Origin of the sequence: Streptomyces sp. NBC_00878 (assembly GCF_026341515.1) — a bacterium.
GTDB lineage: Bacteria > Actinomycetota > Actinomycetes > Streptomycetales > Streptomycetaceae > Streptomyces.
Map to the genome: position 1 here is coordinate 7,846,053 of NZ_JAPEOK010000001.1, position 461,373 is coordinate 8,307,425.

Sequence of the window (461,373 nt, forward strand, 5' to 3'; positions counted from 1 at the left end):
CGATCGCCCCCTCGTCGACCAGGGCCTTCAGACGCCGGATCAGCGGGTTGCAGTACATCCACATGGCCTCCATCAGGAAGCTCCCGCGCTCCTTCGCGAGGCCGACCAACTCCTCCGCCTCGCGCGCGTTCAGCGTGAACGCCTTCTCGCACAGCACGTTCCGCCCCGCATCGAGACAGAGCCCGGCCGCCGCCCGGTGCGCCGAGTGCGGAGTCGCGACGTACACCACATCCACGTCCTCGTCCGTCGCGAGGGCCTCCCAGTCGCCGTACGCCCGGGATATCCCGAACCGCTCCGCGAACGCCTTCGCCGACTCCTCGGTGCGCGACGCCACCGCGACGACCTCGGCGTCCGGCAGATCGATCAGATCCGCCGTGAACGCCGCGGCGATCCCGCCGGTCGCCAGCACACCCCACCGCACGCGTTCTCCCGCCATCCCCAACCCCTCGCTCCATGAGCACGATCACCGAGCCGGGGCCCCGAACGTGGCCGACGACTCGGACGCGATGGTCTCGACCACCTGTACGAGCTGAGAGCATAGGTGCCGTATTCCACAAAAAGGGAGGGGCACATGTCCGAGCGTGGCCGCACCACGCGGGACCAGGACGGCCCGGAGGGGCACATACCGAGCGCGGCCGTCGCCGAGGCCGTAACCGAGACGGTCAACGAAGAGACCGCGACCGGCGCCGCCGCGACCGCCGACGCGGTGCCGCCGGTGCCGCTGCCCGTACCGCCGCCGACGGCCCGCCGTTCCGTGGGGCTCCTCGTCACCCTCGTCCTCGGCGGCCTCACCGCCGTACCGCCGCTGTCCATGGACATGTACCTCCCGGCGCTCCCGGAGGTCACCGACGCACTGCACGCGTCCGCGGCCACCGTGCAGCTGACGCTCACCTCGTGCCTCGCCGGGATGGCGCTCGGGCAACTGGTCGTCGGCCCGATGAGCGACAAGTGGGGGCGCAGACGGCCGCTGATCGCCGGGCTGCTCGTCTACATCGTCGCCACCGCCGTGTGCGCGTTCGCGCCCACCATCGAACTCCTCGTCGCCTTCCGGCTGCTCCAGGGCCTCGCGGGCGCCGCCGGAATCGTGATCGCCCGGGCCGTCGTACGCGACCTCTACGACGGCGTCGACATGGCCCGCTTCTTCTCCACGCTCATGCTCATCTCCGGGGTCGCGCCGATCATCGCGCCGCTCATCGGCGGACAGGTACTGCGGATCACCGACTGGCGAGGCGTCTTCTACATCCTCACCGCCGTCGGTGTCGTACTGACCGTCGTCGTCTGGCGGATGCTGCCCGAGACGCTCGCGCCCGAGCACCGCCACAGCGGCGGCACCGTCGAAGCGCTGCGCACCATGCGGGGACTGCTCGCCGACCGCGTCTTCACCGGCTACATGCTCACCGGCGGCTTCGCGTTCGCGGCGCTCTTCGCGTACATCTCGGCCTCGCCGTTCGTGGTCCAGGAGATCTACGGCGCCTCCCCGCAGACGTACAGCATCCTCTTCGGCGTCAACTCCATCGGCCTCGTGGCCGTCGGCCAGATCAACGGCAAACTGCTCGTCGGCCGGGTCAGCCTCGACAAGGTCCTCTCCGTCGGCCTCGCGATCATCACCACCGCCTCGGCCGCGCTGCTGCTGATGGCGAGCGGGGTCTTCGGCGAGGTCGGCCTCGTCCCGATCGCCGTCGGCCTGTTCGTCCTCATGTCCGCGATGACCCTGTGCATGCCCAACACCAACGCGCTCGCCCTCATGCGCACCCGGCACGCCGCGGGCTCCGCCTCCGCGCTGCTCGGTACGTCCTCCTTCCTCGTCGGCGCGCTCGCCACACCCCTGGTCGGCATCGCAGGTGAGCACACCGCGGTCCCGATGGCCGTCGTCCAACTGGCGTGTTCACTGGTGGCCGTCGGCTGCTTCGTGGGACTGTGCCGTCCCTGGCGGATACAGGCGGACGCGAAGGGAGTGGCGAGCTGAGCGCACCGCGACTGCGCCCCGGCACACCGGAACGAGCCGGGCTGGACCCCGGCGAACTGGACCGTCTCGTACGGGAGTTCCGGCGGCTCACCGACGGGGACCGGCCCTGGGCCGCGGGCGCCGTACTGGTCGCCGGACGCGGACCCGTGATCGCCGTCGAGGAGGCGGTGGGGTGGGCCGTGCGGTACGCCGCCTACGACGAGGCGACCGACACGGGTGTGGAGCTGGCGCGCGAGGCCCGCGTCCCGATGACCGCGGACACCGTCTTCGACCTGGCGTCCCTCACGAAGCTCTTCACGACCGTGGCCGCGGCGCAGCAGCTGGAGCGCGGCACACTCGGCGTCGACGCGCGGGTCGGAGCGTATCTGCCGGACTTCGTCGCGGCCGTCGAGTACGGGATCACCGTGCGGCACCTGCTCACCCACACCTCCGGGCTGCGGCCCGAACTCCCGCTGTACGACTGCCGGGACAGCAGGGCGCGGCTCGCCCTGCTGCGGGCCGAGCGGCCGCTGACTCCGCCGGGCGAGGTGTACGGCTACTCGGACCTCAACATGCTGCTCCTCCAGCACGTTCTGGAACGGATCACCCGGAGCCCGCTGGACGTCCTCGTCCGGGACGGCATCACCCGGCCGCTCGGGATGACGGCCACCGCGTTCGGACCCTGCCCGGGCGCGGCCGCGACCGAGGACCAGCGACGGCCCTGGGCCAAGGCGGACCGGGGGATGCTGCGGGGCGAGGTCCACGACGAGAACGCCTGGGCGCTCGGCGGCGTCGCCGGTCACGCCGGCCTCTTCTCGACGGCGGGCGATCTGGCGGTCTTCTGCCGCACGCTGCTGGCGGGCGGTTCCTACGGCACCGCCCGCATCCTCGGCCCCGACCACGTCGAACTCCTCCTCTCACCGCCCGGCCTCGGCTTCGCCCTCGACCAGCCCTGGTTCATGGGCGACCTCGCCGGCCACGGCGCCGCGGGCCACACGGGCTTCACGGGTACGTCACTGGTGCTGGACCCGTCGACGGACACGTTCCTGGTACTCCTGGCGAACACGGTCCACCCGCGCCGCAGGCCCCCGGACAACGGCCCCCGGGCGAGGGCGGGGACGTGGCTGGCGCGGGCGGTACGGGGGGTGGCGTGAGCGGGGCGTGTCATGGTGAGCGGGGCTCTGATTTGTGAGCGGCGCTCCGGCCGGAGAGCAGTGCTCTGACATGTGAGCGGCGCTCTGGGCCGTGATCAGTGTTCTCGATGGTCGGCACCGCGCTGGTTCGTGAGCGATGTTCTGACGCGTGAGCAGCGCTCCGGGTTGTGGTCAGTGCTCTCGACAGGCGGTGCCGCGTGCATTTGTGAGCAGTGCTCCCGTGCGTGATCACTGCTCTCTTCTGTGAGCGCTGCTCACCCGGCTCACTCCGGCGCCCCTCGTAGAATTCCCCCGTGACCGCCCCAGTTTCCCGACTCTCCCCAGCTGAGACCCTGCGCGTGGCCCTGGCGGGGCTGCTCGACGGGCTGCCGCCGAAAGCGGCCGCGCAGGCCGTCGAGCGGCTGATCGCGAACTATCGGGGGATCACCCCGACCGACGCCCCGATCCTGCGCGACCGCGCGGACGTGGCCGCGTACGCCGCGTACCGGATGCCCGCGACCTTCGAGGCGGTGCGGGCCGCGCTCGACGCCTTCGCGGACGTCGTGCCGGAATGGGCGCCGGGCAGTCAGGTGGACATCGGCGGCGGGACGGGCGCGGCGACCTGGGCCGTGAACGCCACCTGGCCCGAGGAGCGGCCGGTGACCGTGCTCGACTGGGCCGAACCCGCACTCGCCCTCGGCCGTGAACTCGCCTCGCGGAACCCGTTGTTGAAGTCGGCCGAGTGGCACCGCTCTCGTATCGGAGCGGCGCTCACTATCGAGAGCACTGATCTCGTCACGGTGTCGTACGTCCTCGGCGAGCTCACCGAGCAGGCCCGCTCAGCCGTCGTGGACGCCGCCGCGACCGCCGCCCAGGCCGTCGTGATCATCGAGCCCGGCACACCGGACGGATACGCCCGCGTCATCGAGGCCCGCGACCGGCTCATCGGCGCCGGCTTCCGCATCGCCGCCCCCTGCCCGCACAGCGCCGCCTGCCCGATCGTCCCCGGCGAGGACTGGTGTCACTTCTCGGCCCGGGTCAGCCGTTCCTCGCTGCACCGGCAGGTCAAGGGCGGCTCACTGGCGTACGAGGACGAGAAGTTCAGCTACGTCGCCGCCGCCCGCTTCCCAGCGACCTCCATCTCGACCTCGACTTCCGCCCCCGTCCCCGCCCCGTCCCGGGTCGTACGGCGGCCGCAGGTCCGTAAGGGGCAGGTGCTCCTCGACCTGTGCGAGGCCGAGGAGCAGTTGCGCCGCTCGACCGTGACGAAGCGCCACGGCCTCCTCTACAAAGCGGCCCGCGACGCGGACTGGGGCGACGCCTGGCCGCCGACGGCCCTCGCCGAACCCGCTGAGCCTTCCGGGCCCGCCGGGTCCTCGGACTAAGGCTTGTCCCGCCTTGGCCGCAGTGTCGCCCGGGCCGGGCACGGGGAACGGGCTGAGCTGCTGTTGCAGCTCGGAGTAGTGGCGGTGGCGGGGCTGCCGAATCTGAGGCTGCCCGGGTGGTCGGCTGAGACGCGGGTGGTCGGTCGAGAGCTGAGCGGGACCGGCCGCGCCCGGTGCGGCAGCAGGGCCCCGGTACGGCAGCGGAGCCCCGATACGGCAGCGGAGCCCCGATACGGCAGCAGGGCCCGGACCGCTCGTCGCGGTCCGGGCCCTGCCCCGTGCGGTGCCCCCCTGCGGCGGCGGTGCGTCAGCTCTGTGCGGTGTCGTCGCCCGCCTGCCCGGCACCCTCGGCTGCGCCTGCCTTCTCGCGCATCTTGCGCACCAGCTCCGCCTTCTGGTCGGCTGCACTCTGGCGGTCGAGGTTGCGGTACGGACCGTTGTTCTGCCGTTCGGCGCGGGACAGCTTCTTGCGCTGGCCGCCGCCCATGCCCACGGGGTTGTTGATGTTCTTGCTCACGGTCACGGGTTCTCCCGGTAGTGAAGTGAAGTGATCTACGGATTCATCGGTGGGGGACGGGCGGCGACGTCGAAGGACGTCAGCAGGGGCCCGTCACGCTCTCACTCGTAAATCGGCGTCTGGAAGAACATGGCAAAGACGTTACCCGGTTCCGTCGGCCCCGCACACCAACCTTTTCGCCGCCCCGGCATCGGCCGGGCCTTCGGCGAGCGTCTGGGGTCAACTGATTCTGTCGCTGTTCAGGACGTCTCGCCGGTCGGGTCCTCCCGCGCGTCCCGTGCGTCGAGGGCCGTCTCTTCCCGGGTCGCGTTCTCCCGGGTCGCGTCCTCCCGGGTCGAGTCCGCCTGCGTCGCGTTCTCCCGGGCCGTACGGCTTTCCTGGAGCTTGCGCAGCAGTTCCCGTTTCTGGGCCTGTGGGTCGAGTCCCGCGCCGACGGGCTTGCCTCGGCCGCCGCCGCGCAGCGCCTTGCGGCCCAGGTTGCTGCGGGTGCCGCCGACTCCGAGCATGTTTCCGGATCCACCTCGGCTCACGACAGGTCTCCTCTCGCTCTGCGACTCACCTTGTGTATCGCCTTGTGTATCGCCTTGCGTAACGAGACGGTTCGTCTCGAATATGTCTCATCACTGTCCGGCGAGACGTACCGTCTTGTCAACCTGATAAATTCGACGCATGGCCCAAAAGTCCGCCCAGCCCCCGCAGAAGTCCGCCCCCGACTCCAGTCGCCGCAGCGAGAAGTCCCGCCGCGCGATCTACGACGCCGCCCTCGCCCTCGTGTCCGAGATCGGTTACCCCAAGACCACCATCGAGGGCATCGCCGCACGCGCGGGCGTCGGCAAGCAGACGATCTACCGGTGGTGGTCGTCGAAGGCCGACGTCCTGCTGGAGGCGTTCATCGATCTGAGCGCCCAGGCGGCGGAGGCGGCCGCCCGGCCGGAGGTCATCGGGGAGCAGGCGATGTACGAGATCCCCGATACCGGCGATCTGGAAGCCGACCTCAAGCTCGTGCTGAGGGCCACGGTCGACGAACTGCTCGACCCCAAGTTCGAGGCCCCGTCACGGGCTCTGGCCGCCGAGGGCGTCGTCAACGAAGAGGTCGGCCGGGAGTTCGTCGGCAAACTCCTCGAACCCCAGCTCCAGTTGTACGTGAAGCGCCTGCGGTCCGCCCAGGAACAGGGCGCTGTGCGCGCCGACATCGACCCGCGCATCGCCCTGGAACTCTTCGTCTCGCCGCTCGCCCAGCGCTGGCTCCAGTACACGGGCCCCATCACGTACGAGTACACGGACAAGCTCGTCGAGTACGCCCTCCACGGCCTCGCCCCGCGCTGACCCGTCGCCCGCCGATCCCCCACCCGCCCGTGACAGTTGTCGGCGCAGTCCGTGTGACCATGTCGACACCGGGGGTGGGCAAATCGCCTCAAAGCATGCAATGGCACTCGATCGATGGCCCGGTCGGGCATCGTCCCACCTACCCCGGATGTGGGCTCCGGCCCCCCAGAGCGCAGGATGGTGGGACCATAGGGCATGCTGACCGCACGATAGCGAGGCGAGGGGATCGATGAGCGCAGAGATGGGCCGCCACTCGGGCGGGCAGGGCAGGATCTCCCAGTGGCTGCGCGGTCGCAGACGTCCCTCGGCGGCCGACGCCGCGGACGAGGCCACGGGCCGTGAGGAACTGCTGCTTGCCGCCGCCGGAGCCGGGCTGCCGCTCGCGCCCGCCGCCCACCCCTCCGCGTACCGATGTTCCTGTGACCGTGTCGGGTGTCCCACCCCCGCGCGGCACCCCGTGTCCTTCGCCTGGCAGACGCAGTCCACCACCGACCGGGCACAGATCGAGCGGTGGGCCCGGCATCAGCCGCTGGCCAACTTCATCACCGCGACCGGCATGGTGCATGACGTGCTGGACGTTCCGTTGGAGGCCGGGCAGGAGGCGCTGGAGCGGTTGCTCGCCCTCGGGGTCGAGGTCGGGCCCGTCGCGGTGTCCGGGGGTGACCGGATGCTCTTCTTCACCGCCACTCGCGGTACGCCCGAGGACGAGGACGAGTGGTGGCCCTGCGAGTTGGACTGTCATCCCGAGACGATGGACGAGCATCCCGGGCTGCGGTGGCACTGCCGTGGGTCGTATGTGCTGGTGCCTCCGGCGCGGTTGCCGGGGGAGTTGGCGGTGGAGTGGGTGCGGGGGCCGGAGCATGGGCTGCCGGATCCTTTGTCGTTGCTTGAGGTGCTTACCGATGAGTGTGCTCGGTATGCGGGGGAAGAGCGGGACCATGTTGCGGCGTGGCCCCTTCGGGGCTGACGTCCCCCGTACCGCCCGGGGCTGACGCCCCGACCCGCCCTCGCTGATTGCTTTGTCCGCAGGCTGTCTGTGGCTGGTCGCGCAGTTCCCCGCGCCCCTAAAAGCGTCCCCTTCGGGCCGCCCCTGCTCGGTCTACTCGCCCTTCGCCGCCGTCAAGCCCTGGATTCTGCCCAGGAATTCCACCTGTTGGTTTGTCGCGGTCCTCGGAGGGTCCAGTACTGCCTGGTTGGAGATGGATTCCAGGGTGAGGGACTGGTTCGGGTCGCCTGTCATCAGGGCTTTGACGTCGGCGTTGGTGACGTTGATGGGGACGCCCTGGGCCGCTGTCTGCTTCTGGAAGTGGCGGGTGGTGAAGAAGACCAGGGCGCCGCCGTCGGTGGTGCGCAGGCCCACCGGGGCGTAGTCGCCCGAGGTCACGGGCTCGTCGATGTACTGCTGGGCGAGGCCCGGACGGCTCGCGTTCTTCGTGCGGTCGGCGCGCCACTTCGTGGTGTGCGTGCCCGCAGCGAAAGTGACGCCGCCGTCCTTGAGGTAGGTCGCGTAGTCCTGGGGGAGGTTCCTGGGCGCGACCGCCAGGTCCGCCGCGGTCGCCCTGACCGGCTCCGCCCAGCCGTCCTTGTCCTTCTTGAAGTCCGGTACCTCGTCGGCGGCGACGATCGTCAGATACGAGACCTGCCACACGTCGTTCGCATCGCCCCGGGTGAACACCAGCAGCCAACGGTCCTCGCCACGGCCCTTGTTGGCCTTCGACTCGGTGACGAACCAGCGCGGCCAGCCCGCCTTCGCCGGGATCGTGAACTCGGTGTCGGTCAGCTTCAGCGGTACGTAGCTCGGGTTGCCGCCCGGCTGGTTCGTACTGCCGGCCTTCAGCTTCGCGCCGTCGATGTCACCGAGCGCGCCGGTGACCCGGTCGGCGTCCAGGGAAGGGTTGTTGGCGCCGTTGGCCTCGTTGTAGGCGGCGGTGAAGTCCTCCAGCGCACGGGCGGCCTCGGGCTTCGTGGCCCCGGGGAGGACCTCCCGTTCCCCGTGCACCACCACGCACCCGCTCGCCGTCACCGACAGCACGGTCACCGACGCCGCCGTCAGCGCGCTCCGGCCGAGCCTGCGAGGCCTACGAGGGCCGTGATCCCTGCTCATCGGTACCGTCACCTTCCCCTTCCCGGAGGGGAACCCTACCGGGGCCGGCAAGCACGCGGACGGCGGGATCACGTACCGCGCCCGCACTGTGATCTATCGCGCCCCGCGATGCCCCAATCATCCCCCCAACGTCCGTCTCAGGCCTCTTCCCAACGTCCGTCTCAGACCTCTTCGCGCACCGGTGCCGCCGCCTTCGCCCTGTCCTTGTGCGGCCGCGAAGGCGCCAGGAAGAAGGCGAGGGTCGGTACCAAGTACAGGGACCACACGACGACTTGGAGAACCGTCGGATCCGGCTGGAAGTTGAAGATGCCCTTGAGAAGCGTGCCGTACCAGCTGTCCGGCGGGATCGTCTCGCTGATGTCGAAGGCCTTGTTCGTCAGACCCGGCAGGAAGTCCGCCTCCTGGAGGTCGTGGAAGCCGTACGCGAGGACACCCGCGGCCACGACGACCAGCATGACGCCGGTCCAGGTGAAGAACTTCGCGAGGTTGATGCGCAGGGCGCCCCGGTAGAAGAGGTGGCCGAGCACGACCGCGGTCGCGATGCCCAGCAGGACGCCGATCAGCGGGCCTTCGGTGCCGTCGCTGGACGCGCGTACGGACGTCCAGACGAACAGGGACGTCTCCAGGCCCTCGCGTCCCACGGCCAGGAACGCGGTCGCGACCAGCGCGCCCGTGCCCATCCGCAGCGCCGCGTCGAGCTTGCCGTGCAGGTCGGCCTTCAGGTGGCGGGCCGTACGCCGCATCCAGAAGACCATCCATGTGACCAGGCCGACCGCGATGATCGACAACGAGCCGCCGAGCGCCTCCTGCGCCTCGAACGTCAGCTCCTGGGAGCCGAATTCGAGCGCGCAGCCGAAGCCGAGGGAGAGTCCCACCGCGACGCCGATGCCGATCCAGATCGGCTTCAGGGCGTCCCGCCGTTCCGTCTTCACCAGGTACGCGATGAGGATGCAGACGACGAGGCTGGCTTCCAGGCCCTCGCGCAGGCCGATCAGATAGTTCGCGAACACGGCCTACGCCTCCTTGGAGTTCGCGGAGCTCTTCGGGTCCTTCGAGTCCTTCGGGTCTTTGAGGCCCTTGGAATCCTTCGAGTCCGTCGAGAACAGCGCCCGGCCCCACCAGTCGTCCTTGTCGCGGACGCCCGGCGGGACCGCGAAGACCGCCGAACCCACGTGCTGGATGTACTCGTTGAGCGCGTCGGCCGCCAGGCTCCGCTGTACCGGGATGAAGCCCTTGCGCACGTCCCGCTGGTACGCGAGGAAGAACAGCCCCGCGTCCAGGCGGCCGAGCCCGTCCGTGCCGTCCGTGAAGGAGTAGCCGCGGCGCAGGAGCGTGGCCCCGGCGTTGGTGTCGGGGTGCGCGAGCCGTACGTGCGCGTCGGGCTTCATCGCCTTGAGGAACGGCTTGTCCCGCTCCTTCGCCTTCCCGACCGGAGCACCCTCGCCCTTGTCACGGCCGAAGATGTCCTCCTGCTCCTGGAGGGAAGTGCGGTCCCAGGTCTCGATGTTCATGCGGATGCGCCGGGCCACGAGGTACGAGCCGCCGACCATCCACGCCGGGCCGTCCTTCTCCTCGACCCACACGAACTTCTTCAGCCGGTCCGTCTCCGTACCCGCGATGTTGCGGGTGCCGTCCTTGAAGCCCATGAGATTGCGAGGGGTCTGGGCCTCCGGAGTCGTCGACGACGTCTTGCCGAAGCCCAGTTGGGACCAGCGGATGACGACCTTGCCGAAGCCGATGCGAGCGAGGTTGCGGATCGCGTGCACCGCGACCTGCGGGTCGTCCGCGCACGCCTGGACGCACAGATCGCCGCCGCTGCGGTTCCGGTCGAGGTTGTCGCCCGCGAACTTCGGCAGCTCCACGAGAGCTTCCGGCCGTTCGTCGGCGAGGTCGAACTTCCCGAACAGCGACGGCCCGAAGCCGATCGTCAGGGTCAGCCGCGACGGCTTGAGGCCCAGGGCCTCCCCGGTGTCGTCCGGCGGCGCCTCCGCCAGACCCCCGTAGGCGCCCTCGCCGACCGCGCGCCCGCCAGCCATCCGCCGCGCGGCCTCCGTCCAGTCCTTCAGCAGCTGGACGAACGCTGCCCGGTCCGTCGTCTTCACGTCGAACGCGGCGAAGTGCAGCCGGTCCTGCACCGGGGTGGCGATGCCCGCCTGGTTCGTGCCGTGGAAGGCGACCGCGGCGCCCGCAGCGGCGGCGGTCGGCTCCGCGTCGTCGCCGCTACGGGCCATCGCCACCGCACCGCCGGCCGCGGCGGCCCCGAGCGCGAGCCCGGCACCGCCCCAGCCGATCAGTGAACGCCGGGACGGGGTACGGGAGTCGGCGTCCCGCGTCCCGCCGCCGGGCTCCGCGGCTTCCGCCGTGCCCGTTGTCGTATCCGTCGTATCCGTCGTATCCGTCGTGTTCGTCGTGTTCGTGGTGTTCGTGGTGTCCGTCATGGTGCCAGGGCCCCTCTTACGTCACGTCCTACTTCACGACGGCGGCGGCGAGCTTGGACAGCGGCTCCGCGAGCGCGTTCACCGCGTCGGAGAGCTCCTTGCGATCGGCCTTGCCGACCTTGTCGTACGAGGTGAACTCGTAGGAGCTCGTGTCCTCGCGGTACTTGTCGAGCAGCGTGTTCAGCGCCGCGAACTGCGTGTCGAGTTCCTTGGTCAGCGCCGCGTCGTTCTCGGAGGCGACCGACTTCAGCAGTTCGTACGACTTCTCGGCGCCCTCGACGTTCGCCTTGAAGTCGACGAGGTCGGTGTGCGAGTAGCGCTCCTCCTCGCCGGTGACCTTGCCGGTGGCGACCTCGTCGAGGAGTTCCTTGGCGCCGTTGGCCATCGAGGTCGGGGTGATCTCGGCCTTGCCGACCCGCTTCTGCCAGTCGGTCAGGTCGGTGATCAGCTGGTCGGCGAGTTCCGTGTCGCGGGCGGTGAGCTTCTTGTCCTTCCAGAGCGAGCGCTCCAGGCGGTGCCAGCCGGTCCAGTCCTTCTCCAGGTCCTGGCCCTCCTCCAGACCGTCCTCGCGCAGGTCGACCTTCGGGTCGATGTCACCGAAGGACTCGGCGACCGGCTCGGTCCGCTCCCAGCCGATGCGCGAGTCGGCGTACGTCTTCTTCGCGGCCTCGATGTCGCCGTCCTTGACCGCCTGCGCGAAGACCTTCGCCTTGGGCACGGTCTCGTCGGCCTGCTCCTGCGCGTACTCGCGGTAGGCGGCGACGGCCGAGTCCAGGCGCGGGTCGCGCTTGGCGACCTTGCCGGTGCCGGTGGCGGTGACGTCCTGGCGTATGCCCTTGCCCTTCATGCCCGGCTTGCAGGCGATCCGGTATTCACCCGCCTTCACCTCGGCGGTGACCTTCTGGCTGGTGCCGGGGCCGATGTTCTCGCGCTCGGTGACGATCCGGTCGTCCGGGAAGAGGAGGTAGACCTCGGTGACCTTGGAGCCCTTGTTCTCGACGTCGATCTGGATGTGCCCGGAGGGGAACTCCGTCTTCGACACCTCGCACTTGGAGTCCGTGGCGGTCACCTTGACGACGTGGTCGTCGCCCGCGGCGTCGCTCTTCTCGGTGCAGCCCGTGACAGCGGCCAGCGCCGCCGCGGTCGCGGCGGCGGTGACGGCGGAGAGTCGGACGGCTCGCATACAGGCTCCAAGAGGTTCACAGGAGAGACATGGGGGAGGCACAGGTCCTCGGTGAGGCTGCCCTAACTTATCTGAGGCTTACCTGACTGAAAGCCGCCCGTCCAGTGATTCAGCTCTCATTGGCGACGTAAGGGCACGGCCGGATCACGGTGGCTCAATCCATCCCCCACGAAACGGTCAAAGATCGGTCAAGAACCCCTCACGGGAGCCACCAGGACCTCGCCGGTGCGCGGATGCGGGAACACCTCGACCGGCTGCTGGTAGACGTCCGAAAGTAGTCGGTCGGTGAAGACTTCGGCCGGCCGGCCGTCGGCCACCGCACGCCCGGCGCGCAGGATCACCACCCGGTGCGCGTAGGCCGCCGCGAGTCCCAGATCGTGCAACACCACGACCACCGCGTCCCCGGCGTGCGCCCTTGCGCGGCAGACCCGGAGCACCAGTTCCTGATGGTGCAGGTCCAGGGCGGCGGTCGGTTCGTCGAGCAGCACCAGCCGGGTGCGCTGGGCGAGCACCCGGGCGAGCGCCACCCGGGCCCGCTCACCGCCGCTGAGCGCCGAGAAGGACCGGCCCGCGAAGTCGGTGACCTCGGTCGCCGCCATGGCCGCGGCCACCGCCGAGTCGTCCTCATCCTCCTCGGGCCGTCCGGCCCAGGGTGCCCGGCCCATCCGTACGACCTCCTCGACCGCGAACGGGAAGGAGAGCGCGGCGGACTGGGGGAGTACCGCCCGGCGCAGGGCCAGTTCCCGCGCCGACCAGTCGGACGCCGGGCGACCGTGGACGCGTACGACTCCTGCGGCGGCCGGGAGATCGGCGGCGAGCGCGCCCAACAGGGTGGACTTTCCCGCCCCGTTGGGCCCGACGAGGGCCAGCACCTCGCCCGCGCGGGCCACGACGTCCACGCCGGACAGCACCTCGCGCGCGCCGAGCCGGACGTGCAGGGCCTCGGCCTCGGCGAGTACGTCGCCGGGCTGTACGGGGCCGGGAGGCGCGGGCCTCGTACCGGGCGGCCTGAGCCACCCCACGCCCAACCTCATACCCACCCCAGTACCCACCCTCATACCCAACCCAGTACCCACCCTCATGCCCAACCCCCCTGCCTGCGACGGGTCCTGCGCAGCAGCCAGAAGAAGAACGGGCTGCCGAAGAGCGCGGTGAGCACCCCGAGCGGCAGCTCGGCGGGCTCCACGACGGTGCGGGCCGCGAGGTCGCCCGCGAGCAGGACCGCCGCACCGCCCAGCGCGCTGCCGGGAATGAGGAAACGATGGCCGGGGCCCGCCGCCATACGCAGCAGATGCGGGACCACGAGCCCCACGAAGCCGATGACGCCGGACACGCTCACGGCCGCGGCCGTCAGCAGCGCGACGACCAGGACCAGGACGATCCGCAGCCGCTCGACGTCCACGCCCAGATGCCGGGCAGGCCGCTCACCCAGGGACAACAGGTCCAACTTCCGTGCGTAGAAGGGCGCCACGGCCAGACCGGCCACCGCGCACGGCAGCACCGCGAGCACCTTCGGCCAGGTGGCCTGCGAGAGCGAGCCGAGCTGCCAGAAGGTGATCTGGTTCACCGCGGCGGTGTCCGCGAGGAAGATGAACAGACCGATCAGCGCGCCCGCGAAGGCGTTCACCGCGATACCGGTGAGGATCAGCGTCACGACCTCCGTACGGCCGCCCGAGCGGGACATCGAGTACACCAGCAGGGCCGTGCCGAGGCCTGCCACGAAGGCGAAGGCGGGGAGGGTCCAGTTCCCCAGGAAGTTCAGACCGAGCGAGATCGCGGCGACCGCGCCGACCGCCGCGCCCAACGAGACGCCGATGACGCTCGGTTCGGCGAGCGGATTGCCGAACACGCCCTGCATCAGCGCGCCCGCGCAGCCCAGCGAGGCGCCGACCAGCAGCGCGAGCACGATGCGCGGGAAGCGGACGTTCCAGAGCACGGACTCGGGGACGCGGGCGAGTTCGGTGCCGCCGAGTCCGGCGCGGTGAGCGAAGGACGACAGGACGTCACCGGGGGAGATCTCGTACGCGCCGAGCCCGGCGGAGGCCAGGGTGAGCAGGCCGAGGAGAACGGCCAGGCCGACGGTGAGCAGCCAGGGGGTGCCGCGACGGGGTCTGGCGGGGAGTTCGCCGGCGACCGCCGTCGCCCCGGTTTCGGCTACCGCCTCCCCGGTCCCGGCCGCCGTCTCGCCGGTCCCGGCTTCCGCCTCCCTGGTCCCGGCTTCCGCCTCTCCGTTCCCGGCCGCCGTGGCGTGGTCCTCGGGTGCGGCGCCCTTGTCGGTCACGGTCACTTGGCATCCTCGTACAACTGGTTGACCAGGGACTTCAGTACCTGGTCCGTGCGGGGCCCGTAGTTGAGGAGGACGCCGTCCTCGATCGAGACGACCCGGCGCTCCATTCCGGCGGGGGTCTGGGCGACACCGGGGATCTCGACGAGACCGTCCACGCCGCCGACGGATTCGAGGCCCTTGGACATGACGAGGATCGCGTCCGGAGCGGCCTGGGCGAGGGCCTCCGTGGTGATCGTGGTGAAGTCCTTCTCCAGGCCCGACTCGGCGCCGGCGTCGACGGCTCCCGCCGCTTCGAGCAGCGAGGTGGCTCCGGAGCCCTTGCCGCCGATCAGATAGACCGAGGCAGTGCCACGGAGGTAGAGGAAGGCGACGCGCGGCTTGTCGGTCTGCTTAGGAACGTCCGCGCGCACGGCGGCGAGCCGCTCCTCGGAGCGCCGGGTGAGTTCCTTCCCGGCGGCCGGTACGCCGAGGGCGCGGGCCACCGCCTCGATGCGCGGGCCCACGTCGTCGAGGCCCTTCGCCGGGTCGACCACGAGGACGGGGACGCCCGCGTCACGGATCTGGCCCATCGCCTCGTCGGGCCCGGTGGTGGTCTCGGCGAGAACGAGGTCGGGCTTGAGCGACAGGACGCTCTCCGCGGAGACGTCGTGGTTGCGGGTGACCACCGGCAGCTTTTCCGCCTGCGCGAAGGTGGCGGTGATGTCACGGGCGACGACCCGGTCGCCGAGCCCGAGCGTGAAGACGATCTCGCTGAGGCTCCCGGAGAGCGGCACGATCCGCCGGGCGGCGCTGACGGTGACGTCCCGGCCGTCGGACGAGCGCACGGTGACCGGGAGTTGGGGGGTCGGGGCGTCCGCCAGAGGCTCGACGCGGTCGGCGGCGGTCGTGCTCCTGCCGCCCGGCTCCTTCTCGGCCGAGCCGCCGTCGTCGGAGGCGCAGCCAGTGGTCACCGTGAGTGCGAGCACCGCCAGCAGTGCACCTGCCACTCGTGTACGCATGCGTCGCACGGTCGCGTAATCCCTTTCGGTCGGATCGGTCTGCGGTTCCTCGGTGGGACGGGGTGCCCCGTCCCACCAGGGGCGCGGGGCTGTATCGATATGCGGCTCCGCCGCAGGGCGCGACCGGCCCCCACGGTCCGCAGCCAACAAACGACCCGCAGTCCCCCTCTTCTGTCTCATCCGACGCTTCCCGCATCGACAGACATAGCTTAGGTTAGCCTTACCTTTCTCGCCAGAACCGCCCCGGATCCGGCCAGATCCCGCCCGTCCCGGAGGACCCGAATGCCCTCGCGCCCGCCCCTACGCACCTACGTGACCCTGCTCTGCGCAGCAGTACTCGTGGCACTGCTCCCGGCCGGTCAGGCCCAGGCGGCCAGCCGAACCGTGCAGGGCGGCCGCCTGGACTGGGGCATCAAATCCTCCTTCCAGAGCTACGTCACCGGCCCGATAGCGAACGGCAGTTTCTCCCTCACCGGCGGCGCCGCCACGGTCGGCGGCAGCCAGTTCCGCTTCCACTCGGCGACCGGGACGTACGACGGAACGTCGGGCGCCTTCAACGCGGGCTTCTCCGGCGGTGTCCACTTCCGCGGACACAAGACGGACGACGGCTCCTACCAGCTCGACCTCACGATCAGCCGCCCCACCGTCCGCCTCGCCGGCAACGGCGGCACCCTCTACGTCGACATCGTCAGCAAGGCCAAGGACACCGGGACGGTCACGACGTCCTCGCAGGTGCCCTTCGCCTCCCTCTCCCTGGGCGGCGTCAACATGAAGGGCGGCGGCAACGCGGTCCAGTTGAACAACCTGCCCGCCACCCTGACCGCCCAGGGCGCCAAGTCCTTCGCCGGGTACTACACGGCGGGCACCGCCCTCGACCCGGTCAGCCTCTCGGCGGACGTCAAGGCCGCGGCTGCCGCCGAACCGTCGCGCACGCCGTCCCCCTCCCCGTCCAAGTCCAAGGCGAAGAAGGAGACTTCCGGCCGGATCGAGGACGGCGCCGTCGACTGGGGCGTGCGCCGGACCTTCCGCGAGTACGTCACCGGGGCCATCGCCAAGGGCGAGTGGAAGCTCACCGACGGTGCCGAGGACGGCGGGGCGCTCTTCCGCTTCCCGAAGGGCTCGGGCACGTACGACGAGAAGAAGCGGACCCTCGACGCGGCCTTCGCCGGAGCCGTCCGCTTCACCGGCGAGCAGGGCCTCGACCTCACCCTCGGCGCACTCCGGGCCAAGGTCACGGACGACGGCAAGGGGACGCTCTACGCGGACGTCACCAGCGCGGGCGGTACGGGCGGCACGGCCAAGGCCAACGGCACGGCCAAGGCCAACCGCACGGCCAAGAAGGTCCCCCTGGTCACCTTCACGGCCAAGGATTTCAAGCCCAAGGACGGCCTCGCCCAGCTGATCGAGGCACCCACGAAGCTCACGGCCGACGGCGCCAAGGCCTTCGGCGGCATGTACAAGGCGGGCACGGAGATGGACCCGGTCTCCCTCGCCGTCGCCCTGACCGACAGGGCCGAACTGCCCGCCCTGCCCGACCTGGGCAGCGCGGAGTCGGCCACTCCGGAAGCCGCGGCCGCCGAACCGAAGACGGCCGAGCCCAGGACCGAGGCCACCGCGAGCGATTCGGACGTCCCCGTTCTGCCGATCGGCCTCGCGGCAGCCGCCCTGATCGCGGTGGCCGCCGCCTTCGTGATCATCCGCAGGCGTCAGGCGCAACCGGCCGCCCACGCCCCCGAAGAGAACTGAACTTCCCAGCGCGGTCCGCCAGTTGAGCGGACTCCCACACGACTTCCACACACTGAACCAAGGAGACCCACGACCATGGCCGCCAACCGCCGCCGCCCCATGACTCCAGGGCGTGTCGCCCTCGCCGCAGCCTGTGCGACCGCCGTCACGCTCGGCGCCACCGCGCTCGCCGCGACGTCCGCGTCCGCCGCCGAAGTACCGCTCAAGGGCTACGAGTTCACCTGGGGCATCAAGCAGTCGTACCGCACGTACGTGACCGGGATGGCGGCCGGCAGCTTCACGCCCGAGGGCGGCGCCACGCAGGCCAAGGACAACGGCGCGTTCACCTTTGTCAACGGCACCGGGACCTATGACTCCGAGGCCCACACCGTGGCGCTCGGCTTCGAGGGCAGCCTGAAGATCGTCTCCAAGCTGCACGGCTTCGAACTCGCCCTGTCCGACGTGAAGTTCGACAGCAAGGCCGCGAGAGTCACCGCCGACGTCACGAGGAGCGGTACGACCCAGCAGGACGTGCCGCTCGCCGAGGTCACCGTCACCCGCACGATGACGGACATGGAGACCAAGCTGACGAAGGAGGCGGGTGACGTCTTCGGCAGCGCCAGCTACACGGGCGCGGCCGGCGACCCCCTGACGGTGGTGGAGAAGAAGACCGAGTCGCCGTCCCCGTCGCCCTCGGGTTCGACGACCCCGTCGCCCACCCCTTCCACGACACCGTCCACCACGCCCTCGGGCACCCCGTCCACCACCCCGTCACAGACCACGAGCCCGACGCCCTCGGGCACCGAGGCCCCCGCCAAGGGCGACATCGCCGACGGCACCCTCGGCTGGGGCGTCAAGCAGTCCTTCCGTACGTACGTGGTGGACGGTGTGGCCAAGGGCAGGATCACCGTCTCCGGCGGCGCGGCGCAGGCATCCGGCAACGGGATCTTCACCTTCCCCGACGCCACCGGGACGTACGACACGGACGCCGACACCCTCAAGGCCGCCTTCAAGGGCTCGGTCAACTTCAAGGGCCATGAGACGAACGGCACTTACGGCCTCGACCTCACCCTCAGCGACCTCAAGGCGGAGGTCGACGGCGGCTCCGGCAAGCTGACCGCCGACGTCGAGAGCCTCGGCAAGAAGTCCGCCGACGTGACCCTCGCCGAGCTCAAGCCCAAGTCCGCCGACCTGACGGCCAAGAACGACGTCATCACCCTCGACGACGTCACCACCACCCTCACCAAGGCGGGCGCGGAGGCCTTCGGCGGCTTCTACCAGGCCGGCGCCGAACTCGACCCGGTCGACCTCTCGGTGGCCGTGTCCGAGGACGCCGAACTCCCGGACCCGGACCCGACGTCGTCCAACGGCACGACGGGCGGCACGACGGGCGGCACGACCGGCGGAACCACCGGTGGGACCACCGGCGGCGCGGGCACGACCGGCTCCACCACGGGCGGTGTGACGGGCGGCCTCGCCTCCACCGGCTCCGACGTCCCCGTCGGCGCCCTGGGCGCGGCGGCCGCGGCGACGGTCGCCGCGGGCGCGGGCGTGGTGTTCGCGGTACGCCGCCGCCGCACGACGGACGCGCCCCAGGCCTGACCGGCCCCCGACACATCCGGCCGCCGCCCCCACCATCAGGGGCCGGCGGCCGGATGCGTACGCACCCCTCCCGTGGTGCTTGAATGCCCGTGTGACTGATTTCGACGTGCTGCGAGTCTTCTGCGGACCGCGCGGTGAGTACGGCAACGATCTCGGGGTCGTACGGGACGGTTCCGTACTGCCGGAGCGGGACGAACGGCAGGCGTTCGCGGCCAAACTCGGTTTCAGCGAGACGGTGTTCGTGGACGACCCCGAGCGCGGCGTCATCGACATCTACACGCCCAGCGTGCGGCTGCCCTTCGCCGGATACCCCTGCGTCGGCGCGGCCTGGCTGCTGGACGTGCCCGAACTCGTCACGCCCGCGGGCGTGGTGGGCACCCGCCTCGACGGCGAGTTCAGCTGGATCGAGGCCCGCCCGGAGTGGCCGGAGCCGCGCACACTCCGCCGCTACGACACGGCGGCCGAGGTCGACGCGCTGGAGGTGCCCCCGCCCGGGGAGTGGCTCTACGCCTGGGCCTGGGAGGACGAGGCGGCCGGCCGCATCCGCGCCCGAGGCTTCCCCGGCCGCGGCGACGGCATAGACGAGGACGAGGCCACAGGCGCCGCCGCCCTCCAACTCACAGCACAACTGGGCCGTGCCCTGAACATCGTCCAGGGCACGGGTTCACAAATCCTCACGGCCCCCCAGCCGGAGGGCTGGGTAGAGGTGGGCGGCAGGGTGTTCTTGGAACGCTGAGAGGCTGGGTTTTTCGGAGGGGCTGAGCGCCAGCTTTTTGTCTTTAGGGGCGCGGGGAACTGCGCGACAAGCCCCCACCGGCCCGCACCCGACAAACAACCAACCCAGCGGAGCGCTCACGCACTCAGGCGGAACTCCTCACTCAAAGCAACAAAGACTGCGATGTTGAGCGCGAACGCCCGCTTGCACTCAGCAATGATCCGCTGCTTCTCCAGATCATCGGCAAGCACACCGTCAAGCACCTCGCGATAACTCCGCTTGAACGCCGCGGGGTTGCCGATGTCCTCGAAGACATAGAACCGCACCCCGTCACCCTTGCGCGTGAAGCCCCACGTCTTCTCCGCCTTGCTCCGGACGACCTGTCCGCCGGAGAGGTCGCCGAGGTAGCGGGTGTAGTGATGCGCGACGTACCCACCGGGCCACGTCCGCGCGCACTCCGTGATCCGCGCCGTGTACTCCTCCGTGGCGGGCAGCGCGGTGACGTCCTCGCGCCATCCCGGGCCCCGCAGATGCGCGAGGTCCTGCTCCAGAGCGGCCACGCGCATCAGCTCGGGGCGGAGGAACGGTTCTGCCACCGGGTCGCCGGTCAGCTCTCGCGCGCCTTCCTCAAGAGCCCGGTAGACGAACCACAGCTGCTCGGTGTAGCGCGTGTACGCGTCCACGCCGAGCCTGCCGCCCAGCAACTCGCTCATGAACGTCGAGTCGTGCGCCTCCGCGTGCTGCTCGTGCGACGCGGCGCGTATGAGTGTCGAGAACGGTGTACTCGACGAGTTCATGGAGACCTCCGGGGCCGAAGGGGGACGAGAGCCGGGCCCATCTTGTATGGTTAGGCTTACCTAAGTCAACAGGTTTCCCGACGCCCTGTCGGTAAAATCGTACCCCGGATCCCGGCTCATCCACAGAGAAAAGCCGCCCCTCTGTCCGAGTGGGCGGCTTGGCATGGAAAAGGGCGGTTACGGCAGCGTCAGCACCTCGGCGCCACTGTCCGTGACGACCAGCGTGTGCTCGAACTGGGCGGTCCGCTTGCGGTCCTTCGTCACGACGGTCCACCCGTCGTCCCACATGTCGTACTCGTGCGTACCCAGCGTCAGCATCGGCTCGATCGTGAACGTCATCCCCGGCTGGATCACGGTCGTCGCGTGCGGGCTGTCGTAGTGCGGGATGATCAGCCCCGAGTGGAACGACGAGTTGATGCCGTGCCCGGTGAAGTCCCGTACGACCCCGTACCCGAACCGTTTCGCGTACGACTCGATGACCCGCCCGATGATGTTGATCTGCCGGCCGGGCTTGACGGCCTTGATGGCACGGTCGAGGGACTCGCGGGTCCGCTCGACGAGCAGCCGCGACTCCTCGTCCACGTCGCCGACGAGATACGTGGCGTTGTTGTCGCCGTGCACGCCCCCGATGTACGCCGTCACGTCGAGGTTGATGATGTCGCCGTCCCGCAGGACCGTGGAGTCCGGGATGCCGTGACAGATGACCTCGTTCACGGAGGTGCACAGGGACTTCGGGAAGGCGCGATAGCCGAGCGTGGACGGGTAGGCGCCGTGGTCGCACATGTAGTCGTGGGCGACGCGGTCCAGTTCGTCCGTGGTGACACCGGGCGCGATGAGCTTCGCGGCCTCCGCCATCGCCCGCGCGGCGATCCGGCCCGCGACCCGCATCGCCTCGACGGTCTCCGGGGTCTGGACCTCCGGTCCGGTGTACGGCGTGGGGGCGGGCTTGCCCACGTACTCGGGACGCCTGATGTTTCCCGGCACGGGACGGGTGGGAGAAAGCTCCCCTGGTACGAGCAGCGACTGGCCAGACATGCCAGCGAGTCTAACCAGCGGGTGTGGGGGACGATGTCACTGGCGAAAGGAGCCTCAGCCATGGCCCTGTTCAAGAAGCGGACCGCCGGGAAGCCGGGCGAGTGGTACTACTGCCTGGAGCACAAGAAGGTCGAAGAGGGCCCCGACTGCCCGGGCAAGGACCGCTTCGGCCCGTACGCGACCCGCGGCGAGGCGGAGCATGCGATGGAGATCGCTCGAGAGCGGAACCTCGAATGGGAGAACGACCCCCGCTGGCATGACTCCGCTGCGCGGGGCTCCGAAGACGACTAGTCGCCGGTTGTGACCTGCGGGCCCGTCGTGGCTGGTCGCGCAGTTCCCCGCGCCCCTAAAAGATGAAAGGCATGGGGCGCAGCCCCGCCTTTCAGGGGCGCGGGGAACTGCGCGACCAACCCCCACCGGCCCGCACACGCTTCACGCACCGGCAGTCGCCCCTTCCCGCGTCTTCTTCAACCGCACCGCATGCTCATTCGTCCGCACGTCGTACGTCATGAGCTTCGGAAGGCACAACGCAAGCGCCCCCACCGCGCCCACGCACAGCACACCCCCGGCCCACACAGACCCCCGCACACTCATCCACGCGGCCATCCCGCCGGCCCGTACCTGTCCCAGCTGCGGCCCCACCGAGTACGACAGCAGCTCGATGCCCGCCAGCCGCCCCCGCAGCTCGTCCGGGATCGTCTGGTTCCACATCGCCGCGCGGAAGATCCCGCTGACCATGTCGAAACACCCGCCCAGCGTCAGGAACAGCAGCACCAGCCACACGTCGTGAACGGCACCCGCGGCCACCATCGCCAGCCCCCAGAACGCCGCCGCCAGCACCACCATCCGCCCGTGCCGGTGCACCCGGGAGGTCCACCCGCTCGTCAGGCTCACCAGCAGCGACCCGGCGGGCAGGGCCGCGTACATCAGGCCGAGCGACCACTCCGCGTCCAGCTCGTCCGCCAGGAAGGGCAGCACGGCCAGCGGAAACGCGAAGAACATGGCGGCCAGGTCGATCGCGTACGTACCCAGCAGTTCCTTGCGGCTCCACGCGTACTGCGCCCCCTCCAGGATCGACCGCAACGACGGCTTCGCGGCCTCATGGGCGGCGGGAGAGGCCGCGAGGCCCACCGCGAGCACGACCGACACCACGAAGGTCGCGAGGTCCGCCGCATAGGCCCAGCCGAGCCCGGCGTACGCCACGACGAGCCCGGCCACCGCCGGACCCGCGACGCCGCCGACCGTCCACCGCAACGAGTTGAGCGCGGCTGCCGCGGGCAGGTGCTCGTGCCGGACGATGCGCGGCGTGAGCGCGTCCAGGGCGGGTCGCTGTACCGCGACGAGCGCGGAGGAGAGCGCGGCGACGGCGTACAACGGCCACACCAGCGGCTCCGGCAGCAACGCGTTGACCAGGAGCACGGCGCTCAGCAGCCCCTGCCCCACCTCCGTCCAGACGATCAGCTTCCGCTTGTCCAGGGCATCGGCGAGCGCCCCGCCGTACAGCCCGAACACGATCAGCGGGACGAGTTCCACCGCGCCGATCGCGCCGACGGCCACCGCGGAACCGGTCAGCTCCTTCATCTGCACCGGCAGCGCGACGAAGGTCAGGAAGCTGCCGAAGTTGGTGACGAGCCCGGCCACCCACAGCCGCCGGAAGTCGGCGGAGGTCCGCCACGGCGCCAGATCGGGCAGCAGCGCGCGCAGGCGCGAGGCAGCCGGGCCGGATGCACCGTCGGGGGCGGCATCGGGGGCAGGGGTGGAGGTGTCGCGATCGGGTTCCGTCACGAGGGGCCATGGTCCGGCGCGGCCCCCGACGAGGACAAACGCTTTTTCGACCGCCGAGAACCTTCAGGCCACCGGCGCGTACGTGACCGGCGCACTGCTGGCACGTACGACACCGGCGCACGACCGGCGCGTACGTGACCGGCGCACGACCGGCGCGTACCTCACCGGCGCACGACCGTGCGTGCCTCACCAGCGCGTCGGCGGCGGTGACGTCAACTGGTCCGCCAGCCACGACAGCCGGTCCCGGAACCGCCGCCTTCCCCGGGGCGCGGGCAGCGAGTTCTCCCCGGCCGCCGCGCTGACCAGGTGCTGCACGGTGTCGAGATCGAGTTCGAGGGCGAGGTCCGGTGCCGACGGCACAGCGAGCGCCTCGTGCGCCATCGCGTGCAGCTCGCGGTCGCCGGAGTCCAGCGCGAGGACCGTCGCCCCGGCCCGGCGTGCGTCGTGGACCCGTTCGAGGAGCAGGGCGCCGGGTGAGTCCGGGGCCACTACGAGGAGCGTCTCGCCCCGCCTGGCCGCCTCGATCCGGCCGAGTCCGACGGCCAGTTGGGCCGGGTCCCCGGGCCGCGCCCCGTGCCGTACGAGCGTCGGGGTCAGTTCCGGCGTGCCCGACCAGGCGGCCTCGTCCACCAGATGCGCGGCCAGGTGCCACGGCTCGTACTCCGCCGTCCCCACCAGCAGCAGCCCGCCCCCGTGCGGCAGTACGGAGGACCGCAGCGCTCCCGCGAACCTCCGGGTGGCAGCCGGCCACTCGGTCCCGGCGAGCACTTCGCGCAACAGGGCGACGCGCACAGCATCCATGCGCCCGCATCCTGCCGTAACCGGCCACTCGACAGGCGGAGTTCACCATGAATTCGCCCAAGGTGGGAAGAGTGTCCGTCCCCGTCGTGAAGAGAGGGCTCCATGACCACTGCTGAGGCATCAGTGCCGTTCCGGGCGGGAAAGGAGGGCTACGCGAGCTTCCGTATCCCGGCCGTCGTCGCCACCGGCGGGGGTACCGGCAGCGGCACCCTGCTGGCCTTCTGCGAGGGCCGGGTCGGCTCCCGAGACGACTTCGGGAACATCGACATCGTGCTGAAGCGCTCCACGGACGGCGGTCTGACCTGGGGCCCGCTCCTGGTCGCCGCCAAGAACGGCGACGCGCTCTCCGGAAACCCGGCCCCGGTCGTCCTCGACACCGGCCGCGTCCTGCTCGTCCACGTCCGCAACGCCGCCCTCGCCACCGAGGACAGCATCCGCCGCGGCAAGGTGGCCGCCGTCGACGGACGCCGCGTCTGGGTCCAGCACAGCGACGACGAGGGCCTCACCTGGTCGAGCCCGAAGGAGATCACGAAGCAGACGAAGAAGGACACCTGGCGGTGGTACGCCACCACCCCGGGCCACGCTCTCCAACTGAGCACCGGCCGGGTCGTCGTCCCCGCCAACCACTCCCTCCCGCCGGCCGGCAAGGACACCGGCACCGAGGGCAAGTACAACGGCGGGCACTGTCTGCTGAGCGACGACCGCGGCGAGACCTGGCGCATCGGGTACGTCGATGACAACACCGACAACTACATCAACGTGAACGAGAGCACCGCCACCGAACTCCCCGACGGCCGCGTCTACTTCAACACCCGCACCGACTCCACCGCCCCCGGCACCCGCGCCGACGCGTACTCGAAGGACGGCGGCCAGACCCTGGTCAAGCCCTTCCGGCCGCAGGCCGGCCTCACCGGACCCGTCGTCGAGGGCAGCGTGCTCCAGCTCCGCGACCCGGACGTCCTGCTGTACTCGGGCCCCGCCGACCCGGGCTTCCGGGCCGTGATGACGATCCGCGCCAGCACCGACGACGGCCTCACCTGGCGGTCGGCGCACACCGTGGACGGGCTGCCCGCCGGGTACTCCGATCTCGTCCGCGTCGACGCCGACACCGTCGGACTCCTCTACGAGACGGGCGACTTCGGCGCGTACGAGACGATCACCTTCCGCAGGGTGCCCGTGACGGGGCTCACCTGAGCGCGGCGGGCGGGAAGCACGCACGTAAAGTCGGCCCATGACCTCTACCGACAGTGCACAGACCCCTGCCGAGACTCCCGCGAAAGCCCCCGCGAAGGACCCCTGGGACCTTCCCGACGTGTCCGGGCTCGTCGTCGGCGTACTCGGCGGCACCGGTCCGCAGGGCAAGGGCCTCGCCTACCGGCTGGCGCGGGCCGGCCAGAAGGTGATCATCGGATCGCGGGCCGCGGAGCGCGCACAGGCCGCCGCCGACGAACTCGGCCACGGAGTCGAGGGCGCCGACAACGCCGAGACCGCGCGCCGCAGCGACATCGTGATCGTCGCCGTGCCGTGGGACGGACACGGCAAGACGCTGGAGTCGCTGCGCGAGGAACTGGCCGGCAAGCTCGTCGTCGACTGCGTCAACCCGCTCGGCTTCGACAAGAAGGGCGCGTACGCGCTGAAGCCCGAGGAGGGCAGCGCCGCCGAGCAGGCCGCCGCCCTGCTGCCGGACTCGCGCGTCACGGCCGCCTTCCACCACCTCTCCGCGGTCCTCCTCCAGGACCCGGAGATCGCGGAGATCGACACCGACGTGATGGTCCTCGGCGAGGAGCGCGCGGACGTCGAGATCGTCCAGGCGCTGGCCGGCCGCGTCCCCGGCATGCGCGGCATCTTCTCCGGGCGCCTGCGCAACGCCCACCAGGTCGAGTCACTGGTGGCGAACCTGATCTCGGTGAACCGGCGGTACAAGGCCCACGCGGGTCTGCGTGTGACCGACGTATAGGCGTGCGGCGGGCCGGGTGTGCGGCGGGCACCGGACGGAGTGCGGCGCGTGCGGGCCGGGTGTGCTGCGCGTGCGGGACGGAGTGTGGTGCGTGCGGGCGGGGCGCGGACGTGGGGGACACTGGACGAAGCAGTGTCCCCCCGACGGGACCGGCCGCGACGGCAGCAACGCCGGCTATGACAGCAACGCCAGGACCGACAAGGAGCCGCACCCATGTCCCGACTCGCCCTCTACGCCCTCGTCGTCTGCCTGCTGGCCACCGCCGCGGCCGTCGTCTCCTTCGTCCAGGGCAGCTGGCTGGGGGTCGTGTGGGTGCTGCTCGCGGGTCTTTCGTCCAACATGACCTGGTACTACCTGCGCCGGGACCGGGCGCGCCGCCGGACGCCGTCCGTCACGGGCTGACCGAGCAGAACTCGTTGGTGTCCGTCCAGAAGCGGTAGAGGTTCTGCCCGCAGTCCGTCCGGAACTCGTCGATGTCCAGGCTGCGCAGGAGCGCGTCGATCACGTCGAAGAACACACCGTTCACCGCCGGGATCCACAGGATGGCGATCACCAGGAGCAGCCCGAAGGGCGCGAGGGGCTCCACCTGGCGGCGGATCTTGTACGACAGCCAGGGCTCGATCATGCCGTAGCCGTCCAGGCCCGGCACCGGCAGGAAGTTCAGCAGCGCGGCCGTGACCTGGAGCAGCGCGAGGAACGCGAGCGCGAACTGGAAGTCCGCCGGTACGCCGTCCAGCGCGTCCAGCCAGAACGGGGCCGTGCAGACCACCGCGAACAGCACGTTCGTCAGCGGGCCCGCCGCCGAGATCAGGCTGTGCTTCCAGCGGCCCTGGATCCGGCTCCGCTCGATCCAGACCGCGCCGCCCGGCAGACCGATACCGCCCATCATCACGAAGATGACGGGCAGCACGATGCTCAGCAGCGCGTGGGTGTATTTGAGAGGGTTGAGGGTCAAATACCCTTTCGCGCCGATCGAGATGTCGCCGCTGTGCAGGGCCGTGCGCGCGTGCGCGTACTCGTGCAGACAGAGTGAGACGATCCAGGCCGCCGTCACGAACAGGAAGACGGCGATACCGGGCTGCTCGGCGAAGCCTGTCCAGGTGGCCCATCCGGTCACCGCGGTGACGGCCACGATCCCGAGGAAGACGGGGCTGATCCGCCGGTCGCTGTGCCGGGTGGTGGCGGTGGTCATGGGGTCGGGCTCCCTGGGGTTCGCTCAGCGGGGTTCATGCTGTTGGGCGTGCCCGACCGTACCGGGCGTATGCGGAAAACGTCTCGCGATCGGCTGTGAGTTCCGGAGAGGGTGGACCCATGAGGTCGTGGCAAGTGATTTTCGAAGGCCGGCGGACGGAGCACGGAGACGGGCACGGAGACGGAGACGGGCACGGGCACGGGGACGGGGGCGGGGGCGGGGGCGGGGGCGGGGACGAGCCGCACGCCGTCGACGGCCGCCCCGAGCGGTTCGGCGCGCATGAACGCCCGACTCCGGCCGCGGCACCCCGTCCCCCGGTCCCGACTAGGGCCCTTCTGATGGATCTCCGCGGCGTCGCGGCGTCTGGCACGCACGCTCGCCGCGTTGCCGAAACGCCCACGTGGCTCCGCCACGAGGGCGCTCCGGCGCCTTGCGATCGCACGCACCAGACGCCGCTCCTTCCTCCACGGAGATCCATCAGAAGGGCCCTAGTCGGGACCGGCGTCCTCGGCGTGCCCGAGATACCGGGCGCCACTCCGCCGGAACCCCGCGACCCGTGCTGAGACCACCGGAGACAATGGACCCCGTGCGCTACCGCATACTCGGCACCACCCAGGCACTCCACCGCGACGGCACCGCCGTCCCGGTCGGCGGGGCACGGCTGCGTGCCCTGCTGACCGTGCTCGCCCTGCGGCCGGGGCGGACCGTGCCCGCGGCCGTCCTCGTCGACGAGGTATGGGGCGCCGGCCCGCCCGCCGACGCCGCGGGCGCTCTGCAGGCCCTGGTGGGCCGGCTCCGCAGGGCCCTCGGCGCGGACGCGATCGGCTCCGCGGAAGGCGGCTACCGGCTGTGCGCGGCGGTCGACGACATCGACCTGTACCGCTTCGAGCGGCTCGCGGGGGAGGGCACCCGCGCACTCGCCGACGGCGACCCCGGCAAGGCCGCCGTCGTCCTCGACGACGCCCTCGCGCTCTGGCGCGGGCCCGCCCTCGCCGACCTCCCGGACCGCACCGCCGAGTCGTCCCGCTGGGAGACCCGCCGCCTCGACGCCCGCCGCGCCCGCCTCACCGCGGCCCTCGCCCTCGGCAGGGCCGAACAGTCCCTGCCCGACCTCACCGCCCTCTGCGACGCCCACCCCCTCGACGAGCCCCTCCAACTCCTGCGCCTGCGCGCCCTGCGCGACGCGGGCCGCACCGCGGAGGCACTGGCGGGCTACGAGTCCCTGCGACAACTCCTGGCCGACCGCCTCGGCACCGACCCGGGACCCGAACTGCGGTCGCTGCACGGGGAGTTGCTGCGCGGGGAGGCCAGGGGAACCGGGGAGGCCGGTGACCGCGGGCACCACGGCCATCGCGGACACAACGGCCACTGGCAGACGCCGTACGGCCACACGCCCGGGCCCACCTCCTTGTCCGGGCCCACCTCCTCGTCCGGGCCCGTTCCCTCGTCCGGGCCCGTTCCCACGCCCGGGCCCGCTCCCGCGTCCGGTAGTCGCGACCGTGCCGCGCCCCTCGGGAACCTCCGCGCCCGGCTCACCTCCTTCGTCGGCCGGGACACCGACCTGGAGACCATCCGCGGGGACCTCGCGGCCGCCCGGCTCGTCACCCTGCTCGGGCCCGGCGGGGCGGGCAAGACCCGGCTGTCGCAGGAGGCGGGCGAGAGCGTCGCCGCGGCCCTGCCCGACGGGGTGTGGCTGGCCGAGCTCGCGCCCGTCGACGACCCCGAAGCCGTGCCCGAGGCCGTGCTCACCGCCGTCGGCGCGCGCGAGACCGTGCTGTACGGCGCCGGCGCCGAGGCCATCCGGGCAGCGGGCAGCGACCGGCACGACGACCCCGTGGACCGGCTCGCCGAGCACTGCGGCAAGCGCCGCATGCTGCTCGTCCTCGACAACTGCGAGCACGTCGTCGACGCCGCCGCCCGCCTCGTCGAGCAGCTTCTCGCACGCTGCCCCGGACTGACGGTGCTCGCCACGAGCCGTGAACCCCTCGGCGTACCGGGGGAGTTGCTCCGGCCCGTGGAGCCGCTGCCCGAGCCGAGCGCGCTGCGGCTGCTCGCCGACCGCGGGGCCGCCGCCCGGCCCGGGTTCCGGGTCGAGGACGACCCCGCGGCGTGCGCCGAGATCTGCCGCCGGCTCGACGGGCTGCCGCTGGCCATCGAGCTGGCCGCCGCCCGGCTGCGGATGTTGACACCGCGTCAGATCGCCGACCGGCTCGACGACCGCTTCCGGCTGCTCACCTCCGGCAGTCGTACCCTCCTGCCCCGCCAGCAGACCCTGCGGGCGGTCGTCGACTGGTCCTGGGACCTCCTCGACGAGGACGAACGGGAGGTCCTGAGCCGGCTGTCGGTGTTCGCCGGCGGCTGCGACCTCGCGGCGGCCGAGGCGGTGTGCGGCCCGGTCGCGCTGGAGGCGCTGGGCTCGCTCGTCGACAAGTCCCTGGTGGTGGCGGCCCCTTCGGGCGCCGGCGGCATGCGCTACCGGCTCCTCGAAACCGTCGCCGAGTACGCGGGCGCCCGCCTCGACGAGGCAGGCCGACGGCGTGCCACCGAGCGCGCGCATCTGACGTACTACCGCGAACTCGCCCGTACCACCGACCCGTTGCTGCGCGGCCCCGGCCAACTCGCCGCCATCGAGCTGCTGGAGCGCGAGTACGAGAACCTGCGCACCGCCCTGCGGCACGCCCTCGCCGAGCGAGACGAACAGGAAGCCCTCAGCCTCGCCCTGTCGCTGGTCGGGTACTGGCAGATGAGGGACGTGCGCATCGAGGCGCGCAACTGGTGTGCCGAGGTCATGGCCCTGGGCCCCGACCCCTTCACCGCCCCTCTGCGCCGCGCCGCCCCGGTCCGGGAGCGCTGCACAGACGTCCCGCCCCCGCTGACCGGCGAACTCCTGGCCGAGGCCCGGCGCGGCGTCCACCTCGCCCATCTCGCCTGCATGGACACCGAGTTGGAGGCCTGGGAGTCACCGCGGGCCAAGGAGAAACTGCGCCTGATCGGTGAGGTCTACGAGCCCGGCTTGCCGCAGACCTGCCGGTCCCCGGGCATGCTCTGGTTCTACGCCGTGATACTGACCGGCAACGTGGACCGGCTGCCCACGATCCTCGACGCCTGCGTCCACACCTGCCGTACCACCCCCGGCATGGAGTGGGAGCTCGCCGCCACGCTCCAGATGCGTGCCAACCTCCTTGCCAACCGCAGCGACTGGGCCGGGGACGCCTCTCGTGACGCCGACGAGTCGCTGGAGATCTTCGCCCGCCTCGGCGACGTCTGGGGCACCGCCGAGGCGCTGTCCGCGCGCGGCGAGGCCCGGGAGCGGGTCGGCGAGTACGCGCTCGCCGCCAAGGACTACGCGGCGGCCACCGAGCAGGCCGAACGGCTGGGCGCCCGCGGCCAGGTGGCGGTGTTGCAGGCCCGGCTCGGCAGCGCGCTCATCGAGGCGGGCGAGGCCGAGCGGGGCGAGCGGCTGCTGCGCGAGGTGATCGAGCGCCGGGACGGCTCGGGCAACGAGGCCATGCCCGCCGCCCGGATGTTCCTCGCGGGCCGACTCGCCACCACCGGCCGGGTCGACGAGGCGCGCGAGCAACTGGTGGTGCTGCGTGAGGAGTTCAGGGCCTCCCACTTCATGATCTTCGATGCCTTCATCCTCGGCGGGGAGGCCTGGCTGGAGGCGGTCGCCGGCGACTACGAGCTCTCCCTGGACAAGATCCGGCAGGCACTCGTGCGGGCCGCCGACCCGCTGTCCAAGGCCATGGCCCCGCACATGGGTCCCCTGTACCTGGCCCTCGCCGCGATCAGCCTCGCCGAGGTCGACGGCGGCCGCCGGGCCCGCGACGGCGCCCGCTGCCTCGGGGCCTCCGTGGCGAAGCTGCTGCCGGGCCACTGCACGACGTCCACGGAGCGCGAGGTGTACGAGCGGGGCGAGCGGCACACCCGCGCGGTACTCGGCGACGCGGCGTACGAGGCCGCGTACGCGGAGGGCGGCGGCCTCTCCCTGGAGGAGGCCACCGCCCTGGTGTGCGGACCCTGACACGCACGGCCTTGGCCCGGGGTCAGCCGGGCCAAGGCCCCTCAAGCCCCCCAGGCACTGGGGAGTCAGCTCTTCGTACGGAACTTGTGGATCGCGACCGGCGCCATCACCGCCGTGATCGCCACCGACCAGCCCAGCGTCACCCACAGGTCGTGCGCGACCGGGCCGCCCACCATCAGCCCGCGGGCCGCGTCCGCGAGCGTGGACAGCGGGTTGTAGTCGGTGAACGCCTGCAGCCAGCCGGGCATCGACGCCGTCGGCGCGAAGATCGACGAGCCGAACTGCAGCGGGAACAGCACCAGGAAGCCCATCGCCTGGACGGACTGCGCGTTCTTGAGGATCACGCCCAGGGTGAGGAACACCCACATGATCGACGAGGCGAACACCGCGGCCAGCCCCACGGCCGCGAACAGACCGGGCCAGCTGTTGATGTCGAACCCGACCAGGACGGCGACGATCATCAGCACGGTCGTCGCGAACAGCATCCGCACCAGCTCCACGGAGACCTTCGCGAACAGCACCGAGCCGCGCCCGATCGGCAGGGACCGGAAACGGTCCATGACTCCGCTGTTGAAGTCCTGGCTGAAGCCGGTGCCGACGCCCTGGGACAGCGTCATGCTCATCATCGCGATCATGCCGGGGATCACGTACTGCACGTACCCGTCCTGGCCGCCGCCCAGGGCCTGCCCGATCGAGCCGCCGAAGACGAACACGAACAGCAGGGTGAAGACGACCGGCATCAGCAGCGCGTCGAACATCGACTCGGGGTCCTGCCGGATCCACAGCAGGTTGCGACGGACGAGGGCGCCGGTGTGGCGCAGATGACCGCGCAACGGGATACGGCCGTCCGCCTTGAGGTCGGCTTTGACGTCGGTCTTGGCGTCGGGGGCGGAAAGAGTGGTGGCGCTCATACGGCGACCTCCTCGCGGTCGGGGGCGGGCGTCACGTCCAGCGGGGCACTGGCGCGGTGGCCGGTGAGGGACAGGAACACCTCGTCCAGGCTGGGCAGTTCGGTGGTGATGGAGGAGAGCGTGATGCCCCGCGCGATGACCGCGCCGACCACGGCGGTCAGCTGCTCGTCGCTGAGGATCGGGACCAGGACGGCACCGCGCTCGGTGTCCACGGTGGAGGCGGCGAGCCCGGTGATGCCCAGCTCGTCGAGCGCGGCGGCGAGGGGCCGCAGCTGCAGCGGATCGACCGGGCGGACCCGCAGGGTGCGGCCGCCGACCTTCGCCTTCAGCTCCTCGATGGCGCCGCCCGCGATGACCTTGCCGTGGTCCACGACGGTCAGCTCGGAGGCGAGCTGCTCGGCCTCCTCCATGTACTGGGTGGTGAGCAGGACGGTGACCCCCTCGCCGACCATGCGCTTGATCTCGGTCCACACCTCGTTGCGGGTGCGCGGGTCGAGGCCGGTGGTCGGCTCGTCGAGGAACAGCACGGCGGGCTGCCCGATCATCGACGCGGCCAGGTCCAGCCGCCGCCGCATTCCCCCGGAGTACGTGCTCGCCGGACGCTTGGCGGCGTCGGTGAGCGAGAAGCGCTCCAGCAGTTCGTCGGCGCGGGCCCGGGCGTTCTTGCGCGGCAGGTCGAGGAGCCGGCCGATCATGTAGAGGTTCTCCCAGCCCGGGAGCTTCTCGTCGACGGAGGCGTACTGCCCGGTGAGACCTATCACCCGGCGCAACTGCCGCGGCTGCCGTACGACGTCGTAGCCGACGACGGTCGCCTGCCCGGCGTCGGGGGAGAGGAGGGTGGACAGGATCCGTACGAGGGTGGTCTTGCCGGCCCCGTTCGGCCCGAGCACACCCATCACGGTGCCCTCACGCACGTCCAGGTCCACGCCGTCCAGTGCCTTGGTCTCGCCGTAGTGCTTGACCAGCCCCCGTACGGAGACGGCGGCGTTTCCGCCGCTGGGGTTCTTGTCGATTCGCGTCATGCCGCCAAGGTGCCACCCGCCACCGACAAACCACCGACACGCTGCCGACAGCACCGACAGCACCGACAGACTCCCGACGAACACCGCAACCATCAGAGCACCGCAACCATCAGAGCACCGCAACCATCAATTGAGGAACCACGACGGCGAGCAACCACGTCCGCGAGAGCGGCGCCGGTTCAGGCGCAAAAAGAGGCAGCCCGCCGACGGGGGAAGATCGGCGGGCTGCCTGGTGCCACAGTGGACTAGTGGACGGAGTGCTCCTCCAGAGGGAACGTTCCGCCGACGACGTCGTCGGCGAAGGCCTTCGCCGCGTCGCCCATGACCTCACGCAGATTGGCGTACTGCTTCACGAACCGAGGCATCTTGCCGCCGGTCAGCCCCAGCATGTCCGTCCACACCAGAACCTGTGCGTCCGTGTCGGGCCCTGCCCCGATCCCGACCGTCGGAATGTGCAGGACCCGCGTCACCTCGGCCGCCAGCTCCGCCGGCACCAGCTCCAGCACCACCGCGAACGCCCCCGCGTCCTGCACGGCCTTGGCGTCCCGCAGCAGCTGCTGGGCGGCTTCCTCGCCGCGGCCCTGGACGCGGTACCCCATCGAGTTCACGGACTGGGGGGTGAGGCCGATGTGCGCCATCACCGGGATGCCGGACTCCACGAGCAGCTCGATCTGGCGGTGCGACCGCTCGCCGCCCTCCAGCTTCACCGCCCCGACCCCGGCCTCCTTCACCAGTCGCGTGGCCGAGCGCAGGGCCTGCACCGGTCCCTCCTGGTACGACCCGAAGGGGAGGTCGCCGACGATCAGGGCGCGCGAGGTGCCCCGTACGACGGCGGCCGAGAGCATGGTCATCTCGTCGAGGGTGACGGGTACGGTCGTCTCGTACCCGAGGTGGCAGTTGCCCGCCGAGTCGCCGACGAGCATGACCGGGATACCGGCCTCGTCGAAGACGGACGCGGTCATCGCGTCGTACGCCGTGAGCATCGGCCACTTCTCGCCGCGCTCCTTGGCGGTGGTGATGTCGCGGACGGTGATGCGACGTGTGCCCTTGCCGCCGTACAGCGCCCTACCGCTGCTGTCGGTGGTCTTCTGGGCAGCCGAAAGCTGCGTCATCGCAACGGCTCCTTCTGTCATCTCGAGGCGCCCTGACGGCGTCCCCGGATCCTCTCCATGGTGGCACCTCGTGCCAGGGAACGGCTAGGGCCTGTCCGGCGGATCACGTCGGAGGATAATCACGGCGCCTGGTAGGCACGGCTGAGCGGGGTCTGGTGCGTGCAGCTGCAAGGCGGAGGAGGGAGTCGACGCGGAGCGTCGGCGAGTGACGACAACGCGGCAGATGGGCGTGCCAGACCCCGCGTCTCCGGCGTGATCCGTCGGACAGGCCCTAGGGGGCACTCGCCCTGCAGGGCTCCCCACTTTCTCGTAAGGTCTCGGTAAAGGGTTTACAATACGAGACGGTCTCGTATCGAATCTCTCTTAGGCTCTTCTCCATGACAACTCCCGCCGTTCCCGCCTCCCGCATACCGGAAGCCGTGCACCGGCGCCGCTGGGCGATCCTCGGTGTCCTGATGCTGAGCCTGCTGATCGTCGTCCTGGACAACTCGATCCTGAACGTCGCGATCAAGACCATCTCGACACCCGCTCCGACCGGCCTGGGGGCCACCCAGAGCGAACTCGAATGGGCCATCAACGCCTACACCCTCGTCTTCGCCGGTCTGCTCTTCTCCGCGGGCCTCCTCGGTGACCGGCTCGGGCGCAAGAAGGTCCTGCTCGGCGGACTCGTCGTCTTCGGTGTCGGCTCGGCGCTCGCGGCCTTCTCCGGCACACCGGTCCAGCTCATCGCGTTCCGCGCGGTGATGGGCCTCGGCGCCGCCTTTGTGATGCCGGCCACCCTCGCCGTCCTGATGAACGTCTTCGAGCGCGACGAACAGCCGAAGGCCATCGGCATCTGGGCGGGCGGCGTCGGCCTCGCCATCGCCATCGGGCCGATCACCGGCGGCGTACTCCTCGACCACTTCTGGTGGGGGTCCGTCTTCCTGATCAACGTGCCGATCGTCCTCATCGCGCTGGCCCTGATGGTCTGGCTCGTCCCCGACTCGCGCGACCCGAAGCCGGGCCGGATCGACCCGGTGGGCGTGGTGCTCTCCGTCATCGGGCTCGTCCTGCTCGTCTACGGCATCATCAAGGGCGGCCAGCTCGCCGACTTCACGGACCCCACGGTCCTCGCGACCATCGGCGCCGGACTCGCCGTACTCGTCGGCTTCGTGGTGTTCGAGAAGCGCAGCAGCCACCCGTCGATCGACGTCACGTACTTCAAGGACAAGGTCTTCTCGGCGGCGATCAGCGCCATCGCGCTCGTGTTCTTCGCGCTGATGGGCGTCACCTTCTTCGCCGTCTTCTACACCCAGAGCGTGCGCGGCTACTCGCCGCTGCAGACCGGCCTGCTGATGCTGCCGCTGGCCGTCGCGCAGCTCGTCTTCGCGCCGCGCGCCCGGCTGGTCGTGGACCGCTTCGGCAACAAGGCCACCACCACCGGCGGCATGCTCCTGATCGCCGCCATGCTGGCCGCGTTCGCCACGCTGGAGGCGGACACGCCGATCTGGATCCTGGAGGTCATCTTCTTCCTGATGGGCACCGGCATGGCGCACATCATGACGCCCACCAGCGTCGTGATCATGCAGGCCCTGCCCCGCGAGAAGGCCGGCTCCGCCTCCGCGCTCAGCAACACGTTCCGCCAGGTCGGCGGCGCCCTCGGCATCGCCGTACTCGGCTCGGTCCTGTCCGCCGCGTACCGCTCGGGCATCGAGGACAAGCTGCCCGCCGCCGCCCGGCACACCGCGGGCGAGTCGATCGAGGCGACGCTCGGCTTCGCGGCGAAGCTCGGCCCGCAGGGTGACGCCCTCGTCGGGCCGGCCCACGACGCCTTCCTGCACGCGATGCATGTCACCGCCCTGTGCGGCGCGGGCGTCGCCGTCGTCGGCGCGGTGGTCGTGGGTCTGTTCCTGCCGGGCCGTACGCCGGCCCCGGACGAGCGGGAGACGGAGTTGGTGAGCGCGGACCAATGAGCTAGGGCCAATTGAGCTCGGGCTGATGGAACTCGGGCTGATTGAACTCGGACCACTGAGCGCGGGCGTTGAGCCGTACGGCGGGATTCGGCCCATCTGGGACGGCGGTGATCCAGCGTCTCGTACAGCGGAGACAATCGACGGGGCGACCGGCCCGAGCGCGGGCCGGTGGAACAGCGGTACGGAAGGGCGGAGCGAGGACGTGGGCGTCGCGGAGCGGGAGGCGGGGGCGGCAGGTGAGGGCGGGGCCGCCAGGGGGCGCCCACGCAGCGAGGCGGTGGAGCGCGCGATCATCGAGGGCGTCATGAGGCTGCTGGAGGAGGGCGTCCCGCTCGCGGACATCTCCATCGAGCGGATCGCCCGTATCGCCGGTGTGGGAAAGGCCACCATCTACCGGCGGTGGAGGGGCCGCGAGGAGCTCTTCTGCGACGTCCTGCGCACCGCGGAACAGCCCGACCCCGAGTTGCCCGGTGTCTCCATGCGCGAGGACCTGATCATCCTGCTCGAATCACTGCGTCAACGCGGCCTGGCCAACCGCTCGTCGGTGATCCTGCACAACGTTCACGCGCAGATGAAGAGCAGCCCCAAGCTGTGGAAGGTGTACCACTCGGCCGTCATCGAACCGCGCCGCCGGATGACCCTCGACGTGCTGCGCCGCGGCCGGCGGAACGGCGAGATCCGCGCGGACATCGACCTCGAACTGATCAACGACATCTTCACCGGCCCCATGCTCGTACGCTCCGTCGTCCGCCCGGACGCCGAACTGGAGGAGGGCCTGTCCGAACTGATCGTCGATACGGTCCTGGAGGGGCTGCGGCCCGGCCGCCCCTGAGGTGCAGCTGAGCCATGGCTGAGCTGCGGTGTGTCGGTGGTTCCCGACTTGAGAGCGCCCAACGGCCCAGGGAATGTGAGCGGTTCGTCACAGAAAAGCTTCGTCATGCGCACAAACGGAACTCCCCACCTCGGCTCGCTCGTCCTCGTGCCCATACGGCCGTCATGCGACGGCGAGAGTGAACGCGATCATCCCCTAGGGTCGTACCCGCGGGGATGGTGGCACGGCAGTTGGTGAGGCGACGCGTATGGCGCAGGCGTACATGACGGAGACGGGCAGTGACGGCCAGGGGCCCGAACGCAGAGGATCCCGGCTTCGGCGCCTGCTCACCTCCCTCCGCAGAGACCGGGGCATCTGGCGGCGCGGCATCATCCTCGCCGTGTGCGCCGTCCTGCTCGCCCTGGTCATGGGGCTGCACACGCAGATCCCGAACACCATCGGCAACCTCGGCAGCCTCACGGACACGTTCCTGCCCTGGGGAGCCATCCTCATCGCGGTGCTGCTCGTCCTCGCGCTGGTCCGCAGGTCCGCGACCGCGCTGATCGCTGTTCTGCTGCCGGCGATCGTCTGGCTCAACCTCTTCGGCGAACTGCTCACCGACCGGACCGGCAGCGGCGGAAACCTGACGGTCGCCACGCACAACGTCAACGCCGACAACCCGGACCCGGCCGGCACGGCCCGCGATGTGGCCGCGTCCGGCGCCGACGTGCTGGCCCTGGAGGAGCTGACGGACTCGGCGGTCCCGGTGTACGAGAAGGCCCTCGCCGCCGGGTTCAAGTACCACTCCGTGCAGGGCACCGTCGGCCTGTGGAGCAAGTACCCGCTGAGCGCGATCAGCCCCGTCGGTATCGAGCTCGGCTGGACGCGCGCGATGCGGGCGACGATCACCGCGCCCGAGGGGAAGCTCGCGGTCTACGTGGCCCATCTCCCGTCCGTACGGGTGAAGTTGGAGGCCGGGTTCACGGCGCGGCAGCGCGACAAGAGCGCCAACGCGCTCGGCGAGGCCATCGCCGACGAGAAGCTCCCGCAGGTCGCTCTGCTCGGCGACCTGAACGGCACGATGAACGACCGCGCGCTGACCGCCGTCACCTCGCAGCTGCGCTCCACGCAGGGTGCGGCGGGCAGCGGCTTCGGGTTCAGCTGGCCGGCGTCGTTCCCGATGGCGCGCATCGACCAGATCCTGGTCAGGGGCGTCGAGCCGGTCACCTCCTGGACCCTCCCGGAGACGGGCAGTGACCATCTTCCGATCGCCGCCCGCGTGAAGCTGTCGGCAACCGACTCGTAACCGTTCCTAGAGACTGAGTGGGAGTGAGTCCTGTTGCCAGGACTGTTGCTCAGCCGTGTGCCCCGAACGGTGTTGGGCACGCTGGTCTCCCGCGTTCGCTCCACGGTCCGGCGGCGCGCATCTGGTGCGTGGTCCGGGTGGGTGGGGGGCGGGTTTCCTCGCGCCGTCGGATATCCGGTCGGGCCTGGGCGGTCCGATGCCCCGCACCATCACTCTGGTGGTGCGGGGGCGGTGCCGTCCGTCGCCGGATCGGATGCCCGAGGGCGCGTCGCCCGATCGCGATGCTCGCTGCATCGTGCCGGGAAATCTTGCGAGTCGGTGTGGTGAGGGGTTTCTGCCAGTGCTGGGCACCCCAGCGGGAGGTGTACGCCGGGTCGACCGCGACGACGGCGATGTCCTGCTCGGCCGCCATCGAGACGAGCCGGGCCTTGAGTTTGGCGGTGGGGAAGCGGGAGAGCAGGCGGCGGAAGCGTTTGTTGCGGCCATGCCTCTCCCGGCTTGTGCCGTCGGTGAAGTCGAGGTCCTCGATAGCGATCGCGGCGGCCCCGCAACGGTGGGTGTAGTGCAGCAGACGACTCAGCGCGTGCCGGAGTTGCGCGTCCCGGTGTTCCGACGTGCCGGTCAGGTCGTAGAAGAAGCGCTGTGGTGCGCCGACCGGGTTGCCGTGCACGTCGAGGCGCCAGGCGGCGAGGTGGTCGTCGTTCATGTCCACCCCCACCACACCTTGGGCGAGGGCCGCCTCCAGCGGCAGCACCGGGGCGGCGGCGCGCTGCCAGGACGCACTGATATACCAGCGTTCGCGTGCCGTGTCGTGGTGGATGCGGTAGGCCACCGCCCGGTTCGCGGTGATCCGGTCACGCCACTCCTGGCCCCGGTGCTGGAACCGTACGGTCGCGTCCAGTACATACCGTCCGTGCGGTGCGTTGGCAAGGTGGGCCAGCGGGGCAGGGAGCTTGAGGGAGAGCTGTCCGGTGTCGGTGATGCGGATGGTTTCGTTGCCGAAGCGTTTGCCGGACTCTCCGTCGGCGGCCAGGAACATCCGCTCCGCCTGCCACTGCTCCCGCCACTCCTGCTCACTCAGCCCGGCCGCCGCCAGGTGGTGGCGGGCGTGGGCGAGGCGCTTGCCGCCACGCACTACATGCACCCGGCCCGCCGCCCAGTCGCGCTCCACCACCGCCAGCCGGTCCTTCAATGCCTGCAGGCGGCGGGACTTGGCATGCCACTCGCCCCGGGAGCCATAGCCGCGCACCAGCCCCTCGCGCTTGTTCGCCCTGGCGCCCAGCGGCCGGGCCAGCCGCGCCTCAACCGTGACGATCTGCCCCCGCAGCCAGCCCAGATACGCGGCCTGCCCGCGCCGCGCCAGCGCCCACTGATCGTGGGTGGCCTTGGTGATACTGCCCGCCCACCGCGCCGACGACTTCCCCGTCAGCGCCCGCTTGCGCACCGCCCACCCAGCCGCATCGTGCGACAAACCCTGCCGGGACCGCTCCGCGAGATCACCCGCGGCCAGCGACCCGAGGAAGACACCGACCTCGGCCAGCACCGCCGCATCCGACTCGCTCACCCGCAGCCGGTCCCGGACAGCCACTCCGGCGGGACCGGGCACCACGAACGACACCGCCAACTCCCGCAGGCCACCCACCCGTTCACCCCCGCCCGGCCGAAGATCCCCGTCACCGCAGTCAACGAGCCCCATCCGCAAAGGTCACCCATTCGACCCAAGAACCTCCGTTCCCCTCCCGAGAACGGCAGCCCACAACACACCCATGACCGAGGAGACCCTCCCGGCACGCAGCAGACAACCGCATCCAGCCCCAGCGCTCACTCACACTCCCCAGAAGCCACTCCTGCTCAGTAAACCGGCAGCAGCTCCCAATCCCTGGGAATACTGGGCCTGGGATGCTTTGTTCCGTGCGTGAACATAACGTGTACGGAATCCGGCTCACCCTGTGAAAGGCCCTCTCATGCCCCTGGCCCTGCTCGCCCTCGCCGTGGGCGCCTTTGGCATCGGCACCACCGAGTTCGTGATGATGGGCCTGCTGCCCGATGTCGCGGACGACCTGAACATCTCGATACCCACCGCGGGACATCTGGTCTCGGCGTACGCGATCGGGGTCGTCATCGGCGCCCCGCTGCTCGCGGCCGTGACCGCGCGGATGTCCCGGCGCAAGGTTCTGATCGGTCTCATGGTGCTGTTCGTCATGGGCAACGCGCTCTCGGCGCTGGCGCCCGACTACTCGTGGCTGGTCGCCGCGCGCTTCCTGAGCGGGCTGCCGCACGGCGCGTTCTTCGGTGTGGGTGCCGTTGTCGCTACCGGCCTGGTCCCTGCGGAGCGTAAGGCGCGTGCGGTCTCGCTGATGTTCCTCGGTCTGACCATCGCGAATATCGCGGGTGTGCCTGCGGCGACGTTGGTGGGCCAGAGCTTTGGGTGGCGTGCCACGTTCCTGGGCGTGAGTGTGATCGGCCTGGCGGCCATTGCGTCTCTGGCGCTGGTGCTGCCTCGCGACCACGCGCAGGCCCCGGTCGTTGGGCTGCGCGGCGAGCTGGCGGCGCTCAGGTCGCTTCCTGTGTGGCTGGCGCTCGGTACGACGGTTGCGGGCTTCGGTGCGCTGTTCTCGGCGTACAGCTACATCACGCCGATGCTCACGGACGCCGCTGGGTACGCCGACTCCAGCGTGACGCTGTTGCTGGCGCTGTTCGGTGTGGGCGCGACGATCGGGAACCTGGTGGGCGGGCGGTTGGCCGACCGGTCGATGCGGGGGACGTTGTTCGGCGGGCTTGTGTCGCTGGTGGGTGTGCTGGTGCTCTTCCCGGTGCTGATGAGTACGGGGTGGAGTGCGGCGCTGGCTGTGGTGCTGCTTGGTACGGCTTCGTTCGTGACCAGTTCGCCGCTGCTGCTGATGGTGCTGGAGAAGGCGTCGTCGGCGCCGTCGTTGGCGTCCTCGGCGAACCAGGCGGCGTTCAACTTGGCCAACGCTGGTGGCGCCTGGGTCGGCGGCCTGGCTCTGGCGGGTGGCTTCGGTGTTACGTCTCCGGCTCTTGCGGGGGCGGGGCTTGGGGTGCTGGGGCTGGGTGTGGCGCTGGTCGCGTATGGCGTGGATCGGCGTCGGGTGGCGGTTCGTGGGGGGCGGGTTGTGGCTGGGTATGTTCCGGGGCATGCGGAGGTGCCGGTTCACCGCTGAACTGCTGCGGTGGTTGTCGGGTGCGGGTGGGTGGGGGCTGGTCGCGCCGTTCCTCGCGCCCCTGGGGTTGGTGGTGGGGCGGGGCCGCGCCGGGACATCCGAGCTTGCTCTGAAGGAAGTCGGGTGGGCCGGGATGCGCGGCGCTCGGACGTCCCGGCACGTCCCCTCACGTCCGGGGAGTGGCTGCTGGTCCGGTGGGGGTGTGGTCTCCAGGGGCGCGGGGAACTGCGCGACCGGACCCCGTTCGCCGTCAGTCGACCGACGTGCGAAACCAACCCCTCGCGAAGTCGTCCTGACGACAGACCTCGCCTCCACGCGCATGTACGTGAGCGAAGCGCTGGAGCGTCCGGGCCTGGTTCCGGTGGCCCACTCCGCGCACGCCGCGAGCAGCGCGGTCGCTCTGTGCGGCATCCTCGTCTGCATGGTGGCATTCACCCTCACCGCACGCCGGTACGCGCCCCTCGCCCGCTTCGGCCCCGCCCTCGTGGCACTCGAACTGGCCGTCTCGCTCGGGCATACCACGACCCCCGGGGTACTTCTTGCTTCCCGAGACGTTCGCCCATGACCTTCGTACGTCTCTCCGGAGTCCCTCATCACATCCGCGTCGACGGGAACGGGCCCGTCTGCGTCCTCAGCGTCGGTCTGGGGATGGCGTGGTTCGACTGGGATCCCGTCGTTCCACTTCTCGCCCCCTACCGCACCGTCGTCCGCTTCGACCGGCCCGGGCTCGGGCTCAGTGGCCACACGCGCGCGTGGCCCACGCTCGCCGGTGAGGCGGAGCGCATCGCGCGCGTGCTCGACGCCGTCGGGGGCGGTGCGCCCGCGACCGTGGTGGGGCACTCGCTCGCCGGGTTTCACTGCGAGGCATTTGCCCGGTTGTTTCCGGAGCGGACGGCGGGGCTTGTGCTCGTCGACTCCAGTGTTGAAGAGGTGCCGCTGGGCAGGAGGACTCCCGAGTTCGCGGACGCTTGCACGCGCGCGTGCGGCACGTTGCTGTCCGTCGCGGGTGTGCCGCGCCTTCTGGGGCCCTTCCTGCGGCGCGCCGCGGTTCGCGTCGGGCGGCACAGTGGTGGTGATCCGGCCCCGGACGACCTTGTCCGTCGTGCCTACTCCACCAGCCGTTTTCTGCACGCCGTCCTCGCCGAGAACGCTCGCTATCGGGACCAGGCCGTCGAACTGGCCGCCCTGAGGGGACGGGTTCCGCTCCACGCGCCCGTGACCGTGCTTGCCGCGTACGAGGGTGGCTCTCGGCGGTGGCTCGACCGGCAGCGCGTACTCGCGGAGGGGCTTGGTGGGGTGTTGCGTGTGTCCGCGCCCGCCGGTCATCTTGTGATGCTCGACCGGCCCCAGGACGTCGCGGACGCGATTCTGGAGACGCCCGTGCGCCCGTCCCTCGCCGATGGGGACGAGGGGCGGGCGCAGGACACATAGAGCGGGCGTCAGCGGTGGTATGACGTCACATAGCCGGGGGCCGGTGAACCCACCCCGGTGACGTCGTCGTATCCCCGTACCGCCTTCAGCGAGCTGTCCTTGCCGAGGCTGCGGACGGAGGTAAGGAGGCCCTCCGACGCGTCGAACGCGTTGACGAAGTCGACGCGCGCCACCGCTAGGTCGCGGCCCGTCGGGTGGTCCGTGACGTCGTGGTAGAGCCCTGAGCCGTACCGGTCGTAGATCGCCGGGTTGGCGAAACCGATCGGGTGGCCGCCGCGCGCCTGCTGGGCGAGTGCCTGGATGCCCGCGATGACCGGCGAGGCTAGCGAGGTGCCGCCCAGGCGGTACTCGTCGTACTTCTGCGTTCCGTCCGGGAAGGTCTGCGTCTGGCCGACCAGGAACCCGGTGTTGGGGTCGGCTATCGCGGCGATGTCCGGCACCGTTCGCATGGCTTTTTGGCCGCGGGCCTTCGCGAGCGCGGAGGGGACCACATCTCGTTGGTAGAACGGCTGCTTCACCGTTGCGCTGGTGCCGCCGCCCGCGCCGGAGGTGTACGCGCCCGGGAAGTCCGTCCAGGTCTTGCCGTCGTCCGAGAGATTGGCCTTGAACGTGCCCCAGCCGGTCTCCCACTTGTACGTGTCGCCCTTGCCGACGGCCAGCGAGGTGCCGCCCACCGTCGTCACCCACGCCGAGTTGGCCGGGGTGTCGACCTGCTTCGTACCGGTGTTCGCGACCTCGTCGCCGTTGTCGCCGGACGAGAAGTAGAAGCCGATGCCCTCGATCGCGCCCAGCTGGAAGACCTGGTCGTAGGCGGCGGCGAGGTCCGGCGTCTGGTTGGCCTCGATGTCGCCCCACGAGTTGGAGACGATGTCGGCCAGGTGCCCGTCGACGATCTTGCCGAGCGAGTCGAGCAGATCGTCGTCGTAGCAGGACTCGGCGCCCACGTAGACGATGTTCGACGCGGGCGCGACGGCGTGCACGGCCTCGACGTCGAGGGTCTCCTCGCCGTACCAGCCCGCCGCCCCGCACTCCTCGGTCCGCGTGTACTGGGTCGGCAGCACCTGGGTCAACTGCCCGCCGCCGTACGCCGCGTCACCGTTCCTCGCCGCGTACGTGGCCGCGTCCGCCGCGATGGTCGGCGAGGCGTACGCGTCCGTGATCGCCACGGTCACGCCCTTGCCGGTCGCCCCGCCCGCCCCGTACGCGGCCCGCAGCTGCTTGCCCGTGTAGCCCTTCACGGCGTACGGGATCTTCGTGCCGTATGCCTCCGGGAGCGTCGTCGCGGTCTTCGAGCCGTAGTACGAGGAGAACGGACCGGCGTTGTGGAACACGGCGTCCGGCGGCGGCAGTGTGTCGGCGTGGTTCGCCTTGTGCGGGGCGTTGTCCAGGCCGGTGACCGTGAGGACGGCGCCGTTCAGGGCGGCGGGCGCCGAGGCGGTCTTGGAGGGTGCCCGGTATGTCTTCTTGCCCTTGGTGTAGTTGTGCAGCTGGGTGCCGAACGCCTTCTCCGCGTCGGCCACTTCGCCCGTCACCGAGAGGTAGTGGCGTGTGGTGTCGGTGACGGTCAGGCCCGCCGACTTCAACCAGGCGGTCACGTGGGCCACTTGGGACTTCGTGGCGCCGAAGCGGGCCTCGGCCTGCGCCGCGCTCAGGTACTTCCCGTACGAGGGTGACGACGGGTCGGAGACGGCCTTGGCGTAGGCGCTCAGGCCCGCCGCGTCCCGGCCGGCGAGATAGACGCGGGCCGAGACCCGGGAGCCGTTCGCCGTGGCTCCCTTGTCCGCCTGGGCGGTGGCCCAGAGGGGCTTGGTGCCCTGGAGTGTTTCCCGGCCCGCCGGGTCGGAGGCGTGGGCCGCGGGTATGCCTAGCGCCAGCGCGCCGGCAAGCAGAGGCAGTGTCGCCGCCATGCTCACACCGGCGCGTACCGCGGCACGGTTGGATCTCATGGAGAACCCCCTAATGGATCTCTGGATGGGGGTCACTCTTGCGATGAACCGTTCATGCCAGGGGAATGGCCGGGGCATGGCTGGGCCAAGAAGCGCCCAAGGAACCGTATCCGCGAGGGATTTGGGGCGCGATGCCCGAGATGGATGGGTCGCGCCCCGGGAGGAGAGATGCCTGGGCTCGCGGGGAGTCTCTCCGCCGGGCGGAGAGATGCCTGGGCTCGCGGGGGAGTCTCTCCGCCGGGCTCAGTGCCTCAGCCCAGTGGCTTCGCCCGGGCTCAGCTCTGCGGCTTCGCGCCGCGCTTCTTCAGCAGGTCGGTGATGAGCTGCATCTCCGACTCCTGGGCCTGGACCATCCCCTGCGCGAGCCGTCGCTCGACGCCGACCTCGCACCGCTTCACACAGCCCTCGGCCATGTGCACCCCGCCCATGTGGTGCGCGTACATGAGTTGCAGATAGCGGATCTCGGCGGCCTTGCCGTTCAGCTTGCCCAGCGACTCCATCTCGGCGGTCGTCGCCATGCCCGGCATCAGCGAGCCGTCCCCGGCGGACGGCATGCCGCTCATGTCCATCCAGGCCATGGGCTCGTCGGCCGACACCTTGGGCAGCTCCCACAGGTCCAGCCAGCCGAGCAGCATGCCGCGCTGGTTGGCCTGCGTCTGCGCGATGTCGTACGCGAGACGGCGTACCTCTTCGTCCTTGGTGTGGTCGCGCACGGTGTACGACATCTCGACGGCCTGCTGGTGGTGCACGGCCATGTCCCGCGCGAAGCCCGCGTCCGCGGAGTCGGCGGCCGGGGCCTTCATACCGGAGTCGTCGCCGTCGGCGACCGCGAACGTGATCGCCCCGGCCGCCACGACCACGGCCGCGGCGACTGAGGAGATCCAGCCGGCGAACTTCATCCTCGTCACTTCGACAGGCCGTTGGTGCAGGCGGCACCCGGCTCGGGTGTCTGCTTGCCCTGGACGTACGTCTCGAAGAACTTGGCGGCGTTCGGATCGCTCGCACTCGTCACCGTGCGCTGGTGGCCCCACGCGGAGAGCATGATCGGGTCCTTCTGGTCCTCGACCGGGCTCATCAGCGTGTACGGCGTCTTCTTGACCTTCGCCGCGAGCGCCTTCACGTCGGCGTCCGACGCCTTGCTGTTGTACGTCACCCAGACCGCGCCGTGCTCCAGCGAGTGCACCGCGTTCTCGTTCTTGATCGCATCGGTGTAGACATCGCCGTTGCAGTTCATCCACACCTGGTTGTGGTCACCGCCGACCGGGGGCTCCATCGGGTACTTCACGTCCTTGGTGACGTGGTTCTGCGTGAGCTTCGTGCTCCACGTCTTCACCCCGTCCTTGCCCGTCGTGAACTTCCCCGACGTGGACTTCGAGTCGCTCGCCGCGCTGTCCTTGTCGTCGGACTCCGACTTGATGAGGTACGCACCACCGGCGACGAGACCGGCGACGACGAGCACGCTGGCGCCGATCGTGAGGATCCGGTTGCGGCGCTCCCGGGCCTGCTCGGCGCGCCGCATCTCCTCTATCCGCGCCTTGCGCGACTTGGACTCTGTCTTCTTGGCGGAACCCATGGGGTGGTCCTTCTGGGGAAAAGTTGAATATGGGGTGTGCGCGAAGCGCTCGTTCAGGGTGGCGGTGGGTGGCGGGCGGGCAAGTGGTCAGTTGATCGTAGTGGGGGAGAAGGGGGGATACGCAGGGAGGCCGGGGGAATGGCCAAATGGTCGGGGGCCGGTGATGATCTGAACCAGGGGCGCGGGCTGTTCACGCGGGTGATATGCGGCTTTTGTTGCCCCTCGCCCCGGCTTACATGTGCGGCACGTAGCGGGCAAGATGGGCGGCAGAGCAGTACACCTGCCGTACGTCAGGCGTTCAGGCGGAGATCGGCCGGGCGATCTGGGTCCGCAACGCGCATGAAATGCTGTTGTGGTGTGATGCGCAGGTGCCCGACCGCCTCCCAGGGACGGGAGCAGGCGGCCTGACCAGCAAGATTGGGTGGAAGCGGAAGATGGACAAGCAGCAGGAGTTCGTGCTCCGTACGTTGGAAGAGCGCGACATCCGTTTCGTACGCCTGTGGTTCACGGACGTGCTGGGCTTCCTCAAATCCGTGGCCGTGGCCCCGGCCGAGCTGGAGCAGGCCTTCGACGAGGGCATCGGCTTCGACGGGTCGGCCATCGAGGGCTTCGCCCGCGTCTACGAGTCCGACATGATCGCCAAGCCGGATCCGTCGACCTTCCAGGTCCTCCCGTGGCGCGCGGAGGCCCCCGGCACGGCCCGGATGTTCTGCGACATCCTCATGCCGGACGGCTCGCCGTCCTTCGCGGACCCGAGGTACGTGCTGAAGCGGGCCCTGGCCAAGGCCTCCGACCTGGGCTTCACCTTCTACACCCACCCGGAGATCGAGTTCTTCCTGCTGAAGGACAAGCCGGTCGACGGTACGCGCCCGACCCCGGCCGACAACTCCGGCTACTTCGATCACACCCCGCAGAACGTCGGCATGGACTTCCGCCGCCAGGCGATCACCATGCTGGAGTCGATGGGCATCTCGGTCGAGTTCTCCCACCACGAGGGTGCTCCGGGCCAGCAGGAGATCGACCTGCGCTACGCCGACGCGCTCTCGACGGCGGACAACATCATGACGTTCCGCCTGGTCATGAAGCAGGTGGCGCTGGAGCAGGGTGTCCAGGCGACCTTCATGCCGAAGCCGTTCTCGGAACACCCGGGCAGTGGCATGCACACGCACCTCTCGCTGTTCGAGGGCGACCGCAACGCCTTCTACGAGTCGGGCTCCGAGTACCAGCTCTCCAAGGTCGGCCGCTCCTTCATCGCGGGCCTGCTGAAGCACGCGGCGGAGATCGCGGCGGTGACGAATCAGTGGGTCAACTCCTACAAGCGCATCTGGGGCGGCTCCGAGCGCACCGCGGGCGCCGGTGGCGAGGCCCCCTCGTACATCTGCTGGGGCCACAACAACCGCTCGGCCCTGGTCCGCGTCCCGATGTACAAGCCCGGCAAGACGGGCTCGGCACGGGTGGAGGTCCGCTCCATCGACTCGGGCGCGAACCCGTACCTGGCGTACGCGATGCTCCTCGCCGCCGGCCTCAAGGGCATCGAGGAGGGCTACGAGCTCCCGCCGGGCGCCGAGGACGACGTCTGGGCCCTCTCCGACGCCGAACGCCGCGCGATGGGCATCGAGCCCCTCCCCCAGAACCTCGGCGAGGCCCTGTCCCTGATGGAACGCAGCGACCTGGTAGCCGAAACCCTCGGCGAACACGTCTTCGACTTCTTCCTCCGCAACAAGCGGCAGGAGTGGGAGGAGTACCGCAGCGAGGTGACCGCCTTCGAGCTGCGGAAGAACCTGCCTGTGCTGTAGGCGGGGGCTGGCGCCACGACCCTCCTGGACGGACTCGCAGTCGTGAACTGCGGGTCCGTCTCTGTCTCATGCGCTGTGTGCACTGTGGAGGGCTGGTCCGGAACCGGGGCCGCGCGTGCGGCTTGCCTACAGATCGTCGGGAAGGATCCGGAAGGCGGGGTGTGAGGTGAGCGGACGGACGGCTCGGAAGTCCTTCCGGTCCAGAGTGAGGACGGCGTCCGTGGCGTACTCGCGGGCCAGGACGGTGATGACCGAGTCGGTAAGGTCCAGCGCGAGGTCCCGGTACCGGCGCTGCACGAGCCGTGCGTCCGCGAGGACATCCGCACTGGCGTCACCGAGGACGTAGCGCCCGGTCCGCGCTTGTGCGATGAGTTGGTCCATGACCTGCCCGGCGGCGTCCTTGTGGAACCTGCCGCTGACCAGGTGGTCGAGTTCGGCCAGTACGAGTTGAGGGATGACGAGCAGGCCCGCGGTGTCCATGACGTGGCGGGCCACTTCGTGTTCGGGGCAGCTGCGGTCGACGGAGGCGATGATGCCCGAGGTGTCGGCGATGGCGATCACCTATGAGGTCCGACTCCAGTCGCCGAAACCGGTGTCCCGCAGTATGTCGTCGGCCCGCTCCGCGAAGGTGGGGTCTCCGCTGTCGAGGACGGGGAGGCCCGCGGGTTCGTCCCACACGCGATTGCGTGCGATCGCGAGGCGGACGCCCTCGCGGATCAGCTCGGCCTCGCTGACTCCTTTGCGGGAGGCGGTGGCCTTGAGGTCGCGGAGGTCTTCGTCCTCAAGGTAGACCGTCGTTCGTTTCAGGCTCATGGGTCGTATGGTACGCCTGCCATACGTCGAGGGTCGTGCGTACGGACAGGTCCTGCGTACGGACAGCCTGGCCCGCACGTTGGGGGGATGGCCCTGGCGTGCATTGGTGTCCATGGCGGCGGCGATCTCGCACCGATCAAGGTCGCCGCCACCCGTCTCCGAATCAGCGGATGAGGCCCTCCGTCACCGCGTCTGCTCGGCCAGTTCCGTCATCAGTTTGTGGAGGGGCTTCGTGGCGCGCTCGCGGAATTCCTGGATGGCCCAGCCGTTGCCGTCGGGGTCCGTGAAGTGCATGAACGTGCCGCCGTCCTGGGGTGCGTACTGGACGGGCTCGCTGATCTCCAGGCCCCGGGCCCTCAGCTCCTCGTACGCCGCCTTGGCGTCCGCGACGACCAGCTGCAGGCCGTGGTACGTGCCCGGCTTCGGGGTTCCCGTCGGGATGGGCACCCCCTCGGCGAGCGCGATCGAACAACCGGAACCGGGGGGCGTCAGCTGGACCACGCGGGCGCCCGGCATCACCTCGGTGTCGAGGTCGACGTGGAAGCCGACCTTGTCCTGGTAGAAGGCCTTCGCCCGGTCGAGGTCGGAGACCGGCAGCGTGATCACTTCTAGGGCCATGTCCATGGAACGACTCCTTTGTCGTACGCGTTGTCGCAGGTGCTCGTCGTGGCTCGTCGTGGCTCGTCGTGAGGTCGTACGTCAGGCGAAACGCCAGCGCGTCTGGCTGAAAGGCTCTCCCTTACCGAAGCCGAAAACGGTCCCGGGCGCCACCGAGAAGACGAGGGCCTTTCCGGCGCCGTGGTGGAAGTGGCCGTCGCCGACCTCGAAGTGCCAGAAACTGCCGTACTTGCGCTCCCACGCGTCGGCCAGCGCGCGCAGCCTGTCGTCGTCGGACACCCGGACCGCATCGCCTTCCACCACGAGGTCGTACCCCTTGTTCCAGGTGTTGGTGCCTGTGGTCAGTACGACGTGAGGGTTCAGGGCGAGGTTGCGCGCCTTGCGCTCCTCGGGGCCGGTGCAGAAGTGCAGCGCGCCCTCCGACCACACCGTGGGCAGCGGTGTGACGTGGGGCCGGCCGTCGGGGCGTACCGTCGAGATCCAGAACAGCTCGGCCTCGGCGAGCAGGGCCTCGGCCTCGGACCAGGGGCGTGCGGTGGCGGTCTCGTCGCTGTAGTGGGCGTTCAGCTCGGCCCGTGGTTCCATGACTCTCTCCTCCTGGACCTGGCGGATGATGGTGACTCGCGGATGCGATGGCTGGTGATCTCTTGTGGTGAATTCTTACTGGGGCAGACCTTGACCGGCCACGGAACTCATCGGTCGGCCGTCCGCTCAGGCGCTTCTCGAAGGCTCTCCGGTTAGGCTCAGGGCCGTACGACCTTGATCCCGTGGGAGGACTGGAGGCCGGGATGATGGCGCCGGGGCGCAGGAGCAGTACCTTCACGCGGCTGCTGCGGCACGGTTTCACCGATCCGTCGGCCGCCGAGCGGCTCCTGGAGAGCCCCGAGCTCGCCTCGATACGGAACGATCCGGTGCTGCTCGACGCGCTCGGGGCCACCGCCGATCCCGACCTGGCACTGCTTGGGCTTGTACGGCTCGCCGAGGCGCAGGACGGGCGCACGGCCCAGCGCGAGCTGCTCGACACACTGATCGCGGCCAAGCCGTTGCGCGACCGGCTGCTCGGGGTGCTCGGCGCGTCCGCCGCGCTCGGCGATCACCTCGCGCGGCATCCGCTCGACTGGCAGGTTCTCGTGATGTACGAGCCGCAGGACCTGCACCCGGGCACCGCGGAATTCGAGCGCGGGCTCGCCGAGGCCTCCGATCCCGTGGGGCTGAGGATCGCCTACCGGCGGTGTCTGCTGTCCATCGCCGCGCGTGACGTGTGCGGGACCACCGATGTCGCGCAGACCGCCGCCGAGCTCGCCGATCTCGCGACCGCCACGCTGCGGGCCGCGCTCGCCATCGCCCGGTCGGCCGCGCCCGAGGACGCCGCGCTGTGCCGGCTCGCGGTGATCGCCATGGGCAAGTGCGGGGGACACGAGCTCAACTACGTCTCCGACGTCGATGTCATCTTCGTCGGGGAGGCTGTCGAGGGGGCCGACGAGGGGAAGGCGCTGAGGGCTGCGACTCGGCTGGCCTCGCATTTGATGCGGATCTGTTCCGAGACCACGGTCGAGGGGTCCATCTGGCCCGTTGACGCCAATCTTCGGCCCGAGGGGCGGAACGGGCCGCTCGTTCGGACCTTGTCCAGTCATCTCGCCTACTACCAGCGGTGGGCCAAGACCTGGGAGTTTCAGGCTCTGCTGAAGGCCCGGCCCGTTGCCGGAGACCTTGATCTGGGGGAGACCTACGTCACCACGCTCGCGCCGCTCGTCTGGCAGGCGGCCGAGCGGGACAACTTCGTCGCCGATGTGCAGAAGATGCGGCGGAGGGTGGTCGAGAACATCCCCGTCGCCGAGATCGAGCGCGAGCTGAAGCTCGGGCCGGGCGGTCTGCGGGACGTCGAATTCGCCGTGCAGCTGCTGCAGTTGGTGCACGGGCGGGCCGACACGACCTTGCGCAGCGGGACCACGCTGGACGCCCTGAAGGCGCTGGCCGCGGGCGGGTACGTCGGGCGTGCCGATGCCGTGCAGCTCGCGGACGCCTATCGGTTTCTGCGGTCCATGGAGCACCGCATACAGCTCTTCCGGCTGCGGCGTACGCATCTCGTGCCCGAGGACGAGGCCGATCTGCGGCGCATCGGGCGGTCGTTGGGGCTGCGCACCGAGCCCGTCGCCGAGCTGAACCGGGAGTGGAAGCGGCACGCCTCCGTGGTGCGGCGGCTGCACGAGAAGATCTTCTACCGGCCGTTGCTGGACGCCGTCGCCCAACTCGCGCCCGGCGAGAGCCGGTTGAGTCCGGACGCGGCGCGGGAGCGGCTGGTCGCGCTGGGATACGCCGACCCTGCCGCCGCGTTGCGGCATCTGGAGGCGCTCGCCTCCGGGGTGTCCCGGAAGGCCGCCATCCAGCGGACCCTGTTGCCTGTTCTGTTGGGGTGGTTCGCGGATTCCGCTGATCCTGATGCCGGGTTGTTCAACTTTCGCAAGGTGTCCGACGCGCTGGGCAGAACCCCTTGGTATCTGCGGCTGTTGAGGGACGAAGGGGCCGCCGCCGAGAATCTCGCCCGGGTGCTGTCCGCCGGGCGGCTGGCGCCCGATCTGCTCATGCGGGCGCCCGAGGCCGTGGCGCTGCTCGGGGACGGGGACGGCGGTGGCGGCGGGCTCGAACCTCGCAGCCGGGCCCATCTGGAGCAGGAGATCCTCGCGGCGGTCGGGCGGGCCGACGGCGGTGAGGCCGCGGTCACCGCCGCGCGTGGCGTGCGGCGGCGGGAGCTGTTCCGTACGGCCGCCGTCGACATCGTGAACTCCTACGGGACCGAGGAGACGCCGGCCAACGCCGACCAGGGTGCGCTGGTGGACCTGGTGGGAGGGGCCGTCTCGGATCTGACGGCGGCGACGCTCGCGGGTGCGTTGCGGGCTGTGGTGCGGGAGGGGTGGGGGGACACCCTGCCCACCCGGTTCGCGGTGATCGGGATGGGGCGCTTTGGGGGGCACGAGCTCGGGTACGGGTCCGATGCGGATGTGCTGTTCGTGCATGAGCCCCGGGAGGGCGTTGGGGAGCAGGAGGCGTCTCGGGCCGCTAATTCTGTTGTCTCTGAAATGCGCCGGTTGTTGCAGGTGCCCAGCTCTGATCCGCCGTTGCTCGTCGATGCGGATCTGCGGCCCGAAGGGAAGTCCGGGCCGCTCGTGCGGACGTTGAACTCGTACGAGGCGTATTACCGCCGGTGGTCTCTCGTGTGGGAGGCGCATGCGTTGCTGCGGGCCGAAGTCGTCGCCGGGGACGAGGAGTTGGGGCGGCGGTTCATCGAGCTGGTTGATCCGTTGCGGTATCCGGCGGAGGGTCTTGGCGAGGATGCCGTACGGGAGATCCGGCGGCTGAAGGCCCGGATGGAGACCGAGCGGATGCCCCGCGGGGCCGATCCGACGTTGCACGCCAAGCTGGGGCGGGGCGGGCTGTCCGATGTGGAGTGGACTGTTCAGCTGCTTCAGCTGCGGCACGGGTGGGCGGAGCCGGGGCTGCGGACCACTCGTACGCGGGAGGCTCTCGCGGCTGCGTGTGCCGCGGGGTTGATCTCCGGTGAGGATGCTTCGACGCTGGATGAGGCGTGGGTGCTTGCCACTCGGGTGCGGAATGCCGTGATGCTGGTGCGGGGGCGGGCCGGGGATACGTTCCCTTCCGATGGGCGGGAACTTGCTGCCGTGGGGCGGTACTTGGGGTATGGGCCGGGGCATGTGGGGGACATGCTCGATGACTATCGGCGGGCTACTCGGCGGGCTCGGGGTGTTGTGGAGGAGTTGTTCTACGGGGCGGGCGGCTGAGCGGTCGCGGTAGCGGGGGGTTGTTCTTGCGGGGGCGTGTACCGGGGTGCGTTGTACGGGTGCGGGTGTGTGGGGGCTTGGCGCGCCGTTCCCCGCGCCCCTGATGTGGGTCCGGTCGTCGTGGATTCTGCGGGTTGTCGTCGTGCGCCTGCTCGGCGGGACCGGTCGGTGCCGCGGCGGGGTGTCCGTCCTCGGTCTGGCGCGACTGCGTGAGTTTGATGAGTACCCGGTGCGGACGCGCCATCCGCTGCGGGCGGACACCCCGCCACGGCCCCTTCGGTCGGGACGGCGGGTGCGGGGCATTGCCACCCCGGTCAGTGCCACTGCCATGTCTGCCCAGGGCGACGGAGACGGCCGGGGGCAGGTGGCCGGCCTACGCCTTCGTCGGTAGCAGTGATCGTCTCGGTGTCGTTGCCGGGACCAGTTGCGGTAGTGCGTACGGCAGTGATCCGTACCAGATTCTTGCCACCATGTAGCCGAAGGCCAGGCAGATCATGCCGCCCACCGCGTCCAGCCAGAAGTGGTTGGCCGTGGCAACGATGACCACCAGGGTCGCCGTGGGGTAGAGCATGCCGAGTACGCGGACCCACGGTACCGAGGCCAGGGCGAAGATCGTCAGGCCGCACCAGAGGGACCAGCCGATGTGCATGGAGGGCATCGCGGCGTACTGGTTCGACATGTTCTTCAGGTCGCCCGAGGCCATCGAGCCCCAGGTCTGGTGGACCACGACGGTGTCGATGAAGTTCTGGCCGTTCATCAGGCGGGGCGGGGCCAGCGGATACAGGTAGTAACCGACCAGGGCCACACCGGTGGTGGCGAAGAGGACCATGCGCGTTGCCGCGTAACGGCCCGGGTGGCTACGGTAGAGCCACACCAGGACACCCAGCGTCACCACGAAGTGCAGTGTCGCGTAGTAGTAGTTCATGCCGACGATCAGCCAAGCCACCGAGTTCACGGTGTGGTTGACGGACTCCTCGACGGCGATGCCGAGGTGCTGTTCCACACTCCAGAGCCAGTCGGCGTTCTTCAGTGCCTGTGACTTCTGCTCGGGGACCGCGTTGCGGATCAGTGAGTATGTCCAGTAACTCACCGCGATCAGCAGGATCTCGAACCAGAGCCGGGGGCGGCGAGGCGTGCGCAAGCGGCGCAGGAGGCGTTGTCCCACGCGGTCGTTCGTCTCGTCCGCGACGGGCTGTGGAGTGACCTGTTCCTGGTCTTCCAGTGTCGTCACGGTGCTCTCACCCATAGGGACAGAGTCTGCCAGATGAGCCCTTCCTCACCGATCATCCCTCGGGTGGGTCCTTGGCGCACGTTCTCCACCCGCGGGTAGGCGGGGGCTCCTACTTACGCACGATTTCGGTCCCCAGGAGCCGAAGCCGTCGAGCCCCTCACCACCAGTTCCGGCATGAACACGAACTCGCTGTGGGGCGCCGGTGTCCCGCCGATCTCCTCCAGCAACGTGCGCACCGCCGCCTGGCCCATGGCCGGGACCGGCTTGCGGATGGTTGTGAGGGGCGGATCCGTGAACGCGATCAAGGGGGAGTCGTCGAAGCCGACCACGGAGACGTCGTCGGGGACTTCGAGGCCGCGCTGCCGGGCGGCCCGTATGGCGCCGAGCGCCATCATGTCGCTCGCGCAGACGATGGCCGTGCAGCCGCGGTCGATGAGCGCCGCGGTGGCCGCCTGGCCGCCCTCCAGCGTGTACAGCGAGTGCTGGACCAGTCGCTCTTCGATGTCGATGGCGGCCAGGCCCAGCAGGTCCTGCATCGTGCGGACGAAGCCCTCGATCTTTCGCTGGACCGGTACGAACCGCTTCGGGCCCAGGGCGAGCCCGATGTTGGTGTGACCGAGCGAGACGAGGTGGGTGACCGCCAGCGCCATCGCCGCCCGGTCGTCCGGCGAGATGAAGGGCGCCTGCACCTTCGGGGAGAAACCGTCGACGAGCACGAACGGCACACCCTGGCCGCGCAGTTGCTCGTACCGCTGCATGTCCGCGGAGGTGTCCGCGTGCAGTCCGGAGACGAAGATGATGCCGGCGACGCCCCGGTCGACCAGCATCTCGGTCAGCTCGTCCTCGGTGGAGCCGCCCGGTGTCTGGGTCGCGAGGACCGGGGTGTAGCCCTGCCGGGTCAGCGCCTGGCCGATCACCTGGGCCAGGGCCGGGAATATCGGGTTCTCCAGCTCCGGGGTTATGAGTCCGACGAGTCCCTCGCTGCGCTGTCGCAGGCGGACCGGGCGCTCGTAGCCCAGTACGTCGAGCGCGGCCAGTACGGACTGGCGGGTGGTCGCGGCGACGCCCGGTTTTCCGTTCAGGACGCGGCTGACGGTCGCTTCGCTCACGCCCGCCTGGGCTGCGATGTCGGCAAGCCGTGTGGTCACAGGGTTGGACTGTACCGGCCGGGTCTCGCCTTGCCCACCGAACGAACGCCGGGCGCGGGCACCTGATCGGCCCGCTCGGGGCTGCTGCGTCATCGCGTTCCCTCGTGATTCTGGTTGGCGTTCCGGGCTGTGTCCGTCGCGTACGCGCTGTGTGCGCCCGCGGGAAATGGGGTGTTCCTGCAAGGTGCCGACGGGGCGATGATCCCTGTGACCGACGGGTATGGCAAGAGTTTGCAGGACCTTGCAGGCTGCCCCTTGCCCGGTGGGGGCTTGTGGTGTGGGGGTGGGGGATGGCTGGGGGAGGTCACGGCGGTGTAACTGTGCAGTGGTCTTGCAGTTTTTTGCTGCAAGGTCTTTCGCGTTGCTTGCATCGCTGTTACGTTCACGTCGCCCGGCGGCGGCAACGGCGCGGTCGGCAAGTCGACAGGAACGGCGGACGGGGCCGATTTCTGTGAGCACACGGGCTTAAACCCTCAAGGAGAACTCATGCGGCGTGGCATAGCGGCCACCGCACTGGTGGCGTCCCTCGCCCTCGCGGCGACGGCCTGCGGCGGCGACAGCGACAGTGGCGAGGCGGACGGCCCGGTCACCATCACATGGTGGGACACGTCCAACGCCACCAACGAGGCACCGGTGTACAAGGCCCTCGCGAAGGAATTCGAGCAGGCCAACCCGGACATCAAGGTCACGTACGTCAACGTGCCGTTCGACCAGGCGCAGAACAAGTTCGACACCGCCGCCGGTTCCAAGGGCGCCCCGGACATCCTGCGCTCGGAGGTCGGCTGGACCCCCGCTTTCGCCAAGAAGGGCTTCTTCCTGCCGCTCGACGGCACCGAAGCCCTCGCGGACCAGGCCAAGTTCCAGCCCAGCCTCATCGAGCAGGCCAAGTACGACGGCAAGACGTACGGCGTGCCGCTGGTCACCGACACCCTCGCGCTGGTCTACAACAAGGCTCTCTTCGAGAAGGCCGGCATCGACAAGGCGCCCGCCACCTGGGCCGACCTCAAGACCGACGCCGCCACCATCAAGGCGAAGACCGGCGTCGACGGCTACTGGGGCTCCACCCAGGCCTACTACGCGCAGTCCTTCCTCTACGGCGAGGGCACCGACACTGTCGATGCCGAGGGCAAGAAGATCACCGTCGCCTCCCCCGAGGCCAAGAAGGCCTACGGCACCTGGCAGGGCCTCTTCGACGGCAAGGGCCTGCACAAGGCCGACACCACCGCCGACGCGTACGCCCACATCCAGGACGCCTTCGTCAGCGGCAAGGTCGCCGCGATCGTCCAGGGCCCCTGGGAGATCACGAACTTCTACAAGGGCTCGGCCTTCAAGGACAAGGCCAACCTCGGCATCGCCACCGTCCCGGCCGGCTCCAGCGGCAAGGCGGGCGCCCCGACCGGCGGCCACAACCTCTCCGTGTACGCGGGCTCGGACAAGGCCCACCAGGAGGCCTCGCTGAAGTTCCTGAAGTTCATGACCTCGGCCAAGTCCCAGGAGACGATCGCCCTCAAGAACTCCACGCTGCCGACGCGCGACGACGCCTACACCACCGAGGTCAAGGCCGACCCGGGCATCGCCGGCTACCAGGGCGTGCTCTCCGCCGCCCAGCCGCGTCCGGCACTGCCCGAGTACAGCTCGCTGTGGGGCCCGCTCGACACCGAACTGCCCAAGATCGCCGGTGGCAAGGAATCGCTGGACAAGGGCCTGAGCACCGCGGAGACCGCGATCGCCAAGCTGGTCCCGGACTTCAGCAAGTGACCTGTGTGGCCGTCGGATCCGCCGGGCCCCGTGAGACAGGGGTCAGGGGGGACGGATCCGACGGCCACCGGCCGTGTCTCCCGAACGTGCGCCCAACCGCTGATTTTCCAGAAGGTGTCGAACCATGACAGTCGTCATCGACCGCGCGACCGGCAAGCGCCGCGGTGACCGGGCCCCACGCCCCGGTCGGCTCCAGCGCCTGAAGCACTCGTACCAGAAGTACTGGTACGCGTACGCGATGATCGCCCCGGTGATCGTCGTGCTCGGTGTGCTGGTGCTCTATCCGCTGGTGCGGGGCATCTACCTGACGTTCACCGACGCCAACAGCCTCAACTCGGCCCGCACGATCGGCGTCAACCACATCGACGCCACCTACGAGTTCATCGGCCTGGACAACTACGCCGACATCCTGTGGGGACCGACCGCGTACGACCGTTTCTGGTCGCACTTCATCTGGACGATCGTGTGGACGGCTCTGTGTGTGCTGCTCCACTACGCCATCGGCCTCGGGCTTGCGCTGCTGCTCAACCAGAAGCTGCGGGGTCGCACGTTCTACCGGCTCATTCTTGTGCTGCCGTGGGCCGTGCCGACCTTCGTCACTGTTTTCGGCTGGCGCTTCATGCTGGCCGACGGTGGTGTCATCAACTCCATGCTGGACGCGGTGCATCTGCCCTCGCCGCTGTGGCTGGAGGACACCTTCTGGCAGCGGTTCGCCGCGATCATGGTCAACACCTGGTGCGGTGTGCCGTTCATGATGGTCTCGCTGCTCGGCGGACTTCAGTCCATCGACGGCGCCCTGTACGAGGCCGCCGAGATGGACGGTGCGGGCGCCTGGCAGCGCTTCCGGCACGTCACCCTGCCGGGGCTGCGATCGGTCAGCTCCACCGTCGTCCTGCTGGGCGTCATCTGGACGTTCAACCAGTTCGCCATCATCTTCCTGCTCTTCGGCGACACCGCGCCGGACGCGCAGATCCTCGTCACCTGGGCCTATTACCTGGGCTTCGGCCAGCAGCCGCGCGACTACGCGCAGTCCGCCGCGTACGGCGTGCTGCTGCTCTCCATCCTGATCGTCTTCACCTCCGTCTACCGCCGCTGGCTGGCCCGCGATGAGCAGCAGCTCGCGATCTGAGGCAGGAGTCCCCATGAGCACCACGACAGTCAAGACCCCCGCCCCGGCGGACAAGGTCCCCGCGGACACCGCCCCGGCGGGCAAGGGGCCGCGGCGCGGCGGGCGCGGCCTCGCCGGGTCCCTGACCTCGCACGGCATCCTCACCGTCGCGAGCCTGATCGCGCTCTTCCCGATCGCCTGGCTCATCTACCTGTCCCTCGGCCCGGACAAGGACGACTACCTGCACCCCGGGGACATCCTCGGCAAGATGACGCTCGACAACTACGCGTTCGTACTCCAGCACACGCCGTTCTTCGACTGGCTGAAGAGCACGCTCATCGTGTCGCTCGGTACGACCGTCATCGGCGTGATGGTGGCGGCCACGACGGGTTACGCGGTCTCCCGCATGCGCTTCCCCGGCTACAAGAAGTTCATGTGGGTCCTGCTCGTCACCCAGATGTTCCCGGTCGCCGTACTGATGGTCCCGATGTACGAGATCCTCTCCGAACTCCAGCTCATCGATGAGTACCTGGGTCTGATCCTCGTCAACTGCTCGACGGCCGTGCCGTACTGCGCCTGGCTGCTCAAGGGATACTTCGACACCATCCCCTTCGAGATCGACGAGGCCGGACGCGTCGACGGGCTCTCGCCCTTCGGTACGTTCGCACGGCTGATCCTGCCGCTCGCCAAGCCGGGGCTGGCCGTTGCCGCCTTCTACAGTTTCATCACCGCGTTCGGCGAGGTCGCCTTCGCCTCGACGTTCATGCTGTCCGACACGAAGTACACGTTCGCCGTCGGTCTGCAGAGCTTCGTCAGCGAGCACGACGCGCAGCGCAACCTCATGGCCGCCACCGCGGTGTTGGTGGCCATCCCGGTCTCCGCCTTCTTCTACCTTGTACAGAAGAACCTGGTGACCGGGCTTACCGCGGGCGGTACGAAGGGTTAGCCGTTCGCGGCGAGCCATGAGGTCGTCGGTCGTCCGGCGGCCCGTCGTGGCTGGTCGCGCAGTTCCCCGCGCCCCTTTCGGGGCGCGGGTGGCGGTCGCGGTGTCCATCCGACCCCGCTGACATCGCGGCCGCCTCGTCAGTAGTCCCACAAACGAAGAAGACACCCGCCGCTACGGCGACTCCATGACCGAACACTTCCCCCACTCTCGACTGCGCTCGAGCGGGGGCACCCCCATCGCCTCAAGGATGTTATGAGCCAGCACTCGGCCGACCCGGCCCCGGCCTCCGCCCTCGTCACCGTCGCCGACCGTCGCGACTGGTGGCGCGACGCGGTGATCTACCAGGTCTATCCGCGCAGCTTCGCCGACAGCAACGGCGACGGCATGGGCGACCTGGAGGGCGTACGTTCCCGACTCCCGTATCTGCGCGACCTCGGCGTGGACGCCGTGTGGCTCAGCCCCTTCTACGCTTCGCCGCAGGCCGACGCCGGCTACGACGTGGCCGATTACCGGGCTGTCGACCCCATGTTCGGCAACCTGCTCGACGCCGACGCGCTGATCCGGGACGCCCATGATCTCGCCCTGCGGGTCATCGTCGACCTCGTGCCCAACCACTCCTCGGACCAGCACGAGTGGTTCAAGCGGGCCCTCGCGGAGGGGCCGGGTTCGCCTCTTCGGGAGCGCTATCACTTCCGGGCGGGGAAGGGCGCGGACGGTGAACTGCCGCCCAACGACTGGGAGTCCATCTTCGGCGGCCCCGCCTGGACGCGGGTGACCGAGCCGGACGGCACCCCCGGCGAGTGGTATCTGCACCTCTTCGCGCCCGAGCAGCCCGACTTCAACTGGGACCACCCGGCCGTCGGCGACGAGTTCCGCTCGATCCTGCGGTTCTGGCTCGACATGGGCGTCGACGGCTTCCGTATCGACGTGGCCCACGGGCTGGTCAAGGCGGACGGGCTGCCCGATCTGGGTACGCACGACCAGGTGAAGCTGCTGGGCAACGATGTCATGCCGTTCTTCGACCAGGACGGCGTCCACGAGGTCTACCGGGCCTGGCGGATCGTCCTCGACGAGTACGCGGGCGAGAGGATTTTCGTCGCCGAGGCGTGGACTCCGACCATCGAGCGCACCGCCAACTACGTTCGGCCCGACGAGCTGCACCAGGCCTTCAACTTCCAGTATCTGAGCACCCATTGGGACGCCGGAGAGCTGCGCTCCTGTGTCGACCGGACCCTTGACGCGATGCGCCCCGTGGGCGCGCCCGCCACCTGGGTGCTGTCCAACCACGACGTGACCCGGCACGCCACCCGGTTCGCCAACCCGGCCGGGCTCGGCACCCAGATCCGTACCGCCGGAGACCGCCGACTGGGCCTGCGCCGGGCCCGTGCGGCCACGCTGCTGATGCTCGCGCTGCCCGGGTCCGCGTACCTGTACCAGGGCGAGGAGCTGGGCCTGCCCGACGTCGTCGACCTGCCCGACGAGGTGCGCCAGGACCCCGCTTACTTCCGGGGCGCGGGCCAGGACGGGTTCCGCGACGGGTGCCGGGTGCCGATCCCGTGGACCCGGGACGGCTCGTCGTACGGCTTCGGCAGCGGGGGCAGCTGGCTGCCCCAGCCGTCCGGCTGGGGCGAGTTGAGCATCGAGGCGCAGACCGGGGTGGCGGGTTCGACGCTCGAGCTGTACCGGTCCGCGCTCGCCGTCCGGAGCGAGCACGCCGACCTCGGCGCGGGCGACCGCGTCGAGTGGCTGAGGGCACCCGAGGGTGTTCTCGCCTTCCGGCGTGGGGCGTTCGTCTGCACCACCAACACCGGCGCCGAGGCGGTGACCGTCCCGGCGCACGGGCGCGTGCTGCTCACGAGCGGCGACGCGAGTGGCGAGGTGACCGTGACGGACGACGGCGAGGCGAAGCTGCCCGCCGACACCACAGCGTGGTGGACCGCTGACTGATCGTCCATCAGTCGTCCATCAACCGAGAGGTTCTGCAAGAACTTTCCGGAATTTTCAGAAGCCCGTCTTCCGCTCTGGGAGGCGGGCTTCTACTATCTGGCGCACCGCATGGCCGTTGAATCTTGCAGCAAGAACCTTCAACGGCACGCCCTTCACACGCCCTTCGTACGCCCTTCAACGGAGAAGGACCCCCCACATGGCCAAGAGAGCTCTTTCCGGCGCGCTCGCCCTCGCGGCAGCCGCGCTCGTCGTCCCCGCGAGCACCACGGGCACCGCGTACGCCTCCCCGCCCGGCACCAAGGACGTCACCGCCGTCCTCTTCGAGTGGACCTTCGCCTCGGTCGCCAAGGAGTGCACCAACCGCCTGGGCCCGGCCGGTTACGGATACGTCCAGGTCTCGCCGCCCGCCGAGCACATACAGGGCTCGCAGTGGTGGACCTCGTACCAGCCGGTCAGCTACAAGATCGCCGGGCGGCTCGGTGACCGTACGGCCTTCCAGAGCATGGTCAGCACCTGTCACGCGGCGGGTGTGAAGGTGGTCGCCGACTCGGTGATCAACCACATGTCGGCGGGCAGCGGCACGGGTACCGGCGGCTCCTCGTACACGAAGTACGACTACCCGGGGCTGTACTCGTCCTTCGACTTCGACGACTGCACGGCGACGATCAGCGACTACACGAACCGCGGCAACGTCCAGAACTGCGAACTTGTCGGGCTCGCCGACCTGGACACCGGCGAGGAGTACGTGCGCGGGGCCATCGCGACGTACCTGAACGACCTGCTCTCGCTGGGTGTCGACGGCTTCCGCATCGACGCGGCCAAGCACATCCCGGCCGCCGACCTCGCCAACATCAAGGGCCGGCTGAGCAATTCGTCCGCGTACTGGAAGCAGGAGGCCATCTACGGTACGGGCGAGGCCGTCCAGCCCAGCGAGTACACGGGCAGCGGCGATGTCCAGGAGTTCCGGTACGCGTTCGATCTCAAGCGGGTCTTCAACAACGAGAACCTCGCCTACCTGAAGAACTACGGCGAGGGCTGGGGCTATATGAGCAGCGGGGTCTCGGGCGTCTTCGTCGACAACCACGACACCGAGCGCAACGGCAGCACCCTCAACTACAAGGACGGCGCGAACTACACGCTGGCCAACGTCTTCATGCTGGCCTGGCCCTACGGGGCGCCCGACATCAACTCCGGCTACGAGTTCTCCTCGACGGACGCGGGTCCGCCCAACGGCGGTACGGTCAAAGCCTGTTGGCAGGACGGCTGGAAGTGCCAGCACGCCTGGCCGGAGATCCAGTCGATGGTCGCGTTCCGCAACGCGACGCGCGGCGAGTCCGTCACCAACTGGTGGGACAACGGGGGCGACGCCATCGCCTTCGGCCGGGGCGCCAAGGGCTTCGTGGCCATCAACCACGAGTCGTCCGCGCTGACCCGCACCTATCAGACCTCGCTCGCGGCGGGCACGTACTGCGATGTCCAGAGCAACACGACCATGACGGTCAACAGCTCGGGTCAACTCACGGCGACGCTGGGCACGAACACTGCCCTGGCGGTCTACTCGGGCAAGTCGAGCTGCTGAGCACGGACCGCGTCAGTTGCTGAGGGACCGTGCACGTCAGCTGACGTGCGACGACGACAGGAGACGGTCGATCTCGGCCTTCTTGTAGTAGTCGGTGCCACCGACGGTGATGTGCTTGCGCGGGGCGTTCCCGCGGCGCAGCAGGGTCCTGACCCGCTCGCGCCGCTGCTCGGGGGTCCCGCTGTGGCCGGCCCGCTCAAGGAGTCCCGCGATGGCGCTGCGGGGGATGAGCAGATGGCAGCCCATCACCTGCTCGGCGGCCCGGGCGAGGTAGGCCCGTGCCACGGCGGGGGCGACTCCCAGCTCTTCGGCGAGAGTCGCCGTCGTCAGGTCCTCCGGTCCGGCCAGTGCCGACTTCAGCCGTGCGACGACTTCCGGGATACGCCCTTCCTCGCGACGTGCCGCGTATCCCGGACGCTCGGTGTCGTACCAGAGGAACCACTCGGACACGGCCGCCGCGTCGCGCCCGCGCCCGGCAGCCCGGGGGAACGGCCTGGCCGGGTGGTTCTCGTACGACTTCGCCAGGTTGCTGACGGCCCCGGGGGTCACCCCGCGCCGCCGGGCGATGTCGACCCACCCCCACTGCTCGCCGGGGGCATGACTCAACCGCCGAGGCTCTTCGGCCAGGCGCGGACCGGTCCACGGCACGGTGGTGCCGTCCCTGGGTCCGAAGAGGCGTTTGCGGGCCAGGGTCGCGGCGGCCTCGCGCTCGATGAGCTGGGTGTTGTGCGGGCCCGTCCGGGTCTCGGACGGGGCCAGGGGGCCTGCGGCCAGCCAGTTGCGGACGGTCTTCTCCGTGACTCCCGCCAGCTCCCGCATCTGCCTGCGGGTGATCCAGGCGTCCCCCAGTGCGGCGAGCCGCTGCTCGAACTGTTCTCGTGTCGTAGCCATCTAGTTCATCGTCGCGTATCGCGCGTCGCGTGATGCGGGCCGCCCCCCAGGTGTGGCGGACGCTACTCGTCGTACGGCCGCATGACCGTGAGCATGCTCAGCAGGACCGAGTGGATCCGGCTCGCGAGTTCGGCGGGGACCTCGACGGCCGTGGCGTTGGCGCCGTCCCGCTCGGCGAGGGTGATGAGGGCGCCGCCGGAGGTGTCCAACCCGCCCTGGTGGCTCGGTAGTTGGGCCAGTTCCTTGATCAGCCGGGCCACCGACCCCGCGGTGACCTCCTGTTCCGGTGCGGGCAGCGGGCGGTGGCCGTCGTGGCGCAGCCCCGCCTCGGTGAGATAGCGGGCGACATGCTTGGCCATCAGGTCGATGCCGGGCTCACCGGTCGCGGCCTCGGGATCACGGTCCTGCGGAGCCGACTGGTAGACGACCCTGCTCCTGCCGCCGGGGCCCGTGTGCCGGACCTGCCAGTCGCTGACCTGCGTCAGCTGAGGGGGAAGCGACCCGGGAGCACCGATGACGAGCCGGGTGCCGTCGGCGAGGTAGGCGCAGATCAGATGACGGCCTCCGCCGGTGGCCACGACCGCCGGGTCGAGTCCGATGCTTCGCAGCGCGTCCAGAACCGGTCCGTACGGTGGCTCGCACCGTCGGTTGGAGTGCGCGTAGCCGACAACCTCCCCGACCACGGGCCCGGGGTCGGCCGTCCACTCCAGATACCCGCACTCGTTGGTACGGGTGCCGAGGAACGTACGGCGCTGCCAGAACAGACGGGGCTCGCTCCCGCTCCGGCTGGGGCCCAGGATCAACTGGTCCCGGGTGCCGGGCAGGTTGACGACGATCTGGCCCTCCCCGGTCAGCGTGGCGTCCAGCGCGTGGGCCTTCAAGGCGTCGACCAGTGCAGACAGTTCTATCAAGGGCATTCCTTCCGCGCACACCTAATTGCATAGGTAAATCTATTGAACGTTTCAATGTTCGACCGTGCGTATCCAGTTCGGCCTGTAGGACGGGTAATTGGAGTGGTCGGTTCCAAGCCGCCCCTGTGAATTACCGTCAAGGATGCTGATGAAATCTCTTTCTTCTCCTTGCAGGCATCTTGCTGCAACCCTTGCGTCGGCGATACGGTCTCGCCGGGGTCGGACCCGACTGAGCCGTAATCGCAAGGAGTTCCCGCCTGTGATACCGAGATGGCCGGCGCCCCCGGCGCGCCGCACCGCCCACGCCGGACGGGTCGCGGCCGTCGCCGTGGCCGCCCTCGCCGCGGCGCTCGTCCAGCCCCTCGCCGCGCGCGCCGCGGCCCCGCCCGCGCCCCCGTCGGACGCGGCCCTGGCCAGGACGCCCGCCCGCAACGACCTCACCCGTGAGCAGTTCTACTTCGTCCTGCCGGACCGTTTCGCCAACGGCGACGCGTCGAACGACAAGGGCGGCCTCACCGGCTCCCGCCTCGACACCGGGTACGACCCGACCGACAAGGGCTTCTACCAGGGCGGCGACCTCAAGGGCCTGACGAAGAAGCTCGACTACATCAAGGACCTCGGCACCACCGCCATCTGGATGGCGCCGATCTTCAAGAACCAGCCCGTGCAGGGCACCGGCACGGACGCCTCGGCCGGCTACCACGGCTACTGGATCACCGACTTCACCCAGGTCGACCCGCACTTCGGCACGAACGCGGATCTGGAGCGGCTGATCGACAAGGCCCACGACAAGGGCATGAAGGTCTTCTTCGACGTCATCACCAACCACACGGCCGACGTCGTCGACTACGAGGAGAAGTCCTACGGGTACCTCTCCAAGGGCGCCTTCCCGTATCTGACGAAGGACGGCGAGCCCTTCGACGACGCCGATTACGCCGACGGGACAGCCGGTGAGGCGGACTTCCCGTCCGTGGGCTCCGGCTCCTTCCCGCGTACGCCCGTCGTGGCCGACGCGAAGAAGAACGTCAAGGTGCCGTCGTGGCTCAACGACACGTCGATGTACCACAACCGCGGCGACTCGACCTTCGCCGGAGAGAACTCCACATACGGCGATTTCGGCGGCCTCGACGATCTGTGGACCGAGCGTCCCGAGGTCGTCAGCGGTATGGAGAAGATCTACCAGCGGTGGGTCAGGGACTACGACATCGACGGCTTCCGGATCGACACCGTGAAGCACGTCAACACGGAGTTCTGGACCCAGTGGGCCACCGCCCTCGACACGTACGCGGCCGAGCGGGGGCGTGACGACTTCTTCATGTTCGGCGAGGTGTACTCGGCCGACACGTCGATCACCTCGCCGTACGTCACCCAGGGCCGCCTCGACTCCACGCTGGACTTCCCCTTCCAGGACGCGGCACGGGCGTACGCCTCCCAGGGTGGCAGTGCGAAGCGGCTCGCCTCGGTCTTCGGGGACGACTACAAGTACACGACGGACAAGGCCAACGCGTACGAGCAGGTCACCTTCCTCGGCAACCACGACATGGGCCGCATCGGCACCTTCCTCAAGCAGGACAACCCGGGGGCGTCCGACGCCGAGTTGGTGAAGAAGGACCGGCTCGCGAACGAGCTGATGTTCCTCGGCCGCGGCAACCCGGTCGTCTACTACGGCGACGAGCAGGGCTTCACGGGCGCGGGCGGCGACAAGGACGCCCGCCAGACCATGTTCGCGTCGAAGACGGCCGACTACCTGGACGACGACCAGCTGGGCACCGACCGCACGCACGCCGAGGACGCGTACGACACGAGTGCACCGCTCTACCAGCAGATCAGTGCTCTCGCCAAGCTCCGCAAGGCCAACCCGGCCCTCGCGGACGGCGTCCAGACGGAGCGGTACGCGGCCGACGGCGCCGGTGTCTACGCCTTCTCCCGGACCGACGCGAAGACCGGCATCGAGTACGTCGTCGCCGTGAACAACGCCGACACGGCGAAGGAGGCGACCTTCGCTACCGGTTCGGCGGACATGACGTTCCGCGGGATCTACGGCACGGACGGCACCGGCGGTACTGATGGCGCGGACGAGTCCCTCAAGAGCGGCTCCGACACAAAGGTCACCGTCACCGTCCCGGCCGGTTCCTCGGTCGTGTTCAAGGCGACGGGCAGGCTCTCACCGCCTGCCGCCAAGCCGACTCTCACGCTGAAGGCCCCTGCCGAGGGCGCCACCGGCACCGTGGAGATCTCCGCGGATGATGGGGGCACCTCCCGCTCGAGCGAAGCCGAGAGTGGGGGAGGCGGACAGCTCAACCGCGTCGTCCTCGCCGCCCAGGTCGGCAACGGCAGGTGGAAGACGCTCGGCTCCGCCGACCACGCCCCCTACCGGGTCACCCAGGTCGTCGGCAAGGACGTACCGGCCGGAACAGCCTTGCGCTACAAGGCGGTTGTGATCGACTCCGCCGGACGTACGGCGAGTGCGACGGCTGCCTCCACCACCGGCACCCCGCCCGCCGAAGAGGTCCCCACCGCCTCCTCGCGCGAGTACGCGGTCGTCCACTACAAGCGCGAGGACGGCGACTACACCGACTGGCGGCTGTACGCCTGGGGCGACATCGCCGACGGCGAGGGCACCACCTGGCCCGAGGGCCACGACTTCATCGGCCGGGACGCGTATGGGGCCTTCGCCTACGTGAAACTGAAGCCCGGCGCGTCGAACGTGAGCTTCCTCGTCATCGACAAGGACGGCGACAAGGACGTCTCCGCCGACCGCACGATCGACGTCACCAAGACCGGCGAGGTCTGGGTCGAGCAGGGCAAGGAGGCCGTACGCACGGAGAGGCCGGCCGCCGACTATCCGGCGCCGGACAAGACCAAGGCCGTGCTCCACTACCAGCGGGCCGACGGGAACTACGCCGGCTGGGGTCTGCACACCTGGACCGGAGCCGCTGACCCCACGGACTGGTCGAAGCCCCTGGAGCCGGTGAAGACTGACGCTTATGGCGCTGTCTTCGAGGTGCCGCTCACCGAGGGTGCCACCAGCCTCAGTTACATCATCCACAAGGGCGACGAGAAGGACCTGCCCGCCGATCAGTCGCTCGACCTCACGGCGAACGGCCATGAGGTGTGGCTGTTGAACGGCCAGGAGAAGTACCTCCTGCCGCAGCCCGCGGGCAGCGCCGCCGCGCTCGACCTGACCACCTCCAAGGCGGTCTGGATCGACCGGAACACCGTCGCCTGGAACGGCAACGAGGCCGCCGCGTCGACCCAGTTGCTGTCCTCGCGTGACGGGTCCGTCAAGGCCGAGGACGGCACCCTCACGAGCGACGACGAGCGCTGGCTACGGCTCGACAAGGCCACGCTCACCGACGCCCAGAAGGCGAAGTTCCCGCACCTCAAGGACTACCAGGCCTGGTCCGTCGACCCGCGCGACCGTGATCGCGGCCGGATGCGTGAGGCGCTGCGCGGCCAGCTCGTCGCCTCCCAACGAGCCGCCAATGGTGCCGTGTTGGCGGCCACGGGCGTACAGATCGCGGGCGTGCTCGACGACCTGTACGGCGATGCGACGAAGGCGGACCTCGGGCCGACGTTCGACAAGGGACGCCCGACGCTCGCCCTTTGGGCGCCCACCGCGCAGGACGTGAAGCTGGAGATCGGCGACAGGGGCGCCTCGCCGAAGACCGTGCCGATGAAGCGTGACGCAAGCTCGGGCGTCTGGTCCGTCACCGGCCCCAAGTCCTGGCAGAACAAGGCCTATCGGTACGTCGTGAAGGTGTGGGCGCCCAGCGTCCGCGAGGTCGTCACCAACAAGGTCACCGACCCCTACTCGGTCGCCCTCACCGCGGACTCCGAGCGCAGTCTCGTCGTCGACCTGGGCGACAAGTCCCTTGCCCCGAGCGGCTGGTCGGGGCTGCGGAAGCCCAAGGCCGTCCCGCTGAAGGACGCGCAGATCCAGGAGCTGCACGTCCGGGACTTCTCCGTCGACGACAAGACCGTCCCCGCGAAGGACAAGGGCACCTATCTCGCCTTCACCGACAAGGGCAGCGCGGGCTCTCGGCACCTCAAGAAGCTTGCGGATTCCGGGACTTCGTACGTCCATCTCCTGCCCGTCTTCGACATCGCCACCATCCCGGAGAAGAAGGCGGACCAGGCGACCGTCGACTGCGACCTCTCCTCCTACGCCGCCGACTCGGAGAAGCAGCAGGAGTGCGTGGCGAAGGTGGCGGCGAAGGACGCGTACAACTGGGGCTACGACCCGTACCACTTCACGGTGCCGGAGGGTTCGTACGCCACCGACCCCGACGGGACGGGCCGTACGGTCGAGTTCCGGAAGATGGTCAAGTCGCTGAACGAGGACGGTCTGCGGGTCGTCATGGACGTGGTCTACAACCACACCACCGCGAGCGGCCAGGCAGGCACGAGCGTGCTCGACAAGGTGGTCCCCGGCTACTACCAGCGCCTCCTCGTCGACGGCAGCGTCGCCACCTCCACGTGCTGTGCCAACACGGCACCCGAGAACGCCATGATGGGCAAGCTGGTGGTCGACTCGATCGTCACCTGGGCCAGGGAGTACAAGGTCGACGGCTTCCGCTTCGACCTGATGGGCCACCATCCGAAGGCCAACATCCTGGCGGTCAGGAAGGCCCTCGACGCGCTCACCGTCGAGAAGGACGGCGTCGACGGGAAGAAGATCATCCTGTACGGGGAGGGCTGGAACTTCGGCGAGATCGCGGACGACGCCCGCTTCGTCCAGGCCACCCAGAAGAACATGGCCGGGACCGGCATCGCCACCTTCTCCGACCGGGCCCGTGACGCCGTGCGCGGCGGCGGCCCGTTCGACGAGGACCCGGGCGTCCAGGGCTTCGCCTCCGGCCTCTACACCGACCCCAACTCCTCGACGGGCAACGGCACTTCGGACGATCAGAAGGCCCGACTCCTGCACTACCAGGACCTGATCAAGGTCGGGCTGTCCGGCAACCTCGCCACGTACGCCTTCACCGACACGAGCGGCAAGGAGGTCGAAGGCTCCGAGGTCGACTACAACGGGGCGCCCGCCGGATACGCGGACGCTCCCGGCGACGCCCTCGCGTACGTGGACGCGCACGACAACGAGTCGCTGTTCGACGCGCTCGCGTTCAAGCTGCCGAAGGGCACCCCGGCCGCCGACCGGGCCCGGATGCAGGTCCTCGCGATGGCCACGGCCGCGCTCTCGCAGGGCCCGGCGCTGTCCCAGGCGGGTACCGACCTGCTGCGTTCCAAGTCGCTCGACCGCAACTCGTACGACAGCGGTGACTGGTTCAACGCGATCCACTGGGACTGCCGCGACGGCAACGGCTTCGGACGCGGGCTGCCGATGGCGGCCGACAACGAGTCCAAGTGGCCTTACGCCAAGCCCCTGTTGACGTCCGCGGGCCTCACGGTGGGCTGTCCGCAGATCGAGGGCGCCTCCGCCGCGTACCGGGATCTGCTGAGGATCCGTACGAGCGAGAGCGTCTTCGGGCTCGGCAGCGCCGCGCAGGTGCAGTCGAAGCTGTCCTTCCCGCTGTCCGGCGAGGACGAGACGCCCGGGGTGATCACCATGCGACTCGGTGATCTCGTCGTGGTGTTCAACGCGACCCCCGAGAGGCGGGAGCAGCGGGTCGCCTCCCTGGCCGGGGCGGCGTACACCCTGCACCCGGTGCAGCGGACGGGAGCGGACGCCACCGTGAAGTCCTCTTCGTACGATCCGGAATCGGGCAGTTTCGCCGTTCCGGGACGCAGCGTGGCCGTATTCACCCGGACCGCCTGACTAGGCATTATTTTGGTGGGGCGGAACCCGAACCCTGTTCCGCCCCACCACCGTGCCTCGGGGGCCGCGCAGATGGACGGCAACGCCAACAGGACGCGCACCACCGTGCTGATCGTCGACGACGTGCCGGCCAGTCGCTACGCCCTGGGGGCGGTGCTCCGCCGCGCCGGCCACCGGATCGTCCCCGTGGCCACCGCGGTCGAGGCGCTCGCCGAACTCGACGTACGGCTGCGCGCGGGTTCCCTGCCCGATGTGGCCCTCATCGATGTCGGTCTGCCGGACATGAGCGGCTTCGAACTGTGCCGTCGGCTCAAGGCGCAGCCGCCCATGGCCACGCTGCCCGTCGTCCACTTCTCCGCCGCGGCCGTGGCACCCGACGACCGGTGCGAGGGCCTGGACACGGGCGGCGAGGCGTATCTGACGGTGCCCGCCGAACCCGAGGAGATCCGTGCCGTCGTACGGGCCGCGGTGCGCGCCGCCCAGATGCGCTCCGGCGCCGAGACGCTCGTCCGCCGGCTGACACTGCTGTCCGGGACGATCGTCACCGTGCAGGCCGCGCGCAACCTCACGGAACTCGCCGACGCGTCCGCCGAGGGCGCCGCCCGGCTCACCGGCGGCCCGGCCGTCGTCTTCGTCCTCGGCCCGGACGGCGAGCTGTACTACAGCACGTCCAAGGGCCGGAGCGTCTTCGCCCTGCCGGACGGCCAGGCGCAGGAGGCCGTCGTCCGGCTGATCAGAGAGATCAGCCAGGGGCGGTCCGGGGTGTTCCGCACCGTCGTGCCCGCGCCCCTGTGGCCGATGGGCTTCTTCCGGTCCGGCACCCGGGACGACGCCCGTCTCGTCCTCACCCTGACCCAGGACGGCAAGGCACCGGTGTGTTTCGCGACGCCCCTGCGTGCGCCGCGGCCCGGTGAACCCGAGGACGCCGATCTGGTCGGCCGCCTCGCCCAGGCCACCGCGCTCGCCGCCGAACCCCTGCTGATGTATCAGGTCGAGCGCCATGTCGCCCTCACCCTCCAGCACAGCTTCCTGCCCCAGCCGCACCGGCTGCCCGACCTGCCCGGCGTCGATGTGGTGGTGCGTTACGTGCCCGCGTCCCGGCAGACCGAGATCGGCGGCGACTTCTACGCCGCGCTGCGCACCGACGACGGGGTGCTCACCGCGGTCGGGGACGTCGTCGGGCACTCGCTGGACGCGGCCACCGTCATGGTCGAGATGCGGCACGCCCTGCGCGCCTACTGCGTCGACGAATCCGATCCGGCGGTACTCGCCGATCGGCTCGACCGGATGCTGCAGCGCTACCACCCCGAGGTGACGGCCACCGTGTGTCTGGTGCTGGTCGACCCGGGCACCGGGCGCACCCGGATAGCCAACGCCGGCCACATCCCGCCGCTGATCGTCCGCGACTCGGGCAACGCCGAGTACGCCAAGGCCGCCGGGCCGCTGCTCGGGCTCGGTCTCGGCCTGCCCCGGCAGCCGCCCGTCGAGCTGTTCCTCGACCCCACGGACCGCCTCCTCATGGTCACCGACGGTCTCATCGAGACCCGCGGTACGGATCTGGCGGTCTCCATGGAGCAACTCCGTACGGCCGCGGCCGAGGCGCCGCCCGGAGTGTCCGCCCTGTGCGACACGCTCCTGGAGCGGTTCGGCAGGGAACGGGAGGACGACATCGCACTGCTCGCGCTCCGGCTGGAGCCTTAGGGTGAGCCTGTCGACCCAGAGCAATAGGAGTACCCGTGCCGCAGATCACCGTTGACTACTCGACGTCGCTCGCCGACGCGTTTGACCGGCAGGGGTTCGCCGGCGCGCTGCATGCGGTGGTGGTGGAGACGGCTGCCGCGAAGGTTGAGGCGTGCAAGACGCGGTTCCGGCCCGCGGAGGATGTTGTCGTGGGGGCTGAGGTGACCGGGCATGCGCTGGTGCACGTGGGCCTCGCGCTGTTGGCGGGGCGGGCAGATGAGACCAAGGTGCTGTTGACCGAGCGGGTGCTTGAGCTTGTGCGGGCGTATGTGAAACCGGTTGATGGTGTGGCGTTGCATGCGTCCGCGGAGGTGCGGGATCTTGATGCGTCGTACCAGAAGTTCGTGGACTGACATCCGGTTCGGTTCGCGCCCCTGAAGGGGCGCCCCCGCCTACGACGCCAGTGAGACCAAGCGGCCCATCAAGTCCGTGAACGGGCCCTCCGCTGGTTCGTTTGCCAGCATGTGGCGTAGGAGGTCGGCCATTTCGGGGTCGTAGGCCGCGCTCACTGCCGTGAGGGCCGCGAAGTCGTGGACGAGTTGGGCCTCCAGTTCCGCGCGCGGGATCCGGCGGCCGTCCAGCCAGATCAGGGCGGTCGACTCGGCCAGGGAGATCCACGAGCGGATGACCAACTCGAGGCGCGCGGGCGGCCGTTCGATCCGCAGATGGGCCAGGATCTGGAGGTACGCGGCCTGCCGTACGCCGTCGACGAGGGCGTTCGTGTTGCTGGAGCCGACCGCCGGGCCGCCGCGCATCAGGGCCGAGAAACCCGGCCCGTGCTCGTCGACGAAGTCGAAGTACCGCCGCATGACGCGCAGCAGCCGCGCGCCCAGCGGGCCCTCCTGAGGCTCGACGAAACGTTCCGTCAGATCGTCCGAGGCGCGCTTCAACGCGGCCTCGTACAGGCTGAGTTTGCCGGGGAAGTAGTGGTAGACCAGCGGCCGCGAGATGCCCGCCGCGGACGCTATCTCGTCGATGGAGACGTCGTTCGGCGAGCGTCGGCTGAACAGGTCGAGGGCGACGCCGATCAACTGCTGCCGCCGCTCCTCGACACCCATTCTGCGGCGTACCCCGGTTGTCATACGAACACCTTACCGATCGGATCCGGCCGGGAATGGGCCGGTCCAGTACGGTGTTCGCCCGTCTCAGCGCAGCCCGCCGATCGTCCTTCCGTTGGCCAGAGCCCCCTTGAGGCTTGCCTGCGCGCCCTGTTGGGCCCGTACGGCAAGGAGATTCCCCCGGGCGGAACCGTTGACTCCGCCCGTCGCACGGATCGACGCGGTGTCCCCGCTTCCGGCGGCGAGGAGATACCAGCCACCCGTACCGGACTTCCACAGCACGCCCGCCAGAACGTAGGAGTCCTTCGCCCCGCAGGCGGCCACGTTCTGCGCCTTCGCCACGACCGCGCCGTACGGCTGGCCCTGGGCGTGGAACTGGGCCAGCACCCGGGTGCCGCCGCCGCGCCAGGTGTCCGCGCGGGTGCACAGCCAGTTCGCGGTGCCGCTCGCGTCGGGCAGCGGCTGCCGGGCGTACTGCCAGGCGTTGACCGAGCGCACGCCCTCGCCGCGGACCGCCGCGAGGGAGCAGGCGAGCGGGGCCCAGGTCGCCGCCGACGCCTCGCGGGGCTGCCCGGGGCGGCCCGCGGTGAGGTGGGCCGGGGTCAGCTCACCGAGGTCGGTCGTCAGCCGGGTACCCGAACGGTCCGTGAACTCCAGCGCGTTCCACGAACGGCACTCGCCGGTCTGCTGGGCGGGGCTGGCGAACGGCTCGGTCACCCCGTCCGCCGACCGGCCGAGACGCGTCGCACCGGAAGAGTCGGGGGCACCTGATGCGCCTGCCGCGGACTTCAGCAGGTCGCGCACCGTCGCCGTACGCACCCACGGTGCCGTCAGATAGCGGACGTTGCCGTCGGCGCGGCCGAGGACCACCGCGTTCGCCTCCGCCCCCGTGGCGTTGTCGACCCGGGCGAAGTCCAGGGCGGCGCCCCGCGTGCCGTCCTTCGGCTCGGCGTAGCGCGCGATGCGCAGTCCGTCGTAGAGCAGCACGACCCGGCTCTGGTCGACCTCGCCCGCGTACAGCAGCTGCGGCGGTCCCGGCGGCGCGCCCGCCGGGGTGCCGGGGGTCGCCGAGACCTGTACGGACTCGCCGGGGCGCGCCCAGACGGCGAGTGCGCGGCGCAGCAGCGCCTTGTCGCCGGTGAGGGGGCCGCGCGCGGGCCACACGGAGAAGTCGGTGCGCGTGGACGACTCCCACGCCGCCGCCGGAACCAGCGTCAACTTGCCGGGATCCAGGGCGGCTTGGGCCGAGGGGTTCTGCGCGTACGAGGGGGCCGCCGCGCCGTCGGGGCCCCAGCCGTCGCCGGGCAGTCCTAGGAGCGCCCCGCACACCGCGGCAGCGGCGGCAGCGGCGAGCGCCGCCTTCATGTGCTGGCGGCGGCGCATCAGGTCCGGCGGCCGGGCCTGCAGCGAGCACGGGTCGAACTCGGGGGACATCAGCAGCCCGTACTCGGCCTCCATGCCGTCGGCCTCCGCGAGTGCGTCGGCCGGGTCCTCCTCGCCCGCCGCGGCCAGCACTCTGCGTACGTCCGCGTCGGCCAGCCGCTCCAGGCCGCGCAGGACGTAGGCGGCCCGGGCCGGGGCCGACAGGGCCGACAGCCGCTGGTCCAGGGCGAGTTCGTCGGCGCCGCCCGAACGCGGGAAGAGCCGCAGGCCCCACACCTGGGGGAGCAGCGGTGGCAGCTGCGCGCGCTTCGGCCAGGCCCTGAACGTCAGCGGGCGGCCGGCCTCCAGCGCCGTACGCAGCACCCGCAGGCGTACGTACGCGTAACCCGGATCGCCGGCGCGGCCCTCGGCGGTCTGCTGGGCCGGGACGAACGAGGCGTCGCCGGACGTGCGGCCGTGGGGCAGGGCGCGCTGGGTGAGCGCGTGCGCGGTGAGGACCCGGCGGTTGCGGCCGAGGCTCGGCGGCAGCACCAGATAGGCGAGCCGGACGAGCCGGGGGTAGTGCTCGACGAGCGCGGCCTCGGCCTGCTCGACGTCGACGACCGGTCCGGGGCGGGGATTCGGGGCGGGGCGCGGGGCGACATCCTGTGACTGCACGTTCAGCAGAACGAGCGAATCCGTGGTTGGTCACCTGGACTGCCCCGAGTCCGCGGGGAGTTATGCCTCCGGTTCGACGAGCTGGCGCGCGTAGTTCGCCGTGGAGCGCTGATAGCGCGGCAGATGAGGGGCCAGGGCGCCCAGGGCGAGCGAGAGCCCCTCGCGCTCGCGGCCCAGGCTCGCCAGGCACAGGGCGAGGGTGGCGCGTACGGCGTCGTCCAACTCGTCGGAGGGCGCGTCGAGTTCGGGTGTCAGGAGCTTGACGCCCTCCTCCGGCCGGCCGATGTTCCGCAGCGAGCTGGAGAGCTGGATCTTCGTGCGCCGGCCGCGGTAGCCGTCGAGCCCGCGCGCCAGCGCCTCCTGGTACAGCGGCACGGCCCGGTCCGAGTGGCCCGTCGAGTCCCAGGCACAGGCCCGCTCGAACGGGCCGACCGGGCTCTCGGCGGGCAACTCGGCGACCAGGGCGTCGATCACCGCGCGGAAGTCGGCCGCCTGCGCCTCGGCGTAGTCGTCGAAGGTGGCCCAGGCGGCCGTCACGCGCTCTTCCCAGTCAGCGTCGATGTCAGCGTCGATCGTGGTCATGAGCCCAGCCTCGCACGGGTGTGCCCGCGAACGGCATCGGTTTACGCACGCATCGACAGCCCTGGTGGTGGACGGCGGCCGGTGTGGTGTCTGTAGTGGCGTCCGTCACTGCGATGCGACCGAGGTGGAACTGTTCCGTATGTTCGGGCAGGTGCCGATTGAGCGCCGAGCGTGCGGGAGCCGTATCGAAGGAGGAGCCCCCGCCGGGGCTCTCAGCGGCGTGGGCCGGAACTCGCCCGTCCCTGGGAGGGTTCCGAGGCCGATGGCACCGGCTGGTGCGCACGGACCCGGCGCGTTCACGTCGCCGGAACGGACCCGGAGGTACGTACGAATGCGTTTGACGAGGAAGAGGATCGCGGTCGGTACGGCCGGGGCGGTCACGGCACTGCTCGCGGTGACCGGCTGCGGCTCCGAGGACAGCGGGGAGAAGGTCCCCGCCACCGCGAGCGGGAGCCTGGAGCACATCGCGAGCGAGGCGGGCTGCAAGCCCGACATGCAGACGGACGCGGACACCATCCGGCAGGCCATCTGCAAGACCTCCGGCGGCAAGTACATCCTCGCGACGTTCGCCACCGACCGCGGTCAGCGTGAGTGGCTGAACGGGGCGAAGGACTACGGCGGCTACTACCTCGTCGGCCGCAAGTGGGTCGCCGTCGGCGAGAAGAAGACGGTCACGGCGCTGCGCGGCCAGCTCGGCGGGATCATGGAGGAAGGGTCCGAGCACATGAACCCCGGTGGCAGTCACAACAAGAACCCCAGCAGCAGCAGTAGTCACGACAGTGGTGGTCACACCAGCTGACCGCGCGGGTTCGGTCGGGAGCAAGCGAAAGCCGGCGGTGGGGAATCCCACCGCCGGCTTCCTACTGCTCATCGCTTACTGCGTTGTTACTGGCACTGCTGGCCGCTGTTGATGCAGTCGACCACCTGGTTCATCGTGTTCTCGTCGAAGAAGTTGATGAAGTCGTTGTGGTCGGTGATCGCCTTGTGCAGCTGGTCCGGGAAGCCGTCCACCGCGAACGGGTTCACGACTTGTCCGTTCTCGATCTGAGGAGCCGGAACATCGTAGACCAGACGGGCCTGGAGCTGGGGGATGGCCTGGAAGCCGTTGGCGCAGGTTCCGTCCGCCTGCACGAAGGCCACGTGCGTGCGGTGGTTGGCGCTGTCGATGTTCTGGCCGTCCCAGCAGCTCTGGAAGAAGGACGTCCGCACCACGGAACTGCCCTCGGGGCAGATCGGGTACTTGTCCGTCAGCTGCCGGTCCTCGAAGCCGGTGCAGCTCCAGTTGGTGTTGGCGTTGGCGAGGCCGTTGGTGAAGGCCTTGGCGTCACCGGTGATGATGCGCAGAGCCTGCGGCATCGCGACGACATCGCTCGCCTTGTTGCCGACGAACTTCAGCTGAGCCTCGCTGGCTTCGAGGATCTTGCCGATGTTGCCTTCCGCACCACCACCGAGGTCGTTCGCGTCGAACTCGTCCGTACCGTCCTGCAGGCGCAGCACCGGCCAGTAGTACGACGACTTGTCGCCCTGGTTCTCGCAGGTGGTGTCGGCCTGGAGGAACTGCTCGTCGCTGGTGAAGGCGTTGTTGTCCTGGTTGCCGACGTAGTCGTGCGTGTGCTGCGCGCCGTTGTCGACACCCGGAGCGACGATGACGTTGTCCGAGTTGTGGTTGTCGTTCGCGTTGGTGCCGCAGCTCGTGGTGAACGTGCCCGTCGAACCGGAGTCCCCGTTCGCGGCGAGCCCGTTCGGGCCCACGCCCTTCGGACCGCCGTTGGGCTGGACCTGGGTGATGTCCTGGAAGTCGTCCGCCGCCGGACCGTTGCCTTCCTGGCCCTGGCCCTGGTCCTGGCCCTGGTCCTGACCCTGGCCGTTGTCCTGACCCTGGTCCTGACCCTGGTCCTGGCCTTGATCCTGGCCCTGGTCATTGGCCTGGTCCTGACCCTGACCCTCGGCGGGCTGGTCGGCCGCCACGCCCTCACACTCGGCGAGTTGGTCGGCGCCCTGTCCCTGCGGCGTCTTGCCGCCCTTGCGCTTGATGCTGTTGTTGATCCGGTCGATCGTGGCAGTCCGCTTGGACTTCAGCGGGCTGAGAATGGCGTTGTTGACGTAGCTGGCGTCCCCCGCCTGGGCCTGGCGCGTGTCGGCGAGGCGCTTGTAGGCCTCGGTGACCTGCTGGTCCAGCCGCGCCAGCTCCTTGTCGACGCCGGCGCGGGCGCCCTTCGGCACGTCGGTCAGCTGCTGGCCGACGTCCGGACATTTGATCGTCGCCACTCCGGCGGCCGTCGTCTGCGCGTTCTGCGTCGAGTTCTTGTTGTTCTCGTGCGCAGAGGCGTAGATGTTGGCCGCCAGCAAGCCGCCGCCACCCAGCGCGAGAGCCGCCGATGCGGCAATCGCCCGGTTGGCGAGCGTGGAGCGGCGTTTACGGTTCGTGCGTCCCATGGAACTCCTCTGGCTTCCTTGCGGGGGCATTGAGGCGCCCGACAGGAGGTGAAGCGGCGCCATTCAATACGGAGGGGGTTCCTGAGGTGTTCAGCGGTCCGAGAAATTGATGAGAGTTCAGTGACGCAATCCCGGCGCAAGGGGCCCAGAAGCCCCTGAAACAACGGCAGTTGAGCGGGAATTATTGAATATCATTCAGCGAAAACGGAACGCCGGACCCGTCTCCTGACAGGTCTAGGGACGACCCCCGCCGATCTTTCTGGACCCTTGTTCGGGACCTTTTCAGCGGTCCTGGTCCAATTCAGCGGTCCTGGTCCAAATAGGCGAGAACGGCCAGGACGCGACGGTTGTCGTCGTCCGAGACCTCAAGTCCCAGCTTCGCGAAGATGTTGGACGTGTGCTTGGCGATCGCCCGCTCCGTGACCACCAGTTGGCCCGCGATCGCCGCATTCGACCTGCCCTGCGCCATCAGTTCACAAACCTCCAGCTCGCGCGGAGTCAGCCGGCCCAGCGGCTGGTCGTCCGCCTGGCGCCGCGACAGCAGCTGCTGGATGACCTGCGGATCCATCGCCGTACCGCCCGCCGCGACCCGCCGCACGGCGTCGACGAACTGCTCGGCGTCGAACACCCGGTCCTTCAGCAGATAGCCGACCCCGCCGGCCCCGTCGGCGAGCAACTCGCGCGCGTACAACTGCTCCACGTGCTGCGAGAGCACCAGCACCGGCAGTCCGGGTCTGGCCCGGCGGGCCGCCAGCGCGCACTGCAGCCCCTCGTCCGTGTGCGAGGGCGGCAGGCGTACGTCGACCACGGCGACGTCCGGTGCCAACTCGGCCAGTGCCCGGGTGAGTTCGGGCCCCGTCTCGACGGCCGCGGCGATCTCGAAGTCGTACGCCTCCAGTAGCCGGACCAGTCCGTCGCGCAGCAGGAACAGGTCTTCGGCTAGGACAACTCGCAAGGGATCTCCATGGTCACCATGGTGGGGCCGCCCGCGGGACTGCTGACGGCCAGGACGCCGTCGAATGTACCGAGTCGCCGCTCGACTCCGGAGAGCCCCGAACCCCCGCCGATCGTGGCGCCGCCGCTGCCGTCGTCGGTGACGGCGATCCGCAGCAGGCCGCCCCGCTCCGGGACGTGGTGCACGTCGACCCAGATGCGGTCGGCGCCCGAGTGCTTGACGGCGTTCGTGAGGACCTCGCTGACGGCGAAGTACGCGGCGGACTCCACCGGCGCCCCGAGCCGGGCGCGCAGCTCCACCGCCACCTCCGTACTGATCGGCAGCCGCAGCGCCAACGCCCGTACGGCGTCGCCGAGTCCGCGCTCCGCGAGGACCGGCGGGTGGATGCCGCGGACCAGGTCCCGCAGTTCGGTGAGCGCGTCGGCGGAGGACTGCCGGGCCTGTGCGAGCAACTGCTTGGCCTTCGCCGGATCCTTCTCGATCAGCGCCTCGACCGTGCCGAGATCCATGCCCATCGCGACCAGCCGGGCCTGCGCCCCGTCGTGCAGGTCCCGTTCGATCCGGCGCAGTTCGGCCGCCGAGGTGTCCACGGCGTCGCGCCGGGTCTCGGTGAGGACGCGGACCCGCTCGGCGAGCTCGCCCCGGCCGGACCCGAGGACGGAGCGGGCCAGCAGGAAGTGGACGCGCAGCAGCAGCGGAGCCGTGTAGACGCCGGTGACCAGCAGGGCGGCGCCCAGCGCGGCCGCGCCGAGGGCGCTGAGCTGCCCGCTGATCGGCACGAACCCGTACCACCAGCCCACCCGAGTGCCGTCCGTGAAGACCCGCCACAGCCCGGCGCCCAGCGCGAACCCCTCGAAGGGATAGACGAGCAGCGCGGCGGGCAGCAGCGCCGTGACCGTACCCGCGATCATGTCGACCGGCAGCCACAGCAGATCCCGCCAGGTCGCCGGATCGCGAAGCATCCCGAAGCACCGCTCCCACGGATTGGCGTCCTTCGGGACCGGCCGATACGCGAGCGGGATCCGCACACCGCACCACTGGGCCGCCACCAGGCGCCGCCAGTTCGCGAACCCGCGTACGGCCGCCAGCACCCAGGGCGTCGTGACGATGCCGATGCCCAGCGGTACGAGGACGATCGACACGGCGGACAGGACGAAGAGGGTGAGCGACCCGGCCAGCGCCACGACGGCCAGCGGCAGCGCCCGCACTCCGGCGAGCGCGGCGGTACGTGCCCGCCCGCCGAGGGCCTTGTCGTCCCCGGTGTCCCCGTTGTCCCCGCTCGTGTTCATGCCCCCAGTCTCGCCGAGGCCGGTCGCCTCGGTCACGGGGGCCGGGCCACCCGACGGGGGTGGTGCCAGCGACACCCCCGCCGCGCTCAGCCGCCCAGGACCTTCGCCTCCACGGAGGGGTCGAGCCCGACCACCGGGCGGTCGGGGCGCTGGGGAGCGGTCCCGCCGATGCTCTGGAGCCAGCTCCAGGTGTCGGCCACCGTCTCGACGACCGGTCGGCACCGGAGCCCGTCCCGTACCGCCCGGGACACATCCGCCCGATGCAGCGCGCCGTACGACTCCGACCCCGGCGGCACCCACACCGGCAACTCCAGCCACGGCTCGATCCCGGCCGCGAGAACGACGTCGGGGTCGGTCCACCGAAGCTCGGCAGGGCCGCCCGCGCGCCGGCCGCCCACGGGGTCCCCAGCGACCTGGCCGCGCGCGGCGCCTTCCGTGACTTGGCCGCGCGCTGTGCCTCCCGCGACCGGGTCGCCCGCGGTGCCTCCGGTGACCTGGACGCACGCGTCGAGCAGTGCCCCCATCGTCGCGTGGCCCGACGGGCTGATGACGTTGTACGGCCCGGCCGCACCCGTCTCCGCCGCCCCGAGCGTCCACTCGGCCAGATCGCGGACGTCGACGTACTGGAGCGGGAGGTCACGGGGGCCGGGTGCGAGGACGGGCCCGCCGCGTGCCATCCGGCCGAGCCACCACGGCAGGCGCCCGATGTTCTCGTACGGGCCGAGGATCAGCCCGGCCCGTACGAGGAGCGAGCGCTCCGCCCCGAAGGCTTCGAGCACGGCCAGTTCGCCGCCCCGCTTGTCGCGCGCGTAGTCGGTCTGTTCGGCGTCCGGGGAGGCGTCCGCCACCGGCGGGCTGTCCTCGTCGTATCCCGCCGGCGGCGGCCAGGCGTACACGGAACAGCTCGACACGTACACGTATCGCCGGGCGCGGTGCGCCAGCAGCCGAGCCGCGTCCCGGACCACCCGCGGGGCCGCGGACCAGGTGTCGACGACGACGTCCCACTCCTCGTCGGTCCCGGCCAGCGCCGCGAGCCCGTCGGGCGCGGTCCGGTCGCCGTGCAGGGACCGTACGCCCGCCGGAGGTTCGTGGCGTCCCCGGTGGAAGACGGTCACGTCCCAGCCGCGGGCGAGCGCCGCCTCCACGACGGCCCGGCCCACGAACTCCGTACCACCCAGCGTCAGAAGTCTCATACGAGTGACTCTGCCCGGCGGCCCCGCGCGACGGAACGGCAATCTGCCGACAGACGAACCGCGGCGCCGCGGGGTGAATCCGCAACTGGTCCGGGGGCCGGGATCAACTCCCGGTCGGCGGCGTGTACTTGTACCCCACGCGCCGCACCGTCTGGATCGCGTTCCGGTGCTCCGCGCCGAGCTTGCGGCGCAGCCGGGCGACGTGGACGTCCACGGTCCGGCCGTCGCCCACGTGTCCGTAGCCCCACACCGTGGTGACCAGCTGATCGCGGCTGTGCACCTGGTGCGGATGCGCCACCAGGTGCGAGAGCAGCTCGAACTCCAGATACGTGAGGTCCAGCGGCTGCCCGCCGACTTCGGCCGTACGCCGCGCGGTGTCGACGCGTACGAGGGAGTCGTCGTCGGAGTCCCCGGAGCCCCGGAAGTCCCCGAGCTCCGCCCGGCCCGTCTCACGCAGCGCGTCCGGTACGGCGACCGGCAGGAGAGACGGCTGGTCGGCCGGTACGAGGACCAGGTATCCGATCATCGGCGGCCGGCCCGGCAGCGTGGGCAGGGTGTGCGGGGGAGCGGGCAGCCAGGTGGCGCCCGGCGGGAGGAGGTCGGTGACGTCGACCACCTCGTCCCGGTCGACGGCACGCAGCCTGTGGCGCGCCGAGCCCGTGGCAGGCACGGGGGAGGGGACCGCGGACGGGCCGGTGGCAACGGACGAGAAGGTGCGGGTGTTCGCCATGAGAGGTCAGCTCTTTCGCGCGAGAGGTCGTCGGAGGACGTACGTCGTGCGCGCTGGCCGAAGGCCGGAATGTACGGCTTTAGAGGGCCCGCGCGTTCGTCGCGCGACAACACACCCGGTCGAAGTCGTGATGCTGACGGGAAGGCCAGAAGGGCTCAAGGTCATGAAGACCCGTAGCGGTGAACTTCTGGAAGCCGGTCATGCCCTCATTGAAGCAGAGACATGCCTCCAAGAGCAGCCTCCTCTCACAGGCCGGACAGCCTCAACCCCTGACCGAACGCGGAAGGGGCGCCCACCATCAGTGGGCGCCCCTTCCGAAGAACACAGCCGAATCAGACCTGCCCGGCCTTCTCGAGGGCAGAGCAGCACGTGTCGACGATCAGCCGCGTCACCACGTACGGGTCGACGTTGGCGTTGGGACGACGGTCCTCGATGTACCCCTTGCCGTCCTTCTCGACCTGCCAGGGGATCCGCACCGAGGCACCACGGTTGGACACACCGTAGGAGTACTCGTTCCACGGGGCGGTCTCGTGCAGACCCGTCAGCCGGTCGTCGATGCCGGCGCCGTAGTTCTTGACGTGGTCGAGCGGCTTGGAGCCCTCGCCCAGCGACTCGCACGCGGTGATGATCGCGTCGTAGCCCTCGCGCATCGCCTTCGTGGAGAAGTTGGTGTGCGCACCGGCGCCGTTCCAGTCGCCCTTCACCGGCTTCGGGTCCAGCGTCGCGGAGACGTCGAAGTCCTCGGCGGTGCGGTAGAGCAGCCAGCGGGCCACCCACAGGTGGTCCGAGACCTCCAGCGGGGAGACCGGGCCGACCTGGAACTCCCACTGGCCGGGCATGACCTCGGCGTTGATGCCGGAGATGGCGAGACCGGCCTTGAGACAGTTGTCCAGGTGGGCCTCGACGATCTCACGGCCGAAGATCTCGTCGGCGCCGACGCCGCAGTAGTAGCCGCCCTGCGGGGCCGGGAAGCCGCCGACGGGGAAGCCGAGCGGGCGCTCGCCGTCGAAGAAGGTGTACTCCTGCTCGATGCCGAAGATCGGCTCCTGCGCGGCGAACTTGTCCGAGACCTCGGTGAGCGCGGCACGGGTGTTGGACTCGTGCGGCGTCATGTCGATGTTGAGGACCTCGCACATGACGAGCACGTCGTCGCCGCCGCGGATCGGGTCCGGGAAGACGGCGACCGGCTTGAGCACGCGGTCGGAGGCGTGACCTTCGGCCTGGTTCGTGGACGACCCGTCGAAGCCCCAGATCGGCAGCTCCGCACCCTTGGCGTCGTCGGCCATTATCTTCGTCTTCGAACGGAGCTTGGCCGTCGGCTCGGTGCCGTCGATCCAGATGTACTCAGCCTTGAAGGTCACGGGCCACATCCTTCGGGGTGTGTCTGTGCGCGCAATGCGGGTGCTGCGGCGCTGCCTCACTGGGGCGCCGCGGGGATGCCCCGCAGCCTGTCAACAGGCCATTTCCCGATCATTGCTCGAAAGTGAACCCCGTGTTACCTGGCGCCTCTGTGTTGCGGCTCACTCGCTGAGAGCGTTCGCGGGCCGCCTGCCCGCCTCCCGAACGGCGGATTCCGCGCTGTGGTCGGCAGGCCCGCGGATTCCTCGTATGCGATGGGTTTCGTTCGAGCGGGAGGGCCCCACAACGCGCAATGGGCGGCGGCCGAAGCCGCCACCCTGTTGCTGCACGCCGACGATGACTGTTCCGTCAGCCGACCTTCTCGATGAGGGCTCAGCCCACCTTCTCGATGAGGGCCCTGCGGATCAGGAACTTGCCGGGCTCGCGGACCTGCTCGAACGCCGCGTTGTTCAGGAGCGCGCAGCTGCCGGAGACCGAAGTGACCTCCACGGTCGTGGACTTGTTGTTGTCCAGGTTCGTGACCTTCAGCTTCGTACCGGCCGGGAACTGGTTGCTGGACGCCGCCGGAGCGCCGCCCTCACCGGAGAGGGTGACGGTGGATCCGTTGCAGACCTGCTGGCCATTGGCAACGTTGCCACCGCCCGTGTCACCACCGGCGTTACCCGCTGCGGGCGCGCTCGGCGAAGGCGCTTCGGCGGCCGGCGGGGTCGACGCGGCGGGTGCTTCCGCCTGCGGCGCGCCTGCCTGCGAGGACTCACCGACCTCGCAGCCGGAGGCCTTCTGCTGCACCTTGATCTGGGCGATCACCGCTTCCCGGTTGGCGATCCTCGCCGCGGACTGGGCGTCGGGGGCGGTGCGCTGCCCCTCAATGAACTTCTCGTTGTTGCCGAGCGCGGTGGCCAGCCCGTCACAGACCACCGAGGACCCGGTGGGGGCCGCGTTCGAGGTGGCGGCGAAGGCGAAGGCTCCACCGCCGGCTACCGCCGCGGCGGTCACCAGCAGCGCGATCTTCTTCTTCGGGCTGAGAGTTCTTCCGCGTGACATGAACGGCTCCTTATCCCCGGCCGCTCCTGGCGGCGACCGTACGCCGCTATGTACGAGGTACCGAACGGACTTGCTCAACGGCTCACAGGATTCACTTAAGTAACGTGGATCACACGCGAGTTGGGGAACCCCAGGCCCTCGTCATGCATCCGCCCCGGCATGCGCCCGCCATCTAACGTCCCAAGGCGTCCCGCACGGCCTCATCCGTACGGGCCACGACGGCGGTTCCGTCCTCCGCGGTGATGATCGGGCGCTGGATGAGCCGAGGACGCTCCGCCAGAGCCTTGACCCACCGCGCCCGTGAACCGGCGTCCCGGGCCCACTCCTTCATCCCCAGTTCCTTCGCCTCGGCTTCCTGGGTCCGGGTGATGTCCCAGGGCTCCAGCCCCAGCCGGTCCAGGACCTCCCGGATCTCGGCCTCGCTCGGCACGTCCTCCAGATAGCGCCGAACCGTGTACGTGGCCCCCTCCTCGTCCAGCAGCTTGAGGGCGCCGCGGCACTTCGAACAGGCCGGATTGATCCAGATCTCCATACCGCACAAGGTACGCGAAGCGCCGTGCCGGACACCGGTCCCGGCTCGGCCCGAAACCCTTCTGGCCAGGGCCTTGACCACCCGCACCTGATCGCATGCCGACCGGCGGCGGCCAGGCGCTACCGGCAGCGGCCAAGGGTTAAAGTGCCGAGGTCGAAAGGGAGACGCGCATGAACGGGGATGGGCCTCCGCTGCCGGATCCGGCCGGACATCCGCTGCCGGGTGCTGCCGGACATCCGCTGTCGGGTCCGGCCGGACATCCGGTCGGACGCGATCACGACCTCGGACTGATCCGGGAGTTGGTCGACGAGGCCATGGTCTCCGGCGGGGCACTGCTGCTGTCCGGGGATCCCGGTGTCGGCAAGACGGTGTTGCTGGACGCCGCGGCCGAACAGGCTCACGGCGCGGGCATGCGGGTCGTGCGAGCCGCCGGGGTGGAGTTCGAGAGCACCATCACTTTCGCGGGGCTCCATCAGGTCCTCCAGCCGCTGCTGCCCGGACTCGATCGGCTGACCGACCCGCACCGCACCGCCCTGAGTGTCGCGCTGGGCCTGGACCAGGGCGCGCCTTCCGATCAACTGCTGGTGTCGAACGCGGCGTTGACCCTGCTCGTCCAGGCCGCCGTGGAGCGGCCGTTGCTGGTGATCGTCGACGATCTTCCGTGGCTGGATCGCGCCAGCGCCGTGGTGCTGGGCTTCGTCGCCCGCCGCCTGGGCGGCAGCCGGGTCGGCTTCCTCGGCGCGTTCCGGTCGGACGAAGGCAGCTTCTTCGAAGGCGGCGGGCTGCCCCATCACCACGTACAGCCTCTCGATACGACCGCGGCGGCGGCGTTGATCCAAGCTCGTTCCCCTTCCCTGGCCCCTCGCGTGCGCGAGCGTCTGCTGGCGGAGGCGCAGGGCAACCCGCTGGCCCTGCTGGAACTGCCCCTCGCTCTCAGTGCCCCGCAACGCTCCGGATCCGGCGTGCCCGACCTGCTGCCGCTGAGCCGCCGCCTCCAGGCCGTGTTCGCGTCCCGGGTCGAGGCGCTGCCCGCCGCGACCCGGCTGTTCCTCCTTTACGCGGTCCTGGACGGCACCGGCGATCTGCACGTCCTTGCGTCGGCCGGTTTCGAGCGGACCGGGATGGAAGACCTGGCGATCGCGGAGCGGGCCGGACTCGTGTACGTGGACGAGGGCACCGGCCGACTGGCGTTCCGCCATCCCCTGACGCGCTCCGCCGTCGTGGAGCTCTCCACCAGCGGCCTGCGCCGCGAGGTACACCGTGCCCTGGCCGAGCAGCGGGCCGACCGGCCCGAGCGACGCGCCTGGCACCTCGCCCACGCCACGGTCGAGCCCACCGAGGAAGTCGCGGTCCTCCTTGAGGAGTTGGCGCGCGACAACGTACGGCGTGGCGACGCGGGCGGTGCCATCGCCGCGCTGCTGCGCGCCGCGGAGCTGAGTCCGCGCGGCTACGAACGCAGTCGCCGGATCGCCGAGGCCGCCTACCTCGGCGCGGATCTGACCGGTGATCTGCGTGATGTGCCCCGACTGCTCGAAGAGGCCCGGCTGGCCGACGGCGGCCGGGCCGGCCCGCTGGTCGCCGCGGTCGCGGCGGCGCACCACATCCTCCTCAGTGGTGAGGGCGACCTGGACACCGCCCACCGGCTGCTCGTCGGCGCGATCGAGATGCAGCACCAGCCGTACGACGCGACCGACGCCACCATGAACGACGCGCTGTACACCCTCGCCTGGCTGTGCCAGAACAGCCAGCGTCCGGAGCTGTGGGAACCGCTGCACCGGGCGCTCAGCCTGCTGAAACCGGAGATCCCGGACCAGCTGGCCCTGACCCTCAGCACCATGGCCGACCCGGCTCGGACGGCACCGCCCGCGCTCGGGAGGCTCGATCAGGTCATCACCTCCCTCGACCAGGATGCCGACCCCGTCCGAGTCGTCAGGACCGCCATGGCATCCCTGTACGTGGACCGGCTGCCGGGGTGCAGGACGGCGTTGCGGCGCGTGCTCCGCGACGGGCGGGACAACCTCATGCTCACCGTGGAGATCCAGGGACTGGTCTACCTGGGCAGAGACCAGTTCGCGGCAGGTGAGTGGGACGAGCTGGAGACGCAGGCGGCCCAGGGCCGGGACCTGGGTGAAGCCCACAGCTACCAGCTGCTGTCGACGGAGTTCCTGTACCAACGGGCACTGGTGGCCGCCGCGCGCGGTGACGAAAAGGCCACCAGGGCACTGACGGACGAGATGACCCTGTGGGCGACACCGCGCGGTGTGAGTTCGTACCTCTCGTGCGCCTCGCACGCCAGGGCGCTCGCCGCGCTCGGCCGCGGCCGCTTCGAGGACGCCTACCGGCACGCGTGCGCCATCAGCCGCGCGGGTGAGCTCGCCTCGCACGTTCCTCCTGCCCTGTTCGTCATCATGGATCTGGTCGAGGCCGCGGTCAGAACGGGCCGGGTCGAGGAGGCGGCGGCTCATGCCGCGGCGGCACGCGAGGCCGGTATCGCCGCGATCTCGCCACGGCTCGCCATGCTCGTGAACGCGTCGGCGGCGATCGCCGCAGTGGACCACCCCGACGCGATCGAGCTGTTCGAGGAGGCGCTCGCCGAACCCGGCACCGAACGCTGGCCCTTCGAACGCGCCCGGGTCCAACTCGCGTACGGCGAACGTCTCCGCCGGGCGAAATCCACCACGGAAGCGCGCACCCGTCTCGGCGACGCGATCGACACCTTCGAGAGACTCGGCGCCCTCCCCTGGGCAGCCCGCGCAGGCAACGAACTGCGGGCGACCGGCCTGTCCCTCGGGGCCGCCGCCGTCACCGGGCCGGCGTCACTGACGCCACAGCAACGGGAGATCGCCATGCTCGCGGCGGCCGGCCTCACCAACAAACAGATCGCCGAACGCCTCTTCCTCTCCCCACGCACCGTCGCCGCGCACCTGCGCCAGCTCTTCCCCAAACTTGGCGTGGCCTCCCGAGCCGCCCTGCGCGACGCATTGGCGGACACGCCTCCCGAGTAGCCCCGGTCGTCACATGCCCGCCCGCCGGGCGGCGGGCGGCGCCTGGCACGCACTCTCGGCCGCTCAGTGGCTCGGCCGGCGGCGATGACTTTTCGCCGCCGGTCCGGCGTGCCTCCGCCGTACCCGTCGATGGCTCTGTTCGAATTTACGCCGTCTCACGCACCTCTCGAAAACCATGGGTGACACGGCGCCAACTCCCTTGTCCACCTGGGCTTTTCTTGGATGTCCTGGACTCACTGGATGTCAGTGGCGGCCGGTAAACTGTAAGCAGTGTTCGAGGGTGCCGCCGGAGAGGCCGGACGGTTCCCTGACCGCGACAGGAGGATGCCTGTGCCCGCTGCCGCACTCAGCCCGCTGCCCACTCAGTCCACATCCAAGAGGGCGGTCCTGCTCGACCTGCCGTACGAGCCGATCGAGAAGCGTCCGCTGCCACCGGGACGCCCCCGCGATTGGTACATCACGCACAACCGCCGCCTGAAGGCGATGCGGCTCGCGATCGCCCTCCTCGACTCGGGTGTGTACGTACCGAACCAGGCCCGCAACGAGAAGATCCGCAGCACGGCCGAACTCATCGGCGTCCACCCGCCGTCGGACACCACGTGCCACATGGTCCGAGCCCTGATGAGGTACGCCCGCTGAGGCCCGCACCCGGTGCGCCGCCCGCTTGTCGGAGCAGGCGGCGCACCGGGTTTGTTCGGCTTCAGGAGTTCTGTGAGCGTTCGCGCTCGAAGCCTGGCGTTATTCGTTTCCGCCGGAGAGGCATCACCCGGCATCCTGAGGGCTACTCTCAACGCACCGACGGACAGGCGCCCTTCCCCCAGCGCCGCGTCGGACATCTCAAGGTCCCACCACTCACGCACAAGGAGACCCATCATGGGTACCTTGATCATTTTGGCGATCCTCGCTCTGGTCGTCCTCGGTTTCAACAACCCCGTCTGGTGGCTCGCCGGGGCCGCCCTGCTCTACCTGCACTTCCGTTACGGCCGCGCGGGCCAGGGGTCGACGGGCTCCGCACCGCCCCGCGGCTCCTCGGGTTCGGGCGGCTCGTCGGGTGGGTCGCTGCGCGGCGACAACGACTACCGCGCGTACCGCGAACGCCGTGACCAGCAGGCCAGGTGGGAGCGCCGCTACCGCCGCGAACGCCCCTGGATGACCCGCCAGAAGGGAAACTAGCCCGACGAGGATCCAGCCCGACCAGGAACCGGCCCGGCGGGGAAGCAGTCCGGTGGGGAACCAGTCGGGCGAGGAACCAGCCCGACCAGGAACCAGCCCGACAAGGAACCAGTCCGGTGAGGAACCAGTCCGGGAGCTGCTAGCCCAGGCCCGGGGCGCCCCAGATCGGGAACCAGCGGCTCAGATCCCGCTCGATCCGCAGATCGTCGGTGAGCGCGGCCTTGATCTGCAGTTCCAGCGCGTTGTCGCGCCGCAGGCCCGTACCGGCCAGCGGCGCGAAGGGATAGAACGTGCCGCGTTTGTAGAGATAGACGATCCCGAGCCGCCGTTGGTCAGAGCCCTGGAAGCTCGCCACCGAGCAGAGCAGCTGCGGCCCGAAGCCGCTGCCCTCCAGTGCGCTGTTGACCGCGTGCAGATCACTCACCAGTGCGGGCAGATCGTCGGGCTCCCGCCGCGAGACCAGCCACGAGTATCCGTACTCGTCCCGGCTGACCTCCACCGGCGGGCCACCGCGCTCCGCGTCCGCGTCCAGCAGCTCCTGGACCTCCTGACGCGCCTCGGTGAACGCCCCGCCCTCCACGGTCGCGAAGCACACCGCGCCCGTCCCGGTCGGGGTGAACCCGGCGGCCGCCTGCAAGGTGATGGCGGCCGACGGCAGGGCGAAGAGCTGGTCGAGGTCGGGCGCGACCGGTTTGCTGCGCCCCAGCAGGATGTCCAGGAGCCGCATGTTCAGTCGGCCTTCCCCGGGGTCGCCGCCTCACCCAGCTCCGCCGAGATACGTGCCAGTTGTTCGAGCCGCTGCTCCAGGCTCGGGTGGGTGGAGAAGTACTTCGCCACGCCAGGTTCGGCGCCGAGGGCGGGGGTGAAGTAGAAGGCGTTGAAGGCCTGGGCCGTCCGCAGGTCCTTGGTCGGGATCCTGGCGATGTCCCCGGTGACCTTGGTCAGCGCGGACGCCAGCGCCGAGGGCCGCCCGGTGAGCTGGGCCGCGGCCCGGTCGGCGGCCAGCTCGCGGTACCGGGACAGCGCCCGGATCAGCAGGAAACTGATCGCGTACACGGCCGCCGAGACCGTCATGACGGCCATGAACACCAGGGCCGTGTTCTGATCCCTGCGCCCGCCGCCCAGAAGCTGCGAGTAGAAGGCGAACCGGACGATCAGCCCGGCGATCACCCCGAGGAAGGAAGCGACGGTGATCACCGCGACGTCCTTGTGCGCCACGTGCGACAGCTCGTGCGCCAGTACACCTTCGAGCTCATCGGGTTCGAGCCGCCGTAGCAGCCCGGTGGTCACACAGAGCACCGCGTGATCGGGGTTCCGCCCGGTCGCGAAGGCGTTGGGCATATCCATATCGGAGACGGCGACGAGCGGCTTCGGCATGTCGGCGACGGCACACAGCCGGTCGACCACCCCGTGCAGCCGCGGATACTCCTCCCGCTCCACGATCCGCCCACGCATGGCGAACAGTGCGATCCGGTCCGAGAACCAGTACTGCGCGCCGAGCAGCGCCGCGGCGACGACCACGACCAGTACCCAGGACTTCAGCAGCACGATCAGCGCGGCCACGAACACCACGTACAGCAGTCCGAGCAGGAACAGCGTGGTTCCCATTCGTACGGTCAGCCGCGGGTCGGCCTGGAAGCGGCTCTGCATAGCGATCACCTCGAAATCGGGCACTCGTCCCGATTCCAGTGTGCACCCACGCATTTCCACGAACAGATCTCGATCAGCCCTCCACCAGGCAAAGAACGACAAAGCCCTGTCACTGCCCGAGGGGCGGTGACAGGGCGTCGTCGTCAGCCGTGCGGCGCGCCGGCCGTGAGGCCTACGCGTACGTGACGGCCGTGGGGTCGATCACACGTCGTAGTAGAGCTCGAACTCGTGCGGGTGCGGACGCAGCTGCAGCGGGGCGATCTCGTTCGTGCGCTTGTAGTCGATCCACGTCTCGATCAGGTCGGACGTGAAGACGTCGCCCTGGAGGAGGAACTCGTGGTCCCGCTCCAGCGAGTCGAGGACCGCCGGGAGCGAGGTCGGGACCTGGGCGACACCCGCGTGCTCCTCGGGGGCCAGCTCGTAGAGGTCCTTGTCGATCGGCTCGGCCGGCTCGACCTTGTTCTTGATGCCGTCGAGGCCCGCGAGCAGCAGCGCCGAGAAGGCGAGGTACGGGTTGCCGGAGGAGTCGGGCGCGCGGAACTCGACGCGCTTGGCCTTCGGGTTCGAGCCCGTGATCGGGATACGCATGGCCGCGGAGCGGTTGCGCTGCGAGTAGACCAGGTTGATCGGCGCCTCGAAGCCCGGGACCAGGCGGTGGTACGAGTTCACCGTCGGGTTGGTGAAGGCCAGCAGCGACGGGGCGTGCTTGAGGATGCCGCCGATGTAGTAGCGGGCGGTGTCCGACAGGCCCGCGTAACCGGCCTCGTCGTAGAACAGCGGGTCGCCGTTCGCCCACAGCGACTGGTGGACGTGCATGCCCGAGCCGTTGTCACCGAAGATCGGCTTCGGCATGAAGGTCGCGGTCTTGCCGTTGCGCCAGGCGACGTTCTTCACGATGTACTTGAAGAGCTGGAGGTCGTCGGCCGCGGCGAGCAGCGTGTTGAACTTGTAGTTGATCTCGGCCTGGCCGGCGGTGCCCACCTCGTGGTGCTGGCGCTCGACGTTCAGCCCGGACTTGTTCAGCTCCAGGGAGATCTCGGCGCGCAGGTCGGCGAAGTGGTCGACCGGCGGGGTCGGGAAGTAACCGCCCTTGTAGCGGACCTTGTAGCCGCGGTTGTCCTCCAGCGCGCCGGTGTTCCAGGCGCCCGCCTCGGAGTCGACGTGGTAGAACGACTCGTTCGAGGTGGTCTGGAACCGCACGCTGTCGAACACGTAGAACTCGGCCTCGGGGCCGAAGTACGCGGTGTCGGCGATACCGGTCGACGCGAGGTACGCCTCCGCCTTCTTCGCCACGTTGCGCGGGTCACGGGAGTACTGCTCGCCCGTGATCGGGTCGTGGATGAAGAAGTTGATGTTGACCGTCTTGTCGCGGCGGAACGGGTCGACGCGCGCGGTGGTCAGGTCGGCGCGGAGCGCCATGTCGGACTCGTGGATGGCCTGGAAGCCGCGGATCGAGGAGCCGTCGAAGGCCAGTTCCTCGGTCGGGTCGAAGGCCTCTGCCGGCACCGTGAAGTGCTGCATCACACCAGGCAGGTCGCAGAAGCGGACGTCGACGAACTTGACGTCCTCGTCCGCGATGAACTTCTTGGCCTCGTCGGCGTTCTGGAACATCCAGCTCCTCCTACTCCCGACCATGTCCGACCGGGGTGGTAGTTCGTTCGTGCGGCCAGTGCGGTGGCACACGCTGAACCCGACCTTAGGGACGGGTGATTTCTCAAGCATGACCCATTTGTTTCGACCAAGTTAACCGGACCCGATCCGGAACACCCCACCTGTACGCATGCAAAAACGGGCGCAGTACCGTTGACGGGTGGACAACAGGCAAGCAATCGGATCGTGGCTCTCCGGCCCCCGCGCGGCCGCGGAGGAAGCCGGTGCCGACTTCGGATACCGCGGCGAGCAGCTGGGCCTGCCCGAGTCGGGCCCCGGCTCGATCGCCCGCCCGGGCAGGCGCCTCGGCGCCCTGGCCGTCGACTGGGGCCTGTGCCTCTTGATCGCATACGGCCTGATCACCGACGGCTACGGCCAGGCGACCGGAAACTGGGCGCTGGCCGTCTTCTTCGTCGTGAGCGTCCTGACCGTCGGCACGATCGGCTTCACCCCGGGCAAGCGCCTGTTCGGCCTCCGCGTCGTCGCCCTGGACACCGGCACGGTCAACCCGCTCCGCGTCCTCGTGCGCACGGCCCTCCTGTGCGTCGCCCTCCCGGCGCTGATCTGGGACCGCGACGGCAGGGGGCTGCACGACCGCCTGGCCCGCACGGTCGAGATCAGGACCTGAGGATTCCGTACGACGATCTGTCGGTTCCGTAGGGCGACCGGACAGGTCCTGACGGCGATCGGACAGTTCCCTACGACGATGGGGGCGCCCGGAGTGATCCGGGCGCCCCCATCGTCGTACGCGCAGTGTGTCTTCGTCGTACGGGAGTGTGTCAGCGCATTTTCGGGCCGCCGCGCGGCATCCGCATGCCCTTGGGCATCGGGCCCTTCGGGAGGGGCATGTTGGACATCAGGTCGCCAAGGGCCCGCAGCCGGTCGTTGGTCGCGGTGACCTGGGGGCCGGTCAGGACGCGGGGCAGCTTCAGCATCGTCGTCCGGAGCTTCTTGAGCTCGACCTGACCCTCGCCCGTGCCGACGAGGATGTCGTGCACCGGCACGTCCGCGACGATGCGGGCCATCTTCTTCTTCTCGGCCGCCACCAGGCTCTTCACCCGGTTCGGGTTGCCCTCGGCGACCAGCACGATGCCGGCCTTGCCGACGGCCCGGTGGACCACGTCCTGGCTGCGGTTCATCGCCACCGCCGGGGTGGTCGTCCAGCCGCGCCCGACATTGTCGAGCACCGCGGCGGCCGCGCCCGGCTGGCCCTCCATCTGCCCGAACGCCGCCCGCTCGGCCCGGCGTCCGAAGACGATCGCCATCGCGAGGAAGGCGAGCAGGAAGCCGAGAATGCCCAGATAGACCGGGTGGCCGATCAAGAAGCCGATCGCGAGGAAGACACCAAGGGTGACGATTCCGACAGCCGCGAGTACAAGACCGATCTTTGAGTCGGCCTTGCGGGTCATCTTGTAAGTCAGGGCGATCTGCTTGAGTCGCCCGGGGTTCGCAGCGTCCGCTGCGGGTTCCTTCCTCGCCATGCCGAGAAGTCTACGTGGCGTGGGAAGCGCCGACGACGGCGGTGCCGGGTCGGCCCTCGCCGACCGGCTTCCGGTGCCGTACTTCGGCGACTTGGCGACGCGGGCGCGATGACTCGGCGACGCGACGCCTCAGCAATCCAGCGACTCAGGGGCGAGCGATGAAGCTCTGCTCCAGGACGCGCTGTGCCTCGACCCGGTCCTTGGCGCGACGGCGGTCCTCCAGGACGGAGGTCCAGGCGTTGCGGCGAGCGGTGCGCTGGCCGCTGCTCATGAGCAGTGACTCGACGGCACGGAGTGCATCGGTGAACGACGGGATCGCGGTGGCGCGTACGGGCGCGGCCTGCATGATGGAGGTTCCCCCTCGGGATCGGCGGCTCTGGCTAGGGCTCTACGTGGCGTAAGACCAGGGTCACTGAATGGTGTTACCAGGGCGTGACCGACCGGTCAAACGCCAATGAAACCTTGATGCGTGGGCCGAAAACGCCGACGCGGCCCTGATGGGGCCCCCATCTGCGGGGACGGTCAGGACCGCGTCGTATCGGCCACTACCGGCGGGTAGTCGCTTGTGCTCAGATTCACACGCTCGGGGTGGCACTGCGTGCCATCGCGCAGGTCGCGCGACGTGCCGAGCGACCCCCCTCTCGCCTCGTCTCAGACGGCCTGCGAGGCGACGTACGAGCCACGCTTCTCGATCGCCATCTGGTACAGGCGGCCCGCGCGGTACGAGGAGCGGACCAGCGGGCCCGACATGACTCCGGAGAAGCCGATCTGGTCGGCCTCGTCCTTCAGTTCGACGAACTCGTGCGGCTTCACCCAGCGCTCCACGGGGTGGTGGCGCACGGACGGCCGCAGGTACTGCGTGATGGTGACGAGCTCGCAGCCCGCCTCGTGCAGCTGGCGCAGGGCCTCGCTGACCTCCTCGCGGGTCTCGCCCATGCCGAGGATCAGGTTCGACTTGGTGACGAGCCCGTAGTCGCGGGCGGCCGTGATGACCTTCAGTGAACGCTCGTAGCGGAAGCCCGGGCGGATGCGCTTGAAGATGCGGGGGACCGTCTCGACGTTGTGCGCGAAGACCTCCGGCCGGGAGGAGAAGACCTCGGCCAGCTGTTCGGGGACGGCGTTGAAGTCGGGGGCGAGGAGTTCGACCTTGGTGGGGCCGCTCTCGCGGTTCGCCGTCTGTGCGTGGATCTGGCGCACGGTCTCGGCGTACAGCCAGGCGCCGCCGTCCTCGAGGTCGTCGCGGGCGACGCCTGTGATGGTCGCGTAGTTGAGATCCATGGTGACCACGGACTCGCCCACGCGGCGCGGTTCGTCGCGGTCCAGGGCCTCCGGCTTGCCCGTGTCGATCTGGCAGAAGTCGCAGCGCCTCGTGCACTGGTCACCGCCGATGAGGAAGGTCGCCTCGCGGTCCTCCCAGCACTCGTAGATGTTGGGGCAGCCGGCTTCCTGGCAGACGGTGTGCAGGCCCTCGCTCTTCACGAGGTTCTGCATTTTCGTGTACTCGGGGCCCATTTTCGCCCGGGTCTTGATCCACTCGGGCTTGCGCTCGATGGGGGTCTGGGCGTTCCGGACCTCCAGGCGCAGCATCTTGCGTCCGTCGGGTGCGACTGCGGACACATCGGCTCCCTGTAGCTTCGATTCTTCGGCGTACACCAGGGTACGCCCGTTCGCTTCTCGGCCCCCGGGGTGGGCAACCTTCGGGAACGGGGGTGCATTCCCGGGGGGTTTTCTCGCCCCCGCTGAATTTCAGCCTCTCCGGCGTTTGAGGAGCGGGGGTTCGGGGGCGGAGCCCCCGAGGAAGTGACGGGATCGGGTAGGGGCGGAGGGGGCGGAAAAAGGGCCCCTACGCCACCACCCGCGCCCTCAACTCCGCGTTCGCTAGAACATCCCGCAGATGCCGCTCAGCCACCGGCAGGACCTCCGCGATGGTGAGGTCGCGGCCCAACTCGTGGGCCAGCGACGTGACGCCGGCGTCACGGATCCCGCAAGGGATGATCTTGTCGAAGCTGGATGTGTCCGGGTTCACGTTCAGGGCGAAGCCATGCATCGTGACGCCCTTGGCGACCCGGATACCCATGGCACAGATCTTGCGGTCCTCACGCCGCTGCCCCGCATTGGACGGCGCGTACTCGGGCCCGTTCAACCGTGGATCGAACTCCTCGTCCGCCAGCCGCGGATCGAAGTCGAGCGAGAGCCCGCCGAGAGACCCGCCGAGAGGCGGCCGCTCGGCCACCGGGTCACCGAGGACCCAGACGCCGGCCCGCCCCTCCACCCGGCTCGTCTCGACACCGAACTCCGCGCAGACCCGGATCATCGCGTCTTCGAGACGGCGGAGATGCGCGACGACGTCCACCGGCCGCGGCAGCTTCTGGATCGGGTAGCCGACCAGCTGCCCCGGACCGTGCCAGGTGATCTTGCCGCCACGGTCCACGTCGACGACGGGCGTGCCGTCGAGGGGCCGCTCGCTGTCCGCGGTGCGCCGCCCCGCCGTGTAGACCGGCGGGTGTTCCAGGAGCAGGCACGTGTCGGGGATCTCGTCCTCGAAACGGGCGGCGTGGACGCGGCGCTGCTCGTCCCAGGCCTCCTGGTACTCGACGGCGTCCGCACCGAAACCCATGCGGGTGAACCGCAGCTCACTCACGGCAAGCGCCTCCCTGAATGTGTTGTAAGGCTCGTACCAGCCCCACGCCACTGTACGTCCGGTCCGGCCTCGTCAGCCCTGGGGGCAATCCTCACACGATCGGATGAATGCGCGGAGAAGTCTGTGATCGCACGCTTACGGACCGCTACATTCGCGCCGTTCACGAGGCTTTCAAGGGCTGCTCAAGGCACGGCGGCCGACCTCGCCCGGGCCTGTTCGTGCAGGCCCCCAGCCCGGAAGGCAGGAGTTCGCACCGCAGATGACGGAACGACCCGCGCAGCGCACCCCCAACCGTCAGCTCGCCGCACTAATCGCAGAAGCGGGGTTCTCCAACGCGGGGCTGGCCCGCCGAGTGGACCAGCTCGGCCTCGAACACGGGCTCGATCTCAGATACGACAAGACATCCGTGACCCGCTGGCTGCGCGGCCAGCAGCCCAGGGGCACCACACCCGCGCTGATCGCCGAGGTCTTCACCCGCCGCCTCGGCCGCCGGCTCAGCGCGCAGGATCTCGGACTCGACGCGTGCGCCCCCGTGTACGCCGGGCTCGAATTCGCGGCCACCCCCGAGGAGGCAGTCGACATCGTCGGCGGGCTGTGGCGCAAGGACTCCGGAAGCCATGCGGAGCTCCGCAAGATCGCGTTCACCCCGGCCGGGCTCGTCGTGCCCAGCCGGGACTGGCTGATCGGCCGGGCCGACGACCGGGTGGGCCGCGGCGACCCCGGTGCCGTACGGATCCCCGTACAGGGCCGCCCCGCCGTGCCCCGGCAGCGCACGCAGACCGAGCGCGGTCCCGGGCAGCGGGTGACCGCGGGCGACATCGCGGCGCTGCGCTCGGTCGGGGAACTCTTCCGCGCGCTCGACAACGCGTACGGCGGAGGGCATGCCCGACAGGCCCTCGTGCGGTACCTGGAGCACGAACTGGAGCCGATGCTGCGCGGCACGTACGGGGAGCAGACGGGGCGCCGCCTGTTCGCCGCCGCCTCCGATCTGACCCGGCTGGCGGGCTGGACCTCGTACGACATCGCCGCGCACGGGCTGGCCCAGCGGTACTTCGTCCAGGCGCTGCGGCTCTCGCAGGCGGCGGGGGACCGGGCGTACGGCTCGTACGTGCTCGTGACGATGAGTCGACAAGCCGTCTATCTGGGGCACGGCCGGGAGGCGGTGCAGCTGGCCCGGGTCGCCCAGCAGGGCGTGGGCTCGTCGGCGCCGCCCGTCGTCCAGGCGCTGCTGTACGCGGTCGAGGCGCGGGGGCACGGCGTTCTCGGAGAGGTACGCGCGGCCACGGCCTCGCTGGTACGGGCCGAGCGGGCCCTGGAGACCTCCCGGCCCGGCGACGAAGTGCCGTACTGGGCACGGTTCTTCGACGAGGCGCAGCTCGCCGACGAGTTCGGACACTGCCACCGAGACCTCCAGCAGTACCGCGCGGCCGCCCAGCACGCCGAGCGCTCCCTGCAGTTGCGCGCGCCCGGCTACGCCCGCAGCCGTCTCTTCTGCCGGGTCGTCCTGGCCTCGGCCCGGCTCGGACTCGGCGAACTCGACCAGGCCTGCCAGTTGGGTGCCGAGGCGGCGGCCCAGGCTTCGGAGATGCGGTCGGTGCGGGCGTTGGAGTACGTGCGGGACTTCGAGCGGCGGTTGGAGCCGTACAAGGACGCGCCGCCGGTCAGGGGGTATCGCGACAAGGTCGCTGCGCTCGGCTGAACGGCATCACCGGAGGGGTTGTCTTGACGCTGCGGGCCGGTTGTGGCTGGTCGCGCCCGCGCGGCGGAGCCGCAAATTGATACAGTCCCGCGCCCCTTTGGGGCGCGTGGATGGGGAGGAGGTCCTGCCCCGTGGCGGGACCTCCACCCCTTGGCACTCGCACGCCTAGGCGGCGGTCGAGGCCGCTAATGGGGCCGCCGTGGGCGCCGCGTTGACACCGAGGTCCCTCAGGAGGGCTGTCGCCGCCCGGTGGCCCGAGTGCAGGGCGCCCTGGACCGTACTGGTGTCGCGGTGGTCGCCGCAGACGTACAGCCCGGCGAGGAGGCGGACCGGGCGCCGCAGGTCGTGCGGGGGCGGCATCGCGGGAACGGCGTCGCGGGTGTGGTGGACCGCGAGCAGCTCCCAGCGGTGTGTGGCGGTGCCGTAGAGCGCGGCCAGGTGGGCGCGGACGGCCAGGTCCGTGTCCGCGGGCGGCGCGCCGAGGATCGTGGACGAGATCAGGGCACGGCCCACGGGGGCGCGGGACGGGTCGACCTGGCTGAGGACCGCGGTGTGGGCCACCGGCCCGCGGCGGTCCGCGTCCAGGAGCAGCGCAGGCTCCGTCAGGGGCGCCTCGTCGGCCGTGTGGTGCACCACGGTGACCGGGTGGAACGACGGCACCCGCAGGCCCGGCAGCAGCTCGGCGGCGGCGCGGGCGCCGGTCGCCACCAGGATGGCCCGGCAACGGAGTTGGCCGTGGTCCGCCGTCGTCACCGAGGTCGTGGACACGGACGTGACCCGCACCCCGGTGCGGACCGTCCCGGGCGGCAGCGTTCCCGCGAGCAGCTCGGGCAGCGCGTCGGCGCCGCCCTCCGGGACACACAGCCGGCCGGAGGCGAAGGCGCGCAGCGCGAGGTCCGCGCAGCGGCTGGACGTCGTCAGATCCGGGTCGCAGAGCAGCGCGGCCAGCAGCGGGCGCAGAAAGCCCTCGACCGTACGGGCGGGCATGCCGCGGGCCGCGAGCGCGCGCCCCGCCGGTCGCTCGGGCCGGGCCAGCAGCCGTTCCACGGGGACGGTCGCGATCCGTCCGAGGGCCGCGGCGAGCCGGGCCTGGTCGAGGGTCCCGCCGAGCGGCGGGAACGTGCGTGACACGGGCGGGACGGCGGCCGCCGGTATCTGCCGGGCCCGGCGAGGGGGGCTCACCAAGGCGCGTGCCGCGTCGAGTGCGCCCCGTGCGCCCCCGGCGCCGGCGGGCTCGCCCGCACGGTGGACGCGGCCGTCGGCGTGGACGAGCACGCCAGGGGCGAACGGCCGCAGGGCGAGGGCGTCGAGGCCCGGGGTCGTCCGGAGCTCGGGATACGACGTGGAGAGGAGCCGACCGACGCGGTCGAGACGGAAACCGTCGATCTTCTCGGTCGTCATACGACCACCCACGTAAGGGGCGGCCTCCAGGACCACGGTCGTTACACCTGCGCTGTTCAGCCGATGGGCGGCGGCGAGTCCGGAGACTCCGGCCCCCACGATGACGACGTCCGCCTGATACGCGGGCTCAAGCACGTGCCCCTCCCCGAGGTCGCGTGACTGCTGGGGACGTGATGCCCCCAACGGGCTCCAGGAATACCCGAGTTCGGGACGAGGGTAGGGCCGCGAACGGCCGGTGGAACTCGCGCATGAACAGGGCACGGTCGCACACGGGTCGCATGGAGGGGGCGGGCCCGCGTCCCTTCCATGGGTGCGGGCTGTATCGATATGCGGCTCTGCCGCGCGGCGCGCCCAGCTCCCACCGGCCCGCAGATTGATAAACCGCAGCCAGGCCGAGCGCTAGCGAACCGCCCTGATCGCCTCCTCGATCCCCGGAAACGCAAAAGTGAACCCCGACTCCAAGAGCCGGACCGGACGCACCCGTTGGCTGCCCAGGACCTCCTGGGCCATCTCACCGAGCACGAGCTTCAGCACGGGCGCGGGCACCGCGAAGAGCGTGGGCCGGTGCAGTACGCGCCCCATCGCGGCCGTGATCTCCCGGTTGGTGAGTGGCTCCGGAGCCGTCAGGTTGAAGGGACCGGACAGCGACTCGGAGTCGAGCAGATACCGCAGCGCGGCCACGTGGTCGTGCAGCGCGATGTAGCTCCAGTACTGCCGCCCGTTGCCCATCCGCCCGCCGAGACCCGCCTTGAAGAGGGGGAAGAGCCGCCCCCAGGCGCCGCCCTTCGCGGCCACCACCAGGCCGGTGCGCGCCAAGACGGTCCGTACGCCCGCCTCCTGCGCGGGAGCCGCCGCCTCCTCCCACTCGACGCACACCGAGGGCAGGAACCCGCCCGCGGGCGGCGCGCTCTCGTCCACCGCCCGCTCACCGGTGTCTCCGTAGATCCCCATCGCGCTGCCGTTCAGGAAGACCCGTGGCGGCCGGTCGAGCGAGGCGACGGCCTCCGCCAGCGTGGCCGTGCCGAGCACCCGGCTGTCCCGGATCTTCCGCTTGTACGCGTCCGTCCAGCGGCGGTCGCCGATCCCGGCGCCCGCGAGGTTCACCACGGCGTCGCAGCCGACGAGCCCCGCCGCGTCGACGTACTGCCGTTCGGGGTCCCACTCGACCTCGTCCTTCGCCCGGGGCGTACGGCGCACCAGCCGCACCACCTCGTGCCCGTCGGCGGTCAGCGAGCGCACCAGGGCGCTGCCGATGAGACCGGACGCGCCGGCCACGGCGATTCGGGAAGCATCCATGGCTCCATCCTCTGCCAACCGCCCCGGCACCAGGGCGCCGAGGGTGCCCGAAATCTCGGACAGTACCTCGCACGGCGGTCGTAAAGTGACTGCATGCCAGAGCCATCCATACGCACCGCCCGACGCGACGACGAAGAGGCGCTGGGCCGTCTCGACCGCGCGACCTGGTCCTACCAGCACGCCGTCAAGCCCCGGGACCAGCCGCCGTACGAGCCGTTCTTCAACGAGCGCTTCGGCCCCCGCGACCATCTGGTGGCGGAGCTGGACGGGCACATCGTCGGCTTTGTGCGGATCGGATTCCCCACCCCGCTCGTCTCGAACGCGCACGTACGGCAGATCCTGGGCCTCGCCGTCGCCGTCGAGGCGCGCGGCAACGGCGTGGGCCGGGCTCTGATCCGCGCGGTCCTCGCGGAGGCCCGCCGCCAGGGTGCGCTCCGGATCACCCTGCGCGTCCTCGGCCACAACACCCCGGCCCGCAAGCTGTACGAGTCCGAGGGCTTCGTGATCGAGGGGATCCAGCCGGGGGAGTTCTACCTGGACGGGGAGTACGTGGACGACGTCCTCATGGGGCGCAGCCTCTGAGAGTGCAGCCTTTGAGAGCGCAGCTTTTGAGGGCTCGGCCTCTGAGTGCGACGGGAGCGCGGTGCCGAGTCGCCGATCCGCCTGCGGATCAGCTCTTCTGAGGCTCCGTCAGTAACCGCATCCCGCCCGTCAGTTCCCGCAGACAGCGCACCGCGAGCTCCGCGGGAGAGCCGGGGCCCTCGACGTCCGCGTCCGACTCGGCCCAGGTCTCCAGGGCGACCCGGATCGCGTCCGTGGCGGCCGCGGCGGCGAGGCGGATCTCCAGCGGGTCGGCGTCGTCGCCCGCCAGCCGGGCCAGCAGGGGGACGAGCTTGTCCTCGGACTCCTGGTTCACGCGGTACCAGACCGCGCGCAGCGCCGGATCCTCGGCGGCCGCCCGCAGCAGACCCCGGGTCCAGCGCAGGCCCTCCGCCTTGGCCTCGTGCGGGACGGTCAGCGACGCGGTGACGGCCGACTCCAGCGCCCGGGGGAGTGCGGTACCCGGCTCGGCCGCCGCCAGCCGCTCGCGCCAGTGGTCGCCGCCGATCGCGAGGAGGGGGCCGACGGCGTCCTGCTTGCTGCGGAAGTAGCGGTAGAAGGTGCGCAGGCCGACACCGGCGCGTACGGCGATCTCCTCGGCCGTGGTGCCGTCGGGACCGCGCTCGGTGAAGAGCTCGGCGGCGGCGCGGGCGATGTCGAACTGGGTTGCCGCCTTGCGGCGCTCGGTCAGCGACGGGGTCCTGGCCGCTGCGGACGACTTGGTGCTCACGCGGGGAAGCGTACGCCCGACGGCAGACGGGACCGCGTCTTGCCCGGACGGCAGAGCGGGCGGGCTGGACGGCACAGCGGACCGCCCGGGCGGTAGAGCGGACCAGCCGGGCGGTAGAGCGGGCCAGCCGGGCGGTAGAGCGGGCCAGCCGGGCGGAGGTTCGGTCGGTCGGGCCTGGGTGGTCCGCCCGCTTTCGAGCCGTGCCAGCCGAGCCGAGCCGAGCAGTGTCGTGCCGGCTGAGCCCAGTCGGGCCGGGCCCAGCCGGGCTGAGCCGGACCGGGTTCTACGCCATGGACTGCTACCACCTGGTCGGTGAGGACAAGCTCGCGCGCACGCTCGCCGAAGAGGTGCTGAGGGTAGGAACGGACTTCGACGGCACCGACCGCTCGCCGATGCGTAACGCTGAAGCTCGCGTCACGCTGGGCGTCACGGCTGCACGCGAGGGCGACCTGGAGGAGGCGTTGATTATGGGTGCGCGTGCTCTTGAGGGCGACCGCCAATCGGTGCCGTCGCTCATCATGACCAGCCGGGAACTCGCTGCCGAAATGCGGCGCCTCTACGCCGCGGAACCTGCGGCGCAGGACCACCTCAATCGACTCCGCACCCTGGCGGGGGGAGAAGCCCGGTTTCCTGCCGCGGTGACGGAGCATCTGCTTGGCGTGGTGGTCAACTGGCCCTCGGCGTGGCCTGACCGATGAGTTTTGCGCGCCGTGCTGGTCTGTACGCCGAATACCGACTCACGGGAGGCTGACGCCATGCGGAAACTGACCTTCGCCATGAACATGAGCCTGGATGGCTACATCGCCGCGCCCGGCGACGATCTCGGCTGGAGTGTGCCGAGCGACGAGCTGTTCCAGTGGTGGTCCGACCGGGTGGACGCGACGGGCCTGGCGCTGTACGGGCGCAAGCTGTGGGAGACGATGAGCTCCCACTGGCCGACCGCCGACAAGCAGCCGGATGCCACACCGGCGGCGATCGAGTACGCCGGCCGCTGGCGGGACATGCCGAAGGTGGTGTTCTCCTCTTCGACCATCACGGTCGACTGGAACACCCGTCTGGTCACCGGCGACGCGGTCACCGAGATCACCAGGCTCAAGGCCGACGACGGCGGCCCCATGGACATCGCCGGTGCCACACTCGCCGCGGCGGCCATGCGGGCCGGGCTGATCGACGAGTACGCGATCGCCACCCATCCGGTCCTGGTGGGCGGCGGCACGCCGTTCTTCACAGCCCTGGACAACTGGGTGAACCTGAGCCTGGTGGAGACCCGGACGTTTCCCGACGGCGTGTTGATGACCAGGTACGAGACCAGACGCTGACCGCGCGACCGGCGTCCGGGGTCATGCCACGTCGGAAGGTCGGTCGCCCTGCCTGATCACAGCTCTGAGCAGCATCAAATGCAGCGTCACCGCAACTTCCCGGGGCCAAACAGGGGGCCAAACGTCACAGCCGCGATCGGACGGTCCTGGACCGTAATGGACAGTGTCGGAGCCGAATAGGCAGGCCAGCGACCCTTGAGGCAAGGCTTAGGCCCCCGTGATCGCGTTGTTCCGGGTAGTGCCGTGCCGTGCCGTGCCGTGCCGTGCCGTGCCGTGCCGAACGGGCTGAGCCGAGCCGGGTCGGGCCAGGTCGACCCCGGATCAGGACGTGATGAGGTCGCCCGTGTCCACCGGGGACTCGGCCTTCGCCGCGCGCTGGGCGTCGTTCGCCACCTCGTCGGCCGTCAGGACGTAACCAGTTTCGTTGTCGCTCGTGGAGCGGGCGAAGACGACGCCGTAGACCTTGCCGGTGGTGGTCAGGAGGGGGCCGCCGGAGTTGCCGGGGCGGACCGTGGAGCGGATCGAGTAGATCTCGCGGGTGACCGGGTCGGAGCCGTAGATGTTCTGGCCCCGCGCGTTGATCTTGTTCGCGACGGTGGCCGCCTGGAGGTCGAGGCCGCCGTCCTGCGGGTAGCCCGCGACCACCGCCGCGTCGCCGCGGGTCGCGCTGGTGTCGAAGGCCAGCACGGGCGCCTCCAGACCCGGCACGTCGAGCACGGCCACGTCCTTCTGCGGGTCGAAGAGGACGACCTTCGCCTCGTACGCCCTCCCCGTGCCGCCCACCCGTACGGTCGGGTCGTCGATGCCCGCCACCACGTGGGCGTTGGTCATCACGCGCTCCCGCGCGTACACGAAACCGCTGCCCTCACGGCCCTGGGTGCCCACCGCGCCCTCGACCTTCACGGTGGAGCGCTGCGCGGCCCGCGTGGCCGCCGCGGTGACGCTGTCCCCGGACGGCTTCGCGACGCTGGCCGCCGGCTCGTTCTCGAAGGGGTTGAAGACCTGCGGAAAGCCCGCCTCGGTGAGCGCCGAGGTGGCCCGGGAGAACCAGGCCGGCGTGGCATCCGGCATCGCGTCCTGCACCGCGCCGAGCAGCGCGGAGTTACGGATCGACGAGGTGACCACGGGCGAGGCGGACGCGCCCAGGACGCTCGCGGCGACCCACGCCACCAGCATCACGGCGACCGCGTTGGCCGCGGCGCCGCCCACTCCGTCGACCGTGCGCAAGGGGCCCCGGTCCAGTTCGCGGCGGAGTTTCACCGCCAGCCGGCCCGCCAGCTCGTGGCCCGCGGCGGCGGGCAGCAGCACCGTGAGCACCGCCGTGACCGTCGCCGCCGTGGTCCCCGCCTCCACCAGGTCCATCACCCAGGGCAGCACCCACACGCCGATCACGGCGCCGCCCACGAAGCCGGCCAGGGAGACACAGCCCGCGACGAGCCCGCGCCGGTAACCGGACGCCGCATAGCCGAGGATCACCAGCAACAGCAGGATGTCGAGCAGGTCCACGGAGCTCCCTTTCTCTTGGGTCTCCTAGTACGTGCCGGGAGGGCCCAGTGATCAGGTACGCGCACGTGGAAACCGGCCAACCGGAACGCGTGCGTGGACCTGTAGAAACGTCTCGGACCGGGACGTTGGTTCCACCGGGTGGCACACCACACATCGCGGACGGCTTCAGTGTCCCGGAGAGTGGATCTCATGTGCGCCGATCGAACCCCTCCTCCACGCCGCGAACGGGGCGTGTCGTGGGGGATTCGCGCACGGTGGCGAAGGGGGCTCCGGCGTTCCGGGCCCGACGCCGGCGTCACCGTTGACGCCAACATCGACGCCGACATCGACGCCGACGCCGACATCGACGCCGACGCCGACATCGACGGTGACGCCGACATGGACGGTGATGCCGGCGTCGACATGGACGGTGATGCCGGCGTCGACATGGACGGTGATGCCGGCGTCGACATGGACGGTGATGCCGGCGTCGACATGGACGGTGACAGCGGGCCGCGTCCGTCGGTCGTGGACCGCATACCCCGGCCCGCGCGCATCGCCCTCGCCTGTGCTCCCGGCCTGATGGCCGTCGTCGGGCTGGTCCTGTGCACCATGGAGGTCGACCGGACGCCGGGGGAGTCCAGGCGTCCCGTCGCGGCGCGGGCCGCCGCGGGGCAGGCCACCCGGCCCGCCATCGTGCCGAGGGAACGCTGGCTGGCCGACGCCGCCTACACCCGGCCGCCGACCCGGTACGCCAACCGCGTGTCCGCCGTGTTCGTGCACCACACCGACTCCCCGAACGGTTACGACTGCGCCGACGTGCCCCGGATCATCCGCTACCTGTACGCGGGACAGGCCGGAGGCCGGCACTGGGACGACATCGGCTACAACTTCCTCGTCGACCGCTGCGGCACGATCTACGAGGGCCGGGCGGGCGGCACCGACCGCGCCGTCGTCGGCGCGCACACGCAGGGCTTCAACGTGGGCACGACGGGCATCGCGGCGATAGGGACGTTCACGGCGGGCGTGCCGGTGCCGAAGGCCATGACCGACGCCATCGCGGCCGTCGCCGCCTGGAAACTCGGCCTCGTGGGCATCGACCCGCGCGCGGAGGTACAACTCGTCTCCACCAACAGCCTGAGCAAGTACGCGGCCGGCACCCGCGGGACCTTCACCGCCGTCTCCGGCCACACCGACGGCTACTGGACCGCCTGCCCGGGCGCCGCCCTGATGGCCAGGCTGCCCGAGATCAGAGAGCACGCGGCCCGTCTCCAGGGCAGGCGGTAGGGCCTGTCGTCCAACTCCCCACTGTCCCGCGAGCTCCCGTCACGTCTCACAGGTACGCCACAGCCGACTCACGGATCACCCCGAGCCACGCCTTCTAGCGTCGAGGTACGCACTGACCGGAGGGGTGGGGATCATGAGCAGTCTGAGCAGTCGCAAGGAGCAGCGGACCCAGGGGGCGTCGCGGTGGGCGCGGGCGGTACGCGGCCCGTGGACCGTGGCCTGTGTGGTGGCCGCCGTCGTGGTGGGGCCGTCCGCCGTCACCGCGTCCGCGCTGGACCGGGCGAACGCGGCGCCGCCGCTCAGCGCGCGGAAGGAGAGCCCGCCCGCTGCCGCCGCCTGGCCCGCCGCCGTGGTCGCCCCCGTGCACCAGATCCGCACGGCCGGTCCGCGCGGCGCCTCCTGGTGACACGGACCGGTGATGCGAACCGGTGACACGGACCGGTGACGCGGACTGGTGACGCGTACCGGCCGTTTGGACTGGGCGTATGGACTGGCCGTACGGACAGCTGGTGGGACCGCGCGTCAGTCCGCGAACCGGTCCCACAGCCGCGGCAGACGCTCCGCCAGCAGCGTCTGGTTCTCCAGGTTCAGCGCGGTGCCCAGCGGTTCGGGCGGCGCGGCCGGAATCCCGAGGTCCGGGGCGACCGTACCGGTGAGCTGCTCGTACGCCTCGTCCGCCGCGTAGCCCAGTTCCTCACCGTCCCCGTCGACCTCGTCGTCGAAGTCCACGAGGAGGTCGGCCAGCTTGTCGGGATCGTGCACGGCACCCTCGTACACCTCCCGGCCCTGGCCGATCAGCCAGCAGCGGAAGAAGTCGAAGGCGTCGTCGCTGGCCCCGTCGAGCAGGATCCAGGCCGCGCCCCACAGGTCCCACATGTACGCGCGGTTGTAGCGGGCCTCGAAGTGACGGGCGAAGTCCAGGACCATCTCGGGGTCCAACCGGACGAGCCGCTCCACAAGCAGGTCGGCCTGCTCCTCGGGGTCGCCCTCGGCGGCCTCGCGGGTCGCGTCCACCAGCTCCCAGAACTCCGTCTCGTCCATCACGGGACAAGCATCGGGCCTCGACCCGGCCCGCGCACCCGGGGACAGGCAGATCGTTATGCGCGCACATGCCCGCGGAAAGTCCGACAGCAGATGTCGGCATTCGGCGGGATGCTCGCACCATGGAGACGACAGCACAGAACACAGCCCAGAAGCCCGGCCGACAACTCGAAGGAAAGGTCGCCCTGGTCGCGGGCGCCACCCGCGGCGCCGGACGGGCCATGGCGGTGGAACTGGGCCGCGCCGGAGCCACGGTGTACGTGACCGGACGCACGACCCGCGACCACGTCAGCGAGGTCGGCCGGACCACCGAGACCATCGAGGAGACGGCCGAACTGGTCGACGCGGCGGCGGGCACCCCCGGGCGGGGCATCGCCGTACCGACGGACCACCTGGAACCCGAACAGGTCCGGACCCTCGTCGACCGTATCGACCGCGAACAGGGCCGCCTCGACATCCTCGTCAACGACATGTGGGGCGGCGACGTCTTCCTCGACTGGTCGGCGGAGAAGCAGCCCGACATGTGGGACATGGACCTCGACAAGGGGCTGCGGATCATGCGTCTCGGCATCGAGTCGCACATCGTCACCAGCCACACCGCGCTGCCGCTCCTCGTCCGCAATCCCGGCGGGCTGCTCGTCGAGGTCACCGACGGCACCGAGGAGTACAACCGCCGCTACCGCAAACCCTTCTTCTACGACCTCGCCAAGACGACCCCCCTCCGCATGGCCCAGGACCTCGGGGAGGAGCTCAAGGAGCGCGGCTGCACTGCCGTCTGCCTCACCCCGGGCTGGCTGCGCTCCGAGACGATGCTCGACACCGCCTTCAAGGTCACCGAGGAGAACTGGCGGGACGCCTGCGCGTACGTCCCGCACTTCGCGATCTCCGAGACGCCCACCTACGTCGGGCGGGCCCTGGTCGCCCTCGCCGCCGACCCCGACGCGGCCCGCTGGAACGGCCAGTCGCTGTCCAGCGGCGGCCTCGCCCAGGAGTACGGCTTCACGGACGTCGACGGCTCGGCGCCCGACGCCTGGCGCTACATGATCGAGGTGGAGTCGCAGGGCAAGCCGGCGGACGTCACGGGCTACCGGTAGCCCCGGCGCCGCCTCCCCAGTCGCGTGTGTCGTAGTACGCCGCCGTCCGGGCCGTCGCCTCGGCGAAGCGCTCACGGAGCCCGGACGGTTCCAGGACCTCCACCTCGGGGCCGAGGGAGAGGAGCTGGGTGTACGCGACGTCGTACGACTCGACCGGCAGCGTGAGAGTCACCCGGCCCGCGTCGTCGGGCGGGCCGGCCACGGCCAGGGCCTCCTGCGCGGAGCGCGCATCGACGGTGTGTCTCAGCCGCAGCGTGCCCGCCTCGGTGAGCCGCACCACGACCGTCGCCCGCAGGATCGAGCGTGCGAACTGCGCCGCCCGTTCCGCCCAGAAGCCCGGCAGGTCGAACTCCTCGTCGCGACCGAAGCGTTCCTCGCCGGGCTCGACCGACGTGAACCGGTCGATGCGGTAGACGCGGAAGGACCCGGCATCGGTGACACGGGCGCACACATACCAGACGCCCGCCTTGAGGACGAGCCCGTACGGCTCCAACTCGCGCTCCACGTCGGCCTCCTGGCGCCGGTAGCGCGCGGTGATCCGACGGTCGTCCCACACCGCCTCCGCGACCGCGGGCAGCAACTCGGGCGTCTTCGGGTCGGCGAACCACGCGGGGGCGTCCAGCAGGAAGCGCTGGGCCGCGGTGCGGGAGGCGTCCTTGAGGGAGGGGAGAAGGGCCGCCGACACCTTCAGCCGGGCGGCGGAGGCGGCGTCTTCAAGACCCATCTCCCGCAGGGCTCCCGGTACTCCGGAGAGGAACAGCGCCTCGGCCTCGCTCCGGGCGAGCCCCGTCAGTCGGGTCCGGTACCCGCCGATCAACCGGTATCCACCGGCCCGCCCCCGGTCCGCGTACACCGGGACCCCCGCCTCCGACAGGGCCTGCGCGTCCCGGGTGATCGTCCGCTCGGACACCTCCAACTCCCGAGCGAGCTCGGCGGCGGTCATGGAGGGCCGGGACTGGAGCAGCAACACCATCTTGATCAGCCGGGCAGCGCGCATGTCTTCATGATGCCGGGTGGGTTGGTGCGGGTCGGTGGGGGCTGGTCGCGCAGTTCCCCGCGCCCCTGAAAGCGGGGCTGCGCCCCTGGCTTTCATCTTTTAGGGGCGCGGGGCTGTGACATTTGCGGCTCCGCCGCGATGGGGGTCCCCCCGCTCATGGGGGTCCCCCCGCTCGAGCGAAGCCGAGAGCGGGGGAGAAGCCGAGAGTGGGGGAGCGACCAGCCACAGCTCACCGGCAGCCGAACTACAACCCGTACCTCTCCCGCGCCTCCTTCACCGCGGAAGCCGGCACCTCACCCCGCCGCGCGAGCTGCGCCAACGCCGCCACGACGATCGACTGCGCGTCGACACCGAAGTGGCGGCGAGCGGCCTCACGGGTGTCGGACAGACCGAACCCGTCCGCGCCGAGCGACGTGTAGTCCTGCTCCACCCACTGCGCGATCTGGTCGGGCACCTGCCGCATGTAGTCGGAGACGGCGAGGACGGGCCCTTCGGCACCGTGCAGCGCCTGCCGTACGAACGGCACCCGGTCCTCGCCGCGCAGCAGCGCCGCGTCGGCCTCCAGGGCGTCCCGCCGCAGCTCCGTCCAGGACGTGGCGGACCAGACGTCCGCGGCCACGCCCCACTCCTCGGCGAGCAGCCGCTGCGCCTCCAGGACCCAGTGGATCGCCGTACCCGAACCGAGCAGCTGGATGCGCGCGGCGTTGGCGGCGCTCACGTTCAGCCCGGCCGACTCCGCCGTGTTGAAGCGGTAGAGGCCCTTGACGATGCCCTCGTCGATACCGAGACCCGTCGGCTTCGCGGGCTGCGGGATCGGCTCGTTGTAGACGGTGAGGTAGTAGAAGACGTTCTGGTCCTCGCCGGGCGCCGCCTCGCCGTACATCCGGCGCAGCCCGTCCTTGACGATCGTCGCGACCTCGTACGCGAACGCCGGGTCGTAGGAGAGGGCCGCCGGGTTCGTCGCCGCGATGACCGGCGAGTGCCCGTCCGCGTGCTGGAGGCCCTCGCCCGTCAGCGTCGTACGGCCCGCCGTGGCGCCGATGAGGAAGCCGCGGCCGAGCTGGTCGCCGAGCTGCCACATCTGGTCGGCCGTGCGCTGCCAGCCGAACATCGAGTAGAAGATGTAGAACGGGATCATCACCTCGCCGTGCGTGGCGTACGCGGTGGACGCGGCGATGAAGTCGGCCATCGAACCGGCCTCGGTGATCCCCTCGTTGAGGATCTGGCCGTCCTCGGCCTCCTTGTAGTACATCAGCTGGTCGCGGTCGACCGGCTCGTACGTCTGGCCCTTCGGCGAGTAGATGCCGAGGGACGGGAAGAGGCTCTCCATACCGAAGGTGCGCGCCTCGTCGGGGACGATCGGCACCCAGCGCTTCCCGGACTGCTTGTCGCGGACCAGGTCCTTGACCAGGCGTACGAAGGCCATGGTCGTCGCCACGTTCTGCGAGCCGGAGCCCTTGTCGAACGAGGTGAACGTCTTGTCGGCGGGGGCGGGGAGGGGAGTCAGCGTGTGCGTACGGCGAGCGGGGGCCGGGCCGCCGAGGGCCGCGCGGCGCTCCTGGAGGTAGCGGACCTCGGGGGAGTCGGCGCCCGGGTGGCCGTAGGGGACCACACCGTCGACGAAGTCGCTGTCCTTGATGGGCAGTTCGAGCAGGTCACGCATCTGCTTGAACTCGTCCGTCGACAGCTTCTTCATCTGGTGGTTGGCGTTCTTCGACGCGAAGCCCTGGCCCAGAGTGTGGCCCTTGACCGTCTGCGCCAGGATCACCGTCGGCGCACCCTTGAACTCCACGGCCGCCTTGTACGCGGCGTACACCTTGCGCGCCTCGTGGCCTCCGCGGGAGAGGTGGAAGCACTCCAGGATCTTGTCGTCGCTCAACAGCTTCGCCAGCTCGACGAGCGCCGGGTCGGAGCCGAAGAAGTCCTGGCGGATGTAGGCGGCGTCACGGGTCTGGTACGTCTGCACCTGCGCGTCCGGTACCTCACGGAGGCGGCGGACGAGGGCGCCGGTGGTGTCGAGCCGGAACAGCTCGTCCCAGGCGTTGCCCCACAGCGACTTGATGACGTTCCAGCCGGCGCCGCGGAACTGGGCCTCAAGCTCCTGCACGATCTTGAAGTTCGCGCGGACCGGGCCGTCGAGGCGCTGGAGGTTGCAGTTGATGACGAAGGTGAGGTTGTCGAGACCCTCGCGGGAGGCGAGTGAGAGGGCCGCCGTCGACTCCGGCTCGTCCATCTCGCCGTCGCCGAGGAACGCCCAGACGTGCGACTGCGATACGTCCTTGATGCCGCGGTTGGTCAGATAGCGGTTGAAGCGCGCCTGGTAGATGGCCGACAGCGGGCCGAGGCCCATCGAGACCGTCGGGAACTCCCAGAGCCAGGGCAGGCGCCGCGGGTGCGGGTAGGAGGGCAGGCCGTTGCCGCCCGATTCCTGACGGAAGTTGTCCAGGTGCTGCTCGGACAGCCGGCCGTCGAGGAAGGCGCGGGCGTAGATGCCGGGGGAGGCGTGGCCCTGGATGTAGAGCTGGTCGCCGGATCCGTCGGCTTCCTTGCCCTTGAAGAAGTGGTTGAAGCCGGTCTCGTAGAGCCAGGCCGCGGAGGCGAAGGTGGCGATGTGGCCGCCGACGCCGTGTTTCGCGCCCCGGGTCACCATCGCGGCCGCGTTCCAGCGGTTCCACGCGGTGATCCGGCGCTCCATCGCCTCGTCACCGGGCGCGGACGGCTCGGCGGCGGTCGGGATGGTGTTGACGTAGTCCGTCTCCAGCAGCTTGGGCAGCGCGAGGCCGTTGCCCTCGGCGCGTTCCAGTGTGCGGCGCATCAGGTACGCGGCACGGTGCGGCCCGGCCGCCTTGGTGACGGCGTCCAGGGAGGCCTGCCATTCGGCGGTCTCCTCCGGGTCGCGGTCCGGGAGCTGGTCGAGCTCGCTCGGCTGGATTGCGGTGGGGTCGGTCATTGCGCCGCCTTCCGGATGCGGAGGGGGGTTCCCTCGTCGGTAAGGGGTTTCGGGGGTGCCCTTGGTCTTTGGCAGGACAGGGCGGCAGGCTCTGGTGGGAGCCCGCGGTGACTGTAACTCGCTGATCGATGATCGATCAAAGGGTTCCCGGGCAAAAACTCTTGATCACGAGAAAGTAGGCACGGGGTGCCTTGACGGCAGGCACCAGGTGCCTTGTTTTCGCAGGTGAGGGTGCGTATGAGCAGGGTGTCGCTCTGCTGCTCGGAGTCGCTGGGGCTCGCTTGCCCAAGGTCAGGAGGGCCTGCTTGGCCACGACCAGGAGGGCTCGTTCGCGGTCAGGAAGGCTCGCTGCCCGTCCTTGGCGCGCAGCCCAGTACGTGTGCCTTCACCAGTTCCGCGATCAGCGGGTCCCGGCGGCGGAACGCCTCCACCAGGGCCTCGTGCTCCTCCGCGTACGACTGCTGGACCGTGCCCAGCCAGCGGATCGACAGGGCCGTGAAGACCTCGATGCCGAGGCCCTCCCAGGTGTGCAGCAGCACGGAGTTGCCCGCGGCGCGCACCAGCTCGCGGTGGAAGGCCACCGTGTGGCGGACCTGGCCGGTGCCGTCGGCCTTGCGGTCGGCCTCGTACAGGGCGGTGACGTGCGGTTCCAGTGCCGAGCAGTCGGCCGCGAGCCGCTCGGCGGCCAGCTCGGCCGCGATGGCCTCCAGACCGGCCCGTACGGGGTAGCTCTCCTCCAGGTCCGCCGCGGTGAGATTGCGTACGCGTACGCCCTTGTTGGGGGCCGACTCGATCAGGCGCAGCGACTCCAGCTCGCGCAGGGCCTCCCGCACGGGCGTCTGGCTGACCTCCAGCTCGGTGGCGATCCGGCGCTCCACGATCCGCTCGCCCGGCTTCCAGCGGCCGCTCACGATCCCCTCCACGATGTGCTCGCGGATCTGTTCGCGGAGCGAGTGGACGACGGGCGCGGTCATTGAAGCTCCTTGGGTAGGGGCGCTCCGGCCCCGAGGGCGTTGACTTCTAGACAATAAGGCCGGGTTCGGCGTGGGGAGTGGTGCCGGGGGTGCTTTCGTGCAGGTGAGACGAGACTTACATGCGGTGGCGGTGTGCTGGGTTGCGCCGTGGGGCTGGTGGTTGTTCGCAGGCTGCCGGCCGTCCGTGGCTGGTCGCGCCCCGATGGGGGTCCCCCCGCTCGAGCGAAGCCGAGAGTGGGGGAGGAGCCGCAAATGTCACGGCCCCGCGCCCCTGAAAGCGGGGCTGCGCCCCTGCTTTTGTCGGCCCGCAGCCTGGCCGCAACGCAAAGGTGCCCCCGCCCGGAGAACCGGGCAGGGGCACCTCGTCGTGCGGTGTGGCGGCGGTGGAGCCTACAGGCCGAGCTCGACCTCGAACTCGCCCGCCTCCAGGATCGCCTTGACCGCCGTCAGGTAGCGGGCGGCGTCGGCGCCGTCCACCAGGCGGTGGTCGTAGGAGAGCGTCAGGTAGGTCATGTCGCGGATGCCGATGACCGTACCCTCCTCCGTCTCGATGACGGCCGGACGCTTGACCGTGGCACCGATGCCCAGGATCGCGACCTGGTTCGGCGGCACGATGATCGTGTCGAAGAGCGCGCCGCGCGAGCCGGTGTTCGAGATGGTGAAGGTCGCGCCGGACAGCTCGTCCGGCGTGATCTTGTTGGCCCGGACCTTGCCCGCCAGGTCGGCGGTGGCCTTGGCGATGCCGGCGATGTTCAGGTCGCCCGCGTGCTTGATGACCGGGGTCATCAGGCCCTTCTCGGAGTCCACCGCGATACCGACGTTCTCGGTGTCGAAGTAGGTGATCGTGCCCTCTTCGACGTTGATCCGGGCGTTGACGGCCGGGTGGGCCTTCAGCGCCTGGGCCGCCGCCTTCACGAAGAACGGCATCGGGGAGAGCTTGACGCCCTCGCGGGCCGCGAAGGAGTCCTTCGCCTTCCCGCGCAGCTTCATCAGGCGGGTGACGTCGACCTCGACGACCGAGGACAGCTGGGCCTGCTCGTGCAGGGCCTTGACCATGTTGTCGCCGATGACCTTGCGGATGCGGGGCATCTTGACGGTCTGGCCGCGGAGGGGAGAGGCCTCCAGGGCCGGCGCCTTCTTGGCGGTGCTCGGGGCTGCCGCGGCCGGAGCCGGAGCGGCCGCGGCGGCCTTCGCCGCCTCGGCGGCGGCGAGGACGTCCTGCTTGCGGATACGACCGCCGACGCCGGTGCCCTTGACGGCGGCCAGGTCGACGCCGTTCTCGGCGGCGAGCTTGCGCACCAGCGGGGTCACGTACGCGCCGTCGTCACCGGAGGTCGCGGCGGGAGCCGGGGCCGGGGTGACGGGAGCGGCCGCGACCGGCGCGGGAGCAGCCGGGGCAGGCTTCGGAGCGGGAGCGGCGGGCTGGACCGGAGCCGGTGCGGCTGCGGCCGGAGCGGCCGGAGCAGCGGGCGCCGGGGCCGGGGCCGCGGGAGCTGCCGGGGCCGGAGCCGGAGCAGCGGCGGCGGGGGCCGGGGCTGCCGGAGCCGGTGCGGCGGCCGGAGCCGCGCCCGGGGCGCCGATGACGGCGAGCTTCGCGCCGACCTCGGCGGTCTCGTCCTCGGCGACCACGATCTCCAGCAGTACGCCGGCGACCGGCGCGGGGATCTCGGTGTCGACCTTGTCCGTGGAGACCTCGAGCAGCGGCTCGTCCTCCGCGACCTCCTCGCCGACCTCCTTGAGCCACCGGGTGACGGTGCCCTCGGTGACCGACTCGCCCAGTGCGGGCAGCACGACGTCGGTACCGGAGGCGCCACCGGCAGGGGCGGCGGGGGCGGGCGCGGGCTCGGCGGCGGGCGCCGGAGCCGCGGGGGCCTCGGCGACCGGAGCCGGGGCGGGCTCGGCGACCGGGGCCGGAGCCTCGGCGGCGGCCGGGGCAGGGGCGGCGACGGGCGCGCCCGTGCCGTCGTCGATGACGGCCAGTTCGGCGCCGACCTCGACGGTCTCGTCCTCGGCGACCTTGATGGAGGCGAGCACACCGGCGGCAGGGGAGGGGATCTCGGTGTCGACCTTGTCGGTGGACACCTCGAGCAGCGGCTCGTCGGCCTCGACGTGCTCGCCCTCGGCCTTCAGCCAGCGGGTGACAGTGCCCTCGGTGACGCTCTCGCCGAGCGCCGGAAGGGTTACGGAAACCGCCATGGTTTCGGTTGCTCCTTACGAATTGCGGAAGTCTGTGTCGTCGCGGCGATGTGTTTCGACCGAGGGTCGGTCAGTCGTGCGAGTGCAGCGGCTTGCCGGCCAGGGCCAGGTGGGCCTCGCCCATCGCTTCGTTCTGGGTCGGGTGGGCGTGGATGAGCTGCGCGACCTCGGCGGGCAGCGCCTCCCAGTTGTAGATCAGCTGGGCCTCGCCCACCTGCTCGCCCATGCGGTCGCCGACCATGTGGACGCCGACCACGGCACCGTCCTTGACCTGGACGAGCTTGATCTCGCCCGCGGTCTTGAGGATCTTGCTCTTGCCGTTGCCCGCGAGGTTGTACTTCAGAGCGACGACCTTGTCCGCACCGTAGATCTCCTTGGCCTTGGCCTCGGTGATCCCCACGGAGGCGACCTCGGGGTGGCAGTACGTCACCCGCGGCACGCCGTCGTAGTCGATCGGAACGGTCTTCAGACCGGCGAGACGCTCCGCCACCAGGATGCCCTCGGCGAAGCCGACGTGCGCGAGCTGGAGCGTCGGGACCAGGTCACCGACCGCCGAGATGGTCGGTACGTTCGTGCGCATGTACTCGTCGACGAGGACGTAGCCGCGGTCCATCGCGACGCCCTGCTCCTCGTAGCCGAGACCGGCGGAGACCGGGCCGCGGCCGATGGCGACCAGGAGGATCTCGGCCTCGAAGGTCTTGCCGTCGGCGAGGGTCACGCGCACGCCGTCCTGCGTGTACTCGGCCTTCTCGAAGAACGTGCCGAGGTTGAACTTGATGCCGCGCTTGCGGAAGGCGCGCTCAAGAAGCTTGGAGCTGTTGTCGTCCTCGACCGGGACGAGGTGCTTGAGGCCCTCGATGACCGTGACGTCGGTGCCGAAGGACTTCCACGCGGAGGCGAACTCGACGCCGATGACGCCGCCGCCCAGCACGATCGCGGACTGCGGGACGCGGTCCAGCTTCAGCGCGTGGTCCGAGGAGACGATGCGGTCGCCGTCGATGTCCAGGCCCGGCAGCGACTTCGGCACGGAGCCGGTCGCCAGGAGCACGTGGCGGCCCTGGATGCGCTGGCCGTTGACGTCCACGGTGGTCGGGGACGACAGACGGCCCTCGCCCTCGATGTACGTCACCTTGCGCGAGGCCACCAGGCCCTGCAGGCCCTTGTAGAGGCCGCTGATCACGTCGTCCTTGTACTTGTGGACGGCGTTGATGTCGATGCCCTGGAACGTTGTCAGGACACCGTACTGGTCCGCCTCGCGTGCCTGGTCGGCGATCTCGCCGGCGTGCAGCAGGGCCTTGGTGGGAATGCAGCCGTTGTGCAGGCAGGTGCCGCCGAGCTTGTTCTTCTCGATCAGGGCGACGTCCAGGCCCAGCTGCGCTCCGCGCAGGGCCGCGGCGTAGCCGCCGCTACCACCGCCGAGGATCACTAGGTCGAAAACGGTGCTGGCGTCGTTCGCCACGTCACGTCCTCCATGCATGTGCGCCGTACGCCGGTCTTCAGTGACCGGGCGGCGGCTGGTGTCCGGCCGCTCTTTCTTCGGCCCTGTGGTGGGCCCTGTCCTGCCGAGAACCCATCTTCGCACTTGTCGACGGCAGGCGGGACGCCGGGCCGGGCTGTGAGACGTCTGATCGATCACACGGCCGGACCGGCGCCCCTTCGGGGGCGCGAGGCTGCATCGATATGCGGCTCCGCCGCGATGGGGGTCCCCCCGCTCATGGGGGTCCCCCCGCTCGAGCGAAGCCGAGAGTGGGGGAGAAGCCGAGAGTGGGGGAGCGATCGGCCCCCACCGGCCCCCACCGGCCCGCACCCGCCGTCCGACGGTCCGAACCGAGTCAGTGGGCGAACCTCAGCCCAAATCACCCGCGGCCGTGATCTCCGCCAGCCGCACCAGAGTCCGTACGGCAGACCCCGTCCCGCCCTTGGGCGTGTAGCCGAACGGCCCCTGCTCATTGAAGGCGGGCCCCGCGATGTCGAGGTGCGCCCACGTGATCCCCTCGCCCACGAACTCCTTGAGGAAGAGTCCGGCGACCAGGCCGCCGCCGTACCGCTCGCCCATGTTGGCGATGTCGGCGGTCGGGGAGTCCATCCCCTTCTTCAGGTGCTCCGGCAGCGGCATCGGCCAGGCGGCCTCGCCGACCTCCTCGGCGGCCTCGTGCACCGCCGTACGGAACGCGTCGTCGTTCGCCATGACGCCGAACGTCCGGTTCCCGAGGGCGAGCATCATCGCCCCGGTCAGCGTCGCGACGTCGACGATCGCGTCCGGGGTCTCCTCGGAGGCCTTGGCGAGCGCGTCGGCGAGGACGAGCCGGCCCTCGGCGTCGGTGTTGAGGACCTCGACGGTCTTGCCGCTGTACATGCGCAGCACGTCGCCGGGGCGGGTGGCGGAACCGGAGGGCATGTTCTCGGCCAGCGCGAGCCAGCCGGTCACGTTGACATCGAGGCCCAGCCGCGAGGCGGCGACGACCGCGGCGAACACGGCGGCGGCGCCGCTCATGTCGCACTTCATCGTCTCGTTGTGCCCGGCGGGCTTCAGCGAGATGCCGCCCGAGTCGTAGGTGATGCCCTTGCCGACGAAGGCGAGGTGCTTCTTCGCCTTGGAGGAGGTGTACGACAGCTTCACCAGGCGGGGCGCGGACTCGGAGCCGGCGCCGACGCCGAGGATGCCGCCGTACCCGCCCTTCTCCAGGGCCTTCTCGTCGAGCACCTGCACCTTGATGCCGTGCTCCTTGGCCGCGGCCTGCGCGACGGCCGCGAAGGCCTCGGGGTTGAGGTCGTTCGGCGGGGTGTTGACGAGGTCACGGGCGCGGTTCAGCTCCTCGGACACGGCGGTGGCACGCTCGATCGCCGCCTTGAACGCCTTGTCGCGGGGCTTGCCGCCGAGCAGCGTGGCCTCGACGAGCGGGGCCTTGCCGTTCTTGGCGTCCTTCCCGCCGTCGGTCTTGGCGGTCTCCTTGTACGCGTCGAAGGAGTACGCGCCGAGCAGCGCGCCCTCGCCGACGGCGCCCGCGTCGGCGGCGTCCTCGATCGGCAGGGCGAACGCGGCCTTCTTCGTACCGGCGAGGGCGCGCGCGGCGGCACCGGCCGCGCGGCGCAGGGTCTCCCCGGAGAAGGAACCGTCCTTCGCGGGCAGCGCACCGAGACCGACCGCCAGCACGAGCGGTGCCTTGAAACCGGACGGTGCCGGCAGCTTCGTCACCTCGCCCTCGCCGCCCGAGGCGCCGAGGGTCTCCAGAACGCCGGCGAGCCTGCCGTCGTACGCCTTGTCCACGGCCTCGGCGCCCGGTGCCACGACCAGGTCCCCGGACTTGGGCCCGGTGCCCTTGGCGACACCGACGACGATGGCGTCGACCCGCAGGCCGGGCGCCGCGGCGGTGCTGAGAGTGAGAGCAGTCACGGTGGTGAAATCTCGCTTCCATAGAGTTGCTGTGGCCGTCGGGGGTGAGGGCGGCCGGGGCGGTGGAGTACCGGGCACGAGCCTACGCGCGGTCGCGTGTTTCACTCATTCCAGCGGGGATTCATCCCCGCTTGGCCGCCTGGCCACTTCTCACCCCTCACTCCTGTGACCTGAGCCACACTCCTTGTATTTGCGGTGGGTAAACGGTTCATCGCTTTGCATCATTTCCACGGAACCTCCTCGAATCGACCGTGAGGGGGATCCGGTGGGGGAGGGGCGAACATGGCGCAGAGAGCGCCCAGATGGAGAAACGCGGCCGCTGTCATGGCGGCCGCCGGTCTGCTGGCCCTGGGGCTGGGAACCCCCGGGGCGTCGGCGGCGGAAGAGCCGCGCATCGATCTGAGGGTGCTCGTCGTCGACAACGGCGACAGCCCCGTGGAAGCCGTCACGGAGGAGCTGAAGACCACCGGCGTCCCGTATACGACCGTCGACCTGAACGACTCGGGGCGCCCGACGATCAACGAGGCGTTCCTGAGCGACACGGTGGACGGCACGCCGCGTGCCAAGTACCAGGGCGTCGTACTGCCCAACGAGGCGCCGTTCGGGGCGGGTTCGGCCGAGCAGACCGCCCTTGAGGCGTACGAGCGGACCTTCGGCATCCCCCAGGTCGACGCCTACACCTGGGCGCACCCCGGGGTCGGCCTCGACTACACGAACGCGGGCGGCTGGGCCGGCACGCTCGACGGCCGTGAGGCGGCGGTCACCGCGGCGGGCGGGGCGGGGTATTTCGGCTATCTCGACGGGCCGCTGACGTTCGAGGACAACTCGGCTTCCGTCCAGGAGAGTTACGGCTTCGTGGCCCGGCCGCGCGAGGGCTTCACCAGCTACGTGGACATGGCCGTGCCCGGCGGGACGGGCCGCGGCAGCCTGGTCGGCGAGTACGCGCACGACGGGCGCCGCGAACTCGTCGTGACCTTCGCGTACAACCACTACCAGCAGCAGTTCCGCGTTCTTGCCCGTGGCATTGTCGAATGGCTGACTCAGGGCGTACACCTGGGTCAGAACAGGAACTATTTTTCTGTCCATGTCGATGATGTGTTCGCACCCGACAGCCGCTGGGACACCGAACGCAACTGCACACCCGGCGACTTCGACTGCGTGGGCGGTGACGGTGAGGGAACCACGCCGATCCGTATGACCGCGGCCGACGCGGTGTACGCCGCCCAGTGGCAGCGGGACAGCGGCTTCACCCTCGACATGGTCTACAACGCCGGAGCGGGCGAGGAGTGGAAGAGCGAGAACGGCAACGTGGACGCGCTGGCCGACCAACTCCTCGCGGACAAGGGCGAGTACCGCTGGGTCAACCACACCTACACGCACCCCTTCCTCGGCTGCGTCCAGGACACCAGCACCGTGCCGTGGAGCTGTGCGAAGAACACCGACGGCTCGACCCAGTACGTGAGCCGCGCCGACATCTCGGCGGAGATCCGCGACAACAACCTGTGGGCGGCGAGCCACGGACTGCCCGTCGACACCAGCGAGTTGGTGACCGGCGAGCACTCCGGCCTCAAGAGCCTGCCGCAGCAGCCGGACGACAACCCGAACCTCGCCGGCGCCCTCGCGGACAACGGAGCCGAGTGGACCGCCTCCGACAACTCCCGTGAACCGCAGCAGCGTTCGGTGGGCGGCGCCCTGACAGTGCCCCGCTACCCGATGAACGTGTACTACAACACCGGCACGGCCGAGGAGATGGCCGACGAGTACAACTGGATCTACACCTCGACGGCCGACGGCGGCAGCGGCATCTGCGAGAACAACCCGACCTCGACCTGCCTCGACGAGCCGCTGGACGGGGCGACCGGCTACGCGTCGTACATCGTCCCGCAGGAGGCGCGCACCGCCCTCGGCCACGCCGTGGGCAACGACCCGCGCCCGCACTACGTGCACCAGTCCAACCTGGCCGAGGACCGGCTGTTCTACCCGGTCGTGGACAAGGTGCTCGCCGACTACCGCGCGCTCTACGCCGACAACGCACCGCTGGAGAACCCGCGGCAGAGCGCCATCGGCACCGAGCTGAAGAATCGTGCCGCCTGGCAGCAGTCCGTCGCCGACGGTGAGGTCACGGCGTACCGCGTCGGCACCACCGTCACTGTCACCGCACCGTCCGGGACCCGGATCCCGGTCACCGCACCGGAAGGAACGCTCAAGCAACTCCTGCTCGGCACCACCGCGTTCGGGACGCCCTACGCGGGGGAGCGCTCGGCCTGGACCACGCCGGACGCTCTGCAGACCGCCCTCACCCTGAAACTGCCCGCATAACGGAGAGCAGCGCCACAGCACGACGCGCGTCCCGGCCAAGACCGGCCGGGGCGCGCCACCGAGCCGTAAGAAATGTTCCAGGGGGGAACACGCATGATGAGCACAGGCCGTCATGTCACCATGCTCACGGAGGGCACGTATCCACTGGTCCACGGCGGGGTCAGCACCTGGTGCGACCAACTCGTGAAGGGGATGCCCGAAGTCGAGTTCAACGTCGTCTCACTGTCCGGCAACGGCCGCGAACCCGTGACCTGGGAGCTGCCGAACAACGTCTACCAGCACACGTCCGTACCGCTGTGGGGCACGCTGCAGGGATCCCGGCGCGCACCGCGCGGCCCCGCCCGCCGCCGCTTCATCGACACCTATGAGCGGTTCCTGCTGTCGTTCCTCGACCCCGAGGCGCACTGCGACTTCGGCGAGGCGTTCTACGAACTGGCCCAACTCGCGCGTGACGGACGGCTGTCGGCCGCCCTGCGCACCGAGGCCGCCCTGCGCTCGCTGATGTGGATCTGGACCATGCCGCATCTGCCGACCGCCCGGGCCCGCCCCACCGTGCACGACGCGCTGACGGCGACCGACCTGCTGGAGCACGCGCTGCGCCCGCTGAGCGTCCGGCTGCCCGAGGACTCCGTCTCGCACGCCACCGGCAGCGGCCTGGCCACGCTCCCGGCCCTGGCCGCACGGCAGTTGGACGGCATCCCGTTCCTGCTCACCGAGCACGGCATCTATCTGCGTGAGCGCTACCTCGGCTACCGCAGCGACGCACAGCGCTGGCCCGTCAAGGCCCTGATGCTCGGCTTCTACCGCGAGCTCAACACCCTCGGCTACCAGACGGCCGACCTGATCACCCCGTGCAACCAGTACAACCGCCGCTGGGAGGAGCGCGGCGGCGCCGACCCCGACAAGATCCGTACCGTCTACAACGGCGTCGACCCCGCCGCCTTCCCGCACGCCGGACCCGAACCGGACGTCCCCACGCTCACCTGGTGCGGTCGCGTCGACCCCATCAAGGACCTCGAGACGCTGCTACGCGCGTACGGCATGGTGCGCGCCGAACTCCCCGAGACCAGGCTGCGGTTGTTCGGCCCGGTACCGCCCGGCGGCGAGGCGTACAAGACCAGGCTGGAGAAGCTCGGCGCCGAGCTGGGCGTCACGGACGGGCTCACCTTCGAGGGCCGGATCAGCGAGGTGTGGCGGGCCTACGCGGCCGGGCACGTCGTGATGCTCTCCTCCATCTCCGAGGGCTTCCCCTTCTCGATCATCGAGGCCATGTCCTGCGGCCGGACCACGGTCTCCACCGACGTGGGCGGCGTCAGCGAGGCGGTCGGCGACACCGGGCTCGTGGTGCCGCCGCGCGAGCCCGAGAAGATGGCCGCGGCCGCGCTCGTCCTGCTGAAGGACGACGAACGCCGCCTGGAACTGGGCCAGTTGTCCCGCCAGCGCGTCATCGAGCGCTTCACGCTGCGCCGCTCCGTGGACGCTTTCCGGACGATCTACCAGGAGCTCGCGGGCCTGCCCGAGGTGTACGAGCCCACGCTGGAGACCGTCGCCGACTGGACCCTCGAACTGCGCGACCCCTGGTACCAGGCCGTCGCGACGGACGGGACCGGCTGGTGAGCGGATCGATCCGAATGCCGCCCGGCTCGCGGCCCGACATGCTCCCCTATGTGCCGCGCCAGCGCCGTCCCAGCTGGGCGGAACCCGACCCGGTGGACGAACTCGCCACGCGACTGGAGGAGTTCATAGCCGCCGCCGTCCACCCGGACGAGATAGCCGCGATCCTGGAGTCCGACGGCATGTCGGACGACCAGATACGCGAGAAGTACGGCTGCAAGGACTCCTTCTCGCTCGCCGAGGAGCTGTACGAGCGCGTCGAGCGCCGCCACCCCGAACCCTCGGGACCGGCCCACGACCCGTGGCAAATCGGCCTGCTGGGCTGCCTGTTGAGAGGCGTCGTCTTCGCGCTGCCCGGCCTCGGCTACGTCCTCGGGGCGCCCCTCCTCGCGGGCCCGCAGGACGGCTTCGGGCTCCCCGCCGGTACGGTCCCGCTGCTGGCCGGCGCCCTGTGCGGCTGGGCCTGGAACCAAGGCCTCGCCTATCGGGCGTACTCCTGGCTGGGGTTGGGCGACAAGGGGGCCGCCCGCCGCTCGCTCCTCGTCGGGGCACCCGTGGGCGCACTGCTCGGCTCGCTCGTCGCCCTGGCCGTCGCCCCCGGTCACCTCGGCGCGGTCGCCTTCGCCGCGGGCCAGTCCTGCTACCTCGCGGCGGCCACCGTACTCCTGGTCATGGCCCGTGAACGGGCCCTGCTCGCCGCGCTGTTGCCCATGGCGGCCGGTGCCGTACTGGCCATGGCCCAGTCGGTCCCGGAGGCCGCGAGACTGGGCCTGCTGCTCGGCTCGCTCGGTATCGTCGGCGCCCTCGCCGCCATCGAAGTCGCCCCGGCCGTACGGCAGTCGGGAGACGGGACGCGGATCGGCTGGTCCGCCGGGCTCGCGGCGCTGCTGCCCTTCGGCGGCACCCAGGACACCAAACGGCCGCGCAGCGCGTCGCCCGGGCTCGCCGACGCCCTGCCGTACGCCTTCTTCGGCCTCGGCAGCGGCGTCCTCGTCGTGTACGTGGCGCTCGGCGACGTCCTGGCCGACGGCTCGACGAGCGCCGCGGTCGCCGCCCCCGCCGCGGTGGCGCTCACGCTGAGCATGGGGCCGGCCGAGTGGCTGCTCTATCGCTTCCGCAGCGGAAGCCTCGCCGGACTGCGCTCCAGCAGTACGTCACGCGACTTCTGGCGGACCACCGCGGTCACGCTCGTCAAATGCCTCAGCGGCTACTTGGCCGCGCTGTTCCTGCTCAGCCTCGCCACGGCCGCGCTGTGGCCGCACGCGCCCGGCCTGAGCGGTGTCCGCCTGACCGCCCTGCTGCTCCTCGGGGTCGTCCTCTGGACCGGCCTGCTGCTCCAGTCGTTCGGCGCCGTCCTGAGTGCCGCGGTGATCTGCTGCGCGGCGGGGCTCGCCCAGACCGGGGCGCTGCTCGTGGACGGGGTGAGCCCGCACCTGGTCGGCCTCTTCGTCTACGGCGCGGCGGCCGGCGTACTGGCGACCCTGGTCTGCTGGCAACTGGGAAGGGCGACCGCCCACAGATGAGCACCCTCCTCGTCCCGTACTACGAGCACCCGTCCGTCCGCCCCTCGGAGTGGGAGGCGATCGTGGCGGCGGCACCCCGCCTCTACGGGGTCGTACTGAACCCGGCCAGCGGCCCCGGCGACCGCCCCGACCCGGCCTTCGCCGAGATCGCCGAGCGGCTGCGAGGGAGGGACGTCCGGGTGCTCGGCTACACCGACACCGACTACGGCCGCAGGTCTCGCGCGGAGGTCGTCCAGGACCTCACGCGGTACCGCGACTGGTACGGCACGGACGGCGCGTTCTTCGACCAAGTCACGTCAGGGCTGGGCGACTTCGGCCACTACCAGCGGCTCGCCTCGTCGGCCTGGGGCGCGGGCTGCACCACCATCGCCCTCAACCACGGGGCGCCGCCACACCCCGCGTACGCCCGCCTGGCCGACGTCCTGGTCACCTTCGAGGGAACCTGGGACGCGTACCGCAGCTTCCGCCCGGCCCCCTTCACGGCAGGCCGCACGCGCCAGTGCCACCTGGTCCACGGCGTCCCACCGGGCGCCCCCGTGGGCGACCTGGCCCGCACCCGGGGCGCCACGATCCACTGCGCGGTCCCGGGCGAGGGGGCGCACCCGTGGGGCACGCTGCCGTGTGCCTTGCAGGCGGGCTGAGCTTTCTTTTGCCTGCGGGCTGGTGGGGGCTGGTCGCGCCCACGCGGCGGAGCCGCAAATCGGTACAGCCCCGCGCCCCTGAAAGACGGGCTGCGCCCGCTTTCAGGGGCGGGCGGGGCAGTGGGCATGGGGCGCGCGGAGCGGTGCGCTTTTCGGGCGGGCGGGACCGTGGGCTTTTAGGGGCGCGGGGAACTGCGCGACCAGCCCCCACCGGGCCGCACTGTGAAGACAACCCCCGGCCCCCCTCACCCAAGGGCCAGCACCACCAGCGTCGCGGTAGCGGCAGTTTCGGCCAAGGCTCCGAAGATGTCCCCGGTGATCCCGCCGAAGCGGCGGACGCTGTGTCGAAGCAGCAGCTCGGCGCAGCCGCACGCCGTAACCACGGCGAGCACGGCGAGCACGCCGTGGACAGGACCGTACGCCCCGAAGCCCGCCCCCGCCGCGAGCGCGGTGACGCCGACCGTCACCAGAACCGCCCCCCGCAGGGGCACCGTGCCGGCCACCGCCGCCCCCAACCCCTCCGGCCGAGCCGGCGGCACGCCCACCCTCGCGGCCAGTGTGAGCGCGAGCCGGGCCGCGACCGCCGATACGACGGTCGCCAACGCACCCCGCCCCCAAGAGCCGCCGTAGGCCTCCGAGAGCGCCGCCACCTGGCCGAACAGCACGAACACGAGGGTGATGACACCGAACGGCCCGATGTCCGACCGCTTCATGATGCGCAACGCGTCCTCGGCGGGCTTGCCGCTGCCCAGCCCGTCCGCGGTGTCGGCGAGCCCGTCGAGATGGAGGCCGCGCGTCAGCACCGCGGGCACCGCCGCCCCCGCCACGGCCGCGAGCAGCGGACCCGCGCCGAGGACCAGCAGGAACAGGCCGACCGCCGCGGCGGCCAGACCCACCACCAGCCCGGCGACGGGCGCGCACAGCATCCCGGCCCGCGCGGCCTCGCGGTCCCACCGCGTCACCTCGACCGGCAGCACGGTGAGCGTGCCGAAGGCGAAACGGAGGCCGTCGGGCCAGGAGGCCGGGGTGGTTTCCGGCGGGGGCTTGGACACCGGCGCAGATTACCCGGCGGCCCGAGAGCCCCTGTGAGCCGCCCACGGCAGCCATGGACAAAGTGGATAAAGTGCGCGCATGGGTCACTGGTGGACACGGAACATCACCGAACCGGGAAAGCTGCCGCTCCTGCTGGCGCTCGCCTCCTTCGTACTGACCTTTTTGATCACCCGGACCGTCGTCCGGATGATCCGCGCGGGCAAGGGCCCCTTCGGCAACGTCGAGGCGGGCGGCGTCCACATCCACCACGTGGTCCCCGGCGTCGTCCTGACCGTGATCGGCGGCTTCGGCGCGGTGGCCAGCGGCCGGCACGGCTTCGGCTCGGCCGTGTTCGCCGTGGTGTTCGGCATCGGCGCGGGTCTCGTCCTCGACGAGTTCGCGCTGATCCTGCACCTCGACGACGTCTACTGGAGCGAGGAGGGCCGCAAGAGCGTCGAGGTCGTGGTGCTCACCGCGGCCCTGGTGGGCCTGATGCTCAGCGGTTTCCTGCCGTTCGGCGTCAACGACCTCTCGGAGGACGAACTGCAGGACCGCGCGGGCGTGATGGTGAGCATCGCCGTGAACTTCCTCATCTCGCTGCTGGCCCTGAGCAAGGGCAAGACACGTATGGCGATCTTCGGCGTGATCGTTCCGCTCGTCGCCCTGGTCGGCGCGATCCGCCTCGCCCGCCCCGGCTCCCCGTGGGCCAAGCGCTTCTACCGCAACCGGCACCGCGCCCGGGCCAAGTCCCGGCTGCGGGCCTACCACCACGACCGCCGCTGGGCGGGCCCCCGCCGCAGGATTCAGGACTGGATCGGCGGCAAACCGGATCCGGAACCCGTCCGGTCCCTGCCCGGCGGCCGGTGACGGAGTCCGGAGATCGCGCACAGCACCAGCACGGCCGCGATCGCGGCCAGATGCTCCTTGCCCGCCAGGTTCTCCTTGAACAGCACCTCGACCACCATGGCCGCGACGACGACCCCCACGGTGACGTACGCGCGATACCGCAGGCCGAGGAAGACCGCGAGCCCGACCACGGCCGCCGACGGCCCGGTGTCCACGACCCACGCGTCCGAGGCGGGCAGCCCCAGCGGGCCGTGCGGGCCGAGCGCGACGCCCACGCGCGCGTAGAGCGTGCCGGCCAGCGTGGCGACGTACGCGACGACGAGCGTGCGCCACCAGCCCAGGCAGATCTCGGCGATCCCGAACACGATCAGTATCTGCGCGAGCGCGCCCCACACGGGCAGGTCCAGGGCCGGTACGAAGAGGGAGAGCGGGGTGCGCAGAAGGGCGAGCCAGAGCGCGTCCTCGGCGCGGACGGCACCGATGTCCTGGACGAACCGGTAGCCCCAGGGCTGGTTCTGCACGAACTGCATGACCGTCGTCAGACACACCCCGGCGACGGTCATGGGGACCGCCCGCCACCGCCTCACGACGAGGCCCGCACGCACGGTCGCGTACAGCGGCCCCCATTCGGCGCGGGCGAACCGGGCCGGTCGGGCCAGGCGGGCGGGGGTGGTCATGGGCGGGCGACCACGAGCTCGTACGAGCTCATGTGCCCTATGTTCCGATCCCTGATCTGTCTCATCCACGCGTACTCATCTGTGTGACTCCAGGTGCTTGCGGTGCAGCCATTTCGGCAGGCCCGGCGCCTCCAGGAACCCCTCCGCGCGGGCCGCGGCGAGGCCGATGCGCGGTAGGTCACCGCTCTTCTCGAAGAGCAGGAACCGGGGTTCCCAGATGGGCCGGTACTTGGCGTTGGCGCGGTACAGCGACTCGATCTGCCACCAGCGCGAGAAGAAGCTGAGGAGTGACCTCCACAGCCGCAGTACCGGGCCCGCGCCGAGACGCGCCCCACGTTCGAAGACGGAACGGAACATGGCGAAGTTGAGCGAGACCTGCGTGATCCCGATCTCGGGGGCCCGCTGGAGGAGCTCGATGACCATGAACTCCATCAGCCCGTTCTCGGAGTCCCGGTCCCGCCGCATGAGGTCGAGCGAGAGCCCGTGCGGCCCCCAGGGCACGAAGGAGAGCACCGCCCTCAACTCGCCCTCCCCATAGGTGCATTCGAGCATCACGCACCGCCCGTCACCCGGATCCCCGAGCCGCCCGAGCGCCATGCTGAAGCCCCGCTCGGTCGCCCCGTCCCGCCAGTCGTCGGCACGCTTCAGGAGGTACGCCATCTCGTCGGCCGGGATGTCCTCGTGGCGCCGGACGCGGACCTGGTAGCCCGCGCGCTGGACGCGGTTGTAGGCCTGGCGGACGGTCCGCATGGCCCGCCCCTCCAGCGTGAACTCGGCCGTCTCGACGATCGCCTCGTCTCCCAGCTCCAGCGCGTCGAGGCCGTGGCGCGCGTAGATGGTCCCCGCCTCCTCGCTCGCGCCCATCACCGCCGGAATCCAGCCATGTACGCGCGCCTCGGCGAGCCAGGGGCCGATGGCGCCGGGCCACGCCTCGGGATCGCCGATGGGGTCGCCGGAGGCCAGCGAGACACCGCTCACGACGCGGTAGACGACGGCTGCCTTGCCGGTCGGGGACCACACCACGCTCTTCTCGCGGCGCAGCGCGAAGTAGCCGAGGGAGTCGCGGTCGCCGTTCTTGTCGAGCAGCGCGCGCAGCCGCCGCTCGTCGTCCTCGGTGAGCGGGTCGACGGCGCGGCGGGAACGGAAGGCCGCGTAGAACACGGCGAGGACCAGCAGGGTGCTGAGGACGTTGATGGCGACGTTCACCCAGTTGGGAGTGGTGACGCCGGGGAAGTGGGAGTCGTCGGCGGCGACCGAGATCAGCCGCAGGGTGCCGTAGCGCCAGCGGTCCGGGAACGTCGAGGGGTGCGCGTCGTGCGCGTTGTTCGTGACGGTCACCAGGAGTGCGGCGAGCAGTGAGCAGAGCAGCAGTCCGCCGACCGCGACGGCGGCCGCCAGCTTCGGGTTCGAGCGGTCGCCCTTCGCGTAGAACTCGCGCCGGCCGATGACGAGGGATGCCACGAAGGCGGCCGTGAGGGCGAGGGAGATCCAGTTCTGCGGGTACTGGCGGATCTCCGGGAAGGCCATCGCGAAGGCGAACAGCAGGAGGAAGAGCCCGCTGAGTACGAGGTTGAGGATCCAGGCCGCTCGTTTGCGACGGCGCATCGTGATCGCCAGGAACATCGTGAACGCACCCGACGCGAAGCCTGCCGTCAGGAGATACGGGGTGAAGTAGTCCTCGGTGTTGTGGCGGCGCACGTCCTGGCCGAGGGAGACCCATGCGGCGCTCAGGAAGTTGAGGAACGTGACGACGCGGAGGTACCACACGGCGAACGCGGTGGCGCGCCGCGAGGCGGGGGTGGTTGGGCGGGCGCCGTCGCCGGTGCGGGCGGGGGCCCGCGCTGGCTCCGGGGCCGGGTTGTGCACGACGGCAATTCGGGCGGGTCCCATGAAAAGTGATGATATGGGGCGTTTTTACGTATGGGCGCCTATGGGGAGGGGCGGTTCTGTTGGGCGGCGAGTGCGGGTGGGTGGGGGCTGGTCGCGCAGTTCCCCGCGCCCCTGAAAAGCAGGGGGCTGCGCCCCGCAGACAAAAGACATGGGGCGCAGCCCCGTCTTTCAGGGGCGCGGGGCTGTGTCTATTTGCGGCTCCGCCGCGGGGCGCGACCAGCCCCCACCCACCCGCACCCGACGAACTACCCCCAGGCCGCTATTCCTTCTCGGGGTCCTCAGAGTCCTCGGTGCCCTCCGGGATCTCCGCCGCCAACGCGGCAGCCGCCTGCACCAGTGGCAAGGCGAGCAACGCCCCCGCCCCCTCCCCGACCGTCACCCCGTGATCGAGCAGAGGCTCGAGCGCCATCCGGTCGAACGCCTTCGCCTGCGCCGGCTCGCCGCTGGTCTGGCCCGCCAGCCACCAGTCCGGCGCCCGGAAGGCAACCCGCTGCCCGACCAGCGCACACGCGGCCGAGACGACCCCGTCAAGGATCACCGGCGTCTTCCGCGCCGCACTCTGCAACAGGAACCCGGTGATCGCGGCCAGGTCGGCCCCGCCCACGGTCGCGAGCAGCTGAAGCTGATCGCCGAGCACGGGCCGAGCGCGACGCAGCGCGTCGCGAACCGCCGCACACTTGCGCATCCAGGCGAGGTCGTCGATCGCCCGCCCGCCACGCCCGGTGACAACCGACGCATCGGTGCCGCACAGCGCGGCGATCAGCACGGCCGCGGCCGTGGTCCCCCCGACGCTCACGTCCCCGAGCACGACGAGATCGGTCCCGGAGTCCGCCTCCTCGTCCGCGACGGCGACCCCCGCGCGGAACGCGGCCTCCGCCTCCTCCAGGGACAGCGCGTCCTCCACGTCGATCCGCCCGGACCCACGCCGCACCCGATGCCGTACGACCTCGTCGGGCAGGCTCTCCGGCTCGCAGTCGAGTGCCATGTCCACCACCCGCACGGGCACCCCGAGCCGCCGGGCCAGCACGGCGGCGGGGCTCACGCCGTCCAGCACGGCACGCACCAGCTCGTCCGCGCTTCCCGCGGGCCGCGCCGACACCCCCAGTTCGGCGACCCCGTGGTCACCCGCGAACAGCACCACACGCGGACGCTCGATCGCCCGCACCGGCACGGCGGCCTGCGCCGCCGCCAGCCACTCACCGAGTTCGTCGAGGCGCCCCAGGGACCCGGGCGGCACGACCTGCCGCTCCCGGCGCGCCTCGGCGTCACGCCGTACGCCACCGTCGGGGCGCTCGATCAGATCGGTGAAGTCGTCGAGATTAAGCGAGCTCATTCGCCGAACAGTACCGGCAGTGATCGGGCCGGTCTCCTGACGGTCGGTCAGTGCGCTTCACAGGGTCGTTGCATCGAAGATCGCTATCCCATACGTTCCGGTTTGCAGTGGATTGTCATACCGGTTTGTATCGACCGGTAGTAGCTCATATCAGCCTCTACAGGGTCGTACCGCGTCGGACCGGCAGGAGCAGACAGACCATGCCCCCCACACCCGCCACATCACCCACGCCCGCCACACCGCCCGCACAGCCCGCGCCTCCCGTACAGCAGACCGTCGCCCGGCGCCGCGCCGCGTACCTCAGCGAACTCGCCCAGGGCACCGACCACTTCCACGAGCCCCGCCGGCCCGACTGCCCCTGGTGCGGCTCCCCGCGGCTGCGCACCCGCCTGCGCACCCCGGACCTGCTCCAGCACAAGCCCGGCACCTTCGTCGTCGACGAGTGCGAGGACTGCGCCCACGCCTTCCAGAACCCCCGCCTCACCGCCCAGGGCCTCGCCTTCTACTACCGGGACTTCTACGAGGGCCACGAGAGCCGGCAGAGCCACGAGAACTTCGCCGAGCGGCGCCTGCACGCCCGGGCGCGACGCAGACGCCACGAGGCCGCCGCCCGCGCCATGCTCCCGTTCCCCGAGCCCGAGAGCTGGCTGGACGTCGGCACCGGCCACGGCCACTTCCCGGCGGCGGCCAAGGAGTTGTACACCTACACGTCCTTCGACGGGCTCGACCCCACCTCGCGCGTCGAGAAGGCGCGGACGGCGGGCCGCGTCGAGGAGGCGCACCACGGACGGCTGCCCGACCTCGTCGACCGGCTGCGCGCCCGCTACGACGTGGTCAGCATGTTCCACCATCTGGAGCACAGCCCCGACCCGCGCGAGGAACTGCGCGCCGCGCTCGCCGTGCTGCGCCCCGGCGGGCACCTGCTCGTCGAAGTCCCGGACCCGGACTGCGCGTTCGGCGCGCTGCTCGGCAAGTGGTGGGTGTCGTACTGCCAGCCGCAGCACCTCCACCTCATGCCGCTGCGCAACCTGCTCGACGAACTGGACGAACTCGGCTGCTCGGTCGTCTCCACCGACCGCCGCGAACCGCACATCCCGTACGACCTGACGGGCGCCCTCGCCCTCGCGATCGGCAACCGGCTGCCCGGCGGTGACGAGCCCTGGCGCCCCGTCCCGCCGACCGACCTCCAGCGCACCCTCCGTACGGCCCTGACCCGGGCCACCGCCCCGCTGCTCGCCTCGGCCCAGGTCCTGGACCATGCCCTGGCCCCGCTCCTGCGCCGCACCCGCTTCTCGAACGCGTACCGGATCATCGCCCGCAAGACGACGAAGAGGCCCTCCCCCTAGGCCTCCCGAAAAGGTTCCCTTACCCCCTGTCGCCCTTCAGTCTCTGTCGCCTCTGTCGCCCTTCAGGGTGAGGGCCTGGCCCGCCACCACCAGCAGCACGTGCTCGCACTCGGTCGCGAACGCCGCGTTGAGGCGGCCGAGTTCGTCGCGGTAGCGACGGCCGGAGGGGGTGGCGGGGACGATGCCGGAGCCGACCTCGTTCGAGACGGCGACCACCGTGCGGCGGGTCTCGCGGACGGCGGCCGTCAGCTCCTCGATCCGGGCCCGCAGCGCGCGTTCGCCGCCGCCGGCCCACTCGTCGTCGTCCCACGCGTTCACCGAGTCCATCGCGTCCGTCAGCCACAACGACAGACAGTCGACGAGCAGCGGCGCCCCGTCGTCCTTCAGCAGGGGCACGAGGTCACAGGTCTCGGTGGTACGCCACGAACCGGGCCGCCGCTCCCGGTGGGCGTGCACGCGGGCGGCCCACTCGCCGTCCCCGTTCCGCGTCCCGCCGGTGGCCACGTACAGCACATCGGGAAAGGCCTCCAGCCTCCGCTCGGCCTCCACCGACTTCCCGGACCGCGCCCCGCCGAGCACCAGAGTCCGCCGGGGCACGTCGGGCACGTCCTCGTACACCCCCACGGTCAGCGTCGTACCGTCCGGCACGGCCCGTGCCCCCGCCGCCGCGAGCCGCCGCCGCAGCTCCCGGCCCGGCGGCACATCGTGGTCGAGGTGCACCGCGATCACGTCCGTGGTCGGCCCGACGGCTCCCGCCATCCGCAGCCGGGCCAGCGCGTCCGGCCGCCCGACGACATCGGCGAGCACCATGTCGTACGTCCCGGACGTCCCGGCCGCCGCCTCGTCCAGCCCCGCGGGCGCCGCGCCCGGCGGCAGGTACAGCAGCCGCTGCCCGTCGGGTCCCGTCACCGCGTACCCGGTCCCCGGCGCGTCCATCGGCACCGCCCGCACCCGATGCCCCGTCAGCAGCGCGAGCTCCCGCCCGTCGGGCACCCGCCCCGGCTGCGGCAGCCCGGCCGGCACCTCCACCGCGGGCCCGTCGTGCGGATGCGACAACAACACCTGCCGCACCCCACCCAACGAATGCCCGGCCCGAGCCGCGGCAAAGGCCGCCCCCGGCGTCAGGTCCAGCAACAGGGCCCCGTCAACCAACAGAGCGGCAGCCGCCCGAGCATCCACACCAAGCGCCACCGCACAAGCGGCACAGGCACAGTCGGGGCGGGGCAGCCCCGAGGGCCCACCGGTACCAAGCAAAGTAACTTCCACGGATCCAATTTTTCCGCGTCGCTCCGGGTCCTGCGCGTCAGGGGACACGATGCCCCGCCTTTCTTTCAGGGGCGCGGGGCTGTGACATTCGCGGCTCCGCCGCGATGGGGGTCCCCCCGCTCATGGGGGTCCCCCCGCTCGAGCGAAGCCGAGAGTGGGGGAGAAGCCGAGAGTGGGGGAGCGACAAGCCCCCACCAACCCGCAGACAGCACACAACGGTTCACGACCTGCACCTTTGAACACCGCACAACCAGCGGAGCGCCTAGGCTTCAGGGCGAGAGCCCGATCTTGCTGGGAACTTTGGGAGGCTGACATGGCGGCATGGACGTGGCGGTTCGAGAAGACCGACGGGACGGAAGTCCAGCCCGCGGTCCAGCCCGAGGAGTTCACCACCCAGGGCGACGCGGAGTCCTGGCTCGGCGAACACTGGAAGGCGCTGTCCGAAGGGGGAGCGGACCAGGTCCGGATCTTCGAGGACGCCACGGAGATCTACGGCCCGATGAGCCTGCACGCCGAGGCTACCTAGGCCCGTAGCCCATACGTGTGAGGGCCGCTGTCGTAACGAACGACAGCGGCCCTTCCACTGCCTTCCACTGCCTTCCGCCGCCCTCCGCGGGGCCTCAGCCCCGTACGCCGCACAGGTGAAGCAGGGCCGCCACCCGGCGGTACGGATCCGTGCGCCCGGCCCGCTCCTCGGCGGCCAGCAGCGTCTCCACGTCGTCCGGGACGGCCGCGTCGTCCGCGGCGGTGTCCGTGAAGACCCGCACCCCGTACCAGGCGTGCAAGGGTGCCCCGATCCCGGCGAGTGTGCCGGTGAGCGCGTCGAGCCGGTCGGCCCGTACGTCGAGCCCGAGCCGGTTCGTGTACGTGGTGCTGTCGAAGGACGTCAGCGTGTTCGCCCAGTCGCCGGCCAGCCCGGGCCGCATGGCCAGCGCGTCGGCGTTCCGTACGAGCAGGGACAGCAGTCCGCCGGGGGCCAGCATCCGGCCAAGTCCGGCGAGCAGGGGGTCGGGCTCCTGGACGTACATCAGCACGCCGTGGCACAGCACCACGTCGAAGGCGCCCGGCAGGAAGTGGACGCCGGTGTCCCGTCCGTCGCTCTCGACGAGCCGCACCCGGCTCCGGATCCCCTCCGGCTCGGCGGCGAGGGCCTCACGCGCGACGTCGATCATCCTGGCGTCCTGCTCGACCCCGGTGACCTGATGGCCGGCCCGGGCCAGTCGCAGCGCCTGCGTGCCCTGGCCCATGCCCACGTCGAGCACGCGCAGCCGCTGCCCGACCGGGAACCGGCCGGCTATCTGCTCGTCGAGCTGCCGGGCGACCAGCTCCTGCCGTACGACGTCACGCAGGCTGCCCAGCTTGCTCAGCCAGGCCTCGGCGGCGCCCCCTGCGAAGGATGCCGCGCTCAGGGCCGCTCTCCGCGCTTGACCTGCGGCTTCGGCAGCCGGAGGCGACGCATCTGGAGGCTGCGCATCAGCGCGTAGGCGACCGCGCCGCGCTTGGGCACGTCCGGGAAGCGCGCGGCCAGCTGCTTCTTCAGGCGGATCGCGATGCCGATCGAGTCGACCACGATCATCACGATCACGAAGAGCCACAGCAGCAGTGCCACGTTCTGCAGCTGGGCGATCCGGACCATGCTCAGTACGAGGATGATCACGGCCAGTGGCAGGAAGAACTCGGCGATGCAGAAGCGCGAGTCGATGAAGTCGCGCGCGAACTTCCGCACGGGACCCTTGTCCCGGGCGGGTAGATAGCGCTCGTCACCACTGGCCAGCGCTTCGCGCTGCTTGGCCATGCTGGTACGGCGCTCGTCGCGCTGCCGCTTGGCGGCCTCCTTGCGCGTCGTCGGCGTATTGGCCACGCTGCGGCGCTGGGACTGGGCCTCACTGCGCTTGGGCGTGGGCCGACCCTTGGGGGCCTGCGGGTCACGGGGCTGATTGGAGTCGGTCACCGGCGCCTTGTCGGCGTGGGCCTTCTCATCCTTGGCACGGCTACGGAACACAAAACCCAAGGGTACGGGGTGCAGAGGCATGGACGTCCGCCCAGGGGGGAACGATCCGGCAACACCGGTCGTCTCTAGGGGGCAGAGGAGCCTGAAAAAGGGGTGGCCGCCCACGGTTTTCCCGGCCGACCCCGGGGAGAACCCCGGGGGACACCTACTCCCTACGCCGGAGCAAGATCCTTCGTAGTCGTCCTTGGGGATGAGCGCATCGGTCCCCGAACAGTGCGGTAATGGATGCAGGGCCCGTACTGTGGGTTCTGTTGCAGTCGCTGGAGCTGAAGTCCGTCAGAAGGGGGCGCGCGAAGCCCATGAGCGGTGTCATGAAGCGTATGGGGATGATCTTCCGCGCGAAGGCGAACAAGGCCCTTGACCGGGCCGAGGACCCGCGCGAAACCCTCGACTACTCGTACCAGAAGCAGCTGGAGCTGCTGCAGAAAGTGCGCCGGGGTGTCGCCGACGTGGCGACCTCCCGCAAGCGCCTGGAGCTGCAGCTGAACCAGCTCCAGAGCCAGTCCTCCAAGCTGGAGGACCAGGGCCGCAAGGCGCTCGCGCTCGGCCGGGAGGACCTGGCCCGTGAGGCGCTGTCGCGCCGTGCCGCGCTCCAGCAGCAGGTCACCGACCTGGAGACGCAGCACCAGACCCTCCAGGGCGAGGAGGAGAAGCTCACCCTCGCGGCGCAGCGGCTCCAGGCCAAGGTCGACGCCTTCCGGACCAAGAAGGAAACGATCAAGGCGACGTACACGGCCGCCCAGGCGCAGACCCGGATCGGGGAGGCCTTCTCCGGCATCTCCGAGGAGATGGGCGACGTCGGCATGGCCATCCAGCGCGCCGAGGACAAGACCGCGCAGCTCCAGGCGCGCGCCGGTGCCATCGACGAGCTGCTCGCCTCCGGCGCCCTCGACGACTCCTCCGGGCTCGCCAAGGACGACATCCAGACCGAGCTCGACCGGCTCTCCGGCGGCACGGACGTGGAGCTGGAGCTCCAGCGCATGAAGGCCGAGCTGGCCGGCGGGTCCTCCTCCCAGCAGGCGATCGAGGGCGGCAAGGGTCAGACTCAGTCCCAGCAGCAGCCGAAGGACACTCCGCGCTTCGACAAGCAGTAGGCCGGAGGCAGTAGCCGCAGGCAGTGGTCCCACGCCGAGGAGGGCGTCATGATCGTACGGATCATGGGGGAGGGACAGGTGAGGCTGGACGACGGCCACCTCACCGAACTGAACAAGCTGGACGACGAGCTCCTGGCGGAGATGGAGTCCGGTGACGAGGAGGGCTTCCGGCGCACGCTGGGGGCGCTCCTCGACGCGGTCCGCCACCTTGGCACGCCACTCCCTGACGCCGCCCTCGAACCCTCCGAGCTGATCCTCCCGTCCCCGGACGCGACGCTCACCGAGGTCCGGGAGATGCTGAACGACGACGGCTTGATCCCGGGCTGACTGTCTTTAGGGGCGCGGGGAACCGCGCGACCAGCCACACCCAACCCGCACCCGACGACCCGCCAGACGGGGTCTGGGGCGGAGCCCCAGATGGATGGGACGGGTAAGGGCGGCGGGGGCGAAAACCCTGGCCGCGCCCCGATTCCCGTCGGCACCAGTTCCGCCCCCTGCAAGGGCCCCGTACCGTAAACAGGTGTGAGCACACTGGAGCGAGCCCGGAACCGCCTGCGGGCATACCCGCTGCTGGTGGACGGCGCCCTCGCGGCCGCAGTCCTCGCCTGCATGCTCGTCGGCTCGTTCGCGGACCCGAACGGCCGACACGGCGGCCCGGACTGGGGCGCCCGCACCCCCGACATCCCCAGCCTCGCGCTCATGCTGCTGGCCGCCACGGCCCTGGTCTTCCGCCGCCGCCACCCCCTGAGGGTCCTCGCCGCGACGAGCGCCCTGTCCGCCGTGGAGTTCGTGACGGGCGACCCCAGGGCCCCCGTCGCGATGTCAGCCGTCGTCGCCCTCTACACGGTGGCGTCGGCGACCGACCGGCCCACCACCTGGCGCGTGGGCCTGCTCACCATGACCGTGCTGACAGGGATCGCCATGCTCGCCGGCCCCCTGCCCTGGTACGCACAGGAGAACCTCGGCATCTTCGCCTGGACCGGCATGGCCGCCGCCGCGGGCGACGCGGTCCGCAGCCGCCGCGCCTTCGTACACGCCATACGCGAACGAGCCGAGCGCGCCGAGCGCACACGCGAGGAGGAGGCCCGCCGCCGCGTCGCCGAGGAACGCCTCCGGATCGCCCGCGACCTGCACGACGTCGTCGCCCACCACATCGCACTCGTCAACGTGCAGGCCGGAGTGGCCGCGCACGTCATGGACAAGCGTCCGGACCAGGCCAAGGAAGCCCTCGCCCACGTCCGCGAGGCCAGCCGCTCCGCGCTCAACGAACTCCGGGCGACCGTGGGCCTGTTGAGGCAGTCCGGCGACCCCGAGGCGCCCACCGAACCCGCCCCGGGCCTGCACCGCCTCGAAGAGCTCGTCGGTACCTTCCGCAGCGCGGGCCTGCCCGTGGAAGTGGCCCGCACCGACCACGGCACCGCCCTCCCCGCGGCCGTCGACCTGGCCGCGTACCGCGTCATCCAGGAAGCCCTCACCAATGTGCGCAAGCACGCGGGCCCGGACGCGAGGGCCGAGGTCAGCGTCGTACGCGTGGGGCCGAACGTGGAGATCACCGTCCTCGACAACGGGCCGGGCGACGACGCCGAGGCCCGGCTGGAGGAGAACGGCGGCCACGGGCTTCTCGGTATGCGCGAGCGGGTCACGGCCCTGAACGGCGTCTGCACCGCCGGACCCCGATACGGAGGCGGCTTCCGGGTCCATGCGATCCTGCCGGTCAAGAGCCGCACCGGAAGCGCCGCGTCCACAGTGGCGTCCGCATCAGCGGCATCCACGCCAGCGGCATCCACGCCAGCGGCATCCACGCCAGCGGCATCCGCACCGGCGGCAGCGGCCACCGCATCAACCACCGCATCGCCCACCGCATCGCCCACCGCATCGCCCACCGCATCGCCCAAGGCACCCACGGGGGACCCCGCATGACCATCCGCGTCCTGCTCGCCGACGATCAGGCACTGCTGCGCAGCGCGTTCCGCGTCCTGGTCGACTCCGAGCCCGACATGGAGGTCGTCGGAGAAGCCTCGGACGGGGCGGAGGCGGTGCGCCTGGCCCGCGAGGAACGGGCCGACATCGTGCTCATGGACATCCGCATGCCCGGCACCGACGGTCTCGCCGCGACCCGGCTCATCAGCGCCGACCCGGGCCTCGCCCACGTACGCGTCGTCATGCTGACGACCTTCGAGGTCGACGAGTACGTGGTGCAGTCGCTGCGCGCCGGAGCCTCCGGGTTCCTCGGCAAGGGCTCCGAGCCGGACGAACTGCTCAACGCGATCCGGATCGCGGCGGGCGGCGAGGCGCTGTTGTCGCCGGCCGCCACCAAGGGGCTGATCGCGAAGTTCCTCGCGCAGGGGGACGGCGACGACGACCGGGACCCCGCTCGCGCCGAACGCCTCGAAGCGCTGACCGTCCGGGAGCGCGAGGTCCTCGTCCAGGTCGCCGGCGGCCACTCGAACGACGAGATCGCCGAGCGCCTCGCGGTCAGCCCGCTCACGGTGAAGACTCACGTCAACCGGGCCATGGCCAAGCTGGGCGCCCGCGACCGGGCCCAACTGGTGGTTATCGCGTACGAGTCGGGACTGGTACGCCCAAGGGTGGAGTGAGCTCCACCCGCGCATACTGCGGTCGCGGTATGCGCGGCGTAAGGAAACGGGACCTGGGGGCGAGGGGACGGCCTCACCCATGGCTCAGAGTGATAGGCAGACGCTCACATGAGCCCATTCTGCCGCTCCGCAGCCTCAAGCCACAGAAGAGAGACTCGTCACCCATGTCCTGGCTGTCCCGCTTCAGCCTCGCCCAACGTGCCCTCATCGGCCTGATGTCGATCATCGCCCTGGCCTTCGGGGCGATAGCCATCCCGCAGCTCAAGCAACAGCTGCTGCCCACCATCGAATTACCCATGGTGTCGGTCCTGGCGCCGTACCAGGGCGCGTCCCCCGACGTGGTCGAGAAGCAGGTCGTCGAGCCCCTTGAGGACACCCTCGAAGCAGTCGACGGGATCTCGGGCCTCACCTCCACGGCCAGCGAGGGCAACGCCCTCGTCATGGTCTCCTTCGACTACGGCAACAACGCCGACCGGATCGTCGCCGACGTCCAGCAGGCCGTGAGCCGCGCCCGTACGCAGCTCCCGGACACCGTGGACCCGCAGGTCGTCGCCGGCTCCACCGACGACATCCCGACCGTGGTCCTCGCCGTCACCTCCGACAAGGACCAGCAGGCCCTCTCGGACCAGCTTGACCGCACGGTCGTGCCCGGGCTGAAGGACATCGACGGCGTCGGCCAGGTCACCGTCGACGGCGTGCGGGACCTGGAGGTCGCGGTCACGCCCGACGACGCGAAGCTGGCGAAGGCGGGGCTGACCACGGCCGCGCTCGGCCAGGCCCTCCAGGCGGGCGGCGCGACCGTCCCGGCCGGCTCCTTCGACGAGGACGGCAGCAACCGCACGGTCCAGGTCGGCGGCGGCTTCACCGCGCTGAAGCAGATCGAGGACCTGATGGTCACGGGCGAGGGCGGCAAGAAGCCCGTACGCCTCGGTGCCGTCGCCACCGTCGAGGAGAAGCCCGCCCGGACGGAGTCCATCACGCGGACGAACGGCAGGCCCAGCCTCGCGGTCGCCGTCACCATGGACCACGACGGCAGCGCGGTCGCGGTCTCCGACGCGGTCCAGGACAAGCTGCCCGGCATGCGCAAGGACCTCGGCTCCGGCGCCACGCTCACGGTCGTCAGCGACCAGGGCCCGGCCGTCTCCAAGTCCATCAAGGGCCTGACCACCGAAGGCGCGCTCGGTCTGCTCTTCGCGGTCCTGGTCATCCTGGTCTTCCTGGCGTCGATCCGCTCGACGCTGGTCACCGCGGTCTCCATCCCGCTCTCGGTCGTCCTCGCGCTCATCGTGCTGTGGACCCGCGACGAGTCGCTCAACATCCTGACGCTGGGCGCCCTGACCATCGCCATCGGCCGGGTCGTCGACGACTCGATCGTGGTCCTGGAGAACATCAAGCGTCACCTCGGCTACGGCGAGGAGCGCCAGGAGGCGATCCTCAAGGCCGTACGCGAGGTCGCGGGCGCGGTCACCTCCTCGACGCTCACCACGGTCGCGGTGTTCCTGCCCATCGGTCTGACCGGCGGCATGGTCGGCGAGCTCTTCGGCTCGTTCTCCCTGACCGTCACGGCGGCCCTGCTGGCCTCGCTGCTCGTCTCGCTGACGGTCGTACCGGTGCTCTCGTACTGGTTCCTGCGTGCCCCCAAGGACGTGCGCGGCGTCGACCCGGACGAGGCGCGCCGCAAGGCCGAGGAGAAGGAGGCGCGCAGCCGCCTCCAGCGCTTCTACGTTCCCGTCCTGCGCTTCGCCACCCGCCGCCGCCTCACCAGCGTGGCGATCGCGGCGGCCGTCCTCATCGGTACGTTCGGCATGGCGCCCCTGCTGAAGACGAACTTCTTCGACCAGGGCGAGCAGGAAATCCTCACGGTCAAGCAGGAGTTGAAGCCCGGCACCAGCCTGGCGGCGACCGACGCCGAGACCAAGAAGATCGAGAAGATGCTCGACGGCGTCAAGGGCGTCGAGGACTACCAGGTCACGGTCGGTTCCTCCGGCTTCATGGCCGCGTTCGGCGGGGGCACGGACACCAACCAGGCCTCCTACACCGTCAAGGTGGACGGCTCGGCCTCCTTCGACGACGTCCAGGACCGCATCGAGGAGGGGCTCGGCAAGCTCTCCGGGATCGGTACGACGACGGTCGCGGCCGGTGACGGCTTCGGCAGCCAGGACCTGAGCGTCGTGGTGAAGGCCGCCGACGCCGACGTACTGCGCAAGGCCTCGGAGGAGGTACGGGACGCGGTCGCCGGGCTCGACGACGTCACCGACGTGACGAGCGACCTCGCCCAGTCCGTGCCGCGGATCTCGGTCAAGGCCAACGACAAGGCCGCCGCGGCCGGGTTCAACGACACGACCCTCGGCGCTGCCGTCACCCAGGCGGTGCGCGGCACCACCAGCGGCAAGGCGATCCTGGACGACACCGAGCGCGATGTCGTCATCAAGTCGGCGAAGCCGGCCGAGACGCTGTCCGAGCTGAGGAACCTCAGCCTCGGGTCCGTGAAGCTCGGCGACATCGCCACGGTCCAGCTGGTCGACGGTCCGGTCTCGATGACCCGCATCGACGGCCGGCGCGCGGCCACCATCACGGCGAAGCCGACCGGTGACAACACGGGCGCGGTCAGCTCCGACCTCACGGCGAAGCTCGACGCGCTCAAGCTGCCGGCCGGTGCCACGGCCGACATCGGCGGTGTCTCGCAGGACCAGGAGGACTCGTTCGCGTCCCTCGGTCTGGCGATGCTCGCGGCGATCGCGCTCGTCTTCATGCTGCTGGTCGCGACCTTCCGGTCGCTGATCCAGCCGCTGATCCTGCTCGTCTCGATCCCGTTCGCGGCGACGGGTGCCATCGGCCTGCTGGTCGTCACCGGTACGCCGTTGGGTGTGCCGTCGATGATCGGCATGCTGATGCTCATCGGCATCGTCGTGACCAACGCGATCGTGCTGATCGACCTGATCAACCAGTACCGCAAGCAGGGTTACGGCGTCGTCGAGGCCGTGGTGGAAGGCGGCCGGCACCGGCTCCGCCCGATCCTCATGACGGCGCTGGCCACCATCTTCGCCCTGCTGCCCATGGCGCTGGGCGTCACCGGCGAGGGCGGCTTCATCGCCAAGCCGCTGGCGGTGGTGGTGATCGGCGGTCTGATCACGTCGACGCTGCTGACCCTGCTCCTGGTGCCGACGCTCTACGCGATGGTCGAACTCCGCAAGGAGCGCCGCGCGAAGAAGAAGGCCGCGAAGCGGGCGAAGAAGGCCGAGGCCTCCGACTCCGATTCCGATTCCGATTCGGACAAGCCGGAGCCCGTGGGGGTGTAGGTGGGGCGGGGGCTCCGCCCCCGAACCCCCGTTGCGCAGTTCCCCGCGCCCCCAATTGGGGGCGCGGGGAACTGCGCAGTCTTTTAGGGGCGCGGGGCTGTATCGATATGCTGCTCCACCGCGATGGGGGTCCCCCCGCTCGAGCGAAGCCGAGAGTGGGGGAGAAGCCGAGAGTGGGGGAGCGACCAGCCACGACGAACCCGCAGACGAAGCCCAGCCCTTCCGGCGGAGCCCTACGGCAGCGCCAGCATCCGCTCAAGCGCCAGTCTCGCGAACTGCTCCGTCTCCCGGTCCACCTCGATGCGGTTGACGAGGTTGCCCTCGGCCAGGGACTCCAGGGTCCAGACCAGGTGGGGGAGGTCGATGCGGTTCATGGTCGAGCAGAAGCAGACCGTCTTGTCGAGGAAGACGACCTCCTTGTCCTCGCTCGCGAAACGGTTCGCCAGCCGCCGTACAAGGTTCAGCTCCGTGCCGATCGCCCACTTGGAACCGGCCGGAGCCGCCTCCAGGGCCTTGATGATGTACTCCGTGGAACCCACGTGGTCCGCCGCCTCGACGACCTCGTGCTTGCACTCGGGGTGCACCAGGACGTTGACACCGGGGATCCGGGCGCGCACGTCGTTGACCGAGTCGAGCGAGAAGCGGCCGTGCACCGAGCAGTGGCCCCGCCACAGGATCATCTTGGCGTCCCGGAGCTGCTCGGCCGTGAGCCCGCCGTTCGGCTTGTGGGGGTTGTAGAGGACGCAGTCCTCCAGCGTCATCCCCATGTCACGGACCGCGGTGTTGCGCCCGAGGTGCTGGTCGGGGAGGAACAGCACCTTCGACCCCTGCTCGAAGGCCCACTCCAGGGCCCGCTGAGCATTCGACGACGTGCAGATCGTGCCTCCGTGCTTGCCCGTGAACGCCTTGATGTCCGCGGACGAGTTCATGTACGAGACGGGCACGACCTGCTCGGCTATCCCGGCCTCGGTCAGCACGTCCCAGCACTCGGCGACCTGCTCGGCGGTGGCCATGTCGGCCATCGAGCAGCCGGCGGCCAGGTCGGGCAGGACCACCTTCTGGTCGTCGGAGGTCAGGATGTCCGCCGACTCGGCCATGAAGTGCACACCGCAGAACACGATGTACTCGGCCTCGGGACGCGCGGCGGCGTCCTTGGCGAGCTTGAAGGAGTCCCCCGTGACATCCGCGAACTGGATGACCTCGTCGCGCTGGTAGTGGTGGCCGAGCACGAAGACCTTGTCCCCGAGCTTCTCCTTGGCCGCGCGGGCGCGCTCGACCAGGTCCGGGTCGGACGGCGAGGGCAGGTCACCGGGACAGTCGACGCCGCGCTCGCTCCTCGGGTCGGCCTCACGGCCGAGGAGCAGCAGGGCGAGGGGCGTCGGCTGTACGTCGAGTTCCTGGGTCTGGGCGGTGGTCACGACACGCACCCTTTCTGTTCTGCGGCCCGCTTGGATCGACCGGCTGGAACGATCAAGCAGAACAAGCCTTTTCGTCGAAATGACGTTATCTATCATAACCGCTTCATGTCAGTTTGACGACGGCCATAACGTCTATGTGACGTGAATCCCGTGGGGTGGCCGGTGGGGTTGGCCGGGCAGTTGTCCACAGGACGTTTTCCGGTTCCAACCGGGTGTGCGAGCATGAAGAGAGAAGCCAAGACACACGCTCGGCCCGGAATGAATCCGCGGCCCCGCCGGTTGCAACCGTCGGCAAGCAGTCTCCGTACAACCCGGGAGAGAAGCAGATGTCCGTATCGGACGAGACCACCACCGTGAGCGACGGCATCCTCCTGTCGGACGCCGCCGCGGCCAAGGTCCAGGGCCTGCTGGAGCAGGAAGGCCGCGACGACCTGGCGCTGCGCGTCGCCGTTCAGCCCGGCGGCTGCTCCGGCCTGCGGTACCAGCTCTTCTTCGACGAGCGCTCCCTCGACGGCGATGTCGTCAAGGAGTTCGGCAGCGTGAAGGTCGTCACCGACCGCATGAGCGCTCCGTACCTGGGCGGAGCCTCCATCGACTTCGTGGACACCATCGAGAAGCAGGGCTTCACGATCGACAACCCGAACGCGACGGGTTCCTGCGCCTGCGGCGACTCGTTCAGCTAAGCCCCGCTGCTTGCGGTTGACCGATGACGGCCGGGTCCGTCGTCCCGAACGACACCGAAAGGCGGCGCCCCCTCCAACAGGGCGCCGCCTTTCGCGTACCGGTGGGTGCGCGTCCTCCGCGTACCGACAACCCGTGGCCGGGTGTGTCCTCGGCCACCTGGCCCCGGTGGTTACCTGGCCTCGGTGGTCATTGGGCCCCGGTCGCGTCCGGCAGGTCCTTCTCCAGCGGTACCGCCTTGCCGCCCGAGTCGACGATCTTCCGGTCCCCGAGCGGTTCCTTGAGCTCGACCTTCTCGTGGAAGACCTTGGCGATCAGGATGCAGACCTGGTCCTTCTTCGACGTCTCGGTCACCCGGACCGTCACCTTGCCGCCGGACTCCGCCGCCGAGGCCTTGTAGTCACTGCACACCCCGCCCGTGAACCGCACGGTCAGCTTCTTGCCGTCCGCGCTGTAGCCCTCGACGCGGACGTCCTGGGTCACGGTCTCCGGCGCCCCCGTCGTGCCGCCACCGGGCTCGCTCGTCCGCGGGCTCGGAGCCACCGTCGGGTCGTCGCTCGGGCTGCCGCCCGGAGGCTTCGGCGCGGTCAGATACCGCGGGTCGACCGCGGGATGCGTGACGGTGAAGCTGTCGCCCGCCCCCGAGGGCCGTACCTCGAAGAGCCACGACGGCACCAGCGCCTGCCGCCCGTCCACGAAGTGCGTGGCCAGACCGAACAAGGCGTCCTCGACGACGACCGGCGCGGGCTTCGGCGCCACGGTCGACGTCTCGCAGGGCTTCTCGTCCTTGTCCTTCAGCGGTACGGGACTCGCGCAGCCGCCGACGCCCACCCGCCCGCTGCCCGTCCCGGAGCCGTTCAGCAGGGCGAGCGTCTTCTCGGCACTGATGACGGGGTACGTGTCCCCCTTCACCGGTGTCTTCAACTGGCCGCTGCCGCCGACCACTTGGCCGTCCGGGCCGATCTGCAGGCCGGTCGACCAGCCGTACGTCGGCAGCCCGCCCACCTTCGGGTCCGCGTTCACCACGCGTACGGCGTCCATGAGCTGGCTCGCGTCGAGCTTGGCGTCGTCCTGGCCGACCGTCTTGAGCACGGGCGCGGCGGCCTTCTTGGCCGCGTCCACGCTCACCGGTTCGACCTCGGAGTCCTTGGCGCTCCCCGTCTCGGTCCCGGTCCCGCTCGCGCACACCGTGGCGCTCTTGCAGTTGTCGGTGCCGGGCACGAAGCGGCTGAACGTCCAGGTGCCGGGCGCCTTCTTGGTCACCCGCAGGCCCGGCCCGGAACCGTCCTTCGTGGCTCCGACGATCCAGGCCTCGCCCTCCGCCTTCGGTGTGCCCTCCACCTCCAGGGCCTTGGCCAGCTTCGCCACCTCGGCCGCGGTGACCTCGCCCTTCGCGCGGTGGACGGCCGCGGAGGAGGGGCCGTCGGGGAGTTCGCCCTCGGCACGGTAGGTCACGCCGCTCGGGTCGGGCTCGCCGGGCGCGATGCCGGGCGTACCGTCGGTGCCGTTCCCGCCACCCTTGGTGTATCCGTCCAGGGCGAGCGGCGGCGGAGTACCGTCACCGCCCGGCGTCCCGGAGCCGTCCTTGCCTCCACCGCCGTGGGACGCGGTGGTGGCGAAGAACGCCCCGCCGCCCCCGACGAGCAGCACGGCGGCCGCGACCGAGGCGACGACCACCGGCGAATGCCGCCCGCGCGGCTTGTCCTCGTCGGCGGCTCCGGCCGCGTCGTTGTCGGGTCGCTCGGTGTCCACCGCATCGCTCCTTCTGCCGCACCGCTGTCCCCTCAGCCCCGCCCCGGACCGGGCCGGGGCGCAGAGGGTCGTATCCTGCCTCCCCTTTACGGGGGACAGCGATGGGACGCGGCGGGGGAGCGCACGGTTCCCTCCGGGGGGAGCGGGCTGAAATCCGCGGGCCGTCCGTGGCTGGTCGCGCCCGCGATGGGGGAGGAGCCGCACAATGTCAGAGCCCCACGCTCCTTCGGGGGCGCGAACTAGTCGCCGTAGTCCGACATCGCGTCCAGGAGGCGGGCGGACGCCGGCGGCACCGTCACGCCGTGGATGAGCGACGGGGAGATGGGGAGGGCGGTGATCCTGGCGGGAGCCGACCAGTGCGGAACCATGCGCGCGCAGTCGCCCCGCAACTCCGCGAGACCGCCTTCGAGGTCGAGCGACGGGCCGCCATGGATCTTGAGATTCGTCATAACGGAACCGTAGGCACCGGATGCCCTACGAAAAAAGCCCTACTATTGGGTAGTTTTGGCTGCTTCGAAGTAACGGGGTCGAACCGATAGCGTTAGATGTCAATCCCCCTCCTCGCAGGAGCGTGTCCTAGCCGTGCGTATCGCAGTCTCGGGCTCCATCGCCACCGATCACCTCATGACCTTCCCCGGCCGCTTCGCCGACCAGCTGGTCGCGGATCAGCTGCACACGGTCTCCCTCTCCTTCCTCGTCGACAACCTGGACGTACGCCGGGGAGGTGTGGGAGCGAACATCGCCTTCGGCATGGGCCAGCTCGGCTCCTCGCCCATCCTGGTCGGGGCGGCGGGCTCCGACTTCGACGAGTACCGGGCCTGGCTGGACCGGCACGGCGTCGACACCGCGTCCGTACGGATCTCCGAGGTGCTGCACACCGCGCGCTTCGTCTGCACCACGGACGCCGACCACAACCAGATCGGCTCCTTCTATACCGGCGCCATGAGCGAGGCCCGCCTCATCGAGCTCAAGGCCGTCGCCGACCGTGTGGGCGGACTCGACCTGGTCCTGATCGGCGCGGACGACCCCGAGGGGATGCTCCGGCACACCGAGGAGTGCCGGACCCGCTCGATCCCCTTCGCCGCCGACTTCTCCCAGCAGATCGCGCGCATGAACGGCGACGAGATCCGTCTGCTCCTCGACGGGGCGACGTACCTCTTCTCGAACGAGTACGAGAAGGGGCTCATCGAGTCCAAGACCGGCTGGAGCGATGCGGAGATCCTCGCCAAGGTCGGGCACCGGGTGACGACCCTCGGGGCTCGCGGGGTGCGGATCGAGAGTGTGGACGGGGATCCGATCGAGGTCGGTGTGCCGGAGGAGACGGCGAAGGTCGACCCCACCGGGGTCGGGGACGCCTTCCGGGCGGGCTTCCTGTCGGGACTGGCCTGGGGGGTCTCGCACGAGCGGGCCGCACAGGTCGGGTGCATGCTCGCGACGCTCGTCATCGAGACGAAGGGCACGCAGGAGTACCAGTTGAAGCGGTCGCACTTCTTGGACCGGTTCACGAAGGCGTACGGGCATGACGCCGCGACGGAGGTCCAAGGGCACCTGGCTTAGTGCTGGTGCCCTTTCGACCGGGGCGCTTCGGTTCGTTTGTGTCCGCGGGTGCGTGGGGGCTGGTCGCGCCCACGCGGCCGAGCCGCACATGGATGCAGCCCCGCGCCCCTAAAAGCAAGGGGTGCACCCTCTTACAAGGGGTGCACCCCCTTACATCGTGATGCGGCGGACCACGTATGCCGTTCCGCCCTCTGCCGGTTCCTCGCCCACGTACTCCTGGCCCCGCATCTCGCACCACGCCGGGATGTCCAGGCGGGCCGCCTCGTCGTCGGAGAGGACGCGGACCGTGCCGCCGACCGGGACGTCGGTGATCACCTTGGCGAGTTCGATCACCGGGATCGGGCAGCGCTTGCCGAGGGTGTCCACGACGAGGGAGGCGGGGGAGCCGTCCTCGACGGTCACCTTGGGGGCGGTCGTGGGGGCGCCCAGCTTCTCGCGAACCGCCGCGACCGTGCGGGGCAGCACGTCCAGGAAGCGGTCCACGTCCTTTGCCGGGGTGCCGAGGGGGAGGGACACCCTGACGTTGCCCTCGCTCAGTACGCCCATCGCCTTCAGGACATGGCTCGGAGTCAGCGTGCTGCTCGTACAGGACGATCCGGACGACACCGAGAAACCCTCACGGTCCAGCTCGTGCAGCAGTGTCTCTCCGTCGACATAGAGACAGGAGAAGGTGAGGAGATGGGGGAGCCGGCGCACCGGGTCGCCCACCACCTCCACGTCCGGGACGAGTTCCGGCACCCGCGCGCGGATCCGGTCCGTCAGCTCCCGCAGCCGGGCCGACTCGGCGGCGGCCTCCGCCCGTACGGCCCGCAGGGAGGCCGCCGCGGCGACGATCCCGGGGATGTTCTCGAAGCCGGGAGCCCGCCCCGACTCCCGTTCGTCGGCCGGGCCTTGAGGGGCGTACCGCACTCCCTTGCGTACGGCGAGCAGCCCGACCCCGGCGGGCCCGCCCCACTTGTGGGCGCTGCCGGTCAGCAGTGACCAGCCGCCCTCGACCGGCCCCCAGGCCAGCGACTGTGCCGCGTCCACCAGAAGCGGCACGCCCGCCGCACGGCACGCCTCGGCGACGGCGGCCACCGGCTGCTCCGTACCCACCTCGTGGTTGGCGGACTGGAGGCAGGCGAGCGCGGTGTCGGGGCGCAGGGTCTCGGCGTACACGCCTGGGGAGACCGCACCCGTGCGCAGAACGGGCACTTCGGACACCGTGCCGCCCTGGTTCCGGTGGACCTCTGCGGAATGGAGCACCGAAGAATGTTCGACCGCGGACACGATCAGGTGGCGTCCGACGCGGTGGCGTCCCGCGAGCGCGCCGGCGATTCCGGTGTGGACCGCCCGTGTGCCGGAGGTGGTGAACACCAGCTCGTCCGGACGGCAGCCGATCGCCTCGGCGGCGGCCTCGCGGGCGGCGTCCAGGAGGAGCCGCGCCCGCCGTCCCTCCCGGTAGAGGCGGGCCGGGTCGGCCCAGCCCTCGTCCAGGGAGGCCTGGAGGGCCTGGCGGGCCACGGGGTGGAGGGGGGCGGAGGATGCGGCGTCGAAGTAGGACACGACCTCACGCTATGCGGTCTGGGCGGGTACGGGAGCATGGGGCTTGATCGTCGGGTGCGGGCCGGTGGGGGCCGGGCGCGCAGTTCCCCGCGCCCCTAAAGGCACTGGTGCGGAGCCGCAAAAGATGAAAGACAGGGGCGCGGGGAACTGCGCGATCAGCCCCCACCGGCCCGCACTCGCCGACGAACAGAACCCCCGAGTTCACAGGCGCCCCGCGACGGGCCGTCACATACGTCCCGGAGCCCCGCATTCCACCCCATCGGGGTGGGGGGCGGCGCGTTGGGGACCCTCCCCGCGCGACCCCAAAAAGCGTCCAGTAGGGTTTGGTCCGCATAAACATCCAAACCCCTGCCCGACGCAGGGCGGCGACCGACCAGCGAGAAGGCCGCAGCCAACAGCGCGGGCGAGACTCTCGGGAAGGCGCTACGTGAGTCCCAACGGCTCCGACCTCCCCCACGCCCTGGGGGGCGCGGGCGGTACCCCCACGCCGCGGCGCCCGATGCGGCGGAAGCTGCTGCAGGCGATGACTGCGGGCCTGGTCCTGGCGACCGCCACCGGTTGCACATACGAGGACTTCCCGCGCCTTGGTATGCCCACCCCGACCACGGAAGAGGCTCCGCGGATCCTCTCCCTGTGGCAGGGCTCGTGGGCGGCAGCGCTCGCCACGGGCGTGCTGGTCTGGGCCCTGATCCTGTGGAGTGCGTTCTTCCACCGGCGCAGCCGCACCAAGGTCGAAGTTCCTCCGCAGACCCGGTACAACATGCCCATCGAGGCGCTGTACACGGTGGTCCCGCTCATCATCGTCTCGGTGCTCTTCTACTTCACGGCCCGCGATGAGACGAAGCTCCTCAGTCTCGACGAGAAGCCCGACGTCACGGTCAACGTGGTCGGCTTCCAGTGGAGCTGGGGCTTCAACTACATCGCGGACGTCGACGGCTCGACCGGTGACGCGGCGACCGACAAGAACCTGGACGCGATTCCGAACAGGTTCAAGGAGCAGTTCCCGGCGAACGCCGGCGGTGTCTACGACGTCGGTACGCCCGCCACGAAGAACCTGCAGACGGGCAACCCCGGTCCGACCCTCTGGCTCCCCAAGGGCAAGACGGTCCGCTTCATCCTCACTTCGCGTGACGTCATCCACTCCTTCTGGGTGGTGCCGTTCCTCATGAAGCAGGACGTCATCCCGGGACACACCAACTCCTTCCAGGTGACTCCCAACAAGGAGGGCACCTTCCTGGGCAAGTGCGCCGAACTCTGCGGCGTCGACCACTCCCGGATGCTCTTCAACGTGAAGGTCGTCTCTCCCGAGCGCTACGAGGCCCACCTCAAGGAGCTCGCCGAGAAGGGTCAGACCGGTTACGTCCCGGCCGGCATCGAGCAGACGGACCACGAGAAGAACCGGGAGACGAACAACCTGTGAGCATCCTCAACGAACCTCAGGGTGCCGCCGCGGCCGAAGACTCGTACGAGAACGAGCTACCGGTACGGCGTAAGCAGCCCGGCAATGTCGTGGTCAAGTGGCTCACCACCACGGACCACAAGACGATCGGTACGTTGTACCTGGTCACGTCGTTCGCGTTCTTCGTCATCGGCGGCGTGATGGCACTGCTGATGCGCGCCGAACTGGCCCGTCCCGGCAACCAGCTCATGTCGAACGAGCAGTTCAACCAGGCGTTCACGATGCACGGCACGATCATGCTGCTGATGTTCGCGACGCCGCTGTTCGCCGGCTTCACCAACTGGATCATGCCGCTGCAGATCGGCGCGCCCGACGTGGCGTTCCCGCGGCTGAACATGTTCGCCTACTGGCTGTACCTGTTCGGCTCGCTGATCGCGGTGGGCGGTTTCCTCACCCCGCAGGGTGCGGCCGACTTCGGCTGGTTCGCCTACTCCCCGCTGTCGGACGCGGTCCGCTCGCCGGGCATCGGCGCCGACATGTGGATCATGGGTCTGGCGTTCTCCGGCTTCGGCACCATCCTGGGCGCGGTCAACTTCATCACCACCATCATCTGCATGCGCGCGCCGGGCATGACGATGTTCCGCATGCCGATCTTCGTGTGGAACGTGCTGCTCACTGCGGTCCTCGTCCTGCTGGCCTTCCCCGTGCTCGCCGCCGCGCTGTTCGCGCTGGAGGCGGATCGGAAATTCGGGGCACACATCTTCGATGCCGCAAATGGTGGTGCCTTGCTGTGGCAGCACCTCTTCTGGTTCTTCGGGCATCCAGAGGTGTACATCATCGCCCTGCCGTTCTTCGGGATCATCTCCGAGGTCATCCCGGTCTTCTCCCGCAAGCCGATGTTCGGCTACATGGGCCTGATCGGCGCGACGATCGCCATCGCCGGCCTGTCGGTGACGGTGTGGGCGCACCACATGTACGTCACCGGCGGTGTGCTGCTGCCGTTCTTCTCCTTCATGACGTTCCTCATCGCCGTGCCGACGGGCGTGAAGTTCTTCAACTGGATCGGCACGATGTGGAAGGGGTCCCTGTCGTTCGAGACCCCGATGCTGTGGGCGACCGGCTTCCTGATCACCTTCACGTTCGGTGGTCTGACCGGTGTCATCCTGGCCTCGCCGCCGATGGACTTCCATGTGTCGGACTCGTACTTCGTCGTGGCGCACTTCCACTACGTGGTGTTCGGCACGGTGGTGTTCGCGATGTTCTCCGGCTTCCACTTCTGGTGGCCGAAGTTCACCGGCAAGATGCTCGACGAACGCCTCGGCAAGATCACCTTCTGGACGCTGTTCATCGGCTTCCACGGCACCTTCCTCGTCCAGCACTGGCTGGGCGCCGAGGGCATGCCCCGTCGTTACGCGGACTACCTCGCGGCCGACGGCTTCACCGCCCTGAACACGATCTCGACGATCAGCTCGTTCGTGCTCGGCCTGTCGCTCCTTCCCTTCATGTACAACGTGTGGAAGACGGCCAAGTACGGCAAGAAGGTCGAGGTCGACGACCCGTGGGGCTACGGCCGCTCGCTGGAGTGGGCGACCTCCTGCCCGCCGCCGCGGCACAACTTCCTCACGCTGCCCCGGATCCGTTCCGAATCCCCGGCCTTCGACCTGCACCACCCGGAGATCGCCGCTCTCGACCAGCTCGAGAACGCTGGACACGGGGACACCAATAAAGCCGTCCTCGCTGGTGGCAAGGAGGCCGGCAAGTGAAGGTCCAAGGCAAGATGTTCCTCTGGCTGGCGTTCTTCGTGCTGGCCATGGCGATCGTCTACGGCGTGTGGTCCAAGGAGCCCGCCGGAACCACGGCGCTCTTCCTGGGCTTCGGCCTGTGCGTCATGATCGGCTACTACCTGGCCTTCACGGCCCGTCGTGTCGACGTGGGCGCCCAGGACAACAAGGAGGCCGACGTCGCCGACGACGCCGGTGAGGTCGGTTTCTTCAGCCCGCACAGCTGGCAGCCGCTCTCCCTCGGCATCGGCGGAGCGCTCGCCTTCATGGGCGTGATCTTCGGCTGGTGGCTGCTCTACTTCTCGGCCCCGATCATCATGATCGGCCTGTGGGGCTGGGTCTTCGAGTACTACCGCGGAGAAAGCCAGAACCAGTAACACGCGCACAGACGCGGAAGCCCGGACACTCCGTCAGGAGGTCCGGGCTTCCCTCTTTTGCCACGTCTTCCGTCCCTCACACGGCCTAATCGCCGCGCCGGGTGCCGACAACGGTTCCTACGTTGAGGTCATGAGCCACTCACCGAGAACCCGCACCGTCGTCAGCTGCACTGTGCTGTTGGTCGCCATAGGCGTCGGCGTCACGGCCTGTGGCTCCGACGGCCACCCTCTCTCGGCCAAGCCCTACGACGCGGCGGACGACATCTCCTTCAACGTCTCCGCGGACGACGGCAAGAAGGCCGACCCCGACAAGCCGCTGGAGATCACCGCGGACGACTCCGACGGCCGCATCACCGACGTGACGGCCACGGACGCCGCAGGACGCTTCGTGGCGGGCGAACTGTCCGCCGACGGGGCCCGCTGGCACAGCACCTCGCCGCTCGCCGCGGGCGCCCGCTACACGGTCCGTGTGAGCACGGAGGACGAGGACGGCGCCCCCGGCCGCAAGGTCCTCGACTTCGACACCAGCAAGCCCACCACGAAGAAGCGGCTGAACGTGAAGTTCGGGCCCGAGAAGGGTACGTACGGCGTCGGCCAGCCCGTCACCGCCGAGCTCAGCGCCCCGGTCAAGGACAAGGCCGCGCGTGCCGTCGTCGAGCGGGCCCTCAAGGTCGACTCACAGCCCGCCATGGAGGGCGCCTGGCACTGGGTGGACGACAAGAAGCTGCACTACCGCCCCAAGGAGTACTGGCCCGCCCACGCCACCATCCGGGCGCACAGCAACCTCGCGGGCATCAAGATCGCCGAACGCCTCTGGGGAGGCAAGGCCAAGCCCCTGAAGCTCACCACGGGCGACCGCGTCGAGGCCATAACGGACGCCGCCTCGCACTCGATGACGGTCTACAAGAACGGTGAGACGATCAACACGATCCCCGTCACCACCGGCAAGCCCGGCTTCGAGACCCGCAACGGCGTCAAGGTCGTCCTGGGCAAGGAGTACTTCGTACGCATGCGCGGCACGAGCATCGGCATAGCCGAGGGCAGCGCGGACTCGTACGACCTGCCCGTGTACTACGCCACGCGGGTCACCTGGAGCGGCGAGTACGTGCACGCCGCTCCCTGGTCCACCGGCTCCCAGGGAAGCGCCAACGTCAGCCACGGCTGCACGGGCATGAGCACCGAAAACGCCGCCTGGTTCTACGAGAACTTCCGCGCCGGCGACATCGTCAAGGTCGTCAACTCGGACGGCGACACGATGGCCCCGTTCGGCAACGGCTTCGGCGACTGGAACCTCGACTGGAAGAAATGGCGCACGGGCAGCGCCCTGGTAGCCGACGCTCCGGACGGCCCGGGCCCGGACGCCCAACTGAGACTGCGCCCAGAGTCCGTGTAGGGCCTGCACCGGGTCCTTTAGGGGCGCGGGGCTGTGACATTTTGCGGCTCCGCCGCGGGGGCGCGACCAGCCACAACGCACCCGCACCCGCCGAACCACAGGACCGACCGAGCTCCCAGGCGTCAGGCGCTGAGCAAACGCTTCCTGCGGAGCAGCCCCGCCAGGGCAGAGGCAAACTCCACCGGCTCGACCGGCAGGGTCACCGCGGCGTCAGCCCGGCTCCACGTGGCCAGCCACGCGTCCTGAGGCCGCCCGATCAGCAACAGCACCGGCGGACAGTCGAAGATCTCGTCCTTGATCTGCCGGCAGATACCCATCCCGCCCGAGGGAACGGCCTCACCGTCGAGCACGCACACATCGATGCCACCGCGGTCCAGTTCCTTGATCACGGCGGCATGCGTCGCGCACTCGATGAACTCGACCTGAGGCACGTCCGTGGCCGGCCTCCGGCCGGTCGCCAGCCGCACCTGCTCGCGGGTGTTGGAGTCGTCGCTGTAGACCAGCACCGTTGCGGTCGGCTGCATTCTTCCTCCGGGACGTCAGCGTCGTAGAGACAGAGACGGACAAGGTCCGCTGCCGCGGATGCTACTCCCTCGATCACCTGGCCAACACCGGTTCGGACAGGGCTTCGATGGGCCATACGGGCTGGACACACCCTACGGACGTCCCGAACAGCACCCCCCGGAGTGAGGGCGGGATAAGCGACCGACATAATGTCGGTCGTGGCGACAGCAACGACAGTAGAAACCGGGCACGCGCACCCGTCGGTCAATCGGCCGAACCTCACCAGCGTCGGAACCATCATCTGGCTGAGTTCCGAGCTGATGTTCTTCGCGGCCCTCTTCGCGATGTACTTCACCCTGCGATCGGTGACCGGGCCGGATCACTGGAAGGAGATGGCGGACCTTCTCAACTTCCCGTTCTCCGCGACGAACACCACGATCCTGGTGCTCTCCTCACTGACCTGCCAGCTCGGTGTGTTCGCCGCCGAGCGAGGGGACGTGAAGAAGCTCCGGATGTGGTTCATTGTCACCTTCGTCATGGGTGCGATCTTCGTCGGAGGACAGATCTTCGAGTACACCGAGCTGGTCAAGAAGGACGGGCTCTCGCTCTCCTCCGACCCGTACGGCTCGGTGTTCTACCTGACCACCGGCTTCCACGGCCTGCACGTGACGGGTGGTCTCATCGCCTTCCTGCTGGTCCTCGGGCGCACCTACGCCGCCCGCAGGTTCACGCACGAGCAGGCGACCGCCGCCATCGTCGTGTCCTACTACTGGCACTTCGTCGATGTCGTCTGGATCGGCCTCTTCGCCACGATCTACATGATCAAGTAGCCGGGCCCGTTCCCGAGCACATTCCAGAAGCATCGACGCAGAAGATCCTGACACCGGGGTAATCCGTGAAAAAGCTCTCCGCACGACGACGCCATCCGCTGGCGGCGCTCGTCGTCCTACTCCTCGCGCTGGCATGCACCGGGGGGCTGTATACCGCGTTCGCGCCCGCGGACGAGGCGCAGGCCGGTACAACCGCCCAGTCCCTAGCCATCGACGAGGGCCAGAAGCTCTACGCCGTCGGCTGCGCCAGCTGCCACGGCACCGGCGGTCAGGGTTCCACTGACGGTCCGAGTCTCGTCGGCGTGGGCGCCGCGGCCGTCGACTTCCAGGTCGGCACCGGCCGCATGCCGGCCCAGCAGCCGGGCGCGCAGGTTCCGAAGAAGAAGGTCATCTACTCGCAGGCCGAGATCGACCAGCTCGCGGCGTTCGTCGCCTCGCTGGGTGCCGGTCCGACGGTGCCGACCGAGGAGCAGTACAACCCCGAGGGCGCGGACATCGCCAAGGGCGGTGAGCTCTTCCGTACCAACTGCGCGCAGTGCCACAACTTCACCGGCAAGGGTGGCGCGCTGACGAACGGCAAGTACGCCCCGACGCTGGAGGATGTCGACCCGAAGCACCTCTACGAGGCCATGCAGACCGGCCCGCAGAACATGCCGTCCTTCCCCGACACCACGCTGACGGAGAAGAACAAGAAGGACATCATCGCGTACCTCGACGCGGTCAACAGCGACGACTCGGAGAGCCCCGGTGGTCTGGAGCTGGGCGGCCTCGGGCCGGTCAGTGAAGGCCTCTTCGGCTGGATCTTCGGTCTCGGCGGACTGATCGCCGTCGCCGTGTGGGTCGCCGCCCGGACCGCAAAGGCCAAGAAGTCATGAGTAGCCAAGACATTCCAGAAGAGAACCTGCCCGCCGAGCGGGCCGACGACGAGCACGCGCACGGCGCCGTGAGTGTCGCGGACGAGAAACACCCGTTCGCGGACCCCGGTCTGCCGCCGCACGAGCACCGGGTCCAGGACATCGACGAGCGGGCCGCCAAGCGCTCCGAGCGCACGGTCGCCCTGCTGTTCACGCTGTCGATGCTGGCCACGGTCGGCTTCATCGCGTCGTTCGTGACGATCCCGGCCGACGAGATCGTCTACATCTTCCCGCTGGGCCACATCAGCGGACTGAACTTCGCCCTGGGCATGACGCTCGGTCTGGCGCTGTTCTGCATCGGCGCGGGCGCGGTCCACTGGGCCCGCACCCTGATGTCCGACGAGGAGATGACCGACGAGCGCCACGCCATCGCGGCGGAGCCCGAGGTCAAGGCCAAGGTGCTGGCCGACTTCAAGCAGGGCGCCAAGGAGTCCGCGCTCGGTCGCCGCAAGCTGATCCGCAACACGATGTTCGGCGCGCTGACCCTGTTCCCGCTGTCCGGCATCGTCCTGCTGCGCGACCTCGGTCCGCTGCCGGAGGACAAGCTGCGGCACACGTTGTGGTCCCGGGGCAAGCTGCTCGTCAACATGAACACGAACGAGCCGCTGCGTCCGTCCGACGTCGTGGTCGGGTCGCTCACCTTCGCCAAGCCCGAGGGCCTGGAGGAGGACGACCACGATTTCCAGAACGAGATCGCCAAGGCGGCCCTGATGATCATCCGGCTGCAGCCGGACGACATCAAGGACAAGCAAGAGCTCGAGTGGTCCGTCGACGGCATCGTGGCGTACTCGAAGATCTGCACCCACGTCGGTTGCCCGATTTCCCTGTACGAGCAGCAGACGCACCACGCCCTCTGCCCCTGCCACCAGTCCACCTTCGACCTCTCCGACGGTGCCCGAGTGATCTTCGGCCCGGCCGGTCACCCCCTGCCGCAGCTGCAGATCGGTGTGAACGACGAGGGCTACCTTGAGGCGCTCAGCGACTTCGAAGAGCCCGTCGGTCCTGCTTTCTGGGAGCGCGGATGAGCACTACGACCACCTCCGACTCTCGCTCGCGAGAGAAGGCGCCGGGCGGCGAGAAGATCGCCGACTGGGCCGACGGCCGGCTGGGGATCTACTCCCTGGCCAAGGCCAACATGCGCAAGATCTTCCCGGACCACTGGTCCTTCATGCTGGGTGAGATCTGCCTCTACAGCTTCATCATCATCATCCTCACGGGTGTGTACCTGACGCTGTTCTTCCACCCCTCGATGAACGAGATCGAGTACCACGGAAGCTACGTCCCGATGCAGGGGCAGCTGATGTCGGAGGCGTTCGCCTCCACGCTGGACATCAGCTTCGACGTCCGCGGCGGTCTGCTCATCCGGCAGATCCACCACTGGGCGGCCATCGTTTTCCTGGCCGGCATGTTCGTGCACATGATGCGCGTCTTCTTCACCGGCGCGTTCCGCAAGCCGCGTGAGATCAACTGGATGTTCGGCTTCCTGCTGTTCGTCCTCGGCATGTTCACCGGCTTCACCGGCTACTCGCTCCCGGACGACCTGCTCTCCGGCACCGGCGTCCGTTTCACCCAGGGTGCGATCCTGGCCACGCCGATCGTCGGCACGTACGTCTCGTTCTTCCTGTTCGGCGGGGAGTTCCCGGGCGGCGACTTCGTCTCGCGGTTCTACTCGATCCACATTCTGCTGCTGCCCGGCATCATGCTGGGCCTGGTGGTCGGCCACCTGATCCTGGTCTTCTACCACAAGCACACGCAGTTCGCGGGCCCCGGAAAGACCAACAAGAACGTCGTCGGCATGCCGCTGCTGCCGGTCTACATGGCCAAGGCCGGAGGCTTCTTCTTCCTGGTCTTCGGTTTCATCGCGATGCTGTCCGCGGTCGCGTCCATCAACCCGATCTGGGTGCTCGGGCCGTACCGGCCGGACCAGGTGTCCACGGGCGCCCAGCCCGACTGGTACATGGGCTTCGCCGAGGGCCTGATCCGAGCGATGCCGGGCTGGGAGATCAACCTCTGGGGTCACACACTGGTCCTCGGTGTGTTCATCCCGCTGGTGCTCTTCGGGCTCTTCCTCGGGATCATCGCGATGTACCCGTTCATCGAGTCCTGGATCACCGGGGACAAGCGCGAGCACCACATCCTGGACCGGCCGCGCAACGCCCCGACCCGTACGGCCTTCGGTGTCGCCTGGGTGACCGCCTACATGATCATGCTGATCGGCGGTGGCAACGACATCGTCGCGACGCACTTCCATCTGTCGATCAACTCGGTCACCTGGTTCGTCCGGATCGGGTTCTTCGTCGGACCGGTGCTCGCGTTCGTCGCCACCAAGCGGATCTGTCTCGGCCTCCAGCGCCGCGACAAGGACAAGGTGCTGCACGGCCGCGAGTCGGGCATCATCAAGCGCCTGCCGCACGGTGAGTTCGTCGAGATCCACGAGCCGCTCAGCCAGGAGGCGCTGCACACCCTCACGGCGCACGAGCAGTACGAGCCGGCCGCGATCGGCCCGGCGGTCGACGAGAACGGTGTCGAGCGCAAGGTGAAGGGCCCGCAGAAGTTGCGGGCGAAGCTCAGCAACGCGTACTTCGGCGAGGACAACCAGATCCCGAAGCCGACCGCTGAGGAGTACAAGGAGATCACGAGCGGCCACGGCCACCACTGATCTTCGACCTGTTCGCCACGGCAGGAGCCCCGTCCATTGCCCCGACGGGGCTCTTTGCCGTCCCCGGGGCTGGATAGGGTGGACCTGTTCCCGTACGAGCCACGAACTACGGGCGAAACCCACATCCCACAGGCGTCCCCATCGCGGGACGGACGACCCAGGAGCGGCATATGAGCGCTGTGACCCCCGCTGGAGGCGACACCGCGGCGGTCCGTTCCTGGCCCGCCCTGCTGAACGGCCTGCTGGACGGGCGCGACCTGAGCGCCGCCGACACCGCCTGGGCGATGGACCTGATCATGCGGGGCGAGGCGACCGACGCGCAGATCGCCGGGTTCGTGGTGGCGCTGCGGGCCAAGGGCGAGACCGTCGAGGAGATCACCGGGTTCGTCCAGGCGATGTACGAGCACGCGAACGTGATCGAGGTGCCCGGGGAGACCGTCGACATCGTCGGTACGGGTGGGGACGGGGCGAAGACCGTCAACATCTCCACCATGTCGGCGATCGTCATCGCGGGTACGGGCGCCAAGGTCGTCAAGCACGGCAACCGGGCCGCCTCCTCGGCCTCCGGGGCGTCCGACGTGCTGGAGAAGCTCGGGGTCAATCTGGAGCTGCCGACGCATCGGGTGGCAGCGGTCGCCGAGGCGGCCGGGATCACCTTCTGCTTCGCGGCGAAGTTCCATCCGGCGATGCGTCATGCGGGCGCCGCGCGTGGGCAGTTGGGGATCCGGACGGTGTTCAACGCGCTCGGTCCGCTGACCAATCCGGCGCGGGTGAAGGCGCAGGCCGTCGGGTGCGCCGACCCGCGGATGGCGCCGATCATGGCCGGTGTCTTCGCCGAGCGCGGCAACTCGTCGCTGGTCTTCCGCGGCGACGACGGGCTCGACGAGCTGACCACCACGGCCACGTCCCGGGTGTGGGTCGTACGGGACGGGAAGGTGCGCGAGGAGTCCTTCGATCCGCGTGACGTCGGGATCGAGCTGGTGCCGGTGGAGGCGCTGCGCGGGGCTGACGCCTCGTACAACGCGGATGTGGCCCGGCGGCTGCTGAACGGGGAGACCGGGCCCGTGCGGGACGCCGTGCTGCTGAACTCGGCGGCGGCGCTGGTGGCTCTGTCGCCCGGGGACGGGCCGCTCGCGGACCAGCTGGGGGCGGGGATGGTGAAGGCCGCGGCCGCGATCGACTCGGGGGCGGCGAAGGCGACGTTGGAGCGGTGGGTGGCGGCGACCAACGCGTAGCGGTTGCGGCGGGGGCTTTCTTCGCCCCCGCCGCCCCTATCCAGTCCCGTCACTTCTCGGGGGCTTCGCCCCCGAACTCCCCTTGCGCAGTTCCCCGCGCCCCTGAACCCGACCCCCGCCGTCCCGGTATCCGGACGGCGGGGTTGCGTCTGGATGATCGTGTGGCAAGATGCTGGCAGGTCATGAGCGACAGCCATCAGGCCCCGGCCGGCTGTCCGGCAACCCTCCGTCCGTGGCGGGGTGCCCCGGGTGAAGACCAGGTCGTAGGCAGTGAGGTCTACGGCAAGCGCGGACCCCTCGCCCTCTTTTGAGTGGACACAGCCCAGGGGTCCTGGTCGTTCGAGGGAGCCTTCTGTGAGCCAGCGAATGCGATAGGGCGTCGAGCCCCGCCTCCGCACACCCCTTTTCACCTTCACCCACGCTTGAGCCGTACCCAGTCGTACCCGCTCGCGTGGTGTTCCCGCCTGCCTCACAGGAGTTCGCCATGTCTGTTTCCACCGCTGCCGCCGCCGACCGGTCCGTCTGCCGTGACACCTCCGGCTCCCTGCCCGTGCTGGGACGGGACGTCACCGTCCCGCTCGTCACCGGCGGTGAGGTCACCTACGCCGCGCTCGACTACGCCGCCAGCGCCCCGGCCCTCCAGCGGGTGTGGGACGACGTGGCCGCGTACGCCCCGTACTACGGGAGCGTGCACCGGGGGGCCGGTTACCTCTCCCAGCTGTCCACCGACCTCTTCGAGAACGCCCGCCGCACCGTCGAGGAGTTCCTCGACTGCCGGGACGGTGACCAGGTCGTCTTCACCCGGTCCACCACCGACTCGCTCAACCTCCTCGCCGCGGCGCTCCCCGCCGACTGCCAGGTCTTCGTCTTCGAGACCGAGCATCACGCCTCCCTGCTGCCGTGGCGGGACGCCCGCGTCACCTACCTCAACGCCCCGCGCACCCCGGGCGAGGCCGTCGCGACGCTGGAGCGGGCGCTCGCCGAGCGGGATCCCCACGGGCCGGCGCTCGTGTGCGTCACCGGCGCGTCGAACGTCACCGGCGAGCTGTGGCCCGTACGGGAACTCGCCGCCGCCGCACACACGCACGGCGCCCGGATCGTGCTCGACGCCGCCCAGCTCGCGCCCCACCACCCCGTGTCCGTACGGGAGTTGGACGTCGACTGGGTCGCCTTCTCCGGTCACAAGCTGTACGCGCCCTTCGGCTCGGGTGTCCTCGCCGGACGTGCCGACTGGCTGACCGCGGCCGAGCCGTACCTCGCGGGCGGGGGCGCCTCGCGGAAGGTCTCGCGGCGGGTGGACGGCGGCGTCGACGTCGAGTGGCACGAGGGCGCCGCACGGCACGAGGCCGGGTCGCCCAACGTCATCGGCGCCTACTCCATCGCCTCCGCCTGCAAGGCCCTCACCGAGGCCGGCTTCGACACGCTGGTCGCCCGCGAGCAGCACCTGATCGACACAGTACGGACCGGTCTCGCCGAGGTGCCCGAGGTGCGCGTCCTCTCCCTCTTCGGCGCCGACGCGCCCCGCGTCGGCGTCATCTCCTTCGTCGTCGAGGGCTGGAACAGCTCGCACTTCGCCGCCGCGCTCTCCGCCGAGTACGGCATCGGGGTGCGGGACGGTCTGTTCTGCGCGCACCCGCTCGTGCGCACGCTGCTCGGCAGCGACCCGCAGTCCCAGGGCGAGTGCGGTGCCCCCGAGGCGGCGCCCGGCGAGAAGTCGCTCAACGCCATTCGGGTCAGCTTCGGGGCGGGGACGCCGGACGAGCACGTCGAGCGGTTCGTCCGGGCCGTCAAGGAACTGGTCCGGGACGGCGCGAAGTGGAACTACCGCACGGTGGAAGGGCGTTGCGTCCCGGCCGTGTGACCGGCAGGTCGGACGCGGCGTACGCCCAGGTCGAGGGCGGCACGGATCAGCTCGCCGACGACGTCCCCGGCGCCCGCGAGCGGCCCCGTCAGCTCCTCGTCGGGATCGGCGTACTGCCGTTCCAGGAAGACCCTGAGCAGCCGTGCCGGGTCCGTGAACGGCGGCCCGGTCTCCGGTTCCACCCCCCGTTCCTCGAAGTTCGCGAACTCGCCCGCCTCCTGGGCGAGCAGACCGCTGACGTCATCGTCGTCACTGACCGGAGGCCGCGACACGACCTCGTCACTCGGCGTCGGCGCGGGTGTCGTGGCCGCGGGTGTCGTGGGCGTCGCCGAGGGCGACCCGCTTCCAGCTCCACCGTGGGCGGCGCCTTCGGAGCCTCCGGACTGTCGGTCAGGGCGTAACCGGTGGCGGCGATCCCCAGCGGAATCACCACGACGGCGGCGAGCGCCGCCATCCGGTGAGAGAAAACCATGGGGGGATCCTGTACGCGGTACAGGGCGGCCAGGACGAGCGCCGGATGAAGAACCCTTCATCCGGGGTTCGACGACGCAGCACGGCCGAGCTAGTTGTCCAGCCCGATGGCGAACGCGGCCTCAAGATCATGCTGGGAGTACGTACGGAACGCCACATGCGTGTCCGTCCCCTGCACCCCCGGAATCTTGCTGATCATCCCGGGAATCACATCGGCCAGATCGTCATGGGCCTTCACCCGGACCATGGCGATCAAGTCATACGTACCGGTAACGGAAAAAACCTCGCTGACACTGTCCAGCGCGGCGATCGACTCCGCGATCTCGGGGATCCGGTCCACGCTGGTCTTGATGAGCACGATCGCGGTGATCACGGCTGGTTTTCTCCCTCGGTGGCCATGGCTGGGTTTTCACCTTACTCAGCCTCGCGCCCGGGAGTCTTTTCGGCCGGGGGTCCGGGGGTTGTCCCCCGGGAGAACACAGCAGCCGTACGCCCATAGCGCACCCACGCGTACAGGAACCCCGCCGAGAACCCCAGCAAATGCGCCAGGTACGCCACCGCCGGCCCGTGGGTCGCGCGGCTCGCCGCCATCCACTGGAGGGACACCCAGAAGGGCAGGACCACCCAGGCCGGGAATCGCAGCGGCAGGAAGAAGAGGAACGGAAAGAGACTGGTCACCCGGGCTTTGGGGAACAGGTAGAGGAACGCGCCGAGGACTGCGGAGATCGCCCCGGAAGCGCCGACCAGCGTCTGCGCGGAGTCCGAGTGGGCCGCCGCGTAGCCGAACAGGGCGAGATAGCCGCAGCCCACATAGAAGAGGGCGAACTCGAAGTGGCCCATCCTCTCCTCGGCCATCGCCCCGAAGACATAGAGGAAAAGCATGTTCCCCAGCAGATGCAGCCAGCTGCCGTGCACGAAGAGGGCGGTGGCCGGGGTGGCGGCGGCCCGCAGCGTCCACTCGAACAGTTCGACGGGCACCACACCCCAGCGCTCGAAGTAGGCCCGCTGCGCGGAAAGGAGCTGGTCACCGGTGCCGTACGTGGGGCTGAGGCCCGAGAGCGGACCGATCACGAAGATCAGGCAGCACAGGGCGATCAGTCCGTAGGTCACCGGAGCGGACTGACTCCGGACCGCCTTGCCGACGGTCGTACCCCAGTTGCCGATCATGGAACAGAGCATGACGTAACGGGACCGAAGCGCACAGAGCGCCTCGCCGCTCCCGGTGGACGGGCGTCGAGTACCCGCCAGGCCGTAGGGTTACGAGCCACACGCTCCAGGGAAGCTGGTGCGGCATGGAGACTCAGGAAAGAGAGCGACTGCCACGATGACGGTTCCCCTGCCGACCGCCGAGACCCGGTGGCGCTGCACGCTCTGCGGCAACCTCACGCGCTTCGACGTGACCCGTTCGTCGAAGGTCGTCGAGTACGTGCACCTGGACCTGGCCGGGGAGCCGAAGATCGAGGAGCGCGAGGTGGTCAGTGAGACCATCGAGTCAGTGCGCTGTCGCTGGTGCAACGCGATGGATCAGGTGGAACTGGTGGACAGGCCGGGCGCCGGCTCCTGACAGGAGCGGGCCCCGCACGGACGATGGGGTGAAGGATGGTGGAGACCGCAGGTGGGGAGCCGGACGACGGCGCCGCCGAGGTGCTCGACCGTCCGCTGCCCGACGGCGTGCGGCGCAGGGTCGTACAGATCGTCTCGGACGGCTTCGGCGGGCTGACCGTGGCCGAATTGCCTACGCAACTGCGGCAGTACGCCCGGTTCGCCCCCAATCGTCGCGCCAAGTTCGCGGGCAACGCGATGGCGGCGGCGCTGGAGACGGATCCGCTCTTCAGGCAGCGCATCGCCGAGAAGCTCAGAGAGGCCCAGTCGGAGCTGACCGGAGCCCTCGACTCCGGCTCGCCGCCCCCGGCCGCGGACCCGCTGGACGTGGCGGCCGCGGCCTATGTGCTGCGGCCCCCGGGCTGGGTGAAACTCGTGACCGCCGCGGGCGAGGAGGCCCTGCGGGCGGACGCCGAGCGCGCCGACGAGGAGACCCGGGCCGAGCTGGACCGGCTGCGCGAGGAGCTCGCCGAGGCGCGCGGCCAGACCCGTGTCGAGACGGAGCGGCTGCGGGCGGAGCTGGAGTCGGCGAAGAAGGAAGCCGAATCGCTTCACCGCAAGCTGCGCGGTGCCCTCAGTGACGTCAAACGCGGCGAGGCGGCCCTGCGCAAGCTGCGGGGCGAGATGGAGTCCGTCCGCGGTGAGGGGCAGGGCCAGGTGTCCGCGGCCGAGAGCGAGACCCGGCGGCTCAAGGCAAGGCTGAGCGAGGTCGAGGCCACCCTGGAGGCCACCCGCCGCGCGGCTCGTGAGGGGCGCAGCGTCGAGGACATGCGCGTACGGCTGCTCCTTGACACCGTGCTCGACGCGGCCCAGGGGCTGCGGCGCGAACTCGCCCTGCCGCCCGTGTCGGTGCGGCCCGCGGAGACCGTGGACGCGGTCGAACCGGGACGGATGACGCCCAAGGACATCGCGGCCCGCGCGCTGTCCGAAAACGATCCGGCGATCCTCGACCAGTTGCTCGCGCTGCCGCAGGCGCATCTGGTCGTCGACGGCTACAACGTCACCAAGACCGGCTATCCCCAGATGCCCCTGGAGAAACAGCGGCTCAGGCTCCTCGGGCAGCTCTCGCAGCTCGCCGCGCAGACCGGCGCCGAGGTCACCTGTGTCTTCGACGGGGCGGAGCTGGCCGCCCCGGTGCTGCTCGCGCCGCCGCGCGGGGTGCGGGTGCTCTTCTCCAAGCCGGGCGTCACCGCCGACGAGGTGATCCGCCAGCTGGTGCGCGCCGAGCCGCCGGGGCGGCCCGTCATCGTCGTCTCCACCGACCGTGAGGTGGCCGACGGCGTGGCGAAGGCGGGGGCGCGGCCGGTGGCCTCCGCGGTGCTCCTGAAGCGTTTCTCGCGCGGCTGAGCGAGCGGGTTCCGAGCGACCGGCCGAGCGGGTTTCACGCGGCTCCGCAAGGGAATTTCGCACGGTCGACCTTCTGATGGTGTACGTCACCTACGTAACAGACGCCCCAAGCGCAACACATGAGCATCTTGCCCCAATTGGCGAGACCTTCACGCAACGTAGCGTCAAGCACGCATTACTGCATGTGAGTTGCGTGTAAATAATGCGGTCGGTGACGGAGTTTTTTCCGATGAGGATTTGAACTGATCACAGGAACATCACTAGGGTCGGGCGTCGAACCTCCGCTCGGGTGATCACTCATTGGGAGTGACGGTGGAGGGGCACCGCCAACCGGTGTTCTCGGTGGGCGGCTGAGGTAATGAAGGAGCTCGCCTCCGTGGCGTCCCACCGTCGACCGAAGCAGCCGAGCCGCACCCGCGTGACCGTGCTCACCACCGCCGCCGCTGCCGCCGTGGCCCTCAGCTCGCAGGCGGCCAACGCCGCGCCCAGCGAGAAGCCGACCAAGAACGAGGTCAAGGCCAAGGTCGACAAGCTCTACGAAGAGGTCGAGCGCGCCACCGACAAGGCCAACGGGGCCGAGGAGAAGCAGGAGAAGCTCGAAAAGGAGATCGACACTCTCCAGGACCAGGTCGCACGCGGCCAGGACGAGCTCAACACCATGCGCGACAGCCTCGGTCTGATGGCCAGCTCCCAGTACCGGACGGGTGCCATCGACCCCTCCGTCCAGCTCTTCCTCTCCTCCGACCCGGACGACTACCTCGACAAGGCGTCCACGATCGACCAGTTGAGCGCTCAGCAGGTCGAGGCGCTGAAGAAGGTCCAGGAGAAGCAGCGGACCCTCGCCCAGCAGCGTGAGGAAGCCGCGGGCAAGCTCAAGGACCTCTCCGAGACCCGCGAGACCCTGGGTGAGAAGAAGAAGGAAGTCCAGACCAAGCTCGCCGCCGCGCGCAAGCTCCTCAACACCCTGACCGCCAAGGAGCAGGCGGCCCTGAACGCCGCGGACCAGCGCGCCAGCCGCGACGCCGGAGGCCGCATCGAGCTCGGCAACGAGGTGCCCGCCTCCGAGCGCGGTGCAGCCGCCCTCGCCGCCGCGAAGACCCAGATGGGCAAGCCGTACGTCTCCGGCGGCAGCGGCCCCAACTCGTACGACTGCTCCGGTCTGACGCAGTGGGCTTACGGCCAGGCCGGTGTGTCGATATCCCGGACCACGTACACGCAGCAGAACGACGGCGTGAAGATCGGCCGCGACCAGCTCAAGCCCGGCGACCTCGTCTTCTTCAACAGCCTCGGCCACGTCGGCCTGTACGCGGGCAACGGCGTCCTCCTGCACTCCCCGAAGCCGGGCGCCGTCGTCCGTCTTGAGTCGATGAGCACGATCGGCACCTTCCAGTTCGGCGTCCGCGTCTGACCCCTCGTCGGGCGGTGAGGTTGATCGCCACGCCGCCCGAACGGGCTAATTCCCGCAACTTCCGCTGACCCCACGCCCCGCTGATGACCTGCGTCTGAGGCGGGGCGTCGCGTTGTGTACCCGTATGGGTCTTTGGCCCTTGCGTAGTCGCACGGCTACTGTCTGCCGCGTTTCCCCCAACTCCGGGGGTCCGTCAGCGGAAGGGAGTGCGGCTTCCTGTGGGGTCCCATCGCCGCCATGTACCGTCCGGCTTCGACCGGGGCGCCCGAGGCGCCACCCTGTGCGTACTGACCGCCGCGGCAGCGGCCCTCGGCGTCCCGCCGGCCGGCGCCGCGCCGCAGGACGACACCCATGCCGAGGTGGACCGGCTGTACGAGGAGGCCGAGCACGCCACCGAGTCGTACAACAAGGCCGACGAGCGCGCCGACACCCTGCGCGACCAGGTCGACAAGGCGCAGGACCGGATCGCCAGACAGCAGGACCGCATCAACACCATGCGGGACGCGCTCGGTTCGCTCGCCGGGGCCCAGTACCGCTCCGGCGGACTCGATCCCTCGCTGGCGCTGATGTTCTCCGACGACCCGGACGACTACCTCGACAAGGCGGCCGTCCTCGACCGGATCAGCTCCCGGCAGGCCGGGGAGCTCAAGGAACTGCAGGGCGCCATGCGTGACCTCTCCCAGGAGCGCGAGGAGGCGACCCGCAAGCTCACCGAGCTGGACAGGAGCCGCAAGGCCGTCGCCCAGCACAAGCGCACCGTCGAGCAGAAGCTGTCCAAGGCGCGGCAGTTGCTCAACGCGATGCCGGACGCCGACCGCGCCGCCTACGACCGGACCTCCCGCTCGGGCCGCGTCCCCGACCTCACCGGTGCCGTCCCGTCCTCCGGCCGCGCGGCGGCCGCCGTCGCCGCGGCCCGCTCGGCCGTCGGCCGCCCGTACGTCTGGGGCGCCAACGGACCCACCGGGTTCGACTGTTCGGGCCTCACCCAGTGGTCGTACGCGCAGGCCGGTGTCGGTCTGCCGCGCACCTCGCAGGCCCAGGCGCACACCGGAAGGCAGGTGTCGCTCTCCCAGGCGCAGCCCGGTGACATCGTCACCTACCGGGGCGACGCCAGCCATGTCGGGATGTACGTGGGCAACGGCCAGGTGATCCACGCGCCCTACCCGGGCGCCCCGGTGCGCTACGACCCGGTGGGCATGATGCCCGTCAACACCGTGACGCGCCCCTGACCCCACGGGCCGGGCGCCGTACGATCAGGACTCGTGGCTGGTCGTGGGCGTGCGCCGAGGTGGATGGTGGGAGTGCTGCTGGCCGGCCTCGTCGGCCCGGCCGGTCTGGTCGGCTGTGGCGGGAGCTCGGGGACCGACAGCGCCGCCTCCGACGTCCGGCGCGTGCTCGACCGACGGGCGGCGGCGGTGCGCGGCGGCAGCGAGGGGGAGTTCGTGGCGACGGAGGCACCGGCCACCGTCGCCATCGGTGAACGGGCCGCCGCGCGCACCGAGTTCAGGAACCTGCGGGCGGTCCCGCTCACCGAGTGGTCGTACCGCGTGACCGGCTTCCACCGCTCCGGCGACCGCGCCACGGCCGACGCGGAGCTCCGCTACCGCATAGCGGGCTACGACAAGGCCCCCGTCGTCACCGCCCGCACGCTGGGCCTCGCGCGGGCCGACGGACGCTGGTACGTGACCGCCGACCGGCCCGCCAAGGACGTCGGCCAGCAGTTGTGGGAGCAGGGGGCCGTCCTGGCCGTACGCGGCGAGCGCAGCCTCGTCCTGGGCGTCGGGCAGCCGCGCGCCGCGCTGCGCGGCTACGCGGAGCTGGCCGACCGCGCGGTGCCCGCGGTGCGGGAGGCGTGGGGCGAGGACTGGTCGCGGCGGGTCGTCGTCCTCGTACCGAAGTCGCTGGAGGGGATGGCGGGGCTGCTCGGGGCGCCCGCGTCGGGGTACCGGGGGATCGCCGCGGTCACCACGGGCGAGGCGGGAGGATCCGTGAAGGCGCCCGCCGACCGGATCATCGTCAACCCCGACGCGTACGGGGTGCTCGGCGCCTTCGGGCGGCAGGTCGTCCTCACTCACGAGACGACCCATGTCGCGACCCGCGCTTCGACCTCCGCGGCCACCCCGCTGTGGCTCTCCGAGGGGTACGCGGACTGGGTCGGCTACCGCGGCACCGGCCGTACGGCGACGCAGGCCGCGCCGGAGCTGGCGCGGGCGGTGGCCGAGGGGCGGGTGCCGGCCGCGCTGCCGGGCGACGGGGACTTCGGGTTCGGCGGGGACGCCGGTTCGCTGGCGCGGGCCTATGAAGGTGGGTGGCTGGCCTGCCGGTTGATCGCCGAGCGGTGGGGCGAGGTGCGGCTGGGGGAGTTCTACCGGGCCGTGGGGGAGCGGGAGAAGCGGGCCGGGGCCGTGGAGGCGGGGATGAGGGAGGTCCTGGGTACGTCGCTGGAGGAGTTCACGGGGTTGTGGCGGGCGTATGTGCGGGATCGGCTTGGGTGACTGGTGACTGGTGCGGGCCGGTGGGGGCTGGTCGCGCAGTTCCCCGCGCCCCTGAAGGCGCGCGGTTCCCCGGGCCCCTTGAGACGCGTGGTTCCCCGTGCCCCTGAAGGGGCGCCCCTGTTGTCGCCGACCTTTTGGTCAGGAGGTCAGCGTCTCCTGGGTGCGGGCCGTCTGAGCGGGCACCCCGGGCAGGGGCGGGTACGACACCGTGTCGCGCCAGAGCAGGGTGCCTGCGGTGACGGACGCGGCCACCAGCAGGCCGTTGCGGATCACGAGCAGCGTGATGCCGAGGCCGTCACTGCCGACGACGTTGGCGAAATAGATGGGGAATTCCAGGACCGTGAAGAAGCACGCCGTCAGGACCATCCCGGCCGGCAGCCCCATCCGGCTGCCGCGGAAGACCAGACACACGGCGGCCGTCCCGACCAGCCACACCATGTACTGCGGGCTGATGACCCGGCTGGTCGTCGTGAACAGGAGTACCGCCACGAACGAGGCGTCCGCGAGCGTGTGCGCCAGGAAGCGCGTCGCCAGCAGCCGCCACATCAGGAGCCAGCCGAACGCGAGCGACGTCAGCAGCAGGGCCACCGTGCTCACCAGGTCGACGTACGGGCCGAGGAACTCCACCGAACCGTAGTTGAGCAGCACCTGGCCCTCCCAGCCGTGGTGCCGGGCGATGTGGAAGACCAGGGAACCGAGGGACTCGACCTCGGTGCCCCGGTCGCGCTGGTAGGTCAGGAACGCGAACGCGCCGGGCATCGACACCGCGAACAGCAGCGCGAGCCCCCCGGCCGTCGTCGCCGCCGCGCCCCACGCCTTCCGCTTCGCCGTGCCCACGAGCAGCAGCGCGGGCCACACCTTCAGCAGCGCGGCGAACGCGGCGAGCGCGCCCATCGCGCGCGGATGCCGCGCCCCCGCGAGGATCGCGGCCACGACGACGGCCGTCACCATCACGTCGTACCGGGAGTACACCGTCGGCCCGAGCAGCGGCACGCCCACCACCCACACCCAGACGCCGGCCAGCGACTTGCCGGGACGCCGGCCCGCGTACAACAGCAGTCCGAAGGCGACCAGGTCGGCGAGGAAGGCGAGGACGAAGAACGCCGACGTGTAGGCGAGGAAGGGCAGCAGCGCGGGGGAGAGGATCGCGAGCGCGGCGGCGGGCGGGTACTGCCAGGTCACGTCGCCCAGCGGGAAGGTGCCGGTGCTCAGGACCTCGTACCAGCTGCGGTAGATCACCGCGACGTCGCTCGTGACGTCGGGACCGGGGAAGATCCACACCCTGAAGACGAAGAGCAGCAGCATCAGCCTGGTCAGGCCCCAGGCCCCCACCAGCAGAAACGAGAACCTCTCCCCGCTCGCTCCCGTCATGCCCACCTGTCCTCTTCCGTACGGATCCTGTGTGCGGCCATGATTCCCCGCGCGGCTGTGGGAGAGCCATGAAGCGGGGCCGTGCGGAGGTGCGAGGTGCCCGTTCGGTGCTGCCGTGCTTTCGGTACTGTCGACCGCGATGCACAAGACCCTGATCGTGACCAACGACTTCCCGCCGAGGCCGGGCGGCATCCAGGCCTTCCTGCACAACATGGCGTTGCGCCTGGACCCCGAACGGCTCGTCGTCTACGCCTCCACATGGCAGCGGGGCAGGGAGGGAATCGAGGCGACGGCAGCCTTCGACGCCGAACAGCCCTTCGCCATCGTACGCGACCGAACAACCATGCTGCTGCCCACTCCGAGGGTCTCCCGGCGGGCCGTGGGGCTGCTCAGGGAGCACGGTTGCACATCGGTCTGGTTCGGTGCCGCGGCGCCCCTCGGGCTGCTGGCACCCGCGCTGCGCAAGGCGGGCGCGGAGCGCCTCGTGGCCACGACGCACGGGCATGAGGCGGGGTGGGCACAACTGCCGGGCTCACGCGGGCTGCTGCGCAGGGTCGGCGAGTCGACGGACACGATCACGTACCTCGGCGAGTACACGCGCTCGCGGATCGCCGCCGCGCTGACGCCGGAGGCGGCCGCGCGGATGGCCCAACTGCCGCCGGGCGTCGACGAGAAGACCTTCCACCCCGGCTCGGGCGGCGACGCGGTCCGCGCGCGGCTCGGCCTGACGGACCGTCCGGTCGTCGTCTGCGTCTCCCGCCTCGTCCCGCGCAAGGGCCAGGACACGCTGATCCTCGCCATGCCGCGCATCCTGGCGAGAGAGCCCGAGGCGGTGCTGCTGATCGTCGGCGGCGGGCCGTACGAGAAGGACCTGCGCGCACTCGCGCGCGAGGCCGGCGTCGCCGACTCCGTACGCTTCACCGGAGCCGTCCCCTGGTCCGAACTCCCCGCCCACTACGGCGCCGGCGACGTCTTCGCCATGCCCTGCCGCACCCGGCGCGGCGGCCTCGACGTCGAGGGCCTCGGCATCGTCTACCTGGAGGCCTCCGCGACCGGCCTGCCCGTCGTCGCCGGCGACTCCGGCGGGGCGCCCGACGCGGTTCTCGACGGTGAGACCGGCTGGGTGGTGCGGGGGGGCTCGCCGGAGGCGGCGGCCGACCGCATCACCGCGCTCCTGGCCGACGAGGAGCTCCGTCGGCGGATGGGGGAGCGGGGTCGGGAGTGGGTCGAGGAGAAGTGGCGCTGGGATTTGCTGGCGGAGCGGCTGAAGGAGCTGCTGTAGGGGGGAGGGGGCGGCGGCGGAAGGTTGTCGGGTGGGTGCGGGCCGGTGGGGGCTGGTCGCGCCCCGCGGCGGAGCCGCAAATGTCACAGCCCCGCGCCCCTGAAAAGACGGTGGGTGCAGCCCCGGCCCCTTTAGGGGCGCGGGGAACTGCGCGACCAGCCACAACGCACCCGCACCGTCACTATCACCATCGCCATAACCGCGCCACAAGGCGTCCCCGGTGGGGGCTCAGCCCCGATAGATGGCCTCGATCTCGTCCGCGTAGTCCTTCGCCACCACATTGCGCTTGAGCTTCAGGGACGGCGTGAGGTGGCCGGAGTCCTCGCTGAACTGGGAGGCGAGAACACGGAACTTCCGCACCGATTCCGCCTTCGACACCGCGGCGTTGCCGTCGTCGACAGCGCTCTGGATCGCCGCGAGCAGATCCGGATCCTGACCGAGCGACGCCGCGGTGGAACCCGCCGGCTTGCCGTGCTCGTCGGCCCAGCGCCCCAGGAACTCCTCGTCGACGGTGATCAGCGCGCCGATGAACGGCCGCCCGTCGCCCACCACCATGCACTCCGCGACCAGCGCGTGCGCGCGGATCCGGTCCTCGATCACGGCCGGGGCGACGTTCTTGCCGCCCGCGGTGACGATGATCTCCTTCTTGCGGCCGGTGATCCGCAGATAGCCGTCCTCGTCGAGCGTGCCGATGTCCCCGGTGTGGAACCAGCCGTCGGCCAGCGCCTCGGCGGTCGCGGCCTCGTTGTTCCAGTACTCCTTGAACAGGTGCTCGCCGTGCAGCAGCACCTCGCCGTCGTCCGCGATGCGGATCACGGAACCGGGCAGCGGCTGGCCGACCGTGCCGATCTTCGTCCGGTCCCAGGGGTTGAAGGCGGTGGCCGCACAGGACTCGGTGAGGCCGTAGCCCTCCAGGACCGTGAAGCCGATACCGCGGAAGAAGTGGCCCAGGCGCTCGCCCAGCGGGGCGCCGCCCGAGATCGCGTACTCGCCCTTGCCGCCGAGCACCGCGCGCAGCTTGCTGTAGACGAGCTTGTCGAACGTCAGGTGCTTGAGCCGCAGGCCGATCGACGGGCCCGACGGGGTGTCCAGCGCGCGGCTGTACGCGATCGCCGTGTCCGCCGCCTTGTCGAAGATCTTGCCCTTGCCGTCCGCCTGCGCCTTGGCTCGCGCCGAGTTGTAGACCTTCTCGAAGACGCGCGGCACACCGAGGATCAACGTCGGCCGGAACGAGGCCAGTTCGTCGGTGAGGTTCTTGATGTCCGGGACCATGCCCAGCTTGATCGGCGCCATCATCGGCGCGACCTGTACGAGCCGCCCGAAGACGTGCGCGAGCGGCAGGAAGAGGAGCACCGAACACTCGCCCGTACGGAACAGCGGGCGCAGCCGCTCCACGATGTTGCCGCACTCGGCGAAGAAGGCGCGGTGGGTCAGCACGCAGCCCTTGGGGCGTCCGGTCGTGCCGCTCGTGTAGACGATGGTCGCCGGGTCGTCGGCCTTGGCGAACGAGCTGCGCTCCTGGACGACGGCGTCCGTGACGTCCTCGCCGGCCCGGCCCAGCTCGTCGACACCGCCGCCCTCGATCTGCCAGACGTGCTTGAGGTGGGGCAGCCGGTCGCGCACGGACTCAACAGCGGCCGCGTGAGCGTCCAGCTCCACGACGACCGCGGTCGCGCCCGAGTCGCCGAGGATCCACTGCACCTGCTCCGGCGAGCTGGTCTCGTACACCGGCACGGTGACCGCGCCCGCGCTCCAGATCGCGAAGTCCAGGAGCGTCCACTCGTAGCGCGTACGCGACATCAGGCCGACCCGGTCGCCAGGCGCCACGCCCGAGGCGATCAGGCCCTTGGCGGCGGCCTGTACCTCGGCGAGGAAGGCGGTGGCCGTGACATCCGTCCAAGTGCCGCCGACCTTGCGGGCAATGACCGCGACGTCCGGGTGCAGCGTCGCGTTTCTGTGGACGATGTCGGTCAGATTGCCGTCCGCAGGGACCTCGTACAAAGCCGGAAGGCTGAACTCGCGCAAGACTGCTGCTCCTCATAGGGCGCCGACGCCACGACTTCGTGTGATGCGACGGAGCGGTCCAAGGCTCGGGCAAATGCTCGGGGACGGGATGCCGAAACCCTGAGCATGACTGGACTGCCCGGACGTTACCCGCCGGTACTGCTTCTTCGACAGGGGGGTCGGTCGAGATGTTCCCCGCGTCACACGCGTTGGTGTTCCACTTGGTGTTCCTCTTGGTGCTTCTTCGCGCAGGGTAGTCCACCACGTTACTGACTGGCAGGTAACCGCAGGTCCGCCCGCGCCTACTCACGTTTGCTCCACAGGCTTACCCTTGATCGCCATGGCAGGCACACATGGTGGTAACGGCGGCGACTCGCGCGGCGAGAACCGCGAGACTCCACGGACCAGGGTCCACGTCGTGAGCGACGTGCACGGCAACGTCCGTGACCTGGCCAGAGCCGGTGACGGCGCGGACGCCCTGATCTGTCTCGGCGATCTGGTGCTCTTCATCGACTACGCCGACCACTCGCGCGGCATCTTCCCCGACCTTTTCGGCACCGAGAACACGGACCGCATCGTCGAACTCCGCACCGCCCGCCACTACGAGGAGGCCCGGGCGTTCGGCGCGCGGCTGTGGGCGGGCGTGGACCGCGGACCCGCCATCGAGAAGGCCGTACGCAAGCAGTACGCCGAACTGTTCGCGGCGTTCCCCACTCCGACGTACGCCACCTACGGCAACGTCGACGTGCCGCCTCTGTGGTCGGAGTACGCCGGGTCCGGCACCACCGTGCTCGACGGCGAGCGCGTCGAGATCGGCGGCCGGGTCTTCGGCTTCGTCGGCGGGGGCCTGCGTACGCCCATGCGGACGCCGTACGAGATCAGCGACGAGGAGTACGCGGCGAAGATCGAGGCCCTCGGCGAGGTCGACGTGCTGTGCACGCACATCCCGCCGGAGGTCCCCGAGCTCGTCTACGACACGGTGGCGCGGCGCTTCGAGCGGGGGAGCCGGGCACTGCTCGACGCGATCCGGCGCACCCGGCCGCGGTACTCGCTCTTCGGCCACGTCCACCAACCGCTCGTGCGGCGGATGCGGGTGGGCGCCACGGAGTGCGTGAACGTCGGGCACTTCGCCGGAACGGGGAAGCCGTGGGTGCTGGAGTGGTGAGGGCCGGCGGCGCCCGCGGGCCCGGGGCTCGCCGCCCGTCCGCCGCGCGGTAGCCTTCACGCTGCATACACAGGCAAGAAGCGTTCGTACCTCGAAGAACACCCCGAACACCCCTTTGTCCGGACCGCATCTGGAGGAGCCACGGCGATGGCGGAACACACCAGCTCGAGCATCACGATCGAGGCGGCACCGGCCGACGTCATGGCGGTGATCGCGGACTTCGCCCGCTACCCGGACTGGACGGGAGAGGTGAAGGAGGCGGAGGTGCTCGCCAAGGACGAGCAGGGCCGCGCCGAGCAGGTACGCCTCGTCATGGACGCGGGCGCCATCAAGGACGACCAGACCCTGGGCTACACCTGGACCGGCGACCACGAGGTCTCCTGGACCCTGGTCAAGTCCCAGATGCTCCGCTCCCTCGACGGCTCGTACATCCTCAAGCCCGCGGGCACCGGTGCCACCCAGGTCACCTACCAGCTCACCGTCGACGTCAAGATCCCGATGCTGGGCATGATCAAGCGCAAGGCGGAGAAGGTCATCATCGACCGGGCGCTGGCGGGCCTGAAGAAGAGGGTGGAGTCGGGCGAGAAGTAACCCACTCACCCAGCCTGTCCGGCGTTTGAGGACGAGCGCGTTCAGCGCGATGCGGGGGTCTGGGGGCGGAGCCCCCAGAAAGGGACGATGGGGTCCACCCGCTCATGGGGGTCCCCCCCGCTCGAGCGAAGCCGAGAGTGGGGGAGAAGCCGAGAGTGGGGGAGGGCAGGGGCGGTGGGGGCGAAACCCTCTCCGCTCAGCCCGCCGGCCAGGCACAGGTACCGTTGACCTACATGCGCACCATCCTGATCACCGGCCCCGGCGGCTCCGGCCGCACCACCGTCGCCGCGGCCACCGCCCTGGAAGCCGCCCGCCAGGGCACCCGCACCCTCCTGCTCACCGCCGACCGCACCGACACCCTCGGCCCCATCCTCGGCACCCCCACCGGCGGTACCCCCACCGAAGCCGCCCCCCGCCTCACCACCTGGCGACCGGACGCGACCGAGGACTTCCGCACGGACCTCCTCGCCTTCCAGGACCGCGCCGCCACCGCCCTCGACCTCCTGGGCGCCACCCGCCTGGACGGCGAGGAACTCACCCCCCTCCCCGGCGCCGAGGAACTCACCTTCCTCCGCGCCCTGCGCGACGCGGCCACGGCGGCAGACACGTACGACCTTCTGGTCGTCGACCTGCCGCCCACCCCGCGGGCACTCGCCCTCCTCGCACTCCCCGAACAGCTGCGCCGCTACCTCCGCCGCCTGCTCCCCGCGGAGCGCCAGGCCGCCCGCGCGCTGCGCCCGGTCCTCGGCCGTCTCGCCGGCGTCCCGATGCCCGGGGAGTGGCTGTACGAGACGGCGGCCCGCTGGGACGTCGAACTGGCCGCCGCCCAGCTGGCCGTCGAGGACCCGGCCACGACCGTACGGCTGGTCGCGGAGCCGGGCCCGGCCGGCACCGACGCCGTACGCGACGCCGCCACCGGCCTCGCCCTGCGCGGCCTGCGCACCGACGCCCTGATCGCCAACCGCGTCCTGCCCGACACGTCCCCCGACACCTGGCTGGCCACCCTCGCCGTCCAGCAGCGCAAGGCGATCGACGAGTGGAGTGACGAGTGGGGGCAGACGTACGACGTACGCGAGATCCCCCACCTGGGCCGGGACCCGCGCGGCACCGAGGACCTCGCCGCGCTGCCCGTGCCCGCGCCGGGCGACGCCCCGGGACCGGTCGAGTGGCCCGTCGCCGACCACCTCGCCGACGACGGCGTGCTGGTCTGGCACATCCCACTCCCCGGCGCGATACGCGAGGAACTCGACCTCGTACGCCGGGGCGACGAACTCGTCGTCACCGCCGGGCAGTTCCGCCGGATCGTCCCGCTCCCCTCCGCCCTGCGCCGCTGCACCGTGGACGGTGCCTCCCTGCGCGAGGGCGAACTGCGCGTCCGGTTCGCACCGGACCCGGACCTGTGGCCGCGGGGGAAGTGACCGAGTCCCGATCCGTGGCGGCGGGGAAGGTGACCGAGTCCCGGTCCGTGGCCGCGGGGAAGGTGACCGAGTCCCGATCCGTGGCGGCGGAGACAGTGAACGGCATACCCCCGTTCGGGTAACGTCGAGAGACACAGAACCCATGCTTGGAGTCCGCCATGAGCGATGAGCGCCCCACGTCCGACGCCGACGCCGCGGAGGACGCGCTCGACGAGGTGCGCGCGACCGACGCCGATGCCTGGGCGAAGGCGTGCGCCGAGGACCTCGCCGCGGAGAAGGCCCGCCGCCGCAACCAGTACGGCCAGCCGCCCGGCTCGGCCGCCGAGGAACTGCGCAAACTCGTCGACAGCGTCGCCGACAAGCTGTCCGGGCTGCAGTCGCCACTGCTCGGCGCGGTCGCGGGCGGCGCCGCCCAGCAGATGGTCAACCAGGTGGTGCAGCAGGCCAAGGCCGCCGTCGAGCCCGTCATCGAGCGCAACCCCGACGTCTTCGACCACCTGGCCGCCGCCGGCTCCGAACTGCTCGCCGCGTACCGCTCCGCCGTCGAGGCTCAGGAGCGTCGCTGGACCACCCGAGACACCGCCCCGAACCCCCGCGACGAGGGCACCGGTCCCGGTGAACACATCGACCTCGACTGAAGCCGCTCGGGTACGGTTGGCCGTAGCGGGGCTCGACCGAAACTGAGGGATTCATGGGACTCACCATCGGCGTCGATATCGGCGGCACGAAGATCGCGGCCGGCGTGGTCGACGAGGAAGGCAACATCCTCTCGACCTTCAAGGTGCCGACTCCGACGACGCCGCAGGCCATCGTGGACGCGATCGCCGCGGCCGTAGAGGGCGCCCGGGCGGGGCACGAGATCGTCGGCGTGGGCATCGGTGCCGCCGGGTACGTCAACCGCCAGCGCTCGACGGTCTATTTCGCGCCGAACATCGACTGGCGGCAGGAGCCCCTGAAGGACGAGGTGGAGGCCCGCGTGGGCCTGCCGGTCGTCGTCGAGAACGACGCGAACGCGGCGGCGTGGGGCGAGTACAAGTTCGGCGCGGGCAAGGGCCACCGCAACGTCATCTGCATCACGCTGGGCACCGGCCTCGGCGGCGGCATCATCATCGGCAACAAGCTGCGCCGCGGACACTTCGGCGTGGCCGCCGAGTTCGGCCACATCCGGATGGTCCCGGACGGCCTGCTGTGCGGCTGCGGCTCCCAGGGCTGCTGGGAGCAGTACGCGTCCGGCCGCGCCCTCGTCAGATACGCGAAGCAGCGCGCCAACGCGACCCCCGAGAACGCGGAGATCCTGCTGTCGCTCGGCGACGGCTCCCCCGACGGCATAGAGGGCAAGCACATCTCGATGGCCGCGCGCCAGGGCGACCCGGTGGCCGTCGACTCCTATCGTGAGCTGGCCCGCTGGGCCGGCGCCGGTCTGGCCGACCTGGCCTCGCTCTTCGACCCCTCCGCGTTCATCGTCGGCGGCGGCCTCTCGGACGAGGGCGAGCTGGTCCTCGACCCGATCCGCAAGTCGTACAAGCGCTGGCTCGTGGGCGGCAACTGGCGCCCGGTCGCGGAGGTCATCGCCGCGCAGCTGGGGAACGAGGCGGGGCTGGTGGGCGCGGCCGACCTGGCTCGCGAGCCCGACCCGATCATGTAGTGCACCCAGCCCATGACTGCCCGCCTTTCCCTCCGGGGGGCGGGCGGTTTTGTTTCCGGGGGGTGTGGGCTGTCTGCGGGGGCGTGGGGGCTGGTCGCGCAGTTCCCCGCGCCCCTTAAAAGCGGGGGCTAGGCCCTATCGTCAAATTCCCGTCGTCGCCCGGAGGGCGGCCTCGCGGCGTCAGGTGCGTGCTCTGGGGGTCCCCCCGGCCGGAGGCTGGGGGAGTGCCGGGCACAGGCCCTCGTACTGGACGTACGTGGGTCTGTGCCCGGTGCGGCGAGTGGGGGCACCTCCCACGCCCTTAAGGCAGTGGGGGAGCGTGCATGGCGTCGCGAGGCAGACGGGAATTTGACGACAGGGCCTAGCGCCCCCAAAGACAGCGGGCAGGGGCGCACCCCCGGCTTTTTGTCTTTAGGGGCGCGGGGAACTGCGCGACAAGCCCCCACCGGCCCGCGGTAATGCAACGACCCGACACCCCCCGCCCGATATCTTGATCGACATGCCGACCAGCCCTTCCGCCAGTCCGCTACCAGCGCCCCGTACGGAACCCGACGGCTCGGCCGTCATCCGGGTCCTCAGCTACAACATCCGCTCCATGCGAGACGACACCACCGCACTCGCCCGAGTGATCACGGCCTGCGACCCGGACCTCGTCCTGGTCCAGGAAGCCCCCCGTTTCTTCCGCTGGCGCAAGAAACTGGCCCGCCTCGCGGCCGCCTCCGGCCAGGTGATCCTCTCCGGCGGCGCCACCGCATCGGGCCCCGCCCTCCTCTGCTCCCTGCGGGCCACGGTCGAACGGACCGAGGACGTACTCCTCCCCCTCACCCCGGGCCTGCACAGACGTGGCTTCGCCACAGCCGTCGTCCGGTTCGGCGGAGCCGCCCGCCTCGGCGTACTCAGCTGTCATCTCTCCCTCCAGAAGGACGAGCGCCTCGCGCAGGGCGGCATGCTGCTGGATCGCCTCGCCGCCCTGGGCACCCGGTACGCCGTCGTGGGCGGCGACCTCAACGAACGCCCGAAGGGCCGTACCTTCGGACGCCTCGCCGCAGAGCTCCAGGACTGCTGGACGGTGGCCCCCTGGGGCGCGGAGTACACCTCGACGCCCACCGACCCCCACCAGCGCATCGATGCGCTCTTCGCCACGGAGGGCGTGGAGGTCCTGGGCTGCGGCGTACCGCTCGGCCACCCCGGGGTGACGGTGGCAGACCTGCGGGCAGCCACCGACCACCTGCCGGTCCTGGCGGCCCTCCGGGTGCCCGCTTCCCACCGGCCGTAGGCGGTCAAGGGCGGTCATGGGTGGCCATGGGTGGCCATGGGCGAGGGCCCGCTCGGAGTGTCTCCGGACGGGCCCTCGTACCTCATACGCCTGAGAAGAACAGCCCTCAGACCACCGCGCCGCGCCCCGGGTCGTCCTCGTCCTCGTCGTCTCCGCGCATCCGCCCGACCAGCGTGGCGAAGCCGCCGAGGAAGCCGCCGATGCCGAGGGTGGCGAGCCACCAGGTCATGTCCCAGCCGAGCAGTACGGCGAGGAGGAGCAGGATGGGCCCGCCGATCACGGCCAGCCAGGCGAACTTGGCCGTCGCGTCCGCGGCGGGCAGCGGGGGAGGCTCGGGCGGCACGAAGTGGCCCTCGTCGTCCTCGTCGAAGTCCTCCTCGACCGGTTCGGGCATCGCGTAGTCCCGTGGGCCCGCGACGCCGGGTGCGAAGGCGATCGAACTGCCGAGCGGCTTCTCGGCGGGGGGCTCGCCCTCCGCGTCGGAGCCAGTGGAGTCGGCGGAACCAGTGGAGTCCGTGGCCTCCGCGGACTCCGTGGCGTCCGTACCGCCTTTCGTGTCCTTGGAATCCTTGGAGCCCCTGGAACCCTTGGAGTCCCTGGGGCTTCTGGCGGTCTTCGTGCCGGAGTCACCCGTGTCGTCCGAGTCGTTCGTCTCGGGCTCCAGGAGTGCCAGGTCCTCGATCGACTTGAAGGGTTTGGCGCCGGGCGGGTCGGGCGGTTCCTCGCCGTACCCCGCGACGATCGCGTCCCACGCCGCGGCCTCGTCGAACGACGGGCCCTGCTCCTCGCCGGACGGCGCGTCCTTCTCCTCGGGCTCGCGGTCCGCGTCGTGCTCAGCCACCAGTGGCCGTCCCTTCCTGCTGACCCACCTGACCCGCGCCGGTCTCCTTGCCGGCGCCGGGTGCGAGCCGGGAGACGAAGGCGAAGCTCTCCTCGAAGATCCGGTCCGCGTCGTGGTCCAACGTCGCGACGTGGTAGCTCTGTTCCAGGAGTATCTCCGTGACATCGGTGGACGACACCCGGCTGAGGATGCGGGCTGAGTCGGCGGGCGGCACGACATGGTCCTGCGGGCTGTGCAGGAGCAGCATCGGCTGCGTCACCTGCGGGAGCTCGCCGTCGACCAGCCGGTAGAAGTTGCGCATCGAGTGAGCCGCGTGCAGGGGCACCTTGTCGTAGCCGATCTCGATACCGCCGTCCTTGGCGATGTCGCTGGTGATGCCCTTCACCGTCCTGACGAAGTGACGGATCACCGGGAGGGCGTACGCCGCCAGGCCGTGCACCTTGTTCGCCGGGTTGACGACCACGATGCCGCTGATCTCGTCGCCGTGCTTCGCGGCGAGCCGCAGTGCGAGGGCGCCGCCCATGGAGAGGCCGAATACGAAGACCTGGGAGCAGCGCTCACGCAGGGCGCGCAGCTCACGGTCCACCTCCGCGTACCAATCCTGCCAGCCGGTGAGCTGCATGTCCTCCCAGCGCGTGCCGTGCCCGGGGAGCAGGGGCAGCGCGACGGTCAGACCGCGCTCGGCGAGATACTCCGCCCAAGGGCGCAGCGACTGCGGGGAACCGGTGAACCCGTGGCAGAGAAGAACGCCGACCTCTCCGCCCTCGTGGCGGAACGGCTCGGCTCCAGGCAGGACCGGCACCTTCGGTCTCCTTGTTCATTGAAGAGGTTCATTGAAGAGGGACGGTTCATGGATGAAAGACGCTCTGGGATGAAGGGACTGCTCATGAAGCGGGAAGAACGACTGCTCATGAAGAGGGACGGCTGTTCATCGAGAACTGTTCATTCGTGAGAGCTGTTCGGCCCGGGGCGACGCGACGATCACCCCGAAGCTTCGAGGCGTACTTCACCGTACGCGACCGCACTGACACCGACCAGGGCCGTCGGGTCCTTTGACGGTGCTCCGGGTTAAGGTCTGACCGAGAGGCACAGGAGGCACGCAGTTGATCTACGGCGCATTGAAGGTTTCCGTCGGAGTGCCTCTGAAGCTTGCTTTCCGACCCTGGGTGGAAGGCCTCGAGAACATTCCCGCCGAGGGCCCGGCCATCCTGGCGAGCAATCACCTGTCGTTCTCGGACTCTTTCTTCCTGCCCGCGGTCCTGGACCGCAAGGTCACGTTCATCGCGAAGGCCGAGTACTTCACGACCCCCGGCTTCAAGGGCCGGATGACGGCCGCCTTCTTCAAGAGCGTCGGCCAGCTGCCGGTGGACCGTTCCGGAGCGCGCGGCGCGGGCGAGGCGGCCATCAAGAGCGGCATGGGGGTCATGGAGCGCGGCGAGCTGTTCGGCATCTACCCCGAGGGCACACGGTCGCCGGACGGCCGCCTCTACCGGGGCAGGCCCGGCGGCCTCGCGCGCCTGGCGCTCGCCTCCGGAGCGCCCGTCATCCCGATCGCCATGATCGACACCGAGAAGATCCAGCCGCCGGGGAAGGTGATGCCCAAGCTGATGCGCCCGGGCATCCGCATCGGCGGGCCGCTGGACTTCAGCCGCTACAACGGCATGGAGCACGACCGCTTCGTCCTGCGCGCGCTGACCGACGAGGTCATGTACGAGATCATGAAGCTCTCCGGACAGGAGTACGTCGACATCTACGCGACGGCCGCCAAGCGGCAGATCGCGGACGAGGCGAAGGCACAGAAGCAGGCGCAGAAGGAAGCCCAGAAGGAATCTCAGCAAGAGACCCAGAGGGAAGCCCAGAAGGAAGCCGGGCAGGCGCAGGAGCGGACCGACGCGGACGAGACGGGCGAGACGGATCGGTCCAACTCCTAGACGAGTCGGCGGGGGATGGGGTAGTGGGGGACATGGCCAAGCGCGAGAGAGTCATGAGGATGTCGGTCGAGCAGCCCCTGTGGCGTGCGCTCACCGCGTACCGGGTCCTGACCATGTTCTATGCGATCGGCCTCTTCGCCACGCACTACGGCGACTTCATCCGCCCCGAAGTGGCCATCGGCTACTACCTGGTGCTCATCGCGTGGACCTTCGCCACCCTGCCCAGGATCGCGAACGCGGCGAGCTGCACCAAGCGCTTCCTCGCCGTCGACCTGACCATCGCGCTCGCCGGCATCCTGCTCACGCCGATCGCGGACTCCCACGACCGGATCGTGGGCGGTGGCCCGACCCTCCCGTCGATATGGACCGCGGGTTCCGTGCTGGCGTTCGCGATCAAGGGCGGCTGGCGCTGGGCGGCCTTCGCCTCGGCGCTCGTCGGCGTCGCCAACGTCGTCCAGCGCGGCGCGTTCAGCCAGGACACCCTCCACAACGTGCTGCTCGTCTGGGTCGCCTCCATCGCCATCGGATACGTCGTCGAGGTCGCCCGCGCCTCTGAGCGCACCCTCGCCCGCGCCCTGGAGATCGAGGCCACGACACGCGAGCGGGAACGGCTCGCCCGCGACATCCACGACGGCGTCCTCCAGGTGCTGGCCATGGTGCAGCGCCGCGGTTCCGCACTCGGCGGCGACGCCGCGGACCTGGGCCGCCTCGCGGGCGAGCAGGAGGTGGCGCTGCGCACGCTGGTCTCGGCCGGGCTCGTACCGGTGTCACGTGTGTCGGAGGACGAGGCCGAGGGCGCCCTGGTGCGCGCGGTGGACGAGCCGGACCCGGACGACGGCTCCGGCGGCCCCTGCGATCTGCGCTCGCTGCTCGCCCCGTACGCCACCGCGCAGGTGACCTTCTCCGCGCCGGGCACCCCGGTGCCGCTCGCCCCGGCCGCCGCGAAGGAGCTGGCCGCCGCCGTCGGGGCCGCCCTCGACAATGTCCACCGGCACGCGGGCGCGGACGCCCGCGCGTGGATCCTGGTCGAGGACGAGCCGGACGAGGTGATCGTGACCGTACGGGACGACGGTCCCGGCATCCCCGAGGGGCGGCTCGCCCAGGCCGAGGGGGAGGGGCGCCTCGGCGTGGCCCTGTCGATCCGTGGACGGCTGCGTGAGATCGGCGGCACGGCCGAGCTGATCTCGGTGCCCGGCCAGGGCACCGAGGTCGAACTGAAGGTCCCGAAGACGGACATGACGAACGTGACGAGCGCGAAGGACCCGAAGGGTCCACGGGGGAAGGCGGAGCGGCGATGACAAGGACGACGGGAAAGCCGACAGGAAAGCCGACGGGGAAGACCACGGAGGCCATGGCGAAGGCAGGGCAGGCCGGCGATGAGTGACGGAAAGGGCCCGATCAAGGTCATGGTGGTCGACGATCACCCCATGTGGCGCGACGCGGTCGCCCGTGACCTGGCCGAGTCCGGGTTCGACGTGGTCGCCACGGCGGGCGACGGCGAGCAGGCGGTGCGCCGTGCGCAGGCCGTCGCCCCCGACGTTCTCGTCCTCGACCTGAACCTGCCGGCCAAGCCCGGTGTGCAGGTCTGCAAGGAGCTGGTCGGGGCCAATCCCGCCCTGCGCGTCCTGGTCCTCTCCGCGAGCGGCGAGCACGCGGACGTGCTGGAGGCGGTCAAGTCCGGGGCCACCGGCTATCTGCTCAAGTCGGCGTCCACGGAGGAACTGATCGACGCGGTGCGCCGCACGGCCGTCGGCGACCCCGTCTTCACGCCCGGGCTCGCGGGCCTGGTCCTCGGCGAGTACCGCAGACTCGCCTCCGACCCCGGGCCCGCCACGGGCAGCGACGAGCCCAGGGCCCCGCAGCTCACCGACCGTGAGACCGAGGTACTCCGGCTGGTCGCCAAGGGCCTGAGCTACAAGCAGATCGCCGAGCGCCTGGTGATCTCCCACCGCACGGTCCAGAACCACGTGCAGAACACCCTGGGCAAGCTCCAGCTCCACAACCGCGTGGAGCTGGTGCGCTATGCCATAGAGCGGGGCCTCGACGACGCGTAAACCGTCCGTGTCCCACCAACGAGTGAAGACGCGTGATCAACACGCGCACAATTCACCGGAATTGACCTTCCGCCCCCTGCTGAAGTGACCTGGATCACTATTAGCGTGGGTCCCATCAGCCAACCGCGGCGAAGGGACTTTTCCATGCGGGTCGGAGTACTGACCGGAGGCGGCGACTGCCCCGGGCTCAACGCCGTCATCCGGGGCATCGTCCGCAAGGGCGTGCAGATGTACGGCTATGACTTCACCGGCTTCCGAGACGGCTGGAGGGGACCGTTGGAGGCCGACACCGTCCGGCTCGACATTCCCGCCGTGCGCGGCATCCTGCCCCGCGGCGGCACCATCCTCGGCTCCTCGCGCACCAACCCCCTCAAGGTGGAGAACGGCATCCGCCGGATCAAGGAGAACCTCGCCGAGCTGGAGGTCGACGCCCTGATCGCGATCGGCGGTGAAGACACGCTGGGCGTCGCGGCGCGCCTCACCGACGAGTACGGCGTGCCGGTCGTCGGCGTTCCGAAGACGATCGACAACGACCTCTCCGCCACCGACTACACCTTCGGCTTCGACACCGCCGTGAACATCGCGACCGAGGCGATCGACCGGCTGCACACCACCGCCGAGTCGCACATGCGGGTGCTGGTCTGCGAGGTCATGGGCCGCCACGCGGGCTGGATCGCCCTCCACTCGGGCCTCGCGGGCGGCGCGAACGTCATCCTCATCCCCGAGCAGCGCTTCGACGTCGAGCAGGTCTGCGCGTGGGTGACCTCACGCTTCAAGGCCTCGTACGCGCCGATCGTGGTCGTCGCCGAGGGGGCGATGCCCAAGGACGGCGACATGGTCCTCAAGGACGGCTCGCTCGACTCCTACGGGCACGTCCGCCTCTCCGGCGTGGGCGAGTGGCTGGCCAAGGAGATCGAGCGCCGGACGGGCAAGGAGGCCCGTACGACGGTCCTCGGACACGTCCAGCGCGGTGGCACTCCCAGCGCCTTCGACCGCTGGCTCGCCACCCGCTTCGGCCTGCACGCCATCGAGGCCGTCCGGGACGGCGACTTCGGCAAGATGGTCGCTCTGCACGGCACCGACATCGTCCGCGTCCCCATCGCCGAGGCCACGGCCCGCCTCAAGACGGTGGACCCCAGCCTCTATGAGGAGGTCGGAGTTTTCTTCGGCTGACCCGAGCTTTTCTCGCCCCCGCCGCCCCTACCCTCCCCCACTCTCGGCTTCTCCCCCACTCTCGGCTTCGCTCGAGCGGGGGGACCCCCATGAGCGGGGGGACCCCCCCACCGTCCCTGCCTCGGGGGCGCTGCCCCCGAACCCCCGCTCCTCAAACGCCGGAGGGCTGACGAGTAGCCCGTCCGGCGTTTGAGGACGAGGTCGTTCAGGCCGACAGCGGGGGGCTGGGGGCGCAGCCCCCAGAAGGGACGATGGGGGTCCCCCCGCTCGAGCGAAGCCGGGAGTGGGGGAGGGTAGGGGCGTCGGGGGCGAAGACCCTCGTGCCCGCCCCTGCCCGCACCTGTCCCACCAGTTCCCGTACGACGTCCACGCCGCGCAGCGTCAGCACCGACTCCGGGTGGAACTGGACCCCGGCGAAGCCGGCCCCGCGCAGCGCGTGCACCTCGCCCACCCCACTGCGGCTGACCTCGACCCCATGCGCCGCCAGTTCCACCGCCGCCTCCTCGTCGCACCGCGCCACGAAGCTGTTGTAGAAGCCGACGGTCTCCGTCCGCCCGAAGAGGCCGATGTCCGTCTGGGCACCCTGGTAGGGGACTTCCTTCCGGACGATCTCCAGGCCCAGCTCCGCCGCGATCAGCTCATGCCCGAGGCAGACCCCCAGCACGCCGTGCCGGTGGCTCCGGATCACCTCCGCGGTCAGGCCGCGCAGAAAGGCCATCTTCGGGTCAGTCATGTCCGAGGGGTCGCCCGGACCGGGCCCGAGCACCAGCGGACCCTCGTGCGCGAGCACCGTCTCCCGCAGTCCCGGCTCGTCGTACCGCCGGACGGTCACCTCAAGCCCCGACGAGCACAGCAGATGCGCGAGCATCGCCGTGAACGTGTCCTCCCCGTCCACCACGAGCGCATGGCCCTCCAGTTCGGCCGACCGCTCCTGCATCCGCAGCCAGAACGGCGCCAGCGCGGCCCGCCGCCCATCGAGTGCCGCCCGCACCCGGGGGTCGTCCGCGAGGTCTGCCCGTACCTTCTCCGCGCCGGGCCGTCCGGGGCGTACCCCCAGCGCGGCCAGCACCCCGGCCGCCTTCGCATGCGTCTCGGCGACCTCGCTCGCCGGATCCGACCCGCGTACGAGCGTCGCGCCGACCGGGACCCGCAGCCGCCCGCCCGCGTCGATGTCGGCGGTCCTGATGAGGATGGGGGAGTCGAGGGTCTGGGCCCCGCCGGAATCGCGCCCGATCAGCGCCAGTGCCCCCGCGTAGTACCCGCGCCCGCCGACCTCGTGCCGCTCGATGACCCGGCAGGCGTTCTGCACCGGCGACCCGGTGACCGTCGCCGCGAACATGGTCTCCTTCAGCACCTCGCGGACGTCGAGCGACGACTTGCCCCGCAACTCGTACTCGGTGTGCGCGAGATGGGCCATCTCCTTCAGTCGCGGCCCGATCACGACGCCGCCCATGTCGCCGACCGTGCACATCATCTTGAGCTCCTCGTCGACGACCATCGAGAGCTCCTCGATCTCCTTGCCGTCGGCCAGGAACTCCAGCAGGTCCTCGGGCGTCGGCCCCTCGGCGGGGTAGCGGTACGTCCCGCTGATCGGGTTCATGACGACCGTCCCGCCGGACATCCGGACGTGCACCTCCGGGCTTGCCCCGACCAGCGTCCGCTCTCCGGTGTGCACGACGAACGTCCAGTACGCCCCGCGCTCACCGACCAGCAGCCGCCGGAAGAGAGCCAGCGCGTCGGCCCGTCCGAACCCCGGGATCTCCCCCTCGTACGTCCGCCGGATGACGAAGTTCGCGCCCTCGCCCCGCCCGATCTCCTCGCGCAGCACCCGCCCGACGATCTCCGCGTACGCCTCGTCCGCGACGTCGAAGCCACCGCCCTCGACCCGCACTTCGTGCACGGGCAGCTCGGACAGGGCCTGCTCCAGGGGGAGTTCGTACGACTCCTGAGGGGTGAGCACGGCCAGCGGGGTGCCGTCGTCGCGGACGTCGAAGCCGCGCTCGCGGATCTGGCGGTACGGGATGAGGGCAAGTCCCTCGGGGATGTCGGCCAGCCGTTCGTACTCGGTGACCGGGCCGAGCAGCAGCTCGACGGTGTCGCTCTTGTCGGCGGAGCGGCCCGGCGTGCGGCGGCGCAGCAGGGCGAACGGGCGGGGATCGTCCAGCAGGTCGACCAGGTTCATGGGTCGTGCTCCTTCTCCGTGGGATTCGGTGGAGAGGAACGGCCCGGTCGCGGAAACACCGAAGGCCGCCCCTCGGGCGGCCTTCGCGAAGTCTTGCGTACGCGCAGTCAGTGGGCCGCCGGATGAGCGGTCCACCACCAGTTCTGGATCGAGTTCTGGATCGAGTGCGCGAACATGCGCCGCACCCTACCCCATGCGAAACCCTGTGTGACGGCGTACATACGGCGTACACGTCGGGGCTTTCGATCGAGCGCGGTCTGTCTCAATTGATGAGCATGGAGATGGACGCCCGACATGACCCCGTAATGTTGATGTCGTGACCGTGAACGCTAAGTCCAGCGCGAGCGCTGGCAACACCTGGCGAGACCTGCCCGCGGCGCAGCAGCCCGAGTACCCCGATGCCGAGGCTCTGCGCGATGTGATCGCGGACCTCGAGTCGTATCCGCCGCTCGTCTTCGCCGGCGAGTGCGACCAGCTGCGCGCCCGGCTGGGAGCCGTCGCCAAGGGCGAGGCGTTCCTGCTCCAGGGCGGCGACTGCGCCGAGGCCTTCGACGCCGTGTCGGCCGACCACATCCGCAACAAGCTCAAGACCCTGCTCCAGATGGGTGCCGTCCTCACGTACGCGGCGTCCGTGCCCGTCGTGAAGGTCGGCCGCATCGCCGGCCAGTACTCCAAGCCCCGCTCCAAGGGGACCGAGACCCGTGACGGCGTGACCCTGCCGACCTACCGCGGCGACTCGGTCAACGGCTTCGACTTCAACGAGAAGTCCAGGATCCCGGACCCCGAGCGCCTGAAGCGGATGTACAACGCCTCCGCCTCCACGCTCAACCTCGTCCGAGCCTTCACCACCGGCGGCTACGCGGATCTGCGCCAGGTGCACGCCTGGAACCAGGACTTCGTGCGGACCTCGCCGTCCGGGCAGCGCTACGAGCAGCTGGCGCGCGAGATCGACCAGGCGCTCAACTTCATGCACGCCTGCGGGGCAGACCCGGAGGAGTTCAAGACCGTCGAGTTCTACGCCTCCCACGAGGCGCTGCTCCTCGACTACGAATCGGCGCTGACCAGGGTCGACTCCCGTACGGGCCGTCTGTACGACGTGTCGGGCCACATGGTGTGGATCGGTGAGCGCACCCGTCAGCTGGACGGCGCGCACATCGAGTTCGCCTCGAAGATCCGCAACCCGATCGGGATCAAGCTGGGCCCGACCACGACGGCCGAGGACGCGCTGCAGTACATCGAGCGCCTCGATCCGGACCGTGAGCCCGGCCGGCTGACCTTCATCGTCCGCATGGGCGCCGACAAGGTCCGCGACAAGCTCCCCGAGCTGGTCGAGAAGGTCACCGCCTCGGGCGCGACCGTCGCCTGGATCACCGACCCGATGCACGGCAACACGTACGAGGCGGCCTCCGGCCACAAGACCCGCCGCTTCGACGACGTGCTCGACGAGGTCAAGGGCTTCTTCGAGGTCCACAAGGGCCTGGGCACGCACCCGGGCGGCATCCACGTCGAGCTCACCGGTGACGACGTCACCGAGTGCGTGGGCGGCGGCGACGAGATCTTCGTCGACGACCTGCACCAGCGCTACGAGACGGCCTGCGACCCGCGCCTGAACCGCAGCCAGTCCCTGGACCTGGCGTTCCTGGTGGCGGAGATGTACCGGGACCAGTAGCAGATCAGCAGCCGTTTCGGTTGTTACCAGCGCATGTGGTGGGGCGCGGATCACATACGATCCGCGCCCCACCACACTTTTGCGGCTCCGAGTCTACGGGTAAGGTTAGGTTTGCCTCACCGATTATCGGGATGGCGCGACGACCCAACGAATCCCGTCGGGAGGTGAACCGCGTGTACGTCTGCAACTGCTTCGGGGTGACCGAGGCGCAGGTGAAGAAGCACGCGGAGGGCGGTGCCTGCACCCCCCGGCAGATAGCGTCGGCCTGCAAGGCGGGCACCGACTGTGGTTCGTGCGTACGACGCATTCAGGCGCTGCTGGGCAGGGACGCGTGCCCCCGGCGCGAGCTGGCCGACCAGGGCATGCCCGTGCTCGCCGAGGTGGAAGAGCTGGAAGAGGCCGCCTGAGCCGACTCGCCGCCCGGCCGACTCCGCTCAGCTGTCCGGCTGCTCGATGAGCTGTGCGATGTAGAGCGCCTCGCCGAGCTTCTCCACCAGTTCGAGCTGGGTGTCCAGATAGTCGATGTGGTGCTCCTCGTCCTCGAGGATCGACTCGAAGATGTTCGCGGACGTGATGTCGCCCTTGGTCCGCATCACCTCGATACCGCGCTTGAGCCGGTCGATCGCCTCGACCTCGACCTGTCGGTCCGCCTGGAACATCTCGGTGACCGTCTGCCCGACCCGGACATGGAACAGCCGCTGGTAGTTCGGCAGGCCTTCGAGGAAGAGGATCCGGTCGGTGAGTACCTCCGCGTGCTTCATCTCGTCGAAGGACTCGTGCCGCGTGTACTTCGCGAGCTTCGTCCAGCCGAAGTTCTCCTGCATCTTCGCGTGCAGGAAGTACTGATTGATCGCGGTGAGCTCGCCGGTCAGCTGCTCGTTGAGGAATTCGATGACCTCGGGATCGCCCTGCATCGCAGAGGCTCCTTCCGAACGGGGGGAACTGGCTGGTTGCGCCGCATGATTGCACCGGTGTCGAAGATCGTCCAGTAAGTGCATGCTCAGTAAGTTAGTGCTTGCTTAGTTCTGTTTGGGGTGGTTTGTCGGGGCCGGTGGGTACCTGGTCATGTCCACCGTCCCGGGTCTGTCAGGATGGAGTCATGGGTCAGCCGGTGGGTCGTGAATCTGGAGAAGCAGCGCAGTCGGAGCTTCCGCCGGGGCAGCGACTACAGCGGGGCTGGCCGGTCACGCACTACGGCCCCGTACCGAAGTTCCGCCCCGAGCGCTGGGAGTTCAGGGTCTTCGGCGCCACCGCCGACAGCGAGAAGCACTGCTGGACCCACGACGAGTTCACCGCCCTGCCGTACGCCACGGTCGTGGCCGATCTGCACTGCGTCACCAAGTTCAGCATGATCGGCGCGGAGTGGGGCGGCATCCCCGCTCGTACGATCCTGGAGATCGCGCCGCCCGCACCCACCGTCACCCATGTGATGGTCTGGGCGGAGTACGGCTTCAGTGCGAATCTGCGCCTCGACGACTTCGCGTCCGAGCGCGCCATCTTCGCCACCCACAAGGACGGCGAACTGCTCACCGCGGAACACGGCTTCCCGCTCCGCCTCGTCGTCCCGCATCTGTACGCGTGGAAGGGCCCCAAGTGGGTCCGCGGTGTCGAGTACATGACCGCCGACCGTCGCGGTTTCTGGGAGGAGCGCGGCTACCACAACGTCGGCGACCCCTGGAGTGAGCAGCGCTACTCGTACCAGGAGAAGCCGGGGGACGGTCCCGAGCTCTGAGCCTCGGCCCGCCCTGAGTCCGCTGAGCCCCTTCTCAGCCGTCCCGGAGCTTCTTCAGCCGCTCCACGTCCGCCGCGTGTCCTTCCTTGCCGCCGGGTGTCTCGATGATCAGCGGTACGCCCTCGGTGGCGGGGTGGGTCATCAGTGCGCGGAACGGATCCTCGCCGATGTGCCCCGCGCCGATGTTCTCGTGCCGGTCCTTGTGGGCGCCGACCACGTCCTTGGAGTCGTTGGCATGGATCAGTTTCAGCCGGCCCTCGCCGACCGTGTCCACCAGCAGGTCGAGCGTCTGGTGCATCCCGCTGGGCCCGGTGAGGTCGTGGCCCGCCGCGAAGATGTGGCAGGTGTCCAGGCAGATGCCCAGCTTCGGGTGGGCGTCGAGCGCCTCGAAGTACGGCCCGAAGTCCCATGTCCGTGAGCAGAGTGAAGCGCCCTGTCCGGCGGTCGACTCCAGCAGGAGGAACGGGTCGTCGTCGTGGGTCAGCTCGTCGAGCACCGGCAGCAGGTACTCGCGCACCTGCCGGAGCGCGACCGAGCGCTCCCGGCCGCCGGTCGCCGAGCCCGTGTGCACGACGACGCCCAGCGCCCCGATCGCCCGCCCGCGACGCAGCGAGTGCCGCAGCGACTCCACCGACTTCTCCGCGGTCGCCTCGGTGTGCGAGCCGAAGTTGATCAGGTACGGCGCGTGGACGTACGCGGGGATCGACCGTTCGGCGCACGCCGTGCGGAACTCCTCGTCCTGGAGCGGGTTTCCGGGCGGTGTCGCCCAGCCGCGCGGGTTGGCGACGAAGACCTGGACGGTCTCGGCGGCCAGCTCGCGCGCGTACGAGAGGCCGACGGAGGCGAGGCCTCCGGCGACGGGGACATGGCCGCCGACGGGGTTGCGGGACTGCTGAGTGCTCACCCCTTCAGGGTGTCACGCGGTCCCGGTCACCCGGTCGGCGGCCATGTCCCCGTGTGCCTGTGTGCCCTGCGTATCTGTGGCCCGTGTGCCGTTGTGCCCGTCCGTGTCTGTCAGCGGATCTCGATGGTGATCGTCGATCCCTCGGGCGCCGTGTCGCCGCCGTCCACCGACTGGCCCTCGACCGTGTCGCCGAAGAGACCGAGCAGACCGCGGTCCTCCTCGACCTTGAAACCGGCCGCTTCCAGCTCCTGCTTCGCGTCGTCGACGCTGTCGCCCACGACGTCCGGGACCTCGATCATCTCCGGGCCCTTGGACACCGTCAGCGTGACGGTGTCGCCCCCGGCCGCCTGGCGCTCGGGGTCCGGCGACTGCTTGGCGACCTGGCCGGCCTCGTACTCGGACGAGACCTGCTCGGCAGCCACCTCGACCGTCAGGCCGGCGTCCTCCAGCTCCCGCTTCGCGTCGGCGAGGTCGTCGCCGACGACGTCGGGCACGTCCACCGGGCGGCCCTTGCTGATGGTGAGCGCGATCGCCGAACCGCCGCGGCGCTCGGTGCCTGCCCCCGGCTCGGTACCGACCACGAAGCCCACCGGAACGTCGTCGCTGAAGGACTTGGTGACCATGCCCGCCTCCAGGCCCTCGCTCTTCAGGCGCTCCTTGGCCTTGTCCAGCGAGTAACCCCCGAGGTCCGGCACGCGCACGATCTCCGGGCCCTTGGAGACCGTCAGCGTCACGGAGTCGTTGTCCCGGATCCGGGCGCCGGGCTTCGGGTCGCTGCTGATGACCCTGCCGGGCTTGACGGTGTCGCTGTTCGCGCGCTTGACCGGCTTCACTTCGAGCCCGGCGTCCTCGAGCCGCTGCTTGGCCACCGCCTCGGTCTGGTCGAGCACCGCCGGGACCTTGGTGAACTGGCCGGAGTTGATGTACCAGACACCCGCGCCGAGGCCGAGGGCCAGCAGCACCACGGCGACGATCGCCAGCACGCCGCGGCGCGGTGTCGCGGTACGGCCGCCGCGTCCGCGGCGCGGTGTCGCGGTACGGCCGCCGCGTCCGCGGCGCGGCGGGTCCGGCGGCGGGGACGGCAGGAAGCTCGTGCGGTGCAGCTCGGCGTCGTCGCCGTTCACCGGGAGCGGGCGCGGCACCGACAGCGCGAGCGGGATCACGCTCGTACGGTCGTCGGTGTTCTGGTGGTCCGTGGCGAGAGCCTGCGGCGGCACGGCGTCCAGCTGGTCGGTGCTCAGCCCGCTCCGCGCGTCCCGGACCTGCGCGAGGAGCGCCACCGCGTCGTACGGACGGATCTCGGGATTGCGCGCGGTGGCCGAGGTGACCAGCTCGTCGAGTTCGTAGGCCAGGCCGGGCACGCTCGCCGACGGCTGGGGCACGTCCTCGTGGAGGTGCTTGTAGAGCACCACGGCGGGCGAGTCCCCCAGGTGCGGCCGGTCGCCGGTCAACATCTCGAAGAGGAGGATGCCACAGGCGTACACATCGACCCGGGGATCGGTCGTGCCGTGTTCAATCTGCTCCGGCGCGAGATACGACACCGTGCCGAGCAGGGCCCCCGTCGTGCTGGTGACCGTGTCCACGGCCCGTACGAGACCGAAGTCCGCCACCTTCACCCGGCCGTCGTCCCCTATCAGGACGTTCTCCGGCTTCATGTCGCGGTGCACGAACCCGGCGCGGTGCGCGGCGCCGAGCGCGGCGAGGACCGGCTCCAGGATGTCGAGCGCGGCCCGCGGCTGCAGCGCCCCGCGCTCGCGCAGCACGTCGCGCAGGGTGCAGCCGGCCACGTACTCCATCGCCAGATAGACGTAGCCGCCGTCCGCGCCCTGGTCGAAGACCTGCACCACGTTCGGGTGCGCGAGCCGGGCCACCGACTTCGCCTCGCGGATGAAGCGGTCCACGAACGTGGCGTCCGCGGCCAGGCCCGGGTGCATCACCTTGAGCGCGAGCACCCGGTCCAGACGGGTGTCGACGGCCCGGTAGACCGTGGCCATCCCGCCGACGGCGATGCGCGCGTCGACGCGATAGCGGCCGTCGAGCACGTGCCCGACGAGCGGGTCCTGAAGCGTCGTATCCACGCAGGTGAGTGTACGAGCCGCCACTGTCAACGCCGCCCGTACGGGCGATTCCGGGGCGCTACTGCAGCCGAGCTGTGACGCACGTCGCACGACGGCGACCGCGGCGCGGCGGCCGTATTCGGACAGGCGTTCAGGCCAAGCATCAGAAAGCGGGCCTTTCCGGGTCCAAGCGGGCGACGCCCTCCACAGGGGACGACGCCTCGGCGAAGTGGCGGCGCGGAATGCGCCCCGCGCGGTACGCGAGCCGGCCCGCCTCCACCGCGTGCCGCATGCCCTCGGCCATGAGCACCGGCTCCTGCGCCCGTGTCACGGCCGAGGCGAGCATCACACCCGCGCACCCCAGCTCCATGGCGAGCGCGGCGTCCGACGCCGTACCGGCACCCGCGTCCAGGATCACCGGCACGCGCGCGTGCTCCACGATCAGCTGGAAGTTGTGCGGGTTGCGGATGCCGAGCCCGGACCCGATCGGCGACCCGAGCGGCATGACCGCGGCGCAGCCCACGTCCTCCAGTCTGCGGGCGAGCACCGGGTCGTCGTTCGTGTACGGGAGGACCGTGAAGCCGTCGTCGACCAGGGTCTCGGCGGCGTCGAGCAGTTCGATCGGGTCGGGCAGCAGCGTGCGCTCGTCGGCGATGACCTCCAGCTTGACGAGGTCCGTACCGAGCGCCTCACGCGCGAGACGGGCCGTCAGAACGGCCTCCCCGGCGGTGAAACAGCCCGCGGTGTTCGGCAGCACGCGGATGCCCAGCCGGTCGAGCACGGACAGCACCGAGCCGTGCGCCTTCGGGCTCACGCGGCGCATCGCGACCGTCGTCAGCTCGGTGCCGGACGCGACGAGCGAGCGCTCCAGGACGTCGAGGCTGGGCGCGCCGCCGGTACCCATGATCAGACGGGACGTGAAGGACGTACCGCCGAGGACGAAGGGGTCGTCGGCCATGGGTCAGCCTCCTTGGACGGCGGTGAGGACTTCGACGCGGTCTCCCTCGGAGAGGAGGGTCTTCGACCACTGCGCGCGCGGGACGACGGTTTCGTTGAGGGCGGCGGCGACACCGGAGGGGGCCGCCGTGAGCGCGGCGACGAGGGTGTCGAGGGCGGTGTCCGCGGCCAGCTGCCGCCGCTCCCCGTTGACGAAGACGCTCATGCTCGTACGCGCTGCTCCGACGCTCATGCGGGCTGCTCCGAGAGCGCGGCGGTGCCGAACCGCCTGGGCGTGAACGGGCGGGCCTCGTCCGGGAGTTCACCGGTGGTCAGGGCGTGCGCCATGGCGTCCCCGGTGACGGGCGTGAGCAGCACACCGTTGCGGAAGTGGCCGGTCGCAAGGAGCAGCCCCGGGAGCTCGGTCGGGCCGAGCAGAGGCGCGTTGTCGGGGGAGCCCGGGCGCAGTCCGGCCCGCGTCTCGGTGAGCGGCAGTTCGGTGATGCCGGGGACGAGTTCGTGGGCGTCCCGCAGCAGCTCGTACACGCCGCCCGCGGTCACCGTGGTGTCCCAGCCCAGCTCCTCGCTGGTCGCGCCGACGACCAGTTCGCCGCTCTCCCGCGGCACCAGGTAGATGTGGCTGCCGCGGACGACGGCACGCACGCTGCGGCTCAGGAAGGGCGCGTACCGCTTCGGGATCGCCAGCCGCAGCACCTGTCCCTTCACGGGGCGCACCGGTGGCAGCACGTCGCCGGGGACGCCCGCGAGGCGTCCGCTGAGACTGCCCGCGGCGAGGACGACCTGGCCCGCCGAAAGCGCGGTGCCGTCCGTCGTCACGACGCCGACGGCCCGGTCCCGTACGACGGTCAGGCGGTCGGCCCACGTCCAGTGGAAGGTCACCCCGGCCCGCTCGCAGGCCGTGACCAGGGCCGCGGCGAGCCGCCGCGGATCGACCTGGTGGTCGCTGTCGACCCGCAGTCCGCCGCGCACGCCCGGCGCGAGCATCGGCTCCAGACGCCGGCACTCACGGCCGCTGAGCCACTCCGACTCCAGGCCCGACCGGCGTTGCAGGGCGTGCACTTCGCGCAGATGGGCACGGTCGTCGGCGTCGAGCGCGACGGCCAGCGCGCCGCACTGCCGGTATCCGATGTCCTGGCCGGTCGCCTCGGTCAGCTCGGCCGCGAAGGCCGGATAGCGGCGCGCCGAGGCCAGATTGAGGCCGAGCAGCGTCTGCTCGCCGTAGTGGAGTTCGGTGACGGCGGCCAGCATCCCGGCCGCGACCTGCGCGGCGCCGCCGCCGGGTTCGGGATCCACGAGCGCGGTCGTGAACCCGCGCTGCGCGGCCCGCCAGGCCGTGACGAGGCCGATGATGCCGCCCCCGACGACCAGGACGTCCGAGGTACGCGATGCCTCGGGTGAGGTGCGCGATGCAACGGGCGTATCGGATGCGTCGGGTGTCTCCGGTGTACGCGACATGGGCGTCCAGCCCCTCCCTTCGCCGGCATGACCCGGATCAGGTTCGTACGGTCGGAGGCCGTCCCAGCCTCCCTCTCAGCCCGGTGCGTCCGGACTCCCGCGAGTGCTTTACGTTGGCCACCCTAGCCCTTCGCCCCGACAGCCTGTAAGGGAGCCCTCACGCATGGCCCGCTCGCTCGACGGCCTCGTCCTCTCACCGGTCGCCGACCAGGCCCCGGGCCAGGTGGGGACGTGCACCCGCTTCGCGTACCACGAGAAGGACGGCGAGATCTGGGCCGAGTACGCGGGCGGCGACGTCGTACGCGGCCACCTGGTGGGCACGCGCGAGGACGACCGGCTCGACTTCCGGTACGTCCAGCTGAAGGCGGACGGCACCACGTCGTCGGGGCACTGCGTCTCCCTGGTCGTCGACCTCGCCGACGGGCGGGTACGCCTGGAGGAGACCTGGGAGTGGGAGTCCCAGGAGGGCAGCGGGACGAGTGTGGTCGAAGAGGTCACCGACGCCTGACGCTGTGCAACAGCTCACTGATCGTGCCCCCTGACCGACGATTTCGCGAGTGTCTATGGTGATCAGGTGAGTGAGCAGACGCAGGGGCGGACGCAGGGACAGGGCCCGGCGGCGCGACGCGGCGCCGTGATCGTCGGTGCGGGCATGGCGGGCGTCCAGACGGCCGTCGCCCTGCGGGAACGGGGCTTCACCGGAAGCGTGACGCTGATCGGCGCGGAGCCCCACCAGCCGTACGACCGGCCCCCGCTGTCCAAGGCCGTCCTGCTCGGAAAGGCCGAGGGCTCCGCCTTCGACGTCGACTTCGAGGCCCTCGACGTGGAGCTCCGCCTGGGGCTCGAAGTGACCGGCGTACGCCCCGCGCGGCACGAGCTCGACACCGGCGACGGTCCGGTTCCGTACGACGTCCTGGTCGTCGCCACGGGAGCGGAACCGATCCAACTGCCGGGCGCCGAGGGCGTACCCGGCGTCCATCTGCTGCGCACGCTGGACGACGCCGAGCGGCTGCGCCCCGTCCTCGCCCGGCAGCACGACATCGTCGTGGTGGGCGCGGGCTGGATCGGCGCGGAGTTCGCCACGGCGGCGCGCGAGGCGGGCTGCGCGGTGACCGTCGTCGAGGCCGCCGACCGGCCGCTCGCGGGCGCGCTGCCCGACGACGTGGCCGCTCCCATGGCCGCCTGGTACGCGGACAGCGGGACGGTGCTGCGCACCCACGCGCGCGTGCAGCGCGTCGAGCCGGGTGCGGTGGTCCTCGACGACGGCTCGCGGCTGCCCGCGGACGCCGTCGTCGTCGGCATCGGGGCCCGGCCCGCCACGGCCTGGCTGGCCGGCTCCGGGATCGACCTCGGCGCCCATCGCGAGGTCGTCGCGGACGACCGCCTGCGCACCTCCGTACCGGACGTCTACGCGGTCGGCGACTGTGCCTCGTTCCCGTCGGGCCGCTACGGAGAGCGCCTGCTGGTCCACCACTGGGACAACGCCCTCCAGGGCCCGCGCACGGTCGCCGCGAACATCGTCGGCGAGACGTCCGCCGTGTACGACCCCGTGCCGTACTTCTGGTCCGAACAGTTCGGCCGCTTCGTCCAGTACGCGGGCCATCACGCGTCCGCCGACAGCACGGTCCGGCGTGGCGACCCGGCCGGACCGTCCTGGTCGGTGTGCTGGCTCCGCGAGGACCGCCTGGTCGCGATCCTGGCCGTGGGGAGGCCGCGGGATCTGGCGCAGGGGAAGCGGCTGATCGAGGCGGGCACGCCGATGGACTCCGGGCTCCTCGCGGATCCCGCACTGCCGCTCAAGGGCGCGACGGCCTGAGCGCTCAGCCTCGGCGCTCCGCTGGAAGGCCGTCCGATGGCTGCGGGCCGTCCGTGGCTGGTCGCAAAGTTCCCCGCGCCCCTGAAGGGCGCGGCCCTGTGTGAGGGGCCGTGGGGCCGCGGGCGTGACACGGTCGCACCGGCCTGGGTACCGAGTGTCAGTCCGAGATGGCAGGCTTGTGTTCGTGACCGAGATTGACGTAAAGATCGATGCTCTCGTCCCCGCCTGGCTCACCCTCCCCGACATCGCCGAACAGCTCGGCGTCGAGGTGACCCGCGTCCGGCAGCTGGTCAAGGAAGGCCAGCTCATCGCCGTACGCCGTGGTGAGAACCGCGCGCTGCACGTTCCCGCCGCCTTCATCGACGGGACCGAACAGAAGGTCGTCAAGGGCCTGTCCGGCACCTTGACGCTCCTGCGGGACGACGGCTTCACCGACGAAGAGATGCTCGAGTGGCTCTTCACGCCCGACGAGAGCCTGCCCGGCACCCCCGCGCAGGCCCTGAGCGAGAATCGCGGCACGGAGGTGAAGCGCCGCGCCCAGGCGCTCGCCGTCTGACCTGATCACGCCGTCCGGCGTACGGGCCGCGCTCCCTTACGGCCCGTACGCCACCGACTATGGTCCGTAGCCACCGGCCACGGCCCGTACGTCACGACCGACACGGGGGACCCACGCATGCCCGCATCCACCGCACGCGACCGGCTCGCCGATGCCCGGGTCTACCTCTGTACGGACGCGCGCAAGCGCCAGGGCGACCTCGCCGCCTTCCTGGACGAGGTCCTGGCGAACGGCGTGGACATCGTGCAGCTGCGGGACAAGGGCATGGAGGCGGCCGAGGAGCTGGAGCACCTCGCCGTCCTCGCGGACGCCTGCCGCAGGCACGGCACGCTGCTCGCGGTGAACGACCGGGCGGACGTCGCCCACGCCATCGGCGCCGACGTGCTGCACCTGGGCCAGGGCGACCTTCCGGTACCGGCCGCCCGGGCGATCCTCGGCGCCGACGTCCTGATCGGCCGCTCCACGCACGCGGAGCCGGAGGCCGCTGCCGCTGCCGTCCAGGAGGGCGTGGACTACTTCTGCACCGGCCCCTGCTGGCCGACCCCCACCAAGCCCGGCCGCCACGCGCCGGGCCTCGACCTGGTCCGGTACACGGCCGCGCTTGCCACGGACCGTCCCTGGTTCGCCATCGGCGGCATCGACCTCGGCAACCTCGACGAGGTGGTCGAAGCGGGCGCCCGCCGCGTCGTCGTCGTACGGGCGATCACGGAGGCCGACGACCCTGGCGCGGCGGCGGCGGAGTTCGCGAAGCGTCTGCGTCACGCGTAGGCGTCCGAGGGATGGACAACAAATCGACAAACCGGGCAAATTCTCAAGATCCGGTTGGGAGACCGTCGACCCCTGACTAACCTGCGGGTATGGCCCTTGGATCTGCGTCCACCAGGACTGACCGCGCGCGCACTGTGCGTGACATGCTCGCTACCGGCAAGGCGACGTACTCGTTCGAGTTCTCCGCGCCGAAAACCCCGAAGGGCGAGCGGAACCTGTGGAACGCGCTCCGTCGGGTCGAGGCCGTGGCCCCCGACTTCGTGTCGGTGACGTACGGCGCGGGCGGTTCGACCCGGGCGGGCACGGTCAAGGAGACCCAGCAGATCGTCGCCGACACGACCCTGACCCCGGTCGCCCACCTCACCGCGGTCAACCACTCCATCGCGGAACTGCGCAACATCATCGGCCAGTTCGCGGACGCCGGGATCCGGAACATGCTCGCGGTGCGCGGCGACCCGCCCGGTGACCCGATGGCCGACTGGGTGGCGCACCCCGAGGGCCTGACGTACGCGGCCGAACTCGTCCGGCTCATCAAGGAGTCCGGCGACTTCTGTGTGGGCGTCGCGGCGTTTCCCGAGATGCACCCGCGCTCGGCCGACTGGGACCGAGACGTCGCCCACTTTGTCGACAAGTGCCGGGCCGGCGCGGACTACGCGATCACGCAGATGTTCTTCCAGCCGGAGTCGTATCTACGGCTGCGCGACCGGGTCGACGCGGCGGGCTGCGCGACCCCGGTCATCCCCGAGGTCATGCCGGTCACCAGCGTGAAGATGCTGGAACGGCTGCCCAAGCTCAGCAACGCCTCGTTCCCTGACGCCCTGAAAGAGCGGATCCTCACAGCCAAAGACGATCCGGCGGCTGTACGCTCCATTGGCATTGAGTTCGCTACGGAGTTCTGCGCGAGGCTGCTGGCCGAGGGAATCCCCGGATTGCATTTCATTACGCTGAACAACTCCACCGCGACGCTGGAAATCTACGAGAACCTGGGCCTGCATCACCCACAGCAGGCCTAGACCGGTCGCATAGTCGTACGCAACACTGCGTAGCGGCCACCTGGGAGAGGGGCGTACATGGGCTGGACGGTCCTCTACATCGCGTTCGGCATCGTCGCGCTGTGGCTGCTCGGTGAGGTGCTGCTGCAGTACAAGGCGCGGCTGCGCTGGCGGCTGCTGGCCTTCGCGGGCTTCCTCGGTGTGGTCATCGGTGTCCTGATTCCGTCCGTGGTGGTCATCGGCCTGGGTGCCGCGGCCTTCGCCGTCGGGCAGACGTACGTCACGCTGTCGTTCCGCAGCGGCTTCGCGGCCGGCTGGGCCGTCAGCGGCCTCGGCGGCGGACGCGAGGGCGCCAGCAAGCGCCGCCGCGGCGAGGAGCGCAAGGACCCGACGCTGGAAGTCACCGACCTCCAGGCCGCGGAAAGCGACAGCGGAACGTATCCTCGCCAGGACTTCGCCCAGGACGACGCCTTCGGGCGGGACGACTCGGTCTTCGGCCAGCGTCCCCAGACCGCCGCGGAGTCGACCTCCGTCTACGAGCCGCAGCCCATTCCGGACGACACGGGTCAGTACGGCGTCTACAGCGACACGGCCTACGCCGCCGCCACCGACCAGGCGTACGCGGCCGCCGCCCAGGCGCAGGGCCAGGGGCAGGCGCAGGCCCAGGACCCGCTCGGCCAGAACTACGGCTACGACGGCTACTCCGGCTACGACCAGCAGCAGTACGGCTACGACACCGGGCAGCAGCAGTACGCCGCCTACTCCGACCCGTACGTCGGCACGCAGGCCTATGACGCCGCGTCGTACGGCCAGCCCTACGACGCCTCGCAGCAGCAGTACGCGCAGCAGGGCTACACCCAGGACCCGTACGCCACCAACGGCGGCTACGCCAGTGAGACCCCGGCCGGCGGTGTCTGGGTGCCGCAGCAGCGCAACACCGAGGACCCGTACGGCGGCGAACTCCCGCCGGAGCAGCAGTATCCGTACGACGGCAACGGAAACGGGAACAACGGCACCAACGGGAGCAACGGACAGCAGCAGGGCGGCGGGTACGACGAGCAGTATCGATTCTGAGTGAGCCGATACTGACCGGGGTTCGACGCGCCCCGGTCGCCCCGTCACTCACTGCGAGCCCTGGAAGTCCGGCCCCTCCACGATGAGTCCGGCGACCAGCGCGCCGGACATGCCCGCGTGCGGCAGCCCGCCGCCGGGGTGCGCCCAGCCGCCGACCGTGAACAGGCCCGGTATGCGCGTGCTGTTGGCGGGCCGCAGCAGTGTGCCGTCCGCACCGGCCAGCGCGGGAGCGGGCACGGCGCCCTCCTTGGCACCGGTCTCCCGCTCCGTGTCCACCGGGGTGCGGACCTCGCGCCACAGCACGCGCTCGCGCAGACCAGGCACCGCCCGCCCGGCGGCTGAGACCATACGGTCGGCGAAGGCGTCCGCGGCACCGGCCGCTGTCCAGTCGTAGTGAGCCAAGGACGGCACCGTCGCCGTGAGCACCACGGACTCGTGGTCGTCGTCCGGGCGCAGCAGCGGATCGTCCGGCCGGTCCACCCACACGGTGGGCCGCGTCGCCGCCCACACGGTGGGCCGTGTCGCCGGCCTGCCGATCTCGAAGACGGTCCTCTCGTCGGCCCGGTCCGTGGTGTGCACGACCGTGCGGTGTACGGCGCCCGGCTCGCGCGGGCCGCGCAGGGCGAGGCAGACGACGGCCTTTCCACAGGCCAGGGACCCGGAGCGCGGCTCGGGCCCGTCGCCCTCGTACAGGTCCTCGCGACTCGTCAGGTCCGCCAGGAGTTCCGGCGGGCCGCCCACGACGAAGTCGGCCTCGGCGACGGTCCCGTCGCGCAGCTCCACGCCGGCCGCCCGGCCGTCCTTCTCCGCGACCGAGACGACCTCCGCGTCGAAGACGAACTCCACCCGGCGGGCCGCACACCGCTCGTACACGGCGCGCGCCAACTCCCGGATCCCGCCGCGCACATACCAGGCGCCGAAGGCGTGCTCCATGTAGGGCAGGACCGCCGCGCTCGCCGGGGCGGTGTCCGGGTCGAGGCCGTACGCGAGCGCGTGGCTCTCCAGGAGGGCGGTGAGACGGGGATCGGCCAGCTCCCACGCGCCGACCTCCGCGAGGGTCCGTGCCGTGCGGGTGCGCAGCAGCCGGCGCTGCCGCAGTGCGGGGTAGGGCTCGCGCTCGCCCAGTACCTGCCAGTTGGGCCACAGCGGCTCTTCCAGGAGGGGGCGGCGTGTCCGGTCCCAGGCCTCGCGGGCCCGGATCAGGAAGTCGCCCCAGCGCTCGCCCGCGCCTGCCCCGAGGGCCTCGCCCAGGGCCGAGACGACGCCCGCGCGGGAGGCGTTCGGCAGCGAGACCTCCGTGCCGTCCGCGAAGACGTGCCGCGCCGCCGGGTCGACCTGGACCAGGTCGACGCATGCCTCCAGGGGCTCCTTGCCCGTCTTGATGAACAAGTCGCGGTAGACCGCGGGCAGCTGGAGCAGCCCCGGGCCGGTGTCGAAGGCGAAGCCGTCGCGCTCGAAGCGGCCCACCGCCCCGCCGTACGTCGCCGCGCGCTCGTACACCACCACCCGGTGGCCCGCGACGGCCAGCCGGGCAGCGGTCGCCATCGCGCCCATCCCGGCGCCGATCACCGCGATTCGTGCCATGCCACGGACTGTATCGGCCGCCACTGACAACCGGTCTCCGGCTCTGTGCGGCAGCGGCTCGCCGGGCGGTCGGCCGAGGCGGCGCGGCGGGCGCTGAGGGGCGGCTGGGGTCGGCCAGGAGCTACCCGTGGCCTGGGAGTCGGGCCCCGGGCCCGGGAGTCGGCCGAGGTCGGCCAGGGGGCCTGGCAGGTCCTGTCAGGTCCTGCCAGGGCCTGACTGGGCCTGACTGGGCCTGACTGGGGCGGTCGGAGGTCAGCCCGGTGGTCGGCTCACCACTCCCGTGAGCCGTTTCTCCTCGCGGCGCTGGGCCCTGCGGCGCAGGAACCGTCTGATCCGCGAGACCAGGAAGTAGAGCACCACCAGACCGGCCAGCAGCAGGACGCCCGCGATGATCGCCGCGGCCTCCGGGTTGAACATCGCGAAGGTGATGATCCCGGCGACTCCGAGATCCTCGGCGGTGCTCATCACGAAGTTGCTGAACGGCTCCGGCGACGTGTTGATCGCCATCCGCGTCCCGGCCTTGATGGCGTGGCTCGCCAGCGCCGACGAGCCGCCGATCGCGCCGGCCACCAGATCGGGCAGCGAACCGCTCTGCCCGGCCAGCAGGGCCGCGACGACGGCCCCGGACACCGGGCGGATCACGGTGTGGACGGTGTCCCACACCGAATCCACGTACGGGATCTTGTCGGCGACGGCCTCGCAGGCGAACAGGACGCCCGCCGCTATGAGGACCTCAGGGCGCTGCAGCGACTCGGGCACTTCGTCGGTCAGCCCGGTCGCGCCGAATATGCCGAGGAGCAGCACCACCGCGTACGCGTTGACGCCGCTGGCCCAGCCGCTGGTGAAGACGAGGGGGAGTACGGACACGGACGCGATCGTAACCAGTCGGCAACGGCGCGTCCTGGGCATGAGTGCGGACGACTGAGTATCCGTACCTAGTGAGTGAGTTGAGTACGCGCGCGGATGGGTGCCGACCTGCGCGAACGGGAGAGTGGAGGCACGGAAGGGGGCGCGGCTCCGGAACCGCCGACACGGGGCGGCGGAACGGTGCAGCGCCCTTGTCCGCTCCTTCCGCCGGCAACTCGGCGGGAGTGAGCCACGGGGGGACCCGGGGGAGACCGGAACGGGGGAACCAACGGGGGAGTACGGGGAAACACGGGGGAGCACAAAAGGGGCGCCGATCCGGCGTGGCCCGCGGGGGACGCGGCCACTTCGGACCGGCGCTTCACTTGTGCCCGATCACTTGTGCCCGATCACTTGTGCCTGATCACTTGTTTCCGAGCCGGTCCCCGCCGACCCTTCCCTGGAGCAGCCGGGACAGCGCCGCGTGAACGTCGTCCAGGGAGCGCTCCGACTGGAACGCCTGCCAGTCCAGGGCCGCCACCAGCACCATGCCGACCAGCGCCGACGCCGTGAGCGGGGTGTCGATCTCGTCGCTCAGCTCGCCGTTCGCGATCCCGGCGCGCAGGACGTCCTCGACGACCGCGACGGCCTCCTGACGGACCACCATCAGGGTGGACTGCCAGGCCCGGTTGGTGCGCCACAGCTCCGCCACGTACAGCTGCGTGAAGGCCGGGTAGCGGTCGATGAAGACGAGGCCCGCCCGGATCATCGCGTCCAGCGCGTCGACCTTGCTGCCGCCCTCCCGGTCGGTCCTCTCCGCCGCCTCCCGCAGGGAGGCGGTGAGGAGTCCCACTCCGTGCCGGAGCAGCTCTTCGAAGAGGACGGATTTGCTCGCGAAGTTGTAGTAGACCGTGCCCTTGGCCACTCCGGCACGGTCGGCGATCTCGTCCACCGTCGTGGCCGAGAAGCCCTGTTCCGCGATGAGCGTCACCGCCGCCTCGTAGAGCTTCTGCCGGGTCGCCTGTCTCCGGCCGCCACCGCTGTCCACCGTCCTGCTGCTTTCCATGGCCCCGATTGTCACAGGCTCAGCTCCGGGTGCAGTCGGTCGAGGGTCCAAACCTGCCGCTGCCGGGCGGACACCGCGGTGAGCGCGAGGGCGCCCGCCGTGAAGGCGGCGAGGACGGCGCACGCCTGCCAGACAGGCCCCAGGCCGCCGCCCGTGATGAGCCTCCTGAGGGCGTCGACGACGTAACTCATCGGCATGAAGGGGTGGATCGCGTTGAAGAAACCCGGGCTGGTCTGCACGGGGTACGTACCGCCCGCCGACGTCAGCTGCAGCATCAGGAAGGCGAGGACGAGGATCCGGCCGGCCGCTCCGAAGCGTGCGTTCAGCCACTGCACGATCGCCGCGAAGCAGGCCGTCACCAGGAACAGGAAACCCACCGTCCCGGCCGCCCGCGCCATCTCCAGACCGATTCCCCAGTGCAGTACGGACATCAGCGCGACCGTCTGGAGTGCCCCCAGAGCGGCCACCGGAAGCCAGCCCGCCACCGCGATGCGCCAGGCGGAGGAGCCCGCCGCGAGCGCGCGCCGGTTGAGCGGCGGGATCAGCATGTAGGCCACCATCGCGCCCACCCACAGGGAGAGCGGGATGAAGTACGGCGCGAAACCGGTGCCGTAGTTGGGCGCCTTGTGCAGGTCCTTCGAGGCGAGCTGTACGGGGTCGGCCATGACCTCCGTGCGCCGGTCGCGGTCTTTCTTGTCGTAGTCGGGGATCTGCCCCGCGCCGTCGTGCAGTCCGCCGGCGAGCTGTCCCGAGCCGTCGACGAGCTTGTACATGCCCCCTTCGAGGTCGCCCGCGCCCGCCCTGAGGTCGCCGACACCGGTGTCCAGGTCGGCCGCGCCGGACTTGGCCGTGCCGAGCCCCGTGTGCAGCGTCGTCGCCCCCTTGGCGACCTTTCCGGCCCCCTTGTTGAGCTCGTTGATCCTGGACACGGTCGTGGCGAGGTCCTCGGAGAGGTGCGGCGAGCGGTCGGCCAGCGCCTGGGCCTGCTTCTCCAGGGCGGCCAGGTGCCGGTCGAGCGTGTCCAGGTCGCCGTCCTGGCCGGCCACCAGCGTGCTGACGTCGTCGGCGGCCTTCGCCACGTCGGCGGCGGCCGCCTTCGCCTTCTTGAGTTCCGGGCAGGCCGCGTCGGGCAACGGCAGGCTCACACAGCGCGCCTTGTAGACGCCGTTCAGCGTGTCGGACGCCGTGTGGGCGCTCTTGGCGGCGGTCGGGGCCGCCTTCACCAGCGTGTCCAGGTTGCGGCGGATGGCCGAGGCGGAGTCCGCGACGAGCTGGGCCGTGTCGCCGATCTCCTTCTCGTTGCCCTTCAGGAAGGGCCCCACCTTGTCCGCGACGCCGTTGACCTTGTCCGCGAGCGCCTGCGTCCCCTCCGAGACCTGCCGCGAACCGTCCTCCAGGTCGCCCGCGCCCCGGTCGAGCTTCCTCAGCCCGGCGGAGAGCCTGCCGCTGCCCGCCTCCGCGTCCTTCAGGCCGTCCGCGAGGTCCTTCGAGCCCTTCTTGGCCTTCCCGATGCCGCCCGTGAGCGTGTCGGCCCCCTCGGCGGCCTTCTCGGTCTTTCCGTGGAGGTCGGAGAACGAGACGAAGATCTTGTCCAGGAACGACCGCGACGCCTTGGTCGAGGCGGCCGACCGCACCTCCGCGAAGACCGTCCGCGAGATCTGCCCGACGACATAGTTGTTCGCGTCGTTCGTACGCACCTGGAGAGCGCCCGTCTCCGGAGAGTCGCCCGAACTGGAGGCGATCTGCTCGCTGAAGTCGGACGGCATGGTCAGCGACAGGTAGTACCTGCCGTTCTCGACCCCGTCGCGTGCCTCGGCGGCGCTCACCTCGTGCCACTCGAAGGTCTTGCTCTCGCGCAGCCCCTTGGTGATCTCGTCGCCCATCACGATCTTCTTGACGGCCTTCTTGCCGGCCGTGGTAGCCCCCTCGTCGTCGTTCACGAGCGCCACGGGGATACGGTCGAGACGGCCGTACGGGTCCCAGAACGACCACAAGTAGAGGGCGCCGTACAGCAGGGGCAGCAGCAGGAGCGCGACCAGGGCCGCGCGCGGGAGCCTTCCCCTGCCGAAGCGCCTGAGTTCAAGCGCGGCCAGCTTCGGCGAGCGCATCCGCCGCCTCCTTGTCCTCGTGGTCGTGCCGGTCCTGCCGGTCCTTCTGGAGGTTCTGGACGTTCTGGGCTTCTCGTTCGGCCGGTCCGTCGGTGGGCCTCGTGGACACCACGACCGCGTCCTCGGGGGCCTCGCTGCACACCGCCACGACCGTGGTCCCGGTCTCGGTCAGGGAGCGCAACAGCGCCCAGACCTCGGCCCGTTCCGCCTCCGAGAGCTTCAGGTCGGTGTCGTCGATGCCCAGCAGCCGGGGGCGGCCGATCAGGGCGAGCGCGACGGAGAGACGCAGCGCTTCTACGCGTTCCAGGTCGCGCACCGCGGTCCGGGAACCCTTGGGCAGGGCCTCCCGGTCGAGCCCGGCGGCGGCCAGTGCGCCGTCGACGCGCAGTCGCGCCTCCGTCACCCGCTCCGCGCGGGGCCGTAGCAGCCCGCGCACGGAGCCGCCGAACCGCCGCTGGAGCAGGGCCCGTTCCCGCAGGTGCTCGGCGACGGACAGGGCGGGCTCCAGGTCGGTGACACCGGGCACGTGGGCCAGTGCGCTGAACCGGCGGACGGCCGCCATCCGCTTCGGCAACTCCGACTGACCGATCCGCGCGTACCCCTCAGTGGGCTTCATCCGCCCGGTGAGCGCGAGCAGCAGACACGTACGACCCGAGCCCGACGGACCCGCGATCGCGATCAGCGAGCCGGGCTCCGCGTCGACGCCGATTCCGCGGAACGCCCAACCGCGGGGCCCCTTGAGCCCCAAGTCCTCGGCCCTTACGCCGAGTCCGTGCGGACCGTCCACAACTTCCCCCGTCCTCCGAGTCCTTGAGCCGACCGGACTTTTGAACTGACTGGTCAGTGCAAAAGCTATCTCGAACCTGCGATCGAAGCAAAGGCCCAGGTCAGAACGGATTGTCAGTGGCATACCTCACGATGGGCACATACGGCACCTCCCGTCGGGATGTGCCGTCACACAGACGACAGGAGGTTCGTCATGGCCACCTACCACGCAGCCGCCGCCCGTCGGCGACACGCCACCGGCCCTGCCCCCTCACTGACCGGCCCGGCGAGCGACGTGCACCCCGTGCTCCGCCGGGCCACGGCCCCGCCCGCCGCCCTCGACCTGCTCGCCCAGGCCCGCGCCGGACTCGACGAGGCCGCTCTGCACGAAGCGCCGAACGATCGGTATGCGACCGCCCACCTCGCCGCCCTGCGCACCGCCGCCGCGGTACTCGCCGCCCGAGGACGGCCGGAGACCAGCGCGAGGCGCCGGGCCAAGATCCGGAGTGCCTGGGAAGTGCTCCCCGAGATAGCGCCCGAACTCGCCGAGTGGAGCGCGCTGTTCGCCGCCGGTGCCAGCCGTCGCGCCCGTGCGGAGGCCGGCATCCAAGGTGCGGCCAGCACCCGCGACGCCGACGACCTCCTGCGCGACGTGGCGATGTTCCTCCGCCTCGTCGAGCGCATGCTGGTGCTCCAGCCCGTCCTGCCGCAGCCACGGCAGGAAAGCGAGCAGAGGGCGCCGGACACGCAGGACGTGCGGGACGTGCCGGATGTACCGGACGCGGGATGAGCGGTGCCTTGGTCCTCTCCGGCCGGCCGTGTTGCCCGCGGTCGCCGGAGACGGCCTGCGGGGCCTGTGGCGGCTTGCAGAGGCCTGGGGGCGACGTGACGGCGTGCCCGCCGCTGCGGGTCGGGCGGGCGGGGGCGTCAGGGACGGCCCGGGCCGTCCCTGGGGCTCGCGTCCAGTGCGGCTCTCGTCCGGCATCGCTGTCGTCCGGCATGGCGGTTGTCCAAGATGACTGTCCGCCGTGGAGGCGATGCAGCCGATGCGGGCAATGCCGGCGGTGCGATCGGTGGGGTCGGTGCCGGGCAAGTCCGCAAGTCCGCCGGTTGGCCCGGCAGCGCGGGGCCGAGGGCGGGACCGCGTCCGGCGCGCGAGACGGAGGGCCGGTGACGGGGCGGGAGGCAATAGGGTTGGGGACGCCTGCATCTCCCCGGCGCCGGACAGGGCGGGGGAGGTATCCCCATCCCACCGCCGTACGCAAGGGCGGCGCCGTGCCGAGGAGTCAACTGCCGTGTCGGACCCGATGCGCCCGCCCGTCTCCCACCACCGCCCTCAACCGACGTCGCTGCGCTCCGACCCCTCTCGCCCCCGCGCTTCTCTCCGTACCGCCGTGGTCTGGGACGTCCTCAAGGACGCCCTCGACCGACGGGTCAAGGCCACGGGCCGGGAGTCGCTGGACGTCCTCGACACAGGAGGCGGCAGCGGCAACTTCGCGGTGCCCGTCGCCCGCCTCGGCCACCGCGTCACCGTCGTGGACCCCAGCCCGAACGCGCTGTTCGCGTTGGAGCGCCGGGCCGCCGAGGCCGGTGTCGCCGACCGCGTCCAGGGCGTCCAGGGCGACGCCCACGGCCTCTTCGACGTCGTCGAGCGCGGCGGCTACGACGTGGTCCTCTGCCACGGCGTACTCGAATACGTGGACGACCCGGCCGAGGGGATCCGCAACGTGGTCGGGGCGCTGCGCCCCGAGGGCGTGCTCAGCCTGCTCGCCGCCGGGATCGGCGGCGCGGTGCTCGCCCGCGCCCTCGCCGGCCACTTCACGGAGGCCCGCCAGGCCCTCAGTGACCCGGACGGCCGCTGGGGCGAGGGTGATCCCGTACCCCGGCGCTTCACAGCCGACCAACTCACCGATCTCGTCGAGCGCGCGGGCCTCGGTGTCGGTGCCGTGCACGGCGTACGGGTCTTCGCGGACCTGGTCCCCGGCGTCCTCGTGGACACCGAGCCGGGGGCCCTGGACGCCCTGCTCAAGCTGGAGGCCGCGGCTGCCGAACTCGCCGCCTTCCACTCCGTGGCGACGCAGCTCCATGTGCTCGGTGAGACGCGGGAGCCCACCGAGGCTTGAGCCGTCTCCCGTGAGGGAGCTGTGAAGGCGCGCCGCTGATCAGGGGCGCGACGGCAGATGGAGTACGCCACAGGCCACCCGATCGGGCTCGCGGAGCCGTATGATCGAGGGAGACCGTTCGGCATGACGGGCCGCTTGCTGGGGAATCTACGCCTCAGCGGATCGGAGCGCCATGGCGGGTTCCGGTTGGCGAATTGGCGCAGAGGGGCGGGTTTCACGGGGGCGATTCCCTGCCTATCCTGAAGGGGACCCCCGGTCGCCCCGGCGACTGCACGATGAGGAGGACGCCGTGCCGCTCTCGGAGCACGAGCAGCGAATGCTCGAGCAGATGGAGCGAGCGCTGTACGCCGAAGATCCCAAGTTCGCGACAGCGCTTGAGGGAAGCGGGCTGCGTACGTATACCCGGCGACGGGTCTACCAGGCGGTCGCGGGCTTCCTGGTGGGTATCGCGCTCCTCATGGCCGGAATGGTCGCAGTACAGATCTGGTTGAGCGTGGTGGGTTTTCTCGTCATGCTGGGCTGTGCGGTGCTCGCCGTCACCGGTTGGCGCAAGGCCCCCAAGCCGGGCGAACAGCCCGCCGCGGGTGCGCCAGGTGCTCCGCAGACCCGCCATCAGGGTCGGCAGCGGCGCTCCATGATGGATCGCATCGAACAGCGCTGGCAGAAGCGCCGTGACGAACAAGGCGGCCAATAGCCTCCGGGCCCGGCCGACAAACGTACGCACGTAAGGGGTGACCACCACGAGGTGGCCGCCCCTTCAGCGTGCCCGGCCGCGTCTTCGCCCTGATCCGCCGGAGAGGCTCCAGGACTGACTCAGGGCCCGGACTCCGCTCACTGGGCCAGGGCTCGGGCTCCAGTCCCTCAGCCCCTCAGTCACTCAGTCACTCAGTCACTGAGCCAGGAACCCGGCCCTCGCCCCGCTCGCCGAGCCTGGAACGGAAGCCGCACAGGGAAGCCGGAAGCAGCGAAGCCGGAAGCCGGGAAGCCGGAAGCCGGGAAGCCAGAAGGGGGCGCCCACCCGACCCGGGCAGGCGTCCCCTTCCTGCTTCCTACCTCCGGCTTCCCGAGCCGGGCGGCCTCAGCCGCTGCTCTGCCCGGACGGGCGTCCCGACGGTCCCGACGGGCGGCGCAGGGCCGCCGTCAAGCGGGCCGTGGCCCGGGACTTCAGCGCGATCCAGCCGTCGGACATCGCCCACGCCACCCGTACGGCCGAGCGCGGTGCGAAGAGCGCGCGCAGGCGCGTGCCGCGGTTGACCGTGGCGTGCAGGCCAGCGGTCATGCGGCGTACGTCATCGGCGAAACCCGCGGTCGGCCGCGGACGTGGCGCGTACAGGACCTGCTCCACCGCGTCGGCGATCCGGTGGACCGAGGCCGCGGCCTCCGGATCGAGGTGCCCGATGCGGACGATCCGTGCAGCCGCCTTGCGGGGCGTCTGGGAGTCGTCCGGCGCGATACCGAAGTCCCACGCCGTATCGGTCACCTCGTGCCAGGCCGCCAGGGTGGCTGCCGCGGCGTCCTCCTCGGTGCGCCCGTGCGAGCCGAGCCGCACGGACCTGGCCCGCATCCGCCACAGCATCGGCAGCAGCGGCACCGCGAGCACAGCGAGTCCGGCCAGGGCGAACCCGAGGATCATGAACCACGGCGGTCCGTCGTCCGTCGCTCCGAACGCGGCCTGCGGAGACTCGCTGCCGCAGGGCTGCTCCAGCTTCTTCTCGGCCGCCGTGCAGCTCTCGCTGGTCGACGGCTCGGTGGACGGCGCCGCGGACGAGGAGCGCGAGGGGAGGTCCGGGTCGGGGACCGTGGCGCCCGGCGTGTCCGTGCGGGTGTACTCCGGAACCGAGCCCCGGTTCGGGGTCGGCTCGAAGCGGGTCCAGCCCACGCCCTCGAAGTACAGCTCGGGCCAGGCGTGCGCGTCCCGCAGCCCCACCGAGTTCGTACCGTCGGCCTGCGGCGAGCCCGGTGTGAAGCCCACCGCGACGCGGGCGGGGATGCCCAGCGTGCGGGCCATCGAGGCCATCGCGAAGGAGAAGTGGACGCAGAAGCCCTCCTTGTCCCTCAGGAACCGCGCTATCGCCTGGGACCCGCTGCCGACCTGCACCTCCGTGTCGTAGGTGAAGCCGCCCTCCAGCGCGAACCAGTCCTGGAGTTTCACCGCGCGCTCGTAGTTGTTGGCCGCGCCGTCCGTGACCTCGCGTGCCGTCTTCGACACCACCGGAGGCAGCGACCCGGGCACCTTGGTGAACTCGCGCTTCAACGCCGCGGGCGCCTCCGGCGCGTTGGCCAGCTGCTCCGCGGTCGGCTGCACGATCAGGCTCTTGACCGTGTACTCAATGCCGCGCGTGGTCTGCCCGTGGTCGCCGACGAGCGTGCGGCCGATGGGCTCGTAGCGCCACTTGCCGCCGAGCCCCACCGCACTGGCGGGGTAGGGCATGGGCAGCCAGTCCTGCGCGTACCAGTCCGCCGCGGAGATCCTCGTCTGGATCTCGGTGCGCTGGACGTCGTCACCGAGGCCCGGCGGCGTCGGGAACGACCCCGGAACGTCCTGGACATGGCGCTTGGCCGGCTTCCACGCCGTGCCGTCGAACTCGTCGAGCGAGACGATCCGCAGGTAGAGGTCCTGCGTGTCCTCGGAGTTGGTGCGGTACGACATGACCTGGCGGTCCTCGTCCACGTTCAGACTGTCGCGGAGCGAGACCAGCGGGTTCACCGCGGAGATCGTGCCGCCACTGCCGGAGCCCGTGCCGACGCCGGCCCCGGTGCCGTCCAACAGCCCGCCGTCGAGCGCGGGCAGGGCGAGCGGCACCACCAGGGCGATACCGAGCGCGACGGCGCCGATGCGCCGCCCCGTGCGGATCGGCGCGACCGCGCCCGGCGAGGAATCCACGCCCGGAGTCCGCGGGCCGCCGCCGAAGACCCGGCCCCACTGCGAGAGCCGGTCACGTCCCTCGGCCAGCAGCAGCACCAGATAGCCGACCGCCGCCAGCAGGAACCACAGCCAGCCGGCGCCACCGCCCTCCGAGAGGCCCGCGGCGACCGAGTACAGCGCGAGCAGCGGCAGTCCGGCCGGGGCCGCGCTGCGGAACGTCACCGCGAGCGCGTCCACCGCGAGCCCGATCAGCACGACTCCGCCGACCAGCATCAGCCGGATACCGGGCGACAGCGGCGCCGGGATCGAGTACCGCCCGACGTCGTCACCGCCGGCCTGCAGCAGCTCCCCGAAGTGCCGGAACGCCTCCGGACCCGGCACGAGCCCGAAAATGGCCTGCTCGCGGGCGAAGAACAGCGTCAGCAGCGTCAGGGTCACGAGCGCCTGTACGGCGACCGTCACCGCCCGTGCCAGCGGCACCCGCCGGGTCGCCGCGCCCACCCCGGTCTGCACCGCGAGCAGGAACGCCGCCTGAAGGACCCAGGTCGCCGGACTGACCAGCGGCAGCAGCGCGGTGGCCGACATCAGGGTCGCCGCCGCGGCGCACAGCGCGAGTCGCGCGCGCCCGCTCATGAGCCACCGCCTCCTGCCGTACTGCCCGTCGACGCGGCCCCGTTGCGCTGCCGGTCCGCCTCCCGCCACAGGTCGGCCAGGCTCGTGCCCGGCTGGACGGCAAGGGCGGTCCAGCCCGCCTCGCGCAGCATTCGAAGCCGCTCCTCGCTCTGTTCGTCGGCGGCGCCGTGCACCCACACCTCACTGTCCAGCAGGAAGGCCACGGCCCCGCCGCTGCGCTGGCGCATCTTGGCGAGCACCGTCGCCTGCTCCTCGTCCAGGTCGCCGAGGAAGGCCACCAACAGCCCCTCGTTCCCACCCCGCAGCACGTCGTAAGCCCGTGACAGGCCCGTACCGTCGGAGTGGTCGATCACCGCGAGGGTGTCCATCATCAGCCCGGCGGCGTCCGCGGACTCCTGGCTGGCTCCGGCGAATCCGTCGGCGCCCTCACCGGGCACCGAGGTGCCGGTGTCGGTCAGCAGCCGGACCGAAAAGCCCCGCTCCAGCATGTGCACCAGGGTGGACGCCGTGCCCGACACCGCCCATTCGAAGGCCGAGTCGGGGCCCGCGCCGTCGAAGGCGATGCCCCGGGTGTCGAGGAGCACCGTGCAGCGGGACCGCTGCGGCTGCTCCTCGCGGCGCACCATCAACTCGCCGTAGCGCGCGGTCAGACGCCAGTGGACCCGGCGCAGATCGTCGCCGTAGCGGTACCCGCGAGGTATCACGTCGTCCTCGCCGGCCAGGGCCAGCGAGCGCTGCCGCCCCTCCCCGTACCCCTTCGCCTCGCCCGTCAGCCGCACCGGAGGCAGCGCCTCCACGCGCGGGACGACCGTCAGGGTGTCGTACGTCGAGAAGGAGCGGGTCAGTTCGCACATCCCGAACGGGTCGCTGAGCCGCAGCTGCAAGGGGCCCAGCGGGTAGCGGCCGCGCAGGTCCGAGCGCACGCGGTAGGACACCTCGCGCCGGCCGCCCGCCTCGACCCGGTCCAGTACGAACCGGGGCCGGGGCCCCAGCACGTACGGCACCCGGTCCTGGAGCATCAGCAGACCGGTGGGCAGCCGCGAGACGTTGTCCATCCGCAGATGGACCCGGGCCTCGGACCCCGAGGGCACCCGCCCTGGAGAGAGCCGGCGGCTGCCGGCGACCCGGTAACGCGTGCGGTACAGCACCGTCGCGCAGACCAGCGGCAGCACGGCCAGCAGCAGCCCGACCCGGAGCAGATCGCTCTGCCCCAGGACGTACGCGCAGATGGCGGCCGCGATGCCGGCGGCCAGGAAGGACCGCCCGCGCGTGGTGAGACCGGCGAGTGCCGTACGCAGCCCGCCCTTGTCCTCCTCGGCCTGCGCCGTCGGCATCCCCCCGGTGGTCATCACAGCCTCCGGGGCGGCTGCTGGCCGAAGGCGGACGAACCCCGGCCCATTCCCAGACCGCTCGGCGACTGGGGCGCCGCGGGCACGGCCGTGCGCTGGAGGATCTCCAGGACGACCTGCTCGGCCGTACGACGGTTCAGCTGTGCCTGGGCCGTGGGCAGCAGCCGGTGGGCCAGGACCGCCACCGCGAGGGCCTGGACGTCGTCCGGCAGCGCGTAGTCCCGGCCGCTGAGAGCGGCGGACGCCTTCGCCGCGCGCAACAGATGCAGCGTGGCACGCGGCGAGGCGCCGAGTCTCAGGTCCGGGTGGCTGCGGGTGGCGGCGACCAGGTCCACGGCGTACCGCCGCACCGGGTCGGCGACGTGGACCGTGCGGACCGCGTCGATGAGCTTCACGATCTCGTGCGCGTGCGCCACCGGCTGGAGGTCGTCCAGCGGGGACACACCGCCGTGGACGTCCAGCATCTGCAGCTCGGCCTCCGCGCTGGGATAGCCGATGGAGACCCGGGCCATGAAGCGGTCGCGCTGCGCCTCCGGCAGCGGGTAGGTGCCCTCCATCTCGACCGGGTTCTGCGTCGCCACCACCATGAACGGGCTGGGCAGCTCGTAGGTCGTGCCGTCGATGGTGACCTGGCGCTCCTCCATGGATTCCAGGAGCGCGGACTGTGTCTTGGGCGACGCGCGGTTGATCTCGTCGCCGATCACGATCTGCGCGAAGATCGCGCCCGGTTTGAACTCGAAATCCCTGTTCTGCTGATCCCAGATGGACACGCCTGTGATGTCCGAGGGCAGCAGGTCGGGCGTGAACTGAATACGCCGCACTGAGCAGTCGATGGACCGCGCCAGTGCTTTGGCCAGCATGGTCTTGCCCACGCCGGGGACATCTTCGATCAGAAGATGCCCCTCCGCGAGCAGTACGGTCAGCGAAAGCCGCACGACCTCAGGCTTGCCCTCGATCACTTCCTCCACCGAACTGCGGATTCTCTCCACAGTGGCGGTCAGATCTGTAAGGCTCGCTCGATCGTCATAGGTCGTCACCCGGCCCTCCTCGGCCCGTTCTTTCCCGGGCCGACGCTCTGCGATGCGGACCGGCCCACCCCGAAACACGGGCACCACGCGAGTCGTTCCGCGTGACGCCACACCCGCATTCTTGTTGCCGTTACCGGTTCGTGTCACTCGCCTGTGGATAACTGGCCGCGATATGTCTCTTCCTGCGGCCTTTGGCCGGGTCCAACTGGCGTCAGGTGGGGTCTATCTCACGCAGCAGGCCCGTCTTCACATCGAACACGAAACCACGTACGTCGCCCGTGTGCAGAAGGAATGGAGAGGTGCGCACCCGCTGCATGGACTGCCGCACGTCCTGTTCGACGTCCCGGAAGGCCTCCACCGCCCAGGCGGGGCGCTGGCCGACCTCCATCTCCAGCTCGTGCCGGAAGTCCTCGGTGAGGGACTCCAGGCCGCAACCGGTGTGATGGATCAGCACCACGCTGCGGGTGCCGAGGGCGCGCTGGCTGATGGTGAGGGAGCGGATCACGTCGTCGGTGACCACGCCGCCCGCGTTGCGGATGGTGTGGCAGTCGCCGAGCTCCAGGCCCAGCGCGTCGTGCAGGTCGAGGCGGGCGTCCATGCAGGCCACGACGGCGACCTGGAGGACGGGGCGGGCGTCCATGCCGGGGTCGGTGAACGCGGCGGCGTACCGTTCGTTGGCTTCGACGAGACGGTCGGTGACGGTGCCGTCGTCGGATATGGCGCCTTCGGAGTCTGTGGGAACGGATGCGGAGGTCGTCATATCCATGACGGTAGTGGTCACACGCCGTTCGGGCCTGCTGTGAGAGGGGACAAAGAACATCAATGAGCGTTGTTGTGAGGTAACCCACAAGGGTGGATCAACTGCACCCGTATGGGTGGAAAATCCCGGTTTGCCGCTTCATCCCGGGCGTGAGCCGCGACGCGCAGGCCGGTTCATTGACCGCGAGACACCGTGGACTAAAGTGACGCGAAGCGGGAGGCGGTTGCTCTCCCTGCTGGACTGCTATCCCCCGGAGGACCGGTGACATGCCGGGATCTCCCCACGTGCGCGGCGCGTACGTACGGCTCGGCCTCCTCCCGCTCCCGGTCGGCTGACGCTTCCGGCGCCGGCAGTCCCTCCCCTTCACGGAGCGGGCGGGGACCCGGCGGTGCGTACCGGCGCGCCGGACCTGAGAGGGCCCAGATTCAATGGGGCGCGAAGCGCATTCGAACAAGGGTGGTGGTGGGCGACGGGAGGGACAGACTCGACATGTCCCGGTGATGCTCCAGCGGTGCCTGGACATGTTGGCGCCCGCACTGGAGCGCCCCGGAGCGGTCGTCGTGGACTGCACTCTCGGCCTCGGCGGCCACAGTGAGGCCCTGCTCGCCCGGTTCCCCGAGGTCCGCCTCGTCGCCCTCGACCGCGACAAGGAGGCGCTGCGTCTCTCCGGAGACCGGCTCGCCCCGTTCGGTGACCGGGCCACCCTGGTGCACGCGGTCTACGACGAACTCCCCGACGTGCTCGACCGCCTGGACCTCCCGCGCGTCCAGGGCGTCCTCTTCGACCTCGGCGTCTCCTCCATGCAGCTCGACGAGGCCGACCGCGGCTTCGCGTACGCCCAGGACGCCCCCCTCGACATGCGCATGGACCAGTCGGCGGGCATGAGCGCGGCCGAGGTCCTCAACACCTACCCGCCGGGCGAGCTCGTACGGATCCTCAGGGCGTACGGCGAGGAGAAGCAGGCCAAGCGGATCGTGTCCGCGGTCGTGCGCGAGCGCGAGAAGGAGCCCTTCAGCAGCAGCGCGCGGCTCGTCGAGCTGATCCGCGACGCCCTGCCGCAGGCCGCAAAGCGCACCGGCGGCAACCCCGCCAAGCGCACCTTCCAGGCCCTGCGTATCGAGGTCAACGGCGAACTCACCGTCCTGGAGAGGGCGATCCCCGCCGCCGTGAAGACGCTCGCCGTCGGCGGCCGGATCGCCGTGCTGTCCTACCACTCCCTGGAGGACCGGCTGGTCAAGCAGGTGTTCGCCGCGGGAGCCGCCAACACCGCACCGCCCGGACTGCCGGTCGTCCCCGAGCGCTACCAGCCCCGGCTCAAGCTGCTGACGCGAGGTGCCGAACTCCCCTCCGAGGAAGAGGTCGCCGAGAACCGGCGGGCCGCCCCGGCGCGGCTGCGAGGGGCGCAGCGCATCAGGGAGGACGCCGAGTGACGGAAGGGTGTGTGAGTTGGACAACCGAACTCACTGGACGCGTGGGTCGCAAGGCCGGCCCCCTCGGTCGAAAGCCCCAGCTCACCGGGAGGGTGAGTGAGTAGGAAACCCGAACTGAAGGGAAGGGCGGCCCGACTCGCGCGACTCTTCCCGTCGGGCCCCGGACAGGCCGCCCGTACACCCTTCGTACTCCTGGTCGTGCTCTTGCTCGGCGGCGGCCTGATCGGACTCCTGGTGCTGAACTCCGCGCTCAGCGCGGGGGCGTTCCAGCTCGACGACCTCCAGAGGGACACCAAGAGCCTCACCGACGAGGAGCAGGCGCTCCAGCGGGACGTGGACGCCTACTCCGCCCCCGACGCCCTCCAGCGCCGCGCCCGCGAGCTGGGCATGGTGCCCGGCGGCGACCCGGCCTTCCTCAACCCCGACGGCAGCGTCCGCGGCGTCCCCAGCGCGGCCGCCGAGCAGTCGTCCGTGTCCGTCCCGGTGATCCGCCCGCCCGACGTGCTCCTCCCCGCGTCGGCTCCGACGCCCACCGAGACCCAGGCGGCCGGCGGGCCCGGTACACCCGCCGAGCCCTCGACGCCCGCCGAGGCCCAGCCGCCCACAGAGCCCGCCGCGCCCGCCGCGCCCACCACGACGCCGGGGCAGGTCACGGAGCCGTCCCCGCAGCCCACGCAGCCCGCTACGAATCCCGGCAGGTGACGGAAGTGTCCGACAGGGAACCCCCGCGCCGCCGGGTGCCCCCGCCCGCCCGGCCCGTACGTCCCGGCGGCCAGCGGCAGCCGGGGCCGGGCGCCCGGCCCGTCCGCCGTCCGGCCTCGTCCGGGGCTCAGGGCCCGCGCGTCATCCGCCTCGGCAGCCCCCGTCCGCGGCTGCGCATGGTCAGCCTCGCCCTGTCCCTCGTACTGCTCGCCTTCGTCGTCCGGCTCCTCCAGGTGCAGGCGGTCGACGCGAGCGAGTACACGGCCAAGGCCGAGAAGAACCGGTACCTCAGCCGCACCCTGGCCGCCGAGCGCGGCGGGATCACCGACCGCAACGGCGTCGACCTCGCGATCAGCGTGGACGCCAACGACATCACCGCCGACCCCACGCTGTTCACGCGGAAGGCGACGAAGACCGACGACGCCCCCGAGCAGGCCGCCGCCCTGCTCGGCCCGATCCTCGACAAGGACCCCGAAGAACTCGCCGAGAAGCTCCGCACCAAGAACACCCGGTACGTCCTGCTCGCCCGGCGCCAGACCCCCCAGGTCTGGACGCAGATCAAGGACCTGAAGAGCACGCTCGCCGACAAGGCGGGCGAGGGCGGGACGGCGAACATCCTGGCGGGCGTCCTCCAGGAGCCCAGCACCAAGCGGGTCTATCCGAACGGCGACCTCGGCGCCGGAATACTGGGCTGGGTCAACGCCGACGGCAAGGGCGGCGGCGGCATCGAGCAGCAGCTCAACAACGACCTGTCGGGCAAGGACGGCGAGATCCGCTACGCCCAGTCCGGCGGCCGTCAGGTACCGACCGCGGGCTCCACCGAGAAGCCCGCCGTGGCCGGTTCCGAGGTCGAGCTGACCATCGACCGCGACATCCAGTGGGCCGCCCAGAACGCCATCACCGAGCAGGTGAAGGAGTCCAAGGCGGACCGCGGGTACGTCATAGTGCAGGACAACAGGACCGGCGAGATCCTCGCCATGGCGAACTCGCCCGGCTTCGATCCGAACGACCTCTCCGAGGCCGACGGGAACGCCCTGCACAACTGGGGCCTCGAAGACGCCTACGAGCCCGGCTCGACCGCCAAGGTCATGTCGATGGCCGCCGTCCTGGAGGAGAACGCCGCCACGCCGACGACGCACGTGACCGTGCCGAACCGGCTGGCCCGCGGCGACCGGCTCTTCCGTGACGACATCGACCACCGGACCTGGTACCTGACGCTCAACGGCGTGCTCGCCAAGTCCAGCAACATCGGCACCATCCTGGCGACCGGCCAGCTGGGCAAGACGCAGCAGGAGGCCAACCAGGTCCTCTACTCGTATCTGCGCAGGTTCGGCATCGGCGGCTACACCGGGCTCGGCTTCCCCGGCGAGACCAAGGGCATCCTCGCGCCCGCCGACCAGTGGTCGACCTCCCAGCAGTACACGATTCCTTTCGGCCAGGGCGTGTCGATCAACGCGATGCAGGCGGCCTCCGTCTACTCGACGATCGCCAACGGCGGCGTACGCGTCGAACCGACACTGGTCCGCGGCACGAAGGGCCCCGACGGGAGCTTCACCCCGGCGGCCAAGCCCAAGAAGACAAGAGTCGTCAGCGAGAAAACGGCGAAGACCCTGGCACAGATGCTGGAGTCTGTCGTGGACGACCGGGAGGGTACGGGCGCCAAGGCGCGCATTCCCGGCTACCGCGTCGCGGGCAAGACGGGCACGGCCAACCGTGTGGATCCGGCCACCGGCCACTACCGCGGTTATACCTCCTCCTTCGCCGGATTCGCGCCCGCGGACAACCCCCGGGTCACCGTCTACTGCGCGATCCAGAACGCCACCAAGGGAAGCTACTTCGGCGGCCAGATCTGCGGGCCCGTCTACAAGGAGGTCCTGGAGTTCGCCCTGAAAACCCTCCAGGTGCCGCCCACCGGGGCCCCGGCCGCCAGGCTTCCCGTCACCTTCACACCATGAACCACCATGGATCAGCCCGAATCGGCCCAAATCGGCCCGAACAACTCTGAACCAGCCTGAATCAGCGCCGGCCAGGCACTGATCCGCACCGACCGGAACCCCCTGCTCCAGCACCCGTGATCACCGACCAGGAACAGCTCGTGACAACGACCACGCCCGACCCCGGGAACCACGGTTCGCCGCACACCACGCCGCGCCCCTCGCTTCGCTCCGGCGGGGGTGTGCCCGGTACGCTCACCGCCGTGCCACACGCTGATCAGTCCCAAACCACCCAGAAGGGCGTTCCTGTGACGTATCCGGGGCCGCCGCGACCGGCTCAGAACTCCGCCACACCCCTCGCGGAGCTCGTGGCGGCAGTCGCCGATCAGTTGGCGGCCCCGGCGCCGCAGGGGGCGCAGAGCGCCACCGAGGTCACGGGCATCACCCATGACTCGCGCGCCGTGCGCCCCGGCGACCTGTACGCCGCGCTGCCCGGTGCCCGGATGCACGGCGCCGACTTCGTGACGCAGGCGGCCGGCCTCGGCGCCGTCGCCGTGCTGACCGATCCGACGGGCGCCGAGCGCGCGGCGGCCACCGGTCTGCCGGTCCTCGTCGTCGACGACCCGCGTGGACGGATGGGCGAGCTGGCCGCCTCGATCTACGGACACCCCGGCCGCGACCTGCTCCAGATCGGCATCACCGGCACGTCCGGCAAGACCACGACGGCGTACCTCGTCGAGGGCGGTCTGAAGACGGTCCGCAACACCGGCCTGATCGGCACGGTGGAGATGCGCATCGGCGACGAGCGCATCAAGTCGGAGCGCACGACGCCCGAAGCCACCGACCTCCAGGCGCTGTTCGCCGTCATGCGCGAGCGCGGCGTCGACGCGGTCGCCATGGAGGTCTCCAGCCACGCGCTGGTCCTCGGCCGCGTCGACGGCTGTGTCTTCGACGTCGCGGTCTTCAACAACCTCAGCCCGGAACACATGGAGTTCCACTCCGACATGGAGGACTACTTCCGGGCCAAGGCGCAGCTGTTCACGCCGAAACGCAGTCGGCTCGGCGTGGTCAACCTCGACGACGAGTACGGACGCAGGCTCACCGAGGAAGCCACGGTCCCCGTGGTGACCTTCTCCGCGGAGGGCCACCCGGACGCCGACTGGCGCGCCGAGGAGGTCCAGGTCGGCCCGATGGACTCGGTCTTCGTCGCGGTCGGCCCCAAGGGCGAGCGCATCACCGCCAAGTCGCCGCTCGCCGGCCCCTTCAACGTCGCCAACACGCTCGCCGCGATCGTCTCCCTCGCCGCCGCCGGGCTCGACCCGCAGACCGCCGCGGACGGCATCGCCGCCGTACCGGGCGTGCCGGGCCGGCTGGAGCGGGTGGACGTCGGCCAGCCGTACCTCGCGGTCGTCGACTACGCCCACAAGACGGACGCCGTCGAATCGGTGCTGCGCGCCCTGCGCAAGGTCACCGAGGGCAGGCTGCACATCGTGCTCGGCTGCGGCGGCGACCGGGACAAGACCAAGCGGATGCCCATGGGCGCCGCCGCGGCGCGGCTCGCCGACACCGCCGTACTGACATCGGACAACCCCCGCTCGGAAGACCCCCTCTCGATCCTCGCCACGATGCTCGCGGGCGCCGCCGAAGTACCGGCGCACGAGCGCGGAGAGGTCCAGGTCTTCGAGGACCGGGCCGCCGCGATCGCCGCGGCCGTCGCCCGCGCGCAGCCGGGCGACACGGTGCTGGTCGCGGGCAAGGGCCACGAGCAGGGCCAGGACATCGCCGGAGTGGTCCGTCCCTTCGACGACCGCCAGGTGCTTCGCGAAGCTATCCAGAAGACCCAGGGATGAACTTGTGATCGCCCTCTCTCTCGCCGAGATCGCAGCAGCTGTCGGCGGGCAGACGTACGACATACCGGATCCGGCGGTACAGGTAACCGGACCGGTCGTTATCGACTCCCGCCAGGTGAAGGACGGCGGCCTGTTCGCAGCCTTCGTCGGGGAACGTGTGGACGGCCACGACTACGCGCAGCGGGCCGTCGAGGCGGGCGCGGTCGCCGTGTTGGCGCAGCGCCCCGTAGGCGTGCCCGCGATCGTCGTGGACGACGTGCAGACGGCCCTCGGCGCCCTCGCGCGCTCCGTCGTGGAGCGGACGGGGGCGACCCTCGTCGCGCTCACCGGCTCGGCGGGCAAGACGAGCACCAAGGACCTGATCGCCCAGGTGCTGAACCGCAAGGCACCCACCGTGTGGCCGGAAGGCAACCTCAACAACGAGATCGGCCTCCCGGTGACCGCCCTGCGGGTCACCGAGGAGACGCGGTTCCTCGTCCTGGAGATGGGCGCCCGCCGCATCGGCCACATCCGCTACCTCACGGATCTGACGCCCCCGAAGGTCGGCGTCGTCCTGAACGTCGGCACCGCCCACATCGGCGAGTTCGGCGGCCGCGAACAAATCGCCCAGGCCAAGGGTGAGTTGGTGGAGTGCCTGCCCCCGGCGGACGAAGGCGGCATCGCGGTCCTGAACGCCGACGATCCTCTCGTACGGGCCATGACCTCGCGCACGAAAGCACGCGTGATCCTCTTCGGAGAGTCCGGCGAAGCGGACGTACGGGCCGAGAACGTACGGCTCACCGGGAGCGGACAGCCTTCGTTCAGTCTCCACACACCCTCCGGGTGCAGCGACGTGACCATGCGCCTGTACGGTGAGCACCACGTGTCGAACGCGCTCGCCGCGGCCGCCGTCGCCCATGAGCTGGGCATGTCCGCAGACGAGATCGCCACCGCGCTCTCCGAGGCGGACGCCCTCTCCCGCTGGCGGATGGAGGTCACCGAGCGCCCGGACGGCGTGACGGTCGTCAACGACGCCTACAACGCGAACCCCGAGTCCATGCGAGCCGCCCTGCGCGCGCTCGTGGCCATGGGCAAGGGGCGGCGGACCTGGGCGGTGCTCGGTCAGATGGCCGAGCTCGGGGACGAGGCGCTCGCCGAGCACGACGCGCTCGGACGGCTCGCCGTCCGGCTCAACGTCAGCAAGCTCGTCGCGGTCGGGGGCAGGGAAGCGTCCTGGCTGCAACTGGGCGCATATAACGAGGGTTCGTGGGGTGAGGAGTCGGTGCACGTGTCCGACGCACAGGCGGCGATCGACCTGTTGCGCAGTCAACTGCGCCCGGGAGACGTCGTACTCGTGAAGGCGTCAAGGGCGGTCGGCCTGGAGCGCATCGCGCAGGCGCTGGTCGAGGGCACCGAGGGTGAGGTTGCCGTCTGATGAATCAGATCCTCTTCGCGGGAGTCATCGGCCTCTTCCTGACCCTCATCGGCACCCCGCTGCTGATTAAGCTGCTGGCCAGCAAGGGCTACGGCCAGTACATCCGTGACGACGGCCCGCGCGAGCACCACGCCAAGCGCGGTACGCCGACGATGGGCGGTATCGCCTTCATCCTGGCCACGCTCCTGGCGTACTTCTTCAGCAAGGTGATCACCGGCAAACCGCCGACGTTCTCCGGAGTGCTGGTGCTCGGCCTGATGACGGGCATGGGCCTGGTCGGCTTCCTCGACGACTACATCAAGATCGTCAAGCGGCGGTCGCTCGGTCTGCGGGCCAAGGCGAAGATGGCCGGGCAGCTGATCGTCGGTATCTCCTTCGCGGTGCTCTCGCTGCAGTTCGCGGACAACCTCAACAACACCCCGGCCTCCACCAGGCTCTCCTTCGTGCAGGACTTCGGCTGGTCCATCGGCCCGGTGCTGTTCGTGGTCTGGGCGCTGTTCATGATCCTCGCGATGTCGAACGGCGTGAACCTGACGGACGGTCTGGACGGCCTCGCCACCGGTGCCTCCGTGATGGTCTTCGGCGCCTACACGTTCATCGGCGTCTGGCAGTTCCAGGAGTCCTGCGCCAACGCGCAGACCCTCGCCAACCCGGCCGCCTGCTACGAGGTACGGGATCCACTGGACCTCGCCGTCGTCGCCGCTGCCCTGATGGGCGCCTGCTTCGGCTTCCTGTGGTGGAACACCTCGCCCGCCAAGATCTTCATGGGCGACACCGGTTCGCTGGCCCTCGGCGGCGCGCTCGCCGGACTCGCGATCTGCTCCCGCACCGAGCTGCTGGTCGCGCTGCTCGGCGGCCTCTTCGTCCTCATCACCATGTCGGTCGTGATCCAGGTCGGCTCGTTCCGCCTCACCGGCAAGCGCGTCTTCCGGATGGCACCCCTCCAGCACCACTTCGAACTCAAGGGGTGGTCCGAGGTCCTTGTGGTGGTCCGCTTCTGGATCATCCAGGGCATGTGCGTGATCGTCGGACTCGGCCTCTTCTACGCGGGATGGGCAGCCGAGAAGTGACGACCGCGTCCGACTGGCAGGGCATGAACATCACCGTCGCCGGTCTCGGCGTGAGCGGCATCAGCGCCGCCCGCGCCCTGGCCGGCCTCGGCGCGTCGGTCACCGTCGTCGACGGGGGCTCCTCCGAGGCGCACCGGGAGAAGGCCGCAGCCCTTGAGGAGCACGGCATTTCGGTACGCCTCGCGGACGCCGAGACGCTTCCCGAGGGCACCGACCTGGTGGTCACCTCACCGGGCTGGAAGCCGGGCAGTCCCCTCTTCCTGGCCGCCGCCGAGGCGGGCGTGGACGTCGTCGGCGACGTGGAGATCGCCTGGCGTCTGCGCGGCCCCGATGCCGCCCCCTGGCTCGCCGTCACGGGCACCAACGGCAAGACCACCACGACGCAGATGCTCGCCTCGATCCTCGGCGCCGCGGGCCTTCGTACGGCCGCCGTGGGCAACATCGGCACTCCGATCATCGACGTGGTCCAGGAGAGCGACGAGGCGTACCGCGATCTCGACGTACTGGCCGTCGAGCTGTCCAGCTACCAGCTCCACTGGGCGCCCTCCGTGCGCCCCCACTCCGCCGTCGTCCTGAACCTCGCCCCGGACCACCTCGACTGGCACGGCTCGATGGAGGCCTACGCCGCCGACAAGGGCCGCGTCTACGAGGGCAATCGGGTCGCCTGCGTCTACAACGTCGCCGACAAGGCCACCGAGGACCTGGTGCGCGGGGCGGACGTCGAGGAGGGCTGCCGGGCCGTCGGCTTCACGCTCGGCACCCCGGGCCCGTCCCAACTCGGCGTCGTGGACGGCATCCTGGTCGACCGCGCCTTCGTCGAGGACCGGCACAAGAAGGCCCAGGAACTCGCGGAGATCGCGGACGTCCATCCGCCCGCCCCGCACAACATCGCCAACGCCCTTGCGGCGGCGGCCCTGGCCCGCGCCTTCGGAGTGCCCGCCGCGGCCGTACGGGACGGACTGCGGGCCTTCAGGCCCGACGCCCACCGCATCCAGCACGTGGCCGACGTGGACGGGGTCGCCTACATCGACGACTCCAAGGCCACCAACACGCATGCGGCGGAAGCCTCGTTGGCGGCGTACGAGTCGATCGTGTGGATCGCGGGCGGGCTCGCCAAGGGCGCGACCTTCGACGAACTGGTCGCCAAGTCGGCAAAGCGACTGCGGGGCGTCGTCCTGTTCGGCGCCGACCGGGCCCTCATCAGGGAAGCGCTCGCGCGACACGCGCCGGAGGTACCGGTCGTCGACCTCGACCGGACCGACACTGGGGCGATGCTCGCGGCTGTCCGGGAGGCGACGCGGCTCGCCCGCGCCGGCGATACGGTGCTCATGGCTCCGGCCTGTGCCTCCATGGACATGTTCGCCAACTACAACCAGCGCGGCGACCTGTTCGCGGAGGCGGTCCGCGAACTCGGCGCCGCGAGCGCCTGACGGCGGATCCGAGCCGCTCCAGAGCGCTCGGAACCCTTGGGAGGGACGCGTGACGCCATCGTGGTCGGTGCTTCGCATGCGGCTTACGGCCGGTGGCGGTCCGCCACCGCCCCGCGGAGAGCCCCGGCACGGCCTCGGAGGTGCCGCCGATGTCCAGTAGCCGCACCGGGCGCCCTCCCGTCCAGCGGGCCGCCCGGCGGCCCCCCGGCGCCCGCCCCCCTCGCGACAACGCCGTACGCCGCCTCTACACGCGTGTACGCCGTGCCTGGGACCGGCCGCTGACCGCCTACTACCTGATCCTCGGCGGCAGCCTGCTGATCACCGCGCTCGGTCTGGTGATGGTGTACTCGGCCTCGCAGATCACCGCGCTCCAGCTGTCACTGCCCGGGTCGTACTTCTTCCGCAAGCAGTTCCTCGCGGCCGTGCTCGGCAGTCTGCTGCTGCTCGCCGCCTCCCGGATGCCGTCCAAGCTGCACCGGGCGCTGGCGTACCCGATGCTGCTCGGCTCGGTCTTCCTGATGATCCTCGTCCAGGTGCCGGGGATAGGAGTCGCGGTCAACGGCAACCAGAACTGGATCTCGGTCGGCGGCCCCTTCCAGCTCCAGCCCAGCGAGTTCGGCAAACTCGCCCTCGTCCTGTGGGGAGCGGATCTGCTCGCCCGCAAACAGGACAAGCGGCTGCTGACCCAGTGGAAGCACATGCTGGTGCCGCTCGTTCCGGTGGCCTTCATGCTGCTCGGGCTGATCATGCTCGGCGGAGACATGGGCACGGCGATCATCCTCACCGCCATCCTCTTCGGGCTGCTGTGGCTCGCGGGGGCGCCCACGCGGCTCTTCGGGGGCGTCCTCGCCATCGCCCTGACCATCGGCTTCATCCTCATCAAGACCAGCCCGAACCGCATGGCCCGCCTCTCCTGCCTCGGCGCGACAGAGCCCCAGTCGGGCCCCGTCGACTGCTGGCAGGCCGTGCACGGCATCTACGCCCTCGCCTCCGGCGGGCTCTTCGGCTCGGGCCTCGGGGCCAGTGTGGAGAAATGGGGTCAACTGCCCGAAGCCCACACGGACTTCATCTTCGCCATCACCGGTGAGGAACTGGGCCTCGCGGGGACGCTGTCGGTGCTCGCCCTCTTCGCGGCTCTAGGCTATGCGGGTATCCGCGTGGCCGGACGCACGGAGGACCCCTTCGTGAGGTATGCCGCGGGAGGCGTGACAACCTGGATCACGGCTCAGGCCGTGATCAACATCGGTGCGGTGCTCGGCCTGCTGCCGATCGCCGGCGTCCCGCTCCCGCTGTTCTCCTACGGGGGTTCCGCCCTGCTTCCGACCATGTTCGCCGTCGGACTCCTGATCGCCTTCGCGCGTGAGGATCCCGCCGCGCGGGCGGCACTTGCGATGCGGCAACCCCGCTTTGGCAGAAAGCGGGCTGCGGTGAGAGGCTCCGCAGGGGCCGCGGGGCCTCGGAGATGGAACACGATGCGACGGCGCGCCGCGGCGCGTTCGTCCGGAGAGCGGTGAATTTCGGTGCATGTCGTACTCGCCGGTGGGGGGACCGCCGGCCACATCGAGCCCGCGCTCGCCCTCGCGGACGCCCTGCGCAGGCAGGACCCGACCGTGGGTATCACGGCTTTGGGCACGGAGCGCGGACTCGAGACCCGACTCGTACCCGAGCGAGGCTATGAACTCGCGCTGATCCCCGCGGTACCGCTGCCGCGCAAACCCACCCCCGAGCTGATGACCGTCCCCGGACGGCTGCGCGGCACGATCAAGGCGGCCGAGCAGATCCTGGAGCGCACCAAGGCCGACGTGGTCGTCGGCTTCGGCGGCTACGTGGCCCTGCCCGGGTACCTCGCGGCCAAGCGCCTCGGCGTCCCGATCGTCGTCCACGAGGCCAACGCCAGGCCGGGCCTCGCCAACAAGATCGGCTCGCGGTACGCGGCCCAGGTGGCCGTCTCCACCCCGGACAGCAAGCTCCGCAACGCCCGCTACATCGGCATCCCGCTGCGCCGCTCGATCGCCACGCTCGACCGGGCCTCCGTACGCCCCCAGGCCCGCGCCGCGTTCGGGCTCGACCCCGCCCTGCCGACGCTGCTCGTCTCCGGCGGCTCGCAGGGTGCCCGGCGCCTCAACGAGGTGATCCAGCAGGCCGCCCCGTACCTCCAGCAGGCCGGGATCCAGATCCTGCACGCTGTCGGCCCGAAGCACGAAATGCCGCAGGTGCACCAGATGCCGGGAATGCCCCCGTACATCCCACTACCGTACGTGGACCGGATGGACCTCGCGTACGCCGCGGCCGACATGATGCTCTGCCGCGCGGGCGCGATGACCGTCGCCGAACTCTCCGCCGTCGGGCTGCCCGCCGTCTACGTCCCGCTGCCCATCGGCAACGGCGAACAGCGGCTCAACGCCCAGCCGGTGATCAAGGCCGGCGGCGGACTGCTGATCGACGACGCGGATCTGACGGCGCAGTGGGTGCAGAGCAACGTCCTGCCCGTGCTCGCCGACCCGCACCGGCTGTTCGAGATGTCCCGCGCCGCCTCCGAGTTCGGCCGCCGGGACGCCGACGAGCTGCTCGTCCGGATGGTGTACGAGGCGATCGCGTCACGCCGTTAGCGCGTGACAGAAGGCAGGGGAGCGTGGCCGGACCGACCACCGCCGAACGCGGCGAACGGCAGCACCAGGATTCCGGCCCGCCCCGGCCGCCTCTCATCAAGAGGCTCCCGAAGCCTCGTAGGCTCATCATCTCGGTCGTCTGCCTCGCCCTGCTCGGCGCGGGCTCTCTCTGGGTGCTGTACGGCTCGCAGTGGTTCCGCGTCGAGCGCGTATCGGCCTCGGGGACGCGGGTTCTGACGGACGGGCAGGTCGTCGAGGCGGCCGACGTTCCGGTCGGATCGCCGTTGATTTCAGTCGACACCGATGTGATTGAGGCAAGACTGCGCCGGAAATTGCCCCGAATTGACTCGGTTGACGTCGTCCGTTCCTGGCCCCATGGAATCGGACTGAAAGTGACCGAACGCACTCCGGTGCTCATTGCCGAAAAGGGCGGAAAGTTCGTCGAAGTGGACGCCAAGGGCGTGCGATATGCCACGGTTTCGCGCGCCCCGAAGGGGGTGCCCGCACTGGAAATTACGGTGTCACCCTCCGTCGGCCTGCGCCGCTTCGGTACCGACCGGCTGGCGCGTGAGGCGGTGCGCGTCGCGGGTTCCCTTCCGGCCGCGGTCGCGCGTGACACCTGGGTCGTCAAGGTCCGTTCATACGATTCCATCTCGCTGGAGTTGAGCGGCGGCCGGACCGTCCTGTGGGGAAGTGGCGAGAAGAGCGGGGTCAAGGCCCGTACGCTCAGTGCTCTCATGAAAGCCGCTCCCGAGGCGCGGTACTTCGATGTCAGCGTTCCCACCGCCCCTGCGTCATCAGCGAGTTGACGCACATCTGCGCAGGCCAGCACCCTGGTTGGGCAGCCCTATGGCTGATCACATAGGGTGAAAAGAAAAACGGGAGGTTCGGCGTGTTCGTTGAACGTGCGCCACTTGTCGACTTAGTGTCCTGTTCGGAAGAGTCCAAGGAACAGACACACTGGTAACCCTAAACTTCAGCGTTAGGGTTCGGGTCGGCGTTCGGACCGTCCCATTCGGCATCAGTCGTCGGATCGCGAGCGTGCGAGGCGGCGACACGTAACTCGAGGCGAGAGGCCTTCGACGTGGCAGCACCGCAGAACTACCTCGCAGTCATCAAAGTCATCGGTGTCGGCGGCGGTGGTGTCAATGCCATCAACCGGATGATCGAGGTCGGTCTCAAGGGTGTCGAGTTCATCGCCATCAACACTGACGCCCAGGCGCTGTTGATGAGCGACGCCGACGTCAAGCTCGACGTCGGCCGCGAACTCACCCGCGGACTCGGCGCCGGAGCCAATCCGGCCGTGGGCCGCAAGGCCGCCGAAGACCATCGCGAGGAGATCGAGGAGGTCCTCAAGGGGGCCGACATGGTCTTCGTGACAGCCGGCGAAGGCGGCGGCACCGGCACCGGCGGCGCACCCGTCGTGGCCAACATCGCCCGCTCGCTCGGCGCCCTCACCATCGGTGTGGTCACGCGACCGTTCACCTTCGAGGGACGGCGCCGCGCCAACCAGGCCGAGGACGGCATCGCGGAACTCCGCGAAGAGGTCGACACCCTCATCGTCATCCCGAACGACCGGCTGCTGTCCATCTCGGACCGTCAGGTCTCGGTCCTCGACGCCTTCAAGTCGGCGGACCAGGTCCTGCTCTCCGGTGTTCAGGGCATCACCGACCTCATCACCACGCCCGGTCTGATCAACCTCGACTTCGCCGACGTCAAGTCCGTGATGTCCGAGGCGGGTTCGGCGCTCATGGGCATCGGCTCGGCCCGCGGCGACGACCGCGCGGTGGCCGCGGCCGAGATGGCGATCTCCTCGCCGCTCCTCGAAGCGTCCATCGACGGCGCCCGCGGCGTGCTGCTCTCCATCTCCGGCGGCTCCGACCTCGGTCTGTTCGAGATCAACGAAGCCGCCCAGCTGGTGAGCGAGGCCGCGCACCCCGAGGCCAACATCATCTTCGGCGCGGTCATCGACGACGCGCTCGGCGACGAGGTCCGGGTCACCGTCATCGCGGCCGGCTTCGACGGCGGACAGCCCCCGTCCAAGCGGGACACCGTCCTCGGCGCGTCCTCCGCCAAGCGTGACGAGCCCGTACCGGCCCGGTCGGGCGACAGCCGCCCGTCCTACGGCTCGCTCGGCAGCGTCACGCCGAAGGAGGTCCAGGAGCCCACTCAGGAGCCGGTGAGCAACGAACTGCCGTCGGTCTCCCCGCCGGTCCCGCCGTCGCGTACGTACTCCGACAGCGCGGCCGAAGAGCTGGACGTGCCGGACTTCCTCAAGTGATACGACAGCACGAGACCGTGAGCGGCGCGCACTTCGCCTTCACCGACCGGTGGGGCGGGGTGAGCGCCGTTCCGTACGAGGAGCTCAATCTCGGCGGAGCGGTCGGTGACGACCCCGCTGCCGTACTGACCAATCGACTGTGGGCCGCCAAGTCCCTGGGGCTCGACGCGAGTCGGGTGGTCTGGATGAACCAGGTGCACGGCAGCGATGTCGCCGAGGTCGACGGGCCGTGGACCGACTCCCGGTCCACCCCGCCGGTCGACGGCCTGGTGACCGTCACCCGGGGCCTCGCCCTCGCTGTGCTCACCGCCGACTGCGTCCCGGTCCTGCTGGCCGACCCGGTCGCCGGAGTGGTCGCCGCGGCCCACGCGGGCCGGCCCGGCATGGTCGCCGGGATCGTGCCCGAGGCCGTCGACGCGATGGAGTCGCTGGGCGCGGACCCCGCGCGCATCGTCGCCCGCACCGGGCCCGCGGTCTGCGGCCGTTGCTACGAGGTGCCGGAAGCGATGCGCGCCGAAGTGGCCGCCGTCGAGCCTGCGGCGTACGCCGAGACGAGTTGGGGCACGCCGGCGCTCGATGTGGCCGCGGGCGTGCACGCGCAACTGGAACGGCTCGGAGTGCGCGACCGGGAGCAGTCGCCGGTGTGCACCCTCGAATCGACGGACCACTTCTCCTACCGGCGCGACCGCACCACAGGGCGGCTCGCGGGTTATGTCTGGCTGGACTGATAGGGCATGACGGACCGTAAGGCTCAACTCGCCGGAAATCTGGCCACAGTGGAAGAGCGCATCGCGGCGGCGTGCACGGCCGCCGGGCGCAAGCGCGAAGAGGTGACCCTGATCGTGGTCACCAAAACCTACCCCGCGAGCGATGTGCGGATCCTGTCCGAACTCGGGGTGCGCCATGTCGCCGAGAACCGGGACCAGGACGCGGCACCCAAAGCACTGGAATGTTCGGATCTGCCCCTCTCGTGGCATTTTGTCGGCCAGTTGCAGACCAACAAAGTGCGTTCCGTGGTCGGTTACGCCGATGTCGTGCAGTCGGTCGACCGGGCCCGGCTCGTCACCTCCCTGTCGAAGGAGGCGGTGCTGCAGGGGCGCGAGGTGGGGTGTCTCATCCAGGTCGCACTGGACGCGGACGAGAGCGGCAGGGGGGAGCGGGGAGGTGTGGGAGTCGGCGGAATCGAAGAGTTGGGCGACCTCGTCGCGGGCGCTCCGGGACTACGGCTCGACGGACTGATGACCGTCGCTCCGCTCACCGGACCGTACGCGGGGCGCGAACTGGCGGCGTTCGAGCGCCTGATGGATTTGTCGACTGACCTGCGCAGCGCCCATCCGGCTGCGAACATGGTCTCGGCAGGGATGAGTGCGGACCTCGAACAGGCCGTGGGAGCCGGAGCGACACATGTGCGCGTCGGTACTGCGGTACTCGGAGTCCGCCCCAGGCTCGGGTAACGTCGCCAAGAAGTCGGACCACAGCAGAAAATATGGTCATTACCGCCGAAGGGCGGGCATAACGACCTCGTGGATCGCGGGCACTTGGCAACAGTCAGCCGATCCACCACAGAGCGGAGGACTCAGAGCATGGCCGGCGCGATGCGCAAGATGGCGGTCTACCTCGGCCTCGTGGAGGACGATGGGTACGACGGCAGGGGTTTTGACCCCGACGACGACTTCGAGCCCGAGCTTGACCCGGAGCCCGAGCGGGACCGCCGGCGGCACGAGCCGCCGCATCAATCACACCAGTCGCATCAGTCCCAACGGGACGAATCGGTACGAGTGGTGCAGCCGCCTGTGCAGCGCGATCCTGTGTCACATTCCGCTTCGCTCACTGCGGAATCGGGGCGTCCCGCGCGAATCGCCCCCGTGGCGTCCATCACACAAGAACGTCAAAGCCTGGAGAAGAACGCACCGGTGATCATGCCCAAGGTCGTGTCGGAACGAGAGCCGTACCGGATCACCACACTGCACCCCCGGACCTACAACGAGGCCCGTACCATCGGGGAACACTTCCGTGAGGGCACGCCGGTGATCATGAATCTGACCGAGATGGATGACACGGACGCGAAGCGACTTGTCGACTTTGCGGCCGGTTTGGTGTTTGGTCTTCACGGAAGCATCGAGCGGGTGACGCAGAAGGTGTTCCTGTTGTCGCCTGCTAACGTCGATGTCACGGCGGAGGACAAGGCTCGCATCGCAGAGGGCGGGTTCTTCAACCAGAGCTGAGACGCAGGACCGGACGAGGCACGAAAACAGGGGAGAGGGAAGCACGGATCATGAGCGTGGTTGCGCAGGTTCTCTACATCGCGCTGATGTGTTTCCTCATCGTGCTGATCTTCCGGTTGGTCATGGACTACGTCTTCCAGTTCGCCCGCTCATGGCAACCCGGCAAGGCGATGGTGGTCGTTCTGGAGGCCACCTACACTGTCACTGATCCACCGCTCAAGCTTCTGCGGCGGTTCATCCCGCCGCTGCGTCTCGGGGGCGTGGCGCTCGACCTGTCCTTCTTCGTACTGATGATCATCGTCTACATCCTGATCTCCGTTGTGAGCCGGCTGTGAACGATACGGTCTTGCCGAACGCCGACGATGCCGACGACTACGTTGAGGTGAAGAGATGCCGTTGACCCCCGAGGACGTGCGGAACAAGCAGTTCACGACCGTCCGCCTCCGAGAAGGCTATGACGAGGACGAGGTCGATGCCTTCCTCGATGAGGTCGAAGCCGAACTGACTCGCCTGCTCCGCGAGAACGAGGACCTGCGCGCCAAGCTGGCCGCCGCCACACGCGCCGCCGCGCAGAACCAGCAGCAGGGCATGCGCAAGCCGCCCGAACAGGACCAGCAGGGCCCGCCGCAGGGCATGCGCGGTCCCGGTGCTCCCGTACCCGCCGGCATATCGGGCCCGCCGCAGCAGCAGATGGGCGGCCCGATGGGTGGCCCGCCCCAGCTGCCGAGCGGTGCGCCGCAGCTGCCCGCGGGCCCCAGCGCCCAGGGTCAGCAGGGTCCCGGCCAGATGGGCCAGGGTCCGATGGGTCAGGGTCCGATGGGCCAGGGCCAGATGGGTCAGGGCCCCATGGGCCAGGGCCAGATGGGCCAGGGTCCGGGCCCGATGCAGGGTCAGATGCAGCAGCAGATGCCTCAGCAGATGGGCGGCCCGATGGGCGGTCCCATGGGTGGCCCGATGGGCGGTCACGGTGGCCCGCAGATGGGTCAGCCCGGTCAGGGCCCCGGCGGCGACAGTGCCGCCCGCGTGCTCTCGCTGGCTCAGCAGACCGCCGACCAGGCGATCGCCGAGGCCCGTTCCGAGGCCAACAAGATCGTCGGCGAGGCCCGCAGCCGCGCCGAGGGTCTGGAGCGCGACGCCCGTGCCAAGGCCGACGCTCTTGAGCGGGACGCGCAGGAGAAGCACCGCGTGGCGATGGGCTCCCTGGAGTCCGCCCGCGCCACGCTGGAGCGCAAGGTCGAGGACCTGCGCGGCTTCGAGCGCGAGTACCGCACGCGTCTGAAGTCCTACCTGGAGTCGCAGCTGCGTCAGTTGGAGACCCAGGCCGACGACTCGCTGGCCCCGCCGCGTGCGCCGGCCGCCGCGTCCCTTCCGTCGTCGCCGAGCCCGTCCATGGCTCCGGCCGGGGCGAGCATGCCGTCCTACGGCGGCAACCCGATGGGTGGTCCGGCTCCGGCCGCTCCGTCCTACGGCGGCCAGCAGCAGATGTCGCCGGCCATGACCCAGCCGATGGCTCCGGTCCGGCCGCAGGGCCCCTCGCCCATGCAGCAGGCGCCCTCGCCGATGCGCGGCTTCCTGATCGACGAGGACGACAACTGACGGCCTCCGGTACGCCTTAGGCGTCGGCAGCGTTCAGGGTGGAGCCCCGGATATTCCGGGGCTCCACCCTTTTGCGTCGGCGGGTGCGGCCCCGCCGAGTGCGCGTGTGTGTGTTCGGGAGGGTGCGCATCTGTGCGCGGGCACGCAACGCCGAAGGCCCGGTCCCACCAAGATCTTTGGCGGGACCGGGCCTTCGAGGCCGCTGCTACGCCTTGCGAAGGCGGAACGTCAGTGACAGGGACTCGTCCGTGAACGGCGTGCCGTACGTGTCGTCCGCCTCACCCTGCCCGAAGTCCGTGGCGAGGACCTCGTCGGCGATCAGGGCGGAGTGCTCGGTGAGCGCCGCGATCACCTTCGGGTCCGTGGACGTCCAGCGCAGGGCGATCCGGTCGGCCACGTCGAGGCCGCTGTTCTTGCGGGCCTCCTGGATCAGCCGGATCGCGTCACGGGCCAGGCCGGCCTGGCGCAGCTCCTCGGTGATCTCCAGGTCGAGGGCGACGGTGGCCCCGGAGTCCGAGGCGACGGACCAGCCCTCGCGCGGGGTCTCCGTGATGATCACCTCGTCCGGGGCGAGCGTGACGGTCTCGCCGTCGACCTCCACCGACGCCGTGCCCTCGCGCAGGGCGAGGGACAGCGCGGCCGCGTCGGCCTCGGCGACGGCCTTGGCCACCGCCTGGACGCCCTTGCCGAACCGCTTGCCCAGCGCGCGGAAGTTGGCCTTGGCGGTCGTGTCTACCAGCGAGCCGCCCACTTCGGAGAGCGAGGCCAGCGCGCTCACGTTCAGCTCCTCCGTGATCTGCGCGTGCAGTTCACGGTCGAGGGACCCGAATCCGGTGGCGGCGACCAGCGCGCGGGACAGCGGCTGGCGCGTCTTCACCCCCGACTCCGCGCGCGTGGCACGGCCCAGCTCCACGAGACGGCGTACGAGCACCATCTGCTTCGACAGCTCCGGGTCGATGACGGACAGGTCCGCCTCCGGCCAGGACGTCAGGTGTACGGACTCGGGGGCGCCCGGGGCCACGGGCACCACCAGGTCCTGCCAGACCCGCTCGGTGATGAACGGGGTCAGCGGGGCCATCAGGCGCGTGACCGTCTCGACGACCTCGTGCAGGGTGCGCAGTGCCGCCTTGTCGCCCTGCCAGAAGCGGCGGCGCGAGCGGCGTACGTACCAGTTGGACAGGTCGTCGACGAACGCCGAGAGGAGCTTGCCGGCGCGCTGGGTGTCGTAGGCCTCCAGCGCCTGCGTCACCTGGTCGGTGAGCGCGTGGAGTTCGGACAGGAGCCAGCGGTCCAGGACCGGGCGGTCCGCCGGGGCCGGGTCGGCCTCGCTGGGCGCCCAGTTGGACGTGCGCGCGTACAGGGCCTGGAAGGCGACCGTGTTCCAGTACGTGAGGAGCGTCTTGCGGACGACCTCCTGGATCGTGCCGTGGCCGACGCGACGGGCCGCCCAGGGAGAGCCGCCGGCCGCCATGAACCAGCGGACGGCGTCGGCGCCGTGCCGGTCCATCAACGGGATCGGGTCCAGGGTGTTGCCCAGGTGCTTGGACATCTTGCGGCCGTCCTCGGCGAGGATGTGGCCGAGGCACACGACGTTCTCGTACGACGACTTGTCGAAGACGAGCGTGCCGACCGCCATCAGTGTGTAGAACCAGCCGCGGGTCTGGTCGATGGCCTCGCTGATGAACTGCGCCGGATAGCGGGACTCGAAGAGTTCCTTGTTCTTGTGCGGGTAGCCCCACTGCGCGAACGGCATCGAACCCGAGTCGTACCAGGCGTCGATGACCTCCGGCACGCGCGTGGCCGTCTTCTCGCACTGGGGGCACGCGAAGGTGACCTCGTCGATGAAGGGGCGGTGCGGGTCGAGGTCCGACTGGTCCGTGCCCGTCAGCTCCGTGAGCTCGGTGCGGGAGCCGACGACCGTGAGGTGGTCGTCCTCGCAGCGCCAGATCGGCAGCGGGGTGCCCCAGTAGCGGTTGCGGGACAGGGCCCAGTCGATGTTGTTGTTCAGCCAGTCGCCGTACCGGCCGCTCTTGACCGAGTCCGGGTACCAGTTGGTCTTCTCGTTCTCCTGGAGGAGGCGGCCCTTGATGGCCGTGGTGCGGATGTACCAGGACGGCTGCGCGTAGTAGAGGAGCGCGGTGTGGCAGCGCCAGCAGTGCGGGTAGCTGTGCTCGTACGGGATGTGCTTGAAGAGCAGGCCGCGCTGCTGGAGGTCCTCGGTGAGCTTCTCGTCAGCCTTCTTGAAGAAGACGCCGCCGACCAGGGGGACGTCCTCCTCGAACGTGCCGTCGGGGCGGACCGGGTTCACCACCGGCAGGCCGTACTCGCGGCAGACCTTGAGGTCGTCCTCGCCGAAGGCGGGGGACTGGTGGACCAGACCCGTGCCGTCCTCGGTCGTCACGTACTCCGCGTTCACCACGTAGTGGGCGGGCTCGTTCTTCGGGAACTCGACCAGCTCGAACGGACGTTGGTACGTCCAGCGCTCCATCTCGGCGCCCGTGAAGGACTGGCCGGTGGTCTCCCAGCCCTCGCCGAGTGCCTTCTCTACGAGCGGCTCGGCGACGACGAGCCGCTCCTCGCCGTTCGTCGCGACGACGTAGGTGACCTCGGGGTGGGCGGCGACCGCGGTGTTGGACACCAGGGTCCACGGGGTCGTCGTCCACACCAGGAGCGCGGCCTCGCCCGCGAGCGGACCGGAGGTGAGCGGGAAACGGACGAACACCGAGGGGTCCACGACCGTCTCGTAGCCCTGCGCCAGCTCGTGGTCGGAGAGGCCCGTGCCGCAGCGCGGGCACCAGGGGGCGACGCGGTGGTCCTGGACCAGCAGACCCTTGTTGAAGATCTCCTTGAGCGACCACCACACGGACTCGATGTACTCGGGGTCCATCGTGCGGTACGGGTCGTTCAGGTCGGTCCAGTAACCCATGCGGGTCGTGAGCTCTTCGAAGGCGTCGGTGTGGCGGGTCACGGACTCGCGGCACTTGGCGTTGAACTCGGCGATGCCGTACGCCTCGATGTCCTTCTTGCCGTTGAAGCCGAGCTCCTTCTCGACCGCCAGCTCCACGGGGAGGCCGTGGCAGTCCCAGCCGGCCTTGCGGGCCACGTGGTAGCCGCGCATGGTGCGGAAGCGCGGGAAGACGTCCTTGAAGACGCGCGCCTCGATGTGGTGGGCACCGGGCATGCCGTTGGCCGTGGGGGGGCCTTCGTAGAACACCCACTCCGGGCGGCCCTCGGACTGCTCCAGGGTCTTGGCGAAGATCTTCTGCTCGCGCCAGAAGTCGAGCACGGCGTGCTCGAGGGCGGACAGGTCGACCTGGGCCGGCACCTGGCGGTACTGCGGCTGTGTACTCGGCTGCGTATTCAACGAGCTTCCTCCGGCGGACTTTCTGCCTTCCGTCCGGAGGGACGAGAGCTGTGTTGTCATCTACGCCGTGTGCGGCGCGCTCCCGCGGTACCACCCTCCTTGGCTCTCCGTCGCTTCCTGCGCGCCGGTGAGCCCCCTCATTGGGGTCGCGATGCCGGGTCTACCGGCCGCTGCCTTTCGTGCCTCTCGGCTGCGGCTTTCTTCCGGCGGCTCCGGGGTGATCTTCACGTCGCGCTTGCCCCCGGGCTCGCACCGTCCCCGGATCGCTCTTGGCTGCGTACGCCGCTACTCGTCCCCATCCACGCTTCTCGCTCCGCCCAGTGTACGGCGCCGGGCGGACAGCGGCCGACCGGATTTCCCGGGCCCGCGGGGACGGGGTGGCGGGGCGCGGGAGAGGCGTGCGGACTGACCCGAATGGCGAGGCGGTGGTGTTCGGATCCTGGGACGGCCGACTCGGCGGATTACCCGGCGGGGAGCTGGGCACAACGCTTGAAGGCTCGCCGCGCGGTACCCGCGGGGAGGGCGAATCGGGCGGCGTGCCCCGTTGCCGCGGGACGCAAGTCGATTTATCGTCCCAGCACGATTCGCGTGCAAGATCACAATATGTGAAGGGGCCGCGGCCATGGTGGCGAAAAAGACCGCCGTACAGCAGTCGGCGTCCGGCAGATCCATGGGGGCGGCCGACGACGCCGGGGCGGCGGCCAAGGATGTGAGCGGCAAGAAGAGCACGCGGGGGGCCGTGAAGGGCACGGCGAAGAAGGCGGCGGGCGCCACCAAGAAGACGACCGGTGCCACAGCAGCCGACGCCAAGGCGGCCGGTGTGAAGAGGGCCGGTGTGAAGACGGCCGCCTCCAAGAGGGTCCCTTCCAAGGCGGCCGGGGCCACGAAGGCCGCCGCCAAAACGGCGGGGGCCACCAAGGCCGTATCGAAGACGACCGGGGCGAAAGCGAGCACTACGAAGAGGGGCACGGCAAAGGCGGCTGCCGGGAAGGGGGCGGCCGAGGGGGCGTCGGCTGCTACGAAGACGTCCGCCACGAAGACGTCCGCTGGGAGGGCGCCCGCGACGAAAGCGTCCGCTGCGAAAGCGGCTGCTACGAAGGCGTCCGCTGCGAAAACGGGCGCTACGAAGGCAACCGCTTCCAAGAAGGCCCCTACGAAGACGACTGCTACGAAACAGGCCGCTTCCAAGAAGGCTCCTGCGAAGACGGCCGCCGCGAGGACTGGCGCCACGAAGAAGGCCGCGGCTACGAAGAAGGCCGTCGCGAAGGGGGCGGGTGAGGTGGGTGTCTCCGCCGCGAAGCCCGCCCGGAAGACGGGCAGGAAGGGCACGCGTACGGCCAAGAAGGCGGTCGCTACCGCGGCCGAGGGTGCGGCCGAGGCCGCGAAGACGACGGGAGCCACGACGGTGGTTGCGAAGAAGACTCCTGGCACGGCCACGGCGGCGAAGAAGACCACCGCGGTCCCCAAGGCGCGGGTCGCCGCGGCGGAGCCCGGCGAGCTCGCGGTACGCCCCGGTGAGGACCCCTGGACCCCGGAGGAGGTGGCGGAGGCACGCGCGGGGCTGCTGTCGGAGGCCCTGCGGCTGCGCGCCGAGATCACGCACTCCGCGGAGTCCCTGGCGGGCCTGATGCGCGACTCCGGGGACGGCGCGGGCGACGATCAGGCGGACACCGGCACCAAGAACATCACGCGCGAGAGCGAGATGGCGCTCGCGGCCAACGCCCGGGACATGCTGGAGCAGGACGAGCGCGCCCTCGAACGCCTGGACGCGGGCACGTACGGGCTCTGCGAGAGCTGTGGCAACCCCATCGGGAAGGCACGCATGCAGGCCTTCCCGCGCGCCACCCTGTGCGTGGAGTGCAAGCAGAAGCAGGAGCGGCGCTACTGATCGGCCACTGATCCATTACCGATCGGCCCGGCGTGCCTCCTGAGCACCTGGGCGCGGCAGGCCGTGCCGTACCCTCGTCCTCAGTCAGGCACCTAGGTTGAGGGACTCACGTGGCAGAGGCGGAGCGGATCATCGGTACGCCGGATTTCCCGGAGGCGGCTGGCGCCGAGCCGGAGCAGACCGACCAGAGCGCGGCGGCGGGCCGGCGGTCCGATGCCGAGGGGGCGCAGGACCCGGCCGTGAGCTCCGACTCCGGTTCCCGCTCCGGATCGGACTCCGGTTCGGACTCCGGATCGGACTCTGGTTCCGACTCTGGTTCCGAAGAGGCGGCGGCAGCTTCCGAGCGGCCCAGGGGCCGGCGCCGGATCGCCGTGCTGTTCACGGTCGCCGCCCTGGCGTACGCGCTGGACCTGATCAGCAAGATGATCGTGGTCGCGAAGCTGGAGCACCACGAGCCGATCGAGATCATCGGGGACTGGCTGAGGTTCGAGGCGATCCGCAACGCGGGCGCGGCCTTCGGCTTCGGTGAGGCCTTCACCATCATTTTCACGGTGATCGCCGCGGCCGTGATCGTGGTCATCGCCAGGCTGGCCCGCAAGCTCTACAGCCTGCCCTGGGCCATCGCGCTCGGCCTGCTGCTCGGCGGTGCGCTCGGCAACCTCACCGACCGGATCTTCCGCTCGCCGGGCGTCTTCGAGGGCGCGGTCGTCGACTTCATCGCGCCCAAGCACTTCGCGGTCTTCAACCTCGCCGACTCCGCGATCGTCTGCGGCGGCATCCTGATCGTGCTGCTGTCCTTCCGCGGGCTCGACCCGGACGGCACCGTCCACAAGGACTGACGGCCGGCCCGCGAGGACCGGGGCGGGCCCACGGGGCTGTCGGCGGGCACTGTTGTTCGGGCTCTGGTCAGGTGGTGTCGGACCTGTCCGGCATACTCGACGGGTGAGCACCAGTCCCGAGATCCGTAACCTGCCCGTGCCCGACGGCCTGGAGGGCGAGCGCGTCGACGCCGCCATCTCCCGCATGTTCGGCTTCTCCCGCACGAAGGCCGCCGAGCTTGCCGCGGCGGGGAAGGTCACGGTCGACGGCTCGGTGGTCGGCAAGTCCGAGCGGGTCCACGGCGGCGCCTGGCTGGAGGTCGAGATGCCGCAGGCACCCGCGCCCGTGCAGATCGTCGCCGAGCCCGTCGAGGGCATGGAGATCGTGCACGACGACGATGACGTGGTCGTGATCGTCAAGCCGGTCGGTGTCGCCGCGCATCCCAGCCCCGGCTGGTCGGGGCCGACCGTGATCGGAGGCCTCGCCGCCGCCGGATACCGGATCTCGACCTCGGGCGCCTCGGAGCGCCAGGGCATCGTGCACCGCCTGGACGTGGGCACCTCGGGCCTGATGGTGGTCGCCAAGTCGGAGTACGCGTACACGTCGCTGAAGCGCCAGTTCAAGGAGCGCACGGTCGACAAGCGCTACCACGCGCTCGTCCAGGGCCACCCGGATCCGACCAGCGGCACCATCGACGCCCCCATCGGGCGGCACCCGAACCACGACTACAAGTGGGCGGTCACGGCCGAGGGCAAGCCCTCCGTGACGCACTACGACCTGGTCGAGGCGTTCCGCGCGGCCTCGCTGCTCGACATCAAGCTGGAGACCGGGCGCACACACCAGATCCGCGTCCACATGTCGGCCCACCGGCACCCCTGCGTCGGCGACCTGACGTACGGCGCGGACCCGACGCTCGCCAAGCGGCTCGGGCTCACCCGGCAGTGGCTGCAGGCCGTGAAGCTCGGCTTCGAGCACCCCGGGGACGGCCAGTGGGTCGAGTTCGAGAGCGGTTACGCCGAGGACCTGCAGCAGGCGCTGGACCGCGTCCGGGAGGAAAGCTACGCATGAGCCCGTCGTCCTACGTGGTGCGCGTGGCCGAGGACCCCGCCGACCGTGAGGCCTGCTTCACGGTGCGCAAGGAGGTCTTCGTCGTCGAGCAGGGAGTCCCGCAGGACCTGGAGTACGACGCGTACGACACCGATGCCATGCATGTGGTCGCCGTGCGCGAGGACGGGCTGCCGCTCGGCGCGGGGCGGCTGCTGTACGGCGAGGTGGCGGCCGCCAGGACCGGCGGTGAGCCCGGTGTCGGGGACCTGGGGCGGCTCGCCGTCGTCAAGGCCGCGCGCGGGCTCGGTGTCGGGGTCGCGCTGGTGCGGGGCATCGAGGACGCGGCCCGCGCGCGTGGGCTGACGGCGGTGGACCTGCACGCGCAGACGCATGCGCTCGGTTTTTATGAGCGGCTGGGGTATGTGGCTTACGGGCCGGAGTTTCTCGATGCGGGGATTGCGCATCGGGCGATGCGGCGGGGGCTTTAGGGCGGTTGGGTTCCTGTTGTGGGTTCTCGCTGCGGGCCGGTGGGGGCTTGTCGCGCAGTTCCCCGCGCCCCTTTGGGGCGCCCTCGTCCAGCCACGCTCTCGTGAATCCCGCTGATTCAGCCCCGGCCCGTCCTCGGCGGTTCCACGGCTCGGCCTCGGGTTGTTCTCTGGGGGCGGCCGTCGTTGGCGTTCGGTTGGGAGCTCGGTGGGAGGACCGCGTCGGCCGTGTTGACGCGCGGCAGCGCGTAGGGGTGGTGGGCGGTCAGCCAGCGGATCATCTGTTCGCGGACGGTGACGCGGACCGTCCAGATGTCGTCCGCGTCCTTCGCGGTGACCAGCGCGCGTACCTCGATGGTGCTGGGGGTCGCGTCGGTGACGGCGAGGCCGTAGTCGCGGCCGTCCCAGGCGGGGCACTCGCGGAGGATGTCGCGGAGCTTGTCCCGCATCTCCTCGACGGGCGCGCTGTGGTCCAGGTGGAAGAAGACGGTGCCGGTCATCTGCACGCCGCCGCGGGACCAGTTCTCGAACGGCTGGGACGTGAAGTACGAGACCGGCATGGTGATCCGGCGCTCGTCCCAGGTGCGGACGGTCAGGAAGGTCAGGGTGATCTCGTCGACCGTGCCCCATTCGCCGTCCACCACGACCGTGTCGCCGATGCGCACCATGTCGCCGAAGGCGATCTGCAGCCCCGCGAACATGTTGCTGAGCGTGGACTGCGCGGCCACACCGGCGACGATGCCGAGGATGCCGGCCGAGGCGAGCAGGGAGGCGCCGGCCGCGCGCATCGCGGGGAACGTCAGCAGCATCGCGGCGACCGCGACCACGCCGACGATCGCCGACACCACCCGCTGGATCAGCGTCACCTGCGTACGGACCCGGCGGACCCTGGCCGGGTCGCGGTGGGTGTTGGCGAAGCGGGAGTACGAGGAGTCGACGACCGCCGTCGCGATACGCACCACCAGCCAGGCCGTGGAGCCGATGAGGACCAGCGTCAGGGCCTGGCCGATCCCGGCGGAGTGGTCGACGGCGATCTCGGCCTGGTCGTACGACCCTCTCAGCAGCGCCGTGCACAACACGACCTGCAGTGGCAGGCGGCAACGGCGCAGCAGGCCCCACAGGGGGACCCCCTGGTGGCGCTGGTCGGCACGTTTCAGCAGCAGGTCGGCGATCCAGCCGACGATCAGCGTCAGTACGAGCGAGCCGCCGACGACGATCAGCGGGCGCAGCACGTTCTCCATGCCCTTGACCGTAACCGGCCGGGGGCCGTCATGAACATGTGGTCTCGCCCCAGCTGCCCGTAGTCCGTCACCCGGTCCCGCCCAGCCCCGGCGTTGTCAGTCGTGGCTGGCACCATGGGCTCATGAACATCATGCTCTTCCATTCGACCTACGGGCTGCGGCCAGCGGTGCGCGACGCGGCGCACCGGCTGCGCGCAGCGGGACACGAGGTGTGGACGCCCGATCTCTTCGAGGGGCGCATCTTCGAGACCGTCGAGGAGGGCAGGGACTTCAAGGACGAGCTCGGCAAGGAGGAGCTGCTGAAGCGCGCGATCCTGGCCGCGGCTCCGTACTCGGAGCGGGGGCTCGTGTACGCGGGGTTCTCGCTCGGCGCGGCGACCGCCCAGACCCTGGCGCTCGGCGACGACAAGGCCCGCGGACTGCTGCTCCTGCACGGCACGTCCGACATCGCGGAGACCGCCACGGTGGACGAACTGCCGGTCCAGCTGCACGTCGCGGAGCCGGACGCCTTCGAGCCCGACGACTGGCTGAGCGCCTGGTATCTCCAGATGGGGAGGGCGGGGGCCGACGTGGAGATCTACAGATACGCGGGAGCCGGGCACCTCTACACCGACCCCGGTCTGCCGGACTACGACAAGGAGGCCGCCGAGGCCACCTGGCGGGTGGCGCTCGGCTTCCTCGACAGCCTGTAGAGCGGCTGTATTCCGGCTGTAGCCCGGCGGCAACTGGCTCCGTCCCGTCGGCGCGGGATCACCGGGTCGTACACCCGCTCGGACCGGGTCGTACACCCGCTCAGACTGGCTCGTACACCTGCTCAGACCGGGTCGTACACCCGCTCCACCTTCTGCGTGCCGCTGCGCGTGCGGTACGAACGGGCCCAGGACGTCGTCGCGTTCGCGGACGTGCGGTCGGACAGGACGTAGTAGTCCATCTGCGCCCGCTCGGCGGTGAGGTCCAGGACGCCGTAGCCGTGGCGGTCGGTGTCGACCCACTGGACGTGCCGGTTGGCGGCCCGGATCAGCGGTGAGGCGAGGGCGGAGACCGTGCCCTGCGGGACCTTGACGAGGTCGTCGAGGTTGTCGGAGGTGACCGACGTGACGACGAACTCGGTGGCGGCGGAGGCCGACAGCGGATACGTACCGGCGTTGTACGGCACGTCGTTGGCCCAGGCCATGTGGATGTCGCCGGTGAGGAAGACCGTGTTGCGGATCGCGTTGTCCCCCAGGTGCGCGAGCAGTTCGCGGCGGTCGTCGGTGTAGCCGTCCCACTGGTCGGTGTTGAGGGCCAGGCCCTCCTTGGGCAGGCCGAGCAGTTCGGCGAGCGGTTTCAGGAGCTCGGCGGAGAGCGAGCCGAGGGCGAACGGCGCGATCATGACGGAGTTGCCGACCAGCCGCCAGCTGGTGTCGGAGGACTTCAGGCCCGTCTTCAGCCAGTCCAGCTGGGCCCGGCCGGTGAGCGTACGGTTCGGGTCGTCCACCGAGCCGTTGCCGACCTTCACCTGCTGCGAGCGGTACGAGCGCAGGTCGAGCAGCGAGAGGTCGGCCAGCCTGCCGAAGCGCAGCCGCCGGTAGGTGGTCCCCTCGATCGCGGGCCGGACCGGCATCCACTCGAAGTAGGCCTGCTTGGCGGCCGACTGGCGTGCGGACCAGGTGCCCTCCGCGCCCTCGGTGTGGTTCTCGGCACCGCCCGACCAGGTGTCGTTGGCGAACTCGTGGTCGTCCCAGATCGCGATGACCGGGGCTGCTCCGTGCAGGGCCTGAAGGTCCGGGTCGGTCTTGTAACGGCCGTGCCGGGTGCGGTAGTCGGCGAGGGTGACGATCTCGTGCGCGGGAGCGTGCGGGCGTACGACGGTGTCGCGCGTCCCGTACTCGCCGGTGCCGTATTCGTAGATGTAGTCGCCCAGGTGCAGCCAGGCGTCCAGGTCGCCGCGCGCGGCCAGGTGCCGGTACGCGGAGAAGTAGCCCGCCTCCCAGTTGGCGCAGGACACCACGCCGAAGCGCATCCCCGCTACGGCCGCGTCGTGGGCGGGGGCGGTGCGGGTGCGGGCGGCCGGTGAGTCGGTGCCGCCGCTGGAGAAGCGGAACCAGTAGGCCGTGGCGGGCTTCAGGCCGCGGATGTCGGCCTTGACGGTGTGGTCGGAGGCGGCGGTCGCGGTGGTGGAGCCCTTGGCGACGATGTTCGTGAACGCCTTGTCCGTGGCCACGGTCCAGCCGACCTCGATGTCGGGGCCGAGCCCGGAGCCGGGTACCGCCTCGGGTGTGGGCGTCACCCGGGTCCACAGCAGGACGCCGTCCGGCAGCGGGTCACCGGAGGCGATGCCGTGCAGGAAGGCGGGGGCCGCGGCGGCGCGGGCCGGCAGCGCGGCGGCCAGCGGGGCCCCGAGCACGGCGGTCGCGGCGGCCGCCTTGACGACCGTACGGCGGCGCGGGGCGGGGGAGTTGGGGCCGGAGTGGGATCTGATGCGACTGGTCACGGCCGACCAGATTACTGACGGGTAGCGCTTTCGGTAAGGCAGAAGACGTGAAAGGCGGGCGAACCGGGAAGAGTTCGCCCGCCCTTTTGCCGTGCGTTACTTGTGCTACTCGCGTTACTCGCGTGATGGGCGCTACTTGGTGACGCCCGCGTCCTTGAGCGCCTTCTCCCAGTCGGCGACGGTGCTCGGGTTCTTGACCACCTTGTCGTTGATCTTGATGGTCGGCGTCGAGTCGACACCATCGGCGTCGTCGAAGGACTTGCTCATCTTCATCGCCCAGGCGTCGTACGTGCCCTTCTCGACGGCGTCCTGGAACTTCTTGTTGTTCTTCAGCGCGTCCACCGTGTTCGCCACCTTGATCAGGTAGCTGTCCTTGGCGAGGTCGTCGGTCGACTCCTCCGGGTGGTACTTCGTCGAGTACAGCGCGGTCTTGTACTGCAGGAACGCCTCGGTGCTGATGTTCAGCGCGGCGCCGAGCGCGCTCACCCCGTTCTTCGAACCCTCGCCGCCGAGGTTGCCGTCGAGGAACGTGCCGAGCGTGAAGGACAGCTTGTAGTCGCCGTCCGCCATGCCCTTGTTGACGGTCTCGCCGACGGTCTGCTCGAAGGAGGCGCAGGCCGGGCAGCGCGGGTCTTCGTAGAGGTGGATCGTGTTCTTGGTCTTGGAGTCGCCGATGACGACGGTCGTGCCGTTCGTGCCACTGGTGTTGGCGGGAGCGACGACCTTCGCGTCGGCGGCCGCGTCCCACTTCGAGGGCTCGTTGTTCTGTACGACGGCGTAGCCGATGCCGCCGGCTATCGCGAGAACCGCGACGATCGAACCGGCGACGATGACCTGCCGCCTGACCTTGTCGCGCTTGGCCTGACGCTCGCGCTCGACGCGCAGCCGCTCGCGGGCCGCCGCCTTCGAGGCCTGGCTGTTCCTCTTGCTCATGATGGTGTTCTCCGTGGTGATGGCAGGTGTAGGGGGACTGGCGTGCTCAGGCGAAAGCGGCCGAGCACGGCGGTCCACGCCGTCCCAGGGAGTGCGCGAAGAGGCGCGTACGCGTGGCGGCGACCCGGCGCGTGGGGCGCAGCAGCCGGCGTACGGGAGTGCGGTGCACGGTCACCGCGGCGACCGCGATCAGCAGCGGCCGGAAGGTGGCCGCGGCCACCGCGGCCAGGAGCTGGGCCAGGGCCCGCTCACCGCGGCGCAGCCAGGCGGCCGCGAGCAGACCCACGCCGACGTGCGCGCCGAGCAGCAGCCAGGCGGCGCGCGGGTCGGCGTTCGCGAGCAGGGTCGCGGCGGGCGGGGTGTCGCCGCCGGTGACCCGCGCCAGCGGGGTGCCGAACTCCCCGCCGCACAGGACGTCGAAGCCGACCGAGCGCAACGGGCCCGTGACCGGGCCGCCCGCCTTGCCGTAGCAGGCGTGCTGGCCCGTGGTGAACAGTGTGTCGGCCGCCAGCTCCAGCGGGATCAGCAGGGCGGCGATCCGCCCGAAGCCGCGCTCGCGGCCCGCCAGCGCGTACGCGACGACGAAGACGGCGGCCGCGAGCGCGGCCACGGTGGTCAGCGGTAGCGGGACCCGGGACAGCAGCACGTGCGACGCGGTGCTGAGCGTCACGACGAGTGCCGTGAACAGCGCCGCGCGCACGGCTCTGAGCTGGGTCCCGGATATGTCCATAACGGAGGAGAGTGTCCCACGTACTCCTGTAAGAGGTCCCTAAAGGGTTCCTGTGCGTTGTGCGATGCCCACGGACCTGGAAGGCCTACAGACCTGGAATGCCTACAGGCCCGGAATTCGGCCGTTACGGAACAGGTCCACGAAGATCTGGTGGTCCGCACGCGCGCGTGCGCCGTATTCATGCGCGAAGTCGACAAGAAGGTCGCCGAAGTTGTCCTCGTCGCCCGCGATCGCCGCGTCGATGGCGCGCTCCGTGGAGAACGGCACCAGCTCCGAGTGGCCGCTCTCGTCGTCCGCCGCCGCGTGCATCGTGGCGGTGGACCGGCCGAGGTCCGCGACGACCGCCGCGATCTCCTCCGGGTCGTCGATGTCGCCCCAGTCCAGGTCCACCGCGTACGGCGAGACCTCGGCGACGAGCTGGCCCGCGCCGTCCAGCTCGGTCCAGCCCAGCCACGGGTCCGCGTGCGCCTGGAGGGCGCGCTGGGAGATCACCGTGCGGTGGCCCTCGTGCTGGAAGTACTCACGGATCGAGGAGTCCGTGATGTGCCGGGAGACGGCCGGGGTCTGGGCCTGCTTGATGTAGATCACCACATCGTTCTCCAGGGCGTCGGTGGCGCCCTCCAGAAGGATGTTGTACGAGGGCAGCCCCGCCGAGCCGATGCCGATACCGCGGCGGCCCACGACGTCCTTCACGCGGTACGAGTCGGGGCGGGAGAGGGACGCCTCCGGCAGCGTCTCCAGGTAGCCGTCGAAGGCGGCCAGCACCTTGTAGCGCGTGGCCGCGTCCAGCTCGATGGAGCCGCCGCCCGGCGCGAAGCGGCGCTCGAAGTCGCGGATCTCGGTCATCGAGTCGAGCAGCCCGAAGCGGGTCAGCGAGCGGGCGTCACGCAGCGCGTCCAGGAGCGGGCCCTGCGCGGTGTCCAGCGTGAAGGGCGGCACCTCGTCGCTCTTGGCGCCCGTCGCGAGGGCGTGGATCCGCTCGCGGTAGGCGGCCGCGTACGTCCGGACGAGATCGGAGATCTGCCCGTCGCTCAGCGCCTTCGCGTAGCCGATCAGGGCCACGGAGGCCGCGAGGCGCTTGAGGTCCCAGGTGAAGGGGCCGACATACGCCTCGTCGAAGTCGTTCACGTTGAAGATCAGGCGGCCCTGGGCGTCCATGTACGTGCCGAAGTTCTCCGCGTGCAGGTCGCCGTGGATCCACACGCGCGAGGTGCGCTCGTCCAGGTACGGTCCGCCCCGCTTCTCCTGCTCCAGGTCGTGGTAAAAGAGCCCCGCCGTGCCGCGGTAGAAGGCGAACGCCGAGGCCGCCATCTTCCGGAACTTCACGCGGAACGCGGCCGGGTCGGCGGCCAGCAGTTCGCCGAAGGCGGTGTCGAATACGGCGAGGATCTGTTCGCCGCGTTGCTCGGCGCTGAGCTGCGGAACCGACATCGCTGGGTGCCTCCTGGTGCAGGTGGTGCATGACGTGTGGGACGGAAAGGGCAGTCCGCCGGAACGGATGTCTCCGTCATCTTCCAACGGACGAAGGTATCCGGGAGTGCCCGTTTTCCCCGTATGAAGGTACGGGGGAGACCGCTCCGAGTGTCAGTGCTCCGGCATAGACTTCGTCGCTGTCCCCCAGACTGTCCGCAGCCTGTTGGGAAGCTCGTCGACGCCAGTTCTTCTTGGAGGCCGAAGCCGTGTCAAAGCCGCCGTTCACGCACCTGCACGTCCATACCCAGTACTCGTTGCTGGACGGTGCCGCGCGGCTGAAGGACATGTTCAACGCGTGCAATGAGATGGGCATGACGCACATCGCGATGTCGGACCACGGCAACCTGCACGGGGCGTACGACTTCTTCCACACGGCGAAGAAGGCGGGGGTGACGCCGATCATCGGGATCGAGGCGTATGTCGCCCCGGAGTCGCGGCGGAACAAGCGGAAGATCCAGTGGGGTCAGCCGCACCAGAAGCGGGACGACGTGTCCGGTTCGGGTGGTTACACGCACAAGACGATCTGGGCGGCGAACAGGACCGGTCTGCACAACCTTTTCCGGCTGTCCTCGGACGCGTACGCGGAGGGCTGGCTGCAGAAGTGGCCGCGGATGGACAAGGAGACCATCTCCCAGTGGTCGGAGGGGCTGATTGCCTCCACGGGTTGTCCGTCGGGTGAGTTGCAGACGCGGTTGCGTCTGGGCCAGTTCGACGAGGCGGTGAAGGCGGCCTCGGAGTACCAGGACATTTTCGGCAAGGACCGGTATTTCCTGGAGTTGATGGATCACGGGATCGACATCGAGCGGCGGGTCCGTGACGATCTGCTGCGGGTGGGCAAGAAGCTGGGCATCCCGCCGCTGGTGACGAACGACTCGCACTACACGTACGCGCACGAGGCGACCGCGCACGACGCGTTGCTGTGCATCCAGACGGGCAAGAACCTCTCGGACCCGGACCGTTTCCGCTTCGACGGGACCGGTTATTACCTGAAGTCCACGGACGAGATGTACGCGGTGGACTCTTCGGAGGCCTGGCAGGAGGGGTGTGCGAACACCCTGTTGGTGGCCGAGCAGATCGACACGTCCGGCATGTTCGAGGCGAAGAACCTCATGCCGAAGTTCGAGATCCCCGACGGCTTCACCGAAGTCACCTGGTTCCAGGAGGAGGTCCGCCTCGGGATGGAGCGCCGCTTCCCCGGCGGCGTCCCCGACGACCGCCAGAAGCAGGCGGAGTACGAGATGGACGTCATCATCCAGATGGGGTTCCCGGGGTACTTCCTCGTGGTCGCCGACTTCATCATGTGGGCCAAGAAGCAGGGCATCGCGGTCGGCCCGGGCCGTGGTTCCGCGGCCGGCTCGATCGTCGCGTACGCCATGGGCATCACCGACCTCGACCCGATCCCGCACGGCCTGATCTTCGAGCGGTTCCTGAACCCCGAGCGTGTCTCCATGCCCGACGTCGACATCGACTTCGACGAGCGTAGGCGCGTCGAGGTGATCAGGTATGTGACGGAGAAGTACGGCGCCGACAAGGTCGCCATGATCGGCACGTACGGAAAGATCAAGGCGAAGAACGCCATCAAGGACTCCGCGCGCGTGCTGGGTTATCCGTACGCGATGGGTGACCGGCTCACCAAGGCCATGCCCGCCGACGTCCTCGGCAAGGGCATCGACCTGAACGGCATCACGGACCCCAAGCACCCGCGTTACAGCGAGGCGGGCGAGATCCGGGGGATGTACGAGAACGAGCCGGACGTGAAGAAGGTCATCGACACCGCGAAGGGTGTCGAGGGGCTGGTCCGGCAGATGGGTGTGCACGCGGCCGGCGTGATCATGTCCAGTGAGCCCATCGTCGACCACGCCCCGATCTGGGTGCGGCACACCGACGGCGTGACCATCACGCAGTGGGACTACCCGCAGTGCGAGTCGCTCGGCCTGCTGAAGATGGACTTCCTCGGCCTGCGCAACCTCACGATCATGGACGACGCCATCAAGATGGTGAAGGCCAACAAGGGCATCGACCTGGAGATGCTCGCCCTCCCGCTGGACGACCCCAAGACCTTCGAACTGCTCTGCCGCGGTGACACCCTCGGTGTCTTCCAGTTCGACGGCGGCCCGATGCGCTCGCTGCTCCGCCAGATGCAGCCCGACAACTTCGAGGACATCTCCGCCGTCTCGGCCCTCTACCGGCCGGGCCCGATGGGCATGAACTCGCACATCAACTACGCGGAGCGCAAGAACAAGCGCCAGGAGATCACCCCGATCCACAAGGAGCTCGAGGAGCCGCTGGAGGAGGTCCTGGCGGTCACCTACGGCCTGATCGTGTACCAGGAGCAGGTGCAGAAGGCCGCCCAGATCATCGCCGGGTACTCGCTCGGCGAGGCCGACATCCTCCGCCGCGTGATGGGCAAGAAGAAGCCCGACGAACTGGCCAAGAACTTCGTCCTCTTCCAGAAGGGCGCCCGGGACAAGGGCTACAGCGACGAGGCGATCCAGGGCCTGTGGGACGTGCTGGTCCCCTTCGCCGGCTACGCCTTCAACAAGGCGCACTCCGCCGCGTACGGACTGGTGTCGTACTGGACGGCGTATCTGAAGGCGAATTACCCGGCCGAGTACATGGCCGCGCTGCTCACCTCGGTCAAGGACGACAAGGACAAGTCGGCGGTCTATCTGAACGAGTGCCGGCGCATGCGCATCAAGGTGCTGCCGCCGAACGTCAACGAGTCCGAGCAGAACTTCGCCGCTCAGGGCGACGACGTGATCCTGTTCGGCCTCTCCGCCGTCCGCAACGTCGGTACGAACGTGGTGGAGTCGATCATCCGCAGCCGTAAGGCCAAAGGGAAGTACGCCTCCTTCCCGGACTATCTCGACAAGGTCGAGGCGGTCGCCTGCAACAAGCGGACCACGGAGTCGCTGATCAAGGCGGGTGCGTTCGACACGATGGGGCACACCCGCAAGGGGCTGACCGCGCACTTCGAGCCGATGATCGACAACGTGGTGGCGGTCAAGCGCAAGGAGGCCGAGGGGCAGTTCGACCTGTTCGGCGGGATGGGCGAGGAGGACAACACCGAGCCCGGCTTCGGACTCGACGTGGAGTTCACCACCGACGAGTGGGACAAGGCCTATCTGCTCGCCCAGGAGCGGGAGATGCTCGGTCTGTACGTCTCCGACCACCCGCTGTTCGGTCTGGAGCACGTGCTGTCCGACAAGGCGGACGCGGGCATCAACCAGCTCACCGGCGGCGAGCACGCCGACGGCGCGGTCGTCACCATCGGCGGCATCATCTCCGGGCTCCAGCGCAAGATGACCAAGCAGGGCAACGCCTGGGCGATCGCCACCGTCGAGGACCTCGCGGGCTCGATCGAGTGCATGTTCTTCCCGGCCACCTACCAGTTGGTGTCGACCCAACTCGTCGAGGACACGGTGGTGTTCGTCAAGGGACGCCTCGACAAGCGCGAGGACGTGCCCCGCCTCGTCGCGATGGAACTCCAGGTCCCGGACGTGTCGAACGCGGGCACCAACGCGCCCGTGATCCTCACCATCCCGGCGCTGAAGGTCACCCCGCCCATGATCAGCCGGCTCGGCGAGATCCTCAGCCACCACAGGGGCGAGAGCGAGGTGCGGATCAGGCTCCAGGGCCCGAGCAAGACCACGGTGCTGCGGCTCGACCGGCACCGGGTGAAGCCGGACCCCGCACTGTTCGGTGACTTGAAAGTGCTGCTCGGACCGTCCTGCCTGGCGGGGTGAACCGGACACCGAGGTGCGAGAGGGGCGCATCCGTGACGGATGCGCCCCTCGTCGCGTACAGGGCTTCAGCAGCCCTCAACCAGCTTCACGCGGGCCTCAGTTGTGGCCGAAGCGCTTCTGGTGCTTGCGGGCAACATGGGCGGGGCTGCCCTCGGCCTGCGACATCGGCGACTGCTGCGCCTCCGCCGAGGACCGGTCTGCCTGCTCCTGCGCACGCTCTGCCTGCGAGGAGCGGTCCTGCTGCCCGCCCTGCTTGCGGTTCTTGTTCTTGGCCATGGTGATCTGCCTCCTACGGGGGATCTCGGGGCCAGGGCCGGGACCAGACTCACATACAAGGATAAGGGGCGCATTTCGGAGAATTACCGTGCGTAATAAGCCCTGTCGGTGAGTGATATCCCGATCCGCCACGCCGAAGATCGAGTTCCGGCCGTTAACCTCCGCAGGGTCGGGCAGACTCGAAGGAAGCCCGAAGCAAACCTCCCGGAAAGAGGGTGGATCGCGTGGACCGCTGCATTGTCCTGGTGGACGCCGGGTACCTGCTCGGGGCTGCTGCCAGTCTTCTCGCCGGGGATTCCTCCCGCTCCCGGATCACCGTCGACCACGCCGCCCTCATCCAGGGCCTGCGCGAGCGCGCCGAGTCCGACACGGAACGGCCCCTGTTGCGCATCTACTGGTTCGACGGCGCCCCCGACCGCGTACCGCAGCCCGAGCACCGCCGCCTGCGGGTGATGCCGCGGGTCACGGTGCGCCTCGGTGCGCTGACCCGCAGCGACGGGCGCTGGGCACAGAAGGGCGTGGACGCCGCCATGCACGCCGAGCTCACGGAGCTGGCGCGCAACCGGGCCTGCTCCGACGTGGTGCTCGTGACCGGTGACGGGGATCTGCTGCCCGGCATGATGGCCGCGAAGGAGCACGGGGTCGCCGTGCATCTGTGGGCCGTGCAGGCGGCGGACGGCGACTACAACCAGTCCGAGGACCTTGTCGCCGAGGCCGACGAGCGGCGTGTTCTCGACCGCGCGTGGATCACCAAGGCCGTGCATGCCAAGGATCTCGGCGGGGTCTGCGCGCCGCCGCCCGCGCCGCGGCCCGAGATCGCGGCGATCCTCTCCGCGCCGCTGCCCGAGTCCGCGCCGGCCTCCGCGGGTGAGCGGGCCGCGCGGGAGGCCGAGCACGCGCAGGCCGCGCCCGGTGAGAACGGCACGGAGGAGCGGGTGCCGGCCGCCAAGGGTGGCGTCCCGACGCCGAAGGATCTGGCCGCCTTGCGCGCGCCCGGGGCGCATCCGCACCCGCATCCACATGCGCAGCCCGCGAACGCGACGCTTCGGTGGTCCTCCGACAAGGGGTGGGTCGACCGGCCCGGTACCGCCGCGGAGTCCGCCGAGGCCGCGCTGTTGCCGACGCTCGCGCAGCTCACGTCGGCGGAGCAGAGGTGGGCCGATCGTGAGGAGGACATCACGACGGTGGGCGGGGATCCGTACGAGGTGGGGCAGGTGTTCGCGCGGCGGTGGATGGGGCGGCTGTCGGACCAGACCCAGCTGCAGAAGCTGTCGACGATGTATCCGCGGGTGCCGCATCGCATTGACGGGGAGCTGTTGCGGTATGCGGCCCGGTTCGGGCTGCTTGCCCATAAGGACGATCAGATCGATGAGCATGATCGGTATGCGATTCGGGCGGGGTTCTGGCGGGAAATCGACGTACGGACCGCTGCCGAGCATGCTCCCGCAGGGGAGTAGGGGGTTGGCTGAGGTTGGCTTGCCGCCGCGGCCGGAAGGGTTGTGTGTTGGGTGCGGGTTGTGGGGGCTTGTCGCGCCCACGCGGCGGAGCCGCATATGTCACAGCCCCGCGCCCCTTTAGGGGCGCAGCCCTGCGCCCCTAAAGGGGCGTATGCCCGCCCCGGGCGTCGTCGGGGCGTCGGGACCCCGTACCCTCAGTCCTCGTGAGTACGCGCACCGCACAGGGAGTCCGGAACGGGCACGGTGGGGATGTCGTGTGCGCGGTACGGGATCTGACGAAGACCTATCCGGCGGTGCGCGGGCGGCGCGGAGTGCCCGGGACGCCCGAGGTGCGGGCCACCGACGGGGTACGGATCGACATCCGGCGCGGGGAGATCTTCGGGCTGCTCGGGCCGAACGGAGCAGGCAAGACCACCCTCGTACGGCAGCTGACGGGGCTGATGCGGCCCGACCGCGGCAGCGTCGAGATCCTCGGGCACGACATCGTGGCCCACCCCGAGCGGGCGGCGCGGATCCTCGCGTACCTCGGACAGGAGTCCACCGCGCTCGACGAGCTGACCGTGTCGCTCGCCGCGGAGACCACCGGGCGGCTGCGCGGGCTCGACGTACGTACCGCGCGGGCCGAGCGGGACACGGTCCTGGAGGAGCTGGGGCTCACCGCGCTCGCCTCGCGCCCGCTCAAGAAGCTGTCCGGCGGGCAGCGGCGGCTCGCCTGCTTCGCCACCACGCTCGTCGGCGCGCGGCCGTTCCTCGTCCTCGACGAGCCGACCACCGGCATGGACCCCGTCGCCCGCCGCGCCGTCTGGGCCGCCGTCGACCGGCGCCGGGCCGAGCACGCCACGACGGTCCTCCTGGTCACCCACAACGTCATCGAGGCGGAGACGGTCCTCGACCGAGTCGCCGTCCTGGACACGGGCCGTGTCATCGCCTGCGACACCCCCTCCGGGCTGAAGGAGCAGGTCGCCGGCGAGGTGCGCCTCGAACTCGTCTGGCGCGAGCGCGCGCCCCTCGACGTGCCCGAAGTCGCCGCTCTGCGCGACCGGGCCGTAGAGTCGGGCCGTCGCTGGTCGCTGCGGCTCGCCCCCGAGGAGGCCCGCGCGGCCGTTGCGGCCGTCACCGGCGGCGCCGCCTTCGCGGCCCTGGACGACTTCACGCTCGCCACCCCGAGCCTGGAAGACGTGTACCTGGCGCTGGGCGGCAGCGCCGGAAACGTACGGGGGTTGGTCAAGGCATGAGCGTGCGGGCCTCCACAGCCGTACGGAACAGGTACAGGACGACAGCCGAAGCGAACAGGAGCCGCTCGACGTGAGTGTCGTACCCGCCGAGGTCCTGCCCGGCGCAGCCCGCGCGAACGGGAACTCGGTTGTGGACGCCGAGGACGGAACCCGTGCCGCGGCCGGACTCGGGCCGCGCGCGAGGCTGTGGCCGGCGCTGGCCGCCGTCTACCGGGCGCAGCTCTCCCGGGCCCGGGTGGCCAGGATCCCGCTGCTGTTCGTGGCGACCTTCCAGTCCATCGGGATCATGGTCCTGATGCGCGGGGTCGTGGACGGCGGCGGCGAGGCGCGCTCCGTGGTGGCCGGCTCGTCGGTCCTCGTGGTCGCGTTCGTGGCGCTCAACCTGCTCGCCCAGTACTTCGGCCAGCTGCGCGCCAGCGGCGGCCTCGACCACTACGCGACGCTGCCCGTGCCGCCCGCCGCCGTCGTGCTGGGCGCCGCCGCCGCGTACGCCTCCTTCACCGTGCCCGGGACCTTCGTCACCGCCGTGGTCGGCTGCGTGCTCTTCGGGCTGCCGCTCACGCACCTGTGGATCCTCATCGCCGTCATCCCGCTCGCGGGCGCGGCGCTCGCCGGACTCGGAGCGGCGCTCGGACTGCTCGCCCCGCGGCCCGAACTGGCCACGCTGCTCGGTCAGTTGGGCATGTCCGCCGCTCTGCTGCTCGGGGTGCTGCCGCCGGACCGGCTGCCGACGGTCGTCCAGTACGCGCGTGACCTGCTGCCTTCCACGTACGGCGTCGAGGCCTTCGAGCTGACCTTCGCGGCGGACCCGGACTGGGGTGTCGTCCTGATCGACCTCGCCGTGTGCGCGGGCGTCGGTGTCGCCTCGCTGGCCGTCGCCACCTGGGCCTACCGTCGGGCTGCCGTCCGGTGACGCGACTGACAGCCAGGCCTGGCACGATGTGAGAGTGACCGCACCGCTGACTCCGCCACCTCCGCCGAATCACCAGCCTCCGCACCATGCCTGGCAGGCGCCGCCCCCCGGGTACGCGCTCGGTCATCAGGAGGACGGTCCCGGGATGAAGACCGAACTGCGAGAGGCCGCCGTCATCACGGTCGCGACCGCGCTCGGCGGGGTACTGCTCGGACTGCTGTGGTGCTGGCTGGCACCGCGTGTGCCGCTGTTCTCGGACGGCTCGGCGGTCTATCCCCGGGACCTGGAGGGGGAGCAGTCCATCGGAGTGGACGGCACCTTCACCCTGCTCGCGCTCGGCTTCGGCCTGGTCACCGCGGTGGTTGTCTTCCTCGTACGGCGTCGTGGCGGCATCCCGCTGATCGTCGCGCTCACCGTCGGCGGCATCCTCGCCTCGCTGATCGCCTGGCGCCTCGGCATCTGGCTCGGCCCCACCGAGGACGTGGTCGCCCACGCCAAGGAGGCGGGCAAGGGTGTCACCTTCGACGCCCCGCTGGTGCTCAACGCCAAGGGCGCCCTGCTCGCCTGGTCCTTCTCGGCCCTCCTGGTCCACCTGGGCCTGACGGCCCTGTTCGCCCCGAGGGACCCGGACCCGTACGACCAGCCCCAGCTTCCCGATGGCAACCCGCAGTCCTGACGGCCCCGGGTACGAAACGCTTCCTGGGGAGCGCCTACGCGGGCCGGTGTCCGTGGTTCGACCGGCCCTTCTTGACCCGCCACTTCCGCTTGCGCGTCTTCTTCGACATGCCCTCGGTGCTTAACCGAAAACCGGCCCCCCGTCGAGGGGTCACGCACGCCCGACGGGCGCCAGAACCGCTCCGGTCAGCTTCGCCAGGTCCTTCGGGGCCAGCTCCACCTCCAGGCCGCGGCGGCCCGCCGAGACACAGATCGTGGCGTGGGCGTCGGCCGAGGCGTCCACCACTGTGGTGAGCCGTTTGCGCTGGCCGAGTGGCGAGATTCCGCCACGGACGTAACCCGTGGTGCGCTCCGCCAGAGCGGGATCCGCCATCGCCGCGCGCTTGCCGCCGACCGCCGCAGCGAGCGCCTTCAGGTCCAGTGAGCCCGCCACCGGGACCACGGCGACCGTCAGCGTGCCGTCGACGTCCGCCACCAGGGTCTTGAAGACCCGGTCCGGAGAGACGCCCATCGCCTCGGCCGCCTCCTCGCCGTACGAGGGATGCGACGGATCGTGCTCGTAGGCGTGGACCGTGAACTCGACGCCCGCCGCGGTGAGCGCCACGGTCGCAGGCGTCCCGCCCGACTGCTGCTTCTTCGACTTCTTCGCCATGGGCCCGCATCATCCCAGACAGCCGAAACGCGGCCGCCCCCGCCCGAAACGGTGTCCGGGCGGGGGCGGCAGGCGACGGTCCTTGATCAGAGGCCGACCTTGGTCATAGGCCGACCTTGGTCAGCAGGTCGCCCACGGGGTCTCGAAGGTCCCCTGCCCGGAGACCTTGATCAGGCCCTTCCAGTCCACGTCGCACCGGTAGCTCATGTTCCAGGTGTTGACGGCCCGCTCATTGAGGCTGATGCTCTTCGTCCCGCCGTAGGTGGTGGTGCCTGCGGTGGTGGTGCGGTACCCGAGTTGCGCGCTGATCGTCGAGCCGCCGGTCTTCGTGTAGAAGACCTCGACGCGGCTGGGGCTCGTGTTCAGGGAGATGCAGAGCTGCCCGTTGCTCAGGCTCGTGCATTCGACCCGGTCCTGGATCGCCGCGTCCGTGGCCTCGGACGCGTGAGCGGGTGCGATCAAAAGCGTCGAACCGGCCGCCATACAGGCGGCGACGGTCAGTATGCTCCGACGGCTCATCCGGTTGTTCCCCCAACGCTGTGGTCATGTCCATGATCATGACCGTGGAGAGATGAGCATAAGTTTGATGATCGCGAGTTCTCCATGGGTTTTTGGCCATCCCAATTGGCTGATTCCGTCCCCGCTGCCTCAGTTGAGATTCGTCGGCCCCCGCGTCAGCTCCGACGCGGGCAGCGATGGCAGGTTGCGGATGATCGCGGTCTCCGCCCGCAGCAGCGTCAGCTCCTCGCGAAGCCGGGACGCCGTGTCCGGGGCCTGGAGCAGCCGCTGCTTCGCCGGTACGTCGAGCATCGCCGCCGCCGCGACCAGGTACGAGACGACGGCCGGTTCGTCCGGCAGCTCGGCTCCGGTCGACAGGGACCGTTCCCGTGCCCCCGCGAGCCGCTTCTGGTACTGCCGGAAGGCCCTCAGTACCCCCTCGGCCAGCGCGCCGGCCTCCTCGCCGGGGTCTTCCTCCAGCTCCTCCAGTTCGGCCGTCAGGAAGGCCCCGGAGGCGTCCACGGAGAGCAGCCGCACCCGGGTCGTACCGGTGGCCAGTACCTCGAAGCTGCCGTCGGCCCGCTCCCGGATGGTGGCCGCGTCGGCGATGCATCCCACCTCGTGGAACGCCTTCACCGGGTCGTCGCCGAAGCCGGCCGCGGGCCCGCGCTGCGGCAGCGCGGTCGGGTCCGGCATACCGGGGGCCGTGGACGCGACCTCGTGGCCGTCGCGGATGGCGACGACGGCGAACCGGCGCGGATCGTCCTCAGGAGTCTTCAGCAACTCGCGCATCATGGCGCGATAGCGCTCCTCGAAGATGTTCAGAGGGAGCACGAGCCCGGGGAACAGCACCGAGTTCAGGGGGAAGAGGGGGAGCCGGACGGTGGTCACGACGAGAGCCTAATGGTCATCGGAAGGCGTGCGTCCGTCGCGCTCACTCCGTGGATACGGAACATCCGCGTTGCGTAGTTTCAGAGGCATGCCCGAGGCCACCTCGATCCGTATCCCGTCGCGCAGTTCGAGGAACTGGCCGAGGGGGTCGTCCGAGATGCGGTCCCATGGGAACGAGGTGGCGTGCGGCCCGACGCGGTGCAGCTCGGACAGTGCGTCCTGCCAGCGTTCGAGGCGGATCAGTACGTAGATGAGCAGGTTGCGGACCTCCGCGGGCCACGGGTCGGCGGTCGGATACTCCCCGGACACCGCGATCGCGAGGTCGGCCGCGGCGTCGAGGCGTTCGCGCCGCACGGCCGGTCCGCCGCCCTCGGTCAGGTACGCGAAGGCCGCGCGCACCGGCAGGGCCTGGACGAGGGAGCCGGGCAGCGCGTCCTGTGCGGCCCGCTCGGCGAAGTCGAAGCACTCGCGGTGCGAGCCGTACCAGGCGGCGGACAGGTACTGGAGGGCGGCCACATGGCAGCCGTAGTGGTGCGGGGAGCGGCGTACGGCCTCGGCCCACAAGCACTCGAACGCGGTGTGCGGGGTGTTCGTGCCCCGGGCGTGGTCGAGCGCGATGCGCCACGGCACCGGGTCGCGCGGGTCGCCCTCGGCGGCGGCCGAGATCAGCGGACCGACCTGGCGCAGCAGCTCGGCGCGGGCCGGTGACTCCCAGCTCCGGCACACCGCGAGCTCGGCCTTGACCAGCAGCGCGTCCGGGTCGTGCGGGGCGGCGGAGCACCAGTCGTCGAACCACTCGCTCCGGGAGCGCGCGAAGGCGGCCAGACGGGTCGCGTACCGGTCCCGGCTCTCCCACTCGGCGGCATCCCGGGTGGTGGCCAGCAGCTTCGCGGCGGACGCGTACTCGCCGCGGCCGGCGGCGACCAGCGCGGGTCCGAGCCGCTCGTCGGGCGCGTCGAGCAGTACCTCGTCGTCGGCGGGCAGACCGGCGGCGAGGCGCGAAGTGTTCCGTGCCATCCGTGCCGTACGGAGGAACGCGCGCAGCAGTGCCATGGTGCTGTCCATTGAAAACCCGCAGGTCGGACGCGTGCCAGAGGTGCACGGTGACGCTTTTGTAACCCTGATTTGGTTGTGTACGGAATGGTCAAGGCCGGGTAAAAGGTGACTGATGTTCAGGTGTCCGGCGGCTGTGTGCGACCTGGGAGGCAGCGCTGCTCAGCCCGTGTCCATTCCCTGTGCAGCCTCTGCTCATCCCCTGCGCAGCAGCCGTGTCGCGCCTGCCGCCACCGTCGTGGCGAGGATCCAGCCCAGCAGGATCACCGCAGCGGACAGCCACTGCCAGCCGCCGCGCAGCTGCCAGAAGCCGACCTGGCCGAGATCGATGACCGGGAGCAGCAGGTCCAGGGCGAACAGCGACGGGTTCCACGGCGGATGTTCGCCGCTCTTGAGCGGCGGATGATCGGCGTGTGCGAAGGCTATGGAGGTCGCCGCCCACAGCACGGCCATCCACAGGGCCGCCCGCCCCGGCCGGTACCCGTAGGCGACCGTCCAGTCCTGCGCGTACCCCCAGAGCTTGGCCGCGATCGGCAGGTTCTCGCGTCGGTGGCGCTGCTTGGCGAGCAGCACCTCGCGGGCGTCCTCGTCCTCGCCGCCGTTGCGCAGCACGGTGGCCAGCCGCTCGTACGGCTCCGGGTTGTACTCGGGAGTCGCCGCGGCCACCCACTCCAGGCGCCGGGCCAGCGGGAACGGGCCGCGCGGTACGAGGTACTCGTACTGGAAGCCGCCCATCTGCAGCTGGCCCGCGCCCGGCCAACTGGTCGCCTGGTCCATCAGGTTGACCACCTTCGCGCCGTTCAGCACGACCCGGCCGCGCTGCGGGCGCTCGCCGAGGAAGCGCAGCTCGGGCACCTGGACGCGGCGCAGTGAGAGCTCCTGGTCGTCCCGCAGGATGAAGCGGGCCTGCTCGAAGTCCACCGCGTCGCCGAACCGGCCGTCGTCGAGCCGGATCCCGCCCTCGCACTCGAACCGCTGTATCCGGGTGCCGCGCGCCGGTGTCCGGCCGCTGGTCTGCACGGGGTCGCCGATGCCCGCCGGGGTCAGGTACAGCGTGCGCTCGACGGTCAGCTGCGGTGCGTTCAGCGCGCGGCGGCCCCCGTACGGATTCGCCAGCCGGCTGCCGCGCAGGCTGAGCGAGACGCCGACCTTCGCGCCGCGCAGGCTCAACTCGCCGTGCGACTCCAGCATCTCGGCCTGGAGGTCCTGCCCGACGGTCATCCCGTCGCCGATGAGGGAGCGGCCGCGCCGGTCCCGGTAGATCACCGCCTGGTTGAGCAGCAGGTCCGTGCCGATGTGGGCGTCGGTGAGGCGCACGCCGTTGTGGAAGCGGCAGCGCGGCAGATGCAGATCGCCCTCGGTGTGCACCCGGGCCGCCTCCAGCCGGGGCACCGCGCAGTCCACCAGGCGCACGGTCGTGAACCGCGCCTCCGGCAGCAGGACCTCCTTCTCGAACCGGCAGCCCTTGATCTCGACGTACGGCTCGATCGTGCCGCCCGCGAGGTCGAGCACGTCGATGATCTGGACGCCGGTCAGCTTGAGGGAGGCGACGCGGCCGTCGAGCGCGGGCGGTCCGTCCAGCAGCAGCCAGGCCACTATCCGGGCCCGCACACTGCGCTCGGGGCCCCAGGGATGGCCGCCGTGCGGATCGTCGACGGTCCTGTCCCCGGCACGCAGGTCGTACAGGCTGCCGTTGCGGAACGCCTGCCACATCCCGGCCTCGGCGCCGGTCAGGTCGTCGGGCACTTCTCCGGCACGGACGCCGGCCCCCTGGGTCACGGTCTTCCCTTTCTCCCCCGCTACTCGCGGGTTTCGTACAGTCGTTCCTGTGATGCCCGCTGGGTGACTGCCTGAACGCTAGTGGTGAAGGTGATCTTCCGGAACCCGTGCCAGGAACGAAATCGGGCCACGTGTGGACCGGTGATCCACGGTCCGTATCAGCGATTGATACAGCCGTCCGGCGCCCGATCCCCGTCTGAGAGAATTGTCTGCGTGCTGCAACATTTCGCTATGGCCCGAATCGATCTGCGCGGCGACGCCCTCCCCGAGGGCTCCGCCCTGCGCGACCTGCTGCCCCGAGCCGACTTCGACGTATCGGCCGCACTGGAGAAGGTGCGTCCGATCTGCGAGGCCGTGCATCATCGGGGCGACGCGGCGCTGATCGACTACGCGGAGAAGTTCGACGGCGTACGCCTGGAGTCCGTGCGCGTCCCGGCGCGGGCGCTCTCTCAGGCGCTGGAGCAGCTCGATCCGGCCGTCCGCGCGGCCCTGGAGGAGTCGATCCGCCGCGCCCGTATCGTCCACCGCGAGCAGCGCCGCACCACGCACACCACCCAGGTCGTGCCCGGCGGTTCGGTCACCGAGAAGTGGGTGCCCGTCGACCGGGTCGGGCTGTACGCGCCCGGCGGCCGGTCCGTCTACCCGTCGTCCGTGATCATGAACGTGGTTCCGGCGCAGGAGGCGGGCGTCGAGTCGATCGCGCTGGCCTCGCCCGCCCAGTCCGAGTTCGGGGGCCTGCCGCACCCGACGATCCTGGCCGCCTGCGCGCTGCTCGGGATCGACGAGGTGTACGCGGCCGGTGGCGCTACCGCCGTCGCGATGTTCGCGTACGGCACCGAGTCCTGCCCGCCCGCCAACATGGTCACGGGCCCGGGCAACATCTGGGTCGCCGCCGCCAAGCGCTACTTCGCGGGAAGGATCGGCATCGACGCCGAGGCCGGTCCGACCGAGATCGCGATCCTCGCCGACGAGAGCGCCGACCCGGTGCACGTCGCGTCCGACCTGATCAGCCAGGCCGAGCACGACCCGCTGGCCGCCGCCGTCCTGGTCACCGACTCGGTCGCGCTGGCCGACGCGGTGGAGAAGGAGCTGGAGCCGCAGGTCGCGGCCACCAAGCACATCGAGGACCGGATCGTCCCGGCGCTGAGCGGCAGGCAGTCCGCGATCGTGCTGGTGGACGGCGTGGACGAGGGCCTGCGGGTCGTCAACGCGTACGGTGCCGAGCACCTGGAAATCCAGACGGCCGACGCGAGCGCGGTCGCGGACCGCGTACGCAACGCCGGCGCGGTCTTCGTCGGCCCCTGGGCGCCCGTCTCGCTGGGCGACTACGCGGCCGGCTCCAACCACGTGCTCCCGACCGGCGGCTGCGCCTGCCACTCCTCGGGTCTGTCGGTCCAGTCCTTCCTGCGCGGGATCCACATCGTCGACTACACGCGCGACGCCCTCGCGGAGGTGGCGCACCACGTGGTGGCGCTCGCCGAGGCCGAGGACCTCCCTGCCCACGGTGCCGCCGTCAAGGCAAGGTTCGACTGGAAGGTACCCAGCAAGTGACCGGCATCGACGACCTCCCCGTACGCGACGAGCTGCGCGGCAAGTCCCCGTACGGCGCGCCCCAACTCGACGTCCCCGTACGGCTGAACACGAACGAGAACCCCTACCCGCTGCCCGAGCCGCTCGTCGAGCGGATCGCCGAGCGGGTGCGCGAGGCCGCCCGGAACCTCAACCGCTACCCCGACCGGGACGCGGTCGAGCTGCGCACCGAGCTGGCCAAGTACCTGACGAAGACCGGCAAGTACACGGTCGGCCTCCCGAACGTGTGGGCGGCCAACGGCTCGAACGAGGTCATCCAGCAGCTGTTGCAGACCTTCGGCGGGCCCGGCCGCACGGCGATCGGCTTCGAGCCCTCGTACTCGATGCACGGCCTGATCTCGCGCGGCACCGGCACCGGATGGATCTCCGGCCCGCGCAACGAGGACTTCACGATCGACGCCGCGGCCGCTGAGAAGGCGATCGCCGAGAACAAGCCCGACGTCGTCTTCATCACCACCCCCAACAACCCCACGGGCAACGCGGTTCCGCCCGAGACGGTCCTCGCGCTGTACGAGGCCGCGCAGGCGGCCAAGCCGTCCATGGTCGTCGTCGACGAGGCGTACATCGAGTTCAGCCACGGCGACTCGCTGCTGCCACTGCTCGAAGGTCGGCCGAATCTCGTCGTCTCGCGGACCATGTCGAAGGCGTTCGGCGCGGCCGGGCTGCGCCTCGGCTATCTCGCCGCGCACCCGGCGGTCGTGGACGCCGTACAGCTCGTACGGCTGCCGTACCACCTGTCGGCCGTCACCCAGGCGACCGCGCTGGCCGCCCTGGAGCACACCGACACCCTGCTCGGATACGTCGAGCAGCTGAAGACCGAGCGGGACCGGCTGGTCCTCGAACTGCGGGCGATCGGCTTCGACGTGGCCGACTCCGACGCGAACTTCGTCCAGTTCGGGCGGTTCGACGGCGAGAACGGCTCCCACGAGGCCTGGCAGAAGATCCTCGACCGGGGCGTCCTGGTCCGGGACAACGGCGTACCGGGGTGGCTGCGGGTCAGCGCCGGAACCCCCGCCGAAAACGACGCGTTCCTCGACGCGGTACGTGAACTGAAGAAGGAGCAGAGCGCATGAGCCGCGTAGGAAGAGTCGAGCGGGTGACCAAGGAGACGTCGGTCCTCGTCGAGATCGATCTCGACGGATCCGGCAAGGTCGACGTGTCGACAGGAGTCGGCTTCTACGACCACATGCTCGACCAGCTCGGCCGCCACGGTCTGTTCGACCTGACCGTGAAGACCGAGGGCGACCTGCACATCGACTCGCACCACACCATCGAGGACTCCGCCCTCGCGCTCGGCGCCGCCTTCAAGCAGGCCCTCGGCGACAAGGTGGGGATTTATCGATTCGGGAACTGCACCGTTCCCCTGGACGAGTCGCTCGCCCAGGTCACCGTCGACCTCTCCGGCCGCCCGTACCTCGTGCACACCGAGCCCGAGAAGATGGCGCCGATGATCGGCGAGTACGACACGACGATGACCCGGCACATCTTCGAGTCCTTCGTCGCGCAGGCCCAGATCGCGCTGCACGTGCACGTGCCGTACGGGCGCAACGCGCACCACATCGTGGAGTGCCAGTTCAAGGCGCTGGCCCGGGCCCTGCGGTACGCCTCCGAGCGTGACCCGCGCGCGGCGGGCATCCTGCCGTCCACGAAGGGTGCCCTGTAAAGCCATGAGCGGCCTGTCCACCGTACTGATCGTCGTCGGGCTCTTCCTGCTCGGCGGCGTCTACTCCTTCGTCAAGCAGCAGATGCCGAAGAGTCTCATCGTGCTGCTGTCGATCGGCGCCGGCATGTGTCTGGTCGCGGGCGTCCTGAGGCTGGAGGTGTGGAATTGAGCTCCCCTTCGAAACGAGTAGTCGTCTTTGACTACGGCTTCGGGAACGTGCGCTCGGCGGAACGTGCCCTCGCGCGCGCGGGTGCCGACGTCGAGATAACGCGTGACTTCGACAAGGCCATGAACGCGGACGGCCTGCTGGTGCCCGGCGTGGGCGCCTTCGCCGCATGCATGAAGGGGCTGAAGGAGGCGCGCGGCGACTGGATCGTCGGCCGTCGTCTCGCCGGTGGCCGTCCGGTCATGGGCATCTGCGTCGGTATGCAGATCCTCTTCGCACGCGGCATCGAGCACGGCGTCGAGACCGAGGGCCTCGACGAGTGGCCCGGCTCGGTCGAGCCGCTGCAGGCCGACATCGTGCCCCACATGGGCTGGAACACCGTCGAATCACCGGCGGGCTCGCAGCTCTTCGCGGGCCTCGAGGCCGACGCGCGCTTCTACTTCGTGCACTCGTACGCCGTGCACGACTGGAACCTGGAAGTCGGCAACCCGGCGATGCGCGCGCCCCTCGTCACCTGGTCGACGCACGGCAAGCCCTTCGTCGCGGCCGTCGAGAACGGCGCTCTGTGGGCCACGCAGTTCCACCCCGAGAAGTCCGGCGACGCCGGAGCGCAGCTGCTCACCAACTGGATCGGAACCCTGTAGACCATGGCCAAGCTCGAACTCCTCCCCGCCGTCGACGTCCGTGCCGGCCAGGCGGTCCGCCTCGTCCACGGCGAGTCCGGTACGGAGACCTCGTACGGCTCTCCTCTGGAGGCGGCCCTCGCCTGGCAGCGGGCGGGTGCCGAGTGGCTGCACCTCGTGGACCTGGACGCCGCGTTCGGCACGGGCGACAACCGTGCGCTGATCGGCGAGGTCACGAAGGCGATGGACATCAAGGTGGAGCTGTCCGGCGGCATCCGTGACGACGCCACGCTCGCCGCGGCCTTGGCCACCGGCTGCACCCGGGTGAACCTCGGCACGGCCGCCCTGGAGACGCCCGAGTGGGTCGCCAAGGTCATCGCCGAGCACGGCGACAAGATCGCGGTCGGTCTCGACGTACGCGGCACGACGCTGCGCGGTCGCGGCTGGACGCGCGACGGCGGCGACCTCTACGAGACGCTGGAGCGGCTCAACAAGGAGGGCTGCGCGCGGTACGTCGTCACGGACATCGCGAAGGACGGCACGCTCCAGGGCCCGAACCTGGAGCTCCTGAAGAACGTGTGCGCGGCGACCGACCGCCCGGTGGTGGCGTCCGGCGGGGTCTCGTCGCTTGACGACCTGCGTGCCATCGCCGAGCTCGTGCCCCTGGGTGTCGAGGGCTCGATCGTCGGGAAGGCCCTGTACGCGAAGGCGTTCACCCTGGAAGAGGCCCTGGAGGCGGTGGCCAAGTGAGTGACCTGCGACGCGTCACGACCGGAGCTCCCTGGGAGGATGCCTTCGGGTACTCCCGCGCGGTGGAGCTGCCGAACGGCCTGGTGCTGGTCTCTGGCTGCACGTCGATAGTGGACGGCGAGATCGCGGGAGGCGGCCCGTACGAGCAGGCGATCAACGCGTTCAACGTCGCGCTGGCGGCACTGAAGCAGCTGGACCTCGGCCGCGAGGACGTCGTACGGACGCGCATGTACCTCACCCATGCCCGCGATGTGGAGGACGTCGGACGCGCTCACAAGGAGCTGTTCGACTCCGTCCGGCCCGCGGCATCCATGATCATCGTCTCCGGTTTCGTGGACCCCAGCCTGGTGGTCGAGGTCGAGGTGGAGGCGTACCGAGAGGCACCCGAGTCATGACCCTGGCCGTACGAGTCATCCCCTGCCTGGACGTCGACAACGGCCGGGTCGTCAAGGGCGTCAACTTCCAGAACCTGCGCGACGCGGGCGACCCCGTCGAGATGGCCAAGGTGTACGACGCCGAGGGCGCCGACGAGTTGACGTTCCTGGACATCACGGCGTCCTCCGGCAACCGCGAGACCACGTACGACGTGGTGCGCCGCACCGCCGAGCAGGTCTTCATCCCGCTGACGGTGGGAGGCGGCGTCCGCACGGCCGAGGACGTCGACAAACTGCTGCGCGCGGGCGCGGACAAGGTCGGCGTCAACACGGCCGCGATCGCCCGCCCCGACCTGATCCGCGAGATCGCGGAGCGGTTCGGACGGCAGGTGCTGGTGTTGTCGGTGGACGCGCGGCGGACTCCCGAGGGCACCTTCGAGGTCACGACCCACGGCGGCCGCAAGGGCACCGGCATCGACGCGGTCGAGTGGGCGCACCGGGCGGCCGAGCTGGGCGCGGGCGAGATCCTGCTCAACTCGATGGACGCCGACGGCACGAAGGACGGCTACGACATCGAGATGATCGAGGCCGTACGAAAGCACGTCACGGTGCCGGTCATCGCCTCCGGCGGCGCGGGCCGACTGGCCGACTTCCCCCCGGCCGTCGCCGCGGGCGCGGACGCCGTACTGGCCGCGTCGGTCTTCCACTTCGGCGACCTGCGGATCGGAGAGGTGAAGCAGGCGTTGCGGGAGGCGGGGCATCCCGTGCGCTAGTTCGATGCCTCGCCTTTGGTGGTGAACGCGGTAGTTGTCATGGTTCCAGTGTGTTTACGCTGCTTGTATGCCTGGAATCACGATCGATTTCACTGAGGAAGAACTGGCCGAGCTGCGCGCCGAGGCCAAGGAGCAGGGCGTCTCGATCAAGCGGCTGGCGCACGACATCCTGACCGAGGGTGTCGTGCGCAGACGGCAGAGGCAGCGGTTCGTGGAGGGCGCCTCGAAGAAGGCTCGGGGGATCATGGCGGACTTCGACGAGCGCTTCCCGGAGGGACTGCGGTGACCCTTTACGTCGACACCGACTGGGTCCTCAGTATCCAGGTCAACGTCTCGCCGCAGAACACTCCCATCCGGGACTGGGGCGCACTGTCCGTCATGGTGGAGCGCCACAGGTACGAGCGCATCGCGGGCGAGCCCTACTACGAGGAGATCGCCTCGCGGGCGGCGACCTTCCTGCATACCGCCCTGAGACTGCGGCCGTTCAGCGACTACAACGCCTCGATCGGTGTGGCGTGCGCCTGGGAGTACATGGAGCAGTCCGGGATGCCGTTCGAGCTGCCGTACGGAGAGGTCGCGAAACTCATCGCCGACATCCGCAGCGACGAGGCCGGGATGACGGAAACCGCCCTGCTGCTGCGCACCTGGGCCGAGTGACACCGGTCTCGATCGACCGACACTGACCTCGGTCCACGGGTGCACGGGAAAAGTTGCGCAATTTATATTGCGCAACTTTTCTTTCGTATCTACGGTGGTGTCATGAGTGGCACGGAGAACCTCCCGATCACGGATCTGGGCACCCTCAAGGCCCTGGCCCACCCCCTGCGGATGCAGTTGTACCGAGGGCTGTGCGTGGCCCGGACCGCCACTGCCTCCCAGCTTGCCGAGCAGGTCGACGAAGCGGTCTCACTGGTCAGCTACCACCTGCGCAAGCTGGCCGAGCACGGGCTGATCGAGGCGGCCGAGCCGCAGAGCGGCGACGCCCGCGAGCGCTGGTGGCAGCCCTCGTCGCAGGGCGTGAGCATCAGGGACAAGGACTTCCGGGACGCACCCGAGAGGGCGTCCGCGCATTTGGCCGCCACCAGGCTCTTCCACGAGCAGCGGGCCGACATGTACCGCCGCTACCTCGACGAACGCCCCACATGGGGCTCCGAGTGGAACTCCGCCGCACCGGACAACGAGTCGCTGCTGCGGCTGACCTCGGCCGAACTGGCCGAACTCGGCGAGGAGTTGCTCGCCCTAGCCAGGAAGTACGACGAGAAGGGCCGCGCCGCCGAGGCGGCCGGCGCGACCGAGGGGCGCGAGAACGTCGCGCTGCATGTGTACGGATTCCCGTTCCGCACCTGAGAGTTCGCGGCCCGCACCGCAGCCTCCGCAGCCTTGAGAGGGCACACGCGTATGTCCACCGCGCTCATACCCCCTGCCCCGGCCCCCGCCTCCGGCCGACCGGCCCACCGTGACCCCAACGTCCTGCGCTGGCTCGGTGCCTACACCGCGTCCATGGTCGGCGACAACGTCTACTACCTCGCGCTGACCTGGGCCGCCGTGCAGGCGGGTACGCCCGCGCAGGCCGGGCTCGTGGCGGCCGTGAGTGCGGTGCCGCGCGCCCTGCTGATGCTCGGCGGGGGAGTGCTGGCCGACCGGTTCGGGCCCAGGCGAGTCGTCATCGGCAGTGACGCCGTGCGGTGCGCGGCCGTGCTCGCCGTGGCCGCGCTGCTCTTCGCCACCACCCCCGGGCTGTGGCCGCTGGCCCTGCTCGCCCTGGTCTTCGGCACCGTCGACGCCGTCTTCCTGCCCGCGGTGGGCGCCCTGCCGGCCCGCATCACCGGCCGCGGCCAGCTCACCCGCGTCCAGGGCATGCGCGGCCTCGCCATCCGCTTCGCCAACGTCGTGGGCGCGCCGCTCGGCGGTCTGGGCATCGCGCTGGGCGGGCCGGCCGCGGCCTTCGGACTGGCCGGGCTGCTGATCGCCGTGTCGGTGCCCCTGCTGGTCTCCCTACGGGTCGCCGACCTTCCCGGGGACGACAGGACCGCCGAGCGTCCCACTGCCTGGAGCGACCTCCGCAACGGACTGCGCTACATCCGCGGCCACCGCGTCCTCGCCCCGCTGATCGTAGCCATCGCCCTCGGGGACCTCGGCTTCGTCGGCCCGCTCAACGTGGGGCTGACCCTGCTCGCCGACGAGCGCGGCTGGGGCGCCTCCGGGGTGGGCTGGGTGCTCGCCGGGTTCGGCGTGGGCGCGGGCGCCGCCGCGCTGCTGCTCGCCGTACGCGGGAGCCTTCCGCACGCCGGACGCGTCATGGCGGTGACGATCCTGACGGGCTCGGTCGCGGTCGGCGCCCTGGCCTACGTGCCGAACGTCGTCGCGGCGGCGGGCGTCGCCGTCCTCATCGGCCTGCTCACGGGCCTCAGCGGCGCCCTGTGCGGCGCACTGCTGCAGACCCGGACCGACCCCGCCTACCTGGGCAGGGTCAGCTCCGTGGCCGGCTTCGTCAACCTCGGCCTCGCCCCGCTCAGCATGCCGCTGTCCGCCGCCGCGATCGGCGCGTGGGGCACGGGCCCGGTCTTCGTCGTCAGCGCGGCCGTGTGCGGCCTCGGCGGGGTGCTCGGGCTGTGCGTACGAGACCTCCGCCGGGCCGAACTTCCGAGGTAGCCGGACTCCTGAGGCGGCTGTTCAGATGCCCAGCTGCTTCGCCTCGTGCAGCTTCGCGATCGCGTCCTTGTCGCCCTCCAGTTCCACGTCCGCGGCGTTCTGGCGGCCGTGGACGAACATGACGAGTTCGGAGGGTTCGCCCGTGACCGTGACGACCGGTGTGCCCCGGTGGGCGACCGCCGTCTGGCCGTTCGGGCGGCGGAGCACCAGGCCGGTGGGGGCGCCGCGGCCCATGAGGCGGGCCCCGCGCTCCAGACGGGACCACAGGGCGTCCTGGAAGACGGAGTCGAGCTCGCGGGGAGTCCAGTCGGGCTGGGCGCGGCGTACGTCCTCGGTGTGGACGTAGAACTCGATCGCGTTCGACGCCTCGTCGATCTGCTTGAGGGAGAAGGGCGAGAAGCGCGGCGGACCCGTACGGATCAGCTGGATCAGCTCCTCGTACGGCTTCTCGGTGAACTCCGTCATCACCCGTTCGAGGCGTGGCGCGAGTTGCTTGATCAGGATGCCGCCGGCGGCATCCGGGCGGCGCTCGCGCACCACCACGTGCGCGGCGAGATCACGGGTGTTCCAGCCCTCGCACAGAGTGGGGGCGTCCGGGCCCTCCGTCTCCAGCAGGTCGGCGAGGAGAAGTCGTTCACGCTTGGCATGGGTCGACATGTCTGCCAGCCTACGACTGCCTCCGGGGTCCGCCCAGTGGACAAGTGCACAGGGGTGTTGGAACGGCGCGGCACAATGGTCGTCATGACCAGCACGCCCCCGCCCAGCAGGCCCAGCGGCCTGGATCCCGAGATCGCCGCACGCCTCAGGCGCAGCGCCGACGGGCTCGTCCCCGCCATCGCCCAGCAGTACGACACCGGTGAGGTGCTCATGCTCGGCTGGATGGATGACGAGGCACTGCATCGCACGCTGACGACCGGCCGGTGCACGTACTGGTCGCGCAGCCGCCAGGAGTACTGGGTCAAGGGCGACACGTCCGGTCACTTCCAGTGGGTCAGGTCCGTCGCCCTGGACTGCGACGCCGACACCGTGCTGGTCAAGGTCGACCAGGTCGGCGCCGCCTGCCACACCGGCGACCGCACCTGTTTCGACGCCGACGTGCTCCTCAAGGACGCCGAGGGCAGCGAGGACGGCGCGGGCGCCGCGGACACCGAGGACGCCGATTCCGGCGTACCGGCCGTGGATCAGTAAGGTCAGCCGCCATGGACCTCGAGACCTTCCGCAAGCTGGCCACCGACCGGCGTGTCATCCCCGTCAGCCGCAAGCTCCTCGCGGACGGCGACACGCCCGTCGCGCTCTACCGCAAGCTCGCCGCCGAGCGCCCCGGCACCTTCCTCCTGGAGTCCGCGGAGAACGGCCGCTCCTGGTCCCGCTACTCCTTCGTGGGCGTCCGCTCGGCCGCCACCCTCACCGAGCGCGACGGCCAGGCCCACTGGCTCGGCACCCCGCCCGTCGGCGTCCCCGTCGACGGCGACCCCCTCGCGGCCCTGCGCGCCACCATCGAGGCCCTCCACACACCCCGCGACCTCGCGTACGGCCGTGGCTCGTCTGGACTGCCGCCCTTCACCGGCGGCATGGTCGGCTACCTCGGCTACGACATCGTGCGCCGCCTGGAGAAGATCGGCCCCGGCGAGCGCGACGACCTGAAGCTGCCCGAGCTCACCATGCTGCTCACCAGTGACCTCGCGGTCATGGACCACTGGGACGGCTCGGTCCTGCTGATCGCCAACGCGATCAACCACAACGACCTCGACACGGGCGTCGACGAGGCGTACACCGACGCGGTCGCCCGCCTCGACGCCATGGAGGCGGACCTCTCGCGGGCCGTCTCCCAGCCCCCGGCCGCGCTCCCGCCGTCCGAGCTTCCGGAGTACACCGCACTGTGGGGCGGCCCCGACTACCAGCTCGCCGTCGACGACATCAAGGAGCGCATCCGGGCCGGCGAAGCCTTCCAGGTCGTCCCCTCCCAGCGCTTCGAAACGCCGTGCACGGCAAGCGCGTTGGACGTGTACCGAGTACTGCGGGCCACCAACCCGTCCCCGTACATGTACCTCTTCCGCTTCGACGGATTCGACGTCGTCGGCTCCTCCCCTGAGGCCCTGGTCAAGGTCGAGGACGGGCAGGCGATGGTGCACCCCATCGCGGGCACCCGGCCGCGCGGCGCCACCGTCCAGGAGGACCAGGCCCTCGCCGACGAGCTGATGGCCGACCCCAAGGAGCGCGCCGAGCACCTCATGCTCGTCGACCTCGGGCGCAACGACCTGGGGCGGGTCTGCCGGCCCGGCTCCGTCGAGGTCGTCGACTTCATGTCCATCGAGCGCTACTCGCACGTCATGCACATCGTGTCCACGGTCACGGGCCGGGTGGCCGAAGGGCGTACGGCCTTCGACGTACTGACCGCCTGCTTCCCCGCCGGCACCCTCTCCGGCGCCCCCAAGCCCCGCGCGATGCAGATCATCGACGAGCTGGAGCCGAGCCGCCGCGGCCTGTACGGCGGCTGCGTCGGCTATCTCGACTTCGCGGGCGACTCCGACACCGCCATCGCCATCCGCACGGCCCTGCTGCGCAGCGGCACGGCGTACGTGCAGGCCGGCGCCGGAGTCGTCGCCGACTCGGACCCCGTCGCCGAGGACACCGAGTGCCGCAACAAGGCGGCGGCGGTCCTGCGCGCGGTCCACACGGCGAACCGCCTCGGACAGCAGCCCTGACACTCGGCCGGCAGTCCGGACACAGCGGCCGCCCGGCAGGAGGCCGAACCGGCCGTGACGTACGGCGGACAGTGGGACGCGGGTCACGCGAACCCCGGGTGACGGTTCGCCCGGGGTTCAGGCGATAGTGGAGTACGTGACTGCCGTACCGCACCCCCGATCCGCCGCTCCCGGACCCGCCCGGTCCGGCCGCCGAAGCCTTGCCCTCGCCCTGCTGTTCGGCGCGCTGGGCGCGGCCGTCGTGCTGCTCTCCTCGCGGCAGGACTGGTCGAAGGGCACCGCGACGGTGGCGGGCGGCGACTTCCCGCTGAGCGCCAGCGGCGGCGACGTCACGGGCGTGCCCGCGTCCCTCGCCATAGTCGGCCTCGCCGCGCTCGTCGCCGTCTTCGCCGTCCGCCATGCCGGCCGTTTCCTGGTCGCCGGGCTCCTCGCGCTCTCCGGAGCGGGCACGATCGCCTCGGCGCTGCTCGGCGCCTCCGACAGTTCCGCGCTCGACGAGAAGGCCGCCCAGGCCTCCGGCGACAGCGCGGCGACCGTGGGCGCCATGACCCATACCGCGTGGCCGTACGTGGCCGCGGCGGGGGGACTGCTGCTCCTCCTCGCGGGCCTCCTCGCCCTGCGCTACGGACGGCTCTGGCCGACCATGTCGGGCCGCTACGAGCGCGACGGCACGCCCCGGCCACGCAGAACCAGGCCCCCGGCCGACCCCGACCGCCCCGAGGAGATCTGGAAGGCCCTGGACCGGGGCGAGGACCCCACAGGGGCGTGAGCGCTCCGCGGGGTTCCGTCGAGAGCGCCGTTTTGACCGTGCGGGTCCGCTGTGGCTGGTCGCGCAGTTCCCCGCGCCCCTGTCGGGGCGCGGGCCTCCGCGGGACCTGACAGAGCTCCTCGGTACCCCCGCTCAGGGCGTCCGCGCGCGTGCGGGACAATGGAGCCGCGAGCGTTCGGCTCACACACGCGTAGAGCAACACGTAGAGCAACACAGAGCATGAGGAGCTAAGTCATGGCGGGCAGCAACCACGGTCACACTCCGGCCGCCTGGACCGGTGTCACCATCGCGATCATCGGGTTCTGCGTCTCCGGTGCCTTCATGGTGATGGCCAACCCGCTGGGCTTCTGGGCCGGTCTGGTCGTCGTGGCCCTCGGTGGCGTCGTCGGCATGGCCATGAGCGCGGCGGGCCTCGGCAAGCCGAAGGCCGCCGCCCCCCGGACCCACCAGGTGGCGTCCGCGTCGGCCGAAGGCTGATCTTCACGAGAGTGTGGGAGGCGGGGCCGGCCCGAGCGCCGGGTCCGTCTCTTTCGTGTACAGCCGTGTTCGTGTCCGGGCGTGCGCCCACGCGTACAGGCGTGCACTCCCGCGTAGAGGCGTGTCTTTCGCGTACGAGCCTGTGTGCGGTGTTCACCTCGGCGCGGCAGAATGCGTCGGGTGAACGCCGAAACCCAGAGGGTGACGCCCGCTCCCGGACCCGTACCGCACGGACCCGTACCGCACGGATCCGTGCCGCATGGGTCCGTACCGCGGCGGCTCGTCGTGCCCGGCGGGATCCTCGTGGCCGTCGTCGGCGCCTTCGCGTACGTGGGAGCCGTCGATCCGAACGAACCCGGGCACTACCCCGCCTGTCCGCTGCTCCAGTACGCCGGCGTGTACTGCCCCGGCTGCGGCGGACTGCGCAGCGCGCACGCCGTCGCGCACGGGGACCTCGTGGCGGCGCTCGGGGCGAACGCGATCGCCGTCCTGGGGTATCTGGTGTTCGCCGTGGTGTGGACCGTCTGGGTGGTCCGCTCCGTCCAGGGGCGACCGCTGCGCCTCGATCCGAAGCCGTCCCTGCTGTGGGGACTCGGCGCGTTGGCGCTGGTCTTCACGGTTGTCCGGAACCTGCCGTTCGGTGGCTGGCTGCATCCTTGATCAATCGGTGAACGTCCAGGTAGTGGGACCGGCGTCAACCGGATGCGAGCGCTAAGCCTTCCTCCGGATACCATCGCAGTGACCATCGGTTTCGTCTGATGCGAGACGGACCCGGGTCAACCGCAGAACCGCTTCAACTGTCAACCGTCAGGGAAGGGGGCCGCTCGCGTGAGTGTGCTCGACGAGATCATCGACGGAGTCCGTGCCGACCTCGCGGAGCGGCAGGCGCGCGTCAGCCTCGACGAGCTCAAGGAGCGCGCCGCGAAGGCTCCGGCAGCCAAGGACGGTGTCGCGGCCCTGCGCGGCGACGGCGTCAAGGTCATCTGCGAGGTCAAGCGCTCCAGCCCGTCCAAGGGCGCGCTCGCCGCGATCGCCGACCCCGCGGGGCTCGCCGCCGACTACGAGGCGGGCGGCGCGGCCGTCATCTCCGTCCTCACCGAGCAGCGCCGCTTCGGCGGTTCGCTGGCCGACCTGGAGGCCGTGCGGGCCCGGGTCGACATCCCGGTGCTGCGCAAGGACTTCATCGTCACCTCGTACCAGCTGTGGGAGGCCCGGGCGTACGGCGCGGACCTCGCGCTGCTCATCGTGGCCGCCCTCGACCAGCCCGCCCTGGAGTCCCTCATCGAGCGGGCCGAGTCCATCGGGCTCACGCCGCTCGTCGAGGTCCACGACGAGGACGAGGTCGAGCGGGCGGTGGACGCCGGTGCGAAGGTCATCGGTGTCAACGCGCGCAACCTCAAGGACCTCAAGGTCGACCGCGGCACCTTCGACCGCGTCGCACCCGAGATCCCCGCGCACATCGTGAAGATCGCCGAGTCCGGCGTCCGCGGACCGCACGACCTCATCGCGTACGCCAATGCCGGCGCCGACGCCGTACTGGTGGGCGAGTCCCTGGTCACCGGCCGGGACCCCAAGACGGCCGTCTCCGACCTGGTCGCCGCGGGCGCGCACCCCGCGCTGCGGCACGGACGGGGCTGACACTCCGGATGGACACCGACCGTTCCCTCGCCATCGCCGACCGCCAGGGCCTTCGCCCCGACGGCGGCCCGGCGTGCGTACGGTCGGCCGCCGCGGGCCCTTCGGCGGCCCGCGACCCCTACGCCCGGCTCGCCCGCGGCTGCCGTCCGCGCGGCTGCCGGGCCCCCGCGCGCCGCGTCCATGGGCGCCGCGTGCGGTACGTCATCGGGGACGAGCCAGGCCAGGTGAACGGGATGCGATGGCGTCGGCGCGTCCGCGCCACCGCCGACGGTGGGCTCCGCCCCGTTTCCTGACGGGGGCGTTGCCCGGTTCGGCATCGCCGATCATCACTCATCACCGGTGATCACTGCCGGTCACCGCCGTGGGGCCCGAACTCCCGCCGTCGCGGCGGCGAGTGGTACGCCTCCACCTGAGCGAACCGGCGGCGGTCGTGGCGCACACGTGACCGTCCATCCGACCTGTTGACCGGGGCCACGCCCCTGCGAGGTAACCGCATGCCCAGCGAGTTCTTCATTCCCGACCCTGACGGTCAGGTCCCCAGCGCCGAGGGGTACTTCGGCGCGTTCGGCGGCAAGTTCATCCCGGAGGCGCTCGTCGCCGCCGTGGACGAGGTCGCCGTGGAGTACGACAAGGCGAAGTCCGACCCCGAGTTCGCCCGGGAGCTGGACGACCTGCTCGTCCACTACACCGGCCGCCCCAGCTCCCTCACCGAGGTGCGGCGCTTCGCCGAACACGCCGGTGGCGCCCGGGTGTTCCTCAAGCGCGAGGACCTGAACCACACCGGATCACACAAGATCAACAACGTGCTCGGGCAGGCCCTGCTCACCAAGCGCATGGGCAAGACCCGGGTCATCGCCGAGACCGGCGCGGGCCAGCACGGCGTCGCCACGGCCACCGCCTGCGCGCTGTTCGGGCTCGAATGCACCATCTACATGGGCGAGATCGACACCCGGCGCCAGGCCCTGAACGTGGCCCGGATGCGCATGCTCGGCGCCGAGGTCATCGCCGTGAAGTCCGGCAGCCGGACGCTGAAGGACGCCATCAACGAGGCCTTCCGCGACTGGGTCGCCAACGTCGACCACACCCACTACCTCTTCGGGACCGTCGCCGGACCCCACCCCTTCCCGGCCATGGTCCGCGACTTCCACCGCGTCATCGGCGTCGAGGCCAGGCGGCAGATCCTGGAGCGCGCGGGCCGTCTCCCCGACGCGGCCGTCGCCTGCGTCGGCGGCGGGTCCAACGCCATCGGCCTCTTCCACGCCTTCATCCCGGACGCGGACGTACGCCTCATCGGCTGCGAGCCCGCCGGACACGGCATCGAGACCGGCGAGCACGCCGCCACGCTGACGGCCGGCGAGCCGGGCATCCTGCACGGCTCGCGGTCGTACGTCCTCCAGGACGAGGAGGGCCAGATCACCGAGCCGTACTCGATCTCGGCCGGACTCGACTACCCGGGCATCGGCCCCGAGCACTCGTACCTCAAGGACAGCGGACGCGGTGAGTACCGCGCCGTCACCGACGACGCGGCGATGCAGGCCCTGCGCCTGCTCTCCCGTACCGAGGGCATCATCCCGGCCATCGAGAGCGCGCACGCGCTCGCGGGCGCGCTGGAGGTCGGCAGGGAACTGGGCCCTGACGGGCTGATCATCGTCAACCTGTCCGGGCGCGGCGACAAGGACATGGACACGGCCGCCCGCTACTTCGGCCTGTACGACGAGGGCGCCGACGCCGTCGTCGAGGCGGACGCCGACAACGACAACGCCGAGATCGAGGGGGACGCCAAGTGAGCGGCAACATCGAGCTGTTGAGCGACACCCTTGCCGGTGCGAAGGCGGAGGGGCGGTCCGCGCTCATCGCGTACCTGCCGGCCGGGTTCCCGACCGTCGACGGCGGGATCGCGGCCATCAAGGCCGTCTTCGACGGCGGCGCGGACGTCGTCGAGGTCGGTCTGCCGCACAGCGACCCCGTCCTCGACGGACCGGTCATCCAGACCGCCGACGACATCGCCCTGCGCGGCGGCGTCAAGATCGCGGACGTGATGCGCACGGTCCGCGAGGCGTACGAGGCGACCGGCAAGCCCGTCCTCGTCATGACGTACTGGAACCCCATCGACCGCTACGGCGTCGAGCGCTTCACCGCCGAACTGGCCGAGGCGGGCGGCGCGGGCTGCATCCTGCCCGACCTGCCCGTGCAGGAGTCCGCACTGTGGAGGGAGCAGGCCGAGAAGCACGGCCTCGCGACCGTCTTCGTCGTCGCCCCCAGCAGTCAGGACGCCCGGCTCGCCGAGATCACCAAGGCGGGCTCCGGCTTCGTGTACGCGGCCTCGCTGATGGGTGTCACCGGCACGCGTGAGTCCGTGGGCGCGCAGGCTCAGGACCTGGTGCGGCGCACCAAGGCCACCACCGACCTGCCGGTCTGTGTCGGCCTCGGCGTCTCGAACGCCGAGCAGGCCGCCGAGGTCGCCGGCTTCGCCGACGGCGTCATCGTCGGCTCGGCCTTCGTGAAGCGGATGCTGGACGCCCCGGACGAGGCCGCGGGCCTGGACGCCGTACGCGCCCTCGCCGCCGACCTCGCGAAGGGCGTGCGCGGCACGGCGTGACCAATTGTCCGTTGCGTACAGCTGTTCACGTACGTAACGGACAATCCGCTCACTCGAACGGGTGGACCTGGGGTCGGGGAGGCGCGGTGCGCCTCCCCGGTTCGTTCTGCGGGATGTGAGCGAGAAGAACCGTGAGGAAAAGCGCACCGCCCGCGAGCGGCTGGCGGAAGAGCGAGCGAAGCAGAAGACGGCGGAGAAGCGCCGACGTGTGCTGATCGTGGGCGGTGCCGTCGTCTGCGTGCTGGCACTGGCCGCGATCGGCGGTGTGCTGGCCGCGAACGCAGGCAAGGACAAGACCGATACGGCGGGCCCGGTGACGGCCCCCTCGGGGGCGAACGGCGACGACAGCCTCGTCATCCCCGTCGGCAAGGAGAGCGCCAAGTCGACCCTCACCGTGTGGGAGGACTTCCGCTGCCCGGCCTGCAAGAGCTTCGAGGACGCCTACCGCTCGACGATCCACGAGCTGACGGACGCCGGACAGTTGAAGGCGGAGTACCACCTCGCGACCCTGATCGACGGGAACATGGGCGGGAGCGGCTCCCTGCGCGCGGCCAACGCCGCGGCGTGCGCCCAGGACGCCGGAAAGTTCGCCGCGTACCACGACGTGCTGTTCGAGAACCAGCCCGCCGAGACGGACGACGCGTACGCGAAGAACAGCAAGCTGATCGAGCTGGCCGGCAAGGTCGACGGGCTCGACACCGACACGTTCAAGAAGTGCGTCGACGACGGCACGCACGACAGCTGGGTCGCCAAGTCCCACCAGGCCTTCCAGGGCGGCGGGTTCAGCGGCACACCGACGGTCCTGCTGAACGGCAAGAACATCTACCAGGACCGGACGATGACCCCGGCGAAGCTGAAGCAGCTGGTGCAGCAGGCCGACAAGGCATGAGCCCCGGGGGGATCGCGGGGTGTGGGTCCGAGGGGGGATCGCGGGGTGTGGGTCCGAGGGGGGATCGCGGGGTGTGGGTCCGAGGGGTGAGTCCGGTGGCCCGTTTTCTGGGTGTCACATCCGACCCAGGGGTCCCGTGGGCCCCGTAGGTCCCGCCGGTCTCGTTATGGAGCCGTAGCCCGGGCGGGTTGTCGTACTCGCCGCCCGGCAAGGTAGCGTCGACTCCGCCATGGAAATTGCCTACATCCCCAGCCCGGCGAGCGGTGTGCGCCACCTCGGCCCCATTCCGCTGCGCGGCTACGCGTTCTGCATCATCATCGGCGTCTTCGTAGCCGTCTGGCTCGGCAACAAGCGGTGGGTCGCGCGCGGGGGCCGACCAGGCACCGTGGCGGACATCGCCGTGTGGGCCGTGCCGTTCGGTCTCGTCGGCGGGCGGCTGTACCACGTCATCACCGACTACCAGCTGTACTTCAGCGAGGGTCAGGACTGGGTCGACGCCTTCAAGATCTGGGAGGGCGGCCTCGGTATCTGGGGCGCCATCGCGCTCGGCGCGGTGGGTGCCTGGATCGGCTGCCGTCGACGTGGGATCCCGCTCCCGGCGTGGGCCGACGCCCTCGCGCCCGGCATCGCCCTCGCGCAGGCCATCGGCCGCTGGGGCAACTGGTTCAACCAGGAGCTGTACGGGCGGGAGACGGACCTCCCCTGGGCCCTGCACATCACGTCCTCGACGGACGGCCGGGTGCCGGGCTACTACCACCCGACGTTCCTGTACGAGTCGTTGTGGTGCATCGGTGTCGCGGTGCTCGTCATCTGGGCCGACCGGCGCTTCAAGCTCGGCCACGGCCGTGCCTTCGCCGTGTACGTCGCCGCGTACTGCACGGGCCGCTTCTGGATCGAGTCCATGCGTGTCGACGAGGCCCACCACTTCCTGGGGCTGCGCCTCAACGAGTGGACCTCGATCGTCGTCTTCCTCCTCGCCGTGCTCTATTTCGTGCTGTCGGCCAGGCTCCGTCCGGGGCGTGAAGAGGTCGTCGAGCCGGACGCGCCCGACGGCCCGGACGAGCCGAAGACGTCGGGGAAGTCGGAGAAGTCGGAGAAGTCGGAGAAGACCGACGCATCGGAGGCGTCGGACTCGGCAGACGCGTCCGACACCGCGGATACGTCGGACTCGGGGTCGGACACAGGGTCGGACCCGGCGTCGGACAAGTCCAAGTCCGAGGAGGCCGGGCCGACCGACCTCTCGAAGTCCGCGAAGTCGAAGTCCGCGAAGCCTGCCGAGTCCTCCGATTCCTCGAAGCCCTCATCCTCCGAGGACTCCGATTCCGCGGAGTCCGCCAACGGCTCGGACGCTGACGCGGAGGCCGAGTCGGCCAAGAAGGGCTGACCCGGCCCCGGCTTCCGGCGTCGTCAGAGAACCGCGGTCAGCAGTGAGACCGCGGATTCCTGACGCGCGATGTCCGCGCTGTCGAACGGCCCGGACCAGTCCAGCCCGTACTGGTTCTGGCTGTTGCGGTTGTACGTGTAGGCCGAGTGGGCCTGGGCGCGGAGGTACCGCCGGTACGGATGGCCGGGCAGCACCTCGTCCAGTTCCGCGAGGTTGCGGGCGAAGATCCCCTTGAACGACGCCTGGTCGGAGTTGCAGTCGCCCCGGGGCTCGCACGGCTCGGTCAGGATCCCGCCGGGGGACAGTTCCGGGCTCTTGACGACCGCGTCGGCGATCTTCCGCGCGGAGGTGAGCAGCCGTCGGTCACCCGTGGCCTTGTACAGCTCGGCGAGTCCGCCGAGGATCACTCCCTGGTTGTACGTCCAGGTCGTTCCGCCGTTGTTGGCGCAGCCGCCGCCCTGGGTGTTCAGACCGTCGTTGACCAGGTGCTCGCGGTTGATCATCCCGCTCTTCTCGAACCAGTGCCACGCCTTGAGGGCGCGCGCGAGATAGACCCTGTCGCCGGGTACGCGGTTGTGCAGCGCGGCCAGGAGCTGGATGTAGAGCTCGGCGCTGATCGCGTTCTTGTACGTCTTGCCCGGGATGTCCCACCAGATGCCGCCGCCGCAGGTGTCGTCCCAGTACTCGTGCAGGTACGCCTCGTCGATCCTGGCGATGCCGAGATACTTCTTGTCGCGGGTCAGGTCGTACATGCGGGTCATGGCCAGGGCCCACCAGCCGGTGTCGTCGGTCGAGTCGGCCCGGAACTCGCCGTCGCCCTCCGGCCACCAGGGCAGCGGCTGTCGCTGGATCTCGATGGTGTTCTCGGCCTGTCGCAGGTAGGCCCGCGAGCCGGTCTTCGCCATGTAGTCGAGCAGTGCCTGGAGCGCGTTGCCCGACTGCCACCAGGGCGAATCCGGGTCCCAGCGGCCGGTCTCCTCGTCGTAGAAGCCCATCATCGCGCCGACGGCCGCGGTCGCCTTGCCGCGAGGGGTCACCGTGCCTCCCTTGGGGTACGGCTGGGCGGGGGCCGCCTGGGCAGGGGCTGCTTGGGCGGGCACCGTCACCGCCGTCAGGCACAGGATCAGACCGCAGGCGACGCCGCCCGCACCTCTCCACGTTCTTCGTATCAGTTCGCGCATTGCGGTAACTCCTTGCAGTGGGGCCCTGTTTCAGGCGGTGATCACCTGTCCGCCTGCCTGACGGCAGAGGTCGAGTGTCCGGGGATCGGCGCCCGCGCTCGTGACGAGTACGTCGATGTCGGCGAGCGAGCACACCCGCAGGCTGCCGGTGCCGGGGAACTTGGACTCGCCGGCGACCAGCACCACCCGGGGTGCGGATTCGACCAGCGCCTGCTTGATCGGTGCCTCGACGGCCATGTCGTCCACCACATGGCCGTTGGCGCGTACACCGGTGCAGCTCAGGAAGACCAGGTCCGCGCTGACCTGGCGCAGGGCGTTCTCGGCGAGCGCCCCGACGAGGGACTGGTAGTTGCGGCGCAGGACACCGCCGAGGACGACGAGCCGTACGGAGTCGTCGTCGCGCAGTTCGTCGAGCACGGCGAGGTTGCTGGTGATGACCGTGACCGGACGGCCGCGCAGCCGCCGGGCGATGAGCGGGGTGGTGGTGCCGATGTCCAGGACGACCACGGTGTCGTCGGCCACCAACTCGGCGGCCCGCTCGGCCATCGCCTCCTTCACCGCCCGGTCGTGGGCGGCCGAGACGTCGAACGGCTCCTCCACGGCGGGGGAGTCGGCCGCCGTGCGCGGAGACAGGGCGGCGCCCCCGTAGGTGCGGACCAGTTCGCCGTGCCGGTCCAGCTCGATCAGGTCCCGGCGGATCGTCGACTCGCTCACCTGGAGCCGTTCGGCGAGTTCGCGCACCGAGGCGACCCCTGTCGACCGGAGCGATTCGACGATCTTCGCGTGGCGCTTGCTCGATATCACGCGAGGAAAGTAGCAGCGGATGAGCGACTTCAGTCATGAATTCACAGACGTGTCTTGGAATTTGATTGAAGTCAGTCATCTGACTGCGCGAGTGTGCGCATGGTTGGTGGGTGGTCGTGGTGGTCGTGGGGTCGGCGGGTCGGCGGGAGTCAGTGGGGGCGGCGGGCGAGGGCGAGTGTGCGGTGTGCGCCCGCGACGATCGCCGCGTCCACGAAGCGCCCGTCGGGCAGTGCGAGGGCGCCGGTCTCGGTGCCGGCCGCCTTCACGAGTTCCTCGGCCGCCTCGATCTCCCGGGCCGACGGCAGATACGCGCGCTCGATGACCGGGAGCTGCCGCGGATGAATCGCCGCCCGCCCCAGAAAGCCGAGCGACCGGCCGTGCGCGCACGACGCGGCGAGCCCGGCGAGATCCCGTACGTCCGGATGCACGGACTGGGGCGGAGCGGGCAGCCCCGCCGCCCGTGCGGCACAGACGACCCGGCTTCGTGCCCAGTCTAGGCCCTTGTCCGCCACCCCCAGTTCGGCACGCAGATCGGCCTCGCCGAGCCCGATGCCGAGCAGAGCGGGGTGCGCGGTGGCGATCGTGTAGGCGTGCTCGACGGCGAGGGCCGACTCCAGGAGGGCGTACAGGGGGAGGTGGGGTGCGCCTTCCGCCGTACGTACGACCTCGGCGGGGGACATGACCTTGGGCAGGCGCACGCCCGAGAGGGCCGGGAGTGCGGCGAGGGCCCGGAGGTCCGCCCTCGACTCCGGGCTGTCCGGGGCGTTGACGCGTACGTGCACCGGGACCGGGGGCGGGGACGGCTCAGAGAGGAGGTCGGCGGTGGCGGCGCGGGCGTACTCCTTGCGGTCGGGGGCGACCGCGTCCTCCAGGTCGACGACGACCACGTCGGCGCCCGCGACCAGGGCCTTCGCGACGACATCGGGGCGGTCGCCGGGTACGTACAGCCAGGTGAGGGGGAACGGGCAGGTGGCTCCCGTGGTCACAGCGCGCCCTCCGATCTGAGCGTGCTGATCTCGGCCTCCGTCAGGCCGAGTTCGGTGAGGACGGTGTCCGTGTCGGCGCCGTGCGGGCGGCCCGCCCAGCGGATTCCGCCAGGGGTGTCGGTGAGGCGGAACAGGACGTTCTGCATGCGCAGCGGGCCCAGTTCGGGGTCGTCGACGGTCGTCACCGTGTCGAGGGCCTGGTACTGAGGGTCCGTCATGACGTCGCGTACGTCCTGGATGGGGGCCACCGCCGCCTCCGCCTTCTCGAACGCCGCGATGACCTCCTCGCGGGTGTGCTGGGCGATCCAGGTGCCGACCGCCTCGTCGAGGACGTCGGTGTGGCGGGCCCGCTCCGCGCCGGTGGTGAACCAGGGTTCGGCGGTCAGGTCCGGGCGGCCGACCAGGCGCATCACGCGTTCGGCGATCGACTGGGCCGAGGTCGAGACGGCGACCCAACTGCCGTCGGCGGTGCGGTAGGTGTTGCGGGGCGCGTTGTTCTGGGAGCGGTTGCCCGTGCGGGGCTGGACATGGCCCAACTGGTCGTACCAGAGCGGCTGCGGGCCGAGGACCGTGAGGATCGGCTCGATGATCGCCATGTCCACCACCTGCCCACGGCCGGTGCGGTCGCGGGCCGCGAGGGCCGTCATCACCGCGTACGCCGTGGCCAGGCCCGCGATCGAGTCGGCGAGGCCGAAGGGCGGGAGGGTCGGCGGGGCGTCCGGTTCGCCGGTGATCGCGGCGAAACCGCTCATCGCCTCGGCGAGCGTCCCGAAGCCGGGGCGGTGCGCGTACGGGCCGAACTGGCCGAAGGCGGTGACGCGGGCCAGGACCAGGCGGGGGTTCGCCGCCGACAGTTCCTCCCAGCCGAGGTCCCACTTCTCCAGCGTGCCGGGGCGGAAGTTCTCGATGATCACGTCGGTGGAGGCGGCGAGGCGGAGGAGGGTGGCCCGGCCGCCGTTCGTGGAGAGGTCCAGCGTCATCGTGCGTTTGTTGCGGCCGAGGAGCTTCCACCACAAGCCGATGCCGTTCTTCGACGGGCCGTGGCCGCGGGACGGGTCCGGTTTGCGGGGGTGCTCGACCTTGATGACCTCCGCGCCGAAGTCGCCGAGCATGGTGGCCGCGAGGGGGCCGGCGAAGAGGGTGGCGAGGTCGAGGACGCGGAGGCCGGTGAGGGGGGTGGTGTGGGGAGTGGTTTGGGGGGCGGTGACGGGGGCGGCCGGTGCGGTCACGGCGGGGTGTGTCATGGGTGAGGGATCTCCCGGGGTGGGTCGACTGGCTTTGCGGACCGACTAGTTGAGGGCCGGCTCGTTGTAAGTCAGCTGGTCGCAGGTCAGTTGGGCGAGGGTGTCGAAGCCGACGCCGTTGAAGTCGGCGACCGAGGTGGCGAGGCGGTTCTTGAGCGGGGCCGTCCAGCGGTCGGGGAGCGCGGCGGGGCTGCCGGCGAGGAGGCCCGCGATGCTGCCCGCTGTCGCGCCGTTCGAGTCCGTGTCCCAACCGCCCGACACGGCACGGCAGATGGAGGCCGTGAAGTCGCCGTCCGCGTGGGTGAGGGCGGCTGCGAGCAGGGCCGTGTTGGGGATGGCGTGGACCCAGTGGTACGTGGCGTGGGCGGTGTGCAGTTCGTCGACGACCGTGTCGAAGTCCCGGTGTTCCCGGGCCAGTTGGATCGCGTGGCGGATGGCTCGGGCGAGGCGGGAGTCGGGTGGGACGACCGTGAGACCGGTGCGCAGGCAGGCGTGGATGTCGCTCGTGCCGGTGGCCGCCTCGGCGATGGTGGCCGCCGTGAACATCGCCGCGTAGACGCCGTTGGCGGTGTGGGTGAGGGTGGCGTCCGTGTGGGCCTGTTCCGCGGCGGCCGCCGGGGCGCCCGGGTTGGTCCAGCCGTGGGCGTCCGCGCGGATCAGGGCGCCGATCCATTCGCGGAACGGGTTGCGGTGGTGGGCGGTGTGCGGGGGCTCGATGCCGTCGAGGAGGTTGCGGTAGGCGATGCGTTCCGCGGTGAATGTGCGGCCTGCGGGGAGTTCGTCCAGCCAGAGGCGGGCTACGTCGGTGGTGGTGAAGTGCTTGCCGTGGCGCTGGAGGAGCAGGAGGTTCAGGAGGGGGTAGTTGAGGTCGTCGTCCTCTGGCATGCCGTTGATGTTCTCGGCGAGGGAGGTGGGGGCGGAGCGGCGGTTCCAGGGGTGGGTGGTTTTGAGGGTGGTGGGGAGGCCGCGTTCTGTGAACCAGGTGGTGAGGGGCCAGTTGCCGGTGGCTTGGGCCAGGGCTCTGATGCCGGCCAGGGGGAGTTTTTCCACTGGCTTTCCCAGGAGGCAGCCTGCGGCTCTGCCCAGCCAGGCGGCTTCCAGGCGGGGGTGGAGTGTGGCGGGGGTCAGGGCGGGGTTTTCTTCCCCAGACCCACCCCTTCCCGAAGGTGGGGGCGCTGCCCCCAGGCCCCCGGAGCTTCGGCTGAGGTCCGCTGTGCCCAGTCGTTCCGCCCAAGCGGAACGACTGGGCACAGCGGTAGCGGGGCGGGAGTCATCAGTTGCTGTTGGCCAGTTGGGGCAGAGAGACCGGATTCTGGGCAGCTCCGTTGGCTCCTTGCCCTCCAACCTGCTTGGTAGGGCTGCCAGTTCGTCCAGCAGTTTCTGGGCCAGGGCTCGTAGGTACGGGGGCGTGGGGGGATCCGAGGCGCCTGCTCGGGAAGGTGGCTTCGAGCCTCCCGCCGATTGCCAGCGGGCCGCGATGGCCGAGGGATCGCGGCCGTCCTGGCCTGCCTGGTGGAGTTCGTGGCCCAGGAGGTCCTCCGGTTGGACCCAGGTCAGGCGCAGGGGGGTCATGACAGCTCCGCGTACGCCGTCTCGTGGGTGCGGCGGCGGTCGATGTCGCGGGTGAAGATCTCGCGGGTCACCTCTGTGAGTGTTGTCGCGGGGGCCTGTAGGTCCAGGCGGCTGGACTCCGCGACCGTCTTGGCCCAGTCGGGCGGGATCTCCGCACCGAGGGCGCCCGCGAGAGCGCCGGACATCGTGGCGATCGAGTCGCAGTCGCGGCCGTAGTTCACCGAGCCCAGGACCGCGTGCCGGTAGTCGCCGCGGGAGATCAGCAACATGGCGAGGGCGACCGGGAGTTCCTCGATGGAGTGGATGCGGGAGGGGCGGCGGGCGCCCAGGGACGGGGCGCGGTAGTCGGGGCCTACCGTGTCGTAGGGAGCTACTGCCTCGCGCAGGGGGCGTAGTGCCGACTCGAAGTCCGCGTAGCGCGATGCCGTGTCGCAGACCGTCTCGATGGCCGCCCGTGTGCCGTCCTTCGCCACGGAAAGACAGGCGTCGACGACCGAGTCCGGGGTCGCGCCCGGCGTGCAGGCCGCCGCCACCCCCGCCGCGAAGACGCCCGCGGCCTCCCGTCCGTACGACGACTGATGGGCGCCCGCGATGTCGAGGGCCTCGGCGTACGCGCCCGCCGGGTTGGCCGCGTTGACCAGGCCGACCGGGGCCATGTACATCGCGGCACCGCAGTTGACGATGTTGCCGGTGCCGGCCTCGCGGGGGTCGATGTGGCCGTAGTGGATCCTTGCCACCAGCCACTTCTCCGCCAGGAAGATCCGGTGGAGGGGGAGTGCCTCGGACTCCAGTTCCGGGATCCAGCGCGGTGTTGTCATCAGGTCGGGGACCAGGTGGTCGGCGACGGCGTACGCGTCCAGGTGGTCGCGGACCTTCGCGTACACCCGTACCAGTGCGTGGGTCATCAAGGTGTCGTCGGTGACGTGGCCGTCGCCCTTGTGGTACGGGGCGATGGGGCGGGCCGTGCGCCAGTCGTCGCCGTTCCAGGGGCCGACGATGCCGTGGACCCCGCCGCCGTGGCGTTCGGCGATCTGCTCGGGGGAGTAGCCCTCGACGGGGCCGCCGAGGGCGTCGCCGACGGCGGCTCCCACGAGACTGCGGGTGATCCGTTCTTCCAGGGTTGCGGGCGTGATGGGCGTCATGTCCGAATCATCCCCCGGAGAGGGCCAGTTCCGTGGCTGCCAGGAGTTCGGCGAGTTCCACCAGATCCGTGCCCGTCAGACGGGGGAGCGCGCAGCCCGAGAGCGTGCGGCACGCGTCGCGCCAGGAGGCCGGGATCGCCGTGCCGCCGCCGATCGCGCCGGTCAGCGCGCCGACGAGGGCGGGGGCCGAGTCCGCGACCCGCGACAGACACGCCGCCGCGGGAACCGCCTCGGCGATCCGGCCGTGCGAGGCGACGGCGAGCGCGAGGGCCACCGGGACGGTCTCGGCGGCGGCGATGCCGTAGCTGTAGACGTGGTCGACGATCTGGTGTTCCAGGAGGGGGACGAGGCCGAAGGCGCCATCGCCGTTGCGGACTGCTTCGCGGGCGAGACCCAGCGCGTGGCGGGCGTTGCGGCCGATTTCCGTGGCCTCCGGGAGTTCGGCGATCGCCGCCGCCGCGCAGGTGTCGGCGTCCGCGCCGGTCAGTGCGAGCGAGAGCGCCGCGGCCATCGCGCGGGCGCCGTGCACCCCGTCGCCGTCCTGGGTGTAGCGGGCGTCGAACTCGGCCAGTTCCGCCGCGAGTCGGGGGTCCCCGGCGTGGGCCACAGCCAGCACACAGGCTCGTACGCAGGCCGCGTCGTCGAAGTAGTGGGGGTTGTCGTGGCCGGTGGCGGGCGGGCGCAGGCCGGTGGCGAGGTTGCCGAGACCGGCCCGTACGGAGATGCGGGCGCGCAGGGGGAGTACGGCCGACTCGACCTCGGGGGCGCGGTCGGCCGCCGCGGCGACCTCGCTGGCCACGGCGTTCCAGGAGAGGTCGATGGCCGCGCGCATACGGCGTTCTCGGCTCAGGTCGCCGAGTGCACCGGGGTCGGTGGCGCGCAGGACCGCCTCCGCCGCGAACGCCGCCCATTCGGCGTCGTCCGAGGGGCCGAGCCTGAGGGGTTCCGGGGGTTGGTTCAGGGCGATGGGGACGGGGAGGGTCGTCGTCGCGTTCTGCTCGGCGAAGGTGTCCAGTTCGCGAGTGAGGCGTCTTGTCCACTCGGGCATGCGGGCGGCTCGGTGCCTGGCGGCGGGCCAGCCTGCGGCGTCGCCTGCGGCTAGGCCCAGCAGAAGGCCCTCGATTCGCCGTTGGGCTTTGGGGTGGTGGGGGGACTGCGGGTTGGCTGTGGCTGAGCGTGCAGTTCCCCGCGCCCCTGAGGCGGGCGCCCCTGAAGGGGCGCCCGCCTCGGAGCCGTTGAGTAGTTCGGGTTTCACAGGGTTACCTCGTCCGGGGTCAGGAGGTCCGCCACGTCCAGGACGTGGTGGCCGCGCATGGAAGGGAGGCAGCTGCCTTTCGCCGGGCCGATTGCCGCCGCCCAGGCCGAGGGGATCGACGAGGCGCCCTTCGTCGCGCCGGCCAGGGCGCCCGCCACCGCTGCCGTGGTGTCGGCGTCGCGGCCCATGTTCACCGCCGTGAGGACCGCTTCCGTGAAGTCGCCGTCGGCCGCCGCGTACGCGCCGAAGGCCAGGGCGACGGCCTCGGGGGCGAGGTCGGTCCAGGGGTAACCGCCGATGACGACGGCGGAGCGGACGGCACGTTCGCCGCGGTGGGCGCAGGCGACGGCCCGGCGCAGGGAACGGGCCGTCCAGGAGTCGTCGGGGATGACGGCGAGGGCCGAGGCGACCACCACGAACGTCGGGGCGCCCGCCATCGCCGCGGCCACACCCGCCGCTACCGCCTGGCCGCCGTAGATGCCCTCGCCGTCGTGGCTCACCGAACCGTCGATCGCCACGAGGCGGGCCGCCTCGGCGGGGCGGCCCGCCGCGAAGACGCCGAAGGGGGCCGCCCGCATGGCGAGGCCGTCGCTCCAGGCGTGCCGGTGCTGGGCGGAGATCGGGGCGGCCAGGCCCCGCCGGAGGTTCTCCAGCGTGCCCCGCTCGCTGAAGCCGGCGCCCCGGAACGGACCCTCGTCCAGGTCGGCGATCCACTGGTGCCAGGCCGCCTCCACATGCCGGGCCGTGAGTGCCGAACCGTGCCGGGCCAGGAGCAGCCCGGAGAAGATCGCGTACTCCGTGTCGTCCGTGCCGGCCGGATTCTCGGCCACGTACCCCGTGATACGGCCCCAGCGTGCGCGGATCTCGGACGGCTTCATGTTCTCGGCGGGCGCCCCCAGCGCGTCCCCGACGGCGAGTCCCAGCAGCGCGCCGCGCGCCCGATCGCGGAGATCGGCGGCGTCCCCGGGCGCGGGGACCGAGGGAACGCAGGCAATCGAAGCCATGACGGTGCCTCTCCATCGCGGGGTCCCGGAAGGTCTGAGGGACCCTTTGCGCATCTGTCCCCACCTAGTGGTTCGGCGGAGCCTCACGTGCAGCAGCGTCACCCGGTCGACATCTGTGCAAGCCCCCCTACGGATGAGCATCGGAGGGCGAACGCCCAGGTAAGTACGGCCTTCCTTGCTGGCAGGTGCGAAATTTCAGGCGTAGATTGGGTGTTCTCAAAGAATAGAATTAGTCCAAGTAAGCGGTCCAAGCTAGTGGAGATCTGGGCATGGCGATCATCGAGACCGGGGCCGCGCTGCACGAGGCGCACCGCGACAACCACACCCACCGGGACGTCAACGGCGGTTGGCTGCGCCCTGCCGTCTTCGGCGCGATGGACGGTCTGGTCTCCAATCTGGCGTTGATGACAGGTGTGGCGGGCGGGGCCGTGTCCCCTCGGGTGGTCGTCGTCACCGGGCTCGCGGGACTCGCCGCCGGCGCCTTCTCCATGGCGGCAGGCGAGTACACCTCCGTCGCCTCGCAGCGTGAACTCGTCGAGGCCGAACTCGACGTCGAGCGGCGGGAGTTGAAGAAGTATCCGGTGGACGAGGAGCGTGAGCTCGCCGAGCTGTACCAGGCTCGGGGTGTCGAGTCCGGTCTGGCTCGCGAAGTCGCCCGGCAGTTGTCCGAGGATCCCGAGCAGGCCCTGGAGATACATGCCCGGGAGGAGCTGGGCATCGATCCCGGCGATCTGCCCTCGCCCGCCGTCGCCGCCGTGTCGAGCTTCGGCTCGTTCGCCCTGGGCGCCCTGCTCCCCGTACTTCCTTACCTGCTGGGCGCGACCGCTCTGTGGCCCGCCGTCCTGCTCGCGCTCCTCGGGCTCTTCGTGTGTGGCGCGGTCGTGGCCAGGGTGACCGCGACGTCCTGGTGGTACGGCGGACTGCGGCAGCTCGCGCTGGGCGGCGCCGCGGCCGGTGTGACGTACGCCCTGGGCAGTCTGTTCGGTGCGGCCGTAGGATGACCCCCGCACCGTTCGAGTCGAGCAGCTATGCAAGGGACTGCATAAGTAGTCGTTACTCGGCGGTTTCGAGTGCTTAACCACTGGGCATGAGCCGTAAGCGCTGCGGGCAATGACGCCCGCTCCACATTTGAAGCGCCGGGCGACGTTGCCTGTCGCGATCGGGCCGACGGTCACTGATCTGTCCGAAAAGGTCCCCTTAATCCAGCCGCCACGAGCGGCCCTCCGCCGCGACCCGTGGCGTCCGCATGCTGGAACGCGCTATCCCGTTCCCGGGAACGGTTCCATCATGTAACCTGCACGAAATTTTGCACCTTTCGCAGAGGGCCAACGTCGTCCCTCGGCACTTGCATATGCCACGACGACGACGGGAGAGCCGATGCGTACGCCGCGCCAGCCGTCCCAGCACTCCACAAATGGCCAGAACTGGTCGTTCATGGATGCTCGCCCTGCCGCGCAGGGGATGTACGACCCGCGCAACGAGCATGACGCCTGCGGCGTCGGCTTTGTGGCGACCCTCACCGGTGAGGCGAGCCACGCGCTGGTCGAGCAGGCGCTGACCGTGCTCCGGAACCTGGAGCATCGCGGCGCGACCGGCTCGGAACCCGACTCCGGTGACGGCGCCGGCATCCTCTCTCAGGTTCCCGACGCCTTCTTCCGTGAGGTGGCCGGATTCGAACTGCCCGAGGCGGGCTCGTACGCGGTCGGTGTCGCCTTCCTTCCGGAGGACACCGCCGACGAGGCCGTCTCACGGATTGAGACGATCGCCGCCGACGAGGGCCTGACGGTCCTCGGCTGGCGTGAGGTCCCGGTCGCCCCCGAACTCCTCGGCGCCACCGCCCGCTCGACGATGCCGCTCTTCCGTCAGGTCTTCGTGACGGACGGAATCAGCCAGGGCATCGATCTCGACCGCAGGGCGTTCGTGCTGCGCAAGCGCGCCGAGCGCGAGGCCGACGTGTACTTCCCGTCGCTCTCCGCCCGGACCATCGTCTACAAGGGCATGCTGACCACCGGCCAGCTGGAGCCCTTCTTCCCGGACCTGTCCGACCGCCGCTTCGCCTCCGCGATCGCGCTCGTGCACTCCCGGTTCTCCACGAACACCTTCCCGAGCTGGCCGCTCGCCCACCCGTACCGCTTCGTCGCGCACAACGGCGAGATCAACACGGTCAAGGGCAACCGCAACTGGATGGTGGCCCGCGAGTCGCAGCTCGTCTCGGACCTCTTCGGCGACCAGGACAAGCTCGACCGCGTCTTCCCGATCTGTACGCCCGAGGCGTCCGACTCCGCGTCCTTCGACGAGGTGCTCGAACTCCTGCACCTGGGCGGCCGTTCGCTCCCGCACTCCGTGCTCATGATGATCCCGGAGGCGTGGGAGAACCACGACTCCATGGACCCGGCCCGACGCGCCTTCTACCAGTTCCACGCCACGATGATGGAGCCCTGGGACGGCCCGGCCTGCGTCACCTTCACCGACGGCTCCCAGGTCGGCGCGGTCCTCGACCGCAACGGCCTGCGCCCCGGCCGCTACTGGGTCACCGACGAGGGCCTCGTCGTCCTCGGCTCCGAGGTCGGCGTCCTCGACATCGACCCCGCGAAGGTCGTCCGCAAGGGCCGCCTGCAGCCCGGCAAGATGTTCCTCGTCGACACCGCCGAGCACCGCATCATCGAGGACGACGAGATCAAGGCCGACCTCGCCGCCGAGAACCCGTACGCGGAGTGGCTGGAAGCCGGCGAGATCGAGCTCTCCGACCTGCCCGAGCGCGAGCACATCGTGCACACGCACGCCTCCGTCACCCGTCGCCAGCAGACCTTCGGCTACACCGAGGAAGAACTGCGCGTCATCGTCGCGCCGATGGCCAAGACCGGCGGCGAGCCGCTCGGCTCCATGGGCACGGACTCGCCGATCGCGGCCCTGTCCGAGCGCCCGCGGCTGCTCTTCGACTACTTCACCCAGCTGTTCGCGCAGGTCACCAACCCGCCGCTGGACGCCATCCGCGAGGAGCTCGTCACCTCGCTGCGCTCCTCCCTCGGCCCCGCGGGCAACCTGCTGGAGCCGACCGCCGCGTCCTGTCGCAGCGTCACCCTGCCCTTCCCGGTGATCGACAACGACGAGCTGGCCAAGCTCATACACATCAACGCCGACGGCGACATGCCCGGCATGAAGGCCGCGACACTCTCCGGCCTGTACCGGGTCTCCGGCGGCGGCGACTCGCTCGCCGCGCGCATCGAGGAGATCTGCACCGAGGCCGACGCCGCCATCGAGAACGGCGCCCGGCTGATCGTCCTCTCGGACCGGCACTCCGACGCCGAGCACGCGCCGATCCCCTCGCTGCTGCTCACCGCGGCCGTCCACCACCACCTCATCCGCACCAAGCAGCGCACCCAGGTGGGCCTGCTGGTAGAGGCCGGCGACGTCCGCGAGGTCCACCACGTGGCCCTCCTCATCGGCTTCGGCGCCGCGGCCGTCAACCCGTACCTGGCGATGGAATCCGTCGAGGACCTGGTCAGGGCCGGAACGTTCCTCCCCGGCATCGAGCCCGAGCAGGCCATCCGCAACCTGATCTACGCGCTCGGCAAGGGCGTCCTCAAGGTCATGTCCAAGATGGGCATCTCGACCGTCGCCTCCTACCGCGGTGCCCAGGTCTTCGAGGCCGTCGGCCTCGACCGGACCTTCGTCGACACGTACTTCAGCGGCACGGCCACCAAGATCGGCGGCGTCGGCATCGACGTCATCGCCAAGGAGGTCGCCGCCCGCCACGCGAAGGCGTACCCGGCCAGCGGCATCGCGCCCGCGCACCGCGCCCTCGACATCGGCGGCGAGTACCAGTGGCGCCGCGAGGGCGAGCCTCACCTGTTCGACCCGGAGACGGTCTTCCGCCTCCAGCACTCGACGCGCACCCGCCGCTACGACATCTTCAAGAAGTACACGGACCGCGTGAACGAGCAGTCCGAGCGCCTGATGACGCTCCGCGGGCTGTTCGGCCTCAAGTCGGACCGTGAGCCGATCTCCATCGACGAGGTCGAGTCCGCCGAGGAGATCGTCAAGCGCTTCTCCACCGGCGCCATGTCGTACGGCTCCATCTCGAAGGAAGCCCACGAGACGCTCGCCATCGCCATGAACCAGCTGGGCGGCAAGTCCAACACCGGTGAGGGCGGCGAGGACGCGGACCGCCTGTACGACCCGGCGCGCCGGTCGAGCATCAAGCAGGTCGCGTCCGGCCGCTTCGGTGTCACGTCCGAGTACCTCGTCAACGCGGACGACATCCAGATCAAGATGGCGCAGGGCGCCAAGCCCGGCGAGGGCGGCCAGCTGCCCGGCCACAAGGTCTACCCGTGGGTCGCCAAGACCCGGCACAGCACCCCGGGCGTGGGCCTCATCTCCCCGCCCCCGCACCACGACATCTACTCCATCGAGGACCTCGCCCAGCTGATCCACGACCTGAAGAACGCGAACCCGCAGGCGCGGATTCACGTGAAGCTGGTGTCGGAGGTCGGCGTCGGCACGGTCGCCGCGGGTGTCTCCAAGGCACACGCGGACGTCGTCCTCATCTCCGGCCACGACGGCGGTACGGGCGCCTCCCCGCTCACCTCGCTGAAGCACGCGGGCGGCCCCTGGGAGCTCGGCCTCGCCGAGACCCAGCAGACGCTGCTGCTCAACGGCCTGCGCGACCGCATCGTCGTACAGACCGACGGCCAGCTGAAGACCGGCCGTGACGTCGTCATCGCCGCGCTGCTCGGCGCCGAGGAGTTCGGTTTCGCGACCGCGCCGCTCGTCGTCTCCGGCTGCGTCATGATGCGCGTCTGCCACCTGGACACCTGCCCGGTCGGCATCGCCACGCAGAACCCGGTGCTGCGCGACCGGTACGCCGGCAAGGCCGAGTACGTCGTGAACTTCTTCCAGTTCATCGCCGAGGAGGTCCGCGAGATCCTCGCCGAGCTCGGCTTCCGCACCATCCAGGAAGCCGTCGGCCACGCCGAGCACCTCGACGTGGAGCGCGCGGTCACCCACTGGAAGGCGCAGGGCCTCGACCTGAGCCCGCTGTTCTACGTGCCGGAGCTGCCCGAGGGCACCCCGCTCCACCAGGTCATCGAGCAGGACCACGGCCTGGAGAAGGCGCTCGACAACGAGCTGATCAAGCTCGCCGCCGACGCGCTGGCCGCGGACTCCGCGACCGGTGCGCAGCCGGTGCGCGCGCAGGTCGCGATCCGCAACATCAACCGCACGGTCGGCACCATGCTCGGTCACGAGGTGACGAAGAAGTTCGGCGGTGCGGGCCTGCCCGACGACACCATCGACATCACCTTCACCGGGTCGGCCGGCCAGTCCTTCGGCGCCTTCCTGCCGCGCGGTGTGACGCTGCGCCTGGAGGGCGACGCCAACGACTACGTCGGCAAGGGCCTCTCCGGCGGCCGGGTGATCGTCCGTCCCGACCGGGGCGCCGACCACCTCGCCGAGTTCTCGACGATCGCGGGCAACACCATCGCGTACGGCGCGACCGGCGGCGAGCTGTTCCTGCGGGGCCGTACCGGCGAGCGGTTCTGCGTCCGCAACTCCGGCGCGACGGTGGTCTCCGAGGGCGTGGGCGACCACGGCTGCGAGTACATGACCGGCGGTCACGCGGTCGTGCTCGGCGAGACGGGCCGCAACTTCGCGGCCGGTATGTCGGGCGGCATCGCGTACGTCATCGACCTGAACCGCGACAACGTCAACGTCGGCAACCTCGGCGCGGTCGAGGAGCTCGACGACACCGACAAGCAGTGGCTGCACGACGTCGTGCGCCGGCACGCGGAGGAGACCGCCTCCACGGTCGCCGAGAAGCTCCTCGCCGACTGGCCCGTGTCGGTGGACCGCTTCAGCAAGATCATCCCCAGTACGTACAAGGCAGTGCTCGCCGCCAAGGACGCCGCCGAGCGAGCCGGTCTCACGGAGACCGAGATCACCGAGAAGATGATGGAGGCGGCGACCAATGGCTGATCCCAAGGGCTTTCTGAACCACGGCCGCGAGGTCGCCAGGACCCGTCCGGTGGACGTGCGTCTCAAGGACTGGAACGAGGTCTACGTTCCGGGCTCGCTGCTCCCCATCATCAGCGAGCAGGCCAGCCGTTGCATGGACTGCGGCATCCCGTTCTGCCACAACGGCTGCCCGCTCGGGAACCTCATCCCCGAGTGGAACGACTACGCGTACCGCGAGGACTGGTCCGCCGCCTCCGAGCGCCTGCATGCCACGAACAACTTCCCGGAGTTCACGGGCCGCCTGTGCCCCGCCCCGTGCGAGTCGGCGTGCGTCCTCGGCATCAACCAGCCCGCCGTGACCATCAAGAACGTCGAGGTCTCGATCATCGACAAGGCGTGGGACAGCGGCGACGTCGCGGCCCAGGCCCCCGAGCGGCTCTCCGGCAAGACGGTCGCGGTCATCGGCTCGGGCCCGGCCGGCCTCGCCGCCGCCCAGCAGCTCACCCGGGCGGGCCACACCGTGGCGGTCTACGAGCGCGCGGACCGCGTCGGCGGTCTCCTGCGCTACGGCATCCCCGAGTTCAAGATGGAGAAGCGGCACATCAACCGCCGTATCGAGCAGATGCGCGCGGAGGGCACCCGCTTCCGTACGGGCATCGAGATCGGCCGCGACCTCAAGGCGACGGACCTGCGCAAGCGGTACGACGCCGTGGTCATCGCGGCCGGCGCGACCGTCTCCCGCGACCTGCCGGTCCCCGGGCGCGAGCTGAACGGCATCCACTTCGCGATGGAGTACCTGCCGCTCGCCAACAAGGTGCAGGAGGGCGACTTCGTGGCCCCGCCGATCACCGCCGAGGGCAAGCACGTGGTGGTCATCGGCGGCGGCGACACCGGCGCGGACTGCGTCGGCACGGCCCACCGCCAGGGCGCGGCCTCCGTCACCCAGCTGGAGATCATGCCCCGCCCGGGCGAGGAGCGGCCGACGGGCCAGCCGTGGCCGACGTTCCCGATGCTGTACAAGGTCACCTCCGCGCACGAGGAGGGCGGCGAGCGGGTCTACTCCGTCTCCACCACCCACTTCGAGGGCGACGAGGACGGCAACGTGCAGTGGCTGCACCTGGTCGAGGTCGAGTTCGTGGACGGCAAGCTGACCCAGCAGCCCGGCACGGAGCGCAAGATCCCCGCCCAACTGGTGACGCTCGCGATGGGCTTCACGGGTACGGACGTCGAGAACGGCCTGGTCTCCCAGTTCGGCCTGGAGCTGGACGCCCGCGGCAACATCGCCCGCGACGCCGACTTCGCGACGAACGTCCCCGGCGTGTACGTCGCCGGTGACGCCGGCCGTGGCCAGTCGCTGATCGTCTGGGCGATCGCGGAAGGGCGCTCGGCGGCTCGCGGAGTGGACCGCTTCCTGACGGGCGAGAGCGACCTACCGGCCCCGATCCGCCCGACGGACCGGTCCCTGATGGTCTGACGCTCCCTTTCCATAGACGTCCCGTACAACGGTGTACGGAACTGAGCGCGGCGCCTGCCTTTGTCCCCGACCGGACGTGGTGGGCGCCGTGGTGCGTTCCGGGTTCCGCGGGCCCCTTGTCTCGGCTACTTGCCGGGCGCAGCCCAGGTGACGATCACGGCGGCCGCGACGGCGAGAACCCCCGTGAGGGCAAGCCACCGTGACCACTCGACGAGTACCCAGATGCGCCGGGTGCGCTCTGCCTCGTAGTCCAGGAGGCGGTTCGGCTCGCCGTAGAACTCGTCGCCGGGGCGCCCGTGCACGGCGACCACACCGAGCCAAGAGGCGACGATCAGCGTCAGAAATCCGGTGACGAGGAGCGACACGACCGCCCAGCGCGGGCCGGCGTCCAGCTTGCTCAGATCCTCCTGCCCCTTGAGCACGAAGACGGCGGTGAGCAGACCGGTGAGCGAGGCCACGAAGTTGCGGTAGCCCTCGGCCTGGTGGAGTGCGGCCGCCAGTTGTCGTCCGGAGCCGAACATCTCCTCGATGCGGCGGTCGGCATCGTCCAGTTCGGCACGTGTGTATGTCATTGCGAGGCACCGTCCAGCCAGGAGGCGATGGTGATACGAGCGCCGCAGCCGACCTGAACACCTTCAGGACGATCTGTATGCAGGGAAGTGCACTGGCACAGCGTGCTGAAGGGCTGAGGGCCGGGACTCTTGCGACGGCCGAGGAAACCGCCTTTGGACTGGGTGTATTGGCCGGTCGTGTAGCGCTTGGTCATCACACAGCCGCACTCCGGGCAGGCGCCGGTCGCTTCGTGCAGCTCCTTGCCGTCCGAGACACCGTGCGTCCACTGGAAGGCGGCCGGGGTGGTGTGATGCGGGTCCGCGTTGTACGGATTGAGAGGGCTCAACTGGCTTCCTGGCCTTCCTCGGGCGGGAGTTGGAGCCGGAAGAGAGCGGAGTACCGCCCCAGGCGCTCGCGCACCTCGGCTTCGGGCAGGTCCGTCTCTTCCGCGCAGAGGGCGATGTGGTCCGCCGTGACGGTTCCGGACAGAGCTGGCGTCCGCCCGGTCAGCTGCTCGGTGAGGATGACCACGTCGTACCACGTGGGAGTCATATCGGCTTCGTGCCGTGTGGGTTCGCTGACCTCGACGTTCAGGCCGAGACAGCGGAAGGGGGCGTATCGGTCGTACGTCCGCTTCAGCGTCCACCCGAAACGGCCTGCCACCAGGACCAGTTCGAGAGGGCCGAGTGTGCCGGGGCCCAGCAGCCCGGGATCGAAGGCGGCGAGGTCGAAGCGGTTGGGCTCGAAGTCGGTGAGGGCCTCGGCGTCGGGGCCGGTGAAGTCGCCGGGCAGGGGTGGGGCGCCGATGGCGGTGAAGCGGGAGAGGCTGTGGACCGATTGGGAAAGCGTGCCGCCGGAGTCGTCGGCATGTTCAAGGAGATCCTGGATCGTCAGGCTACGGAATTCGGGCGCTTCCCCGGTGCCCGTTCGTCCATCGAGAAGCGCATGCCGGTCGTAGGCGCCGCAATGCAGCGAACGGGCCTCCGCCGTCATGTCGGGAAGGTGCAGAGGCAGGTGTTTCTCCGCGGCTTCCAGCCGGTCCAGGACTTCGCCCAGGGTGCCGGTTCCGCTGCGTACGAGCGACAGGCAGAAGGCGCTGGACACGGGAGCCGTATCCAGCGCGGAACCCGTGTATCCGTACGTGACGCTGTCGAGAGGCGGAGCCGTCGCCTGCCGGATCAGTGACTCGTGATCCCAGGACGGGTCGGTCGTCAGGAGACCACAGGCGTCAAGTGCCGTCACCGCCTCCCGGAATTCCGCGATAGCTCGTGGCGTCTGCTTCGAGTATTGGTAGAGATAGGCGTTGATCAGTTCCCAGGGCCCGAACGCCTTCCTTGGTTTCCGCCATTGCTCCACGACACGGACGACCCAGTACGGCGGGGTCCAGGCGGCGGCTTCCGCGGGGACGGCGGGAGCGCGGATCGCGGTGACGGCGGATGCCTCGGCGAAGAGTCGTGCCGCCTCACCCAGCGATATCTCGCGGCGTGATGAGGCGAGCAGCACCTGCCGGAGGGTCAGACGCTTGTCCACCCACGGATTCCCGACATCGGTCCTGACCATCAGGAGCAGGTGCTCGGCCGCTGTCAGAGAGCCGCGGTCCCCTGGCGCCGCCTCGGCTTCTTCCCATACGGAGAAGCCGAGGGGAGCGAGCCGACGGACGCGGGCCAGCAGTTCCGCGGCGTCCAGTGAAGAGTCGACGAAACTGGTTTCCACACGGCCCTTGAGATGCGTGATTGACATCGCACCGTTGTGCCATCTCGTTGACGGGAGCCATTCGGAACCCTTGTCGCCGGCCAGCACGCGCGCTTCCTCGTAGGTGAATCGCTCAGCGGCGAGGGATTCGCCCAGCTCCGGGAGCGGAGGGAGCCCGGGGTCGAGTTCTTGGAGCCGGCCCAGCAGAGGCAGACACTCGCCCAGAGGGAGGTTGTACTCGTCGGAGATGAGCAGCAAGGGTGCGTGCGCCGCGACGCGATCGCCGGCAGACCGGAGCAGGTCGCGATAGGCAATGTAGAGATCGGCTGCGGCGGGCGGGAGTTCGAGAGCGAGCTGGGAGCGGATGTCGGTGACCGAGGGGACGTACACACCCGTGATGGCATACCGGCGCAGTGCCTTGACCGCGGCTCTCACGGGGAGCCTCGCCAGAGCCGCGGCCTTCAGCACGGGAGCCCATGCCCATTCCGGGGACGGGGTGTCGACGAAGAGCAGAGAGTCAAGCCCCGTCGCCACGGGATATTCGGGTGGTGAGAACTCGTGGTCGGCGAGTGGAGCATGCTCCAGCCTTGCCATCCGCCACTGCCGGAACAGGTTGTTCTCGTACGCGCGGTCCTTTCCCAGCAACGTCATGTCGTGTGCATCGGAGACAATCCGGTGATCCATTGGCAGACAGCCCGTCGGCCCCAACTGCATTCGTCCGCGCAGCAGGCGGACGTCATTGCCGGCCGGTTCCAGGGTCGCCGTCACTCCCGCGGGCAGGGCGTCGAGGACCGCCACGGCCAAGGGCGGCCCCTCCTGGGCGAGCTGCCACAGCCGCCGTAGCGACACTTCTTTCCACTGGGCTGCGGCCTTGGGCGCCGCAGCGAGCACTTCCTTCTGCACGGCGTCCTCGTCGTACGACAGGAGGTCGTTGCGGTCCACACTCGGTACCGGCCGGTGCCGTTCCCGGAGATTGACGACGCATCCGTATGCGCGGGGAGCGTCCTCGATCACCACTCCGTCGAGGAGCAGCTGCCCTTCGCCCTGGACGAGCCACACGTCGGTGCCGTCCGCGTGGACCGCCGGGCCGCGCCAGTTCGCCACGGCCTTCAGCCTGCCAGGTTTCCACTCCCGGCTCCGGACCTCCCGTTCCGGTTCGTCCTGTGCGTACTCCACCGCCGTTACCGCGTAGTCGCTCACCCACAACTGCGACTGGAGGGTCTCCACGAGGGACGGCGGCTGTTCTTCCTTGGCCAGTGCGAGGTAAAGCCGGACCCGGGTGCCGCCTTGGGCGGGTACGCCCTTGCCCGGGGTGATGCTCAGCAGGCCCGAACCGGATTGGATGTCGGCGCGCGAAGCCTGGTCGAGGGACTCCCGCAGACCGTAGCGGTCGACCGGGGCGGTGACGACCACGACCTCCTCGGCGAGCATGAAGTAGCTGAAAACACCGATGCCGAAACGGGAGTTGAGCGCGATCGGCTTGAGACCGGCACGCCGCCACTCGCGTCGTTCCTGCATGAACTCGGGGTCCTGCTCATAACGCTTTCCCGCGCGGGCGAACATCGAGGTGAGCTTGGCGCGGCTCATCCCCGTGCCGTTGTCCTCACACTGGATGTAAAGACGCCCCTTCTCGTCCCAGCCCTGTGTGAAGGCGATCTTGCCCTCCCAGCCTTCTGTGCCCTCGCCCTGGGACCGGCCGTACTGGTCGCGCATGTCCCTCAGCCGACAGGCGTCGAGCGCGTTCTGGTACAGCTCGCGGACGGCCAACATCTTGTCGCCGTACAGCTGCGCGCCCATCAGCAGGGGCCGGATCTCGTCCTCGGCGAGGCGGAAGCGTTCCAGCGGGACTGTGTACTGCCCCGATTCGGGCACCAGCTGGCCCGCGGTGACGCGCTCGGGAAGACCGCGCAACAATGACGGCGGACTGGAGCGCTGCTCCCGCCAGCGGCTGCGGATCGCGGCCACCGCGGCGTTGGCCCGGCCCGCGAGTTCCTCGACGGCCGCGTGCAGCGCGGGATGCGGGCAGTGGAAGCGGACATCCAGGCCGTACCGGTCCGCGGTGAGGTCGCCGACAACCGCGAAGTCGAACTCCTCGGACAGCGCGTCGACCACCGTCTGCGGATCGAGCCGTTCGTGCGCTCCGAGGTGGTTGACGAGCACGCTGGACATCCGGCGCGGATCGGCCGACAGCAGCCCCGCCGTCCACAGCAGCTGAGCGAGCTCCTGGCCGCGCCACTTTCCACCCGGAACCGGGTCGTATCTGCTCCAGCTGTCGCTGTCGGAGTCGTTGATGCGGGGGCGGTCACCCGGTTCCACGGTCAAGTGGCCCAATACCTGGCGGATTTGGCGGTCGATGAGCCGCAGCGACTGCTCCGACGCCCGCCCGGGCGGCAGTGGCTCGGCGGAGCGGGCGATCACCCGGGCCAGCCCGGACATGAGGATGTTGACGGACTCGTATCCCCCGGTGCGCTCCCACAGGGGGTCCCAGTCCGCGATGAAGCGATGGCGCAGCCAGTGCTCGGCGGCCTCGGCCTGCGGAGCGAGACCGCGTGCCCGCAGGGTCTCCAGGGTGCCCTGCACCTGTTTGTGGGCCCGGCGCACGTCTTCGACAGCGGCAACGACCAGCTTTCCGTGTTCGTCGAGGTGCTCGTCGGGCTTGGCCTCGTCCGGCCGACGCCGGTCCAGGACCTGCCGCAGATCCTCCAGGGCGACGGCGGTGATGTCCTCGTACACCAGTGGTGCGGCGAGCAGTACCGCTGTCTCGGCCGGAGACAGAAGCGCCTGCAGTTCCTTGAGCCGGGCACGCTCGACGAGACCGACGAGCCTGCGCTCGAACCGAGCCGGATACGTCGGATCCCGCCATGGATTGCTCTTGTGGGCGCCCGCACCTCGAAGGTTTCGCCCGACTCGCTCCACCAGTTCTGTGAGGCCGGCCTTGACGCGGGCGTGCACCGCGTCGCCGCCCGAAGTGTGCTCCCACAGTGCGGATTTCGTGACCATCTCGGCCCACGGGAGCGGCTCCTTGAACCCCTTGCACAGCTCAAGGGTGTCCACGAGCCGCCCGTGTGGGGCGAGATGCTTGACGGTGGGCGGATCGACCTGTTCGTCACCGGCCAGCCGGCGCATCTCCTGCTCGGTGTGCCGCATGATGTCACCGAACGTCGTCGGCGGACTGTCGGGCGCCAACGCCTGTGCCAGCCCCTGGGCGAACCAGCTGCCGTTCTCCCGGTCGGCGTACGCACGCTGTCCGGGGCCGCAGCTGTAGAGCCACACCACGTCCTGAGCAGGTGCCCGTACCCCTGTCGAGACCTCCTCACCCGGCAGGAGGTCCGCCGTCCGGCACGTGTCCAGGCAGATGACGGCGGTGACCCCCTTCTTCAGGCCGCGTAGTTGCAGTCCCACCGGGTCGGCCCCGAGCAGCGAGTCGGTGAGAAGCGTGGGGGTCCCGTCGGCGCGTGGGTCGCCCGGCTGTGCGTCCGCCGCCAGCAGGAAGTCACGGCCACCCAGCGTGACCCCGTGGCAGGAAACGTAGACGAAGGCGGTGTCGCCCGGTTCGCACGAGACGAAGAAGCGGTGCAGTTCGCCTTTGAGCCCGTTCTGGCCCAGTTTGAGTTCGGAGACGCGGCCCGCGTGGTGCTCGGTGATCGCGTACCCGGACAGCTCCAGAGCCGCCGACAAGAGCCCGACGTCGCGCTCCGCGCACTCCAGCGTGGCGAACTCCTTGTTGAGCAACGGGTCGTCGGACAGGAACGGAGTCGCTGTCACACCGATCAGCAGCGCCCGCCGCCGTCCTTGGAACTCACCGTGCATCGTGTCCCCGGACCTCACTCGGTACCCCCTCGCCGACCGGCGCTGATCAGCGACATGATTCCAGAAGTGGCCCGCTTCCGCGGTGGGTTGGTGTCCGCTACGTCACCCGGTACGGCTGGCCGTAGACCTTCCACTCCAGTGGGGGCTCCAAGTCGAGTTTGCCGTCGTACAGGAAACGGCGTTGGGCCGTGTCGATACGGGTCGTGTCGCGTTTCTCGGACTTCATCGTGGCGCGGCGGGTGTCGAGGAAGATGTCGAGGTACTTCTTCTCGGAACCACCCTCCGCAGGAGTGTCGGCCTCGGACATGGCCCGCTCGCGGATGCCGTGGAAGCCGGGGTCGCCGGGGCCGTGCATGACCATGGCGTCGTAGTAGATGAACTGGCCGAGGGCGCCCAGGCCGTCACGCTTGGCGAGGCGGACCGCCGGGTCGAAGTAGACCCGGTCGCGTTGGGAGTCCTGGATGCGCTTGAAGGCATCCTTCTGTGCCTCCTCCTTCCACGCGGCGGTGAAACCGGGGTCCAGGCCCTCGTGGGAGTCGGAGCCGTCGACGGAGCGGAGGGCCGGGAGGTACGGCTCCAGGGCGTTGTCCGGATGGGACTCGGTGTACAGCTCGACCAGTGTGAGCAGGTCGTGCGTGCCCGTGGTGAAGCCGATGATCCCGGCCGTGTAGCCACGGCCGTCGCCTATGTCCTCGATGTAGTCGTACTGGGCGCGCCAGTCGAGACTGGAGTTCTCGGCGCTGGACACGATCCGCTGGGCCAGTTCCTTCTTCTCCGGGCTGTCCAGGTCGCCGGCCGACCCGGAGGAGGTCGAGGGGGAGGAGGCCGACGGGGACGTGGTCCGGGCGTCGGAGCGGCCGTCTTCGCCACTCTGGTCGTTCTGGTCCGGTACGGCGAAGTACACCGCCACCGCGACGACAGGGACGGTGACGAACAGCAGACGGCCAGCGCGTTTCATCGGGGACCTCCGGGGAAACCCCCGGCTTCGGCCGGGGGAGGAATCGGACTCCTGCGGAGCAGGGCAGGCGGCTGCAATCCGCCCTCAGGGCGGACCGCGGTGCTCTGACCGCAGATTTGTTCTTTACCTGGACTCGCACTAGTTTGTGAGGCGTGACCACTCACGTGAAGCGGGCGTTCAAGTACCGCTGCTATCCGACAGATGCGCAGGCAGCCGAGCTGTCGCGCACCTTCGGATGCGTGAGGAAGGTCTACAACATGGCGCTCGCCGCCCGCACCGAGGCGTGGACGCGGCAGGAGCGGGTCAACTACAACGCCACCTCCGCGATGCTGACGACATGGAAGAAGACCGAGGAACTTGCGTACCTCAATGAGGTCTCCTCGGTGCCGCTCCAACAGACACTTCGGCACTTGCAGACGGCGTTCACCAACTTCTTCGGCAAGCGGGCCAAGTACCCCCGCTTCAAGTCGCGGAAGAAGTCCCGCAAGTCTGCCGAGTACACGACCAGCGGTTTCCGTTTCCGTGACGGCCAGCTGACGCTGGCGAAGATGGCCGAACCTCTGGACATCCGGTGGTCGCGCCACCTCCCCGAGGGGGTGAAGCCGTCCACGGTGACCGTGTCCCAGGACGCGGCAGGGCGCTGGTTCGTGTCCATGCTGTGCGAGGACCCGATCGTTGCCCCGCTCCCCGCCGCGGATTCGGCGGTCGGGGTGGACGCGGGCCTCGACCACCTTCTCACCCTGTCGACGGGCGAGAAGATCTCCAACCCGGGACATGAACGCAAGGACCGTGCCCGCCTGGCGAAGGCGCAGCGGAATCTCGCGAAGAAGACCAAGGGTTCCGCGAACCGGGCGAAGGCCCGGCTGAAGGTCGCGAAGGTCCACGCCCGGATCGCCGATCGCAGGCGCGACCACCTGCACAAGGCAACTACTCGTCTCGTTCGTGAAAACCAAACGATCGTGATCGAGGACCTGACCGTACAGAACATGGTCCAGAACCGCAGTCTCGCCCGCGCCATCTCGGATGCGGCCTGGCGGGAGATGCGGAACATGCTGGAGTATAAGTGCGACTGGTACGGGCGGGATCTGGTGGTCGTGGACCGCTTCTTCCCCTCGTCCAAACTGTGCTCCTCCTGCGGCGCTCTCCAGGAGAAGATGCCGCTGCATGTCCGGACATGGATATGCGACTGCGGCACCACCCATGACCGGGACGTGAACGCAGCGAAGAATCTTCTGGCGCTCGGGCTGAGCGTGTCTGTCTGTGGAGCCGGTGTAAGACCTCAACGGAGTACTCCGGGCGGGCAGTCGGCGATGAAGCAGAAACCCTCACGGCGCGAGCTGTGAGAATCCCCCTCGTTCACGAGGGGGAGAAGTCAAGTGCCAAAGAGTACGGTTCGTTCGGCCCGAGGCGCCGTCCCGCATCGGGTTGAGAAACCGTGGGCGTCGGGGGATGACCTGTGAGCGCGGAGGAACTGGCGCTGCTGCGGGCGGAGTTGGGCGGTCCTGCCGGAAAGCTTCGGCCCGGGCAGGCGCGCCTCGATCGAGGCGATCTACCCCCGCAGTCACCTGATGTGGGCGGCCTGCCCGCACCTGGCCAGCGCCCACTGATCGGGGGTGGCCTTGGCGATACTGCCCGCCCGGCGCGCCGACGACTTACCCATCAGCGCTCGCTTGCGCACTGCCCACCCGGCCGCATCGTGTGCCAGGTACTCACTCACACTCACACTCACCACAAGTCATTACCACTCAGTACATCCGCAGTAGTTCACAACCCCTTTGGCTTCGCAGAACCCCGTGCCACCCTGAACTGAGCCTATGGGGAGGGCCACGTATGGACGCGCGGAGCAGCGGGCGAGCGGCACAGACGGGCAAGGGCGAGAAGGTGGCCGACTGGGCCGACGGACGGCTCGGTGTCTACTCGCTGGCCAAGACCCAGATGCGCAAGGTGTTCCCGGACCACTGGTCCTTCATGCTGGGCGAGGTCTGCCTCTACAGCTTCCTCATCCTCATCCTCACCGGCGTCTACCTCACCCTCTTCTTCGAGCCCAGCGCCGCCGAGGTCGTCTACAACGGCTCGTACGAACCCCTCAACGGCATCATCATGACCAGGGCGTACGAATCCACCGTCGACATCAGCTTCGACGTGCGCGGCGGTCTGCTGATCCGGCAGATCCACCACTGGGCCGCGGTCGTGTTCGTCGCCGGAATGCTCGTGCACATGATGCGCGTGTTCTTCACGGGCGCGTTCCGCAAACCGCGCGAGCTGAACTGGCTGTTCGGCTGGACGCTGCTGTTCCTCGGCATCATCACCGGCCTGACCGGCTACTCGCTCCCCGACGACCTGCTCTCCGGCACCGGCCTCCGCTTCGCACAGGGCGCCATCCTGTCCGTGCCGATCGTCGGCACGTATCTCGCGTTCTTCCTCTTCGGAGGAGAGTTCCCGGGACACGACATCATCTCCAGGCTGTACCCGATCCACGTCCTCCTGCTGCCCGGGATCATGCTCGGCCTGGTCGTCGCCCATCTGATCCTGGTCTTCTACCACAAGCACACCCAGTACCCCGGGCCCGGCCACGACCAGAAGTCCGTGGTGGGCATGCCGTTCATGCCGGTCTACATGGCCAAGGCCGGCGGCTTCTTCTTCCTGGTCTTCGGCGTGCTGTCGATGATGGGCGCGATCGCGACGATCAACCCCGTGTGGGCCTTCGGGCCCTATCGTGCGGACCTGGTCACCACCGGCGCACAGCCCGACTGGTATCTCGGCTTCTCCGAAGGGCTGATCCGGGTGATGCCGGGATGGGAGATCAACGCCTGGGGCCACACCCTGCAGCTGGGCGTCTTCATCCCCTTCTCCCTCTTCCCGCTGATCATGCTGGCGATCGGCGTCTACCCGTTCATCGAGGCGTGGATCACCGGCGACAAACGCGAGCACCACATCCTGGACCGGCCCCGCAACGTCCCCACGCGCACCGCGCTCGGCGTCGCCTGGCTGAGTCTGTACGGAGTACTGCTGATCGGCGGCGGCAACGACATCGTGGCCACGCATCTGCATCTGTCGATCAACTCGATCACCTGGTTCGTACGGATCGCGTTCTTCCTGGTGCCGGTGCTCGCCTTCGTCATCACCAAGCGCGTCTGTCTGGGGCTCCAGCGCGGCGACCGCGACAAGGTGTTGCACGGCAGGGAGTCCGGCGTCATCAAGCGGCTGCCGGACGGCGAGTTCGTCGAGGTGCACGAACCCCTCACCCAGGCCCAGCGGTTCACCCTCACCCAGCACGAGCAGGACCCGCCCTACGACGTCGGCCCGCTCGTCGACGCGAACGGCGTCGAGCGGAAGGTCAAACCCTCCCAGCGGCTGCGGGCGCGGCTCGCCCGCGCCATGTACGGACAGAACGCGCACATCCCCAAGCCGACCGTCGAGGAGTACCGCGAACTCACCAGCAGCGACGATCACCATCACCACTGAGAGCGCCGCTACTTGTACGTGTTGTACGTGAGCACCAGCTCCCGGCACTCCCCGGGCGTGCCCCAAGCCGTGCGCAGCGCACGGGCCTTGGCCAGCCACAGGGAGAGGTCGTACTCCGCCGTGTAGCCGATCGCACCGTGCAGTTGCAGGGCGGTACGGGCGGTCGTGTACGCCGCCTCGCACGCCGTGACCTTGGCGGCGGCCACATCGGCCGGGGCCATGGACAGCGCGGCGCCGAAGAGCAACGGGCGCGCGAACTCCAACGCCACCTTCGCGTCGGCCAGTCGGTGCTTCACCGCCTGGAACGAGCCCACGGGCACACCGAACTGGCTGCGCTGCTTGACGTACGCCACCGTCCTGTCGAGCAGGGCCAGCCCCACACCGAGCGCCTGCGCGGCGGTCGCGAGCCTGGCCCAGGTGAGGGCGTGGGCGGTGGTCGCGGTGGCTTGGGGGCCGGTCGCGAGGAGTTCGCTGCCCGCCTTCTCCAGCCTGGTGAGGCGGCGGGCCGGATCCATGGACGTACGGACCGGCCCGTGCCCCTGCCCGTACCCCTGGGCCAGCCTCAACTCGCCGCCTTCGACTGCGAGATGGATCGTCGCCGCGTCTCCGTCCAGCGCGTACGAGCCGTCCAGGGCCACCGTCGCGATCGTCTCCCCGGACGCCAGTCCCGGCAGGAACCTCTTCGCCAGTCCCGGTTCCGTCAGCAGCGCGGCCGCCGTCACCGTCTCCACCAGCGGCCCCGGTACCGCGTGCCGCCCCAACTCCACGAAGGCGACTGCCAGTTCGACGGGCAGCGGACCGACACCCTGGTACGCCTCGGGAACCGCCAGCGCGAACACCCCCGCGTCGGCGATACGGGACCACAGGGCCAGCCCGGCCGTATGATCACCGGCGCCCCACGAGCGTACGGCCGACGGGGTGTCCGCCGCCGTCAGCAGGGCGTCCAACGAGTGGGCGAAGGCGCGCTGTTCGTCGTCCAGGAGGAAACGCATCAGCGGCGTCCCTTCGGCAGGCCCAGGAGGCGCTCGGCGATGATGTCGCGCTGGATCTCGTTCGTGCCCGCGTAGATGGGACCGGCGAGCGAGAACACGTATCCCTCGGTCCAGTCGCCGCCCTCGTCGTCAGCGGAGGCTGTCAACTCACCGTCTCCGCCCAGGAGATCGAGCGCCGTCTCGTGCAGCGCTATGTCGTACTCCGACCAGAAGACCTTGTTCAGGCTGGACTCCGGGCCGAGGGGCTCGCCGTCGAGGAAACGGGAGGCGCTCGCGTACGTGAAGAGCTGGTACGCGCGGGCGCCGATCACCGCGTCCGCCACCCGGTCGCGGGTGAACGGGTCCCGGCCGCGCCCCCGCCAGAGCGTGGCCAGACGGTCGGCCGACGCCAGGAAGCGGCCGGGGGAGCGGAGCGTCAGACCGCGCTCGTTGCCCGCTGTCGACATGGCGACCCGCCAGCCCTGGCCGGGCTCGCCGATCACGTCCGCGTCGGGTACGAACACGTCGTCCAGGAAGAGTTCGGCGAAGGCCGGCTTCCCGTCCAGGCGGCCGATGGGGCGGACGGTCACGCCCGGCGCGCGGAGGTCGAACATCAGGTAGGTGAGGCCCTGATGGGGCTTCGGGGTGTCCGGCTCACTGCGGAACAGGCCGAACGCGCGGTCGGCGAACGCGGCCCGCGACGACCACGTCTTCTGCCCGCTCAACAGCCAGCCGCCGTCCGTACGCACCGCCCTGGACCTGAGCGAGGCAAGGTCGGACCCGGCCTCGGGCTCGGACCACGCCTGCGCCCAGACGACCTCGCCGGACGCCATCGGCGGCAGGATCCGGGCCCGCTGCTCCTCCGTGCCGTGGTCGAAGAGGGTCGGCGCGAGGAGGTTGACGCCGTTCTGGCCGACCCGGCCCGGTGCGCCCGCCGCGTAGTACTCCTCCTCGAAGACCAGCCACCGTACGAGCCCGGAGTCCCGTCCGCCGTACGCGGTCGGCCAGGACACCACCGACCACCGGTCCGCGGCGAGTTCGGCCTCCCACGCGCGGTGGGCCGCGAAGCCCTCCTCGGTCTCCAGGGAGGGCAGCGGCGGCGACGGGACGTGCGCGTGCAGCCAGGCGCGCGCCTCGGCGCGGAAGGCGTCCTGGTCGGCCGTGAAGTCGAGGTCCATCAGCGGCGATCCTTCCCTAACAAGTGTTTGGTAGGTTAGCGTGGGTCCATGACAGACGTCGAGGGTCCGGCGTACGTGCCCGGGCACGGGCTGCTGAAGGGGCGTACGGCCGTCGTCACCGCCGCCGCGGGCGCGGGGATCGGCGGGGCCACGGCCCGCCGCTTCCTGGAGGAGGGCGCGCGCGTACTGATCAGCGACGCGCACGCGCGACGGCTGAAGGAGTACGAGGCCGAGCTGGCCGCGGAGTTCGACGGGGTGGCGGCGCTCGCGTGCGACGTCACCGACGAGGCCCAGGTGCGGGCCCTCTTCGACGCGGCCCTGCGGCAGCACGGGCGGCTCGACATCGTCGTCAACAACGCCGGTCTCGGCGGGACTTCGGACCTGGTCGACATGAGCGACGAGCAGTGGTCCCGGGTGCTCGACGTGACGCTGAACGGCACCTTCCGGTGCATGCGCGCGGCTCTGCGTGCCTTCCGGGAGGCCGGGCATGGTGACGAGGGCGGGCACGGCGGTGTGATCGTCAACAACGCCTCCGTCGTCGGCTGGCGCGCCCAGGCCGGACAGGCGCACTACGCGGCGGCGAAGGCGGGGGTCATGGCGCTGACCCGGTGCGCGGCGCTGGAGGCGGCCGGGTTCGGGGTCCGGGTCAACGCCGTCTCGCCGAGCCTCGCCATGCATCCGCACCTGGTGAAGGTGACGACCCCCGAACTGCTGGAGGAGCTGACGGCCCGCGAGGCCTTCGGGCGGTACGCCGAACCGTGGGAGGTGGCCAACGTGATCGTGTTCCTGGCGTCCGGCTACTCCTCGTACATGACGGGCGAGATCGTCTCCGTCAGCAGCCAACGTGCGTAGGCCGTCGGCGGCCGGCACCCCTGGGACCACAATGGAACCGTGCCTACCAAGAAGAAGCCCCAGGTGACCGCCTCGCCCGAGCGGCGCCGTGAACTCCTCGGCACCGCCGCCGAGGTCTTCGCCGAGCAGGGCTACAACGCCACCACCGTCCGCAAGATCGCGGACCACGCGGGCATGCTCGCGGGCAGCCTCTACTACCACTTCGACTCCAAGGAATCGATGCTGGAGGAGATCCTGCGGACCTTCCTGGACGAGCTGTGGGACGGGTACGACACCGTCCTGGAGGCCGAGCTCGGCCCGCGCGAGACGCTGGAGGCCCTGGTCACCGAGTCCTTCCGGGAGATCGACCGGCACCGCGCGGCCGTCGCGATCTACCAGAAGGAGTCCAAGCGTCTCGTCGCGCAGGAGCGGTTCGCGTTCCTCGCCGAGTCGCAGCGCAAGTTCGAGAAGGCGTGGCTGTCCACGCTGGAGCGGGGAGTGGCCGGAGAGGTCTTCCGGGACGACCTCGACATCCGGCTCACCTACCGGTTCGTACGCGACACCGTGTGGGTCGCCGCGTCCTGGTACCGGCCCGGCGGACAGCACAGCCCGGAGGAGATCGCCCGGCAGTACCTGTCGATGGTCCTCGACGGAATCGCCGTACGTACGTAACCCACTGACCCCACTGACCCCAGCTGAACTCACTGACCCCGCTGAACCCATTGGACCCACTGAGGAGCCCGAGGAGTCGTCATGGCCGAGGCCTACATCGTCGAAGCGGTCCGTACGCCCGTGGGGCGCCGGAAGGGCGGCCTCGGCGGGGTCCATCCCGCCGACCTGGGCGCGCATGTGCTGAAGGCTCTGGTCGCACGGTCCGGTGTCGACCCGGCCGCCGTCGAGGACGTCGTCTTCGGGTGCCTGGACGCAGTGGGGCCGCAGGCCGGTGACATCGCGCGGACGTGCTGGCTGGCGGCCGGGCTGCCCGAGGAGGTGCCCGGGGTGACGATCGACCGGCAGTGCGGGTCCTCGCAGCAGGCCGTGCACTTCGCCGCGCAGGGCGTCCTGTCCGGCACCCAGGACCTGGTGGTCGCGGGCGGCGTCCAGAACATGACGCGGATCCCCATCGCCTTCGCCTCGCGCCAGGCCGCGGAGCCGCTGGGGCTCACTGAGGGTCCGTTCGCGGGGAGCGAGGGGTGGCGGGCGCGGTACGGGGACCGGCCCGTCAACCAGTTCTACGGCGCGGAGCTGATCGCCGAGAAGTGGGGGATCAGCCGGCGGGACCAGGAGGAGTTCGCGCTGCGGTCGCATCAGCGGGCGATCCGGGCGATCGACGAGGGACGGTTCGAGCGGGAGGTCGTGCCGTTCGGGGATGTCACGGTCGACGAGGGGCCGCGGCGGGACACCTCGCTGGAGAGGATGGCCGGGCTGAAGCCGGTCGTGGAGGGCGGCACCATCACCGCCGCCTGCTCCTCCCAGGTGTCGGACGGCGCGGCCGCGATGCTGCTCGCCTCCGAGCGGGCTGTGCGCGAGCACGGGCTCACGCCCCGGGCGCGGGTTCATCATCTGTCCGTGCGGGGGGAGGATCCGATACGGATGCTGTCGGCGCCGATTCCGGCCACCGCGTATGCCTTGAAGAAGACCGGGATGTCCATCGGGGAGATCGACCTCGTCGAGATCAACGAGGCCTTCGCGCCGGTGGTGCTCGCGTGGTTGAAGGAGACCGGGGCGGATCCGGACAGGGTCAACGTCAATGGGGGTGCGATTGCGTTGGGGCATCCGCTGGGGGCGACCGGGGTGAAGCTGATGACCACGTTGCTGCATGAACTGGAGCGGACAGGTGGGCGGTTCGGGTTGCAGACGATGTGTGAGGGCGGGGGTCAGGCGAACGTGACGATTGTTGAGCGGCTTTAGGTTGATCAGGTTGTTCGTTCGTGTGCGGGCAGTGGGGGCTTGTCGAGCAGTTCCCCGCGCCCCTGAGGGGGCGCCATCGTTGCCGTGACCTTCACCAGTGCATCGCGTGCCTCGGCCATCGTCCTTTCCACCAGCTCCGCGCATGAGGGAAGGTCCTCGATCAGACCCGCCACCTGACCCGACGCCATCACCCCCAGGTCCGTGCGGCCCTCGACCATCGATGCTCGCAGGAGCATGGGGGTGTTCGCGGCCAGGAGGACCTGGCTCCACGACAGGTTCTTGCCGTGCTTCATCGCCAGGCCGTCGCGGATCAGCTGGGGCCAGGTGAGGCCCGAGAGTCTGCGGAAGCCGGCGGCCCGGCGGACCGCCCGGGTCAGGGTTCTCGTACGGCCCGCCTCCTCAAGGGAGGTGACCAGGTCGGTGCGGAGCATGCGGTGGGGGAGGCCGTCCACGGCTGTCGTCACCGTCACGTCCTTCACCGTGGCCGCGAGGTACTCCGCCTTCACCGCGTCCGGGACCGTGGAGTCGGAGGTGAGCAGGAAACGGGTGCCCATGGCGATGCCCGCCGCGCCGTACGCGAGTGCCGCGACCAGGCCCCGGCCGTCGAAGAAGCCGCCCGCCGCGACCACCGGTATGTCGACCGCGTCCACGACCTGGGGGAGGAGAACGGTGGTCGCCACCTCGCCGGTGTGGCCGCCGCCCTCCCCGCCCTGCACGATCACCGCGTCCGCACCCCAGGCCGCGACCTTCTCGGCATGGCGACGGGCCCCGATGGAGGGGATGACGACGACCCCCGCGTCCTTGAGCTCGGCGATCAGCTCGCGGGAGGGGGCGAGCGCGAAGGAGGCGACCTTCACGTCCTCCTCGACGATCAGGCGGACGCGGTCGCGTGCGTCCCCCGCGTCCGCGCGCAGGTTCACACCGAACGGCGCGTCCGTGCGGGACCTGACCTCGCGCACGGCTTCCCGCAGCTGGTCGAGCGTCATCGTCGCCGACGCCAGGATGCCCAGTGCTCCCGCGTTCGCCGAGGCGGAGACCAGGCGCGGGCCCGCCACCCAGCCCATCCCGGTCTGCACGATCGGGTGCCGGACACCGACCAGCTTCGTGAGCGCCGTCTCCATCAGCCCGGCACCTCACGGTCGCGCAGCCCCTGTGGGTCGGGGACTTCACGGTCGCGCAGCCCCTGCGGGTCGATGACCTCGCGGATCAACTCCAGCTCCGCCGCGGTGGGTTCGCGGGTGTACGGGACCTCGTCGGGAATCGTCGGCTCGAACCGGGTCGCCGCCAGGACCTCCTCCACCGTCACCCCCGGATGCAGGGAGGCGAGGCGCATCGACCGGTCCGGGGTCGCGAAGTCGAACACTCCCAGGTTCGACACGACCCGGGGGATGCGGTGGTAGCGGGCCGCCGTGGGACCGGCCGCCGCGGCGCTGTCGTACCCCACCCCGCAGATCATGTCGACCTTCTCGACGAAGACCCGCGTCGAGTGCTTGGGCACCCAGTAACTCACCGGGTTGTTCAGGGTGTTGACGGGCGCGCCCCGCACCCCGAGCAACTGCCGGGCGGGCCGCTCCCAGTCGCCGATGCACGAGATGTTCTGGTTGCCGAAGCGGTCTATCTGGCTCGCGCCCATCATCACGTGCCGACGTCCGCCGGTGACCATCGTGAGATGCCTGCGGTACGGAAGCCAGCCTTCGGGTGTGCCGTCCGGGCCGACCAGCATCGCCTCGCCGTCGGTGAGCAGGAGCTCCGGTGCGAAGGTCCGCCGGGCGAGCCGGGCGCCGACGGATGGCACGGCACCCATCGGGCTGGCGAGCACCTCGCCGTTGTCCCGCCAGGCCTCGGCACAGGCGATCACGCAGTACTCGGCGCGGGTGGGCGGGAGAAGCGGCGTACGGGTGGGCGGGACGAGTGGGGTGCGGGCGGGTGGGAGGAGGGGAGGGCGGGTCGCGTCCGTCATCGTCGCTCCTCGTGCCAGGCCTGTACGGCCGACTGGTAGGCCTTCTCGTCCCCGTACAGGAACCGCTCGGTGAACTCCGGCCACGGCGTCGTCGCGTACAGCTTCTGGAAGGGCTCGTCGCGGTCGTGGTCGGGGACGCAGGAGGTGGGGTGTGTGCCGCTCGGCGTCTCGACGACTCCCGTGACCGAGTGCCGGTTGACGAGGAGGGTCTGCGGCACCGCGTCGTCGAAACGGTCCACCAGCCGCTCGCAGGAGACGTACGCATCGTCCGCGGCCTCGCAGAAGAGGTCGTCGAAGTACGGATCCGGGCCCAGATACTGGCCGTTGCCCGACCGGTCCGCGCGGTTGACGTGGACCAGCGCCGCGTCCATACGCAGGGCGGGCATGGCGACGAAGGTCTCCCGGATCCCGGTCGATGGGTCCTCGTACGGTGAAGTGACCGTCCGCAGACCGGGGTTGACCCGCATCACGTCCGAGCCGAGGCCGGCCCGGACCGGCAGGAAGGGCAGCCGGTTCGCGGCGGCGTGCAGCCCCCACATGAACATCGCCTCGTCGACCTCCATCAGCTCGAAGGCCCCGCTCTGACGGGCCGCACGGAAATGCGGCTCCAGAGGGATCGAGTCGAGCGTCACGAAGGCCGCGACGAGCTTGCGGATCCGCCCCGCGGCGGCGAGCATCCCGACGTCCGGGCCGCCGTACGACACGATCGTGAGGTCGGTGATCTGGGAGCGGAGCAGCGCTCTCACCAGGGCCATCGGTTTGCGGCGCGAGCCCCATCCGCCGATGCCGAGGGTCATCCCGCTCCGGAGCCGGGAGGCGACCTCGTCGGCCGTCATCGTCTTGTCACTCACCTGCGCCCCCTCCTTTCTGATCCCTGCCGACTTCCTGATTCCTTCCGGCTTCCCGATCCCCTTCGGCTTCCTGATTCCTTCCGGCTTCCCGATCCCCTTCGGCTTCCCGATTCCCTTCGGCTTCCCGATTCCCTTCGGCTTCCCGATTCCTTTCGGCCTCCTGATTCCCTTCGGCTTCCTGGTTTCTTCCGACTTCCTGATTCCTTCCGAACGTGTCCCGGACCCGGTCGCCCACCCCCGCGAGGTTTGCCTCGAACGTGAAGCCCTGCTCGAAGCGGTAGCTGCGGCGTACGTCGACGGGGTCGATGCCGTTGATCGCGGCCTTGGCCAGCCGGATCAGCTGTCCGTCCTTGCTCGCGATCTGACCGGCCAACTCCATTGCCGCGGCACGCAGTTCGTCGCGCGGCACGACCCGCCACACCGACCCGTACCGGTGCAGCTCGGCAGCCGTCGCCGAACGCGACGTGTAGTACAGCGCGCGCATCAGGTGCTGCGGCACCAGCCGGGCCAGGTGGGTGGCCGCGCCCAGGGCACCCCGGTCCAGCTCGGGCAGGCCGAAGGTCGCGTCCTCGCTCGCCACGATCGCGTCCGCGTTGCCCACCAGGCCTATGCCGCCGCCCAGACAGAAGCCGTGCACCTCCGCCACCACGGGCACCTCGCACTCGTACACCGCGGCGAAGGCGTCGGCGCAGCCGCGGTTGGCGCCGAGCAGGGCGCTGCCGCCCTGGGTCTGTATCTCCTTGATGTCCACGCCCGCGTTGAACCCCCGCCCCTCGGCGGCCAGCACCACACAGCGGACCTCGGCGTCGCGGCCCGCCGCGCGCAGGGCGTCGGCCAGCTCGAACCAGCCGCGCACCGGCAGCGCGTTCACGGGCGGGAAGTCGACCGTGACGACGGAAATCCCCTTTTCCGGGGACGAGGTGGAGACACCCATCAGCTCATCAGCTACCTTTCGACCAAACATTTGTTAGGTGCGCCAGTGGTGAAGGTAACAGCGAACACCGACGAGTGGGAGGCCCTGTGGACAAGCCGTCGGACAGGTCGTCGGACGAGCCGTCAGGCAGGCCGCCGGAAGGGCCGCCGGAAGGGCCGTCGGACGAGAGGTCCGGTAGACGGCTCGTGGTGGTCACGGGCGGTACCCGGGGCGTGGGCGCCGGGATCGCGCGTGCGTTCGTGGAGGCGGGCGCCGAGGTCGTCGTCTGTGCGCGCAGACCGCCCGAAGTGCCGGTCGAGGGCGTCGAGTTCGTCCCCCTCGACCTGCGGGACCCACCGGCCGTGCGCGCCTTCTTCGACGGGTTGCCCCGCGTCGACGTCCTGGTCAACAACGCGGGCGGCGCCCCCCACCGGCTGCTCGCGGAGACGGACGCCGAGCGGCACGCGCGCGTGATCGAGCTCAACCTCGTCGCACCGCTGACGGCGTCCCTGGCGGCGTACGAGCAGTTGAGGCGTGCGCGGGGCTCCGTCGTGATGATCGGCAGCGTCAGCGGGACACGGCCCTCGCCCGGCTCGGCGGCCTACGGGGCGGCCAAGGCGGGCCTGGAGAACCTGGCGCGCTCGATGGCCGTGGAGTGGGCGCCGGACGTGCGGGTGAACACCCTCGTCGTCGGGATGGTCCGCACCGAGCTGTCCCACCTCTACTACGGGGACGAGGACGGTATCGCGGCCGTCTTCCGCACCGTCCCCATGGGGCGGCTCGCCGAGCCCCTGGACGTCGGCAGGGCGGCCGTCTTCCTCGCGTCGGACGCCGCCGCGTACGTCACCGGGGCCGGTCTCCTCGTGCACGGCGGGGGCGAGCGGCCTGCCTTCCTGGACGCGGCGAACGTCAACAAGGAGAAGGCCAGCGAGCAGAGGGCCAGCGAGGAGAAGGCCAGCGAGGAGAAGGCCAGCGAGGCGAAGGTCAACGAGCAGAAGGCCAGCGAGGAGAAGGTCAACGAGCAGAAGGTCAACGAGGAAAAAGAGGGAGGAGAGACGGGATGACTGCAGGCACCGGAATCTGCGACGGGCGGGTCGTGATCGTCACGGGCGCGGGACGCGGGCTCGGACGGGCGCACGCGCTCGCCTTCGCGGCGGAGGGGGCACGCCTCGTCGTCAACGACCTGGGCGTCGGGCTCGACGGTTCGCCCGGCCCCGACAGCCCGGCCCGGCAGGTCGTCGAGGAGATCACGGCGGCGGGCGGCGAGGCGGTGGCCCACGGCGGGGACATCGCCACGACCGAGGGCGCCGCGTCCCTCGTACGTACGGCGGTGGACGCCTTCGGGCGGCTCGACACGCTCGTCAACAACGCCGGGTTCCTGCGCGACCGGATGCTCGTGAACCTCGACGAGGACGACTGGGACGCCGTCATGCGCGTCCATCTGAAGGGCCACTTCCTGCCGCTGAAGCACGCTGCCGCACACTGGCGGGCGGAGGCGAAGGCGGGGCGTGCGCCGCGGGCGCGGGTCGTCAACACCAGTTCCGGAGCGGGCCTGTTGGGGTCCGTCGGGCAGGGGAACTACAGCGCCGCCAAGGCCGGGATCGTGGGGCTGACACTGGTGGCCGCCGCCGAGATGGGGCGCTACGGAGTACAGGTCAACGCCATCGCGCCGGCCGCGCGGACCCGGATGACCGAGGGCACCTTCGCCGAGACGATGACGGCACCCGACAGCGGGTTCGACGCGATGGCGCCCGGGAACGTGTCGCCGCTCGTCGTCTGGCTCGGCTCCGCCGCGAGCGCCGGCGTCACCGGCCGGGTCTTCGAGACCGAGGGCGGCCGCATCACGGTCATGGAGGGCTGGCGGCCCGGCCCGAGCGCCGACAAGGGGGCGCGATGGACCCCCGCCGAGGCCGGGGACACCGCACTCAAACTCCTCGCGGAGGCGGCGACGCCCCAGCCGGTGTACGGAGCGCGGTAGTGCGATCGGCGTACGACACGTAGGAGGGGGCGCGCCAGGAACGGGGGGACCCCATCGTGGGCGCGACCAGCCACAACGCACCCGCACCGTCCCCACGACCCAACACCCTCATCCACATCTACATTTACGTATCGCACTCCAGAACAGTCCGACACAACCCACACCGCGCCCGAACCCGCCCCCGCACCGGCACCCGAATCCGCTGATGACACGTCGGACAGGGAAACGAGACCCGCAGTGACCCGCGCCCGTCCGGCGCGTTCGGCGCGTCCGGCGTGAAGGCATACGGCGCGTCGGCCCGAACGGCCGCGACCACGTGGTTCTGCGCATGACGCCGGTCCTTCGCGTAGCGCCGCCGCCCCGCCCACCCCGCCGCGGTCAGCGGCGGCTGCCGCTCGTCGTGACGGGCCCGCGTCATGCCCTTCGTGTACGCGGTGTACGCCTGCGCGCTGGTGAACCAGGTCGCCGGGTCCTCACCGAAGACCAACGACCGCTTGGCCAGCACGTACCCGAACTCCTCCGGCGTCAGATAGCCCAGTTTCTGCGAGGACGCCGCGTCCTCCCGGTACGCGTCGAGCAGCAGCCAGCCCGCGCCGAGATACGTCGTCGCCGTGTCCGTGAGGATCTCGTTGTCGCGCGTGCCCGGGAACGACAGGTCCAGGCGGTGCAGATAGACGTGCATCACCTCGTGCGCGAGCGCCGCGCCGATGTCCCTGCGGTGGGTGCGGAAGCGGTCGTTCAGCTCGATGAAGTACTCGGGGCCCGCGGCGAGCTCGACGTTCGCCGCGTGCTCCATCTCTCGGAAGCTCACGATCATGCGGGCGTCCGGGAGACGGAAGTGCCGTACCAGCTCGTGGGCGACCCGCTGGGCGCCCAGGTGGAGATCGTCCGTGTCGCAGAACGCCACGTCGGCCGGGGCCACGCTGGTGGCGAAGGTGTGGATGGTGTCGTACGAAAGCCGTTTGTACAGCGCGGTGATCGCCGCCCGCACCGTGTCCAGATGCGGGAAGCCGTGCTCGACCGGACCGCCGTTCGTCACGCCCGTACCCCCATAGAGGCCCGAAACCCCTTCCACTCTAAGGGGACGCGAGCGGATCCTCATACCTCTGCGCGCTCTGATGCGTGCTCTTCCGTGCGCTCTTCCGTGCGCTCTTCCGTGCGCGCTTCTGGGCGCCGAACGGGCGCCTACCCGTCGTCCGGATTCAATGCCGTCACCATGAAATGGTTCCAATCCAGGCGTGAATAGCAATGAATTCGTCACGCGCGCGTCAAAATGTTCCTGCCGTGCGCGACGGTAACGAAATACTCCACACAAGTGTCACGAACAAGCAAGGGACCGTAATAATGGAAATCAGCCGTCGTCGATTTTCCGCGCTGGGCGCGGGAGCCGCAACCGTCATCTCCGAGGCAGGGCTCGCCCCGAAAGGAGGCCCTCGTGCTCTACGCGGCCCAGGGGCTGCTCTCGACCGCTCCGCCCACCACGACCGTCGCAGCCTGGCACCAGAAGCCGTCGTGGTACGCGGTCTCGAAGAACGACCGCACCATCGACCCCGGCCTTGAGCGCTTCATGACTCAGCGCATGAACGCGACGACCGTCGAGGTCGACTCCGGCCATCTGTCGCTCGTGACGCACCCGGAAACGATCGCCCGGCTCATTCTGCGAGCCGCGGCAAAGGGCTGACGCCCGGTCGGTCAAATCCGTGTACCCGAAAAGAACGTCTCGCCAATCACCATCACCATCACCATCACCATCACCACAGGATGTGCAAAGTCAGCGGTCGGGCCGCTTTTTGCTTCTCAGCAACCCACTCCTGGATCCGCGAACCCCTCGCCCGTATCGTCCACGCCCCGCAGCACCAGGGGCCCGGACGCCTCCCGGGACACCTCCCCGAATTCCAGTAGCCACACCTCATTGGCGCCCTCCCGCAGTACCGGTCCGGGGACGTACAGGGACCGTTGCGGGCCGACGGACCAGTACCGGCCCAGGTTGAAGCCGTTGATCCACGCGAACCCCCTGGTCCAGCCGGGGAGTTCGAGGCAGGCGTCCCCGGCGCCGCGTACCGTGACCGTGCCGCGGTACAGACCCGGGGCACCGGGAGCGCCCGGGGTACCGGGGGTTGCGGGAAGTGCCCCGAACGGCACCCGCTCCACACCGGCGTCGAACGCGTCGAGACGCAGCGCCCGTGCCCGCACCCCGTGCAGATACTGCCGTTCGTGCAGTACGCCGCCCGTGATGCCCTTCGTCTCCCCGGCGCGCGGGCCGTAGTTGACCCGGCCCAGCGACTCCACCCACAGGTCCACGCGCGCGGGACCGGCGACGGGATCCTTGAGCCGGGGCTCGTCCTCGGTGAGTACTCCGGCCGGCTGTCCGTCGACGTACACCGTCGCCAGATCCCGTAGCCCGCGCACGGTCAGCGGGTACGGGCGACGCGGGCCCGGAACGTCGACCGTGTAGCGGACGAGCCCCCGGTCGACGTCCAGTTCCTCGAAGGCGGGCGGCACGGGGTGCTCGGTCTCGGGCCCGCCGAGCGCGTCGAGCACGGCGGACAGGGACGCCCATCCAGTGAGGTCCACCGTGGCGGGGGAGCCCAACGAGGCCGGTGCGGACGGCAGTTCGGGCAGCGGCGTGTCCGTGTACGCGGCGAGAAGCGACCGGAACCGCCAGAACTTCTCCGTGGGGCGCCCGTACTCGTCGATCGGCGCGTCGTAGTCGTACGACGTCACGTCCGGCTCCAGCGTCCCGTCGTGCGGCGTCCCTTCGTGCAGCGCGCCGTCGTGGAGTGCTCCGTCGTGGAGTGCTCCGTCGTGCAGCGATCCGTCGTCCGGCGCGCCGCCGCCCCGGTTGGCACCCGCCCAGCCCCCGAAATTCGTACCGCCGTGCGCCATGTAGAGGTTGACCGAGGCCCCGCACTCCAGGATCTCCCGCAGTACGTCGGAGGCGCCACCGGGATCGCGTACGACGTGCTCGGCGCCCCAGTGGTCGAACCAGCCGCACCAGAACTCCGCACACATCAGCGGACCCGTCGGCCGGTGCCGGCGCAGCGTCTCGAAGGCCACGCGCGCGTGCGACCCGAAATTCACGGTGGCCAGGACGCCGGGCAGCGAGCCGCCGGTGAGCATGTGGTCCTCGGGGCCGTCCGACGTGAAGAGCGGCACCCTCACCCCGCCGCCCCGCAGGAGGTCGGCGAGCCTGCGCAGATACACCTGGTCCGAGCCGTAGCTGCCGTACTCGTTCTCGACCTGCACCATCAGCACCGGACCGCCGCGGTCGAACTGCCGCGGCACGATCTCGCGCAGCAGATGAACGAACCAGCGCTCCACATGGCCCAGAAACCGCTCGTCACGCGTGCGCACACGAGCGCCCGACTCGCCCGTCAGCCAGTGCGGCAGCCCGCCGTTCTCCCACTCGGCGCAGATGTACGGACCCGGCCGTACGATCGCCCGCAGCCCGGCTCCCTGAGCCGCGTCCAGGAACCGGCCGAGCGCCGGGACGTCCCGGAAGGAGCCCGGACGCGGCTCGTGGAGATTCCACGGGACGTACGTCTCCACACAGTTGAGGCCCATCGCCCGCAGCATCGCCAGCCGGTGCCCCCACTGCCCCTCGTGCACCCGGAAATAGTGCAGCGCCCCCGACAGCAGCCGCACCGGCCGCCCGGCCAGCAGAAAATCGGTGTCCCCCACCGTGAACTCGGTCATGACCACCAGCCTCACCCCTGGCGGCGACCGGGTCCATGGACAAAGATCGGCGGTGATTGGACGCAGCAGATGCGGCAGGCGGTGCGGTGCAGTGCGGTGCGGTGCGGTGCGGTGCGGGGCGGGGCGGGCGTGGCAGACGGGGGCGGGCTCGGCGCGAGATGCCCCAAGACGCGCGACGGCCCCGCCGGGACGTGTGGCGGCACCCGTTCCGGGGCGCGTGCGACCGATATGCGGCCGGCGCGCGATGAGCTGCGACCGGCGTACGGCAAGCGCGTGACCCGCGTACGGCAAGCGCGTGACCCGCGCGCGGCAGGCCTGTGAGCCGGACGGGAGGAAGGCCGATGTACCACACCTGGATGCGGTTCTTCTCCCCTGGACCCGCTCACCACAAGCTCGGTCTCGTCTGCCTCGGCGTCGGCCTCCAGTACGGGGCACTGCCCACCGTCGGCCCCCGCACCCTCGACCACCACGTGGCCGTCCTGGTCAGCGCAGGCCGCGGCTGGTTCCGTACCGTCGACGGGCGGTGCACGGCCGTCACCGCGCCCGCCCTGCTCTGGCTCACCCCCGGCGTGCCCCACCACTACGCGCCCGACCCCGAGACCGGCTGGGACGAGGCCTTCGTCGACTTCACCGGGCCCACCACCGACACGTACACCGAACTCGGCTACATCGAACCGGCCCGGCCCGTCGTGCCCCTCTCCGACGCGGGCCCGGCCCGCGCCACCGTCGGCCGCATCGCCCGCGCCGCCCGCCGCGGCAACCCCCTCCTGGAGGTCGAGACCAGCGCCGCCGTCCACGAACTCCTCGTCACGCTGCGCCGCGCCCGCGCCGACACCGCCCCCGACGGCGAACCGGTCCTCCAGGCCCTCGCCCGCGACGCCTTCAAGCCGCTCTCCGTCGCCGACCACGCCGCCCGGCACGGCATGACCCCCGCCGAACTGCGCACCGCCGTCCGCCGCGGCGCCGGCTGCAGCCCCAAGGACTACCTCCTCGGCATCCGCCTCGGCCGCGCCAAGGAACTCCTCGCCGCCACCGAACTCCCCGTCGCCGCGGTGGCCAGACGCGTCGGCTACGACGACCCGGCCTACTTCTCCCGCCTGTTCACCCGCCGCGTCGGCACGGCACCCGTGCGCTTCCGGGACCAACAGGGACGTACGGTCCCCGGCGGCTGGAGCAACCAGGTCCCCGACCCCGACGATCCGCCGATGCTCCACTCCCCGGGAACACGGTGATCGCCCCCTCCGGCAGGGACGCGATGACCGAGACGCTCCGGGCACACGGTGATCGTCACTCTTCAGAGGCACGATGGCCGAGCGGCCGCGCATCACCCGCGGCACGCCACGTAGGGTTGGCCTCCATGACCACCAGCAACACCGGCTACGCGGACGGCGTCGACCCGGCCGTCCGCGCCGAACTCGCCCGGCTGCGCGAGAGCATCGACAACATCGACGCCGCCGTCGTCCACATGCTCGCCGAACGCTTCAAGTGCACGCAGCAGGTCGGCCTCCTCAAGGCCGCCCACCAGCTGCCGCCCGCCGACCCGTCCCGCGAGGCCCAGCAGATCGCCCGGCTGCGCGACCTCGCCGAAAACGCCAGACTCGACCCGGCGTTCGCGGAGAAACTCCTCAACTTCATCATCGCCGAGGTCATCCGCCACCACGAGAGCATCGCGGACAGCGCCGAAAGCGCCGAAAGCGGGGAATGACCTGTACGGCCAATAGCGACCTGTACGTCCAGGAGTGACCTGTACGGCCAGTATTGAACGTTAAGGCCTGGGGTGACTCGTGCGGCCGGGAATGGCCGTACAGCCGGGAATGCCCCGCAGCGCCTACCGGCAGGCGCCACACCCCGCACCGCAGTCGGCCCGCCCTCTCGGCCTGCGCGCCGAAATGAGGCATCCTGCGCTGAGTACTCCTTGTCAGTGCACAAGCACTTCCTGTCGTACTCCCTGTCGGCCGGTTCGGTCATACGCTTGTCCATACGCTTGTCGTCCAAGCGAAGGGGACTTCGCTCCATGCCGCCGGATGCCAAGATCCTCATAGTCGACGACCATGAGGAAACGCTCTACGCCCTGGAAAGCGCCCTGGCCCCGCTCGGTTACCACCTGACGCGGGCGACCAGCGGCGACGACGCGCTGAAGGAAGTCCTGCGCGGCCACGTCGGCCTGCTCCTCCTCGACGTCCGCATGCCCGGCGTCAGCGGCCTCGACGTGGTCCGCTACATGCGAGGCGTGGAGCAGACCCAGCTCATCCCGATCATCCTGGTCACCGGCTTCGGCCCCGACGCCGAACTCACCGCCACCGCCTACCGCCTGGGCGTCGCCGACCTCGTCATGAAACCCATCGACCCCTGGTCCCTGCGCATCAAGGTCCGCTACCTGTACGACTCCCACCAGCGCTACCGGTCACTGGAACGGGAAGTACGCGATCTCCGGGCCCTGGTGAAGGAACAGCCCCCCGCCGCACGCTACGTGGGCCCGGGGACGTAACCCCGCTCGGACGCCCGGACCGGGCGCCCCTGTGCCGGAACCCGCTCATCAGGCAGCATGGCACCTATGTCCGTACTGACGCGCGACGAAGCGCAGACCCGTGCCAAGCTCCTCGACGTCCACCGCTACCAGATCGAACTCGATCTCACGCGCGGCGACGAGATCTTCGACTCCCGTACCGTCATCCGCTTCACCACCCGCGCGGACGGGGACACCTTCGTCGAGCTCAAGCCCGCCGAACTGCGCTCCGTCACCCTCGACGGCCACCCCCTCGACCTGGACACCCTCTCCCTGGACGAGAACCGGCTGCCGCTCAAGGACCTCACGGCCGGCGAGCACGAACTGCGCATCGACACCGCCATGCGCTACTCCCGCACCGGCGAGGGCATGCACCGCTTCACCGACCCCACCGACGGCGAGACGTACGTCTACACGCAGCTGTTCATGGACGATGTCCAGCGAGTCTTCGCGGCCTTCGACCAGCCCGACCTCAAGGCTGTCTTCGAACTGACCGCGACGGCCCCCGAAGGCTGGACCGTCCTCGCCAACGGCATCACCGAGCGCCAGGAGGACGGCAGTTGGCGGGCCGCCGCCACCCCACTGATCTCCACCTACCTCGTGGCCGTCGCCGCCGGACCCTGGCACTCCGTACGCACCGAACACCGCGGCCTGCCCTTCGGCATCCACTGCCGCCGCTCACTGGCCCCCCACCTCGACACCGACGCCGACGAACTCTTCGAGATCACCCGCCAGTGCTACGACCGCTACCACGAGAAGTTCGAAGAGCCCTACCCCTTCGACTCCTACGACCAGGCGTTCGTCCCCGAGTTCAACGCCGGCGCCATGGAGAACCCCGGACTCGTCACCTTCCGCGACGAGTTCGTCTACCGCTCCGCCGTCACCGACACCGAACGCCAGACCCGCGCCATGGTCATCGCCCACGAAATGGCCCACATGTGGTTCGGCGACCTCGTCACCCTGCGCTGGTGGGACGACATCTGGCTGAACGAGTCCTTCGCCGAGTACATGGGCTACCAGACCCTCACCGAAGCGACCCGATTCACCGACACCTGGACCGACTTCGGCATCGTCCGCAAGGCCTGGGGCTACGACGCCGACCAGCGCCCCTCCACCCACCCCGTCGCCCCCGACCCCGAGGCCGTCCCCGACACCGCCTCCGCGATGCTCAACTTCGACGGCATCTCCTACGCCAAGGGCGCCTCCGCCCTGCGCCAACTCGTCGCCTGGCTCGGCGAGAAGGACTTCCTCGCCGGCATCAACACCCACTTCGCCCGCCACAAGTTCGCCAACGCCACCCTCGCCGACTTCATCGAATCCCTCGCCGCGGCCACCGAACGCGACGTCCACGCCTGGGCCGACGCCTGGCTGCGCACCACCGGCGTCGACACCCTCACCGCCTCCGTCACCGCCGAACCCGGCGAATGGACCCTCGCCCTCGACCGCGCCGGCAGCCGCCCCCACCGCGTCACCATCGGCGTCTACGACCGCGACCTGAGCGACGGCCGCACACTCACCCTGCGCGAACGGTACGAGAGGGACGTCCCCCAACAGCCCGCCGCCGAGCCCCGCCCCGGCACCCGCCCCGCCCTCGTCGTCCCCAACGACCACGACCTCACCTACACCAAGCTCCGCCTCGACGACGTGTCCAAGGAGACCGCCCTGCGCGGCATCTCCGGCGTCCCCGACGCCCTCACCCGCGCCGTCCTGTGGAACACCCTGCGCGACATGGTCCGCGACGGCGACCTCGACCCCGCCGCCTACCTGGACACCGCCCGCGCCCACCTCCCCGAAGAGCGCGACCTCGCCGTCGTCCAAGGCGTCCTCACCTTCGCCACCACCCAGGTCGCCAACCGCTACCTGCCCGCCCACGAACGGCCCACCGCCCTCGCCACCCTCACCTCCCTGTGCCGCGACCTCGTCCGCCGCACCGAGGACGGCGACCACCCCGGCCTGCGCCTCATCGCCGTACGCCACCTCATCGACGTCGCCGCCCAGCCCGACACCATCAGCGCCTGGTTCTCCGAAGGCACCGTCCCCGGCGGCCCCGAACTCGACCCCGAACTGCGCTGGCGCATCCTCGGCCGCCTCGCCGTCCTCGGCGCCATCGACGACGCCGTCATCGACACCGAACTCGTCCAGGACCCCAGCGCCACCGGCCAGGAAGGCGCCGCCCGCTGCCGGGCCGCGCTCCCCGACCCGGTCGCCAAGCGCGCCGCCTGGGACTCGATGTTCACCACCGACGACCTCTCCAACTACCTCTTCATCGCCACCGCCCAGGGCTTCTGGCAACCCGAACAGACCGACCTCGTACGCCAGTACGTCGACCTCTACTGGACCGACGCGACAGCCGTAGCCGCCCGCCGAGGCCCCGCCATCGCCGACGCGGCGGGCCGCTGGGCGTTCCCGGCCTACGCCATCACCCCGGAAACACTCCGCGCAGGCGAACAATGCCTGACAGAAACGACCCCCATCCCCGCCCTCCGCCGCAAACTCACAGACCAACTGGACGACTTGGCACGGGCGTTGCGAGTACGAGAGTCATAGAGAACTGACTGGCAGGCCCCGCGCCCCTTTTGTCCCGGGGGCGCGGGGCCTCTTTCTTACCGGGGCGCGGCCAACCGCCTGTCTTTCAGGCGCGTGGGGCTCGCCTTCTTACACGGGTGCGGCGAACCGCCCGTCTTTTAGGGGCGCGGGGAACTGCGCGACCAGCCCCCACCCACCCGCACGTCTCCACCCACCCGCACGTCTCCACCCACCCGCACGTCCCCACCCACCCGCACGTCCCCACAACCCCGGCGCGGAGCGCCAATACCCCCTTTCGAGTGCTGATCACCGCACTCTCGGCGCACGCAACCCCAAACCCCGACACGCTGGAAGTCCCCGCCCCGCGCCCCGGAGGACAACCATGAGCCCGCTCGCATCAGGCCCCCAAGGCCCAGACACCCTGCGACCGTTGCTCACCACCGTCCTCGAAGCACTACAGGCAGGCGCAGCCACCCGCGACGGCCCCCTCCCCGCCGGCGGCCCCGAAGAGGTCGCCGCCCGCCTCCGCGAAGCCCTCGGCGACCCCCTCCCGAACCACGGCGACGAAGACGCCCTCCGCACCCTCGTCCAAGCCTTCGCAGCAGGCGCCGCAGACCCCGCGGACCCCCTCTGCGCCGCCCACCTCCACTGCCCACCCCTCGCCGTCGCCACCGCCGCCGACCTCGCCGCCTCCGCCCTCAACCCCTCCCTCGACTCCTGGGACCAGGCCCCCGCCGCCTCAGAACTCGAATCCCTCGTCACCAAGGCCCTCGCCGCCGAGGTCTACGGGGAGGTCTACGCGGAGTCAGGCCAAACCCGGACAGACAGCGACGCCATCGTCACCACAGGCGGCACCGAGTCCAACCAACTCGCCCTCCTCCTCGCCCGCGAACGCCACGGCCACACCCAGCTCGTCTGTGCCGAGAACGCCCACCACTCCCTCCGCCGCGCCACCTGGCTCCTCGGCCTCCCCGAACCCGTCACCGTGCCCGCCCCCGCAGGCACCATGGACCCCGCCGCACTGAACGAAGCCCTCACCGCACTCAAAGGCCCCCGCGGCTCCCTCCTGGTCGCCGCCACCGCGGGCACCACCGACGCCGGCCTCATCGACCCCCTCCCCGACATCGCCGCCCTCTGCGAAACCCACGGCGCCCGCCTCCACATCGACGCCGCCTACGGCGGAGGCCTCCTCTTCACCGACCGCCACCGCCCCAAACTCGACGGCCTCGCCCGCGCCCACACCGTCACCCTCGACCTGCACAAACTCGGCTGGCAGCCCGTCGCCGCAGGACTCCTCGCCGTACGCGACCCCCACGACCTCGCAGCCCTCACCCACCACGCCGACTACCTCAACGCAGACGACGACACCGAAGCAGGCATCCCCGACCTCCTCGGCCGCTCCCTTCGCACCACCCGACGCCCCGACATCCTCAAGATCGCCGTCACCCTCAAAACCCTCGGCCGCACCGGACTCGGCGCCCTCGTCGACCAAGTCTGCGAACAGGCCGCCCAGTTCGCCGAGCTCATCCAGCGTCACCCCCGTTTCGAGCTCCACGACCGGCCCACCATCAGCACCGTCCTGTTCCGGCCCGCCGACGCGACCGACGACACCGTCGCCGCCGTACGCCGCACGCTCCTCACCGAAGGCCGGGCCGTCCTCGGCCGCGCCCGCCTCGACAACCGCCTCTGGCTCAAAGCCACTCTGCTCAACCCGCACACCGGACCCGGCGACCTGGCCGCGCTCCTGAAACTGGTGGAAGGACACACCCCGCGATGACGCCCCCCACGTCACCCACACCCCCCGCACACCCCGTACACCACGAGCCCGAAGCCCCCCGCGACCTCGTCGGCATCGGCATCGGCCCCAGCAACCTCTCCCTCGCCGCCCTCGCCCACCCCCTCGCCGAACTCGACACCGCCTTCTACGAACAGCGCCCCACCTTCGAATGGCACCCCGGCCTCCTCATCGAAGGCACCACCCTCCAAGTCCCCTTCCTCGCCGACCTGGTGACCCTCGCCGACCCCGCCAGCCCCTGGACCTTCCTCAACTACCTCAAGGCCCGCGACCGCCTCTTCCCCTTCTACTTCGCCGAGCGCTTCCACATCCACCGCGCCGAATACGCCGCCTACTGCCGCTGGGTCAGCGACAGCCTCCCCGCACTCCACTTCGGCCACCAGGTCGACGCCGTCCGCTGGAACCCCGAACGCGACGTCTTCGAAGTCGACTTCACCCAACTCGACAGCGACGGCGAAGCCGAAGCCCTCGGCCGCACCTACACCAAGAACATCGCCCTCGGCATCGGCACCGCCCCCTACATCCCCGAACCCCTCCGCCCCCTCGTCGAAGCCCCCGGCGTACCCGTCATCCACGCCGCCGACTACCTCACACACCGCGAACGCTTCCTCACCGCCGAACACATCACCGTCATCGGCTCAGGACAGTCAGGCGCCGAAGTCTTCCTCGACCTCCTCAGAAACCGCCCCGCAGGCCGCGAAAAAATCCACTGGCTCGCCCGCACCGAGGCCTTCGCCCCCATGGAGTACTCAAAACTCGGGCTCGAACACTTCACACCCGACTACACGCGCTACTTCCACGCCCTGCCCGAACCCGTACGCGACCGGCTCGTCCCCGCCCAATGGCAACTCCACAAAGGCATCGACGCCGACACCATCGCCGCCATCCACGACGAGCTCTACCGCCGCACCCTGAACGGCGGCTGGCCCGACACCGTCCTCACCCCCGGCGTCCACGTCCGCACCGCCGGCCGCATCGCCACCACCAAGGTCGAACTCCACCTGGAACACGCCGAACAGGCCAGCCGCTCCCGCATCACCACCGACGCCGTCATCCTCGCCACCGGCTACCGCGAACGCCCCCTCGACCGACTCCTCGCCGGCCTCGACCCCTACATGCGCCGCGACGCCTCCGAACGCCCCCGCATCGACGACCAGCACCGCCTCGTCCTCGACCCCTCCGTCAGCGGAGCCGTCCACGTCCAGAACGGCGAACGCCACACCCACGGCATCGGCGCCCCCGACCTCGGCCTCACCGCCTGGCGCAGCGCGAGCATCCTCAACTCCCTGACAGGCAAAGACCCCTACCCACTGCCGAGCCGAACCGCCTTCACGACCTTCGGACTCACCCAGCAGCCCCAGATCCCGCCCGCCAGGCAGCAGCCACGGATGCTCACACCACTCGCCGAATAGAAGCCAACCAGCCGAACAGAAGCCAACCAGCCAAACAGAAGCCGACTAGAAGACCGGCGTCCCCTCACGCGTCAGCTTCCAGTCCACCGAAGCGAACTCCTGCGGGTCCAACGACCCCTTCGCCGTCACCCACTCCGCGATCCGCGTACGGATCTCCGTCGACTCCGCCCACAGCTCCTTCGCCGACGCCACATGCGGGAACGCCCCACCACCATTGGCACGGTAGTTGTTCACCGCGAACACGAACTGCTGCGCGTCGTCCAGCGCCGCACCGTTGTAGGAAAGGTTCTTGATCCGCGAACCCGCCGCCTGCGCGATGTCGATGTCGTACGTCAGCCCCGACACGTAGTCGTAGTTGTAGTCCGGCCGGTTGCCCGCGTTCGTCAGCTTCTCCACGTCGACCGCGGCACCCGCCGCCGTCTGCACGAAATACTGCGCCGAGTACTCCAGATACGCCCGCACCTGCGCACCCGTCATCAACTTCGCGACCAGCGTGTTGTCGTACACATACAGACTCGACAGATCCCGGATCGTCACATCACCGGCCGGAATCTCCGACGTACGCGAAAACGGCGACGCCTGCGACAACACCGGCAACGACGCGTACTCCGTCCCCACCAACGCCGCCTTGACCACATCCTCCTGAACCTTCGTGATCAGGTCGATGATCGGGGCGTCCTTGTACCGCGCCTCGACCGTCGTCAGCGTCTGAGTCGCCGTCCCCACCACCTGGTTCACATACGCCACGACCACGTCGTGCTCGTCCTTCAACAGCCTCGTGATCCTCGGGTCGTCGGCCACCGAGTTCGAGTTGCGGACCGACGCCGCCACCGACTCGACCGTCCAACGCCCCTTCTCGAAGACCAACTCGAAGTCGAACAACGACAACCGCTCCGCATACGCCAACGGCTCCGACAGAACGACCGTCTTCCCCGTCTTCGTGTTCGTCACCTTCAACTCGGGAATCTCCACATGCGCGTGCCCGACAAGAATCGCGTCGATCCCCGGCACCTGCTGCGCCACCAACGCCGCCGAATTCTCCACATACGGCAACTGATCACCGTACGAGGACGTGCCCGACGAACCGGAGTGCGCCGACACGACCACCACGTCCGCACCCATCGACCGCAGCTTCGGCACCCACTTCGCCGCCTGCTCCTCAAGACCCGGGAACGTCAACTTGCCCTGCACATAAGCCTTGTCCCAGATCGCGATACCCGGGTTGGTGAGGCCGAGCACGGCCACCTTCACCGACGGGGCGCCCGGCACCCGGAACGTCTTCATGAAGTACGGAGGAAAGGCCGGCTTCAACGTCTTCGCGTCCAGCGCGTTCGCACCCAGCAGCGGGAAACGGCACTGCTCCTCGAACTTCCGCAGCGTCTCGATGCCGTAATTGAACTCGTGATTGCCGAGTGCCACCGCGTCGTACCCGATCGCGTTCATCGCCTGAGCCATGGGGTGGACAGGCCCACCCTTGGCCGTGATCGGATCCACCTTCGCGTAGTAGTACGTGAGAGGCGTGCCCTGGATGGTGTCACCGGCGTCCAGCAGGAGTGTGTTGCACCGCCCCTTCTCCTTGCGGACCGCGTTCACCAGCGTCGAGATCCGCGCCAGCCCCTGCGCGTTGCCCGCCGCGTCCTTGTACTCCGCGTCCTTGAAGTAGTCCCAGTTGAAGACATGACCATGCAGATCGGTCGTGCCCATCACCGTCAGCGAGTACCGCTTCGGCTTCCTGCCACCCTTCGCCACCGCAGCCTCCGCCGCCTCAGCCGCCTCCGCACTCGGCGCCGCGACCGCACCGGCCAGGGCGACCCCCGCCCCGGTCACGGCGGACTTCTTCAGGAACTTCCGACGGTTCAGCGGCATGACGGGCTACTCCTCGGGGAACGGTCAACAGTCGACGACACGCGCAGATACGCGCGTAGATTCTGACCCGGACATGGCGCACGACAACAGCCCCCGCAGGTTTCGATCTGATGACCGGCGAGGCCCGGAAACGGGCCGCCGGTGACAGAGTGGGACGTATGACATCGCCCTCCGAAGCCTCCGAGGAAACCCGGTCCGCGGTCCCCTACGGCACACCCGACGCACCCCGCATCGCCGTCCGCGGCGAAGCCCACCTCGAAGTCGACCCCGAAATCGCCCGCATCGGCATCACCGTCAGCGCCCGCGGCACCGACCGCCGCGACGCCCTCACCGACCTGACCCGCCGCAACACCACAGCCCTCGACCTCGTCAAAACCTACGCCGACGCCGTCGAAAAACTGGAGACAGGCGCCTTCTCCATCACCCCCGAACTCACCAAACACGGCCGCGGCGAACGCATCCGCGCCTACCACGGCCGCGTCCACATCACCGCCGAACTCACCGACTTCACCGCACTCGGCGAACTCACCACCCGACTCGCCGACCTCGACCTCACCCGCGTCGACGGCCCCTGGTGGGCCCTGCGCCCCGACTCACCCGCCCACCGCCAGGCCAGGCAACAAGCGGTACGCGAAGCCGTCCAACGAGCCCGCGAATACGCCGAAGCCCTCGGCACCACACTCGCCGCCCTGGTCGAACTCGCCGACATCGGCGCCGAGAACGCCCACCCCTACGGCATGGAAACGCAGACCGCCCGCATGCGCACCATGGCATTCGACTCGTCAGCCCCCGAAGCGGCCCCCGCCCTCGACCTCGAACCCGAACGACAGCACGTCTACGCACAGGTCAACGCCCGCTTCACCATGTCACCGCCGGTGCTGTGACAACCTTCCGAAATGCTCATCGGAGCACCCCCGTGCACAATTCAACACTTGTCAATAGCCCTTCACGCAAAGGTCGTTGAGTAGTCATGCCCGACCAATTCCCTACCCACTGGTAAGGCCTAGGCTCGAACCATGCGCCGAGCGAAGATCGTCTGTACATTGGGCCCCGCCACCGACTCGTACGACCAGATCAAGGCACTGGTCGACGCCGGAATGGACGTAGCCCGCTTCAACCTCAGCCACGGCAGCCATGCCGACCACGAGGAGCGCTACCAGCACGTACGAAAGGCCTCCGACGAGAACGGCCGCAGCGTCGGAATCCTCGCCGACCTTCAAGGTCCGAAGATCCGACTCGGCCGTTTCACCGAAGGCCCCGTACTCCTTGAACGCGGAGACACCTTCACCATCACGGTCGAAGAGGGCGCCGAGGGTGACCGCCAGACCTGCGGGACCACCTACTCCGGCCTCGCCGCCGACGTCACCACCGGCGAACGCATCCTCGTCGACGACGGCAAGGTCTGCCTCGAAGTCACCTCCGTCGACGGCCCCCGCGTCCACACCACCGTCGTCGAAGGCGGCATGGTCTCCGACAACAAGGGCCTCAACCTCCCCGGCGTCGCCGTCTCCGTCCCCGCCCTCTCGGAAAAGGACGAGGCGGACCTCCGCTGGGCCCTGCGCACCGGCTGCGACGTCATCGCCCTCTCCTTCGTCCGCAGCGGACGCGACATCAAGGACGTCCACCGCATCATGGACGAAGAGGGCCGCCGCCTCCCCGTGATCGCCAAGGTGGAGAAGCCCCAGGCCGTCGAGAACATCGACGACATCGTCGCCGCCTTCGACGGCATCATGGTCGCCCGAGGCGACCTCGGCGTCGAAATGCCCCTCGAACAGGTCCCGATCGTCCAGAAGCGCGCGATCAAACTGGCCAAGCGCAACGCCAAGCCGGTCATCGTCGCCACCCAGATGCTCGACTCGATGATCGACAACTCCCGCCCGACGAGGGCGGAGGCAAGCGATGTCGCCAACGCCGTGATCGACGGCACGGACGCGGTGATGCTCTCCGGCGAGACGAGCGTCGGCAAGTACCCCATCGAAACGGTCCGCACGATGTCCCGCATCGTCGAGGCGGCGGAGGAGGACATCCTGGCCAAGGGCCTCCCTCCCCTCACTGACCGGAACAAGCCCCGCACACAGGGCGGCGCGGTGGCCAGGGCGGCGGCGGAGATGGGCGACTTCCTGGGCGCGAAGTTCCTGGTCGCGTTCACGCAGTCGGGAGACACGGTTCGCCGCTTGTCGCGTTACAGGTCACCCATCCCGCTCCTCGCCTTCACCCCGGACCCGGCGACCCGCTCCCAGTTGACCCTGACCTGGGGCGTCGAGACGTTCCTGGGCCCGCACGTGGACTCGACGGACGCGATGGTCGACCAGGTGGACGAGCTGTTGCTGAAGTACGGCCGCTGCGAGAAGGGCGACATCGTGGTCATCACGGCGGGCTCACCGCCCGGGGTTTCGGGTTCGACGAACTTGGTACGGGTCCACCACATCGGCGAGGACGACAGCCCCAAGTAGGGGTGTGGGGTCAGTACTTGGGGCCTACGTGGGTGTCCATTAGGGCTACGGAGGCGCGGCGGGCGACGGATACGTTGAATGAGTTGGACTGCTTCCAGTCGACGCCGACCTTGTCGAGGGTGTCGGTGTAGAGCCGTGTGATGTCCGCAGAGAGATTCGTGAAGAAGTACCGCGGGTATTCGTAGCGCTTCTTCTCGCCTGCGACTACGCGCGTGGTCCAGTTGGTGATCCGGCAGCCGTCGGAGTGGATGAGGCCCCGGACGAATTCCCACGGGTGGGTGTCCACCATCTCCTGTTGCCAGGGTTCGAGGGCGATGGTGCGTTCGTGTTTCCTGCCGGGACCATGTTGGGGGAACAGACTGGGCCAGTGTGGGCTGTAGCTGGTGACCATCGCGCAGCCCTGTTTCTGGAGGACGTAGACGCCGATGCCGGGACGCACCTTCGCGATGGCCTCGCGACACAGCTGAAGTAGCCCTGGCCATGCATCGGCGCAGGCAACTCTGAGGTAGTAGCCGGTGCCGCGCATGTGCGGGCTGATGCAGCCGTCGCCGAGATAGAGGCCCAGTAGGTAGGCGTACGCAGCTTCATCTGCTGGTGGGCCGGGGTCTGGAGTGGTCATGCGGGGCAGTGGCTCGATCCGGTCCTGCCAGGAGCGGATCGCAGCGCGTGAGATGCCTGTCTGCTTGCTGACGGAGTTCAGGCTGCGGCCCTGGCCTACCAGCGCGAGTGCCCGCTTGCGTGTGTCCATGTCGTACATGCGCCCACTCTGTGAGGCTGTTCGTCTCGACACGCAGCAAAAAGCGGATGTTCACGAGAACGTGGACATCCGCTTTCTTGTGGTGACCTTCAAATCGAAGGAAAAGTGCCCCGGGTGGGACTCGAACCCACACTGAATACCTTTTGAGGGTATCGTCTCTGCCGATTGGACTACCGGAGCTCCTGCGAATCGAAGGAGGCCTCCGATCCGCTGCGTTCCCACCATACCGCAGCTAGGTACGCTCTTGGGAGCAGTACCTGCCCCATAACAAGGAGCCCCCGTGACCGCCCCCGAGTCGCCCCAGCCCGTAGACGCGCCCGACGACGACAAGTCGCACGTGCCTCCGCTGACGACCCGTGTCGTCATCGCCGAGGACGAGGCGTTGATCCGTCTCGACCTCAAGGAGATGCTCGAAGAAGAGGGATACACGGTCGTAGGCGAGGCCGGTGACGGTGAGCAGGCCGTCGAGCTCGCCCGGGAGCACCGGCCCGATCTCGTCATCCTCGATGTGAAGATGCCGAAGCTCGATGGCATCTCCGCTGCCGAGAAGATCGCCGAGGAGTCCATTGCTCCGGTGCTGATGCTGACCGCCTTCTCGCAGCGTGATCTCGTCGAGCGTGCCCGCGACGCCGGCGCGATGGCTTATCTCGTCAAGCCGTTCAGCAAGAGTGACGTCGTTCCGGCGATTGAGATGGCTGTCTCGCGGTTCACGGAGTTGAAGGCGCTGGAGAAGGAGATCGAGGATCTCACGCAGCGTTTGGAGACGCGGAAGCTCGTCGATCGTGCGAAGTCGGTGCTGCAGACGGAGTACGGGCTGTCGGAGCCGGCCGCGTTCCGTTGGATTCAGAAGACGTCCATGGATCGGCGTATGTCGATGCAGCAGGTCGCTGAGGCGGTTATTCAGGACGCCGACGAGAAGAAGGCCGCGAAGGGCTGAGCGGCGAGCCACGAGCCCGCGAGTCCATGAGCGTACGAACCCACGAGCGTACGTACGACTGAGGCCCGCACCCGGTGTTAGGGGGTGCGGGCCTCAGCCGTACGCGAGTAGCTGCGAGTAGCCGGGCTGTGAAGGCAGCTCGGCTCAGTCCTCGCCGAGGTATGCCTTGCGGACCGACTCGTCGTGGAGGAGGTCCTGGCCGGATCCGGAGAGGACGATGCTGCCGACCTCCATGACGTGTCCCTGGTCGGCGAGCGAGAGTGCTGCCTGGGCGTTCTGCTCGACGAGCAGGATGGTGGTGCCCTGGGACTTGAGTTCGGAGATGGTGGCCATGATCTTCTGCATCATGATCGGCGAGAGGCCCATGGAGGGTTCGTCGAGCATGAGGAGTTTGGGCTGGGACATCAGGGCCCGGCCCATGGCCAGCATCTGCTGTTCGCCGCCGGAGAGGGTTCCCGCGGCCTGCTTCCTGCGTTCCCCGAGGATGGGGAAGAGGTCGTAGGCGCGCTGGATGTCCTTCTCGATGCCTGTTTTGTCGCTGCGGAGGAAGGCGCCGAGGCGGAGGTTGTCCTCGATGGTCATGCGGGGGAAGATGTGCCGCCCCTCGGGGGAGTGGGCGAGTCCGAGGGAGACGATCTGGTGGGCGGGGGTCTTCTTGAGTGACCTGCCCTGGAACTTGATCTGGCCGCCGACGGGCTTGAGGAGGCCGGAGAGGGTGCGCAGGGTGGTGGTCTTGCCGGCGCCGTTGGTGCCGATGAGGGTGACGACCTGGCCGGCGTCGACCTTGAAGGAGATGCCCTTGACGGCTTCGATCTTGCCGTAGGCGACCCGGAGGTCTTCGACTTCGAGGAGTGCGGTCATCGGTCGTTCTCCTTGCGGGGCGCGGCGTCCGTGGCGGCGTCGGCCTGTGCTTCGGCGGCTTCGACCTCGGCGAGTTCCTCCTGGCCGGGTGCGTCTTCGAAGGGTTCGCCGAGGTAGGCGGCGACGACGCGTTCGTCGCCCTGGACGGTGGCGCTGTCGCCTTCGACGAGCTTTTCGCCTTGGACGAGGACGGCGACGCGGTCGCAGAGGTTGAAGATGAACCGCATGTCGTGCTCGATGACGAGGATGGCGATGCCCATGTCCCGGATGGCGAAGACGAGTTCTTCGGTGGCGCGGGTTTCTTGGGGGTTCATGCCGGCGGTGGGCTCGTCGAGGAGGAGCAGGCCGGGTTCGCTGGCGAGGGCGCGGGCGATTTCGAGCTTGCGCTGTTCGCCGTAGGGGAGGTTCCTGGCGAGGTGGTCACGCTTGCCTGCGAGGCCGATGAACTCGAGGAGTTCCATGGCGCGGTCTTCGGAGGCTTTTTCGGCTTTCTTGAAGCCGGGGCCGCGTACGAGTGCGGACCAGAGTCCTTCTTTGGTGCGGGTGTGGCGGCCGACGAGCACGTTTTCCAGGACTGTCATGTTGGCGAACAGTCGGATGTTCTGGAAGGTGCGGGCGACGCCGGCGGCCGTGACCTTGAAGGACTGGGGTGGCAGGACGGTGCCTTTGTAGCGGACTTCGCCCTCGGTGGGGATGTAGAGGCCGGTCAGGCAGTTGAAGAAGGTCGTCTTGCCGGCGCCGTTGGGGCCGATGAGGCCGACGATTTCTCCGGTGTTGACCTGGAGGTCGACGTTGCGTACGGCGGTGAGGCCGCCGAAGCGCATGGTGACGCCGCGTGCGTCGAGGACGGTTTCGCCGGGGGCGGTGGGGCCCGGGGCGGTGCCCTTGGTGGTGGTGTCGGTTGTCATCGTGGTCAGGCCCCTGCCTTGCTGAGGACTGTGGGAGCTTCCGCTTCCTCGTGGAATTCGAGCTGGCGGCGCCGGTTCGGGATGAGGCCTTCCGGGCGGAAGCGCATCAGCAGGACGAGCGCGAGGCCGAAGGCGAAGAGCTGGTAGTCGTCGAGGAACTGGAGCTTGGCGGGGATCAGGTAGAGCAGTGCGGCGCCGACGAGGGGGCCGCTGATGGTGCCCATGCCGCCGAGGACGACCGCTGCGAGCAGGAAGGCCGAGTTGGGCGGGACGACGGCGGCGAACTGGTACTGCTCGGGGGTCACGGTGTAGGTGACGTGTGCCTGGACGGATCCGGCGAGGCCGGCGAGGGAGGCGCCGAGGGCGAAGGCGATGAGTTTGACGCGGAAGCCGTTGATGCCCATGGCGAGTGCGGCTGTTTCGTCTTCGCGGATGGCGACCCAGGCGCGGCCGATGCGGGAGTCGCCGCTGCGGCGGAAGACCACTACGACGATGAGCGTGATGAGGAGCATCAGCAGGAAGTAGTTGGCGAAGCGCGCGATGGTGAATCCGGCGATGGTGTGCTCTTGGCCGAAGTCGAAGCCGAGGATGTTGAGGTTCGGGATCGAGGAGATGCCGTTGGAGCCGTTGGTGATGTCGGGTCCGCTGGTGCCGTCCATGTTGAGGACGGTGATGCGGAAGATTTCACCGAAGCCGAGGGTCACGATGGCGAGGTAGTCGCCGCGCAGTCGGAGGGTGGGGGCGCCGATGAGGACGCCGAAGACCATGGCGACTGCTGCGCCGAGGAGGGCGGAGGCCCAGAACGGCAGGTGGATGTCGAAGGGGGAGGAGGGGGAGCCGGAGACCATGGCCGCGGTGTAGGCGCCGACGCCGAGGAAGGCGACGTATCCGAGGTCGAGGAGTCCGGCGAGGCCGACGACGATGTTGAGGCCGAGGGCGACGGTGGCGAAGATCAGGATGTAGACGCCGATGGTCGCGTACTGGTCGTCGGACTGGGTGAAGGGGAATGCGGCGGCTGCGGCGAACGCGCCGATCAGGGTGACCGTGCGGTGTTCGGCGGTGAGCGCGGAGATCCTGTTGACGAGTCCGGCCTTGGCCGCGGCGGCGAAGCCGAAGCCGGCGGTCATGAGGAAGCCGATGAACTGTTCGTCGTACTCGGTGCCGATGCCGTAGGTGAAGACGATCAGGCCGAGGGTGAGTGCGGCGACGATGACGAGGATTTCGGCGTACGCGGGCAGCTTGTGGGCCGGGGCCTTGGTGGTGCCGGTGGCGAAGGCTGCCTTGACGACGCTGAGGGTGTGCCGTGCCTTGTGGCGGAACTGCTCCCAGGAGGTGTCGTCCGGGTCGATGGGGTCGGGTGCCGGCGGTTCGAACGGGAGGGAGAGTGCGCCGAGGAGGGCGGCGAGGGTGGCGATGGCCACGACCCAGCCGCCGGGTTCGAGGTTGGCGAGGCCGCCCAGTTCGTAGCTGATCGCGATGATCGTGAACCAGGCGGTGGCGAACGCGGCGAGCGCGGCGAGCTTGATGGCGCTGTCGGCGCCGGCGGGTGTCAGCCAGCGCAGGCCCTTGATGCCGTAGGAGGCGAGGGCGAAGAGCGTGGTGAGGGCGCCGCCGATGAGGACGAGGACCTGTAGTCCGCCGGGGTAGCCGTAGACGGTGAGGTCGCCGGGGAAGGCGGCTGTCCAGGTCCAGGCGAGGAAGGTGGAGATGACGGTGAGGATGCCGCCGCCGGTGGCGAGGGCGCGTCCGATGTGCGGGGGAATGCCGACGAGCCCGGTTGTGGAGCGGGCGGGCTCCTGCGCGGGCGTCTGGGGGTTGGTGGTCTGTGTGGTCATAGGTCTCACGCCCTGTCCGCGACGCGCTCGCCGAGCAGGCCCTGTGGCCTGAACAGGAGTACGAGGATGAGGAGTACGAAGGCCCAGACGTTGGCCCAGGACTGGCCGCCGAGCTGTGACATGCCGGGGACGTCGGCGATGTAGGCGGTGGCCATGGTTTCGGCGAGGCCGAGGACCACTCCGCCGATCATGGCTCCGTAGATGTTGCCGATGCCTCCGAGGACGGCGGCGGTGAAGGCCTTGAGGCCGAGGATGAAGCCCATGCGGAAGTCGATCTGGCCGTATTTGAGGCCGTAGGCGAGGCCTCCGACGGCGGCGAACGCGGCGCCGAGGGCGAAGGCGACCACGATGATGCGGTCGGTGTTGATGCCCATGAGCTTGGCGGTGTCCGGGTCCTGGGCGGTGGCTTGCATGCCGCGTCCGGTCCGGGTCTTCATGACGAAGTAGGCGAGGATCGCCATGCTGATGGGGGCGGCGACGAAGACGAAGACGTCACCGGTCTGGATGGTGACGCTGCCGATCTCGAAGGGGCCGCCGTCGATCTGCGGGAAGGTGCGCGCCGACTTGGCGTTGGGGTACCAGGCCCATACCGCCTGCTGGAGGGCCAGGGAGAGGCCGATGGCGGTGATGAGGGGCGCGAGGCGTGGTGCGGTGCGCAGGGGGCGGTAGGCGAACCGTTCCGCTCCGATGGCGACGATGACGGCGATGGCGATGGCGCCGACGAGCATGAGTGGCAGGGCGATCCACATGGTGGTGCCGTCGGGCAGTACGTACAGGTGGACCGTGAGCGCGCCGAAGGCGCCGATCATGAAGATCTCGCCGTGGGCGAAGTTGATGAGCTGGACGATGCCATAGACCATCGTGTAGCCGATGGCGACCAGCCCGTACATGGATCCCAGTAGCAGGCCGTTGACCAGCTGCTGCGGCAGTTCGTTCACCGCATGTCCTCCGAGCGTTCGGATAGTCGAGGGATGTGACCGGATGTGAGTCCGCGCGGGGCGCTTGTCGTGCAGCGCCCCGCGCGGCTCGTTGAGTGGTGCGGGTGGGTCAGCCGGAGTACGTGCCGGACTTGACCGCCTTCCAGGCACCGCCCTCGACGGAGTAGACGGTGAGCTGCTTGTTGGTGGCGTCGCCGAACTCGTCGAAGGAGACCTTGCCGGTCACACCGTCGAAGGAGACGCCCTGCATGGCCTCGGTGACCTTGGCGCGGGCGTCGTCCGGAAGCTTGCCGTCGTTGTCCTCGACGACCTTCTTCACGGCCTCGATGATCGCCCAGGCCGAGTCGTAGGAGTAGCCGCCGTACGCCTCGTAGGCCTCCTTGTAGCCCGCGGCCTTGTAGTTGGCGACGAACTCCTTGGCGGAGGGGAGGTCCTCGACGGGCGCGCCGACCGAGGTGGCGAGGTCGCCCGTGCCGCTGGCGCCCGCCAGCTTGATGAAGTCGGCGCTGTAGATGCCGTCGCCGCCGACCACCGGGATCTTGGCACCGGCGGCCTTGATCTGCTTGCTGAGCGGGCCGGCCTGCGGGAACTCGCCGCCGTAGTAGACGACGTCGGCGCCGGAGCTCTTCACCTGGGTGGCGACGGCGGAGAAGTCCTTGGTGTCGGGGTCGATGTGCTGCGTACCGGCGATCTTGCCGCCGAGCTTCTTGAACTCGGAGGTGAAGGTGGCGGCCAGGCCGGCACCGTAGGTCTTCTTGTCGTCGATGACGTAGACGCTCTTCTTCTTGGCGTCGTTGAAGACGTACTGGGCGGCGAACGGGCCCTGGATGGCGTCCGTGGTCGCGGTGCGGAAGTACGACTTGTACGGGCGGGCCTTCGTGCCGCCGTTCCACTCCGTGCCCTGGGTGAGGGCAGGGTTGGTGTTGGCGGGGGAGACCTCGACCAGCTTGGCGTCGTCGAAGACCTTCTGCATGGACTCGGCGACCGAGGAGTTCAGCGGGCCGACGACGCCGAGGACGTTCTTGTCGGCGACCAGCTTGGTGGCGTTCTGCTGGCCCGACGAGGGCTGTGCCTGGTCGTCGAGGGCCTCGACCTTGAAGGTGACCCCGTCGACGGTCTTTTCCTTGTTGGCCGTCTTGGCGGCGAGGTCCACGGAGTTCTTGATGCCGAGGCCCAGCGAGGACAGGTCACCGGTCAGCGGGGCGTCGACGCCGATGACGACGGTCGTGCCACCGCCGCTGGAGTCCGAGCCGCCGCCGTCCTCGTCGCGCGAGCCGCAGGCGGTGAGGGTGAGTGCTCCCGCCGCCAAAGCGGCGGTGATGGCGATGAGTGAACGTTGACGCACGATCAGCAGTCCTTTCCCTGGCACGGCCGTTCCTCGTGGAGCGGGCCGAGTCGAGCGCTGGGCCGAAAATAATTCGAAACCGATGGCGCGGTGACTGGCCGTGACTCTAAGCGCGTGGAGGGAACGTGGAGGAGAGTCTGAGTGATGCTGTGACGCTCTTGTTATGACACGAGGTAATGCAGAGCGGTACTCAGCGGGTGGATGGGCAGAATTCTGGCTGATTCGTCCTGTCCACATAGTGAGAACCTGCAGGACCCGCCGTGGTCATTTCAGGAGTGTCCTACTGTTTTGGTGATGACGGGGGGCCGTTACCGCAGGCTACTCGAAGGGCCTGTGAGAGGTCGTGCGCATAGCGCTCGCCCAGGATGAAGCTGTGGTCTTCCATTGCGCGCGTATTACGCAGAGTTACGTCCAGGAAAGGGAGCCCGGCGTTTGACGGCACATTCGCGCATTCCGTGACATGCATCGTGACGACGATCTTGTGGCCGAAACCGGGCCTGGTCCGGAAAGGCGGGTGCGGAACCGAGGTGAGCGACAGGGTGGCGTAGGGCTGGGAAATGCGCACGATGGTGATCGTGGGGCCGGACCGCACGGTGACCTTCACCCCGAAGCTGAAGCTTCTGCTCGGTGCTTTCGCGGGCGGACCCTCCTCGCCGAGGTAGGCGATGTCCACAGCTTGGGACGGGTAGGGCGCTTCGGGCGGCGGCGGCTCGTGGGGCCGGGTCGCGAAGAGATAGCCGCCGCCCGCCACGAGGGCGACCGCGGTGGCGGATGCGAGCACGGCACGACGGTGCCGGGCGTACAGGCTTGTCAGCCGCTCGCGCGGGGTCCCGGGGAGGAGCGGCGGGGTCGGCTCGACGGTGTCCCACGCGCGTGTGCCCTCGCCCGGCTCGACCGGACCGATGCCGCTCAACTCCAGGGCCCTCCCGTCGGATCGCCGTCGCGGTACCGCTCCGTGCAGCGTTCGCGCGCGCTGCGGTCGATCAGTTCCTGCGCCGCCCGTTCGCCCGAGCGCTTCTGCTCGGCCCGGGCCCTGTCCACGACGTCCATCAGGATCTCGTACTGCCCGTTGGACAGGCCCATCGACTGGTAGTCGCCGTAGGTGTCACCCTGCATCACCTCCCGCGACCAGTGGGCGACGATCCGCGCGCACAGGTCCTCGGGAGGTGTGGCCGACGGCGACGTCGGCGCACCTCCCGAAGCGGCCCGCGCACTCGCTGTCCCACCCGGCGGGCCGGACTCGCCGCATCCGGTGGCCAGGGCGCCGGTCAGGAGGACCAGCCCGAGCACCGTCCCTCGCCAAGGGGTCCCACCCGTTCCCATCCCATGACGCTATGCCGCCGGGTGCCCGGGATCAACGCCGCCCGCGGACAACGGATTTCCGGTGGGTCGGTTCGCGGCGTTGATCCGCTCCACATCGCTCGGATTCACCCCTCGCAGCATGCACGTCAGCCGCGCGGTGCACACCCGCTTGCCGTCCTCGTCACTGATCACGATCTCGTACGTGGCCGTCGAGCGGCCCCGGTGGGCAGGTGTGGCCACTCCGGTCACCAGGCCGGAGCGGGCGCCCCGGTGGTGGGTGCAGTTGAGGTCGACGCCGACGGCGATCTTGGAGCTGCCGCCGTGCAGCATGGCGCCGATCGAGCCGAGTGTCTCGGCGAGCACGGCGGAGGCGCCGCCGTGCAGGAGCCCGTACGGCTGGGTGTTGCCCTCGACCGGCATGGTGCCCACCACGCGGTCCACGGAGGCCTCGACGATCTGGACGCTCATGCGCGTGCCGAGGTCTCCGGCGGAGAACATGGCGACCAGGTCCATGCCGAGCGCCGAGTACTCGTCGATGACTTCCTGCGGGAACTGCACGCGGTGCTGCTCGCCCATGGGGTCCGGCTCCTTCGTCGTCGATCGTGCTGTCTGGATCAGGCTCGCCTAAGCGAACGCTCAGTTGGTGTCCGATTGTTCCAGACGGACGACGACGGACTTGCTGGCGGGCGTGTTGCTGGTGTCAGCCGTGGCGTCCAGCGGCACCAGGACGTTCGTCTCCGGGTAGTACGCGGCCGCGCAGCCGCGGGCCGTCGGGTAGTGGACGACCCGGAAACCGGGCGCGCGCCGCTCCACGCCGTCCCGCCACTCGCTGACCAGATCGGTGTACGAGCCGTCGGCGAGACCCAGCTCGCGCGCGTCCTCGGGGTTCACCAGAACCACCCGGCGGCCGTTCTTGATGCCCCGGTAGCGGTCGTCCAGGCCGTAGATCGTGGTGTTGTACTGGTCGTGCGAGCGCAGGGTCTGGAGGAGGAGACGGCCCTTCGGGAGCTTCGGGAACTCGACGGGTGCGGCGGTGAAGTTGGCCTTGCCGGTGGCCGTGGGGAAGCGGCGCTCGTCGCGCGGGGCGTGCGGGAGGGCGAAGCCGTTCGGGTCGGCCACGCGCGCGTTGAAGTCCTCGAAGCCCGGGATCACCCGCGCGACGCGGTCGCGGACCGTGGCGTAGTCCTTCTCGAACTCCTCCCAGGGCGTGCGGGATTCGGTGCCGAGGACGCGGCGGGCGAGGCGGCACACGATGGCGGGCTCGGACAGCAGGTGCTCGCTGGCGGGCTCCAGACGGCCGCGTGAGGCGTGCACCATGCCCATGGAGTCCTCGACCGTCACGAACTGCTCGCCGCCGCCCTGGAGATCGCGCTCGGTGCGGCCGAGGGTCGGCAGGATCAGGGCGCGCGCGCCCGTGACGGCGTGCGAGCGGTTGAGCTTCGTCGACACGTGCACGGTGAGGCGGGCGCGGCGCATGGCCGCCTCGGTGACCTCGGTGTCGGGGGAGGCCGACACGAAGTTGCCGCCCATCGCGAAGAAGACCTTGGCCTTGTCGTCGCGCATCGCGCGGATGGCCCGTACGACGTCGTAGCCGTGCCCGCGCGGCGGAGCGAAGCCGAACTCCTTCTCCAGGGCGTCCAGGAAGGCGGGCGCGGGGCGCTCGAAGATGCCCATCGTGCGGTCGCCCTGCACGTTCGAATGGCCGCGCACCGGGCAGACGCCCGCGCCCGGGCGGCCGATGTTGCCGCGCAGCAGAAGGAAGTTGACGACCTCGCGGATGGTCGGCACGGAGTGCTTGTGCTGGGTGAGACCCATCGCCCAGCAGACGATGGTGCGCTCCGAGGCGAGGACCATGCGCAGGGCTTCGTCGATCTCCGCGCGCGTGAGGCCCGTCGCGGTGAGCGTCTCGTCCCAGTCGGCGGCGCGGGCGGCCTCGGCGAACTCCTCGTAGCCGTGGGTGTGTTCGCCGACGAACGCCTCGTCGACGGCGCCCTCGGTCTCCAGGATCAGCTTGTTCAGGAGGCGGAAGAGGGCCTGGTCGCCGCCGATGCGGATCTGCAGGAACAGGTCGGTGAGCGCGGCGCCCTTGAGCATGCCCTGGGGGGTCTGCGGGTTCTTGAAGCGCTCCATGCCCGCCTCGGGCAGCGGGTTCACGGTGATGATCTTCGCGCCGCCCGCCTTCGCCTTCTCCAGGGCGGTGAGCATGCGCGGGTGGTTGGTGCCCGGGTTCTGCCCGGCGACGATGATCAGGTCCGCCTTGTACAGGTCCTCCAGGAGGACGCTGCCCTTGCCGATGCCGATGGTCTCGTTGAGCGCGGAACCCGACGACTCGTGGCACATGTTGGAACAGTCCGGCAGGTTGTTCGTACCGAACTCGCGGGCGAACAGCTGGTACAGGAACGCCGCCTCGTTGCTGGTGCGCCCCGAGGTGTAGAACAGCGCCTCGTCGGGGGAGGCGAGGGCGGTCAGCTCCTCGGCCACGATGTCGAAGGCGCGCTCCCAGGGCACCGCCTCGTAGTGGTCGGCGCCCTCCGCGAGGTACATGGGCTGGGTGAGACGGCCCTGCTGGCCCAGCCAGTAGCCACTGCGGTTCGCGAGGTCGGCGACCGTGTGCGCGGCGAAGAAGTCCGGGGTCACGCGGCGCAGGGTGGCCTCTTCGGCGACCGCCTTCGCGCCGTTCTCGCAGAACTCCGCCGTGTGCCGGTGCTCCGGCTCGGGCCAGGCGCAGCCGGGGCAGTCGAAGCCGTCCTTCTGATTGACCCGCAGCAGCGTCAGCGCCGTGCGCTTCACGCCCATCTGCTGCTGGGCCATGCGCAGGCTGTGCCCGATCGCGGGCAGTCCGGCGGCGGCGTGCTTCGGCGCGGCGACCTGCGGTGCGTCCTGAACCGGATCACTCTGGGGCGGCTTGCCGGCCATCGCGGCCTCCTCTTCGAGCACACGTGTGAAGTACGTCTTCGATCCTCCCACGGGGCGCTGACAATGATCGGGCCCCCTCCGAGGCGGTGATCGTGCGCGGTGTGAAGGGGGTGACGGCCGCGGTGTGAGGGCGGTCGTGGAGGGCGGGGCGGGTCCGACTGTCAGTGGGGCGTGGCAGGATCGGGGGCGTGGCAGATTCAGCATCGAAGAAGACCGAGAAGACCTCCGGCGGCGGACGCCCGCTGCTGATGCTCATGGACGGGCATTCGCTGGCGTACCGAGCGTTCTTCGCGCTGCCCGCGGAGAACTTCACGACGGCGACGGGCCAGCCGACGAACGCGATCTACGGCTTCGCGTCGATGCTCGCCAACACCCTGCGTGACGAGGCGCCCACGCACTTCGCGGTGGCGTTCGACGTCTCGCGCAAGACATGGCGCTCCGAGGAGTTCACCGAGTACAAGGCGAACAGGTCGAAGACGCCGGACGAGTTCAAGGGCCAGGTCGAGCTGATCGGCGAGCTCCTGGACGCGATGCACGCCGAGCGGTTCGCCGTGGACGGCTTCGAGGCGGACGACATCATCGCCACGCTCGCCACCCAGGCCGAGGCCGCGGGCTTCGAGGTGCTGATCGTCACCGGCGACCGCGACTCCTTCCAGCTGGTCTCCGAGCACACCACCGTGCTCTATCCGACGAAGGGCGTCTCCGAGCTGACGCGGTTCACTCCGGAGAAGGTCTTCGAGAAGTACGGCCTGACGCCCGCGCAGTACCCCGACTTCGCGGCCCTGCGCGGCGACCCGTCCGACAACCTCCCGGGCATCCCCGGAGTCGGCGAGAAGACCGCCGCGAAGTGGATCAACCAGTTCGGGTCGTTCGCGGAGCTGGTCCAGCGCGCCGAGGAGGTCAAGGGCAAGGCCGGACAGAACTTCCGCGACCACCTGGACGCGGTCAAGCTCAACCGCCGCCTCACGGAGATGGTGCGTGACGTCGAGCTGCCCAAGACGGCCGCCGACCTGGAGCGCGCTCCGTACGACCGCACGGCCGTCGCGATGGTCCTGGACACCCTGGAGATCCGTAACCCCTCGCTGCGCGAGCGGCTGCTCGCCGTCGACCCCGGGGCGGAGGAGGCGGACGCCGGTCCGCCGGCCGCCGCGGGTGTGGCGGTGGACGGCACGGTGCTCGGCGCGGGCGAGCTGAAGCCGTGGCTTGCCGAGCACGGCACCGCGGTCCTGGGCGTCGCCACGGTCGACACCTGGGCGCTCGGCACGGGCTCGGTCGCCGAGGTCGCCCTCGCCGCGGCCGACGACGCGGCCGGCTGGTTCGACCCGTCGCAGCTGGACGAGGCCGACGAGAACGCGTTCGCGGCATGGCTCGCCGACCCCGACAGGCCCAAGGTGCTGCACAACGCGAAGAGCGTGATGCGGGTCTTCGCCGAGCACGGCTGGAGCGTCGAGGGCGTCTCCATGGACACCGCGCTCGCCGCCTACCTCGTCAAGCCGGGCCGCCGCTCCTTCGACCTGGACGCGCTGTCCCTGGAGTACCTCGGCCGTGAGCTGGCGCCCGCCGCCACGGCCGACGGGCAGCTCGCCTTCGGCGCCGACGAGGGGGCCGAGGCCGACGCGCTGATGGTGCAGGCCCGCGCGATCCTCGACCTGGGCGACGCCTTCACGGAGCGCCTCAAGGAGGTCGGCGCGGCGGACCTGCTGCGTGACGTGGAGCTGCCCACCTCCGTGCTCCTGGCCCGCCTGGAGCGGCACGGCATCGCCGCCGACAAGGCCCATCTGGAAGCCATGGAGCAGATGTTCGCGGGCGCCGTCCAGCAGGCGGTGAAGGAGGCGCACGCGGCGGCGGGGCACGAGTTCAACCTCGGCTCGCCCAAGCAGCTCCAGGAAGTCCTCTTCGGTGAACTGGGCCTGCCCAAGACGAAGAAGACGAAGACCGGCTACACGACCGATGCCGACGCGCTGGCCTGGCTCGCCGGCCAGACCGACAACGAACTGCCGGTCATCATGCTCCGCCACCGCGAGCAGGCGAAGCTCCGCGTCACCGTCGAGGGCCTGATCAAGACGATCGCCGCGGACGGCCGCATCCACACCACGTTCCACCAGACGGTGGCCGCGACGGGCCGTCTCTCGTCGCAGGACCCGAACCTGCAGAACATCCCGGTCCGCACGGAGGAGGGCCGCGCGATCCGCCGCGGCTTCGTCGTCGGCGAGGGCTTCGAGTCCCTCATGACCGCCGACTACAGCCAGATCGAACTGCGCGTGATGGCCCACCTCTCCGAGGACGAGGGCCTCCTGGAGGCGTTCACCTCCGGCGAGGACCTGCACACCACCGTCGCCTCCCAGGTGTTCTCCGTCGAGGGCTCCGCGGTCGACGCGGAGATGCGCCGCAAGATCAAGGCCATGTCGTACGGACTGGCGTACGGCCTGTCCGCCTTCGGCCTCTCCCAGCAGCTGAACATCGACGCCGGCGAGGCCCGCGCGCTGATGGACACGTACTTCGAGCGCTTCGGAGGCGTACGGGACTATCTGCGCCGAGCGGTCGACGAGGCGCGGGCGACGGGCTACACGGCGACACTCTTCGGGCGCCGCCGCTACCTCCCCGACCTCAACAGCGACAACCGCCAGCGCCGCGAGGCGGCCGAGCGCATGGCTCTGAACGCGCCGATCCAGGGCACCGCGGCGGACATCGTCAAGATCGCCATGTTGAACGTGGACCGTGCTCTGCGGAAGGCCGACCTCAAGTCCCGCATGCTCCTCCAGGTCCACGACGAAATCGTCCTGGAAATCGCCCCGGGCGAGCGAGCGAAGACCGAGGAACTGGTCCGCCACGAGATGGCCAACGCCGTGCATCTCCGGGCCCCACTGGACGTGTCGGTCGGCTCGGGCCCCGACTGGGAGTCGGCGGCGCACTAGCGTTCCACTGGGGCGCGGTATTCGGCTGCGGGTCCGGTGGGGGCTGGTCGCGCAGTTCCCCGCGCTCCCAGAAAGCAGGGGCTGCGCCCCTGCAGACGAAAGACAGGGGCGCAGCCCCGTCTTTCAGGGGCGCGGGGCTGTGCCGATTTGCGGCTCCGCCGCGGGGCGCGACCAGCCACATCCGGCCCGCACCCAACACACAACCCCCGACACCCACCGCCCTCCTCCCAACCCCCGGAGGCCCCGTCACCCACGTGGCCCCCGACCACAAGCCCCCGGCAGAGCACCCCGCAAGGATGCGGGCATGGGTCCTCACATACGACACGTGCGACATGTACGGCACGCACAGCACATACGGCACATACGCCGCGTGCGGTACGCACGCCACTGCCGCACCGCCCTCGTCGCAGCCCTCGCCTCCGTGCTCCTCGTGCCGGTCCCCGCCGTCTCGGCCGCCGCGGCCAGCCCCAGAATCCCGGCCGGCGCCACCACCAGACGCGTCCCGGCCGACGCCGTCGAGTGGACCGACTGGACCGACCGGCACCCACGGTCGGGTGACAGGGACCGCCACGCCCCCTCGGCAGCCGCCGGCTCCGTCACCTGCCACGCCCCCCACGCTCCCGCCCTGGCGTCCCGGCTGTCCCGCGACATCAAGGCGGCCCTGTCGAAAAGGCGCGGCACGGTCTCCCTGGCGGTGTACGACGACCGCGGGGTCACCTGTACACGCGCCGGCACGCTGCGGTACGACTCGGCGAGCGTCGTCAAGGTGCTGATCATGGAGGGACTGCTCCGCCGCGCCGAGGAACTGGGCCGCCGGCTCACCCCGTGGGAAGCGGCGAACGTACGCCCCATGATCGTCAGATCCGACAACGGCTCGGCCGTGCGCCTGTGGGCCGCCCTGGGCCGCGGCTACCTGAACACCTTCCTCACTCGCGCCCGCACCCGAGCCACCGTCCTGGGCCCGGGCGGCTACTGGGGCCTCACCCGCACCACGGCGACCGACCAGATGCGCCTGCTGGGCGTACTGACGAACGCCGGTTCGTTCCTCCGCACTCGCGCGTCCGGCCTGAAGCTGCTCGCCGAGGTACGTGCGGATCAGCGGTGGGGCGTCCCCGCGGGCATGCCGAGGGGCCTGAAGGCCCATGTCAAGAACGGCTGGCTGCCCAGAGCCACCCACGGCTGGCGTGTCCACAGCATCGGCGCCTTCACCGGCGAGCGCCGCACGTACCGCATCGTCGTCCTGTCCCACGACAATCCCACGATGGCGTACGGCGTGCGCACCATCGAGCGCATCGCCCAGGCCGTCCACCGCGGCCTCAATCCGGGCCGCGGCATAGGCCGGGACCTCACCCCGGAGACCGAGATCAGCGAGGAGCCGGACGGCTCGGCTCCGTACGAACCGCTGCCGGGCTGGGACGGGCCGGAGCCGGACGCCACAGCCTGACCGCAACGCCGTACGCCGCCAGACCGACGGCGAGCCCCGCCCCCGCTCCGAAGCACACGGTGGGAATCAGCTCCCAGGGCTTCGCGCTCGACCCCCAGTACTCCCACCACCGCATCGCCCGCCGCACCGCCGCGACCGTCGCGCAGCCACCGATCACGGCCGCCGCGAGCCACCGGTCCCGTACGGACAGCACCGGCACCCCCACGGGCTCCGTGTCGTGCTGCCGCCGCAGGGCGACCACCACGAAGGCCGCGATGACCACCGCGGCGACCGCCGAACCGCCGTACTGCAGATACCAGTAGAGCGGCGAGCCCGCGATGTCCCGTCCGAGGACGGGGAAGAGCCGCATGCCCCACCGGTCGAGATGCGTGAACGCGTCCCACACGACATGCGTCAACGCGCCGAGCACCGCGGACACGTACCACCACACGGCGAGCGAAGTCCGGAGGCGGGCGCGCGGCGCACCGCAGCGCAGGAGGGCCCCGATCCGCCCCCGCCGGCCCCGCGGCAGCAGGGCCACCAGCGGCTCGCGCAGCACCAGCCAGGCGCCCACGAGTGCCCAGGCGACCAGGACATCGACCGTGAACACCCCGGTGAACGAGTGCGTGAAGTCGCCGAACTCCATTGCCTCCGGCAGCACACTCGCCGCGTAATAGGTCATGTCGGGCGCGAACGAACCGGCCACGAGCAGGGCCGGAACCAGTCGGCCGCGTCCGGTCCCGTCGGTGCGCACGGCAGGCAGGACGGCCGCGGCATGGCTGAGAGTGAACGGCAACTGGGCTCCTCGCGAACGACGTTGACCGCGCGCGACGGCCCGGTGATCCTTGGACGGTCCTGGGAACTGTCGTGCAACGGTCCTGGGAACTGTCGTGGACACCGACTTGGGACCGGTCCCGGCGATCCCCTGATCAACAACGCTCAGTATGCGGTGAGCGGTTCCCGTCGATTCCGCATGAGCCCAAGGCGCCGGGGCAGGAGAAACGGGATATGGCCAACCGGTGAAAAACGGGCACGAACGGGTGTCTGCGCGACGGAAGTTGTCGTAGTGTCGCCTGGGTCGCCGTGCGGGGGAGTGCGGCCGGACAACACAAGAACGCGCGAAGCGCGGGGGATCGTCCACGGGAGGGGTTACGCAATGGCGGCGCAATTCGGCAGGCGGGTTGTCAAGGGGGCTGCGACCACCGCTGTGGCCGCGGTCGCGGTCGCCGCCCTGTCCGCGTCCCAGGCCCCGGGCGTGACCGACACCTCGAAGGGCAGACAGAGCGCCGGTTCCACGCCCTCGCCCGACGCGGACGCCGACAAGAGCGCCACCGGCAACTCGCCGTACTACACGGACCTCCCGCCGCTCAACAGCCCGACCCCGTCGCCCAGTACGGGCACCGGAACGCCGACCGGCACGGGCGAAGCCGAGGCGGGCATACCCGCGACCGTCCTCGACGCCTACAAGAAGGCCGAGGCGTCGCTGGGCGACTCCAAGCCCGGCTGCAACCTGCCCTGGGAACTCCTCGCCGCCATCGGCAAGGTCGAGTCCGGCCAGGCCCGCGGCGGCCGCGTGAACGCCAACGGCACCACGATCACCCCGATCCTCGGCCCGGTCCTCAACGGCAACGGCTTCGCGAACATCACCGACACCGACGGCGGCGCGTACGACGGGGACACCGCCCACGACCGGGCCGTCGGCCCCATGCAGTTCATCCCCTCCACCTGGGCGTGGTCGGGCCGCGACGGCAACGGCGACGGCAAGAAGGACCCCAACAACATCTACGACGCGGCCCTCGCGGCCGGCCACTACCTGTGCCGGTACAACTGGGACCTCTCCGACCAGGCCGACCTCAGGCGCGCGATCCTCAGCTACAACAACTCGACGGACTACCTGAACACGGTCCTGTCGTGGCTGGAGTACTACCGCAAGGGCACCCACGAGGTTCCGGACGGCACGGGCACGCTGCCCTCCGGCCGCAGCGACGACAACGCCGGGTCGAGCCCCTCCCCGACGCCGACCCCGCCGAGCACGAGGCCGGGCTCCCCGACACCGGGCGGCGGCTCCACGAGCCCGACCCCGAAGCCGCCCACCACGACCCCGCCGCCGAGCACGCCGCCGACGTCCCCGAGCCCCACGCCCACCGACACGGTGGACCACCTGGAGGACGCGGGCACCGCCAAGCTCACCGCGACCGCGGGCGACGCCTTCGCCGAGAAGATAGCCACCCGCACCGAGACCCGGGCCGGCACGGCCGTCGCGAAGGTCCGGGTCCGGTTCACGATCGTCGGCGACACCGACGCCGCCTTCACCGGCGGCGAGAGCGTCGCGACGGTCGTCACCAACAGCGCGGGCGTGGCCACCGCGCCCGCGCTCCAGGCCGGCGAGAAGACGGGTGACTTCACGGTCCGCGCCACCGTCGTGGGCCGCGCGGTCTCCGGCCTCGACTACGCGGCGACGGTCACCGCCCGCCAGGCCGACGCCCTCGCCCGGACCAGTGACACCGCGCTGACCTGCGTCGCGGGCAGCGAGTTCGCGGACCAGGTCGAGATCAAGGCCACCTACAAGGGCGCCGCCGCGGACGGCGTCGCGGCCACTGCCACGCTCATCAAGGCGGCGGACGACGCGACCGCGAACGACAAGGGCCCCTACTTCAAGGACGCGGACGGCAAGACCGTACGGACCCTCGCGGGCCTCAAGACGGACGCGAACGGTCTCTTGAAGCTGCCGAAGCTGTACGCGGACGACACGGCCGGCACGTTCCTGCTCCGCATCAACACCACCGGCGGCGCCACGCTGACGGTCGAGCTGACGGTGACGGCGGCGGCAGCAACGGCCTCGCCGAGCCCCTCCGCCTCGTAGCCCCGTAGGCCTTCAGAACGACGGTGCCCTTCCAGCCGACCGGGCGGAAGGGCACCGTCGTTCTGTGTGTGCAACGTGTTCTCATCTCGCCCGCCCGTTGCTACGGTGCCCGACCTGACGATGTATCAGCTTCGCCGAGTCGGGAGGCCCCGCATGCGTGCCCTCATCGCCGCCGCGACCGGTCTCGCCGTCGCGCTCGCGCTCGTCCTCACGATCACGGCCATGGGCTCACCGGCGGGCAGGACGTCCCCCAAGCCGCTGCTCACCACCATCCCCAGCCACCCGTGACGCGCGCCTGTAGTGCACGCCCCACGACGTAGACCCCCAACGCACAGGGAGGGCCGCCGAGATGCGCCGCAAGGCCAGCCTGATCCTGCTCGCCCTCGCCGTGTTCTTCGCGGCGCTGTCCCCCCTGCTGCGCTGGTACGCCTTCCCGCGCCTGGCCAAGATCCCGGCCAATCAGTACCAGGACATGGTCCTGGAGGCGAAGGACGCGACCCTCCTCGACTACGGCACGATGAAGGCCAGGAAGGTGGACAAAGTCACCATCGTCCAGACTCTCAAGGGCAACGTCGAGGCCTCCGAGAAGATCGAGAAGACCGCGGGCCGCGACGTCGTCGTCTGGGACAGCCTCTCCTACGTCCAGGGCCCCGACGGCAAGATGGTCTCCAAGATCCCCGAGCGCTACATCTTCGACGCGCACACCCAGGAACCCGTCCACGCCACCGGCGAGATGGTCGACGGCGACCCGGTCGAACGCGAGGGCATCGAGTTCAAGTGGCCCTTCCTGACCGAGAAGCGCGCCTACGAGTACTTCGACGCACAGGCCCGTATCACCGCGCCCATCCACTACAAGGGCGAGCAGGACTTCCGGGGCGTAAACGTTTACTACTTCGAGCAGACCATCCCCTGGACCAAAGTGCCCTTCCCGAAGACCATGCCCGTCGAAGGCATCACTCCGGAGTCGGTCGCCAAGACGGGCACGACCCGCTGGTACACCACGGTCCGCAAGTTCTGGGTCGAACCCACCACCGGAGCGCCCGTCTACGGAGAAGAGATCCACAGGGAGGAACTGCGCGGCGGCACGCTCCTCGGGGACCGCGACAAGGTGACCGCCTTCTCCGGGCACGTGAAAATGCGCGAGGACTACATCCGCTCGACGGTCGACCTGGTCAAGTCCCAGCGGCTGCTCGTCCTGCTGATGACCTCGTACCTGCCGTGGGGCTTCCTGGCCCTGGGCATCGGACTGCTGTCGCTCTCCCTCTACCTGGAGGCCCGCAGCCGCCGCCCCGGCGACCCCTCACCGACGGAGACCCGCGAACCGGAACCGGTCGGCGCCTGAAGCAACGCCTCCAGGCGCCCCAGTCGCTCAGCTCGTCGCTAGGCCTGTCGCTCAGCGCTTGAGGCGCGCGTTCGTGTGCCGGGTCGGTTCGGCGGTCGCGGGGTCCTCGGGCCACGGATGCTTCGGATACCGGCCGCGCAACTCCGCCCGTACGCCCCGATAGCCGTCCCTCCAGAACGACACCAGGTCGGACGTCACGGCGGCCGGGCGGCCCGCGGGCGACAGCAGATGGACGACCACGGGCACCCCGGCGACGGCCGGCGACTCCCGCGCCCCGAACATCTCCTGCAACTTCACCGCCAGCACGGGCCGGTCGGGATCCGCGTAGTCGATCCGGATCCTGGACCCGCTCGGCACCTCGATCCGCTCCGGCGCCAACTCGTCGAACCGGGCCGCCTCCCCGGACGCCCACGGCAACAACCGGGCCAGCGCCTGCCCGGCATCGATCCGCCCCAGATCGGCCCGCCGCCGCGCCCGGCTCAACTCCGGCTCCAGCCACTCGTCCACGCGCGCGTGCAGGGCGTCGTCCGACACGTCGGGCCAAGGGTCGCCGACCTGCTGGTGCAGAAACCCGAGCCGCTGCCGCAGCACCTCGGCGTCCCGCGACCACCGCAACAGCGCCGGCCCTTCCTCCCTCAACCCCTCGACAAGCGCCTCCCGTACGAGCCCGGGCTCGATGTTCCGCAACGGCCGCACGGCCAGCTCCACCGCCCCCAGCCGCTCGACCCGCCGCGCCACGACGTCCCCGCCGGCCCAGCGCACCTCGTCGCCCTCGCCGTACAGGGCACCGGCCGCCTCGCGCGCGGCCCCTTCGTCGACCACGGCCCCGAGCCGCACGCGCGCGTGCCCCGCACCAACGGGCCGGTCGGCGACGGCGACAGCGATCCAGGGGGCGTCCCGCAACCCGCTCCCGTCACCCACCTCGGCCCGAGTGCCGGACACCATGAGATAGGAGCCCCCCTGCTTCCGGGCGACCCGCTCGGGAAAGGCGAGGGCGGCGACGAGACCGACGGCGTGATCGTCGGTGGCCTGCCGCGCCCCTTCAGGGGCGCGGGGAACTGCGCGACCAGCCAGAGACGGCCCGCAGGTATCAAACGGCACATCCCGCGGAGCGCTCGGCGCGGGCGCCGACGCGGCCCGCAGTCGCCGGACTTCCGTACGCCACCGCCCGGCGTAGGCGTCACCGCCGCGCCGGGCACCCCTCAACGCGGACGCAAGATCATCCCCGTACTCCCGCGGAGGCTCCTCGCTCAAGAGGGCGACCACTTCCGCGGCAAGCTCAGTACCCACGGAGTGCCCCGCGTCCAGCAGCGCCCGCCCGAGCCGCGGATGCAGCCCGAGCCGCGACATCCGTACGCCCCGCTCCGTCGGACGCCCGGCGGAACCCACCGCCCCGATGGCCTCCAGAACGCTCCGAGCGGCCGCCATGGCGCCTGTCGGGGGCGGATCCAGCAGTGCCAGCCCCGAAGCGTCAGGATCGCCCCAGCAGGCCGCCTGGAGGGCGAACGCCGTCAGGTCGGCCACCTTGATCTCCGGCGCCGGGAAACGCGGCAGACGCCCGTCCTCGGCCTCCGCCCAGCACCGGTACACCGCACCCGGGGCCTCGCGCCCGGCCCGCCCGGCCCGCTGCCGACCGGCCGCCTGCGAGGCCCGTACCGTCGTCAGCGCGCTCAGCCCGCGCGCGTGGTCGACGCGCGGCTCACGCGCGAGACCGGAGTCCACGACCACCCGCACGCCCGGCACCGTCAGCGACGACTCGGCCACCGACGTCGCGAGGACCACCCGGCGCCGCGCACCCCCGGACAGCACCGCGTCCTGCACAGCGGCCGGCGCCCGCCCGTGCACCTGAAGCACCTCGATGTCGCCGAACTCGCCGAACTCGCCGAACTCGCCGAGTTGTCCGGCGACCCGCGAAATCTCCCCGACGCCGGGGAGGAAGCACAGGACATCCCCGTCGCGCTCGGAAAGCGCCCGCCTCACCACCGACGCCACATGCGTCAGCAGCACCGGGTCGACCCGCATGCCGTGCGGCGGCCGCACCGGGCGAGCGGCCGGCGCCCAGAGCACCTCCACCGGATGGGAGACACCCTCCGCCGCGACCACCGGCACTTCGCCGAACAGCCGTGCCCACCCCTGCGCGTCGGTCGTCGCGGAGGCGGCCACCAGCCGCAACTCGGGGCGCAGCGCGGCCCGTACGTCCAGCAGGAACGCCGCCACGGTGTCGGCGTCCAGATGCCGTTCGTGGCACTCGTCGAGCACGACCACGTCGACGCCCGCCAGTTCCTGATCGCGCTGCAGCCGTTGCAACAGCACACCGGTCGTGACGACCTCCACGCGCGCGCGTGGCCCCACCACCCGCTCCCCGCGCACGGTGTACCCGACGCTCTCGCCGGTCTTCTCGCCCAGCAGCCACGCCATCCGCCGCGCCGCCGCCCGCGCGGCGATCCGCCGGGGCTCGGCGACGACGACACGGCGTACGGGCCCCTCGCCGACCAGACCGGCGAGCACGAGCGGCACCAGGGTCGTCTTGCCGGTGCCGGGCGGCGCGACGAGCACGGCGGCACCGTGCGCCTCCAGGGCGTCGCGCAGGCCGGGCAGTGTGGTGCGTACGGGAAGGAGGTCGAGCGCGTCGTAACGGATCACACGCTCAGTCTCTCCCCCAGCCTCCGGCCGGGGCTGCCCCCAACTCGCTTCGCTCGCACACGAAGATCGCCGACCCCGGGATGAGGTTTCCCCGAAGGGGCGACCAGCCGCCCCACTCCTGGGTGTTCCAGGCGGGCCACTCCGGCTCGACCAGGTCGACCAGCCGGAAACCGCCCGCCACCACGTCCCGGACACGGTCGCCGACCGTCCTGTGGTGCTCGACGTACACCGCGCGGCCCGCCTCGTCCTGCTCGACGTACGGCGTGCGGTCGAAGTACGAGGAGGCCACGCTCAGCCCCTCCGGGCCGGGCTCGTCGGGGAAGGCCCAGCGGATCGGGTGCGTGACGGAGAAGACGAACCGGCCGCCGGGCCGCAGCACCCGGCGCACCTCCCGCAGGACCGTCACGGGATCCGCGACGAACGGCAGCGCCCCGTACGCGGAGCACGCCAGGTCGAAGGAGGCGTCCGCGAACGGCAGTGCGCCGGCGTCCGCCTCCACGAGCCCCACCCCCTTGGCGCCGATCCGCAGGGCGTGCTGGAGCTGCCGGTGCGAGAGGTCCAGAGCGACCGGACGGGCCCCCTGGGCGGCCAGCCAGCGCGAGCACTGGGCGGCCCCCGCGCCGATCTCCAGGACGTCCTTTCCGGCCAGTTCCTCCATCGGTCCGAGCAACTCGGCCTCGATCTCGTCGAGGCCCTCGGGACCCCATACGAAACGGTCGTCGCCGAGAAACGTGCCGTGCTCGACCTGGTAATCGTCCGCGTTCCGGTCCCACCAGCCACGATTGGCGCGGGTGCTCTCGCCGGCCCCCGCATCGCGTCGTGTCGCCTCGGGCTCGAACTGTTCGGGCTCTTGGATGATCGGCTCCCTCGTATTAATCTGCGGGCTTCAATCTGCGGGCTCTTCCGGCAACCCGTCCCGTCGGCCGTCACGTACGGGGCGCCGCAGGGCCCACGTGGCCTCCTGAGACGGGTCTTGTGCCGGGTATGCGGCGTTCCGCCCCGGGTGTGCGCCTTCGCGCATTGACCCTGTCCGGCTGCCCCCGTATGCTACAAGTTGCGCTGCGGGCCTGCGCTCCTCAGACGTAGCAGGCTGCGCTCGCATCTGTTGTATGTCCCCTCGGTTTTCGAGGCGCCACCGGAATGTGTTCATCATCGAACACGGCCCGGATTCGGCGCTTCCTTGGCTGTCCGGCTTCTTCAGAGCGAAACGGGCTCCCGGCGTAAGCAGTACCTACGACTCACTGTCCGTACCGGAGCCCTTTCCCACATGACGAGCAGCACCGAGACCACCGCCACCACCCCGCAGGTTGCGGTCAACGACATCGGTAACGAGGAAGCCTTCCTCGCCGCGATCGACGAGACGATCAAGTACTTCAACGACGGCGACATCGTCGACGGCGTCATCGTGAAGGTCGACCGGGACGAGGTCCTGCTCGACATCGGTTACAAGACCGAAGGTGTCATCCCGAGCCGCGAGCTCTCGATCAAGCACGACGTCGACCCCAATGAGGTCGTCGCCGTCGGTGACGAGATCGAAGCCCTTGTTCTCCAGAAGGAGGACAAGGAAGGCCGCCTGATCCTCTCGAAGAAGCGCGCCCAGTACGAGCGCGCCTGGGGCACCATCGAGAAGATCAAGGAAGAGGACGGCATCGTCACCGGTACCGTCATCGAGGTCGTCAAGGGTGGTCTCATCCTCGACATCGGCCTCCGTGGCTTCCTGCCGGCCTCCCTCGTCGAGATGCGCCGTGTCCGCGACCTCCAGCCCTACGTGGGCAAGGAGCTCGAGGCGAAGATCATCGAGCTGGACAAGAACCGCAACAACGTGGTCCTGTCCCGCCGTGCCTGGCTCGAGCAGACCCAGTCCGAGGTTCGCCAGACGTTCCTCACCACCCTGCAGAAGGGTCAGGTCCGCTCCGGCGTCGTCTCCTCGATCGTCAACTTCGGTGCGTTCGTGGACCTGGGTGGCGTCGACGGTCTGGTCCACGTCTCCGAGCTTTCCTGGAAGCACATCGACCACCCCTCCGAGGTTGTCGAGGTCGGCCAGGAAGTCACCGTCGAGGTTCTCGACGTCGACATGGACCGCGAGCGTGTCTCCCTGTCGCTGAAGGCGACCCAGGAAGACCCGTGGCAGCAGTTCGCCCGTACGCACCAGATCGGCCAGGTCGTGCCCGGCAAGGTCACGAAGCTGGTTCCGTTCGGCGCGTTCGTCCGCGTGGACGAGGGCATCGAGGGTCTGGTCCACATCTCCGAGCTGGCCGAGCGCCACGTGGAGATCCCGGAGCAGGTCGTCCAGGTCAACGACGAGATCTTCGTCAAGGTCATCGACATCGACCTCGAGCGTCGCCGGATCTCGCTGTCCCTGAAGCAGGCCAACGAGTCCTTCGGTGCCGACCCGGCCTCGGTGGAGTTCGACCCGACGCTGTACGGCATGGCCGCGTCGTACGACGACCAGGGCAACTACATCTACCCCGAGGGCTTCGACCCCGAGACCAACGACTGGCTCGAGGGTTACGAGTCCCAGCGCGAGGTGTGGGAGAACCAGTACGCCGAGGCGCAGACGCGCTTCGAGCAGCACCAGGCGCAGGTCATCAAGTCCCGCGAGGCGGACGCCCAGGCCGAGGCCGAGGGTGTCACCACCCCGGGTGCGGCTCCGGCCGCCTCCGGTGGCAGTGGCGGCGGCGGTTCGTACTCCTCGGAGTCGGACGACAACTCCGGCGCCCTGGCGTCGGACGAGGCGCTGGCCGCCCTCCGCGAGAAGCTGGCCGGAGGCCAGAGCTGATCGCTCACCTCTAGGCAGTAGCTAGCTGGTGACTGCGGGCCCGCACCCTTCTGGGTGCGGGCCCGCAGTGCGTCTACCTCGACAGGGCGCAGGCTCTGTCGTGCCTCGGCCTCGTGCCTGATGCGCGGTGCCTGGTGCCTGGTGCCTGATGCGCGGTGCGCGGTGCGTTGTGTCCGGTGTCCGCAGTCGAGGCGTTCTGGCGGCCGAGGCATTCCTTCGGCCGGAAGCTCGCGGTTGCAGAAACTTGCGGGATACACGAATAACTGATGGGCCGTAACCGGCCATTGGGAGGCTTCCTCGGTCGTTCAAGATCGAGAAAGCGAGCCCCGTCATGGCACAGCCTCAGAGCGGTCCTGGTACGAGTCGGCGTTCGTTCCTGCGCAAGGTGGGCCTCACCGGCGGCGCGGGCACGATGTTCGCCACCATGGGAGCGCTCGGTCTCGCCCCCACGGCCCAGGCCGCCCAGCGTGAACAGCCCTTCCACGCCCCGAAGCCGAGCGACTTCACACTCACCGGACGCGGCGCGGCCAAGGTGGTGGTCGTCGGCGGCGGCATCGCCGGCCTCACGACCGCGTACGAACTCGGCAAGGCGGGCTACGACTGTACGGTCCTGGAGGCCAGGGACCGCACCGGTGGCCGCAACTTCACGGTGCGGGGCGGCGACACCACCACCGACCTGTACGGCAACCGGCAGACGGCCCGCTTCGGCGACGGGCAGTACATGAACGCGGGCCCGGCCCGGCTGCCCCAGTGGATGGTCACCCTCGACTACTGCCGCGAACTCGGCGTCCCGGTCGAGGTGTTCACCAACGTCAACGCGGACGCGTACCTCTTCAACGAGTCGGCCGGGATGACCGAGCCGATGCGGTACCGCACGGCGAAGGCCGATGTCTACGGGTACGTCTCGGAGTTGCTCGCCAAGGCCAGCGACAAGGGGGCGCTCGACGCGGAGTTGACCGCCACCGACCGGGAGAGGCTCGTCGAGTTCCTCAAGGACTTCGGCGAGCTGGGAGACACGCTGGACTACACGGGCGGCGAGCGCCGCGGATACGACGTCGTCCCCGCGGCCGCGGGCACCCCCGGTGTGCTCCTCGGCGATGTCCCGTCCGCCTCCGAGGTGTTCGCGAGCGGCGTCGGCCGCTACTTCTCCTTCGAGTTCGGCTTCGACCAGGCGATGCTGATGTTCCAGCCGGTTGGCGGCATGGACCGGATACCGCGCGCCCTGACGAGGGCGATCGGGGGCCATCGCATACGCACTGGGGCCGTCGTTTCGAAAATCACCGACAAGGGGAGCGGCGTCACCGTCACGTACACCCAGGGCGGCCGGACCAGGAGCATCGACGCCGACTACTGCGTAGGCGCGCTGCCGCCCAACATCCTCGCCAAGATCCCGCACAACCTCGGCTCGGGAGTACAGACCGCGCTGGAGGCCATCACCCCGTCGTCCGCGGGCAAGATCGGCCTGGAGTACCGCTCCCGCTGGTGGGAGCTCGACCACCGGATCTACGGCGGCATCACCGAGACCGACCAGGACGTCACCCACATCTGGCACCCGTCCCACGGCTTCCACGGCGAGCGCGGCGTCATGATCGGCTACTACAACTACGACGCCGACGCGGACATGTACGCGAAGCTCACGCCCAGGGAGCGAGAGACGCGTGCGGTCGCCGCGGGAGTGAAGATCTACGGGCCGAAGTACCGCACCGAACTGGCGTCCTCCTTCTCTCATCACTGGCGCCAGACACCCCACCTGGAGGCCGCCTGGCACGACACCCCCGACGGCCCCGACCACGCCCGCTACAAGCCGCTCAACGAGCCCACGGGGCGCGTCTACTTCGCCGGCGACTGGCTCAGCTACACGGACGCCTGGCAGCACGGTGCGTTCACGTCCGCCCGCAAGGCCGTCACCGCGCTCCACGCGCGCGTGCTCGCGTCCTAGCGCCGTCATGCCAGCACGGTCATGGCAGCGCTGTCGTTGCTGCGCTGCCAAGGCCAGGCCATTGCGTGGTCGCGGCGCATGAGAAGCCGGTAAAAGGGGGCAGCGAAGGGGCGCGAGCGGGGAATGCTCGTGTCCCGGTCCGCGTTGTGCAGTACGAACACGAGGAGGAGCGGTCACTGTGCTTGATCCGCAGGGTTTGTACGCATGGGAGCCGAAGGGCCTGGCTGTCGTCGACATGGCGCTCGCCCAGGAGTCGGCCGGTCTTGTCATGCTCTACCACTTCGACGGATACATCGACGCGGGCGAGACCGGCGACCAGATCGTCGACCGGCTGCTCGACTCGCTGCCCCACCAGGTCGTGGCCCGCTTCGACCACGACCGGCTCGTGGACTACCGGGCCAGGCGCCCGCTCCTGACGTTCAGAAGCGACCGCTGGGCCGACTACGAGGAGCCCACGCTGGACGTGCGGCTCGTCCAGGACGCCACCGGCGCGCCCTTCCTGCTCCTGTCCGGTCCCGAGCCGGACGTCGAGTGGGAGCGCTTCGCCGCGGCCGTCCAGCAGATCGTGGAGCGCCTCGGCGTGCGCCTGTCCGTGAACTTCCACGGCATCCCCATGGGAGTGCCGCACACGCGCCCCGTGGGCCTCACCCCGCACGGCAACCGCACGGATCTCGTCCCGGGCCACCGCAGCCCCTTCGACGAGGCGCAGGTCCCCGGCAGCGCCGAGTCGCTGGTGGAGTACCGCCTCATGCAGGCCGGACACGACATCCTGGGCGTCGCCGCGCACGTGCCGCACTACATCGCCCGCTCTCCGTATCCGGACGCCGCGCTGACCGTCATGGAGGCGATCACGGCGGCCACCGGGCTGGTCCTGCCCGGAATCGCGCACGGTCTGCGCACCGAGGCGCACCGTACCCAGACCGAGATCGACCGGCAGATCCAGGAGGGCGACGAGGAACTCGTCGCGCTCGTCCAGGGACTTGAGCACCAGTACGACGCCGCCGCGGGCGCCGAGACGCGGGGCAACATGCTGGCCGAACCGGTCGACATCCCGTCTGCGGACGAGATCGGGCTCGAATTCGAGCGGTTCCTCGCGGAGCGGGAGGGCGACGCGTAGGCGCTTCGCTGGAGGGTTCTTATTCTGCCTGCGGGCGCGTGGTGGCTGGGCGCGCCCACGCGGCGGAGCCGCATATGGACACAGCCCCGCGCCCCTTTGGGGCGCCGCTGGATCTGTCGGAGCCCCCTCGGGGCGTTGTCGGTGGTGGGGCCTAAGCTCGTGAGCATGGTGAAGGTTGGTCTGACCGGTGGGATCGGTGCCGGTAAGAGTGAGGTGTCGCGGCTGCTCGTGGAGCACGGTGCCGTGCTGATCGACGCCGACAGGATCGCGCGGGAGGTCGTCGCGCCGGGAACTCCGGGGCTCGCGGCGGTGGTTGATGCCTTCGGTAAGGAGGTACTCGCCGAGGACGGCAGCCTGGACCGGCCGAAGCTCGGCTCGATCGTCTTCGCGGACGCGGAGAAGCTCGCCGTGCTCAACTCGATCGTGCACCCCTTGGTGGGCGTCCGTTCTCGCGAGCTCGAAGAGGCCGCCGCGGAGGACTCCGTGGTCGTGCACGACGTCCCCTTGCTCGCCGAGAACGGCCTGGCTCGGCTCTACGACCTCGTGATCGTCGTCGACGCGAGCCCCGAGACCCAGCTTGACCGCCTCGTCCGGCTGCGCGGTATGACCGAGGCGGACGCCCGGGCCCGTATGGCCGCCCAGGCCACGCGCGACAAGCGCCTGGAGATCGCGGACGTCGTCATCGACAACGACGTACCACTGGAAGCGCTGGAGCGGCGCGTGCGGGACGTGTGGGCGGATCTTGTCCGCCGGGCCCGGACGACCTTGGAATAGGGGGCCCTTCGGGGGCGTTGATTGCGTGCAGTGAGGGAAGGACTCTGCCGTGCCCGAGAGCAGCGGATTCGCCGGACGTACTCCGGAGACGCATGTCATCGACTTCCGTGCCGCCGAGCAGTTGCTGGCCGCGCGGGATCCGCGCGGCGCGGTGAAGCTGCTCGACGGAGTCATCGCCGCGCATCCGGAGAACACCGCGGCCCGGCTGATGCGCGCCCGTGCCTTCTTCGCGGCGGCGCAACTGCGGCCGGCCGAGCTGGAGTTCACCATCGTGCTGGAGCGCGAGCCGGACAACGCGTTCGCGCACTTCGCGCTGGCCCGCACCTACGAGCGCTCCGGCCGCCCTGACCAGGCCATACGCCACTTCAGGCTCGCGGCGGCGCTGGACCCGCAGCCCGAGTACCTGGCCGCGGCGCGGTTCGACTCCTGAGGCGTGGTTCGATTCGTGAGGCGCGGTTCGAGTGCTGAGCCACGGTTCGATTCCTGCGGCACGGTTCGACTGCTGATCCGAGCCGAGTAGATGTCCGAGCCTGTGCGTCGCACTGCTGGCCCGAGGCTGTTGATTCCGGGCGGCCCGCGGGGATCGCTGAGGAGCGCGCTCCATACGCGGTGTTCCGGCTATACGCGGTGTTCCGGCGGCCGGTACGGCGGGATGTCGGGTCCCGGCTGGTAGTGGGGTCCCTGGCGGATGTGCCTGAGGACCATCGACAGATCGACGGTGACGATCAGCCACAACACCCCGCAGGCGATGGCCCAGCCCGGCCGCCCGGCGAGGGCGAACGCGACCGTCCCCGCGAGCGCCCAGACGAGCCCCCACACACTGAGCCACAGGCGCGCTCGAAGCGCACTGCGCGCAGTTGTCGGTTCACTGCCTGTACGCATGGGGACCACTACTCCTACGGGAAAACGTACTCTTCGTGGTGCACGTTCACCAAAAGGCGGACTAACGGGGAGCGGCTGTGCTGGTGGAGGAGCTGCGGGCGGACGAGAAGCTCGCCGGATGGCTGAAGGACCTGGAGAGCGAGGGCGGGCCCGTCGGTCCACGGGCGGAGGCCGTCCTGCCGGACGCGGTCGCGCTGCCGGACGTCCTGCTCGACCTGTCCGTGCCGCACGAGTACGTCAACGAACTCGTCGGGCTGCGCGACCGGCTGGTGGCGGATCCGGACGCGATGACGCTGCTCCGGCGGTGCGTCGACCGGTTCGTACGTGACATGGGGGAGATCGGCAAAGGGTGGGAGCCGCCGGTGTTCCCGGAGTCCACCGGAGCGCTGGGCCGCACCTTTCATGTGTTCGTCTTCGTCGCCGCGCTGCCGTATGTGCGCGCCTACCACCTGCAGCGGGGCATCCCCGCGGACGTGTCCCGGCGCACCCTCGCCGACCTGGGCCGGCACATGGCCGTGCACAGGCGACGGGTCGGCACCGGCGGGCTGCTGGTGCCCTGGTGGATCTCACTGCACTTCCACGGGGAGCTGTACCAGCTGGGACGGCTGCAGTTCCAGCGTGCGCGGCTCGGCGGGCACACGGCACAGGCGGCCTCGGCCGCGGGCGTCGACACCGGCTCCGGTGACCTCTGTCTGAGCGTGCACATCGCCGACTTCCGCGGACCCCTGTCGCCGGAGGCCTGCGACCAGTCGCTTGACCTGGCACGGGAGTTCTTCGCCCGCCACTACCCGGACGAGCGCTACGCGGTGGGGGTCTGCCACTCCTGGCTGCTCGACCCGCAGTTGAAGCGGTACCTTCCGGCGGACTCCAACATCGTGCGCTTTCAGGAGCGGTTTCAGGTCGCGCACGAGGAGACGAAGGTGGACGACAGAAGCCCTGTCGGGTTCGTCTTCGGCGACCCCGAGCTGCCGGTCGAGGGGTTGCCGCGGCGCACCAGGGTCGAGCGTGCGGTCGGGGACCATCTGCGGGCGGGCGGTCACTGGTACGGGGGTCATGGATGGTTCGCTTGGTGACCGGAAGCACTGGGAAGTGCTGGGAAGCACTGGGAAGTGCTGGGAAGTGCTGGGAAGTGCTGAGAAGTGAGGCGAAGCCCTGGGAAGCGCTTTGACCAGCTCACGCCGTGAACGGTCATTGATGTCCGGCTCGTCCCGGACGAGTACCGGCCGCTTGTTGCCATTTCGCACTGTCACTCGAACGGGTGGTGTGGGCGGAGGCGGGAACGGGGCGGAGGGCACGGGCCGTTGGGCGGGTATGACGATCGAGATGCGTGAGGGATACGAGGGAACGGGGCCCGGCGCCATCACGCCGGACGGCTGCGCGGTGGAGTTCTACTCGCGGCTGCTCATCCGGGACGAGCCGGACATCATCGCCGGGGCCGTGCCGGCGGGGGCGCACATTCTTGAACTGGGCAGCGGCGTGGGGCGTGTTACTCACCCGCTCCTGGAGCGGGGCTTCACGGTGACGGCCGTGGACGAGTCGGCCGAGATGCTGGAGCGGGTGCGTGGGGAGCGCACGATATGCAGCCCCATCGAGACGCTCGACCTGGCGGGGGAGAAGTTCGACGTGGTGATGCTCGCGTCGTTCCTCGTGCACAACGGAGACGTCGAGGTGCGGCGCGGGATCCTCGACGCCTGCCGGAGGCATGTCGCGGACGACGGGTGCGTGCTGATCCAGCGCGAGGGGGAGGACTACCACACCAATCTGCCGCGCGAGCGGGAGGATCCGAGCGGGTGCACGGTGCGGATGTCGGCGGAGCCGGCCGGGGACGGGGTCAACTCGGTGCGGGCGGAGTATGTGTTCCCGGACGCGGTGTGGACGCAGACGTTCCTCTCCCGGCCGCTGACGAAGGAGGAGTTCGAGGAGGCGCTGGGGGAGTCGGGGCTGAAGGTCGACCGGTATCTGACGGAGGACCGGGTGTGGGTGCGGGTGGTGCCGACGTGATGGTCTGACGTGATGGTCTGGAGAGGGCGCACTCCCGGTACAGGGCAATGAAAACTGCCCGGTGCCGGACAACGAGACTCCCCGTGCAGGGCTGCGGATTCTTTGGGCGGCGATGAGTTTCGGATGGTGGGCGGGTCCATCTCTGTGACAGCGACGTGCACCGCTTCACACAGGAGACCCTCATGTCCGAGCCCACCCTTCCCGCCACCGCAGGCACCGTTACCGCAGGCACGGTCATCGCCGAGTCCGCGACCGCTCGTGGCCGTCGTGCCCGCCTCGGTCTGCGTGGCCTGCAGATGATGCTCGCCCTCTTCTACGCGTTCGCCAGCGCGCTGCCCAAGCTCATCGCGCACCCCTCGGCGGCCGAGATGTTCGACGAGATGGGCTGGGGCAGCGCGGGGATGTACAGCATCGGTGTGCTCGAACTGGCGGGTGCCGTCGCGCTGTTGATCCCGGTGCTCTCGTCGGTGGCGGCGGTGTCGCTGAGCGCGCTGATGGTGGGCGCGTTCGTCACCCAGGTCACGGTGTTCGGAGGGGAGAACGCGGCGACCCCGCTCATCCTGATAATTCCGCTGGCGCTGATCGCTTGGGCACGGCGGAGGGATGCCGCCGGGTTGCGGAGGCTCGTTCGCGGACGGTCTTGAGGGGGCGGGGTTCGGACGGCGTGGTCCGGCGTGGTCCGACGTGCTGTGGCACTATGCGGCTCCGCCGCGCGGACGCGACCAGTCGCGCGCGGACGCGACCAGTCGCGCGCGGACGCGACCAGCCGCAGGCGGCCCGGACACGTCACACTCGCCCTGTCAGGGTCAGGACGTAGGTGCCCCGGGGCCGCCGTCAGGGGTCCCGAGTCCCCGTAGACGTTCCAGCTCGCGCCGGTCCCGCTTGGTGGGGCGGCCCGCGCCGCGGTCGCGGATGCCCGCCGGGGCGACGGCCTCGCGGGGCGGGGGCGGGGGACTGTTGTCCACGTAGCACTCCGCCGCGACCGGGGCCCCGACCCGCTTGCGGATCACGCGCTTCACGACGACGACCCGCTCATGGCCCGCGTGCCGGAGCCGGACCTCGTCGCCGACGCGGACGGCGTACGCGGGCTTGACGCGTTCGCCGTTCACGCGGACATGGCCTCCGCGGCAGGCGGTGGCACCCATCGAACGGGTCTTCACGAGGCGAACGGACCAGATCCAGCTGTCGACGCGCACGGTCTCACCGTTCGCGGGCGAGGCCGCCTTCGCGACGGCCACGGCGTCGTCGGAGCTTCCGGTGCCAGTGCCAGTGCCAGTGCCAGTACCAGTGCCAGTGCCGGTGTCGGCACCCGTGGTGGTGGCGGTGCCGGCGCCAGTGTCCTTGCCGGTCCCGTCCTTGCCGTTGCCCTGTGTCCCTGAACCCATGGTCCGACCTTAGTCCTCGGCGGGCGGGCAGCCGGAAGCGTTTTTTCGCCGGGCATACCGTGGGGGACATGGAGCAGGAGCGCAGCCTGGTCGGGCTGGACGAGCGGATCGCCGAATGCCGGGCCTGCCCCCGTCTGGTCGAGTGGCGGGAGGAGGTGGCCCGGACGAAACGGGCCGCCTTCGCGGACTGGACGTACTGGGGCCGCCCGGTGCCGGGGTTCGGGCCGCCGGACGCCTCCTTGCTGGTGGTCGGGCTCGCGCCCGCGGCGCACGGCGGGAACCGGACCGGGCGGATGTTCACGGGAGACCGGTCCGGGGACGTGCTGTACGCGGCGCTGCACGATGTCGGGCTGGCGTCCCAGCCCACGTCAGTGAGCAGCGACGACGGGCTGACCCTCTACGGCGTACGCGTCACCTCGCCCGTGCACTGCGCGCCGCCCGCCAACAAGCCGACGCCCGAGGAACGGGACACCTGCCGGCACTGGCTGGTGAGCGAGCTGCGGCTGCTCCGGCCCACCCTCCGCGCGGTCGTCGTGCTGGGTGCCTTCGGCTGGCAGGCCACGCTGCCCGCGTTCGCCGAGGCGGGGTGGACCGTGCCCCGGCCCCGGCCGGCCTTCGCGCACGGGGCCCGGGTCACACTGGACGGCCCGGACCGACCGCTGGAACTCTTCGGATGCTTCCACGTCAGCCAGCGCAACACCTTCACGGGTCGGCTCACCCCCGAGATGCTGCGGGACGTACTGCGTACGGCGGCGAAGGCGGCGGGGCTGCCGACGCGGGCACACGAGGGCTAGGGTCGCGCGAACAGGGTTAGGGTCGTGCGAATGGGCCTGTATCCGGAGATCGAACCGTACGACCACGGCATGCTCGACGTCGGTGACGGCAACCGCGTGTACTGGGAGGTGTGCGGGAACCCGCGGGGCAAGCCCGCGGTGATGCTGCACGGCGGTCCGGGCTCCGGATGCACTTCTCACTCCCGGCGCTACTTCGACCCGGCCGCGTACCGCATCGTCCTGCTCGACCAGCGTGGCTGTGGACGGTCGACGCCGCACGCGAGCGCGTACGAGACGGACATGAGCGTCAACACGACGGCGCATCTCATCGGGGACCTGGAGCTGCTGCGGTCCCATCTGGGTATCGGCGAGTGGCTGGTGTGGGGGGTGTCGTGGGGTTCGGTGCTCGGACTGCGGTACGCGCAGACGCATCCGGACGCCGTGTCCGAGCTGGTACTCGCGGGCGTGGCCACCGGGTCGAGCGGTGAAGTGGCTCTCCTGACCAGGGGACTTGGGAAGATCTTCCCCGAAGCCTTCGAGCGGTTCCTCGCCGAACTCCCCGAGGGCGAGCGTGACGGGAACCTCGCCGCCGCGTACAACCGGCTGATCGAGTCACCCGACCCGGATGTACGGGCCCGGGCCGCGCGGGCCTGGACCGACTGGGAGACGGCGTTCCTTCCAGCGCCTCCGCGGTCGGTGCCGCGCTACGAGGACCCGGTTTTCCGCATGGCCTTCGCCCGCACGGTCACCCACTACTTCGGCAACGACCATTTCCTCGGCGGCGGCGACCACCTCGTCGGTGGTGACCAGGCCGTCGTCCTCCGCGACGCCCCGCTGCTCAAGGACGTCCCCGGCACCCTCGTCCAGGGCAGCCTCGACTTCGGCAACCTTCTCGGCATCGTGTGGCGTCTCCATCACGCCTGGCCCGGCAGCGAGTTGGTCGTCGTCGACGACGTGGGACACAACGCGGGCGCGCCTGGCATCGTGGACGAACTGGTCGCGGCCACCGACAGATACGCGTCCCGGCAGAGGCAGAGGCAGAGGCAGAGGCAGAGGCTGACCGACTAGCGTCGTGCCCGGTCCCGTTCGCCCGCCGATTGCACGAACTGCAGCTCAAGGGTGGCCGGGGGAGGAGCGATACCGGGGCCGCCGGCTTCCGCCCAGCGCAGTATCTCGTCGGTGCAGTCGTCGCCCATCGACCAGCCGACCCAGACGGGCCGGCCGCCTCGCCTGCGGCCCTCGCCCGACGGCTGTACGACGATGATGTTGGCCTGGTCGCAGGGGCCGAGGCAGTCCGTCGTACGGACCGCGAGGTGGCCGCCGGAGGCCTCGGCCGCGGCGCGCAGCCGGTCCAGCTGCCATTCGTGGTCGTCATCCGGGTACTTGCGCGCGTCGCCACAGCAGCAGCCGCGGCAGACGATGAGCGTGCAGGGACGGGTCCTCGCGGCACCGATCGCCGTACGGACGGTCACGCTTCTCCCTCGGAGGCGGAGCCGGAGTTGGAGTTGGCATCGGCATGGGAGGCGGGGCCAGGGCCGGGGTTGGTGTCGCTGTCGCTGTCGCCGAAGAGGTGGCGGACCGTCGAGCGGTAGTTGGCCTGTACGTGGGCCAGGGCGTGGGCGCGGGCCCGCTCGCGGTCGCCGGAGGCGATGGCCGCGTACAACTCGCGGTGTTCGGTGAGGAGTTGGGGCCACTCCTCGTTCTGGCGGGTGAGCCAGCGCAGGCGGCCGTCGACCGGCTGCATCACGGAGATCAGCAGGCTGTTCCCGGCCATCGCCAGGATCCGGTTGTGGAAACGGGTGTTGATGTCGGTGATCGCCTCCGCGTCGTCCGCGCGGGTCGCGTCCGCCGCACGGTCGAGGAGCTCCTCCAGCTCGGCGAGATCGGCCCGGGTGGCGCGCTGAGCGGCCAGCCCGGTGGCGTACACCTCCAGGGCCTCGCGCAGTTCGAAGAGTTCCGCGACGTCCGTCGGGGTCAGGCGGCGTACGACCGTGCGGCGCGGGGTCTCGAAGAGGACGAAGCCCTCGGCGACCAGGGCCCGGATCGCCTCGCGGACCGGTACCCGGGAGACCCCGAACCGCTCGGCCAGCTCGCGTTCGACCAGCCGGTCGCCGGGCAGCAGCCGCCCGGCGATGATCTCCTGCCGCAGTGAGCTGAGCACCCGCTCACGCACCGCCCCCAGCGGTTCCACCGTTGTCATGGGTCCATCCTCGCCGAACCCGGGACTGTTTTACCGAGCCGTAACCGTACGGACACGGCCGGAAGTCGTCGGCGGCGGGACCATGACCTCAGTTTGGTATACCAAAGCTGCTAAGCAGACACCGCTCCCCCGTCCCCTCACCACCACCCCTCGCCCCCTCCCTCACTCCCTCCCTCCCCCGCAGTCCTCCCGCCGTCCCTCGCTCATGGAGGCCTTGTGTCCCTCGCCGATCCAGCCACAGCCACCGGCACGCCGGCGTTCGTCCCCGACCCCCGGCTCACCAACGAAGACCTCGCCCCCGCGGGCAAGCGCAACTGGAAGGTCTTCGACCTCTTCGCCATGTGGATGTCCGACGTCCACAACCTCGGCAACTACACGTTCGCGGCGGGCCTGCTGGTCCTCGGCATGAACGTCTGGCAGATCTTCACGTCGCTGCTCGTCGGCTTCGTGCTCATCTACGCCGGCATGAACTGGATGGGGAAGATCGGACAGCGCCACGGCGTGCCCTTCCCTGTCATCAGCCGCATCAGCTTCGGCGTCTGGGGCGCCAACATCCCGGCCCTGATCAGGGCCGTCATCGCCATCATGTGGTACGGCATCCAGACCTACCTGGCCTCCGTCGCCGTCAACATCATGCTGCTCGCGGCCTGGCCCGGCCTGGAGTCCTGGACCCACAGCTCCTTCCTCGGCCTCGACGCGCTCGGCTGGGTGTCCTTCCTCTCGCTGTGGCTGCTCCAGGCGCTCATCATCAGCCAGGGCATGGAATCCGTACGGAAGTTCCAGGACTTCTGCGGTCCGGCCATCTGGCTCGTCATGATCGCTCTGGCGATCTGGATCCTCGCCGAGGCCGACTGGACCATCTCGCTCACGACGACTCCGAACCCGGTCTCCGTCGGTGAGCAGTGGCGGCAGTGGTTCGGTGCGATCGGGCTGATCCTCGCCACGTACGGCACGCTGATGCTCAACTTCTGTGACTTCTCGCGCTTCGCGCCCGACTACAAGACGGTCAAGCGTGGCAACTTCTGGGGCCTGCCCATCAACTCGACCGCGTTCGTGGTCGTCTCGGTCATCGTGACGGCCGGCTCGCTGGAGGTGTTCGGCAAGGCCATCACCGACCCGGCCCACCTCGTCGCCGAGATCGGCAACACCTGGATCCTGGTGCTGGGCGCGCTGACCTTCGCCATCGCCACCATGGGCGTCAACATCGTCGCCAACTTCGTCTCGCCCGCGTACGACCTGGCCAACGTCTGGCCGCAGAAGATCACCTTCAAGGTCGGCGGCATGATCAGCACGGTGGCCGCGCTGGTGGTGACGCCGTGGAACCTCTTCTCCAACCCCACCGTCGTCCAGTACTTCCTCGGTGGCCTCGGCGCCTTCCTCGGCCCGCTGTTCGGTGTGATCATGCTCGACTACTTCTGGGTCAAGCACGGCCGCATCGACGTCGACGAACTCTTCAACGCCGAGCCCGGATCGCGTTACTACTACCGCAAGGGCGTCAACCCCAAGGCCCTGTGGGCGTTCCTGCCCGCGGCGGCGGTCTCGGCGGTACTCGCCCTGGTGACGACGTTCAGCGAGGTGGCCCCGTACTCGTGGTTCATCGGGACGGCGTTGGCGGCCGGACTGTACGCGATCCTGTGCCGCTCCGAGCGCGCCGCGGCCCCTTCCCCTGCCTCTGACACCGAGCCGGGTCCGACTCCCACTCCCACTCCCGCTCCTGCGCAGGGCTGAGCGTGCGGATCGTTGTCACCAACTGCAACACGACGCAGGGGATGACCGAGGAGATCGTGCGAGGTGCCCGGGCCGCCGCCGGCCCGGGCACCACCGTGCTCGGACTCACTCCCGCCTGGGGACCGGAGTCGGCCGAGGGCTGGCTCGACAGCTATCTGTCGGCGGCCGCCGTCATCGACACCCTGCGGACGTACGGTGATCCGTACGACGCCGTCGTCATGGCCGGGTTCGGGGAGCACGGGCGCGAGGGCGTACGGGAACTCGTGGACGTACCCGTCGTCGACATCACCGAGGCGGCCGCCCATCTGGCGTGCCTGCTCGGGCGGCGGTACGGCGTCGTCACCACGCTGGAACGGTCGGCCGGGCAGATCGAGGACAGCCTGTACGGGGCAGGGGTGGCCCAGAACTGCGCCGTTGTCGTGGGCACGGGGCTCGGCGTCCTCGACCTCGGCGACCCGGAACGTACGGAAGCGGCCTTCGTCGCCGCCGCCGAACGGGCCCGGGACGCGGGCGCCGAGGTCCTGGTGCTCGGGTGCGCCGGGATGACAGGGCTGCAGCGGGCGGTGGGGGGCAAGCTGGGGCTGCCGGTCGTCGACGGGGTGGGCGCGGCGGTGAAACTCGCCGAGTCGCTGGTGTCGCTCGGACTCACGACGAGCCGGGCGGGGAGCTATGCCAAGCCCCTGCCGAAGCGGCGGACTTGGGGGCCGCGGCCGGACTGATGCCCCTCGGCACATGGTGGGGCGGACCGGCCGCCGGGCGGGCCGCGCCCGGACGTCAACCACGCGGGATGCCAGTCGGCCGGATGTCAGCCGGGCCGGGGTGCCAGCCGGGCCGGGGTGCCAGCCGGGCGGGGGTACCAGCCGGGCGGGGGTGCCAGCCGGGCCGGGATGCCAGCCGGGCCGGGACGTCAGCTGGGCCCGGACGTCAGCCGGGCCCGGACGTCAGTCGGCCGGGACGTCAACCGGCCGAGGGGTCGTCCAGGACGCGGTCCTCGGCGTGTGCGCCGAAGTAGTCCGCCTGCCGGGCCATGATGTCGCGCATGGAGGTGCCGCGGGGGACGCCGTACACCGTGCCCGGGAAGTCCAACTCCCTTTGCACCTCCCACAGTTCGTCATGCTGACCGGGTGCGAAGAGCTGGGCCTCCGGTGCCCCGGCGGCGATCCAGCCGATGGGTACGACCATGCCGGGCGGCAGGACCGAGTTGACTTGGAGCACGCTGTTGATCCGCAGCTCCGAACCGGCGCCCGCGACGGCTCCGGGGAAGGCGGAGGCCCCGGTGGCCACGAAGACCTCGTCCTCGATCCGGGCTCCGGTGACGTGGGCGTGCGGGCCGATGAGTACGGCGTTGCCGATGAGCGCGGGGTGGCGGCGCCGTCCCCGTACGAGCGCGTTCTCCATGATGACGACGTCCGCGCCGGTCCGTACCTCCCCGTCCTCCGCGGTGAGTACGGCGCCGTGCAGGACCCGGGCGCGCTCGCCGAGGGTGACGGCGCCGCAGAGGACGGCGGTCGGCGCCACGTACGCGGAGGCCGGGACGACGGGGCGCTGCCCACGGTGTTCGATCAGCATGAGGGGACTCTAGGCCTGGGCGGAGCCGCTGGACCCGCTGGAGCCGCTGGACCCGCTGGACCCGCTGGACCCGCGGGAGTCGCTGGACCCGCTGGACCCGCGGGAGTCGCTGGACCCGCTGGACCCGCGGGAGTCGCTGGACCCGCGGGAGTCGCTGGACCCGCGGGAGTCGGCGGAGCCCGTCGCGTCGGGGTCGAGGTCCGGGATCACGGCTGTCGCCGTGATCTCCACGAGCTGGCCCCTGTAGCCGAGGCAGGAGACGCCGACGAGGGTGGAGGAGTGCGGGCCCGTGCTGAGGCGGGAGGCTTCCACGACGTCCCACACCTCGGAGAGCATCGCGGGGTCACTGCTCACGACATACACGTCGGTGTACGCGACGTACTCGAAGTCGCTGCCGATCGCCCGGAGTTGTTCGCCGAGGTTCGCGATCACGCGCTCGGCCTGTCGTACGGGGTCGCCCGGGCCGACGAGTTCGCCGTCGTCGTTGAGGGGCACGGATCCGGCGAGGAAGGCGAGGTGCGTGCCCGCCTCGACCACGGAGGCGTGGGAGTAGACGGGCGGCGTGAACAGGGTGGGGACGGTGACGCGCTTCAGCATGGGTGGCCTCCCGCGGACTGGTCCGACCGGGCGCACTGGCCGCGCCGGCCGGACTCGTCGGACTGGACGGTGGGTGTCGAGGGACAACCCGCCGATGATGCGGCCCCGGCCCGCGGGGCCGCATCCGAATATCCTCCGCGTGTCCTCCGTGTGTCCCCCGCGAGGGGTAACCGTCCGCCGTCAGAGGTCAGCCGTCGGCCGTCAGAGGTCAGCCGTCGGCCGTTACTTGGTGGTGAACTGCGCCGTCCCCAGCGTCGCGAACCACTCCCGTATCTGCTTCTCGTCCTTCGTCGCCGCGAGCGAGAGGAGCAGCAACAGCCGGGCCTTCTGCGGGCTCAGGTCCTCGGCCTCGATGACGCCGGTGGTGGCGCCCGTGCCGTACACCGCGCCCGATCCGGTGCGGGTGGTCGACGCGAACGTGACCCCCTTCTTCACCGCGTCCGTCCGCGCGGTCGACATCGCGGGCGAGATGCCCCCGGCGCCCGTGCCCGCCGTCACGACCCCCTTGGCGCCGCCGTCCGCGAAGGCCTTGATCGCCTCGCCGCCCGCGTCCTGGTACGAGTACGCGATCTCCACCTTAGGCAGCAGCTTGCTCTCCTCCTTTGTCTTCTCCTTCGTCTTCTCCGTGGTGCTCACCCTGCCGACGATCCGGTCCAGATCGAAGGGCGTACGCCAGCTCGCCTTGCCGCACTTCTGGACGCGGGCCGGTGCCCGGTTGAGCCGGATGTTGTCCTGGTCGACGGCGCCGAGCACCCCGGAACGTCCGCTCTCGAAGGTGTCCATGCGCAGTGCGTTGGTCTTGCGGACTTCTCGCGCGGCCTGGATCTCGTCGTTGAGCATGACGACGGTCCCGTAGCACTTGGTCTTGCGGCTCGCGGCGAGCTTGATGGCGTTGTAGAGGTTGGCCGGCGCGTCCGTGCCGATGACGGTCCACGGTCGCATCGACCCGGTGAGAACGACCGGCTTGTCGCTGCGCACGGTCAGGTCGAGCCAGTACGCGAACTCCTCCATCGTGTCCGTGCCGGTGGTGACGACGACGCCGTCGTTCTTCTTCAGCGCGGCGTCCACGGAGGCGGTGAGCCTGCGGTAGTCCGCGATGGTGTACGCGCTCGACCCCTTGTTCCCGAACTGCTCGGTCGTCACCTTGGCCAACCCGTCCACCTCCGGCCGCAGTTCGCCCACCATCTTGGAGATCGCGAGCTGCCCGGACTGGTAGTCCTGGAACGAGACACGGGTCTTGCTGACCCCGGATATGGTTCCGCCCGTGCCGATCACCGCCACGTCGGGCAGGCCCTTCTTCTCGTCGGCGTGGGCACTTGCGCCGGCCAGCGAGATTCCCGCGGCCACGGCGAACGAACAGAGCAGGGCAGTTGTACGGTGGGTGATCTTCACGGGTGGCACGGCTCCTTGCGGGTCGGCGATCAGCGCTCGCCAGCCGACCGTAGGAAACGGTGTTTTCCCGGGCGTTGCGTGTCCGTGTCAATCACTGTTGTGCGGGAGTCATGGGGGAGTGATGGGGGAGGAGGGTGAGGAGTGAATCCTGGGATTTTATTGGGGGATGCGGACGGTGCGGGTGACTTGAACCCCTAGGCTCCGTTGAGACTTCAAGCATGGCTGGCGTGTGGGCCTCGTACGCCCTGCCGCCGTCAGGAACGACCAGGAACGACCAGGAATACCTAAGGAACCCCCTCCCCATGACAGTTCCCCCCAACCCCACGCCCTCCTCCCCCACGCCTCACCGCGCCCGGTCCCGCGTCACGCGGCGTGGTCTGATCGGTGCGGCGGGCGCGGTCGCGGCGGGTGCCGCGCTCACCCCCGTGGTGATGGCCAACACCACCTCGGACGCGCCCGGTTCGGACACGACCGACTCCGAGCCCGGTACGACCACCGAGACGTTTCCCAAGACCCGCGCCAAGCAGGCCACGGGCGAGGCGCCCGTCGAAGCCGCCTTCCCCATCGGCTACGTGGGCGTGACCTGGGCCGGCACCCGTGAGGTCACCGGCGGCGGCATCCGACTGACCGACGCCGACGGTGGCCAGGGCGTCTGGAAGTCCCTGAGCGGCAGCGGCTGTTCGGACAGCAACGGCGGGGCGCTGCTCATCCCCGCCGATCAGGCCGCGGGCTACGAGCTCAAGGCACCGGACGGATCCACCAGCCTGCGCTCGGTGGCCATCGACACGACACAGGGCCCGAGCCGCAAGGTGGCTGTTCCGGCGGACACGACCCGGGTGCGCGGCGTCGCCTACCTTCCCCGCGCAGCCTGGGGCGCGGACGAGAAGCTCCGCTTCAAGCCGGACGGCACGGAGAACTCGCCGACGGCGTACTACCCGTTCCAGACGCTCACGGTCCACCACACCGCCGGCGTCAACGACGACCCGGACCCGGCCGCCACGGTGCGTGCGATCTACCAGCTCCACGCGATCACCAACGACTGGGGCGACATCGGCTACCACTTCCTCATCGACGAGAAGGGCACCATCTACGAGGGCCGTTACTCGGGCGACGACGGCATCCCGGGTCACGACCCGGACGGCAAGGTCGTGACCGCCTTCCACACCGGCGGCTTCAACTCGGGCAACCTCGGCATCGCCCTCCTCGGCAACCTCGTGGACCGGAGCCCGACCGACGCCGCCCGCGAGTCCCTCACCCGCCTGGTCCGTGCCGTGACCCGCTTCCACGGGGTCGACCCCGAGGCCCAGGTCACGTACACCAACCCGGTCAACGGCACCAAGCGGGACGTCAACGAGATCAGCGGCCACCGCGACTGGATGGAAACCGAGTGCCCGGGTGACGTGATGTACGGGGAGCTCGCGACGCTGCGGAAGGCAGTGGCGGGCAGCAGCTGACCCCCCTGGACTGCGCCTGCACTGCCCCTGGACTGTCACCTGCACTGCTCCTGCTCTCCCCTTGAGCTGCTGTCCCCGTACGCAATACGTCCGCTGGGCGCGGGCGTTCGGGATCACTCCCATCGGAGTGTCCGCCCGACTGTGCGTACGGGGACGGGGCCGGTTCCGGCGCTGTGTACGGCTGAGCGCGCGCCGTAGGGAGCGGGGGCAGGGGCGCAGGGGCATGGGCAGGGGCTCGGAGCGGGGGCGGTCCCGTCTCACGTGCGGCGGGCGGACCTCAGCTCCTGACGGCCTCCGCGATCTGCTGGGCGGCCTGGGCGGGCGTGAGGTGCGTGGTGTCGACGACCTTGGCCTCGCTGTGCAGCCACGTGCGGGCCGCCTCGGCGTAGGGCTCAAGGTATTGGAGACGGAACGGGGAGTTGGGGCCAAGAGTGTCGCCCGCGATGCGCCCGCGGAGGGTGTCCTGGTCGGCATGGAGGACGAAGTGCCGTACGGGGATGGCATGTTGGGCGAGGCCGGCGCTGATCTCGCGCCAGTACTGCTCGACCAGGACCGTCATGGGCACCACCAGAGTGCCGCCGGCGTAGTCGAGTACGCGGCGGGCGGTCTCCACGACGAGCGGCCGCCACGGCGGCCAGTGCTGGAAGTTGTCCGTCTCGGGCAGCCCCGGCGTGATGTCCATGAGTGTCTCGCCGACCTTCTCGGCGTCGAACACCCGTGAATCCGGGATCAGTTGCTGCACGAGTGGACTGGTCGTCGTCTTGCCCGCGCCGTGGGTACCGTTGAGCCATACGATCACAGCACCCGACCCTAGCGCTGTGCGGGCCGCGGGAACGGGCACGGCAGAAATCCGGTAGGGCTTGGGCGTTTCGCAGGGCGGCGTCAACAACCAGGAGGCTGCTGTGCGGGGGCGTTGTCGGTCGGTCCGGCTACCGTGGATCTCGTACCTGAGACGAAGGGGGCCCGATGGACGCGGAGTTGACGGCTCTGGCGGCAGCCGGAGCGACGGCGCTCGTGCAGCAGATGGTGACGGACGGGTGGGAGAACGTACGGGATCGGGTCGTCGCCCTCTTCTCCCGGGGACGTGACGAAGAGGCTGTAGTAGGCGAGTTGGAGGAATCCCGGACCGATCTCGTCGCCGCGCTGGACGTCGAGGACGGGGAGGCCGCGGCAGACGTCCAGGCATCCTGGCGCACCCGCCTCCGCCGCACACTGCGCGACAACCCCGCGGCAGCCGCGGAACTCCGCGCACTGCTGGACGAGTTGACGCCGCCATCCGGGGCCCCCGAGCGCGGCTCCGTCCACAACACGATCAGCGGCGGTGTGCAGCACGGCACGGTGATCCAGGCGCACACGGTCGGCGACCTGACGATCGGGGAGCCCCCGCGGCGGACGTGACACGCCCGTCTGGGGCGAGGCCCGGAGCGATGCCGCGATGCCCTGTGATGAGCGACCTGCCGTGACTGCCTGGTGGACGACCGTCCAACCGCTGTGAGTGATTGCTCTGTGAGTAGGCACCGCCTATGAACGACCGCGCTTTCCTCGACGCCGTCACCGACCGCCTGGCCGCCCTCCCTCTCCGAGATCGGCGGCTGGGGCGGCGGCGTCTTCAACGGTGGCGCGTGGCTGACGATCGACGGCCGCCGCGTCGACATCCACTACCGGGACCTGGACGTCGTCGAACACGAGCTGGGGGAGGCGGCGGACGGCCGCTTCCATGTGGAGCCCCTCCTCTTCCCTCGCCTACGCCAAGCCCAACCCCGCCCCGCAACCCCCCCGTTTCGTCTGCTGCCTCATGCGAGGGCGTCGGCCTCGGAGTCGTTGCTGAAGATCCCCATGGTGTCGTCGGGCGCGGAGCCGTCAGCGTCATCCGGTGACACCCAGAAGAGAAGTGTCTGCTGGCTCGTGTGTTCCGTGTGCTGACCCATGAGCTTCCCCTGTTTTCTTGAGCGGCGGTGCACCAACTCCAGATCGACATGGGAAAGGGGGTGCGACAGTCGACGGTCATGGCTCGGAAGTGAAGCGTACGGGCGCTGTCAGTGCGGCCGTCGCACCTTCAAGGTCCGCGAGACGGGCGGCGAGTGTGGCCTCCGCGAGCCGTTGGGGCAGAGCGACACTGAACTTGAGGCCGGTCAGTGCGCGTTCGTCGACTGCTGGGAGGCACAGCTGTTCACCAGCCGCAGACTTGGCTTTGCTCCACTCCTCCGCGGTCAGGTCCTCGCGCAGCCGGAGGTATGCGTCGGTGGGGCGCTGTAGAGGATCAGCGATGCCGGAGAGTGTGGCGGCAAGGGTGGCATTGGCTCGGTAGCCGGCCCAGGTCCACCAACGCACATTCGTGTCGCGCCCGCCCCGCACGATCACCGTGCCGTCGGAGTGCACTACTTCGGCGCCGGCCTCCCGGATCTGGGCGAGGGCACCCGCGGCACGCCGGGTGAGTTCCACAGGAGGAATCACGCCGAGCAGAACTTCTCGCGCTGCTTGCGTGAGCTCGTACGAAGCGGTGCGGAAAAGGCCGAACCCACCCCAACGGGCTCTGCCGCCTCCCTCCACGGGCTCGACGAAGCAGCGGCGCCGTGACCAGTCGATGTAGGTCACCTGCCAGCTGCGTCCTGCGAGCAACAGCCGTCGAGGGCCGGCGACTTCCTGGGTCAGCAGGACAGGGTCCGTTGTGCCGATCTCGGTCCGGCCCGACAGCACTGTGAACTCCGGCGCCGCGGTGAACACGGCGGTGAGATCCATGAAGTGCCGGTAGCCGAAGCGGCGTTCTGCCTCAGGACCGATGAACAGCATGCCGCCGTCCCGGTCCAGGTAGCCCTCGTCCAGCAGATGGCGCACGATCGGCTCGGCAGCGGGACCGAAGGGGCCGATTCCGCCCCACCACTCCCGCCACAGCTGGTCGCCGACCCGGTGCTCCTGGAGACAGAGTGCGAGGATTTGCTGAGCGACGATGTGCCGCGGCTCCGGAGGCGCCACGACCGGCTCCACCCAACCGCGTGACCACAGGAGCAGAAGCGCCGCCGCTGCAAGCAGGCCGGCTTCGTCGAGGGCCAGGAACAGGCAGTTGCGCATCGAGCCGGGTCGTCGGCCGGTTCGGCCCAGGCGCTGCAAGAACGAGGCGACCGTACCGGGCGCGTCGATCTGGATGACTCGGTCCAAGTCGCCGACGTCGATGCCCAGTTCGAGTGTGCTGGTGGACACGATCACGCAGTCGCGCGCCTCGGCGAAAGCTTCCTCGGCCCGGCGCCGCTCGTCGGTGGACAACGACGCGTGGGAGAGGAAGGTGGCCACGCCCTTGGCGCGCAGACTCGCGCCGAGTTCCTCGACCTGTCTGCGCGACTCGCAGAAGACCAGCCGTTTTTCACCGTGGTGGAGGGCTGCGATCACCGTTGCCGCATTGGCCAGTGAGCCCACGTAATCGAGCTGTACATCCCCTGGCGGTGGCAGGACCGGTGACTCGTCCCGCAGGTGCGGGGCAATGACATGTGCCGTGCGCTTTCCGGCGCTCGACCCCTGCAACCAGCTCAGCAACTGCTGTGGATTTCCCACCGTCGCGGAGAGTCCGATCCGCTGTACCGGCCGCTTGACCACGCGTTCCAACCGTTCCAGCACCGCCAGCAGATGCCAGCCCCGGTCGTCGCCGGCGAATGCGTGCACCTCGTCCACCACGATGGCGCGCAGCCCCGAGAAGAAAGCCCGGTGGTCGACATTCACGCTGACTAGCATCGCCTCCAGAGATTCCGGAGTGGTCAGCAGCACATCGGGGCGCTCCCGCAGGATCAGTTTGCGGCGGGACTGGCCGACGTCGCCGTGCCAGAGCGCGGCTGTGCGCCCCAGCCAGGAGGTGTATGTCTCAAGCCGCGGAAGCAGGTTGTTGAGCAGTGCCTTGAGCGGGCACACGTACAGCACCGAAGTGCCAGTCCAGTTCTCCTGCGCCATCCTCGACAGCAGTGGGAAGGCGGCGGCCTCGGTCTTCCCGCCCGCGGTAGGGGCGAGCAACACGGCGTCCGAGCCGTCGAGCAAAGGCGTGATCGACTCTTCCTGGAGCGGACGCAGGCCCTGCCAGCCCAGAGAGTTGACGATGTGGTGGATCAGGCCGGGGTGCAGTCGATCAAGCGGATCCGGGGCCCCGGGCACCGTCACGGCAGCTCCAGCTCGATGTCGTCGGGGCTTGCTGCCGCGTTGCGCTCGATCTCGTTCAGCTCTCCCGAGTTCAGGGTCAGCGCGTAGTGACTACGGGGATCGAAGTCATTGAACTGGTCGACGCGATCGAGGACGTCACCGACAAGTTTCTTCAGGAACAGCCGTGGTGCCACCCCTGCCTTTCCGCCGAGTGCCCCGCCGACGGCTTTGGCCAGATCGGCGATGTACGCCTCGTCCACAACAGCCTTGACGCGCTCGGGTGACGAGGCGCCCTCCGCGTAGATATCGCGGATGGTGATACCCAGGCTCACGAGGGAGTCCAGTGTGAAGCCCGACAGCCGCAACTGCACAGCGCGGGGATTGTCGAACCGGGGGTCGGTCGTGAAGTCGGTGGCCAGCCGCTGAGCGAGCGGAGCGAGGCGTTGCACGCCCTGCTGGCCGTCGAAGAACGCAGGGGTCCCGGTGATCAGCAGATACAGACCCGGGAAACGTCCGGAGTGCACCTCGTCGATGAGCTGCCGCAGGGCGTTGAGCGCTTTGTCGCGTGCGTCGGAGCGGACTCGCTGCAGTGTTTCCACTTCGTCCAGTACGAGGACGAGGCCCACATGGCCCGAGTCGCGCAGCACGGTGAGCAGCCCCTGCAGAAAGCCCAGGGCGCCGAAGTGGTCGAGGTCACCGCGGACGCCGGCAGCCCTGCGTGCGGAGGCGGCGACGTGTGGCTGTCCTCCCAGCCAGGCCATGACGGCTGAGGCGGTGGCTTCGTCGCCTGAGGTGAGGGCGGCGCGGTAGCCGCGGAGCGCGGTCGCGAACGAGGGCGCGTGCCGGGACACTTCGGTGAGTCGAGTCGTCATCAGCTGTTCGACCCTGGTGGAGAGGTCCTCTTCCGCGGCACCGTCGGCGAGTGCGTCCTCCTCCAGGGTGTAGAACCACGAGTCCACGACGGGTCGCAGCGCGCTCGGCGGGAATCCGGAGGTGGCCAGTCGTTCGGTGAGGCGACGGTAGACGGTCTCCAGCTTGTGCAGAGGTGTCTCGGTCTCCGAGATCTGGACCTCGGCGACGGCGAAGTTGAGCCGTTTGGCGCGCTCGCCCAGCCACCGCGCGAAGAAGGTCTTGCCGGATCCGTACTCGCCACGCACCGCCTTGAAGACGGAAGCCCCCGACTTCACCGCGTTCAGCTCGGAGTCCAGTGCGGTCTCGAAGCGGTCCAGGCCCGTGGCCAGCAGGTCCAGCCCGCGCTCGGGGACAGCCCCTCGTCGCAGAGCGTCGATCACGTCGCGGCGCCGGGCGGGACTGACGAGGGGGGCTCGATCTGGGCGGTCTGTGCTCACGTCGCCAGTCTTCCATCCGGTCGGTGTCGTGGCGTACGGACTTGCAGGTCGTTCTCTGTGGACTCCTACGCCTCGTACGCTCCGCTCGTGCACTCTGAGTGGCTGGAATTGTTCGGTGTGTGAGGGGAGGTGGGTGAAAACCTTGACGTCCGTTTGATCACCTTGGTGCAATCGTCAGCTACATCGTTCAGGCATGAGCCGGGGGAATACGCAGCGTGGCGCTCGACAGTCCAAAGCTCAAAGATGTCCTCAAGGACGTTGCGTCCGGGGTGCTGCAGCTTCCGGATTTCCAACGCGAGTGGAAATGGGACGACGAGCGGATCAGAGCGCTCATCGCAACCGTGACGATGGACTATCCGCTCGGTGTGGTGATGACGCTCGAGACGGGTGGAACGTCCCCGTTCAGGGCCCGCACGCTGAAGGGTGCGGAGGACGCGGACGGCAGGGGCCCCGACCTTCTCCTTCTGGACGGTCAGCAGCGGCTGACATCACTGTTCCAGGCGCTGCACCGGGAACATCCGGTGGAAACGGTCGATGCCCGGAACAAGAACCTCCGACGCTGGTACTACATCGACATCGCCAAGGCGGTCGGATCGCCCGCGGACCGTGACGACGCGGTTGTCTCCGTGCCCGAGGAGCGGATCCTCAAGTCCAACTTCGCGCGCCGGGTCGTTCTCGACCTCAGTACGACGGAACTCGAGTGTGCCGCAGGGTATTTCCCGCTCCATCTCGTGTTCGACATCCAGCGGATGAACGCCTGGCACAAGGCGTTCGTGAAGCTCGACGAGGCCAACTGGGACCTCTGGTCGCAGTTCGAAGAACTCGTTCTGAACAACGTGCAGTCGTTCCAGGTCCCGATGATCAAACTCGCGGCCTCCACCACCATGGACGCGGTGTGCGCCGTGTTCGAGCGGGTGAACACCGGCGGGGTCCCGCTGAACGTCTTCGAGCTGTTGACCGCCACGTACGCGGGCAATCAACAGCACATCGTGGAGACAGGTGAGTACTACCGGCTTCCCGAGGAGTGGCAGCGGATCAAGACGGGCCTGGCATCGGCCTACCCCGTCCTGGGCCGTCTGGAGGCCGGCCTGGAGGACGGGCTGATCAGCAGTGACTTCCTGCAGGCCGTGGCTCTGGTCCGCACCTGGGAACGCAAGCGGGACCGTCCTGGGGCCGCGGTGTCCTGTAAGCGACGTGACCTGTTGGAACTGCCGCTCGCCGACTTCCAGCGGCTGGCGCCGCGCGTGGAGCAGGCATTCGCCTGGGTGGGGGCGTTCCTGGAGCAGCAGTGCATCGTCCGTGCGTCCGACCTGCCCTATCGCACACAGCTTGTACCGCTGGCAGCCGTACGGGCCATTCTCGGTGAGGAGGCGGGTGGTCCGGGTGACGACGAGCGGATCGCTCACTGGTACTGGTGCGGTGTGCTGGGCGAGATGTACGGCGGGTCGACGGAGAGCCGGTTCACCCGTGATGTGGAGCAGTTGATCGGCTGGATCAAGGGTGAGGAGGGGGTCATTCCCGACACGGTCGCGGAGGCGGCCTTCCTCTCCGACCGGCTCGACACGCTGACGACCCGCAACAGCGCGGCATACAAGGGGATCTACGCGCTGCTGGTCAAGCAGGGTGCGGTGGACTGGTACTTCACCGAGGCTCCGCTCAATCCGGCCCGGCTCGTCGAGCACAATGTGGAGGTCCGGCAGATCTTCCCCAAGGCGTGGATCGCCAAGAACAGTTCGAGCCACGCCGCGCACGCGAGCTCGATCGTCAACAAGACCCCTCTGTCTCTCCGGGCGAGCCGCAGCATGACAGGGGCTCCCTCCTCCTATCTCAAACCGCTCATCCTCGAGTCGGGTATGCGCCCTGAGTGGTTCGACGACGTCATCACCACTCACCTCATCGACCCGTCCGCCCTGCACGACGGCGACTTCGACCGCTTCTACGAGAACCGTGCCAAGCAGCTGCTCGAACTGGTGCGGTCCGCCATGGGCAAGCGCACCGTGTTCCGCACCGCTGAAGGCTGGTGAGCGCTGCCGTGTCACAGATGCCAACCGAGGAGCAGCTTCTCGGCCTGAAGGGCACCATGCTTCCCGTGCCCGATCTCCTCGCGCTTTTCGGCACACGCGTGCGCAACGACCAGACGGTGCTGGACATCTCTCAAGCGCTCAAGACCGTAGGTCTCTCGACGGTTCCGTACTTCGCCACCTGCAACCGCCGAGCGAAGATTCACGTCGTGGCGCTGGCTTCCGTCGTCGAGGAGACCGGGAGTGAGATCGAAGGCGTCGACGCGGACGAGAGCGAAGACGGGTATGGCCTGTCGCAGGGAGCTCTGCCCCAGCGTTCGTTCCGAATCGGCGACATCCCGGGCGCCCTCCACGGCGTCGAATCCGTCACTCCTGACGATCAGTTGACGACGGCGACCTACATCATGCGCACCAAGAACTACTCCCAGCTCCCGGTCCTCGACGGGCACTACACCCTGCGCGGAGTAGTCACGTGGAGTTCGGTGGCCAGGATGTACGAGACCGGTGCCGACCCGATTCTGGCGAACGCCATGGCGGAGCACTGGTCGGTCGCCGAGGCGCACCAGGACTTCTTCTCACTGCTCCCGATGGTCAGCGAACACGGCTATCTCCTCGTACGGGACAGCAGCGGAAAGTTTCGCGGGATCGTGACGGCCGCGGACGTCACCCAGCGCTTCGGCGCGACGGCGTGGCCCTTCTTCGCGGTGGGAGACATTGAGTTCCGCCTGCGCAAGTGCCTCGGTACGAAGCTCGGTCCGGAAGCCATCCTGGCCGTTCAGCCGGATTACAAGCAGACCGGCCAGATCACGGACCTGATGTTCGGCGACTACGTGAAGTTGCTCGACGGGAATCCGAGGAGCGCCAAGCAGAGGGAACAACAGCGCGCGGCCCGAGCGGACCAGAACTGGCTGGACCTCGGCTGGCCGGGAGTGGATCGTGTTCAGTTCGTGCATCAGCTCGACCGGGTGCGCCAGATCCGCAACAAGATCGCGCACTTCGACCCTGATCCGCTGTCGCAGCAACTGACCGACGAACTACGCCAGTTCGTCGGTCTGTTGCGGCAGCTCACCTGAGGCTTTCCGTAGCCTTACGGTTGTTGCCTCTGCTCATGCCTGCCTCTGCCCTGCCCCCTGTACTGCACGCACGTCACCTCAGCCCGAACTGGTCACGCAGCAATCCGGTGTTCAGCCGCAGGGTGCGACCGTCGGGCAGAGTCTCCAGCACCTGCACGCCGTCGTGGTTGAGCAACTGCCGAAGGACGGCCGCGAATCCGTCGGGGCGCTGGGCGGACGACAGGCCGATGCGCTGAGCCAGGGCAGTCATCGGCAGGGTGCCGCGCGCGTCGAGGAGGGCGTGCACGGCTCTCTCCACCCGAGCCAGGTCCGGCTTCCGGGCGAGCAGCTTCACCTGGGTCTCGAAGACCTCGGAGGACAGCAGGCCGCTGACCAACGTGTCGTCCGGTGAGACCAGTTCCGCCGAGAGCAGCGCACCCTCGGTGGAGGGAGCCGGCGCGACCTCGAAGAGCGAATCGTGGCTCTTGGCGAGTTCGGCCTCTTCCTTGGCCCGCCGGGCGGACTTCTTCGGTGGCACCGCGAGGGCCACGGGCTTTGGCGGCTGCTGCGGCTGCTCGGGGGAGTGCGGGGTCAGCGACCACCAACTGGGCTGCTGACTGCCCAACTCGCGCCAGCCCTTCGGCGGTTCCGCGCCGAAGGGCAGGAAAGCCAGCACCGGGATGCTGAACTCGGAGAGGGCGACGCCGCCGTGGTAGCCCGCCTTCTGGGAGGTGTAACGCGAGTCGGCGTCCCACAGGGCGACGACGGAACTGCCCGGATCGGGAGCGAGCACCCGTCGGCCGGAGAGCACGACCTCCGTCTCTGAGAGCGTGCCTCCCGGCAACCGGTGCCGGGCGGATTGCACGCCGTCGGCCTCGACTCTGGTGCCGCGCCGGTCGACGATGTGTCCGTGGTCGCTGGTGAGGAAGACGGCCCGGCCCTGGGTCGCGGCGAACCGCAGCAGTTCCGGCAGCCCCCCGATGTCGGAGAGCCGCCAGGCGCCGTCTCCGAGTTTCTGTTCCTTGCCGAGCCGGTCGTCAATGGTGTTGAGGACCACGGCGACATGCGTGCGGTCGCCGGCGAGTGCCTCGTGCAGCTCGGGTCCGAACGGGTCGCCGCCGCTCTCTCCACGCAGGTCGTCCTTGTGGAAGACCGCGACATCCTGCCCGCCCCAGAAGGGGTGCGCGGGGAACAGCTTCTTCTCGTCGGCCTGTGTGCCCGTCATCGGACGGGCGGCGAACAGAGAGGTACGCGACACGGCTGTGACGGTGGGCAGCAACGCGGCCATCGCCCGACGCTGCGGGGCGTCCTTCGCCTTCGGCAGCGGGTCGTACTCGGCCCAGTGCTCGCGCAGCTTCTCGCCCAGCTCGGCGGCGATCGCCGCGCTCATCCCGTCGAGGACGAGGAGCAGAACGCGGCGCTCCCCGGCCTTCACGACCGGGGCGACGATGTCGGGGAGGAAGGTCTCCACCGTCAGCATCGCTCCACGGTCGTTCTCGTCGGTCGTCCAGGCGGCGAGGGAGCGGGCGAAATGCCGGTCGATGTCGCGACGGCGGGCCCGCACCGAGGCGCAGATGCTGTCGTAGGCGGCCTTCAGCGTGGGATCGGGGTCGCCTCCTGCCTCGATGTGCTCCAGCGCCATGTCCACCCAGCCGGTCTCGGTGGCATGCCGTGCGACTCCGGCCGCCACGTTCGCGCTCTCGGCCACCGGTCCTGTCGCGAGCCACTGCGAGAGCCGCTGGGCCATGCGGGCTCGCTCGATACGCGTGTGCGCGTGGCCTTCCGGGGCGAGCCGGTGGTGGCTGAGCGACTTCACCGACTGCGCGGTCAGCGCCGGGTCGTCGCCCAGCAGCGCCCGGCCGACGGCGGCGAACCGTTCCTCAAGGCCCGCTGCCAGCAACGGACTTGTCCGGGCGGCTTGTTCCGCGCCGAACTGTCGGGCATGGGCGGCCGCACGGTCGAGTACGAAACCGGTGAGCCGACGCGCGGTCGCCGCGGACTCGTCGAGTTCGGAACGGCCGCTCAGCAGCAGCCCCGACACGAACTCCTCGCAGGATCGGCCGAAGGCCGCCGCGTGGGTGTCCAGGGCTTCGCCCCGCGCGGGCAGCTCCTCGCCGAACCAGCGCTCGGCCCGCCCGCGTGCGCGATAGACCTCGGGGTCGGCCGCCGCGTCGGCATGGCCCCAAAGCGCGGCACAGAGCAGACCGAACGCCACGGCGTCCGGCCCGTGTTCGGCGTCGACCAGGGCGAGCAGCGCCCGTCCGGTGGGGCCGGCCTGGTCCTTCTCGGCGAGGAACCGGGCGAGCCCCGCTCGCTCGGGTGCCCGCAGCGCGAGGTAGCGGCCGGGCCCGCCGGGGGCGAGGGACCAGCGCAACAGGGTGGGTACGTCGAGCACGTCGTCGCCTGCCGACGCTGCCAGGTCTCCCGAGTCACGGTCGGGGTCGTACCGTCCGATGCCGAGCCGCCGCAGCGTCAGGGCGGAGAGCGCCTTGCTCCGGGACAGCAGTCCGCCTGCCAGCTGCGGCCAGCGGCCCGGCGGCGTGGCGTCGAGGAGCGCCTCCGCGGCCCAGTTCTCGTCGAACAGCCGACGGTCGGTGTCGATCGCGCCGAACGCCTCGCGTACGACGTCCCAGATGTCGACGGTGTTGACCCGCTGCTTGTGCACCTTGGCCAGCAGGTCGGGACCGAGCTCCGCCTCCTCACGGTCGGTCAGCACCACCAGCACCTCGGGCCCGGTGGCCGCGGGCGCGAGGTGGCCCAGCACCAGTTCGTACACGGCGAGCGGCGAGGGGGCGACCGCGATCAGCGCTTGCCCCTGCTCGCCCCGGGCCAGCTCGGCGGGGCCGTCCCAGGAAGGCGCGGCGCGCAGCAGGACGGCCCGCCGCTTGCCTCCCGACAGGCCGGACTGCGAGGCCAGGTACTGGATGATGGTGGCGGTGTTGAGACGCACCGCGCTCGTGGTCGCCGTAGCGGCCGTCGCGGACGCCGTGGTTGCCGTATTCACTGCGCACGCCTCATTCCACGACCCGCCAGCTGATCTCGATGGTCGCGTCGGGCTCGGACTCCGCCAACGCGGCCAGTTCCGCCCGGAGTTCGGTGAGCACCCGGGAGGCGGTGGTCCGTCCGCTGCCGGAGCGGCGCGGGCGGGCCGGGCCGCCGGGACTGGGGATGGGGTGCGTGGTGGGGACGGGCGGATGGCTGCTGTCGGTGCTCAGGCGCACCGCCTCGGGAGTGGTGAGCGGCCCGGCCGCCGCCTCGGTCTCCGGAGCGGGCCTCGGCCGGGCAGGCGCGGCAGCCGCCTGGCTGCGCTCGATGACCGCCACGATGGAGCGCCGGGCGTCCTGCAACGCGTCCTTGAGGTTCAGCGTGCGCTGGTCGGCGCGAGCCGCTCCCCGCAACGCCTCAAGGACGGCCTCGCCCTGGGGCCCGTAGCTGGGAGCCAGCTTCAGCATGTCCCAGGCGGCCGTCACCAGAGACTTGGCGACGGCGTCCGCCTGCTTGATCGACGCGCCGTAGCGGCCGGCGGGCACCTCCCGCAGATCGAAGGCGGCGAAGGTGGTGATGATCTGCTTGGCCGCCGCGGTGCCGCCCGCCGCGCCCCGGTCGAGGCCGAGCAGTTCGTCGAGCAGGTCGCGCGAGCGCCGGGCCAGCGCGAGCCTGCCGGACTCGTCGGCCCCGTCCAGACCGAGCAGCGCGGAGTGCTTCTCCAACTGCGCGACCAGGTCGGCCGCGTGCGGTTGGAAGGCACGCGCCTGACTGGTGATCTGCCGCGCGAACTGGCTGACCATCGGGCCGCGGCGCAGCTTCGGCGGCTGCTCGCCGAAGATGTCCCAGTACCGCCGTCCGGCTTCCTCCCAGGCCGGCACGTCCGGCAGCGGCTGCGAACGCAGCGCGTCCTGCGGCTTGATCGCCGAGAGTTCGGGCGCCGGGTCGAGCAGCGCGCCGCCCCGCACCCAGACCCGGTCGTCCATCTCGGCGTACGCGGCGACGATCAGGTGGGCGAGGAGCGGTTCGAGCCCCATCGGCTCGGGCCGGTCCAGCCATTCCGTGAGCCGGCCGACACTCAGGTCGCCGGGTCCGCCGTCGGTGCGGATCTGGAGGGCGAAGTGGTCCACCCAGCGGGTGGAGGGCCGGAAGTACGCCTCGGTCTGCCGGCCTAGTCCGAGCGGTGCCGCGATCCGGCGCATCACCGCCCGCTCCTTGCCGTCGACCTCGGTCTGCCGGTCACCGGACTCCACCGCGGCCTTGAAGTTCTTGAAGACGGTCCGTACGTCGCCGGGCCTCACCGCGGTCCCGTTGCCCTCCGGGTCCAGGTCCGGGTGGGCGGGGAACTGGTGGGCGAGCAGCTTGCCCGCCACATGCCGGACCCCGTCGCGCAGCGACTGACCAATGGACACACGGAGGTCGGGGACGTCGGGCAGTGGGTCGAAGTGCTCGGTGAAGGACACGTCGACGTCGCCGGGCTTCTTGTCCGCCAGCCCGTACGCCTGCTTGAAGGCGGCCTGCACCGCCTTGGTGAGGGCGCTGCGCTGCCCTTCGAGGAGTTGCTTGGCCCGCGCGCGGTTGTCGGCGTTGAGGTGCTGGGCGTACACGGTGTCGAAGCGCCGCTCGTCGGCGAGCGCGTAGTAGATGACGACGAGCCGTTGGAAGTCCTGGAAGCGGGCCGCCGACAGGTGGGTGGGGATCCATCCCACGGTCCGGGGCCGGGCGCCGGGCAGCTCGCGCAGGGTCTGCATACGGTTGGCGTCGTCGCGGGGCCCGTACGTGCCCTCGTCGTACGGCAGGTCGATGACGACCCGCCACAAGCCTTCCTGACTGGGGGAGAACTCGTGGTCGGGCAGGCTGTCCCGGTCGGCGATGTTGCCGAAGACGACTTCCACCGTCCGGTTCGAGCCGCGCCAGACGAGGTTCAGCTCGTCGGCGACCAGACGTTCCTGCAGTTCGAGTCCCAGCTCCTCGGCCAGCAACCGCTTGGCGAGGTTGCGGCGGTTGGAGTGGTTGTTGTTGACGTCGGCGTTGGCGAGGACCGAGTCCACGTCCACCCCGGCCAGTTCGAGCCGTACGCCCGGCCTGGTGCCGGTGCCGGTCTCCTTGATCTCGGGGAAGCGCGCCGCCCACTCGCCGACCTTCGCCTTGATGACGCCGACCTCGGCGCCGGGGATCGGGGAGACGACCGAGCCGTGGTTGAGCGCGCCGAGCCGCTGGATCGTCAGGTCCCGCAGCGAGGGAACGCTCGGGGCGAGCGCGGACAGCAGCAGGGTGCACATCAGCCGGTTGTCGCCGACGAAGCCCTTGCACCGGTTGGCGAGTTGCTGGTCGGTGACGGTCTCCCGCCGGTGCCGGTAGCGCTCGACGTCCTCCTCGGTGACCTCGTACGTCGCCAGGAGGTGCGGTCGCAGCTTGGTGCGGTACAGCTTGTCCGCGGCCTGGAACTCCACCTTCAGGCTGTCCACGAACGGCCTGTCGCCGCCGTCCGCGATGACGGGATAGAGGTCGCCGAGCGGGATCAGCTGGTCCAGCGTCGCCTCGTCGCGATGGTCGGCGAGCAACTGGCCCATCAGCTTCAGACCGGTACGGGAGCGCTGCAGCGCGGACGAGATGTGGACGAGGGTGTCCATGAAGGCGGGCGAGAAGGGGTACGTCAGCCGGAACGACGCCTCGTCCGCGCCGGTCGTCCCCTCGTCCGAGCCGAGCAGTACGTCCCAGACCCTCGGCCCGACCCGCTTGATCCTGGTGAACGCCGCCTCCAGCTGAGCGGCGGCCTCCTCGTTCTTCGGTGAGAGGAGACGGGCATGCGCGATCTGTGGAAGATTCCGGTCCTCCAGCGTGATCTTGTCGAAGCGTCCGGAGGCCAGGTTCAGACTGTCCTGGATCGCGGTCTCGGCCGCGCCTGAGGTCTCCTCGCCGACCAGTTCGCGTAGATCTCGCTGGCGGGCGATGAACGACACGATGGGAATGGCCCGCCGTGAGTCGGCGCCCTCCACGAAGTTGGTGATCTTGTCGGCTTCGCGGGAGACGAACCGCTGGTCGTGGATGCGGTTGGCGAGCCACAGGATCAGCTCGTCCATGAAGAGGATGAGCCCGTCGTAGCGGAGCGACTTCGCGTGCTCGGCGATCACGGCGAGGCCGGCGTCCAGTGAGATGAACCCGTGTTCGTCCTCGGCGGCGTTCTTGGCGAAGCCCGGGAACCAGGTCGCGGCGGCATCGTGCACGAGTTTGGCACGCAACTCGGCAGGAGCGCTCGGGTTGACCAGGTCCAGGTTGACCTCGCCGCCGTCGAGTTCCTCGGCGGCGAGCGCGGTGTCGAGGAGCGCAGAGGTCCACTCGAACTCGTCGCCCCAGTCGTCGTCCTCGTCGACGACGACACCCGCCCCGCCCGCGGAACCGGCTCCGCCGAGCCCCTCGATGAACTTCTCGTCGCCCATACGGACCCGGTGCGACCGGATGTCCTCGAAGAGCGAGTCCGTCCGGTACACCTGCGGGGTCGGCGCCTCGGGGTGGAGCTTCCTGACGTGACTGACGTATCCGCCGAGGACTCGCTGCTCCAGGGACTTCGCACCGAGCATGTGGTACGGCACGAGCAGGAACCGCTTGTGCTCGGTGTTCAGCCACTCGTGCTTGCCCAGCACCGGATCGAAGTCGGTACGCGCGCGTGCCGCCTGGTCACCCCTGAGCAGAGCATGCAGTACGGCCATGAAGTGCGACTTACCGGAACCGAACGAGCCGTGCAGATAGGCGGCCTTCGATGTGTGCCCGTCGAGGGCGGCCTTGATGAGCCCGAGGGCGTCGTCGAAGTTCTCCAGCAACCGCTCGGTGACGACGTAGTCCTTGAGCGCGCGGGCCGCACCCTCCTCGGAGACCGCCTCGGCGAGCTTCAGGACGAAGTCGGAGGTCGAGATGGATGTCTTGATGTCGATGACATCGCGGAGGAGGGGGGCCGTGGCGGCGGTCGGGGCCATCTCTGTCTCGCGTCTCCTGATTTCCGTGTCCTGCATGCATCTGCGTCCACCGGGCAGCGCGGTGCGTCCCCCGTCGACCAGGACCGCGCGTGACGCTCCCGCCCACGCCGTCCCGGGAATGCCGTCCGCGACTGTTCACACGGTTGCGGACGGTTCTCGATCGTATCGGGTGCAAATGACATGGGGGAGGGAGCTCAAGCGCCGGAACCCCAGGCCTCCATGAGCTGCTCGGGCCCGTACGTCGCCGAGAGCCCGTCCACCGTGAACCCGGACCGGGACACGGCGATCAACGGAGTGTCCTCGTCCGCCCCGGGGACGGCGAGAGCGTCGCGGGCGAGCGCGGCCAGTGCGCGGCGGTCGAAGGAGCCGTTCTCGTGCCACTTGATCGAGCCGACGAAACCGATGTCACGGGCGGGCGCCCGATCGGCCCCCACCAGATCTACCTCGGGATTGTTCGTACGAGGCCACCAGCCGCCCACCTCCCGCACCTCGGGCCACGTCTCGTCGGGGAGCAGCCGGGCCAGCGACTCCCGCACCACGGGTTCGATCGCCCGCCCGCGCCAGGAGGTCCAGCCGCGCTCGACCGCCTCGGCCACCAGGCGCCCCCGCCCGCGCTCGACCTCGGAGATTCCCCGTTCCAGGAAGGCGAGCCAGAAGCGGAGGTAGGGGTCTGCGACGCGGTATCGGCGGTCCCGGTCTCCGGGTCGGACGGACAACGGGGTGTCGACGGCGACGAGCCGCTTGTCGGTGAGGGTACGCAGCGCAGGGTTGAGCGAACCGGGCGGGAGCGGCCGGTCGGCGGACCCGGCCTTCGCGGCGATGGTCCCGAAGGTCCGCTCACCACTCCCGATCACGGAGAGCACATGTCTGGCCTGGAGGGCGGTGGGGAACTCGGCGGCCAGTACACGCTCGCCGGAGACGAGCAGCGGGGAGGTGGGGTCGTCGAGAGCTCGGGCCAGGAAGTCACCGCGGCTCTCCCCGTCCCGCCACTCCTGACAGATGAGGGGCAGACCGCCGGTGATCAGGTGGGCATCGAAGGCGTCCGCCGCAGGCAGTCCGGTCATTGCCATGACCTCGTACGGCGAGAGGGCCGACAGCACCATCTCGACCCCTCGTTGGTGGAAGGGGCGGCCGTAGGCGGAGAGCTGCTCCATCATGGCGAGGTCGCTGCCGATCAGCACGAGCAGCACGGGCTTGCGGCTCAGCACGCGGTCCCACACGGTCTGCAGGGTGCCTTCCAGAACCGGGTCGCCTTCGAGCATCCAGGGCAGCTCGTCCAGCACGACGATGCTGGGGGAGTCGTCCGGGAGGACCGCGGCGAGCTGGCGCAGGGCGGTGTCCCAGTCGGCGACGGTGGTGACGCCTGCCAGGAGAGCCGTCTCGGGCAGCGAGGAGTGGCGGACCTCGCCGAGGAACCGGGCGCGTTCCCGCTGCGCGTCCTCGCCCCGGGTGGCCTGATGCACGACGTACGGAACGCCTGCGCGTTCACAGAAGAGGTCGACGAGGCGAGACTTCCCGACCCGGCGTCGGCCGCGGAGCAGCAGTGCTCTGCCGCGCTGATCGCCTCGGCCGTCCCGGATCCAGGCCAGGTGCCGGTCGAGTGCGGCCAGCTCGGACTTGCGGCCTACGAAGCCTGTCATGGGGCACCTCGGGTGGTACTCGTGCTGAACATACTCAAGTGAACCATAGTATGGAGAATGCGAGTAACTGGCCTGTCGCTTTACGTGGTCATGCGTGGGTGTGCTGAGAGGGTGGGGGTGCCCCTGAGGGGGCGGTCCGGCTCAGCTCAGGTGTGCGATGAAGGTGTGCCAGGCGTCGTGGCTGAAGACGATTGTGGGGCCGGTGGGACGCTTGCTGTCGCGGACGGGGAGGTGGGCGGGGAGGTTGGTGGCCGCCTCGACGCAGTTGCCTTGACCGCCGCTGTAGCTGCTGGCGCGCCATGCCGCTCCCGTGAGAACGGGGGGTATGTGAGAGCTGGGGCTCATGCTCGGTACTCCTTGGCGATGCGGCGGATCATGGCGAGTGATTCCGTCGGTGGCAGTGCCGTGGTGCGTGCGTCGTCGAAGAGCCCTCGGTAGTAAGCGACTTCCGGCTCACGCTCCATCCAGATGTTTCCGGTTGGGGTCTCCGTCAGCACGAGGTCGAGCGACGTCACCTGGGGAAAGCTCAGTAGCAGGTACGGGCCGAACATACCCGAGTGCGCGCCGCGCGAGAACGGCAATACCTGGACGGTGATGTTGGGCCGCTCAGCCATCCCGGCCAGGTGCTCCAGTTGTGCGTGCATCACCGAAGGGCCGCCAACGTGCTGCCTGAGAACGCCTTCTGCCAGCACTGCCCAGAGTTCCATCGGCTCGTCACCCATGAGGCGCTGCTGCCTCGCGAGTCGCACCTGAACGAACTGGTCGATCTCCTCGGCTGTCTGCCAGGCGCGCGAAGCGACCGTCACCGCGCGGCCGTACTCCGCAGTCTGGAGAAGTCCGGGAATCAGCTGCACCTCGTATGTCCGGACGCTGTCGCAGATGGCCTCCAACTCGATCTGGTCCCGATACGAGTCCCCAAGTACTGAGCCGTACTGATGCCACCATCCTTCGCGGCGCCGCCGGTTGGCCCGCAGGGCCATGGCGCTGAGGCGGTCGCGTGTCTCCGGATCCTTCACCCGGTAGGCGTGCATGAGTGCTGCCAGATCAGGTGTGCGGACGGGTACGTGCCCGTTCTCCAATCGGCTGATCTTCCCCTTGGTGCAGTCGAGGGCCTCGGCGGCTTCCGCCATGGACACACCTGCCGCCTCGCGGAACCTGCGGAGTTCATCGCCGAGTTGGCGTCCGAGCACGGTGGATGGTTTGACAGTAGGCATGTGCAACTGCCTACCAGAGGTTCGACCTGCAGGGCTCGGCGATTACCTAAAAGAGTGAATCAAGCGCCATAGTGCCGTGCAAAATTGCGCCGATTCATATTGTTGCGGAACGCTGCGCATGGCGGCTCAGCAACTGCCGCCATGTCACGAGGACTTGATCAGCTGCAATCGACCCTCAGGAGCCGCCATGGCAGAGCGTTTCGGCCCTCACGAAGTCACGTTCAGACTGTCCCGTTGTCGCCGGAGCGTTCCCAGAACGCGGGCGGTGGCGCATGCCGTGCTCGGGGAATGGGGCGTCGGGCAAGACGTCCTGGACGCCGCGGAGTTGGTGCTGTCGGAGCTGGTGACCAACGCGCTGCGCGTGCCGGTGCCGAGTGACCGACAGGTGGGCGTACGGATCACACGCTCGCTGGAGGAAGGGCTGCTGCGGGTGGAGGTCAGCGACGCGGGCGCGGGCAAGCCTGAAGTGCGGACGCCCGGTGAGGAAGAGACCGGTGGGCGCGGGCTGTTGCTCGTGGATGCGCTGGCTCACCGGTGGGGTGTCGAGGAGCGCGAGGGTGGGATCGGGAAGACCGTCTGGGTTGAACTGAAGGCGACGGACATCGTGGCCGAGCCCGTCGCGAGGGAGGTCGCCGCGGTGATGGTTCGGCAGGGCCAGTCCGTGCGGGCGTGGGGCGAGTGGCGGGCAGTCCGCAGTGTCCGCAGCGAGCAGTTCGCGGCGGGTGGGCCCGCCATCGTGCTGGGGCTGGACGAGGGCCCGGCGCTACGGGTTCACGCGGCCGAGCCGTTGACTGTACGAGACGGCGGCGCGCCCTCCGCGCGAGCAGGCGGGGAGGGCGCGCCGGGGTGATCAGCCGTTCGCCGGGCGCCGGCCTCGACGGGCCGCCGGAGCGGGACGCCAGGCGCGCAAGTCGTCGTCACTCAGGCCGTGTTCGCCCTGCTTGGTCGCGCGGTACCCCGCGAAGAAGGCGGCGGGGGAGCCGCCGTACAGCGGATCGAACTCGTCGTGCCACTGGGTGAGCCAGGGTTGGAGTTCGAGGAGGCCTGCGAGAAGCGGAGTGATCTCCTCGGTGGAGAGGCCGTCGTCGTTGGTGAAGTACGTACTGAGGGCCTGGGCCTGCTCCCGGTGGTCCCAGCCCGCCCAGCCGAACAGGTCTGGGGTGCCGGAGATGGCACCGGTCGCGTAGGAGATGAACCGCTCCTTCGGTACGTCCAGTTTGCCGCGGGCGCGCCAGTAGGAGGGCTTGAGGAAGTCGGCCGAGGTGTACTTCGGGGGTACGGGGATCGAGTCCCGGATCTTGCGCTTGGCGGGCTCGTCCGGGGCGGCGTCCTCCTGTCGCTGGAGGTCCCAGACGTGTTCCCAGTCGGCGCGCTTCTTGAGGCCGGAGGGCTTGTAGCGGAGGGTGGGGAGGAAGGGCACGTGCTCGTTGGTGAGGAGGTCCTCGACGACGGTTGCGAGTTCCTTGCGGGGCTCGTACAACTCGGCGACGGAGACGAAGTCCTCATCGAGGGAGAGCTCGGCGGTGAGCTGGTGGCGGGTGAGCAGGGTCGGCTGTCCGTCCTGGAACCAGAGGTCACGGTTCTCGATCCGGTCGAGCAGCCAGGAGCGCAGGGCCTTGTCCTGCAGGCTGTCCCAACCCTCAGTTGCCCAGCGGCGCTTGTACTCGGGACGCTCGATCATGCCGATGGCACGGGATGACTCGATGGCGTCGATGCGCTTTTGGACGGTGGCCTTGTAGGTGTCCGACCAGTGGTCGGGGAGGGTGGTAGTGGGGGTGGATCCGTGCCGCTTGAACCACTCGTTGGACGCCTCACCCTTCTTGACTCTGCGGGCGAGCACGATTTCGAAGGCTCGCTCACCGAGGGCGAGTTCGGGGACGTCGGACTCGGGAGCCTGGAGGTCTTCGAGGTGCAGGTTGTAGAGGGAGTAGACCTGCCAGTCCAGTTCCTCTTGGAGAGCGATCATTTGCGCTCGGGTGGAGTGCCACTTGGCGCAGGCCTCGCGAAGGGACTTGACGGTGGGTGTGGGGGCGGAGGGGGCAGTTAGGGTGGAAGGGGTAATGGAGACAAGTTCCTGGGCGAATTTGTCGAGTGCGGTCACAATGGATGTGGGTGTGACAGCGGGTACGGGGAACTCCTGGAGCTTGGTGCCCGTGAATTCAAAGAAGTTCTCCCATGCGAAACGACCCGTCCCCCGCTCCCCTCCTCGATTTCCTTTATCGTGACTCACTTGTTTAAGCCAGAAACAGGAGGTGGAGCTGTTGAGTAGTCCGAGTAGCTGAAGGTACTCTTCCTCGGTTGCGTTTTCGCGCAACTTGATTACTGGAGCGGAACGGTTGAACACCTTTCCGCCTCTATTCAATACAAAGTGATTGTGTGAGGCTACAAAGGCAAAGGAAATGCCAAGCGGGTTGGAGAATCGTTCCGGATGCCAGCGGCTCCACTCGAACCAGGTAAGGCCGATCTCTGCGTGTGTTCCCCCTGGCTCTCGACGATCTTTAAGGACGGCGTACGTCTGCCTTAGGTGAGGGTATGTATCTACAGTTAGCGCCGCCTTCAAATCGGCGTCATACGGAAAGAGAGACTCCGTAGTTTCGGATTCGTTCCAGTCGCGAACGGCATCTCCTTCGACGAGGGGGATGATGTGGCTAGAGGCTACTCTGTAGCGGGACCAGGTGTGGCTAGGGGCGAAATAGCTAGCGTCGGACCCAGTGTGCGTGTATCGGCCCACTGTAACGATTCGCGCACTTGCCCTATGCGCTGCGTGAGCGTTCAAGTGGGCGAAAATCTCGGATGCGCCGCCCCCTGAAAGGCTCCAGGGGGCAGTGGCCAGGTGGCTGCGAGCTAGGTTTTCGCTGCTGACCCAATCCGATACAGATCCTGGAACATCGATCTGATTCGTGATTGCTTTCCATACGTTTCCCTCGGCGGCGACCTCAGGGACCCCAGATTCACCCTGAATGCCCAGCACCGCTCGGATGGTATCGGTGCGTGAGTTTCCGCGACGGCGTCGACCAATCAGGATTACGGTAGGAGTTCCGTGACCGGGGATGTAAGCGCCGGAGGTGTCGATAACTTCGACGAGTTCGACGGTATGTCCGAAGAACTCTTCAATGAGTGGCCGACCGAACTCTCGTTTCATGAATGAGTTAGACGTGATCTGTCCGACCATGCCGTACCCGTGACCCGTTTCATTTCCAATCTTAGCGAGTTGGAAGAATCGCTCGGCGAAGGGTACGGATAGGGCATACTGGCGCGCGCATGATTTATACAGGGATCGATAGAGGTCATTTAGATTCTTGTCTTTGACTGTGATGTAAGGCGGATTCCCCACCACCACGTCATACCGCCCCTGCTCCAAAATCCCCGGATACTCGTGCACATCCTCCGTCGCATACGAGAACTCCGCCAGCGCATCCCCCGACTCCTCGCCCTCAAGAGTCAGTTCAAGCTGCCGAGCTTTGATCAGGGAGTCGCCCACCGCCAGGTGAATCGGCCAGTCGTACCGCGACGCCTCCGCCAGCGTCCGCACGCCCGACGACGCCATCGCCGCCACCAGCAACCGGAACCGAGCAATAGCCACCGCGAACGGATTGATATCCACCCCGTGCACAGAGTTGAGCGCATCCCGCACCTGCTCATGCACATCCCGCCCCGGCTGCCGCTCAGCCCAAAGCCGCACCATCCGCCGGAACGCACCCAGCACGAAGTGCCCCGACCCGCAGGTGGGGTCGATCATCTTCAGTTCGCCGAACCGCCCGCCCAGCTCCCGCACCACCGGGTCCATCGTCCGGTCGAGGATGAACTCCTCCACGAACTCCGGTGTCTGGAGCAGCGCATACGTCTTCCGTGCCGCCTCCGACAGGTCCTGGTACAGGTCACCGAGGAACCGCGTGTCCCACCCCTCAGTCCCGTCCTCGCTCAACGGGTCGGTGAAGTCGTGGACAAGCGCGTCACCGGCCTCGTCCCGCTCCCGCCAGAACTCCACCAACGCCCGAGCCCCGTCATGCGACAGAGGAACCTGGTACAGCGGGTTGTGCCGCTCGTCGAACAGCAGCTTTCCGGCCTGCCCGGCGCCCAGTTCCTTGAACGCCCGCTCCAGCCAGCCCCGATACGTCGGGTTCTCTTCATCCTCCACGTACTGCGCGTACCGCGACTCCGCGAGGTCCCGCCGCTCCAGCTCCGCGCCCGTCAGGTACGGCTCGGGGATCAGCCGGTTGTCCTCGCAGAACCGTACGAACACCGTGCCCAGCACCCACGCCACCGCGACCTGAGTGACCCGCTCGTCCAGCCACGCGTTCCACGTCGCGGCCGTACGCCCGAGCTTGCGCGCCTGGTCGTACTCGGCGCGCAACCGCTCCCCGACCTCGGCCACCGCCTTGACCTGCTTGCCGAGGTCCGCCTCGACCGCTTTGACCTGCTTGATGAGGTCAGCCAACAACGCCTTGCGGTCGATCACTTGGTCACGTCTCCCGTCGCACCCGCACTCGTACCCGAAACAGTCACATCACCGGCGCCAGGCCCACCGTGCCCACCGCTCACGCCGCCCGCGCCGAGAACCCCGGCCACCCCACCTCGATGGGCATTGGCCACCCACGAGTCCGGCAGAGCTATCCACTCACCCAGCCCCGCCTGGTACGGCACCGCCGTCGTCCCCAACCGTGGCGGGCGCGCCGGGTCGCTCTGCGGGCACAGCACCCACAGCCCGCGACCGCCACCCCGTGCCTGCTCCGCCAACCGCTCAAGGACGCCCATCGCGTCGTACCGCGCGAACACCCCCGCGTCCGTCAGCAGCACAGGCACCCGCGAGCCGGAACCAACCCCGGCCCCAGCTGTCAGCAGCTCGCTCACCCGAGGCTCCACCGCCCCCCAAGCCGTCCGCGCATACTCCGCGAACTTCATCGCCGCCTTCGACCCGGGCTCCGCCACATCCGCCCGCAGGATTGTTTCCCACGTCGGCTTGACCCGCGCGTCGACCAGTTCGTGCAGCGCCGTGAGGAACAGCTCGGTCACCGACACCGCGCCCGCGTCGAAGCGGTCGCCCGTCAACTCCCGTACCGCATCGCGGGACAGACCCGTCCGGACGGTCAGTACCCGGAAGCCGTCCCGCCGGGCCGAACCCGTCAGCCGCTCCTCCGCCGCCACCGCGCCCGCGAGTTGCGGGTCGTCGGAGTAGCGGTGTGCGGTGGTGAGCATGCCGGTCGGCTGGCGGCCGGCGCCCGAGGACAGGTAGCTGGAGCTGCCGTCCGTCTGCCGGGGCAGATAGCGCAGGGTTCGGGTGTCCTCGCGCGTGGACAGGTGCAGCTCGAACCCGGCCTCCTGGAGCGCACGCGTCAGCGGCCCGCCCGTCGGGAGGGAGTGGCCGCCGTTCTTGTCGAGCAGTTCCGGGAAGCGTGCACGTACCCGCTCGTGCACCTCCTTGCCCGTCAGGCCCGGCTGCCGGGCATCGGCCACGCCCGGGATGGGGCGTACCAGACCGGCCTGGGTCAGCCGCAGGGCCCGTACGAGGGGGAGGTTGCGGGGGTAGATCTCCAGGCGCGGGGTCGCGGCGGCGTTGCGGGAAGCCGCCGCGGCCACCTCGACCATGCGGCGGTCGTCCCAGTCCATGACCCCGCTCGGCGGGGCGATCGCGCCCAGCTCGCCGAGGACGGTCGCCGCGGTCGGCAGCGTGTCCAGTTTTGCCAGCCGGTCCGCGACCTTGCCAAGGCTCTGTGCGTAGTCCAGCAGGCCCGGCGCGGAGGGCGTCTCTGGGGCATCGTCCTCGCCGACCTCCAGGGCGAGCAGACCCGCGCCCATGCCCTCATCGGCCGCGTCCCGGTTCGCCGCGTGCTGGAACTCGGCCTCGTCCGGGTGGAGTTGCTCGACCTCCACCACGGCCCGAACGGCCGCCAGTGCCAGGGCCCGGCGCTGCTCGCGCTCCTGGAGGCGGGTGCCGCGTCGTACGGCGAGCGCGTCCGCGATCTCCGCGGCCGAGGCGACCCGGCCCAAGTCGCCGAGCACATCGAGGACTTCGGCGCGCAGGGCTCGTACGGCCGGGTGCTTCTTCCAGCGGGTGCGCTGGGTCTTGAGCATCTGCGGGATGCGGCCCGCCGACAGGCCAAGGGCGGTCGCCACGTCCTTCTGCTTCGGCCAGACGCCGATGTCGGGCAGTGCGCCGCGCTCGTCGGGCAGCCGCAGCAGCAGCCGCACCATCTCGCACTCGTTACGGTTGGAACCGTCCTTCTTCAACTCCGGGACGAAGAGAGTCGCCAACGTGTCCAGGCTGACCGTGCGTAGCGCGCGCTCCGGCAGTCGGCCCGCGCCGCCGTTCGCGGCCACCACCCGCGCGATGGTGGCCTCCGTCGCGGAGAGTTCCTCCTTGGCCTCCTTGCGGCCCTCCGGCGTGAGCGGCGCTGCGGGCTTCTCGGCCAGCCGTTCCCGCCACTCCTTGATACGGCCCAGGACTTCGCCGCGGGTCTTCGAGCCGAGGCCGGGGGCGTTGACGAGCTGGCGCTGGCTGTAGGCGAGCAACTCGCCGACCGTGTTCACCTGGAGCCCGTAGACGAAGGACTCCGCCGCTGGGCTCAGGCCGGCCGCCGAGATGGGCGTGGTGCGGTCGGCCTGAGCCGCCTGCCGGTCGCGCTGCTGTTCGGCGCTCTCCTCCTCGGCCTCCGCGATGGGCGCGTCCGGGGCCTGAGCCGCCTCGGCCTCCGTGGCGGCAGCCGTCACTGGCCGGGAACGCCGTGACGAGGGCTTCGCCTCGTCCATCGCCAGGAAGATCTTCTTCCAGGCGTCCCGCATCGGCTTCAGGTCGCTGAACCGCTGCGCCGCGTTCCGGTGCAACGCCTTCTGGAAGAACGCGACGAGCCCGTCCCGTACCGCCGAGTCGAAGGCGTCGGCGGCGATCCTCGGGTACGGCTCCTTCTCCGCGTCGGTCTGGCGCGGGGACACCTTGCCGTCGCCCCACACCGGCAACTCGCGCGACGCCATCTCGTGGAGGGTGACCCCCAGTGCGTAACGCTCCGCGTGCGCGTCGTACACCGAGCGGTGGGTGAGCGTGCCGATGAAGGGGTCCAGGTAGCCGTCCGTCCCCGCCTGGGTCTCCTTCACCGGGTAACCGGCCAGCGAGAAGTCGATCAGGACCAGTTCGCGCGTGCGGTTCGGACGGATACGGATCGCGATGTTGTCCGGCTTGATGTCACGGTGCCAGACGCCCTCGCCCTCCAGGAAGTCCACCGCGCCGAACAAGTAGTCGCCGTACGCCTCCAGTTGGTCCACGGACAGTCGGCCGAACTCCCGCAGCTGGCGGGAGACCGTCTCCTCCCGGCGCCGGCTCCTCGTGGTGCCGGGCGCGGAGGGCTCGGCGTCGGCCTCACGCTCGTCACCGACGTACTCCAGGATGAGGACCTGCCGAGGTCCGATGCGTACGGGCTCCGGCTCGACGAGGCGGATGATCCGGGAGTCGGGACGCAGGCGCCCCATCACCTCGGCCTCCCGCTCCAGCACCTTGCCGCGACTGTCCGACAGCGCGACCTTCAGCACGGCGAGCGTCTTCGCGAACCTGACGTCCGGCCCGGCCGTCAGGTCCCGCACCAGGAACGCGCGGCTCGTCGAACCCGTGCCGAGACGGCGCCTGACCTCCCAGCGGCCCGCCAGCACGTCGCCCGCGACCGCTTCCAGAGGGTCCTTCTCGGGCTCGGCGGGGCGAACGGGCTCCACCGCGGCGGGCTCGGTCAGCGTGTCCTCGACGACCTCCAGCATCTCCAGGAAGTCGTCGACGGAGGACAGCCGGTCGGAGACGGTGTACGCGGTCGCCGCCTGCACCAGTTCGTCGATGTACTCGGACAGGCCGTCCACCACCGCGCTGGGGCGCAGTCCCTCGCCTGCCTCGTAGCGCGCCAGCAGCTCGGCCTGGCTGGCTGCCGGGGCCTTGCCGGTGGCCAGGAGATAGGTGAGCACCCCGAGCCCGTACACGTCCAGGGCCACCGGGTCGGCCTTCAACGCGGTGAGTTCCGGGGCGAGATACGGGTCCGCGCCCTCCGCGAGGTGTGCTCCCGCGCGCGAGAACGTGGTCGGGGCGAGTCGCTCGCCGCCGGCCTGCCCGCTCTGCTCGGAGCCGCGCTGCACCGCGACCTGCCAGTCCGAGATCTGCAGATACGGACTGAGCCAGCCCGACTCCTCGCCGTCCGTGCTCCCCGCCGTGCGGCTGCGGGCACGAGGCATCACGTGGATCGCGCGGGCGGCCAGAGTGCGGTGGTAGATCCGCCTGCCGTGCGCCGAGCGCACCGTCTCGGCGAGCTGGCGCACCAGGGCCATGCGGCTGAGGATGTCCAACTTCTCGCCGTACTGGGCCAGATACTCGTCCAGGCGCAGAGTCCGCGGGTCGAAGTCGAAGATCAGTGCCGGGCCCGCCGAGTGCCCGGACGGGTCGTACTGCTTCAGCTGGACGACACCGGGGTGCTTGAAGCGCCGTAGCACCGCGGCCTCGCGCCGCGCGGCCCGCTCCACCGACGCCCGCAGCTCGGCGTCCGAGCCCCGCTCCCGCAGATAGACCCGGATACGGGCGGCCTCCGGCAGCTCACTGTGCCGGGCCAGGTAGTCCGCCCAGGTCGGACCCGAGTCGAACGACTTCCGGTGCAGCAGATACGGGCCGACCTTGTACTCGGCGTCACTGCGCGCGATACCGATCCGCTCCAGCGCCCCCTTGATCGCGCGGGACTTCGGGGCGTCGATGCGGCGCCGCTCGTCACGAGGCGGCTCCTTCAGCATCTCTACCAGCTTGTTCACGGTGTAGACGCCGTGCTGGTCGTGGGCGGGCAGCCTGTTCCTCAGAGAGGAGTCGGTGAAGCACACCGCCTCCGAGACCCAGACCCGCTCACCGTTCTGCGCGAGGAGTGAGGCCAGTTCCTTGGCCTTCTTGTTCGCCAGGTGCAGTGGGTTGCCGTGGGAGATCTGCCGTCCGCCGGGCTGGGTCTGCAGCCATGTGCCGTTACGGGACTCGATCGAGCCGTGCCAGTCCTTCAGCTCGATCAGGTACACCCCGCCGGGGGCGATCACCAGAAGGTCCACTTCCCGGACATGGCCGGTGTGCGCGGTGAAGGTGAAGTTCGTCCAGGCACGCCACGGATCGTTGTTCGCGGTCGCCAGCTGCTCGCGAATGGCATCCAGGCCCCGGCGCTCATGCTGAAACTCGGATTCGGTGACCGTGACCCACCGGCCGTCCCGCATGCGCACATCCCCGCTTCGAGTTTCGTATCGATTCGGGCTGTTTGTCGCCGCCGTTTTGTCGTCGCTCGGGCGGCAAAAGCCCAAGCTCAGATCGTAACGGGTGTGAGCGGAGGCGGAGGATGGGTCGGATCAAATCGGTACTGGGGACAAGGTCCCGCATCAAGACGACTCGTCGCTGGTCATGGCGTGGAGCATGACCCCCTTCCGGCCCGGGTCACATCGCTCGTACGAGGGCGCAGTCTCCCGCCACCCGGCGGCTGAATTCGGCGACGAACGACATGGCCGGATCGGCGAAGGCGAGGTGAGGTGCGGCCGTCAACGACTCAGAGCCGTACTCGCCCAACTGGTCCATCACTTCGACGACATGCTCACCGGCGCGCTGCCACGCGGACGACAGGCCGAACGCGTTCGGATCGTCGTGCATGGTGTCCCGGAGAGTCGCGAGGCAGGCATCCGCCGCGGCTTCGGTACGAGCCTCCTGCCCTTCCTCGAGTCGGCCGAGACGCCCGCCGAGAGCCGTCCAGCGTTTGCCGGTAGTGGTGTCTCCGCCGCGCGTGCCGCCCGGTCCCTGCCACCGCGTCGACGTCCCCATGCTCAGGCGCTCCCTTTGCCCAGCACCGCCAACACCGTGGTCGTCAGCGTGCAGACCAGCGCGACGATGGCTCCGAGGCTGGCCAGGCCGGTCTTGCGGTCTGGGAAGAGTTCGCGCCTTGTCTGCCGAAGCCCTGGGTGTACGACAAGGGTGCGCAGGCGTTGCCACTTGTGCTGCTCGATGCTGCAGCCACGGAGCAGACCGTGGGCGTTCTTCCGGCATGTCTGCCCCTCCTTGCGGATGGGGGCACCGCAAGGGACCGGAGCCTGCACCAGGAACCACAGGAGACTCAGCGCGAAGAGGGCGGTCAGTCCGACAGGGCCGATGTCGGAGGTCAGCCAAGCTGTGATGGCGACGACGAGGGCGACCAGTCCCCAGTAAGGCCAGATCTTCCGCCAGTTCATGACAAGGGAACGTAGGTGGGGAGGGCAAGCATCAGGAGGGCGCACAAAGGCGCACGGAAGCATTCCCCCTCGCCGAATAACCCTTCGAAAACCACCAGTTGATCCTGCTACCGTCACCGACGTGGCGAAACTCAATCAAATCATCGCAGTAGAGAAGGGCATCAAGTCCAAGTCCCATCAGGACCTGACGGCCGCTCATCACGGGCTGCAGAAGCCTGCCCTGTTGGCCGGAATCTCGCGTACGTATCAGCCCAAGGACGAAGAGGGTGAGCAGTTGCCGCCCGAGTCGACTCGGGTGCAGGTGCAGGCTGAGGACGTGCTGCGGGACACCGCGGCCACGCTGACCCGGCTGTTCGACGTGACCGCCACCAAGGACTGGGCCAACTGCACGGCCCGCGCGGACGTCAAGGTCGACGGGCGGGTGCTCGTTGCCGACGTTCCGGTGTCCTATCTGCTCTTCCTGGAGAAGCAGCTCACCGATCTCAACACCTTCGTGCGGAAGTTGCCCGTGCTCGACGCCTCCGAGTCGTGGGTCCAGGACCCGTCGACCGACGCGTGGAAGACCGAGCCGGTCCGGACGCTGCGGACGAAGAAGGTCCCGCGCAACCACGTGAAGGCGGAGGCCACCGAGAAGCATCCGGCGCAGGTCGAGGTGTACTACGAGGACATTCCCGTCGGGTACTGGACCACTGTGAAGTTTTCCGGAGCCCTTCCCGCGCGGCGTGTCAACGAACTGCTTGACCGGGTCGAGAAGGTTCAGCAGGCCGTCAAGTTCGCCCGGGAAGAGGCGAACGGCGCCGACGTCACCGACCAGCGCGTCGGGGACGTCGTGTTCGGCTACCTGTTCGGGTAGCCTCAGAAACTCCCCGGCCACCAAGAAGGACGGCCGGGGTGCGCGAGGAGCGCAAGCTGAAACTGAAGCTTGTCGTGACTTCGCGGTTCCAGTGGAGGTTCGAGTCCTCCTCGCGGCACCAATCCGGCACCTGTATCACCGAGTACAACTCGGTACGAGGTGCCCAACGCGCCGCGGTAGCCCAACTGGCAGAGGCAGACCGCGATCAATCTCAGACTATTGCTCCAGACTCAGCATTCGCCGCCGATCGCCGGATCGACCGGACTCAGGCTCCGGGCGTCGAAATGCCGGTTCAAGTCCGGCCCGCACAGCTCGATGCGCGGTGGTCCAAAGGCAGGACGCGGCGACATAACACTGACCTGAGTTCTCAAGCGTGCCGGTGTGCGACATGGGTGGCATCACAGGGCTCGGGGGCCGGCTACGCCTCCGGGCCCGCTCCCGTTTGCGCGGACAGTTGGATGAGATCCGCTCGTGGGAGCCGTTCACCGACGCCGTCCCCGTCGCGGGAGCTGCCCTCCGACGCCGCCCCGTCGCGGAGGCCGTTCACCGACGCCGCCCCCGATTGCGTACATAAAGAACGCGGCCATCGCGACAATCGTCACAGCCCCGAAACGCATGGACCCCATACCCTCCAGGAACCCGACCTACCGTAAACACCACCGCCCAGGCCGACGTCGCCCGAAGGCATGCCACCCGCAATCGCCCTCGTCCCGACAGGAGCCCCGTGCCCGTGCCGCGACCCTTCTCCGCTGTGTCCGTCGCCCTTCCGCCCTGGCTCGCGCATGCGCTGCGTGCGCAAAGGGGGCCCGTGCCGTGGAACGCCGTCGTCCGCGGAGCGCTCTCCGCCGGGCCGCTGTTGCTCGTGGCCGTTCTCGTCGGGCGGGAATCCGTCGGTGTCATGGCCGCCCTCGGTGCCATGTTCGCCGGGATCAACGACCGGCCCGGAAGCCGCCGGGCCGCCGTGCACTGGGTGGGGGTGCCCGCGCTGGCAGGAGCCGCGGGACTGGTCGTCGGTACGTACGCGGGGGAGGGGTTCGGTGCCGTCCCGCTGACCCTCGTACTCACCGGGCTCGGGCTGCTCGCCGGGGCCGTGAGCGCCGCCGGGACCGTCGCCTCGGGGGCCGGGACGCAGTTGCTCGTCGCCGCGGCCATCGGGGCCGGGATGCCACTGCCCGACCCCGGGTGGCAGCGGGCGCTGTTCTTCCTGGCCGGAGCCGGCTGGCTGATCGTGCTGCGGCTGGTGCTGCCCACGCCCGGTGCCCTCGCCCAGGACTTCCGGTTCGACGGGGAGCGGGTGGCCGTCGCGAAGGTGTACGACGCCATCGCCGAGCTGCTCTCCGGGGTCGGCGGAGCCGAGGCCGGGGCCCGGCGGGCCGCGCTCACCGCCGCGCTCGACCACGCGCAGGACGCGCTCGCGGGGCCGCGGCTGCGGCGGTACGCCAGTTCCTCCGCCGAGCGGCGACTGCGGGCGCAGTACGCCGCCGCGCTGCCGCTCGCCGAGGCCGCGACCGCGCTGGCCTGGGCCGGAGACGCGCTGCCCGCCCGTACGGCTCAGGGCCCGCGGCGGCTCGCCGTCGCCGTACGGACCGGGGAGCCCTCCGGGCCGCTGCCCGCACCCGCACGGTCCGTACCCGGACTGCGCGCCCTCGACGACGCACTCCTGCATGCCGCCGAGACCTTCGACCGCGGCGGCAGGAAGACCGACGGCGGTAGCCCCGACGGCAAGCAGGCCGACGGCAGTAGCCCCGGCCGCAAGAAGGCCGACGCCAACCCCCTCGACCGCGGCGCCGAGCAGACCGCACACAAGGGCCTGCACATACGGCCCCTCCGCGCCAAGGCCTTCCTGCGGACCGTCACCGGCACCGGCGGACGCGAGTACGGCTTCCGCGTCGCCCTCTGCTACGGCGCCGGCGTGGCCGTCGCCCAGGCCCTGCACCACGTGCACTGGTACTGGCTGCCGGTCACCGCCGTCTTCCTCGTGAAGCCGGACCTCGGACCGCTCGTCTCACGCGTACTGAACCGGGCGGCGGGCACCGTCCTCGGCGCCCTCGTCTTCGCCGGGTTCGCGGCCGTACTGCCCCGGCCGGAAGGGCTCGTGGCGCTCGTGGCGCTCAGCGGTGCCCTGATCCCCGTCGCCACCCGGCACTTCGCCGCGCAGACCGCCGTCGTCACCGTCCTCGTGCTCGCCCTCGTCATGGTCGGCGGGGAGCCGGAAGCCTCCTGGAGCCGTATCGGCGAGACGCTGCTGGCCTGCGCGATCGTGCTGATCGTCGGGCATCTGCCGGTTCCGGGACAGCGCGGCGGGAACGTGCGGGCCCGGCTCACCGCCGCCACCGACGCCGCCCACGCCTATCTCACCCACGTACTGAGCGGCGCCGACGACCGGGCCGCCCGCTGGGCGCTCCGCCGCGAGGCTTACCGGAGGCTGGCCGAGGCCCGCGCCGCGATCGACCGTGCCTCCGCCGAACTGCCCACCCTGGCCCGGCACACGGAAGGCACCGGCGAGGTCGCCGCCACCCTCGAACGCCTCGTCGACACCACCACCGCCTGCGCCGTCCACCTCGACGACACGGGACGGCTCACCCCGCGGCACACCGAGCGCCTCGCCACCCTCCTCGACGAACTCGTGGAGCAGCGCGAGCGCGCCGGGCTCGCGGATCCCCCGGCCGACCTCCTCAGCGCCTGAGCGGCGAACTCCACCAGGCTCGGGCAGGCTCGGGCTCGCCTGAAGCCTCAGGCGTCAGGCGTCAGCCCGCAGCCCTCATGCCGCAGCCCTCATGCCTCAGCCCTCATGCCTCAGGCCCTATGCCTCACGGCTCTATCCGCGCCCACACCGGCGCATGGTCCGACCCCGCCGCGTCCCGCCGCTTTCCCGGGTCCTCGTCGATCGACGGGAGCGGCGTCTCCTGGACCGGTGTCCCCGTCCCTGCCTCGGTGACATGGTCGAGCAGCAGACGGCTGACCAGTATGTGGTCGATCAGTTCGGGACGCCCCGCGTGGACGCGGGAGAAGCGCTGCTTCTCCGGGATGAGCGGCGCGATGTTCCAGAGCCGCGCCGCGTCGCCCTTGTCGGGTCGTTCGAAGCCCGCCGTGCCGATCTCGGAACCGTCCGGGCCTTGCGGGATCTGGGTCGTGGCGGCCGTGACCTCGTCGTTGAGGTCGCCGAGCACGGCCACGTTCCGTTCCTTGCCCTTGCCTTCGAGGAGGCCGTCCGCGACGGTCCGCAGTGTGGTGGCCTCGGCGGCCCGCCGGAACAGGGCGTACGCGCCGTAGCGGGCCCGCTCACCCTCGTCCCGCGGCTGGAACCGCTTGCCCGGGTACGTCAGCAGCTTCGACTTGAGATGGCAGACCGCCACGGTCAGGGTCGTTCCCCGCACGGTTATCTCCGCGGTCAGGATGCCGCGGCCCGTCCGGGAGACCGGCTCACTGTCGTCGTCGCTCTGAACGGCTCGCAGCGGTTCGGGGAAGGCGTTCGTGTCGGTGATCTTCCGTGGTTTCGGGCGGCTGAGGAAGCCGACCCTGATGCCGCGGCTGTCCGGGTGCTCCGAGAGCGCGATGTGCCAGTCGCCGTCCAGCATCTCGGCCAGGTCCTCCAACGCCTCGGGATCGCCGACCTCCTGCACGCCGAGCAGCGTGGGATCGAGCTCCGTGACGACCGACGCCAGGGCGGACAGCTTCGCCTTGTACGCGTCCTCGTCGCGCGGCCCGAAGTCGCCGCCGGGCCGGTACAGATTCTCCAGGTTCCAGGTGCCAAGGAGCATGCCGGGCTCCTTCCCGGACGCGCCTTCCAGGGCCCGCCCGTCGAATGGTGAGGCCAGCGTGCGCGCGAAACCGCCGGGGCGACAGGGCGGGAACAGGATGCGCGGTTCACGTCACTCGACGGCACGATCCCGTCGTACCGTGGCGTGATGACCTCGCCCGAGCCCACGCCCGACGCGACGCCCAACGCCTCTGCTGATGATCGGGCCAACTCGCCCGGCACAAAAGCCCCGGCCGATCTCATTATCACCCGGTGCACCGCCCTGGTGCACGACGATCACGAACAGATCGGCTTCGTCGAGGACGCCACCATCGTCGTACGGGCCGGCCGCATCGAGACGATCACCACCGGCCCCGTGGACCTCTCCGCCGTAGGTCTCTCCGCCGTCGACCACCCCGCCCCGGGTCTCCCCGCCCTCGGTCTCCCCGCCCCCGGTCTCCCCGGTCACCCCGCCGTCGAGCACATCGACGCGCGTGGACAGGTCGCGATGCCCGGCCTCGTCAACTGCCATACGCACGCCCCGATGGTCACCCTGCGCGGCATCGCGGAGGACCTGCCCATCGAGGAGTGGTTCAACGGCTTCGCCTGGCCCATCGAGTCCAACCTCCAGGAGAAGGACGTGGAGTTGGGCGCGCGGCTCGCCTGCGCCGAGATGATCCGGGGCGGCGTCACCTGCTTCGCGGACCACTACTTCTCGATGGACACCGTCGCAGCCGTGACCGCCGAGAGCGGGCTGCGCGCCAACCTCGGACAGGCCTTCTTCTCCTCCCAGGGCGCCGAAGGACGCGAGCAGTCGCTGGACTTCGCCCTCCGCCACCGCGGCACCGCCGACGGCCGCATCACCACGTCACTCGCCCCGCACGCGCCGTACACCGTCGAGGACGCCGACCTCGCCGCCACCGCCCGACTCGCGCGGGAACACGGCCTGTTGGTGCACATCCACGCCTCCGAGAACCGCAACCAGGCCGACACCAGCCTCGCCCGCCACGGCCGCACACCCATCGAGGTGCTGGCCGACACCGGGCTCCTCGACACCGACCTGCTCATCGCGCACGGCACCGGCATCATGGAACGCGACCTGCCCGTACTCGCCCGCGCCACGGGCCGGATCGCCGTGGCCAGCGCGCCCCGGGGCTACCTCAAGTTCGCCTGGCCCACCACCACTCCGGTACGCGCACTGCGCGAGCTCGGCATCCCCGTGGGCCTCGCCACGGACGGGGCCGCCTCCAACAGCTCCCTGGACGTGTGGGAGTCCATGGCGCTCACCGCGCTGGTGCAGAAGTTCACCGAGGGCGACCCGCGCTGGCTGACCTCCCGTCAGGCCCTGCACCACGCCACGCTCCAGAGCGCGCGGGCCGTCGGACTCGGCCAGGAGATCGGCAGTCTCGCGCCGGGCCGCAGGGCCGACATCATCCTCGTCGACGTGAGTGGCCCGCACACCCAGCCCGTGCACGACCTCGCGGCCACCCTTGTGCACAGCGCCCGCGCCGGCGACGTACGCACGACGATCGTCGACGGGCGGGTGATCATGCGCGAGCGCGAGCTGCTCACACTCGATGTGCCGGGAACCGTGCGGGAGATGAACGAACGGATGCCCGCCCTGATCGACCGGAGCCACGGCAAACGGATCCAGGACTACGACACGTGAGCGCTCCGCTGGGTGTGCGGGTGTGCGGGTGTGCGGGTGTGCGGGTATGCGGTTCGTTTTGCTGCGGGCCGGTGGGGGCTCGTCGCGCCCCGCGGCGGAGCCGCAAATGTCCCAGCCCCGCGCCCCTTGAAGGGCGCTTAGGGTGGTCCCATGTCCACTGACCAGGACCTCCTCACCCGTGACCTCCTCACCGACCCGTACGCCGTCTACGACCGGCTGCGCGACACCGCCCCCGTGCACCGCGTCGTCGGCCCCGACGGCAGCCCGGCCTGGCTGGTCACGCGCTACGGCGACGTACGCGAGGCCCTGGCGAACCCGCTCCTCTCGCTGGACAAGAGGCATGCGCTGCCCGGCGGGTACAAGGGCTTTGCCCTGCCGCCCGCCCTGGACGCGAACCTCCTCAACATGGACCCGCCCGACCACACCCGCATCCGCCGCCTGGTCGGACGGGCCTTCACACCGCGCCGCGTCGAGCAACTGCGTGCCCCTGTCAGGCGGACCGCCGACCGTCTCCTCGACGCGCTGGGCCCGCAGGGCAGCGCGGACCTGATCGCCGCCTACGCCGCGCCGCTGCCGGTCACCGTCATCTGCGACCTGCTCGGCGTGCCGGACGAGCACCGCCGCGACTTCCGGACCTGGACCGACGTGCTCGTTGCACCGGACCCGGCCAGGCCGCAGGCCGCCAAGGAAGCCGTCGTGGCGATGCTCGGCTTCTTCACCCAACTCCTCGCGGACAAGCGGAAAGAGCCCGCCGACGACCTGCTCTCCGACCTCATCGCGGCCAGGGACGAGGGCGACCGGCTCAGCGAGGACGAGCTGATGTCACTCGCCTTCCTCATCCTCTTCGCGGGATACGAGAACACGGTGCAGCTCATCGGCACCGCGGTCCTCGCGCTGCTCCAACACCCCGACCAACTGGCCGCTCTGCGCGCGGACCCCAGCCAACTCCCCGCCGCCATCGAGGAGTTCGCCCGCTACGACGGACCCGCCCTGCTCGCCATCCGCCGCTTCCCTGTGGAGGACGTGACGATCGGCGACGTCACCGTCCCGGCGGGCGAGACGGTCCTGCTGTCTCTGGCCGCGGCCAACCGTGACCCCCGCCGCTTCCCGGACGCCGACCGGTTCGACCTCGGCCGCGATACCGCCGGACACCTCGCGCTCGGCCACGGCATCCACTACTGCGTGGGCGCACCGCTGGCCCGCCTGGAGACACGGATCGCCCTGACCGCCCTCCTGGAACGCCTCCCCAACCTTCAACTCGACGGCGACCCGGGCGACCTACGGTGGCGACCGTCCCTCCGCGCCAGAGGCCTGCTCACGCTTCCGGTGACGTACTGAAGAAAAAGAACTTCCGCACCCCACCGATGAGTTCCGCCCCTCCCTCCGGTCCACCCCAGGGAAGGCACCGCACCGAAGGAGGGGCAATGACGCTTCCGCGGATCGTGTCGCGCGACGAGTGGCGCGCCGCGCGTGAGGAACTGCTGGTCAGGGAGAAGGCGGCGACCCGCGCGCGTGACGCGCTGAACGCCGAGCGGCGACGACTGCCGATGGTCGAGATCGACAAGGAGTACGTGTTCGAGGGCGGGGACGGCAAGGCGACGCTGTTCGACCTCTTCGAAGGGCGGCATCAACTCGTCGTCTACCACTTCATGTTCGCGCCGGAGTGGGACGCGGGCTGCCGCAGCTGCTCGGGTTTCGTCGACCAGATCGGACACCTCGCGCATCTGCGCGCGCGGGGCACCGAGTTCGCGGTGGTGTCCGGGGCGCCGTATACGAAGATCCTGCCCTTCAAGGCGCGGATGGGTTGGACGGTGCCCTGGTACTCGGCGTACGGGAGCGACTTCAACCACGACTTCCAGGTGTCGATCGCAGGCGACGTCGGCGACACGGGCGATGACGGCGATGAGGGCGATGAGGGCGATGAGGGCGTCGACAGTGGGGACGGCGGGGAGTCCTACGAGCGGCCGGGGATCAGCTGTTTCCTCCGCGACCGTGAGCGGATCTTCCACACCTACTCGACGTACGAGCGCGGACTCGACGGACTCGGCTCCACCACGAGTCTCCTGGACCTCACCGCCCTCGGCCGACAGGAGGAGTGGGAGCAGCCCGAGGGACGCGCGTCGGTGCTGGGCGCACCCGCGGGCAGCGAGCGCGTCCGGTACCACGACGAGTACGAGGACTGAAGGCCCGTACTCGGTCCGATGTGTGATGAGCGCGTGTCAGCTACGTCTCAGTAACGTCATTTCGCGAGACGTTCACCCCATGATTGGCGTTTAACTCTTCAAGGGCTGCCAAGAGGACAGCGCTACATGGAGGTGCATGGTGGTGAACGGGCGAACAGTACTGGAGCGCTTTCCCGCCGGTGGGCCGCGTGGGTCATGGCCGGCGGAGGAGTTCGCGCAGGCGTGCCGCCTGCGGGGGCAGCACGTGGAGGTCGTGATGGACCTGAACTCGGACGCCTTCCTGGTCATCGTGCGGGACCTCACCGAGTGAGCCGGGCCGACCGCCGAAGCGCTCGGCCCGGCCGCCGAGGGACTCCCCTCGACCGCGCCGAGGGACTCACCCCGCCTTCGGGGCGGGCACCTTCGCCGTGAACTGCTCCGCCTGGAGCGAGTACAGCTCGGCGTAGACCCCGCCCGTGGACAGCAGCTCGTCCGGAGTGCCGGACTCCACGAGGCGGCCCTGGTCGAGGACGTGCACCAGGTCGGCATGGCGCACCGACGCGAGGCGGTGCGTGATGAGGATGACCGTCTGACCGGTACCCGCGAGGGCCCGGATCTTCTCGAAGACCTCCAGCTCGGCGCGGGCGTCGAGAGCCGCCGTCGGCTCGTCGACGACCAGGATCGTGCCCCTCCGGTACGCCGCCCGCGCGATGCCGAGTCGCTGCCACTGGCCGCCCGACAACTCGTGGCCGCCGCTGAACATCCGGGCCAGCAGCGTGTCCAGACCGCGCGGCAGATCGTCCACCACGTCCTCGGCGCCCGCCTCGATGACGGATGTGCGCAGTCGCTCGTCGGTGAGCGGCGCCGACGCCCGGCCGATCGCGACGTTCACCCGGGCCGTGAACGGCCACCTCTTGAAGTCCTGCGCCACCATCGCGATGCGCTCGGCGAGTTGGTGGCGGTCGGCGGTCGCCGCGTCCACGCCGTCCCACATGATCCGGCCGCGCTGCGGTGCGTACAGGCCCGACAGCAGCTTGACCAGGGTGGTCTTCCCGGAGCCGTTCTCCCCGACGAGCGCCACGATCTTGCCGAGCGGCACGCTGAGCGTCAGGTCCGAGAGTGCGGGGCGGGCCGAGCTGCCCGGGTAGGTGAAGGTGACGTTCTCGAAGCGGATCTCGCGCGGCTCCGCGGGCAGCGGCTCACCGCCGACCGGGATCGCGCGCTCGGCCGCCTCGACGTACAGGCGTTGCAGATCCCCGACGAACAGGGCTTCCTCATGGAGGGTGTTGACCTCCAGGACGAGCGTGTCGAGGCTCGCGGAGCCCGTACGGATCGCGATCACCGCCGTGCCCGCCACGGACAGCGCCATCGCCCCGGCCAGCAGCAGCCCGCCGAGCGTCGCGTACGTCGCCACGGTGGCCACACCGGTCCAGGTGGCCGCGATCAGACCGGTCCGCGCCTCCAGGCGGGCGAGCCGGGCCTGTTCCGCCTCCGCGGACTCCGACATCGCGCGGAAGTGCCGCAGCAGGAAGGGGCCGACCCCGTGGACGCGGATCTCCGGAGCGGCGGCGGGCTCGGTGAGCAGACCGCTGATCAGCCGGCCGGCCCGGGCGTGCTGCACCCAGGCGTGGAACGAGGCGTAGCGGCGTCGCGCTATCGTCAGCGCGCTCCACGCGCTCGGCAGCGTCATCGTCACCAGCAGCGGCAGCAGTGCCGGATGCAGGACGGTGAGGACACCGGCCGCCGCGACCAGCGAGATCATCGCGTTCACCACACGCGTGGCGATCGCGATCATCCGCCGGGCGGACGAGGCACCGTACTGCGCCGTGTCCAGCAGCTTGTGGAAGGCCTCGTCCTCGATCGCGGAGAGCTCGACCGCCGCGGCCCGCTCCAGGTACAGCTCCGTCGCGACGCGCTCCACCTTCGGTTCGAGACGGCCCGTGGCGTACGTCGAGGCGGCCCGCAGCAGCGCGGCGAGCAGCATCACCACAGCGACCGTGACGAGCGCGGGTACCGCGTCACGCAGCCGGTCCTGCACCGGGCCGGCCGCCATCAGCCGCCCCAGGACGCTGTTGACGGCGAGCAGACTCACCGCCTGGGCGAGGCCCCGGCCCACCTCCGCGCTCAGCACGATGCGCGCGGCCTGGCGGTCCGCCTGCCAGGCGAGCCGGAAACTGGACGCCAGCAGCGCGGGCAGTCGCGTGACCATGGCCCGGAAGTTCAGCTCCAGAAACGCGTCGGAGTGCTGTGACCAGCCCATGTCGTAGCGCAACGGGCCGCCGAAGAGCAGCCGTTCGGAGTCGGACGGCTCGGCCTCGGCCTCGGTCTTGGCCGCGCCCGGTTTCCCGTTCACGGCTCCCGTCACCTTTGTTGACCCCGTTGACCCCGTTGACCCCGTGGGCCCGGTCGGCCCGGTCTTCTTCGTGGTTCTTGTCTGCCCGGCCTTCTTCGCAGCTCCCGCAGATTCCGCCGGTCCCACCGTGGCCTCCCCCGATCGTGGACGAACGGCCACTATCGCGGCGCGGGACGCCACCGGGCAGGGCGCGCGCCCGTTCCGCCACGGCGTAACCGGAGCACGCCCGGGCGCTTACGACCGCACGCCGTGCAGGGGCACTGATGTTCGGGCACGGAGGTGTGAGGAGGTGCGCGGAGTTCCGTGGAGGTCCGTGGGGTGTGTCGACGTGCGCCTCAGGCGCTGACCGGCCGGGTCCACGAAGGCGGAGTCCCCGTCAACCGGCACAGCGCCAGATAGAGCGGGATCGGCGGCGTGTACGGAAGGGTGCCGCCCGGCTTGTGGATGAGCCCGGGAGGACCGGGCGAAGCGGGTACGAGCGCCCCCGTGGCGTAGTGCGCGGGTGCCGGCCACTCCAGGGCGACGTCGGAGTCGGACGGGACGAGCCACCACCAGTAAGTACTGTCGGCGTACACGCAGCCGACGCGTGGCAGCCGGGGCATCAGCAGCGGGCCGAGTCTCGCGGGCATCGCCACCGCGTCACAGCCCAGCGGCGCCCGCATGCCCTCCGGCACGGTCAGCCGCCGTGACGGCCCGGGGCCGGGCGTCGTCCGTCGGCCGCGCTCCAGTCGGACCAGCGTGTCCAGGCTCAGCACCTGTCGCGCACCGGCCGACGTCGCCCTGACGCCCATTCAGCCCCCGTCCGTCCTCATATGTTCCGAACCATCCGGAAACGGCTGTCGCCGCACCAGCCGGGAAGCCGACTGGAACGACCCAGGTCAGTCAGGTCAGTCGGATCCGTCAGGTCAGTCGGATCCGTCAGGTCAGTCGGATCCGTCAGATGCGTCGGATCCGTCAGTCAGTCGTCAGTCGGTCGTCAGTACCAGTCGTGCCCGGCCGGAGGCGTGTGCGCCCCGATCGGCTCCGCATGCGCGTGTTCCTCGCTCGGCGCCGTACACGCGTCTTTCCCGGTCGGCTTCGTACGCCCGTGATCCGTACGCCCGTGTTCCCCGGTCGGCTCCGCAGGCGTGCGATCCCCCGTCGGCGAGGAGCCGGCTGGGGCCGGCCGGCTCCTCGCACCCCAGCCCAGGTCCGACCGCGGCTCGGCGCCGTTGTTCGCCGAGCGCGGCAGTTCCGCCCAGACAAGCAGTCCGGGTCCGGTTTCCTGGGCGCCCCAGGCGGTGCACACCGCCTCGACGAGAAGCAATCCCCTCCCGTGCTCCTCCTCGGGGCGCTGCGGCGACGGGTGGGGCTCACCCGGCGCACACCCCTCGTCACGCACGGCTATCCGCACCAGGTCCCCGCCGTCCTGCAGCTCGCACACCACATGGCGGCTCGCCGTGTGCACGATGGCGTTGGTGACCAGCTCGGAGACGACGAGTTCCGCCGTGTCGCACGTGTCCGCACAGACCGACCAGCCCGAGAGCCGGGCACGTGTCAGATGTCGGGCCTGGGCCGCGGAGCCCGGGTGTGCGGCCAGCTCGAAGCGGAACCGGCGCTCGGCGGCCGCGTCGGGGCATGCCCCGGCAGCGGCACCAAGACCGAACCGGTCCTCGGCGGCGTCTGTTCCTAAGGGCGCGGGCGGAATCACGCTTGCCACTATCTCCCCGTCGTGAACACTTGGCAAGTGTCACTCTGAAAATTGCAGAGTGCAGTGTTCTGTGCGGTATGGCCATGGCACACTGCTCGCAACAGCACGTGGCGCGGCGTCAGTTGGGTACCCGATTCGGGGCCCGAACGGGCGCCGCCAGGGCTGTCTGGACCCAGTGGAGGTGGACGTGAGCGAGCCGCGGTCCGCACCGACGGTCGGGCAGGTCGTCCTCGGACGGCGCCTGCTGGACCTGCGGGAACGCGCGGGGCTCAGGCGTGAGGAGGCGGCGCGCCTCCTGCGCGTCACCGCCGCCACCGTCCGCCGTATGGAGACGGCCGAGGTCGCGTTCAAAATTCCGTACCTCCAGCTCCTGCTGAAGTCGTACGGCGTCTCCGACGAAGAGGTCCTGGCCTTCGTGGCACTGGCCGAGGAGGCGAACCAGCCGGGCTGGTGGCAGCGCTACCACGACATCCTGCCGGGCTGGTTCTCGATGTACGTGAGCCTGGAGGGCGCGGCCAGCCTGATCCGCTCGTACGAACCCCACTTCGTGCCGGGAGTGCTGCAGACCGAGGACTACGCGCGTGGCGTCATGGAATCCGGCGCCGTCGGCCAGACCAGACCCGAGGACATCGAGCGTCATGTGGCGCTGCGTATGCAGCGCCAGGCGCTGCTGACGCGCGCGGGCGCGCCCCGGTTCTGGGCCGTGATGGACGAGACCGCCGTGCGCCGCCCCATCGGCGGCCCCGCGGTCATGCGCGCCCAGATCGACCGGCTGCTGGAGGCCACGAAGCTGCCCAACGTGACACTGCAGCTCGCCCTCTTCTCTTCGGGGCCGCACGCGGGCACGTACGGGCCCTTCGTGCTGTTCCGATTTGCCATGCCCGAACTTCCGGACATGGTCTACAGCGAGTACCTGACCGGCGCCGTCTATCTGGACGCGCGTAGCGAGGTGGCTACTCACCTCGAGGTCATGGACCGCATGGCGGCCCAGGCCGCCACGGCACATCGCACGAAGGAGATCCTGGTGGATCTCCGCAAGGAGCTGTGAATGGAACGCATCAAGACCCGGATACGCGCCGCGCGGATCTATAACGGCATGCCCGCCAGGGATTTGGGCAGCGAGGGCTGGCACAAGCCGTGGAGCGGGGGCAACGGCGGCAACTGTGTGGAGGCGATGAAGCTGGCCGACGGCCGGATCGCGGTCCGTCAGTCGGCGGACCCGGACGGACCCGCCCTCATCTACACCCCCGGCGAGATGACCGCGTTCATCCAGGGAGCCAAGGCGGGGGAGGCGGACTTCCTGCTCTCCTGAGGCCGCCGGCCGCCCCTTGATCCGCCTCTACCTGTCCCACGTGCTTCCTGTTTCTTCTCTTGACCTTAAGTAGATCCAGTGACCCAATTGATCCAGTTACTCAGTCGATTCACGACCAGGACGTCGATTCACCGCCAGGACCACATGCGCCGGGGCGCGTCCACCAGCCGGCTGACCGCGACCACCGGGAACGGCGGCTGCTCGGCATGGTCTCGGCCGAGACTCAGCGCGTAGTAGATCTGCTCGATCGAAGGCGGTCCGACCGCGAGGTTGCGCCGGACCGCCGCCGACGGGGACACCTGCCCGGCCTGCACGAGATATGCCGCGGCCATCGTCCCCGTACGGCCCACACCCGCCCCGCAGTGCACGAACACCGGCCCCGGGGCCGCACCCACGACGCTCAGGAAGCGTCGTACCTGGTGCGGCGTCGGGGTCTGTCCGTCCCGGATCGGCAGCCGTACGGCATCGAGGCCCGCCCTGCTCGGAGCGGCGAGCTGGGCGGCGCTCAGGTCCTCGGCACGCAGGTCGACGACGGTGCTGAAGCCGAGCCGGGCCAGCTCCCGATAGCCCGCGGGGGAGGGCGCGGCACCCCGCCACACCCCTCCTTCCGCGTCCACGGGCTGGAAGTGGTGGATGCCCTGAACCGCGTGGGTTCCCTCCGGCTCAGGGGTCTGTTCGCGCGTCCAGTACGACAGCGCGAGGATGCCCAGCGCACCGGTCGCCCAGAGGGCGAGATAGCCGAGACCGAGCGCGCCGAGGACGCGCAGGACGGTTCCGCGCGGGGATCTGCGGGAACGGCCGGTCGGCGGCGTGGTGCTGGGCGGGGACGGGGCGACGACAGCCATGGGCGACCCGGAGGCTCGGGGACGAGGGCGAGGGCGAGGGCGAGGGCGAGGGGCGAGGGCGAGGGGCGAGGACAAGAGGCTCGGGCTCGGGGAGGAGGAGCGCCTTGGCATCGTAACCCGGGCCGCTGGGGGAGGAGTTGTCCTGGTACGGCAGGAGTTGCCCGTGCGAGGGAAGGGGGCGGAGGGGCTGGAGTTTCCGACTCAGGTCATGGCGGCGTCCGGGGGCGTTCGTGCTCAGTCGTCGTCCGCGTCCGCGTCGCCGATGCCGACCACCGTGATGTGCGTACGGTCCAGGCCGGTGTCCTCCAGACAGCCGCGCAGCCGCATCCGGTCGTGGTCGGTCAACGCGGGCTGGACCATGCCCGCGAAGAGACCGTCGCCCAGCTCGCCGAGGGAGGCGCGGTTGAGGGGTACGGACGTCGAGTCCCGGCACCGTTCCCAGAGTTGGCGCGCGGCGAGCGACTGCCGCTCGGCGTCCATGTGCGTACCGCGCATGTCGACCCGCAGGAGCAGGGAGGTCGCCTCGGAGTCCTTCGCGTCCTCGTCACGGGTCTGTGTGAGTTGGGCGAGCCCGACGACGAGTGCGCCGAGCAGCGCGGCCCCGACCACGCTCACGACGAGCACACGCGCGGTACGGCCGCGCCGCCGCGAGGCACCGAGCACCGGCAGATCGTCCAGGTCGGCCAAGGCCGCAAAGCCATCCAGGTCGGCCAGGTCGGCCGGGTCGTGCCTGCCGTTCGGATGGGCGCCCCGGGCCGGATCGGGTGCCGCCAGGACGGCGAGTCGCCCGGCCAGCCGCCGCTCCGCCGTGGGCCGGGCCGTGGCCGACGCGATCCGTTGCACGATCCAGGCGAGTCCGGAGAGCAGCACCCCAGTGACCATCAGTACCGGCACGAAGACATACGTACGACTCGTCGGCTCGTCCAGCCAGCGGAACCGGTCGCCCGCAGGCCGGGCCTCCTTCTCCCGCAGCCGCGCCAGCACGTCCTCCTGCCGCCGGTCCGCGTCACGCATCCGCTCCTCGATCCGCGCCAGCCGCCCGAGCAGCACGATCCCGAGCAGCATCACCTCGACGACCAGCAGCAACACCCCGCACAGGATGGCCCGTTGCCACTGCCACCGGTACAGATAGATGACGACGTACGTCCCCGCCCCCGCGGCCGCCGCACCCCCGAAGAAGTAGGCGACGAGCCTCATCGGGGGTCTCCCTGGGCCTGGGGCTGGGGCTTTTGGCTGAGTTCCTGTTCCAGTACCTCTTCCTGTTCCGTTTCCCGTGCCCGTTCCTGTTGCTGTTCCCGCACGTGTACGTCGCCGGTGGTGCCGTCGATCGTGAGGAGGGACCCGGGCGGGAAGCGGCGTACGGCGTCCGTGGCACCGACGACGGTCGGCAGGCCGAACTCCCGGGCCAGTACGGCGAGATGGGACAGCGGGCTGCCCGTCTGCGCGACGAGTCCCGCGAGGCCGGGGAGGAGCGGGGCGAGCGCGGGGTCGAGCGTGCGGACGACGAGTACGGGGTCGGCGGGCCGGGTCCCGGTTCCGTCCCAGGCGGTTCCGGCGGCCCGGCCGCCGGACACGCCCTGACCCGCGCCCGCATCCCTGCCTCGGCCCTTACCCCGACCCTTGCCCGTGGGCCGTTCGGCGACGACCGTGCCGCCCTCCGCGAGCCGGAACGCGTCGGGCAGCGGCGCCGACGCGGCCCGCGGCAGACGTTCCTTGAAGTCACCGGGGAGCCGCCCGTGTTCGACCGCCTCGACGAACTCCCGCCACCGCAGCAGCCGGACCTTCGACACCTCGCCCGGACCGCCCCGTACGACCAGCCGCCGCGCCGCCTCCCGGACGAGCCGCACCTGAAGCTCCTGCACCCAGCGGATACGGAGACGGAGGGCCTCGCGGGGAGGGAGTGGGGGGAGGGGCGCGGCCGAGGCGGCGGGGAGGGCGTCCAGCGCGGGGAGCGTGTCCGTGAGTGTTGCCGGGGAGGTGCCGCCCCGGCGTGCCTCCAGCGTGCCGTCCGTGTCCGCGGGACTCTCCGGAAGCCTCAACTCCCTGCCCAGGCCCGGCGGCACCAACGCCAGCACCACCGGCTGGGCCGCCACGATCCGATCGTCCGGTACGCCGAGAGCGCGGGACTCCGCCAGGGCGGTGAGGGCCGTGCCCGCGGCCGTGGCGCGGGGCGCGGGGAGGAGGGCGCCCGCGAGGGCCTCCTGGGCATGCAGGGAGACCAGGACGGTACGGGTCCAGCGCAGGGCGGAGACGAGGTCGGGCCGGGTGAACCGGTCCGGGGGCGGTGTCTCGGCGAGCCTGCGGTCGACGTCCGCGACGAGGTCCACCACGAGCCCGGGCAGCGCGGACGTCAGGCGGCCCACCCGCCACGCGGCGGCCAGCCGACGGGCACCCGGCGCCGGGTTGAGCAGCGCGAGCCACCGGTTCCGGGGCGGGGCGGCGCCCAGCAGCCGCAGATCCGCCGCGGCCCGCCCGCCGACCGCCGTGACGACCGGAACCGAGCGCAGCCGCCGCCGTGGCGCGGTGCCCCCGATGTCGAGCGCGGCGGCCAGCCCGCGCGCCATCGGGGCCAGCCACAAGTCCTCTTCCAGCGGCTCCAGTTGATCCGGCAAGGTCTCCGCGACCGGTCCGGGACCGAGCAGCCGCGCCCCGCGCGCGGGCCGTGCCGCCATCGCCGTGATCGGCCGGCTCTGGAACAGCCACAGCAGCCCGGCCTCGTCGAACCCGAACTCGATGTCCTGCGGCCCGCCGAAGATCCCGCTGGCCTGCCGCGCCAGCCGGGCCAGGCGACGCAGTTCGGCGGCTCCGAGCAGCCCTTCGAGGTCCTCCGGCTCGGTGCGCAGCAGGCGTCCCCAGCGACTCAACCAGTAGTTCGTGCCGGGCTGTTCACCGCTGACCAGGGAGTCGGGCCCGCCCCGCACCGCACTCACCAGCATCCGGTCCGCCCGCCCCTCCACGGGGTCGGCGCCGAACATCACACCACCGACGCGGGCCGCGAGCATCGGCTGCACCAGCACGGCCATCGGCGCGACGGTGCCGTCGGGCCGCCGCGCCGAGTCGAGGACGGTCCGCACGGCCGCGCGGAACTCGTGCCGGCCCCATACGTTCAGCACGGACGCGAACTGGCCCGCCAGGGACGACTCCTGGGTGTCCTCCTGCGGGGAGGACGACCGTACGACGAGGGGGCGCGTGCCGTTGGCGGAGAGCTCCTGCCAGGCGCGCCGCAGGGCTTCCGGCTCGGCGGCGGCTCTTTCGCCGGTGGCTCCCTCGGTGTGCGGCACGACGAACCCCGGCAGTACCGGGAGCCCCGCGAGCGCGGCGCGTGCGAGATGGGCCGCTTTGGAACCGGCGAACGCGATGCGCGTGGCCCGCGGATCGCTCAAAGGGACCGCTTCCGCGGCGACTTGGGAAGTGCGATGGGAAGCGTGAGCAGACCGGGATTCGAGTGGGTCGCGCATACGGGGGCCGCCGCCCCGCTCATCCCCGTCGCGCGCACCGTCTTCGTGACGTTCGTCGACCGTCGTCATCGAGCACCCTCCAGGACCGACCGCCAACAGGGGGGACGCGCGGGGGTGGCCCTGCGCCTGACGACGGAACGAAGGATGGGGACGCATTCCTGCCCGACCGGGGTACGGCCGTGACAACAACACGCCTCCTACAGGCAATGATTCCACCCGGCGTTGTCTTCCATCTCATCCGGAAGTCGGATTCCGGCTCACCACCTCCTTCTCACCCAGTACTCAAGGAGCGCGCGGCCCTAGTCCTGACGGAGGCGGTGACGCTCGTCGCCGAGAACGGCGTGATCAACGGCGCGAATAACGGCGCGAATAACGGCGTGATCAACGGCGTGATCAACGGCGTGAGTGTCGGCTACGCCGTCATCGGGCGGTCGTACGGCCCGATCGGCGCCGGCAGCCGGGAGTCGCCCGTCAGATGGCGGTCCACCGCCGCCGCGACCGCCCGCCCCTCGGCGATCGCCCACACGATCAGGGACTGGCCGCGGGCGGCATCCCCGGCGGCGTACACACCGGGCACGTTCGTCGCGAAGTCCGCGTCGCGGGTGATCGTGCCGCGGCGATCGAGCGCGAGGCCCAGCTGGTCGACAAGCCCGTCGGAGCGGTCGGGGCCGGAGAAACCGAGAGCGAGCAGTACGAGGTCGGCGGGGAGCGCACGCCCGGTCCCGGGGCGCGGGCGGCGCCCGGCGTCCACCTCGACCAGATGCAGGGCACACACCCGTCCGGCCTCGTCACCGGTGAAACGGAGCGTCGACGCCGCGAAGAGCCGCGCGTCCGCGTCCGCCGCGGGCGCTGTCTCCAGGTCCCGCGCCTCCTCGTGCGCGGCCGACAACCGGTAGATCTTCGGGTACACCGGCCACGGCTCGGCATCCTCGTCCCGCTCCACGCCCGGCTGCGCGTAGATGTCCAGCTGCGTCACGGACCTCGCGCCCTCGCGCACCGCCGTACCCAGACAGTCGGCACCCGTGTCACCACCGCCGACGATCACCACATGCCTGCCCGCCGCCGACAGCGGGGACGTCTCCAGATCCCCCTCGCAGACCCGGTTCGCCAGCGGCAGATACTCCATCGCCTGATATATGCCGCTCAACTCCCGCCCGGGAACCGGAAGTTCACGCCAGGCCGTGGCACCCACGGCGAGGACGACCGCGTCGTAGCGGGCCCGCAACTCGGCCGCCCCGACGTCCCGGCCGACGGCGGTCGACGTACGGAACTTCGTTCCCTCCGCCCGCATCTGGTCGACCCGCCGTTCCAGGTGCCGCTTCTCCATCTTGAACTCGGGGATCCCGTACCGCATCAGCCCGCCGATCCGGTCGTCCCGCTCGTACACGGCGACCGTGTGCCCGGCCCGGGTCAGCTGCTGCGCCGCGGCGAGCCCGGTGGGCCCCGAGCCGATCACCGCGACCGTCTTGCCGGACAGCCGGTCCGGCGGCCGTGGCGGTGCGAAGCCGTCCTCCCAGGCCCGGTCGGCGATGGCGACCTCGACGTTCTTGATGGTGACCGCCGGCTGGTTGATCGCCAGGACACAGCCCGCCTCGCACGGCGCGGGGCACAACCGTCCGGTGAACTCGGGAAAGTTGTTCGTCGCGTGCAGCCGGTCGCTCGCCGCCCGCCAGTCGTCCCGCGAGACCAGGTCGTTCCAGTCGGGGATCAGATTGCCCAGCGGGCACGCCTCGTGACAGAACGGGACACCGCAGTCCATGCACCGATCGGCCTGCGTGCGGATGATCGGCAGCAGCGCTCCCGGGACGTACACCTCGTCCCAGTCACGGACCCGCTCGTCGACGGGGCGGCGCGGCCACTCCTCGCGGGAGGCGTTGAGGAAACCCTTGGGATCGGCCACGGCCGTCTCCCTCACGTACGTGAACGGTGCCCGTTACGGTCTCCGTCTCCGACGCCATCGTCCGGGCGGCGGGCCGAGGAGGGCCTATCGGCAGACTCTTCCCGCCACGATACGACGCCCTGGCCGCGCCCGCCCCGGACGTGCGCGGGCGCATCCACCGGCGTGCACATCCACCGGTGGGCGCGGCTACCGATCGGCGCGGCTACCGATGGGTGCGGCTACCGATGGGCGCGGCCACGCAGGCCAACCGACGAGTGCGACCACGTACATCTCAGGTCAGCGCCAGTACGTACGAGATCGACGCGGCTGCCGACGCGACCGTGCGGACGTGGTTCCACATCGACCACTCGCTCACGTACGTCGGCCAGTACGCGATGGCCTCCGGCGTACCGGCGTCCATCTCGGCCAGCTTGTTGTTGCGCGGGACATTCGCCGCGATCGTGACCCCGAAACAGCCGAACAGATACAGCGCACTGCCCAGCAGCAGCCCCACCGTGCCCTCGTCGGGCCACAGCACGAAGGTGACCACCGCGAGCACGGCACACAGCACCGCCGACCCGATGAACACGAGCATGAACGCCGGCATCAGCGCGGTCACATTGATCGCCTGCATCGCGGCGACTCCCTGCGCCGGCGGCAGCGCGGCGAGCCCCTTCATCACGAACGTCGAGAACCCGCAGAAAACCCCGGCCACCAGCCCGGTGCCGAGCACCCCCACCACAGTGATGACGAAGTACGGTCCATCGATCATGGCAACTCCCGCGTAGTAAAACCCTTGGGCAACAACTCGCGCACCGTTCCCAGAACCGCCGGGCCGGACAACCCCGAACCCAAAAATCCTGCACGGCACCCCCTGTCACCACAAGTGAAATGCCGTACGAGCAGGGTCACCATGGCCGAGCGACTCGGGGACATGTTCGGCCGTCTCGGGGCGAGGGCGAGGGCGAGGGCGAGGGCGGGGGAGGGGGAGGAGCCCGGGGTGGGGACGAGGCCGGGCTGGGGACGAGGCCCACTGTTCACCCTCGCACGGTCCCGTCCGCGCGCCACTCCGCAAGCGTCGCCTCGACCGCGGGAGCGATCCGGCGCCGGGCCTCATGACGCGGAACTCCGCTCATCAACAGCTGGTCGTACGGGGTGTCCGTGTGCCGGACCGCGGCGTGCACGGCCGAGGTCACCGCGCCCTCGGACAAGGCACGCCCGGCGGCACTACGGCCCACGCGCCCGCTGCCCCGCGCCGAGGCGTGCGCGGCGATCGCGTACGCCCGACCGGCCGGACAAGCGGGAAACAGACGCCGGATCTCCTGCGTGAACGCGTCCGTGAACCGCACATCCTCCCCGGCCCGCCGCCGGGCGTCCCGGGCCCGGCGCCGCCGCCGAGCCTCCGCGTCCGCCAGACAGCGCTCCTCGGCCCGCGCGAGCGCCGCCTCCTCGACGAGCACACCCTGCCGCTCGTACCGGCCCCGCCGCCGGTTGAACCGTACGACCACCGCCGACAACGCGCTCCCCTCCCGCGACCTCCGCGTCAACGCCGTGTCCCCCCTCGGCAGGAACACCAGATGCCCGAGGTCAACGCAGTCGAGGCACCGCGGTGCCCCCTCCTCCAGCATCAGCAACGAGAGGGGCCCGCCACGGCACTCCGCACAGTGCCGCCTCTTGAGCGGCTGGACGACGAGAAGCCCGGTGCCGGGCGGGGTAGTTGCCGTGGTCGTCATGGATGGGTCATTCCTTGGGTCATTCCCGGGGTTCGCCACCCTGCCGGTGCCGGTGCCGGTGCCGGTGCCGGCACCGGCACCGGTCGCCTCACGTCGAGAAGCCGACGATCCGCTCGGGCACCACACGGACGATGACGCGGACCTCGTCGTCCTTCTCCGCGGGCGGGTCGATGCCGAGGTACTTGTGCGAGAGCTCGTACGGGAGGCGCTTGTCCTTGTCGGGGAGGACCTCGGCGGTGCCGCGGATCTCCACCGACGTGTAGGGGTTGGCTAGGTCGAAGACCGAGAGGCTGACCCGGGGGTCGCGCCGGAGATTGCGGACCTTCTGTCGCCCGTCGGTCGAGGAGAAGAGGAGGGTGTCGCCCTCACGTTTGAACCACACCACCGAGTTCTGGGGAGCACCGCCGGGACCGAGAGTGGCGACGCTGGCGAAGTTCTTGCCGTCGAGGAGTGCACGGACCGAGTCGTCGAAGAAGACCGTCATGCCATCAGCGTAACTATATGCGCGTGCATATAAAAGCCTTTCGCTGTGCGGAACTCAGCGGAACTCATTCGCCACCTGTCCGCTACTCATCCGTTCCACCGCTCCACGCCGGATGGCGCGGGTCGTCCGCGCGCACCAGGACATCGGCCGTGTCACCCGGCGCCGTCTCGCTCTCGTAGCGCTCGTACGCGGGAAGCGTCCAATGCTCGCTCTCGGGGGTACGCCGGCGCAGCGCGGCCGGCGAGAGGCGTACGTGAACGGTGAGGTCGAACGGGAACCAGTGGCGCAGCAGCAGTGGGCCGTGCAACAACAGCACGGCGCCGGGCGGGAGTTGGACGTAGGGGGTACGAGTCGCTCGGTCGGTGGTCGGATCCCAGAGGTCGGGCAGTACACGGCCGTCCCCACCCGCTTCCAGCGGGCCGAAGACCTCGCGCCACAGGGCGCCGGTGTCGAACCAGCCGTTATGGGGCATATTAGCCATCTCCCGCATAACCCCAGGTCAGGGCGTCGTATTTTGACGCGGACACTGCAGCGGGTCGAATCGGGGGCGTCTCGACCGGGCGGCTGGCGCCACCCTGGGCCATCGTCGACTTCTTTGAAGTGGGCAGATATCCACTGATAGGCAGTCATTTCTCCCTACGTGAACGCCCAGTGCTGTGCGTTACGGAAATGCATACGACTTCGGGTGTGACTTTCCCGCCGTGCGAGGTGGTCTGTGGTCGCACCTTCGGTGGCTCTCCGTGGTCGATCCGGCATCAACCTGGGCCGACCGCACCGGGGGAGCGCTTGTGGCGGCATGTGGGGGCGGTTGTGTGCTGTGGGGTGTGGTCGTTTATCAGTGAGCTTCTTCAGCGTTGCCGCTCCAGGGTGAGGACAGCTTTCGCGATTGACGTCATGCGGTTTGGGCTGCATCGGGATCTGCGGAAGATCCGCCAGGACTTCAGGCGTGCGACGCCGCGTTCGACCGGTGCCCGTGCCGAGGTCAGGGCCCGGTTGCGGGTCTTCTCGGTGAGGGTGAGTTCTTGCAGGGGCCTGCGTTTGATGCCCGTGGTCATCCAGGGGCCGCCGCCCTGGTAGGCGAGGTCGGCCAGGATGGGGACGCCCTGGCGCTCGCAGATGCGGATGATCCGGTGGGTGCGGGCGGCGGTCAGGTCGTGAGTTCGGCCCGGCAGTGCGGGTGAGAGCCATAGCAGTCGGCCGTCCGGATCGGTGACCACCTGCACGTTCACTCCGTGCCGGCGGTGCTTGTGGGAGTAGTCGGCTCGACCGTCGCCGACCCGGTCGCACTCGGCGAGGGTGCCGTCTAGCAGGACGAAGTCCGCATCGGCCTCGCGTAGGACCTTCAGCAGTCCCGGGGCGCGTTCGGCGAGCAGGTGGATGACTGCGCTGGTGTAGGCGTGGGCGGTGGACTCGCTGATCCCGAACCCGGCAGCGATTTTCGCCGGCGTGGTGTGTTCGCGCAGGTACACCAGTGCCACCATCGCGCGTTGAGACGGGCGGAGCTTGCAGCGCCGGTCGCCCTCACGGGTGACGACGAGCATGGTGACCCACTCCACGAGTGCATGGGGAAGGTCGAGTGCGGCAGGATAGATGACCAACGAGGTCCCCGAGCAGCGTGGTTGAGACGTCAGACATCTCGATCAACAGCTCGGGGGCCTCGCTCGTTGCGCTTCGCGGACCGTCACCTGGTCGGTGGCCAGCTCGAAGAAGCTCAGTGCGTCGGCTTGGTGTGTGTGATCGCTGAGCTTTGAGCGGGGTCGGGCGGAACGCCTCTCCAAATCTGACGCTTCGTCAGGTAAGTCGGCCGGTGACAGACGACACCACGCACACCGGTGAGCCCCGCAGCCCCTTGTATGCGGAACTGGCTGCAGTCGGCTCCTATGGAGCGGATCTCAGGCATGCCCTGATCACCATGGTTGAGCCGCACTCCGGCCATGAGCGGAGTGCAATCGCTGGTACGAAGATGACCACGCCTACGTCGGGCTTCTCGTCCAGGTCATCGATGCCGATTCCCCGGGCAGGCGTGATGAACTGCTTGCGTGGCTGCGCGAGGAACACCTTCCGAAACGGCTGGCGGGCTCGCCCGCGGCCCTGGTGACCGCTTTCACGCCGACCCCGCTCCCCCTGGACCGGATGACCTACGTCAAACAGGTTGAGGGAGTTGGGACCCGGCTGACATTGCTGTGGTTCCTCCAGCACGATCCCGCGATAACTGGGGGAGTACTTCGCGGACCTGGACACGGCGGTGGCGGCCTCGGGGCTGGGTGACGTGCAGTTCGTCGCGCCGTTCATACCAACGGTGCCTGGGACGGACCGCTACGTGGACGAACTGCGGTGATCTCTCTGGGGCCGGGTGTCAAGCCCCGTCCGAGCGGCTGCACGTTCTAGCCTGAGAGGCCGTGCCGGAGGCGAGCGATGCTGCGAGCACTGCCTTGCCGCGGCAATGACGCTTGGCACGGCGGTCATCATCAGCGCACTGCTGACCAGCTGGTCCCCTCCTCCGGCCGCCGGGGCACGGCTCCTACCGGCGCAGGATCGCCCGGCAGCTGAACAAGGGCGAGTCCTCCATTCCCTGCGCTGCCAGCTCAATTACGCCCGCGAGGGCAAGATCACCCGCCGCCAGCCCGAGCAGCAGAACGAGCAGGCGTGGTGCCTGACCGTCACGACCAATGCGGTCATCTGCTGGCACACGGAGTACATGGGCCTGGCTGTGGATGAATTGCGCGGCGCCGGCCGCGAGATGGACTCCGAGGTCCTCGCGCACATCTCCCCGGCGCGCAGCTCGGCGGTCAACTACTACGGTTCCATCACCGTCGACTACGAACACGAACTCAGCCCAGCTCGATGAGAAGGGCCGCCGCCCGCTGCGGATCGTGGCCACCGACGACTCGGCAGCCGGGCTGTAGGCGGCGGTCGGCCCCGGCGCCGCCCCGCGGGGAAAAGGGCGGAGGCCGGGGCCGACGGTGTGTCCATACGGTCCGCGATGCGCGGCATTCCCGGGGGATTCCCCAGCTGTGGCGTGACGTGCAAGATTGGGTAGCCAGTGAGTGAATTATTTGGTAACTATAAACGCTCGGCAGTAAGGGGTATGCAAGGAGACCCGCCAGGGCTTTTGTCGAGTTATTGCTGATTTATCTACTTCTTCTTTCATTTCTTGGGAAAGTCTTGAAGTGGGTCAGGGAACGCATCTGCCGCTTCCAGTGTCCGGCGGCGCCGATTTGAAGTGCGCGAAACGCACAATAGGGATGCCGAAAAGTTTCGGCCAGCGTGGCGGTTTTTATGTGCCTTGGTGATTTCTTGGGTTTAGCGTGAGTCTCCCGTATGGCTGTCATGGGTGAGCTGCGCACCTTCCGTGAAGATCAGTCCGTTTTCTGTTGGCTCCGCATCGCGGAGTGTCAGGGAGGGAACTGATCATGCGTCACAGACCTGCGACCCGTGGCAGACCGAAGAAGAAGAGACAGGCCCGGCGGCTGCGGCAGATAGCCATGAGTGTGGTGCTGGCGATGGCGGTGGAGACCGTGTTGGTCGCGGAGGACAGCGGGATGGCGTTCGCCGTGGGTACGGCCACCACGGCATCCGAGTCCACTGCGGCCGCTTCCTCCACGTTGGGTCCTGCGGAGGCGCGGGATGAGGCGTCGGCGGTGCTGATGGCCCGTCTGCAGGACCGGAAGATCGAGGTGCTGGCGGCGCGGACGGCGGACTCGACGACGTACGCGCTGCCCGGTGGGGAGCTGCAGACCGAGGCGTACGCCGGGCCGGTCCGCGTCAAGCAGGACGGGGCCTGGAAGGTCATCGACACCTCGTTGTCCGACACCGGCGCGGACCTCACGCCGGCAGCGGCGGCCGCGGACATCGCGGTCTCCGACGGCGGTGACACCCAGCTGGCATCCGTGGCCAAGGGGAAGGAGTCCTTCGGGCTGGGCTGGCAGGACAAGCTGCCCGCCCCGTCCGTGAAGGGCGGCACGGCCTCCTACAACCTGGGCAGCGGGCAGACCCTGTCGGTCACCGCGCTGGCGCAGGGCTTCTCGGAGAGCATCGAGCTCGCCCAGCAGCCTGACAACGGCACGGTGTCCTACCGGATTCCGCTGCGCCTAGCCGGGCTGAAGCTGTCCCAGGCGGACTCCGGGCACCTGCTGCTGAAGAACGGCGACGGCGGTCTGGTGGCCGAGGCGCCGGCCCCAATGATGTGGGACGCGTCCAAAGACCCGGCCTCCGGGGAGTCGGCGCACCAGGACCGGGTCGCCACGACGATCGAGACCGCGTCGGACGGCTCGCAGACCCTGGTGCTCACCCCGGACAAGGACTTCCTGGCCACCGCGGCCTATCCGGTGACCGTGGACCCGACCACCACGCTGGCGGTCACCACCGACACCTGGGTACAGAACCCCGATTACCCGGACTCGCAGATCTCCTCCCAGGAGCTGAAGTCCGGTACCTACGACGCGGGCACGGACGTGGCGCGGTCGTATCTGAAGTTCAGCACGTCGGCGTTTGCCGGCAAGCACATCCAGTCGGCGACGATGTCGCTGTACTCCTACTACTCCGCCAGCTGCTCCAGCACCGCGGTGACCCAGGCCAAGCGGATCACCTCCGCCCTGGACACCACGACCCTCACCTGGGGCGCGCAGCCGTCGACCACGACGACCAACATGGCCACCAACAGCGGCCACTGGGGCTACGACGCCTCGTGCCCGGCCAACTGGTCGAACTGGACGCTGACCGGGATGGTCCAGGACTGGGCCAACGGCGCCGCGAACTACGGCATCCAGCTGCGCAGCTCGGATGAGACGGCTTCCACGAACTGGCGGCGCTTCCGCTCGGCGAACTACACCACCGCCGGGTACGCGCCGAAGCTGGTGGTGACCTACAACTCCTACCCGGCCGTCCCGACCGCTGCCGCGATTTCCCCCTCGGCGGTGAATGCCTACAACGGCAAGCGGTACGTGACCTCGCTGACGCCGACCCTGTCGGCGAAGGCGACGGACGCGGACGGCGGCACCGTCAAGGCCCAGTTCGAGGTGACCCCGGACCCCGCGTACAACGACACCACCTACACCTACACCGCGACCAGCGCGGGTGTGGCGTCCGGTGCCACGGCCACCCTGGCGATCCCGTCGGCCAACGTCTTCCCGGCGGGCAAGCACCTGCGGTTCAGGGTGCGGGGCTACGACTCCACCGACTACGGGTCCTGGACCGGCTACACCACCTTCGTGCTGAACACGGACCTGCCCGCGGCCCCGACCATCAGCTGTCCCTCGTACCCGCAGGACACCTGGTCGGCGAAGGCGCCCGGCGCGGTGACCTGCACCCTGGACACGACCTCGACGGACGGGCAGGGCTTCAAGTGGGGCCTGGACGACCCGTCGATGGCCAAGAGCGTGTACGACACGGTGGACGGCACCGGCGGTGACCCGCTGAACATCTCCATCACCCCCGCCGACGGCTGGCACACGCTGTACGCCCAGACCATCGACTCCGGCGGCAACCTGTCCACCGCGACAACCAAGTACGCCTTCGGCGTGGGTGCGGACGGTGCCGCTCTGCTCAGCCCCGGCGACGGCGACCGGCCCGCGCGCCGGGTGGCCCTGGCCGCCACCGGCAAGCCCACCTACACCGGTGTCACCTACCAGTACCGCCGCGGTGAGACCGACACCTGGCACAACGTGCCGCTCGCGGACGTCACCAAGAACAGCGACGGCTCGCCCGTGACCGCCTGGCCGCTGGCCGCCCCTAACGGCGCGCCGCCCGCACTGACCTGGAACATCACCACGTCGCTGACCGAGGACGGCCCGGTCGACATCCGCGTCGCGTTCACCGACGGCACGACGACCGGGTACTCGCCGATATCGACGGTCACCGTGGACCGCAACGCGGGCACCGCCCCGTCGGACCAGGTCGGCCCGGGTTCAGTCAACGACCTGACCGGTGACTACACCCTGTCGGCGACGGACGCGTCCGCGTTCGACATGACTGTGTCGCGTACGGCATCGTCGCGGAAGCCGACCGCAGGTGCGGACGCCGAAGGCCAGGTGGCGATCTTCGGTCCGCAGTGGACGGCAGGCACCACGGCGGAGATCTCCGACTCCGACTACGCCTACATCCGCCAGACCTCGTCCACCTCGGTGGCGGTCGTGGGCGTGGACGGCGACGGAACCGGGTTCACCGCCACCTCCGCCGGCGGCTGGAAGAGCGAGCCGGGTTCCGAGGACCTCTCCCTGACCGGGGCCCTGACAGGTTCGTTCACGCTGAAGGACACCGACGGTACGACGACCACGTTCGCGAAGGTCGACCCGGCGGCCACCACCTGGCAGGTCTCCACGACCTACCTGTCGACCAGCAACTCCACGACCACGGTGGTCTCGGAGAAGGTCGTCAACGGTTCGCTGACCCTGGCACGCCCGAAGTACGTCATCGCCCCGACCTCGGCGGTGTCGCCCTCGACGTGCGAGACGACGCCGTCCACCAAGGGCTGCCGGATGCTGGAGTTCGTCTACGCGACGGCGACCACGGCCACCGGCTGGAGCACCTCGGCGGACTTCGGTGACTACACGGGCCGGGTCAAGGAGATCCGCCTGTGGTCCACCGAACCGGGTACCGCCGCCGCTACCGCCAAGAGCGTCTCCGTCTACGGGTACGACGCGGGCGGCAATCTGCGTCAGCAGTGGAACCCCAGCCTGTCGCAGGCCACCCAGACCCAGTACTCCTACGACAGCGCCGGCCGGATCACCTGGCTCCAGGGGCAGAGTGAGCTGGCGTGGACCTTCACCTACGGCACGGCCGGCAACGCGGCCACCGCGGGCCCCGGCATGCTGCTGGCCGCCTCGCGGCCGACCCTGGTGGCGGGTTCGAAGACGCAGACCGACGGCGGCACGGCCACCACCAGCATCGTCTACGACGTACCGCTGACCGGGACCACCGCCCCCTACCAGGTGGGCGCCACCGATGTCGCGGCCTGGGGCCAGACGGACGTACCCACCGACGCGGCGGCGGTCTTCCCGCCGGATGCTGTGCCCGCGTCGCACACCGGGTCGGCCCTGACCGCGGCGAGCTACACCCGCGCCTCGATCTCCTACGTGGACGCGTCGGGCCGTGAGGTCGACAGCTCCGCCCCGGGCGGACACCTGAGCGTGACCGAGTACGACCGCCTGGGCAACACCGTCCGTGAACTGACCGCGGGCAACCGGAAGCTGGCGCTCGCCACCAGCGGTCCGGGACTGACCGAGCTGACCCTGCTCGGGATCAACGGCCTGTCCACGGCGGACCGTGCGCAGCGGCTGTCCACCACGCATGTGTACTCCAGCGACGGGAAGCGAGAACTCGAGAAGTACAGTCCCCTCCATCTGGCCACCTTGACCGGTGTCCTGCACGCCGGCACGGGTGGCACCGACCTGCCCGCGGGGAGTGAGGTGGCGGCCCGGTCCCACACAGTGACCGCCTACGACGAGGGCCGTCCGACCGACGGGACGGCCACGGTGACCGATCAGCCCACCACGGTCACCACGGGTGCGTACGTGGACGGTTACCCGTCCGACGGCGACACCCGCACCTCGAAGGCGGGCTATGACTGGGTGAAGGGCCTGCCCACCTCCACGACGGAGGACCCGGGCGGTCTGAACCTCGTCAAGACCACGTCGTACGACACCCAGGGCCGGGCCATCAAGACCACGCTGCCCAAGTCGAACGGCGCCGACGCGGGTGCGACGGTGACCACCTACTACTCGGCGACGGGTACGGGCGCGTGCAACGGGCGCCCCGAGTGGGCGGACCTGGTCTGCTCAGTGGGGCCGGCCGGTGACATCACCGGTGGCGGCACCAACCCCACCCAACTGCCCACCAAGACGGTCGAATACGACCGGTGGGGCAACACTGCCAAGCTGACCGAGACCGCCAATTCCGTGACCCGCACCACCACGACCACCTCTGACGCTGCCGGGCGTCCGACCCTGGTGTCGGTGACCGGCGGAGTGGGCACCGCGGTGCCGGACACCACCACCACGTACGACCCGGACAGCGGCGCCGTCGCCACCGTCACCGCGGGCGGCCAGACCATCACGCATGTCACCGACATGCTGGGACGGGAGATCTCCTACAGCGACGGCGGCGGCAACACCGCGGCCACCCAGTACGACGCGCTGGACCGCGTCACCAAGGTGACGGACTCCGCTCCGTCGACCACCACGTACACCTACGACACCACCCAGGACCCGCGGGGTCTCGAAACCTCCCGTACCGACTCCGTCGCGGGCACCTTCAACGCCACCTACGACGCGGACGGCGAGCTGGCCACCGAGCAGCTGCCCGGCGGCTACACCCTCACCCTGACCCAGGACGAGACCGGCGACGAGACCTCCCGGGTCTACACCAAGGACAGCGACGGCACCGTCGTCGCCTCCGACACCGCCGACCACTCCGTCCACGGCCAGACCGTCACGGACACCAACACCGCAGGCCAGACCTACGGCCGCGCCTACACCTACGACAACACCGGCCGCCTGACCCAGGCCGACGACACCGCCCCGGACGGGACCTGCACCCGCCGCGGCTACACCTTCGACAACAACACCAACCGCACCGCCCTGGCCACCAGCATCAGCGCCGCCGGAGCCGCGTGCACGTCAACGGGTGCGACCAGCACCACCAACACCTACGACAGCGCCGACCGGCTGGTGAACACGGGCATCGTCTACGACGCCTTCGGCCGCACCACCACCCAGGCATCCGGCGCGACCGCCGCCTACTACACCAACGACCTGGTCCAGCAGCAGACCTCCGGCACCAGCCGGCAGACCTGGACCCTGGACGCCGCCCAGCGCCTCGCCTCCTGGACGACGGAGACCAACAACGCCGGCACCTGGACCCAGACCGGCAGCAAGACCAACCACTACGGCAGCGACGGCGACAGCCCCGACTGGATCAAGGAGGACACCGCAGCCACCATCACCCGCAACGTCCAAGGCCCCAGCGGGGGTCTGGACGCCGCCACCGACGCCACCGGTGACACCGTGCTGCAGCTCACCGACATCCACGGCGACGTCACCGTCCAGCTCCCCCTCGACACCACCAAGGCACCCACCGCATTCGCCTACGACGAATACGGCAACCCGGAAGGCAGCACCGCCGCCACCCGCTACGGCTGGCTCGGCGGCAAACAGCGCTCCAGCGACACCGTCACCGGCGCCACCCTTATGGGAGTGCGCCTCTACGACCCCGCCACCGGACGCTTCCTCTCCATCGACCCGGTACCCGGCGGCAGCGCGAACGCCTACGACTACGTTAGCCAAGACCCCATCAACAAGTTCGATCTCGATGGGCGCTGCTGGATCTGCTGGCGCAAGCGCGTGCGCAGCGTCGGCAGGTGGGTAGGAAGGCACCAAACTCTGGTGTCATATGGCTTGGCCGCTGCCTGTTCTTTTGTCACCGAAGGATGGGGAGCACCCGCCTGCGCGGCAGGTGCTGGCGCCGTCACCGGATGGATCGCATATCGGTACAGCGTAAAGAAGCGCAAGCGTCACATCGGCGGCTACTGGGCCAGCACCTGGCGAGGTGCCCGTGATGGACTCATGGCATACGGCGCTGGACGAACCAAGCACTACTACACACAGACCCGTAGAAGCTGGAGTGCGTTCCGTACTTGGCGGCGCGGAGGCCATGGAGGCTACACACACAGATGGCCGAACTACTGACCGCAAATCATCCCGGAAGAGACATCATGGTTAGGGACCCACGAATCGCGACGCGCAAATGGGCCGCCCAACACCCCCTTTTGACGGGGGTGACGGTCGGCGGAATCTTCTACCTGGTAGAGATTCTTGCCACAGCGGACCTGCTCGGGACGCTGCCGTTCGCGATTCTGATCGGAGCGATCTTCAGCCTGACGGCGCTGAGCGAGCGCCGGCGCAGAAAGAAGCACAACCTGCCGTTCTGACGAATGGCGGCATGATGCGGGGGGCCAACCCTGGCCCCCCGCATCCCGTAGGCGCGGCTCGGGCTGGAGTTCGCAGCAGCGGAAGGTACAACAAGCGGATGCGAAGCAGAGCGGCCAAGGCAAACCGCCGATACCACCACCATTACACTCGGCGCGCGGACGGGATCGACCGCTGGTACGGCGGAGCTTCCATGGCCTACGGGCTGTACGGGGAGTATCGCTCCTACCGGCAGCAAGGATGGCGACGATGGCTGCGGTGATCAAGAATCGCAAGCGGATCCTGCGAGCCTGCGAGACCCGCCTGGCCACTCTGGCGTTCCTCGTTTTCGCAAAAGGGGATCGAAAGGAAGCGGCGATCGCCGCCGCTGAAGCCGACAAGGCTGTGTCGGACCTACTCCAGGCGCGGCCCGGAAAGATCCGCCGGCAGGATGCGTGCGGCGTATGGCGTCCGGCTTCTGACGCACTGGCCCTTCGCTCATGGCTGTGGTTCGTGATCGCAGCCCCGCTCGGGGTCGGAAGTCTCTTGCTAATCCCGGGCAGTACAACCGCAGAGCAGTACGTGCGGATTGCGCTCTCGTTGGTCCCTGCAGCGCCCAGCGCGTTGTTCGTATCACGCCAGCTGAGCCACATGCTGGCCCAACGGTCCCTGAGAGCCGAGATGGCCGGACAGAATGTCCTCGTCTGGATCGGCCGCTGGCTCAGTGAAGGCGCCGTTCTCGTCCTCACGGCGGGAATGTGGGCGCTCTGGGTGACGGTCCTCGTCATTTAGTCAGCAATGCGGGGCGCCAGCTACCTGGCGCCCCGCATTCGGGGGCGGGAACGGTGCCCCGCGCCCAGACGCGATAAGTACCGCGCCCGATTCGACGTTCGTCCATGATTTCAGAAAGGAACATATGGCGCGCAGGCTGAATCTTCGCACTATAGGCATTGTTGCGGCATTTTCCGTCACGGGAGGCCTCGATGCTCTCATCTTCAAAAATATTGGGGTATTGAGGATCCGGCACTTGAATGGATCATATGGTGGGGATTCACGGCCCGCGGTGCGGGAGTCGCGAGCTAACCGGACTTCTGGATCAGGGGCAAGCGCATTATCTTGCTGCGAGGGGGACAAGAGTCCTGCGGCAGGACATCGCCCCACCACCGTTGTTCGATGCACTGCCATGCTGTATCTCGGCAACAGTGAAATGCGCTGTGCAGAAATCGACATCGACGAGCAAGAAGTTCTGGCGCGTGACACGGTCGAAGAGCTTCGGCAAGCCGCCGGAATCATCAACGAATTCGCGGCTGCTCCAGTCCTGAATACCTAGCGCTGAACGGAAAACAGTCCACGATGGGGCAACCGATCCGAGTCCTCGGCGGTCGCACCCACCTGATCCTCGGGAAAGAAATGCGTCGATTCGCAGCCCTGCTGATAACACCAGCCCTCGTGCTCGTGGGGTGCAGCAGCAACCATTCATCCCACCAGTCCCGGCCGGACGGCTGGCACCGGCCGCTCGCGGCCCCCTCGGCGCCGCCGCAAACAAAGGCGGCCGTGCCCGCCGTGGTGCGCACGGATGCCGTACTGCCCACTGTTTCGGGGAAGTTCGGGCGCCCGGCCACGATCTCGGTCCCGAAGTCCGCGCCGAGCGGCAAGTTCGTCGTCGCGCCGCAGACGCAGGGGCGGGGACGTTCGGCACACCCCGGCGATGCGGTCGTCGTCCGCTACACCGCCAAGGTGTGGCGCACCGGCAAGGCGCTGCCCGGCTCGTACGGCAAGGGGGCCCGGCCGCAGGTGTTCGCCGTCGGGCGCGGCGCGACGCTGCCCGCCCTGGACCGGGCCGTGCAAGGCCAGCGCGCCGGGAGCCGGGTCCTGGTCGTCGCACCCCCGGCGGCCGCGTACGGGACGACCGGCAGCGCGCAGTTCCATGTCACCGGCAAGGACACCGTCGTGTTCGCCGTCGACATCCTGAATGTCATCGGCGCCCACACCGTCGTCCCCGGCGAGCAGCACTCGGTCTCCAATGCGCTGCCCGAGGTGCACATGAACAAGGGCGACGGCACCGCCACACTGACCATCCGCGACCAAGCGGCTCCCAAGGGATTCGTCGTCCAGCGCCTGGTGGACGGCGCCGGTCCGGTGGTGAAGGCCGGGCAGACCCTGGTCCTGCAGCACTCCTCGGCCGCTTGGGAGGCCGCCCGCGGCAAGGACGAGGCGGACCTCTTCCTCAGCTCCCACGCGGACGGCGGCCCGCTGCCCGTCGTGATCGGCCGGGGCAACGTCATCGTTGGCTGGGACCGCGCCCTGGTCGGCCAGCGGGTCGGCAGCCGGATCCTCGCCGTCATCCCGGCGAAGCTGGCGTACGGTCCGCATCCCCCGAAGGGTCTGGAGCCCGGCGCCACGGTGATCTCGGTCCTCGACATCCTCGCCGCCACCTGAGGCCATGCCGGGACCGGCCACTCATCCAGTCGACCAGCCCTGCAGTACGAAGGCCGCCCAGTGCGCACCCGTGATGGTATCCATCACCTGCGTCTGAGTGTGCCGCAGGGCAGCTATGAGAGTGCGGAACGTGGGCTCTTGTCCGTTTCGTGGTTGAGCTTGGGGAAGGATCGCTGGTCGGGGTCTGTACGGTGAGCGGTGTAACTCCCGAGCTGGAAGCGACAGTTGATGACTGACGTGACGAGTGACACCGAGGCCGGGAAGGCCGCTGTGAGTGGGGCGAGCGCCGTGGATGACGGGCTGGTCGCCGAGCTGGTGGCCCGGGCTCAAGCCGGTGGCGTGAAGCTCACCGGGGATGGCGGCCTGCTGCAGCAGCTGACCAAGCGGGTGCTGGAGTCCGCGCTGGAGGGCGAGCTCACTGATCATCTGGGGCACGAGCCCGGAGAACGGGCCGAGGGTGGCCGCGACAACTACCGAAACGGGCACCGCTCCAAGACGGTGATCACCGAGTCGGGGCCGGTCGAGATCGCGGTGCCGCGGGACCGGGCCGGGTCGTTCGAGCCGCAGCTGGTCAAGAAGCGGCAGCGGCGTCTGGGCGGGGTGGACGAGATGGTCCTGTCGCTGTCGGCGAAGGGGCTGACGCACGGGGAGATCTCCGCGCATTTCGCCGAGGTGTACGGCGCGGAGATCTCCAAGTCCACGATCTCCACGATCACCGACAGCGTGATGGCCGGCATGTCGGAATGGCAGAACCGTCCGCTGGACAGCGTCTACCCGGTCGTCTTCATCGATTGTGTGAACGTGAAGGTCAGGGACGGTCAGGTCGCCAACCGGCCCGTCTACATGGCGGTGGCGGTCACCGCCGAGGGCCACCGGGACATTCTGGGTCTGTGGATCGGCGATGGCGGGGAGGGCGCAAAGTACTGGCTCCAGGTCCTGACCGAGATCAAGAACCGTGGCGCGGCCGATGTCCTGATGCTGGTCTGTGACGGCCTGACCGGCCTCCCGGACGCCGTGAATACCGTCTGGCCTGCGACGATCGTCCAGACCTGCGTCGTTCACCTATTACGGAACAGCTTTCGTTACGCGGCCCGGCAGGACTGGGAGAAGATCGCGAAGGCGCTCAGGCCCGTTTACACCGCCCCGACTGAAGAGGCTGCGCTGGAGCGGTTCGTGGAGTTCACCGACGCCTGGGGCGGGAAGTATCCGGCGATCGTCCGGCTCTGGGAGGCGGCCTGGGCGGAGTTCGTGCCCTTCCTCCGGTTCGACGTGGAGATCCGCAGGATCGTCTGCACCACCAACGCGATCGAGAGCATCAACGCACGGATCCGCAAGGCCGTCCGGGCCCGGGGACACTTCCCCACCGACCAGGCCGCCCTCAAGTGCGTCTACCTGGCCGTCATGAGCCTGGACCCGACCGGCACCGGACGCAAACGCTGGACCATGCGCTGGAAGGCCGCACTCCAAGCCTTTGACATCACCTTCGACGGCCGGCTCGCCGCCGGACGACGCTGAAGAAACCGACCGAGTTCCACCGTTCGCTACACAGACCCCCTCGTAGCGGCCGTCTTCTGCCCGCCCGTGCCCGCCTTGTTGGCCGTGGTCTTCTTGCTGGCGGGCTGTTGGAACAGCGTGAGCTGGGTGCTCGCCGTCGTGTGGACGAACTGCGGGAGGAAGCCGACCGTATCCAGGCCGAGCTGGCCGTGGCCGAGCGGGAATGGAAGGAGTGGGCCATCGCCCGCACGCGGGTCGGCGAGGTGCTGGCACCGGTGGACGAGACCGAAGATCACGCCCGGACCGAGCGGGCGATGCCGGCCGAGGGACCGGCCGAGGAGGCATCATCGGCGTCGAGGGCCGCGAAGCCGAAGTCGCAGGTGCCCATGTGGCGCGAGGGCCTGGCCTGGTCTGTGCTATCGATCGACTACCAGCGCATCCTGCAGGCCCTTGCGGACCGGCATCGCCTCCATCAAGGGCCGCTGACCTGCCAGGAGATGGCCGTCTTGTTCGGCCTGGACGCGGTGCCGGCGAAGGTGGAGGCGCTGCGGACGAAGGCGAAACGCCTGGTCGCGCGCGGCTGGCTGGCCGAACAGCATCCGGGCCGCTTCACGCTCGCGCAGAATGTGACCGGGCCAGGCGGCGGGTCATGAGCAGGGTCATCGACCAGTAGACCATCGCCTCGGCGCTGGTGGTGCGGCGCTCGAAGTCGCGCACCAGGCGGCGGGTGCGCATCAGGTGGGCGAAGAGGCGCTCGACGATCCACTGCTTGGGCAGCACCACGAAGCCACGCATGTCGTCGCTGCGCTTGACGATCGCCAGGACCAGGGCGAGCGTGGCCAGGCAGTGCTCGACGAGACTGCCGGTGTAGCCGCCATCCGCCCAGACCAGGGCGAGGCGGTGGTGCGCGTCGGCGACTTGGTGCAGCAGGACCTGGGCGGCGGCGCGGTCGCCGACATCCGCGGCGGTGACCATCACCGCGAGCAGCAGGCCGAGGGCGTCGACCACGACATGCCGCTTACGGCCGTTGATCAGCTTGCCGCCGTCGAAGCCGCGGCTGTCGGAGCCGACGACCGCGTCCGCCTTCACCGACTGCGAGTCGACCACTCCGGCCGTCGGCTCCGCGTCGCGGCCCGCCTTCTCGCGGACCTGCGCACGTAGCCGGTCGTGGAACTCCTTGACCAGGCCGTGGTCGCGCCAGCGGCGGAAGAAGGCGTATACCCGGTCCCACGGCGGGAAGTCGGCCGGCATCGCCCGCCACTTGATGCCGTTGTCCACGAGATAGCGGATTGCATCGAGTGCAGCCCGGTGGCAGTACGCCTCCGGCCGGCCGCCGCGACCGCGCATCCAGCCCGGCACCGGCAGCAACGGCCGGACGGCCGCCCACTCCGCGTCCGTCATGTCCGTCGGGTAGCGCGGCTGCCGCAACCCGTTGTCGGCGGCGTTTCCGAACCGGTGAGCCAGGCAGTCACACTCCCAGGTGACCGAGCTGGACTGCCCGGCCGTCGGCACGGAAGACTGCTGCATCAGGGCCTCCTGCTGCTCGGTGATTCGACACCAACGAGCTGTTCAGGAGGCCCTGTCCGTATGCGCCACGCGCCCCACGATCACCCAATCGGGACTCCCGTTCGACGTGCATCTCTCAAGATCGGAAAGACAACAACTACTAAGACCGACCGGCGAATGGATCACTTGAGGCGTCGGGTGGTGGGGCGGCCGTCCCAGCGATAGCGGGTCGTCGAGCGTCGGATGAGCATGCGGAGCGTGACGAAAGCAGCGGCGAGGTAGAGGTAGAAGTCCACGGCGCTGCCGTCCTTCTCGGTGCAGCGCCGCAGCTTGCCGTAGCCGTTCATCCACGAGTGGGAACGCTCGACCACCCACCGCTTGCCGGCCTGGATCGGCGCGGGCACGCCCTTACGGGCGATCTCGCCGGTGAAGCCGAACTCGTCGGGCAAGGCACGGGTCCTGGCGCTGTCGTAGCCCCGGTCGAGGTTGACGTTCACTTGCTCCGGGAGTGCTCCTACCTGGGCTTTCGTTGCTTCGAGGGTGGGGCCGAGCAGTGGTGAGTCGTGCCGGTTGGCGCCTGCGGAGACGATCCCCAGAGGGACCCCGGCCGCGTCGGAGGCCACCGATCGCTTCAGTCCCTGCTTGCCCCGGTCGACCGGGGAGCGTCCGGCCTTCTCGCCGCCCGAGGGAGCTTTCGTGATGCAGCCGTCCACGGAGATCTCGGCCAGTTGAAGGCCGATCATCCGGTCGTACGCCTGGAGCGCCAGGGCGTGGACCTGCTCTGATATGCCCATCTGGGACCAGAGTTTGACGCGGCGTCGGATGGTGCGGTCCGAGCAGCCCGGACTGGCGATCCGCTCGTATCCGGTGCCGTGGACCAGGGCCTGCACGATGTGCTCGAAGACGATCCGGTCCGGGACCCGGCGACGGTGACAGCCCAGCGGGTGGGCCGGCGCATAGTCATCGCGCGCGGGCAGCAGGGCGGCGAACTGGTCCCACAGGGGTTCGAGCAGGCAAGATGGCACAGCAGGCACGGGCCCTCCGGTGATCACTGAGCGTAGAGAACTCCATGATCACTCAGGCCCGTGCCTGTCTCGTGCCCAGCGCGACCATTCGCCGGTCGGTCTAAGTCAGTGGCAAGGGGGGAGCGCGTTCAAAGGGCTTCCACACCTCGCTCGCGCAAGGCTTGCCCGTACTGCTGCAGCACCCACACTTCGTTCTGCACGGCGGTCGAACGCGATGAGTCCTTCTGATCGCTCTCGCGGGCTAGGACGCCCAGGAGGTCCTGCATACGCCGGTCGACAGAACGCCGCCTGACAGTGACGAGTTGGTCGCCTGCGTAGGCTTCATCGACGTTCCTGCGCATGATCGGCTCGGTGGTCAGCTCAGTGATCAGGGCACGGACAGCGTCGTCAGGAGCGGCTTCGCGGACCAAAGACAGGTACTCCTGGGGGTCCTGGACGCCATATTCGGCGCCGCCCGCGTCCGTGATCGCGCGGCGCACAGCCGCGTAGGGCACAGCGGTGAACTCCTCGATCCCGTACGCATCGAAGGCCGGAGAAACCAAGCCGGGCCGCTGCAGAGCGATCTTGAGTAGCTCGCGCTCCGTTGCATAAACCGCGTTACGAAGATTGATCACGGGCTTGGGCGGGGTCTCAGCGTTCGCGTACGTAGGCGGGTGCTCCGCAGCGGAGGTCCGGCTGGCGCTGCCGTGAGTTTCACGAGCCAGCTGCCTGATGTGCCTGACCACGAGGTTTTCGTCCAGGTTGTCGAGCATGCTGGCGAGCCCGAGCGCGACGTGGTGCTGAGCCGTGCTGTCCGTGATTCGGGCGACAATAGGAGCAGCCTCTGCCAGGGCGGCCTTCTGCCCGGTGGTGGTCTCCATGTCGTGTCGAGCGACGATCTGGCGCAGAACGAACTCGAAGAGCGGGGTGCGCGGTTCAACAAGCTCCATGACGGCCGCGTCGCCTTTGGCGATGCGCAATGCGCTGGCGCTCATCCCGTCAGGGGCGACGGCGACGTAGGAGTGGCCGGCGAGCTTCTGATCGTCCTTGAGTGTGCGCAGCGCAGACTGATGGGCGTGTCCATCGTGGGCGAAGGCAAAGGTGATCCGGGCGCTTCCATCGCTTTTGAGGAGGCGCCGCAGGATCGTGATGTGGTCAGTGCCGAAGGGGGTGCCGCAGGTGGCGACGGCTGTGGGGATACCTGCCAGGTGGCAGGCCATGACGTCGGTGTAGCCCTCGACGACGATGGCGCGGTTGGTCTTGGCGATGTTCTTCTTCGCAAGGTCGATGCCAAACAGCGCCTGGGACTTCATGTAGATCGGGGTGTCGGGGGTGTTGATGTATTTGGGGCCCGTATCGGCCTCGTAGAGCTTGCGGGCGCCGAAGCCGACGGCCTCGCCACCGATGTTGCGGATGGGCCACATCAGGCGGCCGCGGAAGCGGTCGATGGGGCCGCGGCGGCCCTCCTGGGCAAGGCCGGAGAGCAGGAGCTCCTTGTCAGTGAAGCCCTTGCCGCGCAGGTAGCGGGTGAGGTGGTCCCAGCCTTGAGGGCTGTAGCCGACGGAGAACTGCTCGGCAGCGGCTTGGTCAATACCGCGCTCGGCGAGGAATGTGCGGCCGATAGCGGCCTCGGTGCTGGTGTCGAGCTGTGTGAAGTAGAACTGCGTGGCCGCTCTGTGTGCTTCGACCAGGCGGATGCGCTCAACGTGTTGGCGGTCACGGTGGCCTGCATCAGCGCGCAGCGTGATACCGCCGCGTGAAGCCAGCCGGTCCACGGCTTCGCCGAAGGAGAGGTGCTCCATCCTCATGATGAAGTCCAGTGCATCGCCGCCGACCTGGCACTCGAAGCAGTGGTAGGCACCCTTATGGCTGTTCACGCTGAACTGCCCGCTGCTCCCTTCACAGAAAGGGCAACTTCCTCGGAATTCGCGCCCAGACTTGCGCAGCGGCACGTAGTCGGTGATCACATCCTTCAGCGGCACTGCGGCCTTGAGTGCTGCAATGTCCCTTCTGCCTATGACAGGTTGTGCCACAGCGCGGGAGGGCGGCCGGGCCAGCCTGTTCCGGTTTGCCAGGCTAGACGCTTCAAGCTGGACAGTGGCAGCTGGCCTGGCGGGTTTCCACGCGTTCCATGCAAAGAGAGCGCTACTTGCACTGTCATCTACCCGACGGTTCGGCAACGGTAGGCCGCGGGCCCGCATCCTCTGGCGTAGGGGTTCATACAGGTCTCCGAGCGTCAGGGCCGTCGGCCCGTTCGGAATCCCTTCGCGAACAAGGCTGATGAGCTCACCCGTGAACGAGGTACAGGCGTCGGCCTGTTGATCGAGGGGCACGACATGCGCGGGACCGTCTGCAGCCGTCCATACATATGTTCCGCGAACATCAGCCGCCAAGGTCAGGCTGTCTGCCTGCGTAGAGAGTGTTTGAACGGCTCTGCCGGAATGACAGCAATCAAGGATCGAAATCTTCACACGCGCTGGGCTGTCGAGCAGAGCGTCTCGAACGTGGGCGTAGGGCATGCCGGTCAGATCGACGTGATCCGTATTGGTTTCACTCAGCGGGAAGAACAGCTCACCACGCTCGGAAAGGGTGCCATGGCCGACGAAGTAGAAGAGGAACGTGCCATCGGTGCGCGCCGCAAGTTCGCGCAGCAGGACTGCAACCTCCGGGACGTGAGCCGCGTTGTCGATCACGGTCACCTGCTCAGGAGGCCAGCCGCACAGCGTTGAGTCGGTCAGCAGTTGTCGCATGCGCCGAAGACTGTTGGCGGCTGCCGGTACAGGGCGCTGCCTCGTATCGCGATAGCTTGACACGCCCAGTAGGACGGCGCATTGATCGAGCCGGTCGGTGCTGCTCCTAATGCTCATCGAGTGTCTGCTTGATCAGGCGCAGAAGTTCCGCCTCGTCAACGAGGTCTGCTCCATTACGGATAATCTGTACGGACTTCCCGTCGACGGTGACACTGACGCTCTGTTCGGTGCGCCTGCTGCCGAGCCAGGACCCTAGCGACGTGACGAAGGCTGTGGCTATGCCACCAGAACCGACAGCCACACTGATCAGCTCGAATGCGCCTCCGAGTTCATCCGCCTGTGTTGGCCGACGCTGGGCCCTCACATGCCCCTGAAGATCTCGCTCACGGCGCAGCCACTGGAGGAGTGATGTGAACTCTTCACCCGGCGCCCCGTCCTCCAGGCGTATCTCAAGTTCCACTCGGCTGATTCCCCCTTGGCGTCTTGCGATCTTCCCTGGGTGAGAGCGGTGTGCGTCCTCGGCTTCGCGACCACGTCATGCGCCCACTTCCGCAGGGTCACTTTAACGTTGCAGCTGGACTGAGCGGCAGCGGGAACCGGCAGTCGCGATGCCGCCAGGCCGACGGCCGCGGAATGCACACCTTGTGGGGTCAAGGGTGCACGGTACCTGAGGCGAACCAGTCGTGGGCTGTGGGCAGGGCACCGTCAGGGATGTCAGCGAGAAAGACGACCGCGAGGCCACGGCGGGCTCGTGAGCACGAGACGTAGAACAGGTTGCGTGATCGCTCCAGTCGCTTCTCAATGTCCCGGCCGGCGAGCATCTTGCCCATGTTGTACTGGGTCCACGAAGCGTCGTCGATGATCACGATGACGTTGTCGAACTCATCGCCCTTCACTCCATGCTGTGTGTGGAACGGGGTGCGCTGCTCGCGGTACTCGATGAAGCGTATGACTTCCGCGTAGGGGACCTTGCGCAGTGCGTTGGAGAAGTCGGCCAGCTTCTGGTCGTAGCCTTCGAGATCCTCCGACGTCCGTCGGCGTTCGAGGTCGCTGAGCTTGCGGGGCACGGACAGGAGGTGCTGCCGAGCCATGTGGTCGAGTACGGCGCCGATGGTTCCGGACTCTCGTACTGCAATCAGTTCTCTGATGTCGGCCGCGATCCGTCGCTTGTCGCGGTGGCTTGTGATGGTGGTCCTTCCTGCCACCAGAAGGCTGGTGAGCTCTGCGTAGTCGAGCGTGTGGAAGGCGCTGCAGAGAGCTTCGACCCTGCTGAGGTACTCGATGTACGGCTCGTCGTTGTCCAGGAGTTTGTCGCGGCCCTGCGAGCCGAGGATCTGGTACTGATGGAGCAGGGTGCCGTAGGAGAGGGCTCCTGCGATGCCCCGGTGGGTGAGCATCAGATAGCTGGTGGTGTCGTCGGACCAGCCCAGCCCGGCAAGGTGCTGGCGAGCTGCGGCCAGGCGTGCCTGGCCGGCGGGCAGGGCGGAGTTGAGGAAGAGATGCACTTCCCCGTCCGTGTTCTCGCCAACCGCCTCCTGCCGCAGTTGGGGACGGATCTTGTTGAGCACCTCGACCACTGGGCGAGAGCAGCGGTAGTTCTCGTGCTTGGTAATGGGCTCCAGCTTGGGGTGAGTGACAGCACCCTGCCCCGAGGTGAAGATCTTCTGCATGGAGTCGCCGAACAGCCCGATGACGCAGGGCTGACGGCCGGCTCCGGCAAGGTGGTCGAGAAGAAGCCGGATCGTCTTGGGAGAGGTGTCCTGGTACTCGTCGACGAAGATGACCGGGTAGCAATCGGCGATCAGGCGTGTGAGTTTGGGATACCGGGTCACCATGCGCAGCGCGAGATCGATGACCTCGTCGTGGGATATCTCGCCACGGTGCAGACGCCGCCGCCAGTCGACGTACTGGATGGGCGTCGGGGGGCTGGTGAGTTCGCTGAGATCCTCAGGTGTAGGCAGAGCGTCGTTGTACTCGGTGATCTGCTGCCACAATTCGCCACCGAAGCCTTTGATGACCTCCCAGAGGAACTCGTGGATGGTCGCGACGGTCACGAGCGGGTGGTCGTGGATCCGCTCGGTGATCTTGCGTTTGGCGACGTTGGTGAAGGTGATGCAGGCGATCCGGCGGCCCTTGCTTGCCAGCTCCGCACCGTGGTGCTGGAGGCTGTGCTCCAGTGCTTGGACCAAGGTTGTGGTCTTGCCCGCGCCAGCACCGGCCTCGACCAGGAAGCTGCGCCCCGCATCCAGCTCATCGATAACTTGGTCGATGGTCGTCTTCACGGGAGCATCAGCCACAGCAGGCCCTCGTCGATATACCGGGGTACCTTCCAGTTGTCCAGGAGCATGGCGTCGAAAGCGAAGTCCGTCTTGTGGTCACGGAGACTCTCCGCGATCTCGTAGGCGTGCGTCTCGATGACCGTACCGCCGGGGTGTTCGCCCACCGTGCGGTCGAAGTGCCCCTTCAGGGCGAGGTTGGAGAGGTTGTCGGCCAGGACCGGGGCGTTGGCGATGATGAAGGCGTCCTCGAAGCTGCGGCCGAAGGGCCCGGCTGGATGTTCGGGTACCTGGTAGGCAACCCGGACCTTCTTGCTGGTCTTGTCTTTGCCTTCCGCGGCGAGCAGGTCGGTGATGGCTTCCTTGGCCGGAAGCCACTTCTTCAGGGTGGAGTTGGAGGTGCATGCACCCGGGGTGGCGGGATGACAGCCGGCGCGTTTCTGGGATGGGTCGACGGAGTCGAGGTCCGTGATGATGAGGGTTTTGACATTGAGGAACTCCAGCAGGCTGCGGAAGCGGACCGCGTAGGCATCACCCACCTCGATGACTGAGACGTACTGGTGCTGCAGACGTGCGGCGCAGCGGCCGATCATCTTTGGCAGGAGGAGCCGCTCGGCTGTCCCCTCAATGAGGATGATCTTGTCGGCGAAGAACATGTCGCAGCGGTGCAGTTCCATGTACTGCTCCAGGAACCGCAGAGTCTCGCTGCCGTCCTTCGTCTTCTTGACGTTGGCCTGGAAGGTAGACAGGTCCTTGATGGAGATGTGGTGTTCCGTGGCGTCGAAGTAGCGGATCTTCGCGAATCCGCTTCTGGCGACCATGTGTGAGGAGTGAGTGGTGATGACGACCTGCACGTTCCGGCCGGTCTTGCTCTTGATGTACTCCTCGATGTTCTTGATGAACGTCTCCTGCATCTGGGGATGCAGGTGGGCCTCGGGTTCCTCGATGAAAAGGATCTGCAGTGCAGGCTGAGGGCTGGCCTGGCTGCAGCTTTCAATGAAGCCCCGGATCTGCAGGATAGTGAAGATGAGTTTGCTGTATCCGAGGCCGTTGTGCCCTTCGGGCAGCGGGTACTGAGCGTCTCCAGAGGGGTACTGGATCCGGGTGCTCCCGCGCAGAACGGCGGCGCCCTCAATCAGAGCGACGATCCGGGGCGGGTGCAGTGGAGACATCAGTTCCAGGCCGAAGGTGCTCAGGTCGTCGAGGAACGGCTCGAAGAGTTCGTCGTAGTTGGCGTCCAGCTCTTTCGACGCCAGTGCGAGCGCCTCTTCGATACGGTCGACGTTCTGACCGCGCTTGTCGTCGGTGCTTGAGGCCCGGTAGTAGGCCTCGAACGTCTTCGACAGGGTCCGGGTCTTGTCCGCGGGAGTGTCGTCGAACTTGTTCTGCGCGTAGATGAACCGGACCGCGAGTATCGACCGTGCGGCACTCGGCTTGAGCTCACGCGTGACCGAGTCATCGACGGGACTCACCGCACGGTACGTCGCCGTGAAGTGCTCGTTGAACTTCCTGCGCAGCCACTTGTAGCTGTCGAACTGGCTCCCCGCGCGGCGGGCGGCTTCGCCGAATTCCGTAAGGAGCTTCCTCGGGTCGCCAGCGGCAAGGAGTGCGACGATCCGGACGCTGTGACAGGTCTCGTCGAGATCGAGGATCGCTGAACTGATGGGAGCGAGGTCGTCCTTCTCGTCGTAGTCGATCGTGATCGTGAGACGGATGGCCGGTACCAGCTCAAGCGCTTTGCTGCGCAGTGCTTCCCCGGCCTCGCTGTCGCCAGCTGCTCCCAGCTGTTCGGCGTCGGCGAACTGTCGGCGAGCGTGCTCCAGGTCGGCAATGCGGCTTGTGGTGAAGTCCTCAAGGACGAACCTGACCTCGTCGCTCGGACTGAAGAATTTCTCGAACAGATTTACGAACGAGGTCTTCCCGCTGTTGTTCCGACCCACGATCAGTGTCGTCGACGCGTCGATCTGAATCTCCGCGTCACGTAAGGCGCGGAAGTTGGCCACTTTGGCGTGGGTGACGTGCATGGTGCTCCCGGATCGGCCTGACAGAATCCATGCCATCACCACCGCCGTACAATCTGTGGCGCGTGAGGCGAGAAGTAGTATGTGTTATGAAAGCCGCTGTGGGGGAGTTTTTGGTCAAGAGGCGGAACAGGGCTCGCGCGCCGGAGCTTCGGAGACGAGCTCACGCCCAACTGCACCCTCGCGGCCTGCTACTTGGGGCGTTTCTGTTCTCTGTCACCGACTTGAATCGTTCGCTGGGATGCTGTCGGTGGAGTTGCCCCAGGGATTGCTCGTCGCTGCACGACGGCCTTTCGTTGGGGCGCCCCTTCGATCCGAACTGACTGTCCCCGGTGCTGGTCTGGGCAGTGATGACATCGACTCGCCAACCGCCCAGATTGGCTCATTCGGCGATGCTGTCGTTTAGGTCGGCCAAGTGCTTGCGCACCAATTCTCCAAGGAGATCGCCCGGATAGAGCTTTGCCCTGTACGCAGCCCTGAGGAATGCCGTGCGGTCTTCCTCGGCAAGGATCATCGTCGGTGCCGAGAACCAGGCCTGCCGGTCCTTCCACCCACAGCACACCCGGCGGACGCAGGTGTCAGCATCGGCCTCCCGAACCTTTGGTGCTGTCCAGGGATGATACGGGTAACCCTTCAATTCAGTCTTGCAGCGTTCGAGCGCCTCGAACATGCCCGCCTTGACCCTGTGCGTCTCACGGCCGTAGTGATGGCGGAACCAATCGCGGCGGTCGATGTCGGCAATCTCCCCCTGGACCCGTTCAACTCGGCGCGGAATCCCAACATAGACCTCGGGGCGCATCGCCCTGCTGGTGAAGCCGACCTTCGGGTAGCGGTGGTGCAGATCCATGTCACGAACCCAGTTGCGCGCTGTGCGCCCGTTCTTCCATCGATTGCAGCCATCGCACGCGGGCACGAAGTTCCACCAGATGTCTGCCCCCCGCTCTGCCACCGGCCTCTCATGATCGAGCGTGGTGGCACGCGACCGTCCGCAGTAGACGCAGATCCCACGGTGCGCGGTCAGGACCATGAGCCACACCCACGTCGGCTGAACTGCACGACTCCCACGCGGTGTTGCAGTCTGCACAGAAGCCACGCCACCCCCAGTGCGCTGTCAGGAACAGGGGAGCGACCCTAGTGTCCTGAGTCGGAAGTTGACGGGCGGTTATAGGGTGGGGTGATGCCTGGTCCTGAGCCGCTGTTGCTGGAGTTGTCCGATCACGAACGCAGGGTGCTGCGGGGCTGGTTGCGCAAGCAGACGGCGTCTCAGGCGCTGGTGTTGCGGTCGAGGATCGTGCTGGCGTGCGCGGATGGCCGGCCGAACGCGCAGGTCGCGCAGGATCTGGGGATCTCGCGGGAGACCGTACGCAAGTGGCGGGCCCGGTTCGCCGCGGACCGGCTGGAGGGCCTGGTGGACCGGCCGCGTTCGGGGGCACCGCGGAAGATCACGGACGAGCAGGTCGAGGCCCTGGTCGCCAGGACGCTGGATCAGGCGCCACCGTCGGGTGATTCGCACTGGTCGACGCGTTCGATGGCCGGGGCGGTGGGGATGTCGCAGTCGGCTGTCTCGCGGATCTGGCGGGCGTTCGGCCTCAAGCCGCACATCGTGGAGACCTGGAAGCTGTCGACCGACCCGCAGTTCGTGACCAAGGTCCGCGACGTGGTGGGCATCTACCTCGCCCCGCCCGAGAATGCTCTGGTCCTGGCGGTGGACGAGAAGTCGCAGATACAGGCCCTGGACCGGACCCAGCCCGTGCTGCCGATGGCGCCGGCCACGCCGGCGAAGATGACCCATGACTACGTCCGGCACGGCACGACCAGCCTGTTTGCCGCCCTGGACATCGCCTCCGGCTCGGTCATCGCCCAGCACTACCGCCGCCACCGCCACCAGGAGTTTCTCCGCTTCCTGAAGGTCATCGACGCCGCCGTCCCCAAGGACCTCGAACTCCACCTGGTCCTGGACAACTACGCCACCCACAAGACCGAGCCGGTCAAGAAGTGGCTCCTGCGCCACCCTCGCTTCCACCTGCACTTCACCCCCACCTCGGCGTCCTGGCTCAACCTCGTCGAGCGCTGGTTCGCCGAGCTGACCTGCCGCAAACTCCGCCGCTCGGCCCACCGCAGCGTCGTCGAACTCGAACGGGACATCCGCAGCTGGATCAACGAGTGGAACAAGAACCCCAAGCCGTTCGTCTGGACGAAGACCGCCGACGACATCCTCGACACCCTCGCCGCATACTGCACACGAATTAACGACTCAGGACACTAGTAGGGCTTGGTCAGATTCGTATCGGTGTGGGCATGTTGCGGTGGCAGGTGGGGCAGGCACCGGTCCAGAGGGCGAGGAGTGTCTGTAGCTCGCGGACGACTTGGTAGAGGCTCAGGCCGGTGCTGGGTCTTTTGGGGCCCGGGCCAGTCGTTGCAGGGTGCAGAAGGCGTGCGCGACGGAGACGAGGGTGACGTGGTGGTGCCAGCCGCCCCAGGTCCGGCCCTCGAAGTGGGCAAGTCCCAGGGCCTGCTTCATCTCCCGGTAGTCGTGCTCGATGCGCCAGCGGAGTTTGGCGAGGCGGACCAGCGTGGTCAGAGGCATGCCGGAGGGCAGGTCGGACAGCCAGAACTGCACCGGCTCGTTCTCACCGGCGGGCCATTCGGCCAGCAGCCAGCACACGGGCAGTTCCGGGCCGTCGGTGGCCTGGCGGACCTCGCGTCCGGCAGGCCGGATGCGCAAGGCCACGAAGCGGGAGTACATCCGCTTACGGCCAAAGCGGCCGGTGCCGGGCCGGGAGCCCTCTCGCCACTGCACCGGCCGGGCAGCCTTCCGGCCCGCCGCGATGACCAGCTCCTTCACCGACCGCGGCTTGTCGGGATACTTGGCCAGCGGCGGGCGTCCCGTCCCGCAGTACGGCCCGGCCACCGGCACCGCGTCGGCGGGCTGGGCCGACAGTGTGGTGGAGATCCCCACCACGTAGTTCAGGCCGCGGGCCTGCAGTCCGTGCCGGAACGCGGCAGCGTCGCCGTATCCGGCGTCCGCGACGGCCAGCGGCACCTCGATCCCCCACGAGCGGGTCTCGTCGAGCATGTCCAGGGCCAGCTGCCACTTCTCCACATGCCCGACATCGTCCGGGATGCCGCAGGCGGTGCGGCGGGCGACCTTGTCCGCATCGGCCTCCGGTGAGGCGGGATCCCATGTCCGGGGCAGGAACAGCCGCCAGTTGACCGCCGCCGAGGCGTGGTCGGACGCGAGGTGGAGTGAGACGCCGACCTGGCAGTTGGTGACCTTGCCCGCGGTGCCGGTGTACTGCCGCGACACGCATGCCGAGGCCATCCCGTCCTTGAGGAACCCGGTGTCGTCGAAGATGAGGGCCTTGGGCCCGATCGTCTCCTCCATCCGCCAGGCGAGCTGGGCCCGGATGTGCGCCGGGTCCCAGGGGCTGGTGGTGATGAAGTTGGCCAGTGCCTGACGATTGCCGTCCTCCCCGAGCCGGGCGGCCATCGGCTCGACCGACTTACGCTGCCCGTCGGTCAGCAGCCCCCGCACATAAACCTGCCCCCACCGGCGCTGATCCTTGCGCGCGAACGGCTCGAACACCTCCGCCGCGAACGTCTCCAACTCACCACGCACCACAGCAATCTCGTCCGGAGTCACACACTCTCAACGCCACACCGGGCCCGCAGGACACGCACCACAACAACCGACCTGACCAAGCCCTACTAGCGCCGACAACTGACAATCCCGTGGTTGAGGAGACTCTCCGCCTGCTCGCCAAGCGGGTGAACGCCCGGGCACGCAGTGAAGAAGGGGCATGTCGATCTCTTCACGAGGGGAGAAGGCTGGTCAGCGGACTTCTGTCTCTGACCGATTGAGGTCGGGCGGGTAGCCCTTTGCGCGGAGCCAGGTGTCGAGGGCCAGAGCCACGATGTCTCCATGCGGCACGTCAGTGTCCGCGTTGTAGCGGCGGATCCGACGCTGGAGCTGGAGAGCTTCGGGTACGGCGTAGTTGAATTGTCCTCGTTTGGTGTGCCGATTGCTGATGACATCCAGAGTGTCCAGATGCGGCGTAAGAACGTCATCGGTGGGCTGGCACTCGGCGTCGAGCGCGTCGGCGATGTCGCGCAGTCGGCGGGCGTAGTGGGAGTGATCAGGCACGAGAGCTGCTCCGGTCGGTCCGGATAGGCGGATAGCTATCCGCCTATTGGGCTATTGGAATAGTCGGCACGAGGGGCGGCCACACCCCTGGCGTGGGGGAGGCCGCCCCATACTGGGGTTGGGGTCAGAACCCGCGGGTGGTGAGCCATTCGTCCAGCGCGACCGAGACGATGTCGCCGATGGGCAGGTGGTCGAGTTCGTTGTCCAGGGCGAAGCGCTTGATCCGCTTCTTCAGCTTCAGCGCAGCGGGGACCGACGAGTCGAGGCTTTCCCGCGCGATGATGCGCTGGTTGAGGACGACGGTCGCCTCGGGAATGTCCTTGGGCCGTCCAGGCCCCGGAGCCCACGGCGTTCCCTCGCTCGGCGCTGCCACCGATCGCGCGCCTTGGTCCCAGTGAGCCCTCGGAACATCGGTCCGCACCGGGAACGCCGTGCCGCCAGCGACCGGAGGGACTGCCGGGCGAACTGCAACCTCGGTGGCCGAGGCCACGCCAGGAACCACCGACGTGAAGTGGGACGGCTGGTGCTGCGAGGCCTGTTCGGCTGGCTGGGCGGGCTGAACCGCAGGCGCTGTCATCTCCGTAGCCGGGACGACAGGCTGTACCTGCTGCTCCACCGGTTCTGCAGGGGATTCCCCGCGCCTCTCGGGGGCGACGCCAGCCAGGCGAACCGGCTGATCGGAGACCGGTTCCTGCACGGGACCCCTCGTCGCGACCTCAGCTGTCGACTGGGCGGGAGTCTGCGCCACTTCGGGCACCGGCTCGGTCCGGCCCGCCGCGCCCTCGATTGGATCCGTGGAAGGAGCGGGCTGAACCTGCTGCTCGCTGGCAGCAGGACGGCCTTCTCCTTGGGCAGCGGCCTGCTCGGCAGCGAACTGCTCGGGGGTGAGCTCGGCAGCCGGCGGAGGGGGCGGAGGGGCCGTCTTCTTGGCCCCTCCGCCGAGGGCGCGCCCGGTGCGGCGGGCTGGGGGCTTCATACGCTCGCTCATGCCGTCAGCTCCTTCATCAGCTCGGCGTACTCGCTCAGCTCGGTGGGGATCTCGCCGAAGGCCTCCATGTAGTGCACCCAGGAGTGGATGACGGTGTCCGCGAGCGGGAACGGCTCGTCGCGGTCCGGGCCGATGCCCTCGCCCTGGGCGGGCTCCAGCAGCTTGTCCTTCGCGGTGCGGGGCAGGCTGGTGCGGTCGTCGGCCTTGACCAGGACCACGTGGGCGGTGATGTCGCGGGTGTTGCGGGCGGCGGCGCGCTCGGCCTCGTCGAAGGTGGCCACGAGCTTGCGGCGCTCGATCTTGGTCGGGGCGACGGGCACGATCAGGCGGTCCGCCTCGGTGACAGCCTCGTGGAAGATCCGGGCGCTGCCGCCGCCCGCGTCGACCACGATCGCCCCGAACTCGGCGCGCTTCTCACGGATGTGCTCGGCGATGTCGTCGAACGGGTACCGCTCGACCACCAGGTTCTCGGGCATCTCGAAGCCCTCGGCCTGGGCGACCTTGAACCAGTCGTAGGCAGACTGACTCGTCGCGTCCGCGTCCAGCAGTAGCGTCGGCAGGCCGAGAACGACGGCGTAGTAGAGGGCGATGAACCAGGCCGAGGTGGTCTTGCCGGTGCCGCCCTTGAGCATGCCGACAACGATCACGAAGGCGTCCCAGACATGGGCTGTGGCCGCAGCCAGGGTCGTGTGACGGGTGTTCTCATTCACGTGTGCTCGATCTCCAGAAAATAGAAGGGTGCTGTCTGATTCGGTGGCCGCGCTTATGCGCAGCGGCCAGGGGGCGGGGCGCGGGCCACGCGGCTGGACGGGCGATGGCACCGCGGCGAAGCCAGCAGTCGACTGGCACGCGCGGCGAGATCAAGGAGGGGCCGCGCTGGGCCGGTCATGACCGCTTCCCCGATCTGCGAGCGGGGCCGTGCCGGTGCTGGGGCCGCATCCGGGTGTTTGCTTCGCGCAGAAGCCGGTAGACCGTGGCGACCGAGTGGCTGCATTCCTTGGCCAGCTCCGGCACCGAGGCGCCGCCCTCATACCGCGCCCGCAAGGACGCCGCGAGCTTCTTCCGCGCCGTGGCATTCGCTGCGGAGCGGA

383 protein-coding genes, 1 tRNA gene, 10 pseudogenes and 2 riboswitches (2 of these 396 running past the window's edge) are annotated in these 461,373 nt (G+C 69.9%); of the genes and pseudogenes, 203 read left to right on the forward strand and 191 right to left on the reverse strand.

What is annotated here, in order from left to right; genetic code table 11:
* Positions 1-436, reverse strand: partial view of a Gfo/Idh/MocA family protein gene (locus OHA11_RS34030; RefSeq protein ID WP_266502864.1) — the beginning only. The gene continues 569 nt to the left of window position 1, outside the view; 436 of the gene's 1,005 nt are visible here — the first part of the coding sequence; it begins with the start codon at positions 434-436; the stop codon falls past the left edge of the window.
* 135 nt (positions 437-571) lie between these two features.
* Here OHA11_RS34030 and OHA11_RS34035 point away from each other — a divergent pair, with 135 nt between their 5' ends.
* The 3 genes from OHA11_RS34035 to OHA11_RS34045 all read left to right on the forward strand — a co-directional run bounded on the left by OHA11_RS34035 (position 572) and on the right by OHA11_RS34045 (position 4,463).
* On the forward strand, positions 572-1,966 hold the full coding sequence (locus OHA11_RS34035; protein ID WP_266502865.1) for a multidrug effflux MFS transporter: 1,395 nt from the start codon (positions 572-574) through the stop codon (positions 1,964-1,966).
* A complete protein-coding gene (locus tag OHA11_RS34040; protein ID WP_266502867.1) occupies positions 1,918-3,099 on the forward strand; it encodes a serine hydrolase in 1,182 nt (393 codons plus the stop codon). The genes OHA11_RS34035 and OHA11_RS34040 overlap by 49 nt, the downstream gene beginning before the upstream one ends.
* Before the next feature lie 293 nt (positions 3,100-3,392).
* Entirely contained in the window at positions 3,393-4,463 is a 1,071-nt protein-coding gene (locus OHA11_RS34045; protein ID WP_266502869.1) for a small ribosomal subunit Rsm22 family protein, read from the forward strand.
* Positions 4,464-4,770: 307 nt separating this feature from the next.
* Here the strand turns inward: OHA11_RS34045 and OHA11_RS34050 are convergent, their stop codons facing one another.
* Positions 4,771-4,986 carry a DUF6243 family protein gene (locus OHA11_RS34050; protein ID WP_266502870.1) on the reverse strand — a complete coding sequence of 72 codons (216 nt, stop codon included), beginning with the start codon at positions 4,984-4,986 and terminating at the stop codon, positions 4,771-4,773.
* A 233-nt stretch (positions 4,987-5,219) separates the two neighbouring features.
* Entirely contained in the window at positions 5,220-5,486 is a 267-nt protein-coding gene (locus OHA11_RS34055; protein ID WP_266507648.1) for a DUF6243 family protein, read from the reverse strand.
* A 163-nt stretch (positions 5,487-5,649) separates the two neighbouring features.
* Between OHA11_RS34055 and OHA11_RS34060 the strand changes: the two genes are divergently transcribed.
* On the forward strand, positions 5,650-6,306 hold the full coding sequence (locus OHA11_RS34060; protein ID WP_266502872.1) for a TetR/AcrR family transcriptional regulator: 657 nt from the start codon (positions 5,650-5,652) through the stop codon (positions 6,304-6,306).
* Between the two features lie 229 nt (positions 6,307-6,535).
* Positions 6,536-7,273: a bifunctional DNA primase/polymerase gene (locus tag OHA11_RS34065; protein WP_266502873.1), complete on the forward strand. Its 738-nt coding sequence runs from the start codon at positions 6,536-6,538 to the stop codon at positions 7,271-7,273.
* Between the two features lie 132 nt (positions 7,274-7,405).
* On the opposite strand, the gene OHA11_RS34070 is transcribed toward OHA11_RS34065, so the two are convergent.
* The 7 genes from OHA11_RS34070 to OHA11_RS34100 form a co-directional block, all read right to left on the reverse strand.
* Positions 7,406-8,410, reverse strand: coding sequence for a hypothetical protein (locus tag OHA11_RS34070; RefSeq protein WP_266502875.1), 1,005 nt, complete (start codon positions 8,408-8,410; stop codon positions 7,406-7,408).
* Between the two features lie 161 nt (positions 8,411-8,571).
* The gene (gene efeU, locus OHA11_RS34075) at positions 8,572-9,420 is read right to left on the reverse strand and encodes an iron uptake transporter permease EfeU (protein WP_266502877.1); all 849 of its coding nucleotides are present in this window, start codon (positions 9,418-9,420) and stop codon (positions 8,572-8,574) included.
* 3 nt (positions 9,421-9,423) lie between these two features.
* The gene (gene efeB / locus OHA11_RS34080; RefSeq protein WP_266502879.1) at positions 9,424-10,848 is read right to left on the reverse strand and encodes an iron uptake transporter deferrochelatase/peroxidase subunit; all 1,425 of its coding nucleotides are present in this window, start codon (positions 10,846-10,848) and stop codon (positions 9,424-9,426) included.
* 28 nt (positions 10,849-10,876) lie between these two features.
* Positions 10,877-12,031: an iron uptake system protein EfeO gene (efeO, locus tag OHA11_RS34085; protein WP_266502880.1), complete on the reverse strand. Its 1,155-nt coding sequence runs from the start codon at positions 12,029-12,031 to the stop codon at positions 10,877-10,879.
* Positions 12,032-12,219: 188 nt separating this feature from the next.
* On the reverse strand, positions 12,220-13,065 hold the full coding sequence (locus tag OHA11_RS34090; protein ID WP_266502882.1) for a heme ABC transporter ATP-binding protein: 846 nt from the start codon (positions 13,063-13,065) through the stop codon (positions 12,220-12,222).
* A gap of 44 nt (positions 13,066-13,109) precedes the next feature.
* Entirely contained in the window at positions 13,110-14,318 is a 1,209-nt protein-coding gene (locus OHA11_RS34095) for an iron ABC transporter permease (RefSeq protein ID WP_266502883.1), read from the reverse strand.
* On the reverse strand, positions 14,315-15,316 hold the full coding sequence (locus OHA11_RS34100) for a hemin ABC transporter substrate-binding protein (protein WP_266502884.1): 1,002 nt from the start codon (positions 15,314-15,316) through the stop codon (positions 14,315-14,317). The genes OHA11_RS34095 and OHA11_RS34100 overlap by 4 nt, the downstream gene beginning before the upstream one ends.
* A gap of 282 nt (positions 15,317-15,598) precedes the next feature.
* On the opposite strand from OHA11_RS34100, the gene OHA11_RS34105 reads away from it, so the two are divergent.
* The 3 genes from OHA11_RS34105 to OHA11_RS34115 all read left to right on the forward strand — a co-directional run bounded on the left by OHA11_RS34105 (position 15,599) and on the right by OHA11_RS34115 (position 19,379).
* Positions 15,599-17,062, forward strand: coding sequence for an HtaA domain-containing protein (locus OHA11_RS34105; RefSeq protein ID WP_266502885.1), 1,464 nt, complete (start codon positions 15,599-15,601; stop codon positions 17,060-17,062).
* A 75-nt stretch (positions 17,063-17,137) separates the two neighbouring features.
* Complete coding sequence (locus tag OHA11_RS34110; RefSeq protein WP_266502887.1) at positions 17,138-18,643, forward strand: HtaA domain-containing protein; 1,506 nt, start codon at positions 17,138-17,140, stop codon at positions 18,641-18,643.
* Between the two features lie 91 nt (positions 18,644-18,734).
* The gene (locus tag OHA11_RS34115; protein WP_266502888.1) at positions 18,735-19,379 is read left to right on the forward strand and encodes a PhzF family phenazine biosynthesis protein; all 645 of its coding nucleotides are present in this window, start codon (positions 18,735-18,737) and stop codon (positions 19,377-19,379) included.
* Positions 19,380-19,495: 116 nt separating this feature from the next.
* Here OHA11_RS34115 and OHA11_RS34120 read toward each other — a convergent pair whose 3' ends face one another.
* Both OHA11_RS34120 and map read right to left on the reverse strand, forming a co-directional pair.
* Positions 19,496-20,155, reverse strand: coding sequence for a heme oxygenase (biliverdin-producing) (locus OHA11_RS34120; RefSeq protein ID WP_266502889.1), 660 nt, complete (start codon positions 20,153-20,155; stop codon positions 19,496-19,498).
* Between the two features lie 177 nt (positions 20,156-20,332).
* Complete coding sequence (gene map, locus OHA11_RS34125) at positions 20,333-21,190, reverse strand: type I methionyl aminopeptidase (protein ID WP_266502890.1); 858 nt, start codon at positions 21,188-21,190, stop codon at positions 20,333-20,335.
* Positions 21,191-21,250: 60 nt separating this feature from the next.
* Between map and OHA11_RS34130 the strand changes: the two genes are divergently transcribed.
* Positions 21,251-21,481: a hypothetical protein gene (locus tag OHA11_RS34130; RefSeq protein WP_266502891.1), complete on the forward strand. Its 231-nt coding sequence runs from the start codon at positions 21,251-21,253 to the stop codon at positions 21,479-21,481.
* 141 nt (positions 21,482-21,622) lie between these two features.
* Here OHA11_RS34130 and OHA11_RS34135 read toward each other — a convergent pair whose 3' ends face one another.
* Both OHA11_RS34135 and OHA11_RS34140 read right to left on the reverse strand, forming a co-directional pair.
* Positions 21,623-22,894 (reverse strand): MFS transporter, encoded by a 1,272-nt coding sequence (locus OHA11_RS34135; RefSeq protein WP_266507650.1) that lies wholly within the window; start codon positions 22,892-22,894, stop codon positions 21,623-21,625.
* A 267-nt stretch (positions 22,895-23,161) separates the two neighbouring features.
* Positions 23,162-23,776: a hypothetical protein gene (locus OHA11_RS34140; RefSeq protein ID WP_266502893.1), complete on the reverse strand. Its 615-nt coding sequence runs from the start codon at positions 23,774-23,776 to the stop codon at positions 23,162-23,164.
* 102 nt (positions 23,777-23,878) lie between these two features.
* Between OHA11_RS34140 and OHA11_RS34145 the strand changes: the two genes are divergently transcribed.
* The 3 genes and pseudogenes from OHA11_RS34145 to OHA11_RS34155 all read left to right on the forward strand — a co-directional run bounded on the left by OHA11_RS34145 (position 23,879) and on the right by OHA11_RS34155 (position 26,135).
* Positions 23,879-24,970 (forward strand): exo-alpha-sialidase, encoded by a 1,092-nt coding sequence (locus OHA11_RS34145; protein ID WP_266502895.1) that lies wholly within the window; start codon positions 23,879-23,881, stop codon positions 24,968-24,970.
* A gap of 37 nt (positions 24,971-25,007) precedes the next feature.
* Complete coding sequence (gene npdG, locus OHA11_RS34150; RefSeq protein ID WP_266502896.1) at positions 25,008-25,733, forward strand: NADPH-dependent F420 reductase; 726 nt, start codon at positions 25,008-25,010, stop codon at positions 25,731-25,733.
* A gap of 176 nt (positions 25,734-25,909) precedes the next feature.
* Positions 25,910-26,135, forward strand: a pseudogene (locus OHA11_RS34155) (hypothetical protein).
* On the opposite strand, the gene OHA11_RS34160 reads toward OHA11_RS34155, so the two are convergent.
* Positions 26,125-26,925: a site-2 protease family protein gene (locus OHA11_RS34160; protein WP_266502897.1), complete on the reverse strand. Its 801-nt coding sequence runs from the start codon at positions 26,923-26,925 to the stop codon at positions 26,125-26,127. The pseudogene OHA11_RS34155 and the gene OHA11_RS34160 sit on opposite strands and share 11 nt — an antisense overlap.
* Before the next feature lie 577 nt (positions 26,926-27,502).
* Here OHA11_RS34160 and OHA11_RS34165 point away from each other — a divergent pair.
* A complete protein-coding gene (locus OHA11_RS34165; RefSeq protein ID WP_266502898.1) occupies positions 27,503-30,949 on the forward strand; it encodes a BTAD domain-containing putative transcriptional regulator in 3,447 nt (1,148 codons plus the stop codon).
* Positions 30,950-31,014: 65 nt separating this feature from the next.
* Here the strand turns inward: OHA11_RS34165 and OHA11_RS34170 are convergent, their stop codons facing one another.
* The 3 genes from OHA11_RS34170 to panB all read right to left on the reverse strand — a co-directional run bounded on the left by OHA11_RS34170 (position 31,015) and on the right by panB (position 33,994).
* Positions 31,015-31,860, reverse strand: coding sequence for an ABC transporter permease (locus OHA11_RS34170; RefSeq protein ID WP_266502899.1), 846 nt, complete (start codon positions 31,858-31,860; stop codon positions 31,015-31,017).
* Complete coding sequence (locus OHA11_RS34175) at positions 31,857-32,882, reverse strand: ATP-binding cassette domain-containing protein (protein WP_266502901.1); 1,026 nt, start codon at positions 32,880-32,882, stop codon at positions 31,857-31,859. Before OHA11_RS34175 ends, OHA11_RS34170 begins: the two co-directional genes overlap by 4 nt.
* Positions 32,883-33,127: 245 nt before the next feature.
* Complete coding sequence (gene panB, locus OHA11_RS34180; RefSeq protein ID WP_266502910.1) at positions 33,128-33,994, reverse strand: 3-methyl-2-oxobutanoate hydroxymethyltransferase; 867 nt, start codon at positions 33,992-33,994, stop codon at positions 33,128-33,130.
* A 377-nt stretch (positions 33,995-34,371) separates the two neighbouring features.
* On the opposite strand from panB, the gene OHA11_RS34185 reads away from it, so the two are divergent.
* The 3 genes from OHA11_RS34185 (at position 34,372) to OHA11_RS34195 (ending at position 38,063) form a co-directional block, all read left to right on the forward strand.
* Positions 34,372-35,946: an MFS transporter gene (locus OHA11_RS34185; protein WP_266502912.1), complete on the forward strand. Its 1,575-nt coding sequence runs from the start codon at positions 34,372-34,374 to the stop codon at positions 35,944-35,946.
* Between the two features lie 202 nt (positions 35,947-36,148).
* Positions 36,149-36,778 carry a TetR/AcrR family transcriptional regulator gene (locus OHA11_RS34190; RefSeq protein ID WP_266502913.1) on the forward strand — a complete coding sequence of 210 codons (630 nt, stop codon included), beginning with the start codon at positions 36,149-36,151 and terminating at the stop codon, positions 36,776-36,778.
* 247 nt (positions 36,779-37,025) lie between these two features.
* A complete protein-coding gene (locus OHA11_RS34195; RefSeq protein WP_266502915.1) occupies positions 37,026-38,063 on the forward strand; it encodes an endonuclease/exonuclease/phosphatase family protein in 1,038 nt (345 codons plus the stop codon).
* A 6-nt stretch (positions 38,064-38,069) separates the two neighbouring features.
* Here the strand turns inward: OHA11_RS34195 and OHA11_RS34200 are convergent.
* Positions 38,070-39,759 (reverse strand): annotated as a pseudogene (locus OHA11_RS34200) (IS200/IS605 family accessory protein TnpB-related protein).
* Between the two features lie 268 nt (positions 39,760-40,027).
* Between OHA11_RS34200 and OHA11_RS34205 the strand changes: the two are divergent.
* The 3 genes from OHA11_RS34205 to OHA11_RS34215 all read left to right on the forward strand — a co-directional run bounded on the left by OHA11_RS34205 (position 40,028) and on the right by OHA11_RS34215 (position 42,676).
* Complete coding sequence (locus OHA11_RS34205) at positions 40,028-41,245, forward strand: MFS transporter (RefSeq protein ID WP_266502916.1); 1,218 nt, start codon at positions 40,028-40,030, stop codon at positions 41,243-41,245.
* Positions 41,246-41,570: 325 nt separating this feature from the next.
* Complete coding sequence (locus OHA11_RS34210; protein ID WP_266502917.1) at positions 41,571-41,810, forward strand: hypothetical protein; 240 nt, start codon at positions 41,571-41,573, stop codon at positions 41,808-41,810.
* A complete protein-coding gene (locus OHA11_RS34215; protein WP_266502919.1) occupies positions 41,807-42,676 on the forward strand; it encodes an alpha/beta hydrolase in 870 nt (289 codons plus the stop codon). Before OHA11_RS34210 ends, OHA11_RS34215 begins: the two co-directional genes overlap by 4 nt.
* Before the next feature lie 8 nt (positions 42,677-42,684).
* On the opposite strand, the gene OHA11_RS34220 is transcribed toward OHA11_RS34215, so the two are convergent.
* From OHA11_RS34220 to OHA11_RS34230, 3 genes are all read right to left on the reverse strand, one after another.
* Entirely contained in the window at positions 42,685-44,622 is a 1,938-nt protein-coding gene (locus tag OHA11_RS34220) for a protease pro-enzyme activation domain-containing protein (RefSeq protein WP_266502921.1), read from the reverse strand.
* A gap of 275 nt (positions 44,623-44,897) precedes the next feature.
* Positions 44,898-45,521, reverse strand: coding sequence for a DUF305 domain-containing protein (locus OHA11_RS34225; protein WP_266507652.1), 624 nt, complete (start codon positions 45,519-45,521; stop codon positions 44,898-44,900).
* Positions 45,522-45,526: 5 nt separating this feature from the next.
* Positions 45,527-46,195, reverse strand: coding sequence for a DUF3105 domain-containing protein (locus OHA11_RS34230; protein WP_266502923.1), 669 nt, complete (start codon positions 46,193-46,195; stop codon positions 45,527-45,529).
* Between the two features lie 434 nt (positions 46,196-46,629).
* Here OHA11_RS34230 and glnA (OHA11_RS34235) point away from each other — a divergent pair, with 434 nt between their 5' ends.
* Positions 46,630-47,991, forward strand: a complete 1,362-nt coding sequence (glnA, locus tag OHA11_RS34235) for a type I glutamate--ammonia ligase (protein ID WP_266502925.1) — start codon at positions 46,630-46,632, stop codon at positions 47,989-47,991.
* Between the two features lie 126 nt (positions 47,992-48,117).
* Here glnA (OHA11_RS34235) and OHA11_RS34240 read toward each other — a convergent pair whose 3' ends face one another.
* The 4 genes from OHA11_RS34240 to OHA11_RS34255 all read right to left on the reverse strand — a co-directional run bounded on the left by OHA11_RS34240 (position 48,118) and on the right by OHA11_RS34255 (position 50,007).
* A complete protein-coding gene (locus OHA11_RS34240) occupies positions 48,118-48,552 on the reverse strand; it encodes a type II toxin-antitoxin system VapC family toxin (RefSeq protein WP_266502927.1) in 435 nt (144 codons plus the stop codon).
* Positions 48,553-48,804 (reverse strand): CopG family transcriptional regulator, encoded by a 252-nt coding sequence (locus OHA11_RS34245; RefSeq protein ID WP_266502929.1) that lies wholly within the window; start codon positions 48,802-48,804, stop codon positions 48,553-48,555.
* A gap of 183 nt (positions 48,805-48,987) precedes the next feature.
* The gene (locus OHA11_RS34250; protein ID WP_266502930.1) at positions 48,988-49,428 is read right to left on the reverse strand and encodes a VOC family protein; all 441 of its coding nucleotides are present in this window, start codon (positions 49,426-49,428) and stop codon (positions 48,988-48,990) included.
* A 75-nt stretch (positions 49,429-49,503) separates the two neighbouring features.
* Positions 49,504-50,007: a pyridoxamine 5'-phosphate oxidase family protein gene (locus tag OHA11_RS34255; protein ID WP_266502931.1), complete on the reverse strand. Its 504-nt coding sequence runs from the start codon at positions 50,005-50,007 to the stop codon at positions 49,504-49,506.
* Positions 50,008-50,210: 203 nt separating this feature from the next.
* On the opposite strand from OHA11_RS34255, the gene OHA11_RS34260 reads away from it, so the two are divergent.
* Positions 50,211-53,219 carry a bifunctional [glutamine synthetase] adenylyltransferase/[glutamine synthetase]-adenylyl-L-tyrosine phosphorylase gene (locus OHA11_RS34260; RefSeq protein WP_266507653.1) on the forward strand — a complete coding sequence of 1,003 codons (3,009 nt, stop codon included), beginning with the start codon at positions 50,211-50,213 and terminating at the stop codon, positions 53,217-53,219.
* A 373-nt stretch (positions 53,220-53,592) separates the two neighbouring features.
* Here OHA11_RS34260 and OHA11_RS34265 read toward each other — a convergent pair whose 3' ends face one another.
* Together OHA11_RS34265 and OHA11_RS34270 are read right to left on the reverse strand one after the other, a co-directional pair.
* On the reverse strand, positions 53,593-54,465 hold the full coding sequence (locus tag OHA11_RS34265; RefSeq protein ID WP_266502933.1) for a phosphatase PAP2 family protein: 873 nt from the start codon (positions 54,463-54,465) through the stop codon (positions 53,593-53,595).
* 98 nt (positions 54,466-54,563) lie between these two features.
* On the reverse strand, positions 54,564-55,598 hold the full coding sequence (locus OHA11_RS34270) for a LacI family DNA-binding transcriptional regulator (protein ID WP_266502934.1): 1,035 nt from the start codon (positions 55,596-55,598) through the stop codon (positions 54,564-54,566).
* Between the two features lie 486 nt (positions 55,599-56,084).
* On the opposite strand from OHA11_RS34270, the gene OHA11_RS34275 reads away from it, so the two are divergent.
* The 5 genes from OHA11_RS34275 (at position 56,085) to OHA11_RS34295 (ending at position 62,936) form a co-directional block, all read left to right on the forward strand.
* Positions 56,085-57,356, forward strand: coding sequence for an extracellular solute-binding protein (locus OHA11_RS34275; protein WP_266502935.1), 1,272 nt, complete (start codon positions 56,085-56,087; stop codon positions 57,354-57,356).
* Positions 57,357-57,480: 124 nt separating this feature from the next.
* The gene (locus OHA11_RS34280) at positions 57,481-58,485 is read left to right on the forward strand and encodes a carbohydrate ABC transporter permease (RefSeq protein ID WP_266502936.1); all 1,005 of its coding nucleotides are present in this window, start codon (positions 57,481-57,483) and stop codon (positions 58,483-58,485) included.
* Positions 58,486-58,498: 13 nt separating this feature from the next.
* Positions 58,499-59,410 (forward strand): sugar ABC transporter permease, encoded by a 912-nt coding sequence (locus tag OHA11_RS34285; protein ID WP_266502937.1) that lies wholly within the window; start codon positions 58,499-58,501, stop codon positions 59,408-59,410.
* 252 nt (positions 59,411-59,662) lie between these two features.
* Positions 59,663-61,357, forward strand: coding sequence for a glycoside hydrolase family 13 protein (locus OHA11_RS34290; RefSeq protein WP_266502938.1), 1,695 nt, complete (start codon positions 59,663-59,665; stop codon positions 61,355-61,357).
* Between the two features lie 196 nt (positions 61,358-61,553).
* Positions 61,554-62,936: an alpha-amylase family protein gene (locus tag OHA11_RS34295; protein ID WP_266502940.1), complete on the forward strand. Its 1,383-nt coding sequence runs from the start codon at positions 61,554-61,556 to the stop codon at positions 62,934-62,936.
* Positions 62,937-62,972: 36 nt separating this feature from the next.
* Here the strand turns inward: OHA11_RS34295 and OHA11_RS34300 are convergent, their stop codons facing one another.
* A complete protein-coding gene (locus OHA11_RS34300; protein ID WP_266502942.1) occupies positions 62,973-63,827 on the reverse strand; it encodes a hypothetical protein in 855 nt (284 codons plus the stop codon).
* Positions 63,828-63,889: 62 nt separating this feature from the next.
* Positions 63,890-64,738 (reverse strand): hypothetical protein, encoded by an 849-nt coding sequence (locus OHA11_RS34305; RefSeq protein ID WP_266502944.1) that lies wholly within the window; start codon positions 64,736-64,738, stop codon positions 63,890-63,892.
* 259 nt (positions 64,739-64,997) lie between these two features.
* Here OHA11_RS34305 and pulA point away from each other — a divergent pair, with 259 nt between their 5' ends.
* The 3 genes from pulA to OHA11_RS34320 all read left to right on the forward strand — a co-directional run bounded on the left by pulA (position 64,998) and on the right by OHA11_RS34320 (position 72,607).
* Positions 64,998-70,514, forward strand: a complete 5,517-nt coding sequence (gene pulA / locus OHA11_RS34310) for a pullulanase-type alpha-1,6-glucosidase (RefSeq protein ID WP_266502946.1) — start codon at positions 64,998-65,000, stop codon at positions 70,512-70,514.
* A 72-nt stretch (positions 70,515-70,586) separates the two neighbouring features.
* Positions 70,587-72,215 (forward strand): fused response regulator/phosphatase, encoded by a 1,629-nt coding sequence (locus OHA11_RS34315; protein WP_266502948.1) that lies wholly within the window; start codon positions 70,587-70,589, stop codon positions 72,213-72,215.
* Between the two features lie 35 nt (positions 72,216-72,250).
* Positions 72,251-72,607, forward strand: coding sequence for a 5-carboxymethyl-2-hydroxymuconate Delta-isomerase (locus tag OHA11_RS34320; protein ID WP_266502949.1), 357 nt, complete (start codon positions 72,251-72,253; stop codon positions 72,605-72,607).
* Positions 72,608-72,646: 39 nt separating this feature from the next.
* On the opposite strand, the gene OHA11_RS34325 is transcribed toward OHA11_RS34320, so the two are convergent.
* The 3 genes from OHA11_RS34325 to OHA11_RS34335 form a co-directional block, all read right to left on the reverse strand.
* On the reverse strand, positions 72,647-73,336 hold the full coding sequence (locus OHA11_RS34325) for a TetR/AcrR family transcriptional regulator (RefSeq protein WP_266502950.1): 690 nt from the start codon (positions 73,334-73,336) through the stop codon (positions 72,647-72,649).
* A gap of 63 nt (positions 73,337-73,399) precedes the next feature.
* Positions 73,400-75,352, reverse strand: coding sequence for a hypothetical protein (locus tag OHA11_RS34330; protein WP_266502951.1), 1,953 nt, complete (start codon positions 75,350-75,352; stop codon positions 73,400-73,402).
* A gap of 60 nt (positions 75,353-75,412) precedes the next feature.
* Positions 75,413-75,934, reverse strand: a complete 522-nt coding sequence (locus OHA11_RS34335; protein WP_266502952.1) for a tetratricopeptide repeat protein — start codon at positions 75,932-75,934, stop codon at positions 75,413-75,415.
* Between the two features lie 331 nt (positions 75,935-76,265).
* Between OHA11_RS34335 and OHA11_RS34340 the strand changes: the two genes are divergently transcribed.
* On the forward strand, positions 76,266-76,733 hold the full coding sequence (locus OHA11_RS34340) for a hypothetical protein (RefSeq protein ID WP_266502954.1): 468 nt from the start codon (positions 76,266-76,268) through the stop codon (positions 76,731-76,733).
* Positions 76,734-76,819: 86 nt separating this feature from the next.
* Here OHA11_RS34340 and OHA11_RS34345 read toward each other — a convergent pair whose 3' ends face one another.
* The 8 genes from OHA11_RS34345 to OHA11_RS34380 form a co-directional block, all read right to left on the reverse strand.
* Positions 76,820-78,370: a DUF1996 domain-containing protein gene (locus tag OHA11_RS34345; protein WP_266502956.1), complete on the reverse strand. Its 1,551-nt coding sequence runs from the start codon at positions 78,368-78,370 to the stop codon at positions 76,820-76,822.
* Between the two features lie 301 nt (positions 78,371-78,671).
* Positions 78,672-79,325, reverse strand: coding sequence for a response regulator transcription factor (locus OHA11_RS34350; RefSeq protein WP_266502957.1), 654 nt, complete (start codon positions 79,323-79,325; stop codon positions 78,672-78,674).
* A complete protein-coding gene (locus tag OHA11_RS34355; RefSeq protein WP_266502959.1) occupies positions 79,310-80,614 on the reverse strand; it encodes a sensor histidine kinase in 1,305 nt (434 codons plus the stop codon). The genes OHA11_RS34350 and OHA11_RS34355 overlap by 16 nt, the downstream gene beginning before the upstream one ends.
* Before the next feature lie 86 nt (positions 80,615-80,700).
* Positions 80,701-81,807 carry an NAD-dependent epimerase/dehydratase family protein gene (locus OHA11_RS34360; protein WP_266502960.1) on the reverse strand — a complete coding sequence of 369 codons (1,107 nt, stop codon included), beginning with the start codon at positions 81,805-81,807 and terminating at the stop codon, positions 80,701-80,703.
* 103 nt (positions 81,808-81,910) lie between these two features.
* On the reverse strand, positions 81,911-82,537 hold the full coding sequence (locus OHA11_RS34365; protein ID WP_266502961.1) for a winged helix-turn-helix domain-containing protein: 627 nt from the start codon (positions 82,535-82,537) through the stop codon (positions 81,911-81,913).
* 332 nt (positions 82,538-82,869) lie between these two features.
* Entirely contained in the window at positions 82,870-83,898 is a 1,029-nt protein-coding gene (gene glnII, locus OHA11_RS34370) for a glutamine synthetase (RefSeq protein ID WP_266502963.1), read from the reverse strand.
* A 370-nt stretch (positions 83,899-84,268) separates the two neighbouring features.
* Positions 84,269-84,940: a hypothetical protein gene (locus OHA11_RS34375; RefSeq protein ID WP_266502964.1), complete on the reverse strand. Its 672-nt coding sequence runs from the start codon at positions 84,938-84,940 to the stop codon at positions 84,269-84,271.
* Between the two features lie 172 nt (positions 84,941-85,112).
* Positions 85,113-85,472 (reverse strand): ArsC/Spx/MgsR family protein, encoded by a 360-nt coding sequence (locus OHA11_RS34380; protein ID WP_266502965.1) that lies wholly within the window; start codon positions 85,470-85,472, stop codon positions 85,113-85,115.
* 170 nt (positions 85,473-85,642) lie between these two features.
* On the opposite strand from OHA11_RS34380, the gene OHA11_RS34385 reads away from it, so the two are divergent.
* From OHA11_RS34385 to OHA11_RS34395, 3 genes are all read left to right on the forward strand, one after another.
* Positions 85,643-88,477, forward strand: coding sequence for an AAA family ATPase (locus tag OHA11_RS34385; protein WP_266502966.1), 2,835 nt, complete (start codon positions 85,643-85,645; stop codon positions 88,475-88,477).
* 330 nt (positions 88,478-88,807) lie between these two features.
* Positions 88,808-89,116 (forward strand): hypothetical protein, encoded by a 309-nt coding sequence (locus OHA11_RS34390; RefSeq protein ID WP_266502967.1) that lies wholly within the window; start codon positions 88,808-88,810, stop codon positions 89,114-89,116.
* Positions 89,117-89,350: 234 nt separating this feature from the next.
* Positions 89,351-89,650 (forward strand): hypothetical protein, encoded by a 300-nt coding sequence (locus OHA11_RS34395; RefSeq protein WP_266502968.1) that lies wholly within the window; start codon positions 89,351-89,353, stop codon positions 89,648-89,650.
* Between the two features lie 139 nt (positions 89,651-89,789).
* On the opposite strand, the gene OHA11_RS34400 is transcribed toward OHA11_RS34395, so the two are convergent.
* From OHA11_RS34400 to glnA (OHA11_RS34410), 3 genes are all read right to left on the reverse strand, one after another.
* Complete coding sequence (locus OHA11_RS34400) at positions 89,790-90,377, reverse strand: hypothetical protein (RefSeq protein WP_266502969.1); 588 nt, start codon at positions 90,375-90,377, stop codon at positions 89,790-89,792.
* A 2-nt stretch (positions 90,378-90,379) separates the two neighbouring features.
* Positions 90,380-91,300 carry a zinc metalloprotease HtpX gene (htpX, locus tag OHA11_RS34405; RefSeq protein WP_266502971.1) on the reverse strand — a complete coding sequence of 307 codons (921 nt, stop codon included), beginning with the start codon at positions 91,298-91,300 and terminating at the stop codon, positions 90,380-90,382.
* 201 nt (positions 91,301-91,501) lie between these two features.
* Positions 91,502-92,911: a type I glutamate--ammonia ligase gene (glnA, locus tag OHA11_RS34410; RefSeq protein WP_266502972.1), complete on the reverse strand. Its 1,410-nt coding sequence runs from the start codon at positions 92,909-92,911 to the stop codon at positions 91,502-91,504.
* A gap of 199 nt (positions 92,912-93,110) precedes the next feature.
* Here glnA (OHA11_RS34410) and OHA11_RS34415 point away from each other — a divergent pair, with 199 nt between their 5' ends.
* Positions 93,111-93,578, forward strand: coding sequence for an RDD family protein (locus OHA11_RS34415; RefSeq protein WP_266502974.1), 468 nt, complete (start codon positions 93,111-93,113; stop codon positions 93,576-93,578).
* A gap of 151 nt (positions 93,579-93,729) precedes the next feature.
* Here OHA11_RS34415 and OHA11_RS34420 read toward each other — a convergent pair whose 3' ends face one another.
* From OHA11_RS34420 to lipB, 4 genes are all read right to left on the reverse strand, one after another.
* A complete protein-coding gene (locus OHA11_RS34420; protein ID WP_266502976.1) occupies positions 93,730-94,431 on the reverse strand; it encodes a DUF4191 domain-containing protein in 702 nt (233 codons plus the stop codon).
* 145 nt (positions 94,432-94,576) lie between these two features.
* Entirely contained in the window at positions 94,577-94,777 is a 201-nt protein-coding gene (locus OHA11_RS34425) for a hypothetical protein (protein WP_266502978.1), read from the reverse strand.
* A 305-nt stretch (positions 94,778-95,082) separates the two neighbouring features.
* Positions 95,083-96,048, reverse strand: coding sequence for a lipoyl synthase (gene lipA / locus OHA11_RS34430; protein WP_266502979.1), 966 nt, complete (start codon positions 96,046-96,048; stop codon positions 95,083-95,085).
* Positions 96,049-96,274: 226 nt separating this feature from the next.
* Positions 96,275-97,072 (reverse strand): lipoyl(octanoyl) transferase LipB, encoded by a 798-nt coding sequence (gene lipB / locus OHA11_RS34435; protein WP_266502980.1) that lies wholly within the window; start codon positions 97,070-97,072, stop codon positions 96,275-96,277.
* A 259-nt stretch (positions 97,073-97,331) separates the two neighbouring features.
* Here lipB and OHA11_RS34440 point away from each other — a divergent pair, with 259 nt between their 5' ends.
* Positions 97,332-98,771: a regulator gene (locus OHA11_RS34440; protein ID WP_266502981.1), complete on the forward strand. Its 1,440-nt coding sequence runs from the start codon at positions 97,332-97,334 to the stop codon at positions 98,769-98,771.
* 165 nt (positions 98,772-98,936) lie between these two features.
* Here the strand turns inward: OHA11_RS34440 and OHA11_RS34445 are convergent, their stop codons facing one another.
* Together OHA11_RS34445 and OHA11_RS34450 are read right to left on the reverse strand one after the other, a co-directional pair.
* Positions 98,937-100,307 (reverse strand): NAD(P)/FAD-dependent oxidoreductase, encoded by a 1,371-nt coding sequence (locus OHA11_RS34445; RefSeq protein WP_266502982.1) that lies wholly within the window; start codon positions 100,305-100,307, stop codon positions 98,937-98,939.
* Positions 100,308-100,571: 264 nt separating this feature from the next.
* Positions 100,572-101,468, reverse strand: coding sequence for a TIGR01777 family oxidoreductase (locus OHA11_RS34450; protein WP_266502984.1), 897 nt, complete (start codon positions 101,466-101,468; stop codon positions 100,572-100,574).
* Positions 101,469-101,561: 93 nt separating this feature from the next.
* Between OHA11_RS34450 and OHA11_RS34455 the strand changes: the two genes are divergently transcribed.
* Positions 101,562-102,050: a GNAT family N-acetyltransferase gene (locus tag OHA11_RS34455; RefSeq protein ID WP_266502985.1), complete on the forward strand. Its 489-nt coding sequence runs from the start codon at positions 101,562-101,564 to the stop codon at positions 102,048-102,050.
* A gap of 88 nt (positions 102,051-102,138) precedes the next feature.
* On the opposite strand, the gene OHA11_RS34460 is transcribed toward OHA11_RS34455, so the two are convergent.
* Positions 102,139-102,798 carry a TetR family transcriptional regulator gene (locus tag OHA11_RS34460; RefSeq protein ID WP_266502986.1) on the reverse strand — a complete coding sequence of 220 codons (660 nt, stop codon included), beginning with the start codon at positions 102,796-102,798 and terminating at the stop codon, positions 102,139-102,141.
* Positions 102,799-103,088: 290 nt separating this feature from the next.
* Here OHA11_RS34460 and OHA11_RS34465 point away from each other — a divergent pair, with 290 nt between their 5' ends.
* Both OHA11_RS34465 and OHA11_RS34470 read left to right on the forward strand, forming a co-directional pair.
* A complete protein-coding gene (locus tag OHA11_RS34465) occupies positions 103,089-103,496 on the forward strand; it encodes a hypothetical protein (protein ID WP_266502988.1) in 408 nt (135 codons plus the stop codon).
* 57 nt (positions 103,497-103,553) lie between these two features.
* Complete coding sequence (locus OHA11_RS34470) at positions 103,554-104,117, forward strand: dihydrofolate reductase family protein (RefSeq protein WP_266502990.1); 564 nt, start codon at positions 103,554-103,556, stop codon at positions 104,115-104,117.
* A 321-nt stretch (positions 104,118-104,438) separates the two neighbouring features.
* Here OHA11_RS34470 and OHA11_RS34475 read toward each other — a convergent pair whose 3' ends face one another.
* A complete protein-coding gene (locus tag OHA11_RS34475) occupies positions 104,439-105,623 on the reverse strand; it encodes a MarP family serine protease (protein WP_266502991.1) in 1,185 nt (394 codons plus the stop codon).
* 561 nt (positions 105,624-106,184) lie between these two features.
* Between OHA11_RS34475 and OHA11_RS34480 the strand changes: the two genes are divergently transcribed.
* Positions 106,185-106,889, forward strand: coding sequence for a peptidoglycan recognition protein (locus OHA11_RS34480; RefSeq protein ID WP_266507655.1), 705 nt, complete (start codon positions 106,185-106,187; stop codon positions 106,887-106,889).
* Between the two features lie 133 nt (positions 106,890-107,022).
* Entirely contained in the window at positions 107,023-107,295 is a 273-nt protein-coding gene (locus OHA11_RS34485) for a hypothetical protein (RefSeq protein WP_266502993.1), read from the forward strand.
* 116 nt (positions 107,296-107,411) lie between these two features.
* On the opposite strand, the gene OHA11_RS34490 is transcribed toward OHA11_RS34485, so the two are convergent.
* Positions 107,412-107,930, reverse strand: a complete 519-nt coding sequence (locus OHA11_RS34490; RefSeq protein ID WP_266507657.1) for a DUF4240 domain-containing protein — start codon at positions 107,928-107,930, stop codon at positions 107,412-107,414.
* 122 nt (positions 107,931-108,052) lie between these two features.
* Between OHA11_RS34490 and OHA11_RS34495 the strand changes: the two genes are divergently transcribed.
* The gene (locus tag OHA11_RS34495; RefSeq protein WP_266502995.1) at positions 108,053-109,024 is read left to right on the forward strand and encodes an SDR family oxidoreductase; all 972 of its coding nucleotides are present in this window, start codon (positions 108,053-108,055) and stop codon (positions 109,022-109,024) included.
* Here OHA11_RS34495 and OHA11_RS34500 read toward each other — a convergent pair.
* The 6 genes from OHA11_RS34500 to OHA11_RS34525 form a co-directional block, all read right to left on the reverse strand.
* Positions 109,008-110,021: a YafY family protein gene (locus OHA11_RS34500; protein ID WP_266502996.1), complete on the reverse strand. Its 1,014-nt coding sequence runs from the start codon at positions 110,019-110,021 to the stop codon at positions 109,008-109,010. The two genes, OHA11_RS34495 and OHA11_RS34500, sit on opposite strands and share 17 nt — an antisense overlap.
* A 244-nt stretch (positions 110,022-110,265) precedes the next feature.
* Positions 110,266-112,971, reverse strand: coding sequence for a pyruvate dehydrogenase (acetyl-transferring), homodimeric type (gene aceE / locus OHA11_RS34505; RefSeq protein ID WP_266502998.1), 2,706 nt, complete (start codon positions 112,969-112,971; stop codon positions 110,266-110,268).
* A 335-nt stretch (positions 112,972-113,306) separates the two neighbouring features.
* Entirely contained in the window at positions 113,307-113,945 is a 639-nt protein-coding gene (locus OHA11_RS34510) for a GntR family transcriptional regulator (RefSeq protein ID WP_190036651.1), read from the reverse strand.
* A 390-nt stretch (positions 113,946-114,335) separates the two neighbouring features.
* Positions 114,336-116,141 carry a 2-oxoglutarate dehydrogenase, E2 component, dihydrolipoamide succinyltransferase gene (gene sucB / locus OHA11_RS34515; RefSeq protein ID WP_266503002.1) on the reverse strand — a complete coding sequence of 602 codons (1,806 nt, stop codon included), beginning with the start codon at positions 116,139-116,141 and terminating at the stop codon, positions 114,336-114,338.
* A gap of 70 nt (positions 116,142-116,211) precedes the next feature.
* On the reverse strand, positions 116,212-117,600 hold the full coding sequence (gene lpdA / locus OHA11_RS34520) for a dihydrolipoyl dehydrogenase (RefSeq protein ID WP_266503003.1): 1,389 nt from the start codon (positions 117,598-117,600) through the stop codon (positions 116,212-116,214).
* A 387-nt stretch (positions 117,601-117,987) separates the two neighbouring features.
* Positions 117,988-119,535: a leucyl aminopeptidase gene (locus tag OHA11_RS34525; RefSeq protein WP_266503005.1), complete on the reverse strand. Its 1,548-nt coding sequence runs from the start codon at positions 119,533-119,535 to the stop codon at positions 117,988-117,990.
* A 282-nt stretch (positions 119,536-119,817) separates the two neighbouring features.
* Here OHA11_RS34525 and OHA11_RS34530 point away from each other — a divergent pair, with 282 nt between their 5' ends.
* From OHA11_RS34530 to OHA11_RS34545, 4 genes are all read left to right on the forward strand, one after another.
* Positions 119,818-121,854, forward strand: coding sequence for a hypothetical protein (locus OHA11_RS34530; RefSeq protein WP_266503007.1), 2,037 nt, complete (start codon positions 119,818-119,820; stop codon positions 121,852-121,854).
* 93 nt (positions 121,855-121,947) lie between these two features.
* Positions 121,948-123,471, forward strand: coding sequence for a GT4 family glycosyltransferase PelF (pelF, locus tag OHA11_RS34535; RefSeq protein ID WP_266503008.1), 1,524 nt, complete (start codon positions 121,948-121,950; stop codon positions 123,469-123,471).
* Positions 123,468-124,991, forward strand: coding sequence for a hypothetical protein (locus OHA11_RS34540; protein WP_266503012.1), 1,524 nt, complete (start codon positions 123,468-123,470; stop codon positions 124,989-124,991). Before pelF ends, OHA11_RS34540 begins: the two co-directional genes overlap by 4 nt.
* A complete protein-coding gene (locus tag OHA11_RS34545; RefSeq protein ID WP_266503013.1) occupies positions 124,988-125,632 on the forward strand; it encodes a spherulation-specific family 4 protein in 645 nt (214 codons plus the stop codon). The genes OHA11_RS34540 and OHA11_RS34545 overlap by 4 nt, the downstream gene beginning before the upstream one ends.
* A 245-nt stretch (positions 125,633-125,877) precedes the next feature.
* Here OHA11_RS34545 and OHA11_RS34550 read toward each other — a convergent pair whose 3' ends face one another.
* On the reverse strand, positions 125,878-126,684 hold the full coding sequence (locus tag OHA11_RS34550) for an adenosylcobinamide-GDP ribazoletransferase (RefSeq protein WP_266503015.1): 807 nt from the start codon (positions 126,682-126,684) through the stop codon (positions 125,878-125,880).
* A gap of 79 nt (positions 126,685-126,763) precedes the next feature.
* Between OHA11_RS34550 and OHA11_RS34555 the strand changes: the two genes are divergently transcribed.
* Positions 126,764-127,531, forward strand: a complete 768-nt coding sequence (locus OHA11_RS34555; protein ID WP_266503016.1) for a hypothetical protein — start codon at positions 126,764-126,766, stop codon at positions 127,529-127,531.
* On the opposite strand, the gene OHA11_RS34560 is transcribed toward OHA11_RS34555, so the two are convergent.
* The 3 genes from OHA11_RS34560 to cobT all read right to left on the reverse strand — a co-directional run bounded on the left by OHA11_RS34560 (position 127,468) and on the right by cobT (position 131,410).
* On the reverse strand, positions 127,468-128,187 hold the full coding sequence (locus OHA11_RS34560; RefSeq protein WP_266503017.1) for a hypothetical protein: 720 nt from the start codon (positions 128,185-128,187) through the stop codon (positions 127,468-127,470). The two genes, OHA11_RS34555 and OHA11_RS34560, sit on opposite strands and share 64 nt — an antisense overlap.
* A 75-nt stretch (positions 128,188-128,262) precedes the next feature.
* Positions 128,263-130,077 carry a phosphatidylglycerol lysyltransferase domain-containing protein gene (locus OHA11_RS34565; protein ID WP_266503020.1) on the reverse strand — a complete coding sequence of 605 codons (1,815 nt, stop codon included), beginning with the start codon at positions 130,075-130,077 and terminating at the stop codon, positions 128,263-128,265.
* A 259-nt stretch (positions 130,078-130,336) separates the two neighbouring features.
* Entirely contained in the window at positions 130,337-131,410 is a 1,074-nt protein-coding gene (gene cobT, locus OHA11_RS34570) for a nicotinate-nucleotide--dimethylbenzimidazole phosphoribosyltransferase (RefSeq protein WP_266503023.1), read from the reverse strand.
* Between the two features lie 200 nt (positions 131,411-131,610).
* Between cobT and OHA11_RS34575 the strand changes: the two genes are divergently transcribed.
* Positions 131,611-132,756, forward strand: a complete 1,146-nt coding sequence (locus OHA11_RS34575; RefSeq protein ID WP_266503025.1) for a class I SAM-dependent methyltransferase — start codon at positions 131,611-131,613, stop codon at positions 132,754-132,756.
* 36 nt (positions 132,757-132,792) lie between these two features.
* Here OHA11_RS34575 and OHA11_RS34580 read toward each other — a convergent pair whose 3' ends face one another.
* Positions 132,793-134,022, reverse strand: a complete 1,230-nt coding sequence (locus OHA11_RS34580) for a bifunctional adenosylcobinamide kinase/adenosylcobinamide-phosphate guanylyltransferase (RefSeq protein ID WP_266503026.1) — start codon at positions 134,020-134,022, stop codon at positions 132,793-132,795.
* A 313-nt stretch (positions 134,023-134,335) separates the two neighbouring features.
* On the opposite strand from OHA11_RS34580, the gene OHA11_RS34585 reads away from it, so the two are divergent.
* The gene (locus tag OHA11_RS34585; RefSeq protein WP_266503027.1) at positions 134,336-134,548 is read left to right on the forward strand and encodes a hypothetical protein; all 213 of its coding nucleotides are present in this window, start codon (positions 134,336-134,338) and stop codon (positions 134,546-134,548) included.
* 94 nt (positions 134,549-134,642) lie between these two features.
* Here OHA11_RS34585 and OHA11_RS34590 read toward each other — a convergent pair whose 3' ends face one another.
* Both OHA11_RS34590 and OHA11_RS34595 read right to left on the reverse strand, forming a co-directional pair.
* Positions 134,643-135,347 (reverse strand): bifunctional 2-polyprenyl-6-hydroxyphenol methylase/3-demethylubiquinol 3-O-methyltransferase UbiG, encoded by a 705-nt coding sequence (locus OHA11_RS34590; RefSeq protein WP_266507659.1) that lies wholly within the window; start codon positions 135,345-135,347, stop codon positions 134,643-134,645.
* Between the two features lie 80 nt (positions 135,348-135,427).
* Positions 135,428-136,054 (reverse strand): DUF3043 domain-containing protein, encoded by a 627-nt coding sequence (locus tag OHA11_RS34595; RefSeq protein ID WP_266503029.1) that lies wholly within the window; start codon positions 136,052-136,054, stop codon positions 135,428-135,430.
* Between the two features lie 278 nt (positions 136,055-136,332).
* Here OHA11_RS34595 and OHA11_RS34600 point away from each other — a divergent pair, with 278 nt between their 5' ends.
* From OHA11_RS34600 to OHA11_RS34620, 5 genes are all read left to right on the forward strand, one after another.
* Entirely contained in the window at positions 136,333-137,127 is a 795-nt protein-coding gene (locus OHA11_RS34600) for a PspA/IM30 family protein (protein ID WP_266503030.1), read from the forward strand.
* A 48-nt stretch (positions 137,128-137,175) separates the two neighbouring features.
* Positions 137,176-137,454: a hypothetical protein gene (locus OHA11_RS34605; protein ID WP_266503032.1), complete on the forward strand. Its 279-nt coding sequence runs from the start codon at positions 137,176-137,178 to the stop codon at positions 137,452-137,454.
* 195 nt (positions 137,455-137,649) lie between these two features.
* Complete coding sequence (locus tag OHA11_RS34610; protein ID WP_266503034.1) at positions 137,650-139,047, forward strand: sensor histidine kinase; 1,398 nt, start codon at positions 137,650-137,652, stop codon at positions 139,045-139,047.
* Positions 139,044-139,724, forward strand: coding sequence for a response regulator transcription factor (locus OHA11_RS34615; protein WP_266503040.1), 681 nt, complete (start codon positions 139,044-139,046; stop codon positions 139,722-139,724). Before OHA11_RS34610 ends, OHA11_RS34615 begins: the two co-directional genes overlap by 4 nt.
* 164 nt (positions 139,725-139,888) lie before the next feature.
* A complete protein-coding gene (locus tag OHA11_RS34620; protein ID WP_266503041.1) occupies positions 139,889-143,023 on the forward strand; it encodes an efflux RND transporter permease subunit in 3,135 nt (1,044 codons plus the stop codon).
* Between the two features lie 233 nt (positions 143,024-143,256).
* Here OHA11_RS34620 and nadA read toward each other — a convergent pair whose 3' ends face one another.
* Complete coding sequence (gene nadA, locus OHA11_RS34625; RefSeq protein WP_266503042.1) at positions 143,257-144,441, reverse strand: quinolinate synthase NadA; 1,185 nt, start codon at positions 144,439-144,441, stop codon at positions 143,257-143,259.
* A gap of 326 nt (positions 144,442-144,767) precedes the next feature.
* Here nadA and OHA11_RS34630 point away from each other — a divergent pair, with 326 nt between their 5' ends.
* The gene (locus tag OHA11_RS34630) at positions 144,768-145,124 is read left to right on the forward strand and encodes an iron-sulfur cluster assembly accessory protein (RefSeq protein WP_055617203.1); all 357 of its coding nucleotides are present in this window, start codon (positions 144,768-144,770) and stop codon (positions 145,122-145,124) included.
* A 187-nt stretch (positions 145,125-145,311) separates the two neighbouring features.
* On the opposite strand, the gene OHA11_RS34635 is transcribed toward OHA11_RS34630, so the two are convergent.
* Both OHA11_RS34635 and OHA11_RS34640 read right to left on the reverse strand, forming a co-directional pair.
* On the reverse strand, positions 145,312-146,874 hold the full coding sequence (locus OHA11_RS34635) for a hypothetical protein (protein ID WP_266503043.1): 1,563 nt from the start codon (positions 146,872-146,874) through the stop codon (positions 145,312-145,314).
* 239 nt (positions 146,875-147,113) lie between these two features.
* The gene (locus OHA11_RS34640; RefSeq protein WP_266503045.1) at positions 147,114-147,323 is read right to left on the reverse strand and encodes a hypothetical protein; all 210 of its coding nucleotides are present in this window, start codon (positions 147,321-147,323) and stop codon (positions 147,114-147,116) included.
* Positions 147,324-147,456: 133 nt separating this feature from the next.
* Between OHA11_RS34640 and OHA11_RS34645 the strand changes: the two genes are divergently transcribed.
* Positions 147,457-148,431, forward strand: coding sequence for a carbohydrate kinase family protein (locus OHA11_RS34645; protein ID WP_266503046.1), 975 nt, complete (start codon positions 147,457-147,459; stop codon positions 148,429-148,431).
* Positions 148,432-148,581: 150 nt separating this feature from the next.
* Here OHA11_RS34645 and OHA11_RS34650 read toward each other — a convergent pair whose 3' ends face one another.
* Positions 148,582-149,976: a cysteine desulfurase/sulfurtransferase TusA family protein gene (locus OHA11_RS34650; protein WP_266503047.1), complete on the reverse strand. Its 1,395-nt coding sequence runs from the start codon at positions 149,974-149,976 to the stop codon at positions 148,582-148,584.
* Between the two features lie 499 nt (positions 149,977-150,475).
* Here OHA11_RS34650 and coxB point away from each other — a divergent pair, with 499 nt between their 5' ends.
* The 4 genes from coxB (at position 150,476) to OHA11_RS34670 (ending at position 154,926) form a co-directional block, all read left to right on the forward strand.
* A complete protein-coding gene (gene coxB / locus OHA11_RS34655) occupies positions 150,476-151,396 on the forward strand; it encodes a cytochrome c oxidase subunit II (RefSeq protein ID WP_266507661.1) in 921 nt (306 codons plus the stop codon).
* Complete coding sequence (ctaD, locus tag OHA11_RS34660; protein WP_266503048.1) at positions 151,393-153,138, forward strand: cytochrome c oxidase subunit I; 1,746 nt, start codon at positions 151,393-151,395, stop codon at positions 153,136-153,138. Before coxB ends, ctaD begins: the two co-directional genes overlap by 4 nt.
* The gene (locus OHA11_RS34665; protein ID WP_055615514.1) at positions 153,135-153,533 is read left to right on the forward strand and encodes a cytochrome c oxidase subunit 4; all 399 of its coding nucleotides are present in this window, start codon (positions 153,135-153,137) and stop codon (positions 153,531-153,533) included. The genes ctaD and OHA11_RS34665 overlap by 4 nt, the downstream gene beginning before the upstream one ends.
* Before the next feature lie 130 nt (positions 153,534-153,663).
* Positions 153,664-154,926 carry an Ig-like domain-containing protein gene (locus OHA11_RS34670; protein ID WP_266503050.1) on the forward strand — a complete coding sequence of 421 codons (1,263 nt, stop codon included), beginning with the start codon at positions 153,664-153,666 and terminating at the stop codon, positions 154,924-154,926.
* Positions 154,927-155,048: 122 nt separating this feature from the next.
* Here OHA11_RS34670 and OHA11_RS34675 read toward each other — a convergent pair whose 3' ends face one another.
* On the reverse strand, positions 155,049-155,450 hold the full coding sequence (locus OHA11_RS34675) for a hypothetical protein (RefSeq protein WP_266503052.1): 402 nt from the start codon (positions 155,448-155,450) through the stop codon (positions 155,049-155,051).
* A gap of 189 nt (positions 155,451-155,639) precedes the next feature.
* On the opposite strand from OHA11_RS34675, the gene OHA11_RS34680 reads away from it, so the two are divergent.
* From OHA11_RS34680 to OHA11_RS34705, 6 genes are all read left to right on the forward strand, one after another.
* Positions 155,640-156,260, forward strand: coding sequence for a heme-copper oxidase subunit III (locus tag OHA11_RS34680; protein WP_266503053.1), 621 nt, complete (start codon positions 155,640-155,642; stop codon positions 156,258-156,260).
* Between the two features lie 65 nt (positions 156,261-156,325).
* Positions 156,326-157,135 (forward strand): c-type cytochrome, encoded by an 810-nt coding sequence (locus OHA11_RS34685; protein ID WP_266503054.1) that lies wholly within the window; start codon positions 156,326-156,328, stop codon positions 157,133-157,135.
* The gene (locus tag OHA11_RS34690) at positions 157,132-158,199 is read left to right on the forward strand and encodes a ubiquinol-cytochrome c reductase iron-sulfur subunit (protein ID WP_266503055.1); all 1,068 of its coding nucleotides are present in this window, start codon (positions 157,132-157,134) and stop codon (positions 158,197-158,199) included. The genes OHA11_RS34685 and OHA11_RS34690 overlap by 4 nt, the downstream gene beginning before the upstream one ends.
* Positions 158,196-159,833 carry a cytochrome bc complex cytochrome b subunit gene (locus OHA11_RS34695; RefSeq protein ID WP_266503056.1) on the forward strand — a complete coding sequence of 546 codons (1,638 nt, stop codon included), beginning with the start codon at positions 158,196-158,198 and terminating at the stop codon, positions 159,831-159,833. Before OHA11_RS34690 ends, OHA11_RS34695 begins: the two co-directional genes overlap by 4 nt.
* Positions 159,834-160,003: 170 nt before the next feature.
* A complete protein-coding gene (trpD, locus tag OHA11_RS34700; protein WP_266503058.1) occupies positions 160,004-161,068 on the forward strand; it encodes an anthranilate phosphoribosyltransferase in 1,065 nt (354 codons plus the stop codon).
* Positions 161,069-161,246: 178 nt separating this feature from the next.
* A riboswitch (SAM riboswitch) is annotated at positions 161,247-161,363 on the forward strand.
* A gap of 189 nt (positions 161,364-161,552) precedes the next feature.
* Positions 161,553-162,929: an aminotransferase class V-fold PLP-dependent enzyme gene (locus OHA11_RS34705; RefSeq protein ID WP_266503059.1), complete on the forward strand. Its 1,377-nt coding sequence runs from the start codon at positions 161,553-161,555 to the stop codon at positions 162,927-162,929.
* 83 nt (positions 162,930-163,012) lie between these two features.
* Here OHA11_RS34705 and OHA11_RS34710 read toward each other — a convergent pair.
* The 4 genes and pseudogenes from OHA11_RS34710 to OHA11_RS34725 all read right to left on the reverse strand — a co-directional run.
* Positions 163,013-163,168: pseudogene (locus OHA11_RS34710) on the reverse strand (two-component sensor histidine kinase); the annotation flags it as partial.
* A pseudogene (locus OHA11_RS34715) lies at positions 163,169-163,401 on the reverse strand (small secreted hydrophilic protein); the annotation flags it as partial.
* A gap of 90 nt (positions 163,402-163,491) precedes the next feature.
* Positions 163,492-163,773: an Lrp/AsnC family transcriptional regulator gene (locus OHA11_RS34720; RefSeq protein ID WP_266503060.1), complete on the reverse strand. Its 282-nt coding sequence runs from the start codon at positions 163,771-163,773 to the stop codon at positions 163,492-163,494.
* 41 nt (positions 163,774-163,814) lie between these two features.
* Positions 163,815-164,567 (reverse strand): rhomboid family intramembrane serine protease, encoded by a 753-nt coding sequence (locus tag OHA11_RS34725; protein ID WP_266503062.1) that lies wholly within the window; start codon positions 164,565-164,567, stop codon positions 163,815-163,817.
* A gap of 157 nt (positions 164,568-164,724) precedes the next feature.
* On the opposite strand from OHA11_RS34725, the gene OHA11_RS34730 reads away from it, so the two are divergent.
* From OHA11_RS34730 to OHA11_RS34750, 5 genes are all read left to right on the forward strand, one after another.
* Positions 164,725-164,964: a hypothetical protein gene (locus OHA11_RS34730; RefSeq protein WP_266503064.1), complete on the forward strand. Its 240-nt coding sequence runs from the start codon at positions 164,725-164,727 to the stop codon at positions 164,962-164,964.
* Positions 164,965-164,999: 35 nt separating this feature from the next.
* On the forward strand, positions 165,000-166,349 hold the full coding sequence (locus OHA11_RS34735; protein WP_266503067.1) for an NYN domain-containing protein: 1,350 nt from the start codon (positions 165,000-165,002) through the stop codon (positions 166,347-166,349).
* A gap of 376 nt (positions 166,350-166,725) precedes the next feature.
* A complete protein-coding gene (locus tag OHA11_RS34740; protein WP_266503068.1) occupies positions 166,726-167,757 on the forward strand; it encodes a C40 family peptidase in 1,032 nt (343 codons plus the stop codon).
* 218 nt (positions 167,758-167,975) lie between these two features.
* Positions 167,976-168,986 (forward strand): NlpC/P60 family protein, encoded by a 1,011-nt coding sequence (locus OHA11_RS34745; protein ID WP_266503070.1) that lies wholly within the window; start codon positions 167,976-167,978, stop codon positions 168,984-168,986.
* 63 nt (positions 168,987-169,049) lie between these two features.
* Complete coding sequence (locus tag OHA11_RS34750) at positions 169,050-170,252, forward strand: hypothetical protein (RefSeq protein ID WP_266507663.1); 1,203 nt, start codon at positions 169,050-169,052, stop codon at positions 170,250-170,252.
* 138 nt (positions 170,253-170,390) lie between these two features.
* On the opposite strand, the gene OHA11_RS34755 is transcribed toward OHA11_RS34750, so the two are convergent.
* On the reverse strand, positions 170,391-171,623 hold the full coding sequence (locus OHA11_RS34755; protein ID WP_266503071.1) for a glycosyltransferase 87 family protein: 1,233 nt from the start codon (positions 171,621-171,623) through the stop codon (positions 170,391-170,393).
* Between the two features lie 139 nt (positions 171,624-171,762).
* Here OHA11_RS34755 and OHA11_RS34760 point away from each other — a divergent pair, with 139 nt between their 5' ends.
* The gene (locus OHA11_RS34760; RefSeq protein ID WP_266507665.1) at positions 171,763-172,905 is read left to right on the forward strand and encodes a glycosyltransferase family 4 protein; all 1,143 of its coding nucleotides are present in this window, start codon (positions 171,763-171,765) and stop codon (positions 172,903-172,905) included.
* 228 nt (positions 172,906-173,133) lie between these two features.
* On the opposite strand, the gene OHA11_RS34765 is transcribed toward OHA11_RS34760, so the two are convergent.
* Positions 173,134-174,930 (reverse strand): long-chain fatty acid--CoA ligase, encoded by a 1,797-nt coding sequence (locus OHA11_RS34765; RefSeq protein ID WP_266503073.1) that lies wholly within the window; start codon positions 174,928-174,930, stop codon positions 173,134-173,136.
* A 319-nt stretch (positions 174,931-175,249) separates the two neighbouring features.
* Here OHA11_RS34765 and OHA11_RS34770 point away from each other — a divergent pair, with 319 nt between their 5' ends.
* From OHA11_RS34770 to OHA11_RS34795, 6 genes are all read left to right on the forward strand, one after another.
* Complete coding sequence (locus OHA11_RS34770) at positions 175,250-176,074, forward strand: metallophosphoesterase (protein ID WP_266503075.1); 825 nt, start codon at positions 175,250-175,252, stop codon at positions 176,072-176,074.
* Between the two features lie 147 nt (positions 176,075-176,221).
* Complete coding sequence (locus OHA11_RS34775; protein ID WP_266503077.1) at positions 176,222-176,665, forward strand: SRPBCC family protein; 444 nt, start codon at positions 176,222-176,224, stop codon at positions 176,663-176,665.
* A gap of 233 nt (positions 176,666-176,898) precedes the next feature.
* A complete protein-coding gene (locus OHA11_RS34780; RefSeq protein WP_266503080.1) occupies positions 176,899-178,083 on the forward strand; it encodes an ArsA family ATPase in 1,185 nt (394 codons plus the stop codon).
* Between the two features lie 158 nt (positions 178,084-178,241).
* Positions 178,242-178,721, forward strand: a complete 480-nt coding sequence (locus OHA11_RS34785) for a DUF5304 domain-containing protein (RefSeq protein WP_266503081.1) — start codon at positions 178,242-178,244, stop codon at positions 178,719-178,721.
* A gap of 53 nt (positions 178,722-178,774) precedes the next feature.
* Complete coding sequence (locus OHA11_RS34790) at positions 178,775-179,728, forward strand: ROK family glucokinase (RefSeq protein ID WP_266503083.1); 954 nt, start codon at positions 178,775-178,777, stop codon at positions 179,726-179,728.
* 499 nt (positions 179,729-180,227) lie between these two features.
* Positions 180,228-181,004: an endonuclease/exonuclease/phosphatase family protein gene (locus OHA11_RS34795; protein ID WP_266503084.1), complete on the forward strand. Its 777-nt coding sequence runs from the start codon at positions 180,228-180,230 to the stop codon at positions 181,002-181,004.
* Positions 181,005-181,110: 106 nt separating this feature from the next.
* Here OHA11_RS34795 and OHA11_RS34800 read toward each other — a convergent pair whose 3' ends face one another.
* Together OHA11_RS34800 and OHA11_RS34805 are read right to left on the reverse strand one after the other, a co-directional pair.
* Positions 181,111-181,845: a hypothetical protein gene (locus OHA11_RS34800; RefSeq protein ID WP_266503087.1), complete on the reverse strand. Its 735-nt coding sequence runs from the start codon at positions 181,843-181,845 to the stop codon at positions 181,111-181,113.
* Positions 181,838-182,647, reverse strand: a complete 810-nt coding sequence (locus OHA11_RS34805) for a carboxylesterase (protein WP_266503089.1) — start codon at positions 182,645-182,647, stop codon at positions 181,838-181,840. The genes OHA11_RS34800 and OHA11_RS34805 overlap by 8 nt, the downstream gene beginning before the upstream one ends.
* A gap of 301 nt (positions 182,648-182,948) precedes the next feature.
* Between OHA11_RS34805 and OHA11_RS34810 the strand changes: the two genes are divergently transcribed.
* The 4 genes from OHA11_RS34810 (at position 182,949) to OHA11_RS34825 (ending at position 187,003) form a co-directional block, all read left to right on the forward strand.
* The gene (locus OHA11_RS34810) at positions 182,949-183,776 is read left to right on the forward strand and encodes a 1-acyl-sn-glycerol-3-phosphate acyltransferase (RefSeq protein ID WP_266503091.1); all 828 of its coding nucleotides are present in this window, start codon (positions 182,949-182,951) and stop codon (positions 183,774-183,776) included.
* A 32-nt stretch (positions 183,777-183,808) separates the two neighbouring features.
* Positions 183,809-185,074, forward strand: coding sequence for a MacS family sensor histidine kinase (locus tag OHA11_RS34815; protein WP_266503092.1), 1,266 nt, complete (start codon positions 183,809-183,811; stop codon positions 185,072-185,074).
* A gap of 78 nt (positions 185,075-185,152) precedes the next feature.
* A complete protein-coding gene (locus OHA11_RS34820) occupies positions 185,153-185,830 on the forward strand; it encodes a response regulator transcription factor (RefSeq protein ID WP_266503094.1) in 678 nt (225 codons plus the stop codon).
* Positions 185,831-185,974: 144 nt separating this feature from the next.
* The gene (locus OHA11_RS34825) at positions 185,975-187,003 is read left to right on the forward strand and encodes a 6-phosphofructokinase (protein ID WP_266503095.1); all 1,029 of its coding nucleotides are present in this window, start codon (positions 185,975-185,977) and stop codon (positions 187,001-187,003) included.
* A 205-nt stretch (positions 187,004-187,208) separates the two neighbouring features.
* Here OHA11_RS34825 and OHA11_RS34830 read toward each other — a convergent pair whose 3' ends face one another.
* Complete coding sequence (locus tag OHA11_RS34830; RefSeq protein ID WP_266503096.1) at positions 187,209-189,185, reverse strand: anthranilate synthase family protein; 1,977 nt, start codon at positions 189,183-189,185, stop codon at positions 187,209-187,211.
* Positions 189,186-189,292: 107 nt separating this feature from the next.
* Complete coding sequence (locus OHA11_RS48585) at positions 189,293-189,481, reverse strand: trp operon leader peptide (protein WP_353962958.1); 189 nt, start codon at positions 189,479-189,481, stop codon at positions 189,293-189,295.
* 20 nt (positions 189,482-189,501) lie between these two features.
* Here OHA11_RS48585 and OHA11_RS34835 point away from each other — a divergent pair, with 20 nt between their 5' ends.
* Both OHA11_RS34835 and OHA11_RS34840 read left to right on the forward strand, forming a co-directional pair.
* Entirely contained in the window at positions 189,502-190,854 is a 1,353-nt protein-coding gene (locus OHA11_RS34835; protein ID WP_266503099.1) for a class II 3-deoxy-7-phosphoheptulonate synthase, read from the forward strand.
* 164 nt (positions 190,855-191,018) lie between these two features.
* Complete coding sequence (locus OHA11_RS34840) at positions 191,019-191,261, forward strand: bacterioferritin-associated ferredoxin (protein ID WP_266503100.1); 243 nt, start codon at positions 191,019-191,021, stop codon at positions 191,259-191,261.
* A 27-nt stretch (positions 191,262-191,288) separates the two neighbouring features.
* Here OHA11_RS34840 and bfr read toward each other — a convergent pair whose 3' ends face one another.
* Positions 191,289-191,768 carry a bacterioferritin gene (gene bfr, locus OHA11_RS34845; protein WP_266503102.1) on the reverse strand — a complete coding sequence of 160 codons (480 nt, stop codon included), beginning with the start codon at positions 191,766-191,768 and terminating at the stop codon, positions 191,289-191,291.
* Between the two features lie 185 nt (positions 191,769-191,953).
* On the opposite strand from bfr, the gene OHA11_RS34850 reads away from it, so the two are divergent.
* Complete coding sequence (locus OHA11_RS34850; protein ID WP_266503105.1) at positions 191,954-192,586, forward strand: sulfite oxidase-like oxidoreductase; 633 nt, start codon at positions 191,954-191,956, stop codon at positions 192,584-192,586.
* A gap of 34 nt (positions 192,587-192,620) precedes the next feature.
* On the opposite strand, the gene OHA11_RS34855 is transcribed toward OHA11_RS34850, so the two are convergent.
* The 5 genes from OHA11_RS34855 to thiO all read right to left on the reverse strand — a co-directional run bounded on the left by OHA11_RS34855 (position 192,621) and on the right by thiO (position 197,959).
* Positions 192,621-193,490 carry a deoxyribonuclease IV gene (locus OHA11_RS34855; RefSeq protein ID WP_266503106.1) on the reverse strand — a complete coding sequence of 290 codons (870 nt, stop codon included), beginning with the start codon at positions 193,488-193,490 and terminating at the stop codon, positions 192,621-192,623.
* A 110-nt stretch (positions 193,491-193,600) separates the two neighbouring features.
* A complete protein-coding gene (gene pknB, locus OHA11_RS34860) occupies positions 193,601-195,568 on the reverse strand; it encodes a Stk1 family PASTA domain-containing Ser/Thr kinase (RefSeq protein WP_266503107.1) in 1,968 nt (655 codons plus the stop codon).
* Between the two features lie 142 nt (positions 195,569-195,710).
* Positions 195,711-196,505, reverse strand: a complete 795-nt coding sequence (locus tag OHA11_RS34865; RefSeq protein WP_266503108.1) for a thiazole synthase — start codon at positions 196,503-196,505, stop codon at positions 195,711-195,713.
* Positions 196,506-196,508: 3 nt separating this feature from the next.
* Complete coding sequence (thiS, locus tag OHA11_RS34870; RefSeq protein ID WP_266507667.1) at positions 196,509-196,709, reverse strand: sulfur carrier protein ThiS; 201 nt, start codon at positions 196,707-196,709, stop codon at positions 196,509-196,511.
* A gap of 23 nt (positions 196,710-196,732) precedes the next feature.
* Positions 196,733-197,959: a glycine oxidase ThiO gene (thiO, locus tag OHA11_RS34875; RefSeq protein ID WP_266503110.1), complete on the reverse strand. Its 1,227-nt coding sequence runs from the start codon at positions 197,957-197,959 to the stop codon at positions 196,733-196,735.
* Positions 197,957-198,070, reverse strand: a riboswitch (TPP riboswitch). It overlaps the preceding gene by 3 nt.
* Positions 198,071-198,122: 52 nt before the next feature.
* Here thiO and OHA11_RS34880 point away from each other — a divergent pair.
* The 6 genes from OHA11_RS34880 to OHA11_RS34905 all read left to right on the forward strand — a co-directional run bounded on the left by OHA11_RS34880 (position 198,123) and on the right by OHA11_RS34905 (position 203,165).
* On the forward strand, positions 198,123-198,467 hold the full coding sequence (locus tag OHA11_RS34880) for a hypothetical protein (protein ID WP_266503111.1): 345 nt from the start codon (positions 198,123-198,125) through the stop codon (positions 198,465-198,467).
* Between the two features lie 144 nt (positions 198,468-198,611).
* The gene (locus tag OHA11_RS34885) at positions 198,612-199,775 is read left to right on the forward strand and encodes an NAD(P)/FAD-dependent oxidoreductase (protein ID WP_266507669.1); all 1,164 of its coding nucleotides are present in this window, start codon (positions 198,612-198,614) and stop codon (positions 199,773-199,775) included.
* A gap of 184 nt (positions 199,776-199,959) precedes the next feature.
* Positions 199,960-200,331: an Rv2175c family DNA-binding protein gene (locus OHA11_RS34890; protein WP_266503112.1), complete on the forward strand. Its 372-nt coding sequence runs from the start codon at positions 199,960-199,962 to the stop codon at positions 200,329-200,331.
* A gap of 117 nt (positions 200,332-200,448) precedes the next feature.
* Positions 200,449-201,099 carry a thiamine phosphate synthase gene (gene thiE / locus OHA11_RS34895; protein WP_266503114.1) on the forward strand — a complete coding sequence of 217 codons (651 nt, stop codon included), beginning with the start codon at positions 200,449-200,451 and terminating at the stop codon, positions 201,097-201,099.
* Positions 201,100-201,188: 89 nt separating this feature from the next.
* Complete coding sequence (metF, locus tag OHA11_RS34900; RefSeq protein WP_266503115.1) at positions 201,189-202,112, forward strand: methylenetetrahydrofolate reductase [NAD(P)H]; 924 nt, start codon at positions 201,189-201,191, stop codon at positions 202,110-202,112.
* A 57-nt stretch (positions 202,113-202,169) separates the two neighbouring features.
* Positions 202,170-203,165: a hypothetical protein gene (locus tag OHA11_RS34905; protein ID WP_266503116.1), complete on the forward strand. Its 996-nt coding sequence runs from the start codon at positions 202,170-202,172 to the stop codon at positions 203,163-203,165.
* 48 nt (positions 203,166-203,213) lie between these two features.
* Here OHA11_RS34905 and OHA11_RS34910 read toward each other — a convergent pair whose 3' ends face one another.
* From OHA11_RS34910 to OHA11_RS34930, 5 genes are all read right to left on the reverse strand, one after another.
* Positions 203,214-204,749 carry an NAD(P)/FAD-dependent oxidoreductase gene (locus tag OHA11_RS34910; RefSeq protein WP_266503118.1) on the reverse strand — a complete coding sequence of 512 codons (1,536 nt, stop codon included), beginning with the start codon at positions 204,747-204,749 and terminating at the stop codon, positions 203,214-203,216.
* Positions 204,750-205,001: 252 nt separating this feature from the next.
* A complete protein-coding gene (locus OHA11_RS34915) occupies positions 205,002-205,616 on the reverse strand; it encodes a DUF4126 domain-containing protein (protein ID WP_266503120.1) in 615 nt (204 codons plus the stop codon).
* 400 nt (positions 205,617-206,016) lie between these two features.
* Positions 206,017-206,658: a TetR/AcrR family transcriptional regulator gene (locus OHA11_RS34920; protein WP_266503121.1), complete on the reverse strand. Its 642-nt coding sequence runs from the start codon at positions 206,656-206,658 to the stop codon at positions 206,017-206,019.
* Between the two features lie 11 nt (positions 206,659-206,669).
* A complete protein-coding gene (locus tag OHA11_RS34925) occupies positions 206,670-208,766 on the reverse strand; it encodes a YhgE/Pip domain-containing protein (protein WP_266503123.1) in 2,097 nt (698 codons plus the stop codon).
* Positions 208,738-209,553, reverse strand: a complete 816-nt coding sequence (locus OHA11_RS34930) for an ATP-binding cassette domain-containing protein (protein WP_266503125.1) — start codon at positions 209,551-209,553, stop codon at positions 208,738-208,740. Before OHA11_RS34930 ends, OHA11_RS34925 begins: the two co-directional genes overlap by 29 nt.
* A gap of 192 nt (positions 209,554-209,745) precedes the next feature.
* On the opposite strand from OHA11_RS34930, the gene OHA11_RS34935 reads away from it, so the two are divergent.
* From OHA11_RS34935 to OHA11_RS34945, 3 genes are all read left to right on the forward strand, one after another.
* Positions 209,746-210,321 (forward strand): SAV_6107 family HEPN domain-containing protein, encoded by a 576-nt coding sequence (locus OHA11_RS34935; protein WP_266503127.1) that lies wholly within the window; start codon positions 209,746-209,748, stop codon positions 210,319-210,321.
* A gap of 505 nt (positions 210,322-210,826) precedes the next feature.
* Complete coding sequence (locus OHA11_RS34940) at positions 210,827-211,654, forward strand: bifunctional 2-polyprenyl-6-hydroxyphenol methylase/3-demethylubiquinol 3-O-methyltransferase UbiG (protein WP_266503129.1); 828 nt, start codon at positions 210,827-210,829, stop codon at positions 211,652-211,654.
* Between the two features lie 289 nt (positions 211,655-211,943).
* The gene (locus tag OHA11_RS34945; RefSeq protein ID WP_266503130.1) at positions 211,944-212,348 is read left to right on the forward strand and encodes a DUF3040 domain-containing protein; all 405 of its coding nucleotides are present in this window, start codon (positions 211,944-211,946) and stop codon (positions 212,346-212,348) included.
* Between the two features lie 384 nt (positions 212,349-212,732).
* Here the strand turns inward: OHA11_RS34945 and OHA11_RS34950 are convergent, their stop codons facing one another.
* The 4 genes from OHA11_RS34950 to OHA11_RS34965 form a co-directional block, all read right to left on the reverse strand.
* Positions 212,733-215,153: a DUF3488 and transglutaminase-like domain-containing protein gene (locus OHA11_RS34950; RefSeq protein ID WP_266503132.1), complete on the reverse strand. Its 2,421-nt coding sequence runs from the start codon at positions 215,151-215,153 to the stop codon at positions 212,733-212,735.
* Complete coding sequence (locus OHA11_RS34955) at positions 215,150-216,502, reverse strand: DUF58 domain-containing protein (RefSeq protein ID WP_266503134.1); 1,353 nt, start codon at positions 216,500-216,502, stop codon at positions 215,150-215,152. The genes OHA11_RS34950 and OHA11_RS34955 overlap by 4 nt, the downstream gene beginning before the upstream one ends.
* Positions 216,502-217,539 carry a MoxR family ATPase gene (locus OHA11_RS34960; protein WP_266503135.1) on the reverse strand — a complete coding sequence of 346 codons (1,038 nt, stop codon included), beginning with the start codon at positions 217,537-217,539 and terminating at the stop codon, positions 216,502-216,504. Before OHA11_RS34960 ends, OHA11_RS34955 begins: the two co-directional genes overlap by 1 nt.
* 202 nt (positions 217,540-217,741) lie before the next feature.
* Positions 217,742-218,290, reverse strand: a complete 549-nt coding sequence (locus tag OHA11_RS34965) for a carbonic anhydrase (RefSeq protein ID WP_266503138.1) — start codon at positions 218,288-218,290, stop codon at positions 217,742-217,744.
* A 428-nt stretch (positions 218,291-218,718) separates the two neighbouring features.
* On the opposite strand from OHA11_RS34965, the gene rsmH reads away from it, so the two are divergent.
* The 16 genes from rsmH (at position 218,719) to OHA11_RS35045 (ending at position 236,831) form a co-directional block, all read left to right on the forward strand.
* Positions 218,719-219,720 (forward strand): 16S rRNA (cytosine(1402)-N(4))-methyltransferase RsmH, encoded by a 1,002-nt coding sequence (gene rsmH / locus OHA11_RS34970; protein ID WP_266503139.1) that lies wholly within the window; start codon positions 218,719-218,721, stop codon positions 219,718-219,720.
* A gap of 96 nt (positions 219,721-219,816) precedes the next feature.
* On the forward strand, positions 219,817-220,422 hold the full coding sequence (locus tag OHA11_RS34975; RefSeq protein WP_266503142.1) for a septum formation initiator family protein: 606 nt from the start codon (positions 219,817-219,819) through the stop codon (positions 220,420-220,422).
* Between the two features lie 5 nt (positions 220,423-220,427).
* Positions 220,428-222,377, forward strand: coding sequence for a penicillin-binding protein 2 (locus tag OHA11_RS34980; protein ID WP_323186720.1), 1,950 nt, complete (start codon positions 220,428-220,430; stop codon positions 222,375-222,377).
* Positions 222,378-222,517: 140 nt separating this feature from the next.
* Positions 222,518-224,206, forward strand: a complete 1,689-nt coding sequence (locus OHA11_RS34985; protein ID WP_266503145.1) for a UDP-N-acetylmuramoyl-L-alanyl-D-glutamate--2,6-diaminopimelate ligase — start codon at positions 222,518-222,520, stop codon at positions 224,204-224,206.
* A 4-nt stretch (positions 224,207-224,210) separates the two neighbouring features.
* A complete protein-coding gene (murF, locus tag OHA11_RS34990; RefSeq protein WP_266503147.1) occupies positions 224,211-225,620 on the forward strand; it encodes a UDP-N-acetylmuramoyl-tripeptide--D-alanyl-D-alanine ligase in 1,410 nt (469 codons plus the stop codon).
* Positions 225,617-226,690, forward strand: a complete 1,074-nt coding sequence (gene mraY / locus OHA11_RS34995; RefSeq protein WP_266507670.1) for a phospho-N-acetylmuramoyl-pentapeptide-transferase — start codon at positions 225,617-225,619, stop codon at positions 226,688-226,690. The genes murF and mraY overlap by 4 nt, the downstream gene beginning before the upstream one ends.
* Positions 226,672-228,120 carry a UDP-N-acetylmuramoyl-L-alanine--D-glutamate ligase gene (murD, locus tag OHA11_RS35000; RefSeq protein WP_266503148.1) on the forward strand — a complete coding sequence of 483 codons (1,449 nt, stop codon included), beginning with the start codon at positions 226,672-226,674 and terminating at the stop codon, positions 228,118-228,120. The genes mraY and murD overlap by 19 nt, the downstream gene beginning before the upstream one ends.
* Before the next feature lie 149 nt (positions 228,121-228,269).
* Positions 228,270-229,634 (forward strand): putative lipid II flippase FtsW, encoded by a 1,365-nt coding sequence (gene ftsW, locus OHA11_RS35005; protein ID WP_266503151.1) that lies wholly within the window; start codon positions 228,270-228,272, stop codon positions 229,632-229,634.
* Between the two features lie 6 nt (positions 229,635-229,640).
* Positions 229,641-230,729, forward strand: a complete 1,089-nt coding sequence (gene murG, locus OHA11_RS35010) for an undecaprenyldiphospho-muramoylpentapeptide beta-N-acetylglucosaminyltransferase (RefSeq protein ID WP_266503152.1) — start codon at positions 229,641-229,643, stop codon at positions 230,727-230,729.
* A 23-nt stretch (positions 230,730-230,752) separates the two neighbouring features.
* Positions 230,753-231,538: a cell division protein FtsQ/DivIB gene (locus tag OHA11_RS35015; protein WP_266503153.1), complete on the forward strand. Its 786-nt coding sequence runs from the start codon at positions 230,753-230,755 to the stop codon at positions 231,536-231,538.
* Positions 231,539-231,813: 275 nt separating this feature from the next.
* The gene (gene ftsZ / locus OHA11_RS35020; protein ID WP_266503154.1) at positions 231,814-233,010 is read left to right on the forward strand and encodes a cell division protein FtsZ; all 1,197 of its coding nucleotides are present in this window, start codon (positions 231,814-231,816) and stop codon (positions 233,008-233,010) included.
* Positions 233,007-233,738 carry a peptidoglycan editing factor PgeF gene (pgeF, locus tag OHA11_RS35025; RefSeq protein WP_266503157.1) on the forward strand — a complete coding sequence of 244 codons (732 nt, stop codon included), beginning with the start codon at positions 233,007-233,009 and terminating at the stop codon, positions 233,736-233,738. The genes ftsZ and pgeF overlap by 4 nt, the downstream gene beginning before the upstream one ends.
* Before the next feature lie 6 nt (positions 233,739-233,744).
* Positions 233,745-234,464 (forward strand): YggS family pyridoxal phosphate-dependent enzyme, encoded by a 720-nt coding sequence (locus tag OHA11_RS35030; RefSeq protein WP_266503158.1) that lies wholly within the window; start codon positions 233,745-233,747, stop codon positions 234,462-234,464.
* 129 nt (positions 234,465-234,593) lie between these two features.
* Positions 234,594-235,235: a cell division protein SepF gene (locus OHA11_RS35035; RefSeq protein WP_266503159.1), complete on the forward strand. Its 642-nt coding sequence runs from the start codon at positions 234,594-234,596 to the stop codon at positions 235,233-235,235.
* Positions 235,236-235,285: 50 nt separating this feature from the next.
* Positions 235,286-235,570, forward strand: a complete 285-nt coding sequence (locus OHA11_RS35040) for a YggT family protein (RefSeq protein ID WP_266503161.1) — start codon at positions 235,286-235,288, stop codon at positions 235,568-235,570.
* Between the two features lie 55 nt (positions 235,571-235,625).
* Positions 235,626-236,831: a DivIVA domain-containing protein gene (locus OHA11_RS35045; protein ID WP_266503163.1), complete on the forward strand. Its 1,206-nt coding sequence runs from the start codon at positions 235,626-235,628 to the stop codon at positions 236,829-236,831.
* A gap of 205 nt (positions 236,832-237,036) precedes the next feature.
* On the opposite strand, the gene ileS is transcribed toward OHA11_RS35045, so the two are convergent.
* Positions 237,037-240,195, reverse strand: coding sequence for an isoleucine--tRNA ligase (gene ileS / locus OHA11_RS35050; protein ID WP_266503168.1), 3,159 nt, complete (start codon positions 240,193-240,195; stop codon positions 237,037-237,039).
* Between the two features lie 622 nt (positions 240,196-240,817).
* Between ileS and OHA11_RS35055 the strand changes: the two genes are divergently transcribed.
* The 4 genes from OHA11_RS35055 to OHA11_RS35070 all read left to right on the forward strand — a co-directional run bounded on the left by OHA11_RS35055 (position 240,818) and on the right by OHA11_RS35070 (position 244,437).
* Positions 240,818-242,083 (forward strand): TraR/DksA family transcriptional regulator, encoded by a 1,266-nt coding sequence (locus OHA11_RS35055; protein ID WP_266503171.1) that lies wholly within the window; start codon positions 240,818-240,820, stop codon positions 242,081-242,083.
* Between the two features lie 110 nt (positions 242,084-242,193).
* On the forward strand, positions 242,194-242,922 hold the full coding sequence (gene lspA / locus OHA11_RS35060) for a signal peptidase II (RefSeq protein ID WP_266503173.1): 729 nt from the start codon (positions 242,194-242,196) through the stop codon (positions 242,920-242,922).
* A gap of 103 nt (positions 242,923-243,025) precedes the next feature.
* On the forward strand, positions 243,026-243,970 hold the full coding sequence (locus OHA11_RS35065; RefSeq protein WP_266503174.1) for an RluA family pseudouridine synthase: 945 nt from the start codon (positions 243,026-243,028) through the stop codon (positions 243,968-243,970).
* Positions 243,967-244,437 carry a GNAT family N-acetyltransferase gene (locus OHA11_RS35070; protein ID WP_266503176.1) on the forward strand — a complete coding sequence of 157 codons (471 nt, stop codon included), beginning with the start codon at positions 243,967-243,969 and terminating at the stop codon, positions 244,435-244,437. The genes OHA11_RS35065 and OHA11_RS35070 overlap by 4 nt, the downstream gene beginning before the upstream one ends.
* A gap of 116 nt (positions 244,438-244,553) precedes the next feature.
* Here OHA11_RS35070 and OHA11_RS35075 read toward each other — a convergent pair whose 3' ends face one another.
* Positions 244,554-245,675 (reverse strand): mechanosensitive ion channel family protein, encoded by a 1,122-nt coding sequence (locus OHA11_RS35075; RefSeq protein WP_266503178.1) that lies wholly within the window; start codon positions 245,673-245,675, stop codon positions 244,554-244,556.
* Between the two features lie 122 nt (positions 245,676-245,797).
* On the opposite strand from OHA11_RS35075, the gene OHA11_RS35080 reads away from it, so the two are divergent.
* Positions 245,798-246,367, forward strand: coding sequence for a dienelactone hydrolase family protein (locus OHA11_RS35080; RefSeq protein WP_266503181.1), 570 nt, complete (start codon positions 245,798-245,800; stop codon positions 246,365-246,367).
* A 122-nt stretch (positions 246,368-246,489) separates the two neighbouring features.
* On the opposite strand, the gene OHA11_RS35085 is transcribed toward OHA11_RS35080, so the two are convergent.
* The 4 genes from OHA11_RS35085 to OHA11_RS35100 all read right to left on the reverse strand — a co-directional run bounded on the left by OHA11_RS35085 (position 246,490) and on the right by OHA11_RS35100 (position 251,242).
* The gene (locus tag OHA11_RS35085) at positions 246,490-248,148 is read right to left on the reverse strand and encodes an alkaline phosphatase (protein ID WP_266503183.1); all 1,659 of its coding nucleotides are present in this window, start codon (positions 248,146-248,148) and stop codon (positions 246,490-246,492) included.
* Between the two features lie 132 nt (positions 248,149-248,280).
* Positions 248,281-249,081 (reverse strand): DsbA family protein, encoded by an 801-nt coding sequence (locus OHA11_RS35090; RefSeq protein WP_266503184.1) that lies wholly within the window; start codon positions 249,079-249,081, stop codon positions 248,281-248,283.
* A 46-nt stretch (positions 249,082-249,127) separates the two neighbouring features.
* The gene (locus OHA11_RS35095; RefSeq protein WP_266503186.1) at positions 249,128-249,811 is read right to left on the reverse strand and encodes a hypothetical protein; all 684 of its coding nucleotides are present in this window, start codon (positions 249,809-249,811) and stop codon (positions 249,128-249,130) included.
* Positions 249,812-249,913: 102 nt separating this feature from the next.
* Complete coding sequence (locus OHA11_RS35100; protein WP_266503187.1) at positions 249,914-251,242, reverse strand: DUF2252 domain-containing protein; 1,329 nt, start codon at positions 251,240-251,242, stop codon at positions 249,914-249,916.
* Positions 251,243-251,490: 248 nt separating this feature from the next.
* On the opposite strand from OHA11_RS35100, the gene dnaE reads away from it, so the two are divergent.
* Positions 251,491-255,030, forward strand: a complete 3,540-nt coding sequence (dnaE, locus tag OHA11_RS35105) for a DNA polymerase III subunit alpha (RefSeq protein ID WP_266503189.1) — start codon at positions 251,491-251,493, stop codon at positions 255,028-255,030.
* Positions 255,031-255,126: 96 nt separating this feature from the next.
* On the opposite strand, the gene OHA11_RS35110 is transcribed toward dnaE, so the two are convergent.
* The gene (locus OHA11_RS35110) at positions 255,127-255,306 is read right to left on the reverse strand and encodes a hypothetical protein (protein ID WP_266503190.1); all 180 of its coding nucleotides are present in this window, start codon (positions 255,304-255,306) and stop codon (positions 255,127-255,129) included.
* A 224-nt stretch (positions 255,307-255,530) separates the two neighbouring features.
* Here OHA11_RS35110 and OHA11_RS35115 point away from each other — a divergent pair, with 224 nt between their 5' ends.
* From OHA11_RS35115 to OHA11_RS35130, 4 genes are all read left to right on the forward strand, one after another.
* Positions 255,531-256,763 carry an NYN domain-containing protein gene (locus OHA11_RS35115; protein WP_266503192.1) on the forward strand — a complete coding sequence of 411 codons (1,233 nt, stop codon included), beginning with the start codon at positions 255,531-255,533 and terminating at the stop codon, positions 256,761-256,763.
* Positions 256,764-256,966: 203 nt separating this feature from the next.
* On the forward strand, positions 256,967-257,998 hold the full coding sequence (locus OHA11_RS35120; protein ID WP_266503194.1) for an ABC transporter ATP-binding protein: 1,032 nt from the start codon (positions 256,967-256,969) through the stop codon (positions 257,996-257,998).
* Between the two features lie 70 nt (positions 257,999-258,068).
* The gene (locus tag OHA11_RS35125; RefSeq protein ID WP_266503195.1) at positions 258,069-258,911 is read left to right on the forward strand and encodes an ABC transporter permease; all 843 of its coding nucleotides are present in this window, start codon (positions 258,069-258,071) and stop codon (positions 258,909-258,911) included.
* Between the two features lie 34 nt (positions 258,912-258,945).
* Positions 258,946-259,587 (forward strand): AAA family ATPase, encoded by a 642-nt coding sequence (locus OHA11_RS35130; protein WP_266503198.1) that lies wholly within the window; start codon positions 258,946-258,948, stop codon positions 259,585-259,587.
* Between the two features lie 150 nt (positions 259,588-259,737).
* Here OHA11_RS35130 and ybaK read toward each other — a convergent pair whose 3' ends face one another.
* The 5 genes from ybaK to OHA11_RS35155 all read right to left on the reverse strand — a co-directional run bounded on the left by ybaK (position 259,738) and on the right by OHA11_RS35155 (position 264,459).
* The gene (gene ybaK, locus OHA11_RS35135) at positions 259,738-260,238 is read right to left on the reverse strand and encodes a Cys-tRNA(Pro) deacylase (RefSeq protein ID WP_266503200.1); all 501 of its coding nucleotides are present in this window, start codon (positions 260,236-260,238) and stop codon (positions 259,738-259,740) included.
* A gap of 120 nt (positions 260,239-260,358) precedes the next feature.
* Positions 260,359-260,757 carry a hypothetical protein gene (locus OHA11_RS35140; protein ID WP_266503202.1) on the reverse strand — a complete coding sequence of 133 codons (399 nt, stop codon included), beginning with the start codon at positions 260,755-260,757 and terminating at the stop codon, positions 260,359-260,361.
* A gap of 129 nt (positions 260,758-260,886) precedes the next feature.
* Positions 260,887-261,627, reverse strand: coding sequence for an LON peptidase substrate-binding domain-containing protein (locus OHA11_RS35145; RefSeq protein WP_266503203.1), 741 nt, complete (start codon positions 261,625-261,627; stop codon positions 260,887-260,889).
* 9 nt (positions 261,628-261,636) lie between these two features.
* Positions 261,637-262,680: a hypothetical protein gene (locus tag OHA11_RS35150; protein ID WP_266503204.1), complete on the reverse strand. Its 1,044-nt coding sequence runs from the start codon at positions 262,678-262,680 to the stop codon at positions 261,637-261,639.
* A 195-nt stretch (positions 262,681-262,875) separates the two neighbouring features.
* Complete coding sequence (locus OHA11_RS35155; RefSeq protein ID WP_266503207.1) at positions 262,876-264,459, reverse strand: oxidoreductase; 1,584 nt, start codon at positions 264,457-264,459, stop codon at positions 262,876-262,878.
* 231 nt (positions 264,460-264,690) lie between these two features.
* On the opposite strand from OHA11_RS35155, the gene hisD reads away from it, so the two are divergent.
* The 12 genes from hisD (at position 264,691) to OHA11_RS35215 (ending at position 273,050) form a co-directional block, all read left to right on the forward strand.
* A complete protein-coding gene (gene hisD, locus OHA11_RS35160; protein WP_266503209.1) occupies positions 264,691-266,010 on the forward strand; it encodes a histidinol dehydrogenase in 1,320 nt (439 codons plus the stop codon).
* Positions 266,007-267,122: a histidinol-phosphate transaminase gene (locus OHA11_RS35165; protein WP_266503211.1), complete on the forward strand. Its 1,116-nt coding sequence runs from the start codon at positions 266,007-266,009 to the stop codon at positions 267,120-267,122. The genes hisD and OHA11_RS35165 overlap by 4 nt, the downstream gene beginning before the upstream one ends.
* A complete protein-coding gene (gene hisB / locus OHA11_RS35170; protein WP_266503212.1) occupies positions 267,119-267,712 on the forward strand; it encodes an imidazoleglycerol-phosphate dehydratase HisB in 594 nt (197 codons plus the stop codon). Before OHA11_RS35165 ends, hisB begins: the two co-directional genes overlap by 4 nt.
* A gap of 4 nt (positions 267,713-267,716) precedes the next feature.
* A complete protein-coding gene (locus tag OHA11_RS35175; protein WP_186001182.1) occupies positions 267,717-267,881 on the forward strand; it encodes a hypothetical protein in 165 nt (54 codons plus the stop codon).
* Positions 267,872-268,522, forward strand: a complete 651-nt coding sequence (hisH, locus tag OHA11_RS35180; protein WP_266503217.1) for an imidazole glycerol phosphate synthase subunit HisH — start codon at positions 267,872-267,874, stop codon at positions 268,520-268,522. Before OHA11_RS35175 ends, hisH begins: the two co-directional genes overlap by 10 nt.
* Before the next feature lie 3 nt (positions 268,523-268,525).
* Positions 268,526-269,251 (forward strand): bifunctional 1-(5-phosphoribosyl)-5-((5-phosphoribosylamino)methylideneamino)imidazole-4-carboxamide isomerase/phosphoribosylanthranilate isomerase PriA, encoded by a 726-nt coding sequence (gene priA, locus OHA11_RS35185; RefSeq protein ID WP_266503218.1) that lies wholly within the window; start codon positions 268,526-268,528, stop codon positions 269,249-269,251.
* The gene (locus OHA11_RS35190; RefSeq protein WP_266503220.1) at positions 269,248-269,646 is read left to right on the forward strand and encodes a RidA family protein; all 399 of its coding nucleotides are present in this window, start codon (positions 269,248-269,250) and stop codon (positions 269,644-269,646) included. Before priA ends, OHA11_RS35190 begins: the two co-directional genes overlap by 4 nt.
* Complete coding sequence (gene hisF, locus OHA11_RS35195; protein ID WP_266503221.1) at positions 269,643-270,398, forward strand: imidazole glycerol phosphate synthase subunit HisF; 756 nt, start codon at positions 269,643-269,645, stop codon at positions 270,396-270,398. The genes OHA11_RS35190 and hisF overlap by 4 nt, the downstream gene beginning before the upstream one ends.
* A gap of 67 nt (positions 270,399-270,465) precedes the next feature.
* Positions 270,466-270,684, forward strand: a complete 219-nt coding sequence (locus tag OHA11_RS35200) for a hypothetical protein (protein ID WP_266503223.1) — start codon at positions 270,466-270,468, stop codon at positions 270,682-270,684.
* On the forward strand, positions 270,681-271,055 hold the full coding sequence (locus tag OHA11_RS35205) for a hypothetical protein (RefSeq protein ID WP_266503225.1): 375 nt from the start codon (positions 270,681-270,683) through the stop codon (positions 271,053-271,055). Before OHA11_RS35200 ends, OHA11_RS35205 begins: the two co-directional genes overlap by 4 nt.
* Before the next feature lie 102 nt (positions 271,056-271,157).
* Complete coding sequence (locus tag OHA11_RS35210; protein WP_266503226.1) at positions 271,158-271,745, forward strand: transcriptional regulator; 588 nt, start codon at positions 271,158-271,160, stop codon at positions 271,743-271,745.
* Positions 271,746-271,796: 51 nt separating this feature from the next.
* Complete coding sequence (locus OHA11_RS35215) at positions 271,797-273,050, forward strand: MFS transporter (protein ID WP_266503227.1); 1,254 nt, start codon at positions 271,797-271,799, stop codon at positions 273,048-273,050.
* A gap of 21 nt (positions 273,051-273,071) precedes the next feature.
* Here OHA11_RS35215 and OHA11_RS35220 read toward each other — a convergent pair whose 3' ends face one another.
* Entirely contained in the window at positions 273,072-273,707 is a 636-nt protein-coding gene (locus OHA11_RS35220) for a TIGR03085 family metal-binding protein (RefSeq protein WP_266503228.1), read from the reverse strand.
* Between the two features lie 84 nt (positions 273,708-273,791).
* On the opposite strand from OHA11_RS35220, the gene hisI reads away from it, so the two are divergent.
* From hisI to lgt, 11 genes are all read left to right on the forward strand, one after another.
* The gene (gene hisI, locus OHA11_RS35225) at positions 273,792-274,238 is read left to right on the forward strand and encodes a phosphoribosyl-AMP cyclohydrolase (protein ID WP_266503229.1); all 447 of its coding nucleotides are present in this window, start codon (positions 273,792-273,794) and stop codon (positions 274,236-274,238) included.
* A gap of 11 nt (positions 274,239-274,249) precedes the next feature.
* Positions 274,250-275,755 carry an anthranilate synthase component I gene (locus tag OHA11_RS35230; protein ID WP_266503231.1) on the forward strand — a complete coding sequence of 502 codons (1,506 nt, stop codon included), beginning with the start codon at positions 274,250-274,252 and terminating at the stop codon, positions 275,753-275,755.
* Positions 275,756-275,882: 127 nt separating this feature from the next.
* Positions 275,883-276,524, forward strand: a complete 642-nt coding sequence (locus OHA11_RS35235; RefSeq protein WP_266503232.1) for a TIGR02234 family membrane protein — start codon at positions 275,883-275,885, stop codon at positions 276,522-276,524.
* Between the two features lie 234 nt (positions 276,525-276,758).
* On the forward strand, positions 276,759-277,001 hold the full coding sequence (locus OHA11_RS35240; protein ID WP_266503233.1) for an HGxxPAAW family protein: 243 nt from the start codon (positions 276,759-276,761) through the stop codon (positions 276,999-277,001).
* 171 nt (positions 277,002-277,172) lie between these two features.
* Positions 277,173-277,661 carry a DUF2752 domain-containing protein gene (locus OHA11_RS35245; protein WP_266503235.1) on the forward strand — a complete coding sequence of 163 codons (489 nt, stop codon included), beginning with the start codon at positions 277,173-277,175 and terminating at the stop codon, positions 277,659-277,661.
* A 168-nt stretch (positions 277,662-277,829) separates the two neighbouring features.
* Complete coding sequence (gene trpC / locus OHA11_RS35250) at positions 277,830-278,639, forward strand: indole-3-glycerol phosphate synthase TrpC (RefSeq protein ID WP_266503236.1); 810 nt, start codon at positions 277,830-277,832, stop codon at positions 278,637-278,639.
* Between the two features lie 8 nt (positions 278,640-278,647).
* Complete coding sequence (gene trpM / locus OHA11_RS35255) at positions 278,648-278,932, forward strand: tryptophan biosynthesis modulator TrpM (protein WP_266503238.1); 285 nt, start codon at positions 278,648-278,650, stop codon at positions 278,930-278,932.
* Between the two features lie 201 nt (positions 278,933-279,133).
* On the forward strand, positions 279,134-280,426 hold the full coding sequence (gene trpB / locus OHA11_RS35260; protein ID WP_266503239.1) for a tryptophan synthase subunit beta: 1,293 nt from the start codon (positions 279,134-279,136) through the stop codon (positions 280,424-280,426).
* Positions 280,423-281,238, forward strand: a complete 816-nt coding sequence (gene trpA, locus OHA11_RS35265) for a tryptophan synthase subunit alpha (RefSeq protein ID WP_266503242.1) — start codon at positions 280,423-280,425, stop codon at positions 281,236-281,238. The genes trpB and trpA overlap by 4 nt, the downstream gene beginning before the upstream one ends.
* Positions 281,239-281,353: 115 nt before the next feature.
* Positions 281,354-282,127, forward strand: coding sequence for a thioredoxin domain-containing protein (locus tag OHA11_RS35270; RefSeq protein WP_266503244.1), 774 nt, complete (start codon positions 281,354-281,356; stop codon positions 282,125-282,127).
* Positions 282,128-282,356: 229 nt separating this feature from the next.
* A complete protein-coding gene (gene lgt, locus OHA11_RS35275; protein WP_266503246.1) occupies positions 282,357-283,511 on the forward strand; it encodes a prolipoprotein diacylglyceryl transferase in 1,155 nt (384 codons plus the stop codon).
* 23 nt (positions 283,512-283,534) lie between these two features.
* Here the strand turns inward: lgt and OHA11_RS35280 are convergent, their stop codons facing one another.
* From OHA11_RS35280 to OHA11_RS35315, 8 genes are all read right to left on the reverse strand, one after another.
* On the reverse strand, positions 283,535-284,692 hold the full coding sequence (locus tag OHA11_RS35280; protein WP_266503248.1) for a glycoside hydrolase family 76 protein: 1,158 nt from the start codon (positions 284,690-284,692) through the stop codon (positions 283,535-283,537).
* Between the two features lie 30 nt (positions 284,693-284,722).
* Positions 284,723-285,496, reverse strand: a complete 774-nt coding sequence (locus OHA11_RS35285; RefSeq protein ID WP_266503250.1) for a DeoR/GlpR family DNA-binding transcription regulator — start codon at positions 285,494-285,496, stop codon at positions 284,723-284,725.
* Positions 285,497-285,645: 149 nt separating this feature from the next.
* Complete coding sequence (locus OHA11_RS35290) at positions 285,646-286,482, reverse strand: CoA ester lyase (protein WP_266503251.1); 837 nt, start codon at positions 286,480-286,482, stop codon at positions 285,646-285,648.
* On the reverse strand, positions 286,479-287,726 hold the full coding sequence (locus tag OHA11_RS35295) for a CaiB/BaiF CoA-transferase family protein (protein WP_266503252.1): 1,248 nt from the start codon (positions 287,724-287,726) through the stop codon (positions 286,479-286,481). The genes OHA11_RS35290 and OHA11_RS35295 overlap by 4 nt, the downstream gene beginning before the upstream one ends.
* Before the next feature lie 45 nt (positions 287,727-287,771).
* Positions 287,772-289,298: an ADP-ribosylglycohydrolase family protein gene (locus OHA11_RS35300; protein WP_266503253.1), complete on the reverse strand. Its 1,527-nt coding sequence runs from the start codon at positions 289,296-289,298 to the stop codon at positions 287,772-287,774.
* On the reverse strand, positions 289,295-290,440 hold the full coding sequence (locus OHA11_RS35305) for an ADP-ribosylglycohydrolase family protein (RefSeq protein ID WP_266503254.1): 1,146 nt from the start codon (positions 290,438-290,440) through the stop codon (positions 289,295-289,297). Before OHA11_RS35305 ends, OHA11_RS35300 begins: the two co-directional genes overlap by 4 nt.
* Positions 290,441-290,447: 7 nt before the next feature.
* Positions 290,448-291,563: an ADP-ribosylglycohydrolase family protein gene (locus OHA11_RS35310; RefSeq protein ID WP_266507672.1), complete on the reverse strand. Its 1,116-nt coding sequence runs from the start codon at positions 291,561-291,563 to the stop codon at positions 290,448-290,450.
* A 128-nt stretch (positions 291,564-291,691) separates the two neighbouring features.
* A complete protein-coding gene (locus OHA11_RS35315) occupies positions 291,692-292,699 on the reverse strand; it encodes an ADP-ribosylglycohydrolase family protein (RefSeq protein WP_266503256.1) in 1,008 nt (335 codons plus the stop codon).
* A 269-nt stretch (positions 292,700-292,968) separates the two neighbouring features.
* On the opposite strand from OHA11_RS35315, the gene OHA11_RS35320 reads away from it, so the two are divergent.
* The 3 genes from OHA11_RS35320 to OHA11_RS35330 all read left to right on the forward strand — a co-directional run bounded on the left by OHA11_RS35320 (position 292,969) and on the right by OHA11_RS35330 (position 300,125).
* The gene (locus tag OHA11_RS35320; protein ID WP_266503258.1) at positions 292,969-293,700 is read left to right on the forward strand and encodes a VIT1/CCC1 transporter family protein; all 732 of its coding nucleotides are present in this window, start codon (positions 292,969-292,971) and stop codon (positions 293,698-293,700) included.
* Between the two features lie 376 nt (positions 293,701-294,076).
* Positions 294,077-298,672, forward strand: a complete 4,596-nt coding sequence (gltB, locus tag OHA11_RS35325) for a glutamate synthase large subunit (RefSeq protein WP_266503259.1) — start codon at positions 294,077-294,079, stop codon at positions 298,670-298,672.
* A complete protein-coding gene (locus OHA11_RS35330; RefSeq protein WP_266503260.1) occupies positions 298,665-300,125 on the forward strand; it encodes a glutamate synthase subunit beta in 1,461 nt (486 codons plus the stop codon). Before gltB ends, OHA11_RS35330 begins: the two co-directional genes overlap by 8 nt.
* Positions 300,126-300,250: 125 nt before the next feature.
* On the opposite strand, the gene OHA11_RS35335 is transcribed toward OHA11_RS35330, so the two are convergent.
* The 4 genes from OHA11_RS35335 to OHA11_RS35350 all read right to left on the reverse strand — a co-directional run bounded on the left by OHA11_RS35335 (position 300,251) and on the right by OHA11_RS35350 (position 307,137).
* Positions 300,251-300,697 carry a hypothetical protein gene (locus OHA11_RS35335; protein WP_266503261.1) on the reverse strand — a complete coding sequence of 149 codons (447 nt, stop codon included), beginning with the start codon at positions 300,695-300,697 and terminating at the stop codon, positions 300,251-300,253.
* Positions 300,694-301,023, reverse strand: a complete 330-nt coding sequence (locus OHA11_RS35340; RefSeq protein ID WP_266503262.1) for a hypothetical protein — start codon at positions 301,021-301,023, stop codon at positions 300,694-300,696. The genes OHA11_RS35335 and OHA11_RS35340 overlap by 4 nt, the downstream gene beginning before the upstream one ends.
* Positions 301,020-306,179, reverse strand: a complete 5,160-nt coding sequence (locus tag OHA11_RS35345; protein WP_266503264.1) for a caspase family protein — start codon at positions 306,177-306,179, stop codon at positions 301,020-301,022. Before OHA11_RS35345 ends, OHA11_RS35340 begins: the two co-directional genes overlap by 4 nt.
* A 97-nt stretch (positions 306,180-306,276) precedes the next feature.
* Positions 306,277-307,137, reverse strand: a complete 861-nt coding sequence (locus tag OHA11_RS35350) for a chitosanase (protein WP_266503265.1) — start codon at positions 307,135-307,137, stop codon at positions 306,277-306,279.
* A 152-nt stretch (positions 307,138-307,289) separates the two neighbouring features.
* Here OHA11_RS35350 and OHA11_RS35355 point away from each other — a divergent pair, with 152 nt between their 5' ends.
* Both OHA11_RS35355 and OHA11_RS35360 read left to right on the forward strand, forming a co-directional pair.
* Positions 307,290-308,480, forward strand: a complete 1,191-nt coding sequence (locus OHA11_RS35355; protein WP_266503266.1) for an RNA-guided endonuclease TnpB family protein — start codon at positions 307,290-307,292, stop codon at positions 308,478-308,480.
* A 487-nt stretch (positions 308,481-308,967) separates the two neighbouring features.
* A complete protein-coding gene (locus tag OHA11_RS35360; protein WP_266503267.1) occupies positions 308,968-310,602 on the forward strand; it encodes a cytochrome bc complex cytochrome b subunit in 1,635 nt (544 codons plus the stop codon).
* A gap of 8 nt (positions 310,603-310,610) precedes the next feature.
* Here OHA11_RS35360 and OHA11_RS35365 read toward each other — a convergent pair whose 3' ends face one another.
* Both OHA11_RS35365 and OHA11_RS35370 read right to left on the reverse strand, forming a co-directional pair.
* The gene (locus OHA11_RS35365; RefSeq protein ID WP_266503268.1) at positions 310,611-311,594 is read right to left on the reverse strand and encodes an acyl-CoA dehydrogenase family protein; all 984 of its coding nucleotides are present in this window, start codon (positions 311,592-311,594) and stop codon (positions 310,611-310,613) included.
* Entirely contained in the window at positions 311,594-312,751 is a 1,158-nt protein-coding gene (locus OHA11_RS35370) for an acyl-CoA dehydrogenase family protein (RefSeq protein WP_266503269.1), read from the reverse strand. The genes OHA11_RS35365 and OHA11_RS35370 overlap by 1 nt, the downstream gene beginning before the upstream one ends.
* 48 nt (positions 312,752-312,799) lie before the next feature.
* On the opposite strand from OHA11_RS35370, the gene OHA11_RS35375 reads away from it, so the two are divergent.
* The 3 genes from OHA11_RS35375 to OHA11_RS35385 all read left to right on the forward strand — a co-directional run bounded on the left by OHA11_RS35375 (position 312,800) and on the right by OHA11_RS35385 (position 315,493).
* A complete protein-coding gene (locus OHA11_RS35375; RefSeq protein ID WP_266503270.1) occupies positions 312,800-313,603 on the forward strand; it encodes an SDR family oxidoreductase in 804 nt (267 codons plus the stop codon).
* 39 nt (positions 313,604-313,642) lie between these two features.
* On the forward strand, positions 313,643-314,254 hold the full coding sequence (locus OHA11_RS35380; RefSeq protein WP_266503271.1) for a TetR/AcrR family transcriptional regulator: 612 nt from the start codon (positions 313,643-313,645) through the stop codon (positions 314,252-314,254).
* Positions 314,255-314,335: 81 nt separating this feature from the next.
* On the forward strand, positions 314,336-315,493 hold the full coding sequence (locus OHA11_RS35385; protein WP_266503272.1) for an acetyl-CoA C-acetyltransferase: 1,158 nt from the start codon (positions 314,336-314,338) through the stop codon (positions 315,491-315,493).
* 5 nt (positions 315,494-315,498) lie between these two features.
* Here the strand turns inward: OHA11_RS35385 and OHA11_RS35390 are convergent, their stop codons facing one another.
* From OHA11_RS35390 to OHA11_RS35405, 4 genes and pseudogenes are all read right to left on the reverse strand, one after another.
* On the reverse strand, positions 315,499-316,614 hold the full coding sequence (locus OHA11_RS35390) for a nitronate monooxygenase family protein (RefSeq protein WP_266503274.1): 1,116 nt from the start codon (positions 316,612-316,614) through the stop codon (positions 315,499-315,501).
* Positions 316,614-317,453, reverse strand: a complete 840-nt coding sequence (locus tag OHA11_RS35395; RefSeq protein WP_266503276.1) for a CoA-transferase subunit beta — start codon at positions 317,451-317,453, stop codon at positions 316,614-316,616. The genes OHA11_RS35390 and OHA11_RS35395 overlap by 1 nt, the downstream gene beginning before the upstream one ends.
* Complete coding sequence (locus tag OHA11_RS35400; protein ID WP_266503277.1) at positions 317,450-318,304, reverse strand: CoA transferase subunit A; 855 nt, start codon at positions 318,302-318,304, stop codon at positions 317,450-317,452. Before OHA11_RS35400 ends, OHA11_RS35395 begins: the two co-directional genes overlap by 4 nt.
* Positions 318,305-318,506: 202 nt before the next feature.
* Positions 318,507-319,238: pseudogene (locus OHA11_RS35405) on the reverse strand (enoyl-CoA hydratase family protein); the annotation flags it as partial.
* A gap of 185 nt (positions 319,239-319,423) precedes the next feature.
* Here OHA11_RS35405 and OHA11_RS35410 point away from each other — a divergent pair.
* Both OHA11_RS35410 and OHA11_RS35415 read left to right on the forward strand, forming a co-directional pair.
* The gene (locus tag OHA11_RS35410) at positions 319,424-320,281 is read left to right on the forward strand and encodes an SDR family oxidoreductase (protein ID WP_266507673.1); all 858 of its coding nucleotides are present in this window, start codon (positions 319,424-319,426) and stop codon (positions 320,279-320,281) included.
* Entirely contained in the window at positions 320,278-321,195 is a 918-nt protein-coding gene (locus OHA11_RS35415; protein WP_266503279.1) for an SDR family oxidoreductase, read from the forward strand. Before OHA11_RS35410 ends, OHA11_RS35415 begins: the two co-directional genes overlap by 4 nt.
* Before the next feature lie 124 nt (positions 321,196-321,319).
* Here the strand turns inward: OHA11_RS35415 and OHA11_RS35420 are convergent, their stop codons facing one another.
* Complete coding sequence (locus tag OHA11_RS35420; protein ID WP_266503281.1) at positions 321,320-322,234, reverse strand: hypothetical protein; 915 nt, start codon at positions 322,232-322,234, stop codon at positions 321,320-321,322.
* Positions 322,235-322,576: 342 nt separating this feature from the next.
* Here OHA11_RS35420 and OHA11_RS35425 point away from each other — a divergent pair.
* A pseudogene (locus OHA11_RS35425) lies at positions 322,577-322,876 on the forward strand (alpha/beta fold hydrolase); the annotation flags it as partial.
* Between the two features lie 116 nt (positions 322,877-322,992).
* On the opposite strand, the gene OHA11_RS35430 reads toward OHA11_RS35425, so the two are convergent.
* Positions 322,993-324,891, reverse strand: a complete 1,899-nt coding sequence (locus tag OHA11_RS35430; RefSeq protein WP_266503284.1) for a beta-galactosidase family protein — start codon at positions 324,889-324,891, stop codon at positions 322,993-322,995.
* A 341-nt stretch (positions 324,892-325,232) separates the two neighbouring features.
* Here OHA11_RS35430 and OHA11_RS35435 point away from each other — a divergent pair, with 341 nt between their 5' ends.
* The 6 genes from OHA11_RS35435 to OHA11_RS35460 all read left to right on the forward strand — a co-directional run bounded on the left by OHA11_RS35435 (position 325,233) and on the right by OHA11_RS35460 (position 333,130).
* On the forward strand, positions 325,233-326,123 hold the full coding sequence (locus OHA11_RS35435) for an AraC family transcriptional regulator (protein ID WP_266503286.1): 891 nt from the start codon (positions 325,233-325,235) through the stop codon (positions 326,121-326,123).
* A gap of 125 nt (positions 326,124-326,248) precedes the next feature.
* On the forward strand, positions 326,249-326,596 hold the full coding sequence (locus tag OHA11_RS35440) for a chorismate mutase (RefSeq protein ID WP_266503288.1): 348 nt from the start codon (positions 326,249-326,251) through the stop codon (positions 326,594-326,596).
* A gap of 309 nt (positions 326,597-326,905) precedes the next feature.
* Positions 326,906-327,379: a two-component system response regulator gene (locus tag OHA11_RS35445; RefSeq protein WP_266503289.1), complete on the forward strand. Its 474-nt coding sequence runs from the start codon at positions 326,906-326,908 to the stop codon at positions 327,377-327,379.
* Between the two features lie 57 nt (positions 327,380-327,436).
* A complete protein-coding gene (pepN, locus tag OHA11_RS35450; RefSeq protein WP_266503290.1) occupies positions 327,437-329,944 on the forward strand; it encodes an aminopeptidase N in 2,508 nt (835 codons plus the stop codon).
* A gap of 361 nt (positions 329,945-330,305) precedes the next feature.
* Positions 330,306-331,700, forward strand: coding sequence for an aminotransferase class V-fold PLP-dependent enzyme (locus tag OHA11_RS35455; RefSeq protein WP_266503291.1), 1,395 nt, complete (start codon positions 330,306-330,308; stop codon positions 331,698-331,700).
* Positions 331,697-333,130, forward strand: a complete 1,434-nt coding sequence (locus OHA11_RS35460) for a lysine N(6)-hydroxylase/L-ornithine N(5)-oxygenase family protein (protein WP_266503293.1) — start codon at positions 331,697-331,699, stop codon at positions 333,128-333,130. Before OHA11_RS35455 ends, OHA11_RS35460 begins: the two co-directional genes overlap by 4 nt.
* Before the next feature lie 45 nt (positions 333,131-333,175).
* Here OHA11_RS35460 and OHA11_RS35465 read toward each other — a convergent pair whose 3' ends face one another.
* Complete coding sequence (locus OHA11_RS35465) at positions 333,176-334,996, reverse strand: bifunctional UDP-sugar hydrolase/5'-nucleotidase (RefSeq protein ID WP_266503294.1); 1,821 nt, start codon at positions 334,994-334,996, stop codon at positions 333,176-333,178.
* A gap of 158 nt (positions 334,997-335,154) precedes the next feature.
* Here OHA11_RS35465 and OHA11_RS35470 point away from each other — a divergent pair, with 158 nt between their 5' ends.
* Together OHA11_RS35470 and pyk are read left to right on the forward strand one after the other, a co-directional pair.
* On the forward strand, positions 335,155-335,880 hold the full coding sequence (locus tag OHA11_RS35470) for an SIMPL domain-containing protein (protein WP_266503295.1): 726 nt from the start codon (positions 335,155-335,157) through the stop codon (positions 335,878-335,880).
* A 132-nt stretch (positions 335,881-336,012) separates the two neighbouring features.
* The gene (gene pyk / locus OHA11_RS35475; RefSeq protein WP_266503296.1) at positions 336,013-337,449 is read left to right on the forward strand and encodes a pyruvate kinase; all 1,437 of its coding nucleotides are present in this window, start codon (positions 336,013-336,015) and stop codon (positions 337,447-337,449) included.
* A 10-nt stretch (positions 337,450-337,459) separates the two neighbouring features.
* Here the strand turns inward: pyk and OHA11_RS35480 are convergent, their stop codons facing one another.
* Positions 337,460-338,206 carry a helix-turn-helix domain-containing protein gene (locus OHA11_RS35480; RefSeq protein WP_266503297.1) on the reverse strand — a complete coding sequence of 249 codons (747 nt, stop codon included), beginning with the start codon at positions 338,204-338,206 and terminating at the stop codon, positions 337,460-337,462.
* Positions 338,207-338,312: 106 nt separating this feature from the next.
* Positions 338,313-338,386, reverse strand: a tRNA-Leu gene (locus OHA11_RS35485).
* Between the two features lie 100 nt (positions 338,387-338,486).
* Between OHA11_RS35485 and OHA11_RS35490 the strand changes: the two genes are divergently transcribed.
* The gene (locus tag OHA11_RS35490; protein WP_266503302.1) at positions 338,487-339,143 is read left to right on the forward strand and encodes an ANTAR domain-containing response regulator; all 657 of its coding nucleotides are present in this window, start codon (positions 338,487-338,489) and stop codon (positions 339,141-339,143) included.
* 144 nt (positions 339,144-339,287) lie between these two features.
* Here the strand turns inward: OHA11_RS35490 and OHA11_RS35495 are convergent, their stop codons facing one another.
* The 9 genes from OHA11_RS35495 to OHA11_RS35535 form a co-directional block, all read right to left on the reverse strand.
* Positions 339,288-340,004, reverse strand: a complete 717-nt coding sequence (locus tag OHA11_RS35495) for an ABC transporter ATP-binding protein (RefSeq protein WP_266503304.1) — start codon at positions 340,002-340,004, stop codon at positions 339,288-339,290.
* Positions 340,001-340,912: an ABC transporter ATP-binding protein gene (locus OHA11_RS35500; RefSeq protein ID WP_266503306.1), complete on the reverse strand. Its 912-nt coding sequence runs from the start codon at positions 340,910-340,912 to the stop codon at positions 340,001-340,003. Before OHA11_RS35500 ends, OHA11_RS35495 begins: the two co-directional genes overlap by 4 nt.
* A 5-nt stretch (positions 340,913-340,917) precedes the next feature.
* On the reverse strand, positions 340,918-342,747 hold the full coding sequence (locus OHA11_RS35505) for a branched-chain amino acid ABC transporter permease (protein ID WP_266503308.1): 1,830 nt from the start codon (positions 342,745-342,747) through the stop codon (positions 340,918-340,920).
* Between the two features lie 5 nt (positions 342,748-342,752).
* Positions 342,753-343,685: a branched-chain amino acid ABC transporter permease gene (locus OHA11_RS35510; protein WP_266503310.1), complete on the reverse strand. Its 933-nt coding sequence runs from the start codon at positions 343,683-343,685 to the stop codon at positions 342,753-342,755.
* 109 nt (positions 343,686-343,794) lie between these two features.
* Positions 343,795-345,030, reverse strand: coding sequence for a branched-chain amino acid ABC transporter substrate-binding protein (locus OHA11_RS35515; protein WP_266503312.1), 1,236 nt, complete (start codon positions 345,028-345,030; stop codon positions 343,795-343,797).
* A gap of 280 nt (positions 345,031-345,310) precedes the next feature.
* The gene (locus OHA11_RS35520; protein WP_266503314.1) at positions 345,311-345,943 is read right to left on the reverse strand and encodes a Tat pathway signal sequence domain protein; all 633 of its coding nucleotides are present in this window, start codon (positions 345,941-345,943) and stop codon (positions 345,311-345,313) included.
* The gene (locus tag OHA11_RS35525; protein WP_266503316.1) at positions 345,940-346,353 is read right to left on the reverse strand and encodes a hypothetical protein; all 414 of its coding nucleotides are present in this window, start codon (positions 346,351-346,353) and stop codon (positions 345,940-345,942) included. The genes OHA11_RS35520 and OHA11_RS35525 overlap by 4 nt, the downstream gene beginning before the upstream one ends.
* Before the next feature lie 9 nt (positions 346,354-346,362).
* Positions 346,363-346,908, reverse strand: a complete 546-nt coding sequence (locus OHA11_RS35530; RefSeq protein ID WP_266503318.1) for a PaaI family thioesterase — start codon at positions 346,906-346,908, stop codon at positions 346,363-346,365.
* A 60-nt stretch (positions 346,909-346,968) separates the two neighbouring features.
* Positions 346,969-349,248, reverse strand: coding sequence for an FdhF/YdeP family oxidoreductase (locus tag OHA11_RS35535; protein WP_266507675.1), 2,280 nt, complete (start codon positions 349,246-349,248; stop codon positions 346,969-346,971).
* 188 nt (positions 349,249-349,436) lie between these two features.
* Here OHA11_RS35535 and polA point away from each other — a divergent pair, with 188 nt between their 5' ends.
* Together polA and OHA11_RS35545 are read left to right on the forward strand one after the other, a co-directional pair.
* Positions 349,437-352,163, forward strand: a complete 2,727-nt coding sequence (gene polA / locus OHA11_RS35540) for a DNA polymerase I (protein ID WP_266503320.1) — start codon at positions 349,437-349,439, stop codon at positions 352,161-352,163.
* Between the two features lie 370 nt (positions 352,164-352,533).
* Positions 352,534-353,607 (forward strand): serine hydrolase, encoded by a 1,074-nt coding sequence (locus OHA11_RS35545; RefSeq protein ID WP_266503322.1) that lies wholly within the window; start codon positions 352,534-352,536, stop codon positions 353,605-353,607.
* Here the strand turns inward: OHA11_RS35545 and OHA11_RS35550 are convergent.
* A complete protein-coding gene (locus OHA11_RS35550) occupies positions 353,528-354,382 on the reverse strand; it encodes a DUF4184 family protein (RefSeq protein WP_266503324.1) in 855 nt (284 codons plus the stop codon). The genes OHA11_RS35545 and OHA11_RS35550 overlap by 80 nt on opposite strands.
* Before the next feature lie 360 nt (positions 354,383-354,742).
* Between OHA11_RS35550 and OHA11_RS35555 the strand changes: the two genes are divergently transcribed.
* The 3 genes from OHA11_RS35555 to OHA11_RS35565 all read left to right on the forward strand — a co-directional run bounded on the left by OHA11_RS35555 (position 354,743) and on the right by OHA11_RS35565 (position 357,791).
* Positions 354,743-356,449, forward strand: coding sequence for a lytic transglycosylase domain-containing protein (locus tag OHA11_RS35555; protein ID WP_266503326.1), 1,707 nt, complete (start codon positions 354,743-354,745; stop codon positions 356,447-356,449).
* A 153-nt stretch (positions 356,450-356,602) separates the two neighbouring features.
* Positions 356,603-356,737: an SPW_0924 family protein gene (locus OHA11_RS35560; protein ID WP_266503328.1), complete on the forward strand. Its 135-nt coding sequence runs from the start codon at positions 356,603-356,605 to the stop codon at positions 356,735-356,737.
* A 61-nt stretch (positions 356,738-356,798) separates the two neighbouring features.
* Positions 356,799-357,791: a DUF3068 domain-containing protein gene (locus tag OHA11_RS35565; RefSeq protein ID WP_266503330.1), complete on the forward strand. Its 993-nt coding sequence runs from the start codon at positions 356,799-356,801 to the stop codon at positions 357,789-357,791.
* A 51-nt stretch (positions 357,792-357,842) separates the two neighbouring features.
* Here OHA11_RS35565 and hrpB read toward each other — a convergent pair whose 3' ends face one another.
* Together hrpB and OHA11_RS35575 are read right to left on the reverse strand one after the other, a co-directional pair.
* Entirely contained in the window at positions 357,843-360,434 is a 2,592-nt protein-coding gene (gene hrpB / locus OHA11_RS35570; RefSeq protein WP_266503332.1) for an ATP-dependent helicase HrpB, read from the reverse strand.
* Between the two features lie 4 nt (positions 360,435-360,438).
* On the reverse strand, positions 360,439-361,311 hold the full coding sequence (locus OHA11_RS35575) for a class I SAM-dependent methyltransferase (RefSeq protein ID WP_266507676.1): 873 nt from the start codon (positions 361,309-361,311) through the stop codon (positions 360,439-360,441).
* 390 nt (positions 361,312-361,701) lie between these two features.
* Between OHA11_RS35575 and rpsA the strand changes: the two genes are divergently transcribed.
* The 5 genes from rpsA (at position 361,702) to OHA11_RS35600 (ending at position 367,473) form a co-directional block, all read left to right on the forward strand.
* On the forward strand, positions 361,702-363,213 hold the full coding sequence (gene rpsA, locus OHA11_RS35580) for a 30S ribosomal protein S1 (protein ID WP_266503337.1): 1,512 nt from the start codon (positions 361,702-361,704) through the stop codon (positions 363,211-363,213).
* Positions 363,214-363,625: 412 nt separating this feature from the next.
* A complete protein-coding gene (locus OHA11_RS35585) occupies positions 363,626-365,152 on the forward strand; it encodes an FAD-dependent oxidoreductase (RefSeq protein WP_266507677.1) in 1,527 nt (508 codons plus the stop codon).
* Between the two features lie 178 nt (positions 365,153-365,330).
* Entirely contained in the window at positions 365,331-366,269 is a 939-nt protein-coding gene (locus tag OHA11_RS35590) for a PAC2 family protein (protein ID WP_266503339.1), read from the forward strand.
* Positions 366,270-366,434: 165 nt separating this feature from the next.
* Positions 366,435-367,043 carry a dephospho-CoA kinase gene (gene coaE / locus OHA11_RS35595; protein WP_266503341.1) on the forward strand — a complete coding sequence of 203 codons (609 nt, stop codon included), beginning with the start codon at positions 366,435-366,437 and terminating at the stop codon, positions 367,041-367,043.
* Positions 367,044-367,092: 49 nt separating this feature from the next.
* Positions 367,093-367,473, forward strand: coding sequence for a tetratricopeptide repeat protein (locus tag OHA11_RS35600; protein ID WP_266503343.1), 381 nt, complete (start codon positions 367,093-367,095; stop codon positions 367,471-367,473).
* Between the two features lie 188 nt (positions 367,474-367,661).
* On the opposite strand, the gene OHA11_RS35605 is transcribed toward OHA11_RS35600, so the two are convergent.
* The gene (locus tag OHA11_RS35605; RefSeq protein ID WP_266503345.1) at positions 367,662-367,925 is read right to left on the reverse strand and encodes a DUF6343 family protein; all 264 of its coding nucleotides are present in this window, start codon (positions 367,923-367,925) and stop codon (positions 367,662-367,664) included.
* A 77-nt stretch (positions 367,926-368,002) separates the two neighbouring features.
* Here OHA11_RS35605 and OHA11_RS35610 point away from each other — a divergent pair, with 77 nt between their 5' ends.
* From OHA11_RS35610 to OHA11_RS35620, 3 genes are all read left to right on the forward strand, one after another.
* Positions 368,003-368,998, forward strand: a complete 996-nt coding sequence (locus tag OHA11_RS35610) for an acyltransferase domain-containing protein (RefSeq protein ID WP_266503347.1) — start codon at positions 368,003-368,005, stop codon at positions 368,996-368,998.
* Between the two features lie 238 nt (positions 368,999-369,236).
* On the forward strand, positions 369,237-369,926 hold the full coding sequence (locus OHA11_RS35615; protein ID WP_266503350.1) for a bifunctional 2-polyprenyl-6-hydroxyphenol methylase/3-demethylubiquinol 3-O-methyltransferase UbiG: 690 nt from the start codon (positions 369,237-369,239) through the stop codon (positions 369,924-369,926).
* A gap of 182 nt (positions 369,927-370,108) precedes the next feature.
* Positions 370,109-370,570 carry a DoxX family protein gene (locus tag OHA11_RS35620; protein WP_266503352.1) on the forward strand — a complete coding sequence of 154 codons (462 nt, stop codon included), beginning with the start codon at positions 370,109-370,111 and terminating at the stop codon, positions 370,568-370,570.
* Positions 370,571-370,732: 162 nt separating this feature from the next.
* On the opposite strand, the gene OHA11_RS35625 is transcribed toward OHA11_RS35620, so the two are convergent.
* A complete protein-coding gene (locus tag OHA11_RS35625; RefSeq protein ID WP_266503353.1) occupies positions 370,733-371,311 on the reverse strand; it encodes an RNA-binding S4 domain-containing protein in 579 nt (192 codons plus the stop codon).
* A gap of 68 nt (positions 371,312-371,379) precedes the next feature.
* Between OHA11_RS35625 and OHA11_RS35630 the strand changes: the two genes are divergently transcribed.
* Both OHA11_RS35630 and pip read left to right on the forward strand, forming a co-directional pair.
* On the forward strand, positions 371,380-372,105 hold the full coding sequence (locus tag OHA11_RS35630) for a uracil-DNA glycosylase (RefSeq protein ID WP_266503354.1): 726 nt from the start codon (positions 371,380-371,382) through the stop codon (positions 372,103-372,105).
* A gap of 30 nt (positions 372,106-372,135) precedes the next feature.
* Positions 372,136-373,152 (forward strand): prolyl aminopeptidase, encoded by a 1,017-nt coding sequence (pip, locus tag OHA11_RS35635; RefSeq protein WP_266503355.1) that lies wholly within the window; start codon positions 372,136-372,138, stop codon positions 373,150-373,152.
* Here pip and OHA11_RS35640 read toward each other — a convergent pair.
* Entirely contained in the window at positions 373,149-373,556 is a 408-nt protein-coding gene (locus OHA11_RS35640) for a (2Fe-2S) ferredoxin domain-containing protein (RefSeq protein ID WP_266503356.1), read from the reverse strand. The genes pip and OHA11_RS35640 overlap by 4 nt on opposite strands.
* On the reverse strand, positions 373,553-374,284 hold the full coding sequence (locus OHA11_RS35645; RefSeq protein ID WP_266503357.1) for a GntR family transcriptional regulator: 732 nt from the start codon (positions 374,282-374,284) through the stop codon (positions 373,553-373,555). Before OHA11_RS35645 ends, OHA11_RS35640 begins: the two co-directional genes overlap by 4 nt.
* Before the next feature lie 216 nt (positions 374,285-374,500).
* Here OHA11_RS35645 and OHA11_RS35650 point away from each other — a divergent pair, with 216 nt between their 5' ends.
* Both OHA11_RS35650 and OHA11_RS35655 read left to right on the forward strand, forming a co-directional pair.
* Positions 374,501-376,012 (forward strand): NCS1 family nucleobase:cation symporter-1, encoded by a 1,512-nt coding sequence (locus OHA11_RS35650; protein WP_266503359.1) that lies wholly within the window; start codon positions 374,501-374,503, stop codon positions 376,010-376,012.
* 2 nt (positions 376,013-376,014) lie between these two features.
* Entirely contained in the window at positions 376,015-376,731 is a 717-nt protein-coding gene (locus OHA11_RS35655) for an aspartate/glutamate racemase family protein (protein ID WP_266503361.1), read from the forward strand.
* 238 nt (positions 376,732-376,969) lie between these two features.
* Here the strand turns inward: OHA11_RS35655 and OHA11_RS35660 are convergent, their stop codons facing one another.
* From OHA11_RS35660 to OHA11_RS35670, 3 genes are all read right to left on the reverse strand, one after another.
* Positions 376,970-377,581 carry a gamma carbonic anhydrase family protein gene (locus OHA11_RS35660; protein WP_266503362.1) on the reverse strand — a complete coding sequence of 204 codons (612 nt, stop codon included), beginning with the start codon at positions 377,579-377,581 and terminating at the stop codon, positions 376,970-376,972.
* 9 nt (positions 377,582-377,590) lie between these two features.
* Entirely contained in the window at positions 377,591-378,178 is a 588-nt protein-coding gene (locus tag OHA11_RS35665; RefSeq protein ID WP_266503364.1) for a RidA family protein, read from the reverse strand.
* 222 nt (positions 378,179-378,400) lie between these two features.
* Positions 378,401-379,570 (reverse strand): asparaginase, encoded by a 1,170-nt coding sequence (locus OHA11_RS35670; protein WP_266503366.1) that lies wholly within the window; start codon positions 379,568-379,570, stop codon positions 378,401-378,403.
* Between the two features lie 302 nt (positions 379,571-379,872).
* Between OHA11_RS35670 and OHA11_RS35675 the strand changes: the two genes are divergently transcribed.
* The gene (locus tag OHA11_RS35675; RefSeq protein ID WP_266503368.1) at positions 379,873-381,024 is read left to right on the forward strand and encodes a peptidoglycan recognition family protein; all 1,152 of its coding nucleotides are present in this window, start codon (positions 379,873-379,875) and stop codon (positions 381,022-381,024) included.
* 277 nt (positions 381,025-381,301) lie between these two features.
* Here OHA11_RS35675 and OHA11_RS35680 read toward each other — a convergent pair whose 3' ends face one another.
* A complete protein-coding gene (locus OHA11_RS35680; RefSeq protein WP_266503370.1) occupies positions 381,302-381,823 on the reverse strand; it encodes an AAA family ATPase in 522 nt (173 codons plus the stop codon).
* A 167-nt stretch (positions 381,824-381,990) separates the two neighbouring features.
* Here OHA11_RS35680 and OHA11_RS35685 point away from each other — a divergent pair, with 167 nt between their 5' ends.
* Both OHA11_RS35685 and OHA11_RS35690 read left to right on the forward strand, forming a co-directional pair.
* Positions 381,991-382,422, forward strand: a complete 432-nt coding sequence (locus OHA11_RS35685) for a hypothetical protein (RefSeq protein ID WP_266503372.1) — start codon at positions 381,991-381,993, stop codon at positions 382,420-382,422.
* A gap of 177 nt (positions 382,423-382,599) precedes the next feature.
* Positions 382,600-382,761 (forward strand): annotated as a pseudogene (locus OHA11_RS35690) (nucleotidyltransferase domain-containing protein); the annotation flags it as partial.
* Positions 382,762-382,817: 56 nt separating this feature from the next.
* Here OHA11_RS35690 and OHA11_RS35695 read toward each other — a convergent pair.
* The 3 genes from OHA11_RS35695 to brxD all read right to left on the reverse strand — a co-directional run bounded on the left by OHA11_RS35695 (position 382,818) and on the right by brxD (position 386,492).
* On the reverse strand, positions 382,818-382,952 hold the full coding sequence (locus OHA11_RS35695) for a hypothetical protein (protein ID WP_266503374.1): 135 nt from the start codon (positions 382,950-382,952) through the stop codon (positions 382,818-382,820).
* Positions 382,953-383,028: 76 nt separating this feature from the next.
* Entirely contained in the window at positions 383,029-385,164 is a 2,136-nt protein-coding gene (locus tag OHA11_RS35700) for a DEAD/DEAH box helicase (RefSeq protein WP_266503376.1), read from the reverse strand.
* On the reverse strand, positions 385,161-386,492 hold the full coding sequence (gene brxD / locus OHA11_RS35705) for a BREX system ATP-binding protein BrxD (protein ID WP_266503378.1): 1,332 nt from the start codon (positions 386,490-386,492) through the stop codon (positions 385,161-385,163). The genes OHA11_RS35700 and brxD overlap by 4 nt, the downstream gene beginning before the upstream one ends.
* Positions 386,493-386,707: 215 nt before the next feature.
* Between brxD and OHA11_RS35710 the strand changes: the two genes are divergently transcribed.
* Together OHA11_RS35710 and OHA11_RS35715 are read left to right on the forward strand one after the other, a co-directional pair.
* Positions 386,708-388,516 (forward strand): DUF262 domain-containing protein, encoded by a 1,809-nt coding sequence (locus OHA11_RS35710; RefSeq protein ID WP_266503380.1) that lies wholly within the window; start codon positions 386,708-386,710, stop codon positions 388,514-388,516.
* A gap of 17 nt (positions 388,517-388,533) precedes the next feature.
* Positions 388,534-389,586, forward strand: a complete 1,053-nt coding sequence (locus OHA11_RS35715) for a CBS domain-containing protein (protein WP_266503381.1) — start codon at positions 388,534-388,536, stop codon at positions 389,584-389,586.
* Between the two features lie 73 nt (positions 389,587-389,659).
* On the opposite strand, the gene pglZ is transcribed toward OHA11_RS35715, so the two are convergent.
* The 5 genes from pglZ to OHA11_RS35740 all read right to left on the reverse strand — a co-directional run bounded on the left by pglZ (position 389,660) and on the right by OHA11_RS35740 (position 399,378).
* The gene (pglZ, locus tag OHA11_RS35720) at positions 389,660-392,569 is read right to left on the reverse strand and encodes a BREX-2 system phosphatase PglZ (protein WP_266503382.1); all 2,910 of its coding nucleotides are present in this window, start codon (positions 392,567-392,569) and stop codon (positions 389,660-389,662) included.
* A 10-nt stretch (positions 392,570-392,579) separates the two neighbouring features.
* Entirely contained in the window at positions 392,580-396,524 is a 3,945-nt protein-coding gene (locus OHA11_RS35725; protein ID WP_266503384.1) for a phage resistance protein, read from the reverse strand.
* A gap of 194 nt (positions 396,525-396,718) precedes the next feature.
* Positions 396,719-398,164 (reverse strand): DUF234 domain-containing protein, encoded by a 1,446-nt coding sequence (locus OHA11_RS35730; RefSeq protein ID WP_266503386.1) that lies wholly within the window; start codon positions 398,162-398,164, stop codon positions 396,719-396,721.
* Positions 398,165-398,305: 141 nt separating this feature from the next.
* Positions 398,306-398,509 (reverse strand): DUF397 domain-containing protein, encoded by a 204-nt coding sequence (locus tag OHA11_RS35735; protein ID WP_266503388.1) that lies wholly within the window; start codon positions 398,507-398,509, stop codon positions 398,306-398,308.
* Entirely contained in the window at positions 398,506-399,378 is an 873-nt protein-coding gene (locus OHA11_RS35740) for a helix-turn-helix transcriptional regulator (RefSeq protein ID WP_266503390.1), read from the reverse strand. The genes OHA11_RS35735 and OHA11_RS35740 overlap by 4 nt, the downstream gene beginning before the upstream one ends.
* A gap of 187 nt (positions 399,379-399,565) precedes the next feature.
* Between OHA11_RS35740 and OHA11_RS35745 the strand changes: the two genes are divergently transcribed.
* Positions 399,566-400,228, forward strand: a complete 663-nt coding sequence (locus tag OHA11_RS35745) for an ATP-binding protein (RefSeq protein WP_266503392.1) — start codon at positions 399,566-399,568, stop codon at positions 400,226-400,228.
* On the opposite strand, the gene pglX is transcribed toward OHA11_RS35745, so the two are convergent.
* The 4 genes from pglX to OHA11_RS35765 all read right to left on the reverse strand — a co-directional run bounded on the left by pglX (position 400,229) and on the right by OHA11_RS35765 (position 409,581).
* Complete coding sequence (gene pglX, locus OHA11_RS35750; RefSeq protein ID WP_266503393.1) at positions 400,229-403,837, reverse strand: BREX-2 system adenine-specific DNA-methyltransferase PglX; 3,609 nt, start codon at positions 403,835-403,837, stop codon at positions 400,229-400,231.
* On the reverse strand, positions 403,834-408,585 hold the full coding sequence (gene pglW / locus OHA11_RS35755; RefSeq protein ID WP_266503394.1) for a BREX system serine/threonine kinase PglW: 4,752 nt from the start codon (positions 408,583-408,585) through the stop codon (positions 403,834-403,836). The genes pglX and pglW overlap by 4 nt, the downstream gene beginning before the upstream one ends.
* Positions 408,586-408,799: 214 nt before the next feature.
* A complete protein-coding gene (locus OHA11_RS35760) occupies positions 408,800-409,177 on the reverse strand; it encodes a hypothetical protein (RefSeq protein ID WP_266503395.1) in 378 nt (125 codons plus the stop codon).
* Positions 409,178-409,179: 2 nt separating this feature from the next.
* The gene (locus OHA11_RS35765) at positions 409,180-409,581 is read right to left on the reverse strand and encodes a hypothetical protein (protein WP_266503396.1); all 402 of its coding nucleotides are present in this window, start codon (positions 409,579-409,581) and stop codon (positions 409,180-409,182) included.
* Positions 409,582-409,702: 121 nt separating this feature from the next.
* Between OHA11_RS35765 and OHA11_RS35770 the strand changes: the two genes are divergently transcribed.
* The gene (locus OHA11_RS35770; protein ID WP_266503398.1) at positions 409,703-410,434 is read left to right on the forward strand and encodes a hypothetical protein; all 732 of its coding nucleotides are present in this window, start codon (positions 409,703-409,705) and stop codon (positions 410,432-410,434) included.
* 730 nt (positions 410,435-411,164) lie between these two features.
* A complete protein-coding gene (locus tag OHA11_RS35775) occupies positions 411,165-413,120 on the forward strand; it encodes an FUSC family protein (RefSeq protein WP_266503400.1) in 1,956 nt (651 codons plus the stop codon).
* A gap of 124 nt (positions 413,121-413,244) precedes the next feature.
* Here the strand turns inward: OHA11_RS35775 and OHA11_RS35780 are convergent, their stop codons facing one another.
* Entirely contained in the window at positions 413,245-414,195 is a 951-nt protein-coding gene (locus tag OHA11_RS35780) for an endonuclease/exonuclease/phosphatase family protein (RefSeq protein WP_266503402.1), read from the reverse strand.
* A gap of 147 nt (positions 414,196-414,342) precedes the next feature.
* Between OHA11_RS35780 and OHA11_RS35785 the strand changes: the two genes are divergently transcribed.
* From OHA11_RS35785 to OHA11_RS35800, 4 genes are all read left to right on the forward strand, one after another.
* A complete protein-coding gene (locus OHA11_RS35785; RefSeq protein WP_266503403.1) occupies positions 414,343-415,842 on the forward strand; it encodes an amidohydrolase in 1,500 nt (499 codons plus the stop codon).
* 150 nt (positions 415,843-415,992) lie between these two features.
* Positions 415,993-417,180: a cytochrome P450 gene (locus OHA11_RS35790; protein ID WP_266503405.1), complete on the forward strand. Its 1,188-nt coding sequence runs from the start codon at positions 415,993-415,995 to the stop codon at positions 417,178-417,180.
* A gap of 86 nt (positions 417,181-417,266) precedes the next feature.
* Positions 417,267-418,025, forward strand: a complete 759-nt coding sequence (locus tag OHA11_RS35795) for a DUF899 domain-containing protein (protein ID WP_266503406.1) — start codon at positions 417,267-417,269, stop codon at positions 418,023-418,025.
* Positions 418,026-418,167: 142 nt separating this feature from the next.
* The gene (locus tag OHA11_RS35800; protein WP_266503407.1) at positions 418,168-418,335 is read left to right on the forward strand and encodes a hypothetical protein; all 168 of its coding nucleotides are present in this window, start codon (positions 418,168-418,170) and stop codon (positions 418,333-418,335) included.
* Positions 418,336-418,401: 66 nt separating this feature from the next.
* On the opposite strand, the gene OHA11_RS35805 is transcribed toward OHA11_RS35800, so the two are convergent.
* The 3 genes from OHA11_RS35805 to OHA11_RS35815 all read right to left on the reverse strand — a co-directional run bounded on the left by OHA11_RS35805 (position 418,402) and on the right by OHA11_RS35815 (position 422,056).
* A complete protein-coding gene (locus tag OHA11_RS35805) occupies positions 418,402-420,264 on the reverse strand; it encodes an ABC transporter ATP-binding protein (protein ID WP_266507678.1) in 1,863 nt (620 codons plus the stop codon).
* 428 nt (positions 420,265-420,692) lie between these two features.
* Entirely contained in the window at positions 420,693-421,148 is a 456-nt protein-coding gene (locus OHA11_RS35810; protein ID WP_266503409.1) for a hypothetical protein, read from the reverse strand.
* A gap of 185 nt (positions 421,149-421,333) precedes the next feature.
* Positions 421,334-422,056 (reverse strand): ATP-binding protein, encoded by a 723-nt coding sequence (locus OHA11_RS35815; RefSeq protein WP_266503410.1) that lies wholly within the window; start codon positions 422,054-422,056, stop codon positions 421,334-421,336.
* A gap of 178 nt (positions 422,057-422,234) precedes the next feature.
* On the opposite strand from OHA11_RS35815, the gene OHA11_RS35820 reads away from it, so the two are divergent.
* Both OHA11_RS35820 and OHA11_RS35825 read left to right on the forward strand, forming a co-directional pair.
* Entirely contained in the window at positions 422,235-423,095 is an 861-nt protein-coding gene (locus tag OHA11_RS35820; RefSeq protein WP_266503412.1) for a helix-turn-helix transcriptional regulator, read from the forward strand.
* Entirely contained in the window at positions 423,096-423,359 is a 264-nt protein-coding gene (locus OHA11_RS35825; RefSeq protein ID WP_266503413.1) for a DUF397 domain-containing protein, read from the forward strand. It begins immediately after the preceding gene.
* A 128-nt stretch (positions 423,360-423,487) separates the two neighbouring features.
* Here the strand turns inward: OHA11_RS35825 and OHA11_RS35830 are convergent, their stop codons facing one another.
* The 9 genes and pseudogenes from OHA11_RS35830 to OHA11_RS35870 all read right to left on the reverse strand — a co-directional run bounded on the left by OHA11_RS35830 (position 423,488) and on the right by OHA11_RS35870 (position 433,356).
* Positions 423,488-424,204, reverse strand: a complete 717-nt coding sequence (locus OHA11_RS35830; protein ID WP_266503414.1) for a sulfur transferase domain-containing protein — start codon at positions 424,202-424,204, stop codon at positions 423,488-423,490.
* A gap of 234 nt (positions 424,205-424,438) precedes the next feature.
* The gene (locus OHA11_RS35835) at positions 424,439-425,401 is read right to left on the reverse strand and encodes a hypothetical protein (RefSeq protein WP_266503416.1); all 963 of its coding nucleotides are present in this window, start codon (positions 425,399-425,401) and stop codon (positions 424,439-424,441) included.
* The gene (locus tag OHA11_RS35840; RefSeq protein ID WP_266503418.1) at positions 425,398-427,587 is read right to left on the reverse strand and encodes a PEP/pyruvate-binding domain-containing protein; all 2,190 of its coding nucleotides are present in this window, start codon (positions 427,585-427,587) and stop codon (positions 425,398-425,400) included. Before OHA11_RS35840 ends, OHA11_RS35835 begins: the two co-directional genes overlap by 4 nt.
* Positions 427,588-428,074: 487 nt before the next feature.
* Complete coding sequence (locus tag OHA11_RS35845) at positions 428,075-429,562, reverse strand: glutamate synthase subunit beta (protein WP_266503420.1); 1,488 nt, start codon at positions 429,560-429,562, stop codon at positions 428,075-428,077.
* A gap of 271 nt (positions 429,563-429,833) precedes the next feature.
* Positions 429,834-430,313, reverse strand: coding sequence for a DUF1772 domain-containing protein (locus OHA11_RS35850; protein ID WP_266503422.1), 480 nt, complete (start codon positions 430,311-430,313; stop codon positions 429,834-429,836).
* Between the two features lie 265 nt (positions 430,314-430,578).
* Positions 430,579-431,274 (reverse strand): DUF2293 domain-containing protein, encoded by a 696-nt coding sequence (locus OHA11_RS35855; protein WP_266503424.1) that lies wholly within the window; start codon positions 431,272-431,274, stop codon positions 430,579-430,581.
* Between the two features lie 88 nt (positions 431,275-431,362).
* Positions 431,363-431,758 (reverse strand): PPOX class F420-dependent oxidoreductase, encoded by a 396-nt coding sequence (locus tag OHA11_RS35860; RefSeq protein ID WP_266503425.1) that lies wholly within the window; start codon positions 431,756-431,758, stop codon positions 431,363-431,365.
* An 82-nt stretch (positions 431,759-431,840) separates the two neighbouring features.
* Positions 431,841-432,224 (reverse strand): annotated as a pseudogene (locus tag OHA11_RS35865) (uridine kinase); the annotation flags it as partial.
* 382 nt (positions 432,225-432,606) lie between these two features.
* A complete protein-coding gene (locus OHA11_RS35870) occupies positions 432,607-433,356 on the reverse strand; it encodes a transposase (RefSeq protein WP_266503426.1) in 750 nt (249 codons plus the stop codon).
* Positions 433,357-433,670: 314 nt separating this feature from the next.
* Between OHA11_RS35870 and OHA11_RS35875 the strand changes: the two are divergent.
* The 5 genes and pseudogenes from OHA11_RS35875 (at position 433,671) to OHA11_RS35895 (ending at position 442,452) form a co-directional block, all read left to right on the forward strand.
* Positions 433,671-434,096, forward strand: a pseudogene (locus tag OHA11_RS35875) (hypothetical protein).
* 105 nt (positions 434,097-434,201) lie between these two features.
* Positions 434,202-434,606, forward strand: coding sequence for a Tn3 family transposase (locus OHA11_RS35880; RefSeq protein WP_266503427.1), 405 nt, complete (start codon positions 434,202-434,204; stop codon positions 434,604-434,606).
* Positions 434,607-435,171: 565 nt separating this feature from the next.
* The gene (locus tag OHA11_RS35885; protein WP_266503428.1) at positions 435,172-441,441 is read left to right on the forward strand and encodes a DNRLRE domain-containing protein; all 6,270 of its coding nucleotides are present in this window, start codon (positions 435,172-435,174) and stop codon (positions 441,439-441,441) included.
* Positions 441,426-441,683: a hypothetical protein gene (locus OHA11_RS35890; RefSeq protein WP_266503430.1), complete on the forward strand. Its 258-nt coding sequence runs from the start codon at positions 441,426-441,428 to the stop codon at positions 441,681-441,683. Before OHA11_RS35885 ends, OHA11_RS35890 begins: the two co-directional genes overlap by 16 nt.
* 247 nt (positions 441,684-441,930) lie before the next feature.
* A complete protein-coding gene (locus tag OHA11_RS35895) occupies positions 441,931-442,452 on the forward strand; it encodes a hypothetical protein (protein WP_266503431.1) in 522 nt (173 codons plus the stop codon).
* Here OHA11_RS35895 and OHA11_RS35900 read toward each other — a convergent pair.
* Complete coding sequence (locus tag OHA11_RS35900) at positions 442,445-442,687, reverse strand: hypothetical protein (RefSeq protein ID WP_266503433.1); 243 nt, start codon at positions 442,685-442,687, stop codon at positions 442,445-442,447. The genes OHA11_RS35895 and OHA11_RS35900 overlap by 8 nt on opposite strands.
* Before the next feature lie 156 nt (positions 442,688-442,843).
* Here OHA11_RS35900 and OHA11_RS35905 point away from each other — a divergent pair, with 156 nt between their 5' ends.
* The 4 genes from OHA11_RS35905 to OHA11_RS35920 all read left to right on the forward strand — a co-directional run bounded on the left by OHA11_RS35905 (position 442,844) and on the right by OHA11_RS35920 (position 446,246).
* Positions 442,844-442,990 (forward strand): hypothetical protein, encoded by a 147-nt coding sequence (locus OHA11_RS35905; protein ID WP_266503434.1) that lies wholly within the window; start codon positions 442,844-442,846, stop codon positions 442,988-442,990.
* 80 nt (positions 442,991-443,070) lie between these two features.
* Entirely contained in the window at positions 443,071-444,099 is a 1,029-nt protein-coding gene (locus OHA11_RS35910; protein WP_266503435.1) for an FKBP-type peptidyl-prolyl cis-trans isomerase, read from the forward strand.
* A 228-nt stretch (positions 444,100-444,327) separates the two neighbouring features.
* The gene (locus OHA11_RS35915; protein WP_266503436.1) at positions 444,328-445,614 is read left to right on the forward strand and encodes an IS256 family transposase; all 1,287 of its coding nucleotides are present in this window, start codon (positions 444,328-444,330) and stop codon (positions 445,612-445,614) included.
* Positions 445,615-445,754: 140 nt separating this feature from the next.
* Positions 445,755-446,246, forward strand: coding sequence for a hypothetical protein (locus tag OHA11_RS35920; protein ID WP_266503438.1), 492 nt, complete (start codon positions 445,755-445,757; stop codon positions 446,244-446,246).
* Here OHA11_RS35920 and OHA11_RS35925 read toward each other — a convergent pair.
* The 8 genes and pseudogenes from OHA11_RS35925 to OHA11_RS35960 form a co-directional block, all read right to left on the reverse strand.
* Positions 446,203-447,120 (reverse strand): IS5 family transposase, encoded by a 918-nt coding sequence (locus OHA11_RS35925; RefSeq protein ID WP_266503440.1) that lies wholly within the window; start codon positions 447,118-447,120, stop codon positions 446,203-446,205. The two genes, OHA11_RS35920 and OHA11_RS35925, sit on opposite strands and share 44 nt — an antisense overlap.
* 161 nt (positions 447,121-447,281) lie before the next feature.
* A complete protein-coding gene (locus OHA11_RS35930; protein ID WP_266503442.1) occupies positions 447,282-448,133 on the reverse strand; it encodes an IS5 family transposase in 852 nt (283 codons plus the stop codon).
* Positions 448,134-448,252: 119 nt separating this feature from the next.
* The gene (gene dnaG, locus OHA11_RS35935; RefSeq protein ID WP_266507680.1) at positions 448,253-450,121 is read right to left on the reverse strand and encodes a DNA primase; all 1,869 of its coding nucleotides are present in this window, start codon (positions 450,119-450,121) and stop codon (positions 448,253-448,255) included.
* 192 nt (positions 450,122-450,313) lie between these two features.
* Positions 450,314-450,970: pseudogene (locus OHA11_RS35940) on the reverse strand (caspase domain-containing protein); the annotation flags it as partial.
* A complete protein-coding gene (locus OHA11_RS35945; RefSeq protein ID WP_266503443.1) occupies positions 450,960-451,313 on the reverse strand; it encodes a hypothetical protein in 354 nt (117 codons plus the stop codon). The pseudogene OHA11_RS35940 and the gene OHA11_RS35945, both read right to left, overlap by 11 nt.
* 190 nt (positions 451,314-451,503) lie before the next feature.
* Complete coding sequence (locus OHA11_RS35950) at positions 451,504-453,135, reverse strand: UvrD-helicase domain-containing protein (protein ID WP_266503444.1); 1,632 nt, start codon at positions 453,133-453,135, stop codon at positions 451,504-451,506.
* Positions 453,132-455,153, reverse strand: a complete 2,022-nt coding sequence (locus tag OHA11_RS35955) for an ATP-dependent endonuclease (RefSeq protein WP_266503445.1) — start codon at positions 455,151-455,153, stop codon at positions 453,132-453,134. Before OHA11_RS35955 ends, OHA11_RS35950 begins: the two co-directional genes overlap by 4 nt.
* Positions 455,154-455,532: 379 nt before the next feature.
* The gene (locus OHA11_RS35960) at positions 455,533-456,177 is read right to left on the reverse strand and encodes an HNH endonuclease (protein WP_266503447.1); all 645 of its coding nucleotides are present in this window, start codon (positions 456,175-456,177) and stop codon (positions 455,533-455,535) included.
* Between the two features lie 150 nt (positions 456,178-456,327).
* Between OHA11_RS35960 and OHA11_RS35965 the strand changes: the two genes are divergently transcribed.
* Complete coding sequence (locus tag OHA11_RS35965) at positions 456,328-457,416, forward strand: IS630 family transposase (protein ID WP_266503448.1); 1,089 nt, start codon at positions 456,328-456,330, stop codon at positions 457,414-457,416.
* Between the two features lie 111 nt (positions 457,417-457,527).
* On the opposite strand, the gene OHA11_RS35970 is transcribed toward OHA11_RS35965, so the two are convergent.
* The 5 genes from OHA11_RS35970 to OHA11_RS35990 form a co-directional block, all read right to left on the reverse strand.
* Entirely contained in the window at positions 457,528-458,793 is a 1,266-nt protein-coding gene (locus OHA11_RS35970) for an IS701 family transposase (protein WP_266493618.1), read from the reverse strand.
* Positions 458,794-458,982: 189 nt separating this feature from the next.
* Positions 458,983-459,294, reverse strand: a complete 312-nt coding sequence (locus OHA11_RS35975) for a hypothetical protein (protein WP_266503449.1) — start codon at positions 459,292-459,294, stop codon at positions 458,983-458,985.
* Positions 459,295-459,418: 124 nt separating this feature from the next.
* On the reverse strand, positions 459,419-459,667 hold the full coding sequence (locus OHA11_RS35980) for a hypothetical protein (protein ID WP_266503451.1): 249 nt from the start codon (positions 459,665-459,667) through the stop codon (positions 459,419-459,421).
* A 611-nt stretch (positions 459,668-460,278) separates the two neighbouring features.
* On the reverse strand, positions 460,279-460,992 hold the full coding sequence (locus tag OHA11_RS35985) for a ParA family protein (protein ID WP_266503453.1): 714 nt from the start codon (positions 460,990-460,992) through the stop codon (positions 460,279-460,281).
* Positions 460,993-461,167: 175 nt separating this feature from the next.
* Positions 461,168-461,373, reverse strand: partial view of a helix-turn-helix domain-containing protein gene (locus OHA11_RS35990; RefSeq protein WP_266503454.1) — the 3' end only. The gene runs 382 nt beyond the window's last position; the window shows 206 of its 588 coding nt (coding positions 383-588); its start codon lies beyond the right edge, outside the window; it ends in the stop codon at positions 461,168-461,170.

Coding starts and splice junctions, on each gene's coding strand:
- OHA11_RS35220 (WP_266503228.1), bottom strand. CDS start 273,707: ATGTCGACCCATGCCAAGCGTGAACGACTTCTCCTCGCCGACCTGCTG.
- OHA11_RS35055 (WP_266503171.1), top strand. CDS start 240,818: ATGGTGGCGAAAAAGACCGCCGTACAGCAGTCGGCGTCCGGCAGATCC.
- map (WP_266502890.1), bottom strand. CDS start 21,190: ATGTCTGGCCAGTCGCTGCTCGTACCAGGGGAGCTTTCTCCCACCCGT.
- gltB (WP_266503259.1), top strand. CDS start 294,077: ATGCGTACGCCGCGCCAGCCGTCCCAGCACTCCACAAATGGCCAGAAC.
- OHA11_RS35615 (WP_266503350.1), top strand. CDS start 369,237: ATGACGATCGAGATGCGTGAGGGATACGAGGGAACGGGGCCCGGCGCC.
- OHA11_RS34120 (WP_266502889.1), bottom strand. CDS start 20,155: ATGAACTCGTCGAGTACACCGTTCTCGACACTCATACGCGCCGCGTCG.
- murD (WP_266503148.1), top strand. CDS start 226,672: ATGGGCAGCCGAGAAGTGACGACCGCGTCCGACTGGCAGGGCATGAAC.
- OHA11_RS34755 (WP_266503071.1), bottom strand. CDS start 171,623: ATGACGGGAGCGAGCGGGGAGAGGTTCTCGTTTCTGCTGGTGGGGGCC.
- OHA11_RS34485 (WP_266502993.1), top strand. CDS start 107,023: ATGAGCAGTCTGAGCAGTCGCAAGGAGCAGCGGACCCAGGGGGCGTCG.
- OHA11_RS34260 (WP_266507653.1), top strand. CDS start 50,211: ATGATGGCGCCGGGGCGCAGGAGCAGTACCTTCACGCGGCTGCTGCGG.
- OHA11_RS34100 (WP_266502884.1), bottom strand. CDS start 15,316: ATGCGTACACGAGTGGCAGGTGCACTGCTGGCGGTGCTCGCACTCACG.
- glnA (WP_266502925.1), top strand. CDS start 46,630: ATGGACAAGCAGCAGGAGTTCGTGCTCCGTACGTTGGAAGAGCGCGAC.
- OHA11_RS35390 (WP_266503274.1), bottom strand. CDS start 316,614: ATGGAGACGGCGCTCACGAAGCTGGTCGGTGTCCGGCACCCGATCGTG.
- OHA11_RS35660 (WP_266503362.1), bottom strand. CDS start 377,581: ATGCTGATCGAACACCGTGGGCAGCGCCCCGTCGTCCCGGCCTCCGCG.
- OHA11_RS35695 (WP_266503374.1), bottom strand. CDS start 382,952: ATGGGTCAGCACACGGAACACACGAGCCAGCAGACACTTCTCTTCTGG.
- OHA11_RS34585 (WP_266503027.1), top strand. CDS start 134,336: ATGGCGGCATGGACGTGGCGGTTCGAGAAGACCGACGGGACGGAAGTC.
- OHA11_RS35435 (WP_266503286.1), top strand. CDS start 325,233: ATGTACCACACCTGGATGCGGTTCTTCTCCCCTGGACCCGCTCACCAC.
- OHA11_RS34400 (WP_266502969.1), bottom strand. CDS start 90,377: ATGCGGCTCCTGGACATCCTGCTGGGGCGCAGCAAACCGGTCGCGCCC.
- OHA11_RS34365 (WP_266502961.1), bottom strand. CDS start 82,537: ATGGCGAACACCCGCACCTTCTCGTCCGTTGCCACCGGCCCGTCCGCG.
- OHA11_RS34545 (WP_266503013.1), top strand. CDS start 124,988: ATGAGCACCCTCCTCGTCCCGTACTACGAGCACCCGTCCGTCCGCCCC.
- OHA11_RS35215 (WP_266503227.1), top strand. CDS start 271,797: ATGTCCACCGCGCTCATACCCCCTGCCCCGGCCCCCGCCTCCGGCCGA.
- OHA11_RS34730 (WP_266503064.1), top strand. CDS start 164,725: ATGACGGTTCCCCTGCCGACCGCCGAGACCCGGTGGCGCTGCACGCTC.
- OHA11_RS34725 (WP_266503062.1), bottom strand. CDS start 164,567: ATGATCGGCAACTGGGGTACGACCGTCGGCAAGGCGGTCCGGAGTCAG.
- OHA11_RS34295 (WP_266502940.1), top strand. CDS start 61,554: ATGGCCAAGAGAGCTCTTTCCGGCGCGCTCGCCCTCGCGGCAGCCGCG.
- OHA11_RS34560 (WP_266503017.1), bottom strand. CDS start 128,187: ATGACCACCCCCGCCCGCCTGGCCCGACCGGCCCGGTTCGCCCGCGCC.
- cobT (WP_266503023.1), bottom strand. CDS start 131,410: ATGAGCTCGCTTAATCTCGACGACTTCACCGATCTGATCGAGCGCCCC.
- OHA11_RS35440 (WP_266503288.1), top strand. CDS start 326,249: ATGACCACCAGCAACACCGGCTACGCGGACGGCGTCGACCCGGCCGTC.
- OHA11_RS35795 (WP_266503406.1), top strand. CDS start 417,267: ATGACGCTTCCGCGGATCGTGTCGCGCGACGAGTGGCGCGCCGCGCGT.
- OHA11_RS34455 (WP_266502985.1), top strand. CDS start 101,562: ATGCCAGAGCCATCCATACGCACCGCCCGACGCGACGACGAAGAGGCG.
- OHA11_RS35685 (WP_266503372.1), top strand. CDS start 381,991: ATGGACGCGGAGTTGACGGCTCTGGCGGCAGCCGGAGCGACGGCGCTC.
- coxB (WP_266507661.1), top strand. CDS start 150,476: ATGCGGCGGAAGCTGCTGCAGGCGATGACTGCGGGCCTGGTCCTGGCG.
- OHA11_RS35805 (WP_266507678.1), bottom strand. CDS start 420,264: ATGGGCTGGTCACAGCACTCCGACGCGTTTCTGGAGCTGAACTTCCGG.
- pglW (WP_266503394.1), bottom strand. CDS start 408,585: ATGCGGGACGGCCGGTGGGTCACGGTCACCGAATCCGAGTTTCAGCAT.
- OHA11_RS34795 (WP_266503084.1), top strand. CDS start 180,228: ATGCCGACCAGCCCTTCCGCCAGTCCGCTACCAGCGCCCCGTACGGAA.
- OHA11_RS35835 (WP_266503416.1), bottom strand. CDS start 425,401: ATGAGGCTCGTCGCCTACTTCTTCGGGGGTGCGGCGGCCGCGGGGGCG.
- OHA11_RS34695 (WP_266503056.1), top strand. CDS start 158,196: ATGAGCACTACGACCACCTCCGACTCTCGCTCGCGAGAGAAGGCGCCG.
- OHA11_RS34300 (WP_266502942.1), bottom strand. CDS start 63,827: ATGGCTACGACACGAGAACAGTTCGAGCAGCGGCTCGCCGCACTGGGG.
- OHA11_RS34595 (WP_266503029.1), bottom strand. CDS start 136,054: ATGCCTCTGCACCCCGTACCCTTGGGTTTTGTGTTCCGTAGCCGTGCC.
- OHA11_RS35395 (WP_266503276.1), bottom strand. CDS start 317,453: ATGACGGACGCGACCCGCCCTCCCCTCCTCCCACCCGCCCGCACCCCA.
- panB (WP_266502910.1), bottom strand. CDS start 33,994: ATGACGCAGCTTTCGGCTGCCCAGAAGACCACCGACAGCAGCGGTAGG.
- OHA11_RS34955 (WP_266503134.1), bottom strand. CDS start 216,502: ATGACCACCGGGGGGATGCCGACGGCGCAGGCCGAGGAGGACAAGGGC.
- OHA11_RS35350 (WP_266503265.1), bottom strand. CDS start 307,137: ATGAAACGCGCTGGCCGTCTGCTGTTCGTCACCGTCCCTGTCGTCGCG.
- pepN (WP_266503290.1), top strand. CDS start 327,437: ATGGCACCTATGTCCGTACTGACGCGCGACGAAGCGCAGACCCGTGCC.
- OHA11_RS34205 (WP_266502916.1), top strand. CDS start 40,028: ATGCCCCTGGCCCTGCTCGCCCTCGCCGTGGGCGCCTTTGGCATCGGC.
- OHA11_RS34090 (WP_266502882.1), bottom strand. CDS start 13,065: ATGAGGTTGGGCGTGGGGTGGCTCAGGCCGCCCGGTACGAGGCCCGCG.
- OHA11_RS35445 (WP_266503289.1), top strand. CDS start 326,906: ATGCCGCCGGATGCCAAGATCCTCATAGTCGACGACCATGAGGAAACG.
- OHA11_RS35070 (WP_266503176.1), top strand. CDS start 243,967: ATGAGCCCGTCGTCCTACGTGGTGCGCGTGGCCGAGGACCCCGCCGAC.
- OHA11_RS35825 (WP_266503413.1), top strand. CDS start 423,096: ATGGAACGCATCAAGACCCGGATACGCGCCGCGCGGATCTATAACGGC.
- OHA11_RS34245 (WP_266502929.1), bottom strand. CDS start 48,804: ATGAGCCTGAAACGAACGACGGTCTACCTTGAGGACGAAGACCTCCGC.
- priA (WP_266503218.1), top strand. CDS start 268,526: ATGGCCAAGCTCGAACTCCTCCCCGCCGTCGACGTCCGTGCCGGCCAG.
- OHA11_RS35585 (WP_266507677.1), top strand. CDS start 363,626: ATGTTCGCCACCATGGGAGCGCTCGGTCTCGCCCCCACGGCCCAGGCC.
- OHA11_RS35240 (WP_266503233.1), top strand. CDS start 276,759: ATGGCGGGCAGCAACCACGGTCACACTCCGGCCGCCTGGACCGGTGTC.
- OHA11_RS34265 (WP_266502933.1), bottom strand. CDS start 54,465: ATGGGTGAGAGCACCGTGACGACACTGGAAGACCAGGAACAGGTCACT.
- OHA11_RS35375 (WP_266503270.1), top strand. CDS start 312,800: ATGACAGACGTCGAGGGTCCGGCGTACGTGCCCGGGCACGGGCTGCTG.
- thiS (WP_266507667.1), bottom strand. CDS start 196,709: ATGAGCGTCTTCGTCAACGGGGAGCGGCGGCAGCTGGCCGCGGACACC.
- OHA11_RS34670 (WP_266503050.1), top strand. CDS start 153,664: ATGAGCCACTCACCGAGAACCCGCACCGTCGTCAGCTGCACTGTGCTG.
- OHA11_RS35895 (WP_266503431.1), top strand. CDS start 441,931: ATGGCTGCGGTGATCAAGAATCGCAAGCGGATCCTGCGAGCCTGCGAG.
- OHA11_RS34380 (WP_266502965.1), bottom strand. CDS start 85,472: ATGGAGATCTGGATCAATCCGGCCTGTTCGAAGTGCCGCGGCGCCCTC.
- OHA11_RS35465 (WP_266503294.1), bottom strand. CDS start 334,996: ATGCCGCTGAACCGTCGGAAGTTCCTGAAGAAGTCCGCCGTGACCGGG.
- OHA11_RS35150 (WP_266503204.1), bottom strand. CDS start 262,680: ATGGCACTGCTGCGCGCGTTCCTCCGTACGGCACGGATGGCACGGAAC.
- OHA11_RS34735 (WP_266503067.1), top strand. CDS start 165,000: ATGGTGGAGACCGCAGGTGGGGAGCCGGACGACGGCGCCGCCGAGGTG.
- OHA11_RS34230 (WP_266502923.1), bottom strand. CDS start 46,195: ATGGGTTCCGCCAAGAAGACAGAGTCCAAGTCGCGCAAGGCGCGGATA.
- OHA11_RS34175 (WP_266502901.1), bottom strand. CDS start 32,882: ATGACGCGAATCGACAAGAACCCCAGCGGCGGAAACGCCGCCGTCTCC.
- OHA11_RS35625 (WP_266503353.1), bottom strand. CDS start 371,311: ATGGGTTCAGGGACACAGGGCAACGGCAAGGACGGGACCGGCAAGGAC.
- OHA11_RS34220 (WP_266502921.1), bottom strand. CDS start 44,622: ATGAGATCCAACCGTGCCGCGGTACGCGCCGGTGTGAGCATGGCGGCG.
- OHA11_RS35760 (WP_266503395.1), bottom strand. CDS start 409,177: ATGGGGACGTCGACGCGGTGGCAGGGACCGGGCGGCACGCGCGGCGGA.
- OHA11_RS34770 (WP_266503075.1), top strand. CDS start 175,250: ATGGCAGGCACACATGGTGGTAACGGCGGCGACTCGCGCGGCGAGAAC.
- OHA11_RS34470 (WP_266502990.1), top strand. CDS start 103,554: ATGCGGAAACTGACCTTCGCCATGAACATGAGCCTGGATGGCTACATC.
- OHA11_RS34950 (WP_266503132.1), bottom strand. CDS start 215,153: ATGAGCGGGCGCGCGCGACTCGCGCTGTGCGCCGCGGCGGCGACCCTG.
- hisB (WP_266503212.1), top strand. CDS start 267,119: ATGAGCCGCGTAGGAAGAGTCGAGCGGGTGACCAAGGAGACGTCGGTC.
- OHA11_RS34885 (WP_266507669.1), top strand. CDS start 198,612: ATGGCGGGCGTCCAGACGGCCGTCGCCCTGCGGGAACGGGGCTTCACC.
- OHA11_RS35460 (WP_266503293.1), top strand. CDS start 331,697: ATGACGCCCCCCACGTCACCCACACCCCCCGCACACCCCGTACACCAC.
- OHA11_RS35830 (WP_266503414.1), bottom strand. CDS start 424,204: ATGGCTGTCGTCGCCCCGTCCCCGCCCAGCACCACGCCGCCGACCGGC.
- OHA11_RS35675 (WP_266503368.1), top strand. CDS start 379,873: ATGACAGTTCCCCCCAACCCCACGCCCTCCTCCCCCACGCCTCACCGC.
- OHA11_RS34640 (WP_266503045.1), bottom strand. CDS start 147,323: ATGACGAATCTCAAGATCCATGGCGGCCCGTCGCTCGACCTCGAAGGC.
- OHA11_RS35030 (WP_266503158.1), top strand. CDS start 233,745: ATGACGGACCGTAAGGCTCAACTCGCCGGAAATCTGGCCACAGTGGAA.
- OHA11_RS35745 (WP_266503392.1), top strand. CDS start 399,566: ATGGCAGAGCGTTTCGGCCCTCACGAAGTCACGTTCAGACTGTCCCGT.
- hisI (WP_266503229.1), top strand. CDS start 273,792: ATGACCAGCACGCCCCCGCCCAGCAGGCCCAGCGGCCTGGATCCCGAG.
- OHA11_RS34325 (WP_266502950.1), bottom strand. CDS start 73,336: ATGACAACCGGGGTACGCCGCAGAATGGGTGTCGAGGAGCGGCGGCAG.
- OHA11_RS35210 (WP_266503226.1), top strand. CDS start 271,158: ATGAGTGGCACGGAGAACCTCCCGATCACGGATCTGGGCACCCTCAAG.
- OHA11_RS35315 (WP_266503256.1), bottom strand. CDS start 292,699: ATGGCTTCGATTGCCTGCGTTCCCTCGGTCCCCGCGCCCGGGGACGCC.
- OHA11_RS34790 (WP_266503083.1), top strand. CDS start 178,775: ATGGGACTCACCATCGGCGTCGATATCGGCGGCACGAAGATCGCGGCC.
- OHA11_RS34290 (WP_266502938.1), top strand. CDS start 59,663: ATGAGCCAGCACTCGGCCGACCCGGCCCCGGCCTCCGCCCTCGTCACC.
- coaE (WP_266503341.1), top strand. CDS start 366,435: ATGGTGAAGGTTGGTCTGACCGGTGGGATCGGTGCCGGTAAGAGTGAG.
- OHA11_RS34450 (WP_266502984.1), bottom strand. CDS start 101,468: ATGGATGCTTCCCGAATCGCCGTGGCCGGCGCGTCCGGTCTCATCGGC.
- npdG (WP_266502896.1), top strand. CDS start 25,008: ATGACCTCTACCGACAGTGCACAGACCCCTGCCGAGACTCCCGCGAAA.
- OHA11_RS34145 (WP_266502895.1), top strand. CDS start 23,879: ATGACCACTGCTGAGGCATCAGTGCCGTTCCGGGCGGGAAAGGAGGGC.
- htpX (WP_266502971.1), bottom strand. CDS start 91,300: ATGCAGAGCCGCTTCCAGGCCGACCCGCGGCTGACCGTACGAATGGGA.
- trpD (WP_266503058.1), top strand. CDS start 160,004: ATGAGCGCTGTGACCCCCGCTGGAGGCGACACCGCGGCGGTCCGTTCC.
- OHA11_RS34065 (WP_266502873.1), top strand. CDS start 6,536: ATGAGCGCAGAGATGGGCCGCCACTCGGGCGGGCAGGGCAGGATCTCC.
- OHA11_RS35560 (WP_266503328.1), top strand. CDS start 356,603: ATGCGTGCCCTCATCGCCGCCGCGACCGGTCTCGCCGTCGCGCTCGCG.
- OHA11_RS35040 (WP_266503161.1), top strand. CDS start 235,286: ATGAGCGTGGTTGCGCAGGTTCTCTACATCGCGCTGATGTGTTTCCTC.
- OHA11_RS34500 (WP_266502996.1), bottom strand. CDS start 110,021: ATGCGCGCTGCCCGGCTGATCAAGATGGTGTTGCTGCTCCAGTCCCGG.
- OHA11_RS34185 (WP_266502912.1), top strand. CDS start 34,372: ATGACAACTCCCGCCGTTCCCGCCTCCCGCATACCGGAAGCCGTGCAC.
- OHA11_RS34165 (WP_266502898.1), top strand. CDS start 27,503: ATGGACCCCGTGCGCTACCGCATACTCGGCACCACCCAGGCACTCCAC.
- OHA11_RS34690 (WP_266503055.1), top strand. CDS start 157,132: ATGAGTAGCCAAGACATTCCAGAAGAGAACCTGCCCGCCGAGCGGGCC.
- trpB (WP_266503239.1), top strand. CDS start 279,134: ATGCCCAGCGAGTTCTTCATTCCCGACCCTGACGGTCAGGTCCCCAGC.
- OHA11_RS35785 (WP_266503403.1), top strand. CDS start 414,343: ATGACCTCGCCCGAGCCCACGCCCGACGCGACGCCCAACGCCTCTGCT.
- OHA11_RS35765 (WP_266503396.1), bottom strand. CDS start 409,581: ATGAACTGGCGGAAGATCTGGCCTTACTGGGGACTGGTCGCCCTCGTC.
- OHA11_RS34355 (WP_266502959.1), bottom strand. CDS start 80,614: ATGAACACGAGCGGGGACAACGGGGACACCGGGGACGACAAGGCCCTC.
- OHA11_RS35645 (WP_266503357.1), bottom strand. CDS start 374,284: ATGACAACGGTGGAACCGCTGGGGGCGGTGCGTGAGCGGGTGCTCAGC.
- OHA11_RS34280 (WP_266502936.1), top strand. CDS start 57,481: ATGACAGTCGTCATCGACCGCGCGACCGGCAAGCGCCGCGGTGACCGG.
- OHA11_RS35110 (WP_266503190.1), bottom strand. CDS start 255,306: ATGGCCAAGAACAAGAACCGCAAGCAGGGCGGGCAGCAGGACCGCTCC.
- OHA11_RS35280 (WP_266503248.1), bottom strand. CDS start 284,692: ATGCGCGAACTGATACGAAGAACGTGGAGAGGTGCGGGCGGCGTCGCC.
- OHA11_RS34130 (WP_266502891.1), top strand. CDS start 21,251: ATGGCCCTGTTCAAGAAGCGGACCGCCGGGAAGCCGGGCGAGTGGTAC.
- OHA11_RS35790 (WP_266503405.1), top strand. CDS start 415,993: ATGTCCACTGACCAGGACCTCCTCACCCGTGACCTCCTCACCGACCCG.
- OHA11_RS34465 (WP_266502988.1), top strand. CDS start 103,089: ATGGACTGCTACCACCTGGTCGGTGAGGACAAGCTCGCGCGCACGCTC.
- rsmH (WP_266503139.1), top strand. CDS start 218,719: ATGGGGCGCGAAGCGCATTCGAACAAGGGTGGTGGTGGGCGACGGGAG.
- OHA11_RS35470 (WP_266503295.1), top strand. CDS start 335,155: ATGACATCGCCCTCCGAAGCCTCCGAGGAAACCCGGTCCGCGGTCCCC.
- metF (WP_266503115.1), top strand. CDS start 201,189: ATGGCCCTTGGATCTGCGTCCACCAGGACTGACCGCGCGCGCACTGTG.
- hisD (WP_266503209.1), top strand. CDS start 264,691: ATGGCCCGAATCGATCTGCGCGGCGACGCCCTCCCCGAGGGCTCCGCC.
- sucB (WP_266503002.1), bottom strand. CDS start 116,141: ATGGCGGTTTCCGTAACCCTTCCGGCGCTCGGCGAGAGCGTCACCGAG.
- OHA11_RS34675 (WP_266503052.1), bottom strand. CDS start 155,450: ATGCAGCCGACCGCAACGGTGCTGGTCTACAGCGACGACTCCAACACC.
- OHA11_RS34910 (WP_266503118.1), bottom strand. CDS start 204,749: ATGGCACGAATCGCGGTGATCGGCGCCGGGATGGGCGCGATGGCGACC.
- OHA11_RS34110 (WP_266502887.1), top strand. CDS start 17,138: ATGGCCGCCAACCGCCGCCGCCCCATGACTCCAGGGCGTGTCGCCCTC.
- OHA11_RS35100 (WP_266503187.1), bottom strand. CDS start 251,242: ATGTCGGTTCCGCAGCTCAGCGCCGAGCAACGCGGCGAACAGATCCTC.
- OHA11_RS34825 (WP_266503095.1), top strand. CDS start 185,975: ATGCGGGTCGGAGTACTGACCGGAGGCGGCGACTGCCCCGGGCTCAAC.
- bfr (WP_266503102.1), bottom strand. CDS start 191,768: ATGCAGGGCGATCCCGAGGTCATCGAATTCCTCAACGAGCAGCTGACC.
- OHA11_RS34215 (WP_266502919.1), top strand. CDS start 41,807: ATGACCTTCGTACGTCTCTCCGGAGTCCCTCATCACATCCGCGTCGAC.
- OHA11_RS35370 (WP_266503269.1), bottom strand. CDS start 312,751: ATGGACCTCGACTTCACGGCCGACCAGGACGCCTTCCGCGCCGAGGCG.
- OHA11_RS35455 (WP_266503291.1), top strand. CDS start 330,306: ATGAGCCCGCTCGCATCAGGCCCCCAAGGCCCAGACACCCTGCGACCG.
- OHA11_RS34815 (WP_266503092.1), top strand. CDS start 183,809: ATGGCCAAGCGCGAGAGAGTCATGAGGATGTCGGTCGAGCAGCCCCTG.
- OHA11_RS34060 (WP_266502872.1), top strand. CDS start 5,650: ATGGCCCAAAAGTCCGCCCAGCCCCCGCAGAAGTCCGCCCCCGACTCC.
- OHA11_RS34480 (WP_266507655.1), top strand. CDS start 106,185: ATGGCCGTCGTCGGGCTGGTCCTGTGCACCATGGAGGTCGACCGGACG.
- OHA11_RS34340 (WP_266502954.1), top strand. CDS start 76,266: ATGCGTTTGACGAGGAAGAGGATCGCGGTCGGTACGGCCGGGGCGGTC.
- OHA11_RS35555 (WP_266503326.1), top strand. CDS start 354,743: ATGGCGGCGCAATTCGGCAGGCGGGTTGTCAAGGGGGCTGCGACCACC.
- OHA11_RS35780 (WP_266503402.1), bottom strand. CDS start 414,195: ATGCTCCTTGGCACCTGGAACCTGGAGAATCTGTACCGGCCCGGCGGC.
- OHA11_RS34575 (WP_266503025.1), top strand. CDS start 131,611: ATGCCCCCCACACCCGCCACATCACCCACGCCCGCCACACCGCCCGCA.
- OHA11_RS34250 (WP_266502930.1), bottom strand. CDS start 49,428: ATGGACATGGCCCTAGAAGTGATCACGCTGCCGGTCTCCGACCTCGAC.
- OHA11_RS34905 (WP_266503116.1), top strand. CDS start 202,170: ATGGGCTGGACGGTCCTCTACATCGCGTTCGGCATCGTCGCGCTGTGG.
- OHA11_RS34140 (WP_266502893.1), bottom strand. CDS start 23,776: ATGGATGCTGTGCGCGTCGCCCTGTTGCGCGAAGTGCTCGCCGGGACC.
- OHA11_RS35925 (WP_266503440.1), bottom strand. CDS start 447,120: ATGCAGCAGTCTTCCGTGCCGACGGCCGGGCAGTCCAGCTCGGTCACC.
- OHA11_RS35860 (WP_266503425.1), bottom strand. CDS start 431,758: ATGACGGTCTTCTTCGACGACTCGGTCCGTGCACTCCTCGACGGCAAG.
- efeO (WP_266502880.1), bottom strand. CDS start 12,031: ATGCGAGCCGTCCGACTCTCCGCCGTCACCGCCGCCGCGACCGCGGCG.
- OHA11_RS34880 (WP_266503111.1), top strand. CDS start 198,123: ATGGCCCGCTCGCTCGACGGCCTCGTCCTCTCACCGGTCGCCGACCAG.
- OHA11_RS34395 (WP_266502968.1), top strand. CDS start 89,351: ATGGGTACCTTGATCATTTTGGCGATCCTCGCTCTGGTCGTCCTCGGT.
- OHA11_RS35230 (WP_266503231.1), top strand. CDS start 274,250: ATGGACCTCGAGACCTTCCGCAAGCTGGCCACCGACCGGCGTGTCATC.
- OHA11_RS35905 (WP_266503434.1), top strand. CDS start 442,844: ATGCTGTATCTCGGCAACAGTGAAATGCGCTGTGCAGAAATCGACATC.
- rpsA (WP_266503337.1), top strand. CDS start 361,702: ATGACGAGCAGCACCGAGACCACCGCCACCACCCCGCAGGTTGCGGTC.
- OHA11_RS35880 (WP_266503427.1), top strand. CDS start 434,202: ATGACGCTTGGCACGGCGGTCATCATCAGCGCACTGCTGACCAGCTGG.
- glnA (WP_266502972.1), bottom strand. CDS start 92,911: ATGTTCCAGAACGCCGACGAGGCCAAGAAGTTCATCGCGGACGAGGAC.
- OHA11_RS35365 (WP_266503268.1), bottom strand. CDS start 311,594: ATGCGTTTCCTCCTGGACGACGAACAGCGCGCCTTCGCCCACTCGTTG.
- OHA11_RS35885 (WP_266503428.1), top strand. CDS start 435,172: ATGCGTCACAGACCTGCGACCCGTGGCAGACCGAAGAAGAAGAGACAG.
- OHA11_RS34105 (WP_266502885.1), top strand. CDS start 15,599: ATGCCCTCGCGCCCGCCCCTACGCACCTACGTGACCCTGCTCTGCGCA.
- OHA11_RS34775 (WP_266503077.1), top strand. CDS start 176,222: ATGGCGGAACACACCAGCTCGAGCATCACGATCGAGGCGGCACCGGCC.
- OHA11_RS35175 (WP_186001182.1), top strand. CDS start 267,717: ATGAGCGGCCTGTCCACCGTACTGATCGTCGTCGGGCTCTTCCTGCTC.
- OHA11_RS34965 (WP_266503138.1), bottom strand. CDS start 218,290: ATGACGACCTCCGCATCCGTTCCCACAGACTCCGAAGGCGCCATATCC.
- OHA11_RS35505 (WP_266503308.1), bottom strand. CDS start 342,747: ATGACCACACAGACCACCAACCCCCAGACGCCCGCGCAGGAGCCCGCC.
- OHA11_RS34920 (WP_266503121.1), bottom strand. CDS start 206,658: ATGGAAAGCAGCAGGACGGTGGACAGCGGTGGCGGCCGGAGACAGGCG.
- OHA11_RS35140 (WP_266503202.1), bottom strand. CDS start 260,757: ATGAGCCGTCGGAGCATACTGACCGTCGCCGCCTGTATGGCGGCCGGT.
- OHA11_RS35965 (WP_266503448.1), top strand. CDS start 456,328: ATGCCTGGTCCTGAGCCGCTGTTGCTGGAGTTGTCCGATCACGAACGC.
- trpM (WP_266503238.1), top strand. CDS start 278,648: ATGGACACCGACCGTTCCCTCGCCATCGCCGACCGCCAGGGCCTTCGC.
- ftsW (WP_266503151.1), top strand. CDS start 228,270: ATGTCCAGTAGCCGCACCGGGCGCCCTCCCGTCCAGCGGGCCGCCCGG.
- OHA11_RS35715 (WP_266503381.1), top strand. CDS start 388,534: ATGCCAACCGAGGAGCAGCTTCTCGGCCTGAAGGGCACCATGCTTCCC.
- OHA11_RS35620 (WP_266503352.1), top strand. CDS start 370,109: ATGTCCGAGCCCACCCTTCCCGCCACCGCAGGCACCGTTACCGCAGGC.
- OHA11_RS35810 (WP_266503409.1), bottom strand. CDS start 421,148: ATGGGCGTCAGGGCGACGTCGGCCGGTGCGCGACAGGTGCTGAGCCTG.
- OHA11_RS35735 (WP_266503388.1), bottom strand. CDS start 398,509: ATGAGCCCCAGCTCTCACATACCCCCCGTTCTCACGGGAGCGGCATGG.
- OHA11_RS35565 (WP_266503330.1), top strand. CDS start 356,799: ATGCGCCGCAAGGCCAGCCTGATCCTGCTCGCCCTCGCCGTGTTCTTC.
- OHA11_RS34285 (WP_266502937.1), top strand. CDS start 58,499: ATGAGCACCACGACAGTCAAGACCCCCGCCCCGGCGGACAAGGTCCCC.
- OHA11_RS48585 (WP_353962958.1), bottom strand. CDS start 189,481: ATGTCGGGCGTCCATCTCCATGCTCATCAATTGAGACAGACCGCGCTC.
- OHA11_RS35415 (WP_266503279.1), top strand. CDS start 320,278: ATGACTGCAGGCACCGGAATCTGCGACGGGCGGGTCGTGATCGTCACG.
- OHA11_RS35855 (WP_266503424.1), bottom strand. CDS start 431,274: ATGACGACCACGGCAACTACCCCGCCCGGCACCGGGCTTCTCGTCGTC.
- OHA11_RS34225 (WP_266507652.1), bottom strand. CDS start 45,521: ATGAAGTTCGCCGGCTGGATCTCCTCAGTCGCCGCGGCCGTGGTCGTG.
- OHA11_RS34345 (WP_266502956.1), bottom strand. CDS start 78,370: ATGGGACGCACGAACCGTAAACGCCGCTCCACGCTCGCCAACCGGGCG.
- OHA11_RS34530 (WP_266503007.1), top strand. CDS start 119,818: ATGGCGCAGAGAGCGCCCAGATGGAGAAACGCGGCCGCTGTCATGGCG.
- OHA11_RS35535 (WP_266507675.1), bottom strand. CDS start 349,248: ATGGCCGGCAAGCCGCCCCAGAGTGATCCGGTTCAGGACGCACCGCAG.
- OHA11_RS34160 (WP_266502897.1), bottom strand. CDS start 26,925: ATGACCACCGCCACCACCCGGCACAGCGACCGGCGGATCAGCCCCGTC.
- OHA11_RS35725 (WP_266503384.1), bottom strand. CDS start 396,524: ATGGCCCCGACCGCCGCCACGGCCCCCCTCCTCCGCGATGTCATCGAC.
- OHA11_RS35630 (WP_266503354.1), top strand. CDS start 371,380: ATGGAGCAGGAGCGCAGCCTGGTCGGGCTGGACGAGCGGATCGCCGAA.
- OHA11_RS34255 (WP_266502931.1), bottom strand. CDS start 50,007: ATGGAACCACGGGCCGAGCTGAACGCCCACTACAGCGACGAGACCGCC.
- ybaK (WP_266503200.1), bottom strand. CDS start 260,238: ATGGCGAAGAAGTCGAAGAAGCAGCAGTCGGGCGGGACGCCTGCGACC.
- pyk (WP_266503296.1), top strand. CDS start 336,013: ATGCGCCGAGCGAAGATCGTCTGTACATTGGGCCCCGCCACCGACTCG.
- OHA11_RS34680 (WP_266503053.1), top strand. CDS start 155,640: ATGTCGGTCGTGGCGACAGCAACGACAGTAGAAACCGGGCACGCGCAC.
- aceE (WP_266502998.1), bottom strand. CDS start 112,971: ATGACCGACCCCACCGCAATCCAGCCGAGCGAGCTCGACCAGCTCCCG.
- OHA11_RS34630 (WP_055617203.1), top strand. CDS start 144,768: ATGTCCGTATCGGACGAGACCACCACCGTGAGCGACGGCATCCTCCTG.
- OHA11_RS34785 (WP_266503081.1), top strand. CDS start 178,242: ATGAGCGATGAGCGCCCCACGTCCGACGCCGACGCCGCGGAGGACGCG.
- OHA11_RS35300 (WP_266503253.1), bottom strand. CDS start 289,298: ATGACCCCCCTGCGCCTGACCTGGGTCCAACCGGAGGACCTCCTGGGC.
- OHA11_RS34315 (WP_266502948.1), top strand. CDS start 70,587: ATGGACGGCAACGCCAACAGGACGCGCACCACCGTGCTGATCGTCGAC.
- pelF (WP_266503008.1), top strand. CDS start 121,948: ATGATGAGCACAGGCCGTCATGTCACCATGCTCACGGAGGGCACGTAT.
- OHA11_RS34495 (WP_266502995.1), top strand. CDS start 108,053: ATGGAGACGACAGCACAGAACACAGCCCAGAAGCCCGGCCGACAACTC.
- OHA11_RS34850 (WP_266503105.1), top strand. CDS start 191,954: ATGGGTCAGCCGGTGGGTCGTGAATCTGGAGAAGCAGCGCAGTCGGAG.
- OHA11_RS34615 (WP_266503040.1), top strand. CDS start 139,044: ATGACCATCCGCGTCCTGCTCGCCGACGATCAGGCACTGCTGCGCAGC.
- OHA11_RS34820 (WP_266503094.1), top strand. CDS start 185,153: ATGAGTGACGGAAAGGGCCCGATCAAGGTCATGGTGGTCGACGATCAC.
- OHA11_RS34490 (WP_266507657.1), bottom strand. CDS start 107,930: ATGGACGAGACGGAGTTCTGGGAGCTGGTGGACGCGACCCGCGAGGCC.
- OHA11_RS35890 (WP_266503430.1), top strand. CDS start 441,426: ATGGCCGAACTACTGACCGCAAATCATCCCGGAAGAGACATCATGGTT.
- OHA11_RS35740 (WP_266503390.1), bottom strand. CDS start 399,378: ATGCCTACTGTCAAACCATCCACCGTGCTCGGACGCCAACTCGGCGAT.
- pip (WP_266503355.1), top strand. CDS start 372,136: ATGGGCCTGTATCCGGAGATCGAACCGTACGACCACGGCATGCTCGAC.
- OHA11_RS34865 (WP_266503108.1), bottom strand. CDS start 196,505: ATGGCCGACGACCCCTTCGTCCTCGGCGGTACGTCCTTCACGTCCCGT.
- OHA11_RS35850 (WP_266503422.1), bottom strand. CDS start 430,313: ATGATCGATGGACCGTACTTCGTCATCACTGTGGTGGGGGTGCTCGGC.
- OHA11_RS34035 (WP_266502865.1), top strand. CDS start 572: ATGTCCGAGCGTGGCCGCACCACGCGGGACCAGGACGGCCCGGAGGGG.
- thiO (WP_266503110.1), bottom strand. CDS start 197,959: ATGTCGCGTACACCGGAGACACCCGACGCATCCGATACGCCCGTTGCA.
- OHA11_RS34440 (WP_266502981.1), top strand. CDS start 97,332: ATGACGGAACGACCCGCGCAGCGCACCCCCAACCGTCAGCTCGCCGCA.
- OHA11_RS34275 (WP_266502935.1), top strand. CDS start 56,085: ATGCGGCGTGGCATAGCGGCCACCGCACTGGTGGCGTCCCTCGCCCTC.
- OHA11_RS34565 (WP_266503020.1), bottom strand. CDS start 130,077: ATGGGACCCGCCCGAATTGCCGTCGTGCACAACCCGGCCCCGGAGCCA.
- OHA11_RS35320 (WP_266503258.1), top strand. CDS start 292,969: ATGGCGATCATCGAGACCGGGGCCGCGCTGCACGAGGCGCACCGCGAC.
- OHA11_RS34170 (WP_266502899.1), bottom strand. CDS start 31,860: ATGAGCGCCACCACTCTTTCCGCCCCCGACGCCAAGACCGACGTCAAA.
- OHA11_RS35245 (WP_266503235.1), top strand. CDS start 277,173: ATGCGTCGGGTGAACGCCGAAACCCAGAGGGTGACGCCCGCTCCCGGA.
- OHA11_RS34510 (WP_190036651.1), bottom strand. CDS start 113,945: ATGACCGCGCCCGTCGTCCACTCGCTCCGCGAACAGATCCGCGAGCAC.
- OHA11_RS34750 (WP_266507663.1), top strand. CDS start 169,050: ATGGTGGGAGTGCTGCTGGCCGGCCTCGTCGGCCCGGCCGGTCTGGTC.
- OHA11_RS34375 (WP_266502964.1), bottom strand. CDS start 84,940: ATGTCACGCGGAAGAACTCTCAGCCCGAAGAAGAAGATCGCGCTGCTG.
- OHA11_RS35480 (WP_266503297.1), bottom strand. CDS start 338,206: ATGTACGACATGGACACACGCAAGCGGGCACTCGCGCTGGTAGGCCAG.
- thiE (WP_266503114.1), top strand. CDS start 200,449: ATGCCCGCATCCACCGCACGCGACCGGCTCGCCGATGCCCGGGTCTAC.
- efeB (WP_266502879.1), bottom strand. CDS start 10,848: ATGACGGACACCACGAACACCACGAACACGACGAACACGACGGATACG.
- OHA11_RS35915 (WP_266503436.1), top strand. CDS start 444,328: ATGACTGACGTGACGAGTGACACCGAGGCCGGGAAGGCCGCTGTGAGT.
- OHA11_RS35090 (WP_266503184.1), bottom strand. CDS start 249,081: ATGAGCAAGAGGAACAGCCAGGCCTCGAAGGCGGCGGCCCGCGAGCGG.
- OHA11_RS35385 (WP_266503272.1), top strand. CDS start 314,336: ATGGCCGAGGCCTACATCGTCGAAGCGGTCCGTACGCCCGTGGGGCGC.
- OHA11_RS34780 (WP_266503080.1), top strand. CDS start 176,899: ATGCGCACCATCCTGATCACCGGCCCCGGCGGCTCCGGCCGCACCACC.
- OHA11_RS34195 (WP_266502915.1), top strand. CDS start 37,026: ATGGCGCAGGCGTACATGACGGAGACGGGCAGTGACGGCCAGGGGCCC.
- OHA11_RS35305 (WP_266503254.1), bottom strand. CDS start 290,440: ATGACGCCCATCACGCCCGCAACCCTGGAAGAACGGATCACCCGCAGT.
- OHA11_RS35345 (WP_266503264.1), bottom strand. CDS start 306,179: ATGCACGGTGAGTTCCAAGGACGGCGGCGGGCGCTGCTGATCGGTGTG.
- OHA11_RS35730 (WP_266503386.1), bottom strand. CDS start 398,164: ATGACAGGCTTCGTAGGCCGCAAGTCCGAGCTGGCCGCACTCGACCGG.
- OHA11_RS34620 (WP_266503041.1), top strand. CDS start 139,889: ATGTCCTGGCTGTCCCGCTTCAGCCTCGCCCAACGTGCCCTCATCGGC.
- OHA11_RS35080 (WP_266503181.1), top strand. CDS start 245,798: ATGAACATCATGCTCTTCCATTCGACCTACGGGCTGCGGCCAGCGGTG.
- OHA11_RS35495 (WP_266503304.1), bottom strand. CDS start 340,004: ATGACCGCACTCCTCGAAGTCGAAGACCTCCGGGTCGCCTACGGCAAG.
- OHA11_RS34830 (WP_266503096.1), bottom strand. CDS start 189,185: ATGAACCTGGTCGACCTGCTGGACGATCCCCGCCCGTTCGCCCTGCTG.
- OHA11_RS34705 (WP_266503059.1), top strand. CDS start 161,553: ATGTCTGTTTCCACCGCTGCCGCCGCCGACCGGTCCGTCTGCCGTGAC.
- OHA11_RS35075 (WP_266503178.1), bottom strand. CDS start 245,675: ATGGAGAACGTGCTGCGCCCGCTGATCGTCGTCGGCGGCTCGCTCGTA.
- OHA11_RS34360 (WP_266502960.1), bottom strand. CDS start 81,807: ATGAGACTTCTGACGCTGGGTGGTACGGAGTTCGTGGGCCGGGCCGTC.
- OHA11_RS35605 (WP_266503345.1), bottom strand. CDS start 367,925: ATGCGTACAGGCAGTGAACCGACAACTGCGCGCAGTGCGCTTCGAGCG.
- OHA11_RS35530 (WP_266503318.1), bottom strand. CDS start 346,908: ATGGGCGAGCAGCACCGCGTGCAGTTCCCGCAGGAAGTCATCGACGAG.
- OHA11_RS34070 (WP_266502875.1), bottom strand. CDS start 8,410: ATGAGCAGGGATCACGGCCCTCGTAGGCCTCGCAGGCTCGGCCGGAGC.
- OHA11_RS35335 (WP_266503261.1), bottom strand. CDS start 300,697: ATGACATACACACGTGCCGAACTGGACGATGCCGACCGCCGCATCGAG.
- OHA11_RS34760 (WP_266507665.1), top strand. CDS start 171,763: ATGCACAAGACCCTGATCGTGACCAACGACTTCCCGCCGAGGCCGGGC.
- OHA11_RS35200 (WP_266503223.1), top strand. CDS start 270,466: ATGCCTGGAATCACGATCGATTTCACTGAGGAAGAACTGGCCGAGCTG.
- OHA11_RS34605 (WP_266503032.1), top strand. CDS start 137,176: ATGATCGTACGGATCATGGGGGAGGGACAGGTGAGGCTGGACGACGGC.
- OHA11_RS34935 (WP_266503127.1), top strand. CDS start 209,746: ATGGCCACCTACCACGCAGCCGCCGCCCGTCGGCGACACGCCACCGGC.
- OHA11_RS34055 (WP_266507648.1), bottom strand. CDS start 5,486: ATGCTCGGAGTCGGCGGCACCCGCAGCAACCTGGGCCGCAAGGCGCTG.
- OHA11_RS35960 (WP_266503447.1), bottom strand. CDS start 456,177: ATGGTCCTGACCGCGCACCGTGGGATCTGCGTCTACTGCGGACGGTCG.
- OHA11_RS35295 (WP_266503252.1), bottom strand. CDS start 287,726: ATGACACACCCCGCCGTGACCGCACCGGCCGCCCCCGTCACCGCCCCC.
- OHA11_RS34335 (WP_266502952.1), bottom strand. CDS start 75,934: ATGACCACGATCGACGCTGACATCGACGCTGACTGGGAAGAGCGCGTG.
- OHA11_RS35330 (WP_266503260.1), top strand. CDS start 298,665: ATGGCTGATCCCAAGGGCTTTCTGAACCACGGCCGCGAGGTCGCCAGG.
- OHA11_RS34425 (WP_266502978.1), bottom strand. CDS start 94,777: ATGCAGGCCGCGCCCGTACGCGCCACCGCGATCCCGTCGTTCACCGAT.
- OHA11_RS35525 (WP_266503316.1), bottom strand. CDS start 346,353: ATGGGAACGGGTGGGACCCCTTGGCGAGGGACGGTGCTCGGGCTGGTC.
- OHA11_RS34420 (WP_266502976.1), bottom strand. CDS start 94,431: ATGGCGAGGAAGGAACCCGCAGCGGACGCTGCGAACCCCGGGCGACTC.
- OHA11_RS35955 (WP_266503445.1), bottom strand. CDS start 455,153: ATGCACGTCACCCACGCCAAAGTGGCCAACTTCCGCGCCTTACGTGAC.
- hisF (WP_266503221.1), top strand. CDS start 269,643: ATGACCCTGGCCGTACGAGTCATCCCCTGCCTGGACGTCGACAACGGC.
- OHA11_RS34925 (WP_266503123.1), bottom strand. CDS start 208,766: ATGCGCTCGCCGAAGCTGGCCGCGCTTGAACTCAGGCGCTTCGGCAGG.
- OHA11_RS35035 (WP_266503159.1), top strand. CDS start 234,594: ATGGCCGGCGCGATGCGCAAGATGGCGGTCTACCTCGGCCTCGTGGAG.
- OHA11_RS34385 (WP_266502966.1), top strand. CDS start 85,643: ATGAACGGGGATGGGCCTCCGCTGCCGGATCCGGCCGGACATCCGCTG.
- OHA11_RS35665 (WP_266503364.1), bottom strand. CDS start 378,178: ATGCTGAAGCGCGTCACCGTCCCCACCCTGTTCACGCCGCCCGTCTAC.
- OHA11_RS34555 (WP_266503016.1), top strand. CDS start 126,764: ATGGGTCACTGGTGGACACGGAACATCACCGAACCGGGAAAGCTGCCG.
- lgt (WP_266503246.1), top strand. CDS start 282,357: ATGGAAATTGCCTACATCCCCAGCCCGGCGAGCGGTGTGCGCCACCTC.
- OHA11_RS35045 (WP_266503163.1), top strand. CDS start 235,626: ATGCCGTTGACCCCCGAGGACGTGCGGAACAAGCAGTTCACGACCGTC.
- OHA11_RS35360 (WP_266503267.1), top strand. CDS start 308,968: ATGGACGCGCGGAGCAGCGGGCGAGCGGCACAGACGGGCAAGGGCGAG.
- OHA11_RS35095 (WP_266503186.1), bottom strand. CDS start 249,811: ATGGACATATCCGGGACCCAGCTCAGAGCCGTGCGCGCGGCGCTGTTC.
- OHA11_RS35910 (WP_266503435.1), top strand. CDS start 443,071: ATGCGTCGATTCGCAGCCCTGCTGATAACACCAGCCCTCGTGCTCGTG.
- OHA11_RS34600 (WP_266503030.1), top strand. CDS start 136,333: ATGAGCGGTGTCATGAAGCGTATGGGGATGATCTTCCGCGCGAAGGCG.
- OHA11_RS35500 (WP_266503306.1), bottom strand. CDS start 340,912: ATGACAACCGACACCACCACCAAGGGCACCGCCCCGGGCCCCACCGCC.
- OHA11_RS35430 (WP_266503284.1), bottom strand. CDS start 324,891: ATGACCGAGTTCACGGTGGGGGACACCGATTTTCTGCTGGCCGGGCGG.